Source organism: Pseudomonas mediterranea CFBP 5447, assembly GCF_000774145.1.
GTDB classification, from domain to species: Bacteria; Pseudomonadota; Gammaproteobacteria; order Pseudomonadales; family Pseudomonadaceae; genus Aquipseudomonas; species Aquipseudomonas mediterranea.
Map to the genome: position 1 here is coordinate 291,113 of NZ_KN322987.1, position 374,344 is coordinate 665,456.

308 protein-coding genes and 5 pseudogenes (1 of these 313 only partly in view) are annotated in these 374,344 nt (G+C 61.5%); 164 read left to right on the forward strand and 149 right to left on the reverse strand.

Annotated features, from left to right (window positions below):
• A protein-coding gene (locus tag N005_RS21440; protein WP_047703022.1) for an alginate export family protein crosses the window boundary here: on the forward strand, positions 1–1,298 show its 3' portion. 28 nt of this gene lie to the left of the window's left edge; only the last 1,298 of its 1,326 coding nucleotides appear in the window; its start codon lies beyond the left edge, outside the window; the stop codon is at positions 1,296–1,298.
• A gap of 41 nt (positions 1,299–1,339) precedes the next feature.
• Here the strand turns inward: N005_RS21440 and N005_RS21445 are convergent, their stop codons facing one another.
• The gene (locus N005_RS21445) at positions 1,340–2,098 is read right to left on the reverse strand and encodes an IclR family transcriptional regulator (protein WP_047703023.1); all 759 of its coding nucleotides are present in this window, start codon (positions 2,096–2,098) and stop codon (positions 1,340–1,342) included.
• A 272-nt stretch (positions 2,099–2,370) separates the two neighbouring features.
• Here N005_RS21445 and N005_RS21450 point away from each other — a divergent pair, with 272 nt between their 5' ends.
• From N005_RS21450 to N005_RS21520, 15 genes are all read left to right on the forward strand, one after another.
• On the forward strand, positions 2,371–3,912 hold the full coding sequence (locus N005_RS21450; protein WP_047703024.1) for an acetolactate synthase large subunit: 1,542 nt from the start codon (positions 2,371–2,373) through the stop codon (positions 3,910–3,912).
• 10 nt (positions 3,913–3,922) lie between these two features.
• Positions 3,923–5,413, forward strand: a complete 1,491-nt coding sequence (locus tag N005_RS21455) for an aldehyde dehydrogenase family protein (RefSeq protein WP_047703025.1) — start codon at positions 3,923–3,925, stop codon at positions 5,411–5,413.
• 25 nt (positions 5,414–5,438) lie between these two features.
• Positions 5,439–6,233 (forward strand): SDR family NAD(P)-dependent oxidoreductase, encoded by a 795-nt coding sequence (locus tag N005_RS21460; protein WP_024777297.1) that lies wholly within the window; start codon positions 5,439–5,441, stop codon positions 6,231–6,233.
• Between the two features lie 12 nt (positions 6,234–6,245).
• Positions 6,246–7,283 carry a WD40/YVTN/BNR-like repeat-containing protein gene (locus tag N005_RS21465; RefSeq protein ID WP_047703026.1) on the forward strand — a complete coding sequence of 346 codons (1,038 nt, stop codon included), beginning with the start codon at positions 6,246–6,248 and terminating at the stop codon, positions 7,281–7,283.
• An 11-nt stretch (positions 7,284–7,294) separates the two neighbouring features.
• Positions 7,295–7,744 (forward strand): VOC family protein, encoded by a 450-nt coding sequence (locus N005_RS21470; protein ID WP_047703027.1) that lies wholly within the window; start codon positions 7,295–7,297, stop codon positions 7,742–7,744.
• Positions 7,745–7,758: 14 nt separating this feature from the next.
• Positions 7,759–8,361, forward strand: coding sequence for an amino acid synthesis family protein (locus tag N005_RS21475; protein ID WP_047703028.1), 603 nt, complete (start codon positions 7,759–7,761; stop codon positions 8,359–8,361).
• A 27-nt stretch (positions 8,362–8,388) separates the two neighbouring features.
• On the forward strand, positions 8,389–9,255 hold the full coding sequence (locus N005_RS21480) for an alpha/beta fold hydrolase (RefSeq protein ID WP_047703029.1): 867 nt from the start codon (positions 8,389–8,391) through the stop codon (positions 9,253–9,255).
• On the forward strand, positions 9,255–10,862 hold the full coding sequence (locus tag N005_RS21485; RefSeq protein WP_047703030.1) for a bifunctional 3-(3-hydroxy-phenyl)propionate/3-hydroxycinnamic acid hydroxylase: 1,608 nt from the start codon (positions 9,255–9,257) through the stop codon (positions 10,860–10,862). Before N005_RS21480 ends, N005_RS21485 begins: the two co-directional genes overlap by 1 nt.
• Positions 10,859–11,638 carry a 2-keto-4-pentenoate hydratase gene (locus N005_RS21490; RefSeq protein WP_047703031.1) on the forward strand — a complete coding sequence of 260 codons (780 nt, stop codon included), beginning with the start codon at positions 10,859–10,861 and terminating at the stop codon, positions 11,636–11,638. The genes N005_RS21485 and N005_RS21490 overlap by 4 nt, the downstream gene beginning before the upstream one ends.
• A gap of 78 nt (positions 11,639–11,716) precedes the next feature.
• Complete coding sequence (locus tag N005_RS21495) at positions 11,717–12,655, forward strand: helix-turn-helix domain-containing protein (RefSeq protein WP_047703032.1); 939 nt, start codon at positions 11,717–11,719, stop codon at positions 12,653–12,655.
• A gap of 441 nt (positions 12,656–13,096) precedes the next feature.
• Positions 13,097–13,765 carry a GntR family transcriptional regulator gene (locus N005_RS21500; protein ID WP_047703033.1) on the forward strand — a complete coding sequence of 223 codons (669 nt, stop codon included), beginning with the start codon at positions 13,097–13,099 and terminating at the stop codon, positions 13,763–13,765.
• Between the two features lie 75 nt (positions 13,766–13,840).
• Entirely contained in the window at positions 13,841–14,647 is an 807-nt protein-coding gene (locus N005_RS21505) for an ABC transporter substrate-binding protein (RefSeq protein WP_047703034.1), read from the forward strand.
• 11 nt (positions 14,648–14,658) lie between these two features.
• Positions 14,659–15,435, forward strand: a complete 777-nt coding sequence (locus tag N005_RS21510; RefSeq protein ID WP_047703035.1) for an amino acid ABC transporter permease — start codon at positions 14,659–14,661, stop codon at positions 15,433–15,435.
• 2 nt (positions 15,436–15,437) lie between these two features.
• Positions 15,438–16,217 carry an amino acid ABC transporter ATP-binding protein gene (locus N005_RS21515; RefSeq protein WP_047703036.1) on the forward strand — a complete coding sequence of 260 codons (780 nt, stop codon included), beginning with the start codon at positions 15,438–15,440 and terminating at the stop codon, positions 16,215–16,217.
• A gap of 28 nt (positions 16,218–16,245) precedes the next feature.
• Positions 16,246–17,856 (forward strand): gamma-glutamyltransferase family protein, encoded by a 1,611-nt coding sequence (locus N005_RS21520; protein ID WP_047703037.1) that lies wholly within the window; start codon positions 16,246–16,248, stop codon positions 17,854–17,856.
• Positions 17,857–17,892: 36 nt separating this feature from the next.
• Here N005_RS21520 and N005_RS21525 read toward each other — a convergent pair whose 3' ends face one another.
• Positions 17,893–19,281, reverse strand: coding sequence for an aldehyde dehydrogenase family protein (locus N005_RS21525; protein ID WP_047703038.1), 1,389 nt, complete (start codon positions 19,279–19,281; stop codon positions 17,893–17,895).
• A 277-nt stretch (positions 19,282–19,558) separates the two neighbouring features.
• Here N005_RS21525 and N005_RS21530 point away from each other — a divergent pair, with 277 nt between their 5' ends.
• A complete protein-coding gene (locus tag N005_RS21530) occupies positions 19,559–20,353 on the forward strand; it encodes an acetoacetate decarboxylase family protein (protein WP_047703039.1) in 795 nt (264 codons plus the stop codon).
• 22 nt (positions 20,354–20,375) lie between these two features.
• Here the strand turns inward: N005_RS21530 and N005_RS21535 are convergent, their stop codons facing one another.
• Positions 20,376–21,074, reverse strand: a complete 699-nt coding sequence (locus N005_RS21535; RefSeq protein ID WP_081993311.1) for a TetR/AcrR family transcriptional regulator — start codon at positions 21,072–21,074, stop codon at positions 20,376–20,378.
• 290 nt (positions 21,075–21,364) lie between these two features.
• Between N005_RS21535 and N005_RS21540 the strand changes: the two genes are divergently transcribed.
• The 10 genes from N005_RS21540 (at position 21,365) to N005_RS21585 (ending at position 33,923) form a co-directional block, all read left to right on the forward strand.
• Positions 21,365–22,918: a PucR family transcriptional regulator gene (locus N005_RS21540; RefSeq protein WP_081993312.1), complete on the forward strand. Its 1,554-nt coding sequence runs from the start codon at positions 21,365–21,367 to the stop codon at positions 22,916–22,918.
• Positions 22,919–23,226: 308 nt separating this feature from the next.
• Complete coding sequence (locus tag N005_RS21545; RefSeq protein ID WP_038859302.1) at positions 23,227–24,012, forward strand: acetoacetate decarboxylase family protein; 786 nt, start codon at positions 23,227–23,229, stop codon at positions 24,010–24,012.
• 127 nt (positions 24,013–24,139) lie between these two features.
• Positions 24,140–25,387 carry an MFS transporter gene (locus N005_RS21550; protein ID WP_047703041.1) on the forward strand — a complete coding sequence of 416 codons (1,248 nt, stop codon included), beginning with the start codon at positions 24,140–24,142 and terminating at the stop codon, positions 25,385–25,387.
• A gap of 48 nt (positions 25,388–25,435) precedes the next feature.
• Positions 25,436–26,890 carry an aldehyde dehydrogenase family protein gene (locus tag N005_RS21555; RefSeq protein ID WP_047703042.1) on the forward strand — a complete coding sequence of 485 codons (1,455 nt, stop codon included), beginning with the start codon at positions 25,436–25,438 and terminating at the stop codon, positions 26,888–26,890.
• Between the two features lie 168 nt (positions 26,891–27,058).
• Complete coding sequence (locus tag N005_RS21560; RefSeq protein WP_052126428.1) at positions 27,059–28,528, forward strand: purine-cytosine permease family protein; 1,470 nt, start codon at positions 27,059–27,061, stop codon at positions 28,526–28,528.
• Positions 28,529–28,576: 48 nt separating this feature from the next.
• Entirely contained in the window at positions 28,577–29,977 is a 1,401-nt protein-coding gene (locus N005_RS21565; RefSeq protein WP_081993314.1) for an APC family permease, read from the forward strand.
• A gap of 79 nt (positions 29,978–30,056) precedes the next feature.
• Positions 30,057–30,821: an SDR family NAD(P)-dependent oxidoreductase gene (locus N005_RS21570; RefSeq protein WP_162843602.1), complete on the forward strand. Its 765-nt coding sequence runs from the start codon at positions 30,057–30,059 to the stop codon at positions 30,819–30,821.
• A gap of 110 nt (positions 30,822–30,931) precedes the next feature.
• On the forward strand, positions 30,932–32,317 hold the full coding sequence (locus N005_RS21575) for an NAD(P)/FAD-dependent oxidoreductase (RefSeq protein WP_047703045.1): 1,386 nt from the start codon (positions 30,932–30,934) through the stop codon (positions 32,315–32,317).
• A gap of 15 nt (positions 32,318–32,332) precedes the next feature.
• Entirely contained in the window at positions 32,333–32,677 is a 345-nt protein-coding gene (locus tag N005_RS21580) for a cupin domain-containing protein (protein ID WP_047703046.1), read from the forward strand.
• A gap of 208 nt (positions 32,678–32,885) precedes the next feature.
• Complete coding sequence (locus tag N005_RS21585; protein WP_047703047.1) at positions 32,886–33,923, forward strand: ABC transporter substrate-binding protein; 1,038 nt, start codon at positions 32,886–32,888, stop codon at positions 33,921–33,923.
• Positions 33,924–34,054: 131 nt separating this feature from the next.
• Here N005_RS21585 and N005_RS21590 read toward each other — a convergent pair whose 3' ends face one another.
• From N005_RS21590 to N005_RS21650, 13 genes are all read right to left on the reverse strand, one after another.
• On the reverse strand, positions 34,055–35,359 hold the full coding sequence (locus N005_RS21590; protein ID WP_081993315.1) for an MFS transporter: 1,305 nt from the start codon (positions 35,357–35,359) through the stop codon (positions 34,055–34,057).
• A 291-nt stretch (positions 35,360–35,650) separates the two neighbouring features.
• Positions 35,651–36,472, reverse strand: a complete 822-nt coding sequence (locus tag N005_RS21595; protein WP_047703048.1) for a DUF4198 domain-containing protein — start codon at positions 36,470–36,472, stop codon at positions 35,651–35,653.
• Positions 36,473–36,480: 8 nt separating this feature from the next.
• Entirely contained in the window at positions 36,481–36,804 is a 324-nt protein-coding gene (locus N005_RS21600) for a hypothetical protein (RefSeq protein ID WP_052126432.1), read from the reverse strand.
• Entirely contained in the window at positions 36,801–37,775 is a 975-nt protein-coding gene (locus N005_RS21605; protein ID WP_230164176.1) for a metal ABC transporter solute-binding protein, Zn/Mn family, read from the reverse strand. The genes N005_RS21600 and N005_RS21605 overlap by 4 nt, the downstream gene beginning before the upstream one ends.
• On the reverse strand, positions 37,772–38,677 hold the full coding sequence (locus N005_RS21610; RefSeq protein WP_047703050.1) for a metal ABC transporter permease: 906 nt from the start codon (positions 38,675–38,677) through the stop codon (positions 37,772–37,774). The genes N005_RS21605 and N005_RS21610 overlap by 4 nt, the downstream gene beginning before the upstream one ends.
• Positions 38,674–39,354 (reverse strand): metal ABC transporter ATP-binding protein, encoded by a 681-nt coding sequence (locus N005_RS21615; RefSeq protein ID WP_047703051.1) that lies wholly within the window; start codon positions 39,352–39,354, stop codon positions 38,674–38,676. Before N005_RS21615 ends, N005_RS21610 begins: the two co-directional genes overlap by 4 nt.
• 14 nt (positions 39,355–39,368) lie before the next feature.
• Complete coding sequence (locus N005_RS21620; RefSeq protein ID WP_047703052.1) at positions 39,369–40,304, reverse strand: metal ABC transporter solute-binding protein, Zn/Mn family; 936 nt, start codon at positions 40,302–40,304, stop codon at positions 39,369–39,371.
• The gene (locus N005_RS21625; RefSeq protein ID WP_174245313.1) at positions 40,301–41,062 is read right to left on the reverse strand and encodes a DUF6162 family protein; all 762 of its coding nucleotides are present in this window, start codon (positions 41,060–41,062) and stop codon (positions 40,301–40,303) included. Before N005_RS21625 ends, N005_RS21620 begins: the two co-directional genes overlap by 4 nt.
• On the reverse strand, positions 41,062–41,550 hold the full coding sequence (locus N005_RS21630; protein ID WP_047703053.1) for a DUF6644 family protein: 489 nt from the start codon (positions 41,548–41,550) through the stop codon (positions 41,062–41,064). Before N005_RS21630 ends, N005_RS21625 begins: the two co-directional genes overlap by 1 nt.
• A 38-nt stretch (positions 41,551–41,588) precedes the next feature.
• On the reverse strand, positions 41,589–42,077 hold the full coding sequence (locus N005_RS21635) for a DUF6644 family protein (protein WP_047703054.1): 489 nt from the start codon (positions 42,075–42,077) through the stop codon (positions 41,589–41,591).
• Positions 42,078–42,097: 20 nt separating this feature from the next.
• Positions 42,098–43,606: an alpha/beta hydrolase domain-containing protein gene (locus tag N005_RS21640; RefSeq protein WP_081993316.1), complete on the reverse strand. Its 1,509-nt coding sequence runs from the start codon at positions 43,604–43,606 to the stop codon at positions 42,098–42,100.
• Positions 43,607–43,643: 37 nt separating this feature from the next.
• Positions 43,644–44,411 carry a hypothetical protein gene (locus N005_RS21645; RefSeq protein ID WP_047703055.1) on the reverse strand — a complete coding sequence of 256 codons (768 nt, stop codon included), beginning with the start codon at positions 44,409–44,411 and terminating at the stop codon, positions 43,644–43,646.
• Positions 44,412–44,476: 65 nt separating this feature from the next.
• Positions 44,477–44,869, reverse strand: coding sequence for a DUF6152 family protein (locus N005_RS21650; RefSeq protein ID WP_047703056.1), 393 nt, complete (start codon positions 44,867–44,869; stop codon positions 44,477–44,479).
• A gap of 332 nt (positions 44,870–45,201) precedes the next feature.
• Between N005_RS21650 and N005_RS21655 the strand changes: the two genes are divergently transcribed.
• Positions 45,202–46,539 (forward strand): alginate export family protein, encoded by a 1,338-nt coding sequence (locus tag N005_RS21655; RefSeq protein WP_047703057.1) that lies wholly within the window; start codon positions 45,202–45,204, stop codon positions 46,537–46,539.
• A gap of 102 nt (positions 46,540–46,641) precedes the next feature.
• On the opposite strand, the gene N005_RS21660 is transcribed toward N005_RS21655, so the two are convergent.
• The 3 genes from N005_RS21660 to N005_RS21670 form a co-directional block, all read right to left on the reverse strand.
• Complete coding sequence (locus tag N005_RS21660; protein WP_047704087.1) at positions 46,642–47,205, reverse strand: cytochrome b; 564 nt, start codon at positions 47,203–47,205, stop codon at positions 46,642–46,644.
• 126 nt (positions 47,206–47,331) lie between these two features.
• On the reverse strand, positions 47,332–48,786 hold the full coding sequence (locus N005_RS21665) for an aldehyde dehydrogenase family protein (protein ID WP_047703058.1): 1,455 nt from the start codon (positions 48,784–48,786) through the stop codon (positions 47,332–47,334).
• A 43-nt stretch (positions 48,787–48,829) separates the two neighbouring features.
• A complete protein-coding gene (locus tag N005_RS21670) occupies positions 48,830–50,206 on the reverse strand; it encodes an aspartate aminotransferase family protein (protein WP_047703059.1) in 1,377 nt (458 codons plus the stop codon).
• A 206-nt stretch (positions 50,207–50,412) separates the two neighbouring features.
• On the opposite strand from N005_RS21670, the gene N005_RS21675 reads away from it, so the two are divergent.
• Both N005_RS21675 and N005_RS21680 read left to right on the forward strand, forming a co-directional pair.
• Positions 50,413–51,375: a helix-turn-helix domain-containing protein gene (locus N005_RS21675; protein WP_047703060.1), complete on the forward strand. Its 963-nt coding sequence runs from the start codon at positions 50,413–50,415 to the stop codon at positions 51,373–51,375.
• 301 nt (positions 51,376–51,676) lie between these two features.
• Positions 51,677–53,125 carry an APC family permease gene (locus N005_RS21680; protein WP_047703061.1) on the forward strand — a complete coding sequence of 483 codons (1,449 nt, stop codon included), beginning with the start codon at positions 51,677–51,679 and terminating at the stop codon, positions 53,123–53,125.
• 4 nt (positions 53,126–53,129) lie between these two features.
• On the opposite strand, the gene N005_RS21685 is transcribed toward N005_RS21680, so the two are convergent.
• Positions 53,130–53,999, reverse strand: a complete 870-nt coding sequence (locus N005_RS21685) for a LysR substrate-binding domain-containing protein (protein WP_047703062.1) — start codon at positions 53,997–53,999, stop codon at positions 53,130–53,132.
• 112 nt (positions 54,000–54,111) lie between these two features.
• Here N005_RS21685 and N005_RS21690 point away from each other — a divergent pair, with 112 nt between their 5' ends.
• Both N005_RS21690 and N005_RS21695 read left to right on the forward strand, forming a co-directional pair.
• A complete protein-coding gene (locus N005_RS21690) occupies positions 54,112–54,726 on the forward strand; it encodes a DUF1989 domain-containing protein (protein WP_081993317.1) in 615 nt (204 codons plus the stop codon).
• Positions 54,727–54,811: 85 nt separating this feature from the next.
• Positions 54,812–55,753, forward strand: a complete 942-nt coding sequence (locus N005_RS21695) for a LysR substrate-binding domain-containing protein (RefSeq protein ID WP_047703063.1) — start codon at positions 54,812–54,814, stop codon at positions 55,751–55,753.
• Here N005_RS21695 and N005_RS21700 read toward each other — a convergent pair.
• Together N005_RS21700 and N005_RS21705 are read right to left on the reverse strand one after the other, a co-directional pair.
• Positions 55,743–57,098 (reverse strand): amidase family protein, encoded by a 1,356-nt coding sequence (locus N005_RS21700; protein WP_052126434.1) that lies wholly within the window; start codon positions 57,096–57,098, stop codon positions 55,743–55,745. The genes N005_RS21695 and N005_RS21700 overlap by 11 nt on opposite strands.
• 38 nt (positions 57,099–57,136) lie before the next feature.
• The gene (locus N005_RS21705) at positions 57,137–57,805 is read right to left on the reverse strand and encodes an FMN-dependent NADH-azoreductase (protein ID WP_047703064.1); all 669 of its coding nucleotides are present in this window, start codon (positions 57,803–57,805) and stop codon (positions 57,137–57,139) included.
• 322 nt (positions 57,806–58,127) lie between these two features.
• Here N005_RS21705 and N005_RS21710 point away from each other — a divergent pair, with 322 nt between their 5' ends.
• The 3 genes from N005_RS21710 (at position 58,128) to N005_RS21720 (ending at position 61,026) form a co-directional block, all read left to right on the forward strand.
• A complete protein-coding gene (locus N005_RS21710; protein WP_047703065.1) occupies positions 58,128–59,558 on the forward strand; it encodes a purine-cytosine permease family protein in 1,431 nt (476 codons plus the stop codon).
• Positions 59,559–59,597: 39 nt separating this feature from the next.
• Positions 59,598–60,149, forward strand: a complete 552-nt coding sequence (locus N005_RS21715) for a VOC family protein (protein WP_047703066.1) — start codon at positions 59,598–59,600, stop codon at positions 60,147–60,149.
• An 82-nt stretch (positions 60,150–60,231) separates the two neighbouring features.
• Complete coding sequence (locus N005_RS21720; RefSeq protein ID WP_047703067.1) at positions 60,232–61,026, forward strand: creatininase; 795 nt, start codon at positions 60,232–60,234, stop codon at positions 61,024–61,026.
• Here N005_RS21720 and N005_RS21725 read toward each other — a convergent pair.
• A complete protein-coding gene (locus tag N005_RS21725; RefSeq protein ID WP_047703068.1) occupies positions 61,015–61,959 on the reverse strand; it encodes a LysR family transcriptional regulator in 945 nt (314 codons plus the stop codon). The genes N005_RS21720 and N005_RS21725 overlap by 12 nt on opposite strands.
• Before the next feature lie 131 nt (positions 61,960–62,090).
• Here N005_RS21725 and N005_RS21730 point away from each other — a divergent pair, with 131 nt between their 5' ends.
• From N005_RS21730 to N005_RS21740, 3 genes are all read left to right on the forward strand, one after another.
• Positions 62,091–63,416 carry an MFS transporter gene (locus N005_RS21730; protein WP_047703069.1) on the forward strand — a complete coding sequence of 442 codons (1,326 nt, stop codon included), beginning with the start codon at positions 62,091–62,093 and terminating at the stop codon, positions 63,414–63,416.
• 50 nt (positions 63,417–63,466) lie between these two features.
• Complete coding sequence (locus tag N005_RS21735) at positions 63,467–64,216, forward strand: creatininase family protein (protein WP_047703070.1); 750 nt, start codon at positions 63,467–63,469, stop codon at positions 64,214–64,216.
• 87 nt (positions 64,217–64,303) lie between these two features.
• Entirely contained in the window at positions 64,304–65,722 is a 1,419-nt protein-coding gene (locus N005_RS21740; RefSeq protein ID WP_047703071.1) for an aldehyde dehydrogenase family protein, read from the forward strand.
• 65 nt (positions 65,723–65,787) lie between these two features.
• On the opposite strand, the gene N005_RS29345 is transcribed toward N005_RS21740, so the two are convergent.
• Together N005_RS29345 and N005_RS28395 are read right to left on the reverse strand one after the other, a co-directional pair.
• Positions 65,788–65,925 (reverse strand): hypothetical protein, encoded by a 138-nt coding sequence (locus N005_RS29345; RefSeq protein WP_154673557.1) that lies wholly within the window; start codon positions 65,923–65,925, stop codon positions 65,788–65,790.
• Between the two features lie 218 nt (positions 65,926–66,143).
• Positions 66,144–66,674 carry an NADPH-dependent FMN reductase gene (locus N005_RS28395; protein WP_197678623.1) on the reverse strand — a complete coding sequence of 177 codons (531 nt, stop codon included), beginning with the start codon at positions 66,672–66,674 and terminating at the stop codon, positions 66,144–66,146.
• Between the two features lie 229 nt (positions 66,675–66,903).
• Between N005_RS28395 and N005_RS21750 the strand changes: the two genes are divergently transcribed.
• Entirely contained in the window at positions 66,904–67,836 is a 933-nt protein-coding gene (locus tag N005_RS21750) for a LysR family transcriptional regulator (RefSeq protein WP_047703072.1), read from the forward strand.
• Between the two features lie 337 nt (positions 67,837–68,173).
• The gene (locus N005_RS21755; protein WP_024777265.1) at positions 68,174–68,650 is read left to right on the forward strand and encodes a nuclear transport factor 2 family protein; all 477 of its coding nucleotides are present in this window, start codon (positions 68,174–68,176) and stop codon (positions 68,648–68,650) included.
• Between the two features lie 700 nt (positions 68,651–69,350).
• Here N005_RS21755 and N005_RS21760 read toward each other — a convergent pair.
• The 3 genes from N005_RS21760 to N005_RS21770 all read right to left on the reverse strand — a co-directional run bounded on the left by N005_RS21760 (position 69,351) and on the right by N005_RS21770 (position 70,887).
• On the reverse strand, positions 69,351–69,605 hold the full coding sequence (locus N005_RS21760) for a DUF2790 domain-containing protein (RefSeq protein ID WP_047703073.1): 255 nt from the start codon (positions 69,603–69,605) through the stop codon (positions 69,351–69,353).
• A 111-nt stretch (positions 69,606–69,716) separates the two neighbouring features.
• Positions 69,717–70,187 (reverse strand): cyanase, encoded by a 471-nt coding sequence (gene cynS, locus N005_RS21765; protein ID WP_047703074.1) that lies wholly within the window; start codon positions 70,185–70,187, stop codon positions 69,717–69,719.
• 40 nt (positions 70,188–70,227) lie between these two features.
• Entirely contained in the window at positions 70,228–70,887 is a 660-nt protein-coding gene (locus N005_RS21770; RefSeq protein WP_047703075.1) for a carbonic anhydrase, read from the reverse strand.
• Positions 70,888–70,995: 108 nt separating this feature from the next.
• Between N005_RS21770 and cynR the strand changes: the two genes are divergently transcribed.
• Entirely contained in the window at positions 70,996–71,883 is an 888-nt protein-coding gene (gene cynR / locus N005_RS21775) for a transcriptional regulator CynR (RefSeq protein WP_047704090.1), read from the forward strand.
• Between the two features lie 146 nt (positions 71,884–72,029).
• Here the strand turns inward: cynR and N005_RS21780 are convergent, their stop codons facing one another.
• The 10 genes and pseudogenes from N005_RS21780 to N005_RS21820 all read right to left on the reverse strand — a co-directional run bounded on the left by N005_RS21780 (position 72,030) and on the right by N005_RS21820 (position 78,657).
• On the reverse strand, positions 72,030–72,200 hold the full coding sequence (locus N005_RS21780) for a DUF1289 domain-containing protein (RefSeq protein ID WP_047703076.1): 171 nt from the start codon (positions 72,198–72,200) through the stop codon (positions 72,030–72,032).
• Between the two features lie 2 nt (positions 72,201–72,202).
• Positions 72,203–72,559, reverse strand: a complete 357-nt coding sequence (locus N005_RS21785) for a hypothetical protein (RefSeq protein WP_047703077.1) — start codon at positions 72,557–72,559, stop codon at positions 72,203–72,205.
• Positions 72,560–72,598: 39 nt separating this feature from the next.
• Entirely contained in the window at positions 72,599–73,531 is a 933-nt protein-coding gene (dmeF, locus tag N005_RS21790; RefSeq protein ID WP_047703078.1) for a CDF family Co(II)/Ni(II) efflux transporter DmeF, read from the reverse strand.
• A gap of 20 nt (positions 73,532–73,551) precedes the next feature.
• Positions 73,552–73,827: a metal/formaldehyde-sensitive transcriptional repressor gene (locus N005_RS21795; RefSeq protein WP_047703079.1), complete on the reverse strand. Its 276-nt coding sequence runs from the start codon at positions 73,825–73,827 to the stop codon at positions 73,552–73,554.
• Positions 73,828–74,138: 311 nt separating this feature from the next.
• Positions 74,139–74,353 (reverse strand): annotated as a pseudogene (locus N005_RS29725) (two-component sensor histidine kinase); the annotation flags it as partial.
• Between the two features lie 47 nt (positions 74,354–74,400).
• Positions 74,401–75,045 carry a tetratricopeptide repeat protein gene (locus tag N005_RS21800; protein ID WP_047703080.1) on the reverse strand — a complete coding sequence of 215 codons (645 nt, stop codon included), beginning with the start codon at positions 75,043–75,045 and terminating at the stop codon, positions 74,401–74,403.
• Positions 75,042–75,851, reverse strand: coding sequence for an SDR family oxidoreductase (locus N005_RS21805; protein WP_047703081.1), 810 nt, complete (start codon positions 75,849–75,851; stop codon positions 75,042–75,044). The genes N005_RS21800 and N005_RS21805 overlap by 4 nt, the downstream gene beginning before the upstream one ends.
• The gene (locus N005_RS21810) at positions 75,838–76,512 is read right to left on the reverse strand and encodes an iron-containing redox enzyme family protein (RefSeq protein ID WP_047703082.1); all 675 of its coding nucleotides are present in this window, start codon (positions 76,510–76,512) and stop codon (positions 75,838–75,840) included. Before N005_RS21810 ends, N005_RS21805 begins: the two co-directional genes overlap by 14 nt.
• Positions 76,509–77,990 (reverse strand): AMP-binding protein, encoded by a 1,482-nt coding sequence (locus N005_RS21815; protein WP_047703083.1) that lies wholly within the window; start codon positions 77,988–77,990, stop codon positions 76,509–76,511. The genes N005_RS21810 and N005_RS21815 overlap by 4 nt, the downstream gene beginning before the upstream one ends.
• Positions 77,980–78,657, reverse strand: a complete 678-nt coding sequence (locus N005_RS21820; protein ID WP_047703084.1) for a thermostable hemolysin — start codon at positions 78,655–78,657, stop codon at positions 77,980–77,982. Before N005_RS21820 ends, N005_RS21815 begins: the two co-directional genes overlap by 11 nt.
• A gap of 207 nt (positions 78,658–78,864) precedes the next feature.
• Here N005_RS21820 and N005_RS21825 point away from each other — a divergent pair, with 207 nt between their 5' ends.
• On the forward strand, positions 78,865–79,416 hold the full coding sequence (locus N005_RS21825) for a cytochrome b (RefSeq protein ID WP_024777251.1): 552 nt from the start codon (positions 78,865–78,867) through the stop codon (positions 79,414–79,416).
• A 135-nt stretch (positions 79,417–79,551) separates the two neighbouring features.
• On the opposite strand, the gene N005_RS21830 is transcribed toward N005_RS21825, so the two are convergent.
• Complete coding sequence (locus N005_RS21830; protein WP_024777250.1) at positions 79,552–80,442, reverse strand: LysR family transcriptional regulator; 891 nt, start codon at positions 80,440–80,442, stop codon at positions 79,552–79,554.
• A gap of 168 nt (positions 80,443–80,610) precedes the next feature.
• Between N005_RS21830 and N005_RS21835 the strand changes: the two genes are divergently transcribed.
• The 6 genes from N005_RS21835 to N005_RS21860 all read left to right on the forward strand — a co-directional run bounded on the left by N005_RS21835 (position 80,611) and on the right by N005_RS21860 (position 87,138).
• The gene (locus tag N005_RS21835) at positions 80,611–81,693 is read left to right on the forward strand and encodes a 4-oxalomesaconate tautomerase (protein WP_047703085.1); all 1,083 of its coding nucleotides are present in this window, start codon (positions 80,611–80,613) and stop codon (positions 81,691–81,693) included.
• A 40-nt stretch (positions 81,694–81,733) separates the two neighbouring features.
• Positions 81,734–83,059: a dicarboxylate/amino acid:cation symporter gene (locus N005_RS21840; RefSeq protein ID WP_047703086.1), complete on the forward strand. Its 1,326-nt coding sequence runs from the start codon at positions 81,734–81,736 to the stop codon at positions 83,057–83,059.
• Positions 83,060–83,198: 139 nt separating this feature from the next.
• The gene (locus N005_RS21845) at positions 83,199–84,503 is read left to right on the forward strand and encodes a CitMHS family transporter (RefSeq protein ID WP_047703087.1); all 1,305 of its coding nucleotides are present in this window, start codon (positions 83,199–83,201) and stop codon (positions 84,501–84,503) included.
• 91 nt (positions 84,504–84,594) lie between these two features.
• Positions 84,595–85,848 (forward strand): OprD family porin, encoded by a 1,254-nt coding sequence (locus N005_RS21850; protein ID WP_047703088.1) that lies wholly within the window; start codon positions 84,595–84,597, stop codon positions 85,846–85,848.
• 101 nt (positions 85,849–85,949) lie between these two features.
• Positions 85,950–86,642: a type 1 glutamine amidotransferase domain-containing protein gene (locus N005_RS21855; RefSeq protein ID WP_047703089.1), complete on the forward strand. Its 693-nt coding sequence runs from the start codon at positions 85,950–85,952 to the stop codon at positions 86,640–86,642.
• Positions 86,643–86,712: 70 nt separating this feature from the next.
• A complete protein-coding gene (locus tag N005_RS21860) occupies positions 86,713–87,138 on the forward strand; it encodes a DUF1810 domain-containing protein (RefSeq protein ID WP_047703090.1) in 426 nt (141 codons plus the stop codon).
• A 4-nt stretch (positions 87,139–87,142) separates the two neighbouring features.
• On the opposite strand, the gene N005_RS21865 is transcribed toward N005_RS21860, so the two are convergent.
• The 3 genes from N005_RS21865 to N005_RS21875 all read right to left on the reverse strand — a co-directional run bounded on the left by N005_RS21865 (position 87,143) and on the right by N005_RS21875 (position 91,181).
• On the reverse strand, positions 87,143–88,405 hold the full coding sequence (locus tag N005_RS21865) for a TIGR02270 family protein (protein ID WP_047703091.1): 1,263 nt from the start codon (positions 88,403–88,405) through the stop codon (positions 87,143–87,145).
• 99 nt (positions 88,406–88,504) lie between these two features.
• Positions 88,505–88,963 carry a DUF6484 domain-containing protein gene (locus tag N005_RS21870; RefSeq protein ID WP_047703092.1) on the reverse strand — a complete coding sequence of 153 codons (459 nt, stop codon included), beginning with the start codon at positions 88,961–88,963 and terminating at the stop codon, positions 88,505–88,507.
• Positions 88,964–88,979: 16 nt separating this feature from the next.
• Complete coding sequence (locus tag N005_RS21875) at positions 88,980–91,181, reverse strand: type VI secretion system Vgr family protein (RefSeq protein WP_047703093.1); 2,202 nt, start codon at positions 91,179–91,181, stop codon at positions 88,980–88,982.
• 366 nt (positions 91,182–91,547) lie between these two features.
• Between N005_RS21875 and N005_RS21880 the strand changes: the two genes are divergently transcribed.
• Genes N005_RS21880 through N005_RS21895 form a run of 4 tightly spaced genes read left to right on the forward strand, consistent with a single transcriptional unit; the run spans position 91,548 to position 95,527 of the window.
• The gene (locus N005_RS21880; protein ID WP_055129278.1) at positions 91,548–92,642 is read left to right on the forward strand and encodes a DUF2169 family type VI secretion system accessory protein; all 1,095 of its coding nucleotides are present in this window, start codon (positions 91,548–91,550) and stop codon (positions 92,640–92,642) included.
• Positions 92,639–93,670 (forward strand): hypothetical protein, encoded by a 1,032-nt coding sequence (locus tag N005_RS21885; protein ID WP_047703094.1) that lies wholly within the window; start codon positions 92,639–92,641, stop codon positions 93,668–93,670. Before N005_RS21880 ends, N005_RS21885 begins: the two co-directional genes overlap by 4 nt.
• A gap of 1 nt (position 93,671) precedes the next feature.
• A complete protein-coding gene (locus N005_RS27835; protein ID WP_052126438.1) occupies positions 93,672–94,661 on the forward strand; it encodes a PAAR-like domain-containing protein in 990 nt (329 codons plus the stop codon).
• 32 nt (positions 94,662–94,693) lie between these two features.
• Positions 94,694–95,527 (forward strand): hypothetical protein, encoded by an 834-nt coding sequence (locus N005_RS21895; protein WP_047703095.1) that lies wholly within the window; start codon positions 94,694–94,696, stop codon positions 95,525–95,527.
• A 52-nt stretch (positions 95,528–95,579) separates the two neighbouring features.
• On the opposite strand, the gene N005_RS27840 is transcribed toward N005_RS21895, so the two are convergent.
• The 5 genes from N005_RS27840 to N005_RS21915 all read right to left on the reverse strand — a co-directional run bounded on the left by N005_RS27840 (position 95,580) and on the right by N005_RS21915 (position 99,830).
• Positions 95,580–96,518 (reverse strand): hypothetical protein, encoded by a 939-nt coding sequence (locus N005_RS27840; protein ID WP_144402710.1) that lies wholly within the window; start codon positions 96,516–96,518, stop codon positions 95,580–95,582.
• 92 nt (positions 96,519–96,610) lie between these two features.
• Complete coding sequence (locus N005_RS21905) at positions 96,611–97,855, reverse strand: hypothetical protein (RefSeq protein WP_047703096.1); 1,245 nt, start codon at positions 97,853–97,855, stop codon at positions 96,611–96,613.
• A 101-nt stretch (positions 97,856–97,956) separates the two neighbouring features.
• Positions 97,957–98,397, reverse strand: a complete 441-nt coding sequence (locus N005_RS28405) for a cytochrome c (protein ID WP_081993318.1) — start codon at positions 98,395–98,397, stop codon at positions 97,957–97,959.
• On the reverse strand, positions 98,342–98,632 hold the full coding sequence (locus N005_RS21910) for a hypothetical protein (protein ID WP_052126440.1): 291 nt from the start codon (positions 98,630–98,632) through the stop codon (positions 98,342–98,344). Before N005_RS21910 ends, N005_RS28405 begins: the two co-directional genes overlap by 56 nt.
• Positions 98,633–98,726: 94 nt before the next feature.
• A complete protein-coding gene (locus tag N005_RS21915; RefSeq protein WP_047703097.1) occupies positions 98,727–99,830 on the reverse strand; it encodes a polyamine ABC transporter substrate-binding protein in 1,104 nt (367 codons plus the stop codon).
• Between the two features lie 136 nt (positions 99,831–99,966).
• Here N005_RS21915 and N005_RS21920 point away from each other — a divergent pair, with 136 nt between their 5' ends.
• On the forward strand, positions 99,967–100,758 hold the full coding sequence (locus tag N005_RS21920) for a helix-turn-helix transcriptional regulator (RefSeq protein ID WP_047703098.1): 792 nt from the start codon (positions 99,967–99,969) through the stop codon (positions 100,756–100,758).
• A 21-nt stretch (positions 100,759–100,779) separates the two neighbouring features.
• Here the strand turns inward: N005_RS21920 and N005_RS21925 are convergent, their stop codons facing one another.
• From N005_RS21925 to N005_RS21935, 3 genes are all read right to left on the reverse strand, one after another.
• Complete coding sequence (locus N005_RS21925) at positions 100,780–102,075, reverse strand: MFS transporter (RefSeq protein WP_047703099.1); 1,296 nt, start codon at positions 102,073–102,075, stop codon at positions 100,780–100,782.
• Positions 102,076–102,217: 142 nt separating this feature from the next.
• Entirely contained in the window at positions 102,218–113,653 is an 11,436-nt protein-coding gene (locus N005_RS21930; protein WP_052126441.1) for a non-ribosomal peptide synthetase, read from the reverse strand.
• Complete coding sequence (locus N005_RS21935) at positions 113,650–123,204, reverse strand: non-ribosomal peptide synthetase (protein WP_052126442.1); 9,555 nt, start codon at positions 123,202–123,204, stop codon at positions 113,650–113,652. The genes N005_RS21930 and N005_RS21935 overlap by 4 nt, the downstream gene beginning before the upstream one ends.
• 526 nt (positions 123,205–123,730) lie before the next feature.
• On the opposite strand from N005_RS21935, the gene N005_RS27845 reads away from it, so the two are divergent.
• Both N005_RS27845 and N005_RS21945 read left to right on the forward strand, forming a co-directional pair.
• Positions 123,731–124,411, forward strand: a complete 681-nt coding sequence (locus tag N005_RS27845; protein WP_052126443.1) for an HNH endonuclease — start codon at positions 123,731–123,733, stop codon at positions 124,409–124,411.
• A 126-nt stretch (positions 124,412–124,537) separates the two neighbouring features.
• On the forward strand, positions 124,538–124,903 hold the full coding sequence (locus N005_RS21945; RefSeq protein WP_047703100.1) for a YfeK family protein: 366 nt from the start codon (positions 124,538–124,540) through the stop codon (positions 124,901–124,903).
• Between the two features lie 145 nt (positions 124,904–125,048).
• Here the strand turns inward: N005_RS21945 and N005_RS21950 are convergent, their stop codons facing one another.
• Entirely contained in the window at positions 125,049–126,014 is a 966-nt protein-coding gene (locus tag N005_RS21950) for a tyrosine-type recombinase/integrase (protein WP_047703101.1), read from the reverse strand.
• Positions 126,015–126,210: 196 nt separating this feature from the next.
• Here N005_RS21950 and N005_RS21955 point away from each other — a divergent pair, with 196 nt between their 5' ends.
• Together N005_RS21955 and N005_RS21960 are read left to right on the forward strand one after the other, a co-directional pair.
• Positions 126,211–127,257, forward strand: coding sequence for a DNA-binding protein (locus tag N005_RS21955; RefSeq protein WP_047703102.1), 1,047 nt, complete (start codon positions 126,211–126,213; stop codon positions 127,255–127,257).
• A gap of 2 nt (positions 127,258–127,259) precedes the next feature.
• Complete coding sequence (locus N005_RS21960) at positions 127,260–127,445, forward strand: hypothetical protein (RefSeq protein ID WP_047703103.1); 186 nt, start codon at positions 127,260–127,262, stop codon at positions 127,443–127,445.
• Here N005_RS21960 and N005_RS21965 read toward each other — a convergent pair.
• Positions 127,432–128,727 (reverse strand): MFS transporter, encoded by a 1,296-nt coding sequence (locus N005_RS21965; RefSeq protein WP_047703104.1) that lies wholly within the window; start codon positions 128,725–128,727, stop codon positions 127,432–127,434. The genes N005_RS21960 and N005_RS21965 overlap by 14 nt on opposite strands.
• Before the next feature lie 257 nt (positions 128,728–128,984).
• Here N005_RS21965 and N005_RS21970 point away from each other — a divergent pair, with 257 nt between their 5' ends.
• Complete coding sequence (locus N005_RS21970) at positions 128,985–129,863, forward strand: alpha/beta fold hydrolase (RefSeq protein ID WP_047703105.1); 879 nt, start codon at positions 128,985–128,987, stop codon at positions 129,861–129,863.
• Between the two features lie 74 nt (positions 129,864–129,937).
• Here N005_RS21970 and N005_RS21975 read toward each other — a convergent pair whose 3' ends face one another.
• Genes N005_RS21975 through N005_RS22005 form a run of 7 tightly spaced genes read right to left on the reverse strand, consistent with a single transcriptional unit; the run spans position 129,938 to position 136,208 of the window.
• On the reverse strand, positions 129,938–130,819 hold the full coding sequence (locus N005_RS21975; protein WP_047703106.1) for an alpha/beta fold hydrolase: 882 nt from the start codon (positions 130,817–130,819) through the stop codon (positions 129,938–129,940).
• The gene (locus N005_RS21980; protein WP_047703107.1) at positions 130,819–131,628 is read right to left on the reverse strand and encodes a substrate-binding domain-containing protein; all 810 of its coding nucleotides are present in this window, start codon (positions 131,626–131,628) and stop codon (positions 130,819–130,821) included. The genes N005_RS21975 and N005_RS21980 overlap by 1 nt, the downstream gene beginning before the upstream one ends.
• A gap of 29 nt (positions 131,629–131,657) precedes the next feature.
• Positions 131,658–132,593 carry an SMP-30/gluconolactonase/LRE family protein gene (locus N005_RS21985; protein WP_052126444.1) on the reverse strand — a complete coding sequence of 312 codons (936 nt, stop codon included), beginning with the start codon at positions 132,591–132,593 and terminating at the stop codon, positions 131,658–131,660.
• 25 nt (positions 132,594–132,618) lie between these two features.
• Positions 132,619–133,446 carry an amidohydrolase family protein gene (locus tag N005_RS21990; protein WP_047703108.1) on the reverse strand — a complete coding sequence of 276 codons (828 nt, stop codon included), beginning with the start codon at positions 133,444–133,446 and terminating at the stop codon, positions 132,619–132,621.
• Positions 133,447–133,465: 19 nt separating this feature from the next.
• On the reverse strand, positions 133,466–134,284 hold the full coding sequence (locus tag N005_RS21995; RefSeq protein WP_047703109.1) for an SDR family NAD(P)-dependent oxidoreductase: 819 nt from the start codon (positions 134,282–134,284) through the stop codon (positions 133,466–133,468).
• 10 nt (positions 134,285–134,294) lie between these two features.
• Complete coding sequence (locus N005_RS22000; RefSeq protein WP_041022799.1) at positions 134,295–134,855, reverse strand: carboxymuconolactone decarboxylase family protein; 561 nt, start codon at positions 134,853–134,855, stop codon at positions 134,295–134,297.
• 12 nt (positions 134,856–134,867) lie between these two features.
• Complete coding sequence (locus N005_RS22005; RefSeq protein ID WP_047703110.1) at positions 134,868–136,208, reverse strand: cation:dicarboxylate symporter family transporter; 1,341 nt, start codon at positions 136,206–136,208, stop codon at positions 134,868–134,870.
• A gap of 166 nt (positions 136,209–136,374) precedes the next feature.
• Here N005_RS22005 and N005_RS22010 point away from each other — a divergent pair, with 166 nt between their 5' ends.
• A complete protein-coding gene (locus N005_RS22010; protein WP_047703111.1) occupies positions 136,375–137,310 on the forward strand; it encodes a LysR family transcriptional regulator in 936 nt (311 codons plus the stop codon).
• Between the two features lie 30 nt (positions 137,311–137,340).
• Here the strand turns inward: N005_RS22010 and N005_RS22015 are convergent, their stop codons facing one another.
• On the reverse strand, positions 137,341–138,624 hold the full coding sequence (locus N005_RS22015; protein WP_047703112.1) for an OprD family porin: 1,284 nt from the start codon (positions 138,622–138,624) through the stop codon (positions 137,341–137,343).
• 277 nt (positions 138,625–138,901) lie between these two features.
• On the opposite strand from N005_RS22015, the gene N005_RS29485 reads away from it, so the two are divergent.
• The 9 genes from N005_RS29485 (at position 138,902) to N005_RS22055 (ending at position 145,589) form a co-directional block, all read left to right on the forward strand.
• Complete coding sequence (locus N005_RS29485) at positions 138,902–139,060, forward strand: hypothetical protein (RefSeq protein WP_162843603.1); 159 nt, start codon at positions 138,902–138,904, stop codon at positions 139,058–139,060.
• Between the two features lie 17 nt (positions 139,061–139,077).
• Positions 139,078–139,302, forward strand: a complete 225-nt coding sequence (locus tag N005_RS22020; RefSeq protein ID WP_024777212.1) for a DUF2188 domain-containing protein — start codon at positions 139,078–139,080, stop codon at positions 139,300–139,302.
• Positions 139,299–139,727: an HhH-GDP family DNA glycosylase gene (locus N005_RS22025; protein WP_047703113.1), complete on the forward strand. Its 429-nt coding sequence runs from the start codon at positions 139,299–139,301 to the stop codon at positions 139,725–139,727. The genes N005_RS22020 and N005_RS22025 overlap by 4 nt, the downstream gene beginning before the upstream one ends.
• Positions 139,728–140,063: 336 nt before the next feature.
• Positions 140,064–140,768, forward strand: a complete 705-nt coding sequence (locus tag N005_RS22030) for a heavy metal response regulator transcription factor (protein ID WP_047703114.1) — start codon at positions 140,064–140,066, stop codon at positions 140,766–140,768.
• A complete protein-coding gene (locus tag N005_RS22035) occupies positions 140,768–142,141 on the forward strand; it encodes a heavy metal sensor histidine kinase (protein WP_047703115.1) in 1,374 nt (457 codons plus the stop codon). The genes N005_RS22030 and N005_RS22035 overlap by 1 nt, the downstream gene beginning before the upstream one ends.
• A 161-nt stretch (positions 142,142–142,302) precedes the next feature.
• On the forward strand, positions 142,303–142,563 hold the full coding sequence (locus tag N005_RS22040; protein ID WP_047703116.1) for a DUF2790 domain-containing protein: 261 nt from the start codon (positions 142,303–142,305) through the stop codon (positions 142,561–142,563).
• Positions 142,564–142,607: 44 nt separating this feature from the next.
• Positions 142,608–143,666: an oxidoreductase gene (locus N005_RS22045; protein ID WP_047703117.1), complete on the forward strand. Its 1,059-nt coding sequence runs from the start codon at positions 142,608–142,610 to the stop codon at positions 143,664–143,666.
• A 69-nt stretch (positions 143,667–143,735) separates the two neighbouring features.
• A complete protein-coding gene (locus N005_RS22050) occupies positions 143,736–145,073 on the forward strand; it encodes an NTP/NDP exchange transporter (protein WP_047703118.1) in 1,338 nt (445 codons plus the stop codon).
• Between the two features lie 15 nt (positions 145,074–145,088).
• Entirely contained in the window at positions 145,089–145,589 is a 501-nt protein-coding gene (locus N005_RS22055) for a lipocalin-like domain-containing protein (protein ID WP_047703119.1), read from the forward strand.
• Positions 145,590–145,741: 152 nt separating this feature from the next.
• Here N005_RS22055 and N005_RS22060 read toward each other — a convergent pair whose 3' ends face one another.
• The 3 genes from N005_RS22060 to N005_RS22070 all read right to left on the reverse strand — a co-directional run bounded on the left by N005_RS22060 (position 145,742) and on the right by N005_RS22070 (position 150,083).
• Positions 145,742–147,367 carry a methyl-accepting chemotaxis protein gene (locus N005_RS22060; protein WP_047703120.1) on the reverse strand — a complete coding sequence of 542 codons (1,626 nt, stop codon included), beginning with the start codon at positions 147,365–147,367 and terminating at the stop codon, positions 145,742–145,744.
• A gap of 262 nt (positions 147,368–147,629) precedes the next feature.
• Entirely contained in the window at positions 147,630–148,505 is an 876-nt protein-coding gene (dapA, locus tag N005_RS22065; protein ID WP_047703121.1) for a 4-hydroxy-tetrahydrodipicolinate synthase, read from the reverse strand.
• Positions 148,506–148,874: 369 nt separating this feature from the next.
• The gene (locus tag N005_RS22070; protein ID WP_047703122.1) at positions 148,875–150,083 is read right to left on the reverse strand and encodes a methionine gamma-lyase; all 1,209 of its coding nucleotides are present in this window, start codon (positions 150,081–150,083) and stop codon (positions 148,875–148,877) included.
• 124 nt (positions 150,084–150,207) lie between these two features.
• On the opposite strand from N005_RS22070, the gene N005_RS22075 reads away from it, so the two are divergent.
• Entirely contained in the window at positions 150,208–150,678 is a 471-nt protein-coding gene (locus N005_RS22075) for an Lrp/AsnC family transcriptional regulator (RefSeq protein WP_047703123.1), read from the forward strand.
• A 795-nt stretch (positions 150,679–151,473) separates the two neighbouring features.
• On the opposite strand, the gene N005_RS22080 is transcribed toward N005_RS22075, so the two are convergent.
• Positions 151,474–152,610, reverse strand: a complete 1,137-nt coding sequence (locus N005_RS22080) for an alanine racemase (RefSeq protein WP_197678624.1) — start codon at positions 152,608–152,610, stop codon at positions 151,474–151,476.
• Between the two features lie 93 nt (positions 152,611–152,703).
• Here N005_RS22080 and N005_RS22085 point away from each other — a divergent pair, with 93 nt between their 5' ends.
• Together N005_RS22085 and N005_RS22090 are read left to right on the forward strand one after the other, a co-directional pair.
• Positions 152,704–153,606, forward strand: coding sequence for a LysR substrate-binding domain-containing protein (locus N005_RS22085; protein WP_047703124.1), 903 nt, complete (start codon positions 152,704–152,706; stop codon positions 153,604–153,606).
• Positions 153,607–153,664: 58 nt separating this feature from the next.
• On the forward strand, positions 153,665–154,291 hold the full coding sequence (locus tag N005_RS22090; RefSeq protein ID WP_047703125.1) for a helix-turn-helix transcriptional regulator: 627 nt from the start codon (positions 153,665–153,667) through the stop codon (positions 154,289–154,291).
• Between the two features lie 38 nt (positions 154,292–154,329).
• Here the strand turns inward: N005_RS22090 and N005_RS22095 are convergent, their stop codons facing one another.
• The 4 genes from N005_RS22095 to N005_RS22110 form a co-directional block, all read right to left on the reverse strand.
• Positions 154,330–154,716, reverse strand: coding sequence for a RidA family protein (locus N005_RS22095; protein ID WP_047703126.1), 387 nt, complete (start codon positions 154,714–154,716; stop codon positions 154,330–154,332).
• Between the two features lie 71 nt (positions 154,717–154,787).
• Positions 154,788–155,921: an asparaginase gene (locus tag N005_RS22100; protein ID WP_144402711.1), complete on the reverse strand. Its 1,134-nt coding sequence runs from the start codon at positions 155,919–155,921 to the stop codon at positions 154,788–154,790.
• 37 nt (positions 155,922–155,958) lie between these two features.
• Positions 155,959–157,230 carry a dicarboxylate/amino acid:cation symporter gene (locus tag N005_RS22105; protein ID WP_052126445.1) on the reverse strand — a complete coding sequence of 424 codons (1,272 nt, stop codon included), beginning with the start codon at positions 157,228–157,230 and terminating at the stop codon, positions 155,959–155,961.
• A gap of 141 nt (positions 157,231–157,371) precedes the next feature.
• Positions 157,372–158,337, reverse strand: a complete 966-nt coding sequence (locus tag N005_RS22110; protein ID WP_047704100.1) for a threo-3-hydroxy-L-aspartate ammonia-lyase — start codon at positions 158,335–158,337, stop codon at positions 157,372–157,374.
• Between the two features lie 326 nt (positions 158,338–158,663).
• Between N005_RS22110 and N005_RS22115 the strand changes: the two genes are divergently transcribed.
• Positions 158,664–159,074: a hypothetical protein gene (locus N005_RS22115; protein WP_230163795.1), complete on the forward strand. Its 411-nt coding sequence runs from the start codon at positions 158,664–158,666 to the stop codon at positions 159,072–159,074.
• A 751-nt stretch (positions 159,075–159,825) separates the two neighbouring features.
• On the opposite strand, the gene N005_RS22125 is transcribed toward N005_RS22115, so the two are convergent.
• Both N005_RS22125 and N005_RS22130 read right to left on the reverse strand, forming a co-directional pair.
• Complete coding sequence (locus N005_RS22125) at positions 159,826–160,827, reverse strand: NADP-dependent oxidoreductase (RefSeq protein WP_047703129.1); 1,002 nt, start codon at positions 160,825–160,827, stop codon at positions 159,826–159,828.
• Positions 160,824–161,717: an alpha/beta fold hydrolase gene (locus N005_RS22130; RefSeq protein ID WP_052126446.1), complete on the reverse strand. Its 894-nt coding sequence runs from the start codon at positions 161,715–161,717 to the stop codon at positions 160,824–160,826. Before N005_RS22130 ends, N005_RS22125 begins: the two co-directional genes overlap by 4 nt.
• A 141-nt stretch (positions 161,718–161,858) precedes the next feature.
• Between N005_RS22130 and N005_RS22135 the strand changes: the two genes are divergently transcribed.
• Both N005_RS22135 and N005_RS22140 read left to right on the forward strand, forming a co-directional pair.
• On the forward strand, positions 161,859–162,443 hold the full coding sequence (locus N005_RS22135) for a TetR/AcrR family transcriptional regulator (RefSeq protein ID WP_047703130.1): 585 nt from the start codon (positions 161,859–161,861) through the stop codon (positions 162,441–162,443).
• A 54-nt stretch (positions 162,444–162,497) separates the two neighbouring features.
• Positions 162,498–163,034 carry a PaaI family thioesterase gene (locus tag N005_RS22140; protein WP_047703131.1) on the forward strand — a complete coding sequence of 179 codons (537 nt, stop codon included), beginning with the start codon at positions 162,498–162,500 and terminating at the stop codon, positions 163,032–163,034.
• A 67-nt stretch (positions 163,035–163,101) separates the two neighbouring features.
• On the opposite strand, the pseudogene N005_RS30030 reads toward N005_RS22140, so the two are convergent.
• From N005_RS30030 to N005_RS22170, 7 genes and pseudogenes are all read right to left on the reverse strand, one after another.
• Positions 163,102–163,698, reverse strand: a pseudogene (locus N005_RS30030) (methyl-accepting chemotaxis protein); the annotation flags it as partial.
• Between the two features lie 261 nt (positions 163,699–163,959).
• A pseudogene (locus N005_RS30035) lies at positions 163,960–165,060 on the reverse strand (methyl-accepting chemotaxis protein); the annotation flags it as partial.
• 4 nt (positions 165,061–165,064) lie between these two features.
• Positions 165,065–167,461: an efflux RND transporter permease subunit gene (locus N005_RS22150; protein WP_047704103.1), complete on the reverse strand. Its 2,397-nt coding sequence runs from the start codon at positions 167,459–167,461 to the stop codon at positions 165,065–165,067.
• Between the two features lie 95 nt (positions 167,462–167,556).
• Positions 167,557–168,636 (reverse strand): WD40/YVTN/BNR-like repeat-containing protein, encoded by a 1,080-nt coding sequence (locus N005_RS22155; RefSeq protein ID WP_047703133.1) that lies wholly within the window; start codon positions 168,634–168,636, stop codon positions 167,557–167,559.
• 78 nt (positions 168,637–168,714) lie between these two features.
• Complete coding sequence (locus tag N005_RS22160; protein ID WP_047703134.1) at positions 168,715–170,076, reverse strand: DUF1329 domain-containing protein; 1,362 nt, start codon at positions 170,074–170,076, stop codon at positions 168,715–168,717.
• Positions 170,077–170,094: 18 nt separating this feature from the next.
• The gene (locus N005_RS22165) at positions 170,095–171,741 is read right to left on the reverse strand and encodes a DUF1302 domain-containing protein (protein ID WP_047703135.1); all 1,647 of its coding nucleotides are present in this window, start codon (positions 171,739–171,741) and stop codon (positions 170,095–170,097) included.
• An 88-nt stretch (positions 171,742–171,829) separates the two neighbouring features.
• Positions 171,830–172,597: a coniferyl-alcohol dehydrogenase gene (locus tag N005_RS22170; protein ID WP_047703136.1), complete on the reverse strand. Its 768-nt coding sequence runs from the start codon at positions 172,595–172,597 to the stop codon at positions 171,830–171,832.
• 273 nt (positions 172,598–172,870) lie between these two features.
• On the opposite strand from N005_RS22170, the gene N005_RS22175 reads away from it, so the two are divergent.
• On the forward strand, positions 172,871–174,694 hold the full coding sequence (locus N005_RS22175) for a sigma-54-dependent Fis family transcriptional regulator (protein ID WP_047703137.1): 1,824 nt from the start codon (positions 172,871–172,873) through the stop codon (positions 174,692–174,694).
• 126 nt (positions 174,695–174,820) lie between these two features.
• On the opposite strand, the gene N005_RS22180 is transcribed toward N005_RS22175, so the two are convergent.
• The 4 genes from N005_RS22180 to N005_RS22195 all read right to left on the reverse strand — a co-directional run bounded on the left by N005_RS22180 (position 174,821) and on the right by N005_RS22195 (position 179,669).
• Positions 174,821–175,483 carry a TetR/AcrR family transcriptional regulator gene (locus N005_RS22180; protein ID WP_047703138.1) on the reverse strand — a complete coding sequence of 221 codons (663 nt, stop codon included), beginning with the start codon at positions 175,481–175,483 and terminating at the stop codon, positions 174,821–174,823.
• A gap of 203 nt (positions 175,484–175,686) precedes the next feature.
• Entirely contained in the window at positions 175,687–176,625 is a 939-nt protein-coding gene (locus N005_RS22185; protein ID WP_052126448.1) for an alpha/beta hydrolase, read from the reverse strand.
• A gap of 19 nt (positions 176,626–176,644) precedes the next feature.
• The gene (locus N005_RS22190) at positions 176,645–178,087 is read right to left on the reverse strand and encodes a coniferyl aldehyde dehydrogenase (protein WP_047703139.1); all 1,443 of its coding nucleotides are present in this window, start codon (positions 178,085–178,087) and stop codon (positions 176,645–176,647) included.
• A 340-nt stretch (positions 178,088–178,427) separates the two neighbouring features.
• Positions 178,428–179,669, reverse strand: coding sequence for an OprD family porin (locus N005_RS22195; protein WP_047703140.1), 1,242 nt, complete (start codon positions 179,667–179,669; stop codon positions 178,428–178,430).
• Between the two features lie 255 nt (positions 179,670–179,924).
• On the opposite strand from N005_RS22195, the gene N005_RS22200 reads away from it, so the two are divergent.
• From N005_RS22200 to N005_RS22235, 8 genes are all read left to right on the forward strand, one after another.
• On the forward strand, positions 179,925–180,872 hold the full coding sequence (locus N005_RS22200; RefSeq protein WP_047703141.1) for a LysR family transcriptional regulator: 948 nt from the start codon (positions 179,925–179,927) through the stop codon (positions 180,870–180,872).
• Positions 180,873–180,963: 91 nt separating this feature from the next.
• On the forward strand, positions 180,964–181,767 hold the full coding sequence (locus tag N005_RS22205; protein ID WP_047703142.1) for a putative hydro-lyase: 804 nt from the start codon (positions 180,964–180,966) through the stop codon (positions 181,765–181,767).
• 175 nt (positions 181,768–181,942) lie between these two features.
• Positions 181,943–182,482 carry a hypothetical protein gene (locus N005_RS22210; protein WP_047703143.1) on the forward strand — a complete coding sequence of 180 codons (540 nt, stop codon included), beginning with the start codon at positions 181,943–181,945 and terminating at the stop codon, positions 182,480–182,482.
• Between the two features lie 38 nt (positions 182,483–182,520).
• Positions 182,521–183,441, forward strand: coding sequence for a LysR family transcriptional regulator (locus tag N005_RS22215; protein ID WP_047703144.1), 921 nt, complete (start codon positions 182,521–182,523; stop codon positions 183,439–183,441).
• Positions 183,442–183,625: 184 nt separating this feature from the next.
• Complete coding sequence (locus N005_RS22220; RefSeq protein ID WP_047703145.1) at positions 183,626–185,005, forward strand: UDP-glucose dehydrogenase family protein; 1,380 nt, start codon at positions 183,626–183,628, stop codon at positions 185,003–185,005.
• Positions 185,006–185,180: 175 nt separating this feature from the next.
• Positions 185,181–185,888 carry an HPP family protein gene (locus N005_RS22225; RefSeq protein ID WP_047703146.1) on the forward strand — a complete coding sequence of 236 codons (708 nt, stop codon included), beginning with the start codon at positions 185,181–185,183 and terminating at the stop codon, positions 185,886–185,888.
• A 134-nt stretch (positions 185,889–186,022) separates the two neighbouring features.
• A complete protein-coding gene (locus N005_RS22230) occupies positions 186,023–187,129 on the forward strand; it encodes an enoyl-CoA hydratase/isomerase family protein (protein WP_047703147.1) in 1,107 nt (368 codons plus the stop codon).
• A gap of 4 nt (positions 187,130–187,133) precedes the next feature.
• Positions 187,134–188,285 (forward strand): acyl-CoA dehydrogenase family protein, encoded by a 1,152-nt coding sequence (locus tag N005_RS22235; protein ID WP_047703148.1) that lies wholly within the window; start codon positions 187,134–187,136, stop codon positions 188,283–188,285.
• Between the two features lie 118 nt (positions 188,286–188,403).
• Here the strand turns inward: N005_RS22235 and N005_RS22240 are convergent, their stop codons facing one another.
• On the reverse strand, positions 188,404–189,330 hold the full coding sequence (locus tag N005_RS22240; protein ID WP_047703149.1) for a Gfo/Idh/MocA family protein: 927 nt from the start codon (positions 189,328–189,330) through the stop codon (positions 188,404–188,406).
• A 200-nt stretch (positions 189,331–189,530) separates the two neighbouring features.
• On the opposite strand from N005_RS22240, the gene N005_RS22245 reads away from it, so the two are divergent.
• The 3 genes from N005_RS22245 to N005_RS22255 all read left to right on the forward strand — a co-directional run bounded on the left by N005_RS22245 (position 189,531) and on the right by N005_RS22255 (position 192,170).
• Positions 189,531–189,959 (forward strand): DUF2628 domain-containing protein, encoded by a 429-nt coding sequence (locus N005_RS22245; RefSeq protein ID WP_041020921.1) that lies wholly within the window; start codon positions 189,531–189,533, stop codon positions 189,957–189,959.
• A gap of 255 nt (positions 189,960–190,214) precedes the next feature.
• Positions 190,215–191,213 carry a response regulator gene (locus N005_RS22250; protein ID WP_047703150.1) on the forward strand — a complete coding sequence of 333 codons (999 nt, stop codon included), beginning with the start codon at positions 190,215–190,217 and terminating at the stop codon, positions 191,211–191,213.
• 3 nt (positions 191,214–191,216) lie between these two features.
• A complete protein-coding gene (locus N005_RS22255) occupies positions 191,217–192,170 on the forward strand; it encodes a GGDEF domain-containing protein (protein WP_047703151.1) in 954 nt (317 codons plus the stop codon).
• A 15-nt stretch (positions 192,171–192,185) separates the two neighbouring features.
• On the opposite strand, the gene N005_RS22260 is transcribed toward N005_RS22255, so the two are convergent.
• On the reverse strand, positions 192,186–193,055 hold the full coding sequence (locus tag N005_RS22260; protein ID WP_047703152.1) for a LysR family transcriptional regulator: 870 nt from the start codon (positions 193,053–193,055) through the stop codon (positions 192,186–192,188).
• Between the two features lie 114 nt (positions 193,056–193,169).
• Between N005_RS22260 and N005_RS22265 the strand changes: the two genes are divergently transcribed.
• Positions 193,170–193,778, forward strand: coding sequence for a LysE family translocator (locus tag N005_RS22265; RefSeq protein WP_047703153.1), 609 nt, complete (start codon positions 193,170–193,172; stop codon positions 193,776–193,778).
• Between the two features lie 33 nt (positions 193,779–193,811).
• Here the strand turns inward: N005_RS22265 and N005_RS22270 are convergent, their stop codons facing one another.
• The 4 genes from N005_RS22270 to N005_RS22285 all read right to left on the reverse strand — a co-directional run bounded on the left by N005_RS22270 (position 193,812) and on the right by N005_RS22285 (position 199,714).
• Positions 193,812–194,543 carry a transporter substrate-binding domain-containing protein gene (locus N005_RS22270; RefSeq protein WP_047703154.1) on the reverse strand — a complete coding sequence of 244 codons (732 nt, stop codon included), beginning with the start codon at positions 194,541–194,543 and terminating at the stop codon, positions 193,812–193,814.
• 80 nt (positions 194,544–194,623) lie between these two features.
• Positions 194,624–197,302 carry an aconitate hydratase AcnA gene (gene acnA / locus N005_RS22275; protein WP_408003336.1) on the reverse strand — a complete coding sequence of 893 codons (2,679 nt, stop codon included), beginning with the start codon at positions 197,300–197,302 and terminating at the stop codon, positions 194,624–194,626.
• Between the two features lie 123 nt (positions 197,303–197,425).
• On the reverse strand, positions 197,426–198,496 hold the full coding sequence (locus tag N005_RS22280; RefSeq protein WP_047703155.1) for an isocitrate/isopropylmalate dehydrogenase family protein: 1,071 nt from the start codon (positions 198,494–198,496) through the stop codon (positions 197,426–197,428).
• A 225-nt stretch (positions 198,497–198,721) separates the two neighbouring features.
• A complete protein-coding gene (locus tag N005_RS22285; RefSeq protein ID WP_081993322.1) occupies positions 198,722–199,714 on the reverse strand; it encodes a GntR family transcriptional regulator in 993 nt (330 codons plus the stop codon).
• A 161-nt stretch (positions 199,715–199,875) separates the two neighbouring features.
• On the opposite strand from N005_RS22285, the gene N005_RS22290 reads away from it, so the two are divergent.
• The 3 genes from N005_RS22290 (at position 199,876) to N005_RS22300 (ending at position 202,996) form a co-directional block, all read left to right on the forward strand.
• Positions 199,876–200,535: an aspartate/glutamate racemase family protein gene (locus N005_RS22290; protein WP_047703156.1), complete on the forward strand. Its 660-nt coding sequence runs from the start codon at positions 199,876–199,878 to the stop codon at positions 200,533–200,535.
• 267 nt (positions 200,536–200,802) lie between these two features.
• On the forward strand, positions 200,803–201,546 hold the full coding sequence (gene phbB, locus N005_RS22295; RefSeq protein ID WP_047703157.1) for an acetoacetyl-CoA reductase: 744 nt from the start codon (positions 200,803–200,805) through the stop codon (positions 201,544–201,546).
• Between the two features lie 115 nt (positions 201,547–201,661).
• Positions 201,662–202,996, forward strand: a complete 1,335-nt coding sequence (locus N005_RS22300) for a CitMHS family transporter (RefSeq protein ID WP_047703158.1) — start codon at positions 201,662–201,664, stop codon at positions 202,994–202,996.
• 77 nt (positions 202,997–203,073) lie between these two features.
• Here N005_RS22300 and N005_RS22305 read toward each other — a convergent pair whose 3' ends face one another.
• The gene (locus N005_RS22305) at positions 203,074–204,042 is read right to left on the reverse strand and encodes an MBL fold metallo-hydrolase (RefSeq protein WP_047703159.1); all 969 of its coding nucleotides are present in this window, start codon (positions 204,040–204,042) and stop codon (positions 203,074–203,076) included.
• A gap of 282 nt (positions 204,043–204,324) precedes the next feature.
• Between N005_RS22305 and N005_RS22310 the strand changes: the two genes are divergently transcribed.
• Positions 204,325–204,798 carry a (2Fe-2S)-binding protein gene (locus tag N005_RS22310; RefSeq protein ID WP_047703160.1) on the forward strand — a complete coding sequence of 158 codons (474 nt, stop codon included), beginning with the start codon at positions 204,325–204,327 and terminating at the stop codon, positions 204,796–204,798.
• 12 nt (positions 204,799–204,810) lie between these two features.
• Positions 204,811–207,048, forward strand: coding sequence for a xanthine dehydrogenase family protein molybdopterin-binding subunit (locus N005_RS22315; RefSeq protein ID WP_047703161.1), 2,238 nt, complete (start codon positions 204,811–204,813; stop codon positions 207,046–207,048).
• A gap of 13 nt (positions 207,049–207,061) precedes the next feature.
• On the opposite strand, the pseudogene N005_RS30040 reads toward N005_RS22315, so the two are convergent.
• Positions 207,062–207,583 (reverse strand): annotated as a pseudogene (locus tag N005_RS30040) (methyl-accepting chemotaxis protein); the annotation flags it as partial.
• A 1,176-nt stretch (positions 207,584–208,759) separates the two neighbouring features.
• Here N005_RS30040 and N005_RS22325 point away from each other — a divergent pair.
• Positions 208,760–209,908 carry a MalY/PatB family protein gene (locus tag N005_RS22325; protein WP_047703163.1) on the forward strand — a complete coding sequence of 383 codons (1,149 nt, stop codon included), beginning with the start codon at positions 208,760–208,762 and terminating at the stop codon, positions 209,906–209,908.
• A 162-nt stretch (positions 209,909–210,070) separates the two neighbouring features.
• Here the strand turns inward: N005_RS22325 and N005_RS22330 are convergent, their stop codons facing one another.
• On the reverse strand, positions 210,071–210,475 hold the full coding sequence (locus N005_RS22330) for a VOC family protein (RefSeq protein WP_047703164.1): 405 nt from the start codon (positions 210,473–210,475) through the stop codon (positions 210,071–210,073).
• 190 nt (positions 210,476–210,665) lie between these two features.
• Between N005_RS22330 and N005_RS22335 the strand changes: the two genes are divergently transcribed.
• Positions 210,666–211,523, forward strand: a complete 858-nt coding sequence (locus N005_RS22335; protein WP_047703165.1) for an SDR family oxidoreductase — start codon at positions 210,666–210,668, stop codon at positions 211,521–211,523.
• A 128-nt stretch (positions 211,524–211,651) separates the two neighbouring features.
• Here the strand turns inward: N005_RS22335 and N005_RS22340 are convergent, their stop codons facing one another.
• From N005_RS22340 to N005_RS22350, 3 genes are read right to left on the reverse strand one after another with little or no spacing between them, the layout of a single operon-like run.
• A complete protein-coding gene (locus tag N005_RS22340) occupies positions 211,652–212,101 on the reverse strand; it encodes a DUF421 domain-containing protein (RefSeq protein ID WP_047703166.1) in 450 nt (149 codons plus the stop codon).
• Positions 212,102–212,108: 7 nt separating this feature from the next.
• Complete coding sequence (locus N005_RS22345) at positions 212,109–212,624, reverse strand: hypothetical protein (RefSeq protein WP_047703167.1); 516 nt, start codon at positions 212,622–212,624, stop codon at positions 212,109–212,111.
• 9 nt (positions 212,625–212,633) lie between these two features.
• The gene (locus tag N005_RS22350) at positions 212,634–213,134 is read right to left on the reverse strand and encodes a CinA family protein (RefSeq protein WP_047703168.1); all 501 of its coding nucleotides are present in this window, start codon (positions 213,132–213,134) and stop codon (positions 212,634–212,636) included.
• 168 nt (positions 213,135–213,302) lie between these two features.
• Here N005_RS22350 and N005_RS22355 point away from each other — a divergent pair, with 168 nt between their 5' ends.
• Positions 213,303–213,914, forward strand: coding sequence for a Yip1 family protein (locus N005_RS22355; protein WP_047703169.1), 612 nt, complete (start codon positions 213,303–213,305; stop codon positions 213,912–213,914).
• 99 nt (positions 213,915–214,013) lie between these two features.
• Here the strand turns inward: N005_RS22355 and ligD (N005_RS22360) are convergent, their stop codons facing one another.
• The 4 genes from ligD (N005_RS22360) to N005_RS22375 are packed head-to-tail and all read right to left on the reverse strand — an operon-like array spanning position 214,014 to position 220,154.
• Positions 214,014–216,617 (reverse strand): DNA ligase D, encoded by a 2,604-nt coding sequence (gene ligD, locus N005_RS22360; protein WP_047703170.1) that lies wholly within the window; start codon positions 216,615–216,617, stop codon positions 214,014–214,016.
• Complete coding sequence (locus N005_RS22365; protein WP_047703171.1) at positions 216,614–217,777, reverse strand: carboxylate-amine ligase; 1,164 nt, start codon at positions 217,775–217,777, stop codon at positions 216,614–216,616. The genes ligD (N005_RS22360) and N005_RS22365 overlap by 4 nt, the downstream gene beginning before the upstream one ends.
• Positions 217,749–218,750: a methyltransferase gene (locus N005_RS22370; protein ID WP_047703172.1), complete on the reverse strand. Its 1,002-nt coding sequence runs from the start codon at positions 218,748–218,750 to the stop codon at positions 217,749–217,751. The genes N005_RS22365 and N005_RS22370 overlap by 29 nt, the downstream gene beginning before the upstream one ends.
• 9 nt (positions 218,751–218,759) lie before the next feature.
• Positions 218,760–220,154: an iron-containing redox enzyme family protein gene (locus N005_RS22375; protein ID WP_047703173.1), complete on the reverse strand. Its 1,395-nt coding sequence runs from the start codon at positions 220,152–220,154 to the stop codon at positions 218,760–218,762.
• 340 nt (positions 220,155–220,494) lie between these two features.
• On the opposite strand from N005_RS22375, the gene N005_RS22380 reads away from it, so the two are divergent.
• Positions 220,495–221,832 carry a cation:proton antiporter gene (locus tag N005_RS22380; RefSeq protein WP_047703174.1) on the forward strand — a complete coding sequence of 446 codons (1,338 nt, stop codon included), beginning with the start codon at positions 220,495–220,497 and terminating at the stop codon, positions 221,830–221,832.
• Between the two features lie 11 nt (positions 221,833–221,843).
• On the opposite strand, the gene N005_RS22385 is transcribed toward N005_RS22380, so the two are convergent.
• From N005_RS22385 to N005_RS22405, 4 genes are all read right to left on the reverse strand, one after another.
• On the reverse strand, positions 221,844–222,380 hold the full coding sequence (locus tag N005_RS22385) for a hypothetical protein (RefSeq protein WP_047703175.1): 537 nt from the start codon (positions 222,378–222,380) through the stop codon (positions 221,844–221,846).
• Between the two features lie 483 nt (positions 222,381–222,863).
• A complete protein-coding gene (locus tag N005_RS22395; RefSeq protein WP_047703177.1) occupies positions 222,864–224,792 on the reverse strand; it encodes a hybrid sensor histidine kinase/response regulator in 1,929 nt (642 codons plus the stop codon).
• A gap of 98 nt (positions 224,793–224,890) precedes the next feature.
• Entirely contained in the window at positions 224,891–227,221 is a 2,331-nt protein-coding gene (locus N005_RS22400; RefSeq protein WP_047703178.1) for an ATP-dependent DNA helicase, read from the reverse strand.
• Entirely contained in the window at positions 227,218–228,870 is a 1,653-nt protein-coding gene (locus N005_RS22405; protein WP_047703179.1) for a VRR-NUC domain-containing protein, read from the reverse strand. The genes N005_RS22400 and N005_RS22405 overlap by 4 nt, the downstream gene beginning before the upstream one ends.
• A 217-nt stretch (positions 228,871–229,087) precedes the next feature.
• Here N005_RS22405 and N005_RS22410 point away from each other — a divergent pair, with 217 nt between their 5' ends.
• On the forward strand, positions 229,088–229,312 hold the full coding sequence (locus N005_RS22410) for a YgdI/YgdR family lipoprotein (RefSeq protein WP_024776392.1): 225 nt from the start codon (positions 229,088–229,090) through the stop codon (positions 229,310–229,312).
• A 223-nt stretch (positions 229,313–229,535) separates the two neighbouring features.
• Here N005_RS22410 and N005_RS22415 read toward each other — a convergent pair whose 3' ends face one another.
• The 8 genes from N005_RS22415 to N005_RS22450 all read right to left on the reverse strand — a co-directional run bounded on the left by N005_RS22415 (position 229,536) and on the right by N005_RS22450 (position 242,469).
• A complete protein-coding gene (locus tag N005_RS22415; RefSeq protein ID WP_047703180.1) occupies positions 229,536–231,386 on the reverse strand; it encodes a polyurethane esterase in 1,851 nt (616 codons plus the stop codon).
• A gap of 72 nt (positions 231,387–231,458) precedes the next feature.
• A complete protein-coding gene (locus N005_RS22420) occupies positions 231,459–234,551 on the reverse strand; it encodes an autotransporter serine protease (protein ID WP_047703181.1) in 3,093 nt (1,030 codons plus the stop codon).
• Positions 234,552–234,619: 68 nt separating this feature from the next.
• Positions 234,620–235,957 carry a TolC family outer membrane protein gene (locus N005_RS22425; RefSeq protein WP_047703182.1) on the reverse strand — a complete coding sequence of 446 codons (1,338 nt, stop codon included), beginning with the start codon at positions 235,955–235,957 and terminating at the stop codon, positions 234,620–234,622.
• 13 nt (positions 235,958–235,970) lie between these two features.
• Positions 235,971–237,305 carry an HlyD family type I secretion periplasmic adaptor subunit gene (locus N005_RS22430; protein ID WP_047703183.1) on the reverse strand — a complete coding sequence of 445 codons (1,335 nt, stop codon included), beginning with the start codon at positions 237,303–237,305 and terminating at the stop codon, positions 235,971–235,973.
• Positions 237,302–239,077, reverse strand: coding sequence for a type I secretion system permease/ATPase (locus N005_RS22435; protein ID WP_047703184.1), 1,776 nt, complete (start codon positions 239,075–239,077; stop codon positions 237,302–237,304). The genes N005_RS22430 and N005_RS22435 overlap by 4 nt, the downstream gene beginning before the upstream one ends.
• Positions 239,078–239,228: 151 nt before the next feature.
• Positions 239,229–239,651, reverse strand: coding sequence for an AprI/Inh family metalloprotease inhibitor (locus tag N005_RS22440; protein WP_047703185.1), 423 nt, complete (start codon positions 239,649–239,651; stop codon positions 239,229–239,231).
• A gap of 121 nt (positions 239,652–239,772) precedes the next feature.
• Positions 239,773–241,230 carry a serralysin family metalloprotease gene (locus N005_RS22445; protein ID WP_047703186.1) on the reverse strand — a complete coding sequence of 486 codons (1,458 nt, stop codon included), beginning with the start codon at positions 241,228–241,230 and terminating at the stop codon, positions 239,773–239,775.
• Positions 241,231–241,560: 330 nt separating this feature from the next.
• Positions 241,561–242,469 (reverse strand): LysR family transcriptional regulator, encoded by a 909-nt coding sequence (locus tag N005_RS22450; protein WP_047703187.1) that lies wholly within the window; start codon positions 242,467–242,469, stop codon positions 241,561–241,563.
• Positions 242,470–242,597: 128 nt separating this feature from the next.
• Between N005_RS22450 and N005_RS22455 the strand changes: the two genes are divergently transcribed.
• Together N005_RS22455 and N005_RS22460 are read left to right on the forward strand one after the other, a co-directional pair.
• Entirely contained in the window at positions 242,598–244,052 is a 1,455-nt protein-coding gene (locus tag N005_RS22455; protein WP_047703188.1) for an MFS transporter, read from the forward strand.
• A gap of 193 nt (positions 244,053–244,245) precedes the next feature.
• Positions 244,246–244,524, forward strand: coding sequence for a DUF1652 domain-containing protein (locus tag N005_RS22460; protein WP_003201764.1), 279 nt, complete (start codon positions 244,246–244,248; stop codon positions 244,522–244,524).
• Positions 244,525–244,711: 187 nt separating this feature from the next.
• Here the strand turns inward: N005_RS22460 and N005_RS22465 are convergent, their stop codons facing one another.
• The 5 genes from N005_RS22465 to N005_RS22485 form a co-directional block, all read right to left on the reverse strand.
• Positions 244,712–247,180: a UvrD-helicase domain-containing protein gene (locus N005_RS22465; protein WP_047703189.1), complete on the reverse strand. Its 2,469-nt coding sequence runs from the start codon at positions 247,178–247,180 to the stop codon at positions 244,712–244,714.
• A gap of 282 nt (positions 247,181–247,462) precedes the next feature.
• Positions 247,463–249,109, reverse strand: a complete 1,647-nt coding sequence (gene pgm / locus N005_RS22470; RefSeq protein WP_047703190.1) for a phosphoglucomutase (alpha-D-glucose-1,6-bisphosphate-dependent) — start codon at positions 249,107–249,109, stop codon at positions 247,463–247,465.
• A 90-nt stretch (positions 249,110–249,199) separates the two neighbouring features.
• Complete coding sequence (locus N005_RS22475) at positions 249,200–250,597, reverse strand: aminotransferase-like domain-containing protein (protein WP_047703191.1); 1,398 nt, start codon at positions 250,595–250,597, stop codon at positions 249,200–249,202.
• 96 nt (positions 250,598–250,693) lie between these two features.
• Complete coding sequence (locus tag N005_RS22480) at positions 250,694–252,181, reverse strand: hypothetical protein (protein WP_047703192.1); 1,488 nt, start codon at positions 252,179–252,181, stop codon at positions 250,694–250,696.
• Between the two features lie 655 nt (positions 252,182–252,836).
• Complete coding sequence (locus N005_RS22485; protein ID WP_047703193.1) at positions 252,837–253,862, reverse strand: zinc-dependent alcohol dehydrogenase family protein; 1,026 nt, start codon at positions 253,860–253,862, stop codon at positions 252,837–252,839.
• Positions 253,863–254,118: 256 nt separating this feature from the next.
• Between N005_RS22485 and N005_RS22490 the strand changes: the two genes are divergently transcribed.
• Positions 254,119–255,033 carry a LysR family transcriptional regulator gene (locus tag N005_RS22490; protein ID WP_047703194.1) on the forward strand — a complete coding sequence of 305 codons (915 nt, stop codon included), beginning with the start codon at positions 254,119–254,121 and terminating at the stop codon, positions 255,031–255,033.
• Positions 255,034–255,241: 208 nt separating this feature from the next.
• On the opposite strand, the gene N005_RS28410 is transcribed toward N005_RS22490, so the two are convergent.
• The 3 genes from N005_RS28410 to N005_RS22500 all read right to left on the reverse strand — a co-directional run bounded on the left by N005_RS28410 (position 255,242) and on the right by N005_RS22500 (position 257,007).
• A complete protein-coding gene (locus tag N005_RS28410) occupies positions 255,242–255,634 on the reverse strand; it encodes a RidA family protein (RefSeq protein WP_081993323.1) in 393 nt (130 codons plus the stop codon).
• A gap of 69 nt (positions 255,635–255,703) precedes the next feature.
• Positions 255,704–256,171: a nuclear transport factor 2 family protein gene (locus N005_RS22495; RefSeq protein ID WP_047703195.1), complete on the reverse strand. Its 468-nt coding sequence runs from the start codon at positions 256,169–256,171 to the stop codon at positions 255,704–255,706.
• Between the two features lie 77 nt (positions 256,172–256,248).
• Positions 256,249–257,007 carry an SDR family NAD(P)-dependent oxidoreductase gene (locus N005_RS22500; RefSeq protein WP_047703196.1) on the reverse strand — a complete coding sequence of 253 codons (759 nt, stop codon included), beginning with the start codon at positions 257,005–257,007 and terminating at the stop codon, positions 256,249–256,251.
• Positions 257,008–257,229: 222 nt separating this feature from the next.
• On the opposite strand from N005_RS22500, the gene N005_RS22505 reads away from it, so the two are divergent.
• A complete protein-coding gene (locus tag N005_RS22505; RefSeq protein WP_047703197.1) occupies positions 257,230–258,687 on the forward strand; it encodes an MFS transporter in 1,458 nt (485 codons plus the stop codon).
• Between the two features lies 1 nt (position 258,688).
• Here N005_RS22505 and N005_RS22510 read toward each other — a convergent pair whose 3' ends face one another.
• Both N005_RS22510 and N005_RS22515 read right to left on the reverse strand, forming a co-directional pair.
• Positions 258,689–259,549 (reverse strand): LysR family transcriptional regulator, encoded by an 861-nt coding sequence (locus N005_RS22510; protein WP_047703198.1) that lies wholly within the window; start codon positions 259,547–259,549, stop codon positions 258,689–258,691.
• 232 nt (positions 259,550–259,781) lie between these two features.
• Positions 259,782–260,651, reverse strand: coding sequence for an NmrA/HSCARG family protein (locus N005_RS22515; protein WP_047703199.1), 870 nt, complete (start codon positions 260,649–260,651; stop codon positions 259,782–259,784).
• Positions 260,652–260,776: 125 nt separating this feature from the next.
• Here N005_RS22515 and N005_RS22520 point away from each other — a divergent pair, with 125 nt between their 5' ends.
• Both N005_RS22520 and N005_RS22525 read left to right on the forward strand, forming a co-directional pair.
• On the forward strand, positions 260,777–261,652 hold the full coding sequence (locus N005_RS22520; RefSeq protein ID WP_047703200.1) for a LysR family transcriptional regulator: 876 nt from the start codon (positions 260,777–260,779) through the stop codon (positions 261,650–261,652).
• A gap of 97 nt (positions 261,653–261,749) precedes the next feature.
• Positions 261,750–263,603 (forward strand): ABC transporter ATP-binding protein, encoded by a 1,854-nt coding sequence (locus N005_RS22525; RefSeq protein ID WP_047703201.1) that lies wholly within the window; start codon positions 261,750–261,752, stop codon positions 263,601–263,603.
• Between the two features lie 181 nt (positions 263,604–263,784).
• Here N005_RS22525 and N005_RS22530 read toward each other — a convergent pair whose 3' ends face one another.
• Positions 263,785–265,350 carry a carbohydrate porin gene (locus N005_RS22530; protein ID WP_047703202.1) on the reverse strand — a complete coding sequence of 522 codons (1,566 nt, stop codon included), beginning with the start codon at positions 265,348–265,350 and terminating at the stop codon, positions 263,785–263,787.
• A gap of 168 nt (positions 265,351–265,518) precedes the next feature.
• Between N005_RS22530 and N005_RS22535 the strand changes: the two genes are divergently transcribed.
• From N005_RS22535 to N005_RS22560, 6 genes are all read left to right on the forward strand, one after another.
• Positions 265,519–266,793 (forward strand): ABC transporter substrate-binding protein, encoded by a 1,275-nt coding sequence (locus N005_RS22535; protein ID WP_047703203.1) that lies wholly within the window; start codon positions 265,519–265,521, stop codon positions 266,791–266,793.
• A 21-nt stretch (positions 266,794–266,814) separates the two neighbouring features.
• Positions 266,815–267,777, forward strand: a complete 963-nt coding sequence (locus N005_RS22540; protein WP_047703204.1) for a carbohydrate ABC transporter permease — start codon at positions 266,815–266,817, stop codon at positions 267,775–267,777.
• A complete protein-coding gene (locus tag N005_RS22545; RefSeq protein WP_047703205.1) occupies positions 267,774–268,616 on the forward strand; it encodes a carbohydrate ABC transporter permease in 843 nt (280 codons plus the stop codon). The genes N005_RS22540 and N005_RS22545 overlap by 4 nt, the downstream gene beginning before the upstream one ends.
• 27 nt (positions 268,617–268,643) lie before the next feature.
• The gene (locus N005_RS22550) at positions 268,644–269,783 is read left to right on the forward strand and encodes an ABC transporter ATP-binding protein (protein WP_047703206.1); all 1,140 of its coding nucleotides are present in this window, start codon (positions 268,644–268,646) and stop codon (positions 269,781–269,783) included.
• Positions 269,780–271,303, forward strand: a complete 1,524-nt coding sequence (locus tag N005_RS22555; protein ID WP_052126452.1) for a glycoside hydrolase family 32 protein — start codon at positions 269,780–269,782, stop codon at positions 271,301–271,303. The genes N005_RS22550 and N005_RS22555 overlap by 4 nt, the downstream gene beginning before the upstream one ends.
• A gap of 75 nt (positions 271,304–271,378) precedes the next feature.
• Positions 271,379–272,371: a LacI family DNA-binding transcriptional regulator gene (locus N005_RS22560; RefSeq protein ID WP_047703207.1), complete on the forward strand. Its 993-nt coding sequence runs from the start codon at positions 271,379–271,381 to the stop codon at positions 272,369–272,371.
• A gap of 22 nt (positions 272,372–272,393) precedes the next feature.
• Here the strand turns inward: N005_RS22560 and N005_RS22565 are convergent, their stop codons facing one another.
• From N005_RS22565 to N005_RS29490, 7 genes are all read right to left on the reverse strand, one after another.
• Positions 272,394–272,801, reverse strand: a complete 408-nt coding sequence (locus tag N005_RS22565; RefSeq protein WP_047703208.1) for a VOC family protein — start codon at positions 272,799–272,801, stop codon at positions 272,394–272,396.
• A gap of 24 nt (positions 272,802–272,825) precedes the next feature.
• Positions 272,826–273,251, reverse strand: a complete 426-nt coding sequence (locus N005_RS22570; RefSeq protein ID WP_047703209.1) for a YciI family protein — start codon at positions 273,249–273,251, stop codon at positions 272,826–272,828.
• A gap of 222 nt (positions 273,252–273,473) precedes the next feature.
• Positions 273,474–278,378: a M10 family metallopeptidase gene (locus tag N005_RS22575; RefSeq protein ID WP_047703210.1), complete on the reverse strand. Its 4,905-nt coding sequence runs from the start codon at positions 278,376–278,378 to the stop codon at positions 273,474–273,476.
• A 117-nt stretch (positions 278,379–278,495) separates the two neighbouring features.
• Positions 278,496–279,809 (reverse strand): TolC family outer membrane protein, encoded by a 1,314-nt coding sequence (locus N005_RS22580; protein ID WP_047703211.1) that lies wholly within the window; start codon positions 279,807–279,809, stop codon positions 278,496–278,498.
• A 1-nt stretch (position 279,810) separates the two neighbouring features.
• The gene (locus N005_RS22585) at positions 279,811–281,130 is read right to left on the reverse strand and encodes an HlyD family type I secretion periplasmic adaptor subunit (RefSeq protein WP_047703212.1); all 1,320 of its coding nucleotides are present in this window, start codon (positions 281,128–281,130) and stop codon (positions 279,811–279,813) included.
• A gap of 19 nt (positions 281,131–281,149) precedes the next feature.
• On the reverse strand, positions 281,150–282,865 hold the full coding sequence (locus N005_RS22590) for a type I secretion system permease/ATPase (RefSeq protein WP_047703213.1): 1,716 nt from the start codon (positions 282,863–282,865) through the stop codon (positions 281,150–281,152).
• 214 nt (positions 282,866–283,079) lie between these two features.
• Positions 283,080–283,298 carry a hypothetical protein gene (locus N005_RS29490; RefSeq protein WP_162843587.1) on the reverse strand — a complete coding sequence of 73 codons (219 nt, stop codon included), beginning with the start codon at positions 283,296–283,298 and terminating at the stop codon, positions 283,080–283,082.
• Here N005_RS29490 and N005_RS22595 point away from each other — a divergent pair.
• From N005_RS22595 to N005_RS22625, 7 genes are all read left to right on the forward strand, one after another.
• Positions 283,297–284,061, forward strand: coding sequence for a substrate-binding periplasmic protein (locus tag N005_RS22595; protein WP_047703214.1), 765 nt, complete (start codon positions 283,297–283,299; stop codon positions 284,059–284,061). The genes N005_RS29490 and N005_RS22595 overlap by 2 nt on opposite strands.
• A gap of 233 nt (positions 284,062–284,294) precedes the next feature.
• On the forward strand, positions 284,295–285,548 hold the full coding sequence (mexE, locus tag N005_RS22600) for a multidrug efflux RND transporter periplasmic adaptor subunit MexE (protein ID WP_047703215.1): 1,254 nt from the start codon (positions 284,295–284,297) through the stop codon (positions 285,546–285,548).
• A 15-nt stretch (positions 285,549–285,563) separates the two neighbouring features.
• Positions 285,564–288,743, forward strand: a complete 3,180-nt coding sequence (locus N005_RS22605) for an efflux RND transporter permease subunit (RefSeq protein WP_047703216.1) — start codon at positions 285,564–285,566, stop codon at positions 288,741–288,743.
• Between the two features lie 11 nt (positions 288,744–288,754).
• Positions 288,755–290,176, forward strand: coding sequence for an efflux transporter outer membrane subunit (locus N005_RS22610; protein ID WP_047704108.1), 1,422 nt, complete (start codon positions 288,755–288,757; stop codon positions 290,174–290,176).
• A 324-nt stretch (positions 290,177–290,500) separates the two neighbouring features.
• The gene (locus tag N005_RS22615) at positions 290,501–291,556 is read left to right on the forward strand and encodes a tetratricopeptide repeat protein (RefSeq protein WP_047703217.1); all 1,056 of its coding nucleotides are present in this window, start codon (positions 290,501–290,503) and stop codon (positions 291,554–291,556) included.
• 134 nt (positions 291,557–291,690) lie between these two features.
• On the forward strand, positions 291,691–293,193 hold the full coding sequence (locus N005_RS22620; protein WP_047703218.1) for an ATPase domain-containing protein: 1,503 nt from the start codon (positions 291,691–291,693) through the stop codon (positions 293,191–293,193).
• 5 nt (positions 293,194–293,198) lie between these two features.
• Positions 293,199–294,860: a response regulator gene (locus tag N005_RS22625; RefSeq protein ID WP_408003369.1), complete on the forward strand. Its 1,662-nt coding sequence runs from the start codon at positions 293,199–293,201 to the stop codon at positions 294,858–294,860.
• A gap of 230 nt (positions 294,861–295,090) precedes the next feature.
• Here the strand turns inward: N005_RS22625 and N005_RS22630 are convergent, their stop codons facing one another.
• The 5 genes from N005_RS22630 to N005_RS22650 are packed head-to-tail and all read right to left on the reverse strand — an operon-like array spanning position 295,091 to position 301,634.
• Positions 295,091–295,468, reverse strand: coding sequence for a response regulator (locus N005_RS22630; RefSeq protein ID WP_047703220.1), 378 nt, complete (start codon positions 295,466–295,468; stop codon positions 295,091–295,093).
• A complete protein-coding gene (locus N005_RS22635) occupies positions 295,461–296,741 on the reverse strand; it encodes a hybrid sensor histidine kinase/response regulator (protein WP_047703221.1) in 1,281 nt (426 codons plus the stop codon). The genes N005_RS22630 and N005_RS22635 overlap by 8 nt, the downstream gene beginning before the upstream one ends.
• 5 nt (positions 296,742–296,746) lie before the next feature.
• Positions 296,747–297,334 (reverse strand): chemotaxis protein CheB, encoded by a 588-nt coding sequence (locus N005_RS22640; RefSeq protein ID WP_047703222.1) that lies wholly within the window; start codon positions 297,332–297,334, stop codon positions 296,747–296,749.
• Complete coding sequence (locus N005_RS22645; RefSeq protein ID WP_047703223.1) at positions 297,331–298,146, reverse strand: CheR family methyltransferase; 816 nt, start codon at positions 298,144–298,146, stop codon at positions 297,331–297,333. Before N005_RS22645 ends, N005_RS22640 begins: the two co-directional genes overlap by 4 nt.
• A complete protein-coding gene (locus N005_RS22650; RefSeq protein WP_047703224.1) occupies positions 298,146–301,634 on the reverse strand; it encodes a response regulator in 3,489 nt (1,162 codons plus the stop codon). Before N005_RS22650 ends, N005_RS22645 begins: the two co-directional genes overlap by 1 nt.
• A 254-nt stretch (positions 301,635–301,888) precedes the next feature.
• Between N005_RS22650 and N005_RS22655 the strand changes: the two genes are divergently transcribed.
• From N005_RS22655 to N005_RS22705, 11 genes are all read left to right on the forward strand, one after another.
• Complete coding sequence (locus tag N005_RS22655; RefSeq protein WP_047703225.1) at positions 301,889–302,260, forward strand: response regulator; 372 nt, start codon at positions 301,889–301,891, stop codon at positions 302,258–302,260.
• 77 nt (positions 302,261–302,337) lie between these two features.
• The gene (locus N005_RS22660; RefSeq protein WP_047703226.1) at positions 302,338–303,639 is read left to right on the forward strand and encodes a glycosyltransferase; all 1,302 of its coding nucleotides are present in this window, start codon (positions 302,338–302,340) and stop codon (positions 303,637–303,639) included.
• A 116-nt stretch (positions 303,640–303,755) separates the two neighbouring features.
• Complete coding sequence (locus tag N005_RS22665) at positions 303,756–304,661, forward strand: AraC family transcriptional regulator (RefSeq protein ID WP_047703227.1); 906 nt, start codon at positions 303,756–303,758, stop codon at positions 304,659–304,661.
• A gap of 318 nt (positions 304,662–304,979) precedes the next feature.
• On the forward strand, positions 304,980–306,290 hold the full coding sequence (locus N005_RS22670) for an ABC transporter substrate-binding protein (RefSeq protein ID WP_047703228.1): 1,311 nt from the start codon (positions 304,980–304,982) through the stop codon (positions 306,288–306,290).
• A 176-nt stretch (positions 306,291–306,466) separates the two neighbouring features.
• On the forward strand, positions 306,467–307,399 hold the full coding sequence (locus N005_RS22675; protein WP_047703229.1) for a carbohydrate ABC transporter permease: 933 nt from the start codon (positions 306,467–306,469) through the stop codon (positions 307,397–307,399).
• A gap of 7 nt (positions 307,400–307,406) precedes the next feature.
• Positions 307,407–308,237 (forward strand): carbohydrate ABC transporter permease, encoded by an 831-nt coding sequence (locus N005_RS22680; RefSeq protein WP_047703230.1) that lies wholly within the window; start codon positions 307,407–307,409, stop codon positions 308,235–308,237.
• 39 nt (positions 308,238–308,276) lie between these two features.
• A complete protein-coding gene (locus N005_RS22685; protein ID WP_047703231.1) occupies positions 308,277–309,380 on the forward strand; it encodes an ABC transporter ATP-binding protein in 1,104 nt (367 codons plus the stop codon).
• A gap of 15 nt (positions 309,381–309,395) precedes the next feature.
• Entirely contained in the window at positions 309,396–310,877 is a 1,482-nt protein-coding gene (locus N005_RS22690; RefSeq protein ID WP_047703232.1) for a mannitol dehydrogenase family protein, read from the forward strand.
• Positions 310,878–311,033: 156 nt separating this feature from the next.
• The gene (gene xylB / locus N005_RS22695; RefSeq protein ID WP_047703233.1) at positions 311,034–312,521 is read left to right on the forward strand and encodes a xylulokinase; all 1,488 of its coding nucleotides are present in this window, start codon (positions 311,034–311,036) and stop codon (positions 312,519–312,521) included.
• A 12-nt stretch (positions 312,522–312,533) separates the two neighbouring features.
• Positions 312,534–313,472: a carbohydrate kinase family protein gene (locus tag N005_RS22700; RefSeq protein WP_047703234.1), complete on the forward strand. Its 939-nt coding sequence runs from the start codon at positions 312,534–312,536 to the stop codon at positions 313,470–313,472.
• A gap of 193 nt (positions 313,473–313,665) precedes the next feature.
• Positions 313,666–313,929 carry a DUF2790 domain-containing protein gene (locus tag N005_RS22705; RefSeq protein WP_047703235.1) on the forward strand — a complete coding sequence of 88 codons (264 nt, stop codon included), beginning with the start codon at positions 313,666–313,668 and terminating at the stop codon, positions 313,927–313,929.
• An 82-nt stretch (positions 313,930–314,011) separates the two neighbouring features.
• Here the strand turns inward: N005_RS22705 and N005_RS22710 are convergent, their stop codons facing one another.
• The 4 genes and pseudogenes from N005_RS22710 to N005_RS22725 form a co-directional block, all read right to left on the reverse strand.
• A complete protein-coding gene (locus N005_RS22710; RefSeq protein WP_047703236.1) occupies positions 314,012–314,293 on the reverse strand; it encodes a DUF1652 domain-containing protein in 282 nt (93 codons plus the stop codon).
• 403 nt (positions 314,294–314,696) lie between these two features.
• Positions 314,697–315,686 (reverse strand): annotated as a pseudogene (ilvA, locus tag N005_RS22715) (threonine ammonia-lyase, biosynthetic); the annotation flags it as partial.
• A 328-nt stretch (positions 315,687–316,014) separates the two neighbouring features.
• Positions 316,015–317,163: a PQQ-dependent sugar dehydrogenase gene (locus N005_RS22720; RefSeq protein ID WP_047703237.1), complete on the reverse strand. Its 1,149-nt coding sequence runs from the start codon at positions 317,161–317,163 to the stop codon at positions 316,015–316,017.
• 32 nt (positions 317,164–317,195) lie between these two features.
• Positions 317,196–317,537 (reverse strand): hypothetical protein, encoded by a 342-nt coding sequence (locus N005_RS22725; RefSeq protein ID WP_047703238.1) that lies wholly within the window; start codon positions 317,535–317,537, stop codon positions 317,196–317,198.
• Between the two features lie 325 nt (positions 317,538–317,862).
• Here N005_RS22725 and ku point away from each other — a divergent pair, with 325 nt between their 5' ends.
• Positions 317,863–318,753 carry a non-homologous end joining protein Ku gene (gene ku / locus N005_RS22730; protein WP_047703239.1) on the forward strand — a complete coding sequence of 297 codons (891 nt, stop codon included), beginning with the start codon at positions 317,863–317,865 and terminating at the stop codon, positions 318,751–318,753.
• A gap of 33 nt (positions 318,754–318,786) precedes the next feature.
• On the forward strand, positions 318,787–320,745 hold the full coding sequence (gene ligD, locus N005_RS22735) for a DNA ligase D (protein ID WP_052126453.1): 1,959 nt from the start codon (positions 318,787–318,789) through the stop codon (positions 320,743–320,745).
• 30 nt (positions 320,746–320,775) lie between these two features.
• On the opposite strand, the gene lpxO is transcribed toward ligD (N005_RS22735), so the two are convergent.
• Positions 320,776–321,675 carry a lipid A hydroxylase LpxO gene (gene lpxO, locus N005_RS22740; protein ID WP_047704111.1) on the reverse strand — a complete coding sequence of 300 codons (900 nt, stop codon included), beginning with the start codon at positions 321,673–321,675 and terminating at the stop codon, positions 320,776–320,778.
• A 400-nt stretch (positions 321,676–322,075) separates the two neighbouring features.
• Between lpxO and N005_RS22745 the strand changes: the two genes are divergently transcribed.
• Both N005_RS22745 and N005_RS22750 read left to right on the forward strand, forming a co-directional pair.
• A complete protein-coding gene (locus N005_RS22745) occupies positions 322,076–323,662 on the forward strand; it encodes an ABC-F family ATPase (protein ID WP_047703240.1) in 1,587 nt (528 codons plus the stop codon).
• Positions 323,663–323,938: 276 nt separating this feature from the next.
• Positions 323,939–325,132: an MFS transporter gene (locus tag N005_RS22750; RefSeq protein WP_047703241.1), complete on the forward strand. Its 1,194-nt coding sequence runs from the start codon at positions 323,939–323,941 to the stop codon at positions 325,130–325,132.
• On the opposite strand, the gene N005_RS22755 is transcribed toward N005_RS22750, so the two are convergent.
• Both N005_RS22755 and N005_RS22760 read right to left on the reverse strand, forming a co-directional pair.
• A complete protein-coding gene (locus N005_RS22755; RefSeq protein WP_047703242.1) occupies positions 325,126–326,163 on the reverse strand; it encodes an alpha/beta hydrolase family protein in 1,038 nt (345 codons plus the stop codon). The genes N005_RS22750 and N005_RS22755 overlap by 7 nt on opposite strands.
• A gap of 425 nt (positions 326,164–326,588) precedes the next feature.
• Positions 326,589–327,197: an FMN-dependent NADH-azoreductase gene (locus tag N005_RS22760; RefSeq protein WP_047703243.1), complete on the reverse strand. Its 609-nt coding sequence runs from the start codon at positions 327,195–327,197 to the stop codon at positions 326,589–326,591.
• Positions 327,198–327,325: 128 nt separating this feature from the next.
• On the opposite strand from N005_RS22760, the gene N005_RS22765 reads away from it, so the two are divergent.
• Both N005_RS22765 and N005_RS22770 read left to right on the forward strand, forming a co-directional pair.
• The gene (locus tag N005_RS22765) at positions 327,326–328,234 is read left to right on the forward strand and encodes a LysR substrate-binding domain-containing protein (protein WP_047703244.1); all 909 of its coding nucleotides are present in this window, start codon (positions 327,326–327,328) and stop codon (positions 328,232–328,234) included.
• Positions 328,231–328,584, forward strand: a complete 354-nt coding sequence (locus tag N005_RS22770; RefSeq protein ID WP_047703245.1) for an MmcQ/YjbR family DNA-binding protein — start codon at positions 328,231–328,233, stop codon at positions 328,582–328,584. The genes N005_RS22765 and N005_RS22770 overlap by 4 nt, the downstream gene beginning before the upstream one ends.
• Positions 328,585–328,586: 2 nt before the next feature.
• Here N005_RS22770 and N005_RS22775 read toward each other — a convergent pair whose 3' ends face one another.
• Both N005_RS22775 and N005_RS22780 read right to left on the reverse strand, forming a co-directional pair.
• On the reverse strand, positions 328,587–329,015 hold the full coding sequence (locus N005_RS22775) for a DUF1294 domain-containing protein (protein ID WP_047704112.1): 429 nt from the start codon (positions 329,013–329,015) through the stop codon (positions 328,587–328,589).
• On the reverse strand, positions 329,012–329,842 hold the full coding sequence (locus tag N005_RS22780) for an undecaprenyl-diphosphate phosphatase (RefSeq protein WP_047703246.1): 831 nt from the start codon (positions 329,840–329,842) through the stop codon (positions 329,012–329,014). The genes N005_RS22775 and N005_RS22780 overlap by 4 nt, the downstream gene beginning before the upstream one ends.
• A gap of 249 nt (positions 329,843–330,091) precedes the next feature.
• Between N005_RS22780 and N005_RS22785 the strand changes: the two genes are divergently transcribed.
• The 9 genes from N005_RS22785 (at position 330,092) to N005_RS22825 (ending at position 338,305) form a co-directional block, all read left to right on the forward strand.
• Positions 330,092–331,726: a methyl-accepting chemotaxis protein gene (locus tag N005_RS22785; RefSeq protein ID WP_047703247.1), complete on the forward strand. Its 1,635-nt coding sequence runs from the start codon at positions 330,092–330,094 to the stop codon at positions 331,724–331,726.
• A 197-nt stretch (positions 331,727–331,923) separates the two neighbouring features.
• Entirely contained in the window at positions 331,924–332,487 is a 564-nt protein-coding gene (gene pnuC, locus N005_RS22790; RefSeq protein ID WP_047703248.1) for a nicotinamide riboside transporter PnuC, read from the forward strand.
• Positions 332,484–333,008, forward strand: coding sequence for an AAA family ATPase (locus N005_RS22795; protein WP_047703249.1), 525 nt, complete (start codon positions 332,484–332,486; stop codon positions 333,006–333,008). The genes pnuC and N005_RS22795 overlap by 4 nt, the downstream gene beginning before the upstream one ends.
• 346 nt (positions 333,009–333,354) lie before the next feature.
• A complete protein-coding gene (locus N005_RS22800; protein ID WP_047703250.1) occupies positions 333,355–333,801 on the forward strand; it encodes a hypothetical protein in 447 nt (148 codons plus the stop codon).
• 1 nt (position 333,802) lies between these two features.
• Positions 333,803–334,381 carry a hypothetical protein gene (locus N005_RS22805; RefSeq protein WP_047703251.1) on the forward strand — a complete coding sequence of 193 codons (579 nt, stop codon included), beginning with the start codon at positions 333,803–333,805 and terminating at the stop codon, positions 334,379–334,381.
• 65 nt (positions 334,382–334,446) lie between these two features.
• The gene (locus N005_RS22810) at positions 334,447–335,424 is read left to right on the forward strand and encodes a hypothetical protein (RefSeq protein WP_047703252.1); all 978 of its coding nucleotides are present in this window, start codon (positions 334,447–334,449) and stop codon (positions 335,422–335,424) included.
• A 66-nt stretch (positions 335,425–335,490) separates the two neighbouring features.
• A complete protein-coding gene (locus N005_RS22815) occupies positions 335,491–336,171 on the forward strand; it encodes a C39 family peptidase (RefSeq protein ID WP_047703253.1) in 681 nt (226 codons plus the stop codon).
• A 58-nt stretch (positions 336,172–336,229) separates the two neighbouring features.
• Positions 336,230–336,976 (forward strand): hypothetical protein, encoded by a 747-nt coding sequence (locus tag N005_RS22820; RefSeq protein ID WP_047703254.1) that lies wholly within the window; start codon positions 336,230–336,232, stop codon positions 336,974–336,976.
• A 45-nt stretch (positions 336,977–337,021) separates the two neighbouring features.
• Positions 337,022–338,305: a transporter gene (locus N005_RS22825; protein ID WP_047703255.1), complete on the forward strand. Its 1,284-nt coding sequence runs from the start codon at positions 337,022–337,024 to the stop codon at positions 338,303–338,305.
• Positions 338,306–338,347: 42 nt separating this feature from the next.
• Here N005_RS22825 and N005_RS22830 read toward each other — a convergent pair whose 3' ends face one another.
• On the reverse strand, positions 338,348–339,295 hold the full coding sequence (locus tag N005_RS22830; RefSeq protein ID WP_047702324.1) for an IS110 family transposase: 948 nt from the start codon (positions 339,293–339,295) through the stop codon (positions 338,348–338,350).
• Positions 339,296–339,649: 354 nt separating this feature from the next.
• On the opposite strand from N005_RS22830, the gene N005_RS22835 reads away from it, so the two are divergent.
• The 5 genes from N005_RS22835 (at position 339,650) to N005_RS22855 (ending at position 344,051) form a co-directional block, all read left to right on the forward strand.
• Positions 339,650–341,011, forward strand: a complete 1,362-nt coding sequence (locus N005_RS22835; RefSeq protein ID WP_047703256.1) for a cache domain-containing protein — start codon at positions 339,650–339,652, stop codon at positions 341,009–341,011.
• 31 nt (positions 341,012–341,042) lie between these two features.
• Positions 341,043–341,675: a response regulator gene (locus N005_RS22840; protein ID WP_047703257.1), complete on the forward strand. Its 633-nt coding sequence runs from the start codon at positions 341,043–341,045 to the stop codon at positions 341,673–341,675.
• Positions 341,676–341,722: 47 nt separating this feature from the next.
• A complete protein-coding gene (locus tag N005_RS22845) occupies positions 341,723–342,373 on the forward strand; it encodes a TetR/AcrR family transcriptional regulator (protein ID WP_047703258.1) in 651 nt (216 codons plus the stop codon).
• A 94-nt stretch (positions 342,374–342,467) separates the two neighbouring features.
• On the forward strand, positions 342,468–343,259 hold the full coding sequence (locus N005_RS22850) for a transporter substrate-binding domain-containing protein (RefSeq protein ID WP_047703259.1): 792 nt from the start codon (positions 342,468–342,470) through the stop codon (positions 343,257–343,259).
• Between the two features lie 420 nt (positions 343,260–343,679).
• The gene (locus N005_RS22855) at positions 343,680–344,051 is read left to right on the forward strand and encodes a hypothetical protein (protein WP_052126454.1); all 372 of its coding nucleotides are present in this window, start codon (positions 343,680–343,682) and stop codon (positions 344,049–344,051) included.
• 124 nt (positions 344,052–344,175) lie between these two features.
• Here N005_RS22855 and N005_RS22860 read toward each other — a convergent pair whose 3' ends face one another.
• Entirely contained in the window at positions 344,176–344,616 is a 441-nt protein-coding gene (locus N005_RS22860; protein ID WP_047703260.1) for a carboxymuconolactone decarboxylase family protein, read from the reverse strand.
• Positions 344,617–344,818: 202 nt separating this feature from the next.
• Between N005_RS22860 and pdxR the strand changes: the two genes are divergently transcribed.
• From pdxR to N005_RS22875, 3 genes are all read left to right on the forward strand, one after another.
• A complete protein-coding gene (gene pdxR / locus N005_RS22865) occupies positions 344,819–346,252 on the forward strand; it encodes a MocR-like pyridoxine biosynthesis transcription factor PdxR (RefSeq protein WP_047703261.1) in 1,434 nt (477 codons plus the stop codon).
• Positions 346,253–346,371: 119 nt separating this feature from the next.
• Entirely contained in the window at positions 346,372–346,665 is a 294-nt protein-coding gene (locus N005_RS22870) for an antibiotic biosynthesis monooxygenase family protein (RefSeq protein WP_041021156.1), read from the forward strand.
• 324 nt (positions 346,666–346,989) lie between these two features.
• On the forward strand, positions 346,990–347,394 hold the full coding sequence (locus tag N005_RS22875) for a cupin domain-containing protein (protein ID WP_047703262.1): 405 nt from the start codon (positions 346,990–346,992) through the stop codon (positions 347,392–347,394).
• A 188-nt stretch (positions 347,395–347,582) separates the two neighbouring features.
• Here the strand turns inward: N005_RS22875 and N005_RS22880 are convergent, their stop codons facing one another.
• Positions 347,583–352,451: an NAD-glutamate dehydrogenase gene (locus tag N005_RS22880; RefSeq protein WP_047703263.1), complete on the reverse strand. Its 4,869-nt coding sequence runs from the start codon at positions 352,449–352,451 to the stop codon at positions 347,583–347,585.
• A gap of 419 nt (positions 352,452–352,870) precedes the next feature.
• Between N005_RS22880 and N005_RS22885 the strand changes: the two genes are divergently transcribed.
• From N005_RS22885 to N005_RS22910, 6 genes are all read left to right on the forward strand, one after another.
• Positions 352,871–353,224: a hypothetical protein gene (locus tag N005_RS22885; RefSeq protein ID WP_047703264.1), complete on the forward strand. Its 354-nt coding sequence runs from the start codon at positions 352,871–352,873 to the stop codon at positions 353,222–353,224.
• Positions 353,225–353,522: 298 nt separating this feature from the next.
• Positions 353,523–354,548 carry a LacI family DNA-binding transcriptional regulator gene (locus N005_RS22890; RefSeq protein WP_047703265.1) on the forward strand — a complete coding sequence of 342 codons (1,026 nt, stop codon included), beginning with the start codon at positions 353,523–353,525 and terminating at the stop codon, positions 354,546–354,548.
• Positions 354,549–354,699: 151 nt separating this feature from the next.
• Entirely contained in the window at positions 354,700–355,482 is a 783-nt protein-coding gene (locus N005_RS22895; RefSeq protein WP_047703266.1) for a sugar phosphate isomerase/epimerase family protein, read from the forward strand.
• Positions 355,475–356,470 (forward strand): sugar kinase, encoded by a 996-nt coding sequence (locus tag N005_RS22900; protein ID WP_047703267.1) that lies wholly within the window; start codon positions 355,475–355,477, stop codon positions 356,468–356,470. The genes N005_RS22895 and N005_RS22900 overlap by 8 nt, the downstream gene beginning before the upstream one ends.
• A gap of 64 nt (positions 356,471–356,534) precedes the next feature.
• A complete protein-coding gene (locus N005_RS22905; protein WP_047703268.1) occupies positions 356,535–357,833 on the forward strand; it encodes an MFS transporter in 1,299 nt (432 codons plus the stop codon).
• A gap of 15 nt (positions 357,834–357,848) precedes the next feature.
• Complete coding sequence (locus tag N005_RS22910; RefSeq protein WP_047703269.1) at positions 357,849–358,826, forward strand: 2-hydroxyacid dehydrogenase; 978 nt, start codon at positions 357,849–357,851, stop codon at positions 358,824–358,826.
• A 238-nt stretch (positions 358,827–359,064) separates the two neighbouring features.
• On the opposite strand, the gene N005_RS22915 is transcribed toward N005_RS22910, so the two are convergent.
• Positions 359,065–359,424, reverse strand: a complete 360-nt coding sequence (locus N005_RS22915) for a DUF6124 family protein (protein ID WP_047703270.1) — start codon at positions 359,422–359,424, stop codon at positions 359,065–359,067.
• A gap of 533 nt (positions 359,425–359,957) precedes the next feature.
• Between N005_RS22915 and N005_RS22920 the strand changes: the two genes are divergently transcribed.
• The 8 genes from N005_RS22920 (at position 359,958) to N005_RS22955 (ending at position 371,883) form a co-directional block, all read left to right on the forward strand.
• Positions 359,958–360,917 (forward strand): AAA family ATPase, encoded by a 960-nt coding sequence (locus tag N005_RS22920; RefSeq protein WP_047703271.1) that lies wholly within the window; start codon positions 359,958–359,960, stop codon positions 360,915–360,917.
• Between the two features lie 9 nt (positions 360,918–360,926).
• Positions 360,927–361,871, forward strand: a complete 945-nt coding sequence (locus tag N005_RS22925) for a DUF58 domain-containing protein (protein WP_047703272.1) — start codon at positions 360,927–360,929, stop codon at positions 361,869–361,871.
• Positions 361,868–362,362 (forward strand): DUF4381 domain-containing protein, encoded by a 495-nt coding sequence (locus tag N005_RS22930; RefSeq protein ID WP_047703273.1) that lies wholly within the window; start codon positions 361,868–361,870, stop codon positions 362,360–362,362. Before N005_RS22925 ends, N005_RS22930 begins: the two co-directional genes overlap by 4 nt.
• Positions 362,355–363,434 carry a vWA domain-containing protein gene (locus tag N005_RS22935; protein ID WP_047703274.1) on the forward strand — a complete coding sequence of 360 codons (1,080 nt, stop codon included), beginning with the start codon at positions 362,355–362,357 and terminating at the stop codon, positions 363,432–363,434. The genes N005_RS22930 and N005_RS22935 overlap by 8 nt, the downstream gene beginning before the upstream one ends.
• On the forward strand, positions 363,431–365,164 hold the full coding sequence (locus N005_RS22940) for a VWA domain-containing protein (RefSeq protein WP_047703275.1): 1,734 nt from the start codon (positions 363,431–363,433) through the stop codon (positions 365,162–365,164). Before N005_RS22935 ends, N005_RS22940 begins: the two co-directional genes overlap by 4 nt.
• Positions 365,161–366,798: a BatD family protein gene (locus N005_RS22945; protein WP_047703276.1), complete on the forward strand. Its 1,638-nt coding sequence runs from the start codon at positions 365,161–365,163 to the stop codon at positions 366,796–366,798. The genes N005_RS22940 and N005_RS22945 overlap by 4 nt, the downstream gene beginning before the upstream one ends.
• Before the next feature lie 202 nt (positions 366,799–367,000).
• On the forward strand, positions 367,001–368,245 hold the full coding sequence (locus N005_RS22950) for an exonuclease SbcCD subunit D C-terminal domain-containing protein (RefSeq protein WP_047703277.1): 1,245 nt from the start codon (positions 367,001–367,003) through the stop codon (positions 368,243–368,245).
• Positions 368,242–371,883 (forward strand): AAA family ATPase, encoded by a 3,642-nt coding sequence (locus N005_RS22955; protein WP_047703278.1) that lies wholly within the window; start codon positions 368,242–368,244, stop codon positions 371,881–371,883. The genes N005_RS22950 and N005_RS22955 overlap by 4 nt, the downstream gene beginning before the upstream one ends.
• 115 nt (positions 371,884–371,998) lie before the next feature.
• Here the strand turns inward: N005_RS22955 and N005_RS29825 are convergent, their stop codons facing one another.
• The 4 genes from N005_RS29825 to N005_RS22970 form a co-directional block, all read right to left on the reverse strand.
• Positions 371,999–372,124 (reverse strand): hypothetical protein, encoded by a 126-nt coding sequence (locus N005_RS29825; protein ID WP_265086661.1) that lies wholly within the window; start codon positions 372,122–372,124, stop codon positions 371,999–372,001.
• Between the two features lie 182 nt (positions 372,125–372,306).
• On the reverse strand, positions 372,307–372,486 hold the full coding sequence (locus tag N005_RS22960; RefSeq protein WP_047703279.1) for a hypothetical protein: 180 nt from the start codon (positions 372,484–372,486) through the stop codon (positions 372,307–372,309).
• A gap of 156 nt (positions 372,487–372,642) precedes the next feature.
• Positions 372,643–373,818 (reverse strand): lactonase family protein, encoded by a 1,176-nt coding sequence (locus N005_RS22965; protein ID WP_047703280.1) that lies wholly within the window; start codon positions 373,816–373,818, stop codon positions 372,643–372,645.
• The gene (locus N005_RS22970) at positions 373,805–374,101 is read right to left on the reverse strand and encodes a DUF5629 family protein (protein WP_047703281.1); all 297 of its coding nucleotides are present in this window, start codon (positions 374,099–374,101) and stop codon (positions 373,805–373,807) included. Before N005_RS22970 ends, N005_RS22965 begins: the two co-directional genes overlap by 14 nt.
• Between the last annotated feature and the right edge of the window lie 243 nt (positions 374,102–374,344).

Here is a 374,344-nt window from a genome sequence, read left to right on the forward strand (position 1 = left end):
TCAGTAGCGGCCTCGCCTGCACGCTGGCGTTCTGCGCCATGGGCCCGGCCCAGGCCTATGAGCTGTACGCCGACGACGACAGTCATCTCAACGCCGACGTGCTGGCGGTATTCGGCCATTTCAACAGTCGCAAGAACTACGACGGCACGTCGGGCGGGTCTACCTGGCGGGAAGGTTTCATCAAGTATGGCGTGAGTGGCGACCAGGCCCTGGCCGGCCGTGGCACCGCTTACGGCGCATTCAGCCTGGTCAGCTCGGCGACCTGGGGCGACGGTGATGCGGCGGGGAACAGCCTGGGAACCGAGCGGACCACGAAAATCGAAGACGCTTACCTGGGCTGGCGTTCCGCCGATCTGTTCCCGCTGTTGGGCCAGGACGGCGTCGACATCTCCGGCGGACGCCAGGTGGTCAAGCTGGGCAGGGGCTTCCTGATCAATGACGACGGACCGAACCTGGGCAAGGGTCCCGCCGATGGTCGCTTGAACCGCGGTGGCGCCTATTACCTGGCGGCTCGACACGCTTTCGACCAAACCGCCGTGGTGCGCCTGGGCGGGCAGGACGGTGTGCATGGCAGTATGGCGTGGCTCAAATCCGACAACCGCGCCCAGGCCGAAACCGAACTGGCTGCCGCTACCCTGGACTACACCGCCAAAGCTGGAACCCTGGGACTGACCTGGGTCCATGGCATCGACGTGAGCGACCGCTGGGCCAGTGATTTCCAGAAGCAACGCAAAGGCATGAACGTCTACAGCATTCGTGGCGAGGGTGACGCGGGGATCGAGAACGCCAGCCTGGCGTTTGAATACGCCTGGCAAGACAAGGACGCCGGTCCCGAGAAAGCCTGGTACGCCGAGGCCGGCTATACCTTTGCCGACGTGACCTGGTCACCGAAACTGACATACCGCTATTCCCGCTACTCGCAGAAATGGGACTCGCTGTTTACCGGCCAGAGCACCGGCTACGGGACCTGGTTTCAGGGCGAGGTGGCCGGCAACTACGCCGGGCCATTCAACAGCAACACGGCCATCCATCACGTCGGCCTGAAGGCCACGCCATTGGAAAACTTGACCCTCGGCGCGTTGTTCTTCGATTTCAACACGGTGCGCAAAAGCAATGCGTTGAACCTCGATGCCCGGGAGCTGGACTTCTATGCCGAGTGGGCCGTCAACCCACACCTGATCATCACCCCGCTCATCGGGCTCTACAAACCGGACCGGGACTCGACCACAGGCGGCAATCAAGCCACCGGCAACGGCACCAACGTGTACAGCCAGGTGAGCGTGGCCGTTCCGTTCTGAGGCACGGGCTGCGGCTCTGGACTGCGCCGCAGCGTTCCGGTCTAGCGCTGAAGGGGCGTGGGTGGTTCCTGCATTTTCTCGGCAATGCGCCGGGTGGTCTCCATCACCATTTCAACCACCGTTTCCTGGCGCAGCAGCTTGAAACTCTGGGTGCTGCCGACCGCGGAAAGGCTGCCCACCACCTCGTCGATCCCCGGATTGAAGATCGGCGCCGCGATACCGGTCAGTCCCTGGTTGAGTTCGTCGTGGGTCAGGCAGTAACCGTCCTTGCGGATCTTTTTCGCCGCCTTGGAAAAGCTTGCCCAGTCGTAGGGGTTGTCCGGGTCGTTGGCCATGTGCTCGTCGTACAGGCGTTGCAAACGCCGGCTCTTCTGGAAGGCGATCAGGACCTTGGACTGCGCACCGCGGAAAAACGGCAGCGGTTGCCCACGGCCGAATGCAAATTGGTAAGTGTCGGTGGGCTCGGCGATGTAGGTGTTGATGATGTGTCCGTCGTAGAAAACGCTGGCGAACACCGCCAGGCCGGTTTCTTCCGACAGCTCGTGCATCAGCTCGCGACCGGCCACGAGGATCGGGTCGTACTGCCGCATCATCCAGTCCAGCTCGATGATCCGTGGACCCAGGCCGTAGCTGCCGGCATCCACCCGGCTCAGCAGACCGGCGTCGCACAGGTCCTTGACGTAGCGGTACACGGTCGCCCGCGAGAGGCCCATGTGTTCGGCGATGGTGTCGGGGTCGATCTTCAACCGTTGCGGGCCGAACAGGTCCAGGACACTCAACATTTTACTCAGACTGCTCATTTGGCTCCTAAGGGGGAAGGGCGCGTGGCTGGCCGTTCGGTGAGCACTATAGGTAGACGCGCCGGGGATGGAAAGCCTGCTCACCGGCTGACGGATGCGCTGCCACGTTACTCCAGGGCTTGAGAAATGCAAGCATATTCGTCAGTTCTTGTAGCCTATAAATCAACATAAATCTCAAAATATGAGCTTTACGAAAATAAAATGCTTGTTATGTTGGTTTTTGTGTGTGATAAATCTCAGCCATTGCAAACGCTCGAACAAGAGGGCTGGAAATGAATGGCGCGCAATTGATAGTGAAGGCGGCGGTGGCGAGCGGTATCGAGTACTGCTTCGCCAACCCCGGAACGACCGAAATCCCCCTGGTGGCCGCCATGGCCAGCGCGCCGGCCCTCAAGCCGGTCCTGTCCTTGTTCGAAGGTGTGTGCACCGGCGCCGCGGACGGTTACGGCCGGATTGCCGGCAGGCCGGCGATGACCCTGACGCACCTGGGGCCCGGCTTTGCCAACGGCATTGCCAACCTGCACAACGCCCGTCGCGCCAACACGCCGATCGTCAACGTCATCGGCGATCACGCCTCATGGCACGTCAACTACGATCCACCGCTGGCCAGCGATATCCAGGCGCTGGCCGGGAGCGTCTCCGGCTGGGTACGTACATCGCGCACGGCCTCTGGCATCGGCGAGGATCTCCAGGAGGCCGTGCGCTCCGCCTGGCAAGCCAAGGGCCAGATCGCCAGCCTGATCCTGCCGATGGACCTGCAAGCCAACGAAGTGGCACGGGAAACCGCCTTTACGACTCTGCACGCGCCGGTTCGGCGGTTTGCCGGTGATCGGATCGAAGCCGTTGCCCAGGCACTGCGCAATGGTCAGCGGCTGGTGTTCATCGTGGGTGACCAGGGTCTGTCGGTTGCCGGCCTAGAAGCCGCGGGACGCCTGGCGCAACTGCCTGGGGTGCAGCTGTTCGCCGAAACCTTCCCGCGCTTGAGCTATCGCGGCGGTGGCCTGCCGGACCTGGACCGCTTGCCCTATTTCCCCGAAGTGGCCATTGGCGTGCTGGACCAGTACGACGCGGTGGTGTGTGCCGGCATCCCAGAGCCGATCAGCTACTTCGGCTACGAAGGCATTCCCTCTCGCCTGGCGGAGCGTGATCGTCTGCTTTACCTGGCAGACGTCGGTGATGACGTGGCCGGTGCACTCACCGCGCTGGCCGACGCCCTGGAAGCACCGGCTTTCGTGCCGACGCCGATGGGTGTCGAGTTGCCGCCCGCCAACGCCGAGTTGACCCCGCAGTCGATAGGCCAGGTGTTGGCCGCTTCGCTGCCGGACGACTGCATTGTCTCGGTGGAGGGTGGCACCTGTGGCTACCCGTTCTTCACCGCGTCGGCCCGTGCCGCGCGGCATCGGGTGCTGACCAACACCGGGGGCGCCATCGGCCAGGGCATTCCGGTGGGGTTTGGCGCGGCGCTGGCCGAGCGGGGCAACCGGGTGTTCTGCCTGCAATCGGACGGCAGTGCCCAGTACACCATCCAGACCCTGTGGAGCATCGCCCGGGAGCAGTTGCCGGTGGTGATCCTGATCGCGGCCAACCATCGCTACGCGATCCTGCAGAACGAATTGCGCCGGTTCGGCATGACCGAGCTCGGTCCCGAAGCGCTGAGCCTGACCGTGCTCGACCGTCCACGTATCGATTGGAAGGCTCTGGCCAAGGGCTACGGCCTGGCGGCGAGCACGGTGCACACCAATGCCGAATTGCAACGTGCCTTGGCCAATGCTGCCGCCGATGGCGGTCCTTGCCTGATTGAAATGGCGCTGTGAAGGAGGGGATATGAGCCAGATCCAATTGTTGCCTGCCGTCGAGAAGTTCCTGTCGCAACCCGGCCGCCTGTTCATTGGCGGCACCTGGCAGGAGGCCGCCAATGGTCGCCGGTTCGCCGTGGAGAACCCGGCCAGCGAAAGCAGCGTGGCTGAAGTCGCCGAAGGCGGCGAGCGGGATGTCGACGCGGCGGTCGCGGCGGCCCGCGCAGCCTTCACCGGGCCGTGGGCGCAGCATTCGCCGGCCCAGCGCGGCCTGTTGCTGTTCCGCCTGGCGGAACTGCTGGACCAGCACCGCGAAGAATTGGCCCAGTTGATCACGCTGGAGAACGGCAAGCCGATTGCCAATGCCCGCGGTGAAGCAGCCAGCGCCGCCAACATCATTCGTTACTTTGCCGGCTGGCCGACCAAGATCGAGGGCAGTACGCATCCGGTGTCGCCGGCTAGCGGCGCACCAATGCTCAATTACACCGTGCGTGAACCCGTGGGCGTCTGCGCACTGATCGTGCCGTGGAACTTCCCGTTGACCATGTGCGTGTGGAAGCTCGGCCCGGTGCTGGCGACCGGCTGCGTCGCGGTGCTCAAGCCGGCTGAACAGACGCCCCTGGTTGCGATTCGCCTGGTGCAGTTGATCGAAGCCGCAGGCTTCCCGGCCGGCGTGGTCAATCTGCTCACCGGCCTGGGCGCCCATACCGGCGCGCCGCTGGCCGCTCACCCGGACGTGGACAAGATCGCCTTTACCGGTTCGACCCAGGTCGGTCGCCTGATCGCTCAAGCGGCCACCGGCAACATGAAAAAGGTCTCCCTGGAGTTGGGGGGCAAGTCGCCGAACATCATCTTGCCGGACGCCGATATCGTGCGCGCCGCCAAGGGCGCCGCCGATGGGATTTTCTACAACCAGGGGCAGGTCTGCACCGCCGGCTCGCGTCTGTATGTGCACGCCAGCGTCTTAGACCAGGTCCTGGAAGAACTCCAGCGCCATGCCGCCGCCCATGTGTTGGGCCCTGGTCTGGATCCGGCCAGCAGCATGGGGCCGCTGGTCTCGGCCCGCCAACTGGGCTCGGTCCGTGGCTATCTGCAGCGGGGCCAGGAAGAGGGCGCCGAGCTGATCTGCGGCGGCGACCGTCCGGCCCACTTGGAGCGCGGCCACTTCATTCAGCCCAGCGTGTTCCTTGACCGCGCCGAGCGGGCTTGCGTCGCCCGCGAGGAAATCTTCGGCCCGGTGCTGACCGTCATGAGCTGGAGCGAAGTCGATGAGCTGGTCCTGCGGGCCAACGACTCGCCCTACGGCCTGGCAGCCGGTCTCTGGACCCGGGACTTGCGCTCCGCCCACCGCGTGGCCGCGCAATTGAAGGCCGGTTCGGTGTGGATCAACTGCTGGAACGTCGTCGACCCGGCTTCGCCATTCGGTGGCTACAAACAGTCCGGGTGGGGACGGGAAATGAGCAAGAACGTGATCGATGCCTACACCGAAACCAAAAGTGTCTTCGTCGATCTCGCCTGACCGAACAATCACAAGAGGAACTGCTATGGATCTGGAATTACAAGGCCGCGTGGCCATCGTCACCGGCGGTGGCATGGGCATCGGCAAGGAAGTCGCACGCTTTCTGTCCCAGGAAGGTTGCAAGGTGGTGATCTGTGCGCGGCGCATGGAATACCTCGAACAAGCTGCCGAGGAAATCACCGCTGAGACCGGCAACGAAGTGCTGCCGCTGTTCTGTGACACCAACCAGATGTCGGCCGTGTCCGACATGGTGCACGCCGCCCACAAGCACTTCGGCCGTATCGACATTCTGGTCAACGGTGCCGCGGCGCCGTCCGGCGTGGTGCGCAATGACATCGAGCACGCGGGCGACGACGAACTGCTCTCGGACCTCAACACCAAGGTCATTGGCTATTTCCGGTGTGCCAAGGCCGTGACCCCGCACATGAAGGCGGGCGGCTTCGGTCGCATCATCAACATCGGCGGCCTGACCGGTCGTGGCAGCAAGGTCCTCTCGGGGATGCGCAACCTGGCCATTGCCCACATGACCAAGACGCTCTCCGACCAACTCGGCCCAGCCGGCATCACCGTCAACCTGATCCACCCCGGTGTGGTGGACACCCCGCACATCCAGGAGCTGTACGAGCGCGAAGGAATCAAGCAGGGCAAGACGCCGGGGCAGGTCGAGCAGGGCTACATCGACGCGACGCCGATCCGACGCACCCTGGCGCCCATCGAAATGGGCTGGCTGATCGGCTTCCTGGCATCGCCCAAGGCCGGCGCCGTGACGGGCGAGTCCATCGGCATCGATGGCGGCCTGACACGTGGCATCTTCATTTGAGGAGCAGCAGCAATGAGTAACGGAACCCTTTTGGTCGCTACCGTCGGGCAGGCGGTGATCCGCAGCGCCGACGACGGCCGCACCTGGCACCGCCTGGGCCTGGGGCAGGACTTGGAGTTCGATGCAATCACCCGCTCCCTGAGCGTCCATCCCGGTACGCCCGAAGTGATCTACGCCGGCACCGACGTCGGCCTGTGCGTCAGCCACGACACCGGCGGTCACTGGCAGCGGGTGGACTCGCCGTTCAACGGCGAGACCGTGTGGAAGGTCGCCGTGGATCCGGCGGATGCCCAGCGTATTTTCGTCGGTACGGGCGCGCCTTCCCGCGCCGTGCTCTGGCGCACCCTTGACGGTGGCCAGAGCTGGGACCGCGCCCTGGTGGAGATTCCGGAGTTCTGCGAGGGTGTCAGCCGGCCGCGCTTGCTGGCGTTCGCCTATGACCCCACGGATCGCAACCAGCTCTGGTTCGGCCTGGAAGAGGGCGGCCTGTTCCACAGCCGCGATGGCGGCGATAGCTGGACCCGCGTCGACGACCGGCTGCTGTGGGATTTCAACTCGGACGTACACAACATCCTGGTGCTGCCCAACCACGGCCAGAAAGTCATCGTGGTGGTGTGCGTCAACGCGGTCTACCGCAGCCTCGATGAAGGACAGACCTGGACCGGCATCGTTGCCCGCGAAACTTTCGGCTTGTACTACGTGCGCGCCATGAACGCGCCGCTGGGCAGCGAGGACACGCTCTACCTGAGCATTTCCGACGGCACGCCCGGCACCACCAGCAAGGTGCTGGTCTCCCGCGATGCAGCGGTCAGTTGGGAAGTGTTGCCTCTGCCGCAGCAACCCAATTCGTGCATCTGGGCGATTGCCTGCAACCCGGCTGATCCGCGCCAGATCGTCGCCGGCACCAAGTACGGACACCTGTTCACCTCCGAGAACGGCGGTAACGGCTGGCAGAAGCAGTGGCGTGAGTTCAGTGAAATCGCCGATGTGCTCTGGACTCCGGCGGTGGCGCAGATCAAGTCCGGGCACCAATCCATCATCAAGAACTGAGGTATCGCGCGATGAAAGTCGAGGTCGTTCGTACCCACCTGTCGCTATTCGTTCGCGACCCGGAAACGTCGGCACGCTGGTACGCCGATGTCCTGGGCATGCACGAAAGCGCCCGGGGGGACAGCTGGATCATGATGGCGTTCGGTGCCAAGCACCACGACATCGCGTTACTCCGGGCCGAGCCGGGCGCCCATCAGGGCGGCCTGGGATTGCAGCACTACGGGCTGGAGATCGCCGGTGACATGACCACGCTACGACAGCTGTACGGCATGTTGCTCGGCAAGGGGATCGAAGTGGTGAAAATCACCGATCACGAAATCGGCCATGGCGTGTACTTCAACGACCCCGACGGCAACCGCATGGAATTCTTCCTCGAGACCGAACACGACGACGCGCGCGGCAAGGCCCGTTTCAAGGCCGCCGGCGCGCCGAGCCGCAAGTTCGATCTCGACCCACTTTGAAAGAGCACCGAGCCATGAAAACCGCGAATTTCGCTACTTACCACATCCGCAAATGGTACAGCTTCGTCGAAGAAACCCTGGCCAACGAAAGCGGCCAGTTGGCCGATGGCGAGCCGTTGTTCAAATATGCCATTGGCGCCGTGATCGCCAACCCCTATGCCGGGCGCTACAGCGAAAGTCTGGCCGAGTTGATCGAGCCATCGCCCTTGCTGGGCCAGGAGTTCGGCCGGCGCATCCAGGCGCTGGCGGGCGAGCACGAGATCGTCAGCTACGGCAAGGCATGCCTGGTCGGCAGCCAGGGCGAGTATGAGCATGGCAATGCACTGCTGACCAATCCGGCCGCGGATCCGATTCGCGTCGCCCTGGGCGGCGGCAAGTCCTGGGTACCGTCCACCGGCAAGCGTGGCGGCCCTGGCGTGACCATCGACGTGCCGCTGGCCCACAAGGATGCGCTGTACGTGCGTTCGCACTACGACAGCATTTCGCTTTCGTTCGGCGACGGCCCTTCGGCAGACGAACTGGTCATCATCTGGGCTTTCGCCACCCGTGGGCGTTTGCATGCGCGTCTGGGCGGCCTGCAAGCCGCGGACGTCAAGGGCACCGACGGCTTGTATTAAGGGGCGTTGACCGTGGGAACCGAACGAATGTCCGCAAACAGCCATTTCTTCAGCAATCGGACGGGGATGCGCTTGCACTATCTGTCCTGGGGCAGCCCGTCAGGCATCCCGGTGGTGCTGCTCCATGGGTTGCGATCCTACGCCCAGACCTGGCAATCCCTGGCCGATGCCCTGGGCGAGCCCTATTGTTGCTATGCCCTGGACCAGCGCGGTCGCGGGCACAGCGAATGGGCGCCCGCCGACACCTACCGGACCGAGGCCTATGTCAGCGATCTGGAGGACCTGGTGGCGCACCTGGGCTTGCAGCGGTTCGTCCTGGTGGGGCATTCCCTCGGTGGCACCAATGCGCTGGAGTATGCACGGCTCAACCCCAGGCGGCTCCAGGCGCTGGTGATCGAGGACATCGGCCCCGGTTCCTCCATCAGCGGCGACGGTGCCGCGCGCATTCGCCGGGAAATGAGCGAAACGCCCCTGCGTTTTCCCGACTGGGAAAGTGCCGCTCAATTCTGGCAGCGGGCACGTCCGGGGTTGTCCCAGGAGGCACTGGCGTCCAGGTTGACGTATTCCATGAAGGAAACCCTCGAAGGCATCGAATGGCGCCACGACCAGCAGGGCATAGCCCAGGCACGCCTGAGTATCACACCGACCGACCTGTGGCCGGCGGTGCGCGCGCTGGATTGCCCGACGCTGTTCATCCGGGGCGGGCGTTCCGACTTTCTGCCGGCGGCAACCCTGGAAGCCATGAAGGCTGCCAATCCGCTGGTGCACACCACGGAGATCGCCGACGCCAGTCATTACGTCCATGATGACCAGGGCAAAACCTTCAACCGTGTCGTCAGGGACTACTTGCACGGCCAACACCTACAACCACAACAACGAAGCGGTGAAGCGTGATGAAGCAGGACAAAACCCAGGTGGTCATCGTGGGCGGTGGCCCGAACGGGATCACCGCCGCGCATTACATGGGCCTGTACGGTATCGATTGCGTCGTCCTCGAACTGGCGGACGGCATCCTGCCGTACCCCCGTGCGGTGGGCATGGATGATGAGGCGTTGCGTGTGTTGCAGGGCATTGACATCGCCGAGCTGGCCAGCCGGGACATGATCTGCAACGTCCCCCTGCGTTACTACAACGCCCGGGGCGTGTGCTTTGCCGAAGTCAAACCGAGCACCGCCCACTATGGCTGGCCGATGCGCAACATTTTCATGCAGCAGTTGCTGGAAGGAACGCTGCGCGAGCACCTGGGCCGACACCCCGGTGTCGAGCTGCGCCAGGGGCATGAAATGCTCGACCTGGAGCAGGACGCTCAAGGGGTGACGTTGCAAGTGTGCGACGCCCAGGGCGAGCTGTACCAGCTGCACGCGCAATACGTGATCGGCGCGGATGGCGGCCGTTCCAGCGTGCGCAAGAAACTCGGCATCGAATTGCTGGGCCTGACCCATCCGCGCAAATGGGTGGTGGTCGATACGGCCAACGATACTCTGGACGCGCCCTATACGGCCTTGCACGCCGATCCTCAACGGCCCTTCGTCTGCATCTACCTGCCGTACCAGCAACGCCGCTGGGAGTTCATGCTGCTGGAGGGCGAAGATGAAAACACGATGTGCGAGGAGGCGACTATCCGTGGCTTGATCCGCGGGCACATCGGCAACGCCGCCGATGACCTGGAGATCATCCGCATACGCGCCTACACCCATAACTCACGGGTCGCGGCGCGGTTTGTCGAAGGGCGCGTGGCGCTGGTGGGCGATGCGGCGCACATTTCCCCGCCGTGGGCCGGGCAGGGGCTCAACTCGGGTCTGCGGGACGTGGTGAACATCGCCTGGAAAATCGCCGCCATCATCCAGGGACGTGCCTCGGCCTCGATACTTGCCAGCTACGACCAGGAGCGACGCGGGCATGCCACCGACCTCATCGCCCTGGCCGACAACATGGGCGCCGTATTGGGGCTGACCAATCCGCTGATGGCGGGTGTGCGGGACTGGTTGTTCCAGGCCGTCAACAGCGTCGACAACCTGCGCTCGCACTTGCTGGAGTTCAAGTTCAAACCCAAGGCGACCATTACCAAGGGCCTGGTGCATCACGAACGCGCGGAACTGCACGAGGATGACCTCGTAGGGCAATTGTTCATCCAACCGACCGTCGAAGATGAGCAAGGCCAGCGTCGCCGCTTGGACGAGGTGCTGGGCCACTCCTATGCCGTGCTGGGCTATCGGGTCAATCCGAACGAACCGCTCAGCGAAGAGACCCGTGCCTACTGGGCGCGCTGGAACACCCGCTTCATTCAGGTCAATCGTTCCCGCAGTGGCAAGGGGCGTAACCAGCCGTTGTCCGCGAGCCAGGCGATCTGCGTGGAAGACGTCGATAACCGCTTGGGAGAGTGGTTTGCCAAAGTGCGGGATTGCGTCGTGGTGGTGCGGCCGGACCGCTTTGTCGCCGCGATTACCACGCCGGAGCGACTGGAAGGCGTACTGCGCAAACTGGCGGAGCAACTTTCATGAAGCCATGGGATGAACTGTCGGGCCAGCTCCACCAGGCCACGTTGACGGCACGGGCGCTGTCGCCGCTGGACCCACAGGCGTTCGACTTGCCGACAGGCTACGCCCTGCAGCGCGAAGCGTTGCGCCAGCGTCAGGCCCGGGGCGAGCAGCTGAGCGGATGGAAGGTGGCCTTCGCCGGGAGCGCCGCGCAGAAGCGGATGGGTATCCAGGAACCGGTGCTGGGTGCGTTGACCGACGCCATGGTCGTCGAACCCGGTAGTTCAGTGGACCTGACGAGCCTGATCCAGCCCAAGTTGGAAATTGAGCTAGCGTGCTTCCTGGGGCGCACCCTCGCGCCAGGCGAGCACAGCGATGAGGCAATCCTGGCTTGTGTCTCTGCAGTCGCCCCGGCCTTCGAGATTGCCGATTGTCGATGGCAGGGCTGGAGCTTCGGCGTCGGGCCGTTCCTGGCCGACAACGCGGCGGCGGCGCTGTACTGCGTCGGCCCGCGCATTGAGCTCGAGCCGGGTCGGATGCCCTCCGTGAGCTATTGCCTGGAGCGAGACGGGGTGGCCTGCGGTAACGGTGATACCCAGGCGCGGGAGGATACGCCACAGGTCAATCTCTGCTGGCTGATCCGGCGATTGTTGGCGGACGGGCAGCGCCTTGAAGCGGGGCAGGTCGTGCTGTCGGGCGCGTTGCTGCCGCCCATGGACATCCAGCCCGCCGAGTACCGCTTGCATATGCTTGGCACGGAACTGGCTTTGGTTTTCCGCGTCGGCAACGGCGCCCCGTAGAACCTGTCGCTGTCATGGACGATCGAGCACCTTATGAACGGCCGGTAGAACAACGCCGGCCACCGAGGAACACTGATCATGCTCGCCGAAGTCCGTACCTTCAATGATCCTCAACAGCACGCTGGTTCGATCCTGGGCTGGCAGCAGGTCTATGACCAACTCGGTCGCGGATGCCTGTCCAGCGAGCTGCAACACATTTGCGCCGAGCGTTTCCAGATCTTCCAGGAAGTGCTGGATAAACGTGTGGTGCAGCGCGGCTGCGCGCCAAAGGGACGCCTGTGCATTGCCATGTCCCTGGGCAACGCGCCGGTGGTCCAGGGGCATCAGGTCGACGCCCACAACGTCGTGCTGCTGCGCGATGGCGAGGATTTTGTCCTGCACGCTCCGGAAGGGACGCGTTTCTTCGCGATCAATGTCGACATGGTGCGCTTCGCCAAGCTGGCGGCCTATGAGCTGCCGGACAATCAACTCAAACGCTTGAAAAGTGTGTCCCAGGTCAGCGTGGACGAGACGGTCCTGTTGCGTGTACAGCAGAGGATCCATCCGCTGTTTCGCCGTCTGCTGGAGCAGCCCGACGCGATCACTCCGGCCTTGGAAAAAATGCTCGAGGACGTCCTGCTCAATGCCTTCCTCGACCTGTTCAGTCACGCCTCGGACGAAGTCCGGGGGCGGCGCGGTAATTTTGCCGTCAGCGCCTATCTGGTCAAGCGTTGCCAGGAGTTGGCCGGGGACAGCGGCGATACCTCCCTGAGCATCCTCGATCTTTGCGAACAACTACGGGTCAGTCGCAGGACCCTGCAGAACAGCTTCCAGGCCGTGACCGGGATGCGTCCGGTCGAGTACTTGCGCAACCTGCGGCTCAATGCCGTGCGGCGGCGCCTGATCACGACCCAGGCAACCGCGCAGAACGTCGGCGAGATCGCCGTGGCCATGGGCTTCTTTCACCTGAGCCACTTCGCCACGCATTACCGGGCGTTGTTCGGCGAATCCCCTTCGGAAACGCCCAGGGCCAAATAATGCTGTTCACTTGAGACTTGCCCGGTTCACTGTGGCGAGGGGATTTATCCCCGCTGGGGCGCGAAGCGGCCCCGACATAGGCGACTCAATCCGCCTGATATACCGAGTAGCATGGCTTTGGGGCCGCTTCGCGGCCCAGCGGGGATAAATCCCCTCGCCACAGGTTCATCGCTTTTCTCAAGTGAAAAGCATGACAGGAGCCAGAGCTTGAAAGCCTGGCAATGTTACCGAGCTACTGCTTTGCACATTAATGGGCGCCCCCTGAGCCATTAAGTAGCACATCCTCACGGCGCAGCCGTGACACCTGGCTAGCTGTCGGTCCTGTCTGGCGATCCCATTCCATTCAAATCAATCGCTTGCATGGCCAGCAACGGTCTTGGCACGCATCCTGCTTTTTTGAATCCATGGATAATTGGATACAAAAATACAAAGGGTGCGACCATGCAATTTGCTCCGTCTTACACTGAACGTCCGCCGGTGACCGCCGAGGAAGAGGCCTACAACTTCCTGCTGGAAGCCATCTGTGGTGGACGGTTTCATAAAGGCGATCGGCTGATTGCCGAGGACATCGCCAGTGAGATCGGCATGAGCCGGATGCCGGTGCGCGAGGCGTTCCGGCGCCTGGATGCCCAGGGCCTGGTTACGCTGCGGCCCAATCGCGGAGCGGTTGTCAGCGGCCTGGACATCGACGAACTGCAAGAAGTCTTCGAAATGCGCAGCGCCCTCGAAGGCCTGGCGATCCGGGTCGCGGTGGGGCGCATTGGCGATCGCCAGTTGGCCGCCCTGGAGCGGTTGCTGGACGAGATGGACGACTACCGCGACGAAAGCGCCGAGTGGGTCAGCCGGCATCGGGCCTTTCACGAATACCTGTGCAGCCTCAGCGGTCGTCCCAGGCTGCTGAAGCAGATCAGTGCCCTTTATTCCCTGGTGGAGGCGCCCATGCGCCTGTGGCTGCAGCACGTGGAGAAACCCATGAGCGCGCGCCAGGAACATGTGGTGATCCTCGACGCGATCCGCGCCGGTGACGCCGACAAGGCCGAGGCAGTGGTGCGCGCGCACATCGAAGGCACCATCCCTGAATTGATCGAGTTCCTGCAAGCGAAAAAATAAACAGAGCAGGCATGAGCCTGCCCGTGTTTTGACTTTGAGTACTGCCCGTTACCTACTGAACTGGAGTGTCTGGTCATGCATAAGCCTCGCGTGTTGATAGCCGCAATATCCTTGGGATTCTGTGCACAGTGGGCGTCCGCCGCCCCCGTGGTGCCGGAGCGTTTGATCAAGGCCGACAAACTCGTCTATTGCTCGGGCATGGACTCGCCGCCGCTGGTGTCCTTCGATGAGGCGCAGAAACCCAAGGGGCTGACCGTCGACCTGGGCCTGGAAATCGCCAAGCGCCTGGACGACAAGAAAGTGGAATGGCGGGTCGTGCCGTTTTCCGGCTTGCTCCCCGCGTTGCTGGCCAAACAGTGCGACATGATCGTCGACCAACTGTTCGACAAGCCCGAACGCCGGGAAGTGATCGACATCGTCAACTACATGTACTCCAGCCAGGCGGTGGTGGTGCCCAAGGGCAATCCCAAGGCCATCAAGACGCTGCCGGATCTTTCCGCGCGCAAGGTGGCGGTGCTCAACGGCTCTACCATCAAGACCCTGCTCGACGCCGAGAATGAAAAGCTGACCAAGGCCGGCAAACCGCCGATGAAGCTGGTGGTCTACAACACCGATACCGATGCGTTCCAGGCGCTGCGCATCAGCCAGGTCGATGCCTACGGCACCACCGTGGAAACCGCCGGCTATTACGCCGCGATGGCCCCCGACCTGTTCGAGGAAGGGGTGCCGGCCTTCAGCCGGATTCTCACCGGCATCGGCATTCGCAAGGACGATCCACAACTGAGCGCTGCCGTGCAGCAGGTGATCAGCGACATGCGCGGCGACGGCAGCTACAGCCAGTTGCTCAACAAATGGCATGTCGCCGGCGACACTCTCGATTGAGGTAAGCGTCGATGAATTTCAATTGGGATGTGTTCTGGCAGTACCTGCTACAGCCCAGTGGGGTCTACCTCACCGGGCTCTGGCTGACTTGCCTGATCAGCGTGCTGGCGATGTTGCTGGGCTGCGCCCTGGGCCTGGCGGCGGCGCTCTTGCGGCTGTCGAAGAATCCGTTGCTGCACATGCCGGTGCGCTTTTACGTGTGGTTGATGCGCGGCACGCCGCTGCTGGTGCAGATAGTCTTTCTCTACACCGCGCTGGCCGCCGGCGGGATCTTCCGTTTCGAGGACATCGACCTGTTCGGCCTGGTGGTCCCCGGCAATATCCAGGCGGCAATCATCGCCCTGGGCCTCAACGAAGGCGCCTACATGGCAGAGATCATCCGCGCCGGCATCGGCGCGGTCGACAAAGGCCAGTATGAGGCCGGCCGGTCCCTGGGCATGACCTTCGCCAGGTTGATGCGGCGCATCATTCTGCCCCAGGCGTTCCGGGTGATCGTGCCGCCGCTGGGCAACGAGTTCAACGTGATGCTCAAGAACACCACGCTGGTCAGCGTGATTGGCGTTCAGGAACTGCTGCTCAGCACCCAGATGGTGACCTCGGCGACGTTCCGGGTGTTCGAGCTGTACCTGGTGGTGGCGATTTACTTCCTGTTGCTGACCACCCTCTGGGGCTTCTTCCAGCGCTGGCTGGAAGCCCGCTTCGGTCAATCGGACCGTCCGTCTTCGCCACCGCCGGCGGCCACGCGGATGTTCGGCCGCAGCACCCTGAAATTGCTGAGGGAACGTTAACCATGGCGCACAAAAGTGAAGAACTGATCATCGAAGCGCTGGACGTTCACAAGTCCTTCGGCGACCTGCAGATCCTCAAGGGCATATCCCTGCAAGTTCGCCGCGGCGAGGTGGTGGTGTTGATCGGTGCCTCCGGGTCCGGCAAGACCACCTTCATCCGCTGCATCAACCTGTTGGAAGACATCCAAAGCGGGCGTATTCGCGTCAATGGCCAGGCCATGGGATACCGGGAACGCGCCGATGGCAGCCTGGTGCGCGATTCGGAGCGCAACATCGCCCGCCAGCGCCGGGACATCGGCATGGTGTTCCAACGCTTCAACCTGTTCCCCCACATGACCGCCCTGGAGAACATCATCGAGGCTCCGATCCAGGTTCTCGGGATACCGCGCGCCGCTGCGTTGGAACAGGCCCGCAGCCTGCTCGCGCGGGTCGGCCTGGCGGACAAGGCCAGCCATTACCCCTCCATGCTCTCCGGCGGGCAGCAACAGCGCGTGGCGATCGCCCGGGCGTTGGCGATGAAGCCCCAGGCGATGCTGTTCGACGAGCCCACCAGCGCCCTCGACCCGGAAACCGTGGGCGAGGTGCTGGAGGTGATGAAGGAACTGGCGGAAGAGGGCATGACCATGGTGGTGGTGACCCACGAAATGGGCTTTGCCCGGGAAGTGGCCGACCGTGTGGTGGTCCTGGACCAGGGCGAGCTGATCGAGCAAGGCCCGCCGGAACAGATTTTCAGCCACCCCAGCCACCCGCGTACCCGGGCCTTTCTCAGTCGCGTGCTCTGACTCATTTTGTCTGTGAAGAGAGTTTGTCATGTTGAAATTTTCTGCTCACGAGTACCCGTATCCGTCGCAACGCCAGAGCGTCTTCGCCCGGCGCGGCATGGTCGCCGCTTCTCAGCCACTGGCCGCACAGGCGGGTATCGAGATCATGCAAAAGGGCGGCAACGCCATCGATGCCGCCATCGCCACGGCGGCGGCGCTGACCGTGGTGGAACCCACCGGCTGCGGCATCGGCGGTGACGCCTTCGCCTTGGTCTGGTGCAAGGGCCAGTTGCACGGCCTCAATGGCAACGGCCATGCACCGGCGGCCCTGAGCGTCGAAGCGGTGCAGGCCACCGGCCACGAACGGATGCCCACCTACGGTTGGACGCCGGTGACGGTTCCCGGTTGTCCATCGGCTTGGGCCGAGTTGTCACAACGCTTCGGCAAACTGCCCTTTGCCGAGCTGTTGCAACCGGCGATCAGCCTGGCGCGGGGTGGTTTTGCCGTGTCGCCGGTGGTCGCCCTTCAATGGCAGATCGCCTTGAAGGAGTTCACCCCCCAACGCGATCCGGTGCTGGAGACCTGGTTCGATACCTTCCTGATCGAAGGACGTGCGCCGCGGGCCGGGGAGATCTTCCGCAATCCGGCCCAGGCTCGCACCCTCGAAGAACTCGCCGCCACCCGTTGCGAAAGTCTCTATCGCGGCGCCCTGGCCGAACGCCTGGATGCCCATTCCCGTGCTACCGGCGGCTACCTGCGCAGCACCGACCTCAAGGATTACCGCGCCCAGTGGGTGGAGCCGATCCACGTCAACTACCGGGGCATCGATGTCTGGGAAATCCCGCCGAGCGGGCAGGGCCTGGTGGCCTTGATGGCGTTGAACATCCTCGAGGGCTTCAGCTTCGATCACCGCGACAGCCAACAAACCTGGCATCGCCAACTGGAAGCGATGAAGCTGGCCTACAGCGACGGCCTGCACTACATCACCGACCCGCGGCATATGCGCGTGGCGGTGGCCGACCTGCTGAGTGACGACTACAGCGCCCGGCGCCGTGGACAGATTGGCGAACAGGCCCAGCCGCCCGCGCCCGGCGATCCCCACGCCAGCGGCACGGTGTACCTGGCGACCGCCGACGAAGAAGGCAACATGGTTTCGTTCATCCAGAGCAACTACCACGGTTTCGGCTCCGGTGTGGTGCTGCCCCACAGCGGGATTGCCCTGCAGAACCGCGGGCAGGAATTCAGCCTCGACCCGACGCACGCCAACTGCCTCGCGCCGGGCAAGAAAACCTTCCACACCATCATCCCCGGTTTCCTCACCCAGAACGGCCAGGCCCTCGGTCCCTTCGGCGTCATGGGCGGCTACATGCAGCCCCAGGGACACGTGCAGATGGTCATGAACCTGGTGGACTTCGGCCTGAACCCCCAGGCAGCCCTGGATGCGCCGCGCTGGCAATGGCTGGGCGGGATGAAGGTCGGCATCGAGCACGGCGCGTCACCGGACCTGGTCAACGCCCTGGCGCGCCGTGGCCATGAAGTGCAGGTCAGCAGTGACCTGACCGACTATGGGCGCGGGCAGATCATCCTCCGTGATCCGGTCAGTGGTGTGTTGTGTGGGGGGACTGAGCCTCGGGCGGACTCGCATATTGCGGTCTGGTGATCGCCTCCGTTCCTTGGTTGCGGACCTGGAAGCGTATCAGCGGCGATCCAGCCAGACCGTTTGGGCGTTACAGAACTCTCTGAGCCCAAAGTGAGAGAGCTCCCGCCCAAAGCCGCTTTTCTTGACACCGCCGATGGGGACGCGGGGATCGGTGGCGACATAGCCGTTGATAAACACACCGCCCGTGATCATGCGTGCGGCAAAATGTTTGGCTTTTTCGACGTCAGCAGTCCAGAGGCTGCCCGCCAGGCCGAACTCGCTGTCGTTTGCCAGTTCAAGCGCGTGTTCCGCGTCCCTGGCAACGATCAGCGAAGCGACCGGACCAAACAGCTCCTCCACGAACGAGGTCATCCCGGGGCGGACGCCTGCCAGAATCGTCGGCTCGTAGTAATTGCCGATCCCTTCTATTTTGTGACCGCCCAACAGCAGCTTCGCGCCTTGGGCGACGGTTGCCTTGACTTGCCCGTCCAGCTCATCCCGCAGATCGGGGCGCGCTATAGGGCCAATGTAAGTGCTGCTTTCAAGCGGATCCCCGAGCTTGAGCGCAGCGACTGCATCAACGAACTTGCTCTCGAATGCTTCAGCCACGCTTTGTTCGACGATGATACGTTTGGCGGCAATGCACACCTGGCCGCTGTTTTGAAAGCGTCCGACCACGGCGGCTTTCACGGCCTCATCAATATCCGCATCCGCCAGGACCACGAACGGGTCGGACCCACCCAGTTCCAACACACATTTTTTCAGCGCCGCGCCGGCTTGCGCGGCAATGGCTGAACCTGCACGAACGCTGCCAGTGACAGCCACCGTAGCGATGCGTGGGTCTTCGATGGCCCGGGATACCATTGATGGAACAACGTTGATCACCTCAAAAACGCCGTCGGGCAGCCCGGCATCCCGCCAGGCTTGTTGCAGACTGTAAGCGCAGCCCATGACGTTGGGCGCGTGCTTGAGGACATACGGGTTGCCGGACAGGATGATTGGCACCGCGCCCCTCATCACCTGCCAGAACGGGAAATTCCAGGGCATGACCGCAAGGACGGCCCCAAGCGGCCGGTAAGCAACATAGGCTTTATTGTCCTCAACCGATGTAGGCTCAGGCTCCAACATGCGTGGCCCATGCTGGGCGTACCATTCACATAACGCGGCGCATTTTTCTACCTCGGCACGCCCCTGAGCGACAGGTTTGCCCATTTCGTTCGCAGCCAACTGAGCCATCCCTTCTGCCTGGGCGCGGAGCTGGGAGGCGAGGTTGAGCAAGACTCCGGCCCTGACCTGTACCTCAACGTCCCGCCATTGCTCAAAGCCAGCTTGTACGCGAACCAGGGCCGCCTCCATTTCGCTGACAGACTCATAGGGATAACGACCGATCTGTTCGCCGTTGGCCGGGTTGATGGAGAGGGCAGCGTCAGAGCTATCGAAGGTCATCGTGAGGTCTCGGGAAGAAATTGTGGAGGAGGGCGCTCGCTTATGGCTGTCGTCAGTATCGATGGATTCAGGTTGTTTTCAATCAGACCCATGTACGGATCTATCAGAGGGGGTTGTTCGAAGTTATGAATGGCGTCGGTGCGTGTCGCATCGTACAAAAGCCTATTGGCATTGTTTTCGATCGTACAATTGCTGCCTGTACAGCGTGCGGGCCATTCTCGGAACAGCCTGATATATGCATTACGGCTCACCGTACGATAAAAACAAGGGGAATGTGATGAGTTATGTTTGGACTCGACAGCAGTTGGACGAATACCGGAGCTATTACGATAATATCCGCACGCACCACAGTTACAGCTATGTCAATTATTCCACCACCGCTGAGTTCGTGCGAAGCGTGCTTCCGCCGTGCCTGAATGTTTGCGAGAAACCGATAGTCTCGGTCGGGTTCCTGTCGTTCATGGAGTGGGTGAATGGCGTACCGAATCGCATGGGTCGCGACCGTGCCGCCATTATTGGCGTCAATGCCGAATATAAAGGCGTCGAAGGCAGTTACTATTTGACCGTTCTCGAAACAGAGGAAGTCAACATCGTCACCGGGCGTGAGTTCTGGGGGATGCCAAAAAAGCAGGGGACGATTGATTACTTCGAAGACGGCGAAAACTTTCATGGCATCGCCGGCAGGAAGAATCATGACTTGATCCAGCTCAATGCTTGCTTGGGGCAAGAACAGGGCGGCATGCGTGAAATGCCCGAGTATTATTTCGACCTGCGCTGCGGTCATGAAGTGAATGCACGCTCAATCCGCAACCCCGAACTGGTGATTTTCAAGAACTCTACATTGATCAAGCGCTTCCGTCCGATCACTCGCTCGCAACTGCAGCTCACCGGCTCGCCATTCGACACCGGCGTAGGTACGGTGCCGGTTGGAGACTTTATAGAGGGTGGCCATCTCGGCGGGGAAACGTCCTACATTGTCGAGCAGGCGGTGGATCTGTCGACGGATGGTATTGATTACGCGCCCTATCTAATGGGGCGACTGTACGACGACTGGCCGGATGTCCGTCGATAAGGACAGCGATAACACCCGGCATCTACACCTCGTCTGTGAGTAGCATCGGGCGAGGTGGATTCATCAGCGTGTTGCTCCAGAGTGCTATAGAAGTATCGAGCATCTGTGCACGGATCTCAGGGGTGAAGCTCTGTTGCCATTGGTAAAAGAAGTTACCTTCAATCATCGTTGCGATCAGCCCACTGTAGGTTTCGATAGCGTCCGAATTCAGTTGCGGATTGATCTCACGGACGAGGTACCTCAGGCCTGTCAGAAAATACTCATATTGCTCGATCATGACCTCCTTGATGCGTTCATCCTGGGTCGCCAGTGCACCCATCTGGAAAAACAACCTGCCCGTGTAATGATCCAGGGTCGCCGCCACATTTTCCCGAATCGCCAGAGCCAGCTTTTCCATGGGGGGCGTATGGCTGTCGGTGTAGATTTCCTGGAAGCGGAACACAAAAGACTCAAGTTTGGCCTTGATCATTTGCAAGCAAAGATTTTCGGTATTCCCGCAGTAATGCTGCAGGGTGCTCAGGCTGATGCCCATTTCCTTCGCGACCTTGCGGGCGGAAAATGCCGCGTAGCCGTCACGGATGAACACTTGCGCCGCTGCATCATTTATTTCTTCGATCTTTCTCGACCTTTTCTGTGTGCGGCCATATTTGACCTGGCCCTCTATCTCGTGGTCTTCGGTGGCAGCAGGCAAGGGCATATCCGATCCTATCCAGTCATCCATTTATCCTCGCTAGCCTACCTCGCCCACGGGGGGAGGCAAGCACATTCATAGTCGCGAGTCTAAAATTAGGTCATACGACCTATGTTGGTGCTTTTCTACACAATGATGATCTATGAAATGGGTACATCTGACTCATCAAGGAAAGCTCGCCAGCCTCTGCGGCGCACGATTGCCGCTGACTGTGCGCCCGTCAGCGCCATCGTTATTCATGGCAAGGTTATTGCCTTGGAAGACCTTCACCGGACCCGGCCGCCGGGCCGAGCCCTATCATTCATTTCGATGTACTGACCATGCCCCTGACCTTGAACGACCTGATCCTGACGCCTGAACTGCGCACCCGTGTCATATGCGGTGCGCAGCGGTGCGACGAAACAGTGAGCTGGGCACACGTCTGCGAGCTCGCTGACCCATCCGAATGGCTGGGGAAGGGGGATTTGCTGATGACCACGGGCATTGGCATTCCGACGGATCCAGGCGAGCAGCGGTTGTATGTCGAGCGCCTGCACGTCGGTGGGCTCGCGGGGCTGATGATTGGTGACAACATGCAGGCCCCTGCGGATATTGACGAACTGTTCGCGGCGGCCAAGGCGTTGGGTTTCCCGGTGTTGATGACCGAGTACGGTGTTCCGTTTTCAGCCGTTACCAAGGCGGTGGTGAATGCCTACAAACAGCTGGAGAACAATCGGCGCAACGCCATCACCCACGTGTATGAGACCGCCCGCATCAGCATCCAGGGCTTGGGGCTGCCGGGGCTGCTCAAACGCCTGGAGGCCGATGTAGGAGCGGTGTTGCATCTGGTCGACCCACGCTCCCTGGACCCGTGGATGGCCGGATTGGCTGAGCTTCCTGCGCTCCATCGCAAGGCCATACTTCAACGCCCGAGAGCCGCCCACGGCACCCCCATTGTCCAGCGGTGCGCGGTGGCGGACGGAGAGACCGTGCTGGTGTCCGTTCCCTCTCACCGCGGTTGCCTGTTGGCTGCCCACAGTGCGCAAGCGTTGGACTACGGTCTGCTGCATCACATCGTTGCCGTTATCGGCATTGAACTCGAACGACTCAGGGTCGACCGGGAAACCAAGTTGCGCCAAGGGAGCGAACTGATCGACGACCTCCTGCACAAGCGTGTGTTGCCTCGGCAGGCAGAAGAACGACTAGAAGCATGTGGCGCGGATGTTTCACGCTTGAGACTCGCAGTCGCCCGTTTGGGCGCGCTGTCGATCGAGGAGATTGACGAGGCGCTGGTGCGGCATGGCATCGACCTCATATTAAGGGTGCAGGGCGAGGAGGTTTTTGCGCTGTTCTGGGCTGATGCAACTGTCCGCGATTTTCAGTCCAATCTGTTGATCAAAGTGGGCGTGAGCGATTTCCTTGAGCATGTGGACGATTGTGCCAATGCGCTGCGCGAAGCGCGCCTGGCGCTGGCCCATACCACCGAGAATAGCCCGCTCAGTTTCTACTCGGACACTGGGGTGAATTCTCCTTGGCTGCCACAAAGCCTGCATGATGCAAGCGAGGCGTTTCGCCGGGTCCTGGGACCGTTGACAGATTATGACGCCGCTCAAGGCGCCCAATTGTTGCACACCCTGCGTACGTTTCTGGAAAACAACCGATCCTGGATAAATACCGCTAACAAGCTGCATATACATAAACAAACATTGGTCTATCGAGTGCGCAGGATCGAGGAGATTACCGCCAGGTCTTTGGATTTGACCGATGACGTCGCCATATTATGGTTTGCGCTCAAGTCGGCGGATATCGCTGGCATTTCAAATCCATGCGCCGCGAGTACCGAGAAGGAAGCCCATATCCGCAAGTTACCCTCGGAGGTGCCTGACTCAAGATGAGTGAGTGTTTATCTTGCAAATATCTTTATGCCGGCAGTGGGTAGGCTGTCGCGTACTTGTTGTAATTCCAGTCCCTGAATAATAATTCCTGCGCTTTAATCGGCGGATATATCGCTGTTCGTAACAAATGACATGGGTGCGCTCGCGCCAACTTTGAAGCCTGTACGATCATACAGCTGCTTTTTGCATTTTATTATGTTCGCACCATTGTTGGTGCACTGCTCGCTGAGCAACTCTAGTTACAGGGTTCGGGCTTGGGTCGTGAGTCCCGGACGCTATAACCAGACCACTGCACAAGGATAATAATCATGGGCTTTGTTAAAACTCCTGAAGAAGTAAAGGAAATCCAGGCTTTGCTGTCCAAGGGCCGCTTTACAGTAGAATCCGTTTCCATCGAATTCGAAACCACGTTTGAATTCTTGCGCTCAGTGCTCCCACCATGCTTCGAACTCCCGGAAAAACCGATTGCAATTGCCAACGTCTCTCGCTGGCAGAGCGCCCTGTGCGGCGAGTTCGATTGTGGCGTCATCTACCTGAATTGCCGTTACAAGGAATTCACCGGCACCACCATGCTGACCCTCTTCGTCAGCGGTGACATGCCGGTCACGATCGGGCGCGAGATGTGGGGCGAGGGTAAAAAGCTGGCTTCGTCGCAATTGTATTTCGATGGTAACGATGCCTACGGCTACACCGAGCGCAACGGTGTACGCCTGATCGAAATCAGCGCTGAGTTCGGCCCGGACCTGGGGCCACTCGATACCAGCAACTACGACTTTGAAATCAAGGCTCAACCTCACGTCACCGGTATCGGCTTGCAGAACGACGTCGTTCTCAACTGCATGAAGACCGAAGAATCCTATCGGGTTACCCGTGTCGGCAAAGGCACGCTCAAACTGACAGGCTCCACCATGGACCCTCTGGACACCATCCCGGTGATTTCCGTCGGTGAAGCATTCTATGCCGAAGGCGCCTCTTCCTGGACCGTGCCCTGGTTTGATGAATTGCCAAACCGTGATGCGTACGTGCCGTACATCTACGGCCAGAAGTACGACGACTTCCGCTTCTTTGCAAAACCAAAACGGTTCGCTGAGTAAGACGTTATTCAGCACTTCTCATAATAAAAAGCGAAGGACAGCAAGACACTCAAGTGATCCTTTGGGGCTGTGTCCCAAGGGATTGGAGTTTGAGTGCCTGCAGCCCCTTCAGATAATGGAGAAAACCATGTCCCGCTACAGTCCCGTTAATGACCAGGGAAAATGGCTGGCACTGTGCTTGTGCTTCCTGGCCACTGTTGCCATTTTCATACCTTATGTCGGTTATTCAACCCAGATCGTCACCATGATGACCGATCTGAACATGACTTATACGATGGTGGGTACGCTGGCTTCGGCTTCTGCAGTGGCCGGCGGGATCATCCTTCCATTTGCCGGCATTCTGGTCGACCGCTGGGGTGCCAAGAAGATCACCGTTCTGGGTCTGCTCATTTCCGCAATCGGGCAGGTCGCCTTCGCCTACGTTCCTTCATTCGAAGCAATGTTGATGTCCCGCATCTTTCTCGGTGCCGGCATCCCACTCTTGTTCATCGGGCCTTACACCCTCGCGCTGCGCTGGTTCGAGCAGTCCGGCAAAACCGGCGTGGCCATGGGCGCCATGCTGGCAACGGACGGGATAGGCACACTGCTCGCTCTCTATGCCTATTCCCATCTGCTGAATGCCTATGGATGGCGTGACGGTTCTGCCCTGGGGGCCATTGCACTGGTGGTGACGATGCTCGTCAGCCTGTTCTTCCTGAAAGAACCCAGGCATTTCGCGACACCTGCGACTCAGGCCGAGATCGGCAAGTCGTCTGTCATCCGGGACTTCATGGCGGCCCTGATTCACCGCAACGTGCTGGTTGCCGCGGTATTTCTGGTGGGCGTCTGGGGTTCCTACGCGGTGGCCATCTATTGGGTCCCGACCATTCTCATGGAAGAAAACGGCTGGAGCGAAAGCGACGCCGGCCTGATCGGTGCCCTGTATCCACTGGTGGGCATGATTTGCGCGGTGACGTTCGGCTTGATGTCCGACCGGCTGGGCCGACGCAAACCCCTGATGCTGATTTCCGGCGTGGGCATGACGGTAGCGTTCTTCGGCTGCGCCGCAGCGCTGTCGATGAAAAATTATCCCTTGCTCGCCGGCATGCTGCCCATCTCCGGCCTGTTCGCTTATGGCGGCATCCCGTTGGCCTACTGCCTCGCCGCCGACTCGGTGGGCATCAAGCTGGCTGCCACCGCGAACGGCATCATCATGAGCCTGGGCTTTTTGCTCGGTGGCGTCGTGTACCCGATGGTCCTGGGTGTGATCAAGGACGTAACGGGGCAATACACCGACGGTTTCATCGCCGCATCCGTGTCGCTGGTCGTGTTGAACATCGTGGCCATTTTGTTTGCCCGTGAACATGTGGCCACTGCGCGCCCCGCGTATTCGTAAATCGATATTCAAGTGCAATAAAACTTAGAAAAGAAGCAGGAGTTGAAGATGAACATTTATTACGATGGCAAGTTTGTACAAAGCCAAGGCGCCGCCATTCAAGTAGAGAACCCGGCGACGGAGGAGATATTTGCCGAAGTCGCCGAGGCAACCACCCGCGAACTGGATGCCGTCGTTGCTTCTGCCAAGTCTGCACAACGCAAATGGGCTCGCGTAGGAGCGGGCGAGCGCGCCGAACTGTTACACACCTGCGCGATTCGCCTCAGGGAACATGCACCGGAGCTGGCGCGCCTGCTCACCCAGGAAAGTGGCAAGCCCTTGCGTGAAAGCCTCGATGAGGTCGAGTGGAGCGTCGATGCCTACCGTCATCTGGCCGAGGTCGCGCGTACCCAGGGCGGGCAGGTTGTCCAGCCGAACATGGCGGGCCAGATGAACCTGGTGTTGCGTGAGCCCCTGGGCGTCATCGTCAGCATCCTGCCATTCAACTTCCCGGTTCTGCTGATGACGTGGCAGGTGGCGGCGGCGTTGGCGGCAGGCAACACCTGCATCATCAAGCCTTCCGAAGTCACGCCGATGACTGCGTTGCTGTTGGCGAAGATCTTCGACCATTTGCCACCCGGCATTTTCAACGTCGTGACCTGCGGCGCCAAGGGCTCTGCCTACCTGGTTTCCCACCCTGACACGCACATGATCGCGTTCACCGGTTCGGTGCCTACCGGTCAGAAAATCATGCAGGGCGCGACCGAGCGGATGAAGCCGCTGCTGCTGGAGCTGGGCAGCTCCGATCCGTTCATCGTCCTGGATGATGCCGATTTCGATATGGCCGTGCAGGCCGCCACGTTTGCGGCGTTCCTGAACTGCGGCCAGGTGTGCACCGGCTCCGAGCGTTTCTTCATCCATGAAAAAATCTACGATGACTTCATGGAGGCGCTCGTCCAGTCGGTTTCCAGGCTGCGCATTGGTGATCCGCTGGGCGATGTGGACATTGGTCCGCTGATCAACAAGGCCGCGCTCAATGGCGTCGAAGGCGGTCTGGCTCACCTCCAGAGTCTGGGCGCAAGAATCCGTCATGGCGGCAAGCGCGTTGATTTTCCACGGGGTCATTTCTTCCAGCCAACGATTGTTGAAATCACCGACCCGAACAAGCAGCAGCCGCGCCATGAACTGTTCGGACCGCAGGCTACGTTCTGCAGGATCCGTTCGCTGGATGAAGCCATCGAGCACGCCAACAACAGTGATTTTGGTCTGGGTTCGAGCATCTTCACGTCCAGCCTGGAGTCGGCGATGCGTGCCGCCACCGAAATCGACAGCGGCCACGTATGGATCAACGACCCGTTGAAGGACAACGTTGCCGCGCCATTCGGCGGCAAGAAAATGTCGGGGCTGGGCCGAGAGCTTGGCCTGGACGGCATCAATGCCTTCACGGACGTGAAACACGTGCACATGCAGTTCAAGCCAAGCGTGCAGGGCTGGTGGTTTCCATACTCCCGCCCGGACATCTGAGTCAGCCACGTTTCATTAGTGCTGTGCGGTGGGGGGAGGGCATCAAAGCCTTCCTTCCCTGCGCACGGGAGCTGCGCTGTTCCTGGCGTCTGGCGTAACTCCTTTCCCGCGTGAACTCACACGAACAACAAGAATTTATGCGCAAGCAAATCGCGGAGCGTTGGCATCATGAACAAGAATATCGGGACTGAACGTGCGACCGGCCTTGAAAGCCGCGCGCCGCTGGTGGAGTCAAGATCCATCGATTATGTGCCCCTGAGTGAGCGGCACGGTCGCCTCGGCGACCAGGCCACCATCTGGTTCGCCGGCAGTGCCCAACTGCTCAGCCTGGCAACCGGTGCCATCGGGATTGCCCTTGGACTCAACCTGGCCTGGACCTTGATCGGCCTGGCCCTGGGGACCTTTCTTGGCACGCTGCCTGTCGCTGCGCACGCAAGCCAGGGCCCGCACCTGGGACTGCCGCAGATGGTGCAGACCCGACCTCAATTCGGTCGCTATGGCGCACTGTTCATCTGGCTCGTGGCGGTGTTGGTCTATTGGGGCTACATCGTCTTGAACGTGAACCTGATGGGCGCCACGGCTGAACAGTTGAGTTTGAGTTCAGCGACTACCGGCGGCGTTGTATTGGGCCTGGTATCGATAGCCGTGGCGATCTTCGGCTACAACCTGCTGCACGTGGGGCAACGCTACACGACCTTTGTCCTGGTCGTGGTATTGCTGATCTACGTTGCGGGCCTTTTGTACGGCGGCCATCTTCCCGATGGCTTGTTCAGCCTGACCGGCAGTTTCCAGTTCACTCCCTTTCTGATGGTCACCTCCGCCGCGTTGGCCTATCAACTGTCATGGGCGTTCTTTGTCTCTGACTATTCGCGCTACATGCCGCCCACCACCAGCCATCGATCCATTATTGCCTACACCGGTCTGGGCGCCGGGCTGGGTGTGTTCGGCATGGAAGCGGTTGGTGCCATGAGCGCCGCCCTGTACCCGAAAGAAGCCATTACCCTGGGTCTGCAGCTATCGGGCGATCTGGTCTATCCCGGCTTTGGTGCCGTCGTGCTGACGGTCGGCGGTATCGCACTGCTGATCTTCAATGGCATGTGCGCCTACGGCGGGGCGCTGACGTTGATCACTGCGTTGGACAGTGTGCTGCCGACGTCTCCCAGCAGAGCGCTGAGAATCAAGGCCATTGCGCTGATCGGGGTGACTGCGACATTAGTCGGGGTCCTGCTGCCCGCAGACTTCCTGAATACCACCTTCTATACGGTCCTGGCAGTGTTGGCCTATCTGATGGCGCCCTGGACGGCTATCAACCTGGTGGACTATTTCATCGTCCGAAAAGGCCGCTACTCAGTCAGGGAAATCTTCAACGTGCGGGGCATCTATGGGAAGTGGAACTGGCGGGGCATCGCCGCTTATGTCCTGTCTTTCCTGGCGATGATTCCGTTCATGTACCTGTCGTTCTACCAAGGCCCCATCGCCCGCTATTTCGGCGGCGTCGACTACGCCTTTTTCGTCGGCATCCCCGTTGGCGCGATGCTCTATTGGCTGTTCTGTTTGAACCTGGACCTGAAGACGGAGTTTGAAGTGATCAGCACCGCCGACGACAACCTAGACCGCGATGCCGCTCCGATCGTTTAGCCACACAACGGGCGTCAGCCCAGGCGTTCACCTGACGGGACAATAATAATGACTCAGGCAAATACTTCTTTTGGCACTGGCGACCCCGTGATCGGGGAGAGCCTGCCCGGCACTGAACAGAAGGTATCGTTAACCCGCGTGACCCTCCTGGGACTCTCCGGACAACAGCTGGGACCTAGCGCCGCCATCGCGGCGGGCTCGATGCCACTGTATGCGGGCAATGCCTCATGGCTGGCAATGGCGCTCGCGTTGCTGGCCGCGCTTTGCATGACGGCAGCGGTAAACGTGTTCGCCCGCAAATACGTGGTGACCGGCTCGCTGTTGTCCTATGTGGGGATCTCCCTGGGACGGGTACCTCAGCGGGTGGTTGCGGCATCCTATCTGGTGGGGTTCCTGGTGGTCTGCGCGGCGCTGTCCGCTTGCTTCGTGACGTTCAGCAGCAGCTTCCTGCACAGCGTCGGCGTGACGTTTGCGCTGTCAGGCTGGTTCCAGGCCGCGACGGCCATCCTCATTTCGATCCTGGCCGGCGTCTTGACCTGGCGGGGCCTGGACGCTTCGATTTCGATCACGGCCTGGTTGTCGTTTCTCCCGGTGCCGTTGCTCGCCATCGTGACCGTCATGGCCGCGTCGAAAACCGGAATAGACCTGCAAGCGCAGCTGACTTTGCAGGGAACATCCCTGTCGAGCCTGGCCGAGGGAACCATTGTTGCGTTGGCCTATTTCGTGGGCTGCGATGCGCTGGCGGCGCTCGCGGCCGAAACGGACGACCCGAAAAAGAATGTACCGCTGCTGCTGCGCAACGTGTTGCTGATCACCGGGCTGGCATTCGTCGCCATCCTGATTCTGAGTGCGCCCTTGATGGGGCAAAACCTTGAAGCGCTGGGTAACGGTGAGTCACCCACGCAAATCCTGGCCACGGCCGCCGGCATGGAGTTCCTGCAACTGCCCATCGACTTCCTGTTGGGCGCCGCTACGTTCGCAAGCCTCGTGGCCTTCATGAACTACGGCAGCCGAGTGTTCGCGACGGCATCCGTCGACCGCTTCATCCCGCAGATTTTCTCCAGGATCCATCCCCGGTTCGGTTCACCTACCGGTTCAACGGTGCTGATGACGCTGGCGGCTGCCTGCATTCCTGTCGCCTTGCAGCTTCTGGCTGCAACGCCGCCGCTGCAATCGACCGCCTATTTGTCGACCCTCTACTCGCTGTTCTGGATTGCGCCTTACGTGCTGCTCGGCTTTGGCGCCATCAGGGAAATCAGGATCGACGGTCAATCCAGGCCAGGTACGGTCCTCGCCATCGGGCTGGGTGTCGCGGTGTTCATCGCGTTGCTGATCTACAACTTCGCGGCCAATCCCGGCGGGGTGTTTGGCGCACTGCCTTACATCATGGTGCTGTTGACCGTCATGGCCTTTGTCGGCTTCACCGTGGTGGACGCCGTCAGAAAGTAGGTTTGCCCTCATAGGCTCCAGGGCCGGTGAGGTCTCTCATGTAACGCCTGGAGCCGCCGTTGGCTTCGAGGAGATGACGATGAGCAATTTTATTGCAGCTGTAGTGGTTACCGGCGCGGGTTCAGGAATCGGCCAAGCCACCGCTGCCGAGTTCGCGCGCCAGGGTTATTACGTGGTGGGTTGTGATGTTTCCGGGGCGGGCCTGGCTGGCACGGCAACGCTGATAGGGGCTGAAAAATTCCAGGGCCAGGTTGTGGATGTACGCGATGAAGCGCAGGTACGCAATGCGTTCGAACTCGTCGCAAAGCAGGGCATTCCCTTGCATGCCGTCGCCGCCTGCGCAGGTGTTGCGCGCACGGGGTTGGTACATGACCTGGAACAGGAAGAATGGGACTTCACCCTTGGCATCAATCTCACCGGAGTCTGGCTGACGGCGAAGTACGCGATGCCGATTTTCCTTGAACAGCGCAAGGGCGCTTTTGTTGCCGTCGGCTCGGATGCTTCGGTGCGGGGGGCTTCCGGGTATGCGGCTTACTGCGCCTCCAAACATGGCGTACTGGGCCTGGTGCGCTGTCTGGCCCTGGACTACGGCTCATACGGCATTCGTTCAAACCTGGTGTGCCCGGGGTTCGTCCAGACACCGATGATGGACAGTTTGTTTGCCGAAGCCGAAGACTCGGTGGCCGAAATGCAGGCTTATGCGAAAGAGGTGCCGCTGGGCCGCTTTGCGCTGCCGTCGGAAGTGGCAAAGGCAATTTTCCATTTGGCTTCGGACGAGGCGTCGTACACCAATGGTGCGCTCTATTCCATTGATGGTGGCGCAACAGCGGGTCATTTCGGCTGACTCATATCTTTGTACGAGCTGGCTCATACATTTGAATTGAACAGACGATTGTTTCCATCTGTTCGAGGGCTGAATGTAGCTCTATCAATCGCTGTCATTGGAATTCGTAAATGAAACGTTCCTTATGGTTGGAGGAAATTGCCTCCGAGCTGACTCCACTGCCGGCCTTGGAAGGCAATCTGTCCGTGGATGTCGCCATCGTCGGCGGTGGCTTCGTTGGGCTTTGGACAGCCTTGCAGTTGCTGGAAAAAGATCCGGCTTGCCGGATTGCGATCATCGAGCAGGATATCTGTGGTGGCGGCGCTTCCGGTCGCAATGGGGGCTTCGTCATGTCCTGGTGGCCGAAGATCAGTTCGCTGTCGGCCCAGTGTGGCAAGGATGAGGCAGTGCGCCTGGCGCGCGCCTCGGCGGCGGCCATCGGTGAGATCGAGGCCTTTTGCGCGGCCCACGGGATCGACGCTCATTTTCGTCGCGCCGGTTGGTTGTGGACAGCCACCAGCGATGCTCAGCGGGGTGCGTGGAACGATGTCCTGCAGACCTGCCAGCGACTTGGCGAAGCGGTGTACATGCCGTTGTCCAATCGCGAAGTCGCCCGTAGAACCGGCTCGCCGATGCATCTGGAAGGCGTGCTGGAGATCAGCAACGCCACCGTGCAACCGGCACGCTTGGTGCGCGGCCTGCGGCGTGTGGCGTTGGAGAAGGGCATCAAGATCTTCGAGAACACCCCCATGATTGGCCTGGAACGTGGCAAGCCTGCGGTGTTGCAGGTGCCGAAGGGGCGGATTGCTGCGCAGAGTGTCGTCCTGGCCAACAACGCGTGGGCGGCGGCGATTCCGGAGCTGCGCCGCACGGTCTTGCCGGTGACCAGCACGATTGTTGCGACCGCGCCGATTCCCGATCGGCTGGAGTCGATTGGCTGGACAGGCGGCGAGGCCATTACCGATTCGCAACTGATGGTCGACTACTACCGCACCACCCGGGACGGGCGCATCGCATTCGGCAAGGGCACCGGGATGATCAGCTACGGCAGCCGGGTGGATGCCAGTTACGACGATAACCCGCAACTCAGCCAGGACACCGAGCAGGATTTCCGACGCACTTATCCGCATCTCAGTGACGTACCGGTTACGCATGCGTGGTGCGGCCCCATCGACCGGACGTTCGATAGCCTTCCGGTGTTTGGTCACTTGGAGGGTGCTCCGAACATCGTGTATGGCATTGGCTGGAGCGGTAATGGCGTGGGGCCGAGTCGTCTGGGCGGCCGCATTCTCGCCAGCCTGGCGCTGGGGCTGGATGACGAATGGAGCCACTGTGGGTTGGTCGGGCGCAAGCCGAAGCTGTTTCCCCCGGAGCCGTTTCGATATGTCGGCGGGTTGATGGTGCGCAGTGCGGTGCAGCGTAAGGAAGCGGCCGAAGCGGACAATCGCAGCCCTGCCTGGCTGGACCGTGCACTGGCTGGCTTGGCGCCGGCGGGATTGGAAGACAAGAACCTATGAACCAAGGAGACCGTTATGCCGCAACCGATTGTCTTGGCGAGTACCGCCGATCTTGCCCTGCCTGCCGCTGTCCCGGTACGCGAACCCATCGACAGTCCCGTGGCAAGCACCGCCACCCATGCCGTGGAGGGCCCCGACGCCCTGCTGACCGGTGTCTGGGAGTGTTCACCGGGACGCTGGCGCCGTCAGGTGCTATCACGTGAGTTCAGTCATTTCGTTGCCGGACACTGTGTTTTCATTCCGGACGAAGGCGAGCCCATTGAGCTTCGGGCTGGCGATGCGGTGTTGTTCCCGGCGAACTGTCACGGCGTCTGGGACATCCGCGAAACCGTGCGCAAGAGTTTCGTGATTATGCCCTGAGACGACGGCCGGGATGCCTTCATCCGTTTGGTGGAGGCTCTTGTACGGACGTATGAGCGTTGGCGTTCAAATCATTGTTCAGCCTAATTGTCGGGCACTGCCCAGGTCTTCAAAACTGGACATCGGCGTACCGGGTCAGCGACCAGGCTCGCACCCGGCGCTGCCTCCTTGCGTGGGAGGCTTTCCAGGCTCATCGGAGACAATAACAATGCAGAAAATCCTGAGTACCACACTCATACTTGCCCTGGGCTGTGCTGCCGCCATACAAGCGCATGCCGACCTGACCGTTGTGTCCCACGGTGGTGCCAACAAGGTCGCGCAGGTCAAAGCCTTCTACGAGCCTTACATGCAGAAGACCGGCAGCCGTATCGTCGCCGATGAATTCAACGGTGAAATGGCGAAAATCAAGGTGCAGGTCGATACCGGCAGCGTCTCCTGGGATGTTGTCGAGATGGAAATGCCCGAGCTGGCTCGCGCTTGTGACCAAGGCATGCTGGAGGAAATCGGCACTCGGCCGGAGATCGCCAAACTCGTCCCTGATCTTCTGGAAGGTGCTGTGCAGCCGTGTGGGGTGGGCTTCTTCGTGTGGTCGACAGTGCTCGCCTACAACGCTGAAAAACTCAAGACAGCACCGACCGGCTGGGTGGATTTCTGGGATACCGAAAAGTTTCCCGGTAAGCGTGGCTTGCGCAAGGGCGCCATGTACACCCTGGAGTTCGCCTTGATGGCTGATGGTGTCGCCCCCCAGGATGTCTACAAAGTGCTCGGCACTCGAGAAGGGCAGGATCGCGCCTTCCATAAACTCGACCAGTTGAAGCCGAACATTCAATGGTGGGAGGCAGGCGCTCAGCCGCCGCAATACCTGGCATCCGGCGATGTCGTGATGAGCTCGGCCTACAATGGTCGCATCGCGGCGGTGCAGAACGAGAGCAGCTTGCGCGTGGTCTGGAATGGCGGCATCTACGACATGGATGCCTTTGCCATTCCCAAAGGCGCGACCAACGCCCAGGAGGGCCTGCGCTTTATCCAGTTCATCTTGCAGACCGATGCGCAAAAAGCCTACGCCCAGCAGATCGCCTACGGGCCGGTGAACCGCGCCGCCGTGCCGCTGGTGGATGCCGTCCGCCGTAGCAACATGCCCACCGACGAGACCAACCTGGCCAGGCAAGTGGCAATGGATGCGGCGTTCTGGGCTGACCATGGCGATCAGTTGGAACAGCGTTTCAACGCCTGGGCGGCCAAGTAGCAAAGGCCGCTCCAGTTCTTCACCGAACGGGTGCTGCCCTGTGTATCAACGGAGGAGGGGAGCGCTGGTTTCTTGAGCCGCCTCCCCGGTTCATCCTGTCACCGAAGAGCGCGCAACGATACCACCTGGATTCAGTTGGCGGCAGCAGGAGAGGCTTTTGTCGCCGGAAACCCCTTCATGACCGTCGAGTAATGCCGGGTCTCCGGCATCGCCAGCAACAGCAACAGGAACGCCACCCCGGCGACCGCCGCCAGGGTGACGAAGGCCGCATCGTAACCGGCGCTGTGGACCACCAGTCCCGCCAGGCCAGGGCTGAGTGCCGCACCCAGGCCGAACACGGCGGACAAGGTCCCCAGGCTGACATTGAAACGCCCGGTGCCTTGGGTCAGGTCCTTGACCACCACCGGAAACAGCGCGCCGAAGATACCCGCGCCGACGCCGTCGAGTAACTGCACCGCCACCAACCAGTAGGGGTCGTTGGAGACCACGTACAGGAGCCCGCGCAGGGGCAGGATCAGGAAACCGGCCAGCAGCAGCGGCTTGCGTCCCCACTGGTCGGCCTTGGCGCCGACCAGGAGCGCCATCGGTACCATCACCAACTGGGCGGCGACGATACAAGCGGAGGTCAGCGGCGTGGCCATCTGCAAATTGACCAGCGCCAGCTTCTGGCTGACCAGCGGCAGCATGGCGGCGTTTGCCAGGTGAAACAGTGCGCAGCACACCGCGAACAAGCGCAGGGGCCGGTTGCTCAACAACACGCTTAGCCCGGATGGATGCCCATGGCCGCCGGCCGACGCCGGGGTAAAGCCGCGGGCCACGTCATGATCGATGGCGTTGGCCGAGACCAGGCTGGCGGCAACAATGCTGCCCACTGTCATCGCCGCCATCAGATAGAACACCGCCACCGGCCCGAACAGATAGGCGAAACCGCCGGCCAGCAATGCCGAGCAGGCATTGCCGGCGTGATTGAAAGTCTCGTTGCGCCCGGTGCGGCGGGTAAAGGCTTGTGGACCGGTGATGCCCAGGGAAATGGCGGCGATGGCCGGCGCGAATACAGAGCCGGCAATGGCGCTGACGGTCTGGGTCAGGGCGACCAGGGTGAAGGCACTCATCCATGGCAGCAGCAGGCAACTGCCGGTCACCAGCAGTGCGGCGACAATGATCACTGTCCGTTTCGCCTGTGTGCGGTCGAGCAGCGCGCCCGCCGGGGCCTGGGCCAATAGCGCAGCGACACCGGCCAGGGTCATCACCAGGCCGATACTGGCCGGGTCCCACTTGTGCACCGCCAGCAGGTAGATCGCCAGATAGGGACCCAGGCCGTCCCGCACGTCGGCGAGAAAGAAGTTGAGGCCATCCAGCGACAGCTCGTTGCGACGGTTCTTGACGGAAGTATCCAAGTGCGCAGTCTCGATAGAGGCAGGAAGACGTGGGCGCATTGTGTCAGTTCCCAGCCCATCCGCGATGAACTCCTGCCCGCCCTTTGCCCGGGATTACAGGGGCATCTTCAGCAGCGCCTCATGATCGGGGCTGATTTCCGCCAGGATCATCAGGGCCGCGGCCCCGACCGCAACGGCGTCGGAGCCGGCGGAGCCCAGTTGCACGCGTGGGTACTGGCGGTCCGCGCGACTGCTGATGGAGCGACTCAGGGGCTCGAGCCTGCGGATCAGTTCCTGTCGCGCTCAGTCGTTAGACGGATTCCTGCCAATTGGATGCTGCCGCCGGCGTCGTCATTTCATGTCCCTGGCCTGCACCCACAGCACGGCGTCCTGGGACAGGGGTTTGCCCTTGTGGGTTTTCGTCGCACCGATGTTGAGTGCCGCGATGCCCCACCAGCCGGCGCGGGGCAGGCCGATGGTCACGACCCCTTCGGCATCGGCGTAGGTGCTCAGCACGTTGAAGGATGGTTGCGGAGCCGTGACATAGGCTTGCGGACCAAAGGCATTGTTCTCGAAGTCGATGGCGTGGTTGAGGTATTCGATTTCGACCCTGGCGTTCGGGACGGGCTTACCGTCGGCCAGCACCCGGGCGCGGAATACGCCGCCGGTCCAGTTTGCATAAGGCTTGCTCAGGGGCTGGATCTCCACCGGCAAGCCCTGGGGCTCGGCCCATTGGCCGGGCACGCCGCCGACATTGACGATCAGCTTGGTGAACTGCTGGATGTACAGGTCTTCCTCGGCTTCCAGGTACGGCTCGGGTTCGAGCACGAAGACATGGTCGCCCATCGAGCGCATCAGCTCCCGTGGAATCGTCGCGCGATAGGCGGCCGCCCGATTATCGCGGGTGTGCCATTCGATGGGGCGCAAGTACTTGAGCAGGTCGGCTTTCTCCCCGCCCAGCGAACTGGTGTGGCTGAAAATGCGCGGCTCACCCATGGCCATGGTGGGGCCGCCGGCGAAGGGGTGGGTGAAGACGACCGCGAACTCCAGTTGGTCCCCACGCTGCAACGCCGTTTCTTCGACATAGAGCATCTGGAAATGCGCCTGTGCGACGCCGGTCAGGCAGAGGGAGGCCGCAGCGAGGGCCTGGAGCAGTGTTCTCTTGTTGATCATGGGCGGTTTCACTTTGAGATGTCTGAGGACTGGATCGTGACGTCATGGCCGTCGCCGCCGAGGAACAGCACCGAGTAGTTTTCGCTCGGGGGTTGGAAGCGGTAGGTATTGTCCTGGCCGACGGCGCCTTCGAGCAGCACCTTGTCGCTCATGTCCCGGACATGGATTTTCCGGCCGGCGGCGGAACTGCCGTCGGTGAAGCCGGCCTCGCACTTCACCCAGTCATCGCTGTCGATGTAGCAGTCGAAAACAGGCGCATGGGCGAAGGCCGTCTGGCAGAACAGCAGGGCACCTGCCATCGATAGCCGATGTACTGAGCAAAGGGGTTTCATAAGGACTCCACGGTCGGCTTGATTATTGGGGAGGCGAAGGCGGCCAGCAGTGCGTCCAGGTTCGAGCGCAGGAGCGCCTCGTACCCGTTGGCCGCGTCGGCGAACAGGCCCGGGTTGCCCGCGTCCAGGATCAGCAACCGAGCGCCGCCATCCTCGATGGCCTTGGCGGTCCTGGCGTCCGGTGCCCATTTGTGGACGACCACGTGGATGTCGCGCTCGCGCAGGTATCGGGTCAGTGCGGCACGGTCGTCGTCGCTCCAGTCGATGTCCTGCCGGACAAACCAGCCATCGACAAAGATGTCGAACTCGCCGAACAGGTAGATGAATTCGTTGGCCAGCGACAGCACCCGTGGATCCGGCAGTTCCACCAGCCGGGCGCCGTATTCGGCCTTGAGCTGGCGCAATCGGTCCTCCAGCGTGGCGAGGTTGCGAGTGATCCGAGGGGCATCGGCGGGGGACAGGCGCACCAGATCGGCGGTGATCAGCGCCGCCATGCGCATGGCGTTGACGGGGCCGAGCCAGGCGTAGGGCGACGGGCCGACACCGACATCACGCGGACCGGCCCAGGGCACGTCGTTCGCCGGTGTACGGACCACCGCCACGCCGGGCTTGACCGGGTCCCAAGAGCGCGAGGCATCGATTTCGATGATCCGCAGGTTGTGGCGACGGGCCGCCGCATACAACGGATCGGCGCGCCAGAGGCTGCTCAGGGTGACCACCGCGTCGGCCTGCAGGAACACCTTGGCGTCCAGGCGCGACAGCGCATTGGCCTGGCTTTCCATGGGCACGGCAGCGTCCGATGGAATACGGACCACCTCGATGCTCGTACCCTCGCTGAGCGCCGAGGTGAGCGCGTGCACGCCCGGCAGTGCGACCAGCACCCGGGGACCGGCGAAGGCATTGAGCTGGCTGCCCAGCAGCAGTGCCAGCACCACCAGCCAGGATCGACGTGACAGGCCGAGCGGCTTCATACGCTGGCCCCCCTGAATCGGGACGTGGAGGCGCGGATGACGGCGGTCACGACGAACACAAGGGCGGCGACGATCACGATGGCACCGCCGGTGGGCACCGGTATCTGGTATTGCATCGGTGCGAGGATGCCGACCACGCAGGCAAACGTTGCAATCAGAATGGCAAGGGTGACCAGCCCCGGGAGTGAACGGCTGACGTTGCGTGCGGCCGCCGCCGGTATCAGCAACAGGGCTTCCACCAGCACGGCGCCGATGATCTTCAGGCAGGCGACCGTCACCAGGGTGACGAGCACGACGAACAGGTATTCGACGACACGCACCGGCACGCCGCGGGCATGGGCCAGGCTCGGGTTGAGGCTCGCCAGCAGAATGCTGTTGTACAGCGGCAATCCGACCAGGGCACAGGTCGCCGTGACGATCAGCAGCACGTTCATGTCGGTGTGGTCCACCGCCAGGATGGAGCCGAACAGTACGCTTTCCATCACATGGGTGTTGATCTTCGCCGACACGAACAACAGCAACGAGGCGCCGACCGCCAGCGAGATCGACAGGAACACGCCGATCAGCGTGTCGTTGGACAGGGTGGTGCGATGCTGGGTGTACTTCAATGTCAGGGCGAACAGCACGCAGAAACCGAACATCGACAGGTAGGGGGAGGTGTAGGATTCGCCGATCAGCACGCCAATGGCCACGCCAGTCATCGCCGCATTGCCCACCGCCTGGCTGAAGAAGGCCATGCGCTTGATCATCACCATGGAACCCAACACACCCAGCAACGGCCCGATGAGCAGTGCGCAGAGCAGCGCGTTGATCACGAACTCGTATTCGAACGGCTGCGGCAGCAGGTGGCTCGCGGCAAGTGCCTGGAGGTGGTCGCGGATGAACGTGTAGAAGGCGTTCATCGGCTGCTCTCCAGATGCTGGGCGACCTGATGGGGAGGGCCATCGAATATCACCCGCAGGTTGATGCCGGTGACCGACTGCGCAATGCGCCTGACCTGGCCCAGGTCATGGTTGATCCAGAGGATGGTGACGCCGCTCTGGTGCAGCTCGGCCACCAGCGCTTCCACCAGGAGTACGCCCGCTTCATCGATGCCGGCGGTCGGTTCGTCGAGGATCAGCAGCCACGGCACCGGGGTGATCGCCTGGGCCAGCAGCACACGCTGGCGTTCGCCACCGGACAGGCTGCCAAAGGGTTTGCTGCCCATTCCGGCGACGCCGGTACGCTCCAGGGCCCCGGCAGTGGCCGCCCGGGTAGCGCGGGCCGAACCCAGGAACGCCGGCCGGCGTTGGCCGAGCAGGGCCATGACATCGTTGACGGTCATCGGCACGTTGCGGTCGAAATCCAGCAATTGCGGGACATACCCCAACGGCCTGGAGAGCCCGCCTTCAAAGCGGATGGCCCCGGAGTGCGGCATTTGTCCCAGCAGCGCGCGCACCAGGGAGGTCTTGCCGCCGCCGTTCGGACCGACCAGGCAATGGAGGGCACCGGCCTCGATCCGGAAGCTCACGGCGTCGAGCACTCGCGTACCGCCCAGTTGCAGTGAAACGTTGTCGAACACCACGGCGGGTCCGCGCATCGCTGGTTCCTCCCTCATTGTTGTTGTGTGAACTCGACGGCCTCGGCCAGGGTCTCGAGGTTCTCGCTCATCGCCACCTCGAATTCGTCGGCGCTGTAGCGGCTGCCGGTGATATGGGACAGGGCGAAGACCCTGACGCCGGTCGCCGCCTCGATAGGTTTGGCCAGGTCGATGGAAAAGTACTTCTCGGCGAACAGCACGCGGACGTTGGCTTTCTTGATCGCGTCGATGGTATTGGCCAGCTGCCGCGCGGTCGGCGCAACGCCGTGACGCGGCTCGATGACGGCGCTCACGAACAGGCCGAACTCCTGCATCAGGTAGTCGTAGCCGGCATGGGTGGTGGCGCATCGGAACGAAGACAGGTCCAGGTTGGCAAACCGCGTCATGAAGCGCGCCCGCAGCGCACGGATACGCCCGGCATAGGCCAGAGCGTTGTGTCGATAGGCCGCGGCGTTGTCCGGGTCCAGTTCGCCCAAGCGGCGAGCGATCTCGAACACCTGTTGTATCGCCGCGGTGGTGGAGACGAATGTATGCGGGTTGACCACCTTGGCACCGCCCTGGTCGCCGCCGATGGGGATGAGGGCAACGGTGGCGTTGGCCTGGATGATCGGCAGGTTCTCGCTGCGCCCGGCGGCCTTGACGATCTGGAAGGCCCATTGGTCGTGGCCGATGCCATTGACGACCAGCGCATCGAGGCTCATCGCGCGGGTGATGTCGGCGGGTTGCGGCTGGTAGTTGTGTGGGTTCGCCTCCGCCGGAATGAGCGCAACGACCTCCGCCCGATCGCCGACGATGTTTGCCACGAAGCTGTAGTAGGGATGCAGGGTGACGCCGACCTTGAGCTTCTTGCCCTCGGCGTGTGCCTGGCCGAGGAGCAGGAGGGCGGGTATCAGCATCAGCAGCGCGAACCAGCGGCGCAGCGGTGCGCGGTGTTTTGCAGGGGCGGTCATGGCTGGGTTCCTTTTACGCGTTCGACTTCGCGGGTGCCGTCATAGGGAATGACCTGGCGCCAGCCCTTGCTGACCAGCGATTCAGGCTTGACGATGCCGGGGTAGGGGGCGTTCGGGTCCCGGTGGACCCAGATCGTCGCCTGGTTGGCCCACATGACACCGGCATGGGCGTGCCCGATCACCAGCAGGTAGGCGCTCTGGCCCGGCACGCTACCGCCGGAGCCGTAGTAGACCGTGGCGCCCTGGCCCAGGGTGGCTTGCGAGACCTCGCTGACGTTCTTGTCCGCAGGGGGCGCGTCGTCAATGTGCTGGTCGCCGGAAAGGCTGTGGGGTTGGTGGGTGCCAGGCAGAATCAATTGCCAGTGCACCTGGCCGTTTTTCTTCCAGAATGCGTCGCGGTAGAACGGCGGCAGCACCAGCTCCTGGGCATGCTCCAGGGTGATCCAACCGCCGGTGTCGTTGTTGAACCAGATGATCTCTTCACCGGCAGGCAACAGCGCGCTATGAATGGCCTGATCGACCGTACCCAGGCCATCGAAGGATCGCACCTGCCAGCTCAATGCAGTGGGCGGGCCGACTGCCTGGGGGCGCAGCAGTACATAACCGGCCACGCCGGCGATGACCGCCAGGGTCGCCAACAGCATCGCCAGGGACTCCCACCGACCGGACACCGGGCGCACCACATTGACGGCTTCGCCGTGGTCGCCGCCGGGCAGGCGTGTGGTGGGCCGAGGCCAACGTGGCAGTAGGCGCGCCATCAGAAAAACGCGATCCAGCGGCCAAGGCAGATTACGCCGGCCCACAGCACCATCGAACCGAAGCCGGCGACACGGGCACGGCCGGGGGGCGGCAGCGTCGTGTCCCATTCGCCGATCCGGCGAAAGACCCCCAGGTGGAAGATCCCCATGTTGAGGCCCGCCAGCAGCAACAGCCCCATCTTTGCCCAGAAAACCGGGTTCTGGGCATAGGTGGAGGCGTTGGAGACGAACATGAGCAGCCCCGTGATCACGCATGCCGCGAAGGCGACCCAGGTGTATGGCAACAATTCCTGGATCAGCCTTAGCGCGCTACGGCGATGGGACGCAATACCCAGCAGGCGCAAGTCCACCACGGCGATGGTCCCGAACACCAGCGCGATACCGATCACGTGTACTGATTCCAGGGTTGGAAAGGCGAAGCCCGACTCTCTGATCAGGGAGGCGACAGAGGTGGCCTCAAGGGCTTGCAAGTTCGATTGAATATCCATGGCAAATACCTGAGAGCGTTTGTTGAAGATGCGCGCCGTTAGATCGTGTAGGCGATCCAGCGGCCGCAGAAGATCACCACGCACCACAAGGCGATCGACAGCCAGGCCAGCGTCTTGACCAAGCCGTCCGTGCCTTCGCTGCGTGCCGGATCGGCAGGGCGCAGCAACGGGCGTCGGACCCACCAGGCCAGGGTGAACGCACTGACCACCAAGGCCATCTTCAGCCAGAACGTCGAGTTGACGAGCACCCGGTCCGGCTCGCCGATGGTCATGACCAACCCCGTCAGGAGCAGGACGACGAGCGCATTGCGCATCCACGGGTAATAGCGACGGATGACGCCGCGCATGGGCTCGTCCGTGGCGAACACACCGGCCAGCCGAAGGTCGGAGATGACGGCGGAGCCGAAGATCACCGCAATGGCCACGATATGAATGGACTGGACCGTGGGCACGACCCAGAGCATGTCCCTGATGGCGGTGCTCACCGGTGTGGCGTAGAGCCAGTCAATGATCGGTGCTGATGACATGTGCTTTCTCCCACAGTGGGTTAGAAGTCTTGGGGTTTGGCGATCGGACGCAGGCCCGGTGCATCTTCCGGGAGGAGATAGCCTTCCTCGATCGAAATGGCCTTGGCGTCCTCGAACTGCCGTTCGTAGTTGCCGAAGCTGCCATAGCGCTGCCCGAGTCGGTCCTTGGCGTAGGGCACCTTGGTGTCGTAGATCAGGCCGCAGTTGGTTTCCTGGTCCGTGAGGTAGGTCGCGCTGGGCACTTGCACCCACGGCGGACGCACGCCGCCTTGCAGGTTGCCGGTCGCGGGGTCGCGTACGACGGTCTTGCCCTCGCGTAGCACGCGGGGCGCCTTGGGCATCGGTTTGCCGTCGCGCACCCATTGGTCCATGCCATCCAGCAGTGCCGAGACCACCAATTCTGCCGGCTCGTCGTACAGCGTCCGGCACTGTGGGTCGTCGCCTTTGCCGATGTCCGCCGCGACGTGTTCGGTATGCTCCGTGCCGAGGTCGGCCAGGCGCAGGTGCGGCATGCCGGTCACTTCGTAATAACGCAGTTGCGGGCTGTCGGTGTCGGGCGGCAGGTCGATGCCTTCGAGCACGTCGTGCATCAGTTCGGACTGGCTGTAGACGGTCACGAACGGCACATCCACGGGCATCTGCCGCGGCACGCGGATAACGTCGCCGCCGACCTCGCCATAGGCCATGCGACCGGTCATATAACCGTCGATCAGCGGCGTCGCGTCGGGCATGCGCCATTGCTGGTGCCGGCCCTGGTCGAGGTAGTCCATCCAGACTTGCGCGGTCACGGCCCAGCTGTTGACGTAGACTCGATGCACGTCGAGGTTCGCCAACGGGCCTTGCGCCGAATGGGTCTTCAGCAGCAACGCCAGCTGTGCCCCGATGCCCTGGGACTGTGGCACGAATGGATCGGGCCCGTTGCCGCGGGTGAAGCGTTGCGGGTCGTAATAGCTGCCCAGCGGCGCATAGCGTGCATAGTCGAAGCGACGCATGAACTCGAAATTAACGATGCGTCCGTATTGGGCGATCTGCTCGGCCTCGGCGGCCGGGGTCTCGGCGATGAACTTGGGGTCCACTGCCGGCTTGTTGAGGTTCAAGGTGTAGCCGACGTAGGCGTAGCCGCGACGCAACAGGTAATCGCGGGTCAGGATCCAGCCGGCGCCGCGCTCGCCAAACCAACTGAACGGTTCGATCACCACCGTGCCGTTGAAGCGCGTCGGGTCCGCTGGTTTACGGACCAGGATGCGCGTGGTGTAAGGCGCCTCGAAGAGGCTTTTACCCGCTGCGGTAATGGCCGGCGCCACGCCTTGCAGGTAATACTCCTCCTCGACGTAGCCATACCGGTTGAGGTCGCTGTATTCGGTACCCTGGGCGTTGGCCGACGAGAGCGGTGGCTTGCCTGAAGGCGGCACCGGAACCACGGTGGGCATCCTGGGCACCTCTGCGAACGCGCTCGACAGCAGGAGCAGCGACACAAGGGCGCCCTGCAACGTCGGCCGCAGGATGTCGAAAGGCATCAGTCGTTCCATCCGGTGACTCCAAAGGGTTGTCGAGGGGGTTGTGGCGTCAGTCACGGCGCAGGCTCGTCTTGCCCTCGCTGTCGATCACGATCTGGTTGTTCTCACAGACGTATTCTTGGATGCGGTAGTCGGAGCGCTTGTATTCGAACGTGAAGCGGTAGGGCGTGTTGAGCACCTGCGGATCCTCGATCAACACCTGGTCTTCCAGATGATCAGGCGCGGTCAGCCGCAGACGTTCGGTGATCTTCATGTCCTTGCTGTGGGGAACGCCGTAGAACGCCACGTCATCGGTGCGCACGCCCAGGGTTTCCACGACGAGGGTGTCGCCTTCCCAGTGGCCGCGCGAATGGCCTTGATAGGTCGGGTCCAGCTTCTCCTTCGGCGGCATCGCTTCGTTCAGGAAAATCCGCCGCACCTGCTGGAGGTACTCGCCCAGGACCACCACTTGTTTATCGTCGTAGATGATCTGGATCGGGAAGAGCGCCGCCATCAACACCGGCATCCCCTCCGGCAGGCATCGGGCGCTGGTGGTGGCCAGCGGCGTGCCGGCTTCGTTCGCCGCGGCTTCCTTCTTCTTCAGCTCGGCGTACTGACGGGCGTAGGGCTCCTTCAGCTCCATCGGTCCGCCCGGATGCACCGGATCGTCCGGGTTCTCGCCGAACCAGTCGTCCGGGGTTCTTTCCCAGGTGCCGCTGATGTCGGGTGCCTTGGCTGCGCCTTGTTTGGGCGTTGTCGCCATGCTCAGCCCGGCGAATGTCATGAGGGCGATGCCCAGGAAAATCATTGCCGGATTCAAGGTTCGTGTCGGTTTCATTCAAGCGTCTCCACCTTGTTGGTTTGTGCCATCGAGTACCCAATGAAGCAGGGGAGCGAGCGGACTCATCCACCGCCGGTGAGTACGACGTCACCGATCTTGATTTCCACCAGCAACCCACCAGGATCACCGTTCTTCAGTGGCTTGTAGGTGACCTCGGCGTTCTCGCCGGCCTTGATCGAATCCGCCGTCCAGCCCGTGCGGCTCAATGCGTTGACGCTGCCGGTCTCGATCTTGATTTTCTGCGGTGGCGGGCCGGGGACATCGAGGTAGATCGCGATATGAGGGTTGGTCCAGGCAAAGCGCTCGACGACGCCCTTGACCGTGATCGTCCTGGTCTGGTCGAAAATCGCGAACGAATGGTGGGCCGTGGCAACGGCGGGAAGGACGCCGCAGGCGACGATGGTCAGCAGGCGAAGCCCCTGACGGAATGACGGAAAGGATGGCGTGGGGGTCATGACGGGGGCCTCGTTCTTATGCGTTCTTATGGGGCCAGCATAAGAGCGGCATGGACCGGAGCCGTAACCCAAAACGGCAACTTCTCAAGCCCGAAAGCTGTTTCCACTCATCAATGTGGCGAGGGAGCTTGCTCCCGCTGGGGCGCGAAGCGGCCCTGTCCTTGGACCTGCTGCACAGTCGAGCGGGAGCAAGCTCCCTCGCCACGGTTGGGGTTGCGACTGACGTCGAGGACGAGCGGCCCGTGGTACTTGCTGATTTGGGTTACCGCTTGCGCAACCCAAGCCGAAACACTCCCGTCTCGCCTCATAAATATAAAAACAGGAGAGACGTCATGCGCACCCCCATCTATGCCCCCATGCTTTCATTGGTCGCACTCTGTACATTCGAGCCGCAGGCTCACGGCTACGAGCTCTATAACGAAGGCGATGGCACCACCGTGCTGAACGCCGACCTGTGGGCCGGCTTTGGCTGGTTCGGCAGCCAGGAAAACTACATCGCAGACCCGGAAAAAGAGCCCGGCAGCATGCGCTGGCAGGAAGGCTTTGCCAAATACGGCCTGAGCGGCATGACGGACAAAATCGCTGCCGGTTCGGTGTACGGCGGATTCAGCCTGATCAGCACCGGATCATGGGGCGATGGAGACCCCGGAGCGCTCACCGACGGCACTGAGCGAAGAACCGCCGTAGAGGACGCCTACCTGGGCTGGAAGTCGGGCGATCTGGTTCCCGCGTTGGGCCAGGATGGCGTCGATTTCTCTTTCGGCCGCCAGCTCGTCACGGTGGACGGGTTCCTGATTACCGATGATGGTTTTGCCCCGGGTAAGGCCTTCAACCCCATCGAAGGCGTTGCGGATGGCCGGTTCAATCGCGGCGGTGCCTTTTACCTCGGCCCGCGGTTGGCGTTCGGCAACACCGCCGTCTTGAAGCTGGGCGGCACCGAGGGACTGCACGGTAGCCTGCTGTGGTTGAAATCGGATAACCCCGGTCAGTCCAAGACCGAAGTGGCCGCAGCCACTGTCGACTACACCACGCCCATCGGTTCGATCGGTTCGACTTACGTGCACGGCCTGGACGTCGAAAAGCGCTATGCCTTCGCGGATCGGCTCGAGCGCAAGGGCATGGACATCTACAGCATCCGTGGCCAGGGCAACGCCGGCATCGAGAATGCCGATTTCGCCTTCGAGGTGGCGCGACAGGAAAAGCGTTCGGGGTCGCAGCGAGCGATGTTCTTCGACGTCGGCTACACCTTCGCCGACGTCAAGTGGCAACCGACGGTCAGCTACCGCTATGCACGCTATTCCGAGGGCTGGGACTTCCTGTTCCAGGGCGGCTATCGCAAACGCTATCAAGGTGAGGTTGCGGTGAATTACGCCGGCTCGGTCACCTCGAACATGCAGACCCAGGATGTGCTTCTTTCGGTCAAACCGACCGACAAATTGACCCTCAACGCAATGGTCTTCGACTTCCACCAGCTCTCCGATCGACAGGAGCGGGACTACAGCGCTCGCGAGGTCGATCTGTTCCTGGATTGGATGGTGACGGACAACCTCACGCTGTCGCCGCTGATTGGCTTCTACAAGCCGGACAAGTGGCTTGGAAACGGTGGCCTGCAGAGTGGCAGCGCCTCGACCAATACCTACTTCCAGTTCATTGCCTGGGTCACTTTCTGAAACTTCGGGAAATGCACATGAAAACGATCCGGCAGGACTTTTGACAACTGCCTCCACACCGAGCGATGAAGCGTGGGCGTTTTGCGCCCACGCCTCATTCAATCACAGCATGCGACGCAGCACGTCTTTGTGCGGATCCCGGTCGAGGAACCGATGCTTGAGGGCGCCGGCGATGTGCAGCAGGATCAGGACGAGCAGGGTATAGGCGAGTACTTTGTGCAGCCATTGGAACACGACGAACCAATCGTCATTTTTCGGCAGCAGCTCCGGGAGGTTGACCCCGAAAAAGAACACCCCATCACTCATCGTATAGGTGCTCGACATGGAGTAACCCATCAACGGCACGATCACCAGCAGCCCATACATGACCCGTTGCACCAGGTTTGACATCACCTGTTCAGGCCCGGTCAGGGTGTGCAGCGGCTTCGGCAACCTGGGCGTCATGTAGCGCAGGGCGATCTGGACCAGCACCACCAGGAACGTCAACACGCCGAAGGATTTGTGCCAGGGGTAATAGAGCTCGTACTTGCTTGCCACTTCATCGTTCATCCCGGTCATGTGCCAGCCTGCCCAGAGGAGACCGGCTACGAGCACGGCACGCACCCAGTGCAACAGCAGCAGGGACGTTGGATACCGATCAATTATCTCTTGATTTGTGGTGTTCATCGCAGTCGCCTCATCAATCATCAATCATCAATCATCAATCATCAAAGACATCGGGAATGCACGTTGAACCACCACCCTCGGCGCCTCGCAAGGTTTGGAGGGTGGTCGCTCAGTGCACTATTGTTCTCAGGCAGGCAGCAGTACGGTGATGACCTTCTCCTCGGTGTAGGCCAGTGCGCCGCTGAATCCTCCTTCACGGCCAATACCGCTGTCCTTGACGCCGCCCCAGGGCAGGTTGGCATCCAGCGGGCTCCAGCAGTTCACGCCCACGGCGCCGGCCTTCACTGCCGCGGCGACGCGATGGGCTCGCACCAGGTTGCTCGTCCACACCGTGGCCGCGAGGCCGTAGCTGGAATCGTTGGCCAATGCGACAGCTTCTTCCTCGGTATCGAAGGCAATCACCGTGCCGACCGGGCCGAAAATCTCGTCCCGGGCAATAGACATGTCATTGCGGGCATTGGCGAAGATCGTCGGCCGTACGAACCAACCCTGTTCAGGGTGCGATACGCCGCCGGCCAGCAGCGTAGCGCCTTGATCGATGCCCAGTTGGATGTAACGGTTGACCCGATCGAACTGCGCTTTCTTGGCCACCGGCCCCATCTGCACATCGGGCTGCCGGGGATCACCCACCTTGACGGCACACGCAGCGTTGGCAAGCGCCGCGGCGAAGCGCTCTGCGAGGCTGCGCTGGACCAGGATGCGCGAACCGGCGGCGCAGACCTGGCCCTGGTTGGCGAACAGGCCGAGGGTGCAACCAAACAGCGCATCGTCGAACGGCGCGTCGTCGAAGACAATCTGCGGGCTCTTGCCGCCCAGCTCCAAGGCCACGCGCTTGAACAGCACACCGGCGGTGCGCTGGATCTCGCGTCCGGCCTCGGGGCTGCCGGTGAAACTGATCTTGGCGACATCCGGGTGTTCGCACAAAGCGCGGCCGACTTCCTCACCGTAACCGGTGACCACGTTGATCACACCGTCAGGGAAGCCCGCTTCCTGGGCCAGGGCCGCCAGATGCAGGGCGGATTGCGGCGTTTCTTCCGACGGCTTGACCACCACGGTGCAACCTGCCGCCAGCAACGCGGCGAGTTTCCACACGGTGATCATCAGCGGCGAATTCCAAGGCACGATGGCCCCGACCACGCCCACCGGTTCGCGTACGGTGTAGGAAAGGGTCTTGGTGCCGAAGTAGCCGCCGGAAGGGATGGTGCGACCTTCGAGCTGATTGGCCCAGCCGGCGGCGGCGCGCAGGTTGGCGAGGACGTTGGGAATGTCCAGGCGACGCGGCTCCATTGGCGAGCGCCCGATGGCGTCGGCGTCCATGTCGGCGAGCAGGTCGGTGTCGCGCTCCACCAGGTCCGCCAGTTTCAGCAGCAGCCGGCCGCGCTGGGCGCCGTCGAGCTGGCTCCAGGCACCCCCTTCAAGCTGCTTGCGGGCGGCCGCCACGGCGCGGTTCACGTCCTCGGCCGTACCGCGCGCGGCGCTGCCGTAGACCTGTTCCGTCACGGGGTTGATGAGGTTCGTTCGACGGCCGTCGGAGGCCTCGAAGGCGCCGCCTTCGATGAAGTGATTCAGATGCTGTGTCATGTTTGGATCCATGAATGTTGTGCAGTGGTCAGGTAGACCCGTTTCATGCCTTGAGGGAGGCCAGGGCGTCGCCGAAGATGTCCAGCGCCTTGAAGAACAGCGCGCGCGAGATCGTCAGCGAGGGCATGACACGCATCACGTTGCTGTAGCGACCGCAGGGGATCATCAGCACGCCGTGGTTCAACAGGTAGCCCATGAGTTGGCCGATCCTGGCGCCTTCCAGCGGTGCCTTGGTGGCCGGGTCCTCGACCAGTTCGATGCCGATCATCAGGCCGCGACCGCGCACTTCACCCACGAACGGGCTCTTGAAGCCGCGGATACGCTCCTGTGCTTCCAGTCCCAGGGTGTGGGCGCGGTTGAGCAGATCGAGTTCCGGATCCTGCAGGATGCTGATGTTGGTCAGCGCCACGGCAGCGGACAACGAGTTGGCGGCGAAGGTATTGGGCACCGAGCCGTCGGGAATCGCGGCAGCCAGGTCCGAGCGCATGATCAGGCCCGCCATGGGCAGGTCGCTGCCGATGCCCTTGCCGAAGGTGAGCATGTCCGGCTTGACGCCCGAGTGCTCGACCGCCCACATCTTGCCGGTCCGTCCGGCGCCGGACTGCACTTCATCGACGATCAACAGCGCGCCGCTGCGGTCGCAGGCCTTGCGCAGGCGTTGCAGGAACTCAGGCGAGGGCGGCACGTAACCGCCTTCACCCTGCACCGGTTCGACAATCACGGCGGCCACGTCATCGGCGGCGGTGTAGGGGGTGTTCAGCAAATAGTCCACGTAATCGCCGGCAATCTGCTCGGCGCTTTTGTGGGTGGTATCGAACGGGAAGCGGTAGGCGTAAGGGTAGGGCGCGTGAATGACACCGCCCATCATGGCGCCGTAGCCCTTGCGGTAGGCCGTACCTGTCGTCAGCGCGCCCGATGCGTTCCACACGCCGTGGTAGCCTCCGTGAAAGGCGATGATCTGGTGTCGCCCGGTGATGCGCTTGGCGAACTTGACCGCGGCCTCCAACGCATCGCTGCCGCTTTGGGTAAAGAACGTGGTGCAATCGCCGCGCAAGCCATCGGGCGCGATCTCGGATATCTTGGCTGCAAGCTCGGTGCGTCGGGTGCTGTTGACTTCCAGGGCGTGCATCAACACTTCGGACTGTTCACGGATGGCCTGCACCACTTTCGGGTGGCAGCGGCCTACGCTGCTGACGCCCACGCCGGCGGACAGGTCGATGTAGGTGTTGCCGTCCGGGTCCTTGAAGGTCGCGCCGAACGCCCGGTCCATGGCCACCGGCATGCGTCCGCCGCCGCGAGCCATGGACTCGGTACGCGCCGACAACGCCAGGGCCTCGCGGGTCATGGGGCCGGGCAGGGTGCTGGAAATAATCCGCGGGGCATCCGCGAAGTGGAGGGATTCAAGTTTGGCTTCACTCATGACGGTCTCTCTGGGTCTCGGTTGTAATGGGCCGATCATCTCCAGCGAGAGCGGCCAGCCGGTAGCCCGAATCGGCACATGGATGAATTGCGCTGAAGGAGGCGGGTGATATTCCGTTAAGGAATTTTGCGCAATTCCTTTATTGTGCGAATATCGGTATGGAAGGCAGGATAAGAACAATAATATTGTAGAGGCTTTCGCATATTATGAGAAATATCCACATAAACCACTTTCGCGACGTCCACCTCCACGCCGCTACCGTCCAGGAGTGGAGCCAGGACTACAGCCAACTGACCGCCGGTTCGGCCGAAAGTACGCTCATGCAACTGACCACCGCGCATTGCCACATCTTTCGCGAGCAGATCAACCAGCGTGTCGTGCAGCACGGCGTGGCCCCGCGGGGCAAGATGTGCTTCGCGGTGCCGATCAACGTCCCGGGCGCGATTCGGATGCAAGGGCGCGAGGTGGATGACAGCAGCCTGTTCTTTCTTCACGGTGGCGAAGAGTTCATGTTCCATATGCCGATGGGCATGGAACTGCTGTCCATCACCTTCGAACGGGAATTGTTCGAGCAGGCGCTGGCACAAACGGCTTCGGCAAAGGAAATCAGTCAGCTGCTGCGTCAACCGGTGATCAGGGTTTCCACCCCGCACTTCGCCCAGGCGCGTCGTCGTTTGCTGGCGATATTCTCCCAGGCCCTGGCGAACGAAGAGCTCGACAACGTGTGGGAGCAGGAATTGGAACAGGCCATGCTCGGCGAAATGCTGCAGCTCATGACCGATCCGGCCTGCGACAAGTACCAACGCACCACAAGCTCCACCCGCAGCTTCATCGTCGAGAAATGCCACCGCCTGACCACTGCCGAAATGAACAACGTGCCCAGCGTGGACGAGTTGTGCCAGCGCCTCCAGGTGAGTCGGCGTACCGTGCAGAACAGCTTCCGTGCGGTGGCCGAGACGACGCCGCTGAACTACCTGCGTTCCGTCAGGCTCAATGGCGTGCGCCGCACCTTGATGTCCACCCAGGCGTCACATCTCTCGATCGGCGACGCCGCGGCCCAATGGGGCTTCTATCACCTCAGCCACTTCGCGGCGGAGTACCAGGAGCTGTTCGCGGAGCTGCCGTCCCATACCCAGCGCGCAGCCATTCCCGAGTGCGCCCTGGCCTGAGTGCGCACCCAAGTCGCGAAGCAACCCCTGTGGCGAGGGGATTTCAAAACCTGCTTTGTGGAGCATCAGCCAACTATAACCAGCCTTAAGGGGGCTGCTACGCAGCCCAGCGGGGATAAATCCCCTCGCCACGGTTTTTGTGGGAAGGGCTGTCTGATGACCGATTTGGGTTAGTGCGACGTTGATGGGCAGGCATAGGATCGAACCTGGCGTGCAACAAGAACAATAAGCCATTCGGTGCCGGTGAACGGATGACTGCATCGATCCCACAGCGACTGCCTCATACAATAAGGTCAAGCACATGAGTGTATCTCTCCCGGTCAACAGCTCCACGGAGCTCAAGCGTGGTGCCCTGGGTGTCGGCTTCATCATCTTCTTCGTGGTGTCGGCGGCGAGCCCGTTGAGTGTCATCGCCGGTGGCTTTCCCATCGGCATCATGCTGGGCAACGGTGCCGGTACACCGGCGTTGCTGATCCTGGCGTTGCTGGTGTTGCTGATGTTCTCGGTGGGCTACACCACCATGTCCCGGCACGTCACCAATGCCGGTGGCTTCTATGCCTTTACGTCCCGTGGGCTGGGTGGCCTGGCGGGTGGCGCGGCAGGGGTGTTGGCGATGTTTGCCTACAACATCCTCCAGGTGGGGCTGTACGGCATGTTCGGCGGTGTGGTCAGCGGCACCATGGCCAGCGTGTTTGGCCTGGAGCTGCCCTGGTGGGCTTATTCGCTGATGGCAATGGCCAGCGTCGCGATCCTGGGATATCGCAAGATCGATCTCTCGGCCCGGGTGTTGTCGGTCATTGTGATCGCCGAGTACCTGGCGATCCTGACCCTGGATTTCGCCATCCTCAGCACGGGCGGCGACAGTGGCGTCAATCTCGACGCATTCGATCGCAGCCACGTGTTCAGTGGCACGCCGTCAATCGGCTTGCTGTTCTGCTTCGCCGCGTTCATCGGCTTCGAGGCCACGACCATCTACGGCGAAGAGGCCAGGAATCCGCAACGGACCATCCCGATTGCCACCTACTGCTCGGTCTTGCTGATCGGCGGGTTCTACGCGCTGTCGGTCTGGTCGATGGTGGTGGGGGTGGGCGCGGACAAGATCGTGCCGATGCTGCAGGCGTTGCAGGACCCTACGACCTTCATCTACGGCATGTCCGATCACTTTGTCGGTCCGCACCTGACCCAGATCATCCGGGTGCTGTTCATGGTCAGTATCTATGCCGGGTTGCTGGCCTTTCATAACGCCGCCGCCCGTTACTTCTACGCCATCGGACGCGACGGCCTGTTGCCGCGCCAATTGGGAACCACTCATCGCGTCCACCAGAGTCCCCACATGGGCTCTGTCTTGCAGAGCTTGATTTCTGCGGTGGTGGTGCTGATTTTCGCCGCCATGGACGCCGATCCGATCCTGCAACTGTTCGCCTGGCTGTCCAACCTCGCCACGTTGTGCGTGATCCTGTTGATGGCGCTCACGTCCGCCGCGGTATTTGCCTTTTCCCGCCGCCACCCCGAGCTGAAGCTGGGATTCTGGCGTGGCGGGATCTTTCCTGCTTTATCCTGCCTGGTCCTGTTGGCGGTCCTGATCATCGCGGTGTTGCATTTCGATGTGCTGACGGGCGCCAGCCAGGCCTTGTCCTATGGCCTCTGCGCGATCATTCCCGCGGCGTTGCTGGCGGGTGTGTTGCTGGCGGCTCGGCTGCGCAAGGGGGCGCCGGAGCGTTATCTGATGCTGGGGAGCCACAAGCTCTAGGACGTCACAGGTGTTGCTTGAGGAAGCGTATAAATTCAAGGGCCAGTTGCGAGGGTTCTTCCTGGGTGGGCAGCAGCAAGGCAATCTCGTATCTGATGGCGGGCTTGAAGGATCTCAGGGCCAGGTCGCGGACGAAGGGACGGCTGACCACCGGATCGACCATCCCGACGCCCATCCCGGAGCGGACCAGTTCGCAGGCCGACGCAAAGAACTCTGTCTCGGCCACCACGTTCCAGGATGACCCGTACGCCGAAAACGCCATTGCCAGTTGCTGGTAGAGGGGGTCGCCCTTGAACAGCGACACGAACGGCACGCCATCCAGGTCCGCCGGGGTGATCACGTCCAACGCTGCCAATGGGTGATCGACAGGCATCATGCACTGGCATTCATAGGCAATCACCTCCATGCGGGACGTCGGGTAATCGAGGGGCAGCTCGGCGATGGCCAGGTCGAATTGCTGCGTCGTGATCAACTCGCGAACGGACTGGGAATTGCGAGTGATGATCTTCAATTCCAGGCCCGGGCGCTCCCTGGCGAATTCGGCCATCAGGCGTGGCAGCAGACTGATCGAGATGCTGGCATAGGCAGCGATTGCCAGGTGGCCGCGTTTACCGGTGCGGATTTCCTTGGCGATGCGCTGGGTCTTCTCCACGGCCTCCAGCGCACGCTCCGCCTCGATGAAGAACAACCGCGCCTCGGGAGTGGGTTGCAGGCGGCCGCCCTTGCGCACGAACAGCTTGAGGCCGGTTTCATGCTCCAGGTTGGCAATGGTGCTGCTGATCGCCGGCTGGGAAATATTCAGCAGTTCCGCAGCGCGGGTCATCGTGCCGTGAATCATCAAGGTTCTGAAGCACTCGAGCTGGCGGATTCGCATGGGTGTGCCTATAAATTCAACTTATACCGAGGCCACTTTATATTATTGGTTTGCGGTTTTCTCCTGTGTTTTCCTTGATCGCAAGCCCATCAGCGCAGAGGAAAACCGCGACATGAACACGATGACTTCGATGACCCCCGGTGAGCGGGTTCTATTGCCGGCCCGGCACGGTGTAGCGCTCCGGTTGAACCAGGGGCAGACCCTCAAGGTGATCAACACCCATGGCAAACAGGTGGTGGACACCTGGGCCTTCAACCCGGACGAGCTGCGAGAAGCCATGTCGATGGAGCACAGCCGCCCGTTCTGGTTGAAACTCAACCCACGTGAAGGGGACAGCCTGCTGACCAACAAGCGCCGCAGGATCCTGACGCTGATCGAGGACACGACGCCGGGCATCCACGACACCCTGGTGGCCGCCTGTGACCCGACCCGCTACGTTCAACTGGGCGTCGTCGGCCATCACGCCAGTTGCAACGAAAATCTCTTCCTGGCGCTGGAGGCCCTCGGCCTGGTGGCGCCTGACACGCCGAGCCCCTTGAACCTGTTCATGAACGTTCCGGTGCACGAGGATGGGCGCATCGAGTTTGCCGAGCCTGTCAGCGCACCAGGGCAATATGTCTGCCTCAAAGCGGAAATGGACGCTATTGTGGTCCTGTCCGCCTGCCCCCAGGACGTTACCGCCGTAAACGGCATGCGGCCCCAGGACGTGCATTACTGCATCCTCTGACGCACCGCAGACCTGCCGGCAGCGGTTGCTGCCGGCAGGTCACCGAATACCTCGCAAGCACCCCGTCGGGTGCCCGGAGAAAACCATGCGCAAGATACCCCCTCTGAATTCCGTGCGAGCGTTCGAGGCAGTCGCGCGGCACCAGAGTTTTTCCGCCGCGGCGAACGAGCTCTCGGTGACGGTCGCGGCGGTCAGCCATCAAGTGCGTCAGTTGGAGGAAGGCCTGGGGCAAAAGCTCCTGGAAAGAGGCCGAATGGTGACCCTCACGCCCGCCGGGAAGGCGATCTATCCATTGCTGCGCGAAGGCTTCGACCAGATCGCCCAGGCGTTCACCTTGTTGGGCGGGGCAAAGGAGGGCGATGCCATCCACGTGTCCACCACACGGGCATTCGCCGAACGCTGGCTCATGCCGCGGTTGGCGAAATTCAATGAGATCTATCCGAACATCCTGGTGTCCATCCACGCCTCGGAAAAAGTCGTGGATCTGCGTGCTGAAACCGTCGACCTGGCGATTCGTTATGGGCCGGTCGATGCGGATGTGCGCGGGCCGGTGTTGTTCGAAGACCGCTTCATCGCGGTCGCGGACGAGCGCATCTGCCCGGTGGAGGGCAACGCAACGATCAACGATTTTCCGAATCGACCGCTGCTGGCGTTCAAATGGAAGAACCAGGCCCTCGAAGCCCCCTCGTGGTCAGCCTGGCTCGCCGGGGTCAAGCGCGATGCCGCCGGGGATTTGCGCATTTCCTGGTACAGCGAGGAAACCCTGGCGTTGCATGCGCTGGAGCGGGGTCTGGGGCCCTTGTTGTGCAGCGATGTGCTGATTGACGATGAGCTGCGTTCCGGGCGGATCCGGCGGTTGGACGGTCCGGCCTTGGCGGGGTTTACCTATCATCTGGTCGAGAGCGGCCATGGCCACCCGCGGCGCAGCCTGGCGCTGTTCAGGGAATGGCTCCTGGACGAAGCCAGGTCATTCAGGGGCAATGCCCTCAATGACCTGCCAGGAGATCAACGTTTGCTCACGACCTGAGGCCATCCGCGAGCATGGCCGATTCTATGGCCAGGCACGCACTGAGCAATGAGTCATCGCGACCTCGTGTCGCCGAGACCAGCACTGAGGTGGCAAGCCCGAGGCTGTCCCGGCCGGATGGGAGGGCGACGCCCGGCATGTCCAGCAGGCTGCCGATCATGGTCAGCGACAAGGTCTCCAGATTGACGGCCGCGAACAGCGCGTCGTCCTGCTCCAGGGGCGCCATGGGCGGGGCGACATGCTTGACTGTCGGCATCACCAGGAAGGCGCCGTCGAGCTCATCCTCGATAGCCACCATCAGTTCTTCCCGTGACTGTCGGATCCTGGCTTCCGTCGCCGAGTCGATGCCTTTGGCCGCACGCAGGCGTGCGCACACGCGTCTGTCCATCCGGGCACCTTGCGGGCTTTCCACGATCGGGCCCAACAGGCGCCAGGCTTCTATCGCGCCCAACCAGCCCGAGCGGGCGATCAGTTCACGGGTTCGGGCTACGGCGGCTACCGCTCGATACTCAACCTGGGCACCGGCGGCGCGCAGTCGTTCCATCGTGGCGACAAGGTTCTGCCGCACCGCTGGCTGCAGCGCCGGGTCGGATAGCACAGCTTCGTCAACCACAAGGCGCAGGTCCGAAAGCCTCGCAGCCTGGTAGTTTCCATCGTTGCTCCCGCGCATCGCCCTGTCCAGCGCGGCGCAGTCGGCCACGCTGTGGGCGAAGGTGCCCAGGCTGTCGACCGTGACGGCGAGGGGGTGCACACCTTGCTGGCTGTAACGACCCGTAGAGGCCTTGTAGCCGACCAGACCATTGAACGCCGCCGGGACGCGAATCGAACCGGCGGTGTCGGTGCCTATGGCGCTGCTGACAACGCCCCGTTGAACCGCGATGGCCGAGCCGGAAGAGGAACCGCCGGGCAGACGGATTTCATCGACCACGACAGTCGAGACAGGCGTCCCGAAATGCGGATTCAGGCCCAGGCCGGAATACGCGAACTCCGCGAGGTTGGTTTTCCCCAGCGGGATCATGCCTTGCGCGGTGAGGGCGGCGATGACTGCTGCATCTTCGACGGCGATCTCGGCGTCGACCCGCGTAATGGAGCCGGCGGTCGTCCGGCTGCCGGCAACGTCCAACAGGTCTTTGATCGCGTAGGGAATGCCGTCGAAGGCGCTCAGTGGAATGCCTTGTTGCCAGCGCCGGGTCGATGCCCTGGCGGCGTCGAGGGCGCGCTGTTCCAGCAAGGCGATAAACACATGCTCCGTTTCTCTCGCCGCGGCCAATGCGCAGGCGACCAACTCATCGGGTGTCGTCAGGCCCTGCCTCAATCGCTCGGCGGTTTGCAGCATCGTGATCATGTTTTCTTCCTTGTCGGTTAGGCGACGGTGCCGGATGCTCAAGCCAGCGACACCTGGTGTTGTCTTTCCTCGATCATCTGCCGGACCAGCACCGGAACGGCGTCGAAGGCATTGGCGATGGAGGCTTCATGGCGCGCGTCGGCAAACTCCTGGTAGTCGATGGAAATCACGTGGGTTTCATTCACGCCCAAGTAGTGCGCGCAGGTCTGGATGTGCGTGTCCAGATGGTTCATGGTCTCGCGAACCCCGCCAGGACCGAAGCCGAATTCGCCTCGGGACGACAGGATGACCAGCTTCTTGCCGCTCATGATCGGTTCCAGTGGGTAGTCGCCGCGCTCCAGGTCGAAGGTGAAGGTTTTGCCGATTCGGATCACCTTGTCAAACCAGGACTTCAGTGTGGCCGGCATGCCGTAGTTGTACATCGGCGTGCCGATGACGATGACGTCGGCGCGGTCGAGCTCGTCGATCAGCTCGTCCGAGAGGCGGATTTCCTCGCGTTTTTGCGGTGTCATCTGCTCTTCGGGGGTAAAGACCGCGGCAATCCAGGCCTCGGTCACAAAGGGCGGAGGGTTACGGCCGACGTCACGGGTGATGACTTGGGTAGTGGCATCGCGTTCACGCCAGGCCTCGACAAAGGCCTGGGACAGTTTACGGCTCAGTGAGCGGTCGGATCGTGCGCTGGCGTCAATATGAAGAAGGGTGGTCATGTCATGTTTCCTGTTAAGCCTGAGATGGAATTACCTCAGTGACGGAAACAAGTTGGCCACGGCGCTCAGTCGCCCGACTATTGATATTTACTTGAACGGCATCAAATAAAACTCAACAAGTGATTGTTCTTTCTAGCGCGGTCTTGAAAAACCACTATTTCCAGGCCGGAAATGGATAGTTCACATTGCACGCTTGAGGAAAACTCAACCCGACAAGTTTTCTAAAGGACGGTTTAGTTATCGTCAATTACTTAAACTTGCAGACCTCGCTTTAATGAATCCGGGCGATACAGGTGGTCGCCGGTCAGCGAGGAAAATAATAATGTCAACGCGTCGCGAATCTGCAAACAGTTTAATCAACGAGGCCAACTATGATGCACTTGGTATCGAGCCGGTGCCCGATAGCCAGCGTACGTCTACGCCCCTGGACCAGTTCTGGATCTGGGCGGGGGCGAACGTGGCGCCGATCAACTGGGTATTGGGTGCCATCGGTATCCAGCTGGGCCTGAGCCTGATTGAAACCCTACTGGTCATCGTGATCGGTAATCTGTTGGGCGCCGCCTTGTTCGGCGGTATCTGCATCATGGGGCATCGCACGGGAGTCCCGCAGATGGTGCTGTCCCGATTGGCGTTCGGCCGGCGCGGTGCCTACCTTCCCACCCTCATGCAGGTACTGATGCCGATGGGTTGGGTAGCGACCAACACATGGATCGTGCTGGACCTGGCGGTGGCCGCCCTGGACAGGGTCGGCATCAGTGACGGCATGGAACTCAAGTACGGCATCGCCCTGGTCGTCATGATCGCGCAGGTCGGGATCGCCGCCTGGGGTTTCAACGCCATCAAGTGCTTCGAGCGCTACACCATGCCGGTGATCCTGCTGATCATGGTGGTGATGACCGGCCTGGCCTTCACACACGTGGACATCCAGTGGCAGCGCTCGACCGTCGAAGGCATCGGCAAGCTTTCGGCCATAAGCAGCCTGATGACGGCGATCGGGATCGGCTGGGGCATTTCGTGGCTGGTTTACGCCTCGGACTACACCCGCTTCACCCAGAGCAAATTGTCCGATGGACAGGTGTTCCGCTCGACGTTCCTCGGCATGTTCCTGCCCACCGTCTGGCTGGCGTTCCTAGGCGCGGCGATTGCCTCCGCGGGTGCCGGTTCTGACCCCGCGCAACTGATCATTGCGGTCTTCGGCACCATGGCATTGCCCGTCCTGCTGGTGCTGCTCCACGGTCCGGTGGCCACCAACATCGTGGTCATCTACTCGGCGGCGCTGGCCACCTTGTCCCTGGACCTGCGCGTCCCACGCTGGGCGGTTTCAACGGTCTCGGGCCTGGTGGCGCTGTTCATCCTCTACCTGTTCCTGCAATCCGGCGAGTTCGTCCACGCCTTTGAAAACCTGATGGTGTTTTTCGTGGTGTGGATCAGTCCCTGGGCGGGTATCACCCTGGTCGACTTCTTCCTGATTCGCCGGGGGCGGATCGATGTGAGATCGCTTTATTGCCATCACTTGGAAAGTACCTGCACTGACGTGAACTGGAAGGGTGTATTTGCATTGGCCGTGGGTGTGTTGGCGGCCTGGTTATTCCAGGTAGGCACCATTCAATCGCTGCAAGGTCCTCTTGCGATGGCATTGGGTGGAATTGATTTGTCCTGGTTGGCGGGGCTTTGCGTGGGCGGCGGTATTTATTACGTATTGCATCGCTCGCGTCCCAGGGAAGTTATTAACGGGTCAGTGATGGCTAAGTAAACGCAGTGCAACGATTCAACATCAAAGAGGTTCTTGCAAATGTCTCATCTTGAACAAACCAATGTGCTGGCGGCATTGAACGGCGGCGCCGAGATCGATGCGTTCCTGGGCGACGTCGTGGAGATCGCAATCGTGACCCGGGACCATAAACGCACCATGGACGGCTTGCTCAAGCTGGGGATCGGCCCATGGCGGGTATACACCTTCAGCCCGGAGAACACCCGGAACCAGACGTACCACGGCGAACCGGCCGACTTTGTGCTGAAAGTCTGCTTCGCCCAGTCCGGAAACATGGTCTGGGAGTTGATGGAACCGGTGTCCGGGCCGACGATTTTCGCCGACTTCCTGGAGGCCCATGGCGAAGGGATCCAGCACGTCGCCTATGACTGCAACAACATCCCGTTCGAGGAGCGCGTCGCTGAATTGCAGCGACGGGGTTTCAAATGCGTGCAGTCCGGCTCCTGGATGGGCGTGAATCATTTCGCATTCTTCGGCACCGAGGCCGACACCACCACGGTCTTCGAAACCTACGCCTTTCCTGCCGACTGGGACTATCCGGAGCCGGAGTCCTGGTATCCACCGCGGGCATAAGCCCACTCGGCATCACTGGGTTTCGCCTGGGCGTCAGCAGCGCCTGGGCGTGACCGCTTTGTAACGACACAGGAGTAAAACCATGAACCCTGTCCGGATGGATAACATCAGTTGGGTGGACTATGAGCGCCGGGTGCAGTCAGGTGCGGTGGTCTTGCTGCCCATCGGCGCCACGGAGCAGCATGGGCCTCATCTGCCCTTGGGGACCGACGCCTTGCTCGCCAGTGCAATCAGTGAAGACGTGGCTCGCAGGATCGACGGCGTGGTCGCCCCGGCCTTGTCCTACGGCTATAAATCCCAGCCCAAGTGTGGAGGCGGGCAGCACTTCTGCGGTACCACCAGCGTGGATGGCGCGACGCTGATCGCCATGGTCCGCGATGCTGTGCGCGAGTTTCATCGCCATGGCGTAAAGCGCCTGGTCCTGGTGATCGGTCACTACGAAAACCAATGGTTCGTAACCGAAGGCATTGAATTGGCAATGCGTGATATCGGGCCGGAGGCCGGGCTGGAGGTCATGCGCCTGGAGCACTGGGAGTTCGTCAAAACACAGACCCTCGACAAGATCTTTCCGAACGGTTTTCCGGGCATCGCACTGGAGCACGCAGCGGTCATCGAGACGTCGATGATGCTGCATTACCACCCGCAGCTGGTGTGCCTGGACCAGATCCCTGACCACGGACCGGCCGAGTTCCCGGTCTACGACATGTACCCGACCCGAACCGAATGGGTGCCGGCCAGCGGCGTGCTGTCCTCCGCGCTGGGGTCGAGCGCAGAGAAGGGACGGTTGCTGGTGGCGGATGTCGCCAGCGGTATTGTCCAGGCGGTGCGGTCGGAGTTCAGGCTCGCTGGTGTCGAGTCGCTGGTTTCAAACGGTTGAACCGGGTGCTTGTGCAGGGTTGCCGGAAGCGAACATCGGCAACCGCTGCAGCATCCAGTTCAGCAATTCCTGGGCGGGGGCCGCCAGCGGACGTCCGGACTTCACCAGCAGTTTCGCCTCGACCCCCAGGAACAGTGGATGGTCGACGGCCACTGCCGCGAGGCTGCCTTGGGCAATTTCCCGATAGGCCGCCACTTCGCCCAACAGCGAGGCAAAATCGCCGCTCGCGACCAGGCGCTTGAGGGCGGCCAAGGAGTTGCTGACCAGCGCCGGACGGATTTCGATCTTCTCGGCGTACTCGAGCATCTTCAGCGCGTGACCGATACCGAAGGTCGGCGGCGTCAGCACCAGTTGGCAGTCGAGCAAGTCGGCGACGGTTGCCATTGTCCCTTGCAAGGCCAGTGGATGGTCCGGGCGAACCAGCAGCATGACGGGCTGCCGGGTCGTCGCCCGATAATCGATGTGAGTGTGGGGCGGCGGGTTGTAGGCCAGGCCGATGTGCGCGCGATTTTCCGCAATTTCGTTCAGGACGTCGTCCACGGGCAGTATGTCCAGCCTGACGTCGAGCTTGGGATACTGTTTGCAGAACGGCGCGAGCACATGGTCCACCAGGGTATCGACGTAGCCTTCGCTGATGACGACCCGCACGTGTCCCTGTTGCAGCCCCTTGATGGCCTGGAGCTGGTCTTCGAGCTTCTCCTGATGTGATCGATAGCCGCGCCAGAACTCCAGCAGGTGCGCGGCAGCCTCGGTGGGCTGGACGCCACGGGCCTGGCGTTCGAACAACCGGGTACCCAATTCCTCTTCCAGCAATTTGATCTGGCGGGTGATCACCGAGGGGGAGGTGTTGATGCTGTCCGCTGCGCCACGGATCGAACCGTGGGTCAGCACCTCATGAAAATACCGCAGGCGTTGCTGGTTGATCTCGCGCATGACTGGTGTCCTTCCGATTCTGCGTTGCTCATGGAGCAACGTTACACGAACATAGTTGCTCTTGCTGCTATTGATGCGGTCGGCGCAACATCTCCGACACGTCAGAGCAACAAAAAAAATTGGAGACTCCCATGTCGACCATCGTGAATCCGGTACCCAGCGCAGCCCTTTCAACGTTGTACCGCAAGCTCAATTGGCGCCTGTTGCCGCTCCTGTTCGTTTGCTACGTTTTCGCCTATCTGGACCGGATCAATGTCGGCTTTGCCAAGTTGCAGATGCAAAACGACCTCGGGTTGTCCGATGCGGCTTATGGGGTCGGGGCAGGGGTGTTCTTCCTGGGCTATGTCCTGTTCGAACTGCCCAGCAACCTGATGCTGCCCCGCGTAGGGGCGCGAAAGACCTTCAGTCGCATCCTGGTGCTATGGGGCATCACCTCGGCGTGCATGCTGTTCGTGCGCAACGTGCCGATGTTTTACGCCATGCGCTTTCTGCTGGGGGTCTTCGAAGCCGGTTTCGCCCCGGGGATGATCTATTACCTGTCCTGCTGGTACGGCCCCAAGCGCATGGCCCGGGCCATCGCGATCGTATTCATCGCCGGTCCCGCTGGCGGCATTATCGGTGGGCCGCTTTCGGCCTGGCTGATCACCACCTTCGAAGGCGTGGGTGGGCTTGCCGGGTGGCAATGGATGTTCCTGATCGAGGGCTTGCCCTGCGTCCTGCTCGGTGTGTTTGCCTATTTCCATCTGTGCAACCACCCGGCGGAGGCTCGCTGGCTGAGCAGCGAGGAAAAACAAATACTCCAGCGCGAGCTGGGAACTGCCCCAGACGGCGCGCATTCGTTCCGGGCGGTGTTGCGCGATCGCAGGATCTACCTCCTGGCAAGCGCCTACTTTTGCATCATCTTTTCGATCTATGCCATGAGCTTCTGGCTGCCGGCAATCCTCAAGGCCCAAGGTGTCCACGACATGATGCAGTTGGGCTGGTGCGCCGCCATCCCCTACGTGGCCGCGGGTGCCGGCATGTACTGGATCGGACGCCGCTCCGACCGCTCTGGCGAGCGTCGCTATCACTGCGCGGTTCCCGCAGCGGTCGGGGCGGTATTGATACTTTTGTATCCTTCTGCCGATGGGAACCTGGTGCTATCAATGGTTCTGCTGACGCCGGCGATCGCCATGATGTTCATGGCCTACACGGTCTTGTGGGCGATGCCCTCCGAGCTGATCAAAGGCGAAGCGGCAGCGGGAGGCATCGCCCTGATCAACACCATCGGCCTGTGCGGCGGTTTCTGGGGGCCAGCGGTGATCGGTTGGGCGAAGACATCAACGGCAAGCATGAACCCTGGCATCGTCGCGGTCGGTTGCGTGTTTCTCTGCGCCGCGTTGGTGATCGTCGCGAGCAGACCGCTGGCGCGTCGCGACCGGGTCTTGAATCCCGTGCAAGTTGAACAGGTGCTTTAACCTCACACCCATCGTGTTCCGCAAGGAACCTTTCCAAAGAGAGAACGCAGATGCTTTTACATCTATCGACCTGGGCCGAAATCGAAACCTTTCTCCAGCGCAGCCGTACCGTGGTCATTCCGATCGGTTCCAACGAACAGCACGGGCCTACCGGCTTGCTGGGGACGGACTGGATGTGCCCCGAAATCATCGCCCACCAGGCGCAGCAGGCCGCGGACATTCTGATTGCCCCGACCTTCAACATCGGCATGGCGCAGCATCACCTCGGGTTTCCCGGAACGATCTCGCTCAGGCCTTCGACGTTCATCGCCGCCATCGGCGACTGGGTGCGCTCGCTGGCTGCCCATGGGTTTGAAAAGATACTGTTCCTCAATGGCCATGGCGGCAATATCGCCTCGATTGAAGCGGCGTTCTCGGAACTGTACGCCGAGGCGAGTTTCGCCCGTCGCCCGGCGGGTTTCGCCTTGAAGCTGTGCAACTGGTGGGATCTGGAAGGGGTCAACGAGCTGGCGCGGGAGCAGTTCCCCACCGGTCACGGTATTCATGCAACGCCTTCGGAAATCGCCGTGACCCAGTGGGCCTATCCCCACGCCATCAAATCGGCTGACTACTCGCCACAGATCGCCAACTGGGGGCCGATCCGGGAGGCAGCCGATTTCCGCGCCCGTCATCCGGATGGCCGCATGGGATCGGACCCGGCGCAAGCCTCTGGGGAAAAAGGCCGGCAGCTGGTGATGCTGGCTGCACAAGGCCTGGTGCAGGAGGTGCAGGCCTTCAGCCGTGAGTCCATGCCGGGTTGAACCGCAGCGCTGTCATTGCGCACGCCTGGGCATCCCGGGCGTTGGCGCTTCATCTCGCAAAAAACGCAATCAATCAGGTACGCCGCGATGTGGAAAATCGATCACAGTTACATTGATGGAGCCTTCGTTCCCGTCCATGGAAGTGAGACAGTGGAATGCATCAACCCGGCGACCGAGACGGTCATCGGAACGGTCACCCTGGCTGATCGCGATGACGCCCGCCGCGCCATCGCTGCGGCGGCCCGTGCGCAAGCCGCGATGAATCGCACCTCCAAGGCTGAGCGTATCGACATGCTCGAACGCTTGCAGGCCGCCGTGCTGGCGAGCACGAACGAGATCCGCGATACCGCCATCGAGGAATACGGAGCGCCGCTTGCCCGTGCCCAATGGGTCAGTCGTTATGCTTCGCAGTCATTTGCCAACGCGGCGCAGGTGTTGAAGGAGTACGAGCTGGTTCGCTCGATTGGCGACGCCACCGTGGTGATGGAGCCGGTCGGCGTATCGGCACTGATCGCCCCCTGGAACAGCACCGCCGGAACGATCTGCAGCAAACTGGCATCGGCCATCGCCGCCGGTTGCGCATCGGTCATCAAGCCGAGCGAGTTGAGCCCCTTGCAGACCGACGTGCTTGCCCGCGCATTGCATGGCGCCGGTTTGCCGAATGGCGTGTTCAACATCCTGCTGGGACGCGGCAGTGACGTCGGCGATGAAATCAGCACCAACCCACAGGTCGCCAGGATTTCATTCACCGGGTCCACCGCCACCGGAAAGCTGATCGCTCGCGCCGGTATCGAGACCATGAAGCGCGTGAGCCTGTCGCTCACCGGGAAGTCGGCGTCTATCGTCCTCGATGATGCCGACCTCGACACGGCCATTCCCCTGGCCCTGAACGCGGCGTTCATGAACAACGGCCAGGCCTGCGTCGCCGGCACCCGCCTGCTGGTACCGCGCGGACACGCGAAAGGCGTCATCGAACGGGTGAAAAACCTGGTCGAAGCCATGCTCGTCGGCCATCCGCAGGACCCGACCACCGTCATCGGGCCGCTGGTCAACCGGGCGCAGTTCGACCGGGTGCAAGGTTTCATCCGCCGCGGGCAGGACCAAGGTGCAACGCTGGTCATTGGCGGGGAGGGCAGGCCGGCTGGCTTCGAGCGAGGCTATTTCGTCAGGCCCACCGTGTTTGCCGATGTCAGCAATGCCATGGACATCGCCCAAGAGGAAATTTTCGGCCCGGTGCTGTCGATCATCGCGTATGACTCGGAAGAGCAGATGATCGACATCGCCAATGCCACCCCCTACGGTCTGCAGGCCTACGTGTTTTCCCGCCAAGCGGACCGCGCCCAAAGCCTGGCGAGCCGGCTGCAGGCGGGCTCGGTGTTGATCAACAGAATCACACCGGAACTGCTGGCGCCGTTTGGCGGAGTCAAGCAGTCCGGGGTTGGGCGGGAGTTTGGGGTGTTTGGGTTGGAAGGGTTTCTGGAGGCGAAGAGTATTGTGTTGGGGTAGTGCGAGGCTTGTGAGGGCGGGTGAACTGATAGCCGTTACCTCCGGAACGCACGGGGAACGAGCGATCAGGTCAATGCCGGATAGTCGGTATACCCATCAGCGTATCCTTGCGGGCTGCTGCCGAAATAGGTGCCTGGGTCTGCGGTATTGAGCGGTGCACCGATTTTCAGCCGGTGAATGAAGCCGGGGTTGGCGAGAGTCATCTGCCCGTACGATTCCAGGTCAGCCAGCCCGCTCGCAATGTCCTTCCCAAAGTCTTCACGTGGCCGATCAGGTCGGTTCAGGATCAGCGTCTGATGCCAGAGATTGCGCAGGTCATGCAGAAGCGCATCGTCGCAGGGGTGACATGGCGAACTCCTGGATCAGACGGTTGCAGTACGTGCGTTTTTGAGCGCGTGCGACCACCAGAGCAGGTCATCGATCATGCGACCTGCCTGATCGTCCTGTGCCTGTAATGCCGCCTCGATTTCATCGGTCTTGCCCTGGAAATGGGCGTAGATTGCGCCAACCGGGATATGCACCGCCGTGCGGATCGTTGCCATCTGAAGCTCGGTCGCGATTTCGCGCAGTTGCTGCACGGCACGAGCCCCGCCAACGCTCCCCAGCTCACAAAGCTGACAGGCTTGCGGTTCCACTCGGGGTAGACCCAATCCAGTGCGTTCTTCAGCACGGCGGGTGGGCCAAAGTTATATTCGGCAGTGGCCACTACGAACGCATCGGAGGTCGCGATTTGCTCGGTCCAGCGGCGAACGTGTTCATTCTCGTAGGCAGGGCGGCCAGGAAAGCCGGGAAGCATGGCGCTATCGAAGAAAGGCAGATCGAAATCGCGCAGGTCGAGCAAGCGGACGTCCAGCCCTTCGCGCTGTTCCAAATGGTGTTTGATCCAGTTGGCCGGTGCGCTGGAGAAGCGGCTGTCACGAGTGCTGCCAACGATGACGGAAACGGTGGTCATGATGAGTCTCCTGAAGAAGAGGGTGAGGCGCTTGTGCACCATGGGGTCCACTTTAGGAAGACTCGGATAATTCAGAAAGATGGGTTGGTGGGATGCACTCGCTCATAAATAAGCGTAATAAAGTGTGCTATTGGCCGTTTGTGCGCGAGTCGGATCGTGCGCCGGCCTATCCAGACTTCGCCTGGAATGGGCGGACTGATCCAACTCATGCAGAAATGGCGGTGATCACGTGGACCTGAATGACGTCGCGCTGTTTGTTCAAGTGGTTCGGGCGGGGAGTTTTGCCGAAGCCGGGCGACGTCTTGGAATGCCGCCAAGCACTGTAAGCAGACGTGTGCAGTTGCTGGAGGCAGCGTTGGGCACGCGGCTGATGCAACGCACCACGCGGCGATTGGTGCTGACCGATGCCGGGAACAATTTTTATGCGGAGTCTGCCGATCAGATCGATGCGTTGCTGCGAGTTGCCGGTGAGGTGAGCAACGACTCGACCCAGATTGCGGGTCGCGTCAGGGTGGCCGCCCCCGTGGATTTCTTCAGCTGGTTCCCGGCACAGGCTATCGCTCAGTTCATAGCTGAGCACCCGCGAGTAAACCTTGAGTTCGAATTGAATGACGCCCGAGTCGATCTACTGGGCGAGGGCATTGACGTCGCGTTGCGCGGAGGTGATCGGGATCCTTCACTGTTCGCGCGCAAGCTCGGCACGAGTTGCCAGACCCTGGTAGCGAGTCCGGGTTATCTGGCGGCCCATGGCGTGCCGGCACAGCCAGGCGATTTGAGCGCCCATCACTGCATCACCTCGCCGTCGCATGGTGGGTCGCGCACTACCTGGCGGTTGGGAGGCGTCCACAATCAGGCGACAACCGTGGAGGTGGCTGGACCCTTTCAAGCCAATACCTCCTCTGCTCAACTCGAAGGAGCGCTGGCCGGATTGGGCATAGCGCTGCTGCCCGCCGCACTCAGTGCAACCCATGTCGAGGCGGGACGGCTAAAGGAAGTGCTCCCTGATTACACCTCAGGCGCGATAGGCGTCCACTTTGTTTATCACAGCCGTCGACAATTGCCCCGTGCGGTTTCGGCGTTCATCGACTTCGCTGCCAACACCATCAAAGAGCTGGGGGTGATGCAGCAGAAAGAGTCGCCCAGTGCAGTTCGAGAAAACTGAGCGACACGGTTTTTGTCGCAGACTGGATGCATCAGGCCCGGCTACGCAGCCCCTCGTATCGTCAATGACCGGCACGACGATGGCGTGCGCTATTGGGTGGCTCGGTCCATCCCAATAACTTGCCATCTAGGCGCTCAAAAAAATTAAAGACGAGGCTTGACCGAGGAGAACGATCGTTCTACATTGCATCCATGGATTGTTGAGATGCTCATGTAAGTCGCCATTATCGTGATGCGTTGATGTTGCGATGATGATCGCTGAAAGAAGTTGTACCGTTTTGCCGAGTTCCGAAAACGTTATATAAACCGATACATCCAATTGTCCTGGAGGCACTACCATGTCCAATGCACAAACTCGTCCGCCACTTCCTCCGTTCACTCGTGAAACGGCGATCGAGAAAGTCCGACTCGCTGAAGATGGCTGGAACAGCCGCGATCCCGAAAAAGTATCGCTTGCCTATACACTGGACACCAAATGGCGCAACCGAGCGGAATTTGCTACCAATCGCGAAGAAGCCAAAGGTTTCCTGACTCGCAAATGGAAAAAAGAGCTTGATTATCGCCTGATCAAAGAGCTCTGGGCCTTTACCGACAACCGCATCGCCGTACGTTATGCATACGAGTGGCATGATGATTCAGGTAACTGGTTCCGCTCTTACGGTAACGAAAACTGGGAGTTCGAAGCGGATGGCTTGATGCACCGTCGCTTCGCCTGCGTGAACGACATGCCCATCAAGGAGAGCGAACGCAAGTTCCATTGGCCGCTGGGACGTCGCCCGGATGACCATCCAAGCCTGTCTGACCTCGGTCTGTAAATATCTCTACCGACCTGAGCCTTTCGTTGAAAGGCTCAGGTTTTTCTTGAGCCTGGCGTTATAAATAGTTCCTTTATCAAAAGTCCTCCTGACCCGTAACCGCACGCAATCCCTCCAAAATTTTATCCTCCAACGCTTGGCCGGTCTTATCCGGCTCTTCCACGTGCCAACGATCCTCACTGTCTGCTTCGCGAAAGGTCTGGCGGTCAGAGCTTTTCCAGCCATGAGTCTATTACTGAAGTTCTCTGACAATATTTGATATTTGCTTCACCAGATCCACGCATGAGGCTGCAAAGGATTCATGAAGGGTCTGAGGGCTGCCGACTAAAGCAGGCATGACAGCAAGGCGCGCTGGCCTGAATAGAGGATTCAAAGTAAGGATCTGGCTTCTGACGTTGCGTTTAAGCCGAGGTGAGAGTGCCAGAAGTGCAACATTGGCTGATCTCCTCTCGTTGCTCCGTGTCGCAGGCAGGAACTCGCGATGAGGATTCTGGCAGTCAGCCGCTGGCGATTCCTGGTTTTGGATACGGCCCAAGTATGCACTTCCGTGCAATTACTGCCGGAGTAGAGGCGGAAAGCGCGCTGCAGGGGCGCAGCTAGAGAAGGGTGATTTTTTCAGAAGATCAGGGGACGGCGGGTGTTTGAGCCCCCGTCCCTGGCGCCGAGCGATCGAGCGCCAGATGTGCGGACGGGAGAGGAGTCAATTGGTACAGCCGGTACCTATAACGTGGTACTCCATCGTGTGCCGATCGCCCTTAGAGTCGTCGTAAGTCATCTGCACCGGCACTACATCGCAGACATCGGGTATCTGAGTAATCGACACAACGTGGGCGATGTCCAGGTGTTGAGAGTAACGATAGGGCTCGACCGCAATGTGCGCAGTCTGCGTATCCAGCTCATCAGCCATAGCGACAGCGCCAAGGCTGCCTAGGAATAAAACGAGTAACAGTTTCATAGCGGTCACCTGTAATGAGGGCGTGAGAAGGCCAAAGCACTTAAGCGGTGCTCAGTCGTATAAAGGGTTGGGGTGTAGCCCGGTCGCCGTCAGACGCCGGGCTGACTTACATCAGAAAGGCTTGGTAGGCAGATACTTGCCGTCCAGGGTGATCACAGCGCGATGGCCACCCTCCGGATCTTCGACTTTCTTGATGTCCAGCTTGAAGTTGATGGCACTGATGATGCCGTCGCCGAACTTTTCGTGAACCAGAGCTTTGAGGGTGGTGCCGTATACCGACATCATCTCGTAGAAACGGTAGATGGTCGGATCCGACGGTACGCCGTCAAAAAAACTGCCGCGAACGGGCATCGATTGCAGCAAAGCGACTTGATCAGCATCAAGGTCGAGTTTCTTGCCCACGACCTGGGCGGCGCTGGAAGGCAGTGGATGCTGGCCGAGCAGGGCAGCAGTGACGAAGGCTTCGGACAGGCCGGTGCCATCAACGATCTCGGCGAAGGACAGGTCCTTGCGAGCCTTGGCCAAAATGATGGTTTCGGTCAGTTCCTGGCGAGCGGTGCGGGTGGCTTGAGTCTGGATCATGGCGAATCTCCTGGGTTGGTAAGGGTTGCAGGTACAGGTTTCAGGCAACGTGCCTGGCTTGCTGGGAAACGGCGTGGACTTCGGGGTTCTCTGCGAGGGACACGAACGTCCCGGTACTGCCATCGAAGGCGTCGATACGCCCGCTCTCGATGTCATAGATCCAACCGTGCAGGGTGACGCGGCCTTCTTCGAGCGCCAGGCGAACGGATGGGTGTGTCTGGATGTTGGCCAGTTGCGCGATGACGTTTTCGCGCACCATGGACGTAACTTTGCTCGGCAGATCCGGGTGTTTGCGGGCTTCGTTGACGACCTTGGCCGAGTCGGCGTAACGGAGCCATCCGGCAACGGCAGGCATGTGATCCAGGCACTTGCACGTTGCTATGGCGGTCATCGCGCCGCAGTCGGAGTGGCCGCAGATGACGATGTCTGCGACCTGGAGTGCGGCGACCGCGTATTCAACAGAGGCCGAAACGCCGCCCGGCTCCGGCCCATACGACGGCACGATGTTGCCGGCGTTGCGGATGACAAACAGATCGCCTGGCTCGCGCTGGGTGACCAGTTCAGGCACCAATCGGCTATCTGAGCAAGAGATGAACAACGCCCTTGGGCTCTGCTGATTAGCCAGGTCCCTGAACAGTTTGATCCGCTCAGGGAAGGCGTCTTTCTGGAATTTCAGAAAACCGTCGATGATCGCTTTCATGGTTGCTGTCTCGATGTCTGGGTGTGAGACAAAGATTAAGCAACGCATTACATAAGGTAAAAGTCTGATTTATTATGCTATTGATCAGATTATCTTATGGTTAAAATCATGCTTGCTCGCCACATCCAGTACTTCCTTGCGGTTGCGGAACATCTCAGCTTCACGAAGGCCGCAGCGGCGCTGCACGTGTCTCAGCCGGCCCTTTCGCAGCAGGTGAAACAGTTGGAAGAAAGTCTTGGAGCGCAGCTGTTCGACCGTTCAGGGCGCACAACTCGTTTGACTGACGCGGGAGACGTCTATCTTTTGTATGCACGCCGTGCTTATCAGGAATTGCGAGAGGCTAAAAGCGCCATCCACGATGTGAGCGACCTCACCCGCGGCTCATTGCGCCTGGCCGTGACGCCGACGTTCACGACTTATCTGGTAGGGCCGGTGATCGAAGCATTTCACTCTCGGTATCCCAAGATCACTCTCAACCTGAAGGAGATTTCCCAAGAGCGCATTGAGGAGCTGCTTTTGGCAGGAGAATTGGACGCGGGGATCGCGTTCGATGAAATAAGTACACCGAATATTGAGGCCATCCCTTTGCTGAACGAAACCCTCGCTTTAGTGGTAAGTCGCAGACACCGCTTGGCCGAGGAGCGGTCCATTGGATTGCAGGGTCTGAATGCCGAATCCCTGATTCTGCTCAGCCCGGAGTTTGCAACCCGCGAACAAATCGACCGCTACTGCCGCAAACACGCGATTCGCCCTCAGGTGCGGATGGAGGCCAATGCCCTCGGTGCAGTGATCGAAATCGTTCGCAGGACCAATCTATCGACTTTACTGCCGGCCAAAATCGCGTTGGCCCATGACGATCTGGTGGCCATCGCATTGGAGCCCGAGCGCTTGCAGCGCACCGCCGTCCTTATGCGGCGCAAAGATGCCTTTCAGAGCGCAGCGATGCGAGTTTTCATCGAGGTGGCCAAAGAAGTATCCATTGAACTAAACGGGTAATGCCTGCGCTCGTCGGTCAGTGCTCTGCTGTCCGGGGGAAGATATGCTCGATTGCAGCGGTCGCTTCTGGCTGGCTCCAGCCGGTCGTGGAAAGCAGGAAATCGACCCAAAGATCTAATCCAAGGACAAGCAATTTTCCCCGCGCTTTACTTCAATCCTTTCAACCGCATATTCGCCCTTTGTACCGCAGCCATTTTTTCAGGCCGCTTCATGCGCTTCCACTTTCTGATGTCCTCCTTGCTTCGCCCACAACTGACACACAGATCACCCTTCAGCTGGCATAGCGAGATGCAGGGATTGTCGATTTCCTTGGCCATCCTCAATCACCTCTAGCCAGACGCTTTTGCCAATCGCCGTCATGACTGCGCTGGCATTCTTCCTCAGAGTCAAGGCGGACGTTGCGCTCCGACAAGCTCAGATCGATGCCGGCCTCTTTCAACGCGATGGCCGTCAGCTCAAGGATGCGAGCCTTGGCGTCAACCTGGGCCAGTTGTCTGTCAGCGAGGGTTTCGAACACCCAGGTCACCTTCAGGGTTTTAGCCAACGCATTCAGGTCAGCAGTGTGGGTGAGCCAGGTGAAGCCTTGGATTTCACCTTTTGCTGTTTCGCACGCTTCGGTCAGCGTGGTAATCAACCGGCGTTCGATCCGCGCCAGTTCACGTCGCCCTGGAGGCATTGCAGGTTCCTTTGGAGTTGATGGAAGGGGAGGTCTGAATCAGGCCGGTCGAAACTCGACCGTCAGATGGCTGACTTCGTGCACTGGCTTGAGACGTTCACGAATGCTGTCGGCGTTCGCAGTGGCTTCACCGAGGACGCTCACGATGGCCGCATGGGCTTGCGGCCCCACCCGCCAGACGTGCAAGTCCGTGATGGTGACATCCCCCGGTTTTTCAACCAGTTCGCGGATTTCCTCGGCAATGTGCGCGTCTGTCTGATCCAGCAATACACCTGCGGTGACGCCCATCAAGGTCCATGCCCAACGCGCGATTACGATGGCGCCGACGATGCCCATGACCGGGTCCAGCCATACCCAACCCAGATACCGGCCGGCGAGCAGAGCTGCGATGGCCAGAACCGAAGTCAGCGCGTCCGCGATGACGTGGACATAGGCCGATTTCAGGTTGTTGTCGTTTCCATGGTGAGCATGACCATGATGGTGGTCGTGGTCGTGGTCGTGGTCGTGGTCGTGATCATGGCTGTGCCCGTGCCCCAGCAGCAGGGCACTGATGATGTTGACGATCAAACCCGCCACCGCGATGAGCGTAGCGGTGCCGAACTGGACTTCCGTAGGCTGCAAGAGGCGCATGACGGACTCAACGCCAATGCCCAGGGAAACCATGCCGAGAATCAGTGCCGAAGCGAATCCGCCCAGATCGCCAACCTTTCCGGTACCGAAACTGTAGCGCTGGCTGGAGGCGTGGCGTTTGGCGTATCCGTACGCGATTGCCGCGATGCCCAATGCGCCGGCGTGAGTCGCCATGTGAAAACCATCGGCCAGCAAGGCCATCGAGCCGGTGATATACCCGGCGGTGATCTCGCCGACCATCATCACAATGGTCAGTGCCACCACCCAAAGCGTACGCCTGGCATTCTCGTCGTGGGCCGAGCCAAGGAACAGGTGATCGTGTGCGTAGGTGGTGTTGCTCATGAGTGTGTCCCTGGATGCGTTCACTTGGCGTAACGGCGGATGGCTTCAAGCAGCTCTTCGACGCCCTGGTTACGCTCTTCTTCGCTGAGTGCAGGGTTGGCGACATGCGCCCGCGCGTGATCCTCGATGATTTCTTCCATCAAACCGTTGATGGCTCCGCGAGTGGCGGCAACGAGATGCAGGGTTTTGGCGCAGTCGAGATCCGATATCAACGCCCGCTCAATGGCCTGGATTTGTCCGGCGATCCGTTTTACGCGCTTGAGAAGATCGTCTTTGTTTGCTGCGAGATGACCCATTGAATACCCCCTATCCTGATCATGTGCATGATAGGTATACCCCCTATGCCTATGCAAGGGATGGTGGACAAAGGGGATCATCTACGGCCTGTCGTGGGAAAGTGTCGTTGAATATGAGGGAACGCATGACGGTTTGGAGCGACCGCTTTCCGTCGAAAAGCGGGCTTCGCCAGGATCTGTATGGCACTCAAATCGGGGAGCGGGTCACTAGGCTCTATACGAAAACCTGGTTGCCTGGCAAGCACCAGGTCTTCAGCCTGCGGAGCGCATTTGGCTTCTCCAGCGATGCCTTTGACCCCCCAAAACAATCACAGCGGCTCCAGGGAGCCGCTGTGCCGTGCACGCAAAGTCGAGGCCATGTTCGCCAGCGGCTTCTGACCCCGGCCGATAGCGAGCCAGACCATCGCCACGGGCAGTAGATTACCGATCACGTCCGCCATAGCGTATGGAGTGCGATCCGATGGATCAGCTCCGTGTGCATGTCGTCCCGTTCGCCGCCCCGGATACGCAAGCCGTTCCGCTTGTCCGAGGTTGCCTCATCTTCGATCGGTAACGAGCGCGCTCGGACTTCTGTCAGTCGAGTTTCTTGTCCACCTCCAGCAGCAACGCGGCGATTTCTTTACGTCGCCCGGCGTCGGCGCTTTCCCGGCCGGGCCGGGGCGCGGCTTGCAGGGCTTTTTGCAGTGCTGCCTTGGCTTGCGCGTAGTGTTTCTGACGGTAGAGGTGATCGCCCCAGAAGTACAGGCTGTCAATGCCTTCAGGGTTGAGTTGCAGTGCTTGCTTGAGCAATTGCTCGGCCTTGTCGCTGTCACCGAATCCGATCGGCCAGCCCGGCACCCGGTCATACAGCGCGGCCAGGCTGGTGTAGGCCGAGCCTTGCAAGGCTTTGGGGTCCAGGGTCAGGGATTTCTCAAGGTCAGCCTTGGCGTCCTTGGCCTTGCCCAAGGCTCCGAGTCCACCCTCGGCACCGGCCCAACTGCTGGTGACAATGCCTTTCCAGATCCATGCTTCGGCGACGGCTGGACGCTCCGTGGTGAAGTTCGTGGCTTGCGACGCCAGTTGTTCAAACGCGTCGGCGCGTTGTTTTTCCGGCGTTTCATATTGGATGTGCGCCCAGCTCTGCTGGATGCTGCTGAGGCGTTGCTGATCGGCGGCGTCCAGGGCCCAGACACTTTGGCTGAGGGTGCCCAGCAACAGACATGCGAAAAGTTTCTTCATGGTTTTGGAGGCTCGTTTTCGGTTTTTTCACTGAGGCGACGGATCAACGGCAGCTGTTTGCGCAGGCCGCGATCCACCAGGTTCGGCAAGAGGCTGTTGAGGCGCACGAAAAAGCGCTCCGGCCAGCCCAGGTACAGGTCGCGACGGTCGCCGGCAATCGCGTGGACCACCGCCGACGCCACGGCTTGCGGATCATCAACATTGGCCTTGAGCGCGCTGTTCAGTGCTTGCGCGGCGGCGCTGTTCATCGAAGTGCGGGTGGCGCGGGGCGCGACGTACAGTACGCTGACCCGGGTGTCCGCCAGTTCCCGGCGCAAGGCTTCGGAAAACCCGCGCAGGGCAAACTTGGTGGCGCAGTAACTGGCGTAACCGGGGTATCCGATCGAGCCATAGGTCGAGCCAACGTTGACGACCATGGCGTTGTCGGCCTGTTTGAGCAGCGGTAGCAGCAGTTTGGTCAGGCAGATCGGCGCGCTGATGTTCACCGCCAGCATCGCACTGATGTCGCTGTCGTCGAGCTGTTCAAGCATGGCGAAGTGATTGACCCCGGCCGCGTTGATCAGCAGGTTGATTCCGCCAATGCCCTCGGCAGCGGCCAGCACCTTGCGCCGGTCACTGAGGAAGGTCAGGTCGGCGGCGACGTGACACAAGGTATCAGGGTATCGGCTGAGCAGTAGCGCCAATGCCTCGTGATGGCGTGCTACGGCCAGCACTCGGGCTCCGGCGGCGCACAAGACGTCTGCAATGGCCAGGCCGATGCCACCACTGGCACCGGTCAATACGACACGTGCATCACGCAACTGCATATTGAACCTCCGGATCGCGGGGCAATCCACGGAACATATCGGTATAGAGTCGATAGACGACTTTCGAAGCGTGGATCACCGCCGCTTGGTCTTCCTTGTCCTCAAGTTTGTTCATCAGTGCGCGATAGGTCTGCATGTGTTCGATATCCAGCGAACCGTGAGAACTGAGATAGCTGAACGCGGTTTCCGGCAATGCCAAACGCTCGCGAATGCTGCCCGCTGCGTGAGTGGCCAAAGCAATGCTGGTGCCTTCCAGCACGTTGACCATTCCGAACAGGCCAACCGGATTGCCCCGGGCGATCAGGTCGTAGAGGAAACTGATCATCAGCTCGATAGGCAGGGACGGCTGCGCGTCTCGCACCGCATCGCGATCCCCGCCGCACGCGGCTATGTCGTTGAGCACCCACTGTTCGTGACCATATTCATCCTCTATGTACTCGCACACTGCTTTGCGCAGCCATTCCAGGCGCATCGGCAGGCGTGCGCCACAGGCCATCATCAGCGGGACGGTGTGGCGCACGTGGTAGTAGGCTTGGGCGAGGAAGGCCCGATAACTTTCCAGACTGACCTTGCCTTGCAGGGCATCCAGGATGATCGACAGGTTGAACAGCTCATGGCGTTCCTGTTGCGTGGCTTCTTGCAGGGTGTCGAAAAAACTCATGATGCGGATTCCTCGGGTGCGACAGATCCAGTCAAGGTGTGGCGGTATAACTCGATGATGGCGTCCCGACGCGGGCGGCCATTGGAGGTCAGCAGGCCATTGGCGGCACTGAAGGGCTGCGGCAGACGCGTCCAGTGATGCACTTGGGCGTAATCGGGCAAGGCTTCGTTGGCTTCGGCAACGGCCGCGGCCACTTCGGCGTCGGTGCAGTCCGGACGATGCGGCCAGAGTAGGGCGTGGTTGTGCGCAAGCGCTTCGCCATAGACGAAGGCCTGGGCGATGTGGCGGCGCTGGGTCAGCTCCGACTCGACCCATTCCGGGTTGACGTTGCGCCCGTAACTGGTGACGAACTGATGCTTCTTGCGGCCCTTGAGATAAAGAAAACCTTCCTGGTCGAACTCGCCCAGATCGCCGCTCGGCCACCACTCATCGCCGTACGCCGGCTCGCCGAGATAGCCGAGCAGGGTCGAGCCCTTGATCAACACTTCGCCGTCCTCGGCCAGGCGTACTTCGACATGGGGCAGTGGTTGGCCGACGCTGCCCGGCCGGTGCGCACCGGGACGGTTGAGGCATACCACCGACGCGCATTCGGATAAGCCATAGCCTTCGTAGACCGGTATGCCGACCTGCTGGGCACGGTGCAGCAAATCCTCCGAAACCCGCGCTCCACCGACGGCGGCGAAACGCAATGTTTGCGTATCGAAAGCTTTCTGTTCTGCGGCGTTGGTCAACAGCAACAGCAATTGTGGCACCAGGATCAGGCTCTCGGGCTTGCGCCCGGCCAGATAACCGAGCAAGCGCGGCACATCGACGCCACTGGCGCCCTGGATGCCCAGGCTTTTCTGGCTCGGCAGACTCAGCGTGACACCGGCGTACAGCGCCGCGTAACAGCCGAGGTTCTCCAGCAGGATCGCCAGCGGCAGCAGCGCCATGTGATGTTGCGGATGGGTAGACTTGCTCGCCTGATCCAGTTCCCGCGCCACCCGCAGCAAGCTGTCGGCGCTCAGGCATACGCCTTTCGGGGTGCCGGTGGTGCCGGAAGTGAAGGTCAGTTTGGCGGTGCGGGCGGGCATTCGGTGGGGGCCGTTGAAGCGTCGGCACCAGAACTCGCCGCGTTTTTCATAACCGGCGTCGCGCAATTCGGCTTCCAGCGCCGGCTCGGCGATCACCCGTTCGGCCTGGCTTTGTTCCAGGCAATGGATGCGTTGCGTCGGGCTGAAGAATGGTGGCAGCGTCACGCAGGTCAGACCTTCGAACAGCACAGCCAGATCCCACAGCATCGCCTCGACGCCATTATCCAGCGCCAGAGCGATCACCTGTACCTGTTCGTCGCGCAGGCGCTCCTGGCGATACATCACCTCGGCATACAGCGTGGCGTAGTCGAGCTTCAGCGTGTCGCCCCACAGGGCGACGGTGCTGTCATTGCGTCGGGCATGATCGCGCAGGGTTTCCTGGAAACGGTGCAACTCAAGCGACATGGCAGGCTCCTTCAATCGAGGTCGGCAAACCCAGTCGGGTAAAGAGGCCGATGTTGCACAGATGGATGAAGCCGGCGCGAATGTTGCCTACGTGCACCCAGGGTTTGCTTTCGTAATAACTGCCCCAGTGTTGGCGCTCATCACCCAGGCGCTGCGGGTCGGCAGCGCACAATGTCACCGGCTTCAGGCCGAGACGATGGAAGCTGTTGACCAATCCGATGTTGCCAGTGAACGTCACCCATTCCAGACCGCCCATGGCGAGCAGATAAGTGATGGCGATGATGCTCATGCGCGCGCTGCCCGTGTCGCTGGCGGCGAGGTTGCCGACTTCGACAATGCCTGCCCGGTCCACTGGGCGATCAGCTGCGGTGCTGATCAGCGGTTCGATCGGTTCATCCAGGTAACGCTCCAGAAACAGTGGCTCCAGATGTGCCCGACGCACCCCGGCCACCGCGCACAACTCGCCGTCGCCGTTATGCACCCCGAACAGCTCGGGCATGAAGTGTCGGATGTCTGCGCCATGGGCCTGGCGAAAACGGTGTTGGATGAATGCTTCGAACGTCTCTCGTAGCGGGTCGTCGGGCAAGACGCCGGTTAACATCATCTGCAGGGCATCGGCTTGCCCAAAGCGCAGGGGAAGGGGGATGTTCCAGTCAAGATCGGGCATGGGCAGAACGCCTTCCTTAATGGTTTGAACGGAGTATGGGAGGCCTTTCTTAACGAAGTCTGAAGGTGAAATTAAGTTAACGACCGATCTGTCTTCAGACTGTCTTAAGGATGGGCTGGCAGGGTGGCGCCATCGGTTCGCTGGGCAACCGGATCGAGACTGTCGAACGATTCGACCGTCACGAAGGACAATCACGAGGCGCTTCTTATGACCCGCGACAAAGGCATACCCCGTTATGGAAAACTCTCAATCACCCTGCACTGGCTGATGCTCGCGCTGTTTGTTGGCGTGTACGCGTGTATCGAAATCAAAGGCTTCCTGCCCAAGGGCAGCGAAGCGCGTGGCCTGCTGTTGGGCTTTCACGGTCTCTTCGGTCTGAGCATCTTTGCTTTGGTATGGGTGCGACTGCTCGGACGCCTTTCGCCACGTCCACCAATCACCCCGCCGCCCCCTGCATGGCAAACCGGCACATCCCACCTGATGCACTTGGCGCTGTATGTGCTAATGATTGCCACGCCGGTACTGGCCTGGTTGATGCTGGCCGCTGGAGGCAAACCGTTCCCCTATTTCGGCTTCCATTTGCCAGCCCCGGTGGCGATTGACCCTGATCTAGCAAAGCGCTTGAAGTATTGGCATGAACTGTTGGGCAGCACCGGCTACTGGCTGATCGGTCTGCATGCGGCAGCGGGACTGTTTCATCACTATTGGGTAAGAGACAACACGCTGACTCGGATGTTGATTGAGCGAGATCATTCCTGAGGCGCAAGTCACGCTCGTCTCGGCACTCGGAAGGTACTGAATTCGTTGACGAGCGCACCGTTGCGGCGCTGCCGGGTGAGGGTGAACGGCCCAAAGCGCGCTGAGCTTGAGGACTGTCCCGGCCTCGGGGCGGTCTTACTGCGGCCACTGCTCAAGCAGGATCGAGACGAACTTCTCGGCGGCGGGGGACAGGGACGCACCTCGTCGATAGACCAGTCCCAGCGATCGGTTGACCACCGGTTCGATCAGCGGGACGCTGACCAGTGTTGGATGGTCCCCGGCGGGCATCGCCAGGCTGGGCATTGCCGATACCCCGAGGCCTGCTTCTACCAGCCCCAATGACGTGGACAGATGTTGCACCTCGTAGAACCATTGCGGACGCCAGCTCAGGCCCGACAAAGCATGATCGAGCAGCATGCGATTGCCGCTCAGGCGACCCACCCCGATCAGGCGATAGTCGCTGAGTTCCGACCAGGTGACGGCGCTGCGCCCAGCCAATTCGTGATCGCGGCGGCAAGCCAGGACAAAGGGTTCGTTGACCAGGGGCACGAATTCGATGTCCGGGTGCTGGCCGCTCATCATGTTGATGCCAAAGTCGGCTTCGCCGCGCAGCACCGCCTCTAGTCCTTCGTTGGCGCTGAGGTCGAGCAGGCGGATGCGGATTTTCGGATAGCGTTCGTTGTACAAGCGGATTACCGACGGCAGGAAATAGAACGCTGCGGTGGGTATGCACGCCAGGGTCACCCGGCCGATCTGCCGTTCCGCCAGCTCGCGAATGTTGAGGATCGAATCGTCGAAGTCGTCCAGCAGGCGTCGCGCCTTGGGCAGGAAGTCCCGTCCTACGCTGGTCAGGCTGACCTTGCGTGTCGTGCGATCGAGCAAAGCAGTGCCCAGACCTTCCTCCAGCTTCTTCATGCGTCGGCTTAGCGCCGGCTGAGACAGGTGGAGCGCATCGGCAGCCTCGTGGAAACTGCCTAGTTCGGCGATTTTGACGAACGATCGTATGTCCTGTAGCTCATATTCCATGCCGGATCCTCATAAGCAACGCGATGCATCGTGGTGGTCATCCTACGGGCATTGATTCGTGAAACGCAATAAAGTCTCCGATCTTTGCATTGGAAACACTTTTCAAAGCCTGCCACTCTTGCCTCCAGAACATCAATTATCCAGATTGATTAACAAGAGTTAGTGTTCATGCAACGAATTCCTTGTGTGCTCATGCGCGGTGGTACCTCCAAAGGCCCGGTGTTTCTCGCTTGGGATCTGCCGGCCGCCGTCGTGGAACGTGACGAGCTGTTGCTCGATCTGATGGGATCTGGCCACGAACTGGAGATCGACGGTATCGGCGGCGGCAGCCCGCAAACCAGCAAAGTGGCAATCGTCAGCCCATCGTTGCACCCCGAGGCGGATGTCGATTACCTGTTCGTCCAGGTCATGGTCTCCCAACGTCGGGTCGACACCGCGCCCAACTGCGGCAATATGCTCTGCGCCGTCGGCCCGTTCGCCATCGAGCAGGGGCTGGTCAAGGCGACCGGTGACCGTACCCCGGTGCGCATTCGCAACCTCAATACCGGTACATTTGTCGTGTCCGAGGTGCAAACCCCGGGGGGCAAGGTCAGCTATGAGGGTGACACCGCCATCGATGGCGTACCGGGCACTGCCGCGCCGGTGGAACTGACGTTCCTGGATGCGGCAGGCAGCAAGACGGGCAAACTGTTTCCCACCGGTCAATCGCAGGACGTGATCGACGGCATTGTGGTGACCTGCATCGACATGGCCATGCCCATGGTCATCGTCGAAGCGAGTCAGCTCGGCAAGCGCGGCGACGAAAGCCCCGCCGAGCTGGATGCCGATAAAGCCTTTCTGCAACGCCTGGAGTCCCTGCGGCTCAAAGCCGGGTTGGCCATGGGCCTGGGCGATGTCAGCGACAAGGTGATTCCCAAGCCGGTGCTGGTGTCGCCGGCAAAGTCTGGCGGAACGCTCCAGGTGCGCTACTTCATGCCGCACAACTGCCATCGGGCGCTGGCGATTACCGGCTCCATCGGGCTTGCCACCGCGTGTGTGACCGCAGGCAGTGTCGCCGCCGGATTGATCGGCGGCGTCAGCGAGCCCCGCTTGCAGCGGGTCCGCATCGAGCATCCGAGCGGCGGTATCGACGTTGTTTTGTCCTATGCCGGGGAAAAGGGTGAGACCATCCGCGCCTCGGTGGTACGTACCGCGCGCCGACTGTTTTCGGGTTTCGTCTACGCCAAGGGTTCCCAACGACTGGCCGGTTAGCCGGGCTGTCGTTGTCGTTAGCATCAGAACAATTCTAAAAATGGGTGATGCCATGAAAGTCGTTAAATCGCTCTACTTCCAGATCATCTGCGCCGTGCTGCTGGGCGTGGTGGTCGGGCACTTCTGGTCGCAACAGGCGATTGCCTTGAAGCCGCTGGGCGATGCCTTCATCAAGCTGATCAAGATGATGATCGCGCCGGTGGTGTTCTGCACCATCGTCACCGGTATCGCCGGCATGAGCGACAAGCGCTCGCTGGGGCGCTTGTTGAGCAAGACGATGCTGCTGTTCCTGGGCTTGACCGTGGTCAGCCTGATCATCGGCCTCGTGGCGGTCTATGTGTTCAAGCCCGGGGCCGGGATGAACATCGACCCGACCCATCTGAGCACCCAGGGCCTGGCGCAGTACACCGACTCGGCGGCGAAGCTGGGGGTGGTCGACTTCTTCATGCACATCATTCCCGACACCTTTATCGGCGCCTTCAATAAAGGCGAGGTGCTGCCGGTCCTGTTTATCGCGGTGCTCTGCGGCTTTGCCCTGTCTTCGCTGGGTGAGCGGGGCAAACCGGTACTGGACGTACTGGAATCGGCTTCGCACATGGTGTTCAAGATCTTTTCCTACCTGATGCGTTTAGCCCCGATTGGCGCATTCGGCGCCCTGGCGTTCACCGTCGGGCAGTACGGCATCACTTCGTTGGGGAGCCTGGCCAAGCTGATCATGACCTTGTACATCGCCTGTGCCTTCTTCGTCTTCGCGGTCCTGGGCGGTATCTGCCGGGCCCATGGCTTCAGCCTATGGAAGCTGCTGCGCTACCTGCGCGAAGAGTTCCTGGTGGTGCTGGGCACGTCTTCGACCGAACCGGTGATGCCGCGAATGCTGGAAAAACTCCAGGCCCTGGGTTGCAAGAAAGGGGTAGTGGGGCTGGTGCTGCCGACCGGCTACTCATTCAACCTGGATGGCACCGCGATCTACCTGTCGCTGGCGGCTATCTTCATCGCGCAAGCTTGCAACATCGAGCTGACGCTGACCCAGACCGTCACCATGCTGGCGATCATGTTGTTGTCGTCCAAGGGCGCCGCGGGGGTGACCGGCAGCGGGTTCGTCGCGCTGGCCTCGACCCTGACGGTCATCCACGACATTCCCCTGGCCGGCCTGGCCCTGTTGATCGGCATCGACCGCTTCATGTCGGAAGCCCGGGCACTGACGAGCCTGGCGAGCAACGCGGTGGCCACCGTGGTGATCGCCATTTCGGAGAACGCCTGCGACCGCCAGGTGCTGTTGCAGACCCTGGACGGCAAGCCTTCCCCGTCAGTGGCCCAGGCGACAGATGACGCCTGGGACGACGCCAAGGCCGCGAAACATCTCTAGCCGGTCACGGCAAACTCGATATCACGGCGCTACACCCTTCTTGACCTCTGCCAGGCACACTGAACGTGTCGCCTGGCAGGTTGGAAGGCGTGCGCCTGGGTGTTGGTAAAGCTACGAATAACAACAAGAGAACTGACCTATGCTCGCTTTACTCGGCTTGGCCATGGTGGTGGTCTTCACCTTCCTGATAATGACCAAACGCCTGTCGCCGATCGTCGCCCTGACGGTCGTGCCCATTGTCTTTGCGGTGATCGGCGGGTTTGGCGGCACCACCGGCAAGATGATGCTGGACGGCTTGAAAATGGTCGCGCCTTCGGCGGCCTTGCTGCTGTTCGCGATCCTGTTTTTCGGCCTGATGATCGACGCCGGGCTGTTCGATCCACTGATCCGCAAGATCCTCAAGCGGGTCAATGGCGACCCGATGAAAATCGCCGTCGGCACGGCCTTGCTGTCGCTGGTGGTAGCGCTGGACGGCGATGGCACCACGACCTACATGATCACCTGCGCCGCCATGCTGCCGTTGTACAAGCGTATCGGCATGAACCCGATGATCCTCGCGACGGTGGCGATGCTGTCCTTGAGCATCATGAGCGGCATGACCCCCTGGGGCGGCCCGGCGACCCGTGCGATTGCGGCACTGGGCCTGGACGCCGGCGATTACTTCGTGCCCTTGCTGCCGACCATGATCGGCGGCGCGCTGTGGGTGGTGTTCACCGCATTCCTGCTGGGCCGTGCCGAACGCAAGCGCATTGGCAACGTCCAGCTGCAAAGCGGCGGCGGAGATTGCTATATCAAGGCGATCATCGAAGACACCCCGCACAAGCGGCCGAAACTGGCCTACGTCAATCTGCTCCTGGTGATCGCGGTCATGGCGGCCCTGGTGATGGGGCTCATGCACTCGGCGATCCTGTTCCTGATCGGGTTCGTCCTGGCGCTGATGATCAACTATCCGCAACTGGACATTCAGAAGGAGCGCATTCTTGCCCATTCGGGCAACGCCATGACCGTGGTCCTGCTGGTTTTCGCGGCTGGCATCTTCGCCGGGATTTTCTCCGGGACAAAAATGGTCGACGCCCTGGCGCAGACCCTGGTCGACTGGATTCCGCCCTCGTGGGGGCATTTGTTCCCGCTGGTGGTGGCGATCACCAGCATGCCGCTGACCTTCGTCCTGTCCAACGATGCCTACTACTTCGGCGTCGTACCCATCCTGGCGAATGCCGCTGCGGCGTATGGGATCGATCCGGTGGAAATCGCCCGGGCGTCGATTCTCGGTCAACCGGTGCACCTGATGAGCCCGCTGGTGGCGTCGACCTTGCTGCTGGTGGGCATGGTCGATCGTGACCTGGGCGACTTCCAGAAAGCCACCGTCAAGTGGGCCGTGCTCACGTCCCTGGTGATTACCGCTCTGGCCTTGCTGACAGGTGCGTTGACCCTGTTTTCCTGACCCACCCGACACCTTCGCTTTGCGCCCGACACGCCTCGCCATCGAGGGGGGCGCTGGCGTGCGCGCCAAATAACAACAAAGAGAAACCGATATGCACACTTTTCTGACCCGTGGGGCTGTACTCCCGATGCTTGGCCTGTTGCCGCTGGCCGTTGCCAACGCCGAAGGTTTCGTCGACGACAGCAAACTCAAGCTGCAACTGCGCAACGTCTACTTCAATGAAAACTTTCGCGACGAGCACGGGATGAGCGCACGGGCCGCGAGAACCGCGAAGAGCGAACGCACCGAATGGGCCCAAGGCTTTCTGTTGGATTACCAGTCGGGTTTTACCCCCGGCACCGTTGGCTTTGGCGTCGATGCCCTGGGGCTGCTAGGGGTCAAGCTCGACTCCGGGCGTGGCCGCAGTGGCACTGGCCTGTTACCCGTGCATGACGATGGTCGCGCCGCCGATGAATTTGCCAGCGCGGGGATGACCGCCAAGGCGAGGGTGGCCAAGACCATACTCAAGTACGGCACCTTGTTGCCCAAGACCCCGGTGCTGATCTACAACGACGCGCGACTGTTGCCCCAGACCTACCAGGGCCTGCAGGTCAGCAGTTCTGACATTGATAATCTCGCCCTGACCGGCGGCCATCTGGAGCGTTTCAAGCTGCGGGATTCCAGCGACAGCATGCCGATCGTGCCTGACGGCTACGGTGGCGATCAGTCGGGCGACTTCAACTACGCCGGTGCCGATTACAAACTGGGGAAAAATACCCGCTTGAGCTACTTCTACGGTGAACTCGAGAACTTCTATCGACAGAACTTTGCCGGCATCCAACACGACCTGCCGCTGGGCAGCGGGGTGCTGACCAGCGACCTGCGCTACTTCAACAGTGTCGATTCCGGTTCAGCCTACGGCGGCAAGGTCGATAACGATATGCTCAGCGGCCTGCTGTCCTACGCTGTTGTTGGCCATACGTTCAGTGCCGGCTACCAGGCGCTCAGCGGCGAGGCCGGCTTGCCGTACATCAGTGGTGCCACGGTCTATTCCTTCAGCAATGTCGGGATTGGCAAGTTCATCGAGGAGGACGAGAAGACCTGGATGCTCGGCTATGGCTACGATTTTGCCCGGCTAGGTGTACCTGGCCTCACGTTGTCCAGTCGCTACCTGAGCGGCAACGATGGCAAGTCCAACAGCACCGTGAAGGAATGGGAGCGTGATGCCGAAATCGCTTATGTCGTGCAGCACGGCACCTTCAAGGGGCTGGGGGTGAAGCTGCGCAACTACGTCTATCGCTCGGACTTTTCACGGGGCCGTGACAGCAACCGAATCTACTTCACCTACGATGTTGCGCTTTGGTAGGACGTTGGTCCAACCCGCTTGAACGTCTGCCCCAACGCGGCCTCTGAGAGTAATGCAGGGCGAGCCCACTTCGCCCGTTTACGCTCGGAGGCTGGATGCACATGAACATTCTGATGGTTCTTACCTCTCACGATCAGTTGGGCGACACCGGCAAGAAGACCGGTTTCTGGCTGGAAGAATTCGCCGCGCCTTACTATGTGTTCGTCGACGCCAATGCGACGGTCACGCTCGCCTCCCCAAAGGGTGGGCAACCACCGCTGGACCCCAAGAGCAACGAAGCGGACGCGCAAACCGATGCGACCCGTCGCTTTGGCTCAGATACCCAGGCCCAGATGGCATTGGCCGACACGCTGCCGCTGGGGGAGATCGACCCCTATGACTTCGATGCGGTGTTTTATCCAGGAGGCCACGGCCCGCTTTGGGATCTGGCCGAGAACACCGACTCCAAGGTCCTGATCGAAGCCTTCTACGAGTCGAATAAACCCATTGCCGCCGTCTGCCATGCGCCCGGTGTGTTCAAGAACGTCAATGCCCCGGACGGCCAGCCGATTGTAAGAGGTAAAAAGGTAACCGGGTTCACCAACTCCGAAGAGGAAGCGGTGGGATTGACGCAGGTGGTGCCGTTCCTGGTGGAAGACATGCTCAAGGCCAAGGGCGGCGAGTATTCCAAGGGGGCGGACTGGGCCAGTTATGTGGTCGAGGATGGGCACCTGATCACCGGCCAGAATCCGGCATCTTCCGAAGCCGCCGCCCATGCGTTGCTCAAGCGTTTGAAGCAGGAACAGTCGGCCTGAGCCATGGGTTGTCGCTGAACGCACACTGCCGGCTGCGAATGAGGCGGCCGGTGGAAGGAGGCAATGAATCATGAGCGACATCTACAATTTGTCCCGTTTTGTCGAAGCCCAGACCCCGGTATTCAGCCGTGTCATGGACGAGCTGCGAGCAGGTCGGAAAACGAGTCACTGGATGTGGTTCATCTTTCCGCAGTTGCGGGGCCTCGGTCGTACCGAGATGGCGGCTCGGTTCGCCATCTCTGGCGTGGCCGAAGCCTGCGCTTATCTGCAGCACGAGGTGCTCGGCCCTCGGCTGGAGGCTTGCGTGTCCACTGTCCTGCAACACCGCGACCTGAGCGCCGGGCAAATCTTCGGTTCGCCCGACGATCTGAAGTTTCGTTCCTGTCTCACGCTGTTCATGATGGCGCTGCCGGAGTCGACCCTGTACCCACAGGCGCTCGATCAGTTCTATTCGGGTGAACCCGATTCCAAGACGCTTCTGCTGTTGGGGGATTGACGGATCAACGCCCGAACGTCGCCGTCATGCCGAGCAATCGCTTTTGCCGCCAGGTCGGCGCGCTTATTGGAAAAAGCACCTCGTTCGGCCGATAACGGGCCAGACCGCAGGCGGCGGCGAGGCGCTGGCGTTGCTGGCCGCGAACCAGGATCTGTTCAAACGTGTGTTCACTGTGGGGTAATCCCAGCAGGTAGCGGGTGCCCACCTGCCACTGCCCGCTGTTGGCTTGCCACCAGGTTTCAATGGATCGCGGATCGGGCCAGGGCAGGTTTTCATCGGGGTCCATGGCGACGTTCGGGTCCTCAGGGTCGTCGTTCGGGCCAGCATCGAAGTCCGGCAGGTTCTGCAATTCCAGGTCGACTAGCGTCAGGTCGGCGCCGGTGATCAGGCTGAACGCTTCGCCGGCGATGCGAGCGTAAGGCAAGTCGTTCATCTGCTGGATCAGCCAGGGCACGCAGACCGGATCACCCAGCAATCCAAGGGCCTGGATGCCGATTCGCAGATGCCTGGGGTTCTGCACCCACTGGCGTATCCAGGCGATGCTGATCTCGCGTTCTTGCCAGGCCATTAACACACTGAGGGCGCGGTATTGAAATGCGCCCGGTTGCTCGGCGAATTGGCGCAGGGGTGCCAGGGCCTGCTGATCACCCATCTGCACGGTGGCCCAGGTGGCCCAGAAACGGCAGGCGGCATCCGGGTGTGCGCAGTGGGCGCGGAGGTTGGGCAGCAAGTCGCGCCGGCGCAGTTCGCCGGCGGTGCGGGCGGCACGGGCCTGCACGCTTGGGTCCGTGTCGCACAGCCCAGTCAACAGGGCGGGGCCGGGGTCTCGCCGGTGCATGCCGCAGGCTGCAAGACCGAGGCGGCGAAACATCGGCCCAGGCGCGGCGAGCATGCGCTCGATCCAGGGCGCTAGCCGCTCCCAGTCGAGCCAGCCCAACGCCATCAGATAGCCGCGTTCCGTTTCTGCTGCGCCTCTCAGGTGTTCGCTCAGCCGCGACAATACCTTACCATTGGCCGATTCGAAGGCCAGCACCGCACAGGCGAACATTTCGCCGATGGCATGGGGCCCGAGTTGCGCCAATAGGGTTTCCAGGCTGTCCTGGGCTGCGATACGCAACCCGTCGAGGTGCGCGTCAAGGCGATTATCGAGCGTGCCGAGGTGTTCGATGTCGTAATGCGGTGCGCGCACAGCGTAGTCGCGCAGGTTGGCAAGGAAGCTGGCTTCTTCGGCGTGCTGCTCGATGATCAGGAACAGCGAGTTGGTCATGGGACATTCATGTGTTGTGTGGGCATATCAACCGCTGCCACCGGTTGTCATCGAATTTGAGTAGGGCGCCTGCCTTCTAGGCTCTGTACGAAAAGGAGCCTAGTTGATCTGCACCGAGCCGCCCTTGATGCGGTTGACCCCGCTGGAGCGGCTGGAGAGGTAGGCGCCTTGGATGATCACTTTGCCCGCCCGGGTCAGGGTGATGCTGGCCTTGCCGCAGCGCAGGACGATTTCCCGTTCGGCGGTGAATTCCAGGCGTTCGCCGTCCAGGTGGGCGAGCACTGGCGTTGCAGGCTCTTCCAGACGTTGGATGCGGCCGATCACCAGCGGCCGTGCCGGGTCGCCCGCCTCGAACATCAGTGCGACCTGGGCGCCGATGTCTTCGCGGTTCAGTGGGGTGGTGGTGCGTGCGGCGAGGCCTGTTTCACCGGGACAGCCGGGAAAAGCCACCACCGGGGCGTCCATCTTGGGCACGTCCAGCAATACGCCAATCACCACGCCCTCCACGCGCATTGGCGTGGAAGTGGTGGCTGCGGGGAGAGAGTATTCAACGGTCATTGCGGCCACTCCACGGCTAGTTCTGCAGGATTTTCTGGCCCTTGACGACAACGTTCCTGCTGGCCTTGATGTTGATGGCGCCAGAGCCGTCGAGGGTGATGTTCTTGCCGCTGATCACGATGGTGCCGTCCTTCTTCATGGTGATGCTGGCCGCCCCGGTGGTCAGCGTGATCGAGTCGCCGGCGGTGAGGGAGAAATGCTTGCCCACATCCAGGCTGTCGTTCTGCTTGATATCGGTGTTGCGGTTCTGGGCGACATCACGGGATTCGTTCTGGCCGATCTGGGTACTGTGATTGCCATTGATATCGGTGCTCTGGTTGCCGCTGATCTCGATGCCTTCATTGCCTTTCACCGATTCATTGCGGTTGCCGGAAATGCCGATCGTCTCGTTACCGCCGACGTCCTCGTTGCGGTTACCGACGATAGTGATGGTTTCATTGGCGCCGACCTTCTCCGTGCGGTCCGCTCCGATGGTGATGGTCTCATTACTGCCGACCTTCTCGGTGCGATTGACGCCAATGGTGATTTTCTCGTTACTGCCCACATCCTCGGTACGGTTCACGCCGATGGTGATGGTTTCGTTGTTGTCCACCGTCTCCGTGCGGTCGTGTTTGACGTGCACGGTCTCGTCGTGGTCGATGGTCTTGCTGCGGTCATGGCCGACCCAGTGGGTTTCGTCGTTCTCGACCTCGATGTCCTGGTTCTTCTCGGCGTGGATGAACAGCTGCTCCGAACCTTTCTTGTCCTCCATGCGGATTTCATTGAAGTTGGCCGGTGAGCCGCCCTTGCTGGAACGGCTTTTTACCCCGCTCTGGGTGGCATTGGCGGGCAGGCCGTAGGGCACGGTCTGTTCGGCGTTGTAGACGCGGCCGGTGATGATCGGCCGGTCCGGGTCGCCTTCCAGGAAACTGACGATCACTTCCTGGCCGATCCGTGGGATCTGCACCGAACCCCAATTCTTGCCAGCCCAGGCCTGGGACACCCGAATCCAGCAGGAGCTGTTCTCGTTGGATTGGTCATGACGATCCCAGTGGAAATGCACCTTGACCCGGCCATACTGGTCGGTCCAGATTTCCTCGCCACTGGGACCCACCACCACGGCCGTCTGCGGCCCGCGAACAATGGGCATGGGCGTCAGCGGGAGAGGGCGGAAAGCCTGATGGGCATCCATGCAATCCAATTCGCTGACGAACTGTTCGGTCAGGTCCGACTGCCCGCTTTCATAGGGATCCTGGCGAATCTGATAGCGTGCGACCACCACCAGGTATTCGCGATTCTGGTCCGCCCGGTCGTAACCGGTCAGCGTGAACAAATGACCGCAGCCCAGCCCGCGAGCGAGACCGCGCAGTTGCACCCGTTCGAACTGACTGTGAATGGCTTCGATGCGGGTACGCGCATAGTGCTCGCCGTCATTGCTTTGCAGGTACTCACCGGGATAGTCATAGAGCGGGTAGTCGCCGTTGCTGTGCTCGCGCATGACGCTGGAGCGCACTTCCAGGCTGGCGCGCGGGCGTTGGAAGTCATAGTCGTTCAGCGCCAGGGACCCGGGTTGGACTTCCCGTGCCAGTTGCCAATCGTAGAAATGATCCCGTTCGCGCATCTGTCGATCGGGCGGATAGAAGGGGACGGAGGCGTAGTCCGGCACCGTGGAATGGGCGCCATAGGCATCGGCCAGCACCAGTACATGGCGGGCCTTTTCATGGCGGAAGTAATAATAGATGCCTTCCTGTTCCATCAACCGGCTGACGAAATCGAAGCTGGTTTCACGGTACTGCACGCAGTATTCCCACTCGCGATAACTGCCGCTCAGGCTGTCTTCGAAATCGGAGAAGCCGAGGTCACGGAACACCTGCTTGATGATGTCCGGCACGGTCTTGTTCTGGAAAATCCGGCAATCCGAGGTGCGGGTGAGTAACCAGAGCCAGGGCCGCAGCGTGACACGGTAACCGGCGAACTGGCCGTGGCCGGTCAACTGGCGGCAGCTGCAGACCATCCCGTGGAAGTAGCGTTTACCGCCCTCGTACAGTTCCAGGGTCAAGCCCATCGGCTTGCCCAACAACTGATCGAAGGTGATCGCCCGGTCTTCCGAGGTCAGATCCAGTTCGTAGTGAAAACACCGACCCAATTCTTCACTGCCTTCCATGCCTTGCAGCAGCAGGACATCGCCGCCAAGGGGGCTGTCGACCTGCACCAGGCGGGTGTTTTGCGTGAGTGGCATCAACCGCGCCTCCTGGCTGGGGTCCGGACGTCAGTGGGCCGTCTTGACTGCATAGCGCTGTCTATCCATCACAGGTTGATCTCCCTATCGGTCTATTCGGCGCCCAGCTCCATCCGTCTTCGACGGACCGGGTTGTCGTGCGCGTTAGCCTCGTTCAGCAAGCGTAGACGGGAATGGCGGGGTTGTTACTCGCCTCACGGTCGAAGAGTGGAGCCAAGCGCCAAGCCGGCAGCATGCTATCGTTGCAGTACAACAACGCAGGTGTCGCCAAGGAACGGAGGTGTGGGCTCGTAGCGCCACGGCATAGGGTGTGTTCATGCCCCTCAGGATTGTTGCCAGGCTATGTGCACGGGTCACCAGAGCACTATGCAGATCACCAGCAATACCACCCCATTTCTCGCCGAACGCTTTGTTTCAACAGATAAAAGCGGACAGAAACACTGCGTTGTGGTTGTCAGGGCGACCTTTGACGTTAACGATCAGGGCGGCTGCGTGCCTGCAGCGGAGCAGGTCCCCTTTGTGTACTGCGACCAGCATCACGGCGATCCCGGCACGACATCGGTCCGTTTCGAGTCTGACTTCGCACCGGTGAAACCACGCGTCGATGTGCTGGTCCACGCCTCGGCCGTTTCTCCGAAGGGTGAACCCGTGACCCGGCTACAGGTCGGCTTCGCGGGTGCGGGTATCCATAAGCTTGCAGTGGTGAGTGGCGATCGCGTTTGGACGCTCGGTGTTACCGGGATCGTCGCGTCGCCGCCGTCGCCCTTCACCTCGATACCGCTTTCCTGGGATCGTGCTTTTGGCGGCAGCGATCAATCCCATGACGACGAGGCAAAACGTGGCAGCGATCTTCGCAATCCCACCGGTGTTGGTTTCCATTTGAATGACCGCGACGACAGCATCCTCAATACGAGGTTGCCAAACGTGGAGCGCCCTGACGATCTGACGGGGGCTTGGACGGATAAGCCGCAACCCATTGGATTTGCCCCCATCGGCCGGGGCTGGCAGCCGCGTATCGGCTTCGCCGGGACATACGACCGGCACTGGTTCGAGACACGTCGGCCCTTTCTGCCGGAGAATTTCGACGTTCGTTATTTCCAGGCGGCACCGCTCGATCAGCAGTTGGACCGTCTGGAAGGCGGCACCCGCTTCACCTGTGCCAATATGAGTCCGGGCGGGGCGTTCGTCGCTCAGACGCCGGCCTTCGACATCCCGATCACCTTCCTCTTCGACAATCGCCAGGTGCAGGCGGTTATCAACGCCGACACCGTCATTCTCGAGCCCGGTTGTGCCCGGCTTACGTTACTCGGCAGGACGTCGGTGTCGCTGCCGCGCAAACTGGCGCAACTGCGAGAAATACAGGTCGGCAAGCGCCGTTATACGAACCTGCACGGTAAACCGCATTTCGCCAACCTGTCAGACCTGGTCAGCTCATTCGGACATGGGGAGGCGAAGACATGATGCAGCCCGTCTACCTGTCTTGCCTGGGATTGCTCTGCGCTGTCGGCCTGACACCCGCGGCCGCTGCTGCCGCGATGCGTGCGGGGATCAGCGGCTTCAATGAATTGCCGTGGGTCGAAGACGGCCTGGAACCGATCATCGGTGCGAGAGTGCCAACGGTGGCGGAGGATCTCCACGGGCGTGCACGGCTCGTCGAAATGCTGGTTCAGGTGCTGGGCCAAAGCCGTGCCACATTGGCGGGCCGCGCGGATCTGGGCGAGATGCCGCTGCTTCTCTGCACGTCCGAGCCGCAAAGGCCTGGCTCGCGTATCGACGGCATCGTGACGGAAGTCGAGGCGCGATCGGGATGGCTGTTGCAACGTAAAGGTGCTGCCCATGTGGCCCTTGGGCATGTTGCAAGCATCGAAGCGTTGAATCTGGCAGAGCGTGCCATGGACCAGGCCGACCGTGACGCCTGCCTGATCGTGGCGGTCGATTCCCTCGCCGATCCCCGCTGTTTGCTCTGGTTGGAGCAGAGCGGCCGGCTCAAGACCACGCTACGCTCGGATGGCGTGATTCCCGGTGAAGGCGCTGCGGTGCTGCTCGTCAGTCGAAAGCCGATGAGTGCCGCGCCCTTGGTGGTTCGTGGGGTGGGGACTGGCAACGATACCGCCACGGTGCTCAATGACGAGCCGCAACTGGGCGTGGGGATGACCGCGGCTGTCGCTGCAGCCATCGCACAAGCCGGCGTTGCCATGCACGACATCGCTTGGCGTTTGAGCGATGTGTCGGGCGAGGCCTACGGATTCGAGGACCTAGCCCTGGTCCAGTCGCGCCTGATGCGGCAAACCCGCCCGACCCAGGATCTATGGCATCCGGCGAGCTATGTGGGCGACTGTGGAGCGGCGTTGGGAGCGATACAAATCGCTTGGCTTGAACAAGCGTTTGCGCGTGGCTACGCCCCCGGTCCGATTGCGCTGGTACACAGCTCATCAGCGAACGGTGCACGGGCGGCAGCCGTTATCAGTGGCACAGTGAGGGAGCGCTGACATGTCGCACGAGGTTTATGCCAACAGCAATGAGATCGCCGGAAAAGCCGGTATGGGCAAAGTGATCGCCTCGTTTCCCGATGTCTGCCTTTCGCCGCCAGGGCCACCTGCCGGGCCGATTCCGATTCCCTATCCAGACACTTCCTTCTCGTCGGCGCTTAAACAGGGCTCCAGGACGGCCATGCTGCAACGCAAGCCGGCCGCGTTGTCGCAACAGTCCTATTACCAGCCTTCCATGCTCGGTGACGAAGCGGCAACCCGGGCCTGGGGCATGTCGGTGATCACGCACCAGATTACGGGCAAGACCTATTTCCAGGCCTGGTCGATGGACGTTCAGATCGAGGGCAAGTATGTCTGCCGACACTGCGACATCACCACCAGCAATCACGCCAGCGCGCCTGGCGTGGGGGCTCCCAATCCGAATCTTGAAGCAGCGGGTTGGGGCGAACTGGAAGATGAAAGTCCTTACAAATGCGCGTGTTGCAACGGGCCTCGTCATTCCGCCGGTAAACCGATGACGATGGACGATTGGTACATGAAGGATTCCGCCGGCAATGTGGCCCCCCATGCGGCGACATACACCACCTTGATGAACGACGTGAACAATCGCAAGACGGCAACGCCTCCTTGCACCTGCAGCAGCCGGCTCGTTCCGTCAGCACCTTGCAATGTATTCAGGCGACCCGTGACGCCAGCGGAGCGGCAGGCGAACAAAAGCGCCTGGAACAGCCTGCGTGACACGTACCAAGGGGTTTTCAATGTACCGAGCGAAGCACAAGTGATTGCCAATCTGACGCCGAAGCTGGGGCGCGCACCGGTGCAGGCCGAGATTCAAGACGAGCGGCAAGTCAATCACCTGGTGCCCAAGGCTGCGGCCGGCGGCTGCCCCGTCGGTGAAGGTAATCTCGAGAAAAACGGCGACTTGTGTCCTGTATGTCGGAATCTGGACAAGCGCTTTGGTACGCTGCAGTCATTGGCCTCAAAAGCCTGAGCCGATGCAAGCGACGACTGTGAGGAGTGGCAATGGAGTGGAGTCGTTATGGCAACCCGGAAATGGTCGACTGGCAAGGGCGGGGGTATTTTGCCTACCCTGACGCAGTGACCATGCCTCCCGGAAGGGAAGTCGGGCAGTTGCCGCAGGAGGGTGACTACTTTCAGTGGTTGGAAGCCCTGCGGCGGGCAAAGCATGGCGATTTCAGCCTGCTGCCAGGGCTCGTCGAGTTGGGCAGCGGCGACACCCATCCGGTAAACCGACGCCTATGCGCGGAGCTGTTAGGCGATGCCGGACCGACTGCAACGGTCGATGCTCTCGCAACACGACTGGCATCCGAAGAAGTGGGCCTTGAGCTCACGCTGGCCTGGGGCGCAGTGCTAACACGGCGCGGAAAGCTGGCCGATATGCCCATTGTGCTCGCCGCATTCGAACGGGTCGCGACCATCAGCGACGCCGAGATCCTGCCAGTGCATCTCTCGGCTTGCCTGGAGACGGGATACGAACTCTGCGACCACCAGGACTACGACTCACTGGACAGCTATTGCGACGCGGTGCTGAACAGATGCGCCGAACTGGCAGGCAGATTCGGTACGGACCAGGTCTGTGTCGACGGCGGTGAACCGCTGAGTGTGATTGGCCTGGCCCAGCGGATTTTACGGCGCTTGCGAGAACCTTGCTTCCCATTCGAACTGCGCCGGCGCTTCGAATGCGCGACCGGCATCGACTGCTCTTCCTTCTACCATGACCGGGTGTTCAGACCGATGCAGGCCTCAGCGCTTCTGGAAGCCTTTCTCGAGGACCCCGATGCCAGTGGGTTTAAAAGTGGCGTCCGTTATTTCTTCGGGCATCGTATTCCAGATTAGGGAAACGATTCGCTTCGTTTGTGCAAATGCGCGCTTACCCAGTAAGACTCTGTCAAAGTTTTACAGGGGCGGGCTTGGGGGCGGCTTTGATCACCGTGCCCGGTTGGAGTACCGAGTTACAGTATTCGATAATCGTAGTTCTCGCAGCGAGCATCGAGTCTACGACCGTAGCTTCGGTAGCGAAGCGGGCCATCGTGTTAAAGCACACGTAGGCCTCGTCCGTTTGCTCGAAGATTTTGAGCGCAATCTCTTTTACCGCATCGGTACTGTTCGTCATCGGGCTTCCGGCAGCGTTCACAGTAGTCTCAGCTTTAGCAACACTTGATCCAGACGTCAGCAAATTGGAGCCAGCTGCTATCAATTTGTTAAGTTCTGCCATTTCATCCGCCAGTGCCGCCAACTTCTGTGTCTGCTCCGCCGTGGCCGGTGTGGCCGCAGTGATCTGACTCTCGATATCTGCTTTCTCAGTCTGAGCTTCCTTCAGACGTTTCGTCGCAGCATCAATGCTGCCAGTGATCGAGGCCGTGCCGGTTTGCGTAAGGCTGACTACGGGGACCTGCCGTACCCCGGAGAGTTGTTCGATGGCCAAAAGCGCCACGGTGTAACGCTGATTTCGAGTCAGCAGCATCTGGTACTCCACATCGCTAATGGCGCCATTCATGCGCGCCTCGCAAAGCCGGAACATCTGATCGCGCAGGACCTGAATTGTCTGCGTGCGCATACCAACGAACGTCGCAGCCTCCTGCTGAGCTGCGCTGATCTGCGCAGGGGTTTTTCCGACTTTCGCGGCTAGCTCCCCAGCATAGCTAGCCATCGCATCAGGGCTTGGCTCGGCACACACCACCCTGTTGGCGCCTACGACATTGGTCAGAATGGCTCGCTGCTTGATATCGATTAGTGCGCTGTCGTCTCCACTGAACGAATGATTGCGGTAAACGCTATTGAGATTTCCACATCCTTGGATCGCCAGGAGAGTACTAACCAGGGCCAAGCAGCAACCTCTATTCATGGAGCGGCTTCCTTGTCGAAGGGGTAATCCTGAGCAGCGTAGCTGAAGGATGGCGCTATGCCATATTTTTAGCCTCATAAGGAGCGTTTCCCTATGCAAGGGGATTGGTCAACGACACCGGCAGAGTGCTTTCTAAAAATGGTTTCGCGAAGATGCTTCTCCACAGACTCCCAGGGGGTCTTTGTATCCACGGCGCTTAGCATCCAAGCTCCAACAGCTACAGGATCATTGGCATACACGTGATTCCCATCCCGGGCGTAGGTCAAAAGCCAGCCCGGATATTTGTCGTTGAAGCTATGCTCGTCACCACCATGCTTGTCCTTAGCCTGCACCCGATAGTTGTAGGCTTGAGTGAGGACGGCGTAATGACTACCGTCGACAACCTCCTCCTTGCGGCAGGTGTGAGCAGGGGAGAATGAGTCCTGGAAAATATGAAATATGCTGCCGAGCGCCACATCAGGTGTGCGCTTGTTTCGATCATCGATGGGAACGCCAGAGCGAGCAAAGAGCGTCCGAATTTTTACGTTTTTTTGCTTAACGCATTGATTTAGAGCTATCGAGGGGAGTCCCAAGCTGGCTTCGATTTGAGGTGTGAGAGGTGCGTCGAAAGGCGTATCGCCCGTCGCCACGTCATAAGCGAACTTGATCCACACGAGAGCCAGCCTTGTGGTTTCTTCTAATCGCGCCTCTTCACTGGCATCCTTGGGCATTTGGCTAGACATGAAGTGGAGGTATTGGAGGTTTCCATAGTGAGAGTTCCAGCCGAGATGATTTTTCCCCTCAACCTCACAATCTTCGCGGCCCCCAGCGTATTTTTTAGATTCGGGTTTGAACTGGCCATTTAGATTCCACAGTCCATTTCTGAAGTCTTTGCTTTCACCCCACGTGTACATCAAAGGATCATCGTTCCACCAACTGCCATAGATGATTGCAAAGGTGTTGTGAGGAGTCCTGCTTGGTGACTTAGCCCACGCTGGGTCATTCATGTATTCAAAAATGAGCCGTTTGGGCTTGGAGCTGTCAGTCTGTCTCTTGCGGACCAGGAATCCTTCAAAGTCGGCGCCGCGGTACTCGTCAATGGCGAAATTAGTCATATGCTCATGGACGGTCCCTTTTGAATATTTGCCATTGGCATATCCCTCGATCAGGTCTGTTTTCTTGCAAAGATTCCAGTCCCTGGTCGGCGCTTGATCAAGGTAATAAGTGTTGTAGACCAGCACCCTCAGGCAGGGGTTAATTTCAAACCCCCAGGTTGCAGGCGAGGAAAGGGCGCACTCCCCGGCAACGAAAAGAGCGGCAATCAGCTTGGCTAGTTTCATGGCGTCCCTGCTTTGATGGTATTTTAATATCATGCTAGGAGACGGTAGCTAAAATACAAGCCGTTTTGCCCGAAACTCATTGGGGAGGGGGCCTGGCGAGATCAGCGACTTTTTGAAATCACGCCACTCATGTATTGATTCAAATCCCGCAGGTCCTGAACGCTCCAAGCGTGGGGCGGCAGCTTTACACCATTCTCCCGCAGGGTCTTTGGAATCAGGTTTCCATTGGGACGAAGGATGACCGATGAGACGATTACGCCGGGATAATCTTTGAGTCGTTTCTTGAAAGCGGCGCTGGTCAGGTCAGGGGTAAGAGGATTGCTTTTGTTAGCCAAGGGGCCTGTGCCTTTGATGTCAGACCCGTGGCACATGGCGCATCTCTGGAGGTAGAGATTTTTACCGTTAGCGTTGTCCGCGAAGGATAGGGGTGTTTGAGTGAGTGATAAGCACCCTATCAAAAGCGACAAGCCCAGGTGATTGCCGATTTTACGGGTGAGGGTCGCTATGCTGCCGGGCTGTACCGGAATCACGATCCATGGCATGACGAACGTCCTTTTCAGCCGGGGCAAATTCGGGAAACTCCACCAGCAATGCCTTGTTCCCGCCGATGATGAGTTTTTTCACTACCTGAGAGATGTTAACACGCACCACTCCGGTCGAGATGGAATACATCGCCCAGGCTTGTTCGGGAGTGCAATGAATGATTTGTTCTTCAATCTCGTCATAGGCTTTGCGCTCGTCCGAGTTCAAGCAGGCTTGGTAATCACCTTGGCACATGATCTTGTTCCTCCCTAAGACCTCTATGACAGTCCCCTGTAGAGAGGACTGTCCTTCCCTATGTGGTTTTAATTACGCCAGGCAAAACAGTGGATTAAATGCCGCTCTTCACTTTGGTCCAGACGCGGGTGCGAATTCGTTCCAAGGCCAGGGGCAACGGCTCTAGAGGGACAAGTGAAGCGACTGTTTTCTTGTCTGGATAAATCCAGGGATTGTCACGTAACTGTTGCTCGACAAACTCAGTGGCGTCTTCGTTGGCGTTGGGATACAGCGTGTGATTTGAAGTCCTTGCGATGATTTCAGGGCGTAGCATGTAATTGATAAACGCCATGCCTTCCTTCGGATGGGGAGCGTCTTTCAATAAGACCAGATTTTCCGACCAGACCAGTGCTCCCTCGCGAGGGAGGCTGTAGGCGATCTTGCGCCCGGTTTGGTTTTTCTCGTTCATGGCCTGTGCAGCCAGAGCACCATTGGCCCATCCCACCACCGCACAGATATTGCCGTCGGCGAGATCCGCGTCAATTCGGGATGAGTCAAAATAGAGCACGTAAGGACGGATTTTCAACAGCAGCGCCTGGGCCTTCTTGTAGTCATCCGGATTCTTGCTGTTGCTCGGCAGCCCCAGATAATGCAAAGCGATCGAAATGATTTCGCTGGGTGAGTCGAGCATTGCCACGCCACAGGACTTCAGTTTACTGATGTTCTCTTCTTTGAATATCAGATCCCAGCTGTCGACCGGAGCATCATTGCCCAGTGCAGCCTTGACTTTATCAACGTCATAGCCGATGCCAGTGGTGCCCCAAAGATAGGGTACGGCGTAACGATTACCAGGATCATTGACGGCAAGTTGAGACAAGATGTCCGAATCGACATGGGATAAATTGCCTAGCTGATTGCGATCCAGCGGCTGGAGCACCCCAGCCTGGATCAGACTTGGCAAGACATTGGATGTGGCGACAACGACGTCGTATCCCGTGCGGCCAGCCATGACCTTGCTCTGCATGATTTCGGCACTGTCGAATGCATCCATGTGGAAGCGGATGCCGGTTTCCTGCTCGAACTCCTTCGGGGTCTGCGGGGCGATAAACCCAAACCAGTTGTACAGATTCATGCCGGGTTCCACAGCCCCCACCGAGCTGCTTATCCCGATACAAAGAAGCGAGGCTGAAAATATGTTGCGCAGGCGCGACTTGCTCATACAGCTATCCTTGTCAAGACGAGGGCCCTCATGGTCCTCGTAACTCGGTAGCGAATATACCGGGCATTGACGGAGAGTAAATACCTACGAATACTTATCCGCGCCCGACGAATCCCTAACCCAAAAGGGGTAGAAAATGCCTCTCGACCTCCATAGCCTGGCTTGGCATCGATCAATTGGACAATTGATCATGCGATTGAACCGTCCAGAATTCTGGAGCTCGCTTGTTCGTTTGTTGAATGAATACGTGCAGGTTGATAACTGGGTTGTACTGATCTTTAGCAATCACCAAGTGCAAGTTGTCAGCCTTCCTGAAGTGGCCGATACAGAGGAAGTCGATGCGTTTATCCATCGCTATGTGAAGGGCCTTTACATGCTGGATCCGTTCTACATAGCAGATCGAGAGAATCCTCAAAACGGCTTTTTTCATATGCCCGATGTCGCACCTGAGCACTTTCTCAAGACCGAGTATTACCATCAATATTTTGAACAGTATATTTCGGTGGATGAGGCGCAATACAACGTCAGGCTCGATGCTGAAAGAACCTTATGCGTTTCTTTCGGAAGTCATATCCGCTTCAGTCAGGAGCAGATAACCACACTTGATCTTATCAAGCCTTGGGTGACGGCACTCATGCATCAGCGCATGAATTTTGAGGTTGACGTCGCGAAGGATTTTACCGCGCCAACCCCATGGCCGGAGACAATGCCCTCACTCGGCACGCCGTTGACGACGCGGGAGAATGATGTGCTCAAATTATTGCTGAGCGGTTTTTCCAATAAGGAAGTCGCGGGTAAGCTTTCCCTGTCAGCCGAAACGATAAAAGTGCACCGTCGCAATATCTACTCGAAATTGAATATCAAGTCACAGTCCGAGTTGTTTGCTCGTTTCTTTACGTCGAAGCAGGATGCTCTTACGTCGAGTTGAACCTGCGGACTGCTCCAAGATTCAACAAGCTCCCGCGTCTGGCGCAAACGGTGCAGGCACCCCGGCCCATCCCGGTGCCAGCCGCCGAAGCGGCGTGATCAGCAGACCGAGACACGCCAGCAGCACGTACAAAAAGCCGGCTATGGCAAACAGCAAGCTCAACCCGCCGATCTTGCCGCTGCCCAGTACCGGGGCGAGCGAGGCCTGCCAGTCGCCGGGGGCGCTCAACAGCGGGATCGTCCAAGCGTCGGCCAGGGTGCCGGCGCCCAGTGCACCGATCGGCATCGCCAACAGGCAAACCATCTGCCGCGTCGACAGGACGCGTCCCAGCACTTCGGCAGGCAGGCTGCGTTGCCAGAAGCTCTGGTCGCTGCTGGTGCTCAGCGAGAAGCAGCCAAACGCAACGAAAGCCGCCGCGTACAGCAGCACCGGCGAATCGCTGACGCCGATGCCCAGCACGCTGGCCCCCAGCAGCAGATCCGCGAGTAATACGGTGCGGATCAGCCGGACCGGTGGCCTGGCCAACACCCACAACGAGCCGGCGAGCATGCCCAGACCGCCACAGGTCATCACAGTGCCCAGCACCAGCACCGAGTGACGCTCCATCACCAGAGGCGACATCAGTGCCGAGGCCAGGCCGAGCATCAGGTGTTCCAACGCCAGGTAGGCCAACAGTGCCCACAACGCCGGACGGGCGCGCAGCACGGCCAGCACAGTCGGCGTGCCATCGATGGGCGCGGCGCGGCCGGTGCCACTGATGCGCAGCGCCGAAGCGACCAGCGCCAGCCAAGTCAGGATGCCGGCGGAAAACAGCACCGCGCCCACGTCCAGCAACAGCACTCCGGGAACGCCGACAGCGCCCAGCAGCAATGCCGCCAGGGTTGGCGCAAGGAGTTGCGGCAAGCCGACCATCAGTTGCATCAGGCCGTTGGCCCGTCCGATGGCGTGAGGGCTGTGCAGCAAGCGCGGGATCGCCGCCTGGCAGACCAGCATGCGCACCACCAGCGCGCTGGAGTTGACTGCGGCGAAGGCATATACCTGGCCGCGATCCAATGCGCCTTGGTCGAACAACCACCACAGCACCAGCGCGGCGAGGCCACTGCAGCATTCGACACCGAGCAAGATCGCCCGCGCCTCGCAACGGTCCACCAGCCAGCCGGCCAGTGGTGCGAGGAGCAGGCCGGGCAACGCCGACAAGGCGATGACCCAGGCGTAATCGGTGACACTGGCCTGTTGCTGCAACAGCCAGATGCCCAGGCTGAAAGCCGCCAGGGCCGATCCCAGAGTCGACGCGACCTGGCCGAGCCAGGCCCACAACCAGGGCCGGAGCTCCCGGGCCCCTTGTGGGAGCGAGCCTGCTCGCGATGGCGGTGGGTCAGCCGACATCAATGGCGACTGAGTGCTCGCTTCGCGAGCAAGCTCGCGCCCGGTTCGGGGAGCGGATGTGGCTGAGCCTGTGTCAATCTTCATGGGATAACAGCGCCTCCAGCGCGGGCCAGTGGTGGCGTAGGTGAGCGGCCAGGGCGGGTGCCGTTCGCGCCTTTAGGATCGACAGGTGGTCACAGTCGGCGATCACGCACTGCTGACAGTCCAGGTCGACGGCATCCCAGTGCTGTTCGACGGGCGTTGGGGGGTGCCGGCCATGCTCGGCCTGCAGCACTACTACGGGGCCCGGGTAGGCCGGTGTTGGCCGGTAATCGGTCGCCAGGTTGGCCAGGAACACCCGCAGCGGACCGCGCAGTGACGTGGCCCTGGCCTGTGCCGGCATCAAACCGACAGCCTGCATGCGCTCCAGCAGCGTGGCGCATTGTTCTTCCGGCTCCTGATTCGCCAGGGTATCCAGGTCAAGCTCCAGGCTGCATCCGGCATCGAGCTCCAGCAACGCCACGTAGCGCCCCAGGGCCTCACGGGCATCACGGGCCATGCGTTTGCCCGGTACACGGCTGTCGATCAGCAGCACCGGTGCCACCTGCGCACCGCTTGCCTGCAACTGACGGGCGATTTCAAAGGCCAGCCAGCCGCCGAACGAATGCCCCAGCAGGTAGTAGGGGCCGTGCGGCACCTGGGCACGGATCTCCCGCACGTAAGCGCGGGCCGCCGCCTGTACCGACCCGTGGGGTTCGCTGCGGCCATCGAGGCCACGGGCTTGCAGCCCGATCACCGTCAACCGCGCGTCCAGCTGGCGTACCAACGGCACGAAGCTGCTCACGTTGGCGCCTGCGCCCGGCACCATGAACAGGCAGGGCGCATTGGGCGAACCGGTTTGCAACGTCAGGCTCGACCGGCTGGCGGCAGGTTCGAGCGGATGCGCCTCGCTCTGGTCCAGCGCCCGTTCCAGGGCGGCCGCCAGACCTTGCAGATGGTTCGGATCGCGCATGATCGACCAGTGATCGCCTGCGATTCGCTGTTCCATCAAGTCCGCGCCCAGCAGCGCCCGCCAGTCGGCACCCAGGTCGCGGGTGCCGGTCAATTCGGGACGCGCCGAAACCGCACTGAACAGATGCACGGGCAAGCCCAGTGGCGCCGGTCGGTAGCGGACCATGGCGTTGCGCAGGGTCAGGTTAAGGCGCGCCCGGCGGATCAATGCCGGACGATCGAAGCCGGGCGGCAACCAACCTCGGCTGCACGCAGTGGCGAGCACGGTGTCAAGGTCCAGGCCGCTGTGCCATGGCACCTGCCTATCCTCATCGACCTGTTGCGTGGCTAGGTAGCCAAGCAATTGCCCGCGCAGGTCGCTTTCATCGAGACTGAGGGACAACACCGGTGCTCGCAGCGCCCCCGGCTGGCTGCTGTCGATCAGCCCGAGGAAGGCGACATGCTCGTCCTCGCCCAGCAGTTGGCGCGCCATTTCATAGGCCAGCACACCGCCGGCCGACCAGCCCGCGAGCCGATAAGGACCGTCGGGCTGAACGGTGCGCAACAGCGTGATGTAGCGCTTGGCGAGGGTCGGGTTGTCGATACCGTCTTCCAGCTCCGCCGCGGCCTGCACGGCGTAGAGACCGAGTTCCGGGTCCAGGTGGCGGGCCAACCGTTCATACGGAAGCGCCTCGCCGGTGCCCTCGTGGATGAAGAACAGGGGCGGCTGGCGGCCGCTGCCCGGACGAATACACAGCAGGCCCTGGGTGCCAGCGGCATCCCGCGTCACCACCTGACGGGCCAGTGCCGCCAGGTCCTCGGCGTTGAACAGCGCTCCTACGGTGACGTCCAGGCCTTGCGCACGCAGACCGTCGAGCAGTTGCACCAACAGCAACGAATGTCCGCCGAGGGCAAAGAAGTTGTCTTCGCGGCCGACCTGTTCGACACCCAGCAACTGCGACCACAGCTGCGCCAGGCAGGTTTCCATGGCACCGCGCGGCGGTGTGTAGGGGCGTTGTTGCAGGGCCTGGCGGTCTGGCGCTGGCAAGGCGCGCCGATCCAGTTTGCCGTTGGCAGTCAGCGGCCATTCTTGCAGTTGCACGTAGGCACCGGGCAGCATGTGCGCCGGCAGTTGTTCGGCCAGGGCAGCGCGCAGCGCCCCCGGCGCCAAGTCATCACCCGACTCGGCCAGCAGGTAAGCGACCAGGCGCGGATCCCCCGGCTCGTCCTGGCGCGCCAGCACCACGGCCGAGCGCACGCCGTCCAGCGCCGCGAGGCGCGCTTCGATTTCCCCCAGCTCGATGCGGAAACCGCGCACTTTGACCTGCTGGTCGTTACGGCCCAGGTACTGCAACCGGCCGTCGACGGTCCAGCGGGCCAGGTCGCCGGTCTTGTAGAGCCGCTCGCCGCGACTTCCGGCGAACCGCGCTGGCTGGAAGCGTTCGGCATCCAGGGTCGGTCGGTTCAGGTAGCCCCGGGCAAGGCCGGGCCCGGCGACGTGGATCTCGCCGACCACGCCCTGGGGCACCAACTCGCCGTGTTCATCGAGCAAGTAGATCCGCAGGTCCGGGATCGGCCGGCCGATGGGCACCAGCCCAGCGCCAGTGTTGCAGTCGGCGGCTTCGATCGGTTGATAGGTGACGTGCACCGTGGTCTCGGTGATGCCGTACATGTTCACCAGTTGCGTACGCTGGCTGTCCGGCCGTGCGAACCAAGGGCGCAGCGCGGCGGCGTCGAGGGCTTCCCCACCGAACACGATGCAGCGCAGACAATGGGGCTCGGCGCGGGTTTGCTTCATCCAGGCATAGAAGGCGCTGGGGGTTTGGTTGAGGACCGTGACGCCGGCGTCCACCAGCAGGTCGTAGAAGTCCTGCGGGCTGCGCGAGGTCAGATACGGCACTACCACCAGCCGGCCGCCATGCAGCAGCGCCCCCCAGATTTCCCAGACCGAGAAGTCGAACGCGAAGGAGTGAAACAGCGTCCAGACATCCCGCTCGTTGAACCCGAACCAGCTTTCGGTAGCGCTGAACAGTCGTAGCACCGAGCGGTGTTCGATCATCACGCCTTTGGGCACGCCAGTGGAGCCGGAGGTGTAGATGATGTACGCCAGGTCGGCATCGCTGGCCTGGGGATCGGCCGGCAGGTCTGTCCCGGGCTGTTCGCTCCAGTTGCCGCGGTGCGGGTCCAGGGACAGCACCGTACAGGCGGCGGGCACCTGTAGCGCCGGCGGTAGTGCCTCTAAGGTCAGCACCACTCGAGGACTGCTGTCGCCAAGGATGAAGTTCAAGCGTTGTGCGGGATAGACCGGGTCAAGCGGCACATAGGCGCCGCCGGCCTTGAGGCCGGCCAGGATACCCACGAGCATGTCCAGGCCGCGTTCGGCGTGAATGGCCACTCGGCTGTCCGGGCCGACACCCAGCGCTCGCAGGCGATGGGCCAGGCGGTTGGCGCGCTGGTTGAGGGCGCGATAACTCAGGGTCTGCGCGCCGTACTGGAGTGCGATGGCATCGCCTCGGCGCGCTGCCTGGGCCTCGAAGCGTTGGTGCAGGCGTTCGCCCGTCGCCGGCGCCAGGGTGAGGTCAGGGTTGAAACCGTCGAGTAACTGCTGGCGTTCGGCCCGGCTGAGCAAGTCGATGGTGGTCACGATCTGTCGATCGTCGGCGACCATGGCCCGCAGCACCGCCAACAGGGCATGCCAATGGCGCGCCACGGTGGCAGCATCGTATAAGGCGGTGGCGTAATTGAAACCGCCCTGGATCACGCCGTCGGCCTCATGGACGTCCAGCGCCAGGTCGAACTTGGCCGTGGTCACGGGCGCGCCAACGTTTTCCAGCTGCAAGCCGTTGCCCAGGTCAAGCTCCCCACGGGGCGCGTTCTGCCAGGCCAGCATCAATTGGAACACCGCGTTATGGGCCTGCGACCGCGGTGGGTTGAGTGCTTCGATGACCTGTTCGAAGGGTAGGTCCTGATGGTCCTGAGCGGCGAGGGCGAGCGCCCTGACCTGGGCCAGCAGCGCGTCGACCCGCGGTCCTTCGTCCAGGTCGATGCACAGGGCCTGGAAGTTGACGAAGAAGCCGATCAGCGGCTCCAACTCGACCCGGGCGCGGTTGGCGACGGGTGAGCCGATGACCACCCGGGCTTGGCCCGAGAGGCGACTGACCACCACGGACCAGGCGGCCAGCAAGGTCATGTACAAGGTGACGCCATGGCGCCGGCTCAAGGACTTGAGACCCTGGGTCAGTTCCGCGTCGATGTGCACCGGCAAGCTGGCACCCGCGTAATCGAGGCGCGGCGGGCGTGGCCGGTCGGTGGGTAGGGTGACGCAGGTCGGTGCCGCACCCAGGTTTGCAGTCCAGTAGGTACGCTGGCGCTGCAGTTCATCGCCTTGCAACCATTGGCGTTGCCACAAGGTGTAGTCGCCGTACTGGCGCGCCAGCGCCGGCAACGGATCCTCCCGGCCCTGGCTGAAGGCCTGGTAGAGACGGGAGAACTCGTCGGTGAGCACCCCCATGGACCAGCCGTCCGAGACCAGGTGGTGCACGGTCACCAGCAGGATGTGGTCGTCGGTACCCAGGCGCAGCAGGCGGGCACGGACCGGCCACTGGCAAGTGAGATCGAATGGGCGGCCGGCCTCTTCGGCGCAATGGGCTTGCCAGGCCATCGCATCGGCCGTGCTCAGGTCCAGGCTGTCCAGCGGCAAGGCGGCGGGCGGGTCGACGACTTGTCGCGCGTGTCCGGCCAGGCTGACGAAGCGTGTGCGCAGGCTTTCATGGCGCGCCACGATGCGGTCAAGGGCCCGGCGCAGGGCGTTTTCATCCAACTGGCCGCGCAAGCGCAAACCGGCGGGCATGTTGAAGGCCGCTGTCGAATCCGGATTGAGCTGCTGGATCAACCAGAGGTTTTGCTGGGCGAATGACAGCGGCAGCGGTTGACTGCGATCAGCCTCCGGCAACGGCGCCTGGTGGTTCTGGACGGAGCCGCCAAGCAGTGTGGCCAGGGCGTGCAGGCGCGGCTGGGCGAAGACCGCCGAAAGCGGTACTTCCAGGCCCAACCGATGGCGGACCTGGGCGAGCAAACGCAACGCCAGCAGCGAATGCCCGCCGAGGGCGAAAAAGTCATCCTCCCGGCCAATCGGCTCGACGCCAAGCAGTTCACTCCAGATCGCCGCCAGACTGACTTCCAGCTCGCCCTGCGGCGCGCTGTAGGGCGTCTGGGCAAATGACTCAGGCGTTGGGGCCGGCAGGCGCAGGCGATCGACTTTGCCATTGCCGGTCAGCGGCAGGCTCGCCAGTTGCACGAAGGCGCCTGGCAACATGTACTCCGGCAGGCGTTCGCTCAACTGGCTGCGCAGCGCCAGGGGTGACAGCGCTTGTGCGGCGCTGAAGTAGGCCACCAGGCGGGATTCCCCACGCTCGCCAGGTTGCACGACGACCACCGATTCGCGAATGCCGGGCACTTGATCGAGACGACTTTCCACCTCGGCCAGCTCGACCCGATAACCGCGGATTTTGACCTGCGAGTCGTTGCGTCCCAGGTACTGCAAGGTGCCTTCGGCGGTCCAGCGCGCCAGGTCGCCGGTTTTGTAGAGGCGTGCTTCGCCACTTTGGTCGAGGGGGTGGTTGATGAAACGCTCGGCGGTCAGGTCCGGTCGATTCAGGTAACCCAGGGCCAGGGCCGGGCCCGCCACGTGCAACTCACCCACCGCGCCCTGGGGCACCCATTGGCCATGGGCGTCCAGCAGGCACACCTGGGTATTGGCAATCGGCCGACCGATCACCGGTACGTCGGCCCATTGGTCGGGGTCATCGCCCAGGGTATGGGTACAGACCACATGGGTTTCGGTCGGACCGTAGTGGTTGTGCAGGCGCGCCTGGGGATGCTGGCGGAAAAACGCGCGCAGCGCCGCGGTGATGCGCAAGGCCTCGCCGGCGACGATCACATCGCGCAGCGCCGGCAATGCCAGCGGTGCTTCGCTCCAGCGCTCGGCCAGGGCCGCCAGGGCGATGTACGGCAGGAACAGGCGTTCGATGCGGCTATCGCAGAGCCATTGCGGCAGCGCGGCGAGATCCAGGCGCCGGGCCTCGTCCAGCAACACCAGCGTGCCGCCGCTGCCCAGGGTGGAAAATATTTCCTGGAAGGCCACGTCGAAGCCCAGCGCGGCGAATTGCAGGGTGCGCGCGGCACCGGGCAGCGCGTGACCGGCCTGCCAGGCCAACAGGTTGCTCAGGGCCAGATGCCCCATGGCGACGCCCTTGGGCAGGCCGGTAGAGCCGGAGGTGTACATGACGTAGGCCAGGTCGTCCGGGCCCGGCTGCGCCAGCGGTGGTGCGGCGGGGGCCGGTGTCGCGGTGGCCGAAAGGCGGACGGACAACCTGCGGCAGCCCTCGCCAGTCTGCAGGGCCTCGACGCGCTCGGCATCCCACAGCAGCAGGCAGGGCTGACAATCGTCGAGGATGCCTTGCCGACGGGCAAGCGGCTGGCTGGGGTCGAGCGGCACGTAGGCCGCCCCGGTCTTGAGCGTGGCAACCAGGGCCAGCACCATTTCCAGGCTACGGGGCAGGTGGATGGCCACGCGTTGGCCGGGCCCGGCGCCCTGGCCGATCATTGCCCAGGCCAAGTGGTTGGCCTGGCGGTCCAGTTCCCCATAGCTCAAGCCGCGTCCATGCAGTTCGACGGCAATCGCGTCAGGTTGCAGCCGCGCTTGACGCTCGAAGGGGCGATGCACCCAGCCCGCCTCGGGGAATGGGGTCGGCGCCGGGTTGAGCTGGTGCAGCAGGCGCTGGCGTTCGTCGGCGTCGACCAGTGCCAGGTGCGTGACTGCCTGGCGATCGTCGGCGATGAACTGCTTCAGTACCTGGACCAGGTAAGACCAATGCCGGCTGACACTGGCGCACTCGTACAGGGCAGTGGCGTAATTCAGTCCGCCGATGATCCGTCCTTCGGCTTCGTAGAGTTCCAGGGAGAGATCGAACGGCGCAGTGGTCTGCTCGCCGGCCAGGGGCGTGAGGCTCAAGCCGTCGAGGTCCAGGCTGCTGCGGGGCGCGTTCTGCCAGGCGAACATCAGTTGGAACACCGGCGTGTGGGCCAGCGAGCGCGGCGGGTTGAGCGCCTCGACCACGTGCTCGAACGGCACGTCCTGATGGGCCTGGGCCTGCAAGGCATGCTCGCGAACCTGGGCCAGCAACTGGCCGACTTGCGGTGCGCCGCTCAGGTCCACGCACAGTGCCTGGGTGTTGACGAAAAAGCCGATCAGCGGCTCCACTTCACTGCGGGTGCGATTGGCGACCGGGGTGCCGATGACCACCCGTGCCTGGCCGGACAGGCGCGCCACCACCACGGCCCAGGCGGCCAACAGCGTCATGTACAACGACGTGCCGTGGCGCCGGCCCAGCGCCTTGAGCGCCGAAGCGGTGGGCTCATCCAGGGCCACCTCCAGCCGCGCCCCAGCGAAATCCTGGCGCGGCGGCCGCGGGCGGTCGGTGGGCAGGTCGACCCGCTCCGGGGCCTCGCGCAGGTGCTCGAGCCAGTAGGCCAGTTGCCTGGCACCACGCTCGCCGGCCAACCATTCACGTTGCCAGGCGGCGTAGTCGGCGTATTGAATGGCCAAGGGCGCGAGCGAGTCGGGTGCGTTGCCGTGGAAGGCTTTGTACAGCACCGAAAGTTCGTCGATCAGCACACCGATGGACCAGCCGTCGGCGATGATGTGGTGCAAGGTCACGTGCAGCACGTGGCGATGAGCACCCAGACGCGCCAACCACACCCGCAGCAGCGGGCCTTCGCTCAGATCGAAGGGACGGCCGGCTTCGTGGGCCATGGCGGGTTGCAAGTCGGCGGCTTCCGCCAGTTCCACCCGTTCGAAATTCCAGCGCGGGGTGGGGTCGATGACTTGGCGGACCTCGCCGTCCTGCTCGATGAACCGGGTGCGCAGCACCGCGTGGCGCTCGACGATACGCTCCAGGGCATTGCGCAGGGCATTTTCGTCCAGTTCGCCGTCCAATTGCAGGGCGCCGCTGATGTGATAGGCGGCGCTGGCCTGGGCGTCCAGGCGTGCGATGAACCAGAGACGCTGTTGGGCGAACGACAAGGGGCGCGCCGCTGCTTGCGGCAATACAGGAATGCCGGTCAGGACGCTGCGTGTGGCGTTGGCCAGCAGCGGCGCCAGTCCGGCCACGCTCGGGTGCGCATACAGGGTGGCCAGGGGCAGTTCCAGACCCAGGCGTTGGCGCACCCGCGAAACCCATTGCACGGCCAGCAGCGAATGCCCGCCCAGCTCGAAGAAATCATCGTGCCGGCCAACCCGGGCCACGCCCAGGAGGTCGCACCAGATGTCGGCCATGAGACATTCCTGTTCGCCACGCGGTGCCTCGTAGGCTTGGGAGCACCAGGCATCGTCGCCGGGGCGCGGCAAGGCCGCCCGGTCGAGCTTGCCGTTGGGCGTCAGCGGCAGGCTGTCCAGCGGCATGATCAGGGCCGGCACCATGTGCCTTGGCAAAACTTCGGCCAGGGCATCGCGCAGGGCCGTCGCAACCAGCGGTCCATGACCGGCGTCCGCCACCGCGTAGGCCACCAACCCCGGCTCGCGGCCATCGCGGGCAAGGGCCTGTACCGCCGCCGCGCTGACCTGGGGCAGTGCCAGCAAGGCCGCTTCGATTTCCCCCAATTCGATGCGGAAACCGCGGATCTTGACCTGGAAGTCGTTGCGCCCCAGGTAGTGGAGATGCCCCTCGGCATCCCAGAAACCCAGGTCGCCCGTGCGGTACAGCCGCGCCGTCGGGTCGCTGCTGAACGGGTCGGCCAGGAAGCGCTCCCGGGTCAGTTCCGGGCGGCGATGGTAACCGCGGCCGACGCCGGCACCGCCAATGTACAGCTCGCCCGGCACGCCCACCGGCAACGGTTGCAGGGCCTCGTCGAGGACGTGCACCTGGGTGTTGTCGATGGGCCGACCGATGTGCGGTTGGAACCCCCGATCACGGTCCATCGACACCCAGGTCGAATAGACCGTGGTTTCGGTCGGACCGTAGAGGTTGTTGACCTGGCGTACCGCGGTGTCGGCGAACAGCCGCTCCACCAATCCCCGTGGCAACGCCTCGCCGGCCAGGTTGACGCACTCCAGCGAAGCCGCGAGGGCGTCGGCGCGCAGCAGCGCGTCGAGCGCCGACGGCACGGTGTTGAGCAGGCTCAGGTCCGGGCGCTGGTCGAGCAAGGCGAGGGCGTCGTCCACCAGTTCCAGGGTGCCGCCACAGGACAGCGGCGCGAAGCACTCGAACACCGACAGATCGAAGTTGATCGAGGTGCTGAACAGGCTGCACTCAAGGGTTTGCGCACTGAAGCTGCGCAGCGCCCAGTCAAGGAAGTTGCGCGCGTTGCGGTGCTCGATCATCACGCCCTTGGGGGTGCCGGTGGAGCCGGAGGTGTAGATCACGTAGGCCAGATGATGCCCACCCAGGCCCAGTTGCACGGGGGCCGGGTTGTCGGCTGGTTGTTCGGCGAGGCGCGCCTGGGTCTGCGGATCGTCCAGGCACAGCAGTATGCAGCCATCGCTGGCGGTCACCTTCGATTGCAGTGCAGCGACCGTCAGCAACGCCCGCGGGGCGCTGTCTTCGAGCATGTGCGTCAGGCGCTCGCGGGGATAGGCCGGATCCAGCGGTACGTAGGCCGCCCCGGCCTTGAGAATACCCAGCAGGGCCACCAGCAGGTGCGGACCACGCTCAAGACAAATCGCCACGCGGCTGTCGGGGCGTACCCCGGTTTGCAGCAACAGGTGGGCCAAGCGATTGGCCCGGCTGTTGAGTTGCCCGTAGGTCAACGGCGCGGCACCGTCAGCGGCGTCGAAACGTGCGGCGATGGCCTCGGGTTGACGCGCGGCCTGTTGTTCCAGGGCCCGATGCAGCAAGGCTTCGGCGGGCCGTTCGCGGGCCGTGTCGTTGAAGGTCTGCAGCAGTCGTTCGCGTTCCGCCTCGGGCACTACCGAAAGGTGGCAGGCCAGCGTGTCGGGCTGCCGATCGAGGGCGTCCAGCAGATTTTCCATTGCGCTGCTGAGCCAGCCGAGCACCGGCGCGGCGCCGACCTGGGGGTCGATCTGCAGGCTCAATGAGAAACCCTCGCCGAGGTCGTCCACCGAGAGGTTGAACGGGTAGTTGGTGCGTTCCTCGCCGCCGAGCACGCGCATGCCAGCGAGCCGAGAGGCCTGGTCGTTGCCTGCGCTATGGCGGTAATTGAGCAGCGCCGAGAACAACGCGGTGCCATTGGGCAGCGCGCTGCAGCGTTGGGCCAGGGCCAGGGGCGCGTGTTCGTGGGCGATCAGTCGGCTGAGCAGGGCGTGGGTTTGTTGCAGCGCTTGCTCTACGGGGACCACCAGGCGCACCCGCAGCGGCAGGGTGTTGATGAACAGGCCCATGGCCGTGGCGGCCTCGGCAGCGCCCGACAAGCGCCCGAACATCACCGTGCCGAACACCACGTCGTCGCGACCGCTGGTCTTGCCCAGCACCATCGCCCAGGCCAGGTGAAACAGGCTCGCGCTGCTGACTTGCAGGCGCCGCGACAGTTCGCGAATGCGTCGACTCAACGCCATCGGCAGCGGCGCCTCCAACGTCTGCACCTGGCTACCGTCCCCGCGTACATCGAGCAGGCCGCACGGTGTGGTAGGCTCGTCGATATCACCCAGCAATTCGCTGAAAAACGCCGTGTGTTGCGCCTCGCTCAAGCCCTGGCGGGCGCGCAAGACGAAATCGCGAAACGGCTGTGGCGCCTGCAATTGGTCCACGCGACCTTGCTGGATCGCCGCGACTTCTCCCACCAGCCGCTCCAGGGAGGTGTGGTCCATCACCGCGTGATGGTGCAGCAGTTGCAACAGCCACCGCCCGCCGGCCGGGTCCTCGGCGGCGACTGCGCGCATCAGTGGTGCCTGGCGCAGATCCAGGCGTTGCCGACGCGGATCGGTATAAACCCGCAGTGCGGCCTGCACATCGGCCTGGCCCGTAGTGAACCGCTCCAAGGTCAGCGGAGCCTGGCGCCAGACCACCTGCAGCGGCTCGTCGAGGCCTTCCCAGGCCAGTGCGGTGCGCAGGATGTCGTGGCGGGCGATGGCCTGGTTCAGGGCCTCCATGAAGCGCAGCAGGCAGACCTCGTCGTCGAAGGCCAGCATCACGTGGAGCAAATAGGTGTCGCCATGCGCCTGTAGCAGATGGTGGAACAGAATGCCGGCCTGCAACGGCACCAGCGGATAGATATCCTGGATATTCGCCGCGCCACCGGGCACGCCGGCAACGATGCTTTCGATCTGCGCTTGATCGAGATGACACAGGTCGAACATCGCCGGGGTGATGTGGGTGGTCCCCACGGGCAGTCCGCTGGTCCGGGCCGCCGGGTTCTCGGGCTGGCGCAGGGCTTCGATCAGCGCCGGTTTGTGGCTGCGCAGCAGTGCGATCAGTGCCTGGTCGGCCAGGACTTCGTCGTCCGCCACCACCGACAGTTGATCGCCGCGCAGGGACAGGGTGACGCCACGGTGTTTGAGCAAGGCCAGCAATTGATCCGCAGTCACAGGAGCAGTTCCTTCAATGGAGTGGTGACCGCCGCCAGACCGGCGAGGGTCGGCGCGGTGAACAGTTGGCTGATGTCGGCCCGCAGGTTGTGCTGGCGCAAGCGCTCGACCAGCCCCATGGCGATCAGCGAATGGCCGCCCAGGGCGAAGAAATTGTCGTGGCGGCTGACCCGCTCGACATTCAGCAGCTCGCACCAGAGAGCGGCCAGGACAACCTCGATTTCGCCCTGGGGCGCTTCATAAGGCGTCTGCACGAACGCTTGGGCGTCCGGCTCGGGCAGCGCATTGCGGTCGAGCTTGCCGTTGGCGGTCAACGGCAGCCGGTCCAGGCGCACATAGGCGCTGGGCAGCATGTAGTCGGGCAAATGCTCGCTCAGGGCGGCGCGGGCCTGGCCTGGAGTCGGCGGTATGTCGCCCTGCAAGTAAGCGATCAGCCGGTCCACACCGTGGCGATCGGCACGGCCCAGCACCACGGCCTGACGCACCCCGGGCAGCGCCAGCAGGTGGCTTTCGATTTCACCCAGTTCGATGCGATGCCCGTGGATTTTTACCTGGAAGTCGGTGCGTCCCAGGTAACTGAGGCTGCCATCCGACTCCCAGCGGCCGAGGTCGCCGGTGCGATACAAGCGCGCGTCGGGCTCGCGGGAAAACGGGTCGACGAGGAAGCGCTCGCCGGTGAGCGCCTCACGCCGCCAGTAACCGCGCGCCACGCCCTGGCCGCCGATATGAATCTCTCCGACCACCCCCTGCGGGACGCGCCGACCGTGGACGTCTAGCACCTGCACCCGGGTATTGGGCAATGGCTGGCCGAGGCTCGGCAGCGTGTACTGATCGAGCCAGGCACTGGTGGTGTCGACGGTGCACTCGGTGGGCCCGTAGACGTTCAGTACCCGCACGCCGGATTCGTTGGCCAGTTGTGCCCACAGTTCGGCGGGCACCGCCTCGCCGCCCAGCAGGATGCGCGACGGCAATGGCTGTGGCATGGCCTGCGCCTGCCGGTGCTTGAGCAGGGCTTGCAACTGGCTTGGCGTGCAATCGAACACGGTGACCTGCTGGTGGTGCAAGTAATCCAGCAGCGCCCCGGCATCCAGGCGTATGCGTTTGGGGATCAGCACCAGGCAGTGACCACTGAGCCATTGGCAAAGCTGCTGCACTGAGGCATCGAAGGCCATCGATGCATTGAGTGAGCAGCGGCTGTTGGCGGGCAGGTCGTGCAGACGCTGGCGCAGGCCGGCCCACAGATTGAGCACCGAACGGTGCTCGACCATGACCCCTTTGGGCTGCCCGGTGGAACCGGAGGTGTAGATCATGTACGCCAGGTCGGTCGGCTGCGGCCCTGGCGCGGTTTCTGCCGCTGCCAGTGAGTGCTGCCAGTCATGCTGTCCGGGGGCGTCGAGGCTGATCAACGGTCCGCCCGTGAAGGCGGGCAGCCGCTCGCGCACCTGCTCCTGGGTGATCAGCGCCGCGGGGGCACTGTCGTCCAGCAGATAGGCCAGGCGGCTGGCCGGATAGTCGGGATCCATCGGTACATAGGCACAGCCGGCTTTCCACACCGCCAGCAGGGCCACCGCCGCATGTGCCTGGCGCTCCAGGCACACGGCAACGAACTGACCGCGCCGCAGCCCATGGTTCAGCAGGTGATGGGCCAGGCGGCTGGCTTGCCGGTCGAGCTCACGGAACGTCAGGGACTGATGTCCATCGATCACCGCCAAGGCGTCCGGCGTCGCCGCGACCTGTTCGGCAAATCGCTGCGCCAGCGTACCTTCGGGCGCAACCGTGGGCGGCGGGTTGAAGCGGTTCAGAAGCGCCTCCTCCTGGGGTGGCAGCACGCGCAATTGTTGCACCGGTGTGTCGCCTGGCTGTGCCAGGGTCTCTACCAGCGAGTCCAGGGCTTGCAGCATGAATTCCACGAGCCGCTCGGGCGCGTGTTCGGGGTGGGTCTGGGCGGTGAGCTCGAAGCCTTCGCCCAAGTCGTCCATCGCCAGGTTGAAGGGGTAGTGGGTGCGTTCTTCGCTGTGCAGCAGGGTCATTCCCGGCATGGCCTGGGGGATGTTCGCTTGCCCGGCATGGCTGTAGCGGTAGTTGAACAGCGCACTGAACAGGGCCGTGCCCGCCGGCACCGCGCTGCATCGCTGAGCCAGCGCCAGCGGGGTCTGTTCGTGGCAGAGCAGACCGTTCAAGGCGTCCTGGACCCTTTGCAGCACGGCGTTGGTGCTGTCTTGCAGGCGCACGCGCAACGGCAGCGTGTTGATGAACAGGCCCAGGGTCCGGTCCGCATGGGAACCGGCTTGCAGGCGCCCGAACAGTACCGTGCCGAATACCACGTCATCGCGACCGCTGAGGCGCCCCAGCACCAGCGCCCATGCCAAGTGGCAGATACCGGCCACGCTCACGCCGTGGGCATGGGCCTGTTGGCGCAGCCGGCGCGCCAGTTCCGGGGCCAACGCTTGCCGGTGTTCCAGGGCCTGCCAGCGCGGATCGGCATGCAAGTCGAGGTCGAAAGGCAGGGTCGGCTCGTCCAGGTCGCCCAACTGCTCGCTGAAGAACTTGCCCGCGGCGTCCACCACCTCCGGGCGCCGTGCCTGGGCCACCAGGTCGCGGGGGCTGGTGGGCACGGGCAGCTCGGCCTGATGACCGCCTTCGATCAGGGCAATTTCCTCGACCATCAACTCCAGCGAGGTGTGATCCACCACCACATGGTGATGCAGCAACAACAGCAGCCAACGGTCATGGGCGGCGTCGAAGGCCACGCGGGCTTCGATCAATGGCGCCTGGCGCAGGTCGAGACGGAAATGGCGCGGATCGGCGCTGGCGTGCAAGCGGGCGGCGATATCCTCACCGTCGAGCACCAGGCGTCGCGGCGTGAAGGAGACGTGCCGCAGCACCACCTGCAATGGCTCGTCCAGGTCCTCCCAGAGCACCAGGGTGCGCAGCGCGTCATGCCGGGCAATGACCTGTTCCAGCGCGGCGCAGAATCGTTGCAGGCAGGCCTCGTCGGTAAACGCCAACAAGCTGCGTAGCACGTAGCGATCGCCGTCGCGCTGGGCCCGGTGGTGATAAAGCATGCCTTGCTGCAACGGGCCCAGGGGGTAGATGTCCTGGATATTGGCGGCACCGCCGGGCACCTGCGCGGCGATCTGGTCGATATGCGCCTGGGACAGCGCCACCAGGTCGAGCATCTCGGGAGTGATGCGCAAGCAGGAGGGCGCAATGGCGCTGACACTGGCCTCGGGCGCAGCGCTGCGCTCGAGTGCTTCCAGGCGCCGGGCCTGGGCGGCGAGGGTGGAGCGCTCGAAGACGCTGCGGATGTCCAGGTTCCAACCGTTGCGGCGCAGTTGTTCGAGCAGTTGCACCGCGAGCAGCGAGTGCCCGCCAAGGCTGAAGAAATCATCCTCGCGGTCGATGTCCGGCTGGCCGAGCACCTGCGCCCAGATCGCCGCCAGACGTTGTTCAGTGTCGCCACGGGGTGGCTGCCTGATGCCGTCGGCGAGGGCGATGCCGGGCGCTGGCAGGGCCTGGCGGTCGAGTTTGCCGTTGGGCGTCAGTGGCAGGCGCTCCAGGACGATGCAGGCGCTGGGCAGCATGTAGTCCGGCAAGTGTTGTTCCAGATAGGCGCGTACAGCCGCCGTGTCGGGAACTGGCCCGTGGGCATCCTCGGCCACCAGGTAGGCGACCAGTCGCGGGTCGCCGGACGGCGCGGGCTGCGCCACCACCACCGCTTCGCGCACACCCGGCAGGCCGAGCAACTGGGTCTCTATTTCCCCCAGCTCAATGCGGAAGCCGCGCACCTTGACCTGGAAGTCGTTGCGCCCCAGGTATTCCAGGTGACCGTCGGCCCGCCAGCGCCCCAGGTCGCCGGTGCGGTACATGCGCGCCGCGGGATCGTTGACGAATGGATCGGGCAAGAAGTGTTCGGTGGTCAGTTCGCTGCGGTTCAAATAGCCCCGCGCGACACCGGCGCCACCGATGTAGATCTCCCCGGCCACGCCCAGCGGCACCGGCTGGCGGTGCGGGTCCAACAGGTAAATCCGGGTGTTATCCAGAGGGCGACCAATGCCGGCCAGGTAGCCGTCTTCGCGGCGCATCGACAGCCAGGTGGAATAGGTGGTGGTTTCGGTCGGACCGTAGAGGTTGCACACCCGGCGCGCCGCGCTGCGGCTGAACAACTGTTCCACCAGCGCAGCCTTGAGCGGTTCGCCGGCCAGGTTGATGACACGGACGGTGTCGGGGATGGCATCGATCCGCGCCAGTTGCTCGACCGCCGAGGGCACGCTGTTGATGAGCGTCACGGGCCGTGGCTGCGCCAGCAGGGAGAGGGCGTTGTCCACCAGTTGCAGGGTCGCGCCGGCGGCCAGCGGCACGAAGCATTCGAACACCGCCAGGTCGAAGTTGATCGAGGTGGCGAACAGGCTCAGTTGCATCTCCTCGGCCTGAAAATTAGCCAGCGCCCAATGCAGCAGGTTGCAGGCGTTGCGGTGTTCGATCATCACGCCCTTGGGCAGGCCGGTCGAACCGGAGGTGTAGATCACGTAGGCCAGGTGCGCCGGGGTCAGGTTAGGGATCTTCGGGTTGTCCAGGGACAGGGCGTCCAGGCGCTCCGCCAGCGGCGGCGAATCCAGCTGCCAATGGGCTGCGCCTGGGGACGTCGGCAGGCGCCCGTGCGCGGCCTGGCTGGTGAGCACCAGGCGCGGCGCACTGTCTTCGAGCATGTGCACCAGGCGCGCCGTCGGATAAGTCGGATCCAGCGGCACGTAGGCCGCACCGGCCTTCAGGGTGGCGAGCATGGCCACCAGCAGGTGAGGGCCGCGTTCAAGGCAGATCGCTACCCGGTCATCGGGGCGCACGCCGGCAGCCAGCAGGGCATGGGCCAGCTGGTTCGCGCGGCCATTGAGTTGCGCATAGGTGAGCGACGTCTCCCCGGCGCTGTCGATCTGCGCCGCCACCCGGTCGGGATGCAGGGCCGCCTGCTGCTCAAAGGGTTGATGCAGCAGGGTGTCGCGTGGGTGCGCCCGGTGGGTGGGGTTGAATCCGTTCAGTACCTGCTCGCGCTCGGCGGCGGGCAGTGTGTCCAAGGTGCACGCGCGTATCGCTGGCGTCGATTCCAGGTTCTGTGCCAGCGTTTCGAGGGCCTGGATCATGTGGGCCAGCACGGCCTCGGTGTCCACCGAGTGATGGATCTGCCCGGTCAGGGCGAAGCCGTCGCCGAGGTCGTCCACGGACAGGCTGAACGGGTAGTTGCTGCGCTCCTCGCTGCCCAGCCACTGCGTACCCGGCAACGCGAACGCCGGTTGTGCGCTGCGTTGAGCCTGACTGTGACGAAAATTCAGCAGCGCCGAAAACAACGGCGTCTGGGCGGGCAGGGCGCTGCACCGTTGCGCCAGCGCCAGAGGCGCGTGTTCTTGGGCGAGCAATTCGATCAGCCGGGCGTGGGTCTGCCGCAGGGCCGTGTGCAGCGGCGCGTCCAGGTCGACGCGCAGTGGCAAGGTGTTGATGAACATGCCCAGCGCTCGCTCGGCTTGTTCGCCGGCGCTGAAACGACCGAACAGCACGGTGCCGAACACCACCTCGTCGCGACCGCTGGCCTTGCCGATCAACAGGGCCCAGGCCAGGTGGAACAGGCTGGCGACACCGACCTCCCAAGTCTTGGCCAACCGTCGCAGACGCAGGTCCAGGGCAGGCTCCAGCCTGCGCTGGGCCTCACGATTATCGCGGCCCGAACCTTGTACGTCGTGCAGCCCGTAGGGCAGGGTCGGTTCGGTGAGGTCGCCGAGCAGCCGCTGGAAATAAGCCTCGGCGCTGGCCTGGCGATGGGGCTGGCGAGCCTGGGCGACGAACTGGCGAAACGGCACGCTCGGGGGCAGATGGCGATGGGGGTCGAGCATCAGCGCACGCACCTCGGCGAACAGCAATCCCAGGGTGGCGTGGTCGATAGCCAGGTGATGGTGGACCAGTTGCAATTGCCAGTGCTGTGCCGTGCTGTCGAAGCGCACGAAGGCTCGCGCCAGGGGCGCGCGTCGAATGTCCAGCGGTTGGTCGCTGAAGCGTTCACCGTCGGCGAGCCTTTGCACCGGCAGGTTCGCGCTACGCCAGACCACCTGCACCGGCTCGTCCAGGCCTTCCCAGAGTACCGCGCTGCGCAGGACATCGTGACGGGCGATCACTTGGTCGAACGCCGCGACGAAGCCTTGCAATCGCTCGTGGCTGTCGAAGGCCAGGGTGGCGCGCAGCAAGTAGGCGTCGTCATCCGGTTGCAACAGGTGCTGGAACAGCAAGCCTTCCTGCAGAGGCGCCAGCGGGTAGATGTCCTGGACGTTGGCCGTGCCACCCTCGACAGCCGCGACGACCGAGTCGATCTGCGCTTGCGGCAGGCTGAGCAGGGGCAGCATGTCCGGGGTGATGCGCGGGCAGTCCGGGGCGATGCCCGAAGCGATGACAGGCGCGTTGGGTTCGGCTGGGCTCACCGGGTGTTCGAGCAGCAGGGCCAGATGATGGAGGTTCGCCGCGCTGAACAAGGTCCCGATGTCGAGGTGCCAACCCTCGGCCCGCAATTGCTCGACCAGTTGCACGGCCATCAACGAGTGACCGCCGAGGGCAAAGAAATTGTCCTGGCGTCCTACCCGCGGCACGCCGAGGGTTTGCGCCCAGAGCTCGGCGAGACGACTTTCCACCGGCCCCTGGGGAGCTTCGTAGCGCTGCAAGGCGAAGTGGTCTTCACTCGGCTCGGGCAGGGCGCGGCGGTCCAGCTTGCCATTGGCGGTCAGGCTGAAAGCCTCCACGTGCACAAAGGCCGCCGGCAGCATGTAGTCCGGCAATACCGTGGCCAAGCGGCCTCGCAGTTCATTGGGTTGTTGAGCCTGGGTCGCGCTGAAATAGGCCAACAGGCGCTGCTGGGCGTCGACCCGCACCACCGCTTCGGTGATTCCGGGCAGGGCCTTGAGCTGCGCTTCGATTTCCCCCAACTCGATGCGGAAACCGCGGACCTTGACCTGCAGGTCGTTGCGTCCCAGGAACATCAGTACGCCGTCGGCTCGCCAGCGCACCAGATCACCGGTGCGGTACAGCCGCGTCCCCGGGGTGAAAGGGTTGGCGACGAAGCGCTCTTCGCTCAATTGCGCCTGGTTCAGATAACCGAGGGCCAGCCCGTCGCCACCGATGTACAGCTCCCCAGCGACGCCGATGGGCAGCGGCTGGCGCCGCTCATCGAGGACGTAGACCTGGGTATTGCCAATGGGGCGGCCGATGGGAATGTCGCCCGCCAGCGCATCCTCTAGCGTGATGCGGTGGGTGGTGGCGAAGGTGGTGCTTTCGGTGGGGCCGTAGCCGTTAAGCAACTGCCCGGGAGGCGACTGGCGCAGCACCCGCTCGATGCAGCGCGGGTCCAGCACATCACCGCCCACCATCAGCAAGCGCAGGGCGGCGAAGGCCGGGGCCAGAGTCTCGGCGAACTGGTGGAACAACCCGGCGGTGAGCCACAGCACGCTGACTTCGTGGCGCAACAGGTGTTCATTCAAGCGCCCGGCGTCGAGCACGGTCTGGCGCGGGCAGACCACCAGGCAGCCACCGTTGAGCAGGGCACCCCAGATTTCCAGGGTGCTGGCGTCAAAGGCCGGGTTGGCGGCCAGGGCGATGCGATCCTGGACGCTGAAGTCGGCAAAGCCGTTGTTGCGCACCAGCCGGGTCACGGCGCGGTGCGGCACCTGCACGCCCTTGGGCACGCCGGTGGAGCCGGAGGTGTACATGATGTAGGCGACAGCGCCGGCACGGCTCAGCGACGGGGTCGGCGCGTCTTCGAATGATCCGCCGACATCGATCAGTTGCACGCCTTGCACCGCCGGCCTGTCGTCGCCTTCGACCAGCAGCCAGCCACTGCCACAATCCGCCAGGACCCGCGCCTGATGGGCCAGCGGGGCATCCCGGTCGATGGGCACATAGGCGGCGCCGCACTTGAGGATGGCCAGCACCGATACGATCAATGCCGTGCCGCGGGGCAAAGCCAACGCCACTTGGTCACCGGCCTTGATACCGCAGGCCGCCAGATGCCCGGACAGGCGTCCGGCGCGGCGGTCGAGCTGACGATAGCTCAACGACTGCCCGCCATCGAGCAGTGCCGTGGCGTCGGGACGCCGCCGCACCTGCGCTTCGAACAGGCTGTGCAGGGGCTCGTCGGCCGGGTAGTCACGGAGGCTGGCATTGAATTCGTGGAGTACTTGCTGCTGTTCGGCGGCGTCCAGCAGCGAAGCCTCGGCCAGCGGCCGGTCAGGATCAGTCAGCAGTTGCTCGGTCAGATGTTGAAGGCGCCGCAGATGCGCGGCCATGTCGTCGGCGCTGAACAGCCGTGGGTCGTAGTTGAACTCCAGGAGCGGCTCGGTTTTCTCCTCGTAATGACGCAGGTAGATGGCCAGAGGGTAGCGCTCATGGCCGTTGTGCCAGGTGCGCAGCGCACATCGTGCCGGACCCAGATGCACGTCCCCCGGGTATTGCTCGACTGACAGCATCACCTCGAACAAATGACCGGGATGACCGGCGCGGGCGCGCAATTCACGATGCAGGGTTTGCAGCGGATAGCGTTGGTGCCGGTAGCTGCGCAGTGTCTGGCTGGCCACCTGCTGCACGGTGCGGGCAAAGCTCAGCGTCGGATCGACCTGCACCGCCAATGGCAGGACCGAGGAAAACATCCCGGCCGTGCGCTTTTGCAACGGGTTGCTGCGGTTGTGTACGGGCAGGCCGATGACCAGCCGTTCGCGTTGATCGGTCATCCGGCTGAAATAGTAGGCCAGCAGGGCGCTGAGACTGTGGCTCAGCGTGGCTCCCTGGGTTTTCGCCCATTGGCTCAACCGCTCGAGGCGCTCGCCGCCCAGGGTCCAGATTGCCTGGGCGCTGGGCACCGGCTCGCCGCCGTTGGCTCGCGGCGCTTGCTGGAACAATGGCGCCGGCAGCGCCGGAAACTGTTCGATCCAGTAATCGCGGGCCTTGGCGTAGCGCGTCGAGTCGAGGAACGCCTGGTCCCGCGCCACGAAGTCGCGATAACCCTGTGCCAACTCGGGATCAAGAACAGGCGACTGGCCTTGCAGCAACTGGTTATAGGCCGCGCTCACGGCCTGGCCGATCAGGCCCACCGAAGTGCCGTCGCAGATCAGGTGGTGATAGCGGCTGTTCCACAGCGCATGGGTGTCCGACAACTGGAACCACTCCATGCTCCACAACGGCTGATCGTAAAGGCTGAACGGGGTACGGTTGAGCTGCGTGATGCGGGTCAGGGCAGCGTCGCGGGCCTGGGGTTCGGCGCGCCAGTCGTGGTAGGCCAGGGCACCCGGCACGGTGTCGTCAACCCGTTGCGTCACGTGCCCGGCCTGCTCGCTGAAAACCAACCGCAACGCGTCATGCTGGGCCACCACGACCCGTAGCGCGGCGGCGAACAGGGCGAGGTCTACCGCACCGTGGATTTCCACGGTGACACCGATGTTGTAGGAGGGCGTATCGGGCGACAGCTGTTGATCGAGCCAGACGGACTGTTGGGTGGAACTCAATGAATAGCATTGCGCTTCGACCATGACACTTCCCTGTGAATGGTTGCGATCCCGGTCGACACGCAGCGGAGGCGGCGACTTTCGCGAACCGATTGTCCTTGAGAACGAACGGCGCACGGGGCCTGTCGACGGGCCTGTGTCCCTGTCTGAAAAAGGGAGCGAGGCAAGCCGCTGGCGGCGCTCGGACGTTCAATCCGAGCGCGTAACATAGCAGCGCTTTCGAAGATGGGAAGCTAATTTTTAACGGTTGTACGATGTCATAACGCGATCATATGACTGCGGTTCCGCAGCCTAGAGCGGCCGCCGCATCGGGTGGGAAAGGATAAGGTTCACTGCACCGAATATGGCGATGGGACCAGCACCTCTCGGTGCGAACGTTCTTCGACCGAGCGCTGTTGCCAAGCAGCCGATGTCAGAACCGCCCGCCACCAACGCCATGCCCTCCGGTGTTCCATCCGCCATCAGAAAAAGTGACCCTTACGATTGCTCACATAATGGTCGGGCCAGCCGAAAGCTTCTTATCGCCTGTTTTCTTGAAAGGAGTATTTGAATGCTGGTGCAAGAGGCTGTGAGCTTTACTGAAGAGGATCAGCGCATTCTGGATTCTCTGATGCCCGGACAGGAGGGATGGCACACGCCGAGTGATCTGGAGTGTTTGTCCACCTGCCCCTATTCAAGTCGCTGTGTCAGCCATGGGCCGGCAGAGAAAGTCTGCTCTGATGATTGGAGACAGGCCCCATTGGATGAAGACTCCTCCAAGGTCTTCGTGCATGTCCTGCAGAACTTCGATTTTTACAACCAGGCCGATTTACCGCATTTAACCGTCCAATCGAAGGCCGTGTCTGCGCTTCATTCCAAATTCCTGAAAGCAATGGAAAGCCTGGTTGTCTCGGAGTATGCGGAAGGGTCTTTGCAAATGATCCAGCATCGTCGGCGCGAGCGAGCCAAAGGTGTTTCTCGGCGGCTGAAGAACGAGCGCTTTTTTCAAACGAAAAAACTTGAGTGTGAGGCGTGTGGCGTCGATTTCTACGGGCGCTACGGAGCGGCGGGCTTTCGGGTCATTGAGTGCCATCACCAGATCCCGCTGTCTCATGGAGACCATAAAGGGAAAACCAACCCGCAGGATCTGGCGTTGCTATGCGCGAATTGCCACAGGCTCGCTCACACATCGGAGTCACTGCATCGAACGGATGCTTTGCGCCAATACGTTCAAGGCGAGGCAGCTAAATAATCGGTTATGCTCACGGGAGCCATCCCGCCTGCACCCCTGGCGCCGGCTCCATTTCAACCAAAACCGGGCTACTTGCCCCCTGCTGTCGAAGAGCGAATCGCAACAGTGCCAATACGAGGAAGAATCATGCGGATGTGGATGATGGCAACGGGTATTTGCCTTATCGCAATGGTAACCAACGCCCAGGCTCAAGCCACACCTCAAGCCACTCAAGAGATAAGGGGCCTGTTGGACTTTGTCGAGCACAGTGAATGCCAGTTTGTGCGTAACGGAGAGACGTTCGCAGGGCCCGAGGCTCGTGCGCACCTGGAGAAAAAGCTGGATTACCTGGAGGACAAGAACAAGGTGAACAGCGCAGAAGACTTCATCGATCTTGCTGCCACGAAAAGCAGCATGAGTGGTCGCGACTATGAGGTGCGATGTCCAGAAGGCACACAACCGGCAGGTGCCTGGCTCAAGCGGGAGCTACAGAAACAACGGCAGCTTCATTGATTTTGTCTCAAGACGAATAGTGCGGTTCTGGTTCTTGCTTGCTTTTATTCAACAACAATAGCGTCTTGGGCCGGGGACTCTTCGATACGTTTTTCGTTGTCTAAGAGAGTGTTTGAAGCGTGCCGGGTAGGTCTGTGTTTGGGGATCACCGGCCGCCCCCTTTGTTCTCCAGCACGGGCGTTTGCTGGGCAGCGCGCAAAGCCATTCCGCCAAAGGACACGCTGGCATCCACATAGCGCAACGCCGACTTCATATCCTTCCAGCCGACATATCCCATCAATCCCTTGATGTCCCAACCATTCGCAGACGCCCAGGTCGCAAAGCCGCGCCGCATCGAGTGACTGCTGTACCGCTCCGCAGGCAAGCCTGCCTCTTTGAAGATGCGGCGCAATACGGGAATCAAGCTATGCGGCTGCATGACTTTGCCTGACAGGTTGCCCCAGCGATCAATTCGCTGGAACACCGGGCCCTTTGCAATCCCTGCCACTGTTATCCAGTCGATGTAGGCCTCCACGGGACAGAGCATGGCGAGCGCCGGCGTCTGGAAGGTCGCTCCTTCATACTGACGGTCGCCCTTGGTGTAGGGCAGGAAAAAGGTAATCCCTTCACCGCTGATGGCTTTCGTGTTCTCCACCGTCAGCCTGGTCAACTCATCGCCCCGAAAACCACGCCAGAACCCGATCAAGATAATCGCCACCGAGCGACGGTGACGCACCAGCGACTTGTAGTCTCCGCGTTCAAGCGCGGCGGTTGCTTGCCTTTCCAGCCAGGTGACCGCCTGCTCCAGATGCTTCAGCAGCAGCGGGGCGGCCTGTCTGACCTGTGCAGGGTGCACGGCCCTGATGCCTTTGATCATCTGGCGGACGTCAGGCGTTTTGGTCGGGTCAGGGAAACCCTGGGTGAGGTGCCACTGGGCGAGGGCCGCCAGGCGCTGCTTGAGGGTGTTGATCGAGAGCTTGTCGGCGTACTCCGCCAGGTACCGAACCACACCTGTGCCGGTCGTGGGCAGATACCCACCCCAGGTGACTTCGAAGTGTTCGATCGCCGCCCGATAGCTTTTCCGTGTGTTCTCCCGGGTGCCGGCGCGGAGGTATCGATCTGCCTTTTCCATTGTTTGCCGCCTTCAAAATCGGAGCATTGCTGCCTGCGTACGCCGCTGGGAGGTGTTCCGGGCGCAGCGATGAGTCAAGAAGCCATAAAGCACTATTATGGACTTGTAGAAAGCCGGCCTGAAAGGGTGTAAGGTTCGCCTAATTCGATATGTATTTACATAACATGTAACACGGTACGAAATCGTAGGGGGTTGTATGGCTCGAGGCGGGATCAACAAGGCTGTAGTGCAGAAAGCACGTCAGGCGCTGCTCGCCAGGGGCGCAAACCCCAGCATCGACGCCGTGCGCGTGGAGCTCGGAAATACGGGCTCCAAGACCACGATTTCTCGCTACCTGAAAGAGCTTGAACCGTCCAATTCAGAGCCAGTGACCTCACGTGAACGCATGAGTGAAGCGCTCAACGGCATGGTGCAGACGCTGCTGGATCAACTGATGGAGGAGGGCCAGGAAGTCATTTCCCAGGCCACTGTGGCTTTTGAACAGCAGCGGGCCGCGCTGGAAAAGCAGATCATCGAGGTCAGATCAGAGCTGGCTACCGCTCAACGTCAATTGGCGACCCAACAGGCTGCGATAGAGACGCAGAACGCGGAACTCGCAACCAGCCAGTCCTCGCTCCAGGCGGAGTTGACGCGTAATGCACGCCTTAGCCAGCGCTGCACCGACCTGGAATTCCTGGTTGCGGAAAAGGACAAGCACCTCCAATCGCTGGAGGAAAAGCACGTCCAGGCTCGCGGGGCGCTTGAGCACTATCGAGAGGCGGTGAAGGAGCAGCGCAATCAGGATCAACGCAAGCACGAGGCTCAACTGCATGAGATGCAGGTTGAACAGCGCAAGCTGCGAGAGACCATCGCCGTAAACCAGGACGACCTGACCCGATTGAATCGCGACAATGAACGCCTGCTCGCTGAAGCCAGGCAGCAAACCAAGGCCCTGCATACCCAGGAAGCCCTGGTTCAGTCGCTCAATACTCAAATTGCGGCGCTGCGCCAGGGTGAGGCCAAGACCGCTGGGGTGACTGAACACCTCATGGAGCAGGTCTCGGCTTTGCGTGATGAAGTAAAGGCGCTTCACAAGGTCACTGCTGTAGCTGAACTGCGTGAGCAGGAAACCGCAGCGCTGATCGCATCGCTTCAGAAAGAGAATGAGCAACTTCGGCAGGCTGAGACAAGCCCGGAGGAGGGTAGCGATGCCTCCTCGGGGGCAGAGAAGCACACCAAGCCTTCGAAACGACCCAGGAGATAAGTATGAATCAGATCGCAGGAAATCCGCAGGGCCATGATGAAGACTCGTCAGCGTGGAAATTCGCTCATCAGCGGCTTGCCCAGATGCTCGTGGAAAGGGCCGGGTCATCTGGCCCCTTGAGCCCGATCATGAAGGTGAAAGCCCCGGCGGCTGACCGCTTCCGCCGGGGTTGCATCAGGCTTCCTTGACCATATACCGCAGAATCAAGGTCAATGCCGTCGCGATACACAGCATCGCGGCCATCGCAATCAGTCCTGCATTGAATGACTGAGTGACATCCTTGAGCCAGCCCACTGCGTACGGTCCCACCAACCCGCCAAGGCTCCCCACGGCATTGATGAACGCGATACCGCCGGCTGCGGCCTGTTTGCTGAGAAACGTCGCCGGGATGCTATAGAAACAGGTACGTACCGAACTCAAGCCGATCAAGGCAACCGTGAGGCCAATCAGCGCCGGAATCAGATCGCTGTAGACCACCGAGAAGATAAAGCCTGCTGCGCCGGTGGCGCAGGTGATCGCCAGGTGCAGGACATAACGTCGCTTGCGAGCGAGCACCTTCGCCCAAAGCAACATGGCGACACTGGCAATCAGATAGGGTATCGCCGATACCCAGCCGATCTGAGTGGTGGTCAGCGCATGGGTTTTGAGAATCTGCGGCAGCCACACGCCGATGCCGAGAATGCCGATGATATAGCTGAACAGAATGGCTGCCAGCAGCCACACCCGGGTGTCCTTGATCGACTCGCGAAAACTGTGGGCGCCCTTCGATTCGTGCTCGGCGTCCAGCGCCGATTGCAATGCCTGGCGCTCGTCCATGGTCAGCCATTTCGCGTCGGCGGGCTTGTCGGCGAGCAGCTTCAGGCACATCACGCCCAATACGCAGGCCGGCAGGCCTTGAAGCACCAACAGCCACTGCCAGCCGCGATAGCCCCAGAGGCCATCCATCGCGAGCATGGCGGCAGAGAGGGGGCCACCGAGTACCGATGACAGCGGAATCGCGAACAGAAACCAGGCCATGACCCGCGTGCGGTACTGAATGGGAAACCACAACGACAGGAAGAAGATCACCCCGGGGAAAAAACCAGCCTCGGCGATGCCGGCCAGCAGGCGAATGAGCGAGTAACTGACGGGTCCTTGAGCCAACGCGGTGGAGGCGGAAAAGAGTCCCCAGGTAATCATGATTCTTGCGAGCCACCGACGCGCACCGAAGCGGTAGAGCGCCAGATTGCTGGGCACTTCGAACAAGCAATAACCGACATAAAAAATGCCGGCCGCAAAGCCGAACTGGGAGGCGGTGAGGCCCAGGTCGTCGTTCATGGTCAACGACGCAAAGCCGACGTTGGTTCTGTCGAGATAATTGAAGAAGTACGCGATGGCGAGCAGCGGGATCAACCTGATCGCGGCTTTGCGACAGGCACTGGATGCCAATGTTTCCTGGTCGGTTACTTGAGGGGCTGTGAGCGTATTCATGGGGCTCCGTTATTGTTGTAATCGGGAGCCTGGAAGCATATGGCCGGCCTTCTTGTAGGCGCCAAGACCTTTAAACCATAGATGTCCATAACCGCACGGCATAGGACTTTCAGCGGGCGCGACACTGGGCTGCGGCTATGCCCGGCCAGCATCGAACCCCATGAGATATCAGTATTGGTTATTTTTTTTCAAGTGCATAAACCTGAGGCTTCAACCCCTCCGTTTGGCATGCCAGACAACAATAAAAGGCGTATGCAATGCACTACACTCAGGTCATGAAATCTCTAGTCGTCGCGGGACTCGTTGCCTATAGCCTGCCGGGAAATGCCGATGATTCGGTACACACCCTGGTGGCTGAAAAAGGCAACGTGCATATCGAAGCGCTGGATCAGGGCAAGGGCCCTGTCATCGTGATCCTGCCGTCAAAAGGCCGCGGTGCGAATGACTATGACGAAGTGGCACGCTACCTGGCTGCCGACGGCTTTCGGGTGATTCGCCCTGAACCGCGTGGAGTCAAGGGCAGCAAGGCACCGATGGATACACCCACGCTGCATGATTTCGCCGCCGACGTGGCGCTGGTGATGGACAAGGCCAAGATCGGGCCCTCGGTGGTGGTTGGGCACGCCTGGGGCAGCCAGCCCGCGCGCGTGTTGGCGGTGGACCGTCCGGACCTGGTCAAGGGTGTCGTGCTGGCAGCCGCATCGATCGGCAAATTACCTGAGGGCTCATCGGAGAAACCCTACGGCCGCATGGTTGAGGCGATCAAAGGTGCGGGGAATTATTCGTTGCCAGAGGCCAAGCGTGTCGACTATCTCAAGGAGGCGTTCTTCGCACCTGGCAATGACCCGCGTGCCTGGCTGAGCGGATGGTACGACAAAACCCACCAGGCCCAGGATCATGCGCGCGATACCACGCCCGTGGAGCTGTATTGGTCAGCCGGGAACAGCGTGCCGATTCTTGACCTGCAGGGGCAGCATGACGCGGTGGTGATCCCGAACATTCTCAAATCGATGCTCGGCGACCGGGTCGAACACAAGACCATCGCCAACGCCGGCCACGCCATGGCGCCCGAGCAGCCCCGTGAAATGGCAGAGGCCATCGCCGAGTTCGCCCAGCGCGTGTATGCGGCCAAGTGATAAGTTGATTTTTAGCGAATGCGCAGTGTGGGAGGAAGCTTGCCTCCCACACTGGCAGCACTTACCGGTTACCGCTATTTCGCATACTGCGCCTTGGCAAACGCGGCGATCGCATCCGCCATCGCCTTGGGTTGCTCAGGCGCCATGGCGTGGCCGGCATTTTTCAATACCACCACCTGGACCCGGTCGCCGAGCATGCTTTTGAGCACACCGGAGAAACGCCGTGGGGCGACCGTGTCGGCCTCACCTTGCAGGTCGAGAATCGGTGCTGTGCCGGCGGCGAAATAGTCGTCCACCGGGGTGGTGTTGCGTGCATGGCCCTCGGCGTCATGGGTTGCCTGGTGCCAGCCGTCCAACCACACCCTCGGGTCGTTGCCCGGAGCAAAGAAGGCCTTGCGCAAGTAGATCAGACGTTGTTCTTCGGGCAGTGACAGGTCGCCCGCGCCATCGATGGCCTGGCGCATCTCGGCGTTGATGGGCTTTTCAGTCGAGCCTGGCGGTACCTTGCCTGCGGAAGCCGCGGCCATGACCACGCCGCGCACGAGGTCCGGACGGTCCGCGGCGAGCATGCGCGCGGCGAAGTTGCCCCAGGCATGACCGACCACCACGATGGGGCCTTTGTTCTCATGTTCGACCACCGCCGCCACATCGCGAGCGAAGTCGTGCACGCTCAGGTTTTCCATCGGCCCCTTGCTTTGCCCTATACCGCGTGGTTCCGGCCGGACAACCCTGAACCCATCCGCTTGAAGGTAATCGGCAACCTGGTCATAGTCGCGGCCCGAGCGGCCCAATGAGGGCAGCATCACGATGACGGGGCCGGTACCTTGGCTGTTGACCTCGATTTGTACATTGTCATAACGGACCAGCTCTTGCTTGAGTGGCGCACCGGCGGCCATGGCGATAGCGGAGGCCAGGCTGAAGGTGGCACCGATTAGAAGACGCGAAAAAATTCTCATTATTTGGACTCCTGGGCAGTCAAGTTTTGCACCGGCTCAAGGCCGCTCTCTTCAAGCAAACGGCGTGCGGCCGGGCTGTTGAGGTAGGCAATGAATTCACGGGCTGGGATCGCGTTGGGGGTATGGTTGGCAGCTGCCGCGCAGAACCGGCTGACCTTCTGCACTTCTTCGGGCAGCGGTCCCAGGTAGTCGACGCCGGGGGTCACCTTCAGCTCGCTGATCTGTTGCATGCCGATATCCGCGTCGCCCCTGGCCAGGGCTGTGCCAACCAGCTCTTTGCCGGCAATTTCGACGGTCTTGCCTTTGACCTGATCGTTGATACCCAATCGCTGGAAGAGCTCGGTGCGGATAAAGACGCCGCTGGCGCCCTGGGAATAAGCGATCCTGTCGGCCTTCAGCAAGGCGGATTTCAGCGCTGCGACGCTTGAGACATCTGGCGTGGGTTTGCCATGGGGGACGCCGACACCGATGCGCGAGTCGGCAATCTCGCTGCGGGTGGCCATGTCAAAGGCGCCGGTGGGGGAGAGCAGTGCCAAGGTTTCGTCGGCCATGATCGCCAGGTCCATGGGCTCTTTGTGTTTGATGCGTTCTGGAATGGATTCAGGCGAGGCTCCCATGGAAGGCCCCCAACTGAACTTCAGGGTGTTGCCGCTGGCTTTTTCGTAGGCCGGCTGAAGGTGTTCCATGGCGCCCCTGAGTGCGCCGCTGGCAATGACCTTCAATTCGGCCGCTTCGCCCAACTGAGAGAAACCGAGCAAGCTGACCAACCCGGTGGTCACCAATATCGGCGCAGATTTTGTTTTTTTCATGATGCTACCTTCTCTAATGGGCGCCCGTTTCAGGCACCACGGGTGTTGACGAACAACGAATACAACGACGTGGTTGAAGCCATCAGCAGGCGATTGCCGCGCGGGCCGCCGAAACACAGGTTGGCGCAGCGTTCCGGCAGGTCGATATGCCCGATCGCCGTGCCATCGGGCGCGAAGATGCGCACCCCATCCAGACCCGGCTCAGGCGCTCCCCAGCCGCACCAGAGGTTTCCGTCTACATCGACACGCAGGCCATCGGGCAAGCCGCTGCCGGCATCGATCAGCACACGGCGTTGGCCGATCCGGCCTTGGTCATCAACGCTGTAGGCCACGATTCGTCGGGGGCGAGCCCTGGACTCAACCAGGTAGAGCGTCCTTTCATCGGGGGAGAAGGCAAGGCCGTTCGGCCCTTCGAGGTCTTCGGCGACACAGTGCAGGGTGCCCTCGGCATCGAGGCGATAGAGGTTGGCCGGCAGTTCCGGCGTACCCTGGCGCCCCATGTAGTCACTGATCAGGCCGAAAGGCGGGTCGGTGAACCAGATGCTGTCGTCAGACTTCACCACGATGTCATTCGGCGAGTTCAGCGGCTTGCCTGCAAAGCTTTCAGCCAGCACCGTGGTGCTGCCGTCGTACTCGGTGCGAGTGACGCGTCGCCCGCCGTGCTCGCAGATCAGCAAGCGGCCTTGACGGTCGCGGGTCATGCCGTTGGCCTGATTCGAAGGCTGGCGAAACACGCCCAGAGCGCCCGTGGCTTCGTCCCAACGCATGATGCGGTCGTTGGGCAAGTCGGTGAACAACAGGAATCGACCGTCGGCGAACCATGCCGGGCCTTCCGCCCAGCGCAGGCCGCCACCGAGACGCTCGACCTTGGCATGGGCCAGGCGGTAGTGGGCAAAGCGCGGGTCCAGCTCACGTACCCTGGGATCGGGCACGCGCGGGCTGGACGACCATGAAATCTCGTCCATCGTTTGATCTCCGAAAGGGTGGGCGTCAGCTGTAGAGGCGCGCCGGGTTATCGATCAGTACCGCTTGCTGCAAGGCGGGGCTGTCGCAGACTTGGCGAATGAAATCGAGCAATTGCTCGTCATCCGGGACCGGCCCCTTGATATTCGGATGCGGCCAGTCCGAGCCCCAGATCGCGCGTTGCGGCGCGCATTCGAGCAGCGTACGTACCTGGTCCAGCGCCTGCGGCCACGGACCGGGCCGGCCTTGCATGGCGCGATCGATGCCGGACAGTTTGATCCAGCGGTTCGAGTGGTCCAGTTCGATGCACAGCTCGCGCATCAGCGCCGGATCAACAGGCTCGGTGAGGTCCGGGCGGGCCATATGATCGATGACCAGCGGCGTCTCCAGATTCCGCCAGGCTTGCAGGAACGGCAGCAACACGGGCAATTCCCCATGCACCAGCACATGCCAGCCGAACGACCTGACGCGTTCGGCCAGGGCGCGCAGTTTTTCCGGGTCGCGTGCGCCTGGCAGGTGGCCCATCAAGTTGAAGCGAATACCCCGCAGGCCGCCGTCATGGAGTGCCTGCAATTGGGTGTCGGTGGTGGTGTCGTCAATGATCCCGACACCTCGGTAGCGGCCGGCACTGTCGGCAATCGCCTGTAGAATGGCGGCGTGATCGGTGCCATAGGGCGCGGCCTGCACCAGCACGCCGTGGCTGATGCCCAGACGGCGATGCAGGTTCAGTAACTCGGCGAAGGGCGCGGGCTCCGGTGCGTAGGCAGCATTGGCCGGCAGTGGAAATTGGGCCCAGGGGCCGTAGATATGCGTGTGGCAATCCCACACACCCATCGGGTTGGATGAAGTCGACATACTGGCTCCTGCAAGTGGCTCAGTCGCAACGCGCGGTCATGCCGCCATCGACGATGATTTCAGTGCCGGTGACAAAGCGCGATTCATCGCTGGCCAGATACAGCGCGGCATAAGCGGTGTCGCGGCCGTCGCCCATGAACCCGAGTGGAATGCGTTTCAGGCGGGTGTCGAGCAATTTGCCCACATCGCCGCCCGTGCGTTGCCCGGCCAGGCGCACCTCGACCATCGGCGTATGCAATTGTCCAGGCACCACGGTGTTCACGCGGATGCCCTTGGGCGCGTATTCCACGGCGGTGACGCGCGACAGCTGAATCACGCCGGCTTTGCTGGCGGCGTAGGCCACCTGGGCCGAGCCCGTCCAGCGAATGCCGGACGTCGATGCGGTATTGATGATCGAGCCACTGCCCTGGGCTTCCATCAGCGGCAGTACGTGCTTACAGGTGAGGTAGACGCTGCTGAGGTTCAGGGCTATCTGGGCATCGAACTTTTCTTCAGCCAGGGCAACAGCGCCGCCTGCCGCCGAACCACCGACGTTATTCACCAGGATATCGACCGTGCCATAGGTTTCCTTGCAGGTGGCAACCATTGCGGCCACGGCCTGGGTATTGGTGACATCGCAGGCATAAGGTGTGACCTCACCGCCGGCCTCACGAATGCGCTCAAGCGTTTCCTCCATGGCCTCCAGATCACGATCGACCGCGAAGACTTTGGCACCGGCCATGGCGAATAGCACCGCGACCGCGCGACCGTTGCCCCAGCCGCTGCCGACACAGCCGGCACCGGTGACGATAGCGACCTTGCCTTGGAGGCGATCGCTTTTTGGAAGAGTTTCGGTCATGCAAGTATCCTCAATTCAATGTTGTTGGTAGTTCGGCAATGGCGCCCACGGGCGGTGGCACTTCGAACACCTTGATGGTCATGGAAATCAGGCTGTAGTAGCCCGCGATGCCGACCAGGTCGACAGCCGCATCGGTGCCCAACAGCTCGGTGAACTCGGCATACAGGTCGTCGCTGATCGCACGCTGGGCGTGCAGCTCGCGAATGAAGCGGTAAACCAGCGCTTCATCGGCGTTTTCGAACGCAGGCGCCACGTCATCCCGAATGGCGTCGATGATCTGCGGCGCCAAGCCCGCTTCCAGCGCGAAGGGCTTGTGGGCAGCCCACTCGTACTCGGCGAGCCAGTGGCGCCCCATCATCAGGATCGCAAGCTCAGACAGGCGCGGCTCCAGGCAGGTGTCATAGCGGCAGTAGCGGCCCAATGCCTGGGCGCACTCCGCCAGCTCCGGCCTGTGCAACCAGATGGCCAGGGGGCCTCGCACCCCTTTGCGTGGGCCATTGGCGATGCGCTCGTAAACCGGGCGCTGCTCATCGCTGAGGTGGTTCGGGTCGATAGGGGGCAAACGATTCATGGAGCTTTCCTGTCAGGGACGCGGTGACTGAATGTTGGGGGTCGACGCCGGCTCGATGGACCGCTCGGTCGAGGGGCTTTCCACCGGCTGACGCAGCAGGCTACGGCTTGGCTTGCGGCCGGTTTCGCGCTCGAAATCTTCAGGGTTGAACGCGCCTTCCCAGCGTGCGATGGCAAACACCGCGACGGTGTTGCCGACGATATTGGTCAGGGCCGTGGCGGTGGCCATGATGCGGTCGATACCAAACAGCAGGCCGAGGCCACTCAGGGGGAGGGTTTGTACCGACTGCAACGTCGCGGCGAGTTTGATGAAGGCGCCGCCCGCCACCGTGGTTCCCCCCTTGGAGGTGATACTCAGGATGGCCAGCAGACCCAGTTGCTGCAGCAGGGAGAACGGCGTGTCGGTGGCCTGGGCGATGAACCCGATGGCAATCGCCATGTAGATCGCCGTGCCGTCGAGGTTGAAGCTATAGCCAGCGGGTAGGACAAAACCGACCACCACCTCATCGCAACCGCTGCGCTGCAGTTTTTCGAGCAGGCGTGGAAACGCTACTTCGCCAGATGCGGTGCCGAAAACCAGCAGGATTTCATCGCGAATCAGGCGCAGTACACTGCCAAACGGCAAGCCGATGGACCAACTGATCGAACCGAGAATGCCGAACACGAAGATCAGCGACGCCGCGTAGTAAACCGCGATCAACTTCAGGAGGTAGAGGAGGGTATCGCCACCATAACTGCCGATGGCGGCTGCCATGGCACCAAACGCGCCCAGCGGCGCCAGCTTCATGATGAAACTGAGCATCTTGAACAGAATGCTCTGGGCTTCACCGAGGGCTTTCACGGCAACCGAATCCGGGCCACATACCCGATTGATGGCGATACCGGCCAGCACCGAAATAATCAATACCTGGATGATGTCGCCTTTGGCGAACGCATCGACCAGCGTATGCGGAATCAGCCCCAGCAGGTAGTTGATCATGGAGACACTGCCCGCGGCCGAGGTGGCCTTGATCGCTTCGCTGGATTCGTTGAGGCTGGTGGCATGCAAACCCACGCCGGGCTCCACCACGTTGACCAGAATGAAACCGATCAGCATCGCCACCGTGCTGACCACTTCAAAGTAGATCAGCGATTTGACGCCAAGCCTGCCGAGCTTGCGCATGTCCTGGACATGGGTAAGCCCATGCACGAGGGTGACGAAAACGATCGGCGCCAACATCATTTTCAGCAGGGCGATGAACGCTTGTCCCAGAGGCTTCATGGCTACCGCCCATTGTGGCGCGGCGAAGCCGAGAATGACGGCAGCGACCAGTGCGATCAGCACCTGCACGTGGAGTTTCTTCAACTGATTCATGGCATTTCCTGACCCAATACTGGGCATCATTATTCTTGTGGTTACTCGCCCTTTGATGGGGCAAGCTGGGCCTTCAGCTATCTGTATTGAGCATAGAAAAAACTAAACCTAGGCACAAAAACCTTATTTTGATACAAAGCTATGCCATTACGGCATGGTGAGCACGATGGACATACGAGAACTCCGCTCCTTTGTAAAAGTCGCTCAGTGCGGCGGTTTCAGTCGCGCGGCGAAAGAACTCTTCATCGCTCAGCCGGCGCTGAGTCGGCAGATCGCCAAGCTTGAAGAACAGCTTCAAGTGGCGCTGTTCATTCGACATGGCCGGGGAGTGCAGCTGACCGCTGCGGGGGCGCGCTTGCTTGAGCGGGCGGATGTCATGCTGCGCTACATGGAAGAAACCGCCGACCATGTCCGCAACAGCGCATTCGAGGAGCGCGGGCACTTGGCCGTTGGATTGCCGCCTGCGATCGGTACTATCGTCGGACCGCAGTTGATCCGTCGTTTTCACGAGCGCTGGCCAAAGGCGTCATTGCATGTGCTCGAAGGCCTGAGCACATCGCTGCAGGAGTGGTTGCTGGATGGCCGGATCCAGGTCGCCGTGGTGTACAACCAGCCGTTGCTCGAGGCCTTTGATGTCAGGCCGATTTTCAGCGAACGGATGGTGTTGGTCGGGCCGCCTCGGGAAACGCCGAAATCGGTGCGCATCATGGGCTTGGCGGATTTCCCGTTGATCCTCCCCGGGTTGCCCCACAGCAATCGACGGCTGATCGAACAGGTCGCCGCGCAGAACGGCCTTCAATTGAATGTCGTCTTCGACGTGGACAGCGTCAGCCTGACCAAACGCATGGTGGCCGAAGGCATGGGCTATTCGATTCTTGCCCATGCGGCAGTCCAGGAAGACATCGCCAATGGCGTCCTAGTGGGCCATGCGATTGAACGTCCCGGCATTCGCTCCACGGTTTCGCTGACCACACTCAAGGACCGTAGGAACAGTCGCCTGGCTTTGAGTTGGGAAAAAATCCTGCTGGAGACGTTGGAAGAACTCGTGACGGTAGGTGCGTGGAAGGAGGCCACACTTTGGCTTGGCCGAGATGGAGCATGAGCAGTTCCAAACGAGCCATGGTTTGACCGGTTAAAAACGCCCCAGCTTGAGGGGGTACTCAATCACGATGTAAACCCGGTCGATGTCATCCCCACCCTGAGCGCTATTGCCCCGATGGGTCACATGGGACACCTGCATGGACAAATCCTTGGCCGGCCCCGATTGCACGGTGTAGTGCAAATCGATATCCCGCTCCCAATGGCGTCCGCCGTCCCCTTGTTGCGGGACGAACTGACCGGTGCCCGGATCAAATGGGTTGTACGCCCCACCTTGGGGAGCATGGGTGCCGTCGATGCCGCGGCCGGTGACGTAGCGGGTCATGAATTTCAATCCCGGGACGCCGAAAGCACCCAGGTCGAGGTCGTAGCGCGCCTGCCACGAGCGTTCGCCGGCACCGTTGAAATCGGCGTATTTGATGGAGTTGGCGAGGTAGATCGAGTCGCCGCCCACAAAGTCGAAGGGCGTGTCGCCATGGATCTTCTGATAAGCCAGGGTGAATCCCTGGGCGCCGACGGTATATTTGCCAGACAGGCTATAGGCGGTGTTATCAATCGCGCCGGCCTCGGCGTCGCCGTAATCCTGGGTGTGGTAAACGTTGCCGTCCAGAAAGAACCCGGATTGCTTCAGATGCAGGTTGGCATAGTACTGGCGCCAGGTGTCGCTCAGCTCGGATGCGTAGAGAGCACCGCCCAACGGCTGATCCTCGAACAATTGGGCACCGAGGAAACTGATGCTGCCGGTCTCGGTGCTCACCCCATAACCGCTGAAGTCGCCCTTGCGGGTCGAGGCGTCCTGATTCTTGAACGCGATGAAACGCCCGGCCTGCAAATGCACGTCGTCGAATTCCCGGCTGTCGAGCAGAAACCCCGTGGCGTATTCCGGTTGCAGGCGTTTATCGGCAGTGTCGAATACCGGGGTTTCCACGGTCATCTCACCGTAGGCCAAGGTGGTTCGGGATGCGCGCAGTTTCAACGCACCGCCGGCACTGGAAAAGTCGTTCTCACTGCGGCCATCCGAATCCAGCGGCAGCAATCCCGTTCCGGAATGCCCCTTGCCGCCATCCAGTTTCACACCGAGAAAACCATGGGCATCGACACCGAATCCTACGGTGCCCGGGGTAAAACCGGAGGCAAATGAGCCGATGAAACCTTGAGCCCACTCCTGCTTATAGTTTTTGTTCGCCGGGGAGGGGGATCGGTAGTCGTTCTGCAGGAAGAAATTGCGGCTCAGGACATCCAGGGTTGCGCCGCCCATAAAGCCTTGCGTCGACGGCTCGGCAGCCAGGGCGGTGCCGCAGGTGCCGATTAGCAACATGGATAACCAGAGCCTGGATCGTGGCCATTGTTGGGCGCGAGTTTTATTGCTGCAAAGGCTGCGGGTGTTCAGTGCTTGAGTTGCGGTGCGCATGTTGGAGCCAGTTCGGTGACGAGGGCCCGATTATTGGCCGCAGGGCTCTGGCTGGTGAGTTAAACGTTGTTAATTCTGAGGGGGTACGATTCGTCGGACTAACGCTAGCGCAAGCCCGTATAGCATTGAACGCCTCGCAACGCCTGTCCTCCAATCACTATCAGAAAGAAGAAGGAGAACCAGCATGCAGCCTAAAACTGAAGGACTCGAAGAGCACGGCCCTAGCGGCGTGCCTTACATCAACGATCCGGAAAAGCCCACTTCACCGCCCTTGAACGACGCCGACGCCACTGATGCAGCCGAGGCGGAGGAAGATATTCAGGACGAAGCAGAATCCATTTAAATGTGAGGAGCAAGGCAATGGACAACTATCACCTGAGCCCGTCTGCGGATGGCTGGGAACTTAAGAAGGCCGGCGCAGAGCGTGCCTCTAAAAAAGCTGCCACAAAGCAGGAGCTGATGAACTCTCTGGCAGACTTCTTTGATGGCAAGACCGCCTCGGTGAAGATTCATAAAGCCGACGGTTCCATCGAGGAAGAACGCACCTATCCGCGTTCCGCTGACCCCAGGCGAACCAAGGGGTGACCCCCATTTCCGCTGCCGACCTGGGTATCGTGATCGACGCCCCGGGCGGCCACGGAGTGTATCGGTGGCTGCTTGCCAGTTTTCTGATCGGTAAAAGGATACGTTCTTCTGTCGCCGTTGAGGCGTACCGGAACCTGGTTGATCGGTATGGCCTGGATACGCCTGCAAAGCTCGCCCGATGCCCACATCGGGATCTTGTCAGGCTCCTCGGCCAAGCGGGCTACGCACGATACGATGAATCCACGGCGCGGCGACTTCACGAGCTTGGTGTGGGCCTGGATACCGGACTGGAGTCTCGGATGAACGCTTTGCAGGGCGGTTCAATGGAAGCGGCTGAGTTTGAGCGATGGTTGCTCAGCTTTAACGGCATCGGGCCGAAGACGTTGGAGATATTCAAGCGCGAAGTGGCGCTGAGAGACAAATAGGTACAATCAGCTTTGGCATGGAAACTCTTACACGGTCGATCGTTTTGATATGGATGTTGTTAAAGGATTTTGGCCGTAGTTCTGGGCGTCTGGGTGCTTGGTTACTTTTGAGCCGGTCAGCGGGAGGATTCTACGCGCGCTTGGACGATGATTTACAGCGCCATGAGGCGCTTCTTCCTGGTCATCAATGATCAAGCAGTGTGAGCGCTGGATGTGCTCGTTGACCCCGACCGTCGAAATCATTTCTGACAAGAATGTCAGGAGGCGGTCAGCCTCCAGACACCTTTGCTGTCTAGACTCTGCAGGTCACCCCCGTTCCCACAGAGGAATTACCTGATGCGTCTGCTCATTGTCGAGGACGAAGAAAAGACGTTCTCCTACGTCCATCGGGGCCTGACCGAGCTTGGCTACATTGTCGATGTTGCGACCAATGGCATCGATGGCCTGCACTATGCGCTGGAAATGGATTACGACGTGGTGATCCTCGACGTCATGCTGCCAGGCAAGGATGGCTACGGCGTGTTGCAGGGCCTGCGTCTGCACAAGAAAACCCCGGTGATCATGTTGTCGGCCAGGGGCACGGTGGACGATCGAGTCCGGGGGCTGCGAGAGGGCGCCGATGACTACCTGGCCAAACCTTTTTCCTTTGCCGAACTGGTCGCGCGTGTCCAGGCCCTGATCCGACGCCGCGCCGATGACACCGCCGATCCGACGCACCTGCGCATCGACGACCTGGAAGTCGACCTGCAAGCACGCAAGGTGACTCGGGGCGGGTTGCGACTGGACCTGACAGCCAAGGAGTTCTGCCTGTTGAGCCTGCTGGCACGGCACCAGGGGGAAATTCTTTCCAAGTTGATGATTGCCGAACAGGTCTGGGACATGAATTTCGACAGCGACGCCAACGTGGTCGAGGTTGCGATCAAGCGCGTGCGAGCCAAGGTCGACGCGCCGTATCCGCGCAAGCTGCTGCACACCGTCCGCGGCATGGGCTACGTGTTGGAGAGTCGCGAAGTCAACGACAGGCAAGTCGGTGCGCTGTGATGAAAGGATCGATAGCCAAGCGGCTCGCCTTGATGTTTGCACTCGCGGTCACGCTCATCACCGCTGTCAGCGCGACGCTGTTGCGCTGTTCCTTGAAGCAATCGCTCGAAGACCAGATGCAGAACGAGCTGATCCTGCGCCATTCCGTACTCGATCCGGTGCTCGCAAAATATGATTCGCCGGAATTCTGGGTCGGCTTGCGCCAGAAGCTCAACGGCCTGACACCCGCGGACGAGCGGGTGCGTTATTGGGTCCTGGTTGACAACCCCGCCTACAGTTATGGCGGGGCGATGCCGGACGGCCAGGACTGGTCCAAGCGCCCAGATGGTTTTTCCACCGTCGAGGTACCTGATCGGGATCGGCCCATGATGCTGATGGTCGAGACCATCGCGGCGATGGGCAGCCGACCGGAGTTACGTTTTATCGTCGGGCTCGATTCGACGCCGTTCATGAAGACCCTCGATAATTTCACCAGGACCTTGGTCCTGACATCGGCGCTGGGCGTCGTGCTGGTCGCACTGCTGGGCTACTGGATCGCGCGTTTTGGCCTGGGGCCGGTCAGGCGCCTGAGCCGTCAGGCCAACAGCCTGCCACCGGGGGATTCCAAGCAGCGACTGGACACCGAGGCGCTGCCCGGCGAATTGCAAGAACTGGCGGTGTCGTTCAATGGCGCCCTGGCTCGCCAGGAGGCGGCCTGGTGCCAGCTCGAAGGGTTCAATGCCAATGTTGCCCATGAGCTGCGAACGCCGCTGACCAACCTGATCGGCCAGACCCAGGTCGCGTTGGCCCATGGGCGAGACGTGAACGAGCTTCAGGATCTGTTGCAGTCCAACCTCGAAGAGCTGGAACGGATGGGCACCATCGTCAACGACATGCTGTTCCTGGCGGGGGCCGAAAGCGGCCAGCGGGCAACCGAGCTGAGTGATGTCTCGCTGAACGAAGAGGCGTCGAAGACGGTGGAATATCTGGAGCCGGTCCTGCACGAGAAGCAGTTGAGCGTAGTGATCCAAGGCGACATGCACGTGTGCATCGACCGACGCCTTTTCCACCGTTCCCTGGCCAATCTGATACAGAACGCGGCACGATACGCGGTGCCGAACAGCACGATAACCGTGAGCTTGGTCAGCCACGGAATGGAGGCCGATGTGAGCGTATCCAATGCTGGCGAGCCGATTGACAACGTGCACCTGGAGCGCTTGTTCCAGCGCTTCTATCGAGCTGACGCCGCCCGTGCGCGAAGCGATGCGCACCATGGCCTGGGGCTTTCCATCGTACGAGCGGTGGCCTCCATGCACGGTGGCCGGGTGTTCGCCCACAGCAAAGATGGCCTGAATACCTTCGGTTTTTCCCTGACGAGCCAGGCGGCGCGCTAGCCGCCACACCATCGGCTTGCGCTGTTGCATTCAGCGCAGGCCGGTGTTTCCCCTGCGCCGGCGTTTGACATGTTCCTGTCAGTCGGCAGTCACCTTGACGTCAGTGTCCTCCTCCTAGAGTGCTACCACCATCTCGGTAAAGGCAGTCGTGGAGTCCCACCATGAAGATCCAGAACTTATCGATCGCCAGTCTGCTGGCAATCATCACTTTGAGCGGTTCACCTCTGTTTGCCAAAGAGCAAGTGCAACCACCGGCTTACGAGTACGGCATGCCGCTGGACGTCGCCCGGGCCATTCGTATCGAGGCGCCGCACTCGTCCATGTGCGAAGTGGTGCCGGCAAAGATGACCTACGTGGATACGCAAGGCGAACTCCGCCAGGTCAGTTTTCTGCAACTGGCTGATGTGTGCGCCATCCAGTGAGCGCCGGCCGTGCCGGTTCACCTTCAAACAGAGAGCACTCAACCATGTGGAATACAACAACAAGCTTCTGCGCATTCGACGTCAAGAACCGCACGAGTCCGCTGCTGAGACTGGCCCGGGCATTGGCCGCCGGCGTCGCGTTGCTCAGCGCCGTGAGCATCGAGGCTTCGGCCCGGGTTGCCCCGAAACCCGACTGGTCGACCGACGATATCCCGGCCCAGAACGGCAGAATCGTCCTGATTACCGGCGGCACCAGCGGCATGGGTTATGAGGATGCGCTGGCGCTGGCGCGTGCCGGCGCCGAAGTGATTATCGCGGCGCGCAATCCAGAGCGCGGAGCCGAGGCCATCGCCCGTATCCAACAGGCGGTGCCCGACGCCAAGGTGCAGTTCGAGGCCGTGGACCTGGCCAATCTTTCATCCGTACGCGGCTTGGCCCAGCGCCTCAACCAGACGCTGCCGCGCCTCGACGTGCTGATCAACAATGCCGCCATCATGGCACCGCCAGAACGGGGCATCTCGGCAGACGGTTACGAACTCCAGCTGGCAACCAATTATCTGGGGCATTTCGCATTGACCGGCCTGCTGGTGCCGCTCTTGCGCCAAAGCGAGGACGCCCGAGTGGTGAGTCTTTCAAGCATTGCAGCGGCGCGCGGCGCGGTGAATTTCGATGATCTCCAGTCCGAGCAGAAGTACGACCCTTATGCGGCCTACGCGCAATCGAAACTGGCCATCCTGCATTGGGCTTTTGCGTTGCAACGGCGCAGTGATGCGGAAAATTGGGGCATTCGCAGTGTTGCCGCGCATCCGGGTGTCGCGGTCACCGAGCTGATTGCACGTGGTCCGGGTCTCCACAGTGAATTCGGCCAGCGCTGGGCAAAGGACCGCAACGAGTACCACTCGGCAGCACAAGGGGCGTTGCCCACGTTATATGCCGCCACCGCGCCGCAAGCCAACGGCGGAGCCTATTACGGCCCGACCGGAGACGAGGAAAAGCGCGGTCCGCTGGGCTTCGCCAAGACGCCAGCCGCGGCGACCAGGGCGGCGGATGCCGAGCGACTCTGGTCCGTCGCTGAACAGCTGACCGGCGTCACCTACCGCTGATGCAACTGAGGGCATCCGGTTCGCCCGATGCCCCATCCTCTGGCCTGTTGCCGTTATCCTGGAGTTCCCATGTGTATGCCTTCCTATCTACGCCGGCTGAGCCTTGCCGTTAACGCCCGCGACGGAGAGCTGCTTCCGGCGCTGTGCGGGTTCTTGTTGTTCCTGTGTCTTTTTACCGGTTACTTCATGCTGCGTCCGATTCGCGAGTCGATGGGCATCGCGGCCGGCGTGGAAAACCTGCAATGGTTGTTCACCGCAACTTTCGTCGCCATGCTGGTGGCCGTTCCTTTATTCGCCTGGCTCAGTGCCAGGGTACCGCGCCTGCGCCTCATCGACTGGGTGTACGGCTTCTTCGGGTTCAACCTGTTGATGTTCGTCGAGGTTTTCCAGTTCCAGCCGGACAGCATCTGGCTGGCCAGGGTCTTCTACGTCTGGATCTCGGTCTATAACCTGTTCGTCGTCTCCGTGGCCTGGAGCTTGATGGCGGATGTGTTCGACAGCGAGCAGGCCAAGCGTCTATTTGCCTTTATCGCAGCGGGTGCCAGCATCGGTGGCCTGCTGGGGCCAGCCCTGAGTGCGCTGCTCATCGAGCCCATCGGTGCGTCAGGCGTAATGCTACTGGCGGCCTTGCTGCTCGGTGTGACGCTGGTCTTGAAGCGAGCATTGATGAGATGGCGCGAAACGGGCGGCGCTGGCCGCCCTGACGCCGCGCCGACGCAAAGCCCCCGCCAGCCCTTGCAGGGCAACCCGTTCAGTGGTTTGACGGCGGTGTTCCAGTCGCCTTATCTGCTGGGGATAGCCGGGTTCGTGGTGCTGTTGGCGACGGTCAGTACCTTTCTTTATTTCGAGCAGGCACGCCTGGTGGCCGAGCTTTACCCGGACCGCGCTTCGCAAGTTCGCATCTTTGGCACCATCGACATCATCGTGCAGGCGGGCGCGTTATTGTCCCAGTTGTTCATTACCGGTCGTATCGCACCGAAGCTGGGGATCCGTGCGTTGTTGGCCAGCGTGCCGTTGCTCATGTGCATCGGCTTCGTCGGTCTTGCATTGGCGCCCGGATTTGCCTTGCTTGCGGCATTGATGATCATTCGGCGCATCGGCGAATACGCGTTCGTCAGGCCAGGCAGGGAAATGCTCTTTGCGCCGTTGGACGCCGAGAGTAAATACAAGGCCAAGAACGTCATCGACACCGTGGTTTATCGCGCTGGCGACGCCATGAGTGGATGGGCCAAGAGCTTGCTCGACATGCTGGGGCAGGGCGCCAGCCTGGCCGCAATGGTAGGCGCGTGTTGCGCGTTGCTGTGGGGGTATCTGGGCTGGCAACTGGGCAGGCAGGCAGATAATGCCGCTTCGCGGGAGTTACGCCTGGCGATTATCTCGGCCAGGGCATCGCGTCCTTACGGTTAATTGGAGGTGATACGGATGGCTCTAAAAAGCAAGGTACTGGCAGTAGGTGCGGTGATTGCCTTTTCGGTTTTCTCCACGGCCTTCGCGAACACCGAAAATCCGTTTGTCGGCACCTGGCGCGTGATCAGCGCAACGGTTGAGCGCCAGGGCAGTATCTCGGATGCTTATGGACCCAATCCTCATGGCTGGCTGGTTTTCACAGCAGGGTTGACGTTTATTGAAGTGCTCACTGATCCACGTGTGCCGGCGTTTCGCTCCAACGTGCGTGGCGAAGGCACCGACGAGGAAAACCGCGCAGCCATGGCGGGTAGCATCGGTTTCTTTGGACGATACACCGTTAACCAGCAAGGCGAGTTCACGGGCAACACCGTTGAAGGGTCTACTTTTCCAAACTGGGTGGGCGCTGTGCGTACGCAGGATGACTTGCAACTGAAGGTCGATGGCGATCGGATGGTGGAAAATTTTCGGCGCCCCGATGGGACGAAGGTTCACATCGTCTTTGAGCGTGTCAGGTAATCACATCCCGCTGGTCTGGATTTTGCCGATGCGGTTCTGGCCGTTCCTGGAACGACCAGTCTGGAGAGGGCGAGGGCGGGAATAATCAAGCTTATGACCCGCAATACGTTTTTGATGGCGACATAAATGACACGCCAGTTCAGTCGCTGCGATTAGACGCTGAACCGCCGCAAAATCACTTCCAATCCATTGGACATCGCCTTGAGTTCCTGGGTCGTTCGCACGATCCCTCCCTGGGCGGCGGCGTTCTCTTCGACACTTTGTGCCATTTTTTCTACGTTGCACGCGACCTGCTCACTGGCGGCGCGCTGTTCCTGCAACGACAACGAAATGAAACTGACGGCGGCAAGAGATTCGTCCAGCGCGCTCTTGATCCTGCTCATGGACTCGCCTGCACTTTCGACCAGTTTCTGGCCATGGGTCACGCGCTCGGAGCCTGCGGCCATGCTCTCTTTGGCTTTGCTCATGCCATTCTGAATCGTGTTGACCAACGTGACGATTTCCGTGGTGGATTGAGCGGTGCGGGCGGCCAGGCCGCGAACTTCATCTGCTACCACCGCAAAACCACGGCCTTGTTCGCCGGCTCGGGCCGCTTCGATGGCGGCATTCAACGCAAGAAGATTGGTCTGTTCAGCGATGCCCCGGATCACACCGACAATCAGGCTGATGTCGTTCGACTGAATTGCCAACTGATCGATATCGGATGAGCTTTGCGCAACCAGATTGGCAATGTGTCCCATCTCCTGGATGGACTCGTGCATCACCGCCATGCCGTCATTGGTGATTTGTCCTGCTTTCTGCGTGGTGTTCTGGGCCTGTTTTGCGTTGTCGGCAATATGGGTGATGCTCACGGAAAGTTGTTCTACCGTGGCGGCCATGGACGAGGCTGTCTCGCTTTGCAGGGCGGCGCTGTTCATTCCCTGCTCGGAAGAAGCCGATAATTGCAGGGTAGTGCCCTCGATTTGCTCGGAGGCGTGGCCGATCTTGCCGATCATCTCGCGCAGACTATGGCGCATGGCCTGAACGGAGTGCAGAACCCCGGTCGACGGCTGTCGCTGATCCAGCTGTGTACCGGCCAGTTTTCCTTGGGCGATATTCGAGCTGATAGCGGCGAGTTCTGTGGGCTCAGCACCGAGTTGGCGGCTCAACAGCCTGGAAAAATACAACCCGTAGGCCGCACCGGTGGCCAGCGCCAGGACCAGAATCAACAGGCTGAGTTTGAGGTAAAAGGTGTAGGCGATCTGCTGCTGATCGAACTGGCTTTTGGCTTCGACCAGTTGCACTTCGATCAGCTCGGAGAATTTGGCTGACAAGGGGTCAATCAGTGGATACAACTGATCCGTCGCAAAGCGTGCGATACCGGCATCGTCGTTCTGACGCAACATGCCCTGCAAGTTTTGCAGTGGCCCGCGGGAGGTTTCCATCAGCGGCTCGATTTGCGCGATCAGATGGGTTTCTGCCGGGATCAGTTGCGTCGATTTATAGGCTTGCCATGTTCGATCGATTTCCCGCAGGGCTTGTTCTATCCGGGTCAGCGATTCGGCTTTGGTAAAGGTGCCGTTGCGCGTCTTGTGGGTGGCGTCGACGATGTCCACGGCGTACAGGTCAGCAATTCTCTTCAAGTCCCTCAGGGGTACGACTCGGTCGAGATAGACGGTCTCCAGGCTGAGTACAGCGGATTGCATTCCAAAGAGTCCGAGTCCGCCGACGCACAACAAACCAATCAGTAACGCGCTAGTGAGCAATAGGAGATGGGTCCTGATCTTCCAGCTTTGCATATTCCATTATTCCTAATCACCTGGATCGGGTTTCTGATCGAAAGGGCAGAGCCAGGTGTTGCACGCCCAATGAAGGCATAATGATATCGTGTTCTGTGTGATCCAAGGTAAAGGAACGGCGACTCCGCCTTGCCTGATTACGCCGGCTGTCACTTATGCGATAGAAACTTCGACTGCCCGATTACGAAGATCTCGTCGAAACGACGTTTAGGGTGTGGTGGTTCTTGGGCGTAGCACCACACCCCTGAGATCGCCGCCCGAGCTATGCGCTTTGGCGGGTCAAACCTGAAAGCACAGATCTGAGTCGCTCCATCGTCGTCGATGAGCAGGTTTGCATGGGCTCACGAAGCTCGTTGCTGATCAGGCCATTGATGCTCAGAGCTGCTTTGATGACAGCCGGGTTAGGCTCAGCGAACGCCATCTTTATCCAAGGCAGCAGGCGGTAAAATGTAGCCCGGGCGCATATGACATCGCCTCTATCCATCTCCTGCATCATCTGGACATACAGATTTGGACGAATGTGGGCCGAGGCTGAAATGGCGCCGGCTCCGCCCAGGGCGAGGTTTGTGAAGATCTGGATATCCTCGCCGGTCAGAATTTCTGCATTGCCGTCCTTGATCAGGGCCATGGTGGTTTCGACATCACCACCGCAGTCCTTGACCGCCGCGATTTTGGGATGACGCACGATTCTTCTCAGCGTCTCTCGTTCGATCCTCACGCCTGTTCGGTAGGGAATGTCGTAAAGGACTACCGGGACAGATGAGGCATCAGCGACTGTTTGGAAAAATGACTCGATGCCTTGCTGCGAAGGCCGGATGTAGTAGGGCGCTGGAACCAGAATGCCGGCGATGTCACGGCTCTGGATCTTTTGCTGGAATGCCAGGGCTTCCTGCAGGTTGTTGGCCGACAACCCCATGATCACCTGGTCAGGTCGAGCGATCTGCAGAACGGCATCCAGTACCTCGAGCTGTTCATCCTTGTTCATCGCTGCGGCTTCGCCAGTGGTGCCGCATACGAGCAGCCCCCTCACGCTTTCAGAAAGGAGGGTTTTCACCAAGCTTTCGAGCGCGTCGAAGTCGACGTGTCCCGAATGAAAGGGCGTGGCCAGTGCAATCCAGATACCGCGAAAATTAGACATGCATTACTCCTCAGGCAGACCGATTAGTCGACGTCAGAGGAGGGGATGGGAATCAAGCGGGGAGGAGGGCCTGGCGCTATCTGTCCTGTCAGCTCATCTGACGGGACAGCGCCCCGGTCAAATGAGCGGCTGTTTCTTGGATTTCTTGGCAACGGACACGCACGCGCATGCCTGGGCGCAGAGGCCCTTGGCAGACAGCATGTGGTCAGTGGTGAGAATCATGGTTGATCCGTTGCGAAGAGGAACTGCCCGATAGTGCACAGGGTGCGGTGCCTTGGTCAACTATGCGGCGGAAAAATGATCACGCAGTTCGGTTGGGCGTCATGCTCAACGGCGCGGCAATCCACGAGGGATAAGCGGTGGACATGTTCAACCTCCTTGAGCACAGGCATCCAGCGCTTGGGTGATGTCGGCCAGCAGGTCCGCGATGTCTTCAAGGCCCACCGACAAACGCACCAACCCCTCGGAAATCCCGTGGTGCGCACGCTCTTCAGGCGTGTAGGTGGAATGGGTCATGCTGGCTGGATGCTGGGCCAGGGACTCGGCGTCTCCCAGGCTGACCGCGCGGGCGAACAACTCCAGTGCGTTCATGAAACGCCGGCCGGTGGTCAGGCCGCCCTTGAGTTCGAAGGCGATCATGCCCCCGGGTAACTTCATTTGCCTCGACGCCAGGTCGTACTGGGCAAAGGAGGGCAGGCCGGGGTAAGTGACCCATTCGACGGCCGGGTGCGCGTGTAAATACTCGGCGATCACCTGGGCGTTGCTACAATGGCGTTCCATGCGCAGTGACAGGGTCTTGAGCCCGCGCATCAGCAGGAAAGCGTCCTGAGGCGACATTACCGCACCGGTCAGGTCCTTGAGGCCTTGCAGGCGAATGCGGTCCGCCAGTGGATGACTGGTAACCACGATGCCGGCCGTGATATCGCCATGGCCACTGAGGTACTTGGTGGCCGAATGCACCACTACATCCGCACCCATTTCCAAGGGGCGTTGCAGGTATGGAGTGCAGTAGGTGTTATCGACCACCAAGGTGACGTTCCGATGATGGTGGGCAATCTTAGCCACCGCGCAGATGTCGACCAACTGCATGTTCGGATTGGCCGGGGATTCGAAATAGATCATGCGCGTCGAAGGACTGATGGCATCGCGCAGTTCGGCCAGGTTGGACATGTCAACATGGCGCACCTTGACGCCAAACTCGCCGATACCGTGGTGCAGCAGAGCGAAGGTGCAACCGTACAACGTACGGTTGAGAATGATCTCGTCACCGGGGCGCAGCAGGGTCCAAAAGGTCGCGGCAATGGCTCCCATGCCGGAGCTGAAGGCCACCGCCGCCTCGCCGTTTTCCAAAGCCGCCATGCGTGATTCCAACAGAGCCAATGTGGGGTTGGAGATCCGCGTGTAAAAATGCCCGGATTCTTCGCCAGCGAAACAACCGGCGCCGTACTCGGCGGTAGGGAAGGCGAACGTGGAGGTCAGGTAGATCGGCGGGATCAGTGCGCCGTTGTTGTCCAGCGGCTTATAGCCGTGATGGATGGCGCGGGTGGAAAAGCCCAGTTCATTGTTTTTATTGTTCATGTTGGACGCTCCTGTATTTCCTACAATGCTATGCTCAATTTCAACAAGAAAAATTCCAAATTGACCCAGAAATAACCCATAAATTGGAATAAAGGCTCCGGAAAACACAATTTGGAGGCAAGACATGCCCGGCGAGCTGGATCGTACCGACAAGGCCTTACTCGCGGCCCTGCAAAGCAACGCCCGGCTGACCATCGCCGAGCTGGCCGAACATGTGGCGCTGACCACTTCGCCGTGTTGGCGACGGGTGAAAATTCTTGAAGAGAACGCAGTGATTACCGGCTACCAGGCGATTCTTTCGCCCAAGGCACTCGGCTACGGCGTCACCGCATTTGTTAGCGTGATGATGGAGTCCCACAGTCAGGAAATGGCTCGATCCTTCGAACAGCGCCTATTGGAAATCCCGGAGATCGTCGCCTGTCACAACGTTTCCGGACGCTACGATTTTCTACTGGAAGTGGTGGCCAAAGACCTGGAGTCTTTCGGCGAGTTTGCGCGAGAGGTGCTGCAAACCTTGCCGGCGGTCAAAGAGATTTATTCAAGTTTTTCGTTCAAATCGGTCAAACCCTCGCGAGTGATCCCGGTGCTGGGCTGAGCGCGGTATTACCTTTTGATGTTTGTCCGGCAATGGCCATCTCTTTTGCGCCAATGCCATAGTGGCTAGCGGTCTGCCATGGTTCAGGGTACACAGATTAATAGGAGGGCACAGAGGTCGTTTCCGGTGATTTCGCGACTGAAGCAATTTCCGTGCACTGGGGTGTAGCAGCTATCGCAATAAACGCATGCACATATTTAATTTAACATAATATACATTATGCGTAACAATATATTACCAAATGCCTGCTGCCATGAGCGACGATCAAACCACGTACACATCAAGTGCGCTTTTCTCCATTTGAAAATTCGCCCCACACGAATCAAGGGCTTGAGACCACTTGATTAACGCACAGCGCTAACCGTGCACCTGGGCTCATTACCCAATCCGGCTGGTTCTTATCCTGACCGGTTGAAGCTGCGCAAAGGTCCAGATGCCGATGGGCATGCCTTCGCAGGCGTGCATCAGATTAAAGTATCAGCGCAGGCCAAAAACCATCTCCTTCGGCACCTCGACGAGTTGCTCGTGACCATGCAGGCTCGAGACGCTTCGCAGCCCGTTAATTACACGCTGGGCAGTTTCGTCTTGACCTTGGCTGATAGTCGCTCATCCGGCGGATAGCCAATGCATCGCCCAAATAGCGGTAGATCTGCGGCGGTATTCTGAGCTTTTTGGCGACACCTTCAATGTCTTTGCGGATAGAGCTATAGCTAGCTTCGCCCCTTGATTTTCGGTTGCTGAAGCGAACCTCACCCACCCTTCCCCATTTTTAAAGGATCTCGCTGACACTGGTCACTACCAGCCATTGACTCGTGGCCAATGCTCGATCTCGCCGTTCTCCTTGAGCGCCTCATAGGCTTGATACTGAGCACCAGTCGCACAGGCATGGTTTGGCAGGACACGAAGGCGCGTACCGATGGGATAGAGTTGCTCGACATCTACAATCGTACTCTCCTCAAAGGACGCCACTCCGTGCTCCTGGTTAGCCGAACGCAGCAACAGGCCATCGATCAGCGATCCATTCTCATCGCACACCACCCCGTAACCGTAATCGCGTTGTTGGGCCTGCGTGCCCCGATCACGGCTCATGGCCATCCAGCCGGAGTCGGTGATGATCCAGCCCTTCTCCGGTTGATGACCTATTACGGTGGTCAGCACGCTCAAGGCCAGATTGTCCAGCGTGCATACACCCACGTTATGCATGACCAAATCGAAGAAGACATAAACCCCTGCGCGGAGCTCCGTGACGCCTTCCAGCTGAACGGCTGACAGCGCCGTAGGCGTAGAGCCAACGCTGACCTCAGGGCAAGGCAGGCCTGCGTGGCGAATGGCCTCAGCAGCTTTCACGCATTCAGAGCGCTCGAGCTCCGCAATTTCCTGCAGGGCGTCCAGGGTATTCAGTTTGTAGCTTTCTCCAGCATGGGTCATGACGCCTTTGAGAACAGCGCCGCCCTGATGCAAAATCGAAGCGATTTCAACCAGGATAGGATCATTGCTGCGGACGCCAGAGCGGTGATGATCGCTGTCGATTTCAATGAATACTTCAAACCCGTGCTCATTGGCTCGGCCGAACTCAACGATGGCCTTAGCACCGGCAACGCTGTCAGTGACGATAATCAAAGCACAGCCCGCCCGGCGCAACTCAAGCGCCTGAGGCAGTTTGGTTGGCGCCATAGCGACCGCATACAGTATGTCGGTTACCCCCTGGGCGAAAAAAGCCTGCGCTTCCTTGAGCGTCGATACGGTGATTCCCTTCGCACCTGCGCGAATTTGCTCCTCCACGACTTGCATGCATTTTGTGGTTTTCACATGGGGCCGCAGTCGAACTCCGAGACTATCGGCCTGGCGCTGCATACTGCCAATGTTGCTTTTCATTTTAGCGACGTCAACAACGGCTATCGGTGTATCCAAGGAATCTATACGAGTAGTCACGGGGAAAACCTCTATCTGTTTGTCATTGCAACTGTACTGAGAAGATTATATTTTTGGTTGACGGTCACTTAATCCAAAGTTAAGAATTTCTTAATGCTTACCTCCGCCGACCTAGAGCTTGTCACCACGATTTCCGCCTCTGGCTCCCTAAGCGAGGCGGCCAGACGGTTACGTGTCACCACCGCGGCTCTTTCCATGAGGTTGCGAAAGCTTGAGAGCGAGCTGGGATTAAAGCTCGCGAGTCGCGACTCCAGGCGCCTGGCATTAACCGAAGATGGGGAGCGACTGGCTGAAGAAGGCAAGCGTCTACTGCAGTCCTTGGAGGAACTCTCGGAGTCGATGATCGCAGATGATCAGCAACTCCAAGGTGTGCTACGTCTTGCGGCGCCGTTCGGATTTGGCCGCTTACGTCTGGCGCCAATGCTGGCTCGATTTGCAAAGCTCCATCCCAAACTGAAGATCGAGCTTGATCTGAAGGAAACGCCGTGGCCGGATCGCGATAATAGTGATGCCGTCATTCATATCGGCCCGATTTCCGATAGTTCCTGGACGGCCCTGGCGCTGGCAACCAACGAACGCTGGTTGTGCGCCACCCCGTCATATCTGCAGAAGCACGGGACGCCTGGGACGCCGGATGAGTTGGCTTCCCATCGCTGTATTTGCATTCGCGAAAACAATGAGCATGCAACGTTTTGGAGTCTGCACAAAAACTCGCAAACAGCGTCGGTTCGAATTACCCCAGCGATGACCACAAATGACGGCGGAGTTGCGCGCAGGTGGGCGGAGAACGACCTGGGGCTGGTGTTGCGATCCCAGTGGGACGTTGCGGAGTCGGTTGCAAATGGAACATTAGTGCGCGTACTGCCTGATTGGCGGTTCGATGCCGCCCCTATCCTGCTCCTTATCCCAACGCGAAAAAATCGATCCCGAAAGGTTCATATGCTGAGCACCTTCCTGAGCGCCTCTTTCAAGTCATCAATCCCGGAATCGGTTTAAATCGGCGTCAGACAGAGCTCGATTGACACTGCGTTCATAGGCTGGATACTTTCGAACCATGAAAAAAACTACCCCCGAACAAGAAGCTCTCATTAGCCAAATGGAGCAGATAGCCGAAGGTCTCAGCCAGACCTTCAGTCCTTTTTGCGAGGTCGTTCTGCACGATCTGCGCGATCCGGATCATGCGATTCTGGCCATACACAACAATCTCTCTGGGCGGGATGTGGGGGACCCGGCTACCGAGTTAGGGCTGGCCAGGATTGCTGATCCGGCATACCCGCAGATCATTGCCAACTACCCAAACCAGTTCAAAGATGGCCGACAGGTAAAAAGTACTTCGATTGGCATCAAGGATGCGTCCGGTCAATACGTCGCGGCGCTGTGCATGAATATCGACCTCTCATTGTTCCGTGGCCTCCAGGGGATGCTGGATCAATTTGGCAGCTTCAGCGTCGATCGTCAGCAAGAAACATTGGAGAGCAACGGCGCCGATACTATCCGGGCCAGGATCGACCAGTTCGCCGCGCGCCTTGCCACAACGCCGCGGGCTCTGAAGGCTGCTGACCGGAGGATCTTGTTGCGGGAGCTGAAAGAGGCAGGGCTGCTTGAGATCAGGAAAGCAATGGAAACGGTAGCCTCTCATCTGGGTGTATCCAGAGCCACTGTCTACACCGACACCAGATGACAGGCGCTAGTTAGCGATAAAGACGCACTGAAGCGGCCTCAACCAGCTGTCGACACGCGAGCAACGGCTTCAATCTCAACCAGGTAGCCATGGTGCAGCTCAGGCACAGGTACAACGGCGCGTGCGGGGCGGTGATTACCCATTGTTTCGGCGTAGATCTTGTCAAACGCTGGCCAATGCTTCACACCCGCTACATAGACGGTGACCTTGACCAGATCAGCGGTGGTGCACCCCGCAGCGTCCAGAATGGCCAGCACATTGTTCAAGGCCAGCTGAGTCTGCTCAGAGAAGCACGCCTGAATATTGTGGGTTCCATCGGGACTGACTGGAAGCTGTCCCGAGATGTAGAGCGAGCCTTGATGAATCACACCTTGGGAGTAGTGCCCTGCCGGGGTCGAAGCTGCGGTAGTGCCGATAATCTTCATGGGAAACCTTTTACGGTGAGCCGGGCCTCGGCATTGCCGAGGCGTCGGTTTGGGTGGGACCTTGTACGGGATCAATGTCCGTTCAAGAATGCTTCCTGGACCTTTTCCGGATTGGTAATGCCATTCGCAATGAGCAACTGCGTCAGGATTCGAGCCTTTTGCGGGTTGAGATCCATCGAGGCAATAAAACCGCTCTTGGAGTCGTCTACTTCAACATTGCGGTTTACGTACCCCTTGCCGACGCGGGTCGATCGAACCACCACGATCCCTTGAGCGGCAGCCTTCTCCAGTGCAGACAGTGCTGTCTTGGAGGTATTGCCGTCGCCCATGCCTGCCAGAACGATGCCCTTCGCCTTGTCGGCAATAGCATGTTCGATTTGGAGTGCATCCATGTTGCTATGGCTATAGACGATTTCTACGCGAGGCAGCGGTGCTGCTTCGGGTAGGGAAAGGGTTTGAGCCGGCAGTGGTGGCTTAACAAATCGCACCTGCCCGAGATCGACGTAGCCTTGAGAGCCGATGTTGGGGGACTGCATAGTCTGTACGCTGGTGCTGTGAGACTTCGTTACCCCGCGGGCACTGTCGATCTGATCGTTCATAACGACCATCACGCCGCGGGCTTTGGACTGCTTGTCAGTGGCGACCTGCACTGCCTGGTAGATGTTGGCGGGGCCATCAGCCCCCAAGGCGGTCGCTGGACGCATGGAACCCACCAGCACTACCGGCTTGTCGGTTTTCAGTACCAGGCTCAGAAAGAAAGCAGTCTCCTCCATCGTGTCAGTACCATGAGTGATGACCACCGAATCAGCCTCATTTTTATCGAAGGCTTGCTGGATACGGTGGGCCAGCTTGAACCAGATCTCATCGCTCATATCCTGCGACCCGATAGAAGCAATCTGCTCCGCCGAGATCGATGCCAGGTCGCCCAGGCCGGTTACGGATGAAACCAACTGCTGCGCCCCGATGGCGCCAGCATTGTAAGCACCGCTTCCGCGATTGTCGGCCGAACCCGCAATCGTGCCACCAGTGGCCAGAAGCAGAACGTGGGAAAGTGCGGATTGCTGAGTAGTGGCGCTCATAGGTTTCTCTTGGGCACTGACTGGGGCTCCAACAACGACGCCCGCCAAAAGCGTCGCGACGGCTGCAACGCAGAGCTTTTTAGGGAGCGATTGGCGAAGATTGAAGCACGGGAAATGGATAGGCATGATGTGCATCTCTTGTTTTTATTAAGTGATGGTTGCGTCAAGCCGTTTGCGGCGACGCTTCCGGGCGGTTGATAGACGACTCTTCAACCTCGTTGCCGTGCCGGCCAATTACCGCAGTCGCGACGCCGCAGCCAAAAACGTTGGTGGCCGTACGGCCCATGTCCAGGATCGGGTCGACGGCCAGAATCAACAGCAGTCCTGCTTCAGGCAGGCCGATCATTGGCAGACCTGCAGCCAAAACAACGAGGGAGCCACGAGCAACACCTGCAGTGCCCTTGCTGATCACCAGCAGCGTCAGCAGCACCATGACTTGGTGGGCAAACGTCATCTCGATGTTGTAGGCCTGAGCAATGAACATCACGATGAACGCTTGATACATCATCGAACCATCGAGGTTGAACGAGTAACCAAGAGGTAGGACGAAACTGTTTATGCGCTTGTTCGACCCGAATTTGTCGAGTGCTGCAATCGCCTTCGGGTAAGCGGCTTCGCTGCTCGCCGTAGAGAAAGCAATCAGGATTGGCTCGCGCAAGTGGGACAATAGCGGCTTGATACGCTGGCCCAAAGCCAGATACCCCGCCAGCGTGATCAGGAACCAGAGCAGCCCCAGGCCCAGGAAATACTGTGCGACCATTTTTCCGAAGGCCACCACCATCTCCAAGCCATGCAAAGTGATCGTAGAAGCGATTGCCGCAAATACTGCGAAAGGCGCCAGGTACATGATGTAGTCAGTGACCTTGAACATGACGTTAGCCAGCTCATCCAGTACCTCAAGGATCAGCGACTTGCCGTTACCTTTCACGAATGACAGCGCGCAGCCGAAGAACAGGGAGAACACAACGATCTGCAGAACTTCATTGCTTCCCATTGCTTCGATGATGCTGCGAGGGAACACGTGCGAAAGGAACGTCGGCAGATTGAAACCGCTCGTGTTCAACCCGGTTTTCACCGCTGCATTGGCATCTACGGTTAGGTTCAGCCCCGCGCCTGGCTGGAAGAAATTCGCAAACATCAGCCCGATCGACAGGGAGATGAGTGAAGCAACCATGAACCAGGAAATGGCTTTGAAGCCTACGCGTCCAATCGACCCGCTGCCCGACATACTGGCGACACCGGTGACCAGCGTAGCGAGAACAAGCGGTGCGATGACCATTTTGATCAGACGAAGAAAGACATCCGTTACCAAGTTAAGGTAGTTGGAGACTTCTTTTGCACTGGATGGGTCCAACTGGTTATGGAGCGTGCCACCCAGTGCTACACCGAGCACCATAGCGATCACTATCGCTTTGACAAGAAAGCGGCTTTTCATATGCACCTCTTATTATTGGAAGCCATGTCAACATGGCTATTCTTGTTTAGGTAGAAACACGTGATCTTTGGATTTTCGACAAGGCTTCGCCATCAGGCGCAAACTGCGCCTGATGAACTTATCTATCAGGGCTTTATTTATTTAGGCTTGCAGCAAACGACCAAACTTGTCGATGTCAATGTTCCCGCCTGTAATAATCACCCCTACCCGCTTACCTTTCAGCTCGTCCTTGAATTTACGAACAGCAGCCAATCCCAAACAGCCTGTAGGCTCGACTACGGTTTTCATTCGCTGAGCGAAGAACTTCATGGCGTCGATGAGTTCTTCATCAGTCACTGTCTCGATTCGGTTTACACCATGCAGAATGATCGGAAAGGTGTAGTGACCCAGATGCTGGGTCTGGGCGCCGTCAGCGACGGTATCCGGGGTATCGATATGAACGATCTCACCAGAGCTGAACGATCGCTGACCGTCATTCCCCGCCACTGGCTCAACACCGATGAGCGTGCAGCCAGGTGAAAGCGCATGCGTGGACAATGTTGTCCCAGAAAGCATTCCGCCACCGCCAAGGCCAACGAAAAGCGCATCAAGCCTACCAACGCTCTCGAACAATTCTTTGGCCGCGGTACCCTGGCCTGACAAGACATCCGGATGATCGTATGAGGGGATCAGGGTCATGCCATGCCGGTCGGCAAGCGACCGGCCAATGGCTTCGCGGTCTTCCGTGTAGCGGTCGTAGAAGACGACCTCTGCTCCATAACCCTTGGTAGCCGCAACTTTGGCAGACGGTGCATCAGTTGGCATCACGATAGTGGCCGGGATGCTCAGAATCGAAGCTGCCAACGCGATACCTTGGGCGTGGTTCCCGGAAGAGAACGCTACAACTCCAGCCTTTCTCTGCTCTTCGCTGAACTTGCTCAGGGCGTTGTAAGCTCCCCTGAACTTGAAAGAGCCGGTTCGTTGGTAGTTTTCGCATTTGAAGAAAACATCAGCCCCGACTTCCGCATTGAGAGTACGGGACGTCAGAACCGGCGTCACATTCGCGACGCCTTGGAGTCGCTGCGAAGCGTCGACCACATCGCTGTAGGTGGGCAGGATAATTTGCATGGTGTGAGTCCTCATGTAGTGACCATGGACAATGGAACGCTTCGCGTACGGCCCCCCCTGGATTCGCTCGGATCGCATGGTGGTGTTGACGCTGCACTGCTCGGCAATTTCAATGTTTCGAGCCTGGACCTATTAATGGGTCTGGTAAAACAGCAGTGGTTTTAGACACATTATCCAGTTCTAGATATTTTGTAAAGATCGACGCGTTTGATCGAGACGAAAATGGTGAGCGCCTGCCGCCCCCTTGAGATTCAACCCACACGCGAACGCCTTGGGACTCGCTGAAAAGCACTTACAATCGTTTCCCCTTTATTCGGATCATCATCATGATGCAGCGTCTCTTACCCCTGGCTTTATCCCTCCTGACCAGCCAGGCCATAGCGTACCCGGCCCTCAAGGACACCGAGCTCTACACCCAAAATGCAAGCGACTGCCAGGATGTCGATCTCAACACCTGGCAGCATCCAGCGCGGACCGTGCTGGAGAAGAACGGCATCAAGCTGGAGCGGGTTCAGTTGTGTAATGGTGGGCGCTATCCGATCTTTCAGGGTGAAGTCCCGTATGACCCTCAGGGTCAGACCAAAGATTTCTTTCTTCCCTTGTATGAGCAATTACGCAAAGCCAACGGCAAGTGGCCCTACGTATTGGTCGCCAGCAATTATGGCGAGATGGTGTATGTGAGCTATCCAAGGAGCGATTCGATCTCCCTGGCTTACGAAAACTTTGAGGCGCCTTAGTGGCCTGTGTGGCTGATTCGCATACTCAAATTAGCCGTACAGGCCTAGCGCTGGCTGCTCGCGACAACGCTCCTTCAGCCCTTCTACCCTGCCCCGGATTGCCTGGTCTTTTCTTTCGGATACAGGTGGTTATCCGGTCGCGAGATTGCCAGGCATCCGCAATAAATGCTCCATAGCATTTAACCACTCGCCACTGGAGAATCGTCAACATAATGGCGCTAATTTCGCCACAATCATAGATTTTTGGGAAAGTGACGTTTTCCCGACGAAAGGCATCAATGCGCCGTTGCTGGAGGTTCAAAAGAAGGCTCATCATCCACTTGTCACGGCTACTCGCTTAAGCCTTCCCAGGCTTAATGCAGGACACATCAATTGCACTGCTTCCATGGGAGCAACATCAGGATGATGACCGTATACGTTATGGTTATGACCCTCTGCAGAGGCGACGAAGGCTGCGTGGATGTGCGAAAAACCGAGCCGACTTATCTCACTAAAGAGCTGTGCATGGCGAAAGCCAGGGACATCACGCCCCGTAAAGGCGTGAAGTTCAAATGTCGCAGCGAGCGGTCGTGGGGGCCGAGCAAGGAACCCGGTGCGGAAACCTTGAATAGCGTTGTCTCGACCGACGCCAAGCGACAGCCTTGAAGGCTACGACGGCCCCGGGTATGTCCAAGTCCAGCAATGCCGTACCCAGTGCATTCCCATGGCGTCGAGCGCCAGCGAACGGCTGTTGTTCTACGAAGGATGTGCGTTACTTCACCTTTACGATGACCTTGCCTTTAGCTCGACCTGTCTGAACATAATCCAGTGCTTCCTGGGTCGACTCGAATGGAAAAACCCTGTCCACGACTGGACGTATGACACCGGCATCGATAAGCGCGGTGATCTGGCGCAATTGGTCGCCGCTGGCTCGCATGTAAAGGAATGAGTAGATCACCCCACGGCGCTTGGCCTTTTTTCGGATGCCGTAACTCAATAGGCGCATGACCAGTTGCAGGAATCCAGATAATCCGGCGCTTTTCGCGAAGTCGACATCCGGAGGGCCGGAGATCGAAATCAATCGTCCGCCAGGCTTCAGCACCTGCAGTGACTTTTCGAGGGTGTCGGTGCCCAGGCTATTCAAGACCAGATCGTAACCTTGCAGGACCTGCTCGAAATCGTCCTTCTTGTAGTCGATCACGGCGTCGGCGCCAAGCCGTTTCACCCACTCGACGTTCGCGGTGCTCGTAGTGGTCGCCACATAAGCCCCCAAATACTTGGCCAGTTGTATGGCAACCGTTCCCACGCCGCCGGAGCCTGCATGAATGAGGACCTTTTGACCTTTTTTCAGGCTCGCTTTTTCGACCAGAGCTTGCCAGGCCGTCAAGGCGACCAGAGGGATGGAAGCGGCGTCTTCCATACTGAGTGCTTTTGGCTTGAGTGCCAGAGAGCTTTCCTTGATCGCGATGAATTCAGCGAAGGTGCCGATCCGATTGTCGTCGGGCCGTGCATAGACCTCGTCGCCCGGTTTGAAGCCTTGCACTCGTGATCCAACCCGAACCACCACCCCCGCGAAATCATTGCCCAGGATGAGCGGCATGCGGTAAGGCAGGATCATCTTGAATTCACCGCCCCTGATTTTCAGATCCAAAGGGTTTACACCCGCTGCATGGATCTGGACCAGCACATCGTCCTGGCCCAACTCAGGTTCCGGCAGATTCGCCCCCTGCAGTGCGACATTTTTCCCGTAACGATCGATGATGAACGCTTTCATGATGAGGCAGTATTCCTGAATCCAGTTGGATCTGATTCGGCGTGCACCTCATCCAGGAACTGAATGGCATGCTTGAGGAAGCGTTCGGGATACTGGAACTGCGCACCGTGCCCGGCATCGGGATAAATCAGTAACTGAGCGTTCGGAATGTTCTGCGCCAGGTGCCAGGAGTTGATTGTCGGGATCATGATGTCCTTGATGCCGTTGAGCACCAGCGTGGGTTGCTTGATCGCGTTCAAGTAGGCGTATGGGTTCTCGCCCGGCAGCGGCTGGAGATAGGCGGCGAAGGCGTCGGCCTGCGCCTGGGCGACAGCCAACGAACTCGGCGGGTCTTGATCGGCACGTTGGTGACGCCGCTCCCAGAAAGCCAGGCCCGCCTGCTTGGCCGCTTCCGAGCGACCGAAGAACAGATAGAGGAAGTCCTCGACGGTCGGTACCGGGTTGCCGGCGACCTTGGGCACCTCCTCCTCCATCCTGGGGTCGCCGCCGCGCAGGCCCGTACCAAGCAGCAACAGCTTGCGTACCCGTTGCGGATGACGCAGCGCCACCTCCTGAACCTGCAGCCCGCCGATCGAAAACCCCAGCAGGTCGACCTGGAACAGCCCGAGCGCCTGGATCGCCAGGGCGATGTCGTCCGCCATGTCTTCGATGCGGTTGCGAGGCGTGCCGGTGGACGAGGCGATGCCGCGACCGTTGAACAGGATGACTTCACGGCCCGCAGCCAGGCCGTCAGTCAACAACGGATCCCAGTGATCCAGGCCGGCTCGGAAATGCGGTACGAAGAACACCGGAGGCTGGGAGGATTGAGCATTGCCCCAGCGACGATAGGCGAATCGATTGTCATCGACTTCGATGAAGCGTGTCGATGCTGTCAGGTGCGTGTCGCTCATGGCCAACGTCCTTTAAAGAGTGAAAGAGCCCTAATGATTACCATCATAATCTAAACAGTCAACACCTTTGATGATGATCGACATCAATGTATAGTTGGCACCTGACTATTGGCGCATGGCGCGCATCAAGGGCACGAAGAAATGAAGGTCACCAAGGCGCAGGCTCAGGCAAACCGGGCGCACATCGTCGAGACAGCCTCGACGCTGTTCCGTGAGCGTGGATACGATGGAGTGGGCGTGGCGGAGCTGATGTCGGCGGCTGGCTTCACCCATGGCGGGTTCTACAAGCACTTCCGATCCAAGGCGGACCTGATGGCGGAAGCGGCGGCATGTGGTTTTTCACAGACTGCGGCGAAATCCGAAGGCGTCGATGTCACGGAATTCTTCAAGGCCTATGTATCCCGCTGGCATCGTGATGCGCGAAGCCACGGTTGCACCTTGGCCGCACTTGGGGGCGACGCCTCGCGCCAGCCCGACACCATCAAGGCCATCTTCGCAAGCGGCATCGAGCGCCTGCTGACAGGCATTGAGCGCGATAGCAATGCGTTGGATGGTGATGATCACGAGAAAGCACGAGCCAAGGCGATCGACATACTCGCCCGCGCAGTCGGCGCGATTGTGTTGTCACGGGCCTGCCCGGACGACTCGCCGTTGGTGGACGAAATCTTGAAGGTCTGTCGTGACGAACTCCTTGAGTCACTCACTTCCCCGACCTCAACGAGCTAGCGCCCGCGCTCCATCAGTTTGTCTACACAACCATAACGAAAAAAGGGGTAACCGATGGAAGTCGATGAGGTAATCGCTCGTTGGGAAGCGGACGAAGCCCGTGTACGCGCACGCTTGAGTGCGCCGGACGCGAAGCCCAAGGGAAAGGTGTTCGGTCGCTCGGGAATGGAGATGTTCGAAGCGATTTTTGCCGGCGAGCTGCCACCGGCGCCGATCGGTGACACGCTCGACTTCGTGCCTATACACATGGAGCCGGGAGTCGCGGTCTTCCAGGGGCGTCCACACCGGCGCCACTACAACCCACTGGGCACCGTGCACGGAGGATGGTTCGCCACGCTGCTTGACTCGGCTGTTGGTTGCGCCGTGCATTCGACGTTGCCGGCCGGAAAGGGTTACACCACGTTGGAGCTGAAAGTAAACATGGTGCGCGCCTTGAACAGCCAGGTGCCGATGGTACGTGCGGAAGGCAAGGTGATACACGCGGGTCGCCAGGTTGCGACTGCCGAAGGTCGTATCGTCGGCCCTGATGGAAAGCTCTATGCACATGCGACGACGACGTGCCTGGTCTTCGACCACTCCGCGGGTGACTGAACAGGAATCGTCATCCCGCACCCTCTCACCTGCCAGAACGCTTGCCATTTCCCGTCATGCCGGTGCTTCAGGTCCGAAACTGGGCAACAGCCTCCCGCAGCTCGTGTTCCAGCCCGGCCAGGTCTGCACTGGCCATGACCACTTGCTGATTCACCCCGACACAATGTTCGGCCTCATTGCGCACCTGCATGACGTTGCGGCTGACCTCCTCGGCGACGATGCTCTGCTGCTCGGCGCTGGCTGCGTTCTGCTGGTTCATCTGTTCGATCAGTGACACCGCCCCGGTGATGCCACCCAAGGCTGTGCTCACTTGATCGGCCAGCGACACGGTATCGATCATCAGGCGGGCGCAACCCTGGATCTGCCCGACGCTCTGCTGCGAAAGACGTTGCAGCCCGACGATCAGCGTCTCGATCTCGCGGGTCGAGGCCTGGGTTCGCCGCGCCAGTGCCCGCACCTCATCGGCAACCACGGCAAAGCCACGGCCCTGCTCCCCCGCCCGAGCGGCTTCGATGGCTGCATTGAGTGCCAGCAGGTTGGTTTGCTCGGCAATGGAAGCGATCACGTCGGCCACCGTGCCGATGGTTTCGACCTGACGCTGCAAGGACTCGATGGCCTGCTCGGAAAGAGTCATTTCCGCTGCCAGACGATGGATTTGCTGGCTTGCCATCTGCACCACCTGCTCGCCGTTGCGCGCCTGGTGGTCGGCCTCGCCGGCGGCCTGGGAGGCCTGCTCGGCATTTTGCGCTACTTGCGCGACCGTGCTGCTCATTTGCTGCATGGCCGTGGCCGCGTGTTCTGTCTCGACCCTTTGGCGTTGTACTGCCCCGCTACTTTGCGCGCTGGCTGTGTTCAGGGTCCGGGTCGTTTGCCCCAGTCCCTCGACGCTCAGCCCGATACGCGCCACCAGTCGACGCAGATTGGTCGTCATCTCTCCCACTGCCACCATCAACTGGCCCAACTCGTCCCGGCGCATCGTCATGACTTCGGCCGCCTCACTCAGATCGCCCTGGGCAATGCGCCGGGCAATCTGCAGCGCCTGGCGCAGAGGCGCGACGATCAGATGGCGGATAACCAGCGATGCCAACAACGCCAGGACCACGATAATCAGTGCCCCCACTGCCTGCAGACGCATCATCGAACGGCCCCGCTCGCCCATCTGCACTTGCTTCTCGGTTGTTGCCTGCTCGACCTGGGTCAGCACAGCCTGGGCCTGGGCGTCCATCTGCTCGGCAGTTTGCTTGCTCAGTGCCCGACTGTCCCGATAGCGCTGGAATGCCTTGCGATATTCGACCAGCGCCGTCCGAGCCGCTGCCAGGGATTCTTCGGAGTTCTCGTCCACCCGGCCTTGAAGCAGCTCCAGCGCGTCACTCATTTCGTCCACTGACTCGGTCCAGCCTTGGAGCGTCTCTGCCGCGCCCTCCCCTACATAGAGTAACTCCCGGTTGCGGGTGACCAGCAGTTTTCGCTGCAGCGCCGAGGCTTGTTCCGCGAGGCTCAGTGGATCGCCCTCCAAGGCCTGGCCGCTGTTCAATACGCCACGAACCTGGTCGTACATATCCAATTCAACAGCCTCGAACTGCAAGCGGGCCTGTTCCGCCTGTTCCTGCATATGGCCCAATGCATCCACCGCCAGGCGCCGATGATCGATGAAGTGTGCGAATTGACCTTCATAGCCGTCGACGGATTGCTGCATGGCGGTCAGTACCGGCCCATCCTCGTTCGATGCGCCCGTCTTCACCTTCTGCAGTTGAGCATCCAGCGCCTGGATCAGCTCCTGAACCTGGCGCATTGCTGAAGGAGCGGGATCGAGTGCGTAGGCTTTCTCCGCACTGCGCATCTGCAGCGTGAGGCGATTGATCTCTACCATGGCACCAACCTCCCGGCCGTGTTCCAGGAGGCTGGCAGTGGCATACAAGCCCTGGGCGATGGCGGCCACCGCGAGCAAGGACACCAGGCCGAAACCGAGCAGCAGCTTCTGCCCCACCGAACAGTCGGCGAGCAGCCGGGCCGTTTTCTTCAGCATGCTTCTACCGCTCCTCGACCGCCTGCAACACACCGCAGGCCTCAGGCTTTTTTGCGAACAACCTCTGCGGCAACAGGAAGTAAGCCAGCGCCGGCAACAGGATCAAGGCGCCGAGCATGTTCACCAGGAACATGAACGCCAGCAGGATGCCCATGTCGGCCTGGAACTTGATCGGTGACCAGGCCCAGGTCGCTACGGCGATGGCCAGGGTAATGCCGGTCAGCAGCACCACCTTGCCGGTGAACAGCAAGGCGCGGTAATACGCCTCGGACAACGAGGCACCGGCACGCATGTGCGCCAGGATGATGCTCAGCACGTAGAGTGCATAGTCGACACCGATGCCTACGCCGAGGGCGATCACCGGCAAGGTGGCCACCTTGACGCCCATACCGAGACCGACCATCAGCGCTTCGCACAGAATCGAAGTGAGTACCAGCGGCAGCACCGCCGCCAGTACCGCGCGCCAGGAACGAAAGGTCACCCAGCACAGCAGGATCACCGCGCCGTAGACCCAGAACAGCATCTCGTGCATGGCCTTCTTCACCACGATGTTGGTCGCCGCCTCGATCCCGGCGCTGCCGGCAGCCAGCATGAACTTCACTTCCGGCAGTTTCTGTTGGGCGATGAACGCTTCGCTGGTCTGCACCACCCGTTCCAGGGTGTCGGCCTTGTGGTCGGCCAGGTACACGTAGAGCGAAAGCAGCGAACAACCCTGGTTGAACAGCTCGCGCGGTGCCCGAGTCTGTACGGCGCCGAGGGCACCGTCGTTGGGGATCAACTCGTACCACTTGAAGTTGCCCTCGTTGTAACCGGCGGCGGCAACTTTACTCATGGCGGCCATGGAGTTGGTGGATTCCACACCTGGCAACTGCTCCAGCTGCCAGGCCAGCGAATCGACTGCGGCCAGGGTCGGATAGCGGGTGCACTGGTCCTCCGGGGTTTTCACCATGACCACGAAAATGTCCGAGCTGGCTGCGTAGTTCTGCGTCATGAACGCCGCATCACGGTTGTAGCGTGAGTCTGGACGCAGCTCCGGCGCGCCGGGATCCAGGTCGCCGATCTTCAGGTGCAGGCTGACGGCAAACCCGCCGGCCGCCAACGCCAGGCCGACCAGGCAAGCGGCAATGGCCCAGGAACGCCGGGTAAACAGGTCGAGAAAGCTCCACAATGGATGCTTGGTGTTCGCGCTCAACTCGGCGGTTTCCGCGCGCAAGCTGCGGGCAGCGGCCTTGGCTCCGACGCCGATGTAGCTGAGCAGGATCGGTAGCAGGATCAGGTTGGTGAAAATCAGCACCGCGACGCCAATACTCGCGGTGATCGCCAGGTCCTGGATCACCTGGATCTTGATCACGATCAGCACGGCGAAACCCACCGCATCGCAGAGCAGCGCGGTCATGCCGGCGGCGAACAGGCGGCGGAAGGTGTAGCGCGCCGCGACGACCCGGTGCGTGCCGCGACCGATGTCCTGCATGATCCCGTTCATTTTCTGCGCGCCGTGGCTCATGCCGATGGCAAACACCAGGAACGGAACCAACGCCGAATACGGGTCCAGATCGTAGCCAAGGGTGGCGAGCAGGCCGATCTGCCAGAGCACCGCCACCAGGGAGCAAAGCACCACCAATGCCGTGCTGCGGGCACAGCGGGTGTACCAATAGAGCACTGCCACGGTCACCAGCACGGCGGCGGCGAAGAACAGCAAGACTTGTCCCAGCCCGGCGATCAGGTCGCCGATGATCTTGGTGAAGCCGGTGATGTGGATCTGGATGCGCTCGTTCTGGTATTTGTCGCGCAAGGCTTCCAGTTGCCGGGAAAACTCACCGGCGTCCAGCGCCTTGCCGGTGGCCGGGTTGATTTCCAGCAATGGCACGAAGATCACGCTGGACTGGAAGTTGCCGGCCACCAATTGACCGATCTCGCCGGAACGGGCGACGTTGGTCCGCACCTCCTCCAGACTGGCCGGCGAGCCGTCGTAGCTGTCTGGAATCACCGTGCCGCCATCCAGGCCGTCTTCGGTCACGGCGGTCCAGCGGGTGGTCGGCGTCCATAAGGACTTCATGTAAGGCTTGTCGACACCGGGCAACAGGTAGATCTCGTCGTTGAGTCTGGCAAGGGTGTCGAGGTAATCCTTGTCAAAAATAGTGCCCTCCTTGACCGCCACGGCGACGCGGATCGAGTTGCCCAGGCCGCTGAGTTCGCTGCGCTGTTCAAGGAAGTTGGCCACATAGGGATGAGACGTCGGGATGGTTTTCTCGAAACTGGCGTTGAGACCGATCTTGCTGGCCTGGTAACCCAGTACCAGGGTCACCAGCAGGCACAGCAGCATGACCCAGGGCCGGTGGTTGAAAATCGCCCGTTCGCCGAGGTTGCCGGAACGCGGATCGAAATCCTCCAGGCGGGCCATCACCACTTGCTGTTCGAGGGAGGAATTATGGTCGTTCACATCGGACTCCAAATACGGCCGCATGGGCTGTGCAAATAGCGCTCTGGCCAGTAGGTTCAGCGTTGTGCCGAGACAAGGGCTTGATCGAGACGGGTCAGCCCGCCCAGCCCGACGCAGACCAGGCTGCCATCCGGGGCGGCCACCAGACCGGCGATCGAGGTACCGGCCGGGCCGGAAAGATGCCGCAAGCGACTGCCTCGACCGGAACTGAGCAACAGGTCACCGGCCTGGCTGGCCAGGAGCAGCGCCCCATCCTTCAGTTGAGTACCGGCGGACAAGGCCACTTCCAGGCCGGTTTCGATGCGCCGCCAACTGCTCCCCTGGTCACCCGACCAGAACGCATTGCCGCGCAGACCGAAGGCGATCAGTTCGCCGCTGGCACTGCTTTGCAGACCGAAGAAACTGCCGTCATAGGGTGATTCGAGCGCCTGGAAGCGGCTGCCGTTGTCCTTGGATCGCAACAACAGGCCACGCTCGCCGACGATGAACAGTTCGCCCCCCATTGCGCGAATGCCGTACAGGTTGAGGCCCTCGGGGTTGTCCACCTGCTGCATCCACGGTTTCCAGGTCCCGCCACCGTCCACGGTATGCAGGATCAGGCCATAGGCGCCGACCACATAGCCGTTGCGACGGTCGCTGAAGTACAGGTCGAGAAACGGCTTGTCCGGCCCGTCCGCGACCAGCCGTTCGGCGTCTTCCACATGCCTGGCATCGCCGCCCTGTTGTGCGGCAACCAGCGCCAACTGTGCCGCCGCGACGCCATCGAGTTGCTTGGCCCAGGTTTCGCCGCCGTCAGTGCTATGCAGCACCACGCCCATGTGACCGACGGCCCAGCCCTGCTCGTCATCGACGAACTGCACCGCCGTCAGGCTGACACTGACCGGCACCCGTGCCTGACGCCAGCTCTGGCCGGAATCATCTGAGAGCAGGACGATGCCGCGCTCGCCGACCGCCACCAGCCGATCGCCTGCGCGAGTCACCGCCAGCAATGCAGCGTGGGTGGCCTTGGCGCTCTGCAATGCCGCCTGGTCGAGCAAGGCAATCCGGGGGCTGGCCGTTGTCCAGCCCGACATCAGCAAGACCGTCAGCGCCAGGATCACCGACAACGCCCGCCCGAGTGAAAAGTTACCGTTCATATCCCGCTCCACCCACCACTCAAGAGTTATCCAAACGCAACGCGCCGATGCCAGGGCCCCGGCGCGTTGGGCAACGACTCAACGCGAACTGTCGTTGGCCATGGCGTCAGGCGTGAAGAACGAAGATGGCGGACGCGGGTAGCTCTGGTACTGCACATCCAGGTCGTTGGCTGCGGAGTTGAGGAAGTAGGCACCGGTCTCCAGGTTGTAGCTGCCCCACGACATCTGTGCGGTGAGCGCCGGCATTTCCGGGGCCAGCAGGGTCAGCGAGTAGTTGGTGCGACCCAGTTTGCCTTGGGCGTCGTAACCGTCCACCAGCAGCACTTGCCAGGAGTCCTCGTCGACGTAATAGGTGCGTTTTGGCACCACGTGACGCTTACCGTCCTTGAGCGTGGCGTTCACCACCCAGACCCGATGTTTTTCCCAACGCACCAGATCCGGGTTGAGGAAGTTCGGCTTGACCAGGTCGTCGCTCTTCGCCGCGGCCGCACGATTGTTGTTGTAAGGCACCAGCAGTTCTTTCTTGCCCACCAGCTTGAGGTCGTGACGGTCGGTCGGGCCGAAGACCATGAAAGCCTCGTCGAAGAAACCCACTCCCGAGGTGACGAAGTCCGGCGTGTCATAGGCAATGTTCGGTGCACGCCTCACCCGACGCTGGCCGACCAGGTACTGCCAGGCGGCACGTTTTCCGGGGTCCATGTCCCAGTGGGTCATCAGGCCTTCGCCGGCCTTGGACGATGGCAGCTCAGTGGCCAGCTTGCCGATCAAGAACTTGCCTCCGAAGGTTTCGAGGCTGCCCTCCTTGAAGTAGTAAGGGTTCTGGTACCAGAAGCGTGCGCGGGTGGCCTGGATCTTCTTGCCGCCGGCGGTCATCAGCCAGGTGTCGAACGGTGAGTAGAAGGTGTCGGCGCCTTGCCAGGACAACCGATAGTTCCACAGCACCTCGGCACCGTTCTGTGGCAGTGGGAACGGAATCCCGCCATAGGCGCCGCTGACTTTTTCCGAGTCCACTTCGAGGGTGGCGCGGGTCGCGTTTTTCAAGGTGTTGTCATACACCCATTGCGGCGCGGCGGCGCTGCGGTGAGTCGGATAGACGTCGAGGCGATACCCCGGGTACTTCTGCAGCAAGGCTTTAACGCCGTCGGACAACTGATCGGCGTACTGCGCCATGTTGGCCGCGCTGACCGAATACAGCGGCTTGTCGGCGGCAAAGGGGTCGGCACGTTTGTCGCCGTTCTTGTAGCCTGCGGGCGCTGTCGTATAGCCCCCGGTCCACGCCGGAATGCTGCCGTCCTTGTTGCCCGCGCGCTCGGCGCCCATGGGGGTGAGGTCGGTATTGAGCCGTGCGGCCTGATCAGGGGAAACCGCCGCCTGCACCACGCCGGCACTCAGCAAGGCAATGGCCAGGGCCGACAGACGCAAGGAAAATTGGCTTTGCATAGGGGATGAAACCTCTTATTAGAATGTGGTTTTCACGTACATGGAGACGAAGTCACGGTCGGCCAGCGATTGCGCATAGCTGAAATTGCCCGCCTCGTTCAGCCCTGCCGCGGCCTTGCCGAAGAAGTTCACGTAGTTGATGCCGAAGTCCCAGCGCTGCAGGTAAGTGGCCTTGAGGCCAACGCTCCAGTCACCGGCGTGGGAGTTGCCGAAACCGCCCTTGCTGACGGCCGAGGAGCGACCGTCGAGACCCACGCCAAAACCCACCGGTACGCTCAGGTCGAGACCGTCGGCCACCTGGAAGTAAGCCGGTTCGGCCAGTACCCGCAGCGCGGTGGCATCACGGGTGGTGTTGGGGTCCAGTGCCCCGGGGTTGTCGGTCACGCTGAGGGTGCGGTTCCAGGCCAGTTCGGCAAGCACCGAGCCGCCGTCCCACAACGCGCCGGGCGACAGCAGGTAGATCGTCGACAGGTTCACGTGCGCGGTCTTGCCCTTGGCGTAGAGCGCATCACCGTTGTTGTCCGCCGCGGTGCCCGGTGTCACCACCTGCAGGTTGCTCACCAGCGGTGCGTTCCAGCGCACCGAGGTTTCGCCGGCGAAGTTGAACGGGCCATAAGCCGTGGAGAAGCTGGCGCCGACGGTCTTGATGTCTTCGGCGTAGACCTGGCGATAGGAATTCAGGATCGGCAACCCTGTGGCGGCCGCCGCCGCACCGTCCAGGTAGGCATACAGCGCACTCGGGGTCTTGTCGTGGTATTGGGCGGCATAGAAGCCCAGCTCCAGTTCGGTGCCTTCGGGCTTGAAGCGCAGTTGCAGGCCGCCCTGGCCCGAGTTCTTGGCCTCGATATCGGGAGCATGGACGGTGGTGTTGCCAAACACCTCGGTCCAGTCCCCTGCCCCTTTGCCGATGCCATCGTTGTCGCTCAGGTAGCTGCCCGCCCCTGGCACATTGGAACGCTCCCACTCGAACTGGTAATAGGCCCCGACGGACAACTGTGGGTTGATCTGCAACTGGCCGGACACTTGGTTGACCGGGCGCAGGATTTCCTTGAACTGGGTTCCCGGTACGCTGAGCAACTTGACCACGTCGGTGGGGCCTTGTGCAGCGGCGATGCCGTTGCTGCCGTAGAACAGGCTCTCGCCATAGATCAGGCTATGCCGGCCCAGGCGCAGGGTGCCTTGGCTTGCGTCGCCGACATCACCGCGCAGAAACACGAAGGCATCCAGCAGTTCGGCGTCGCGCCCATGCAGTTCCCGGGTATCGCTGAGGAAATGCGGGTTCGCGCTGTCGTCGGTGTCCTTGTTATAGATATCGTCGTACCAGGCCGCGCCGCTGAGACGCAGGCCGTAGTTTTCCCGACTCAGGTCCATCTCACTGAACAGGTCCAGTCGATTGGAGACCAGGCCGCGACTGAAATTCCTGTCGCCCTGCCCCTGGATCGAAGGGTACAAGCCACCCGCCGTGGAGGCGTTGGTCAAGTGGTCATCGGCACCTTGCAGGCGCCAGGCCTGGCTGTATTTGATGGTGTTGTCCCAGCGCAGGCGCCAGTCACTGTCGCCCAGGTCGATCTGTGCGGCTTGGGCCTGGGAGGCCAGCCCGGCGAGGCACACCGAGAGTGCCAGGGTGGAACGCTTGAAGCCCGGATAGCATCGAGTGTTGTGCATGATGTTCCTCATTATTCTTGTTGTTTGGAAACGTGTGGAAAACGACCGGCCATGAGCGGCCCGCAAATGCGCAGGCGGGGTTCCTCGTTCAGATGTAGGTGGACGCCAGGCCGCCATCGACCGGCAGGTTGACGCCATTGATCCAGCGGGACTCGTCCGCACTCAGGAAGGCGATGGCAGCCGCCACCTCATCGGCATAGGCCGGACGCTTCATGCGGTGCGCATCGGCCTCGACGCGCTCCTGGCCGAGCATGCTGACGAAATCACCGAGGATGGGCGTGAACACCGGGCCCGGCGCCACGCTGTTCATGCGCACCGAGGTCTGCAGGAACCAGGGCTGGGCCTGCACGTAGTTCCAGACGATCAAGGCTTCTTTGAAATACTGGTAGCAACTCTGCTGGGGCACCGGGTGTTGGGCCAGCCAGGCTTGTCCCTGGAAGAAACTTTCGGTGCGGGCCAGGGCCTTGTGCAGCTCCAACCGCTGCGGCCATTGCGCACCGAGGATCGAGGCCACGTTGACGATGCTGCCACCGGCACTAATCCGCGGCAGCACCGCCGCGCAAAGGTGGCGCAGGCCGAGATAATTGACCTGGGCCACCAGTTGCGGATCGGCAGTCCCAGGCACCCCAGCGATATTGCACAAGCCGTCGATCTGATCCGGCAAGCGGCGCACGGCCGCATCGATGGCTTCGGGGTGACTGAGATCGGCCTGGACGAACTCATCCAGGCTCAGGTTGGGCTCGTTGCGATCCATACCGATCACGATCGCTCCGTAGGCACGCAGGGTTCGGGCGGTCTCGGCGCCGATGCCCGAGGAGACCCCGGTCACGACAATCCTTTTGCTGGTCAGCTTCATACGGATTTCCCGGTTCGTGCTTGTACTGCCCTTCCGAGGACGGCAGCCAAGTCGTGTTGTTATTGCCGAACTAGTTAAGATCGGTAACTAGTTGTAGCAAGCGATGTGCCATCTCTCGGCAACGACCGGGCGACCGCTCAAGCACGCGGCATACAGGCGCTATTGATAAAAAAACGGCGTGATGCGGGAAAAACGAGGGCCGAAAAAAGTGATGATTTCAGCAAATTCATGCTGCACTATGCGGATTATGATTACTCATATTAAGGATTTCCGATGGCAGACAAGCTGATCTCCCTGGCCGAACTCTCCGGCGGAGTCCGAAAGAAACACGTGCGCGGCGCCAGCGAACAATTGCCGCCCGGCACGGCCCCTACCCTGCAGGATCTGACCGAATGCCTGATGTTCAGCCCGGGCGACGGGCGCATCTGGCTCAACGGCGCACGCATGCTGTTGATGCACAGCAGCGGCGTCGGCGCACTGCGGCGGGAGATGATCGAAAGCATGGGCCTGGCCCGGGCCCGAGGCATCCTGCTGCGCACCGGCTACCACTGCGGTGCGCGGGATGCGGCATTGATCAAGGAACGCTTCCCCGAGGCTGACTTCCTGGCGCTGTTCGCCGCCGGCCCGATCATCCACGCCATAGAAGGCGCGGTTAAAGTCGAGCCGGTGCATTTCGAATTCGATATGAACCTGGGCACCTATTACGGTGAGTTCCTCTGGCACCACTCCAGCGAGGATGACGAGCACATCGCCCAGTTCGGCATCGGCACCGAGCCGGCGTGCTGGATGCAGACCGGCTACGCCACCGGATACACCTCGGCGATGGTCGGTCGTTTGATCCTCTACCGCGAGGTCGAATGCCGCTCCACCGGTTCCAGCATCTGTCGGCTGATCGGTAAACCCGCTGAAGAGTGGGATGATGCAGAAGAAGACCTTGCTGCCCTGAAAGCCGAACCTTTCGTCAGCAGTGGCGGGCGTAGCACGGTACCTTCCAGCCCGGGCGGCAAGGGCGTGTTGCCGCCCGGTCCGCAAGCCGATGCGCAACCGACCCAGGACGGCGACATGGTCGGCATCTCCTCGGCATTCAACGCTGCCTGCCACATGCTGCGCCGAGTCGCCCCGACCCAGGCAACGGTGCTGTTCACCGGTGAATCCGGCGTCGGCAAGGAAATGTTTGCACGCATGCTGCACCGCATCAGCCCGCGGCACGATGCGCCTTTTGTCGCGATCAACTGCGCCGCCATTCCCGAAAACCTGATGGAGTCGGAGCTGTTTGGCGTCGAGCGCGGGGCCTTCACCGGGGCGACCCAATCCCGCGCCGGGCGTTTCGAACGCGCCGATGGCGGCACCCTGTTCCTCGACGAAATCGCCACCCTCAGCCTGGTCGCCCAAGGCAAACTGCTGCGGGCCTTGCAGGAAGGTGAGATCGAGCGCGTCGGCGGCAGTCGTACCTTGAGGGTCGATGTGCGGGTGGTCGCCGCGACCAACGTCGACCTGCGCGCCGCCGCCCAGCACGGCGAGTTTCGCGAAGACTTGTTCTTCCGCCTGAATGTCTTCCCGATCCACCTGCCGCCCCTGCGCGAGCGCAAGGAAGACATCCCGCTACTGATGACCCACTTCCTGCACCGCTTCACCCGTCATCATGGCCGGCAGATCAGCGGCTTCACCCCACGCACGGCCGACACCCTGCTCGCCTATGACTTTCCGGGCAACATCCGTGAACTGCAGAACCTGGTAGAGCGCGGCGTGATCAGCGCGCCGGATGGCGGCGCCATCGACCTGGCCCATCTGTTCACCAGCGGCGAACGCCTGGCGCAGCCGATGTTCTCCATTGGCACCCGCGGTCAACTGGCGGCCGCCCCGAATGACCCGGCCGCCCCTGCGCCTGCCGCGCCGGCCCAGGCCGGCAATGACGCGATCCAGGCCCTGTTCGGTGGCAAGGACTTGAGTCGGCTGTCGCTGCAGGAGATCGAGGAAACGATGATCGACCATTGCCTGGCCGAGGTGAAAGGCAACGTTTCCGAGGCCGCGCGCCGGCTTGGGCTGACTCGTGCTCAATTGTCGTATCGGCTGTCGCGGCGTTCAGGGGGAAATTGATTATCCATGGGGGAGAGTATCTGTGGGAGCAAGGCTTGCCCGCGATGAAGTTAACGCGGTCTGTCCTGAAACCGAGGCACCCTCATCGCGGGCAAGCCTTGCTCCCACGGTACTCTCGCCAAAGGCTCATCCCGACTCTGATTCGTGCTGGATGAAACAACGCCCAAACATGCCGAGGGCCACGTCGACCCGTTGGCCGATCTGCTCGTCGGACCAGCTTTGCTGCACGCCCAGGGTGAACAGCTTGAGTGGTTGCGAGATCAACAACGCATCGATCAACTCGACCGCCGGCTCGACATCCTCCTGAACCAGAAGCCCCTTGCCCGCCGCCTTGTCCAACCAGCTGCGCAACAGGCCCAGGCATCGCTCGGCGCCTTCCTGGTACCAGATCCTCGCGATGTCCGGCGCAGTCTCGCGCCCTTGCACGGCCATCAAGTAGAGTCCCAGCGCCAACGGCGACAAGGTCAGGCGCGCCCACAGGGTCAGGTACATGCGCAGTTCGCTGAGCAGATCCTCGGCGCAATCGATACCGCTTTCCAACAACAGCTCGAGGGTCGACAGGTCCCGGGCCACCAATTGCGACAACAGCACTTCCTTGCTCGCCACCAACTGGTACAGGGTTTTCTTCGAGATGCCGGCGGCGCGGGCGATGGTGTCCATGGTGACGTTGGCGAAGTTGCCACTGCCGAGTATCTGCGCCGCCGCGTCGAGCAACAGGCTCATCTGCTCCTCGCGACTGCGCAGCGGCGGCCGACCGCGCCTGACGGCCTGTGGGGTGGTTTCAGGCATGACGGGGCCTGTTGATCGACATGGGGCAAGTATCCTGGCAAGCATCATTCAAACAGACAACACAATAACCTGTGGCGAGGGAGCTTGCTCCCGCTGGGCTACGCAGTAGCCCCTCCGGGTCTTGGCGACTGCTTCGCAGTCGAGCGGGAGCAAGCTCCCTCGCCACAATTACTCTTAAAGGCCAAACGGTTTGGGGGCGTCGCTCAGGAAAGCACCGTTGCGCAAGCGCTATCGGCTTCCACCGCCACACCCGCGAAAGCCCCACGCAACGCCTCCTCGATGAACTGCCACGCCTCCTCCGCAGAAGCATCCGGCCCCAGGTGAGTGAACATATGATCGCAGCCGGGAAACATTCTCTCGTTCACCGCCACACCGGCCTGACGCAGTTTCTCCCCATAGGCCTGGCCTTCGGCGCGCAGGATATCGTACTCGGCAGTGATCAACGTGGCGGCAGGCAGGCCGCGCAGTGCCTCGACCGGTGCCAGTAATGGCGAGACCAGGACATCGCGGGCCTGGGCCGGGTCGCTCAGGTAACACTGGTTGAAGAGGCGCATCAGCCCCGGGCCGAGCAGCGGCTTGTCGATCGTCGAGCGCTTCAGCTCAGGAGCCTGGGAGACGTCCAGCGCCGCATAGTCGATGACTTGGTGCACGACTCGGAATCGCTCGTGCCCTCGCGCCAGATTCGCCAGACCGGCCGCCAGATTGCCGCCAGCGCTGTGCCCGCCGACAGCGATGCGCTGTGGGTCGATACCCAGCGTCGCGCCCTGCCCGGCCAGCCACTCCAGCACCTCGAAGCTCTGGCGTAAACCCGCCGGAAAGGGATGCTCGGGGGCCAGGACATAATCCAGATTGACCACCAGGCAACCCAGGTTATGGGCCAGGCGTCGGCAATAGCTGTCGTCGTGTTCCGGCACTCCAGCGACGAATCCACCGCCATGCAGGTTCAGATACACCGGGAGAGGTTCCCCAGGCGACGTATCGGGCCAGTAGAACAGCGCCCGCGCCGGCCCCCAGGCTGTCGGGATGTGCCGCTCCTCTACCGTGCGCGGCGGATAAAGTGCCGCGTCGTAGACGAACTTGGCCTTCATGCGCTTGGCAAGGGCACGCAGCAGCTTGGCCTTGAGCGTTTGCAACAGGTTCATGATCAGGCTCCCAGATGGCTCAGTTGGCCGTCAGCAAGTGGTCGAGCAGGCCATGGATCATCGGGCCGTAAGGCGCGCGCATCGCCAGATTGGACTCACCGATAGCGCTCTGCACCACCACCGCCTTGGCATGGCTGAAGGTGCGGAAACCATAGACACCATGATAGGCGCCCATGCCGGAGTGACCGACCCCGCCAAAGGGCAGTGCCTCGAACAGCACATGGCTCATCACGTCGTTGATCACCACGCCGCCCGACGTCGTGCGCTCCAGCACCTGCTCGCGCTCATGCGCATCCTCGCCGAAATAATAGGCCGCCAACGGCCGAGGCTGCGCGTTGACGTAGTCGATGGCCGTGGCGAAGTCGCGATAGGTCTTGATCGGTAGCAACGGACCGAAGATTTCCTCGCGCAGTACCTGCATCTGCTCATCGGGATCGAGCACCAGGGTTGGGGCGATCTTGCGGATCTCGCGGTCGCTCAGGTCTTCTTGCGCAGGGTTGATCTCCACCAGTCGCGCGCCCTTGGCTTCGGCATCGGCGAGGTAACCGCGCAGACGATCGAAGTTGCGCGGGTTGATGATCGACGTGTAGTCAGCGTTGCTGCGCAGGGTCGGGTACATGGCGCTGACGAAACGAATCGCCTCGCCGACGAAGTTCTCCAGCCACTCTTCCGGTAGCAACACGTAGTCCGGGGCCAGGCAGATCTGCCCGGCGTTGAAGGTCTTCACCGTCAGGACCCGCTGCACCACGGTAGCCAGGTCGGCACTACGGGAAACCAGCACCGGAGATTTGCCACCCAGCTCCAACGTCACCGGCACCAGGTTGTCCGAGGCGGCACGCATGATGTGTCGGGCCACCGACGTACCGCCGGTAAAGATCAGGTGGTCGAAGGGTTGCGCACTGAACAGCGCCCCGACCTCGGCATCGCCCAGCACCGTGCAGAGCTCGCGCTCGTCGAAATAGCGGGCAATCAGCTCGTCGATCAACGCCGAGGTACGCGGGGTCAGCTCCGAAGGCTTGAGCATGGCCCGGTTGCCGGCAGCGAGAATGCTCGCCAGCGGCCCGAAGGCCAATACGATGGGGAAGTTCCACGGGCTGATCACCCCCACGACGCCCAACGGCTGGTAGTCAACCCGGGCTTCGCAACCGGGGAACGGGGCCGGATGCGTCTCCGACTGCATCCACTCGGCCAGGTGCTCGCGGCAATGCTTGAGGCTCGCCACCGAACCGGCGATATCCGACAGCAGCGTCTGTTCGCGACTGCGGTTGCCGAAGTCCGCGGACACCGCCGCGACGATGGCTTCACGGTTTTCCAGCAACAGGGCAATCGCCCGATCCAGACGGTCACGGCGCAACGCCAGGCTTGCGGGCCCTTCGTCCAGGTGGGCCTGCTTCATTCGTGCGAGGGCGGTAGCCAGTTGTTCGGCGGGAGCCGCTGTAGCGTGGTGACCGAGAATACTCATGGCGTGGATACCTGCTGGTGGAATTGTTATTAGCCAGTACTAATACCGGGCAAGCAGGCACCTCTGCCGACTTGCAGGGTGGAGTATGACAAAAAACAGGACAAAGGAAACCCATAGGTTTCCTTATTTTTTGCAGGCTGATGAATGGCCGTCAAATCCGGAAAGTCATGGCTTACAGCATCTAAAGACGGATTATGTCGCGCAAGTGAACAACCAGCTCCCGTCGTCATCCGACGACCTGGCCTCTCGGTTGAAAATCACGAAAACTGGAAAATTGATTATATTTAATAACTTATATTTGGCGCCGCTCATTTGAGTAGCGCCTTGAGGCCGTCCTCGCTTACCAGAGCGCCATGGTGTAACTGACAATCAACCGGTTCTCATCCAGGTCATTGCCAAAGTTCGAACGCACCGAGGCGTTGCGCCATTTCAACCCGAGCCCTTTCAACGTGCCGTCCTGCACCACGTAGGCAATGTCGGTATTGCGTTCCCACTCCTTGCCCTCCCCCGGCGCAGCGCGCTGCACGTTGTCACCGGAGATGTAGCGGGTCATGAACGTCAACCCGGGTACACCGAGGGCGGCAAAGTTGTAGTCATAGCGGGCTTGCCAGGAGCGCTCGTCGATGTTGGCGAAGTCGCCGATCTGGACGAAGTTGACCAGATACGGGTCGCTGCGGCTGATGTACGGGAAAGGATCGTCGCCGCTCATGCGCTGGTAACCCAGGCCCACGGCATGACCACCCAGACTGTAGGTAAACAGTGCGCCAAAGGCCTGGTTGTCGATGTTGCGGAAATTGCCGTCCTCGGTGCTGCGCGAATAACGCACGTCGCTCTTGAACGATTGACCGGCCCCCAGGTCCAGGGTATGGACGAACCCGAGGTAGTTCTGCTGGTAGATGTCCTGCAGTTTCCCGTAACGGTACTGCGCCGTGAGGTTGGGCAGGAACTGATAGTCCGCTCCGGCGAATTGGAACTTGTCGCTGGTGCCGCCGATGCGGTTCGCGGTCATGTCCTGGTAATCGGTGGAGTCGACGACGTTGATCTGGGTGAACTGCCCACCGGTCAGCTTCAATCGATCGATTTCCTGCACATTCAGCAGTCCGCCCTTGAACGTCGCCGGCAACAGCCGCGTATCGTTGGAGCTCACCACCGGGTCCTTGATCTGCAGCGTTCCCGCCTTGAGGGTGCTGTTGGACACGCGCACCTTGGCGGTCAGGCCCAGTTCGCCGTAACGGTCTTGCGACCCTCCGGACAAATCCGCCGGCAACAGGTTGGTGCCCGCCGTACCGCCACCGGAATCCAGCTTGAAACCGGCCATGCCCAAGACATCCAGGCCGAAACCGACAGTGCCGGCGGTATAGCCCGACTCCATCCGCAGCAAAAAGCCCTGGGCCCACTCCTCGGCCTTGTCCCGTGAACCTTCCTGGCGGAAGTCGCGGTTGAAGTAGAAGTTGCGCGCCTCAAGGCTGCCTTTGCTGTCGGCGATGAAATCCGCCCGGGCAGCAGGCATGCCGATCAGGCTCAAGCCAAGCACCGTGCCGATTGGGGCGTATATCCGCGGGAAGGATCTGAAATGTTGCATGCGTGCTCCTTTTATCGGCGCGAGCGAACCCTCTCGGGGGGCTTTGCGGGCGCCTCGTTATTCTTGTGTGAAGACGTTGTCGTTGGGACACGGGCGCAGTGAGCTGCGTCGTCGGGGTGGATTCTTCGCGTCACGCCTGGAAAGCGTCAAACGGGAAAAAAGGCAGATCGGACATAAGAAAAATTGATGCCTCCAATGGCCCGATCTGGAGTAACAATTGCAATCATAAGAACTACAAGCACCAAGAGAACCGTCATGAACCTCAAGTTCCTCGAAACCTTCGTCTGGGTGGCACGCCTGCAAAGCTTCAGCCTGACCGCCGAAAAGATGTTCAGCACCCAGGCCGCGATTTCCGCCCGGATCGCATCGTTGGAGGACGAGTTGGGCCTGCGCCTGTTCGTGCGCGATTCCCGGGGCGTATCGCTGACGCCCGAAGGTTTCAAGGTGCTCAACTACGCCGAGCAGATGCTCGAGGTCCAGCGTGCGCTGAAACAGTCGCTGGGCACCGGCAACGAGCAGCAAGGCCTGGTGCGCATCGGCGTGATGGATACGGTGATCCACACGTGGCTGAGCCCGTTGATGTCGATGCTGATGCAGGCGTTTCCGGCGGTGGAAATCGAAATCACCGCCGACGCTGCACGCAATCTGTGCGATCAGTTGCAGAAGGGTTACCTGGACATCGCCTTCCAGACCGACCTGGTCCGCCACGAAAGTGTGCGCAACCTCGAATTGGGTCACTACCCCATGCATTGGATCGCCGCCAGTCATTCGATCTATGCCCGGCCTTATGCTTCGCTGGCCGAGATGGCGAGCGAACGCATCATCACTTTCGTCAAGCAGTCACGGCCGCATCAGGATGTCCTCAATTTGCTGTACGCCCAAGGGATCAACGCCCCACGGGTCAGTTGCGTCAACTCGGTGTCGGCCATGACGCGGTTGATTCGCGACGGTTTCGGTATAGGTGCCCTGCCCGCGGCACTGGTGGCCAAACCCCTGGCAAGTGGCGAGCTGATCCAGTTGGAACCGGGTACTTCCCTGCCGCAGTTGAACGTCATCGCGTCCTGGCGCGCGGGCGTGGGGCTGGAACTGATCGAGAGCATCGTTCAGATGAGCCGCCAGGTGGTTGGGCAATATGCCCTGGATGTCGGTCCGCAACGCATGGTGACGGCACCAGGCCTGAACGGTCCGCTCTCGCTCGAATAACTTTTATTTGTCACGGGGTACCAACATTCCTTGTTGGACGTCGTTGCCTGGGTTTTCTAAAAAGAACGGACGAACCCATGGAGAAACCTTGATGTCCCTCCCAGCCTTGTCGTTTGAACAATTACAACATTATGAGCCCCTTGCCCTGCGCCAAGGCATCGCTGCGGGCCGGTACCAAGGGCATACCAGCGGCCTGGGCAAGGGACGGGTACAAGCCAATATCGTGATCCTGCCCGGCGATTGGGCCAACGAGTTCCTGCGCTACTGCACCCTCAATCGCCAGGCCTGCCCGATATTGGACGTGACCGAACCCGGGGACCCGTACTTCCGCAACCTGGGCAACGCCATCGATATCCGTCACGAAGTGCCCCGCTACCGGGTCTTCCGTGACGGCGAGTTGAGCGAAGAGCCGCTGGACATCGAACATCTGTGGCAGGACGACATGGTGGCCTTCGCCCTCGGCTGTTCATTCTCTTTCGAACAACCGCTGCTGGAAGCCGGCATCCGGCTGCGGCACATCGATCTGGGTCGCAACATCGCCATGTTCCGGACCAACATCGACACTCGCCCCACCGCCCGCCTCTCCGGCAAGATGGTGGTGACCATGCGACCGATGAAAGCCGCCGCCGCGATCCAGGCGATCCAGATCACCGGTCGCATGCCCAATGTCCATGGCGCCCCGGTACACATCGGCGACCCATCGCTGATCGGCATTCAATCCCTGGACAAACCGGACTACGGCGACGCCGTGCCGATCGAGGCGGACGAGATCCCGGTGTTCTGGGCCTGCGGCGTGACCCCGCAATCGGTGGTCCAGGCCTCGCGTCCACCGCTGTGCATCACCCACGCGCCGGGTTGCATGCTGGTGACGGATTTGTGGAATAGTGCTTTGTAGACTTCTCGGTTAACCACATACCCTGTGGGAGCGAGCCTGCTCGCGATAGCGGCGGCAAGGCCGGCATCGAGTTGCCTGACCCACCGCCTTCGCGAGCTGGCTCGCTCCCACAGGTATTGGGTTGCTTGAACCCTATTTATTAGAACAGCACCTCTCAACCCGACATGGACACCCGATGAACACGGCCCAACGATCGATCCAGCAGTACATCAACGCCAAGGACGCCAACCGCCCTCACCTGCTGGACCAGGCCTTCACGGCCGATGCCACCCTGGACATGATCGTGCGCACTGGCTCGATCTCTTTTCCGGGGCATGTGGAAGGCCGCGAGGCCATTGGCGACGTCCTGGTCAGGCGCTTTGGCCAGACCTTCGAAAACGTCTATACGTTTTGCCTGGGCGCCTCGCCTTCCGAGAATGCCAAGGCGTTCCAATGCAAATGGCTGGTGGCGATGTCGGACAAGCACAGCGGCGAGGTCCGGGTCGGTTGTGGGGTGTATGACTGGCAGTTCGAGCCTGCATCGCACCGGGCTGAACGATTGACGATCACCATCGAGCACATGGCTACGTTGCCGGCAGCCGACCTGGCGCCGGTCATGGCGTGGGTTTCGGCGCTGGACTATCCATGGTGTGACGTCCGCACGATTATGGACAACGCGCCGGATGCAGCCGGGCTTCAAGCGGTGCTCCAGTATGTGGCGGCCGAACCGCTGTAAACGACTCATTGCAATCTCAGCTCCGGGGAGCCGCCGACGTGAATATCAAGTTTCTGGAAACCTTCGTCTGGGTCGCTCGCCTGAAGAGCTTCCGGCTCACGGCAGAGAAACTCTTCACCACCCAGGCGTCCATTTCCAGCCGGATCGCGGCCTTGGAAGACGAAATGGGCGTGCGGCTGTTCGTGCGCGACTCCAAAGGCGTGTCGCTGACCTCCGAAGGACAACGGGTGCTGGAATATGCCGAGCGCATCATGGACACCATGCAGAGCATGAAGGCGGTGATCAAGGATCCGCGCCAGGTCCGTGGTCGGATCCGCATCGGCGCCATGGATACGGTCATCCACACTTGGCTCAGCCCGTTGGTCACGCGCCTGATGGAGTGCTATCCAGCCCTGGAGATCGAACTGTCGGCCGACACGGCGAGCAACCTGTGTTCCCAACTGGAAAAAGGTTACCAGGACATCATTTTCCAGACCGATATCCTGCGCCTGGACAGCGTGCGCAATGCGCTGCTGACCCGGTATCCGATGCATTGGGTGGTGCGCACCGGCTCGGTCTATGACCGGCAATACGCCTCGCTGGAGGATCTGTCCCAGGAACGCATCGTGACCTTCTCACGCAACTCGCGACCCCATCAGGACATCCTCAACCTGCTGCACTCGGCGAACATCGTGTCACCGCGCATCAACTGCGTGAACTCGGCCTCGGCCATCACCCGCCTGGTTCGCGACGGCTTCGGCATCGGCGCCATGCCGGCGGCGCTGGTACAGGGCGAACTGGCACAGGGCACGCTGACCCTGGTCACCGGCATACCGCTGCCCTCGGTGATGGACATCGTTGCCAGCTGGCGCACCGGCGCGGGCATGGAACGGGTGGAAGACATCGTCAGCCTGACCCGGGAGGTGGTGGATGAGTTCGTCGGGGCGCTGCCTGCGGGGTACCGGCTGGAGGCGCAGTAGGCTTCCGTGAACCACCGTGGGCGACCCTTGGCGCCCCTCCTATCCAAATCTGGCTTATGACGGCGCCGGCGCGACTACGAACTGTCAGTGAACTGCAATATTCCCGACTTACTCTGGACCCATACACCACGATTCATCACGGATCGCGGGTCATGCAGGCCGGGAATAGCCAGGGAACCACCAGATGAAAATAACGGTATTCGGAAGCGGTTACGTCGGGTTGGTGCAAGCCGCCGTGCTGGCCGAAGTGGGCCATGACGTGGTCTGCATGGACATCGACGAGCAGAAAGTCGAATGCCTGCGTCAAGGCCAGGTCAGCATCTACGAGCCAGGCCTGGCGCCATTGGTGCGTGAAGGGCTTGACGCCGGAAGATTGCATTTCACCAGCGATGAACGGCTCGCCGTGCAGCACGGGCAGGTGCTGTTCATCGCGGTAGGCACGCCATCCAGGGACGATGGCTCGGCCGATCTGTGCCAGGTCATGGCGGTGGGTGAAGCCGTCGCCCGCTACCGCGAGCAACCGGTGCTGTTGGTGGAGAAGTCCACCGTACCGGTGGGCACCGGCGATGCCTTGCGGGCCCACATCGATAAATGCCTGATCAAGGCAGGCCGCCTGTTGCAATTCGATATCGCCTCCAATCCGGAGTTTCTCAAGGAAGGCTCGGCGGTCGCCGATTGCCGCCGCCCGGATCGCATCGTGGTCGGTTGCGAGCGCGATGAGGTGCGCGAAACCATGCGCGACCTGTATGCACCGTTCAATCGCAACCACGACCGGGTCTTGTTCATGGACCTGCGCAGCGCCGAGCTGACCAAGTACGCCGCCAACGCCATGCTCGCGACCAAGATCAGCTTCATCAATCAGATCGCGGAACTGGCGGAGCACCTGGGGGCCGACATCGAAGCGGTGCGCCTGGGCATCGGTGCCGACTCACGCATCGGCTATCACTTCATCTACCCAGGCTGCGGCTACGGTGGCTCGTGCTTCCCCAAGGACATGCGCGCCCTGATCCACAGCGCCGAGCAGGCCCATTGCGCCAGCGATCTGCTGCAAGCGGTGGAAGCCATCAACGCAAGGCAGAAACACAAGCTGTTCGAGCGGATCAAGGCGTTCTACAACGGCGATCTGCGCGGCAGGACCTTTGCGTTGTGGGGGCTGGCCTTCAAGCCCAATACCGACGACATGCGCGACGCTCCGAGCCGGGTGCTCCTGGAGTCGCTGTGGGCCGCCGGCGCCGCTGTCCGGGCGTTCGATCCGGAGGCAATGCAGCAGACCCAGCAGCTCTACCCCAACGAGTCGAAACTCATGCTGATGGGCACCCCGGAATCGGTCTTGCCGGGTGCCGATGCGCTGATCATCTGTACCGAATGGCAACCTTTCAAGGCGCCGGACTTCGCGCTGATCCGGCAACGGCTCAAGGCCCCCGTGGTCTTTGATGGTCGCAACCTGTACGACCCGGAGCGCATGGCCGACAAGGGCTTTACCTACTTCCCGATGGGGCGTGGACGGTCATGCGAGTTGCCCATCGCACCGCAAGCCCGCTACCCGATCTCGCGAAGCGCTTGAGCACATGCTTACTTCAAAATAAATGATCTCAAACAGCATTAATATGAATTTGTAAGCGGGGATGGCGAACGTCACACTGTGCAGCGTTCCTTCCCCAATTGTTGGAACACTTAAAGGGCTTTCAGGGATCTTCCCGTAAGCCCCTTTTTTTGTTCGCTTTTCGGATTCGTGCTCTATGCTTTCTCGCTGGTTCCCCGCTGCTATCAATACCCGTCCCACCGAATGGAGCCGCGCCGCCATCGGCATGGCCCTGGGGGTGATGTTCAGTGTCTGGCTCTGCGGCCAGGTGTATGGCCTCGAAGTGGCGCAACACCTGATCGGCCCTCTCGGGGCTTCGGCAGTGCTGCTGTTCGCCGTGTCTTCGGGCGCCCTAGCCCAGCCCTGGTCGATTTTCGGCGGTTACCTGTGTGCCTCGGTCGTGGGCCTGCTGGTGGCTCATGTACTGGGGCGCACGCTGGGCAGCGCTTGCCTGGCAGCCGGCATGGCACTGGTGTTGATGTGCTGGCTGCGCTGTATTCATCCCCCGGCCGGTGCCCTGGCGGCGACGTTGGTGCTGGCGGATTCGTCCATTGTCGCCCTGGACTGGCAGGCGCTCGGCGCGGCCATGCTGGCAGGTTCCGCACTGCTGGTCAGTGCGCTGGCCTACAACAACCTGACGCGGGTGCGCTATCCGAAGCGGGCCAGCGAACCGGTGGCGGTCATTCCCGCCGACCATCCTCCCGTCGACCGTCAGGCCATTACCGCCGAGGACTTGAAACTGGCTCTTGCGGAAATGGAAGCATTCTTCGACGTAACCCCCGAAGATCTCGAACAATTGATCCATGCCAGCGAGCGAAATGCCAAGCGCCGCAGCATCACGGAGGTGCTATCGGGTCGCGACTGAGCCTGTGGCTGCTATAAATATGCAGACAGGACCTGCACGTATACCGGTTGTGCGAGGCAATTTTGCACTGTTACGATCCCGACCGGATACGCGCGACACAATTCATAAAGAACAATAAAAGCAGGGAGTTAGCGATGACTGCTCAGGTTTCATCCCAAGCCACAGGGAGCGTCGAAGTCGTGGCCTGTGAGGTGTTGGTCGAGGTTCGCAACCACATCGGCCATTTGACCCTGAACCGCCCCGCCGGCCTCAATGCCCTGACCCTGGGCATGGTGCGCAGCTTGCAGCAACAACTCGATGCCTGGCTTGCCGACCCTCAGATCCACGCGGTGGTGTTGCGCGGCGCCGGAGAAAAGGCGTTCTGTGCCGGTGGCGATATCCGTTCGCTGTACGACAGCCATAAGCAAGGCGACACGCTGCACGAAGACTTTTTCGTCGAGGAGTATGCCCTCGACCTGACGATCCACCATTACCGCAAACCCATTCTCGCCCTGATGGACGGTTTCGTCCTGGGCGGCGGCATGGGCCTGGCCCAGGGCGCGGACCTGCGGGTGGTGACCGAACGCAGCCGCCTGGGCATGCCCGAGGTCGGCATCGGTTATTTCCCGGACGTCGGTGGCAGTTATTTCCTGCCGCGTATCCCTGGCGAGCTGGGCATCTACCTGGGGGTCAGCGGCGCCCAGATAAAGGCCGCCGACGCGTTGTACTGCGGGTTGGCCGACTGGTACCTGGAAAGCCGCAAGCTCGCCCAGCTCGACGAGCGTCTCGACCGCCTGGAATGGAGCGACATGCCGCTCAAGGACCTGCAAAGCCTGCTGGCGAAACTCGCCGTGCAGCAACTGCCGGCCCCACCGCTGGACGACCTGCGCCCGGCCATCGATCACTTCTTCGCCCTGCCCGATGTGCCGAGCATGGTCGAGCAACTGCGCCAGGTCACTGTTGCCAACAGCCATGAATGGGCGCTGCAAACCGCTGAGCTGATGGAAACCCGCTCGCCCCTGGCCATGGCGGTCACCCTGGAAATGCTGCGACGCGGGCGCCATCTGAGCCTGGAAGACTGTTTCGCCCTGGAGCTGCACCTGGACCGGCAATGGTTCGAGCGCGGCGACCTGATCGAAGGCGTGCGCGCCCTGCTGATCGATAAAGACAAGACGCCACGCTGGAACCCGCCGACCCTGGATACGCTCGACGCGAACCAGGTCGCGAGTTTCTTCGACGGCCTCGACGACCTCCGGAACTGAGCCCATGCACGACCTCGAATTGACCGAAGAACAAGTGATGATCCGCGACATGGCCCGGGACTTTGCCCGTGGCGAAATCGCGCCCCATGCCCAGGCGTGGGAGAAGGCCGGGTGGATCGACGATGGCCTGGTGGCGAAGATGGGTGAGCTGGGCCTGCTGGGCATGGTGGTGCCCGAGGAATGGGGCGGCACCTACGTCGACTACGTCGCCTACGCCCTGGCGGTGGAGGAAATCTCCGCGGGTGATGGCGCCACCGGGGCCCTGATGAGCATCCACAACTCGGTGGGTTGCGGGCCGGTCCTGAATTTCGGCACCGATGAACAGAAACAGACCTGGCTGGCCGACCTGGCGAGCGGACAGGCCATTGGCTGCTTCTGCCTGACCGAACCCCAGGCCGGCTCCGAGGCGCACAACCTGCGCACCCGCGCCGAATTGCGGGATGGCCACTGGGTCATCAATGGCGCCAAACAGTTCGTCAGCAACGGCAAGCGGGCGAAACTGGCGATTGTGTTCGCGGTGACAGACCCGGACCTGGGCAAGAAAGGCATCTCGGCCTTCCTGGTGCCGACCGATACACCGGGCTTCATCGTCGATCGCACCGAGCACAAGATGGGCATCCGCGCTTCGGACACCTGTGCCGTTACCTTGAACAACTGCCGCGTCCCCGAGGCGAACCTGTTGGGTGCCCGTGGCAAGGGCCTGGCGATCGCCCTCTCCAACCTGGAAGGCGGCCGCATCGGCATCGCCGCCCAGGCCCTCGGTATCGCCCGGGCGGCATTCGAGGCGGCCCTGGCCTATTCGCGGGATCGGGTGCAGTTCGACAAACCGATCATCGAGCACCAGAGCGTCGCCAACCTGCTGGCCGACATGCACACCCGCCTGAATGCCGCCCGCCTGCTCATCCTCCACGCCGCCCGCCTGCGCAGCGCCGGCAAACCCTGCCTCTCGGAAGCCTCCCAGGCGAAGCTGTTCGCCTCGGAAATGGCCGAAAAGGTCTGCTCCTCGGCGATGCAGATTCATGGTGGATACGGCTATCTGGAAGACTATCCGGTGGAGCGCTACTACCGCGATGCGCGGATTACCCAGATCTATGAAGGGTCGAGCGAGATCCAGCGGATGGTCATCGCCCGGGAATTGAAGAACTACCTGGTGTAAAGCATCGCGAGCAGGCTCGCTCCCACATTGGATCTCTGGAGTACGCAATATTTGCGTACACCACGGACCCTGTGGGAGCGAGCCTGCTCGCGATAGCGGTCTACCTGTTACAGCGCGATCAATCGTAGAACGGCTCAACCAACGTCCGGCTGCCGACAAAAAAGCTATCCGCCACCAGCCGCAGCGGTTGCAGGTCCAGGTCGCTGGCCTTGTCGGCGATCAGCCGTTGGAAGTGTCGATACACTGCCGCGTACTCACCCTCCTCCGAAACCGCCTGGTGCACGCCATCGATGCTCAGCAGCGCGCCGCCGTTGTCCAGGCGCAAGGTGCCTTCGGCGCAGCGGATCTCGATGCTCCAGAGTTCATCGTGACCGTGGTCGAAATCGAACTCCGCGCGGATATCGAGGTGACGGGCATCCGACATCTGGATGCTTGCGGCGATAGGCGACTGGCAATTATCGGGAACCCGTAGCTGCGCCGATTTGACGAACAGCGGCCGTGGCAACAGATGGGTCGCGATCGACAAGGCATTGATGCCGGGATCGAACACCCCGAGGCCGCCCGGTTGCCAGATCCATGCCTGGCCGGGATGCCATTTGCGCACATCCTCCTTCCAGTCGATCTGCACGCTTTGCAGAGTGCGGCTGGCTAGCCAGTCCCTGGCCGCTTCGATGCCGGGCGCGTAGCGCGAGTGCCAGGCAAACAACGCACTGACGCCCTGCTCTTCGGCCTGGTCGACCAACGCCATCGCTTCACCGAGGGTAGCGCACGGCGGTTTCTCCACCAGCACGTGTTTGCCGGCGTCCAAGGCTTGCTCCACCAGCGCGAATCGGCCCTGCGGCGGCGTGCAGAACGCTATTGCATCAACCTGGGGACCGCTGGCAAGCAGCTCGCCCAGGGACTTGAAATTCTCTACCCCGGCACAGGGCTGCCCTTGCGTGGCGACCGCCACCAGTTGAAACGCGGGATTGGCGTGGATCGCAGGGACATGCTGATCCTGGGCAATCTTGCCGTAGCCCACCAGACCGAGACGGATCGGTTGCATCAAAGACTCCTGTTTTTTTACTTGTAATCGGCCAGCAAACTAGACGTAAAACGCTTGGCAGACAATAGTGATGCGCATCACAGATCAAACGGGCGCCGGAGCCGCCGAAGGGGCTTTTTTCTCAATAAGCGCTTATAAAGCGCTCAGGAATTCGCGGAAGAAAAAGCTTTACCACTACATGGACCACAGGAGCCGTAACAATGAGCACCACCGAGCAAGTACAAGGTACTGGCAAATACAGCGCCAAATGGCAGGAACGCTTTAATTTCTTTGATACCTATGGCGCGCCGAACGACCCGCGACACAAGGAAGCCTTCAAGGCCCTGCCAGGTTTCAAGAAAAAGATCCTGATCAATGCCAACGTGATTGCCTTCTTCTTCGGCCCGATCTACCTGTTCGTCCTGGGGCTCTGGAAGAAGAACCTGGCCATGATCGGCATCATGATCGGGCTGAGTATCGCAGTGAGCGTGATTTTCGGACTGATGGGCATGGAATCTCCGAGGGCGCTGGATACGGGCATGAGCGCCGCTTTCTCGGTGATGTACGCGATCATGACCAACTACGCGTATTACCTGAAAGAAGTCAAAGGCGAGCAAAGCTGGAACCCGTTCGAAGGCATGCGCTTCTGACCTCAGCCTCCGACCGTCCAAGAGCCCGCACCTCGTCATGAGCATGCGGGCTTTTTTGTCTCCGAGGCCGAGAATCCCGGATGAATCCATGTGGTCGTTCGTGCTGTGAGTATTCGTGTCGAACTTCCCGGAGGATCGTTTGTTCCAAAAGGAAAGGCCGCTGAAGCTCTGGCGAGTTCATAACCCTGGCGATTAGGTGGTCTTTGTCAGCCTATGGCATGATGCCCTAGTACTTTCCCTGATGAGAGGCTGGTTGTGTCAGAGATTCCCCTAGTGGTATGTGATGACTCCAACATGGCTCGTAAGCAAGTTTTACGGGCATTGCCGGCGGACTGGTCGGTTTCCATTACCGAGGCCAGTAACGGCCGCCAGGCCATGGAGGCCATACGCAAGGGACTGGGCCAAGTGGTGCTGCTCGACCTGACCATGCCGGAGATGGATGGTTATCAGGTATTGAGCGCGCTGCGCACCGAAGGATTGAAGGCACAAGTCATCGTGATTTCCGGTGACGTCCAGGAGGAAGCGGTACGTCGCGTCAGTGAATTGGGCGCACTCGCCTTCCTGAAAAAGCCTTTCGACGAAACCGAACTGCGCCAGACCCTCAGCCGCCTGGGCCTGCTGAACAATTCGGCACAGACGCCTCCACAGCATCGCCCCACAACCAACACCGCCATCCATTTTCACGATGCGTTCCGCGAGACGGTCAACGTCGCCATCGGCCGGGCCGCCGCCCTGATCGCCAAGGTCCTGGGGGTCTTCGTGCAGTTGCCGGTGCCGAACGTGAACGTCCTCGAAGTCGGTGAGTTGCACATGGCGCTCGCCGATGCCGGCAGTTCCCAGCAGCTCACAGCCATCTGCCAGGGCTTTATCGGCAGTGGCATCGCCGGTGAAGCCCTGCTGATGTTCCATGATTCGGAAGTCGCCGATATCGCGCAATTGATGCAGCGCCAGAGCGCTGATTATTCGGACCTGGAAATGGTCCTCGATCTTTCCAGCGTGCTGATCGGCGCGTGCCTGAGCAGCATCGCCGAGCAGATCGACGTGGTGTTTTCCCAAGGTCACCCGCAGGTGCTCGGCCAGCACGCGGCGATCGACGAGCTGATCCGGGTCAACCAGACCCGCTGGAAAAAGACCCTCGCCGTGGAAATCAGCTACAGCCTGGAAGGCCACGACATTCGCTTCGACCTGTTATTGCTGTTCACGGAAGACTCAATCGAGCGGTTGACCCACAAACTCGCCTACTTGATGAGCTGAGCCATGAACAATCCTGTTGATCTGAATGAATTCCACTGGTTGCTGGCGATTGTCCAGAGCATCGACGTCGGTGTGGTGGTGCTTGACCGCGACTATAGGGTGCAGGTCTGGAACACGTTCATGGAGAACCGTTCCGGGGTCCAACCCAAGGATGCCCATAACCAGCATTTCTTCAGCCTGTTTCCCGAAGTCGACCACCAGTGGTTCAGCCGCAAGGTGGAAAGCGTCGCCGCCCTGGGCACACCCGCCTTCACCGTCTGGGAGCAGCGCCCCTACCTGGTTCGGTTCAAGAACTACCAGCCGATCACCGGTCACGAAGCGTTCATGTACCAGAACACCACCCTGCTGCCCCTGCGTTCCCCCGACAGCAAGATCAACCATATCTGCCTGGTGATCTATGACGTCACCGACGTCGCCACCAACCGTCATCAGCTCCAGGCCGCCAACGCCCAGTTGCAGCTACTGTCCAGCACCGATCGACTGACCGGCCTGTACAACCGTGGACACTGGGAAGAGAGCCTCAAGGCCGCCTATGCCCGGCATCAGCGCTATGGCAATAACTCCAGCCTGGTGATGTTCGACATCGACCACTTCAAGCGGGTCAATGACACCTACGGCCATCAGGCAGGCGACAAGGTCATCGAACAGGTCGCTCGCCTGGTCCGCGAGCATGTGCGCGACTCCGACGTCGCCGGGCGTTATGGCGGTGAAGAATTCGGCGTGGTGCTTTCGGATACCGACAAGGCCGGTGCACGGATGTTTGCCGAGCGCCTGCGCAAGGCCGTCGAAGAAATGGACGTGGCGTACGGCGACGTGGTCATCCGTTTCACCATCAGCCTGGGGGTGGCCGATCTGAGCCAGCCGTCCAACAGCCACGCCGACCTGATCGCCTGGGCGGACGAAGCGTTGTACACCTCCAAGAAAACCGGGCGCAATCGGGTGACGGTGCACGAGTAACCGCCGACGTAACCGCTACGTTGCCTGCTGGCTCCTCAATGCACCGATGATGAAGGCGTGAAGACTGTTCACGGCCTTCGAACCCCGAGAGGCCCGGCTGCGAAAGACCGATACCTCCATCGGTTCTATGCCGCCCAGATCGTGTTCGTTGCCAAGCACTTGCAATGAGGCCGAGACGGTGCACTGGGTGATGGCAGCAATGGCAATCCCACCTTCCACCGCCGCGACCTGGCCAGCCAGACTGGAGCTGTTGTAGACCACCTTGTACCGACGGCCCTGCAGCGTTAACGAATTGACCGCGTTGCGCCGGGCCAGGCTGGTACTTTCGTACACCGCGATCGGTATGGGATCACGCCGCCAGAGCTCGAACTGAGGCGACCCCACCCACACCATGGGTTCCTTGAACAGAAATGTACCCCGTTGGGGGGAATCCCTGGACACCAGTGCCAGGTCCAGGTCCCCATTCATCACCCGTGGGATCAGGGTCGTCGATTGCTCGCAATCCAGTTCTATTTCAACGCCCCCATAACGGGGAGCGAAGCGCTTGAGCACAGGCGTCAGGTACTTGGCCGCATAATCCTCGGCAACACCCAGCCGTATACGCCCGGTCAACTCTTCGCCATGGAAGGCTGCCTGGGTTTCGGCATGCAGCGCAACCATGCGCCGCGCATAGCCCAGGAGGGTCTGCCCATCGAGGGTCAACTGCAGATGCCGCGGGCCGCGACTCAATAACTGCCGCCCAAGCGCCGTTTCCAGTTTTTTCATCTGCATGCTCACAGCGGACTGTGATCGATGCACCTCAAGGGCTGCGCCTGAAAGTGAACCGGCGTCCACCACCGCGACAAAGCACTTGAGCCAGTCCATCTGCAAATCGCCGGAAGGCATGTCCACCACCTCTATTCGATAATCGAATGTCTAAGCCATGAATTATGCGCTTCCGTTGAGCGGGTTTCACCAGCAGGATGCGGGCGAGGACGTTGCCTTTCACTGGAGAACATCATGCCCTTCGAGACCTGGCTGCTCTATCTGGTTACCTGCTGCGGCATTGCGGTGGTGCCCGGGCCCAACGCGCTGCTGGTGCTGACCCACGGGGCGATCCATGGCAACCGCAAGACCCTGTTCACCATCAGCGGCGGTGTGTCGGGATTCGTCGTGATGCTCTCGCTGTGTGCCCTCGGGCTGGGTGCATTGATCCAGGCCTCGGTGACCTGGTTCATGGTTTTGAAAGTTGTCGGCGGGCTCTACCTCATCTGGCTGGGCCTGGGGTTGTGGCGGTCGGCGCCGGTTTCCCTGGACGTGGACGCCGTGACAGGGTCCGGCCCGTGGTCGCTTTTCCGCCAGGGCCTGTTGTCGGCAGTCTCGAACCCCAAGGCACTGTTGCTGTTCACCGCGTTTATCCCGCCCTTCCTGGACCCACACCGCAACCTGCTCGCCCAGACTGCCGCCATCGCCCTGACCTACGCCGTGGTGGAATTCATCGTCGAGTACCTCGTGGCTACGGCGGCGTATCGGGTCAGGCCCTGGCTGGCCCGGGCCGGACGTCGGTTCAACAAGGTCTGCGGCGGGTTTTTCGTGGCGTTTGGCGTGGTGCTGCCCATCCATTCCTGACTGCTGGCGCCAGACGCGGGTTGAGCCGAACCTTTACGCCGAAGGCGCTACCGTAACGTCAGCCTGGCCGCTTTGGATCAACGCCGCCCTCACAAGACCTTCCGTTTTCTTACGTTCGACGAAGTCCCGGACATACGCCGCGCCCGCTGCATACTGGCGTGGCACAGCCATGGCCTGGCGGATGGCGGTGAATGCGCCGTCAATGACGCGATGGGCCGGGTTGTCGGCCGCGACCTGTTCCAGTGGCTGGCGTACGCCCGCTGCGGCGTCGAGCCGACCGTCGATATAAAGATCCACCGCACCGGCCGACGTTTCTGCCCGTTCAAGCTGCGCATGCTTCAAGGTACGCGACAGAAACAAGTCGTAGGCCGCGCCTTTGCCCACCGCCAGCCTGAGCCCCGGCTGGTCAAGATCCTCAACCGTGCGGTAAGGCGAGTCCGCCGCCACCAGGTAGGTTCCCTCGATGATCACGTAAGGCGCGCTGAAGGCGATCTGTTCTTCCCGAACGGGTTCGATCGCCAGAAAGGCCACGCGCCATGCGCCCTCCTCCAGCGCGGCAAAGACCTTGCCGGCGGCATCAAAGGTGACCATCTCCAAGGCCACGCCGAGCTCCTGGGCCAACGCCTTCGCCAGGGCCACCGATACGCCTTGCGGCGAACCATCCGGTGCCTGTTGGGCCAATACCGGATTGCCGAAGTTGATGGCGGCGCGCAACACGCCCAGAGGGGCGAGGTCGTCCATTACCGCTTGATTGATCGCATTCATCATTTGCTCCTGAAATCAGCAACGAAGGTCAGTTATTGTCAGTGAGCTTCACGACTCACAGCGACCGCGCCTTGCGCAGGTTATTGACGGGTTCGCTCGACCACCTTGCGGATCACGAACGGCAACACCCCGCCATTGACCAGGTAACGCAGCTCCTGGATCGAATCGATGCGCACCCCAAGCTGCACCGTTTGGCGCTCACCGTTGGCGCGATGCAGCAGCATGTCCACGCGATTATCACCCACCCTGAGGTCATCGAGGCCGAGGAAATCGAAACGCTCGTCCCCCTGCAAGGCCAGGTCGTCAACCGACTGACCAGCCTTGAAACACAACGGGATCACACCCATGCCGATCAGGTTGCTGCGATGGATACGCTCGATGCTCCGGGCCACCACGGCCTTGACCCTCAACAGTGCCTGGGCCTTGGCCGCCCAGTCGCGGCTGGAGCCGGCGCCGTAGTTGATCCCGGCGAAGATCACCATGGGTGTCTGTTGCGCGGCATAGCTCTTCGCGGCCTCATACAGCGGCAGGCATTGGCTGTGATCGGCGTTCCAGGCCCAGGCGCCCGGCCCCGGCTGGTTGTCGCCCAACAGGTGATTCCTTACGGCTTTGTTGGTGAACGCGCCCCGCAGCATCACTTCATGGTTGCTGCGGCGGGTGGAATACTGATTGAGATCCTTGGGATCTTCGCCACGCTCCAGCAACCATTGTCCAGCCAGGCTGTCGGCGGGAATGGAATAGGCCGGCGAGATGTGGTCGGTGGTGACGTTGTCGCCCAATACCAGCAGCGTGCGGGCGCCGCTGATGGCCAGAGTGGTTTTCGGCTCGGCCGAAATGTCGGCCAGGTACTGTGGACGGCGCAGGTAAGTTGACTCGGGATTCCAGGGAAACCGGACGCTGCCCTCGGCCGACAGTGACTGCCAGTGATGGGTACCGTCCCAGATCTTTGCCAGGCGTTGCTGGAACAACGCCGGCTTGACCACCTTGGCCACTTGCGCGGAGATTTCGGCATCCGTCGGCATCAAGTCACGCAGATACACCGGTTCGCCGGCTTCATCGACGGCGAGCGCCTGGGATTCCAGGTCGATATCGATGGTCCCGGCGATGGCATAGGCAACGCACAGCGCCGGCGACGCCAGGTAGCCGGCGGGCACCTTGGGGTTGACCCGGCCTTCGAAGTTACGGTTGCCGGACAGCACCACCACACCCTTGAGGCCTTCATCGGCAAAGCGCTCGACGTGGCTCTCAAGCTGCCCGGAGTTACCGATGCAGGTCATGCAACCGAAGCCTGCGAGGTCGAAACCGAGCGCCGAGAAATCCTCCAGCAGATCGGCCTCGGCCAGATAGTCGGCGACCACCCGCGAGCCTGGCGACAAGGACGTCTTGACCCACGGTTTGCGCTTGAGCCCCAGTTGACGCGCCCTGCGCGCCAGCAACCCGGCCTGGATCATCTGCGCAGGGTTGGCCGTATTGGTGCAACTGGTAATCGCCGCCATCACCACCGCGCCATGGGAGATGGGCTCCCCAAGCGCCGGATCGTAGAAATGTCGTGGGGCTGGTCCGGCGATCAGATCCGCACCGCCCAGGACTTCATTGCGAAAGGAGGTCGCCGCGTTCGACAGTTTCTGACGCTGGTGGGGCTGATGAGGGCCGGCGACGCTCGCTTCGATGCTTGCCAGATCCAGCTCGATCAATTCGTCGAACTGCGGCTCGGGCAACTCGTCGCGCCGCCACAGCGGCTGGGCGTTCATGTAGCCGACGACCTTGTTGCACAAGGATTCGCTGCGCCCGGTGAGCTTCAGGTACGCCAGGGTTTCATCGTCGAACGGGAAGAACACCACTGTGGCGCCATACTCCGGAGCCATGTTGGACACCGTACCCCGGGCTGCCCAGCTCAAGGAGGCAATCCCCGGGCCGGTAAACTCGACGAACGTGCCGACCACCGAACGCTTGCGCAGGATCTGCGCCACGTGCAGCGACAGGTCGGTCGCCGTGACACCTGGGCGCAGGGTATTGGTGACACGAATGCCGATCACCTTGGGAAAGCTGATCGGCACCGGCTCGCCGAGCATGGCCGCCTGGCCTTCCAGCCCGCCGACGCCCCACCCCAATACACCGATCGCATTGATCATCGGCGTATGGCTGTCCGTCGCGACCATGTCATCCGGATGCAGCAAGCGCCCACCGTCCTCGCTGCGACTTTCCCATACCACCTGGGCCAGGGCTTCCATGTTCATCTGATGGATGATGCCGGTGCCCGGCGGGATCACGGCAAAATTGTCCAGGCTCTTCTGCGCCCATTTGATGAAGCGATAGCGCTCGCTGTTGCGGCGGAAGTCGATGTCCAGATTACCCTCGACCGCGTCGGCTTCGGCATAACGCTCGACAATCACCGAGTGGTCGATAGTCAACACCGCCGGAATAAGCGGGTTCATGGCTCGTGGATCACCGCCCAACTCCGCGACGACATCACGCATGCCGGCGAAATCGGCCAGTGCCGGCAGGCACGTGGTGTCATGGAACATCAGGCGGTTTGGCTGGAACGGCACTTCGCAATCGGGCCCCTCGCCGATGGCGCGAGCCAGCACCGAAGGCAGCGATTCGGGCGAGCAGCGCGCCACGTTCTCCAGCAAAATACGAATCGAATAGGGAAGCCTCGCCAGGTGAGACGCAGGCAGCATCCTGTTCAGATCGACAAAAGCAAACAGCTCGTTATCGATCAGCAGATGATTGAGGTGGTTGGTCTCGGTCATGCTCATATCGCCCAGGTCTTTATCATTGTCGCGAGCTTCGGCTTGGCCGTGCACTGGCGTTATTGAGCCGCGGGTGTTTCTCACAAGAAGCCCGTCGCGGCGGCACGACAAGCATGCCGCCGCGCCCGATCAGCCCGAAATGACCTGCGCGACCGCTTCGCCGAACGCCTGAGTGCCCAATGAGCCCCCCAGATCCGGGGTACGTTGCCGGGGATCTTTCAGGACCGTGTCGACGGCCGTGTCCATCGCCTGCCCCGCCTCGATCAATGCCGGGCGCTGATGATGCTCGCCCATCCACTGCAGCAACATGCCGACGGACAGGATCATCGACACCGGGTTGGCCTTGTCCTGCCCGGCAATGTCCGGTGCCGAACCGTGTTGTGCCTGGGCACAGCAATGGCTGTCGCTGGCCATCATCGACCCGGCAAGTCCCAGGCTGCCCGACAGTTCGCTGGCCAGGTCGCTGATGATGTCGCCATAGAAGTTGGTTGCGACCAGAACGTCAAAGCGCTCGGGATTGCGCACCAGGTGGGCCGTCGATGCGTCGACCAGCAGGTCGTCGAGCGCAACCTCGGGGAATTCCCTGGCGACATCGCGCACACACTCCAGGAACAGGCCATCGGTCATGTGGAAGCTGTTGGCCTTGTGGATGGCGGTGACCTTTTTCCCGCGTTTCATGGCCAGTTCGAATGCCCGTCGCGCAATCCGCTCGCTGCAGTGACGGGTGATCTTGCGAGTGGACAGCGCCATGTCTGGCGTCGGCATCACTTCGCCCCAACCGCGGCTCATGTTGCGGTCCGGGTAAAAACCTTCAGTGGCTTCACGCATGATGACCAAGTCCATGGTCTTGCCTTCCTTCATATTCGAAGTCAGGAACGAACGGGTGCGTGCCGGTCGGACATTGGCATACAGGTCCAGGCCGATGCGGAAACCGGCCGAAACGTTACGACCACCCTTTTCCGGAGCCGGGTAATCGGCGTGGGACTGGGTGCCCAGGATGATCCCGTCATAGCCCTTGGCCTTTTCCAACACTTCGTCACGCAGCGTCGTGCCGTGTTTTTCCAGGCTGGTGAAACCGACATCGTCGTAATCGAAGGTTAACCCGAGATCGAATTTCCCGTTGGCGGCCTTCAGGACCGTCATGGCTGAATTCACGATTTCAGGACCGATACCGTCACCAGGAAGCACCAAAATACGCATCGCTAACCCCTTGATATTTATTGATTTTAACCATCCGCGGGTCGACCCGGCAGCGGGTATGTATATCGGAATAACGAAATACAATTTACCTTATGGAAAGGTGACTCACTCCCTTCCCCCTGCCAATCGGATTATGCCGTGCCAAGCTCGACAGATTGCATTTTATTGCACGAATATACAATTCGTGCAACCTTGGCACGTCGTACCGTTTGAACGATGCCTGGGTTAGTGGGGAATCGAGGCCTCGACGTTGCGCTGCGCATCCTGCTCTTCCCTGGCCTCTTTTTCGGTCTTCTGTCGTCCGACGACGTCAAGGTGATTGCGCAGGAAATCTGCAGCCGCTTCGCGCTCGCCGCTTTCAATGAGGTTCAGGAGTTGGATGTGTTCTTTGCACTGGGTGATCAACCGAGGCCGATCCACGTTGGCTTTGTAGGCCATGAAACGGCGCAACTGGTTTTGCCGGCGGATGGCTTCGAGAAAGAATGCATTCCCCGAACAGCGCACGATCAGTTCGTGCAATTGCGCACCAATCTGGAAAAGCTGCGATCGCGACAGCTTGAAGATGTCGCCGTCGAGCAATCGCTGCTGCGCCTCCCGGGCCTTGGCGAAGGCCAGTTTGTCGACCACGTAACCCGGTTCGAGTATGGCGGCAGGCTCAATCGCCATACGGAAACGGTAGCTCTGGATGTGAGCCTTGGAGTCGTGCAGGAAGCTGTTGATTTCCCAGCCCTGCCCTGGCTTGCGCTCAACCATGGCTTCGTTGGCCAGGCGACTCAGGACCTTCATGAGTTGCCCACGGGGCACCTCGTACTTGCGCATCAGTTCCGCTTCAAAAAACGTCGTGGGAATGTCGCCGCGAAGCATGTCGTCGACCACGCGCAGGTAAAAATCCTCGAACGGGTCCACCTCCAACGGCAGTTTGCCGCTGTCGATGCCGCTCGCGTCGGCCGTGAGGAAATACCCGCGATTGGGTTCCTTGACCGCGAGCCCAAGCTCGGCCAGCAAGGCGAAACCGCGCCGGATCGGCGACCGGGAAACTCCCAGTTCCTTGGCGAAGGCTTCCTCGCGCAAGGGGTCGCCGGTACGCATCGATCGAGCCCGGGCCATGTCGATGATCCTGGGCGCCAATTGCTCGGCCAGGTCTTTTTTTATCCTGGGTTTCGTTCTGGACGGATCATCCACCAGGGGCGATTCGAGAGTCGGGTCTGCTGAATTCATGAAAACCAGTCATCAAAAGAGAATAAGGCCAATGCAGTGGTATGGGATCGAAGGATGACGCCATAATCCGGACCTCGAAGAAAAATAACACACTCAATGCTCATCAACACGCCGCAGCGGCGCTGTGCCTGCACCGACCATTCTTGACCCAGGGAAATCCAATGAAGGCCCCGCTCATCTATCTGATCCACGCCACTCCCCTGTCCATTGCGCCGATCAGCGAAGCCTTCGCGCGCCTATGGCCCGAAGCCAGGTTGGCGAATCTGCTCGAAGACTCCCTTTCCCGAGACCTGGCCGAAGCCGGTGCGCTGACCCCGGAGATGAACCAACGCTTCCTGAAGCTCGCTGCCTACGCTTGTGAGTCAGGTGCGGATGCCATCCTGTTTACCTGCTCGGCCTTTGGCGAGGCCATCGATCAGTGCAAGCGCGCCCTGGACATTCCCGTGCTCAAGCCAAACGAAGCAATGATCGAAGAAGCGCTCCAGCGCACCGGCAAGCTGGCCCTGTTGGCGACCTTCGACGCGGCAATTCCGTCGATGGTCGAGGAATTCAAGCACTATGCGCAGCAGCAAGGCGTAGACCTTCAGCTCGAGACCCATGTCTGCGCCGGGGCGTTTGGAGAGCTGCAGAATGGCCACAAGGATCGCCATGACCAGTTGATTGCTGAGCGTGCACGCACGATCACTGGCGGCGAGTTGCTGTGTTTCGCCCAGTTCTCGATGACCAGCGCGGCACGACAGGCCAGCCAGGCCTGTGGCCTTGACGTACTCACCACCCCCGACAGTGCTGTCCTGAAGCTGCGTCGCCTGCTGCAGGCTTGAGGCTTGCACCGATAGTCGCGGCTGTAGGAGCGAAGCTTGTTCGCGATAGCGACAGATCAGTCAACATTGTGCTGACTGGCTTACCGTAATCGCGAGCAAGCTTTGCTCCTACAGGGTCCATGCCTGACCATTTGTAAGAAAGAGGCTTGTTTTTACGATTATTGTACTGCGTTATCTTGTAAAACAATTTCTCCTGAGGTTTATTAGGGACGGCAGCCTGAAAGGTTGCCTCGATGCTCCCTACAAAAACACAACAGGAGTTAACGCATGAACAACAGAATCGCCTTCGTCACCGCCGGCATGGGAAGCCTGGGTACCGCCGTCTGCCAACGACTGGCGAGGGATGGCTTTACCGTCGTCGCGGGATGCGGTCCGGACTCCCCCCTCAAAGACACCTGGCTGAACCAACAACAGGCACTTGGTTTTTCCTTCATCGCATCCGAAGGCAATGTCGCGGATTGGGACTCCTGCCGCCGGGCGTTCGAGGCGATCAGGAAAAACATCGGCCCTGTCGACGTTCTGATCAACAACGCCGGCACTGCCCGCAACGTCGTTTTCCAGGACATGCAGCCCAATGACTGGGCGACCGTGATCGACACCAACCTCAACTCCCTGTTCAACGTGACCAAACAAGTCATCGATGGCATGGCCGAGCGCGGCTGGGGCCGGGTCATCAATATTTCCTCGGTCAACGCCCAGCTCGGCCAGGTGGGACAGGTCAACTACTCCACCGCCAAATCCGCCATTCGCGGTTTCACCCGGGCACTGGCGCGGGAGGTCGGCCCTCGCGGTGTCACGGTCAACACCGTATCACCCGGCTACGTCGCGACGGCAAAACTCAAGGCTGTCACCACCACTGACGTCATGGATCGCATTGTCCAGGACATCCCCTCCCGTCGCCTTGGCACGCCACAAGAAATTGCCTCGATGTGCGCCTGGCTCGCCAGCGAGGAATCCGGTTATGCCAACGGCGCCGACTTCTCGCTCAATGGCGGTCTGCACATGAGCTGAGGCTCATCCGGGCCCGGCGGCAAGCCGCTGCGTCTGACCTGTTTCCCACGGGAACCTTGATGCACCTGAGCGCTGATCCATAACAATAATTGTATTTTAGGTCAAGGTGATACAAATGCTCTCACTATTCGGCTACGGCATGATCGTCACGTTCATGGCGCTGATCATGACCAAGCGATTGTCGCCCCTGGTTGCCATGACGACAGTTCCAATCATCTTTGCGGTCATCGCCGGATTCGGTCCGGAAATGGGCGGGATGATGATCGAAGGGCTGAAGAAGGTCGCCCCCACCGCGGTCATGGTGATGTTCGCGATTCTGTATTTCGGCGTCATGTTCGATACCGGGCTGTTCGACCCGATCATTCGAAAGTTCATTGCATTGATCAATGGCGATCCGGTCAAGGCGGTGATGTTCGCCACGCTGCTGGCGGGCATGGTCTCGCTGGACGGCGACGGTTCGACGACCTACATGATCACCATCACCGCGATGCTGCCCTTGTTCAAGCGCTTGCGCCTGGACCCCTTGTGTCTCACGTGCCTGGTCATCCTGGCAGCGAGCGTGACCAACCTGTTGCCGTGGGGCGGTCCCTTGGCGCGTGCCGCGGCATCGTTGCAAGTCGATACCGCCGACCTCTTCCTGCCCTTGATTCCGGTGATGGTAGTCGCCTTCCTGGGCGTTCTCGCGCTGGCGTACTTCATCGGTATCCGGGAGCGTCAGCGCCTGGGGACCCTGCGCCTTTCGGCGGGCGCCGCCGCCACTGTTTTCGATGACGAGAATGATGAAGGCCTGCCCACGATGTCCGAAGAAAATGCCGAGCTGCGCCGTCCCAAGCTGTTCTGGCTGAACGCCACGCTGACGGTGGCGTTGATGGCTGGATTGGTGATGGAGTGGTTGCCGTTGTCGATCCTGTTCATGGTCGCGTTTTCCGTCGCCCTGCTGATCAACTATCCGCATATGCATGATCAGCGTCGTCGGATCTCGGCCCACGCGCCCACGGCGTTGAATCAGATCGCGATCTTCCTGGCCGCCGGCATTCTCGCCGGGATCCTTTCCGGGACCGGTATGGTCAACGCCATGTCCGCCAGCTTCCTGGCGATGCTTCCGCAGACATGGGGCCCCTACCTGGCGCCGATTACCGCGCTGGCGAGCATCCCGGGCACGTTCTTCATGTCCAACGATGCCTTCTATTATGGCGTGCTGCCGGTGCTGGCCAAGGCTGCGGCGGCGTATGGCATTTCTCCCGCGGAAATTGGCCGGGCATCGCTGGTGGGTCAACCGGTGCACCTGCTGAGCCCGTTGGTGGCATCCACGTATCTCTTGTGCGGACTGGCCGGCGTGGAGTTCAGCGACCACCAGAAATACACCCTCAAGTGGTCGTTTGCGTTGAGTTTCCTGATCCTGGGCGTGTGCTTGCTCTTGGGCCTATTCCCCTTCCAGGCCGGCGTGTAAGGCAAGGATCGCGTAGCGTAGGCAAACAAAGTCCCGGCAACGCAAACGTACCGGGACTTCGCTGTACCACTGCTCAATCAGTAATCCCAGAAAGCCGCCACCCAGCGAAACGCATCCCCCTCCACCGCCACCCTTCCCACCGAGGGAAACGGCAAATGCGTGGCGACCAGCAGTTCACCGCTCGCTGCCGCTTCCTGCATGAGCCGGACCCGAACGCGAACAGCTTCCTCGGGGTCATGTTCAAAACCGTTGTGCCAGTCGGGATGGTCGAAGGCGACCGGGAACAGCGCGTCACCGGCGAAGGTCAGCCGCTCGCCGGCGGATGTCACATGTACCACGCTGTGCCCCGGAGTGTGTCCCCCGGTCAGCCTAGCGACCACGCCGGGTGCCACCTCATGCTCATGTTCGAACGTGCGCAGCTTGTCACCGTACACCTTCATGAACTCATCGGCAGTGGCCCGCAGCACGTCCGGCACCGGCGACGGCATGGACGTCAGGGTGAAGTCAGGTGCCGCCCAGAATGCAACCTCGGTGGCCGCAACGTGGATCCGCACATCCGGGCGTAGCCGGTTCTTCACCTCGTCCACCAGCAGCCCGCCGATATGGTCCATGTGCATGTGGGTGATGACCACGTCGGTTACCGCTCCCAGATCGATACCGGCGGCGGCCAGCCGCTTCGGGAACTGTCCGGCGCGTGGAAAGCCGGGAAACTGCCCGCCCAGCCCGGCGTCGACGAGTATGGTTTGCTCGCCGCTGCGCACCACCAGCACGTTCAGCGCCCAATCGAACGCATCCGGGCCCAGGAACATCTCCTTGAACCAGGCCGCGCGAGCCGCCGGATCGGCGTTGGTGGACATCGTCGTGGTCGGCAGCGGCAGCACGCCGTCGCTGACCACCAGCACGTCGATCTCTCCGACCCGCACGGCATAACGCGAAGGCACCAACTCTTCGACGTTCAATCCTGTTGGAGCCAGGCGCGTGCCCAGGGCCGGTTGACCGTTGCTTTTTTCTTCCTCGTGAGTGCGGTAGTCCAGATGCGTTGTCATGGTCACTCTCCATCATTTGGGGATAGGAAATCCGCTGTTCCCGGGACGAGAACGACGAAATGCCTGGAGAGTGAGTGTGTGATGCGGCGAGCAGTGTCCGATACCGTACGTGGGTATGGCGCGCATGTACCTTAGGCTGATCGATCCAAACAGAAAGATAGGAGGACAGGCCCACAAGCCAATTCGCAGGATCGGGCAATCATCAGCCTGAATTGTGCAATGTGCCCTGCAGATTCCTTCCTATAGTTGATCGGAGCCAAACCTTGCGGAGCAGGTCCCACCATGAGCGCCCTCAACATCAATGGCCGTGAATACACGGTCGACGTCGACCCTGGCACCCCGATTCTCTGGACATTGCGTGATACGTTGGGCATGACCGGCACCAAGTTCGGCTGCGGCGCAGCCCTGTGTGGCGCGTGCACGGTCCACCTGGACGGCCAGGCCATCCGCTCCTGCGTGACGCCGATCGCCGCCGCCGAAGGCAAGAAGATCACCACCATCGAAGCCGCCACCGACGGCAGCGATCCGGTCGGCACAGCGGTGCATGAAGCCTGGGTCAAGCATGACGTCGCGCAGTGCGGCTACTGCCAGAGCGGCCAGATCATGAGCGCGACCGCGTTCCTCAAGGCCCAACCCAAGGGCAAGCAACCCACCGCCGCCGAAATCGATTCGGCCATGGCCGGCAACCTCTGCCGCTGTGGCACCTATGCCCGTATCCGTGCTGCCGTGGCCGATGCCGCCAAAGCCCTCGCCTGACCGGAGTACGCCATGCTGAACGACATTTTTCCAGACGAACTCCCTCGCACCCTGCAATCGATCTTTGCCGACACCGACACGGACAGCTTCGCCGCACTCCCCCGGCGCAGTTTTCTCAAGATTGTCGGCATCGGTGGGCTGGCCTTGGGTGCCTTTCCGCACCTGGCCCTGGCACAACAAGCCGGCGATGGGGCGCAAGGGCTCAAGCCGACCCAGCAGCCGTCGGCGTTCGTGCAGATCGCACCCAGCGGCGAAGTAACGGTCACGATCAACCGCCTGGAGTTCGGCCAGGGGGTGCAGACCGGGCTGCCCATGATTCTCGCTGAAGAGCTCGATGCCGACTGGAGCCTGGTGCGTACCCGCAACGGCAGCAACGACGCCGCTTATCAGGACCCGAATTTCGGCATGCACATCACCGGCGGCTCCAACTCGATCAAGAACAGCTACACCCAGTACCGCGAGCTGGGCGCCCGCGCTCGCGCCATGCTGCTCGCCGCGGCGGCCGCACGCTGGAACGTGGATGTGGCGAGCCTGAGCACCCAGGCGGGTATGGTGCTCGGCCCTGGAGGTCGGAAGGCGAGTTACGGGGAACTCGCCGAAGCGGCGATGGCAATGCCCGTGCCCGAAACCATCACCCTCAAGGATCCCAAGGACTTCCGCATCATCGGCCAGGCCACCACACGCATCGATGCCAAGGCCAAGAGCAGCGGCCGGCAGGATTTCGGCATCGACATGCACCTGCCCGGGCAGCTCACCGCCGTGGTGGCGCGCCCTCCCGTGTTCGGCGCCCGCATCGCCTCGCTGGATGACAGCGCGGCGCGTGCCACCCAAGGGGTAAAAGCCGTCCTGCGCGTGCCGGTGGACGGAGGGGCCGAAGGCGTGGCGGTGATCGCAGACGGCTATTGGCAGGCGAAAACCGGCCGCGATGCGCTCAAGCTGCAATGGGATACTTCCGCGGTCGAGAAGGTTGACAGCGAAAAGCAACTGGCCCAGTACCGGGACCTGGCCAAGCAGCCCGGCTCCCGCCATTTCGATGCCGACATGACACCGCTTGCCACGGCCCCGCATCAACTGGAAGCCGAGTTCCTGTTTCCCTACCTCGCCCATGCGCCCATGGAGCCGTTGAATTGCACCGTCCAGGTTTCCGGCGACCGCGCCCAGCTATGGGTCGGTACACAGTTTCCCGGTGGCGACGGTGCCGCGGCGGCGCGGGTGTTGAATCTCAAGCCTGAGCAAGTCCAGGTCAATGTGCAGACGGCAGGCGGTGGCTTTGGCCGGCGTGGCGTGCCCTCCGGCGACTTCGTCGTGCTCGCCTGCGAAGTCGCCAAGGCCGCGCGCACCGCCGGGCTCGATGCGCCCATTCGCACCCTGTGGAGCCGTGAAGACGACATCAAGGGCGGTTACTACCGCCCCATGCACCTGCATCGCGCGCATATCGGCTTCGATGACAACGGCAACGTCCTGGCCTGGGATCACGTCCTGGTCGGGCAATCGATCCTCGCCGACACAATGTTCGGCGCCCGCGTGAAGAACGGCATCGACCCCACGGCTACGGAAGGTCTGCGCAATCCTTATCCACTGCCGATGCGCCTGACGGTGCACCATCCCAAGCTCAACGTGCCGGTGTTGTGGTGGCGCAGCGTCGGCTCCACGCATACGGCCTTTGTGATGGAAACCTTGATCGATGAAATTGCCCGGACAACCCGGCAGGACCCGGTGGCCTATCGGATGAAACTGTTTGCCGAGCAAAACCCACGCCATCGCGCCGCATTGCAACTGGCGGTGGACAAGAGTGGCTACGGCAAGGCTCAGTTGCCCGAAGGGCGAGCCTGGGGCGTGGCGGTGCACGAGTCGTTCAGCTCGGTGGTGGCCTACGTGGTCCAGGCCTCGGTACAGAACGGCCGTCCGGTGCTGCATCAGGTGACCGCTGGCGTGCATTGCAACCTGGCCGTCAACCCGCGCAGCGTCGAAGCACAGGTCCAGGGCGCGGCCCTGATGGGCTTGTCCATGTGCCTGCCGGGCGGCGCCGTCACGTTGAAAGACGGCGTCGTGCAACAAAGCAACTTCGCCGACTTCAACGTGCCGCGGATCACCGATACGCCGGAGTTTTCGATTCACATCGTGCCCAGCGCCGAGCCACCCACCGGCATGGGTGAGCCCGGCCTGCCGGCGCTGGCGCCGGCCTTTGCGAATGCGCTGGCGAGCCTGACGGGCAAGCCGTTGCGTCAGTTGCCGTTCCAACTGACGTGACTGAGTAGCTCGATCAAGCCGCCCCGGCTTTCCCATGGAACGCCTGCCCCAGCACCGCCAGCCGCTCCGCCAACGGTGGCAGGCACTGGCTGCTGCGGGTCAGGATGCCGATGTTGTCGGCGTTCCGCTCAGCCACGGCCTGAACGGTTTGCAGGCGCTCGTTGATACCCAACGACGCCTTGGACTGTTCCTGGGTGGTGCTGGCGATCAAGTCGTTGAAATGGTTGATCACGGCGATGTCCTCCACCACGGCATGCAATAGTTGCGAAGCCAACTGACTGGCGGATACGCAACGTTCCACGCCGTCCCGGCTGTCTTGCATGGCGACAGCGGCCTGACGGCTGCCTTGCTGTAGTTTTGCAATGATCTGCTGGATTTCCGTGGTGGACGTCGAGGTTTTCTGCGACAGGCTGCGCACTTCATCGGCCACTACCGCGAACCCTCGGCCTTGCTCGCCGGCCCGGGCGGCCTCGATGGCCGCGTTCAAGGCCAGCAGGTTGGTTTGCTCGGCAATGCCATTGATCACATCGAGCACCTGGCCGATCTGCTGCGCCTGATCGGCCAGGACTTGCACGGTTTCGTTGGTCAGGTTGATGCGCCCCGCCAGTTCGACGATTTCCTCACGGGTCTGGTCCACCGTGCTGCGTCCCCGGGTAACCTGCTCGTTGGCCTGCCCGGCGCGCTGCAGAGTCTGGTCGACGTGAGCCGCTATGTTTTCCATGGCCTGGACCAGTTGACCGATCGCTCCGCTCATCTGTGCCACCTCATCCAATTGGTGCCGGGCGCCGCTTTCCAGTGTCTGCCCGACCTGGGACAAGTCCTGGCCGAGGTCCGACAGATTACGGGTATCGCGCACCACGCCGTCCACCAGATGAGTGACCTGTTGCAGGAAATGATCGAAGCGCGCCCCCGAGGACACTTTGATGTGCGGGTTACGCTGGTTGTCGGCGTCGCTGCTCAGTTGCGCGGCCGCGGCAAGTACCTTGTCCAGTACATCCTGGTTTTCCGTGGCGTCCAGCAGGCTCTGGTTCGCCAGGTAGATCAGGATCACGCTTTCCACCACAACGTAGAAAGCATGGACGAAGATCATGCCCCAACCGCCATGGCCGGCCATGACGAACACCGGAAAACCCTGGTGCTGCAACCAGTGGAAGCCAAGATGGTGAACGGCAATCGTCGCGGCGGCGACGACAATGGGCAGCCAGTCACGGTAGAACGTCAATACGGCCAGCAGGACGAAAATCCCGAAATGGAACTCGACGACGCCGTGGGTCTGATTGATGTGCAGGGCGGCCATGACCATCAGCGCCACGGCGATGACGCAACGCATGACGCGTGTGCCGCCCAGGCCGCGATACAGGGCGCTGGTCAACAAGCAGGTCGTCGCCCCGACCAGCAGCGCCTGGAGGAAGGTCGAATACATGAAGGCCAGGCCCAGGGAGTACAGCAGAGAGAGCCAGAGCAACCCCAGCATGATGCGATCAGCTTTGCGATGGTGCTCATTGAAACGCGCCGGCGATGTCATGGGAATGTCCTTTTCATTGACTTGGTGGAGTCCGTGAGCGATGCCGCGTGAAACGGCTATCGGCATGTCGGAATGCAACTGTAGCCAATTGCCACTATCCAATGATAGTGAGCCAACGATCTTTTCCTGCAGGACGTTTGCTTTATCATGACCGCCATCCCACTTCCCTGATCTGATGGAACCGCCATGACTTTCGATTTCGACCCCGTGTTCGAGCGACACGGTACCGGCAGCACCAAATGGAGTCGCTACCCGGCCGATGTGTTGCCGATGTGGGTAGCCGATATGGACTTCGCTGCCCCGCCCGTGGTCATCGATGCGCTGCGCAAGCGTCTCGAGCATCCGATGCTTGGCTACAGCGTGGCCCAGGACAGCCTACGGGCGGCCATCGTGGCTGATCTCTGGAACAAGTACGCCTGGCGCGTCGAGCCGCAGCAGATCGTGTTCTTGCCAGGTGTGGAACCGGGATTCAACATGGCCCTGCATGGACTGGTGGAGCCGCAGCAGAATGTCGTGGTGCAGGTGCCAAACTATCCGCCGCTGCGCAATGCGCCAGGCCACTGGCAATTGAACAAGGTGGAGTTGCCTTTCAACCCGGTCAATGGCGAATTCCACACGCCCCTGGCGGCGTTGCGCGAGGCCCTGCACGGCGGTGGCGCCTTGTTGCTGAGCAATCCCCATAACCCGCTGGGCAAGGTGTTCGGACGGGAAGAACTCAAGGCCGTGGCGGACATCTGCCTGGAGCAGGATGCCTGGATCATCTCCGACGAGATCCATGCCGAGCTGTGCTTCGACGGCCGGGTGCACATCCCCACCGCCACCCTGAGCCCGGCAATCGCCGAGCGCACCATCACCCTGATGTCCGCCAGCAAGGCCTATAACATCGCCGGGCTGAAAACTTCGTTCGCCATCATCCAGAACGCCAAGGTGCGCGAGCGGGTCAACAACGCCCGTGCCGGCATGGTCGACAGCGTCAATGCCCTGGGCCTCGAGGCGACCCGGGCGGCCTACAGCGAGGCTGGTCCGTGGCTTGAAGCGTTGAAGGTATATCTGCAAGCCAATCGCGATTATCTGGTCAACGCGGTGCAGACCCGTCTGCCCGGCATCAGCATGACCGTGCCCCAGGGCACCTACCTGGCGTGGTTGGACTGCTCAGAGCTGGGTTTGGACGATCCGCAGGCCTTCTTCCTCCATGAAGCCAAGGTCGGGCTCAGCGCCGGGCTGGATTTTGGCGATGACGCCCAACAGTTCGTGCGCCTGAACTTCGGCTGCCCGCGGGCATTGCTGGAAGAAGGGATTGCGCGGATGGAGAAGAGCCTGAAGACTCGGGGCTGATCACAAGAAGTGATGATCAACTGTGGCGAGGGAGCTTGCTCCCGCTGGACTGCGAAGCAGGCCCAAAAACGGGGCCGCTACGCGACCCAGCGGGAGCAAGCTCCCTCGCCACATTGGCTATGTGCTGTCAGCATCGCATTGCCTGGGTCAAAGGGCTGCGTTTTACTCATGCATGTCCGGCGCATACACAAAACACAGCTTGTTGCCCTCCGGATCCCGGCAATAGGCTCCGAAGTAACCTTCCGAGTACTGCGGCCTCGGGCCCGGCGGGCCCTCGTCGTAGCCGCCCATGGCGATGGCCAGGTCCCAGGCGGCGCGCACGGTTTGCGGTGAGTCGGCGGCGAAGCTCACCTGCATGCCATTGCCCCACGTGGCGGGCAGGCCGTTAAAGGGCTGTTGCACGAACACCTGGGGCCAGCGCTTGCCGGGCTGATGCCAACCTTCCCCGGGCGGTCCGGAATCGTTTTCACTGTCCATGCGCACCAGCCCCAGGCAACCCAGGACTGCGTCATAGAAAGCGATCATCTTCGGCAAATCTCGCGCGCCGATCTGTATATGACTGAACAATTCCTATCTCCTTGTCGGGTACGTATGGCCATTGGAGAACTCCTGTCCTCCAACGTTCGCTTGCCGATGACTATCGTTCGACGAAACGCCCTGCGCAACGCTCATCGACTGGCTGAATGATCCAACCGAACTCTGCCAAAAAAACCGCGGTCCACCCTCCATCGCATCCACACCTTGCCTGGAGAACGACATGGTCGACTACCCTACCCCACCTTTCCCGAAGCAAAGCCAACCGGTGCCCGGCACCCAGCGGAAAATGGACCCGTATCCCGATTGCGGCGAACAGAGTTACACCGGCTCCGGGCGGCTGGCGAACAAAATCGCCCTGATCACCGGTGCCGACAGTGGCATTGGTCGCGCCGTGGCGATTGCGTTTGCCCGTGAAGGCGCGGACGTGGCCATTTCCTACCTGGACGAACACGAAGACGCCCGGGAAACCGCGCGCTGGGTCGAGCAGGCCGGCCGCCAGTGCCTGTTGTTGCCGGGTGACCTGGCGGACAAGGCCCAGTGCCGCAAGGTGGTCGATGAGACCGTCGCCCGCTTCGGACGCATCGATGTGCTGGTCAACAATGCCGCGTTCCAGATGACCCACGAGCATCTGGAGGACATCCCCGACGAAGAATGGGTGCGCACGTTCGATATCAACATCACCTCGATGTTCAGGATCTGCCAGGCCGCCGTACCGCACATGAAGGCCGGTGGTTCGATCATCAACACCAGTTCGGTCAACTCCGACATGCCCAAGCCGACCCTGCTGGCCTATGCCACCACCAAGGGCGCCATCGCCAACTTCACCGGCGGCCTGGCGCAGATGCTCGGGCCCAAGGGTATCCGGGTGAACAGCGTGGCGCCGGGGCCGATCTGGACGCCGCTAATTGTTGCGACCATGCCTGAGGAAGAGGTGCAGAACTTCGGCTCCCAGACACCCCTGGGGCGCCCGGGCCAACCGGTGGAAGTGGCGCCGATCTATGTGCTGCTGGCGTCGGACGAGTCGAGCTATATCTCGGGGTCAAGGTATGGGATCACGGGGGGCAAGCCGATCCTCTAAGTTCTGGTGAGTTCTTTTGTGGCGAGGGGATTTATCCCCCCAGCGGGGCGGTGCGCGCCCCAGCGGGGCGGTGCGACGCTTCGCTAAATCCCCTCGCCACAAAAAGCTCCGCGCATTATGGTTGCTGCTCAGGACGACTCCTTGGCAATCACCGAAATCTTCCCATTGCGCTCGATAATCGCAAACTTGATCTGCTCCAGGGTCTCGATCCCCTGGCTTGAGCGCGCCGCTTCCATGATGTCGGCCTCCACCAGCCGGGCAAGACGCATGCGACCCTGGAGGATCCGGCCATCCTCGACGATGACGGTCGGGCCGCCATCGATCAGTTGCGAAACCCACTGGGAACGCTGTTTGAGCAGTGACAAGCCGACGTCGATGGCAATCAGCGTCACGATCACCATCAATGCGTTGGTCAGCGAAAAATCATCCCCCAGCAACGCCTGCTGGGTCGCCTCGCCAATGATCATCAGCAGCACGAAGTCGAAGGTGGTGAGGTCGGCCAGGGAGCGGCGTCCGGCGATCTTGAACAGCACCATCAATGCCAGGTACATCGCGCCGGCGCGCAGTACGGAGTCCATAGGTCACCTAAGGGAAAATGAATTGATCGAAACTGACCGCGCTGCCGGGCATGGCGATACGGCTGTGATAAGCCCCCAGCCCTGTGCTGACCAATGAGAGGTACAGGCTCGCCTTGCCTTCGGCATCCGCCTGGACCCACACCTTCATCCCCTGCCCCACACTGGCCGAACGCACGGGCTGGGGCTGTAGCCCCTGCACGTCGAAGCCTTCCAGCCAGTCGCCGCCCAGCTCCACCTCCAATACCGCGCCGGGCGTCCCCTTGAGATGAAGGATCATGGCGTTGTTGGAGCCGTTGCGATGAAAAAACTCGTACTCGACCCCCAGCCGGCCATCGCTGCTCTGCACGTCGCGGGAGCTCAACGGGCCGCGTGAAAACAGCCCCAGTAAAGTGAGGATCACCAGCAACACCAGCGCATACCAGCCGACCCGTTCGAACCGCCAGACCTTGAGCTGATAGGCCATGTCTTCACGGACTGGGAACTCGCGGCTGCGGAAGTCTTCCGGCTCGGTGTGGTTGCTCATGGGGCTGTCCTATCGGTACTCACCTGCCAGGGCGCGTTGATGAAAGTAGCGCAGTTGCAGGAGCGCATGCTCGGCGGCCCACAACTGCACTTGCCCGCGCGTGCCGAAAAAGCGCTCCTGGCGACTGAACAGCGCCCGTTTGCCATTGATCTGGAAGGCCCAGGCAAAGCACACGGTGCCGGCGGGAATGCCATCCATGTCGTCCGGCCCGAGGATCCCGGTGGTGGCCACCGCCACGTTGGCATTGGCATCGTGCAACGCGCCGAGGGCCATTTCCTCCGCGACTTCACGACTGGTGAGGTTGAAGGTGCCGATGGTTCGCGGGTTCACGCCCAGCAACCGCTGTTTCGCCTCGGGGGAATACACCACGTAACCGCTCTCGATCAGTGAACCGCTGCCCGGCACTTCGGCCAGCAGCGTGACGATCTGGCCGGCGGTACAGGATTCGGCCGTGGTCAGGCGCAAGTCATGGTCTCGCAGGTAATCAACCAGGGTATGGGCGACAGTCATGGTGCGAAAGTCCTTCTGGGATGCTGATGGGTTGACCCCTGCCGCTTGGATTCATTCCCTCCGATCGCTTCCCGACGCGCCGCGACAAATAAATGAAACCGTCCTCCGATCCTGCGCCTCAAACCCATAAGGGCCTCACGCTGAGGCTGACTCGATCAGGAGGTCGTCATGTCCGCACCTTTCGTCAAACTGTTCACGCATCCCGAATTCGCCTGGCAGGACATCCGTGAAGAAGAACAGGCCCATCCGCGTCATTACCTCGGCCACCTGCTGTTACTGGCCCTGATTCCGGCGGTGTGCCTGTTCATCGGCACCACCTGGACCGGTTGGAGCCTGGCCGAAAACGAAACGGTACGGCTCACTGCCGCCAGCGCACTGCAGCTGTGCGTGCTGCTGTACCTGACCATCGTCGCCGGCGTGGCGCTCATGGGCCTGTTCATCCGTTGGATGTCCCGCACCTTCGAAGCGCGTCCGACCGTCAACCAGTGCATCGGCTTCGCCGCCTATACCGCCACCCCGTACTTCCTGGCCGGGCTTTCCGGGCTCTACCCGAGCCGCTGGCTGGCGGTGGCCGTGCTGCTGGTCGCTTCGGTCTATTCGACCTACCTGTTGTTCATCGGCCTGCCCAGGTTCATGAGCGTCAAGAAAGAACAGGGGCTGTTGTATTCGGCGAGTGTCTGGGGGGTTGGGTTGCTGGTATTGGTGACTATGCTGGTGGAGATGATTCTGCTGTGGTTCAACGTGTTGCAGCCGGAGTACCTGCGGTTTCCGGTAAGTTGATCAACCGATGGGATCCTGCGCCGGACGCTTCTGTGGCGAGGGGATTTATAAATCCCCCGGGGATAAATCCCCTCGCCACAGAATTCCACTGCAGATTCCTTATTTATCCGTTTTCTTCATCCCAATCCGCCGACGCATATCCGCCGTGATGCTCTGGCGGGTTTTCTTCAGGTCGGCCCAGGGTTCGTGACCCACTTCCGCCAGACGCTCGTGGACGTTGTGCACATTCCACAGATTCGCCCCCTTGAGTTCCGCCACCTCCTCCCGAAAAATCGGCACCGACACCGGCAGTCCTTCGCGGGTGCGGACGGCGTAGGCGCAGATGGTGGTGGCGCCGAGGCCGTTGCGCAGGTAGTCGATGAAGATCCGCCCGACGCGGTTCTTCGGCCCGGACACCGCGGAGAAGCGATCCGGCAGCAGCTTCGCCATGTGGCTGACAATGGCATGGCTGAATCCCTTGACCTCGTCCCAGCCGAGTTTGCGCGTCAGCGGCACCACCACATGGATGCCCTTGCCGCCGCTGGTCTTGAGAAACGCCTTGAGGCCCAGTTCATCGAGCACCGATAACGTCAGCTGGGTCGCTTCCACCATGCTTTTCCAGGGCAACGCCGGATCCGGGTCGAGGTCGAGGACGAAACGATCCGGCTTGTCCAGGTCGACGGCGGTGGCGTTCCAGGTGTGCAGCTCCACCGTGCTCATCTGCACGGCGCCGATCAGCGCCTCGGCGTTGTTGATGATCATCACCGGCTGCCCGGTCAAGGCCTTGTCCAGGCTGGTAATTCCGGGAATCGCCAGGCGCTCGGGGTTCTTCTGGAAGAACAGCTCGCCGGCGATCCCGTCCGGCGCCCGCACCAGAGCCACCGGACGCTCGGCCAGTTCCGGCAGAATGAATTCGGCGACGCTGGCGTAATATTCGGCCAGTTGCAGTTTGGTGGTGCCGCTGGTGGCGTCGATGACCCGCTCGGGATGAGTGATCCGCACCTTGCCGTCCATCGCCGGGGCCTGGGTGGCCTTGCCCTTGGCTTTCGTCGTGGACTTGGCCGGCTTTTTTTCGACTTCCGCAGGTTTGTCCACCGGTTTCGGGCGTTCCTGGGTAATTTCCTTGGCCGGTTTGTCGCTGCGCAAGCCATGGAACACCGCATGCCGCACCGAACCTTCCTTGGTCATCTCGGCATACGCCACTTCGGCCAGCAACGTCGGCTTGAGCCAGTGCACGCCCTTGGCTTCGTAGCCGGTGGGCGGGTTGACCACGGCGGCTTTTTTCGTCTCCAGGGGCAGCAATTGCTGATGGATGCTCTTGAGGGTGGTTTCGTTGAACCCGGTGCCGACCTTGCCGGCATAGCGCAGCTCACCGCTGTCGGCGTCATGTAAGCCCAACAGCAACGCGCCGAAAGCACTGCGGGCACCCTTGGGTTCGCTGAAGCCGACCACCACGAACTCCTGGCGGTTCTTGCACTTGAGCTTGATCCAGTCATTGCTGCGCCGGGACACATAGGCACTGCCCGCGCGCTTGCCGATCAGCCCTTCCATCTTCATCTGGCAAGCGCTGTTGAGCAATGCATCCGGGGTCTCCTCGAAGGCATCGGAGAAACGCAGCAATGGATCTTCGTTGCCCTCCAACACCGCCGCCAGCGCAGCCCGGCGCTGCTCCACCGGCACTTTGCGCAGGTCCATGCCATTGAGATACGGCAGGTCGAACAGGTAATAGGCGATCCTGCCGCTGCTGCCGGCGTCGAAGGCATTTTGCAGGGCCTGGAAATCCGGCACGCCCTGTTCGTTGGCCACCACCATTTCCCCATCCAGCCAGGCCGACTCAAGCCCAAGCCCGGCGAGGGCCTCGGCCTGGCTGGGCAACTTGTGGGTCCAGTCGTGGCCGTTGCGAGTGATCAGGCGCACATCACCGTTTTCGATACGGGCCATGACCCGATAACCATCGAATTTGATTTCATAGAGCCATTCACCGTCGGGGGCGCTTTCCACCAGGGTCGCCAGCTCCGGCTTGAGCGTCTCGGGAATCGGCCCGGCCACCGCGCCACTGATGGTGTTCTTCGAAGCTTTTTTCGATGACGTGGGCTTGGCGGCTTTCTCCGGCTGTTTCACCGCTTTGGCAGCGGCGGTTTTGCCACGGCGCTTGGGGACGATGGTGCGGTCACTGAGCACACTGTCCGGCTCGGCCTGCACCACGTCGTATTCACTTTCGGGCCGGGCGGCGTCGTCCTGGTGTTTGATCAGGAACCACTGTTCCTGCTTGCCCGGCATGTGGGTGCGGACCAGATTCCACAAGCCGGCCAGCTTCTCGCCTTGCAGCTCGAACTTGAGCCGGCCTTTTTCATAGGCTTCATGGGGATCGCCCTGGGGGATCCATACGCCCCGATCCCAGACGATGACATCGCCGGCGCCGTAATGGCCTTCGGGAATGCTGCCTTCAAACGTCGCGTAATCCAGCGGATGGTCTTCGACATGCACCGCAAGGCGCTTGGACTTGGGGTCCAGGCTCGGTCCCTTGGGCACCGCCCAGCTCTTCAGGGCGCCGTCCAGCTCCAGGCGAAAGTCGTAGTGCAGTCGCGAGGCGTCGTGTTTCTGGATGCAGAACTGCAAGGCGTGGGCGGTTTTCTTCGACGTGCGCGAACGCTTCGCCGCCGGCTCCGGAGTGGCGGCGAAATCACGCATGCGGTTGTAGTCATCGAGATTCTTGCTGGTCATCGGCCACCTGCCGCTTGCTGGAGCGTCGGACCGGCCACGGGCAACCCGGCGGTCTCCGACACCAGTTGATCGACGACCCGGCCCAGGGCCTCCGCAGGCGTATCCCCCAGCAACAAGCCCTGTTCGTAAAGAACCACTTGCCGGTCGGCACTGGTGCCTTCCTGCACGATCCGCCGCGCCTGCTTGAACACATCGCTGACCCCGAGGGCCGCGGCCGTTTCACCGAAGGTCTGTTCGGCCAGGGTCAGCCATTCACCGATGAGCATCGGCTGCTCCTGCCCCTCGATGATGAACTCCGCCAGGATCCCGTGGCGCTTGGCCCGCCAGCGGTTCTCCTTGAGGATCCACTGCGAGGTCTGGCTATAGCGCGCGCCGGGCTTGGGTTGGGCAATGGCGTGGGCCACCATCAGGCGAAACAGCGAGACCAGGCAAAGGACATCGTCGATCCGTGGACAGGCATCGCAGATGCGCAGCTCCAGGGTGGGAAAATGCGAGGAAGGTCGAATCACCCACCAGCAATCGCTGGCCTGGCGGATCGAGCCAGTGCGCATGAGCAAGTCGACGTACTCGGCAAACGCCGATTCGTCTTCGAAGAATTCCGGGACGCCCATGCGCGGCCACTCATCGCAGGCGACCTGGCGGTAGCTGCTGAAGCCGCTATACGCGCCGTTCCAGAACGGTGACGAAGCGCTCAGCGCGAGAAACATCGGCAGCCAGGGTAAGACCTCGTTCATCACCCGGACCCGATCCCGGTCGGCCGGGACCTCGACGTGTACATGCAGCCCCGACAGCACGCTGCGGCGGGCCACCCGCTGGTAATCATCGAACAGTTGCTGGAAGTGCAATTCATCGGTGGGTTGCAGAACCTGCGCCGCCATGGGGTGAGAGCCGGCGCTGAGCAATCCCAGTCCATGGGGCGCCAAACGTCGCGTCAGCCCTGTGCGTACCTCGCTCAGGTAGTCGGCGGCTTCGGGCAGGCTGCGAAAGATGGGCGATGCCACCTCGACCTGGCTCTGGAACATTTCATGGGCGAAATGCTTGCCCAACTCGATCCGGCATTCGGCCACCGCAGCCTCGGACGGTTGACCGGGCATGCAGCGGGTTTGCAGGTCGGTGATGAAATATTCTTCTTCAATGCCGAACTTCAGACGCCTGTTCATCGATAATCCCTCCGATACCCGCGCCGATACGGGTTACCACCAACGCCACCACGGCGATCCTTTCCACGTTCTGATACCCAGGCGTCAGCAGCTCTTCACCAAAGACGTCCGGGTCCAGCTCCTTGTAGGTCCAGCCAAATTCCGGCGAGTCGCGCCATGTTCCCAACGCCTCCAGGAACGGATCGCGACCATCGACCATCGCCACACCGGTGTAGAGCACCAGCGAGCCGCCCGGTGTGAGCCGGGGCAACGCCTGCTCGACAATGCGCAACGACAGCCCGGCGCCGAGGGCGCCACCGCCGTCGCGATAGGCACGCTCCGCCGGATCGGCCATGTACGGCGGGTTGGCGACGATCAGGTCGAATTGGCCGTCGACGTTCTGCAGCAGGTCGCTGTGGGCGAGCTCGAGGTTGCCCACCTCGGCCAACGCGGCATTGACCGCGCTCAGGCGCAGGGCCAGCGGATTGATGTCCAGCGCCAGCACCTGGGCCTCGCGACGGGCCCGGGCAATCACGATCGCCCCGACACCAGCGCCGCAGCCGATGTCCACGGCGCGATGCACCGCCGTGAAATTCTGTTGCAGGTGGGTATGGATCAGTTGTGCGAAGCGGTAGCTGTCCGGGCCGAAAAATACCGCATCGCTGGACTGGGTCGGGAATGCCGAATGGGCAAACAGCAGCCCGTCCAGGCTCGACCAGCGCACCCGGCTGTGGAGCAGGCCCTGGCGCTCTTCCAGCACCTCGGCTTCCTGCAGTTGCCGCTGCTCGTCGGCGGAGATCAGCCCCGGCGCAAATGGCCGCGACCAGCCGAACACGTCGCGCAATGTCCTGGAACGCTCGTTTCCGGGCCTCTGGTTGACCCGTTCATGGGTCAGCGGTGTTGGCGTGATGAAGCGATAACCGTCGGCTTGTAACCGACGGCCCAGCTGCAACAGCGCCAGGTCGGGTTCGGACAGGCGTTCTTCCTGATTCATGCAGGGCTCCTAGCGCAGTACGGATTTGAGTTCGATGAATCGACGGGTCGCCAGCAACCCGGCCGGATGACTGTGGCAGCGAGCCGAGAGCCAGGGCATCAAGGTTTGCATCTGCTCGTCGGGCGTCTGGCCACGCAGCGCCTGCTGCAGACTTTGCACATCGGGATCTTCTGCCGGCGCGGGCAACTCGCCGGCGGCGCCATGGTTGCGCCGGGGCGTCGAACGAGTGCTCTTTTCCAGCCAGTCACCGGCTATCCAATCGTGCAGCAGCTGCTTTTCGTACGGGCTGAACACCCCGAACATTGCCGCGCCGGCCCCTTCGATCAGGGTCCAGAACCGACTGTGCTGCGGATCCTCGTGACGCCGGATCCAGCCTTTGCCTTGCAGCGCGTCAAGGAAGCCTTCCAGTTGGCCCGGCGCCGCCAGCCACTGGTTGACCGTCTTGCCCTCGAACTTGCAGTAGTCGGAGTGCATGTGCTGGCCGAACGGGCGCTTGCGTTCGAGCATGTCCAATACTTCGCGATACAGATCGAACGATTCGATGATCGCCCGGCTGCCCTGCCCCAGGTCATTCAGGCGATAACCCAGGGTCACCCGACGCCAGAAAGCTTCGCGGTCGGCTTCCATCGGCATCAGTTGCAGCAGCGATTGCACGGCTTTATGGGCGTGGCCGGTGCTGGCGTTGTCGATGGTCACGTGGAGAGTGAAGTAATAGGGATCGATGTCCAGTTCGCTCAGCTCATAGGCGCTGATCAACAGATGCAGGGGCAGTTGCTCGTAGCCCAGGTTGTAGCCGATGACCTCGGGCAGGTATTCATCGCCGGCGTAGCCCAGGGCCAGTTGCACTGCGCCTTGCAGGTAACGCTCGTCGTCGATGTCCGGCGCATCCGCCAAGCCGTGTTCGGCAAGCAGTTTGCGGTAGATCACCACATGGTTCTGCGCCGGGACGCCGTCGCCCAATTCTTCCAGGTAGGTGCACAGCAAACCTTCGAAGCGGTGGTCGTGCCAGTGCTTGAGCACGCCATACAACCAGGCACCGTCCACCAGTTTGGTCGGTGCGACGGCCTGAAGGAAATACAAGGCGTGGGCCTTGTTGGTGAAGAACTCCCGTGCGCCGCCGTTCTTGCGCCGTTCCAGGTAATCGCCATATTGCCGGGCCACGCCGGCGCTGTGTTGCTCGACCCAGGCTTGCAGGGCCATCGGGTCGTCGGGCATTTCCTGGGGCAGCGCCTCGGCCTTCTCCAGGCATGATTGGAGAAAAGCCTGGGCCACGGCTTGCCTGTCGGCATCGTCCGGCCCCTGGAGCAGCCGCTCGTAGCATTGGCGAACGTTCCCGGCGGCGGTGAACGGATCTGTAAACGGCCGCTCGGTGGCGGGCCGGTGAAGGGAAGTCAGCGCAGTCATAAGGGCCTCATGGGTGCTTGGCAGGACGCTGAATCAGCACGTCTCTTCCAGAGCAGAGCCTTGGGCGCGGCGAAAAATTCCCTCGGATTGAAATGCCGCCGGATAAACGGGGCGCACCGTTGTAATGGGAACCCTCGCTTCGTTCGAGCTCTCGAATGGAAGAACCAGGGGTGACAACTCTGTGAGGACCAAGGGTGTAGCAATTCTGTGGCGAGGGAGCTTGCTCCCGCTGGGTCGCGAAGCGGCCCCAAAAACTCGCGAGCGCTGCGCACTCGAGCGGGAGCAAGCTCCCTCGCCACAGTAGCGCTTGGCGCCACAATGAGTGATACAAGGAGCACCAATGATTTTCACAGCGTGGGTTGCGGTACTCGGTGCTGTATTGCTGACCCTGGCCCTGACTTCTTCCTACCTGCGCTGGATGCCGGTGACCACGTCGGCGATGTGCCTGGCGCTGGGGGTCGCCATCGGCCCGGCCGGGCTGGGTTTGTTGAAGCTGGACGTCAGCGACTCCACGACCTGGATGGAACACCTCACCGAAATCGCCGTGGTGTTTTCGCTGTTCGTCAGCGGCCTCAAGTTGCGCCTGCCCTTCAAGGACCGCACCTGGCGCGTGGCCTATGGGTTGGCCGGGCCAGTGATGATCCTGAGCATCGCCGGCCTGTGCCTGGCATTGCACTACCTGTTCGGCCTCGGTTGGGGCGTGTCGCTGCTGATCGGTGCGATGCTGGCCCCGACCGATCCGGTGCTGGCGGCGCTGGTGCAGGTCAACGATGCCCGGGATGACGATCGGGTGCGGTTCGGGCTGTCCGGTGAGGCCGGGTTGAACGATGGCACGGCGTTTCCGTTCGTGATCCTTGGCCTGTTGATGCTGCGTGACGACAATGGCGGCTTCCTCGCCGAATGGGCCTTGCGCAATGTGTTGTGGGCTGTACCGGCAGGCTTGCTGATCGGTTACGCGATGGGCCGCGGCATTGGCCGCCTGACCTTGTCGATGCGCATCAAGAATGCCGACAGCACTCTATCACCCAACGATTACCTGGCCCTGGCGTTGATCGCGTTGGCCTATGTCGCCGCCGAATCGGTCCAGGGCTATGGCTTTCTCTCGGTGTTCGCCGCCGGCTTGGGGTTGCGCCAGGCCGAGGTCGCCTCCACCGACAAGGACTCGCCGCCGGCCGAGCACCTGGTGCAACCGGTGGTGGGACACGAAACTGTCGCCCCGCGGCAAGCCGTGCTGGGCGACACCGAGTCCCTGGATGACGGCCAGGTGGCCGCCGGTGTGATGATGGGCGACATGCTCGCCTTCGGCAGCCTGGTGGAGCGCGCCATGGAAGTGTTCCTGGTGACGCTGCTCGGGGTGGTGCTGGCCAATCATTGGGACTGGCGGGCCCTGGCCATCGGCGCCCTGTTGTTCGCTGTCATCCGTCCAGTGTGCGTGCTGGCGATGCCCTGGGGGCGCTTGCTGGACCGCTCGCAACGGCTGCTGATCGGCTGGTTCGGCATACGCGGTATCGGCAGTCTGTTCTACCTGTTCTTTGCCTTGAACCATAACTTGCAGCCCGAGGTGGCGAGCCTGTGTATCAACCTCACCCTCTCGGTGGTGTCCCTGAGCATCCTGGTCCACGGCTTGAGCACCCAGCCGACCCTGGCGTGGTATGAACGCCATAAGCGATCAGGCTAGGCCAGTAGGCCTCAAGCCCCGGGGTCGCTCACCTGGATATAAACCGAATACACCCCGAGCAACACCCAGAACGCGGCAAAGATCCATGGCGTGCGCACCGAAAACAGCAGCGACTTGCGGTAGCCCTTGTGGGTCGATTCCCGCTCGCTAAACAGCGGCGACTCGTCATAGACCAGGCCCATCATCGGTTCGGAGCGCAGCAACTCACTTTGTTTGAAGTGCCAATGATCAATGATTTCGTAAGCGGCACGGATACCCGGCCAGGCATTGAGGGAGCTCAGGAAACCCAGCAAGGCCAGGAACGGCGGCACGATCAAGGTGAACAACTTGCCCCATTCCGGGTTCAGGTTGGCCATGCAGGAGGCGAAGGCGATCACCAGGAACGACTGGGCGGCCAGGTACGCATCGGTACGATTGGCCAGGATGCTGGTTTCGTACTGGATCTCCCGACGATAGAAATCCAATCGCTCCTTGGGAGAGCCGAACAACTTGGCCTGGTGTTCCGTCAGTTCTTCTTCCTGGGTCTGGCTGGTCAGGATTCGGGGCATTGCGCGGGCTATCCCTCAGTCATGGTTCGAATCTGTTGGATGATCGCGCCGCCAGGCAAGTTCAAGCCAATGGACAGCAGGTCCAACGAAACGCCGTCTCGCCGCCAGGGTCTGTAGATCATCGACGGCATGTGAGGACAGTTGAGTGGATTATCTTGGATGGGTGCAATGGCCGGCGATGGTGGTGACGGTGCTCGCCGCCTGGCTGATCGGATCACGCCAGCCGCGACGGCGGGTAATGGGTTTCAGTTGCTTCATCGCGAGCAACATTCTGTGGGTAGTCTGGGGGCTGCATTCGGATGCGTATGCGTTGATCGTGTTGCAGTTCTGTTTGTGTGCGATGAATTTGCGGGGGTTCAAGAAAAACACCACTGGATAGTCAGGAGACGCGCCCCTGTGGCGAGGGGATTTATCCCCGCTGGGGTGCGAAGCAGCCCCAAAACGGATAAATCCCCTCGCCACAGGAGATCACCACAAGTCAGGTCATTTCATCGTCTGCCCAATCGCCTGCACCAAATCAATCTGCTTGAACGGCTTGGTCAGCCGTGGCAGTTGCGTGGCGAAGCCTTCCAGGCGTTCGGCGTAACCGGTGGCAAGAATCACCGGCAAGGTGGGTTGGCGGTCTCGCAGCAATTTCGCCAGTTGCGCACCGTCCATCTGGGGCATGGCCATGTCGGTGATTACCAGGTCGATGTCCGGGTTGAGCTCGTACAGCTTCAGCGCCTGCGCGCCCGACGGAGCGCAGAGCACCCGGTGTCCCAGGTCTTCGATCAACAGGCGGGTGCTGGTCAGCACCAGGCTGTCATCGTCGACCACCAGCACCAGCAATTCCTGGGTCGACAACGGCGCCGACGCCTGGACCGGCAGTGTCTCCGGTGCCGAGTGATCGGCCACCGGTAGCCACAACTCAGCGGTGGTACCGACCCCCTTCTGGCTCTTGAGGATCAATCGCCCGCCCAACTGCTCGGCCAGGCCATGCACCATGGACAAGCCCAGGCCCGTACCCTTGCCGACCCCCTTGGTGGTGAAGAACGGGTCCACCGCCGAGGCCAGCGTCGCTTCATCCATCCCCTCGCCTTCATCGGTGATCGACAGGCAGACGTACCGTCCGGGCTTCAAGGGCAGTTCCGGTGCCCCGGTTTCCCGTCGCTCATCGGCCGCAATCAGGATGCGCCCGCCGTGGGGCATGGCATCCCGGGCGTTGGTCGCCAGGTTGAGGATGGCCAGCTCCAGCTGGTTGACGTCCGCCAGGACCGGCGACAGCGCATCGGCGAAGCTGGTCTGGATGTGGATTGACGGGCCCATGGAGCTTTGCAGCAGACCGCTGATGCCCTGCACCAACCCCGCCAGTTCGACCGATTCGGACGTCAGTTTCTGCCGGCGGGCAAAGGCCAGCATCCGCTGGGTCAGCGAAACACCGCGTAGCGCGCCCTGGGTCGCATTGTCCAGCAGTTGGCCGAGTTTCGGGTCGACAGGCATGCGCTTGCGCACGATCTCCAGATTGCCGAGGATCACCGTGAGCAGGTTGTTGAAATCATGGGCGATGCCGCCGGTGAGCTGCCCGATGGCCTGCAGCTTCTGCGATTGAAACAGCGCCTCGCGGGCCTGTTCGAGGGCCTGCTGCGCCTGGGTAGCGTCGGTGATGTCGCGGGTGATCTTGGCGAACCCCAGCAACGCGCCCGTGTCGCTGCGGATCGCATCGATGACCACGTGGGCCATGAACCGCGTACCGTCCTTGCGCATCCGCCAACCCTTCTTCTCGAAGCGCCCCTCGCTGGCGGCGATGCTCAGCGCCCGCTCTGGCTCACCATTTTCACGGTCTTCGGGGGTGTAGAACATCGAAAAATGTCGGCCGATGGCCTCCGCCGGCAGATAGCCCTTGATGCGCTGCGCGCCCTGGTTCCAGTTGGTCACCTGCCCATCAGGATCGAGCATGTAAATGGCGTAGTCCGTAACGCTCTGTACCAGCAGGCGGAACTGCTGCTCGCTTTGCTTGAGGGTTTCCTCGGCCATCTTGCGATCGGTCAGGTCGCGGGTGATCTTGGCAAAACCGAGCAAGGTGCCGCTCTGGGTGTCGATGATCGGGTCGATGACCACGTGGGACCAGAACAGCGTACCGTCCTTGCGCACCCGCCAGCCCTCACCTTCGAAACGGCCTTCGCGCAAGGCGGTGTCCAGTGCGCGTTGCGGCAGGCCGGCGGCGCGGTCCTGATCGGTGTAGAAGCGGGAGAAATGCTGGCCGAGGATTTCGGACTCCTCATAACCCTTGAAGCGCCGGGCACCGGAATTCCAACTGGTGATGATGCCTGCAGGGTCGGTCATGTAGATGGCATAGTCGACCACGGCGTCGATCAGCAGCCGAAAACGCTGTTCCTCGTTGATGCGGGCAGTCTTCTGATTGTTCTCAAGCATTTTTGGCCGGAGCGTCCGTGTAGATTTCTTTGCGAAGTATGGTGCAATTCCCTTTGTGAGCGCGAGCCTGCTCGCGATAGCGGTCGTTCAATGGGCACCTAAGAGACTGACACACCGCTATCGCGAGCAGGCTCGCTCCCACAGGATCTGGCAGGATGTTCTTGACTGACAGACCACCAACCCGGCAATAAGTGCTGCACCCGGGCCTCGCCGAACCGGTCGTCGATCAACATCACCACCCCCCGGTCCTGTTGGGTGCGGATGACGCGACCGGCGGCCTGGACGACTTTCTGCAGGCCGGGATACAGGTAGGTGTAGTCGTAGCCATCGCCGAAGATCGCGGTCATGCGCTGCTTGATCTGTTCGTTGACCGGATTGAACTGCGCCAGCCCCAGGGTGGCGATGAACGCGCCGATCAGCCGTGAGCCCGGCAAGTCGATGCCCTCGCCGAACGCGCCGCCCAGCACCGCGAAGCCGATGCCCTGGGTGTGTTCCATGAACCGTTCGAGAAAAGCCTGTCGGGACGCTTCGTCCATTCCTCGGGATTGACTCCAGATAGCGATGTCCGGATGCCGTTCGGCAAACAGCCCGGCCACCTGTTGCAAGTAATCGAAGCTGCTGAAAAAGGCCAGGTAGTTGCCGGGACGCTCGCCGAACTGGCGCGCCATCAAACCGACAATCGGTTCCAGCGAAGCCTGGCGGTGGGCAAAACGGGTGGAAATCCGACTGACGACCTGGACGTCCAATTGCCCGGCGTGGAACGGCGATTCCACGTCGATCCACACCGTGTCCGCCGGAGTGCCCAACAGGTCGGCGTAGTAGTGCCGCGGGCTCAGGGTCGCGGAGAACAGCACGCTGCTGCGGGCCGCCGTGAGCCTTGGCCGCAAGAAACCGGCCGGCACCACGTTGCGCAGGCACAAGGTGGAGAGGCTGCGCTGACGGCCGAGTTCACGCTTATGGATGTCGAACAGGAAATGCTCGTTGAACGATTCCGCCACTCGACCGAACTGCAAGGCCTCGAAGTAGAACGCCTGTAAATCGCCGTCCAGGCCCTGGGGATGGTCATTGAGGTAATCGCCGATGGCCGTGGTGCACAGGGACAGCGCCTGGAGCAGTTTCTCCGGTGGTTTTTCATAGGCCTGGTAGGCCGCCATCTGCGGAGCGTGCAAGGCGTTCCATTGACGATTGACCCGCTGCAAGGCTTTCTTCAGGGCTTCGGGAGCGGTTCTGCGCACGGCGGCCAGTGTCGACTGGTCGAGTGTCGCGCTGTACATCTGCCGTCCCCGCTCCACCAGGTTATGGGCCTCGTCCACCAGGGTCGCGACAGTCAAGCCATCGGCCTGGGCCAGGGCGAACAGCAAGGCGCTGAAGTCGAAATAATAGTTGTAGTCGGCGACGACCACGTCTGCCCAACGGGCCATTTCCTGGCTGAGGTAGTACGGACACACCTCATGGGCCAGCGCAATCTCGCGCAAGGCAGCCTGATCGAGCAAGGTGAGCCTGCTGGCGGCCTCGCGGGCGCCGGGCAGGCGATCATAGAAACCACGGGCCAACGGGCAGGATTCGCCGTGGCAAGCCTTGTCCGGGTGCTCACAGGCTTTGTCCCTGGCGACCATTTCCAGGACCCGCAACGGCATCGACGGCGCGCTATGGGTGATCACTCGCGCCGCATCCAGGGCCAGCTTGCGCCCCGGCGTCTTGGCCGTGAGAAAGAACACCTTGTCCAGCTGCTGCGGCGCCAGGGCCTTGAGCATCGGGAACAGCGTGCCGACGGTCTTGCCGATGCCGGTGGGCGCCTGGGCCATCAGGCAACGTCCGGTACTGACAGCCTTGAACACCGACTCGGCCAGGTGCCGCTGCCCCGGCCTGAAGCCGGCGTGGGGAAAGGCCAGCGTTTGTGCGCCGGCATTGCGCGCCTGTCGATGGGCCATTTCCTGTTCGGCCCAGACCAGGAACAAGGCGCACTGCTGTTCGAAGAAGGCTTCGAGCTGCGTCGCCTCGAAGCCTTGCGTCAGGCAGGTTTCCTTCTCACTGACGATGTCGAAATACACCAGCGCCACCTCGATACGCGACAGCTGCAGCTTCTGGCACATCAGCCAGCCGTAGATCTTCGCCTGGGCCCAGTGCAACTGGCGATGATTGGCCGGCTGCCTGGAGAGGTCGCCGCGATAGGTCTTCACCTCCTCGACGCAGTTGCGGACCGGGTCGTAGCCGTCGGCCCGTCCCTTGACCCGCATGCTCCGGTAACGGCCTTCGAGGCTGATCTCGGCCTGATACGTCTCGCTGCGCCGGGACGCCACGGTGCGGTGGCCGACAATGCCTTCCAGTGCCGTGGGCGACGGGGTAAAGCGCAGGTCCAGGTCACCGGTCTTGGCGGTGAACTCGCATAACGCCCGCACGGCGATGCTGTAGGCCGGCTCCAGGGTCATGCGCCCTGCTCCATCCATTGCACATGGCAGACCGCAACGGGCATCCGGTGTTCGTGACAGAACGCCAGCCAGCGCAATTGATTGTCCTGCAGGCGATCGCCGGGGCCTTTGACTTCGATCATGCGATAGGTCTTGTGCTGCGGCCAGAACTGGATCAGGTCCGGCATGCCGGCCCGGTTGGCCTTGATGTCCAGCAACAGGCGATTGAACCAATGCTTGAGGTGTTCGGCCGGCAGGCAATCGAGCGCCTGATGCAACAGTTCTTCGGACACGGCGCCCCAGAACACGAAAGGCGACTGGACGCCCCATTTCTCCGTATAGCGACGGACAATGGTGTCCCGATAGCGTCCGTCGTCGAGTTCCGCGAAGCAGGCTGCGAACAGCTCGGCGCGGCGGACAGGGAAATCCTCGTTGAGCAGGTCCACCGGACCGCGCTGGAACGGATGGAAAAACGCCCCCGGCAACGGCGCGAAAATCGCCGGCCAGCACAACAGGCCGAACAACGAGTTGATCAGGCTGTTCTCGACGTAATGCACCGGAGCGGTGTCGTCGTGCAAATGGGCCTGGACGTGATACTCCACCGACAGGACCGGATCGACGCGGGGCAGGTGCAGGTCCAGCCGCTCCACGTCCCGGGCCACGGCACGGGGCACCGGCGGCCCGCCCAGTTTGCGTTGCAAACGCGGCAGGACCCTGAGCAATGCCTGGGTTTCAGCGGCGTTTTCCGGCGCACGCGCAGCCACTTCCCCCAGTTCCAGGGCCAAGGCGTACTCGCCGATGCGCTCCAGCACGCGGATCATCCGCAACCGTGCACCGGGGTAGGTGCAATCGCGATAGATGCACAGGGCCTGGGCAAAATCGCCGATGCGTTCGGCGTGCTGGCCGATCTGGAACAGCAACTTGCCCCGCCGCCGCTCCAGCCATGGGTTGTCCAGAGCCAGTGCATTGACTTGGCCGACGATGTCTTCCAATGGCTCGCCGGCTTCGAAACGCTGCTGGCAATCGTGCAGGGACAGACAGGCATCGACATCCTGACGGCTGCGCAAGCCGCGGGATTCGGCACTGAACGCCACGGCTTCATAGGTAAAGATGCCCAGGTCCGCCAGCACGAACTCCGACCAGTCCTGATAGAGGTTGCCAAAGAACATCAGTCGCAGGCGGTCGCAGGTTTCCATGATCGTCAGGCTGTACAACCGGTCTTGCAGTTGCGGGCACCACTGATTGAATGACTGTGCTTCGTCCAGGCGATCACCCAGGGCCTGGAGCCATTCGGTCTTTTTCGCCTTGGGGCGTTCGATCAGGTGGCCCAGGCACAGGATGATTTCCGGCTTGAGCAACACTTCGAACAGTTCGACGAGGTTCAAGGGCTGCTGGTCCTGGACCCAGCTCAGGGCCAGCAGCGGCCCTACCGCCACGCCAATGTCGCCGATTTCCAGGTAATGCAACTTGCTGTGCCGAAAGCGCAATCCCTTGCGCATCACCATGCGCACCAGCAACCCCTGGGACGGACGTGGCAAGGACGTGAAGTCATCGATGAACCGCTGCTCCTCCAGGCTGAGCACGTCGGCATAGCGTTGCGTCAGCCAGGCAAGCACCTGCTGGAAATTGTTCAGGTAGTAGAAGGGATCGTCGAGAGGGTTGGCTGTCACGGGAAGAAGCGCCACGGGTGCTGGAGTACTGGTTATGCGTACAGATACCAGCAACGGACGACTCGGGCAACTGCAAAGGATGAGTGGTTCCTTTAATTAAAAGGTGAAATCCCTTGGTAGACGATGAACTTTCCTACAGTAAGCAGGACCAATGGCGGTTGATTACAGTGATGGCGCAGCCGGATGAGCTGCGTCCTTTTGATCGAGAGGTATGGATATGAACATCAGATTTCTGGGCCTGCCTTTGGCTGCCGCAGCGTTCCTGGCGCTGGCCGGTTGCTCGACGCCGACCGTCGTGACCTTGCAGAACGGTACCCAGTATTTGACCAAGGACACCCCCAACACCCGCACGTCCGACGGTTTCTACGAGTTCGAAGACATTGCCGGCAAGAAAGTCCGGGTGCGCGCCGACGACGTGGCGACGATTCGCAAGGAAGACTGAACCCTCTGTGGGCGAGTGTCAGCCGACACATTTTGCGACCGCACGGCCGCCATCGCGAGCAGGCTCGCTCCCACTCGGCTCCCACAGGGGATCTGCGGTGATCACAGAATCACGGTCACCGCCGGACAATGTGGGAGCGAGCCTGCTCGCGATGGCGGCACATTCAACATCGATGCAGGCAGGTCCACCGCTATCGCGAGCAAGCTCGGTTCCCACAGAGGCATCAGGCGAACACCATGTTCTCCCCAACCTGCCCCAGCCCTACCCCCACCAAAGTCACCGAACTGTCGCCCACCGTGAGCAACGTGTCGGCGCCCACCTGCGACAGGTGCTGGCTGTAGTCGTAACCCGCCCCGGCTCCCTGTACGCCGATGAACACCAAGGTGTCCCCCCCGTCGTAACCGCTGATCCGGTCCTGGCCGAACGCGCCGTTGAAGATGAAGGTGTCGTTGCCACCGCCCGATTGCATCACGTCATTGCCCGAACCACCGACGAAGGTGTCGTTCCCGGCACCGCCGACCAACCGGTCGTTACCCTCCAGGCCGAACAGCCAGTCGCCCGTCGCCCGCGCCACCAGGGTATCGTCAGCCGCGCTGCCGTTGGCCGATGAGGCATACGCGGTCAGGTTGCCCCCGGTCAACAGGCCGTTGGCGGTGACGCTGTGGCTCACCTCATTCTTGAGCATTCCCCAGAGCGCTCCGGGCTCCTGGCTGACCAGCGTACCGATGTCGCGAGTGATGCTGATCGCGCCGTGGGCATCACGCACGTACAGCGTGCCGGCCCCGTCATGGGCGAAGCTGAAATCCTTCACCGACTGCTGCAACTGCAGACTGTTGGTGCCCTGCCCGCCCAGGATCACGTTATAGCCACCGCCGTCGCGGAACGTATCGTTGCCGGCGCGGCCTTCCAGGTAATCGTTGCCTTGGCCGCCCTGGATCAGATCGGCCTGGTCGCTGCCAATGATGAAGGTGCTGCCGGTATGGGCGTCGGCGTTGCGATTGAGGTCCTGCACCCAGGTATTGCCCCGGGCCGGGTCCGACAGGTTGGCGACGATGATGGTGGAGTCTTTTTCGGTCAGGTCGTAGAACGCCGACCCCATGATCCGTCCCATGCCATCGCCATAACCGGTGGGCAGGTGGGAAATCCAGGTGGGAATGTTGAGGATGGAAAACGGCAACACGTTCCAGGCCGTCGAAGCGTAGTGGTCGTTGAAGCTGACGATGTTGTTGGTGGCCGATTCCTGTGGCGCATCATGCACGCCCACCGACGCCAGGTTGAACGTCGAGCCGTCCAGCGCCCGGAAGACCGGGTCGTTTTCATAGCCGATGTTCAGCACTTTGTCGGTGCCGCTCTGTGTCGGTGAGGCATAGGCAATGTAGTTGGCGCTGTTGTAGAACCCCGACCACTTGTCCGCGCTCAAGTCTGCCATGCTGTTGACCGCCAACCCGCCCAGGCTGTGACCGCTGACCTGCACGTCCTTGCCCGTCAGGCCGTGGGCCTGGGCAAACCTGGCGACATCCCCAAGCAGGTTGCCGAAGGCTTCACCGGCGTAGTTTTTCGCATAGTCCTTGGGCCCCAGGGCGGCCATCAAGTCGTTGATCACATCGCCGATGGAGTCGGTGATCAGGTTTTCCCGGGGGCCGCTGGTACCACGAAACGACACGCCGATTTCCTGCAGATGCCCCTCGGCGTCGTACTTGCCAAGGATCTCCACTTGCGCGGTGGTGTAGCCGGCCTTCTCGCCAAAGAACGTTCCGCGACCATCCACCTTGCCGGCATAGCCCAGTTGCGAGGCGCTGATGGGGGTCCAACCGGCCTTTTGCAGCGCTTCGAGGGCAAGCTTTTCCGAGTCGGGATTCCACGGCACGCCGGGAATCACTCCCTGGGAATCGGTGCCGCCCAGCAGCGCCGTGACCAGGGTCGCCGGCAGACCGGCACCGAAGCCATTGTGCTGGTAGCCGGAAGCGAAGCCGTTGTCGAGGTTATGGTAGGAATACAGCATGATCGCCATCGCATCGCTGACCAATGCCTTGGACTCGGTGGTGCCGAGGTTTTTGTAGTCGTAGATACCCATGTGTTGCTGCCTCTCTTTTTGTTGTTGGAATAGGTGCAAAGTGAAGGGTCCAACCGGCCGTTTCTCCTCGGCTCAGAATTGCCAGTCCAGGGTCAATCCGACGCCGTGGCTTTTATCCCGGGTACCGAGCACGCCGTTGTAGTCCAGGTTGACGCGCACATCCCTGGCCACTGCGAGCCCGGCCCGAGCGCCGATCACCGCGGCGTTGCGGTCCATGGACACGCTCTGCACCGCGAAGGTGTCTGTGCTGCCGGTAAACGCCAGGTCCTGTTCGGAACGGGTATTGCTCAAGTTGTGCTGCCAGCCCAGGGAGCCGGAGAGTTGCAGTTGCTGGGTCCGAGACAGCGCCAGGCTGTGGCTGGCCCGCACGCCCAGGGTCGACAGCAGCGCATCGCGACGGTCATCGCCACCGTGCAGGGCTGCGCTGTCACCTTTCTCATGGAAGCTGTCGCTGTCCAGGTGCACATAGGCCAGATTGGCGAACGGCTCCAGGGCCACGGGTTGCAGGTCGAGGCGATAGGCCGCTTCGGTGAAGACCTGGCCGGTGCGCGCATCGCGCTTGGTTTTCTCCCGGCCACTGACCTCGGCCCACTGCAACTCACGTTTGGCGTCGATGCGATGCCAGCTGTAGGCGCCGCCGACGGTCAGGCGCAGTGCGTCGATCTCATGCCCCAGGTAGGCCCCCAGGTGATAGCTGTCGACCTCGGCCGACGAATGCGTGCCATCCCCCATGCTCAATGAACTGTCGCTGTATCCGGTGACGAAGCCCAGTCGTGTCCGTTCGCTGATCAAGCCGTCGCCACCGATCAGCAGCCCACCGATGGAGCTGTTGGAGCTGGCGTTGTCATGCCCCCCGTCGCTTTTGCCCCAGGCGCCGAGCGCCTTGACCCAGAGATTGCTGTCGACGTCGGTTGGCGTATTGGCGTCGTACAGCGCGTCCTGGCGCAGGCGATCACCCACGGCGTCTCGCAGGTAACGGCTGTGGTTGATCAACAACGTGCCGATGGCCGGGTGGATCTCGCCGGACAATTGCTGGAACGCCTGCTGCGCCACCGCAGTGCTGGATGACAACAGCAAGGTTTCGTAGAGGGCGTTGCCGGCGCCCAATTGCTCAGCCGCGGACGCTACGGAACGCTGGTTGGGGGTCAAGCCGAGGCTGCTGAACGATGCCGCGTTGCGCGCCACCGTCAGTTGAACGCCGCTGGCGGAGTACCCCAGGTTGCCCCCCAGGAACGCATAGTTGGGCAGCACCTCGCCAAAACGCCCGTCGATGCCGCCAGCCGCCTGCAGGATGTCGAGCTGACGCCCCAGCAGGTTGCTCACTCCGCTGGCGGCCAGCAGCGTCGGGCTGTTTTCCAGAGACAAGGCCACTGTCGCGCCGTCGACCGTGGCCTTGCCGCCGGCAATGATCTGGTCGCTGGAGGTCGGCGACACTTCCACCGCGTAGGTCGAGCCCGGTTGGAAGGTCACATCCCCGGCCACCTGCAACGTGCCGATGGAGTTGCCCGGCGCCACGCTACCGCCTTGGTTGGCGGTGAGGCTGGCGATGCGTCCGTTCCCGCCCAGTACCCCGCCGTCATTGACGGTCACGACCGACGCCAGTGAACCGTTGATTGCCAGGCGCCCCTCGTTGACCAGGGTCGGCCCGCTGTAGGTGTTGTCACCGGTGAGTATCAAGGTGCCGATGCCCTCCTTGGTCAGGCCACCGTGACCGGCTATGTCGTTGCGCCACACATCCAGCCCGCACTGGATTCCGCTGCACACCCGTTCCGTGGGTTTGCCGGCATCGACGATCGCACCGACGCCCGGCAAGTCCGCCACGAACTGCCCGGAACCGTAGGCACCGTCGACGCGGAATTCCACGGGAATGTCCTGCTCGGTCACCAGCATCGCCGGACCGTCGATGGCCTTGCCCAGGTTGATCATGCCCCAGCCATACAGCGAATCGACGCCAGGGGTGCCCATGTCGGTGGCCGTGGTACGCAGCACGCTGGCGACCTGGTCACCGGTCATGTACGGGAAGCGCTCCATCAACACTGCCACACTGCCGGCGACATGGGGCGCGGCCATGGAGGTACCGCTTTTGTTGCCGTAGCCCACCGTCAGGTCATCGGCGCTGGTGCCGCCGATCACAGCGCTGTAGACCCGGGTGCCCGGTGCCGATACGCAGAAACTGGCGGTATAGCCACAGCGCGACGAGAACGTGCTGATGGTGTAGGGATCGGGACTGCTGGTGTCGGGGTTGACCTGCAGGGCGGCGACCGTGAGCCAGTTCGGCGCGATGTCCGGCACGAAATACGCCAGGCCCGCGATGGCATCGGGGTTGTTGAGGTTGTAGTCGTTGCCGGCGGCGAAAATGGTCACGATACCACTGCGGGCGGCGGCGATGGCGCCTTCGTAGGCGCCGCCCGGCCGGGTGCCCAGCAACGGCTGGATCTGGTCGAACTGCAGTTGCGCGTCCTGCACAGTAAAGTGCGGGAAGGCCGGGTCCCGGCCGCCCTGGTCGAAGCGGTCGGTGATGCCGATGCCCCAACTGTTGTTGATGATCCGCGCGCCGCTGGCGATCAGCGCATCCCAACCGGCTTTGTAAACCGCACCGTCGTTACCGAGGATGATGCCGTCCTCCGGACCGGGGTCGCCGTTGTCGGCGCTGATGATCTGCGCGTCGAACGCCACGCCGTGCATCGGGCTACCGTCACGGCTGCCGGCGGCGATCCCGCCGACATGGGTGCCATGGGAGCCCAGCTTGCCGTCGGAGCCCACCGTGGGTGAGCCATCGTAGCGGAACGGGTCACCGGCCTTCACCGGAATGTAGGGGTCGGTGTATTCGCGGATGCCGCTGGTGACCAGGGTCACGACTTTATTGGCGCCGGAAAACTCCGGATGCGCGGCGTAGACCGGTTGGTCGAAGATCCCCAGCTTGACGCCCTTCCCGGTGTAACCGGCGGCATAGGCCTGCTGCGCATTGATCGCGCCCAGCCCCCATTCGGCGTTGAATTCGGCGCTGCGCCAACTGTCCGGGTCCCCGGACCTGCCGCCCTCGACATAAGGCGCCGCCTGGGCCGAGCCCAGGGTTGCGACTGCGCAGAGCACGGCGTGATTCAAGGTCTTTAGGAGAAACAGGCTGCGTGTTTTTCCGGGTTGCTTGTTGTTATCGATTTTCATGAACCATCCTTAGTTGTTGCAAAAGTCCTGTGGCTTTCCTGTCCCTTGGGGGCTGCCCGGCCGATGGATCAGCGGGTTACAAATGCCTCATCCACCTTCGCCAGGTCCTGCTCCCCCAATGTGCCGGCGTAGTAATGCAATTTGACCCAGGCCATGAGGTAGTCGTAGCGGGCCTGGGCGAGGTCGCGGCGGGTGGTGTAGAGCTGTTGCTCGGCGTTGAGCGCGTCGAGGTTGACCCGCTCACCCCCCAGAATGCTTTGCCGGGTCGACACCACCAGCGCTTCGGCAGAGGCCAGGGCTTTCTGGTAGGCCCGCAGCTTGTTCACCCCCGACACGCAGGCGCTGAACTGCCGGCGCAGTTCGATCAGGGTTTCCCGGGTCTTGGCGTCCAGCTCGTATTCGGCCTGTTCCATGGTGCGGCTGGCCTGGCGGGTCGAAGCCGACACGCCACCGCCGGCATACAACGGCACGCTGACTTCCAGGCCAATGGTGTTGGTGTCGTAGCGCTGGTTGTAGGTGTTGCCGCTTTCCGACTCGTTCTGGCGCATCGTCGCGTAAGCGCTGACCTTGGGCAGATGCCCGGCGCGGTTGCGCTCCACCTCGTAGCGCGCGACGTCCACGGCCTGGCGCTGGGAGGCCAGGCTGGGGTTGTTGCTCACGGCCAGTTCGTGCCAGGTGTCAAAACTGGCGGGCTGCAAGGCGAAGGTCTGGAAGCTTTCATTCAGCGGCGCCAGGTCGCCGATGGCCAGGGTCGGCACGCCGATCAACGAACCGAGCTCCCGCAGGGAAGCATCCTGTTCGTTGTGCGCTTCGATCTCTTCGGCGGTGGCCAACTCGTAGCGCGACTCGGCCTCGAGGATATCGGTGCGGGTGCCTTCGCCCTGGCGGAACAGATGCTCGTTCTGGCGGAACTGCTGTTCGAAAGCCTTTTTCTTGGCCTGGGCAATGTCGATCTGGTCCTGGGCGAACAGCGCCTGGGTGTAATTGCTCAGCACCCGCACCAGCAATTCCTGGCTCTTGCCGCGGAAGTTTTCATCGGCGAACAACGCCTGCGCCACGCCCTTGCGATAGGCCGCGTAGGCCTCGTAATCCAGCAGCGGCTGTTGCAGGGTCAAGCTGGAGCCGTAACTGCTGTAGTTGCGGTCGTCATGCTGGCTGCCACCACGGTCATTGAGGTAGGTGACCTTGGACTGGTTGCGGCCCTTGTTGTAGCTGTAACCCAGGTGCGGCAGCAGCCCGGCGCGGCCGATGGCTCGGTTTTCCAGGCCCGCGTCGCGTTCCTTGATCGCTCCAAGATAGACCGGGTCGTTGCGCAGGGCCTGTTCGTAGAACTCGAACGGCCCCATGGCCCAGGCAGGGTTGCAGATAGAAACGGCCAGCAATGCCAACCCGTAGAGACACTTCATACACCGGACATCCTTATTCCTCGGTCAACGCAGAGCCGGCCCGGTCGAGCAGCGGTTTGAACAGGTAGTTGAGCAGCGAGCGCTCGCCGGTGCGCACGAACATTTCCGCCGGCATCCCGGGCTTGATCACCAGGCCATTGAGCTTTTCCAGCGCCGCATCGCCCACGCTGCTGCGCAGCACGTAGTACGGCGTACCGGTTTTTTCATCGACCATCTGGTCGGCGGACACCAGACTGACCTCACCCGCCACCCTCGGCGTGCGGCTCTGGTTGAAGGCGGTAAACAAAATGTCCACCGGCAGATGGATACCGACCTTGTCGATCAGGTTCACCGGCAGGTGCCCTTCCACCTCCAGCCGGGTGCCTTGGGGCACGATCTCCAGCAAGGTGTCGCCCTGGCGTACCACTGCGCCCTCGGTGTGCACCCCGAGGTTGACGGCGATGCCATCGGCGGTGGCGAGGATCTCGCTGTGTTGCAGCTCGAAGCCAGCCGACGTGAGCTGCTGTTGCAGGGTTTCGCTCTTGAGCTGGGCCTCGGCCAACTGGCTGCGGACTTCCTTCTGGTATTCCTCGCTGTGTTGCTGCAGCTTCAACCGGGATTCGATGATCCCCTGCTCCACCCGGCCGCTTTCGCCGCTGTTCTGCGCCAGCTCCTGCTGCACCTGGGACAGTTGCCGTTGATAATCCAGCAGGCGGTTGCGCGGGATATAGCCGTTATCCGCCAAGGGCTGCAGATTGCCCAGTTGCAGGCGCAGGGACTCGGCCTGGGCGGTCAGGTCGCCACGGGCCCGGCGCATCCCCGCCAGTTGCGCGGTGGCGCCGTCGATGCTGGCGCGCAACGCGGCCTGCTCCCGGGCGAAGGCTTCGCGGCGGCTGCTGAACAGTTGTCGCTGGCCTTCGAGCACCAATGCCAGGCGAGGGTCCGGGTCCTGGCTCAGCGCGCTCGGGAAACTCACTTGCGCCAGGTTGTCCCGCTCGCTTTGCCAGCGCGCCAGGCTGGCCCAGGCCATCCGATACTGGGCTTGCAGCGATTGCACATCCGCCGCGGCCTGGGTCTGATCCAGGCGAAACAACGGTTGACCTTGCTTGACCGCTTCGCCTTCGCGCACCAGGATCCGGCTGACCATGCCGCCGCTCATCGATTGCACGGCCTTGCGCTTGCCGGAAACCACCACCGTGCCCTGCACGGGAATGCCCTGGTCCAACGGGGCGAGGCTGGCCCAGGTGAAAAAGCTGCCGGCACCCAGGATCGCCAGGGCCCAGCCCATGCGCATGAAGAAACCGGCGTCACGTTCGGGACGCTCGGGGAGTCGAGTGTGTTCGAGGTTCATGTCGCGATCCTTGCTCATGCGTTGCCGGGCTTGCCGGCGGCCTGGTACTGACGGCTCATGCTCAAGCCGTTGGGCGTCGGCTGCGGTTTGTCCCGCGGGGTTTCCGACTGGCCGGATAGCGCTCGCAGCACTTTCTGGCTCGGTCCGAACGCTTGCAGCCGGCCGTCGTTGAGCACCAGCAACTTGTCGGCCTGGGCCAGTGCCGAGGAGCGGTGTGTCACCAGCACGACGCTGGTGCCCTGGGCTTTCAGCTGCGCGATGGCACTGGCCAGCGCCGCCTCGCCGACGGTGTCCAGGTTGGAATTGGGCTCATCGAGCACCACCAGGCTCGGCCGGTCATACAGGGCCCGGGCCAGGGCGACCCGTTGTTTCTGCCCGCCGGACAAGCCGCAACCGTCCTCTCCCAGTACCGTGTCGTAGCCTTGGGGCATGCGCAGGATCAGTTCATGCACCCCGGCCTGCTGCGCGGCAGCGACGACTTTCTGCGGGTCGGCCTCGCGAAAGCGGGCGATGTTCTCGGCGATGCTGCCGCTGAACAGCTCGATGTCCTGGGGCAGATAGCCGATAAACGGGCCGAGTTGGTCTCGGTTCCAGCGATGGATATCGGCCCCGTCCAGCCGCACCGCGCCACCGAGGATCGGCCACACACCCACCAGCACACGGGCCAGGGTGGACTTGCCGGAGCCCGAGGCCCCCAGGACGCCAAGCACTTCGCCGGCTGCGAGACTGAAACTCACTTGATGCAACGTCGCTTGACGCCGCCCCGGGGGGCCGGCGCTGACCTGCTCGAAGCTCACCTGGCCCTTGGGCGGTGGCAGCGGCATCGCATCGTCCTGGGGTGGATAGGCCTGCAACAGCGCGTCGAGACGGCGGTACGCCAGTTTCGCGCCGCTCCACTGCTTCCACACGGCAATCAATTGATCGATGGGACTCAATACCCGGCCCATCAGGATCGACCCAGCAATCATCATCCCGGCCGTCATGTCGCCCTTGATCACCAGCAGCGCCCCCAGCCCCAGGACCAGCGATTGCAGACACAGGCGCAGGGCCTTGCTGAAGGCGCTGATGACCGCACCGGTGTCGCTGGCCTGGTTCTGCAGGCCGAGAAAACGCGAATGCACGGCAAACCAGCGGTTGCGCAACGCATCGAGCATGCCCATGGCCTGGATCGATTCAGCGTTGTGCAGGTGGCTGGTGGCCAACTGACTGGACTGTTGCGAGTAGCCGCTGGCCTGTGCCAATGGTTTGCGGGTCATGGCCTCGTTCAGGCATGCCAGGCCGATGAGCAGCAGCGTGCCGACGCTGGCGAACACGCCCAGCCAGACATTGAACAGGTAGATCACCAGCAGATAGACCGGGAACCAGGGGGCATCGAAGAAGGCGAACAGCGCCGGGCCGGTGACGAACTGGCGCAGATGGGTCAAGTCGCCCAGGGATTGCCCGGCATTGCCTTCGCCCTGGAGCAGGTTGCGCTCGAACGCGGCCTTGTAGACCTGAAGGTTGAAACGCCTTTCCAATTGGCTGCCGATGCGGATGACGATGAAGCTGCGCACCATTTCCAACAGCCCGATGAAGACAAAAAACCCCACCACCATCAACGACAGCATCACCAGGGTGGTTTCGTTCTGCGATGACAATCCCCGGTCATATACCTGGAGCATGTAGATGGAAGGCGCCAGCATCAGGACGTTAATCAGTGCGGTAAAACAACCGACACTGAGCAGGATATTTTTATAATCGCCCAGCGCCTTGAACAGCGATACAGTGGCGACGGTCTTTGCCCTCTTCATTATTCTTCCCTGCTCTTGGCTTCGCCACAGAGTTGGCAAACTCTTGAACTTGCCAATCTTTTATTTAGTTGAATCTGAACCACCAAAGTGCGCGCTTGATCGAACAAACGCGCTTGGATACGGGTAAACAGGCCCAGGTCTTACGAATACGTTAACGCGCGCTCTCTCGGATATCGCGCTCGAGCGTAACGCTCAATCCGGACTTCAAATTGACTTGATAATGCTGGCCCTGGCGCAGCCCCAGATGAACTCGGGCATCTTGCTTACCAAGCAGCGAAAGACCATCGGGCTCCGGAAACCAATGCACCGGCTCATCCCCGAGCCAGTGACCCAGGCAATCGGTTTGTCCACCCACGGTCTGGTCCGCCTTGAGTTCGATGACGCAGATATTCGACGGTTTGTCTTGCAGGGCCTGGGTTTGTGCATCGTCCTGCGGGCCTGCCAGAACGGCACGCCACTGACCGGCCAACTGCGAGGGTTCTGCTAACAACAGGCTGCGCGCCATGGCGACTTCTCCAGAAAACGACATCAGCATAACGAGTAACCAGGCGGCTGCCGGAAGACTGCGGGGCATGATCTTTACTCGCTGAAAGGGTTGGAATGCGTCTGTGGCGAGGGAGCTTGCTCCCGCTGGGCTGCGAAGCAGTCCCCTTGTTGATGGGAAAAGCCCCTCACCTCAGTGAGTCATGCGGACATCAAGCCACGATGTCCGAAACCGCAGCCTGGCCGACGGTACTGACCAGGAAATCGGCCACGCCATGCCCGGAGAAGTCCACCGACAACAGGCTGTTGCCGCCCGATGTCGACAGCACCGCATCGCCCGCCGCACCGGTGAACGCATTCACGAAGTGCAGGCCCGCGCCGTTGGTGATACCGGTCAGGTCGATCTTGTCCAGGCCGCTGACGAAATCGAGGATCTGGTCCGTGGCACCCGGCCGCGAGTCTGAACTCGCAGCGAACACGAAGGTGTCGGCCCCGGAACCGCCCGACAGCTTGTCCGCACCGCCGCCGCCCCAGAGAATGTCATTGCCGGCGCCGCCCTTGAGCTCGTTGGCCACTTCGTTACCGATCAGCAAATCGCTGCCCGATCCGCCGATGGCATTTTCGATGGTGGCGCCTTGGGCGATGGACACGTTGCCCACCATGCCGCCAACGTCCGAGAACGAGGCGTCATTGAGGTTTATCTTCTGGTTCTGGGTGAAGCCGGAGAAGTCCAGGGTATCGCGACCGCCCGCGTCCCAGACCGAGAACACCACCTTGTCCGACGAGGAAGACGCACTGAGGAAGTCACGACCGGCGTTGGAATTGAAACCGTAGGTGGTATCACCGGTACGGGTGCCCATGTTGGCGCCATAGAGCTTCTGGATCGCCGCAATGTCGTCCATCAGAGGGCCCGAGGAATAGGCTTCGACGCCGCCCTTGCTGAAGTTCTGGTCGGTGTTGCTTTCGCTCCAGTAGCTCATGACGCTGTAGCCACGGGTGTCCTGGCCGTAGGTGGCGTCATCGTAAGTCGGGCTGCCTTCGCCGGCGTTGTAGTCGCCAGGGTGCGCCAGGCCCAGGGTGTGGCCGATTTCATGGGTCAGGGTCTGCCGGCCATAATTGTTAAGGTCCGGGTTCTTGTTCTGGGTGTAGCTGCTGTTGATCAGGTACCAGGACGTCCCGTCATAGCCGGCGCCGGTCCCCGGCAGGTAGGCGAACGCCGCTGCGCCGTCCTGGCCGCCGCTGTAGTTGCCGAAGGTCATGTGCCCGTCGCCACCGCTGCTCTTCTCGGTAAAAGTGACATTGGCCACGTCCGCCCAGGATTGCATGGCCAGCGCCGCCTGGCCTTTCTGCTGGGCGCTGAACTGGCTGAAGCCGCTGATCCCGTGCTTGTTCATGGTGCTGGAGGATGCGGAGGTGAGGAAGGTATAGGTCAGCTCGATCTTGCCGCTGCCGTCCCGGTCCTGATACGCCGCGCCGTCGCGTAACAACTGAGTCGCCGCCTCGTCCACCGAGTACGAGGGTTTACCATTGACTGTGAGATTGCCACCACGGTCATATTGATGGCTGAAACTATTGATCTGGTTGAATGCATTACTGGGCGCAGCCAATGATTGCGCTGCCCAGAGGAGTTGTTCGGCTGAATCGATAGTGCTGGTTTTGACTTTCGACATAAACACACTTCCTTGTTTGCAATGGAACAGTTTTTGTCAGACAGACAATCTCTGGCGAGATCGTCCTATCACTCGCCCAATTGAGGACGCAGGAAAACTGACACAATTCGAAATCAAACGTCTAGCAATTTTTTCGACGCATATGAACAATAACTCCAACCACACGCCGAGCACTCGGCGCTCGCCCCGTTAATGCAGGCAGTACAGCCCCGCGTCCAAGAATTGTCGGACAAAACCCTATTTAAATATTAAATATCGTCCTATCTCGATCAGGACACTTTCAGCAACTAAGTGCCAGTGAAATGCTATTAATTAATATGAACTAGTGGCCTATATGCCCTGTCCGGTTTTACGCCCGCAGACCTCCCGTAGACAACCACGCAACCAGCGGTGCACCGGATCGGCGTCCATTCTTGGATGCCAGAGCATGGCAATCGTGAACTCCGGCACCGGGAACGGCAGCGCAAAGCTGTGCAGGCCTGCCCGCAGGCGAGTGGTATAGCGTTCGGGCACGCTGGCGATCAGGTCACTGGACCGGGCCAACCCCAGCGCCGTGGAAAAACCCGGGACGGTGATGATGATCTCGCGCGTCAGGCCCAAGGACGTCAATACCCGGTCGACGGGACCATGGTCGAGGTCGCGCAAGGCGACGTCGATGTGCCCGCCCGCCGCATAAGCAGCGGCGCTTATCCCGGCCTGAGCCAGCGGGTGCCCCTGGCGTACCACGCCGATGAAACGGTCGATGAACAATGCCTGGGTGCGCAGCTCCGGACGGGTGTCCTTGTCCACGACGGCGGTTTCCAGGTCCACTGTCCCCTCGCGCAGCGCCGTACTGCTCTTGTCAGCCTTGTCCACGAAGCGCATCCGGATACCGGGGGCCTCTTCCCCGATGCGGGCAATCAGGTCGATGCCGAAGTTTTCCACGAACCCTTCCCGGGTGCGCAGCGTAAAGGTCCGATTCAACTGCCGCAGGTCCGGGGCCTGGACCGGACGCAGCACCGTCTGGGCGTCCTGCACCAGTTGACTGACCTGTTCGCGTAGTTCCAGGGCACGTGGAGTGGCAACCAGCCCCCGCCCGGCCCGCACCAACAGCGGGTCGCCGGTGGTTTCCCGTAATCGCGCCAACGCCCGGCTCATGGCCGAAGGACTGAGCCGCAGCCGCTGTGCCGCGCGGGCGACGCTGCCTTCTGCCAACAACACGTCAAGGGTGGTCAACAGATTGAGGTCGGGAGTGGACATGGTCAGGGCTCGGGCTGATAGGTGGCGTTCCATGCAGCTATAAAGTGCAAATGCTGCGTCTTCCGCCATGTTATGCCCGAGCGTACTGTTCTAACAGTCAGTTTTTGTGAACCGCTCCGGAGAACAGCATGAAACCAACCCATACGCCGCCGGACAGTACCGGCGTTCCCCAGCCCCCCTCGTCGCGCTGGGCGTTGACCAGCCTTGCCCTGGCAACCCTGCTCGCCTCGTTGGGCACCAGCGTCGCCACGGTCGGCCTGCCCGCCTTGGCCGAGGCGTTCAACGCTTCCTTCCAGGCGGTCCAGTGGGTGGTGCTGGCTTATCTGCTGGCGATCTCCACGCTGATTGTCAGCGTCGGGCGCCTGGGGGATCTGGTGGGACGCCGGCAACTGCTGTTGGCCGGGATTCTGCTGTTCACCCTCGCGTCCGTCCTCTGCGGGTTCGCCCCTTCCCTTGGGCTATTGATCGCGGGCCGGACCCTGCAAGGCCTGGGAGCGGCCGTCATGATGGCCCTGACAATGGCTCTGGTCGGTGAAACGGTCGACAAGGACCGAACCGGTCGCGCCATGGGCTTGCTGGCCACGCTGTCAGCGGTGGGCACCGCCCTTGGTCCCTCGCTCGGCGGTACGCTGGTCAGCGCCTTCGGCTGGCATGCCATCTTCCTGGTCAATGTCCCGCTGGGACTGCTGACGTGGCTGTTGGCCTGGCGCTCCTTGCCGATCCGTCGTCCTCAGGCGAATGCCGAAAGACCCGGCTTCGATATCACCGGCACGGTACTGCTGGCGACGGCACTGGGCGCTTATGCATTGGCCATGACCCTGGGACGCGGCAATTTTGGCGGAATCAATATCGCCCTGTTGCTGATGGCGATCCTTGGCGGCGGACTGTTTGTCCTGAGCCAGCGCCGGGTGACGTCGCCGCTGATCCCTCTGGCATTGTTCCGCGACCGGCTGCTGGTTTCGGGCCTGGCGACAAGTGCATTGGTCGCGACCGTCATGATGGCGACGCTGCTGGTAGGGCCTTTCTACTTGTCCATCAGCCTTGGCCTGCCGACCACACTGGTGGGGCTGGTACTGGCCGTGGGCCCCTGCGTTGCCGCACTGGCCGGTGTGCCTGCCGGGCGCCTTGCGGACCGGTTCGGCGTGCGCCCCATGCGGCTTGCGGGGTTGGCGACCATGGTACTGGGCTGCTCAGCGCTGGCGCTGCTGTCACCGACGTTGGGCATGGGCGGCTATGTCATGGCCATCGTGATCACTACGCTGGGCTACGCACTGTTCCAGACCGCCAACAACACCGCGGTGATGGCGGATATCGCTGCACAAAAGCGCGGCGTCATTGCCGGGCTGCTCAATCTGTCGCGCAACTTGGGGTTCTTTACCGGTGCATCGGTGCTCGGTGCGGTATTCGCATCGGCATTGCCGACGAACGGTGTTTCCGCGGCGAGCCCCGGAGAAGTCGCAAACGGCCTGCATTTCACCTTCGCCGCCGCTTTATCGATGGTGGTCCTGGCCCTGTTCATCGCCTTGCAATACCGCGCGCCAGAGCCGTTGGACGAGCACCAGCCCACATCGGAAAAAGGGTAATGGCATTCTGAGCCCTGGCCTTTAAGTCATGATCCAGATCAAAAAAAGTGAACCAATCGCAAAACGGACTGAAAAAAGCCACATGACTTTCATTATCAGGTGCTATTTTTAGTTCTCACTGGTAGGGCCATGAGGGCTCTTCCTTCCTGATAAGAGCAAACGGAAGCGCTTGGATGAAGAAGGTGGGCAACAGATGAATAAAGGATCGTTCAGCAAGGTTACGTTTCCCAACGCTTGCCAGCTGATGCGCTGGCATTTCCATCCTATGGGCTTCGAGGCCAGTATGGACGCACCGGGCAGCATGGTCGCCCGGTTGTTCGACCGTGCCAGCGGTGAAACCATGATCGCGATTGCAGGCATCCCCTGCGCGACCGTGATGAACGCTCCTGACGTGGAACGGATAATCGAAGCGGTGGAAGCCGAGCTGGAGGCCTTCGTACCACCGGTTGGTTTGAGGCGATTCGCCTCCTGAGTAAAAAAGCCCACGGTCGTGGGCTTTTTTGTGGGCGCAGTTTCTAAATATGTGGCTAGCCGTCCCGTCGCTATCGCGAGCAGGCTCGCTCCCGCAGGGTCCGGGGTGGCTTTTGTTCACCCAAACCCTTGTGGGAGCGAGCCTGCTCGCGATAGCGATCCTCCAGGCAACCACCCATCCAGCCCACTCAACCGCGGGCGCGGCGATGGTCAACGAAGAACGGCTTGCCCTTGTCGATACGGTCCGAAGCCTTGGGGCCATTGGCCGCCTGGCCGTCCGGCTCATCGACGTACCAGTAGCAGTGCTGCACAGCACGGGTGATGCCTACGTAGGCGAGGCGCAGGATCTCGTCCCGTTGCGCCGTGTCGTATGGCTCGGCGTCGCCGTCCTGGCCCAACCCGGCCATTCGATAGACCTGATTCTTGTAGGGTGAACGGGTCAGATGCTGGCAGTCACCCAGCAAGAACACCGCATCAGCCTGGAGCCCCTTGGCGCTGTGATAGGTCATCTGCTTTAGCCGCCTCGCTTCATAGGGCAAGCTAGAATCCACATTAACTGTTGGATTAATGTACTTATCTATCAGTGACTTATCGCTACTTTTTCGATACAGCATCAATATTGAATCGCCCTTGCGGTAATGCTCATCCAACCGGCGGGCCAGGCCTTCATCGTCCCGATCCAGCACGTTGACCGGACTCAGCAACGAGGCTTTGCCGCTGGCCTTGGCTTTTTTACCGGGTATGGCAGCCGCCGGACGGACAATATGCTCGGCCGCATCGATGATGTGCTGATGACTGCGGTAGTTGTCAGTGAGCATCACCCGCGTCGTGGCCGGCGACGGAAATTGCTGGTTGAACGCCATGAAATAGCTTGGCGAACTGCCACGCCAGCCATAGATCGATTGCCAGTCGTCACCAACACACAACAAGGAAGAATGTTGCGCGCCGCGCCCCACATGCATGGCGGGCCCCCGACGGCGCACTTCTCGAAGGCTTGCGCGAAGCCAGGAGACGATCTGCGGGGAAACGTCCTGGAACTCGTCGATCATCAGGTGTGACATCGGCCTGAGCAGCGCATCGCCCAATAACTTGAAGTTTTCCGGCGAGTGCTCGCTGAACAGCGCAAACATGCGGTTGTAGGTCATGACAGGAGGCGACTGGTCGAGCAGATGGTCTTCGAATGCCCGCCAGTAGCGGCTCAACGCTTCGAAAAAATACCGATCCGGGTCATCCTGGGCGAAACTCATGCGTCCTACGGCATCCGGGACATCGAGGCCCAGGTTCTCGATAAAACCGGCAGCGGCAACGAAACAATCCAGCAATGGCGCCGAACCCAGCTCTCCCTTGACCTTGTAATCGAAGCCGGGACCCGCGCTGGCGTCTCCAGCCAATGAGGCAAGAAGACGTTTCGATGATTCGTAATTTTCAATCCATATCAACGGCTTACGACAGAAAGCTTGAAACAGGGTGCGCTTGACCGCCCATTCTGCGCGCAGACTCAACCGCGCGCCTGGGCGACTGAGCCGGGCGTCCTCCCGCGAATCGAACCCCAGCATCACCCAAGCGTCCAGGGATGGGATGTAACCATGACAATGGAATTTAGAACCGTTGATCTCGAATGCCTGACGCTTGGGCTCGACCCCCTTGATGGGCCACGCGCCGGCGCGAAACCACAAGTCCTCGATGGCATCACACAATTCTTCGTCGCGCTGGGCGGCCAATTCGGTCACGGCCACGCGCTTTTGCACATCAGGGTGGTCACGCTCCAGCTCCTTGAGCTGAAAAGCGTGTCGGGACAACGGCTTGATCAGTTCACGGAAGCGCTCGTCGCGTTGATAGAGACGGTGATAACAGGCATTGAGCTGCTGACGCTGAGCGTCGTTGATGCGCAAGTCGAAGGGGTTGCCATCGGCGTCGTCATCACCCGCCCCGGTGCGATGGCTCAGGGTTTCGAAAGCCTGGAGCCGCTCGAATCCCGGCAGGCTGCGCACCATGGGCAAGATGCGCGAATGGAATGTTCGCACCAGATCGCGCGCTTCCTTGAGGCCGACCGCTCGGCCCCACAAGGCAAACACCTCGACCAGCTTATGGATGAAGTCCTTGCGCGACTCCCGGGTGAACGTCACCACGGTCATCGAGTCCAGTTCGAAGCCCAGGTACTGGCACAACAGCACGATGCGCAATACCAGGGTGGTGGACTTGCCCGCACCCGCTCCCGCCACCACTGAGGTAGACGGCGTATCGCTGAAAATCATCTTCCACTGCGCGGCACTGGGCTGTGCATGGGGCGGCAGCAATCGGCCGACATCGGCCTTCACGCGCTTCTTGAGTTCAGGGGTCAGAGGCAGGCGCCAGTCGTCGAACAACAAGTCATCCACTTTGGGCGCCGGGTGCTCCGTACTGCGGAAGTCGCGGATCAACAGGACCTGACGCCCCTCTTCCAGGCCCTCGGCCTTGCCCTCTTTAAACCCGTAGTCGAAACCGGCGGTGTGTCCGCTGCGGAAGCCATCGGCCTGGCCATGCAGCCAGGAAGCCCGGTGCTGGGCGCGCAAACGTGTCAGGCCATGGCCAAAGAAACGGGCAGCCAGGCGCTTGAGCAGCGGCATCTGCGCCAGGGGCAGCAATTCGGGAGGCAGATCGGGAGAGTGTTGCGGCACGCTTTGGGACTCCGGTGTTCAGAACCATGCCTATGGTGTCTGTATTTACCGGAGAGCGCTACCCAAAAGCTTGTAAGTCATAGGGTTAGGCGATGAAGTGAAAGTGGTGTCGCATCGACATGATTGTGGTCTGAACCACCGCTATCGCGAGCAGGCTCGCTCCCACAGGGGATTGGCGGCGGACCGACCTCTATATGTATGCCGTAGAACTTGTGGGAGCGAGCCTGCTCGCGATGACGTCAGCACATCCACCATCGAGGTAAGCTCGCTCCCACACACGCATCACTTAACGCTGATAGCACCATCCACCAGCGTCTGCGCCTCGCTCACCAACTGCTTGAGGTGCTCGTCGCCAATGAAGCTTTCGGCGTAGATCTTGTAGATGTCCTCGGTACCCGATGGACGCGCCGCGAACCAGCCGTTCTCGGTCATCACCTTCAGACCGCCGATGGCCTGGTCATTGCCCGGCGCATGGCTGAGGATGCTCTGGATCGCCTCGCCGGCCAGTTGGGTCGACGCGACCTGATCCGGTGAGAGCTTGCTCAGCAGCGCCTTCTGCTGCGGAGTCGCCTTCGCATCGACGCGTACCGAGAACGGCTCGCCCAGTTCGTCCGTCAGGGCGCGGTAGGCCTGGCTTGGGTCGCGACCGGTGCGAGCGGTCATTTCAGCTGCCAGCAACGCCGGGATCAGGCCGTCCTTGTCGGTGCTCCATACGCCGCCGTCCTTGCGCAGGAACGAAGCACCGGCGCTTTCCTCACCGCCGAACCCCAGGGAACCGTCGAACAGACCATCGGCAAACCACTTGAAGCCGACCGGCACTTCATAGAGCCGACGTCCCAGGCGCTTGGCCACACGGTCGATCAGCCCGCTGCTCACCACCGTCTTGCCGACGCCGGCATCCGCGCGCCATTGCGGACGATTCTGGAACAGGTAATCGATGGACACCGCCAGATAGTTGTTCGGTGCCAACAGGCCGCCAGACGGGGTCACGATGCCATGGCGATCATGATCCGGGTCGCAGGCGAAAGCCACGTCGAAACGCTCCTTCAGGCCGATCAGCCCCTGCATGGCATGGCTGGAGGAAGGGTCCATGCGGATCTGTCCGTCCCAGTCGACCGTCATGAAGCGGAACGTCGAATCCACCTGGGTATTCACCACGTCCAGGTCGAGGCGGTAATGTTCGGCAATGGCCGGCCAGTAGCGTACCCCTGCTCCGCCCAGCGGATCGACGCCCAGACGCAATCCGGCGGCGCGGATGGCATCGAAATCGATGACATTGACCAGGTCCGCCACGTAGGTGTTGAGGTAGTCGTGACGGTGAGTGGTCTCGGTCTTCAGGGCCTGTTCGTAGCTGATGCGCTTGACGCCGGCCAACTGGTTGGCCAGCAGCTCGTTGGCCTTGGCTTCGATCCACTTGGTGATATGGGTGTCGGCCGGACCACCGTTGGTAGGGTTGTACTTGTAGCCGCCACTCTGCGGCGGGTTATGGGACGGCGTGATGACGATACCGTCCGCCAGGCCCGTGGTGCGTCCGCGGTTGTAGCAGATGATCGCGTGGGAAACCGCCGGCGTCGGGGTGTACTCGTCGCCTTCGGCGATCATCACGGTCACGCCATTGGCGGCCAGCACTTCCAGCGCACTGGCCCCGGCAGGGGTGGAGAGCGCATGGGTGTCGATACCGACGAACAACGGTCCATCGATTCCGTGGGCTTCACGGTACAGGCAGATGGCCTGACTGATAGCCAGTACATGCCATTCGTTGAACCCCAGGTCGAAGGAACTGCCACGGTGCCCGGAAGTACCGAAAGCCACACGTTGGGTCGCAACCGAGGCATCGGGCCGGCCGGTGTAATAGGCCGTCACCAGTCGCGGGATATCGATCAACAACTCTGCCGGTGCCGGCTTGCCCGCAAATGGACTGACTGTCATGCAAAACCTCTGGGTGGAGTGGCTGGGGAAATGGGATGCAGTTTACTGACAGTTCGACCGTGGCGCGATGGGTTCGATCCATTGCCCTTTTTACAATTGCTCAAGCCTCAACGCATCGGCCAGCGCCCAGAGCGCCGTGTCCAGGTCGGATGCCCCGCTCAAGGCATGCGTCAGGCGCAAATGCTGGGTATACAGCCCCTGGATACTGAACAGTTCGCCAGGGGTGATGACGATGCGCTGGGCCAGCAAGCGCTGGAAGACCTGTCGCACGTCCACCCGTCGTGACGATCGAATCCAGATCGTCGCGCCGCCCTGGGCTTCCACCCACTGCAGGCTGTCGCCGAGCCGCTCCTGCAGCAATTGCGTCGTCGAAGTCGCGCTTTCCCGCAGCAACCGCCGCAACACCAGCAGATGCTGGTCGATCCGACCGTTGCTGTACAAGCGGGCAATGGCCTTCTGCCGGATGGGCGACAGGCGAAACGCCCGTAGCAGGAAGTGCCGCTGCAGTTGCAGGGTCAACTGACGCGATAGCACATAACCATAAGGCGCTTCCGGGCCGATGGTTTTCTCGAAAGTGGAATAGACGATCAGGCGGTCCGGGTCGAGCAGGTCGCGAAAAGGCACGACCCCGGATTCGAATACCAGGTCCGTGTAGCTGTCGTTCTCCAGCACCCAGGCACCGTGCGCCCCCAGCAGATCCGCCACGGCGCGACGATTGCCTTCGGGAATGAGCGTCCCTCTCGGCATGCTCAACACCGACGACAGCACCACCAGGCGCACGGTTTCGTTCTGCAGCAGTTGCTCCAGTTGTTCGAGGCTGATGCTGCCGTCCGCCAGCAGCGGTAGCTCGATCACCTTGACATCTGCCGCTTGCAGCAAGCGCAGGATCGTCCAGTCGCAAGGCGATTCGATCAATACCGTGGCGCCCCTGAGCGCCAGCACGGCGATCAGGATCTCCAGCACGCCACGCAGATCGGCACCGATGTACACATCATCGGCCTTCCAGCAGCGGGCGGGCGAAGAAGTGTAACGGGCCGCCAGGGCCGCGCGCAGTTCCAGCTCGCCCCAGGGTTGCGAAGGCATCTGGGATACCCGTGGATACTGGCGCAGCAGTTCGCGTTCGAGCAGCAACAGCGGGCTGTCCAGAGGCTGCATCGACGCCGGCTCGTCCGCACTGAGCACGAGCATGCCCGGTCGTCGCGCATTGACGTAGAGCGTCTCGAGGAGGTCATCGCCGCCGCCCAGCGCAACCACGCTGGGCACTGGCAGCGCGTAATAGCCGGACTTGGCAATCGAGTAGACCCGCCCTTCCTTTTCCAGCAGCGAATAGGCGTACTGGATCGTGGAAATCGACACGTTCAAGCGGTCGGCCAGCTGCCGTAACGACGGCAGTCGAACCCGGGGTTCGCTACCCAACTCGCTGATCAGGGCCGTCAGGTAGCGATAGACCGCCTGGTAGGCGAAATCTGTTTCCCGCGAGCCCTTCATGGCTTCAGCCCCATTGAACAGGTCGCGACCGGCCGCAGCGGAACACCAGCAGCGGCGGCCGGAGACAGGGTGGGTGAAGCCGTCAAACCGCCCCCCTCAATATCTGCCTGAGCCTTCGCGCAGGTGACTGCTGCCGTGCCCGGACGCATCTGCGTCGGTGCTGTCGACGGCCTGCTGCAAGTCGGCTCCCAGGGTATTTTCGTATTCCGGCTGCGCAACGCTCGCCTCATACAGCCTGCCGAGCATGTCGATCGACAAGCCACTGACGTCGACCATCCATTGCGCCACCTGATCGGCGACTGCCGCGCCCTGCATGGCCTTGTGCAGGTCCGGCATCGCCACCAGCATGCCGGGATGGCAACAACGCAGAAAATGCTCCAGTCCCGCGCCCCTTTCGACAAAGGGCGCAAACAGCATGCACACCAGTTGCGCCTCGTTGAGCCCCAGGCTCGTTTGCGCCTCGGCGGCGGCCTGGGCACGGCGCTCGGCGATGGCCGAAGGCGGGCCGAACAGCTCACGGGCCTGCTCGCAAACGTGTTCCGGCAGTTGTTTGCGGTGCATGATCATGATTGCCCGCTGCACGTAGTCCCCGTAGCCCGCCTCGTAGCTGCGCCCTTGCAGGCAAGCCGCCTGCAGGCCATGCAAATGGGCCGACAGCAGCGGACTGAGGTATTCGTTTTCCGGCGCCGAGGCAATAAGGTCATCGGTCCGTACCCGCAGGAACTCACTGAACAGCAACCAGTTCATTTCTTCGCAGCGATCGACGATGAGGTCATCGATGCCGATGTGCCCTACTCGCCGGCATGCCTCGAAATGACCCTCGGGCTTCCATGTGCCGAGGCGTTGCGGCCCATAGAAATGCCGGTAGAGATCGTCACCCAGGGTATCGAGCTGCGCAAAGAGATTGTCGAAAGTGCCGGTCGTCTCGATACCCAGGCCGACCTTGCGGGTCGCACGCCGCAGGCCCGCCATGAACTGCCTCTGCTGGCGTGGCGTATCGCTGCTGACCAGGGAATCCACTCCCGACTCCCAGCGCGCCATGTGGCGATAGAACTCCGCCATGGCCAGGTAACCGTCATCGCCAACCTCCAGAGGGCTGTCGACTGAGCGAAGATGGCCCAGGACCAGCATGTCCATGCGGTTGGACTCATGCCCGGCCACTGACAAGGGCTGCCGGTGATTGAACGGCACCACTTCGCGGTCATCCGCCATCAGTAGCTCCACCCGGGGGTCGTCGTAGACGAACAGCGCGCTGTAGCAGCGATGGATGTTTTCCAGGGTCGCCTGGGTGGTCTCACTCAGCCGCGGCGTGGCGACGCGCAGATCGAAGGTCACTGGATTCCTGCCGGCGATGCTCAATTGCGCGGCCCTCAGGGCCGTCAGCACGTAGAAACTGTCCCGGCTCCCGTTCATGACCGTCAGTACGCGGTAGTCACCAATCCGCTCAATGCCACCAGCGGCGACGATCAAACGCTGGATCAAAAGCTGCAACGCCGTACGCTCCGCACGGGAATAAAAACCCAACAGCCGTTGCAGTATCTGTTGATACACGTGAATCATTGCCTGCTCATGAATTGCGCTCATAACCATTTACCTGGAAGTTCAAATATCAGTGTCGCGCCCACCCACGTGATCGCGCGACGTGTCGACTGGAATTCTTATTTCACTACTTCGAAGAGTATTAGCAATACGCTCGAGCTTTGCTCGCTGTAATTATTTGACACATACATGGAGCATCGACCACCACCCCTTTCGCCATGGCCTGGAAGCCGCAGATTCATTGGGCTCTACGCATTCCGCGATGCGTCCTAGGAGAATTCCGACAGCGTCCCACAGACAATGAGTACGCAAAACAAAGAACTTGCCGAACTTTAATTGACCGCTTGCCTCATACAGGCTTTCCGATAATCGATAGAAGATTCTGCCTCCATTAACGCCTGAAGCCTCTTGAACAGACATTGACGGATCAAGCCTTTCTGGAAACATGTATTGAGCCATGACTTCTTCCTTGAGCTGAAAACCAGCATTCAATTATCAGGACTTCAATAATGATTAGAAGATACAGATTGCGGGCAAAAACCAGTTCAGTTGCCGACAGGGTAAACGGAGTCGTTGCGGACAGGCAGCCGGACACCCTCGCATTGTCGCTGGAGGACTGAAGCAGGAAAGGAAAAAAAGGCCCTATCAGGCCGGAGGCAGCGCAAGAGCCAGGGACAATGACTCTTGCGCAAGACAGGAATCAGGCGGGGTCGACAACCTGAAGGGCAACGCGCTCACGGCACGGACATTCGTCCATGTAACGGTGAGCCTCGACAAACTCATTGAACGGAAAGACCCGGGTCTTGAGTGGTAACAGGACGCGGTCGGCAGTCAGTTGGTTGATATCACGCAGCGCCCGCTGCAGCGCCACCTGGTCCTGGATGATGCCCAGCTCCGGCTTGCCGGTGAAGTTACCGATGCAATGCACGAAGAACTGAATGTTCTTCTGGAACGCCGCGCAGGCCGGGAACGGTGTCTGGTTACCCCCTTGCAGGCCATACAGTACCAGGCTGCCTCGTGGCGCCAGGACATCGCCGAGCAGCGACATCTGTGGCCCGCCCAGGCCGTCGAACACCACGTCGACGCCACGATTGTCGGTGAGCTTGTTGATTTGCATCAGCAAGTCCTGCTCTTCCGTGACGATGACCTTCTCGGCCCCGAGGGACAACAGGTACTCGCGCTCGTCAGCGGTCTTGGTGGCCGCGATCACCCGTACACCCAGCGCCTTGCCGAGCTGTACGAAGGAAGGGCCGGCACAATGGCTGGCATCGGTAACCAGGGCAAACTGCCCTGGCTTGACCCGCGCCAGGTCGACATAGGCGAAATACGCGACCAGCAGCGGCGTGTAGTGCACCGCGGCTTCGATCGGGCTCAACACATCGGGGTAGCGGGTCAGCGCGGTGCGCGGCAGCACAATGATCTCGCCGTACACCGGATAATCGTTCGCGCTTTGCGCGGGAAAGCTGGCGACCTTGTCGCCTACGACCAGATCGTCGACACCGTCGCCGACCGCCGTCACCACGCCGGCCATTTCATGGCCAAGGCCGGAAGGCAGACGGGCCTGGGACGGCGCCAGGTTCTGGCGCCACAGGGTGTCATGCCAACTGATGCCGATCGCTTCGACACGGACCTGCACTTCTCCTGGCGCAGGAAGAGCCGCCGGCTGCTCTTCGCATTTGAGCACCTCGGCACCACCAAACTTGTGAAAACGGATCGTGCGGGACATCGCAAACCTCGTCAAAGTAACCTCTAATGCCATGAACTCTATCCGGGCTTTGTAGCCAAGACCATCAGTGGCTATTAATAGTCGACATGCCTGTCATTGATTCCGCAGCAAGAAAATCAATCAGCCCAGCAGGGCAAATCCTACAAAAATTCATTTAGCCAGTGCAGAGTACCAGCCTTTCCCCGTAAGATTCATGCCGGTCATTGTTCGCATATGGCCGCTCACGTCAAGCTCGCCGAATCTGCCAGGACCCCAGATGAATCGCAATGACCTGCGTCGTGTCGACCTGAACCTGTTGATCGTATTCGAAACACTGATGCATGAACGCAGCGTGACCCGCGCCGCCGAGAAGCTGTTCCTCGGCCAGCCGGCCATCAGCGCCGCATTGTCGCGCCTGCGCAGCCTGTTCGATGACCCGCTGTTCGTGCGCACCGGCCGCAGCATGGAACCCTCGGCCCGGGCGATCGAAATCTTCGCCCTGCTCTCCCCGGCCCTGGATTCGATTTCCACGGCTGTCAGCCGCGCGGCGGAATTCGACCCGGCCACCAGCACCTCGGTGTTTCGCATCGGCCTGTCGGACGACGCCGAATTCGCCCTGCTGCCGATGCTGCTCAAGCGCCTGCGTGCCGAAGCCCCTGGCATCGTGCTGGTGGTGCGTCGGGTCAACTACATCCTGATGCCGAGCCTGCTAGCGTCCGGCGAAATCTCCATCGGCGTCAGCTACACCGACGACCTGCCGGCCAACGCCAAGCGCAAGGTCCTGCGCCGCAGCTCGCCCAAGGTGCTGCGAGCCGACACCGCGCCGGGACAACTGACCCTGGACGAATTCTGCGCCCGCCCCCACGCCCTGGTGTCCTTCGCCGGCGACCTGAGCGGTTTCATCGATGAAGAGCTGGAAAAACTCGGTCGCAAGCGCCATGTGGTATTGGCGGTGCCACAATTCAATGGCCTGAGCACCCTGCTGGCCGGCACCGACATCGTCGCCACCGTCCCCGACTACACTGCCGACGCACTGACCGCCGCCGGGGGTGTGCGCGCGGAAGATCCGCCGATCCCGGTGCGCAGCTTTGAATTGCACATGGCCTGGCGTGGGTCCCAGGACAATGACCCGGGGGAACGCTGGTTGCGGTCGCGGATTCAGATGTTCTTTGGCGATCCGGATAGTCTTTAGGCTTTGTCGGCAGGCTGTTTAACTGATCATCTCCGGCTTTTGATTGCACATGGGGATCATTCAGTGCTGAGGCCCAACAGCCCCTCCCCAAACTCCCCCGCTGCTGTTCGCAGCACTACGCAAGGGCGTTCTCACGCGCCTGCCAACGCAGCGAACGAGTGGAGTTCAGATCTACTGCCGCCTGGATGGACACCCATTCCAGCTCTGTTTATCGCTCTACAGCGACGCATTTGATCTCCACGAGAAGGCCAGGGCGAGCCAGTTCAGCGACACCTATGCATGTCCAGGCACAGGTACTCCTGGGAAAGACTTCATCTTTCACGCGTCTGAAAATTGGCATGTGGCGGTGCATATCGACGTGATAAGTTGTCATTTCGACGACATCTTCAAATCCGCAACCACCGGCTTCCAAGACGAGCCGGAGATTGTCCCATGCTGCCAAAAACTGCTGCTCAGGGTCTTCGATAACTGATAATTCCGGCGTCCGGCCTACCTGACCAGCGCAATAGAGCGTTTTTCCTACCTTTACAGCTGGCGCATAACCAGCACGCTCGCAGAGCAATTTCATGCCATCTGGAACAATGATCTGACGATCAGTCATGATGTTGTGGAGCCCAAAATATAAACGGATACGAAGCTACCCCAGGTGCCAGAGCGTCGTCCAATCGGGTTACTCCCACTTTTCTTCGCCGGCCATCGGTACCCAATCTTTTAAAGGTGTGAGGAAATGCAGTTCAAAGCGACGTGACAGGAACGCCCACTTTCCGTCCCGCCGTTCAAACCTGTCGTGGTACAGCCCGCTGACTTGAACCGGGCCTTTTTCAATGTCATGGAACAGGCAGTCCGCAGCCACCGTCCCTATCGCACTGTCACCGTTGATTTCGATCAACGGGTTGGCCATCCAGTGATGCATATGTGGCATCTGGCGCCAGCTGATTTGCGCCATCGCCAGGATTTCTTCACGATTCCCGGCTTGGCCGAAACCCGGAAGATCCAGTGTCGATTCTTCATGCCAGATACCGCTCAGGAGCGATACGTCGATGCGGTCGAAGGCATTGGCGTAGGCGCTGATCAGCGATTCGATGGCGGCGCGACTTTCCAGGACGTCCAGTCGGGTGGTCAATTCTTCGATGTTCATGATGAGGTTCCTGCTGAGGCTTTGCAAAAGCGACAAAGGCAGCCCTTGTCAGGGCTGCACTACGGTTCAACAGGTGCTCAGATCTGCGACAGGCCGCCGTCGACCATCAACTCCACACCGTTCACATATTTCGCATCGGCCGACGCAAGGAACAGCGCCGACGAGGCGATTTCTTCAGGTTGCGCCATGTACCCCAGCGGAGTGATCTGCTCAACATGCTGGCGCAGCGCGGCAATATCGCTTTCGTTCATCTTCAAGCCGTTATCCATCAGAGGCGTTCGGGTGAAGCCAGGGCTCAGGACGTTCGCTCGAATTTTGCGACCTTTGAGTTCGTTGGCCCACGTCCTGGCGAAGGACCGCACCGCGGCCTTGGATGCGTTGTAGAGGCTCAGTCCTTCCATGCCATTGCTGGAACAGATCGAGGCCGTCAGCACGATCGAAGCGCCGTTTTTCAGCAACGGCATCAACGTCTGCACGGTGAAAAACACGCCCTTCACGTTAATGTCGAACATGTTGAAGTAAGCCGCCTCGGTGGTCTCGCCCAGCGGATTTTTTTCGCAGATACCCGCGTTGGCAAACACTGAGTCCAACTGTTCGTTGCGAGACTCGATCGTCGCCTTGAGCCTATCAAGATCAGCCTGGCGCGCTACATCGGAAACGACCGCGACTGCTCTATCGCCGAGCCTGGCCACCGCCGCTTCCAACGTGGTTGCCGAGCGCCCGGTGAGGTAAACGCGCTTGGCGCCCTCTGCAATCAAACCCTGCGCAATTGCAAACCCGATCCCGGTGGATGCCCCGGTGACGACGGCAACCTGATCAGCGAATTTACCTGACATATCTGACTCCTCAGTCTCGATTGTGTGGCTCGACTGGAACCACAGAGTCGCCATTTTGCGAGGAGTCCGGCGGCGAGCGGCACTGCCATAAATGAACGTTGGCCGTTCAATTATGTGAGGCGTCAGCGAAGGTTTGATCGCTTAGATTGGAGTCAGTTGGTTCAGAGCATGACCCGCAATCGAGAATATTCTGGAACCGAAGGGTTCCAGGAAGGAGACCTTATGCCTCAGAAAGAAATCGCCCTCCCGGAACCGCGGCGCTGGTTGATGTTTGCCATCTTGTTGGTCGGTGCATTTTTACCGCCGCTGGATTTTTTCATCGTCAACGTAGCGCTGCCCTCGATTCAGCAATCGCTGGACACGGCTTCCTCTGCCGAACAGTTGATCATCTCTTCCTACGCGGCGCTTTATGCCGTGACATTGATCACCGGCGGACGGCTGGGTGACATCTACGGCCGCATGAGAATGTTCTTCGTTGGCCTGATTGGCTTTGCCGTTGCCTCACTGATTTGCGGTGTCGCCGAGTCCCCCTGGGTGTTGATCGCCGGACGCTCGCTGCAAGGCGTGACGGCCGCCGTCATGGCGCCACAGGCACTCGCTTCAGTGCAGGCAATATTCCCAGAGTCCGAAAAGCCCTTGGCGCTGAGCCTGTATGGCGCGGTGTTTGGTCTGGCATCGGTAGTCGGCCAGGCACTTGGCGGAATATTGATATCGCTCAACCTGATGGATTTGGGCTGGCGGGCGATATTTCTAGTGAATTTACCGATTGCGTTGCTGGTCATTCTGATCGCCATTCCTGTGGTCAAGGAAACACGCGCGCAACAGACCAGCACGCTGGATCTGGGTGGAACGCTATTGTCCATGGTGACGCTTGCGGCGCTGATCATTCCGCTGATCGAAGGGCGTGAAGCGGGCTGGCCTTTGTGGGCCTGGCTATCGCTTGCAGCGGTGCCGCTGCTGGCCTGGCTGTTCTGGCGCTACGAAGCCCGTTTGCATCAAGCGCAAGGCGTACCGTTGCTTGATCCTGCCGCACTGCGCGCGCCCGGGCTGGGTCGGGCTTTGCTCGTCGCGCTGACCTTTTACGCGATCGGCGTGTTCTTCCTGCTGTTCTCCATTTATCTACAGGGAGCGCTGCACACGAGCCCACTCAATGCAGGCCTCATCTTCCTTCCTTTCGGCGCTGGATTTTTGCTGGGACCGCTTTCCACCCCTCAGTTCAGGCGTTTTCTGGGGGCGTACGTCAATCCGCTCGGCATGGGGCTTGAAGTGTTGGGATTCATTCTCTTGGCCTGGCTCGTGGCGCACACGCCGACGTCCGTCAGCCCCGCTGCGCTGCCCCTTGCCGTCATCCTCTTTCTGATCGGTTTTGGACAGGGGCTGGCACTCCCGACACTCATGCGAATGATCACAAGACGTGTGGCACCAAAGTATTCCGGCATGATTGCGGGCATCACCAGTTCCACTCTGCAAATCAGCACGTCACTGAGCGTGGCAATAATTGGTGGCATTTTCTACACCGTTTTGGGCACGGATACGGCCGCGACAGCCATCACCCACGCCTTCACCGTCTCCATTCTCTGCATCGCAGCATGCCTGGCGGTAGGCGCGGGACTGAGCCTGACCCTGGCGCGCCAACCTGCTGCAGAGCCGCAAACGGCGGCCATGCGCCCAGCAGAGTGAGTCAACCGCCTGCCTGGTTGCCGATCATGATGGATGCAAGGTCGGCAAGGGCACGAAGGCTGTCCATCTGACGCATGTCCTGGTGGTAGCCCATCCATATGTCGCGGCCCGGTGGCGGTTCGTGCGAATCAATCAACCGCAATGTCGGTAACCGGTCGCCCAGGGCACGGGGCAATACAGCGACGCCCTGCCCTTGCGCGCACATTTGCGCCTGGACTGTGCGGCTGCTACTGGTGAACACGGTACGGGCCAGAGGGTAACGCTGCTGCAGCCACTGCACATCGGGATAATGAGACTGGGCAACACTCATGGTAATCAAACCGACCCCTTCGCCCTGTGGCTCGGGGTCAGCAGATCCAACCGCCGCGTATAACCCATAGTTTAGGGAGATCAGCTTGCGGTGCACGATATCGGGTTCGGTGAAAGGGACAATTCGAAACGCGATATCGGCGTCGCGACGAGCCAGGTCAAATAATCGATGCCCAGCGATAACCTCAGGCACGATCAGAGGGTAACGTCGCCCCAGTTCACTCAGGACCGGGGCCAGCACATAGCCGGCAAACCAGTCAGCGCAAGAAATGCGCAATACACCTTCTGGCTGTGCGCTGTCGCCCGCCAGTCGTCTTTCGATGGCCAACGCACTTTGCTCCATTTCCTGCGCCAGGCTGAGCAACTTCTCTCCGCTATCGGTCAGTACCAGACCTTGGGCGGTACGCAGGAAAATGGGCTGGCCGCTGGACTGTTCAAGCACCTGCAAGCGCCGCCCCACGGTCGGATGGCTGACACCCAACAGCTTGGCGGCAGCGCCCAATGATCCGCTGCGGGCAATCGCGAGGAAGACCCGCACATCACTCCAATCCATGCTCTACCCCGTACAAAATGAGCAGTGAGAGTGCAGCAATGGCAGTGCCGTAGCAATCCCGCGCCCGACATACGCGTCTGTATTCACCTTCATCGAAAGACCAACCGAGGACTGGACAGAAAAATTGACTCTATCGGTCTGGGAAGCCTGTCCAGCACAGCTTTGGAAAATGCGCGGCCCCTCTGGAGCCTGACGCCACGAAGGGGGCAACACCTGCCCCCGTTGTGACGCCCTATGCCCCGGCAAGCGCCTCGCGCACGAAGTCTTCATAGGTACGCAGCGGATGCCCGATGAGGGTCTGGAGCCGCTCCACGCATCCTTCGGCCGCCTGCATGCCAAACATCTGGATACCCTCCATCATCAGGCGCATGTCATACGCCAACCAGCTGGGGCCGTATGCAGCCAGTTGCCCTTCGAAGGCTGCTACATCGTCACCGCCGTAGGCGATCTCGCGCCCCAGGGCCGAGCTCCAGATCTTCGCCACGGAGGCACCGGTAAGTACCTGTGGCCCGACCAACTCCAGCGTCACCCGATCCAGGGCAGAACGCGCCTTGTCGCGTCGCAGCAACTCCGCAACGGCCACGTCGGCGATGTCACGGGCGTCGATCATCGAAACGCCCGCCGAGCCGATCGGCATCGGGTAGACCGAGTAGTTCTGGAGCGTCTGCAGGACCATGTGTTCGTTTTGCATGAAGTAAGCCGGACGCAGGATGGTCGCGGGGATGTCGAGGCTTTCGATCATTCGTTCAACGGTGTGCTTGCCGGTGAAATGCGGAACGTTGGTGAACCTGTCGGCGTGAATCACCGACAGGTAGACGATGCGTTCGATGCCCGCCTCCCGAGCGAGGTTCAGCGTGATGAGGGCTTGCGTCACCTCATCGGGTGTCACGGCGTTGAGCAGAAACAGAGTACGTACCGAGGACAGCGCGGCACGCATCGACGCGACGTCGGAGAGGTCGGCGACGACTTCAGTGACACCGACGGGGAAATCGCGCTTGCCTGCCTGGCGCACCAGCGCCTTGACTTCGGCGCCCGCGCCGGCAAGGCCTTGGGTAACGAGTGAACCAACCGTGCCGGTGGCACCAATAACGAGAATGCTCATGTTTGAATCTCCTGCGGTAGGTATCTGGATGGGTCATTGAGATGACGACGAGGAGAAAGTATTCCGTTGCACTCGGGAAACAAAGATCACAGAATCCAGACACCTCGTTTCATATATGGAACACCATGAACCTGAACTCACTGTCCGACTTCATCCTTGTCGCAACCCATGGGGGACTGGGGAAGGCAAGCCGCACGAGCGGCGTTTCCAAGGCCACCTTGTCGCGGCGCATCAGCGAGCTTGAAGAACAACTGGGCGTCAGGCTGATCGAGCGCAGTGCCCGCGGCCTGAAGCTGACCGAAGCCGGCGCGGGGCTGATGTCGCGAACGGAAGGCCTGCTGAGTGAAGTCTCCGAAGCCATGACGGCGGCACGCGAGGGCGTTTCGACACCCCGTGGGTACCTGCGGGTGGCGGCCCCGGTGTTGTTTTCCCAACTCGCGATGGGCCGCATTGGTGCCGAGTTCTGTGCGGCCTACCCGGAAGTCCAGCTTGAAGTCACGGCGGAGGATCGCGCGGTGGACCTCGTGGAAGAACAATTCGACATCGCGATCCGGATCAACCCGAGCCCGGACAGCAATCTGGTCGGTCGATGTTTCGCCAGGGACCGACTGGTGGTCGTGGCGGCGCCTGGAATCCCCAAGCCAGCGCCCGGCGCAATCAGATCCGTCCCCGGCATCGTCACGACGACTTTCCAGCCCACCCGGTGGAGTCTCGACGAAGGGCAGTTGATCCTGGAACCGATCCCGACGCTGCGTTTCTCTTCGTTCCTGATGGTCCGCGATGCTGCTATTGCCGGTGGCGGCGCTGCACTGATCCCACAATCCATTGCCTGGAATCAGCTTGGGCGTGGCGAGTTGGTCCAGTGGGGCACGGTATCGGGGGCGGAGCCGGCGCTGTGGGTCTTGCATACCTCCAGGCGCCTGGCTGCGCCCAAGGTTCGCGCCTTTGTCGATTTCATCTGCGACAGATACCCGGACATGTCACTGGTTCTGAATGGATAGAACGGCCTTCGCCCTGACTCCTGCGCATCCTGGTGAAAAGCTTTGAACTAAGGTCTCAAGGTAGAATCTTCTCAACTCACCCCTTTCGGAGACCACAATGCTTCGTGTGTTTGAACGAAGACTCGACCCCTTCCCGCCCGATGAAGCACCACCGCCGCCGGTTGGCCTGACGCGGTTCCTGTGGGCCTGCACCCGGGGCGCCCGGGGCTATATCCTGATATTTGCGCTGCTCAGTGCCGGCGTGTCGATCTACGAGGCCTGGCTGTTTTCGTTTCTTGGACAAGTGGTGGATCTGCTCTCGACCTGGCAGGCCGGCGGTGATGCACAGGGCCAGGAAAGCCGGGTGCTGTGGGGTATCGGCATTGTCCTGGTCACCAGCATTGGGCTGGTGGCGCTGCGGACCATGGTCCAGCACCAGGTCCTGGCGATCAATTTGCCGTTGCGGCTGCGCTGGGATTTCCATCGCCTGATGCTGCGGCAAAGCCTCTCGTTCTTTTCCGATGAGTTCTCCGGCCGGGTCACGACCAAGGTCATGCAGACGGCCCTGGCCGTGCGCGAAGTCTTGTTCACCGTGATCGAAATCGCCCCCGGCATCGGCGTGTATTTCATCGCGATCATCGCGCTGGCCGGCGGCTTCGCCTTGAAACTGATGCTGCCTTTCATTGCCTGGATCGTGCTGTTCGGGCTGGCCATGCTGTATTTCGTGCCGCGCCTGGGGCAAGTCGGCCAGGAACAGGCCCATGCCCGGTCGTCGATGACCGGACGCATTTCGGATGCCTACACCAATATCACCACCGTCAAGCTGTTCTCCCACTCCAAGCGCGAAGCGCACTTCGCCCGCGCCGCAATGGAGGATTTCAAGCAAACCGGCTTTCGCCAGATGCGCCTGGTCAGCCAGTTCGAAATCGTCAATCAGGCGCTGGTGGTGGCGCTGATCCTTGGCGCCGGCGGCTATGCTTTGTGGCTTTGGCACCAGGGCGAAGTCGGCACGGGGGCGGTGGCGGCGATCACGGCCATGGCGTTGCGTATCAACGGCATGTCCCATTGGATCATGTGGCAGATGACCTCGTTGTTCGAAAGCATCGGCACCGTGCAGGATGGCATGGGCACCCTGACCCGAGGCCCCAAAGTGCAGGACGCACCGGACGCCGGCGTGCTGGTGCCCTCCGGCGGCGCGGTGACGTTCGACAACGTGAGCTTCAACTACAGCGGCGAACGCCAGGTGCTCGATGGACTGAGCCTGAGTATCCGCCCGGGGGAGAAAATCGGCCTGGTGGGTCGTTCCGGTGCCGGCAAATCCACGCTGATCAACCTGCTGCTGCGTTTCTACGACGTGGACAGCGGTGAGATCCGCATCGACGGGCAAAACATCGCCCACGTCACCCAGGACAGCCTGCGCAGCGCCATCGGCATGGTCACCCAGGATACGTCCCTGCTCCACCGCTCCATTCGCGACAACATCGCCTATGGCCGCCCGGATGCGACCGAAGCACAGATCCGCAGGGCGGCTACCAATGCCCAGGCCGACGGATTCATCAGCCAATTGAGCGACCGCCAGGGTCACACCGGCTACGACACCCTGGTGGGTGAGCGCGGCATCAAGCTGTCCGGCGGCCAGCGCCAACGCATCGCCATCGCCCGGGTAATGCTCAAGAACGCGCCGATCCTGTTGCTGGACGAGGCCACCAGCGCCCTGGACTCGGAAGTCGAAGTCGCCATCCAGGAAAGCCTCGATGAAATGATGCAGGGCAAGACCGTCATCGCCATTGCCCATCGACTGTCCACGATCGCCGCGATGGATCGGCTGATTGTCATGGATGACGGGCGCATCATCGAACAAGGCACCCATGCCGAACTGCTGGCGAAAAACGGCACCTATGCGCGGCTGTGGCAGCATCAGAGCGGTGGGTTCCTGGGTGAGGACCAGGGGATCTCCGAAGCCGTGGTGTAAAGCTGGCCCGCCCCAAGGCAGAGGCGATTCATTGTGGCGAGGGAGCTTGCTCCCGCTGGGCCGCACAGCGGCCCATCCCTTGGTTCGATCAGCCTGACACACCGAACCACTGGATTCCGGGCCTGCTGTGCAGGCCAGCGGGAGCAAGCTCCCACGCGACAGGAATGTAAAGCCCGATGGTCTAGAACCACGTTTCCATCTGAATCCCGTACTGCCAGATACCACCAGCATTGAAATCCGTCTTGCCGAACGAATCCGAAGCACTGTAGCGGTCCAGATCCGAAGACCAGTTCATGACGCTCGCGAACACCCGCAGTTCAGGACGAGTAAGCAGGTCGCCCAAGTCCGGCTTGAAAGTCGGCGCAACGGTGAATTTCCAGAAGTTGCCGTCCACCGCGTTACGTTGCATGTAGCCCTTGGGATCAAGGTCCATGGTCTGCCAGCTCATCTCGTAGGCCATCTCGAAATTGCTGTTGATCTCGTTGGCCAGTCGCACGTTCAGAGTCATCCAGCGATAGTCGTCGCCCTTGACGTAGCGGTCCTTGCTCTGTTCGGCCAGCAGGCTCGGGCCGATGCGCCAGCCGGGCGCAATCGGGGTTTCCCCGTAGAGCGCCAAGCGCAAGGCCCGGGCTTCGTCGATCAGTTCGCCGTCCGCACCAATGTTCTTGACCTCCGCCCCCAGGCCTTGGCCATAGAGCAGCGCCGTCTTGAAGAAACCTTCACGGCCAAAAAAGGAGCGCTGGTGGTTAGCGATCATGCTGTGCAAGCCGGAATCCGCCGGAGCCAGGCCGGCTTGATTGGTGCGGGTGCTGAAATCGTTTTTCTTCGAGCCGATGCCGTTGAACATCCACTGCCACTGTCCGTTGGCGAAGAACTGGTTGGAGGTCAGCACATAGCTCTCCACGTCGGCATTGACCCCACCTTCACTGAAGTCCCCGTAGTTGCGCCCGATCAGCGAGTAGTTCGAGCGCCAGTCCTTGCTCATCTGCACGTCGTAGATGCCACCGCCGGTACCGGCCAGGTAGACGACGTCCGAGTCCAGCCAATGAATATCGAAGTTGTCCCGGTCGAAGCGCTTGCCTGCCCAGAGGGTGGCGTTCTCGAACATCGGGTTGCCCTTGAACGCGGCAAGATGGTCGAGCTCGGTAAACACCTGGCGCACGTTCAGGTTGCTTTCTTCGGCGGTCCAGTCATTGGAGCTTTCCACGCCATCGGCAATGGAAACGGTGAATTTGGAACGGGTACCGTTCTGCGCATACAGCTCTTTCGACAGGTCGATGCGCATGTAGGTATCGTCCTCGTTGCCGAGTCGTCCCACCGCGCCACCCACGGAACCGGCCGGGGTGGTATAGGGGCCGCCGCGCCCTCCCCCCAGTCCATCGTTGATCAGCAATCCGGAGCGGGCGTAGCCCTTGAAGCTGAACCCGTCAGTGAGGTGCGCGCCGCTGCCGGCCTTTTCCAGGCTTTGCTGGCTGGCTTCGAGTTTTGCCAGCCGTGCGTCCAAAGTGGATGCCACGGGAGCGGTCGCAACGGCGGTTGAGGGTTGCAACGTGGGATTGCTGAGTTTGAGCTGCTGCAGTTCCCTAGCGAGTGCCTGGGCCTGTTGTTCGGCCGCGGCGGCGCGTTTTTCCGCGGCGCTGGTGCGGGCTTCGAAGGCTGCCATGCGCTCTTCCAGTGTAGCGGCCTGGGCCGTGATCGCCGAGGTGCCGAGCACGCCCGCAATGAGCCAGCTTGATGCTTTCTGCATGTGGATTTCCCTGTTTTGTTTTTATTGTTCTGTCTCGCGACCGACCTGTTTTCCATGGAGGGCTAATTGTGAGACTCCACGAAAAAAAGGATGCCTCATCGCAAATACGCTGCTACATTTGGCGATGTTAACGTTAACTTTTATAAAAACAAAAATAAAGAGGGCTTTATGAAACGACTCAAATCGCTCCTTCCAGCAGCACTGTTCACCGCTGTCGCCGGGCTTCCCTGCCTTTCCAGCGCGGCCGATCTGACGATCTCCTGCGGCGCGGTGGGTGCGGAACTGCAACTGTGCAAAGAGGCTGTCGAGGCCTGGTCGAAACAGACCGGCCACAGCGTCGACGTGGTATCCACGCCTGACTCGGCAACCGAGCGGTTGTCGTTCTACCAGCAGATCCTCAGTGCGCAGTCCAGCGACATCGACATCATCCAGATCGATATGGTCTGGCCGGGAATGCTGGCCAATCACCTGCTGGATCTGCGCGAAGTACTCCCCGCCGATGCGACCCAAGGCTACTTCCAGGCCCAGGTGGATAACGCCACGGTAAATGGGCGGCTGGTCACCATGCCGTGGTTCACCGACTCGGGACTGTTGTATTACCGCAAGGACTTGCTCGATAAGTACAACAAGCCGGTCCCTCAGACCTGGGAGGAAATGACGGTTATCGCCAGGGATGTGCAGCAGGCAGAGCGCAACGCCGGGAACGCCAACGCATGGGGTTATGTCTTCCAGGGCCGGGCCTATGAGGGCCTGACCTGCAACGCGCTGGAATGGATCAGCAGTCAACCGGACGGCGGCCTGGTCAATCCGCAAGGCGATATCGTGGTCAACAACCAGGCTGCAAGGGCTGCGTTGACCCTGGCAAAAAGCTGGGTGGGCGATATATCCCCCCGTGGCGTGCTCAACTACACCGAAGAGGAAGGACGCGGGGTATTCCAATCGGGTAATGCGCTGTTCATGCGCAACTGGCCGTATGCCTGGGCCCTGGTGCAAAGTCCGGACAGTGCGGTGAAGGACAAGGTCGGGGTCGCCCCCCTGCCCCGTGGCGGCGCGACCGGCAGCCACGCCTCCACCCTCGGCGGCTGGGGCCTGGCGGTATCGCGCTACAGCGCCAGGCCCAAGCTGGCGGCGGAGCTGGTGGGCTACCTGACCAGTGCCCAGCAACAGAAGCATCGTGCGCTGGTGGGCGCCTACAACCCGGTTATCGAGTCGCTCTACCAAGACCCTGAACTGCTCGCGGCCATGCCGTACTACAGCCAGCTGCACAGCATTCTGAACGATGGGGTCATGCGCCCCGCCGCCATCACTGCCGCCCGCTATCCACGGGTCTCCAATGCGTTCTTCGATCAGGTCCACGGGGTCCTGGCTGGAGAGTTGCCGGTCGATCAGGCGCTGGCCGACCTGGAAAGCGAACTCACACGTATCAAACGCCGGAACTGGTAAGTCACAAGGAAGGAAATCACCATGTCTGTCTCTTCTGCCCACGCGCCCAGCGTCGAGCACCTGCCCGCCCGGGAAACGCCGGTACAACGCCGCCGAGTACGCGCCGCCTGGCTGTTCCTGGCGCCGATGCTGCTGTGCCTGACCCTGGTAGCGGCCTGGCCGCTGCTGCGTACGTTCTGGTTCAGCCTGACCGATGCCAGCCTCGCGGACACTGGCGGTGGCACCTTTGTCGGCTTGAGCAATTATCTGTTCTACAGCGGCTCCGGCTGGTCCGGCGTGCTGGTAGATCCGCAATGGTGGAACGCGGTGCGCAACACCCTGCACTTCACCGTGGTGTCGGTGGGGGTGGAAATGGTCCTGGGACTGCTGGTGGCGCTGTTGCTGAACATCAACTTCACCGGGCGTGCCCTGGTGCGGGCGTTGATCCTGATTCCCTGGGCGATTCCGACCATTGTCTCGGCGAAGATCTGGTCATGGATGCTCAACGACCAGTTCGGCATCATCAATCACCTGATGCTGGGTCTCGGGCTGATCGATGCGCCCCTGGCCTGGACCGCAGATGCACAACTGTCGATGTGGGCGGTGATCATCGTCGACGTCTGGAAGACCGTCCCGTTCGTCACGCTGTTGATGCTGGCGGCCTTGCAGATGTTGCCGGGGGATTGCTACGAAGCCGCGCGGGTCGATGGTATCCATCCGTTGAAGGTGTTCTGGCGGGTCACCCTGCCACTGCTGCTGCCGGCGCTGCTGGTGGCGGCGATCTTCCGCATTCTCGACGCCTTGCGGGTGTTCGATGTCATCTATGTGCTGACCTCGAATGCTTCGAGCACCATGAGCATGTCGGTCTACGCCCGCCAGCACCTGGTGGAGTTCCAGGACGTCGGTTACGGCAGCGCCGCCTCGAGCCTGCTGTTCCTGGTGGTTGCGGTGATCGCCATCGTCTACCTGTACCTCGGACGCCGCCAGATGGAGGTCCGCTCATGAACCGCCGACTGCTGAAGAAAGCCCTGTTGCGCCTCGGCTTCTGGTGCCTGATCGGAATCCTGCTGCTGTATGCGGTCTTCCCTTTCTACTACGCCATCGTCACGTCGCTGAAGTCCTCCACGGCCTTGTTCCAGGTGAGCTACTGGATCGACAACCCCGACTTCTCCAACTATGCCGCCGTGCTCCAGCAAGCCTCGTTCCTGCGGGCCATCGGCAATTCGCTGGTGGTTTCGCTGTGCGTAGTGGCGTTGGCGCTGTTTCTCAGCCTGACGGCTGCCTATGCGTTGGGCCGGGTGAAGTTTCGTGGACGCGGCACGGTATTGATGCTGGTGCTCGGTGTGTCGATGTTTCCTCAGGTCGCCGTATTGTCCGGGCTGTTCGAGGTGGTACGGGCCCTGGGCCTCTACAACACGTCCTGGGCGCTGATCCTGAGCTACACGATTTTCACCTTGCCCTTCACCGTCTGGATACTGACGACGTTCATGGGACAGCTGCCCCACGAACTGGAGGAAGCGGCGATCATGGATGGCGCTTCGCCGTGGGTCACGCTGACCCGCGTGCTGCTGCCGCTGCTCTGGCCGGCACTGGTCACCACCGGCCTGCTGGCGTTCATTGCGGCCTGGAACGAATTCCTGTTCGCCCTGACGTTCACCCTGACCGACACCCAACGCACGGTCCCGGTCGCCATCGCGCTGATTTCCGGCGGCAGCTCCCATGAACTGCCCTGGGGGCTGTTGATGGCGGCGTCGGTGCTGGTCACTGTCCCGTTGGTCATCCTGGTGCTGATCTTCCAACGCCGGATCGTTTCCGGCCTCACTGCCGGCGCGTTGAAGGGCTGAAGCCCCATAAAGACAAGGAACCCCATCGTGAGCAAATTGAAACTGCACAACGTGAACAAACAATTGGGCGGCGCACGCATTCTGCGCGACGTCAGCCTGGACATCGCGGCGGGTGAGTTCGTGGTGTTCGTCGGCCCTTCCGGTTGCGGAAAATCGACCTTGCTGCGTCTGATCGCCGGGTTGGACTCGATCTGTGACGGCGACCTGCTGATCGACGGCCGCCGGGTCAACGACCTGGAGCCACGCGAGCGTGGCGTCGGCATGGTGTTCCAGTCGTATGCGCTGTACCCGCACATGACCGTCTACGACAACATCAGTTTCGGGCTCAAACTGGCCAAGACCGAAAAAACCAGCCTGCGTGAGCGAGTGTTGAAAACCGCGCAGATCCTGCAATTGGACAAGCTCCTGCAACGCAAGCCGAAGGAGTTGTCGGGCGGCCAGCGTCAGCGGGTGGCCATGGGCAGGGCCATGGCGAGGGAGCCGGACATCCTGTTGTTCGATGAACCGCTGTCCAACCTGGATGCCTCCCTGCGGGTGCAGATGCGCAACGAAATCGCCCGGTTGCATGCCCGGCTGAGTTCGACCGTGATCTACGTCACCCACGATCAGGTCGAAGCGATGACCCTGGCCGACAAGATTGTCGTGCTCAACGGTGGTCGCATCGAACAGATTGGTTCGCCCCGTGATCTCTACGAGCGCCCGGCCAGCCGCTTTGTCGCCGGTTTCCTGGGCTCGCCCAGGATGAATTTTGTTCCAGCGTTCCTGCATGCGCCAGGGGAAACCAGCCTGGTCGAAAGCTTCGTGCTGGGCAAGACAGCCCTGCCCTTCGACAGCTCCGGCCTCGCGGCGGATACCCAGCTGAGCCTGGGGATTCGCCCGGAACACGTGACGCTGGAAGCCGCGTCGGGGTCCGCCGGCGTGGTGGTGACCGGCGTCGAATACCTCGGCAGCGAAACCTATGTGCACGTCGATACCGGCCAGGACGAACCGCTGATCTGCCGTTGCGAGGTGAATGCAGGCTGGCAGACCGGCGACCGGGTCAAGCTGCGCCTGGAAACCGACAACCTGCACCTGTTCGATGCCGATGGGGTGGCCTTGAAGCGCCACGCCTTTGAAACCCTGCCCGACGGCGTGCCACTGCGCCCGGCACCCGCAGGCGCCCTATGACCTTGTCTTTGAATACCATGAACGCACCTATATCCCCAGCAACACTGTCCCCGGCCCTCGAACATGCGCAGCAAGCGCTGAGCGACGGCCTGTCCCGCGTCATCCAGGATTATCGGCCGGCCTATCACCTTGCCCCTGTGGCGGGCTGGATGAATGACCCTAACGGCGTGGTGTACTTCCGGGGCGAATACCATGTGTTCTATCAACACCACCCTTTCGAAGCAAAATGGGGCCCCATGTATTGGGGCCATGCCAAGAGCGCTGACCTGGTCCATTGGCAGCACTTGCCCATTGCCCTGGCGCCAGGCGACGACTTCGACCGCGACGGGTGTTTTTCCGGCAGCGCGGTGGTGTGCGGGGATACCCTGGCGCTGATCTATACCGGGCATACCTGGCTGGGGGACGTGGGAGATGAACGCCTGATCCGGCAAGTGCAATGCCTGGCCACCAGCACCGACGGCATCCACTTCGTCAAACATGGCGCGGTGATCGAACGCCCGCCCGAGGACCCGATCATGCACTTTCGTGATCCCAAGGTCTGGAAGCAGGATGATCATTGGTACCTGATTGCCGGCGCCCGCCTGGGCGACAGGCCGCTGTTGCCGTTGTATCGCTCGGTTGATCTGCGCGCCTGGGAACTCCTCGATTATGTCGACCGGGGCGAAGAAGGCGACGGCTATATGTGGGAGTGTCCGGATCTGTTTCGCCTGGACGGCCGCGATGTGCTGCTGTACTCGCCTCAGGGCATGCATCCCCGGGGTTACGAACGGCTCAACAAGTACCAGACCGGTTACCGGGTAGGCCGGCTCGACAGCAAGTGGCACTTCAGCGGCGGGCCCTTCATCGAACTGGACAATGGCCATGATTTCTACGCTGCGCAAACACTGGAGGCCGCCGACGGTCGACGCCTGGTGTGGGCGTGGCTCGACATGTGGGAGAGCCCGATGCCGAGCCAGGCGCATCACTGGTGCGGCATGCTCGGCCTGCCCCGCGAGCTTGAGTTGCATGGCGATCGCCTGCATGTGTTCCCGGCGCGGGAGCTGACTGCCTTGCGCCAGTTGCCGCTTCCAGGCACGCCACCGTGGGCCGGTTCGGGCATGCAAGGGGTGCCGCACATCAGCGGCGACCGGCTCGAACTCCAGGTGCATCTGGACCTGCTCGGCTGCACCGACGGGCACCTGGGCGTCGCCTTGCGCTGCAGCAGCGATGACGAGAACGCTGAACAGACCCTGCTCTACTACGATGGGGCATTGCAGCGCCTGGTGCTGGATCGCAGCCGCGCGGGGATGCCGGTCGACGGTCGGCGCAGCGTGCCGATAGACCTGGCGCTGGAGCAACTGCAATTGCGCGTGTTTCTCGATCGTTCGTCCATTGAGGTGTTTGACCAGGACGGACGCTTCAGCCTCAGCAGCCGCCTCTATCCCCGCCCCGACAGCCTGGGGGTGAAGTTGCTGGCCAGCGGGTCCGGCGGGCGCGTCTCCATTTCCAGGGCATGGTCCCTGGGCTCGGGTTGGCTATGAACGCCATCGTCGAAGTCGCGGGAAGCCTGGACCCTGTGTCATGATTGCCCGTCAACCTGACGGGCCCCACCTCGCATGACTTCAGTGAAAGACGTTGCACAGCTGGCCGGCGTGTCCCTGATGACGGTTTCTAGAGCGCTCAACAATCCGGAAAAACTGAGCGCCGAAACCCTCCAGCGGGTGCGTCGCGCCATTGATGAGCTGCAATTCGTACCGAGCCTGTCGGCGCGCCGAATGCGCGGCGACAACCTCCAGGCACGGACCATCGGCGTGTTCGCCCTGGACACCGCGACCACACCGTTCGCGGTGGAGCTGTTGCTGTCCATCGAACAGACCGCACAGCAAGCAGGCTGGAACGTCTTCATCCTCAACCTGTTGAACAATCCGCCCACCGACCAGGACATCGACCTGATGCTCTCGCACCGGCCCGACGGGTTGATCTTCAGTGCCATGGGGTTGCGCCAGGTGAGCATTCCCGAGCGCCTGAAAAGCAAACCGCTGGTGCTCGCCAACTGCCTGGAGGATGACAATCGCCTGGTCAGTTATGTGCCGGATGACGAGAGCGGCCAGCACCGCGCCATGCATCATGCCTTGAGCCAGGGCTATCGACGCCCGCTGTGTATCAATCTGCCAAAGCGCAGCGTTGCCTGGGGCCTGCGACAGGCCGGCCTGCAGCGTGCCTGCCAGGCATTCGGGCTGCCTTCGGAAGCACTGTTGCAATATGACCTTTCCGATCACGATGCCTATGGTGAAACGGCCGCGATCCTTGACCGGCACATCCTCGACGGTCGCCCCGAATTCGACATCCTGATCTGTGGCAACGACCGCATTGCCTTTTGTGCCTATCAGTTGCTGTTGGGCCGTGGCCTGAAGATTCCCGACGATGTGGCCGTGCTCGGCTATGACAACATGATCGGTATCGCCGAGCTGTTCATCCCACCCCTGACCACGGTGCAACTGCCGTACTACGAGATTGGTCGCCAGGCCGCCCGGCACCTGATCGAAACGCTGGAGGTCACGGGCACCCAGCCAGTGGATTGCCCCCTGGTGATCAGGGCGTCGATATAGCTCGACACCCCGTTCGCCCGCCCTACTTCGTACCTTCGCAGTTGACCATCCAGGCAATCCCGAAACGGTCTTCGAACATGGCGAAGCGTTCCGCCCAGAAGGTCTTCGCCAATGGCATGTGCACGCTGCCACCGGCGCTCAAGCCCTTGAACAGTCGCTCGGCCTCGGCCACGCTGTCGACATTGAGGGACACCGACACGCCCTGCGGCTTGCGGTATGGCTGGCCCGGCGGGCAATCGGAAGCCATCAGGCTGAAATCGCCTACGGTCAGGCAGGTATGCAGGATCAGGTTGTTGTCCTTGGGCATGCCCGTTTCTTCAGGCGCTTCGGCAAAGGTCATGGAAAACTGCTCGCCGCCCAGCACGTCCTTGTACAGCGCGAAGGCTTCCTTGCAGTTACCGTTGAAGGTCAGGTAGGGAATGATTCTCATGGTCGGATCTCCTGTTGTCAGGCTTTACGATTGATTGGGCATTTGCGCCCGGATACGGTCTTCCTGCTCGCGTAGATCGGAGGTAAAGGTTTCGCCGAAATCCTCCATTTCGAAGATCTGGCGGATTTCGATCTCGCTGTCGCTGATCATCGGGTTCGGACAACGCTTGACCCAGTCGATGGCCTCTTGCAGCGACTGGACCTGGAAGATCCAGAAGCCGGCGATCAACTCCTTGGTTTCAGCGAAGGGGCCGTCGACGACGGTGCGGTTCTTGCCGGAAAACTGTACGCGCACGCCCCTGGAACTGGGGTGCAGGCCTTCAGCCGCGAGCATTACCCCGGCCTTGGCCAATTCTTCATTGTAGGCGCCCATGGCGGTCAGCAACGCTTCACTGGGCATTTCCCCGGCTTCGGATTCCGGGCTGGCTTTGACGATCACCATAAATCGCATGGTCTTATCTCCTGGGGAATGGGATAAGCCGTTCTAGTAGCGGCTCGAGGGTTAGTCGAACGGTATAGAACGAAATCGACAGGCTGGCTGAATTATTTTTGTGGCGAGGGGGAGCCTGCTCCCGCTGGGCTGCGTCACGGCCCTTTTTGTGGGCGCTTCGCACCCAAGCGGGAGCAAGCTCCCTCGCCACACCGGTGCTCTCAGAGGTACCTGAGTGGCCGGTCAGGCAACCAGGTCGTTGGCGCTGAAGGTGTTGACACCCACCAGTTGGATCTCGAAATCCGCCCCCAGATTGCCGTCGATGTTGCCGGAAAGCACATGATCGACGAAGCGCAATTGCCCTGCACCGCTGAAGTCGGCCGAATCGATGAAGCTGAATTTGTTGATCCCAGTGGCCAGGATGTTGGCATCCAGCTTCGACAGGTCAAGCTTATCGCCTTGGAGCCTGCTGAAATCCAGGATGACATCGCGAGCGTCGCCGATGCCCAGCTCGTTCAGTGCGCTGAACACAAATCGGTCGCCTCCGGCACCACCGGTCAGGGTGTCGGTGCCAATGCCGCCGATCAGCAGGTCATTGCCCGCGCCGCCGTCAAGTTGATCGTTGCCTGCGCCGCCGATCAGCGTGTTGCTGGCGGCGTTGCCGATCAGCACATTGTCCAGGGCGTTGCCGGTAGCGTTGATCGCGGCAACACCCGTCAACGTGAGGTTTTCCAGGTTAGCGCCCAAGGTCCAGCTCACCGAGGAACGCACGGTGTCGATTTCGCTGTCCAGGGTACTGGTTTCGCTGATGACATCCTTGAGGTTATCGACGATATACGTGTCGTTGCCGGTACCGCCAATGAGAGTGTCGATGCCCGCGCCGCCGTCCAGGATGTCCGCACCGTCCAGGCCACTCAGCACGTTGGCAGCGCTGTTGCCGAGCAGCGTGTTGTTCGAGGCGTTACCGACAAGGTTAATGGCGGCAATGCCGAGCAACTGACCATCCTCGACGTTGGTCGACAAAGTATGGCTGACCGACGTGCGCACCAGATCGCGACCTTCGTCGGCGAGTTCGGTGACCGTGTCGCCGAGGTTGTCGATAAGGTAAGTGTCATTCCCCGCACCGCCGATCAACGTATCCCGCCCGGCTCCGCCATCCAGGACGTTGTTGCCGGCGTTACCGGTCAGCACGTTAGCGAGGGCGTTGCCGGTGCCGTTGATAGCGGCGGTGCCGGTCAGCGTAAGGTTTTCCAGGTTGGCGCCCAGGGCCCAACTGACCGAAGAGCGTACGGTATCGATTTCGCTCGCCAGGGTACTGGTTTCGCTGACGACATCCTTGAGGTTGTCGACCACGTAGGTGTCGTTGCCGGTCCCGCCGACCAGGGTGTCGATGCCGACGCCGCCGTCCAGGACGTTGGCGCCCGCGTTGCCGGTAATGCGGTTGTTCAGGGCATTGCCGGTACCGTCGATACTGCCTGTGCCGGTCAATGTCAGAATTTCGAGATTGGTGCCAAGGGTGTAGCTGATGGAAGACAGGACGCTGTCGATTTCGGTGAGCGATGTACCGGCCTCGGTGACCGTGTCGCCGATATTGTCGACCACATAGGTATCGTTGCCTGCTCCGCCGATCATGGTATCCGCACCGCCCAGGCCATTGAGCACGTTGGCGGCGGCATTGCCGACCAAGCTGTTGTCCAGCGCGTTACCGCTGAGATTGATGGCAGACAAGCCGAGCAGTTGACCATCCTCGACGTTGGTCGACAAGGTATAGCTGACCGCCGTGCGTATCAGGTCATGACCTTCATCGGTCAGCTCAGTGGCTTTGTCGCCAAGGTTGTCGATGACATAGATATCGTCACCGGCTCCGCCAATCAGGATGTCCGCCCCGGCTCGACCATCGAGGGTATCGTCGCCAGCCCCACCCTGGAGGGTGTTCACGAAAGCATTGCCCACCAGGCTATTGTCCTGGCTGTTACCAATCACCGTGAACACCCCGGCACCGTTCAGGATGACATTTTCGACGTCGACCAGGTTGCTGAGATTCAGGTCAACGACGCTGCTCAACGAGCTCGAAGCGTAAGTGAGGGACAGGCTGTCAATACCTTGATCGGCCTGCTCCTGCAGAAGCGCCAGTTCACCCGCCTGATCGAGCACGTAGGTGTCATTCCCCGCACCGCCGATCAACGTATCCCGCCCGGCTCCGCCATTCAACACATTGTTGCCGGCGTTGCCGGTCAGCACGTTGCCCAAGGCGTTGCCGGTGCCGTTGATAGCGGCGGTGCCGGTCAGCGTAAGGTTTTCCAGGTTGGCGCCCAGGGCCCAACTGACCGAAGAGCGTACGGTATCGATTTCGCTCGCCAGGGTACTGGTTTCGCTGATGATGTCCTTGAGGTTATCGACCACGTAGGTGTCGTTGCCAGTTCCGCCGATGAGGGTGTCGATGCCGAGGCCACCGTCCAGGACGTTGGCGCCCGCGTTGCCGGTAATGCGATTGTTCAGGGCATTGCCGGTACCGTCGATACCGCCTGTGCCGGTCAATGTCAGGATTTCGAGATTGGTGCCGAGGGTGTAGCTGATGGAAGACAGGACGCTGTCGACTTCGGTGAGCGATGTACCGGCCTCGGTGATCGTATCCCCAACGTTGTCGACCACATAAGTATCGTTGCCTGCCCCGCCGATCATGGTATCCGCACCGCCCAGGCCGTTGAGCACGTTGGCGGCGGCGTTGCCGGTCAGCACGTTGTCCAGGGCGTTGCCGGTAGCGTTGATCGCGGCAACCCCCGTCAACGTGAGGTTTTCCAGGTTAGCGCCCAAGGTCCAGCTCACCGAGGAACGCACGGTGTCGATTTCGCTGTCCAGGGTACTGGTTTCGCTGATGACATCCTTGAGGTTATCGACGATATACGTGTCGTTGCCGGTACCGCCAATGAGAGTGTCGATGCCCGCGCCGCCGTCCAGGATGTCCGCACCGTCCAGGCCACTCAGCACGTTGGCAGCGCTGTTGCCGAGCAGCGTGTTGTTCGAGGCGTTACCGACAAGGTTGATGGCGGCAATGCCGAGCAACTGACCATCCTCGACGTTGGCCGACAAGGTGTGGCTGACCGACGTGCGCACCAGATCGCGGCCTTCGCCATCGAGTTCAGTGACCGTGTCACCCAGGTTGTCGATCAGGTAGGTGTCATTCCCCGCACCGCCGATCAGCGAGTCCCGTCCGGCGCCGCCATCCAGCACGTTATTGCCGGCGTTACCGGTCAGCACGTTGTCCAGGGCGTTGCCGGTAGCGTTGATCGCGACACCCGTCAACGCGAGGTTTTCCAGGTTCGCGCCCAGGGCCCAATTGACCGAAGAGCGTACGGTATCGATTTCGCTCGCCAGGGTGCTGGTTTCGCTGATGACATCCTTGAGGTTGTCGACCACGTAGGTGTCGTTGCCGGTTCCGCCGATGAGGGTGTCGATGCCGAGGCCACCGTCCAGGACGTTGGCGCCCGCGTTGCCGGTAATGCGGTTGTTCAGGGCATTGCCGGTACCGTCGATACTGCCTGTGCCGGTCAATGTCAGGATTTCGAGATTGGTGCCGAGGGTGTAGGTGATGGAAGACAGGACGCTGTCGATTTCGGTGAGCGATGTACCGACCTCGGTGACCGTGTCGCCGATATTGTCGACCACATAGGTATCGTTGCCTGCTCCGCCGATCATGATATCCGCACCGCCCAGGCCGTTGAGCACGTTGGCGGCGGCGTTGCCGGTCAGCACGTTGTCCAGGGCATTACCGACAAGGCTGAGCGCAGCAGCGCCAAGCAACTGGCCGTCTTCGACATTGGCCGACAAGGTATAGCTTACCGAGGTGCGAATCAGGTCTTGACCTGCATCAGCGAGCTCGGTGACTTTGTCGCCAAGGTTGTCGATGACATAGATATCGTTACCCTCACCACCGACCAGCGTATCCAGCCCGACTCCGCCGTTCAGAACGTTGTTGCCTTCATTGCCGGTCAACACATTGTTCAGGGCGTTGCCAGTGCCATTGAGGTGGTCAGTTCCGGTCAGGACAAGATTTTCCAGATTGGCGCCCAAGGTCCAGCTCACCGAAGAACGCACGGTGTCGATTTCGCTGGCCAGGGTACTGGTTTCGCTGACTACGTCCCCGAGGTTATCGACCACGTAGATGTCGTTACCTGCCCCGCCAACCATGGTGTCCTTGCCGGTAAGTCCGCTCAGGACATTGCCCAGTGAATTACCGATTAACGTATCGTCGAAGGCTGAACCGACCGCGTTTTCGATTTTTGCTCCATAGGCGATTGCCAATCCTTCGTTGAAGGCGCGGCCATTGGCGTCGAGGAACGTCTTGCCGATCTTGCTGAACTGCCCCTCGTTCAGGTTGATGCGCACCGCTGCCGCCTGATTGCTGGCATCGATTGTGTCAGTGCCACCTGCGTCCCAGATAGTTTCAAAAACCTTTTGATCAGTCGCCCAACTATAGGTGTTGTTACCGGTCTGCCACTGGGTATTTGCACCATAGAGTCGCTGGATGGCTGCAATGTCCAGCAGCATGGGCGTGGTCGGTTCATAGGAGTACGCGTTGTCGTAACTCATGATCGTATAGCGAACATCATCGTACTGCGCAGCAAGCACCGTCTTGTTTGTCAGCCCCTGGGAAAACGGATGCTTCAAACCCAATGCATGACCGATCTCATGCATGAAAGTCAGGTAATCGTAGCTGCCTTGATCGGGAGTAGGATCGTTGGTCGCCAGACCGATCCAGACATCGCCGGCGACGGGGCTTCGCCCAGGGAAATATCCCCAGGCAGCGGTATCAGAATCCATCCAGGAATAGCCGCCAAATCGCAAATCACCGACATTCGTGGAGGTTTCGCTGACCTCCGTAAACTTGATGTTGGCGACTGAACTCCATTGATCGAGCGCACTGGCGATGGCTGTTTTCTGCGCCGGGTCCAGGACATATTTGCCGATGTATTCACTTTCATAGCTATAGGACCGCGCGAACACAGAGTCCTTGGTTATGAAACTGTATGTCAAGGCCGTACCATTACTTGTGCCTGTCCAGTAAGTGCCATAGATCAAACTGTCGACTTGCGCATTGCCCGTCAGACTTGCCGATGAAACAGATGAATAACCAAGTGGACTAGGCATGCAAAGCTTCCTGTATGCAAATCTGCGGCCCTTCCCGCGATGCGGCCGCTGCAGAAATCATGGGTATGAAAATGGCGCCATTGATATCACCCTGACATCAATTTTGCAATTCTGACGCTATTTTTTTGGCGCGACCAGCCACTCGTTGGCCTTGCGAATATCCCCATCCCCCAACCTTCCGCTCCAGCGATGCAGGACAAGCAAACTGGTAACGAAGCGGTACTGGGCTTGATAGAAATCACGCCGCGCGCGAAATTCTTCCTTGATGCTGTCCAGGACATCTACGGCATTCTTCACGCCATACCCGAAAGCCTTTTCCGTGGCCATCCGCGACTTTTCAGCGGACTCCAGCGCATGGCGCGTTGCCTTGATCCGGCTGAGTTCGGCCGACATCCCGAGATAGGCGGTGCGGGTTTCCTTGACCACCTGGCGCCGCAAGGCTTCAAGCTCTTGCTGGGCGACTTCCTTATCACTTTCGGACGTCGATACCCGGGCGCTGGTGGAGCCACCACTGTAGAGCGGCACCTGCAGATCGAGGGAGGCGACGAGGTTGTCCGAGCGCGGCGTCACCGCCCCTTCATAACCGATATCGCTGCGTTGCGCCGTCAGGTTCAAGCCCACACGGGGCAGATGACCGGCCCTGGCTTCACCGATAGCCGCCTCGGCGGCGCGGATACTGTGCTCGCGGGCATGCAGTGCCGGGTTGCTGTCGAGGGCCGTCTGTACCCAATAGTCCGGGGCTTGTGCCGGCAGACTGAAGGCCGGGTTGTCGCCGATACGCTTGAAGGGCTCCTGGACATCACGCCCCACCAATTCGGAAATGGCTTCCCGACTGATCTGGACCTTGTTGCCGGCTTCGATCTCATCCGCCTTGAGCGCATCCACTCGCGCCTCCAGGTCAAGGGTATCGGTCACCATCGCCATCTGCCGCGCATACAGCGCATTGACGCGCTTGAGGTTGCGCTCGGTGGCGTCCAGCTCGCTGCGCACCAGGGACAGTTCGTCCTCCGCCGCGAGCACGGCGAAGTAACGCTCGGACAGGTCGATGCTAGACTGCACCTGGGTGTCGTCGGATTCGTATTCGGTCTGGCGGGCCAGTTCCACGTACTTCTGGTAACTGCGCCAGACCTGCGGGTCGTAGATCACCTGACTGAGCGCCACGGCCATGCGCTTGCCGTTGTACTGGATACGGCTCAGGTCGTCGTCACGCCGACCGCGATTGACGCTGCCGCTGGCGTTGAGCTGCGGCAGCAGTTGACCAAGGGCCGCACGCTCGTTGCCCTCCCCGCTATGGATCCGGGCTTGTGCCCGCAGAATACGCGGATCGGCACCCTGGGCCTCCTGATGGAGCTGCCACAGGTCTATATAAGTATCTTCGGCAGCGGCGCAAAGCGGCATGACGAGCAGACAGAGCGCGATCAGGGACTTCATGTCAGTCCTCGATCAACGAACGGGCAAAAGCATTGCTCGCTGGCTGCATCAAGTACTGCAGCAGCGTCCGCTCACCGGTATTGATCAGCACTTCGACCGGCATCCCCGGCACCAGAACCCGGCCGCCCAGCGCCTGGCGTCCGTTGTCGGTCAAGGCCACCCGTGCCAGATAATACGGCGCGCCCGTATCCTTGTTGATCAGGCGATCAGCGGATACCTGCACCAGTTGCCCTTCGACGACCGGCGTAGTGCTGTTCTTGAACGCACTGAAACGAATGTTCGCCAACTTGCCCACTGCGATGCGATCGATGTCCATCGGCGAAACCTGGGCTTCGACGATCAGCTCTTCGTTGGCCGGAACGATGTCCAGCAGCGCCGTGCCAGGGCTGACCACCGCGCCCAGGGTATGGACGGTCATGCCCATGACCATGCCTGATTCGGGTGCGAGGATGTCAGTGCGCTGGTCACGATCCTGCAGGGTCGCCAGCCGCTCGCGCAGTTCGTACACCTTGGTTCGGGCATCCCCCAACAGGCCGGCGACTTCGCTGGCGAAGGTCTTTTTCACCTGCAGTATCTTCAGTGTCGCCTCGTCGACATTGATCCGCGCCTGGGCGATCTGGGACTGGGTTTCGGCTATTTCAGTCTGCAACCGAGAGAGACTGCGCTCCTGTTCACGCAGGCGCTGCTTGTCCACGTAACCTTCGGCAAGCAGCGCTCGCAAATCGACGATTTCAGCCTGGTAGGAGGCCGCCAGCATCTGCTTGCTGGCGAGGATGGTCTTGAACCCGCGAATCTGCTCTTCGATTTGCCCGATGGTCTTTTCCTGCAGGCCGACTTCGCCCAGCAACGAGTTCCGTCGTGCCTGAAAGATCCGTGCCTCGCTGTCGCGGGCCTCGCGTACTCGCGGATCAGCGGGATCCAGGGTCGGCACGGCTGCCGGCGCGGGCCGTGCGTCCCGCTCAGCCTCCAGTCGGGCCTGCAACTCCAGCGCGGCGATCAACTGGCTGCGCATGGCTTCCATTTCCGAGCGCGCCTGGGTGTTGTCGAGCACCAGCAATACATCGCCGGCGCTCACCCGGTCGCCGTCATGAACGCGCAGCTCGCGGACGATGCCGCCCTCAAGATGTTGTACCGTCTTGCGGTAGCTTTTGACCGTGATCACGCCCGGCGCCAGGGCGGCACTGTCGAGCGGCGCAAGGCTGGCCCAGCCGCCGAACAGGCCGAAAGTCACCAACAACAGGAAGTAGCCGATGCGCCGTGCCGGTCCATCATCGATCGGCAGTGCGGGCATGTGGGCGGATGAAGGCTGACTGTTCTGCATGAAAAGGTTCATCCGCTGCTTACGATTGAATCGCGGTGGCCGGCTGGACTGCGGGCGCAACGCCCTGCAATCGCGCCAGGACCTTGTCCCGCGGGCCGAACAGGCTCAGCTCGCCCTGATTGAGCACCAACAATTTGTCTACGTGCGCCAGCACCCCGGAGCGATGGGTGATGACAAATACCGTGGCCCGGCTCTGCTTGAGTTTGCGCAGGGCCTCGGCGAGCATTTTTTCGCCGGCGTCATCCAGGTTGGAGTTGGGTTCGTCGAGCACCACCAGGCGCGGTTCGCCATACAAGGCACGGGCCAGGCCAACCCGTTGACGCTGGCCGCCGGACAAGCCGCCACCATTGGCACCGATCACGGTGTCGTAGCCCTCGGGCAATTGCAGCACCAGCTCATGCACGCCGGCCATGCGTGCGGCGGCGACCACCGCAGGCGCGTTGGCCGGGCCGAAGCGCGAGATATTCTGGCTGATGGTGCCCTCGAACAACTCGATATCCTGGGGCAGATAACCGATGTACTGGCCCAGCTCTTCACGGCGCCATTGGCTGATGTCCGCAGCGTCCAGGCGCACGCTACCGGCCTGGCTTGGCCAGATACCCAGCAATGCCCGGGCCAGGGTTGATTTCCCGGCGCCGCTGGGGCCGATGATGCCCACCACCTCCCCCGCGGCGACCTGGAAGTCCAGGCCGCGGATGATCGGTTTGCGCGCGTAGGGGGCACCGACCGACAACCCTTCGACACGAATCGCCCCCTCCGGCGCCGGCAACGGCATGCGTTCAGGCTCCGCGGCAACCTTGACCAGCAACTCATGGAGCCGGGCATATTGAGCGCGCGCCCCGAGAAAGCCTTTCCACACGCCGATCAACTGATCGATAGGCGCCAATGCACGTCCCAGCAGAATCGAGCCAGCAATCATCAGCCCCGGCGAAATCTGGTGGGTGATCGTCAGATAGGCACCCAGGCCCAACACCAGGGATTGGACGATCTGGCGGAATGTTCTGGACAGTGCCGCGATGGTTGCACCGCGATCGCTGGCCAGGCTTTGCAGGATCAGGACCTCATGGCCCCGACGGCTCCAATGTTCACGCAGGCTTGCGAGCATGCCCATGGACTCGACCACTTCGGCATTGCGCAGGCTCTTGCTTATGAAAGCGGTGGCCGTCATCTGCTGCCGGTTGGCGGCCTGCAACGGTGCGCGCGTGAGTTTTTCATTGACGAAGGCCAATGCCCCGAGCAACAACGCGCTCAGCACTCCCATCCAACCGTACCAGGGGTGGAACATGAACATGACGCCCAGGTAGATCGGAATCCAGGGCGCATCGAAAAAAGCGAACAGCCCATTACCGGTCAGGAACTGACGCAAGGCGCTCAGATCGCTCAACGGCTGGCCCGAGGCGTTCATGCCGCCGGTATTGAGTGCCTGCTTGAAACTGGCATCGAACAGACGTTGTCCCAACAATGAGTCCAGGCGTGTACTGACTCGCACCATGATCCGCGAGCGCACCCACTCCAGGCCGCCCATCGTGCTCATCAATAGCAACATGATCAGCGTCAGCATCAGCAAGGTCGACAAGCTGGCACTGCCTACCGCCCGGTCGTACACCTGCAGCATGTAGAACGACGGCACCAGCATCAGCAAATTGACGAAGAAACTGAAAAAACCAACGGACAGAAAACTGCCCTTGCAAAGGGCAAGAGCGCTTTCCAGCTCGGTCCTGGGGTGGGCTGACATGGTTCATTACCTGAGGTCGACATGGAGGCCAACCTGCGAAAGTCGTAGTAATCACTGGCGCATGAACGCCTTGAAGAGCGTCGGCGGACACCTCTTGGGCACCCGCGTGGTTTGAGCTGCCTGCGTTGTATCGGCAGAGAGGCGTGGTTCTGAAGGACAAGTTGCAACCTGGCAATGATCGCCAAGGCAACGGCATCCGCCCGCCAATCCGGAATCAAAACGCAAGGCTTTCGGCGGCCAGATGATCTATACCTTCAGGACAACCCTTGAGGCCAAGGCAACAGCAACAGAGTCTCCTGGCGAAACGATCATGGCAGGCCTGCTTTCGGGAACGCCGCATCGAATGATTCGTATAATTTGCAAGGCGCTGTTTCACGCCGCCGGCCACACGTAGAATGCAGCACTTTTTTTCAATGCCTGAAGTATCGATCATGAGCCGGATCACCTGCGTGTTGAATGTCCGTTCCGAAGTGTTCTCGCGGCTTTGTCTGTTGCTATCGCTGCTGTTCGTCCAGAGCACACACGGCGAGCCCAGACCAATTGAACTGCACATCCTGGACGCCCCGCCGCTGACCTTCGTCGACGACCCCAGGGGCAATGGCATCGTTGGCGATATCGCCGTGCAGGCCATGATCAAGGCGGGTTACGCGGTGAAAATCCACGTATTGCCCTGGGCCAGAGCGCAAAAACATGTCAGCGAGGAGCGGGATCATCTGATCGCGCCCCTGTCGCGCATCCCCAGTCGTGAGGACCACTTCACCTGGATCGCCTCCATCATGCCGATGGAGCGGGCGTTCTTCAGCCTCGACCGGCAAGTGCGCAATTTTGCCGAAGCCAGGGACACCTACCACAAGATCGGCGTCGGCCTGGGCAGTGCCCAGGAGGATATCCTGCGGGCCGAGGGCTTCAGGGATGACCAGATCTATCGCCTGACCATTGGCGACAACCCCGCCCAGATGCTACTGATGGGACGCATCGATGCCTGGTTCAACGGCGTTCCGGAAAGTCGCTACATCTGGCCGAAAGTGTCCCAGCGCAAATTGCTCATGAGTCCGGTCAACAGCCATGCCGACCTTTACCTGGCCTGCTCGAAGCAATGCTCTGCGCAAATGGTCGAGGCCCTGCGCGAGGCCGTTGAAACGTTGCGCAAAGATGGCACCTTCGAGCGCGTGCGTGAACGTTACCTGGCGCAATGACCTGGGGCGAGGGAGCTCGCTCCCACTGGGGTGCGAAGCACCCCTGAAAACGGCACCCCGAACTCATTGGGGCCGCGTACTTTCGCGAACAAGCGCCCTCGCCGCCGGTCATCCACAGGTTGGCTGCGCTTATATCATTCCGAATGATAGTTACCTTTGCTTCATTCGATTCGTTCCACTGCATTGCGCCACGCATTATCCGCCCATCTCAATACACTTGGCGGATGCTATCCATGGACCATTCACTTTCAAAACTACGTTTTCCCCTCGCACTGTTGGCGGTGCTGGTGATAAGCGCCTGTGGCAAGACACCTGACACGGCAGCGTCCATGCCGGCCGCCAAAGTCAGCGTGGCCAAGGTACTGGAACAGCCAGTCAACGAATGGGACGAATTCACCGGACGCCTCGAAGCACCGGAAACCGTCGAGATTCGTCCACGGGTTTCCGGGCAGATCGACGAAGTGGCCTTTACCGAAGGTGCGCTGGTCAAGAAAGGCGACCTGCTGTTCCAGATCGACCCTCGCCCCTTCCAGGCTGAAGTGCGTCGTCTCGAAGCCCAACTGGCCCAGGCCCGCGCCACGGCCACCCGCAGCGAGAACGAAGCCCAACGTGGCGAACGCCTGCGCCAGAGCAATGCGATTTCCGCCGAACTGGCGGACTCGCGTACCAGCGCCGCCCAGGAGGCCCGTGCCGCCGCTGCGGCGATCCAGGCACAACTGGACCTGGCCAAACTGAACCTGAGCTTCACCCGTGTCACTTCGCCCATCAATGGTCGCGTCAGCCGCGCGGAAATCACCGCCGGCAACCTGGTGACCGCCGACGTGACCGCGCTCACCAGCGTGGTGTCCACCGACAAGGTCTACGCCTACTTCGACGCCGACGAGCGTGTCTTCCTCAAATACACCCAACTCGCCCGCCAGGGCCAGCGCGGCCAGGCCACGCCGGTCTACATGGGCTTGTCCAACGAGGACGGCAACCCGCACCAGGGCCAGATGAACTTCATCGACAACCAGGTCAACCCGCAGACCGGCACCATCCGCGGCCGCGCCGTGTTCGACAACAAGGACGGCGCCTACACCCCCGGCCTGTATGCCCGGTTGAAGCTGGTGGGCAGCGGCACCTACTCCGCCGTGTTGATCAACGATGAAGCCGTGGGCACCGACCTGGGCAAGAAGTTCGTGCTGGTGATGGACGCCGACAACAAGCCTGCGTATCGCCCCGTCGAGCTGGGGCCGAAGATCGAAGGCCTGCGCATCGTGCGTAGCGGCCTGAGCAAGGACGACACCATCATCGTCAAAGGGCTGCAACGGGCTCGCCCAGGGGCACCGGTCACGCCTGAAGTCGTACCGATGGCCAGCGAACAGACTCTCGCCGCCCTGGCTCAACAACGCAAAGCGCTCGAAGCCAGCAACCTGCCCCAGGTCGCGCCGTCCAAGGCGACGTCCACGGCGGCGGGGAAACTGGCCGCTGCGACCCCACGCGGTTAAGGAACTGAACTCAAGATGAAATTTTCCCAGTTCTTCATTTCCCGGCCGATCTTCGCAGCGGTGCTTTCGCTGCTGATCCTGATCGCCGGCGCCATCTCGCTGTTCCAATTGCCGATCAGCGAATACCCCGAAGTCGTGCCGCCTACCGTAGTCGTACGGGCCAACTTCCCGGGCGCCAACCCCAAGGTCATCGGTGAAACCGTGGCGGCGCCCCTGGAACAGGCCATCACCGGCATCGAGAACATGCTGTACATGTCCTCGCAGTCCACCGCTGACGGCAAGATCACCCTGACCATCACCTTTGCCCTGGGCACCGACCTGGACAATGCCCAGGTACAGGTGCAGAACCGCGTCACCCGGACCGAGCCCAAGCTCCCCGAAGAAGTGACCCGGATCGGTATCACGGTGGACAAGGCGTCGCCCGACCTGACCATGGTCGTGCACTTGACCTCGCCGGACAAACGCTACGACATGCTCTACCTGTCCAACTACGCCCTGCTCAACATCAAGGATGAGCTGGCGCGCCTGGGTGGCGTGGGTGATGTGCAACTGTTCGGCATGGGCGATTACTCCCTGCGGGTCTGGCTCGATCCGAACAAGACCGCTTCGCGCAACCTGACCGCCACCGACGTGGTCACCGCCATTCGCGAGCAGAACCGTCAGGTCGCGGCCGGTGCCCTCGGTGCACCGCCGGCACCGAATGCCCAGGCTTTCCAACTCTCGATCAACACCCAGGGTCGCCTGGTGAATGAGGAAGAGTTCGAGAACATCATCATCCGATCCGGCGCCAATGGTGAAATCACCCGCCTGAAAGACATTGCCCGGGTGGAGCTGGGCTCCAGCCAGTACGCCCTGCGCTCGCTGCTCGACAACCAGCCGGCGGTGGCGATCCCGATCTTCCAGCGCCCAGGTTCCAACGCCATCCAGATCTCCAACGACGTCCATGCCAAGATGGACGAACTGAAGAAGAACTTCCCGGCGGGCATGGACTACAGCATCGTCTACGACCCGACGATCTTCGTGCGCGGTTCCATCGAGGCGGTGGTCCACACCCTGTTCGAAGCGCTGATCCTCGTGGTGCTGGTAGTGATCCTGTTCCTGCAGACCTGGCGTGCCTCGATCATCCCACTGGTGGCCGTGCCGGTGTCGTTGATCGGTACGTTCGCGGTGATGCACCTGTTCGGCTTCTCGTTGAACGCGCTTTCGCTCTTCGGGTTGGTGTTGGCCATCGGTATCGTGGTGGACGACGCCATCGTCGTGGTGGAAAACGTCGAACGGAACATCGGCCTCGGCCTCACCCCGGTGGAAGCGACCAAGCGCGCCATGGGCGAGGTGACCGGCCCGATCATCGCCACCGCCCTGGTGCTCTGCGCGGTTTTCGTTCCGGCAGCCTTCATCAGCGGCTTGACCGGCCAGTTCTATAAGCAGTTCGCGTTGACCATTGCCATTTCCACCGTGATCTCGGCGTTCAACTCCCTGACACTGTCGCCGGCCCTGGCCGCGGTATTGCTCAAGAGTCATGACGCGCCCAAGGACCGTTTCTCCAAGTTCCTCGATGCGCTGCTGGGCAGCTGGCTGTTCCGCCCGTTCAACCGCTTCTTCGACCGTGCCAGCCACAGCTACGTAGGAGCCGTAGGCCGCGTGATCCGCAGCAGCGGCATCGCCCTGTTCGTCTATGCGGGCCTGATGGTGTTGACGTTCTTCGGTTTCTCCAACACCCCGACCGGCTTCGTGCCTGGCCAGGACAAGCAATACCTGGTGGCCTTCGCCCAACTGCCGGATGCCGCGAGCCTGGATCGCACCGAAGACGTGATCAAGCGCATGTCCGACCTGGCGCTCAAGCAACCGGGCGTGCAAAGCGCGGTAGCGTTCCCGGGCCTGTCGATCAACGGTTTCACCAACAGCCCGAACGCCGGCATCGTGTTCGTGACCCTCAAGCCTTTCGACGAGCGCAAGGACCCGAGCCAGTCGGCCGGTGCCATCGCCGGCGCGCTGAATGGCCAGTTCGCGGGCATTCAGGAAGCCTACATGGCGATCTTCCCACCGCCGCCGGTACAGGGCCTGGGCACGATCGGTGGTTTCCGCCTGCAGATCGAAGACCGGGGCAACCTGGGCTACGACGAGCTGTACAAGGAAACCATGAACATCATCACCAAGAGCCGCAGCGTGCCTGAGTTGGCCGGGTTGTTCACCAGCTACACCGTGAACGTGCCCCAGGTGGATGCCGCCATCGACCGGGAAAAAGCCAAGACCCACGGCGTGGCCGTCAGCGACATCTTCGACACCCTGCAGATCTACCTGGGTTCGCTGTATGCCAACGACTTCAACCGCTTCGGTCGTACCTATCAGGTCAACGTCCAGGCCGAGCAGCAATTCCGTCTCGAATCGGACCAGATCGGCCAGCTCAAGGTGCGCAACAACCGTGGCGAGATGATCCCGCTGGCGACCTTCATCAAGGTCAGCGACTCCTCGGGACCGGACCGCGTGATGCACTACAACGGCTTCATCACCGCTGAAATCAACGGTGCCGCCGCGCCAGGCTACAGCTCCGGCCAGGCCGAGAAAGCCATCGAGAAACTGCTCAAGGACGAATTGCCCAACGGCATGACCTACGAGTGGACCGACCTGACCTACCAGCAGATCCTGTCGGGCAACACCGCACTGTTCGTGTTCCCGCTCTGCGTACTGCTGGCGTTCCTGGTACTCGCGGCGCAATACGAGAGCTGGAGCCTGCCGCTGGCGGTGATCCTGATCGTACCGATGACCCTGTTGTCCGCCATTACCGGGGTGATCCTGTCCGGTGGCGACAACAACATCTTTACCCAGATCGGCCTGATCGTACTGGTGGGGCTTGCCTGCAAGAACGCGATCCTCATCGTCGAGTTCGCCAAGGATAAACAGCTCGAAGGCATGAACCCGCTGGCTGCGGTCCTGGAAGCCTGCCGCCTGCGTCTGCGGCCGATCCTGATGACCTCCGTGGCCTTCATCATGGGCGTGGTGCCCCTGGTGTTCTCCAGCGGTGCCGGTGCCGAAATGCGCCACGCCATGGGTGTCGCGGTGTTCTCGGGCATGCTCGGCGTAACCTTCTTCGGCCTGCTGCTCACCCCAGTGTTCTATGTACTGATTCGTAACTTCGTCGAACGCAGCGAGGCCCGCAAGGCGGCCCGGGCGTTGAAACTGGAGACGCAACAATGAGCTTGGCGACAATGAGCTTGAAGGTGTTCGTGCCGAGCTTGCTGGTCCTGGCCTTGAGCGCCTGCGCCGTGGGGCCGGACTACAAGGCTCCGCAAACCGAGGCGGCGAATATCACTACCGCTACCGACGGCGCCGCCGGCCAGAAGAACTTCGACCGGGCCCGATTCGAAGGCGTCTGGTGGCAGCAGTTCGACGACCCGACCCTCAACGCGCTGGTGACCCGTTCCCTGGAAGGCAACCGCGAGTTGCGCGTCGCCTTCGCCCGTCTGCGGGCGGCCCGGGCCATCCGCGATGACGCCAGCAACGATGCGATGCCGACCATTACCAGTCGCGCCAGCAGCAACCTGGGCAAAGGCCAGATTCCGGGGCAGACCACCGACCGGGTCAATACCGAGCGCTACGACCTGGGCCTGGACATGGCCTGGGAAGTCGATCTGTTCGGGCGCATCCAGCGCAACCTGGAAGCCACCGACGCCGATCAGCAGGCGGCCGAGGCCGATCTCTACCAACTGCAAGTGACCATGATCGCCGAGCTGGTGGATGCCTACGGTCAACTGCGCGGCGCCCAACTGCGGGAAAAAATCGCCCTGGCGAACCTCCAGAACCAGCAGGCATCGCGCAAGATCACCGAAAGCCTGCGCGACGCCGGTGTAGGCGATCAGCTGGACGTGGTCCGTGCCGACGCGCGCCTGGCCTCGGTAGAAGCCAGCGTGCCGCAACTGCAGGCCGAACAGGTGCGTCAGCGCAACCGCATCGCCACCCTGCTGGGTGAGCGTCCGGACAAATTGAGCGTAGACCTGAGCCCCAAGGACCTGCCGGCCATTGCCAAGGCCTTGCCAATCGGTGATCCGGGGCAGCTGCTGCAACGTCGCCCGGACATTCTCAGCGCCGAACGTCAGTTGGCCGCCGCTACGGCGCGTATCGGCGTGGCCAAGGCGGACCTGTTTCCACGGGTCAGCCTCAGCGGCTTCCTCGGCTTCACCGCAGGGCGTGGTTCGCAGATCGGCTCCTCGGCGGCCAACGCCTGGGCACTGGGCCCGAGCATTACCTGGGCAGCGTTTGACCTGGGCAGCGTGCGGGCTCGCCTGCGCGGTGCCAATGCCGAGGCCGATGGCGCCCTGGCGACTTACGAGCAACAGGTGCTGCTGGCCCTGGAAGAGTCGGAAAACGCCTTCAGCGATTACGGCAAACGCCAGCAACGCCTGATCTCGCTGATCCGCCAGAGCGAATCCAGCCGTGCCGCTGCCGACCTGGCGGAAATCCGTTACCGCGAAGGTACCGTGGACTTCCTCGTGCTGCTCGACGCCCAGCGCGAACGCCTCGCCGCTGAAGACACCCAGGCCCAGGCCGAAGTCGACCTGTACCGCGGCATCGTCGCGATCTACAAGGCCCTGGGCGGTGGCTGGCAGCCGGAAACCGTCGCCAGCAACTGACCGGTCTTTGCACAGAGCCCCTTTGGTTGACCGCAATCAACCAGATCCTTGCCCCGCCTCCGCCTTGGACGCGGGGCTTTTTTTATCTCACCCGGAGTGCCCCTGTGGGAGCGAGCCTGCTCGCGATGGCGGTGTGTCAGTCGACATGGATGCCGACCGGCAGACAGCTATCGCGAGCAGGCTCGCTCCCACAAGGTTTTTGCCACATCCCAGCGAAAGCAATCTGTACTCACAGGCCCTGCATACCTATCACAAGGTTTGACTCAGCCCCCCAGCTGACCGAAGCTTGCGACACTTCAAGTTTCCCGGTTATGGATTACCTGCATGTCTTCGTCTCGCCGCTATCTTCTGCTCAGCCTTGGGTTCGTCCTGATGATCGGTCTGGGTGCATTGTGGCGGCACAGCAGCACCCCTCAAATCCCTGAGGCCATCAAGCGCGGCTACAGTGAAGCCCTGGCGCAGGCGCGCAACGGGCTCCCGGGCGCGGCGAGAATGCTCTATCAGCAACTCGGGCGTCCGGACCTCTCGCCCAAGCGGCGTGTGTGGCTGCACGCCGAGCTGCCCAACTACCCAAGCCCCCAGGCCTTGAAACTGGCAGATGCGGACCTGCATAACGAATCGCCGGATGTACGTCGGGCAGCCATCGGCAGCATCGTCGGGCTGGTGCCGACGGGGCAGCGCAGCCTGCTGCTCGGGCCATTGCTCGACGATAACGATTCCAATGTGCGATTTGCCGCCGTGAACGCCCTGCTGGGCCTGTCGCCGGATGACCTTGGCTTGTACTTCGGCGCCATGCAGCTGGCCATCGACACTTGGGAACAGCAGCTCGAAGATGGCCCGCAAACCACCGAGTCTTTCTATCAGCTCGCTCGCCTGCACCTGCACAACGCCGAACTGAAAAAGGCCCAGCAAGCCCTGGAGCAAGCCTTGCGCCTGCAACCCGACAACCTGCCGGCGGTGGTCATGCAGATCGAAGTGCTCGACAAACAGGGCCAGGGCGAAGCCGCGCGACAATTACTCGCCAGACAGTTGCAAAGCCAGCCACAGTCAGCTTACCTGCAACATGCGCTGGGCATGTGGTTGCTGCAGCATGGCCAGAGCGAATACGCGGTGCTCGGCCTGGCAAAGGCCGTGGAACTTGAGCCCGACAATCGTCATTACCGTTACGACCTGGCAACCACCCTGCATGCCGAGCAGGAGCTGGAAGCCGCACAGAAACAGTTGCAGGAAATTGTCCAGCGCTACCCCGCCGACCGTAAGGCGCGGGTGCTGCTGATCAACTATTGGAAGGAAACCGGGCAACTGCAGAATGTACAGATCCTGCTGGCGAAACTGGAGCAGCTGAACCCGGACGACCCGGCATTGCAACAGGGTCTGTAAAAAGCCCCGGACGCTCCAAAAGTTGTACAACTTCACAGGTTTTGTGTCGGAAGTGGAACCGCTATCACCGCCAAAGGTCAAGTATTCAGACACTTCAACCTGCTTTACTTCCTTGGCCATTGAGGGGGCTATTTTTGTCTACATTGAACGAGTTGATCGACGCCAAAGCCGCCACCGGTATCGAAGGACTGGACAATATCCTCTCCGGTGGCTTGTCCCGCGGCCATGTGTTCCTGTTGGAAGGGGAACCCGGCACCGGCAAGACCACGGTCGCGTTGCATTTTTTGTTGGCCGGCGCCCAAGCCGGCGAGCGCTCGTTGTACATCACGCTCTCGGAAACCGAGCGTGAATTGCGCCAGGGCGCGAGTTCCCACGGGTGGACCCTGGATGACCACATCCACATTTTCGAGCTGACGCCGCCTGAAAGCCTGCTCAATGCCGAGCACCAGCAAAGCCTGCTGTACTCGTCGGACCTGGAGCTGGGGGAAGCGACGCGGCAGATCTTCGAGGTGGTCGAACAGGTCAAGCCGACCCGGGTCGTACTCGACAGCCTGTCGGAGATCCGCCTGCTGGCACAGAGTTCCCTGCGCTATCGGCGGCAGATCCTGGCGATCAAGCACTACTTCGTGCGCTACGACGCCACCGTCCTGCTGCTCGATGACCTGACGACCGAATCCCTGGACAAGACCGTGCACAGTGTCGCCCACGGGGTGATCCGTCTCGAAGAGCTGACGCCCAATTATGGCGCCGAGCGGCGACGGATCCGGGTGGTCAAGTATCGCGGGCAGAAATACCGTGGCGGCTTTCACGACTTCACCATCATGGGGGACGGTCTTCATGTCTTCCCACGCCTGGTGGCAGCCGAGCATCGCGGGCAATACCTGCGTCAACAACTCTCCAGCGGCATCGCGGAGATGGATGCCCTGCTGGGTGGCGGTATCGAGACCGGTTCAAGCACCTTGATCCTCGGGCCGGCCGGTACCGGGAAGTCGCTGATTTCGCTGATCTTCGCCGCAGCGGCCGTGCATCGGGGCGAGAAGGCCGCGCTGTTCATTTTCGACGAAGAGCTGGGCCTGCTGTTCGAACGCATGAAAAATATCGGTATCGACCTTCAGGCGCTGCAAAAAACCGGCAACCTGCTGATCGAACAGGTGGACGCCGCCGAGCTGTCCCCCGGTGAGTTCTCCCACCGGGTACGTCGTTGCGTCGATGACGGCGACATCAAGACCGTGGTGATCGACAGCATCAACGGCTACCAGGCTGCCATGCCGGAAGAAAATGCGCTGGTGCTGCACATGCATGAACTGTTGCTGTACCTCAATCGCAAGGGAGCAGCGACCTTCATGACCGTCGCGCAACATGGCCTGGTAGGCGACATGCAGGCGCCGGTGGACATTACCTATCTGGCCGACACCGTGATTCTGTTGCGGTATTTCGAGGCATTGGGCAAGGTCCGCCGAGCCATTTCCATCATCAAGAAACGCACCGGCAGCCACGAATCGACGATCCGCGAATACCGCATCAGCGGGCAAGGCATGACCATCGGTGAACCACTCGAAGCCTTCCAGGGTGTCTTGCGTGGGGTACCGACCTATATGGGAGCGGACCACCCGCTGCTCAAGGATGAGCTCCAGTGATTTTGATGGAGCCCCTGTCGGAGCGGGCATTGATCCTCGCGCCGCTGGGACGGGACAGCCAGATCGCCCTGATGATCCTGAATGAAGCCGGATTCACCGGCCTCATTTGTCGCCATCTGGGGCAATTGTGCAACGAGCTCGAGCATGGCGCCGGCCTTTTGGTGATCTCGTCGGAAGCCTTGGTGGGCCCCGACCTGGAAACATTGTTCCAGCAGATTGAACAACAGCCGGCATGGTCGGACCTGCCCATCGTCCTGCTGACCCATCATGGTGGTCCGGAACAGAACCCGGCGGCGCGTATCGGCATGCAACTGGGCAACGTAACGTTCCTGGAGCGCCCTTTCCATCCGGTGACCCTGGTCAGCCTGGTCACCACCGCCTTGCGCGGTCGACGAAGGCAATACGAGGCCCGGGAGCGCCTGATCGATCTCAGCAACAGTGAGCTACGCCTGCAGAACACCCTCGAAACCCTTGAACAGCAGGTGGAAGAGCGCACCGCTCAATTGCGCCACAATGAAGAAGCCTTGCGTCAATCGCAGAAAATGGAAGCGGTCGGGCAACTGACTGGCGGTATCGCCCACGACTTCAACAACATGCTGACCGGCATTATCGGCAGCCTGGAACTGCTGCGCAGGCGTCTGGCCCGGGGTCGCACCGAAGACCTGGACAGCCTGATCGACCTGGGCGTGACCTCGGCGAACCGCGCCGCCGGCCTGACTCATCGCCTGCTGGCGTTCTCCCGACGCCAGTCGCTGGATTCCAAGGCCGTGCAAATGAACACGCTGGTGCTCTCCATGGGGGAGCTGTTGCAGCGCAGTCTCAACGAGAGCATCCGGCTGGACATGCAACTGGATGAGCAGCTCTGGATCGCTGAAGCCGATCCCAATCAACTGGAAAGCGCCCTGCTCAACCTCGTCCTCAATGCACGCGATGCCATGCCTGAAGGCGGAATGCTGGTGGTGCGCACCTTCAACAAACATCTGGATGCCGGCTTCACCGACGCATACAGCAACCTGGAACCCGGCGACTATGTGGTGCTGAGCGTGCAGGACAGCGGCTGCGGCATGCCCGAATCGGTCATCAATCGTGCATTCGATCCATTCTTCACCACCAAGCCCATCGGCCAGGGCACCGGACTGGGCCTGTCGATGATCTATGGGTTCAGCAAGCAGTCACGTGGCCATGTGGCGATCGACAGTGACGTTGGCAAAGGCACGACGGTCAATCTTTATCTGCCGCGTTTCCTGGGCGAGGAAACACCCGAGTCCTTGGTCGACAAGCAGCATCCGGCCCCCGCGCAGGCCGGCGAGACCGTGCTGATCGTTGAAGACGATCCGGCAGTGCGGGTGCTGGTCAGCTCGGTGCTGGAGGAACTGGGCTATACCTTCCTTGAAGCCAGCGATGCCAACGGTGCGGTGCCGATTCTCCAGTCAGGCCAGCGTATCGATCTGTTGATCAGCGACGTGGGCTTGCCGGGCATGAATGGCCGGCAACTAGCGGAAGTCGGCCGGCAGATCCGTCCGGACCTGCGGGTGCTGTTCATCACCGGCTACGCTGAGCATGCCGCGGTACGCGGCGGATTCCTCGACCCGGGCATGCAGATGATCACCAAGCCGTTCACCTTTGACCTGTTGACGGCCAAGGTCCGGGAGATGATCGGGGCCTGAAGCACACCCGGATCCCCTGTGGGAGCGAGCTTGCGAGCGATGGCGGCATGTCTGCCACAGAAATGTTGAATGTGCCGCCGTCATCGCGAGCAGGCTCGCTCCCACAGGGTTTCGAGCAGGCTCGCGAGCCTGCTCGCGATAGCGGTATGCCTGTCACAGAAATGTTGAATATGCTGCCGCCATCGCGAGCAGGCTCGCTCCCACAGGGGGCTGGGGTGAACTCAACAACCTCAGGACAACATCGAGCGCATGATGCTTTGCAATTCGTCCAGGTCGAACGGTTTATCCAGGATCGGCGCCTTGCGGGTAATGGGGCTGTCGGTGTCGCGCACTTCCTGGGCGTAACCGCTGATGAAGATCACTTTCAGCTCAGGACGCAGCTTGACTGCGGGTTCAGCGATCTGCACCCCGGAAATCCCCCCCGGCAGACGGAAGTCGGTGATCATCATGTCCAGGTGGGGCTTGCTTGCCAGGATTTCGAAGGCCTTGTCACCGCTTTCGGCCTGCAGCACCCGATACCCCACCCCTGACAGGTAGGTGGACAATACCATCATGATTGACGGGTCATCCTCGACGACCAATACAACGTCTTGCGCATCTTCACTCATGAGAAGCCTTCGTTCGATCAATAGCTGCTGATACGACCGTAGGGTCATTCAGAGGTTGCGTCAATGCGACGTTTTTTGGAAGAACAGCGTCCTGCAAGGGCAGGCAAACGCGGAACAACGCGCCCTCGTTGATACGACTATTGACCGAGATAGTCCCTCCGTGAGCCGTGACGATCTGCTCGGAAATGAACAGGCCCAACCCCAAGCCGGCGGCGACCGCCTTGGAGGTCACCCGCTCGAACTGCTGGAAGATGCGTTTCTGGTTCTCCTCGCTGATACCGATGCCGCGGTCCTGGACCTCGATACAGGCGTGCTCGGGTGTCTGATAGACACGCACATCGATCGGGCTCTTGCCGCCATAGCGCAACGCGTTGGTCAGCAGGTTCGACACCACCTGCTCGATCCGGAACTCATCCCAGAGCCCTTCCACCAAAGGCTCGGCGGTGTAGTTCAACGCACATTCGGCGGCCAGGATCTGCGGCTGGAAATTGCGCAGCAGGTTTTCCACCAGGGCCGAGAGGTTGAAACGGGTCGGGCGGATGGACAATTTGCCGGTACGAATGCGCGACACGTCCAGCATGTCCTCGATCAGCCGGATCAGGCTCTTGATCTGTCGCTCGTCGCGCTCGACCATCGCCTTCACCTTATCCAGGCTGAACGCGGCGGCGTTGTCCCGGGCCAGGTGCATCTTGCGCAGTTGCGTCTCGAGAATCAGGCCGTTCAGAGGCGTGCGGACCTCGTGGGCGACGATCGACATGAAGTCGTCGCGCATCCGCACCGCCTGCTCGAGTTCGCTGCGGGTGACCTGCAATTGCTGCAGCAGCACTTCCTGCTCCCGACGACTCTGCTCCAGGGCGACGACCTGTTCCTTCACCGCCCTCTTCTGGCGATGGAGTTCCACGAATACGTTGACCTTGCTCTTGACCGCATGGGTGTCCAGTGGCTTGTGCAGGAAATCCACCGCCCCGTTTTCATAGCCGGTAAAGGCATAGTTGCGTTCGCGGCCGGCGGCGCTGACAAAGATGATCGGGATGCTACGGGTCTTCTCCGTGCCCCGCATCAGCTCGGCCAGTTCGAAACCGTTCATGTCCGGCATCTGTACGTCGATGATGGCCAGGGCAAAGTCATGTTGCAGCAACAGAGACAACGCCTGGTCAGCCGACTGAGCCTTGTAGACCTTGCGGTCGTCTCCCTTGATCAGGGCCTCCAGCGCCAACAGATTCTCCGGCAGATCATCGACGATCAGCAGTTTGGCTTGAATATCTCTTGGCATGTGGTTCATTCCAGCCCAGCCAACAATTGGCCGATGCCTTGCAAAGTGAGGATATGGTCGGGCTCATGCAGGGCCAGTGCGGCTTCCGGCATGGTCGAAACCTGGGCTTCGGCGGGGTCTTGGACGACGGTGGTTCCGCCCAGTTCCTTGACCCTGGCCAGGCCTTTGGCGCCGTCGTCGTTGGCCCCGGTCAGGACAATGGCCAGCAGCTTCGCGCCATAGACGTCGGCGGCCGATTCGAATAACACGTCGATGGACGGCCGCGAATGGTGCACCGGCTCCTCCAGGCTCAACGACAGGCTGCGATCGGCCTCGACCGACAAATGGTAGCCTGGCGTGGCGACGTAAAGGGTGCCGGGGCGGATGTCCTGTTTATCCCGAGCCTCTTCCACCGGTATCGCCAGACGGTGATCGAGGACCTGAGCCAACTGGCTATAGCGTTCGTTGGGCAGATGCAGCACCACCAGGACAGGCAAACGGAAGCCTTTGCGCAGATGACCGAAGAGTCTGAGCAGTGCCTCCACGCCGCCGGCGGATGCACCGACGGCGATGGCTTCTATTGCGGATCCGGACCCGTCCGTTGTCTGGTTCATAACTTGCGATAGATCCGTTCCTGTTTGACCAACGGCTCGAACTGCTTGCCGAACATCGAGAAGTCCAGTGTTTCCTTGCTGCCCAGCACCAGGAAACCACGGTGACAGAGGGACTCGTGGAACAGTCCGAATGCGCGATCTTGCAGCTTTTTATTGAAATATATCAATACATTGCGACACGAAATTAATTGTGTTTCTGAAAATACACTGTCCGTCGCCAGGCTGTGATCGGCAAAAGTCACGTTCTCGCAAAGGGTCTTGTCGAACATCGCATAATCGTAGGCGGCGGTGTAGTAATCGGCAAACGAGTGTCGCCCCCCCGCCAACTGATAGTTCTGGGTATAGGCCCGCACGTTTTCCAAGGCAAAAATGCCCTGCTTGGCCTTCTCCAGCGACCTGGGATTGATGTCGGTGGCATAGATGAGCGTGCGATCCAACAGGCCCTCTTCCCGCAGCAGGATCGCCATGGAATAGACCTCTTCCCCCGTGCTGCAACCGGCGATCCAGATCTTGAGCGACGGATAGGTCTTGAGCAGCGGCACCACTTCCTGGCGGATGGCCAGGAAGTGCGAGGGGTCGCGGAACATCTCACTGACGGGAATCGTCAGCAACTGCAGCAGTTGCATGAACATGCCCGGATCATGCAGCACACGTTCCTGGAGCGCCGAGATGGTCCGGCATTCGAACTGGCTCAACGCGTGGTGAACCCGGCGTTTGATGGACGCGCCGGAGTAATCCCTGAAATCGTAGCTGTACTTGAGGTAGATCGCGTCGATCAGCAAACGCAGTTCAATGTCGGTGTCTCTTTCCACTAAATTCTTTCCATATTCGGCAACCACACGCGAATCAGCGAAAACAGGCGATCGAGGTCGATCGGTTTGGCCAGGTAGTCGTTGGAGCCGGCCGCGATGCAACGCTCCTGATCATCCTTCATGGCCTTGGCCGTCACGGCAATGATGGGCAGCTTGCGCCAGCGCGGGTCCTTGCGGATGCGCGCGGTGGCTTCGAAACCATCCATCTCCGGCATCATCACGTCCATCAGCACCAAGTCGATGTCTTCCACTTCATTGAGGCGCTCGATCGCTTCGTAGCCGTTACGGCCGATGACCACGACCGCCCCTTTTGCCTCCAGAGCGCTGGTCAAGGCAAAGATGTTGCGCACATCGTCGTCCACCAGCAGTATCTTGCGCCCTTCGAACACCTTGTCCCGGCTGCGGGCTGTCTTGAGCATCCGCTGCCTTTCATGGGACAACCGGGATTCGACTTTGTGCAAAAAGAGTGTCACCTCGTCCAGCAGGCGCTCCGGCGAACGAGCGCCCTTGATGATGATCGAGCGCGAATACTTGCGCAGTTCGGCCTCTTCATCGCGGGTCAGGTTGCGTCCGGTGTAGACGATCACCGGCGGGAATGAACAGATCTCTTCGGTGGACATGCGCTTGAGCAGGTCATTGCCCAACATGTCCGGCAACTTCAGGTCGATGACCATGCAGTCGTAGACATTGGTCCGCAGCAGATCCAAGGCCTGCTGGGCGAGGCCGACGGCGGTGATCTCGATGTCTTCGTCGCCGATCAGGCGGGTAATACTATCGCGCTGCAGATCGTCGTCTTCCACCAGCAGCACCCGCTTGACCTTCTGGGTCAACTTGGCCTCCAGGCGGGCGAACACTTCCTTGAGCTCTTCACGGGTGGTCGGCTTGACCGCATAGCCGATGGCGCCCATGTGCATCGCGGCTTCGACGCGGTCTTCGACGGAAATCACATGCACCGGGATATGCCGGGTCTCGGCCTGCTCCTTGAGCCGCTGCAACACCGTCAGCCCGGAATGGTCGGGCAGGCGCATGTCCAGCAGGATGGCATCGGGGCTCAGTTGCGAGGCTAGGTCAAAGCCTTCATCGGCACCATGGGCCACCAGGCATTGGTAACCCAACTCATGGGCGAGGTCGAACAGGATTCGGGCGAACTTGGGTTCGTCTTCGATCACCAGGATGCAACGGCCGTTGAATGGCGCCTTGTCCCGGTCGTCGGCGAAGCTGGCAATGGGCGGCTCTACCTGGGCAACCAGCGGTGCCACAGGGGACGCCGGCACATCGGTCACGGCGGCCGGCATAGCGGCCGTCGGCGTGAAGGTCCGTGGCTCCACCGGTGCCTCCCCAGGCTCGACATAGCGCTCAGGCAACACCAGCGTGAACAGACTGCCCTGCCCCGGCGCGCTGGAAACGGAAATCGAGCCGCCCAGCAAGGTCGCCAGATCGCGGGAGATCGACAACCCCAGGCCGGTTCCGCCATAACGGCGATTGGTGGTGCCGTCGGCTTGGCGGAATGCCTCGAAGATGCTCTGCTGCTGGTCGGGGGAAATGCCGATGCCCGAATCCCGCACCATGAAGGCAATGCCTGAACCCGGCTGGCCGGCCACGGATAGGCTCACGGTGCCTTGCTCGGTAAACTTCACGGCGTTGGACAACAGGTTCTTGAGTACTTGCTCCAAGCGCTGGCGGTCGGTGTACAACATCGCTGGCGCGTCGGGCAGTACCTGGACGTCGAAGCCCAGGCCCTTGTCCGCCGCCAGTGGCTTGAACATATCGCGCAAGCCCTCCACCAGGCGCGACACGCCGGTGTTTTCCGGGCGAACCTCCAGCTTGCCGGCCTCGACCTTGGAAATGTCGAGAATGTCGTTGATCAGGTTGAGCAGGTCATTGCCGGCGGAGTAGATCGACTCGGCAAACTTGACCTGTTCCTCGCTCAGGTTGTTCTGCGGGTTCTCCGCCAACAGCTTGGACAGGATCAGCGAACTGTTGAGCGGCGTACGCAGCTCATGGGACATGTTGGCGAGGAACTCGGACTTGTACTTGCTCGAACGCTGCAACTCTTCGGCGCGTTCCTGCAACTGGAGCTGGGCCAGGTTCAACTCGTTGTTCTTCTGGTCCATGGCGTCGCGTTGCTCGGCCAGTTGCTCGTTGGTCTGTTCCAGTTCCTGCTGTTGGGCCTCCAGATGGACCTGGGACTCCTTGAGAATCCGCGACTGCTCCTCAAGCTCTTCGTTGGCAGTCTTGAGCTCTTCCTGTTGGACCTGCAGTTCTTCGTTCAACTGCTGGGTTTCCGCCAGCACTTCCTGCAAGCGCTGCCGGTAACGGGCGGCTTCGATGGAGGTGCCGACGTTACCGGCAATCAGCTCCAGCAGCTCGATATCTCGCTCGGTCACGGGCCGCAGGAAGCCCAGTTCGATGACGCCGTTTACCCGATCGTCGTCGCTGGTCGGTACCACCACCACGCTGTTGGGCAAGCCTTGCCCCAACCCGGAGCTGACTTTCAGGTAATCGTCGGGGACGTTGTCCAGACGAATAAGACGTCCCTGCTGCACGGCCTGGCCGGCAATGCCTTCGCCGGCGACGATCATCTGATGCTGTTCGTCGTCCTCCCGGGAAAGACCGTAGGTGGCCACCCGCTTGAGCACGCCGCTTTCCTCCCGCGCATACAGCGCGGCGACGGCGGTGCCAAGGTACTTGGCGCAGAACTGCAGGATGTTGCGCCCCAACAGGTTCAAGGTCAGTTGCCCCAGCACCTGCTCGGCCAATTGGGTCTGACCATTGCGCAGCCAGGCCTGTTTTTCCAGGTGCAAGGCACTCTCTTGCTGTATCCGGAGGCTGGCGCCATAGCTGTTGGACAGGCTCAACAGGTCTCGCCGCCCGACATAGGCCAGCAATCCGCTGACAGCGGCAACGAACAGCAAATAGAGGGTGATGCTCCAGACCGTGGTGGAGCGCACCTCTTCGTTGCGCGCCGTACGCAATTGCTGCTCGGTTTCGACGATGTCTTCAAAGGTCTTGCGGATTTCGTCCGTCAGGCGCTTGCCGCGCCCGGCCTTCACCGCTCCCCGATAATCGCCGCTGCTGCGTTGCAGGTCGATCATGCTCTGGGCGTAATTGGCCCACTCCGTCTGGAGCGCTTGTACCTTGTGCAGGCGCTCGGTCTGGATGGGGTTGTCGGCTGTCAATTCCAGCAATGTCTCGAGCGCGACGGCAATACGCGGCCTGGCGATCTCATAGGGGTCGAGGAAGTGCTCGTCACCACTCAAGAGATAGCCACGCATGCCGGTCTCCAGATCCACGCTCAGCTTGATGGCTTCGTTGGCATTACTGATCACCCGATCGCTGTGCCCGACCCATTGGATCACCGACAGCAGATAGGTGATCAGCACAATGAAAAACACCGCGCTGAGGGCGCCCATGCCCAACGGCAGGCTGATATTGCGGCTCAGGAGCTTGCGAAAACTTTGCTCGTCAACCGAAGACGGAAGAGTCATGGAAAAGGCCTTGGCGAACAGTTGGAAAGCACGGAGTTTGCCCGAAAGACACGGACTGGATCCACATTTCTGACAAAGTCGAAGGCACAATTCTCACAACGGTCTGCCCCGTAGCAAGGAAGCGACTATCCTTGTCAGCTCTTGTACTATAGATCCTTTCTTGTACAGGATTGGGAACTTGTGCCGCCTCGCTACTTACTCATGCATGAGGCCTTTTTCGCCCTTCCCGATTTTATCTTCTGAGAATAACCACTATGTCCACCCCCGCCCCTGTCACGCCCGTCAACGTCCTGGTAGTCGAGGACGACGACATCGTCCGTATGTTGATCGTCGATGTACTGGAAGAGCTGGAATACCAGGTGCTCGAAGCGGACGGTTGCGACCAGGCGCTGGATTTCCTGCGCAACCTGGATCAACGGATCGACCTGATGATGACGGACATAGGCTTGCCGGTGATGGACGGCCGCGAACTGGCCAGGCAAGCCCGCCTGGTGCGGCCTGGGCTACCGGTTCTGTTCGCCAGTGGCTATGCCGAAAGCATCGACGTACCGGAAAGCATGGCGGTGATCGGCAAGCCTTTTTCCATCGATCAATTGCGCGACAAGGTCAGAAGCATTCTTTCTTGAGCCCAAGCGGATTCTTGGTCACTATCGGCGCCCCGCGCACCGACTGCGCCTGATCCAGCCCAAGGAAATGCCTGCCCATGCCTCATCCCGCCGCCCTCAAGGTCCTGGTCATCGGTTATGTCTGGCCCGAGCCGCGTTCATCGGCGGCGGGTGGGCACATCATGCAGATTCTGGAAGCTTTCCTCGGGCAAGGCTGGGACATCACCTTCAGCAGCCCGGCGAGGCCTGGGGAGAACCGCGCGGACCTGATCGAACTGGGCATCCGCGAAGTACCCATCGAACTCAACAACAGCAGTTTCGATGTGTTCGTCAGCGAACTGGCACCGGATATCGTCCTGTTCGACCAATTCATGATGGAAGAGCAGTTCGGCTGGCGGGTCGAGGCGCAATGCCCCGGCGCCCTGCGTGTGCTGGAAACGTCCGATTTGCAGAGCCTGCGCCACGCCCGGCATCAGCGCCTCAAGGACCGTCTGAAAGCTGACGATAGCTCCCAGGACTTCAGCGACCTTTTCGCGCCGAACCTGCCCGAGGAATTCCAGCGGATGGCCGACACCGATATGGCCAAGCGCGAGATTGCCGCCGTGTACCGCTGCGACCTGAACCTGATGGTGTCCGAGGTGGAGATCGAGCTGCTGGTGGAACAATTCAAGGTGCCCCGCAACCTCCTGCTCTGGTGTCCGTTGATGGTTGACCTGCCAGCCACGTCACCGAAGCCATTCGAGGACCGGGCGCACTTCTTGAGCATCGGCAACTTCCGCCATGCGCCGAACTGGGATGCCGTGCTCTGGATGAAGAACGCCATCTGGCCGCTGATCCGTCAGCAATTGCCAGGCGCGCAACTGCACCTGTACGGCGCCTACACCCCTCCGAAAGCTGCCGCGCTGCACAATCCGGCCCAGGGATTCCATATCATGAACTGGGCCGAGGACGCTCTGCAGGTGATGTCGGCGGCCCGCATCTGCCTGGCACCGCTGCGTTTCGGCGCTGGCATCAAGGGCAAGCTGATCGAGGCCATGCTCTGTGGCACGCCAAGTGTCACCACACCCATCGGCGCCGAAGCCATGCATGGAGAGATGCGGTGGCCCGGAGCGATCAGCCAGAGCGCCGAAGCCATCGCCGACGCCGCCGTGCAGTTGTACAGCGACCCGACCCGCTGGAACCTGGCCCAGGATGCCGGCCTGACGCTGCTGGCGGAGCGGTACCGCAGAGAGATTCATGGCCCGGCGCTGATTGAAAGTATCCAGGCGTGCCGTGCCAACCTGGCGCAACGACGACGTGACAATTTCACCGGCAGCATGTTGCGCCACCACCAGCACAAGAGCACCCAATACATGTCCCAGTGGATTGAGGAAAAGCACCGCAACAACGCGGCGGTGTAGCTGCCAGCATCGCTGATGGCATTTCACCGGCTGACCATCGGAGGACTATTCGGGGTTGGCACCTGACCGGCGAAGGGGGCATTATCCAGCGGCGATAACAATAAAAGTGCAGGCCCATGACCCGAACAGCAAGAGTCACCGACCCTTCCTACGAGTTGATGGATGACCATAACGGATTGTCCATCATCTATCGCCAGCACGGCTTTCCCTGTCCGTTGGTGCGCTGGCATTTCCATAAGGAATACGAGCTGCACCTGATCGTCGCCAGTTCCGGCAAGGTGTTCATTGGCGATTACATCGGCAACTTCTACCCGCAGACCCTGTTTCTCACCGGACCCAACCTGCCCCACAACTGGATCAGCCAGGTGGCCGAAGACGAAGTGGTGCCCAAGCGCGACATGCTGGTGAACTTCACCGACGAGTTGTTCGAGAGCGGAAATCAGGTCTTTGCCGAACTCAAGACCATCGCGCCGCTGCTCGAACGGGCCCGCTACGGCATCGAGTTCCGCTGCAAGCGAACCATCCGCCAGGCGATGATCCTGATGCAACGCATTGCCGACTCCCAGGGCATGAGCCGCCTGGGGTATTTTTTCATCCTGATGGAATTGCTGGCCACCACGGATGACTATCAGGTGCTCTCCGGCGGCGCGTCTTCGCAGATGACCGATGAGCACAGCATCGACCGTACCAACCGGGCCGTGGACTATATTTTTGCCCATTACGCCCGGGAACTGCCCCTGGAGGAAGTCGCCGAACACCTGGGCATGAAACCGACCTACTTCAGCCGGGTGTTCAAACAGGCTACCGGTCGCTGTTTCATCGAGTTCGTCAACCGCCTGCGCATCAGCAAATCCTGCGAATTGCTGGCCGACGGTGACAAGCCGGTCACGGATGTCTGTTTCGAGTCGGGCTTCAATAACATCTCGAACTTCAACCGGCGCTTCCAGCAACTCAAGGGCATGACCCCTTCCCATTATCGGCGGCTGGCGGTGCAGCGGTTGACCGAGCAGAACCAGGGCTGAGACTTTACTCCCCTGTGGCGAGGGGATTAATCCCCGCTGGGCTGCAAAGCAGCCCCAAAAATTTCTCTGCCACTGCGGTTATCAATCGGAATGCAGGGGGCTGCTTTGCAGCCCAACGGGGATAAATCCCCTCGCCACAGGTTAATCCTTTCACCGCTGCCCCGGCTCAGTGCAAAAAAGTATCAGCACCAGTGCGACGGATGATTTGTCACGACGTCCATTGAAGGCTGTAATCAGCGCACATTCTTCCCTTCATCCGGAAGACAAAAAACAATAACTGTCCTTCCGCCGCCTTCCGGCACGGAAAAGGAGTGCGCGATGAAACCTTCGGTAAAAGCTCTGCTTGTTTCCACCTGCATGACCCTCAGCAGCGTCAGTTTCGGCGCACAGACCCTCACCATTGCCACTGTCAACAACAGCGACATGATCCGTATGCAGAAGCTCTCGAAGACTTTCGAGACGGAGCATCCGGACATCAAGCTGAACTGGGTGGTGCTCGAAGAAAACGTCCTGCGTCAACGCCTGACCACCGACATCGCCACCCAAGGCGGACAATTCGATGTACTGACCATCGGCATGTACGAAGCCGCACTCTGGGGCGCCAAGGGTTGGCTGGAGCCGATGAAGGACCTGCCGGCCTCCTACGACCTGGACGACGTCTTCCCTTCGGTACGTGACGGCCTGTCCGTCAAGGGCTCGCTGTATGCCCTGCCGTTCTATGCCGAAAGCTCGATCACCTACTACCGCACCGACTTGTTCAAGAATGCCGGGCTGACCATGCCCGAACACCCGACGTGGACCCAGATCGGTGAGTTTGCGGAAAAGCTCACTGACAAGAGCAAGGAACAATATGGCCTGTGCCTGCGGGGCAAGGCCGGCTGGGGCGAGAACATGGCGCTGATCACCACCCTGGCCAACGGCTACGGGGCGCGCTGGTTCGATGAGAAGTGGCAAGCGCAATTCAATGGCCCCGAGTGGAAAGACGCGCTGACCTTCTACGTCGACAACATGAAAAAATCCGGCCCACCCGGTGCGTCGAGCAACGGCTTCAACGAGAACCTGGCCCTGTTCAACAGCGGCAAATGCGCGATCTGGGTCGATGCCAGCGTCGCCGGCTCGTTCGTGACCGACAAGACCCAGAGCAAGGTCTCCGATCATGTCGGCTTCACCTTCGCTCCCCACGAAAAAACCGATAAGGGCACCTCCTGGCTGTACTCCTGGTCACTGGCAATCCCGACCAGTTCCAAGGCCAAGGATGCGGCCAAGCTCTTCAGCAGCTGGGCGACCTCCAAGGAATACAGCCAACTGGTCGCCAAGACCGACGGCATTGCCAACGTGCCGCCAGGCACCCGCACCTCGACCTACAGCGACGAGTACATGAAAGCCGCGCCGTTCGCCAAGGTCACGCTGGAGTCGTTGAAGGTCGCCGACCCGAAAGCCCCTACCCTCAAACCCGTGCCTTATGTCGGCATCCAGTTGGTGACCATTCCCGAGTTCCAGGCCATCGGTACCCAAGTGGGCAAGTTCTTCTCGGGTGCACTGACCGGCCAGCAGAGCGTGGACCAGGCGTTGACCGCCGCGCAGTCCACTACCGAGCGCGAGATGAAGCGCGCCGGGTATCCCAAGTAACTGTGCCGCATCCATTTCTGTAGGAGATCCAGTGTGGGAGCGAGCCTGCTCGCGATGACGGTGTGACAGCCACCTCGATGGCGAAGGTCGGACGCTATCGCGAGCAGGCTCGCTCCCACAAGGAATTGCTCCCACATTTGGGTTCTTCATAGGCCAGCACAAAACGGTTCAATGCCATGAATACTTCAACGACAACTGCCAAAGCGCCTCTCGAACTTGCCGCACCGACGCGCAAGATCCGCCTGGCGAACCCCGGCTGGTTCCTGGTCAGCCCATCGGTAGCCCTGTTGCTGCTGTGGATGATCGTGCCCCTGGGCATGACCGTCTACTTCTCGATGATCCGCTACAACCTGCTCTACCCCGGCGAAAACGAGTTCGTCGGGCTGGAGAATTTCACGTATTTCCTCACCGACTCGGGTTTCATGCCCGGTGCCACCAATACTTTATTGCTGGTAGGCAGCGTGCTGCTGATCAGTATCGTGTTCGGGGTGTTGATCAGCGCGTTGCTGGAGGCCAGCGAGTTCTTTGGCCGCGGCATCGTCCGGGTCCTGCTGATCTCGCCGTTCTTCATCATGCCCACCGTGGGCGCGCTGATCTGGAAGAACCTGATATTCCATCCGGTCTCGGGGATCCTCGCCTCAGTGTGGAAACTGTTCGGCGCGCAGCCGGTGGACTGGCTGGCCCACTACCCGCTGCTGTCGATCATCATCATTGTCAGCTGGCAGTGGCTGCCCTTCGCGATCCTGATCCTGATGACGGCCATGCAGTCCCTCGACCAGGAGCAGAAGGAAGCCGCCCGCCTGGACGGTGCCGGTCCGATCGCGATTTTCTGGCACCTGACCCTGCCGCACCTGGCCCGGCCGATCGCCGTCGTGGTAATGATCGAAACCATCTTCCTGTTGTCGGTGTTCGCCGAAATCTTCACCACCACCAACGGCGGCCCCGGCTACGCCTCGACCAACCTCGCCTACCTGATCTACAACCAGGCGCTGGTGCAGTTCGACGTCGGCATGGCTTCGGCCGGTGGCCTGATAGCCGTAGTGATTGCCAACATCGCCGCCATCCTCCTGGTGCGGATGATCGGCAAAAACCTCACTGACAAGAACTGAGGCCGCCATGACACTTCAACAATCCCGTCGGCTGCAAAGCCTGTTGCTGGGCACGCTGGCCTGGGCCATCGCGATCCTGATCTTCTTCCCGATCTTCTGGATGGTGCTGACCAGCTTCAAGACCGAAATCGACGCATTCGCCACGCCGCCGCAGTTCATTTTCGCGCCGACGCTGGAGAACTACCTGCACATCAATGAACGCAGCGACTACTTCACCTTCGCCTGGAACTCGGTGGTGATTTCCTTCAGCGCCACGGCCTTGTGCCTGCTGATCGCGGTACCGGCGGCCTACTCCATGGCGTTCTACGAAACCCAGCGCACCAAAGGCACCTTGCTGTGGATGCTCTCCACCAAGATGCTGCCGCCGGTGGGCGTGCTGATGCCGATCTACCTGCTGGCCAAGAGCTTTGGCCTGTTGGATACCCGCATTGCGCTGATCGTCATCTATACGCTGATCAACCTGCCGATCGTGGTCTGGATGATTTACACCTACTTCAAGGACATTCCCCGGGACATCCTCGAAGCCGCGCGGCTGGACGGCGCCACCTTGTGGCAGGAGATGGTTCGTGTGCTGCTGCCGATTGCCAAGGGCGGCCTGGCCTCCACCGTGCTGCTGTCACTGATCCTGTGCTGGAACGAGGCCTTCTGGTCGCTGAACCTCACCTCGTCCAAAGCCGCGCCGCTGACGGCCCTGATCGCTTCCTACTCGAGCCCCGAAGGGTTGTTCTGGGCCAAATTATCCGCCGTCTCGACCCTGGCCTGCGCGCCGATCCTGATCTTCGGCTGGATCAGCCAGAAGCAATTGGTCCGCGGCTTGTCCTTTGGCGCCGTGAAGTAACGCGCCCTACACCCTAATCAGACGTGGAGGCCCATCATCATGGCCAACCTGAAAATCAAGAATCTGCAAAAAGGCTTCGAAGGCTTTTCCATCATCAAGGGCATCGACCTTGAAGTGAATGACCGCGAGTTCGTGGTCTTCGTCGGCCCGTCTGGCTGCGGCAAATCCACCTTGCTGCGGCTGATCGCCGGCCTGGAAGAAGTCAGCGACGGCACCATCGAGCTGGACGGACGTGACATCACCGAAGTCAGCCCGGCCAAGCGCGATCTGGCGATGGTGTTCCAGACTTATGCCTTGTACCCACACATGAGCGTGCGCAAGAACATGTCCTTCGCCCTCGACCTGGCGGGCGTGCCCAAGGCCGACGTCGAGAAGAAGGTCAACGAAGCCGCGCGCATCCTCGAACTCGGACCGATGCTCGAACGCAAGCCCAAACAACTGTCCGGCGGCCAGCGCCAGCGGGTGGCAATCGGCCGGGCCATCGTGCGCAATCCGAAAATCTTCCTGTTCGACGAACCACTGTCCAACCTCGACGCTGCCCTGCGCGTGCAGATGCGCCTGGAACTGGCGCGGCTGCACAAGGAACTGCAGGCGACCATGATCTACGTGACCCACGATCAGGTCGAAGCCATGACCCTGGCCGACAAGGTGGTGGTGCTCAACGGCGGACGCATCGAGCAGGTCGGCTCGCCCCTGGAGCTGTACCACCAGCCGGCCAACCTGTTTGTCGCCGGGTTCCTCGGTACGCCGAAAATGGGTTTTCTCAAAGGCAAGGTCAGCGCACTCAACGGTCAGGGTTGCGAAGTTCAGCTGGACGCCGGCACGCGTATCCAACTGCCAGTGAACGGGGCGAGTCTCAGCGTCGGCAGCCCAGTCACTTTGGGCATCCGTCCGGAGCACTTGAACCTGGCGCAGCCCGGTGAGTGCACGCTGCAGGTCATCGCCGATGTCAGCGAGCGCCTGGGCAGCGACACCTTCTGTCACGTCAATACCGCGTCCGGGGAAGCCCTGACCATGCGGGTTCACGGCGACCTGGCGAGCCGGTTCGGCGAACAACTGAACCTGCACCTGGACGCCCAACATTGCCATTTGTTCGATGCCGATGGCGTAGCGGTCACCCGTGTGCTGCGCGCCGCCGCCTGATTACCGAGACTTGTGATGAAACTCAACCGCCAGAACCTGCATAACCTCAAGCCGGAAGTTGCCCTGCCCGCCTATCCCTTGGGCGATCTCCGCCAAGGCATCGCCCACATCGGTGTCGGCGGCTTCCATCGGGCTCACCAGGCCTACTACACCGACGCGCTGATGAACACCGGCGCCGACCTGGACTGGGCCATCTGCGGCGTTGGGTTGCGGGCCGAAGATCGCCGCGCCCGGGACGACCTGGCCAGCCAGGATTATCTGTTTACCTTGTACGAACTGGGCGACACCGACGACACCGAAGTCCGCGTGATTGGTGCCATCAGCGACATGTTGCTGGCCGAAGACGGCGCCCAGGTGTTGATCGACAAACTGGCGGATCCGCAGATCCGCATCGTTTCGCTGACCATTACCGAAGGCGGCTACTGCATCGACGACAGCAACGGCGAGTTCATGGCCCATCTGCCGCAGATCCAGCACGACCTCGCCCACCCGGATGCTCCGACCACGGTGTTCGGCTTCCTCTGCGCCGCCCTGGCCAAACGCCGCGCCGCCGGGACGCCGGCGTTTACCCTGATGTCCTGCGATAACCTGCCCCACAACGGCGCGGTGACCCGCAAGGCATTGCTGGCCTTCGCCACGCTGCACGACGCCGGACTGGCGCAGTGGATCGACCACAACGTGAGCTTTCCCAACGCCATGGTCGACCGCATCACCCCCATGACCAGCGTCGCCCATCGCCTGCAACTGCACGACGAACACGGCATCGACGATGCCTGGCCGGTGGTCTGCGAGCCATTCGTGCAGTGGGTGCTGGAAGACAAATTCGTCAACGGACGCCCGGCCTGGGAAAAGGTCGGCGTGCAGTTCACCGATGACGTCTCCCCCTATGAGGAAATGAAGATCAAACTGCTCAACGGCAGCCATCTGGCCCTGACCTACCTGGGGTTTCTCAAGGGTTATCGCTTCGTCCATGAAACCATGAACGACCCGTTGTTCGTGCGTTACATCCGTGCCTACATGGACCTGGACGTGACGCCACAGCTGGCGCCGGTGCCGGGCATCGACCTGGACGACTACAAGGACACCCTGGTGGAGCGCTTCTCCAACCAAGCCATCGCCGACCAGCTGGAGCGGGTGTGCTCGGACGGCTCGTCGAAGTTTCCGAAATTCACCGTGCCGACCATCAACCGCTTGATTGCCGACGGTGGCGAAACCCGCCGCGCGGCGCTGGTAGTCGCGGCCTGGGCCGTGTATCTCAAGGGCGTGGACGAAAACGGCGAGAGCTACAGGATTCCTGACCCGCGGGCAGAATTCTGCCAGGCACTGGTGGCCGACGATGCGCTGGTGACCCAGCGGATGCTGGAGGTCGAGGAGATTTTCGGCACGGCGATCCCGCGCTCGGCGGAGTTCGTCGCGGCCTTCGAGTGGTGCTGCAACAGCTTGCGCGAACATGGGGTGACCCGGACACTTGAGCGGGTGTTGGTCGACGCAGACTAAACTGCACGCGGTTGATCGTTCCCACGCTCTGCGTGGGAATGTAGCCAGGGACGCTCTGCGCCCCACAAGCCGAACGCGGAGCGTCCGTCGAGGCATTCCCACGCAGAGCGTGGGAACGATCTGTCACGGTTCAGTGTCACGCACATGAGGGTTTCTATGGCAAATCAACAGTTGTTCCTGGGCATCGACTGCGGCACCCAAGGCACCAAGGCCTTGATCCTGGATGCGAACAGCGGCCAGGTCCTGGGCCAGGGGGCCGCAGCCCACACCATGATCAGTGGTGCCAATGGCCGGCGTGAACAAGACACCGGGCAATGGATCGATGCGTTCATCCAGGCCACTCACCAGGCCTTGGCGGACGCCGGTGTCGATGGCCAGGCGATTCTTGGCATTGGCGTCTCCGGCCAGCAGCATGGCCTGGTGTTGCTCGATGAGCAGGATCAGGTACTGCGCCCGGCCAAGCTCTGGTGCGACACCGAAAGTACCCCGCAAAACGATCAACTGCTGATGCACCTGGGCGGGGAAAGCGGCGCCCTGGAGCGTCTCGGAGTGGTCATCGCCCCTGGCTACACGGTGTCCAAGCTGTTGTGGACCCGGGAACACCATCCGCAGATTTTTGCTCGCATCGCTCACATCCTGTTGCCCCATGACTTCCTGAACCACTGGCTCACCGGCCGTCATTGCAGCGAATACGGCGATGCCTCGGGCACCGGCTATTTCAACGTGCGCACCCGCCAATGGGACCTGCAGCTGTTGCAGCACATCGACCCCAATGGCCGGTTGCAAGCGGCGCTCCCTGAACTGATCGAGGCCCATCAGCCGGTGGGGCGCATCCTGCCGGCCATTGCCGCACGGCTGGGCATCAACCCCGATGCCATCGTGGCAAGCGGCGGCGGCGACAACATGATGGGCGCCATCGGCACTGGCAATATCCAGCCCGGCGTGATCACCATGAGCCTCGGCTCCTCCGGCACGGTGTACGCCTATGCCGGCGAGCCCGCGATCAGCCCCGAGGCCTCGGTAGCGGCCTTCTGCTCATCCAGCGGCGGCTGGCTGCCGCTGATCTGCACCATGAACCTGACCAACGCCACCAGCGCGATACGCGAACTCTTCGAGCTGGACATCGAGACCTTCAACACCCTGGTGGCCCAGGCCCCGATCGGCGCCGAAGGGGTCTGCATGCTGCCGTTCCTCAACGGTGAGCGGGTCCCCGCCCTGCCCCATGCCACCGCCAGCCTGCTGGGCCTGACGACCACCAACCTGAACCGGGCCAACCTGTGCCGGGCCGTGGTCGAAGGCACCACCTTCGGCTTGCGCTATGGCCTGGACCTGCTGCGCGCCACCGGACTGGAAGCACGGAGCATCCGCCTGATCGGCGGCGGCTCGAAGAGCCCGGTATGGCGGCAGATCGTTGCCGACATCATGAACACCACGGTCATCTGCACTGAACAGAGCGAAGCGGCTGCCCTGGGCGCGGCGATCCAGGCGGCGTGGTGTCAGTCCGGATCGCAACAAAGCCTGGCCGAACTCTGCGAGCGTTGCGTCAAACTCGACACGGCCAGCGAAACCCGGCCGGTCGCCGAACATGTCGCGGCCGCCCAACAAGCCTACGAAACCTATCGACAACACGTCGCAACCCTTTGAGAGCAGACATTCATGTATCTGGTGTGTGGTGAAGCACTGTTTGATTTCTTCAGTGATGAAGAAGAAGGCGGCCGGGCCTCGCAGGTCAATTTCAAGGCCATCGCCGGCGGTTCGCCGTTCAACGTGGCGGTAGGACTGCGTCGCCTGGGCGTGGAGTCGGCGCTGTTTGCCGGACTGTCCAGCGACTTCCTTGGCCGGCGCTTGCAACAGGTCCTGCTCGACGAAGGTGTCGGCACCCAATATCTGCAGGACTTCGATGCACCGACCACCCTGGCGATGGTCGCCGTGGGCGCAAACGGCTCGCCCCATTACAGTTTTCGCGGCGAAGGCTGCGCGGATCGGCAACTGGGCCTGGAGCACCTGCCCGAATTGGGCCCTGAAGTGACTGGCCTGCATTTCGGCTCGTTCTGCCTGGTGGTGCAACCGATCGGCGACACCCTGCTGGCGTTGGTGCAACGGGAGAGCGGCAAGCGCCTGATCAGCCTGGACCCGAACGTGCGACTCAACCCGCAGCCGGACATCGAACTGTGGCGCTCACGGATTGCAACGCTGGTGGAGTACGCCGACCTGATCAAGGTCAGCGACGAAGACCTGAGCCTGCTCTATCCCGAACAAGATCCCCAGGTGGTGATCGAAGGCTGGCTGGAACATCGTTGTCAGTTGGTGTTCCTGACCCGCGGTGGTCAGGGCGCAAGCGTGTTCAGCCGTCGCCATGGCACCTGGTCGATGCCGGCCTGCTCGGTGAAAATCGCTGACACCGTGGGTGCAGGCGATACGTTCCAGGCTGCCTTGATTACCTGGTTGATCGAACAGCAATTGGACTCGGTCGAGGGCCTTCTGACTCTGACCCGGGATCAGATCAGCGCCATGCTCGACTTTGCCATGCGTGCAGCCGCACTGACCTGTGGCAAGACCGGACCGGACCTGCCCTATCGCCAGCAGTTGAACTGACCACTTCCCCCAGCGCCTGCCGCTTCGTCTGGCATTGCGGCAGCCTGGGTGTAGCCGGGTGTTTCACTTAACCCACTTTTAATTCCGCGATCCGAGACTGGCCCGGACCGCGCCCTCCCTGACAGAGTCGCCGCGCGGCGGATCTCGATGCCAAGGCATCAAGTCGACGTCTCTCTGCTGCGGAGTTTTGAACATGAATACGAGTGCGCTAGTAGCTGCTGCGACCTTACTGGGCCTGATCGGTATCACCGGTGTGGCTCAGGCGGACGATACCCCAGAGTCCACGCCCTATCACTATGGCATGCCATTGGAAATCAAGAAGGTGTTGTCATTGACGGAACCGTCCACACCCTATTGCGAAGTCATCACTGCAAGAATGGTGTACGTCGACAAGGCGGGACAAACCCGAGACGTGTCCTATCGCAAGCTTTCGGATGCTTGTACGAGCGAAAGTTGAATGCCATCGTCGCATTGAAACTGGACGCCGGGTTCGGCTATCGGCCGGACCCGGGCGTCAGATTACCGAGACAAGGCCGTGATCAGCGCCCGGTCATACGGTGATGCTGTTGATGAAAGTAGTTCCCGTTACCGTGGTTGTGGTCGAGTTCGGTGCGCAGCTCGGCAATCAGGTCGTTGATCGCCCGGCAGCCCGTGAGTTTGTTGGCATCGATGTTGGACTTGATCAAGGCCACACGGTCGGTTTCATGATCGTCGAAAATCTTGATCGTCATGGTCAAGTCGGGTGACAAAGTGCATTGCGAGCGCTTGGGCAGCAAACTGCTTTCAATGATATTGCGCATTTCGAGGGCAGATAAAAACATGGCAACTCTCTCCTGTTGAGGCGGCCAATTTATGTTTACAACAACAGTATTTCGTCCGTTTCTTCCCTGCGGACTGAGACTACGAATACCGTGCCGTATGTTCATTTCTTGGCGTTCTGATCAATGAGCCCGGGAAGCGAACTCCTGAATCATCCCGCAAAGAACATGCCTGCATTTGCCACATTTTTGTTTGATGTAAATCAACCACTTAGTGAGCCGGCGCGTCGAACATTCCGTGCAAAATGCAAGAGAACGACGCTTTCCTTCTTGCAAACTGCATGCAGACCGCAATCACTTATTGCTGTCGAAGGCTAGAGTAGCCCCATTTTGCAAAGGCGGCCCCGGGCATCCGTCGGGTATTTGAAAAAAGCGATGACAGGTCATGTCACACCGTTTCGACGGCGGCGCGCTCGGCCACATGGCGCAAACTGTCGAAATTGATGTTGGCCCCGGAGTCAATGGCGATCAAAGTCTGGCCCCGTACACCGGTGCGAGCGACGTACTGTTTGATGCCCGCCACGGCCAGGGCACCGGATGGCTCGGTGATGGAACGGGTGTCGTCATAGATGTCCTTGATCGCAGCACAGAGCTGGTCGTCGCTGACGGTTATCACCTCGTCGACACAGAAGCGGCAGACTTCGAAGCCATGGGCGCCGATCTGCGCCACGGCGACACCATCGGCGAAGGTTCCCACGGCAGGCAGGACGACTCGCTCTCCGACGGTCAGCGCCGCCTGCAGGCAAGCGGAATGCTGCGATTCCACACCGATGATTCGGACTTCCGGACGCAGGTATTTAACGTAGGCTGCAACCCCAGCGATCAGCCCGCCACCGCCGACCGGGACGAAGATGGCGTCCAGCGCACCGACGTGCTGGCGCAGTATTTCCATGGCGACCGTGCCTTGGCCGGCGATGACATCCGGGTCATCGAACGGTGAAACGAACTCTCGGCCGGTCTGCCTCGCCAGTTCCAGTGCATGCGCCAGGGCGAACGGAAAGCTCTCGCCATGCAGCAGCGCCTCGGCGCCCCGGTTGCGTACACCCAGCACTTTCAATTGCGGCGAGCTCACCGGCATGACGATGCAGGCCGAGATCCCCAACTCCCGTGCCGCCAGAGCAACCCCTTGGGCGTGGTTGCCGGCCGAGGCGGTGATGACCCCACGGGCCCGTTGCTCCGGCGTCAACTGCACGAGCTTGTTGTAGGCACCGCGGATCTTGAAAGAAAAGGTTGGCTGCAGGTCCTCACGCTTGAGCAGGACCCGGTTTCCCAGGGCTTCGGAGAGCGCAGGAGCCGCTTGCAGCGGCGTACGCACGGCCAGTTCGTACACCGGCGCGGCGAGGATCTTCTTAACGTAATGCTCCAGCAACGTTTGCTGGGGGTGGGATGCGTTCATGGCGGTCTCCTGGTTCGAATCGGGCCCAGGAGACAGAAAGAAAAAACCCGCCTCAAGGGCGGGTTGGGTGCAGCCGTCAGCTAGCCCGCCAAATAGGAATGGCGGTAATAATGCTTGGCTGGCTGCGCAGTACGGTAGAAGTCATGGCTGGAAATTAGCCGGGCTCTGCCGGCAAGTCAATGGTGAGTTGTTCTTGCCCAGTAATAATCCCTGTGGGAGCGAGCCTGCTCGCGATAGCGGTGTCTCAACTATAGAAATGTTGACTGTGCCGCCGCCATCGCGAGCAGGCTCGCTCCCACAATTTTTCCGGGTGCCTACAGGATCCGGCTCATTTAAGCCCGACTTTATACAGCGCACCATCGTCTTCATCCGTCAGCACATACAGGTACCCATCCGGGCCCTGGCGTACATCGCGGATCCGCTCCTGGAGCTCGCCCAACAGACGCTCTTCGTGTACGACCTTGTCCCCTTCCATTTGCAGGCGGATCAGGTTGCGGGACACCAACGCACCGATGAAGACGTTATGCTGCCAAGGCTTGAAACGCTCGTTGTCATAGAACGCCATGCCACTGAGGCCCGGCGAGACCTGCCAGACATGGTGCGGACCAAGCGTGCCCTCGGCGCTCTTGCCCTTGGCTTCGGGAATCGGCGCACCGGAGTAGTTGATGCCGTGGGTCGCCAGCGGCCAGCCGTAATTCTTGCCGCGCTCGATGATATTCAGTTCATCGCCGCCCTTGGGCCCATGCTCGTTCTCCCACAATGTGCCGCTCCAGGGGTTGAGTGCGGCCCCTTGGGGATTGCGAAGGCCAAAAGACCAGATCTCGGGACGGACATTCTCCTGACCGACAAAGGGGTTGTCATCCGGCACCTTGCCATCCGGGTAGATGCGCACGACCTTGCCTTGCAGCTTGTCCAGGTCCTGGGCCGTCGGGCGGTCGTTGTTTTCCCCCAGGGTGATGAACAGATAGCCCTCGCGGTCGAAGACCAGCCGCGAGCCGAAGTGATTACCCGTGGAGAGCTTGGGTTGCTGACGGAAAATCACGTCGAAGTTCTCCAGGCGTTTCGAATCTTCGGAGAGCTGCCCACGCCCCACGGCGGTACCGGCCTTGCCGTCTTTGCCAGCCTCGGCGTAGGACAGGTATACGGTGCGATCCTGCTTGAAATCCGGCGACAACACCACGTCCAGTAAGCCGCCCTGGCCGTTGGCCCATACCTCGGGTACACCGCTCAGTGGCGCCGACAGCTGACCATCGGGGCTCACCAGGCGCAGATTGCCCTGTCGCTCCGTGACCAGCATGCCCCGTTGCCCCGGCAGGAATGCCACGGACCAGGGATGCTTCAGACCCCTGACCACGGTGGTCACCTCCACGGTGCCTTCTTCGCTCTTCAATGCCTGGGTTTGTGCGGCCCCGGCCGGCGCGGCAAGGATCAGGATCGCGCTGGCGCAGAATGCGGCCTGGAGTGTTTTACGCAACATGCACACTTCCTTCTGTGATGGGAACTAGACGACTAGCGATTGCTGCCGTTCGGATTCCTGGGTGGCGTACCGGATTCGATGGTAGGCCTGGGCGACCCCACCGGCGGCGCCGAACGCGGATAGCCATTGCCGATACCGCCGTTTTCCAGGGTCGGCCGAGGGGGCATCGGCACCGTCGGGTTGTTGTGGATCGTCGGTACGTTGGGCTGGGTTCCCTGCATGCTGTTGGGATTGGCCCGACGGATGGGATTGTTGTAGGGGTTGTTGTTGCCCGGCAGGTTCTGGGCCACGATCACAGGGGCCTGGACGGGTGTCGCGGCCTGAGCGACGGCGCTCAGCAACAGCGTGGTGATGGCGAGTACGAGCCTGTTCATCGGTACCTCCTGCTTCGCGGAAATCGCTCGGGGATATCGAAAACACGCTACCGCGCAGGTTCACGGTTGTTAAGCGAAATATCCGCTTGAAGATGTAACGAGGCGTCTCTGAGAGCAATCCTGTGGGAGCGAGCCTGCTCGCGATGGCTATGTTGACTGACACACCGCCATCGCGAGCGGGTTCGCCCCCACAGGGGCGCCTTCCGGGGTCTGTATTCATCGAAGAGGCGCCGCCCTGCCACACCGCCAGCCGGCGCCCGATGGAAACTTTTTCAAAGACGGGAAGGTCACCAGAGAGAACCCTTCACGGCAAGGAAACCGCTCCATGGCACGGGCAATCTGGAAAGGCGCAATCAGTTTCGGGCTGGTCCACATTCCCGTGGCGCTGGTCTCGGCGACGTCGTCCCAAGGTGTGGATTTCGACTGGTTGGACAAGCGCAGCATGGATCCGGTGGGCTACAAACGGGTCAACAAGGTCACGGGAAAGGAGGTGACCAAGGAAGACATCGTCAAGGGCGTCGAGTACCAGAAAGGCCAATACGTGCTGCTCAGCGAAGAGGAAATCCGCTCCGCCCACCCCAAGTCCACCCAGACCATCGATATCTTTTCCTTCGTCGACAGCGAGAAGATCCCGCTGCAGAACATCGATACGCCCTACTTCCTCGCCCCCGACAAGCGTGGCGGCAAAGTCTACGCGTTGCTTCGCGAAACCCTGATCAAGACCAACAAGGTGGCCCTGGCCCACGTCGTGCTGCATACACGTCAACACCTGGCGGCGCTGATGCCCCTGGAGTCGGCTCTGGTGCTGGTGATGCTGCGCTGGCCGGCGGAGGTGCGTGGGCTGGACATCCTGGAGCTGGGTGACGAGGTCACCAAGCCGAACCTGGTCAAAGGCGAGCTGGAAATGGCCAAGCGCCTGGTGCAAGACATGAGCGCCGACTGGGAACCCCAGGATTATCGAGACAGTTTCCAGGACAAGATCATGGAGCTGGTGGAGAAAAAGGCCAACGAGGGCCGGCTCGAAGCAGTGGAAACCGACCCGGGCGAGGAACAACGCAAGACCGCCGACGTCATCGACCTTACCGAGCTGCTCAAGCGCAGCCTGGGCAGCAAGGGCAAGCCCGCCGACAAGCCCGCCGCAAAAGCGTCTGCAAAAGCGGCAAAGACCAGTAAATCCGCTCCCGCCAAAAAAGCCACCAAGGCCTCCCGGGGCTGAACCACGGACGTTAGCGAAACAAGGGAATCTGTCATGGCCAAGGCCGATCGTGAATCTGCCCCTACCTCCGAAAAAACCGAGAGCAGCCGCCCCCAACGGGGTCGCAAAGAACGTCTCCCCGAACGCCTGCCGCCGCAGCTGGCAACGCCCGTGGAGCAACCGCCCTCCGGCGAATGGCGCTATGAAGTCAAATTCGACGGCTATCGGCTGCTGACCCGCATCGAGGGTGGCGAAGTCCGCCTGTTCAGCCGCGACCACGAGGACTGGACCGAACGCCTCAAACTGCATGCCCAGGCCCTGACCGAGCTGAACTTGGGAGACAGTTGGCTGGACGGCGACTTGGTTCTGCTCGACGAAACCGGCCAGTCCGACATGGGCGCCCTGCGCGACGCCTTTGAAATCGGCCGTACCGTGGACATGGTCTACGTGCTGTTCGACGCCCCCTTCCTCAATGGCGAAGACTTGCGCCAGACACCTGTGGAAGAACGACGGGCAGCCTTGAGAAAAGTCCTCAAGCATCACGGCGGCAAGCGATTGCGCTTCTCCGAAGCCTTTTCCGCCAGCGAGGATGAGATCCTGGAAAGCGCCAGCGCCCTCTCGCTGGACCGTGTGGTCGGCAAACGCCAGGGCAGCCCTTATGTGTCACGGCGCAGCAGCGACTGGGTCAATCTGAAGTGCCGGCTGCGCCAGGCCTTTGTGATCGTCGGGTTCACCCGGTCGCAAGACAAGCGCAACGGCTTCGGTGCCTTGTTGCTCGCAGTCAACGAACCTTCAGGCCTGGTGTATGCCGGCCGGGTCAGCAGCGGGCTCAGCCGGGATGAAATCAAACGCTTGCAGGAGCGACTCTCCGTGCAGGATGCCTCGCCCCTGGCCAAACCTGTCAACCCGACACAAGGGCGCGGCGTGCAGTGGGTCGAACCTGACCTGGTCTGTGAGATCGAGTTCACCGAATGGACCGCCAGCGGCTTGGTACGCCAGGCCGCCGTCGTGGCGCTGCTCGAAGATATGCCAGCGAACAAGATTGTCCGCGAGCACCCGCTGCCGAAAAGAACCAGGACGCCGGAACCCAAGCACGGCGGCAAAAAACGTGAGGTTGACGTCGGCGGCGTGAAAATCACCCATCCCGAGCGCGTCATCGACAGCGTCAGTGGCGTGCAGAAAGTCGAACTGGCCCAGTATTACGCAGACATCGCCCCGTGGATCCTGCCCCACCTGAAACAGCGCCCCGTCGCGCTGTTGCGGGCACCGGACGGGATCGGCGAAGAACAGTTCTTTCAGAAACATGCCGATCGCCTGGAGATCCCCCATATCAAGCAGCTGGATCCGGGATTGGACCCAGGCCATGCCGCCCTGATGGAAATCGACAGCCTCCAGGCGCTCATCAGCGCGGCGCAGATGGGCACGGTGGAACTGCACACCTGGACCGCCACCCACGACCGGATCGAAACGCCGGACCTGCTCATCCTGGACCTGGACCCCGATCCATCGCTGCCTTGGAGCGCCATGCTCGAGGCCACTCGCATGACCTTGGCGCTGCTCGATGAGCTGGGCCTGCAGGCCTTTCTCAAGACCAGCGGCGGCAAAGGCATGCACATCGTCGTGCCGCTGGCACGCGGCGAAGGCTGGGACGCCACCAAGGCCTTCGCAAAAGCGATCTCACAGTTCATGACCCGCCAGATGCCGGAGCAGATCACCGCGACCATGGGCCCCAAGAATCGGATCGGGAAGGTGTTCGTCGACTACCTGCGTAATGCCCGGGGCGCCAGCACGGTCGCCGCGTACTCGGTACGCGCCCGGCCGGGCTTGCCGGTATCGGTTCCGGTCGCCAGGGCCGAACTCGACGGCTTGCGTAACGCCCAGCAATGGGATGTCCAGACGGTCCTTGAACGCGTCAGGGGCCTGGGAGCCGATCCATGGGAAGGTTTCAGCCATCGCCAACGGATCACCGCCAGGATGTGGGAGCAACTGGACGCAGAAAAGCCCGGTGAGTGAACACTGGCTCCCACCGGGCCAGGCAAGGGTTCAGATCCAGATGAACACCGCCAGCAGGCCGCCGAAGAACGCCCACTTCTGTAGGTAATACAGCTTTCGGTTGCGCTTCTTCAGCGCCTTGCCCTGCAAGCGAATCTTGTAGAGCCTGGAGAACGCCCGGTTCAACCCACCCGTCTTGTCGCCAGCATCGTTCGGCGCACCCGCAGCGGCCATCACGGTGCGGCTGAACCAGCGATTGAAAGCGGTCGCCCAGCGAAACCGCATGGGTCGCTCGACGTCGCAAAACAGGATGATGCGGTTCTCGGAAGTGGTGTTTTCGGCGTAATGGATGAAGGTTTCGTCAAAGATCACCGCCTCGCCATCACGCCAATGGTAAGGCTCGCCATCGACATTGATATAGCAACCGGCATCGTTGGGGGTTTCCAGGCCCAGATGGTACCGATACGACCCGGCGTACGGATCGCGGTGCCGTACCAGCTTGGAACCTGGCGGCAGCTCGGCGAACATCGCCGCCTTGATCGAGCCGATGCTCTGCACCAGCTCGGTGGTGCGTGGACACAGCTTTGTCGCTGAGGGGTGACTGTCGCCGTACCATTTCAGGTAAAAACGCTTCCAGCCCGTCTTGAAGAACGAATTGAAACCCACGTCATCGTATTGATTCGACCGCTTGATCGCCCCTGCTTGCAACAGGCTCTGCCCCTCGGCGCGAATCTCTTCCCAGTGGGCCTGCAGGGGGCTCAGGTCAGGGAAATCCGCCGGGCTCAGGTACGGCTTGTTGGGCAGTTTCGAACACAGGTAAAGCAGGCAATTGACAGGCGCCAGGAAAGACGAATGGTCGCTTAGCTGGCGTCCGAGCTTGTGCCGCACGCGCCCGCGCAGGTGCACATAGCCGATGGACAGGATGTAGATCGCAGCAATGATGAGTTTCACGGAATCGTCACGCACTGGAGTGAACGGGGTTGCGTCCCCTGGCCAACCAAACGCAAAGGAGACGCATCAAGAAGATGGCATTTTAGTCACATGTTGTAACTGAAAGTTATCCTCATTTGTGAAAAACTGTCTTGCCCGGGCAATACCCTATCGTTAACGCGGCCAGATCAGTACAATCGCCGCCAAATATTGTGCGCCCCCCTTTTGGCCGACACCGAGAACCGGTTTCGCGCACATCCACTCGGGCTCGGCGCTTCGTATGCTGCTGTCCTCTTATGCCGGATGGACCCTTGCGCCTGTGACCGCGCCGCCTTTGCACGGTTGCGAATCGCGCGCAGACAGGTACTGAACAGGTACTGCCGCACCCTTAGCTACTCTGAATGTTCCGCAGGATAAACCTTTGATCTCTACAGCTAACATCACGATGCAGTTCGGCGCCAAGCCGCTGTTCGAAAACGTCTCTGTCAAATTCGGCGCGGGCAACCGCTACGGCCTGATCGGCGCCAACGGTTGCGGCAAGTCGACCTTCATGAAAATCCTCGGTGGCGACCTCGAGCCGTCCGGCGGCCAGGTCATGCTCGAGCCGAACGTGCGCCTGGGTAAACTGCGCCAGGACCAGTTCGCCTACGAGCAATTCACCGTGATCGACACCGTGATCATGGGTCATGAAGAGCTGTGGGCGGTCAAGGCCGAGCGCGATCGCATCTATTCGCTGCCGGAAATGACCGAAGAAGACGGCATGGCCGTGGCCGAGCTGGAAACCGAGTTCGCCGAAATGGACGGCTACACCGCCGAATCCCGCGCCGGTGAGCTGCTGCTGGGCCTGGGTATTCCGCTGGAGCAGCATTTCGGCCCGATGACCGAAGTCGCACCAGGCTGGAAACTGCGGGTATTGCTCGCTCAGGCACTGTTCTCCGATCCTGAAGTGCTGTTGCTCGACGAACCGACCAACCACCTGGACATCAACACCATCCGCTGGCTGGAAAACATTCTCACGGCGCGTAACAGCACCATGATCATCATTTCCCACGACCGGCACTTCCTGAACAGCGTCTGCACCCACATGGCCGACCTGGACTACGGCGAGCTGCGCCTGTTCCCGGGCAACTACGACGAATACATGATCGCGGCGACCCAGTCCCGCGAGCAGTTGCTGTCGGACAACGCCAAGAAGAAAGCCCAGATCGCCGAACTGCAGACCTTCGTCAGCCGCTTCTCGGCCAACGCCTCGAAAGCCAAGCAGGCCACCTCCCGCGCCAAGCAGATCGACAAGATCCAGCTCGCCGAGGTCAAGCCATCGAGCCGCGTGAGCCCGTTCATCCGCTTCGAGCAGAACAAGAAGCTGCACCGCCAGGCGGTGACCATCGAGCGCATGTCCAAAGGCTTCGACGGCAAGACCCTGTTCAAGAACTTCAGCTTCACCGTCGAAGCCGGCGAGCGCGTGGCGATCATCGGCCCCAACGGTATCGGCAAGACCACCCTGCTGCGCACCCTGATGGGCGAGCTGGCCCCGGATGCCGGCTCGGTGAAGTGGACCGAGAGCGCGGAACTGGGCTACTACGCCCAGGACCACGCCCACGACTTCGCCGACGATGTCAGCCTGTTCGACTGGATGGGCCAGTGGACCCAAGGGGAACAGATGATCCGTGGCACCTTGGGCCGCATGCTGTTTTCCAACGACGAGATCCTCAAGTCGGTCAAGGTGATTTCCGGTGGTGAACAGGGCCGCATGCTGTTCGGCAAGCTGATCCTGCAGAAACCGAACGTACTGGTGATGGACGAACCGACCAACCACCTGGACATGGAATCCATCGAAGCGCTGAACCTGGCGCTGGAGAACTACCCGGGCACGCTGATCTTCGTCAGCCACGACCGTGAGTTCGTTTCGTCCCTGGCCACTCGGATCATCGAGCTGAGCGCGGATGGCGTGGTCGACTTCAGCGGCACTTACGACGACTACCTGCGCAGCCAGGGTGTGATGTTCTAAAGCCTCGAGCTGCAAGCTGCAAGTGAGAAGCCCTGTCCAATGTGACGGGGCTTTTTCATTTCAAGAGCACAGCCCCCCTTGTGGGAGCGAGCCTGCTCGCGATGGCAGTATGTCAGCCGACATATTGAACACCTGACACACCGCCATCGCGAGCAGGCTCGCTCCCACAGGGGGTCTGCGGTGATCCTCAATTCGCGTATTTAGTTAGCCAGCTTTCTTTTATTCCCACCTCGGGCCATGATGAAGCTCTCCCGCCGCCGCCCGCGAACGAGCCCCATGTCTACGCCGCAAGCTACCCCCAGTTCCCTGTCGATCACGTTGCAGATCGTCTCCATCGTTTTCTACACCTTTATTGCCTTCCTCTGCATCGGCCTGCCCATTGCGGTGTTGCCGGGGTATGTCCATGAGCAGCTGGGCTTCAGTGCCGTGGTGGCCGGGCTGACCATCGGTTCGCAGTACCTGGCGACTCTGCTCAGCCGCCCCATGGCCGGGCGCGTCTCGGACAGTGTCGGGACCAAACGGGCGATCGTCTACGGCTTGTCAGGCATTGTGCTCAGCGGTGTGCTGACGTTGATTTCGACCTTGCTGCAAAGCCTGCCAATGCCGAGCCTGATGATCCTGATCGTCGGCCGCTTGTTGCTCGGCGTGGCCCAGGGCTTGATCGGTGTTGGCACCATCAGTTGGTGCATGGGCCAGGTCGGCGTGGAACACACGGCCCGCTCGATCTCCTGGAACGGCATCGCCTCCTACGGCGCCATTGCCATCGGCGCCCCGCTGGGGGTGGTGATGGTGGGTGACCTGGGCTTCGCCAGCCTGGGGATCGCGCTGTCATTATTGGCCGGTGCGGCGCTGCTGTTGATCCGCAACAAGCCTTCGGTGCCGGTGGTCCGCGGCGAACGCTTGCCCTTCCGGGCCGTGTTCGGACGTATCGCGCCATACGGGGCCAGCCTGAGCCTTGCCTCGATCGGCTACGGCACCCTCACTACATTCATTACCCTGTTTTATGTCAGTCGTGGCTGGATCGGCGCCGCGTGGTGCCTGACGGTATTCGGCATCTGCTTCATTCTTTCGCGCTTGCTGTTCATTTCCAGCATTGCCCGCTTCGGTGGCTTCAACTCGGCCATCGCGTGCATGAGCATCGAAACCTTGGGGCTGGTGCTGCTCTGGCTGGCGCCTTCCCCCGCGTTCGCATTGGTAGGTGCCGGGCTGGCGGGTTTCGGGTTGTCGCTGGTGTATCCGGCGCTCGGGGTGGAAGCCATCAAGCAGGTGCCGAACACCAGCCGTGGCGCGGGGTTGAGCGCCTATGCGGTGTTCTTCGACCTGGCCCTGGCGATTGCCGGGCCTTTGATGGGAGCGGTGGCGTTGAACCTGGGCTATTCGTCGATCTTTTTCTGCGCCGCCTTGCTGTCGATCACCGGGCTGGGACTGACCCTGCTGCTGCGCCGACGCGCCGAGCAGGCCTCTTACTGATCGGCGGTACGCATACCGGCGCGGGTCGGTTTGCCCAGGACCTGACTGAAGAAGCGCCCGGCTTCGGAAATCATGGTGCGGTGGATGTCCTTGCGGTCGACGCCATCGGCATCGGTGCACAGCGCAGGCATCGCGGCAATCTGTTCCTCGGTGCAGGGTGCCAGGAAGACAAAGTGCCCTGCCCCGGCCAGGGTCTTGAAATCCGGCGCGGTGGGCAGCTTGCGGGCCAGCGCGGCGGCATTCTTGTCGAAGGCCACCAGTTTGTCGCCATCGCCGCTGTACAGCAGCACCGGCACATGGACGTCGGCCAGGGTATGGCGACCGAACTTCAGGCTCAACGGCGCCATCAACAGCAATGCCCGGACCCTGGGGTCGGCCATCGGCTGCAGATCGTCGCGGTCGGCAATCAGCTCGCCCTGGGTGTTGCAGGCGTCACGATCGTCCGGCCGCTCCTGGCAATACCGGCGCAGGCGATTGAGGTCCGGCGTGGCGCCGGACAGGATCAGTGCGGTTTCCCCACCGGCAGAATAGCCGATCACCCCCACCTGCCCGGCATTGACGAACGGCGACAGCATCGGATCGTTCAGCGTCGCGGTGATGGCCTCGGAAATCTGGATCGGCCGTCCGTAGAGGTTGCTCAGGGTACCCAGGCGGCTGTGGTCCTGGGCATTGTCGCCAGGGTGGATCACCGCGACCACGACGAACCCCTTGCGCGCCAGAGAGGTCGCCAGGTCGTGCAGGGCCAACGGTGTACCCGTGTTGCCGTGGGACAACATCAACATCGGGAAGCGGCCGATGGCAATCTGGGCATCCGGTGCGGCGTCGATCTGATAGCCGCCCAACTGGGTGGTTTGCTCCCTGGCGGGGGACGGATAGAAAGCGATGGCGTGCATCGGCTGGTGATCCAGCGGATCGAGAAAGCTCAGCTCATGGAAGCCGGCACTCCAATGGGGGTGCAACGCCGGTGCGGCCTGCACCGTAACCAGGCTGCCGAGCAGACAAAGCAATATCCCTGCACCAAGACCTTTCATCGAATCATCCACCTTCACCAGCGGACAGGAAGGCCCCGTCGCTCGCTGCCTGGGCTTGCATGACCTGCGCCAGAAGCCCGATGAGCAGAATACAGCGTTTTACGAAGGTTTCGATATTCATCAATGTGAAAGGGGGTGACGCAACTCTCACCGCCACTCAAAAACCAGTGTGGGAGCGAGCCTGCTCGCGATAACGTGGGCCAGTCAGCTGTGATGTGACCGGTACACCGTCATCGCGAGCAGGGCTCGCTCCCACAGGAGATTGGTGGTGAAGGCAAATCTCACAGTCACCGAAAAACCAATGTGGGAGCGAGCCTGCTCGCGATAACGGTGGGCCGGTCAGCAGTGATGTGACTGCTACACCGCCATCGCGAGCAGGGCTCGCTCCCACAGGAATTTCAGGGCCTGATGGAGCTGTGCGGGCCTTACGCAGCAGCGAACTGTTCGCCGATCTGCGCCTTGGCTTCGCTCATGGCTTTGCTGCGCATGTCATCACCGTAAGCCAGGCCCTCGGCGCGGACGATCTCGATGTCGGTGATGCCGAGGAAACCGAACAGCAGTTTCAGATAGTCTTCGTGACCCACCCCGCTCGGCTGGCCGGCATGCAAGCCGCCGGCGGTGGACACAATCACCAGTTTCTTGCCACCGCACAGGCCTTGTGGGCCGGCCTCGGTGTAGCTGAACGTCTTGCCGGCGACGGCAATGCGGTCGATCCAGGCCTTGAGCTGGGTCGGGACGGTGAAGTTGTACATCGGGGCCGCGATCACGACCGCATCCGCCGCGAGAAACTCAGCCAGCGCAGCGGCGCTGAGGTCGGCTTCGTGCTGTAGCGCGGCGTCACGCAGTTCAGCGCTGGTACCGGCGGCAACGAGCGTCTGTGCGGAAAAGTGACTGATCGCATCGGCGGCCAGGTCGCGATAAGTCACGACCACGTCCGCTTCGGCGGCTTTCCAGGCCTCGACCACTTCACGGCTCAATTGGCGGGAAGCGGAGTTGTCGCCGAGGATGCTCGAATCGATGTGCAGAAGTTTCATATGAGTGCTCTCCAATGAGGATCGCTACCGGGCGATCGAATGGGGACCATCCTACCGATGAAACCAATGGCCGATTAGCCAGCAATGATGCGATAGTTCGTTCTACTGACAGGACAATCGAGCCGGACATGCAAGACCTCAACGATCTCTATTATTTCGCCAAAGTCGTCGAAGCCGGTGGCTTCGCAGCAGCCGGACGTACCTTGGGCATACCCAAGTCGCGGCTGTCCCGGCGTATTGCCGAACTGGAAGACCGCCTCGGCGCCCGCCTCCTGCAACGCACCACTCGCCAGTTGAAACTGACAGCGGTGGGCGAACGTTACCTGCGCCATTGCCAGGCCATGTTGCTGGAGGCGGAAATGGCCGATGAAGCGGTGGCGAGCATGTCCAGCGCGCCCCGTGGCCGGCTTCGGGTTTCCAGTCCGGTGGGGCTGGCCCACGAAATCCTGGCCGGGGTGGTGGCCGATTTCCTGGAAAAATACCCTCAGGTCCAACTGGAGATGATCCTGGTCAATCGCCGCGTCGACCTGGTGAGCGAAGGCATCGACGTCGCGCTGCGCGTACGTGACCTGGGTGATGAAGATCCGTTGCTGATGACTCGCCGCTTGCGTCAGGCACGGTTGATCATGGTCGCCAGTCCGGCCTTCGTCGAAGGGCGGCGGATCGAGACCCCCGAGGACCTCAAGCAAGTCCCGGTGCTCGGCGCCCTTGAAAGCGATCGCCTGGTGCACCTGCGCCTGCACAGCGTCGGCGGACAGGTCGCCGAACTGGCCCTGGAGGCTCGCCTGGGCATCGACGATTTCATTGTACGGCGCGCCTGCGTCCTGGCCGGCCTGGGCTTTACCTTGTTGCCGAGCATGTATTGCGAGCAAGAGTTGAAGGACGGCACACTGGTGGAATTGCTGCCGGGATGGTCGCTGCCCGATGGCTGGCTGCAGGCGGTCTATCCCCATCGACGCGGCATGTTGCCGGCGGTACGCGCATGGCTCGACCATCTGGTGGAAGCCTTCAATCTTTGTGGAGAAAGGACGTTATGAGTTTGAGCGAAGAGGATGTCGCACGGTTTTGCCTGGGCTTGCCTGGCGCCAGGGAAGATTACAAATGGGGCGGTGTGCGAGTGTTTTCCATCGCCGGGAACAAGATGTTCGCCCTGCAGGGGCTGCGCAGCGACTCATTGGCGTTCAAGGTCGACAAGGACCTGTTCCTGGGACATTGCGACCGCCCCGGCATTCATGCTGCGCCGTACTTGGCGCGAGCCCAGTGGATCATCATGCACACGCCCTACCCCTTGGGCGCCGAAGAACTGCACGGCTTGCTGCGGCGCTCCCACCAACTGGTGGTCAGCAAGTTGCCCAAGCGCACGCAGGTCGGCTTGTTATTGCCGTGACATCAAACCCAGGCCAGCAGATGGCCGCCCAGGAACAACTGGTCGACCCAGAACGCCTGGTGCAACAGCACGATGAACCAGAACACCACCTGGAACGACACCTTGCGGGTTTTGTGTCGAAAGACCTGCTGGGCCAGCAACGCCCCGGGCCAGCCGCCGGCCAGCTCCACGGCGTGCAGCACGTTCTCGGGGGTGCGCCAGGCGTCGGAGCGCGCCTTGCGCTTGTCACTCCAGTACAGCAGGAATGCCACGACGCTGACGATCCCATAGGCGGTCAACGGCACCCATGACGCTTCCTGCAACCCGAGCAGCAGCGAGCCCGCCAGCGGCAGCGCGCACAGCAGGGCGAACACGATCAACTTGAGCCGCAGGTTCTGCACCGCCCCACCGGTATGGCGGGCAGTGTGTCTGCGAGTGTTGGAATCGTTCATGGCCGGGCGGTCGCCCAGTCGACCCAACCGAACTGCCAGGTCGCCAGGATCAACAAGCCGAACACAATCCGATACCAGGCGAACACCGCATAGCTGTGGCTGGCGATGAACCGCAGCAGTCCCCTGACCGCGATCATGGCGAAGATGAACGCGGTGACGAAACCGATGGCGAACACCGGAAAATCCGCCGGTACGAAGAGTGCGCGGTATTTGTAGCCCGAATAGACAGCCGCACCGACCATGGTCGGCATGGCCAGGAAGAAAGAGAACTCGGTCGCGGTCTTGCGCGAGAGACCGAACAGCAACCCGCCGATGATGGTCGAGCCGGAACGGGAGGTGCCGGGAATCATCGCCAGACACTGGGCCAGACCGACCTTGAGTGCATCTTTCCAGGTGATCTCGTCCACCGTTTCGGCGTGTACTTCATGCTGGCGCCGCTCGGCCCACAGCATGATGAAACCACCCACAACCAGCGCGGCGGCCACGGTGATCGGGTTGAACAGGTATTCGTGGATCAGATCGGCAAACAGCACACCCAGCACCACGGCTGGCAGGAAGGCGATCAACAGGTTGGCGGTAAACCGCCGGGCCCCGGGTTGGGTGGGGAGACCCAACACCACGTCGAAGATTTTGCGCCGGAACTCCCAGACCACCGCCAGGATCGCCCCCAACTGGATGATGATGTTGAACGCCATGGCCCGTTCCCCGCCGAACCCGAGCAAGTCGGCGGCGATGATCTGGTGCCCTGTGCTGGAAATCGGCAGGAACTCCGTCAGCCCTTCTACAATGCCAAGAATCAGTGCCTGAAAGGCCGTCCACAAATCCATTCATCCCCCAAAAAGACCCTGTCGGACAGGCTCTCATCGATAATCAAAGTGTCATGCCATTATGCACGGCGGGTGCACGATACCCGCGCCCTTCCCCAGAAAACCAATGAAAAATCAAAGGCAGGCTCAGGTTTTGCGTTGCGAGGCCGAAATCCTATCAGACAAGCCCTCATAACGCCGCCGCGTTATGACCCAGGGGGCAATCCACCGGCCGTGGATGACAAGAACAAGAAACTGGAGTGACAGCGTATGAATAGCTTGCGCAATGTGTCGATCAGCCGACGCTTGTGGCTCATCCTCGTCGTGGCCATCGTGATGGTATTCACGTTGGGCGCCTTGATGCTGAAACAGATCCACAGCGATCTGTATCAGGCCAAGGTGCAGAAAACCCAACATGTGGTCCAGACCGCCAGTGGCGTGCTGAGCTATTACCACGGCCTGGAAACCGCCGGCACCCTGACCCGCGAAGCCGCCCAGAAGCAGGCCCTCAGTGCCGTGCGTGGCCTGCGCTACAACGAGACGGACTATTTCTGGATCAATGACCTGACACCGGTCATGGTCATGCACCCCACCAACCCGAAGCTCGAAGGCCAGAACCTTTCGGCGATCCGCGACCCGAACGGTTTCGCGCTGTTCAACGAGATGGTCACCATCGCCAAGGCAAAGGGCGCCGGGATGGTCAACTATCTCTGGCCGAAACCGGGTGCCGAGGCACCGGTTGGGAAAACTTCCTACGTCAAACTGTTCGAGCCCTGGGGCTGGATCATCGGTTCGGGCGTGTACGTGGATGACGTACAGGCCGAGTTCCAGGCTCAACTGATCAAGGCCTCGTTGATCGGCCTGTCGATCGTCTTGATCATGAGCCTGCTGCTGACCCTGATCGTGCGCAGCATCGTGCGCCCCCTGCAGGAAACAGTGAATGCCATGGCCAATATTGCCAGTGGTGAAAGCGACCTGACCCGCAGCCTCGACACCCACGGCCAGGATGAAGTCACCCAACTGGCCCGACACTTCAACGCGTTTACCACCAAGTTGCGCCAAGTAGTCAGCCAGTTGCAGGATTCGGCCAGCGCGCTGGGGCAGTCGTCCAATGAACTGGGGAGCGACGCCGCCCAGGCCCAGGAACGCAGCCAGCAGCAATCGCAGCAGATGGAACTGGTGGCCACGGCGATCAATGAAGTGACCTATGGCGTGCAGGATGTGGCCAAGAACGCCGAACACGCCGCCAGTGAAATGCGCGACGCCGAATCCCAGGCCCAGCAGGGCCAGGTCAATATCGACGGCAGCTTGCAGCAGATCGACCGTCTTTCCCAGACCATCGACCAGGCGGTAGAAGTGATTCGTACCCTGGCCAGCGAAAGCACCCAGATCGGCAGCGTGCTGGAGGTGATCCGCTCCATTGCCGAGCAGACCAACCTGTTGGCCCTCAACGCGGCGATCGAAGCCGCTCGCGCCGGGGAACAGGGCCGGGGCTTTGCCGTGGTGGCGGATGAGGTGAGGTTGCTGGCCCAGCGCACGCAGAAATCCACCGCCGAGATCCAGGGGATGATCGAGCGTCTGCAAACTCATTCCGAAGCCGCGGTGAAAGTCATCAGCGATAGCAGCCGTGCCTCGCAACTGACCATCGAACAGGCCGGCCTGGCGGGTGCCAGCCTCAACGCCATCGGCCAGGCCCTGCGCAATCTCAACAGTCTGAACGCCTCCATCGCCAGTGCCACCCTGCAACAGGCCCACGTGGTAGAGGACATCAACCAGAACGTCACCCAGGCCGCCGGCCTCTCCCACAGCACCGCCCTGGCGGCGGAGCAGTCGAGCCTGGCAAGCACACGCCTCAAGGCACTGAGCGAACAGCTGAACGGCCTGCTCAAACAGTTCCGGGTTTGACGCTGACCTGCCGCCATCGCGAGCAGGCTCGCTCCCACAGGGGGCTGCTGGCGACCATGGATCTCGCGGCCAACCCGGATCCCTTGTGGGAGCGAGCCTGCTCGCGATAACGCCGGCACACCCAACATTGATGTTGGAGCTGCCCCCACCATACCGTTTACAATCGCCCCCCTTTTCCATTCCCCCAAGGAACCGCCATGTCCGGGCTTGAACTGTTTGCCGCAGCCCTCGGCGTTATCGCTGTCTGGTTGACTGTCAAGCAGAACCCCTGGTGCTGGCCGATCGGCCTGGTCATGGTGTTGCTGTACAGCTGGATTTTCTACGACGTGAAGCTGTATTCGGACATGTTGCTGCAAGTGGTCTACGCCGCACTGCAGCTGTACGGCTGGTGGCAATGGACCCGTGCCGGCCAGCGTCATGACGGGCGCCAGGTCACACGGCTGGGCGGACCGTCGGTGCTGCTTGGCCTGGCTGTCGGTGCGGTGGGCAGCCTGGTGCTGGGCGCTGCCATGGCCCACTGGACCGACGCCGCCCAACCCTGGCTCGATGCGGCGCTCACCGGCTTCAGCCTCGTGGCCCAGTGGTGGATGGCGCAGAAACGCGTGCAATGCTGGCCTTTGTGGATCGCCCTGGACGTGATCTTCGTCGGTCTGTTCATCTACAAGGGGCTGCACCTGACTGCCGCGCTGTACGCCTTGTTCACCCTGCTGGCGGTGCAGGGCTGGCGGGAATGGCGCGCCGACCCGGCCTTGCGCGCATGAAGGTGGTGGTGTTGACCGGCCCCGAGTCTGCCGGCAAGAGCTGGTTGGCGACGCAGTTGCAGGAACGCTTCGGTGGCTTGCGGGTGGATGAATATGTCCGCCACTTCATGGAGCAGTACCCCCGCGACACCTGCCTGGACGACATCACCGAGATCGCCAACGGACAATTGGCCTGGGAAGACGCAGCCCGTGCCCGACAGCCGGCGCTGCTGATCCTCGATACCCACCTGTTGAGCAATATCCTCTGGAGCCGGACCTTGTTCGGCGACTGCCCGGACTGGCTGGAGCCGGCCTTGCTGAGCCGTCATTACGACCTCCATCTGCTGTTGAGCCCCGAGCAGGTGGAATGGACTGGCGATGGCCTGCGCTGCCAGCCTGAGCTGGAGCAACGCCTGCAATTTTTCGCCGCCATCGAGGATTGGCTGGTCCGACACCAGCAACCTTTCCAGGTGATCGAAGGCGATTGGGCACAGCGCCAAACCCAGGTATTCGCGGCCGTGGTCCAATTGCTCCAGGCTTGACCAGATCCTTCCAAGTAGACGGAATCATAGTGCCATCTTGTTCCATCCTTGAAACATCCCCACCGCGTCAACCCCGGATCCAAAGCTGTTTCACCGGTTTGTCATCCTGACTGTCAAGCCACTGAAACACCCCGCCAAGAGACTGGATCCAGAGCCATTTGACGGCAGATGGCCAGTTGGCCTCCCTACGGCCTGTCTCAGTCCTGAAACAGGTCGCGCAACAGTCGTTGCGCCATAACACCCAACCCCTTGAATCAAAAGACCTTCTCAAACCCGGCACGACATCTGCTCTTTCCCCTTCGCAACGCTGGACCAAGGCCAGCCCACCGAAGAAGGAATCGATGCCGTGGGGACTTTCGATAGAAGTTTGACCGTCCTGTTGTTGATCGGCTGCGCCGCCAGCGCAACCCTCAGCCTGCCGGCACAGGCCGAAGGCAACGGCGTCATCGTCCTCAATCGTGACGTGCAGCCCGTCCATATCGGTCGCAACGGAGGCAAGGACCCCTACCCGACCACCGTCAATGCCAATCCATCCGATCGAATCGGCCAAGCGACCACCAGCACCGAACTGAGCGACGGCGAATTTGCCAGCGTCGCCAGCGGCGCCTCGATCCGTAACACCCTCAACACGAATACCGGCGTGCAAGGCTTGAATGTCGTCACCAACCCCAGCGGCATGCCCGGCATGAGCGCCGGCCATGGCGGCGGCAGCGGGGGTGCGATTTCCGGCACCATCAACCGCTCGCTGAGTTCCGGCCTGGCCCCGCTGGGCCGCCTGGCGGGAGGTCAATGACATGAAGCCGGTCCTGTTCCTGCTCGCCCTGCTCGGCTCGACCGCGACATTCGCCGATCCAGACGTGACGGTGGTCAGTAGCGCCACCCTGCAGGATTCCGGCAGCCGTTATACCGGCAACTTCAACGTCAACCAGGCAGCGGGCGACCGGACCCAGCAGACCAACACCCGGGCCATCGCCATCGGCACCGAAGCCCAGGCCAGCACCCAGGTGCGCCAACGGTTGGATACACCCGCCGATCCCTCCATGAACGCGACCGCCCGCATCGGCGGCAGCTCTTTCAGCAACGGCAACGGCGTGCTGGGCGTCAACCAGTCCGCCGGGGCCAACAACCAGATGGCCAATGTCATGCGGGTGGGCATCAGCGCCCGGCCGCAGAGCATTGATGACAGCGCGCTTTCTCAACAGAACGTGGCGCTGTTACCGAACTCAGGAGCAACTGGCGCCCCAACCGGCAGCCGCCAGGTCGTCACCAGCGACCAGGCCTTCACCGGCAGCCGAGGGGTCATCCAGGTGAACCAGAGTGCCGGGGTGGGGAACCGCATGGCCAACACCCTGAGCATCCGGGTCGCAGACTGACCCGGGCAGTAAAACCATAAGAAAGTACCGACACACTTAACCAACGACACGCAAGGAGAAACACCATGAAACCGACAATGGCACTCAAACCATTGGTTTTCGCTCTCGCCGCTGTCATGGCAATGGCCGCACAGGCCGGTGGCAACAATAACAACCACGGTCACGGTCATGGCGGTCATGACCACCAAGGGCCGACGCTGGATCAACTGCTCTCCATCAGCGCCGGTGCTGGGGCTACGGTGCTGGATGAGCAGAACAGCGACGGCAACGTAGTGACCAACCAGGCCACCAGGAACACCGCTGAAGCCAAGGACTCGCTCAATGGCAGCAACGGTAACATGGGCGCCAACGTCGCGGCCGGCGACGGCAACCAGCAAGATAACGCCGCCGCCCTGGCCACTGCGGACGAAAGCTTCATCTTCGGTTCGGCTGTCTCCATGTCCAGCGCCACCCAGGTCAATAACAACAACTACGTCAAAAACAACTCGACTCAAAACAACGCCTCGCTCACCAACGCGGGCAACAACGGCTCCGGCAATATCGGCATCAACGTGACCGCCGGCAACTTCAACCAACAGAAAAACAACCTGGCCATCGCCGTATCGGGTGGCCGTGTGGCACAAGCCTCGGCCTCGGCTGACCAGACCTCCACCGGCCTGGTGGTGGACAACAAAGGCGTGAAGACCTACAAGACCGACACCCTCACCAGCACCTATGAAGCCTCCGGCACGTTCAAGGCCAAAGGCACCGGTACCGCCGAAGACAATGACCATGGCGGCTGGGGCAACAAAGGCGGCTACGGCGGCGGTCATGATGACGACAAGTTCAAGTTCTCCGCCGTGGGCACTTTCGAACTGGCCGGCAGCAACACTCAGCAAGTGCTGACCCGCGATGGCTGGAAAAACCCTGTCATCAACAACGCCACCATGAACAACTCCATGAACGGCTTCTCCGGCAACGGCGGCGCCAACGTGTCGGCGGGCGTGGGCAACCAGCAGAGCAACTCGCTGTCCATCGCTGCCGGCTGCAAAGCCTGCATGTAACCACGCGTGAAATGGGGCCCCGGCAACGGGGCTTCTTTTCCATGGTTTCCACAAGGCGTACCGATCATGCGTGCGACTGCCCTTTCCCTGCTGCTTTGCCTGGCGTGTGTCACTGAAGCCGCGCAAATGCCAGTCGCCGCCCTGCCCGGCGGCATGCTGGTCTACAAACCGGTGCAAAGCGTGCGCGAGCGCAAGTTCAGCGACATCGTCGAACAGAAAACCGATTTCAGCTGCGGTGCCGCCGCGCTGGCCACGGTGCTGCGCCAGGCCTACTGGCTGGACGTCGATGAAGAGCATGTCATCAAGGGCATGCTGGTCAATGCCGACCAGGACCTCGTACGCACCCAAGGCTTTTCCATGCTGGACATGAAACGCTATGTGGAAGGCATCGGCATGCGTGCCCGAGGCTACCGGATACCGGCGGAGAAGCTCGAAGCCGTGACGATTCCGGTGGTGGTGCTGATGGAAATACGTGGCTACAAGCACTTCGTGGTATTGCAGCGAGCCGACAAGCAGTGGGTCTACATCGCCGACCCGGTGCTGGGGCACAAACGCTACGCCCACGACGACTTCGTCAAGGGCTGGAACGGCATCGTCTTTGCCATTGTCGGCCCCGGCTACGACAAGACCAATGCACTGCGCAGCCCGCCGCAACCGTTGACGGCACGTAACAAACTGGATGGGTTCAACCCGGTCAAGGATGCGGAATTGATGGATTTCGGTTTCATACAGAGCGACTTTTTTTAATCGCCGACCAACTGCCAACGATAAATACAAAAGGAGCAGGATGCTCCGGGAGCGGTACATGAAAACTGCACACTGGCTGTCGCTGGCCTGCCTGGCCGCGACCGCGTCGGGCTATGCCCATGCCGGATTCAAACCCATAGAGGTCAAGGACCAGGAGCTCGCCGAGCTGCGCGGTCGTTATGTCATGCCCGGGCGGGTCATCAGCTTCGGCATCGTCATGAGCAGTACCTGGCGCAACGCCAGCGGCGATCTGATCGGCGCCACCAGCTCCATGCAGATCCAGGCCTCCACCGTCAAACCCGAGTTCTACGTTTCCACCATCAAGCAGACCGGCAACGGCAGCGTTCCGGAACAGGGCAGCGGCAACATTACCGGTGGTGCAGGCCTCGGGACGGGCCAGGGCGTGACCCAGAGCGTACGGGCCGCCGGCGACGGCAATACCGCCTACAACAACGTCAGCATCAACGTGAAAGAAAGCAACCAGCCCCCCGCCCTCGCCCCGTCCCAAGGCCAGTTGCTGACCAGCGGCCAGACCATCAGTGGCAGCAACGCCGCCGGCAGCGTCGCGGTAACCGCCACCGGCAGCGGTGTACAGATGGCGATCCAGGCCAGCCATAACCAGGGCAGCACCCTGCAGCAAGTCGCCCAGGGAGGCCTTTTGCAAAATACCCGCCTGCTGGGCAACAGCAACATGGTCAACAACATGACCCAGCTCAATGTCGTGCTGAACAACAACGGCCCCAGTGCCGGGGCGCTGGACTGCAATCTGACGCAGCTGCGCGGCCTACGCAATCTTGGGTATTGAACTACGCTGGCTTTCGACCACTGGGCAAATAGGGACGGCATTTTCATGTATCGATCCGTATCGTTGCGCGCTGTAATGTGTCTGAGCACGTTGTTCCCGGCGACCCTGCTGCAAGCGGCACCGGATGCGGACATCGAGGCATTGAAGCAGGAGCTGCTCGAGCTCAAGCAACGATACGAGGTCCAGCAAAAAGCCCTGGCGGTACTCGAACAGCGGGTGCGCCAGGTGGAAGACCAGCCCGCCGCCCCACCGCCCAAGCGCCTGGTCAAATCCCCGGCCGACATGAAGGGCAACCAGAATGTGGCCGGCAGCGGCGCAGCAACGGCCGGCGGCAGCGGCTACGGGCAGTCCCTGGCCGACGACTCGCAACCGGCCCAGAGCGTCTCCAACCTCTATGACGAAGCCAGCGGCTTCTTTGGCGGCGGCAAATTCAGCTTCGAGACCGGCGTGACTTATTCGCGCTACGACACCCGACAACTGATCCTCAATGGCTTCCTGGCCCTGGATTCGATTTTCCTGGGCAATATCAACCTGGACCGGATCAAGGCCGACACCTGGACGCTGGACCTCACCGGCCGTTACAACTTCGACAATCGCTGGCAGTTCGACCTCAATGTACCGGTGGTCTACCGCGAATCCACGTACCAGTCCGGCGGCGCCAATAATGGCGCGGCCGGTGTCACCAGCGAAGAAACCGTCACCCGCGATCCCACCATCGGCGATGTCAATTTCGGCATTGCCTACAAGTTCATGGACGAATCGATCAACAGCCCTGACGCGGTGGTGACCCTGCGCGTCAAGGCCCCTACCGGCAAGGATCCATTCGGCATCAAGCTGCGCCAGTCGCCGAACAACACCAACCTGTTCGTACCCGAGGACCTGCCCACCGGCAACGGCGTCTGGTCGATCACCCCCGGGCTTTCCCTGGTCAAGACCTTCGACCCGGCCGTGCTGTTCGGCACCCTGGCCTACACCCATAACTTCGAAGAGTCGTTCGACGACATCAGCTCTACCGTCAACCAGAAGGTCCCGGGCAAGGTGCGGATCGGCGACAGCTTCCAGATCGGTGCAGGCCTGGCCTTCGCATTGAACGAGAAAATGAGCATGTCGTTCTCGGTATCGGACCTGATTCAGAAGAAAAGCAAGCTCAAGCAGGACGGCGGGGATTGGGAGTCAGTAGTCTCCAGTGATGCCAATGCCGGCTACTTCAATATCGGCATGACCATCGCCGCCTCCGACAACCTGACCATCGTACCCAACCTGTCCATCGGGCTGACCGACGATGCGCCGGACTTCAGCTTCAGCCTCAAGTTTCCGTATTACTTCTAGCGCGGAACCCTGTGGGAGATTCTATGGTGTAGGACTAGCCCCCTAGATGCATTTTGGTAGGTATTCGCTCTGGTTCTTCAACAGAGCGAATACCACTCGCGCCAGTTTGCGGGCCAGTGCCACCAGTGCTTGGGTTGTGCTAAGTCCTCGAGCCCTTAGGGCCTCATAAAATCCCCTCCACGCCGCGGTGCGGCTCGCCGACATTGCGGCGTTGTGCAGCAAACGACGCGCCTCTGGATCACCTCGTTTAGACAAGCAACGGCGCCCCTTCTTTTTCCCCGAGTCCGCTATTCGCAAGTCCAAGCCCAGAAAAGCGATGAAAGCATCGGCATTTCTGAAGTCCCCACGCTGAAACGACGTGATTAAACGGGCACCACTCAACAAGCCGATGCCTTCGACTTTCATGCAGCGCTTGAGCTGATGAGCCAAACCGGCTTGTTCCAACTGCGTCTGGATTGTTTTGTCGATCAAGGTTTCCAGTCTCTGCATTGCAGCTATCTGGTTCTCGAACGCCGTTTTGAGCAACGGTTCGTTCGCCCAGCTTTGCTTGAGGCTGACACGTGCTTGAACCAAAGCTGCCCGGCGTCGGAAAAGGCTTATAAGCCGGCAATACAGCGGCGATGGTGGAGTCCATGGGTGCAGAAGGTGGCCTTCGTTGCTCAAGTAGCGAGCCAGCAATCGAGCATCCAGCGCATCAGTTTTAGCGCGAATCTTCACACCTTTGCGGTAATGACTGAGCTCGTAACCGTCGATCACATAGATCACACAGCCTTGCGCATAAGCCAGATTGACGAATTCCTGGTGATAGATATTGGTGGCTTCGATGGCAACATCCACTGGCGCGGGCAATGCCTTGAGCCACTTCTTGATCGCAGCTTTAGTGTTGGGGATCGTTTCGAGTCGATCAGATTCGGCGTGATAAATCACCAACTCGTCCTTGGCGACATCGACACCTACGATCGACTGGGTGATGGCGACGGGCATTGCCATTGAAAGTCCTCCGGGCTAAGGTTTGAACACTTGAAGGGGTCACCCAGAGGCGCAGGCTTGTTCCTATCGTCGGTCTAGGCCAGATGCATTCTTTATCGGCGCTTGGGTGAAAGGAGGAGGGGTGATATCTCCCACGGTCTGTACTGCGGCTAACAGTCAGAATCGAGCCTTGTCCCTCCTCCTCCCTTCAAGTCCTACCATACAAGCGAGCCTGCTCGCGATGGCATTGGCTCAGTCAACACCCATGGCGTTTGACACACCGTCATCGCGAGCAGGCTCGCTCCCACAGGGCTTGGGTTTGGCATATGATGCCGACCATCCACCTCCCCCCGTCAGGCCCTGGCAGGAGTACAGATGCTGCTCAAACACAAAATCGTCGCCCTCGGGATCCTGCCCCTGGTCCTGGCGATTGCCGTCATCTGCGCGCTGGTGATCTCGCTCAACCGCCAGTTGGGCGATCAACAGGCGCAACTGATCGAAGACAGCATCCTCGCCAGCAAGCGCGCCGAGCTGAAGAACTATGTCGAGATGGCGCAGAGCCTGATCGCTCCGCTGTACAACGGCGGCCTTGGCGACGAACGCGCACAGCAACAGGTGCTCGAAGAGCTGCGCAAGCTCAGCTTCGGCATCAACGGCTATTTCTTCGTCTATGACCGTCAGGGACGCAGCCTGATGCACGCGCGCCAGTCGGAACTGGTGGGCAAATACCTCTGGGACATGAAGGATCCCCACGGCCTGCCCGTCATCCAGGCATTGATCAAGAGCGCCGAGACCGGCGAGGGCTTCCAGCGCTATGCCTGGAACAAGCCCTCCTCCGGCCAGGTGACCGAAAAGCTGGCCTACGTGGTGATGCTGGATCGATGGGGCTGGATGCTCGGCACCGGGATCTACCTGGAAGATGTCGAGCGCGCCACCCAACAGGCCCGCGATGAAGTCGCCCATGGCATCCACACCACCATGCAGGCCATTGCCGCCATCGCACTGGTGGCGGTCCTGCTGGTCTTCGCCGGCGGCATGACCCTCAACGTGAGCGAACATCGCCTGGCCGACAAAAAGCTGCAGCGGCTGAACCAGCGCATTGTCAGCTTGCAGGAGGAGGAACGCTCACGGGTGTCCCGCGAACTCCACGATGGCATCAGCCAGTTGTTGGTGTCGATCAAATTCCAGTTCGAACTGGCCAGTCATGTACTCGAAAACGGCCAGGAAAACGGCCTGGGCATCCTCAAGAACGCAACGGATCGGCTGGGAGAAGCCATCGGTGAAATCCGCAGCATCTCCCACGACTTGCGCTCTTCCCTGCTCGACACCCTGGGCCTGCCCGCCGCCATCGGCCAGCTCGCGGCCGAATTCGAACAGCGCAGCGGGCTCGAGGTGTCCTACAAAAGCAATGAATTCGATTGCCGGCTGGAGAATGGTGCCCCAGTCTCGCTGTTCCGCATCGCCCAGGAAGCCCTGACCAATATCGAACGTCACGCCGGGGCGAAACGTGTCGCCATCACCTTGTTCGGCTCGGCTCAGTCCTTGCGCCTGACGGTGGTGGATGACGGAATGGGCTTTAACGTCCCGCAGGTCGAACGTGGCCATGCCGGCATCGGCCTGCGGAATATCCGCGAACGGGTCGAACATTTCGGCGGTCGATTGGAGTTGACCTCGACACCGGGGCGAAGCGAATTGGACGTCCTGTTGCCCATGGACCTGTCGGCGACAGAAAGCTGATGCGCCCTCCTTACACCAAGAGCACCTGCCGATGAACCTGCCTCCTGCGATCCGCGTCGCGCTGGTTGACGATCACTCCCTGGTCCGCGATGGCATCCGGGCCTTGCTGTCTGTCATGCCCCAACTGGATGTGGTGGGCGAAGCCGAGAACGGCGCGCAGGCGATCGAGATGGTCGGGCGTTGCCAGCCGGACCTGCTGCTGATGGACATCGGCCTCAAGGACATGAACGGCCTCGAATTGACCCGTCTGCTGGGCAAACAGTACCCCGGCCTCAAGATCCTGATCCTGAGCATGTACGACAATCATGAATACGTGAGCGAGTCGGTGCGTTCCGGCGCCAGCGGCTACGTTCTCAAGAATGCACCTTCGCGGGAGATCATCGCCGCCATCGAGGCCATTATCGGCGGCGGCACCTTCTACAGCGCCGAGATCGCCCAGCGGCTCGCCACCGCCCCCGACACCGATGACGAGCTGACCCCCCGTGAGCGCCAGGTGCTGCTCAAAATGGTCCAGGGGCTGAACAACAAGGAGATGGCCCGCGAGCTGGACATCAGCGTGCGCACCGTCGAGACCCACCGCCTGAGCATCCGCCGCAAGCTCAACATCGACAAACCCGCGGCCCTGGCGAAGTACGCGATCGACCATGGGATCATTGCCCGATAGAGGCCCGTAAGGTTAAATCGCATTCCCCTCCCGAGGTTGATGCCTCAATGTCCGAACGCCCAAGCCCGCAGATTTCCTCGCGCAAACAGCCCAAGCAGGTGCGTTCCACCGAGCTCGTCGCGGCCATCCTGGAGGCCGCTGTCCAGGTTCTGGCGACCCAGGGCGCCTCGCGCTTCACCATGGCCCGCGTGGCCGAGCGAGCCGGTGTCAGCGTCGGATCGATGTATCAGTACTTCCCGAACAAGGCAGCTATCCTGTTCCGCCTGCAAAGTGATGAGTGGCGGCAAACCTGCGACATGCTGCGCGGGATTCTTGACGATCAGGTGAGGCCGCCTTTCGAGCGGCTGCATAGCCTTGTCAGGGCTTTCGTCCAGTCCGAATGCGACGAAGCCCAGATGCGTGGCGCCCTCGATGACGCCGCCCCGCTCTACCGCGATGCCCCCGAGGCCCGGGCGGCACGGGTGTCGGTCCAGCAGTCGGTCGATGCCTTCATGCTGGAGGTACTGCCAGCCGCCTCTGCACAAACCCGAAGCCTGGCAGGCGACCTGATCATCACGACTCTAAGCAAGGTGGGAAAGCAGTTTTCGACCGCACCGCGCTCGCCTGGAGAGATTGAGATCTATGCCCGCGCCATGGCCGATATGTTCTGCGCCTACCTCGAAAGCCTCCAGCGACGACCCGACACGACCGCGCCGTGAGCGGCCGACACTGGCGACGTGCCCGTGACAGCCTGCAAACACTTTTACTACACTGCCCCGTCCTGTCCCCTTCCCTCGCGAGACGTGTGCCCCGATGAAAAATATAACAAGCACAATGACCTTCTGTGGCCTGCTGGCACTGTCCTGCGGCGCCCAGGCCGAACCGGCGCCTTCGCACCTTGACCAGGTCCTGCAGCGTGGTGAGTTGAAGGTGTGTACCACCGGCGACTACAAGCCCTACACCTACAAAAAAGAAGGTGGTGAATACGAAGGCATCGACACCGACATGGCGCGCTCCCTGGCCGCAAGCCTGGGCGTCAAGGTGCAATGGGTACAGACCACCTGGAAAACCCTGATGCCGGATATGACCGAGGGCAAATGCGACATCGGCATGGGCGGAATCTCGGTGACCCTCGAGCGCCAGAAGAAAGCCTACTTCAGCAACACCCTGGACGTGGATGGCAAGATCCCGTTGGTCCGTTGCGAAGACCAGTCGCGCTACCAGACCCTGGAGCAGATCAACCAGCCTTCGGTACGCCTGGTGGAACCGGCCGGCGGCACCAACGAAGCCTTCGTCCGCGCCTTCGTGCCCAAGGGCCAGCTGAGCTTTCACGACAACGTGACCATCTTCCAGGAGCTGCTGGACAAGAAAGCCGACGTGATGATCACCGACGCCTCGGAAGCGCTCTACCAGCAGAAACTCAAGCCTGGCCTGTGCGCCGTGAATCCGACCCACTACCTGCAGTACGGCGAGAAGGCTTACTTGCTGCCTCGGGACGACACCACCTGGAAAATGTACGTTGACCAGTGGTTGCACCTGAGCAAGGCGAACGGCAGCTACCAGAAAATCATCGCGCAATGGCTGGCGGTTCCCGAGGCCCAGTGACGCAGTGCAGGCCGACCCACCGCCATCGCGAGCAGGCTCGCTCCCGCCCTGAATAGTGCTCGAGCACACATCCGAGCACGCCGCCGGACCCTGTGGGAGCGAGCTTGCTCGCGATGGCGGCACATTCAACATCAATGCAAGCTGACCCACCGTCATCGCGAGCAGGCTCGCTCCCACCCTGAATAGTGCTCGCTCACACATCCGAGCACGCCGCCGAACCCTGTGGGAGCGAGCTTGCTCGCGATGGCGGCATGGAAGTTTGTATCGGTCTGTATATGAACGGCAGTTTGATACGAAACCGCCGATTTCGAGGTTTTCAGGCACACACCAGCGATACACCCGGGCGTTTAACTGTGCACACCGGATAGCAGCGACACACCCGCTGCACGGTCCACTCAATCAAACGCAAGGAGAACCACCATGTTCAATTTCCCAAAAGCTTCGTCCCTGGTAATCGCACTGGCACTGGTTGGCGGCTTCGGCCTGTCGAATATCGCTTCGGCAACAGACAGCAGCGCGCCGGCGCATCAGTTGGCCGAAGGTGGGTCTGATCGCCTGATCCAGAACCGCGTGGCCGAAGGTGGCTCCGATCGCCTGATCCAGAATCGCGTGGCCGAAGGCGGCTCCGATCGCCTGATCCAGAATCGCGTAGCCGAAGGTGGCTCCGATCGCCTGATGGAAAATCGTGTCGCTGAAGACGGCTCCGATCGTTTGCTTGAGAATCGTGTCGCCGAAGGCGGGGCCGATCGTCTGCAGGAGCTGCGTGAGCGCAACGCCGCAGCCGTCGCCTAGATCGTGCCGAACCTGGCTCGACCTCTCCGGGGCCCCGCCGTGTGCTGCGGCCCCGACATTATCCTGCATCCACCGCCATCCCTGCTCGCGAAGCGGCCGACCAGGCAACGTCCCACTCACAGATTCAATCACCGGGACGCTGGCGAAAACTCACCGCCAACCGGTTCCAGCTGTTGATGGTGCTGATCGCCATTGTCAGGTCCACCAGTTCCTCCTCGCTGAAACAGGCACGGGCCTGGGCATAGACATCGTCCGGCACCTGGCTCTGGGCCAACAGCGTCACCGCCTCGGTCCAAGCCAGGGCAGCACGCTCGCGGTCAGTAAAGAAGCCGCTGTCACGCCAGACGGCTACCGCGTACAGGCGCCGCTCGGTCTCACCCAGGCGTCGTGCATCCACCGAATGCATGTCCGTGCAGAAGGCACAGCCATTGAGTTGCGAGGCGCGGATCTTGATCAGGTGCAGCAGCGCCGGTTCGATACTCAGACGGCTGGTCAGCGCTTCCAGGCCAATCATCGCTTTCATCGCCCCAGGGGAGGCACTGTAGTAATCCAGACGCTGGCTCATGTCGGGCTCCGTGACAGGAATACCTGCACGGTAGAACCTGAAGGCCATCAGCGACAGGTCCAATTGCTCGAAAAAAACCGGGCCACTGCGCGCCAGGCCAATCTGCCAGATTTTCTCTACGCAACTTCTATCCGAATGCACAATGCAGGTAATCTTGCAGCTTTGACGCTGCCATCAGGCGATAGTCCAGGAGCCCGCGGGTATGGAACTTCATGTCGTCATCAACGGCCGCAAGGACCTGACAAGCCAGTTGTACCAACAGTTGCGCAGCGCCATCGAAAGCGGTCGCCTGGCAGCGGGCACACAGCTGCCACCCAGTCGCCTGCTGGCTGAACAATTGGGCGTTTCGCGTAAGACCGTTTCCGACACCTACGCCCAGTTGACCTACGAGAATTTCCTGACCGGCATCATCGGCAAAGGCACCTACGTCAATGCGCGGCCGGCCAGGATCGTGCGCAAGCAAAACCACCGGGAGCTGGCCGGGGCCGACGTCGTCGAGGCCTGGCGCAGCATGCCGGACCTGCTGCGTCATCCGACGCCCGAAAGCGCATTGCGTTACGACTTCATCGGCGGCGCCACCGGCAAGGGGCAGTTCCCCCTGGACGATTGGCGTCGCTGCACCGCCCACGCCCTGCGCCAGATCGCCAATGCCAAGGGTTTCTACAGTCAGCCCGGGGGCCTGCCGGCACTGCGCAATGCCATAGCCCGGCACATCGCATTTTCCCGAGGGGTCAACTGCCAGGACGATGACGTGGTGGTGTGCAACGGTGCGCAACAGGCCCTGGACCTGATCTCACGGGTATTGACCCGGCCCGGCAGCCTGGTGGCAATGGAGGACCCTGGCTATCCACCGGCGCGACTGCTGTTCGGCTCCCACGGCGCCACGGTGGCCGGAGTGCCGGTGGATGACCAGGGCATGCGGGTGGACCTGATCCCGGACGGCACGCGGCTGATCTATGTCACGCCGTCCCACCAATTCCCCCTGGGCATGCCCCTGAGCCAGGCCCGGCGCGAGGCCCTGCTGGCGCGAGCCTATGAGCTTGGCGCGATCATCATCGAAGACGATTACGACAGCGAATTCCGCTACGAGGGCCGGCCCGCCGACTCGCTGCAGAGCATGGACGAACGGGGCATCGTGGCGTACGTCGGGACATTCTCCAAGACCCTGCTACCGGAGTTGCGGCTCGGCTACGCCATCCTGCCGCCGGCGATTCTCGAAGCGGTGATCCTGGCCAAGCGCCTCACCGATCAGCACACCTCCACCCTGCCCCAATGGGCGCTGGCCAAGTTCATCGCCGAAGGCTGCCTGCTCAAACACATCCGTCGCTGCCACGCCTTGTATGCCGGACGTCGCGAGCGAATCCTGGCGCGTATGTCCGGGGACCTGTCGCCCTGGTTCGAAGCCGTGCCCACCACCGCCGGTTTCCACCTGGCGGTATTGTGCAAAGTACCCATCGATCTGCCACTGGTGATCGAGCTGGCGAAAAAAGTCGAGGTCGGGCTGTACAGCCTTGAAGGTTTCTTCAACGAAGAGCCGCCACGACCGGGCCTGTTCTTCGGTTTTGGTGCCATCGAAGTCCTGGACATCGACATCGCCCTGGATCGCTTGCGGGACATCCTGCAGCAGGTCGCCTGAACGATTGGACTGCCCGCTTATCCGCCGATTGGCTGTTTGAGGTTCGCCCATGCAGGCCTATCCTGCATGGGCGTCGTTGATTGTGAACATCCGTCCGACTTGATTCAGGAGCCTGAACAATGTCTCGCCAAGTGATCAATACCGTCCAGGTGCAAGCCGCCGCCGGTCGCTCGGAAGAACTGGGCCGACAGTTGCAGCAAATCGTCGAAACCCTGCGCACCCAGCCCGGCTGCGACGCCTACATGGTCGACCGCTGTCCGGTGGACGGCGACCGCTGGACCGTCAGCGCCCGCTGGCAATCGGAAGCGGCCATGCAGGCTCACTTCAACTGCCCCGAAGTGCAGGGCTTCATCGGCCTGATCGACAACCGCCTGGCCCGAAGCGTGGATTTCAATAGTTTTCCGATTGTTTGAACGGCCCACGCTCCCGAGCCGGACCCCATGTGGCGAGGGGATTTAGCGAAACGTCGCACCGCCCCGCCGGGCTGCGCAGCGGCCCCAAGATATTCGTGACGGCGCCTATCTGGCGAGTGCTGCGCACTCGAGCGGGGCGGTGCGACGTTTCGATAAATCCCCTCGCCACAGGGTTATGGTCCAGTCAGTTGCAAATCCGTAATAGGCCAATTGGTCTACCGCCCTTCCGAAAGATTGGACGTTTGCTTGCCCCATCATCGGGCATAGGGTGGATCCATCGCCGCAACAGTGCGGATCCACTCAAAACCCACGAAGGCCATTGCCATGAAAACTCTCTCCCTGATCGCCGCCCTCAGCCTGCTGCCCATCGCCCAGGTCTACGCCCACGAAACCGCACCTTCGGAGAAGGTCCAGGTGTTGCAGGAAAAGATGCTGAAAAACCTGCCGGGCAAGAAAGCCATGATGCTGACCGTCGACTACGCCCCAGGCCAGTCGTCCATCGCCCACAAACACGAGGGCACGGCCATGGCCTACGTGCTCGAAGGCGCCATCACCTCCCAGGTCAAAGGCGAACCGGCGATCACCTACAAGGCCGGGGAGTTCTGGTACGAAGCAGCGGGATCCGAGCACCTGGTCTCGAAAAACGCCAGCGCGACCGAGCCGGCGAAGCTGCTGGTGTTCATGGTGATGGGTGAGAAGGAAGCGGTGTTGATTCCGCTGAAGAAATAACACCGCAATCCCCTTGTGGGAGCGAGCCTGCTCGCGATAGCGGAAACACAGCCAACATCATCGTCGATTGACCCGCCGCCATCGCGAGCAGGCTCGCTCCCACAAGGGAAATCGGTGCCTGGCATGGACCGGCGCCCACAAAAAAGCCCCGCATCTCTCAATGCGGGGCTTTTTCATTCAACGCCGGATCAGTTGGCCGTCACGACCGCCTGACCTGCCAACGCCAAGTCCAGCAGTTCGCGGTTGGCAACCGCGTACATGGCGTAGTCGGTGGCGCTGGCGGCACGGATGTCCACCAGCATGGCACGCCAGCGCTCGACCATGTCCTGCTGCTGCTCCAGCCACAGCGCCAGGCGGGTCTCCACGTCCTGGGTGCCGTCGCCCTGTTGCAGGACCGAGATGGTGATCGCCCGTTGCTGCCAGTCGACGTCATCGCGGAACGCTTCGCGGGCCAGGGCTTGCCAGTTGTTTTCCACCGGCAAGGCACTGATCTGCTGCAGGTACCAGGTGATGTCCAGCGCGCTGCCCACGGCGAAGTAGGCCTTGGCCACATCGGCGGCGTCCTGGCCGGTGACGTCGGACGCCTCGATGATCGGCAGCAAGGTGTACAGGTGCGTGGTGCCGGCAACCATGCGCGCCAGCAGTTCCGGCACACCGGCGGCCACGTAGGCCTGGTAGCGGGTCTGCCAGCCTTCGCGGGTCGGGCCTTCCAGCAATTCGTCGAGCTTGAGGCCCAACGCCGCCAGGTGCGGACCGAAGTGAGCCACGTCGCGGGCAGCGTTCTGCTCGTTACGGCGGCTGCGCAGGAACCAGCGGGTCGCACGACGGCCCAGGCGCATCAGCTCATCCATCAGCTCCAGTTGCACGTCGGCCGACACCTGGTGGTCCAGGGCTTCGATCTGACGGAACCAGTGTGGAAGATGGAAGATGTCCCGCACGATCACATATGCGCCAGCCACGTTCGCCGGGCTCATGCCCGTGGACTCCTTGAGCCGTTGGACGAAGGTGATGCCCATGTGGTTGACCAGGTCGTTGGCGATCTGGGTGCTGACGATCTCGCGCTTCAGGCGGTGGCGACGCATGGCCTCGGAGAACTTGCTCACCAGCGTCGGCGGGAACGCGGTTTCCATGTCGCGGGTCAGGTAGTCGTCGTCCGGTACCAGCGAATTGAGCAACGCTTCCTTGAGGTCGATCTTGCTGTAGGAGATCAGCACCGACAGTTCGGCACGGGTCAGGCCATGGCCTGCCGCGACACGTTCGGCCAGTTGGTCTTCGGTCGGCAGGAACTCGATGGCGCGGTCCAGCTTGCCACGGGCCTCCAGATCGTTCATCAGGCGCTTGTATTCGGCGATCCGCACGAATGCGCGACGGGCCGCCAGGGACAGGGCCTGGGTTTGCTTGTAGTTGTTGCCCAACACCAGGCCACCGACTTCGTCGGTCATGCTCGCCAGCAACTGGTTACGTTGCTTGTCGGTCATGTCGCCGGCCTGCACCACTTCGTTGAGCAGGATCTTGATGTTCACTTCATGGTCGGAGCAGTCCACACCGCCCGCATTGTCGATGAAGTCGGTGTTGGTGGCGCCGCCATGCAGGCCGAACTCGACACGGCCCAACTGGGTCATGCCCAGGTTGCCGCCCTCGCCCACCACCTTGCAGCGCAGTTCGTTACCGTTCACGCGCAGCGCATCGTTGGCCTTGTCGCCGACATCGGCGTGGCTTTCGGTGCTGGCCTTGACGTAGGTGCCGATACCGCCGTTCCAAAGCAGGTCCACCGGTGCCTTAAGCAAGGCATTCAGCAGTTCCGTCGGGGTCAGCTTGTCGGCCTTGATGTCGAAACGTGCCTGCATCTGCGGGGTGATGGCGATGCTTTTCGCGCTGCGCGAGAAGATGCCGCCGCCTTCGGACATGATGCTGGTGTCGTAGTCGGTCCAGGCCGAACGCGGCAGGTCGAACAGACGCTTGCGCTCGGCGAAGCTGCTGGCCGGTTCCGGGTTCGGGTCGATGAAGATGTGCAGGTGGTTGAACGCCGCCACCAGTTGCAGCTTGTCGGACATCAACAAACCGTTACCGAACACGTCGCCCGCCATGTCGCCGACGCCGACCACGGTGATGCTGTCTTCCTGGACGTTGATGCCGCGCTCGCGGAAGTGGCGCTGCACGCCGACCCACGCGCCCTTGGCGGTGATGCCCATTTTCTTGTGGTCATAGCCGGCCGAGCCGCCGGAGGCGAAGGCGTCGCCCAGCCAGAAGCCGTAGTCGATGGCAATGCCGTTGGCGATGTCGGAGAAGGTCGCGGTGCCCTTGTCGGCAGCCACTACCAGGTACGGGTCATCGTCGTCATGCCGTACGACGTTGGCCGGCGGCACCAGGGCGCCGTCCTTGAGGTTGTCGGTGATGTCCAGCAGGCCGGAGATGAAGATGCGGTAGCAGGCGATGCCCTCGGCCGCGATCTCGTCCCGGCTGCCGCCCAGTGGCAGGCGACGCGGGAGGAAGCCGCCCTTGGCGCCGACCGGCACGATCACCGAGTTCTTCACTTGCTGGGCTTTTACCAGCCCTAGGACTTCGGTGCGGTAGTCTTCTTCACGGTCGGACCAGCGCAGGCCGCCACGGGCAACGTTGCCGAAGCGCAGGTGCACGCCTTCGACCCGTGGCGAGTAGACGAAGATCTCGAACTTGGGCACCGGCTTCGGCAGTTCCGGGATCAGGTGCGGGTTGAACTTGAAGCTGAAGTAGGACTTGTTCTGGCCGTGGGCGTCGGTCTGGTAGAAGTTGGTCCGCAGGGTGGCCTTGATCAGGTCCAGGTAGCGACGCAGGATGCGGTCTTCGTTGAGCACCTGGACGTCGTCCAGTGCCGTGAGGATCGCCTGCTCCAAACGCAGTTGCTTGTCTTCCAGGTCCTCGCCGGAGAGCTTGCGGGCCAGGTAGAAGCGGGTCTTGAACAACCGGGTCAGCTCGCGAGCGATGTCGGTGTGGTTGTTCAGGGTGCTGGCGATGTAGCCCAGGTCGAAGCCCAGGCGGATCTGCTTGAGATAGCGGGCGTAGGCACGCAGCAGCGCCACGTCGCGCCACGGCAGGCCGGCGGTCAGCACCAGGCGGTTGAACGCGTCGTTCTCGGCATCGCCGCTGACGATGTGGACGAAGGCGTCCTGCAAGGTGTCGTTGAGCTGCTGGATGTCGAGGTTCACCCCTTCGGCGGCGGTGAAGGCGAAGTCGTGGATCCAGAACTCGCGGCCGTTGGTGTGGCGCAGGCGGTACGGGAACTCACCCAGCACGCGCAGGCCGAGGTTTTCCAGGATCGGCAGCACATCGGACAGCGCCAGCGGCGTGTCGGCGTGATACAGCTTGCAGTGCAGCTCACGCTGGCCGGAGACCTGGCCCAGCGGCTGGTAGAAGCTCATGACCAGCGGATTTTTTTCATTCAGGCTCAGCAGGTGCTGCATGTCGACCACCGCCGAATGCGCGGCGAAGCGCTCGCGGTAGCCGGCCGGGAAGCCTTTCGGGTAGTCGGCGAGCACGTTGGTGCCCTGGGCTTCGCCGAAGCTCTCGATGACCAGGCTGGCGTAGTCGTCCTGCCAGCTGCGGCAGGCCTGTACCACTTCTTTTTCCAGCAGCAGCGGGTCGATGTCGATGCGGTTCTTCGGGTCCACCCGCAGGATCAACTGCACGCGGGCCAGTACCGATTCGGAGAAGAACGTCCAGAATTCGCAGTCCGAGGCCTTCAGGCGATCCATCAGCACTTGCTGGATCTTCTGGCGCACTTCGGTGGAGTAGATGTCGCGCGGCACGTAGGCCAGGCAGTAGCAGAAACGACCGTACGGGTCTTTGCGCAGGAACACGCGGATCTTGTTGCGTTCCTGGATCTGCACGATGGACATCACGGTGCTGAACAGTTCGTCCACCGGGGTCTGGAACAGATCGTCACGAGGCAGCACTTCGACCACCTGGGCCAGTTCCTTGCCCAGGTGCGCCTTGGCCTGGAAGCCCGAACGACGTTCGATCTCGGCGACCTTGCGGCGGATGTACGGGATAACGCGTACGCTCTCGCCGTACACCGAGGAGGTGTACAGGCCCATGAAGCGGCATTCCTTGATGACCTTGCCGTCTGCGTCGATTTCACGGATCGACACATAATCCGGATAAGCCGGACGGTGTACACGGCTCGGATGTGCAGCCTTGGCGAACGACAGCGGCGTCGGTTCACGCAGGTAGTTGACGGCGTAGTCCTCGATGCGCAGGTCATCGGCGGTCAGGCCGGCGCGCAGCAGCTTGGTCAGGCCGAGGAACGACTCGGGGTCATACTCGATATGGCCGCCATCGGCATCGTCACGGACCACGAACTCTTCATAGCCCAGGAAGGTGAAGTGGTTGCCCACCAGCCATTCCAGGAAGGTCTTGATCTCGCTTTTTTCGTCGGCATCGATGGCGTAGGCGCTGTTGTCCAGGCTGGTGAGGATCTCCTGGACCTTGTCCTTCATCGGTTCGAAGTCGGCCACGGCCACGCGCACTTCGCCCAGCACCTGCTCGAGTTCCTTGCTCAGGACGTTGAGTTCGGCGGCGTTGGCGCAGCGGTCGATTTCCAGGTACATCAGCGACTCTTGCAGCACGCCCTCGCCCTGGGTGCCCTTCGGCAGGATTTCCAGCAACTCGCCCTTGCTGCCACGACGCACGCTCAGCACGGTGGTCTGCAGGGTATGGATGCTGTAGCCGCGGCGGTTCAGCTCGGTGCGGACCGAGTCCACCAGGAACGGCAGGTCGTGGTGCAACACTTCCACGGCGGTGTGGGTCGACTGCCAGCCGTGGCGTTCGTAATCGGGGTTGTAGACGCGAACCTGCGATTGCGCGTGGTCGAAGCGCTCAAGCAGGCGCCAGGCGGACAGGGTGCAGCCGGCGAGGTCGGACAACCGGCGCTGGGTAAGTTCATCGAGGGAAATGATGCCGAAGAATTGTTCAGCAAACAGCGCCACTTGTGGCAGTGCCTGTTCACTGATGTGCTGCGCCAGTACCGCTTGCAGTTGATGCTGGAAGTCGGCTTTGCTGGCTGCGGTGAAGAACGCCATCTGTGGTACTCCGCTTGGGCTTGTTATTGATGGAAGCGTCATGCAGCCCCTTTCGGGCTGCCGGCCATCCTGTTCCTGATTCTCGGGCAGAGGAAACAGGACGACAGGTGGGTGAAGCTGGACAAGACCCGCAGGTCACATTCCATTTCCATATCATGGGCATCTGCAGGAAACGCCCATGCAAGTGCGCATCCGTTGCGCAGCTTAACGAGTGCGACAAGGCCCCTGCTTGCAGCGCTGCGACATATTCGGTCATCGGCTAGCGTATGCATCGAACAACCCTAGCAGCCTGGGCAGCAATCGGCACCCCACGATGTGAAATCGCGCACGGATCAAGCATGTGGTCGCAGTAAATCCCCCAGGCTGGCAAAATCCGCTTCTTCGCACCCGCAAGGCTCATCGAGCCAGGAGCCGTCCCGATGCAAATGACCACCGCCCTTCTGATCGCCAACCCGTGCGACGACGAAGAAGACAACATGGCCATGCTGTGCTGCCACAGCCTGCAGGGCGAAATGTTCCTGATGACCCGCTACCCCGATGAAGACGAACTGGAAATCGCCCTCGATGGCGAGCCGTCGACCCTGGACGGCGTGAAAGTCACCCTCAGCCCGGCCGTGCTGAAAATCGAAATCGCCGCGGCGGATGCCGATGCGCTCAATGGCGACGATGTGCTGGAAATCAGCCATGACACCGATGAAGCGGATCTGGCGGAGGTGGAACTGACGTTGCAGAACATCCTCAGGGGTGTAGGGACCTACGTCAGGCAGAATTGATTTCAGCGTCTGCGCGGCCGCTATCGCGAGCAGGCTCGCTCCCACAAGGGATTAGTGGCGACCGCTATTTCCGATGACACCTCACAACCCTGTGGGAGCCACTATTCCCGGGAACACCTCGACCCCACTGTGGGAGCGAGCCTGCTCGCGATAGCGTCAGCCCAGCCACTTGGGCCCTTGATCGTCGCCCACCGTCGGTCGCCCCTCCCGCACAACGCCCTTGACGACTCACCGGGTTCTGAGGTTTCCTGAAACCGGTTTCAGAGCCGCTAATAAATCCAACAGGCAGGTTTCAACCGTGAATTCTTTCTCCGCCGCCCAGCGCAGCCGCGTGACCATGCTTGACGTCGCCGAACGCGCCGGTGTTTCCAAGGCCAGCGTCTCGCGGTTCATCGGCGAGGACCGCGCCCTGCTCTCCGAGGCCATCGCCCGGCGCATCGAGCAGGCGATCAACGAGCTGGGCTATCGCCCCAACCAGATGGCCCGCGGCCTCAAGCGCGGCCGTACCCGCCTGATCGGCATGCTGGTGGCCGATATCCGCAATCCCTATTCAATTGCCGTGATGCACGGCGTGGAAACCGCCTGCCGCCGCCACGGCTACAGCCTGGTGGTGTGCAACACCGACCGCGACGACGAACAGGAACGCCAGCACCTGGCCTTGTTGCGTGCCTACAACATCGAAGGGCTGATCGTGAACACCCTCGGTCATCACCGGGACGAACTGCTTGAACTGCGCAGCGAGATGCCCCTGGTGCTGGTGGACCGCAAGGTCGATCGACTCGAAAGCGACCTGGTGGGCCTGGACAATCCGGCGGCAGTGAAGATGGCGCTCGATCATCTCGAACAGCGCGGCTACCGTGACCTGCTGCTGGTGACCGAACCGTTCGACGGCACCAGCTCCCGGATCGAGCGGGTCGACAGCTTCAAGTCGGAGATCGAACGGCGCCCGGCCCTGGCCGGTGCCGTGGTGGAAATCCACGATCAACTGACGTCCCGGATCAAGACCTTTCTCGCCCAGCCGGGTCCTGGCCCCAAGGCGCTGTTCTGCGCCAACGGCATTGCCGCCTTGTCCGCCACCCAAGTGTTGCGCGAATTGGGCTGCCACCTATTCAACGACGTGGGCCTGATCGCCCTCGACGACCTGGACTGGTACCCGTTGGTGGGCAGCGGCATCACCGCCCTGGCCCAACCGACCGCCGAGATCGGCGCCCGTGCCTTCGAATGCCTGCTCAAGCGCCTGCGCGGCGACAACGGGCCGGTGCAAACCCTGGATTTTGCGGCGCGGTTGATTGAGCGCGGGTCGACGCTTGGGATTTCCGAGTGATCGGGGCGGCCCTATCGCGAGCAGGCTCGCTCCCACACGGGACCTGTGCCATATCGGCGATTCCCTGTGGGAGCGAGCCTGCTCGCGATGGGGCCCGCAAGCAGAACCTTTTTTTGAACAAAACTGAAACCGGTTTCAGAGGTGTAGAACAATGACTAAACCACCCGTTTCCATCAGCCTGTCCAGCTACGGCGCCGACCTGGTGCGACAGCAGGGCCAAGGCCGTTTCACCACGCTATTGGCCGCCGCCGGCGCCTCGCGTATCGAATGGCGTGAAGAACTGCTCACCGACGAACAGCCCGCCGAGCTGGCCGCCAATGCCCTGGCCGAAGGCCTGCAGAGTATTTTTTCGTCGCCCCTCGAGCTGTGGCTTGCCGACCGCGCCCAACCCAACCCCGCGCTGTCGCCGGCCTTGCAGCGTGCCGAAGCGTTCGGCTCGAAATGGCTGAAAGTCTCGCTCGGGCATTTCACCGACGCCCACGACCTGACCAGCCTGGCGGAGATCCTCGCCGCCAGCCCGGTGCAGTTGCTGGTTGAGAACGACCAGACGACGCAGGGCGGCCGGATCGAGCCCTTCCAACGTTTCTTCGCCGCCACCGAGCGCCAAGGATTGCCCATCGGCATGACCTTCGACATTGGCAACTGGCAATGGCAGGACCAATCGGCGGCCATGGCGGCCCGCGAACTCGGACGCCATGTGCGGTATGTGCATTGCAAGGCTGTGGCCCGGCGTGACGACGGCAAGTTGATTGCGGTGCCGCCGGCGTTGACCGATCTGCATCTATGGGAACAACTGTTCAAGCAGATGCCCGCCGGCGTGATGCGCGCCGCCGAGTACCCACTGCAGGGCGATGACCTGCTGCAGTTGACCGCTGCACACGTCACCGCCCTTGCCGGCCTCGGGCAAGCCCGCCGGGAGCCTGCTCATGTCTGAATTCGATGTCTTGTCGTTCGGCGAAACCATGGCGATGCTGGTGGCCGACCATTGCGGCGACCTGGCCAGCATCCACCATTTCAGCAAACGTATCGCCGGGGCCGACAGCAACGTCGCCATCGGCCTGGCGCGGCTGGGCTTCAATGTGGCGTGGTTGAGCCGGGTCGGCGCCGATTCCCTGGGACGCTTTGTCGTGCAGACGCTGGAACGGGAAGGCCTGGATTGTCGCCATGTGGCGGTCGACCCAGCGCACCCCACCGGGTTTCAGTTCAAATCCCGTAGCGACGATGGCAGCGACCCGCAGGTGGAGTATTTCCGTCGCGGATCGGCGGCCAGCCACCTGTCGATCGACGCCATCGCCCCGGCGCTGCTGGGCGCCCGGCACCTGCACGCCACCGGTATCGTGCCGGCGCTGTCGGCGACGGCACGGGAGATGTCCTTTGAATTGATGACCCGCATGCGCGAGGCCGGCCGCAGCCTGTCCTTCGACCCCAACCTGCGACCCAGCCTGTGGTCCAGCGAGTCGTCGATGATCCGCGAAGTCAATCGCCTCGCCGCCCTCGCCCACTGGGTCTTGCCCGGGCTCGAAGAAGGCCGGTTGCTGACCGGCTTCGACGACCCGACTGACATCGCCGCGTTCTACCTGGACCAGGGCGCCAACGCCGTGGTGATCAAGCTCGGCGCCCAAGGCGCCTACTACCGCACGCCGCAGGACCAGGGCTTCGTGGCTGGCGTGCCGGTGGCCCGGGTGGTGGACACGGTAGGCGCCGGCGACGGGTTTGCCGTCGGCCTGATCAGTGCACTGCTGGAAGGCCGGGAAATCACCGAAGCCGTGCAGCGCGCCAATTGGATTGGCAGTCGCGCGGTGCAGAACCGTGGGGACATGGAGGGATTGCCGACCCGGGCCGAGTTCCTGGCTGAATTCAACGACGCCAATCGCGAGCAAGCTCTCTCGTTAAATCTGTGGGAGCGAGCCTGCTCGCGATAAAGGCCTGAAGCACACCGCAAATACACCTGCTGCGACAAAAACAACAAGCTCAGGAGTCAACGACATGCAAACGCTCAACCTCGCCACCCGCCGCTGGTGGTACATCATGCCCATCGTGTTCATCACCTATAGCCTGGCCTATCTGGACCGGGCCAATTATGGATTCGCCGCGGCCTCGGGCATGGCCAAGGACCTGATGATCACCCCGGGACTGTCGTCATTGCTCGGCGCGCTGTTTTTCCTCGGCTACTTTTTCTTCCAGGTGCCGGGGGCGATCTACGCGCAGAAACACAGCGTGAAGAAGCTGATCTTCGTCAGCCTGATCCTCTGGGGCTCGCTGGCGACGTTGACCGGCGTGGTGTCCAACGCCTACTGGCTGATCGTGATCCGCTTCATGCTCGGTGTGGTCGAAGCCGCCGTGATGCCGGCCATGCTGGTGTACCTGTGCCACTGGTTCACCCGGGCCGAACGCTCGCGCGCCAATACCTTCCTGATCCTCGGCAACCCGGTGACCATGCTGTGGATGTCGGTGGTGTCGGGTTACCTGGTGCAGCAATTCGACTGGCGCTGGATGTTCATCATCGAAGGCCTGCCGGCAGTACTCTGGGCCTTCATCTGGTGGCGCCTGGCGGACGATCGTCCGTCCCAGGCCAAGTGGCTCAGTGCCCAGGAAAAACAGGACCTGGAAAGCGCACTGGCGGCCGAACAGGTCGGCATCAAGGCAGTGAAGAACTACGCCGAGGCCTTCCGCTCGCCCAAGGTCATCATCCTGGCGTTGCAGTTCTTCTGCTGGAGCATCGGCGTCTACGGGTTCGTGCTGTGGCTGCCGTCCATCCTCAAGGCCGGCCTGCAAATGAGCATGGTCGAGGCTGGCTGGCTTTCCTCGTTGCCGTACCTGGCGGCCGTCGTTGCCATGCTCGGCGTGTCCTGGGCCTCGGACAAGGCACAGAAGCGCAAGCGCTTCGTCTGGCCGCCGCTGCTGGTGGCGTCCATCGCGTTCTATGCCTCGTACCTGCTGGGACCTGAGCACTTCTGGTGGTCCTACAGCCTGCTGGTGATCGCCGGCGCCTGCATGTACGCGCCCTATGGACCATTTTTTGCCATCGTTCCGGAAATCCTGCCGGCCAACGTCGCCGGCGGTGCCATGGCGTTGATCAACAGCATGGGCGCGCTGGGCTCCTTCGGTGGTTCGTACCTGGTGGGCTACCTCAATGGTTCCACCGGCTCCCCGGGCATGTCCTTCCTGCTGATGAGTGGCGCCTTGCTGCTGTCGGTGGTGCTGACCCTCGCCCTCAAGCCCGGCGCCAGCGACCGCGCCAACCCTCATTCCGCGACGCCACACCCGGCGCCCGCCCATTCCTGAATCGAGACCCCGCTCATGAAAAAGCACGTGGTGTTGTACAAGGCGCTGTCGGCGCCACTGATGGCTCGTTTGCAAGCGCAGGCCGACGTCACCCTTATTGAACGCCTGGACGCCCAGGGCCTGGCGCAACTGCGCGCCGCCCTGCCCAGCGCCCATGGCCTCTTGGGCGCGAGCCTCAAGCTGGACGCTTCGCTACTGGACCTGGCGCCGAACCTGCAAGCCATCGCCAGCGTCTCGGTGGGAGTCGACAACTACGACATCGACTACCTGACCGAACGCCGGATCCTGCTGAGCAACACCCCGGACGTGCTGACCGAGACCACAGCCGACACCGGGTTCGCGCTGATCCTGGCGACCGCCCGCCGCGTGGTGGAGCTGGCCAACCTGGTTCGTGCAGGCGGCTGGCAACAAAGCATCGGCCCCCGGCACTTCGGCACCGACGTCCACGGCAAGACCCTGGGCATCATCGGCATGGGCCGCATCGGCGAGGCCTTGGCACAGCGCGGCCACTTCGGCTTCGGCATGCCGGTGCTCTACCACAGCCACTCGCCCAAGCCTGCCGTCGAACAGCGGTTCAACGCACGCTACTGCTCGCTGGAAACATTGTTGCGCGAAGCCGACTTCGTCTGCCTGACCCTGCCATTGACGGCCGAGACCCAAGGCCTGATCGATGCACGAGCGTTTGCGCAGATGCGTCCCGAGACCCTGTTCATCAACATCTCCCGGGGCAAGGTGGTGGACGAAGCGGCACTGATCGACGCCCTGCGCAACGGCCAGATCCGTGGCGCGGGGCTGGACGTGTTCGAGCGCGAACCCTTGAACCCGGACTCGCCGTTGCTGCACATGGACAACGTGGTGGCTACCCCGCATATGGGCTCGGCCACCCACGAGACCCGAGAGGCCATGGCGCGCTGCGCAGTGGACAACCTGTTGGCGGCATTGGCGGGTGAGCGGCCGATGAATCTGGTGAATTCGGGGGCGTGGAAAGGCTGAGTTGTTCTTTTGCCAGCATCGTTGTCATCGCGAGCAAGCTCGCTCCCACAGGACTTGCGGTGTGCCCAATATCTGAGGCTGTCGTTGGCTCCATGTGGCGAGGGAGCTTGCTCCCGCTGGGCTGCGAAGCAGCCCCAAAATCAGCCGGCGCGGCTTCCCAAGAACACTCCGCCAGCCGGCCTGCGACTGCTGCGCAGCCGAGCGGGAGCAAGCTCCCTCGCCACGGGGGCTATAGCGACTAACGCGTCTCGACGTTGTCGAGTGCGCGGTTTGCCAACAGGGTACCCAGTTCGATCAGCTGTTGGATGCCCAGGAGGAAATGCCGGCGTGAACCCTCCAGGTCGAACGCCAGGTCGTTGACCATGACGTTGGCTGAAGCCAGGGTTTCGCTGAGATTGGCGAGCAGGCTTTCGGTGTCGATGTTCTGGTTGACGATGAAGAGTTGGCCGGAGGCAGGATCCGCTTCGGTTTTTTCCGGTTTGGGGTTTAGGTAATGATCGAGGACGCGGTCGGTGACCTCGTTGTGTTTTTGCGACTTGGTTTCTTTGCGCGGTGAAGCAGGACCGGTATTCGGTGGATTCGGGGTTACTTTGAACATAAATGAATCTCCAAATCAGAAAAAGGAGACCATCAACCTCGCTACCAAACGAAGGTGGCGGCCATACGCGGGTTGGTAGACCGGTGACTTGGAGAACCGGCGCGTCCGAAGACGCCCTGCGCATGACCGCCATAAAACAGATACCGAAAGGCCTCTGTTACAGGGGACTGTGCGACAAGTCAAAAGCCGGGCTACCAAACCCGATCGCTGATTCACCAGCGACCCGGAAACGATAGGACTTGCTTCCCAGGCGCACAAGCCGGCGGATTCTGGCGCAGTTGTGGGCAATGGCGCAAGATGAGGTAGCCTGTTCCAGGGCCCTCCTACGCCCGGATAAACATCCCCCCATTTTGTGCGTGCTTTGCAGCTCAAGCGGGACCCAGCTCTTCCTCCCCTGTTTCCAAACCGATCACAATTGTGAACACCCGATCAAAATCCCGTTAGTCGCCACCCCCCGCCATGCATTAAAGTAACGCCCCCAGCCCCGGCATTATCCGAATGCCCTGGGCCACCCTTTCCAGGAACCGTCACCGATGGAACATCGTGAAGCGCTGCTTGCGCTGCGAACCTTTCTTTCAACGCAGATCCTCGGCCAGGAAAAACTCATCGAGCGCCTGCTCATCGCCCTGCTCGCCGATGGCCACATGTTGGTGGAGGGCGCGCCGGGCCTGGCCAAGACCAAGGCCATCAAGGAGTTGGCCGAAGGCGTCGAAGCGCAGTTCCACCGCATCCAGTTCACCCCCGACCTGCTGCCCGCCGATATCACCGGCACGGAAATCTACCGTCCGGAAACCGGCAGCTTCGTGTTCCAGCAGGGCCCGATCTTCCACAACCTGGTGCTGGCGGACGAAATCAACCGTGCCCCGGCCAAGGTCCAGTCGGCCTTGCTCGAAGCAATGGCCGAGCGGCAGGTCAGCGTCGGGCGCAGCACCTATGAGCTGTCGCCGCTGTTCCTGGTCATGGCCACACAGAACCCGATCGAGCAGGAAGGCACCTATCCGCTGCCCGAAGCCCAGCTCGACCGGTTCCTGATGCACGTCAAGATCGGCTTCCCGGATGCCGCGGTGGAACGCCGCATCCTGCAGCAGGCCCGGGGCGAAGCGCTGCACGGCGAAGCCACGCCGGAGCGGCGGGTGAGCCAGCAGGCGATCTTCTCGGCCCGCAAGGAAATCCTCGGTTTGTACATGGCCGACGCCGTGGAGGAGTACCTGGTACAACTGGTCATGGCGACCCGCACCCCGGCCAAGTTCGACCCGGAGCTGGCCGAATGGATTGGCTACGGCGCCAGCCCGCGGGGTTCGATTGCCCTGGACCGCTGTGCCCGCGCCCACGCCTGGCTCGCCGGAAGGGACTTCGTCAGCCCGGAGGACATCCAAGCCGTGCTGTTCGACGTGCTGCGCCATCGCATCATCCTGTCGTTCGAAGCGGAAGCCGCGGGCATCGATCAGGATCGGGTCGTGCAGCGGATCCTCGACGTCGTCGCTGTCGCTTGAGCATGCGTCATGAATAATCCACTGGCGCCCACACCGGGCATCCGCGTCAGCCTTTCGGAGCTGATCGAGATGCGCCATCGCGTGCGCGAAGTGCAATTGTTCTCGACGCCGGGCCAGCGCAGCCCGCTGATCGGCCTGCACCACTCCAAGCTGCGCGGGCGCGGGGTGGACTTCGACCAGGTGCGGGTCTACCAGGCCGGCGACGATGTGCGCACCATCGACTGGCGCGTCACCGCCCGGACCCAGGAACCCCACACCAAGCTGTTTCACGAAGAGCGGGAACGGCCGATCTTCATCATGATCGAGCAGAGCCATCGCCTGTTCTTCGGCTCGGGGCAGGTGTTCAAGTCGGTGCTTGCCGCCCAGGCCGCCAGCCTCATCGGCTGGGCGGCGTTGGGGCATAACGACCGTGTGGGCGGGCTGGTGTTCGGCAACAACAGCCATTACGAGGTCAAGCCACGGCGTAGCAAGCAGAGTCTGTTGCAACTGCTCAATCGCCTGGTGCGGGTCAACCAGTCGCTGCACACCGAAAGCGAGCCGGACCGCGATTCGTTCGGCGTTGCCCTGCGCCGGGCCCGCGAGGTGCTGCGCCCCGGCAGCCTGGTCATCGTCATCTGCGACGAGCGTGCATTGTCCGACAGCGCCGAGCAGCAACTGAGCCTGCTGTCCCGGCATTGCGACCTGTTGCTGCTGCCGCTGTCGGACCCACTGGACCACGCCCTCCCCGCTGCCGGGTTGCTGCGTTTCTCCCAGCGCGGCGCGCAGTTGGAGCTCGACACGTTGAACGTCGAACTGCGCCAGGCCTATCGGGCCCAGGCCGAGGCACGCCAGGCGCGCTGGGAATGGCTTGCGCAGAAGCTGCGGATCCTGATGCTGCCCCTCAGCACCCAGGGCGACATGGTCGAACAATTGCGCGATTACCTGAATCCCGGCCGCACGGGGAAAAGCCGATGAGCAGTCTCGATCAGTTGCAGCCACTGATAGCGCCTCCTCCCGTCGGTTTCTGGCCCCCCGCGCCCGGCTGGTGGCTGCTGCTGGTGCTGTTGCCGCTCTTGGGCCTGAGCATGTGGCACCTGCGCCGGTTCCTTCCCGCCAAGCGCACCGCCGCCCGCGCCGAGCAGCCCCTGGACCCGGTGCGCCTGGCCGCCCTGGCCGAACTGGCGCTGCTGCCCAAACCCTATGACGGCGCGCCGGCGGGTGCCTGGCTGCAGCAACTCAACGGACTACTCAAGCGCCTGTGCCGCAACCACTATCCCTACAGCCAGAGCCACACCCTCAACGGGCGAAAGTGGCTGGCCTTCCTGGATAACCGTTGCCCGGCGGCCGGCCTGACCCGCTGGATGGTGCTGGTCGAAGGTGCCTACAAACCCGAATGCAAGCTGGATGACAAGGCCATCGCCGGCCTGACCCAAGCCGTTGAAATCTGGATTCGCAAGCATGTTTGAGTTCGCCTGGCCGTGGATCTTTGCCTTGTTGCCGCTGCCCTGGCTGATGCGCCTGGTGCTGCCGGCGGCCGACAGCGGCGAGTCGATGCTCAAGGTCAGTTTCCTGGAGGACCTGGAAGGCCTCGTCGGACGTCGGGCCCGGACCCACTTGCCAAGCTGGCGGCAACAGGCGCCCTTCATCCTGCTCTGGCTGCTGTTGCTGATTGCCGCCGCCCGCCCGCAATGGCTGGGTGAGCCGCTGCCGATTGCCGCCAGCGGCCGGGACCTGCTGGTGGCGGTGGATGTCTCGGGTTCCATGGACTTTCCCGACATGCAGTGGAAGGACGAAGAAGTCAGCCGCCTGGCGCTGGTCCAGCACATGCTCGGGGATTTCCTCGAAAGCCGCGAAGGCGACCGGGTCGGCTTGATCCTGTTCGGCAGCCAGGCTTATCTGCAGGCGCCGCTGACGTTCGACCGGCGCACGGTACGGCGCTGGCTCGACGAAGCACGCATCGGCATCGCCGGCAAGAACACCGCCATCGGCGACGCCATCGGCCTGGCCCTCAAGCGCCTGCGTCAGCGCCCGGCCCACAGCCGCGTGCTGGTCCTGGTCACCGACGGCGCCAATAACGGTGGCGAGATCGACCCGCTGACCGCCGCCCGGCTGGCCGCCGACGAAGGCGTGAAGATTTATCCCATCGGCATCGGTGCCGATCCGGAGCAAAGCGGCACTGCGGGTTTTCTCGGCGTCAATCCGAGCCTGGACCTTGACGAGCCGACCCTCAAGGACATCGCCCAGGCCACGGGCGGCCGCTACTTTCGCGCCCAGGACGGCGAGCAATTGCTGGCGATCAAGACCACCCTCGACCAGCTCGAACCGGTGACCCAGCAACCGACCCAGGCCCGCCCCGCCCAGGCGCTCTATCATTGGCCGTTGGCCGTTGCGCTGTTGTTGAGCATGTTGCTGGTGGCCCGGGAACGCTGGCCGGACAATCCGTTGCAACGGCTGTTCAGCCAACCGCTGTTCCAACCGGCCCACCACGCCGAATGGCGGCAACGCCTCAAGCGCCTGCGTTTGCGGAGGCGTCGATGAGCGCTCTCTGGCCGCACTGGCTGCGCCCCGCGTTCGTGTTGCTGCTGCCCCTGCTGGGCTGGTTGCTCTGGCAACTGTGGCATCGGCAGAAACGCGTGGGCCGCTGGCAGATGATCCTGCCCCCGGCGTTCCATGCCGTGCTGCTCAGTGGCGGCAGCGGCCGGGAAAGCCGGCTGCCCTGGATCGCCCTGGGCCTGGGCTGGTTGCTGATGGTGCTGGCATTGCTGGGGCCAAGCTGGGCGCGGGTCGAACAGACCAGCCAGAAACCCGCCGACCCGTTGGTAGTGGTGCTGGAACTGACCCCGGAGATGCTCGCCACCGACGTTCCACCTACACGCCTGGAGCAAGCTCGGCGCAAGCTGCTGGACCTGCTGCATAGCCGCAGCGATGCGCAGACGGCGATCATCGTCTATGCCGGCAGTGCCCATACCCTGGTGCCGCTGTCCGACGACCTCTCCACCAGCGCCAACCTGCTCGAAGCCCTGGCGCCGTCGATCATGCCGCAAAGCGGCCATCGCGCCGACCTGGCGATCAACAAGGCCATGGCCCTGCTGGATCAGGGCGGGCTGGGTCACGGCCGGATCCTGTGGATCGGTTCATCCTTGAACGAGCAGGAACGCCAAGGCATCCATCAGGTGCTTGGAGGTTCCGCCACGCGTTTGTTGATGCTGGGCATCGGAACCCGGGAAGGCGCGCCGGTGGCGCAGAACGACGGCAGCTACCTCAAGGATGACCAGGGTGCGATTCTGCTGCCGCGCCTGGACAGCCCGAGCCTCAAATCCTTCGCCAATGAGTTGGACGGTCGTTATCGCCCGGCACGCCTGGACGACAGCGACCTGAAAGGCCTGGGCCTGCTATCTGGCCCGCGCCATCTGCGCAGCGACGGCCAGACCCTGCGCCTGGACACCTGGGCCGACCAGGGCTATTGGTTGCTGCTGCCGCTGTTGCTGCTGGCCGCCTGTGCCGGGCGCCGAGGCTGGTTGTTCTGCCTGCCGTTGCTGTTCGCCTTGCCACAGACCGGTCATGCCTTTGAATTCGAGGACCTGTGGTTGCGCCCCGACCAACAGGGCTTGCACCTGCTCAAGCAGAAACGCCCGGCCGAGGCCGCCGAGCACTTCGAGGACAGCCAATGGCAAGGGGTCGCCTTGTACGAAGCCGGCGCCTATGGCGAGGCCGCCCGACGCTTTGCCGAAGGCAACGACGCCCGCGCGCATTACAATCGGGGCAACGCGTTGGCCAAGAGTGGTGAACTGGAGGCCGCGCTGGATGCGTATGAACAGGCCCTGGAATTGCAACCGGACCTGCGCCCGGCGCAAACCAACAAGGCCCTGGTGGAAAGCCTGTTGAAGGAACAGGCACCGCCGCCGGATGAGCCCAAGCCGGCCGAAAGCGAGGAGCCGGGCCCCGCCGAGCAGTCGCCGAACGCCGGCATGCCGCCCCAAGCTGCGCAGACCGAATCGACCCCGGCCGAGGCCACCACGGCGCAGGATGAAAACCAGGCATCCCAAAAGCCTGCGACGGGCGCCCAGGACGTACCAGGCAGCGAGTTGCCCGACGAACAGACCACCACCCCACCGTTGCGCCCCGCCGCCGGCCAGCGCAACGAAGAAGAACAGCACCAGGCGCTGGAGCAATGGCTACGGCAGATCCCGGACAATCCGGGGGAATTGCTCAGGCGAAAATTCTGGTATGAACAGCAAAGCCATCAGGCCCAGGGAAAAACCCAATGATCCGCTTCACCGCCCAGTTCCTTGCCTTGCTGTTCTGGATCGGCACCGCCCAGGCTGCGCAGTTGACGGCCAACGTGGATCGCAGCCGCCTGAACTCCGGGGAAACAGTGGAACTGACCCTGGAATCCAACGATGCCACGCTGTTCGGCAAGCCTGACCTGAGCCCGCTGCAGCCACTGTTCGATGTGCGCGGCACCCGCCAGGTCAACCAGTTGACCACCCTGGACGGCGAAAACCGCGCCACCACGCGCTGGATCGTCACCCTGCTGCCACGCCAGAGCGGCACCGTGGTCATCCCCGCCGTGCACCTGGGCGAGGTGGCCAGCCAGCCGATTACCCTGCAAGTGATCGAGAGCGAAACCCGCAATGCGGCCGGGGCCCTGGCACCGATATTCATCGAGGCCAGCCTCGACCAGAGCCATGTGTATGTACAGGCCCAGGCGATCCTGACCCTGCGCATCTACCATTCGGTGTCGCTGTACGACGACAGCAGCCTCACGCCCCTGCACATTCCCGATGCGCGCACCGAACAGCTGGGCGAATCCCGCACCTATGAAAAAGTCATCAATGACGTGCGCCACGGCGTGATCGAACTGCGCTACGGCATCTATCCGCAGCGCAGCGGCGAACTGACGATCCCGGCCCAGACATTCAGCGCCACCCTGGTCGAGCCAGTCGCCCAGGACGCGGCACCGTCGGGGCCCAAGCCCGGCCAGTTGACGCACGTCAGCTCGACACAACTGCTGCTGACTGTCGATCCCAAGCCGGCCAGCTACCCGGCCGATGTGCCCTGGCTGCCGGCACGCAGCCTGTCCTTGAGCGAGAGCTGGAGCCCGGAACCGACCCACAGCCAGGTCGGCGATTCCCTGACCCGCAGCCTGACCCTTGAAGCCGAAGGGCTCGCCAGCGCCCAGTTGCCCCCCCTGCCGGCCACGGAAATCAACGGCCTGAGGCGCTATCCCGACCAGCCGGTGCTGAGCAGCCGCAGCAGCGAGCGCGGGTTGGTGGGCAGCCGTGAAGACCGCGAGGCGCTGGTGCCGAACCGTAGCGGCACCATCGAGCTGCCGCCGGTTGAAGTGATCTGGTGGAACACCCTGGAGAATCATCTGGACCGCACCAGCCTCCCGGCGCGAACCCTGCAAGTGGCGAACAACCCGAGCCTGATGGTGGATACGCCAACGGGCACGCCGCAGATCGTGACCACCGTCGACAACGAAACCCTGTGGTACTGGCAATTGAGCTCGTTCCTCCTGGCCTGCACCACGCTGCTTGGCTTCGGCCTGTGGTGGCGCGCCCGCTCGCAGCCGGCGATCCTGCGCGCGGCACAGGTCGGACCGAGCCCCCGCACCCTGCTGGACGACCTCAAGCGTACCTGCCTGGCCAACGACCCCCACGCCACCCGTCAGGCACTCGACGCCTGGGCCCGCCAGCAACCGGAAACCCTGGCCGACATGGCGGCACGCTTCGTACCGCTGTCCGACGCCCTGGATGGCCTCAACGGTGCGCTCTACAGCGAAACCGGCCAGCACTGGCAAGGCGAAGACCTGTGGCGTGCCATTCGGGCCATTCCCGCCGCAGTACGCTCCCAGGACCCGCTGGCTGACAGTGGGTTGCCACCGCTCTACCCGAAGTAATCCCCGGCCCTTGTGGCGAGGGAGCTTGCTCCCGCTGGGGCGCGCAGCGGCCCTGTTCTTGGGGCTGCTGCGCAGCCCAGCGGGAGCAAGCTCCCTCGCCACAGGAAGTTGAGCAAGTCCTCTGCCTGGTTTCCCAGTAAACTCTGCACTTTTCCAGCCGCCCTCTTCACCCGCGGCCATCATCTGTTTTCTGGAGTTTGCCTTGCGTCTGTTCCACACCTCTGACTGGCACCTGGGGCAAAACCTGCACGGCCAGGAGCGCGATTTCGAGCACGCGTGTTTCCTCGAGTGGCTGCTGCGCCAGTTGGCCGGCGAGAAGCCCGATGCGTTGCTGATCGCCGGCGATATCTTCGACACGGTCAATCCGCCGGTCAAAGCCCAGGAGCGGCTGTACGATTTCATCGTCAGCGCCCATGAACAACACCCCAGCCTGACCATCGTGATGATCGCCGGCAACCACGACTCCGGCTCGCGGATCGAGTTGCCCGCGCCACTGATGCGACGGCTGCGTACCCACGCCCTCGGTCGGGTGCTGTGGCTGGACGACGGGCAACTGGATGTCGAACGCCTGCTGCTGCCCTTGCCCGATGCCAAGGGCAAGGTCAAGGCGTGGTGCCTGGCCCTGCCATTCCTGCGCCCCGCCGAAGTCACCGGCGCGCAACTGGGCGATTACTACCTGCGGGGTATCGGCCAGGTCCACGAATGGCTGATCGCCGCCGCCAACGGCAAGCGCAAGAAGGGCCAGGCATTGATCGCCATCAGCCATGCGCACATGGCCGGCGGTTCGGTGTCCGAAGACTCGGAGCGCAGTCTGATCATCGGCAATGCCGAAGCCCTGCCCGCCAGTCTCTTCGGTCCGAGCATCAGCTACGTCGCCCTCGGCCACCTGCACAAGCCGCAAAAGGTCAACGGCGAAGAACGCATTCGCTACAGCGGCTCGCCGATTCCCCTGTCGTTCTCGGAAATCGGTTATCGGCATCAGATCCTCGACGTCACCCTGGACGGCGACACCCTGGTCAAGGTCGAACCACGACTGATTCCCCGGGCCGTCAACCTGCAACGCCTGGGCCCGGCGCCGCTGGCCGAAATCCTCGGACAACTCAAGGAGCTGCCGGACATCGACCTGCTGGCCGACGTCCAGCGCCAACCCTGGCTGGAAGTGCGGGTGCGCCTCGACGAACCTCAGCCGGACCTGCGCAACCAGGTGGAAATCGCACTGCAAGGCAAGGCTGTGCGACTGGTGCGGATCGCCGCCGAATACGCCGGCCGCGGCAATGCAGCGGGTGCCGATGACGATGCGGCCTTGATCGAGTTGGATCAACTGAGCCCACAGGAATTGTTCAGCCGGGCCTGGCAGGACGCCTATGGCAACGCAGTGGATGAACAGACCCTCAAGGATTTTGCCGTGTTGCTGCAAGACGTCCAGATGGAGAGCGAGCAACCATGAAAATCCTCGCGATCCGCCTCAAGAACCTCGCCTCCCTGGCCGGTCCTTTCGACATCGATTTCACCGCCGAGCCCCTGGCCAGCGCCGGTCTGTTCGCCATCACCGGCCCCACCGGCGCAGGCAAAAGCACCTTGCTCGACGCCCTGTGCCTGGCGTTGTTCGGTACCGTGCCGCGCCTCAACAACACCGGACGCGATGCCAAGGTGCCGGACGCCGACGGCGAAATCGCCACCGGTGACCCACGCACGTTGTTGCGCCGTGGCACCGGCGATGGCTACGCGGAGGTGGATTTCCGCGGCATCGACGGGCGCCGTTATCGCGCCCGCTGGGAAGCCAATCGTGCCCGGGAAAAGGCCGGCGGCAAGTTGCAGGCCAGTCGCCAGAGCCTGCGGGACCTGGACAATGACCAATTGCTGGCCAGCCAGAAAGGCGAGTACAAGGCTCAACTCGAAGCGGCGCTGGGCCTGAACTTCGAGCAGTTCACCCGCGCCGTGTTGCTGGCCCAGAGTGAGTTCAGCGCCTTTCTCAAGGCCGATGACAACGACCGCAGCGAACTGCTGGAAAAACTCACCGACACCGCCCTGTATACCCGCCTTGGCCGCCGCGCCTTCGACAAGGCCAAGCAGGCCAAGGAAAGCCACAAGCAGCTGCAGGACCAGGCCACCGGCGTCACGCCGCTGCCCCCCGAGGCCCGGGCCGAGCTGGACGCACGCTTCAACGAAGCCCAGCAACAGCTCAAGACCCAACAGGCGCAACTCAAGCAGTTGGAACTGCAACACACCTGGCTCAAGGACCTGCGCCAGTTGCAGGACGAACACGCCAGCGCCGCCGAACAACTGCAACAAGCCGAGGCCGACTGGAACGCCCTGGCGGACGAGCGCCTGAAGCTGACCCGCCTGGAGCAACTGGCGCCCCAGCGCCATCAGTTCATCCGCCAGGCGGAACTGACCCGGCTCCTGGCACCGCTGGCGATCCAGGTCCAACAGCTCGGCCAACAGCAACTCGACCTGAATGAACAACAGGCAGAACTGGAAAAAGGCCTCGCCGCAGCACAACAGGCACTGGTCGCCGCCCGTCAACAAAGCACCGACAACGCGCCGTTGCTGCGCCAGGCCTTTGAACAACAGAACACCCTCGCCCGCCTGATCACGGAAGCCAATCAGGCCACCGAGCGCCAGGCGCAGGCACAACTGGCCTGCATGGACGGTCAACGTACCGTCGAGACCTTGCTCGAACAGCAAAACCAGGTGGCCGCGCGCCTGCAGCGCATCGCCAGCGAGCTTGAGCAAAGCAGCCACCTCGCGCCGCTGAGCGAAGCCTGGAAAGCCTACCGTGATCGCCTCCAACAGTTGATGCTGATCGGCAATCGCTTGAACAAGGGCCAGGCCGAACTCGCGGCGCTGGAAGCCAGCGCCACCCGCGCCGCCGAGGAACTGGTGGCCCGTCGGCAAGAACTCGAAGTGCTGTACAAGGAGGCCGGCGCCGAACCCGAAGCCGTCGCCGAACAGATCCAATTGCTCGGCAATTTGCTGCAAGACAACCGCAAGCAACAACGGGCCTTCGAGGACCTCACGCGGTTATGGGCCAGTCAGCAGGAACTGGACAAACGCGGCGGCGAGCTTGAACAACGCCAGCAACAGGCGTTGCAGGAACGCGATCGACTGGTGCGCGAAGGCGGCGAAGCCAAGGCCGAGCTGGCGGTTGCCGAACAGACCCTGAGCGTGACCCGTGACCTGCTGACGCGGCAACGGTTGGCCCGCAGCGAAAGCGTCGAACAGTTGCGCGCGCAGCTACAGGACGGGCAGCCTTGTCCGGTGTGCGGCAGCGTCGAGCATCCTTATCATCAGCCTGAAGCCCTGCTGCAAAGCCTCGGGCGCCACGATGAAAACGAAGAAGCCAACGCGCGCAAAGCCGTCGACCAGCTCAATGAAAAAGTCATCGACCTGCGTGCGCAATACAGCGGGGTCATGGCCCAGCTCAAGGAGTTGAAACAGCAGCAGGAACAACTGGCGGCCCAGCAACAGGAACTGGCCCCCAGCCTTGAAGCCCATCCGCTGTCCGCGCAACTGATGGCCCAGGACAGCGTCAGGCGCGACGCCTGGCTGGCCCAGCAGAACACCCAACTGCACCAGCGCATCACCCAGGACGAACAACGGCAAGCCGCCCTGCTGACCCTGCAACAGGACGCCGCCCGCCTGTCCCAGCATCTGCGCAATGCTGAAACGGCGAGCCAACAGGCCTCACTGCACCTGAGCAATCAGCAGCAGGAACTGGACCGGGATCGCCAGCGCCTGGACGACGAACTGAGCCATTTCAGCAGCCTGTTGCCGACAGACACCTTGCAAGCCCTGCGCACCGAGCCCGCCGCAACCTTCATGCAGCTCGACCAGCAGATAGCCCAACGCCTGGAGCAACTGGAACAGCAGCGTGAAGAACTCGGCGAACAGCTCCAACGCCAGCAGACCCTGGAAAAGGAACAGGACCGTCAACAGACCCGCGTCCAGCAGCTGGAATCGGCGCAACAGCAACTCAACGGCCTGACCGAACAGCAGCAGGCCTGTCAGCAGGCACTCACGCAATTACTTGGCGAACACAGCAGCGCCGAACAATGGCAGCAGCAACTCGACCAGGCCCTGGAACAGTCGCGCACTGCCGAGGCAGCGGCCAATCAACAGTTGCACGAATTACGCAACGGCCTGGTGCAACTGGCCGCCGAACTCAAAGCCCGACAGGAACAGGCACAGTCCCTGGACGCTGAACATCAGGCACTGGCCGCCGGTATCGCTCAATGGCGCACGTCCCATCCTGAACTGGACGACGCAGCCCTCGAAGCCTTGCTCGCCCTCGATGAGCAACAGGTCGGCCAGTTGCGCCAGCGCTTGCTCAACAGTGAGAAAGCCATCGAACAGGCCCGCGTACTGTTGATCGAGCGAGAACAGCGGCTACAGAATCATCAGGCTCAGCACAACGGCAACCTGTCACCCGAACAGCTGGCCGACACCCTCACCCAACTGCAACAGCAATTTTCCACCAGCGAACAACGTTGCGCCGAACTGCGTGCCGAACAGGCTGAAGACCAGCGCCGGCAAAACGCCAACCAGGCGCTGGCCCAGCAGATCGAGCAGGCCTATGCCGAGTATCAACGCTGGGCCCGGTTGGATGCGCTGATCGGCTCCGCCACCGGTGACCGTTTCCGTAAACTGGCCCAGGCCTACAACCTCGACTTGCTGGTGCATCACGCCAACGTCCAGTTGCGGCAACTGGTGCGCCGCTACCGGCTCAAGCGCGGCGGCAGCATGCTCGGGCTCCTGGTGCTGGATACGGAAATGGGCGATGAATTGCGTTCGGTGCATTCATTGTCAGGTGGCGAAACCTTCCTGGTCTCCCTCGCCCTGGCGCTGGGCCTGGCCTCGATGGCTTCCAGTACGCTGCGGATCGAGTCGCTGTTCATCGACGAGGGTTTCGGCAGCCTCGACCCCGAGTCGCTGCAACTGGCGATGGACGCTCTCGATGGCTTGCAGGCTCAGGGCCGCAAGGTCGCGGTGATCTCCCACGTGCAGGAAATGCACGAACGGATCCCGGTGCAGATCCAGGTGCAGCGTCAGGGGAATGGGTTGAGTACGGTGGAGGTCAAGTAAGGCTGCTGAACACCTGGGGGACCTTGTGGGAGCGAGCCCTTGCATCAAGGTTGACTGTACCGCCGCTATCGCGAGCAGGCTCGCTCCCACAGGGATTGTGGCTTGACTGCTTCGATCAGTCTTGCAGCAAGCCCAGTAATCGCTCGCGCGCCGCTTCCGGCTCGCCTGGCACTGGCTGGGCAGCCGAAACAATCGGGGCGGAATAGAGAAACAGCAGCATCATCGCCAGACGCATCGCCATGGTGTCGATCCTTATGGAAGAAGGAGTCAATTTTTCAGCGTCAAATTTAAACACATGGCTATGTGATATTACAGCGGATTTTTCAGAACAGATTGAAGCGATGGGTGAAAACGATGAAGCCTGCGATCTTTTCTCTCCCTGTCGAGACGAAAAGATCGCAGGCTTCAGTCGTTACGACGCGCTCAGTGCTGGGTCTTGTGATCCAGTGCAGCGTAGAAGTTGGCACTCTGTTGCAGGTATTTCTCGGTGTAGCTCTGGGTACGATTTTTCTTGTCGCTGATCTCGATGCTGGCACTGGCCGGCAGCGCCACGGTGGCAGAGATAGCGGATGCGGCGATGATGGAGAAGAGGTTCAGGTTCATGGCGGTATTCCTCGGATTCAGTTGGCTGTCTTGCCCGGTTGGGCCGTGAAGCAAACTTACGCGCCGAGGCGTCTCGTCTAGAAATGCTTTGCAATGCTAGCGAATATCAGTGCCGTTGATATAACCGCGCAGGCCCCGAAAAACGGGGCCTGTGCCTTATCGAGGCTGGATGAACTTCACGTCGCTCGGCGCATCCATCGACAGTTTCTGCACCGATTTACCCAACAGGCCGGTCTTTGGATCGCGTGCGAACACCACGATCTGATTGCTCTTCTGGTTGGCAACCAACAGGAATTTCCCGCTCGGATCGAGGCTGAACTCCCGCGGATGGTCACCCTCGACGGAGCGGCGTTGCAGTTCTTTCAGCGTACCGGCCGCCGGGTCGATGGCGAAGACCAGCACTTCGTTGCTGGTGCCGCGATTGCTGACGTACAGGAACCTGCCATCCTTCGAGGCGTGCAAGGCCGCAGCCGCCCTTGCTGGCTGAGGCTTGCCGGCCGCCAGGTCAACCAGTTGGCGCTGGACCAGGCGACCGTCCTGGTAATCGAACACCGCCACTTGCGCAGTCATTTCCAGGGTCAGCCAGGCGTGCTTGCCGTCGGCGCTGAACAGCAGGTGACGCGGTCCGCTGCCGGGCGGCAGTTGCACGAATGCCGGGTCGGCAGCAGTCAGCGGCAGCTCGGGATTGGCCTTGGGGTCGTAGCGATAGACGAACACCTTGTCCGCCCCCAGGTCGTTGGCGAACACATATTTGCCGTCGGGCGACGACACGGCCGAATGCACATGGGCCGACATCTGCCGCTCGGGGTTGACCCGGCTTGGCTGGTGACTGCTCAACTGCACGACGGGCGCCAGCTTGCCATCGGCGCCCACGGGCAATACCGCAAGCGTACCGCCCGGATCCTCCACCACCGAATAGTTGCTGACCAGCAGATGCCGGCCATCGCCGCTGAGGCTGGAATGGGTCGGCTCATTGCCCACGGTCTGCACCTGGTTGATCAGGCTCAGTGCGTGGGTCGTCGGGTCGATGGCATAACTGCTGACCTTGCCCACCGGATCCTTCTGCCCCGGCCCATTCTCGTTGACCACGAACAGCCGGCTCATGTCCGGGGACAGGGTCAGCCACGACGGGTTGTCGGTCTTGATCACCTGCAACGGCTTGGCCTCGAGCTGGCCGGTACGGCTGTCGAACTGCAGCCGGTAGACGCCTTGGCTCTGGCCTGCCGTGTAGGAGCCCACCAGCAATTGATAGCGCTCATCGGCGTTGGCCTGCATGCCCATGGCGCCCACACTGCCGGCCATCAACAATGGCCAGAGACTACGCATCCTCATGTTCGTCCTCCTCATCGTCGTGGCCGCTGGTCGCTTCCACACATTCCAGGTGGTGATCGCCCGAATCGCTGGAAATGATCCAGTGTTTCGACGCCGGGTCGAACGTCGCGGCCTGCATCTGCGCAGGCGTAAAGCGCCAGTGCGCGAGGGTGCGGCCGTTCATGCACTCGACGTGCAACTGATCCTGTTCGTCGAGGGAGAAATCGAAGGCGTGCAGCCCGTCGATGATCAGCATGTCGCAGGCTTCGAGCGCGTACAGCAGGGTGTCGGTTACGGCAGTCATGGGGATCGGTCGGTCGCTGGGAAAGTGAGCATGATAGCTCAATGTCCGGGTTGGCCTTGGGCTATCAAGTCCGGAAGCGTGTTGGCCGGCAGATCGCTATCGCGAGCAGGCTCGCTCCCACAAGGGTTTCGGGGTGGCCGCGGGACTCATGTCCGCCGCCAATCCCCTGTGGGAGCCGGGCTGGCCCGCGATGGCGGCGGCACAGCCAACATCATCGCAAGCTGACCCACCGACTTCGCGAGC

Excerpts from the sequence above, each read along its gene's own strand:
- N005_RS22820 (WP_047703254.1), top strand. The coding sequence starts at position 336,230 with ATGAAAACTGCACACTGGCTGTCGCTGGCCTGCCTGGCCGCGACCGCG.
- N005_RS22920 (WP_047703271.1), top strand. The coding sequence starts at position 359,958 with ATGGAACATCGTGAAGCGCTGCTTGCGCTGCGAACCTTTCTTTCAACG.
- N005_RS29485 (WP_162843603.1), top strand. The coding sequence starts at position 138,902 with ATGCAGCCTAAAACTGAAGGACTCGAAGAGCACGGCCCTAGCGGCGTG.
- N005_RS22255 (WP_047703151.1), top strand. The coding sequence starts at position 191,217 with ATGAACAATCCTGTTGATCTGAATGAATTCCACTGGTTGCTGGCGATT.
- N005_RS21825 (WP_024777251.1), top strand. The coding sequence starts at position 78,865 with ATGACCCGCGACAAAGGCATACCCCGTTATGGAAAACTCTCAATCACC.
- N005_RS21845 (WP_047703087.1), top strand. The coding sequence starts at position 83,199 with ATGCTCGCTTTACTCGGCTTGGCCATGGTGGTGGTCTTCACCTTCCTG.
- N005_RS22375 (WP_047703173.1), bottom strand. The coding sequence starts at position 220,154 with ATGACTGCGCTGACTTCCCTTCACCGGCCCGCCACCGAGCGGCCGTTT.
- N005_RS22040 (WP_047703116.1), top strand. The coding sequence starts at position 142,303 with ATGAAGATCCAGAACTTATCGATCGCCAGTCTGCTGGCAATCATCACT.
- N005_RS21770 (WP_047703075.1), bottom strand. The coding sequence starts at position 70,887 with ATGAAAGCGATCATCGACGGTTTTCTGAAATTCCAGAAAGACGCCTTC.
- N005_RS22445 (WP_047703186.1), bottom strand. The coding sequence starts at position 241,230 with ATGTCGAAAGTCAAAACCAGCACTATCGATTCAGCCGAACAACTCCTC.
- N005_RS21475 (WP_047703028.1), top strand. The coding sequence starts at position 7,759 with ATGAAAACCGCGAATTTCGCTACTTACCACATCCGCAAATGGTACAGC.
- N005_RS21635 (WP_047703054.1), bottom strand. The coding sequence starts at position 42,077 with ATGTCATCAGCACCGATCATTGACTGGCTCTACGCCACACCGGTGAGC.
- N005_RS21975 (WP_047703106.1), bottom strand. The coding sequence starts at position 130,819 with ATGAGAATTTTTTCGCGTCTTCTAATCGGTGCCACCTTCAGCCTGGCC.
- N005_RS28405 (WP_081993318.1), bottom strand. The coding sequence starts at position 98,397 with ATGCCATGGATCGTGATTCCGGTACAGCCCGGCAGCATAGCGACCCTC.
- N005_RS21850 (WP_047703088.1), top strand. The coding sequence starts at position 84,595 with ATGCACACTTTTCTGACCCGTGGGGCTGTACTCCCGATGCTTGGCCTG.
- N005_RS22135 (WP_047703130.1), top strand. The coding sequence starts at position 161,859 with ATGAAGGTCACCAAGGCGCAGGCTCAGGCAAACCGGGCGCACATCGTC.
- acnA (WP_408003336.1), bottom strand. The coding sequence starts at position 197,302 with ATGAGCATGACCGAGACCAACCACCTCAATCATCTGCTGATCGATAAC.
- N005_RS21655 (WP_047703057.1), top strand. The coding sequence starts at position 45,202 with ATGCGCACCCCCATCTATGCCCCCATGCTTTCATTGGTCGCACTCTGT.
- N005_RS22205 (WP_047703142.1), top strand. The coding sequence starts at position 180,964 with ATGTCCCTCCCAGCCTTGTCGTTTGAACAATTACAACATTATGAGCCC.
- N005_RS22240 (WP_047703149.1), bottom strand. The coding sequence starts at position 189,330 with ATGCAACCGATCCGTCTCGGTCTGGTGGGCTACGGCAAGATTGCCCAG.
- N005_RS22425 (WP_047703182.1), bottom strand. The coding sequence starts at position 235,957 with ATGAAGTGTCTCTACGGGTTGGCATTGCTGGCCGTTTCTATCTGCAAC.
- N005_RS22270 (WP_047703154.1), bottom strand. The coding sequence starts at position 194,543 with ATGAATGCGATCAATCAAGCGGTAATGGACGACCTCGCCCCTCTGGGC.
- N005_RS22280 (WP_047703155.1), bottom strand. The coding sequence starts at position 198,496 with ATGCGTATTTTGGTGCTTCCTGGTGACGGTATCGGTCCTGAAATCGTG.
- N005_RS29345 (WP_154673557.1), bottom strand. The coding sequence starts at position 65,925 with ATGACTCTCGCCAACCCCGGCTTCATTCACCGGCTGAAAATCGGTGCA.
- N005_RS22680 (WP_047703230.1), top strand. The coding sequence starts at position 307,407 with ATGACACTTCAACAATCCCGTCGGCTGCAAAGCCTGTTGCTGGGCACG.
- N005_RS27845 (WP_052126443.1), top strand. The coding sequence starts at position 123,731 with ATGCTGGTGCAAGAGGCTGTGAGCTTTACTGAAGAGGATCAGCGCATT.
- N005_RS21970 (WP_047703105.1), top strand. The coding sequence starts at position 128,985 with ATGCACTACACTCAGGTCATGAAATCTCTAGTCGTCGCGGGACTCGTT.
- N005_RS22660 (WP_047703226.1), top strand. The coding sequence starts at position 302,338 with ATGCCTCATCCCGCCGCCCTCAAGGTCCTGGTCATCGGTTATGTCTGG.
- N005_RS21995 (WP_047703109.1), bottom strand. The coding sequence starts at position 134,284 with ATGACCGAAACTCTTCCAAAAAGCGATCGCCTCCAAGGCAAGGTCGCT.
- N005_RS21690 (WP_081993317.1), top strand. The coding sequence starts at position 54,112 with ATGAACACGATGACTTCGATGACCCCCGGTGAGCGGGTTCTATTGCCG.
- N005_RS22220 (WP_047703145.1), top strand. The coding sequence starts at position 183,626 with ATGAAAATAACGGTATTCGGAAGCGGTTACGTCGGGTTGGTGCAAGCC.
- N005_RS21455 (WP_047703025.1), top strand. The coding sequence starts at position 3,923 with ATGAGCCAGATCCAATTGTTGCCTGCCGTCGAGAAGTTCCTGTCGCAA.
- N005_RS22590 (WP_047703213.1), bottom strand. The coding sequence starts at position 282,865 with ATGTCAGCCCACCCCAGGACCGAGCTGGAAAGCGCTCTTGCCCTTTGC.
- N005_RS22560 (WP_047703207.1), top strand. The coding sequence starts at position 271,379 with ATGACTTCAGTGAAAGACGTTGCACAGCTGGCCGGCGTGTCCCTGATG.
- N005_RS21480 (WP_047703029.1), top strand. The coding sequence starts at position 8,389 with ATGTCCGCAAACAGCCATTTCTTCAGCAATCGGACGGGGATGCGCTTG.
- N005_RS22580 (WP_047703211.1), bottom strand. The coding sequence starts at position 279,809 with ATGAAGTCCCTGATCGCGCTCTGTCTGCTCGTCATGCCGCTTTGCGCC.
- N005_RS22515 (WP_047703199.1), bottom strand. The coding sequence starts at position 260,651 with ATGAGCATTCTCGTTATTGGTGCCACCGGCACGGTTGGTTCACTCGTT.
- N005_RS22450 (WP_047703187.1), bottom strand. The coding sequence starts at position 242,469 with ATGTCCACTCCCGACCTCAATCTGTTGACCACCCTTGACGTGTTGTTG.
- N005_RS22770 (WP_047703245.1), top strand. The coding sequence starts at position 328,231 with ATGAGTTTGAGCGAAGAGGATGTCGCACGGTTTTGCCTGGGCTTGCCT.
- N005_RS21720 (WP_047703067.1), top strand. The coding sequence starts at position 60,232 with ATGAACCCTGTCCGGATGGATAACATCAGTTGGGTGGACTATGAGCGC.
- N005_RS21485 (WP_047703030.1), top strand. The coding sequence starts at position 9,255 with ATGAAGCAGGACAAAACCCAGGTGGTCATCGTGGGCGGTGGCCCGAAC.
- N005_RS21565 (WP_081993314.1), top strand. The coding sequence starts at position 28,577 with ATGACTCAGGCAAATACTTCTTTTGGCACTGGCGACCCCGTGATCGGG.
- N005_RS21980 (WP_047703107.1), bottom strand. The coding sequence starts at position 131,628 with ATGAAAAAAACAAAATCTGCGCCGATATTGGTGACCACCGGGTTGGTC.
- N005_RS21500 (WP_047703033.1), top strand. The coding sequence starts at position 13,097 with ATGCAATTTGCTCCGTCTTACACTGAACGTCCGCCGGTGACCGCCGAG.
- N005_RS21620 (WP_047703052.1), bottom strand. The coding sequence starts at position 40,304 with ATGACCGCCCCTGCAAAACACCGCGCACCGCTGCGCCGCTGGTTCGCG.
- N005_RS21705 (WP_047703064.1), bottom strand. The coding sequence starts at position 57,805 with ATGACCACCCTTCTTCATATTGACGCCAGCGCACGATCCGACCGCTCA.
- N005_RS22475 (WP_047703191.1), bottom strand. The coding sequence starts at position 250,597 with ATGAAGGGCTCGCGGGAAACAGATTTCGCCTACCAGGCGGTCTATCGC.
- N005_RS21640 (WP_081993316.1), bottom strand. The coding sequence starts at position 43,606 with ATGGAACGACTGATGCCTTTCGACATCCTGCGGCCGACGTTGCAGGGC.
- N005_RS22235 (WP_047703148.1), top strand. The coding sequence starts at position 187,134 with ATGCACGACCTCGAATTGACCGAAGAACAAGTGATGATCCGCGACATG.
- N005_RS21465 (WP_047703026.1), top strand. The coding sequence starts at position 6,246 with ATGAGTAACGGAACCCTTTTGGTCGCTACCGTCGGGCAGGCGGTGATC.
- N005_RS22780 (WP_047703246.1), bottom strand. The coding sequence starts at position 329,842 with ATGGATTTGTGGACGGCCTTTCAGGCACTGATTCTTGGCATTGTAGAA.
- N005_RS22010 (WP_047703111.1), top strand. The coding sequence starts at position 136,375 with ATGGACATACGAGAACTCCGCTCCTTTGTAAAAGTCGCTCAGTGCGGC.
- N005_RS22050 (WP_047703118.1), top strand. The coding sequence starts at position 143,736 with ATGTGTATGCCTTCCTATCTACGCCGGCTGAGCCTTGCCGTTAACGCC.
- N005_RS22095 (WP_047703126.1), bottom strand. The coding sequence starts at position 154,716 with ATGAAGATTATCGGCACTACCGCAGCTTCGACCCCGGCAGGGCACTAC.
- N005_RS22165 (WP_047703135.1), bottom strand. The coding sequence starts at position 171,741 with ATGCACAACACTCGATGCTATCCGGGCTTCAAGCGTTCCACCCTGGCA.
- ku (WP_047703239.1), top strand. The coding sequence starts at position 317,863 with ATGGCACGGGCAATCTGGAAAGGCGCAATCAGTTTCGGGCTGGTCCAC.
- N005_RS22595 (WP_047703214.1), top strand. The coding sequence starts at position 283,297 with ATGAGCCGGATCACCTGCGTGTTGAATGTCCGTTCCGAAGTGTTCTCG.
- N005_RS22635 (WP_047703221.1), bottom strand. The coding sequence starts at position 296,741 with ATGCCAAGAGATATTCAAGCCAAACTGCTGATCGTCGATGATCTGCCG.
- N005_RS22545 (WP_047703205.1), top strand. The coding sequence starts at position 267,774 with ATGAACCGCCGACTGCTGAAGAAAGCCCTGTTGCGCCTCGGCTTCTGG.
- N005_RS21760 (WP_047703073.1), bottom strand. The coding sequence starts at position 69,605 with ATGAAACTGTTACTCGTTTTATTCCTAGGCAGCCTTGGCGCTGTCGCT.
- N005_RS22345 (WP_047703167.1), bottom strand. The coding sequence starts at position 212,624 with ATGAGCAACCACACCGAGCCGGAAGACTTCCGCAGCCGCGAGTTCCCA.
- pgm (WP_047703190.1), bottom strand. The coding sequence starts at position 249,109 with ATGACAGTCAGTCCATTTGCGGGCAAGCCGGCACCGGCAGAGTTGTTG.
- N005_RS22350 (WP_047703168.1), bottom strand. The coding sequence starts at position 213,134 with ATGACTGTCGCCCATACCCTGGTTGATTACCTGCGAGACCATGACTTG.
- N005_RS22845 (WP_047703258.1), top strand. The coding sequence starts at position 341,723 with ATGTCCGAACGCCCAAGCCCGCAGATTTCCTCGCGCAAACAGCCCAAG.
- mexE (WP_047703215.1), top strand. The coding sequence starts at position 284,295 with ATGGACCATTCACTTTCAAAACTACGTTTTCCCCTCGCACTGTTGGCG.
- N005_RS22815 (WP_047703253.1), top strand. The coding sequence starts at position 335,491 with ATGCGTGCGACTGCCCTTTCCCTGCTGCTTTGCCTGGCGTGTGTCACT.
- N005_RS21860 (WP_047703090.1), top strand. The coding sequence starts at position 86,713 with ATGAGCGACATCTACAATTTGTCCCGTTTTGTCGAAGCCCAGACCCCG.
- N005_RS22055 (WP_047703119.1), top strand. The coding sequence starts at position 145,089 with ATGGCTCTAAAAAGCAAGGTACTGGCAGTAGGTGCGGTGATTGCCTTT.
- N005_RS21540 (WP_081993312.1), top strand. The coding sequence starts at position 21,365 with ATGCCCCTGACCTTGAACGACCTGATCCTGACGCCTGAACTGCGCACC.
- N005_RS22495 (WP_047703195.1), bottom strand. The coding sequence starts at position 256,171 with ATGAACATCGAAGAATTGACCACCCGACTGGACGTCCTGGAAAGTCGC.
- N005_RS22335 (WP_047703165.1), top strand. The coding sequence starts at position 210,666 with ATGGTCGACTACCCTACCCCACCTTTCCCGAAGCAAAGCCAACCGGTG.
- N005_RS21525 (WP_047703038.1), bottom strand. The coding sequence starts at position 19,281 with ATGACCTTCGATAGCTCTGACGCTGCCCTCTCCATCAACCCGGCCAAC.
- N005_RS21785 (WP_047703077.1), bottom strand. The coding sequence starts at position 72,559 with ATGCCTCCAGGGCGACGTGAACTGGCGCGGATCGAACGCCGGTTGATT.
- N005_RS21670 (WP_047703059.1), bottom strand. The coding sequence starts at position 50,206 with ATGAGTGAAGCCAAACTTGAATCCCTCCACTTCGCGGATGCCCCGCGG.
- N005_RS22340 (WP_047703166.1), bottom strand. The coding sequence starts at position 212,101 with ATGGACTCCGTACTGCGCGCCGGCGCGATGTACCTGGCATTGATGGTG.
- N005_RS22180 (WP_047703138.1), bottom strand. The coding sequence starts at position 175,483 with ATGCCTGAAACCACCCCACAGGCCGTCAGGCGCGGTCGGCCGCCGCTG.
- N005_RS21585 (WP_047703047.1), top strand. The coding sequence starts at position 32,886 with ATGCAGAAAATCCTGAGTACCACACTCATACTTGCCCTGGGCTGTGCT.
- N005_RS22430 (WP_047703183.1), bottom strand. The coding sequence starts at position 237,305 with ATGAGCAAGGATCGCGACATGAACCTCGAACACACTCGACTCCCCGAG.
- N005_RS22875 (WP_047703262.1), top strand. The coding sequence starts at position 346,990 with ATGAAAACTCTCTCCCTGATCGCCGCCCTCAGCCTGCTGCCCATCGCC.
- N005_RS22650 (WP_047703224.1), bottom strand. The coding sequence starts at position 301,634 with ATGACTCTTCCGTCTTCGGTTGACGAGCAAAGTTTTCGCAAGCTCCTG.
- N005_RS22885 (WP_047703264.1), top strand. The coding sequence starts at position 352,871 with ATGCAAATGACCACCGCCCTTCTGATCGCCAACCCGTGCGACGACGAA.
- N005_RS22500 (WP_047703196.1), bottom strand. The coding sequence starts at position 257,007 with ATGTCAGGTAAATTCGCTGATCAGGTTGCCGTCGTCACCGGGGCATCC.
- N005_RS21950 (WP_047703101.1), bottom strand. The coding sequence starts at position 126,014 with ATGGAAAAGGCAGATCGATACCTCCGCGCCGGCACCCGGGAGAACACA.
- N005_RS22115 (WP_230163795.1), top strand. The coding sequence starts at position 158,664 with ATGATGCAGCGTCTCTTACCCCTGGCTTTATCCCTCCTGACCAGCCAG.
- N005_RS22355 (WP_047703169.1), top strand. The coding sequence starts at position 213,303 with ATGTCCGCACCTTTCGTCAAACTGTTCACGCATCCCGAATTCGCCTGG.
- N005_RS22585 (WP_047703212.1), bottom strand. The coding sequence starts at position 281,130 with ATGCAGAACAGTCAGCCTTCATCCGCCCACATGCCCGCACTGCCGATC.
- N005_RS22965 (WP_047703280.1), bottom strand. The coding sequence starts at position 373,818 with ATGAGGATGCGTAGTCTCTGGCCATTGTTGATGGCCGGCAGTGTGGGC.
- N005_RS22860 (WP_047703260.1), bottom strand. The coding sequence starts at position 344,616 with ATGAGCCAGCGTCTGGATTACTACAGTGCCTCCCCTGGGGCGATGAAA.
- N005_RS21935 (WP_052126442.1), bottom strand. The coding sequence starts at position 123,204 with ATGGTCGAAGCGCAATGCTATTCATTGAGTTCCACCCAACAGTCCGTC.
- N005_RS21830 (WP_024777250.1), bottom strand. The coding sequence starts at position 80,442 with ATGGAATATGAGCTACAGGACATACGATCGTTCGTCAAAATCGCCGAA.
- N005_RS22900 (WP_047703267.1), top strand. The coding sequence starts at position 355,475 with ATGTCTGAATTCGATGTCTTGTCGTTCGGCGAAACCATGGCGATGCTG.
- N005_RS22415 (WP_047703180.1), bottom strand. The coding sequence starts at position 231,386 with ATGGGTATCTACGACTACAAAAACCTCGGCACCACCGAGTCCAAGGCA.
- cynR (WP_047704090.1), top strand. The coding sequence starts at position 70,996 with ATGCTTGCTCGCCACATCCAGTACTTCCTTGCGGTTGCGGAACATCTC.
- N005_RS21550 (WP_047703041.1), top strand. The coding sequence starts at position 24,140 with ATGTCCCGCTACAGTCCCGTTAATGACCAGGGAAAATGGCTGGCACTG.
- N005_RS22150 (WP_047704103.1), bottom strand. The coding sequence starts at position 167,461 with ATGGCCCGCCTGGAGGATTTCGATCCGCGTTCCGGCAACCTCGGCGAA.
- N005_RS22125 (WP_047703129.1), bottom strand. The coding sequence starts at position 160,827 with ATGAAAGCGTTCATCATCGATCGTTACGGGAAAAATGTCGCACTGCAG.
- N005_RS22075 (WP_047703123.1), top strand. The coding sequence starts at position 150,208 with ATGCCCGGCGAGCTGGATCGTACCGACAAGGCCTTACTCGCGGCCCTG.
- N005_RS22840 (WP_047703257.1), top strand. The coding sequence starts at position 341,043 with ATGAACCTGCCTCCTGCGATCCGCGTCGCGCTGGTTGACGATCACTCC.
- N005_RS22185 (WP_052126448.1), bottom strand. The coding sequence starts at position 176,625 with ATGAACCTGTTGCAAACGCTCAAGGCCAAGCTGCTGCGTGCCCTTGCC.
- N005_RS21840 (WP_047703086.1), top strand. The coding sequence starts at position 81,734 with ATGGGTGATGCCATGAAAGTCGTTAAATCGCTCTACTTCCAGATCATC.
- N005_RS22925 (WP_047703272.1), top strand. The coding sequence starts at position 360,927 with ATGAATAATCCACTGGCGCCCACACCGGGCATCCGCGTCAGCCTTTCG.
- N005_RS22750 (WP_047703241.1), top strand. The coding sequence starts at position 323,939 with ATGTCTACGCCGCAAGCTACCCCCAGTTCCCTGTCGATCACGTTGCAG.
- N005_RS21575 (WP_047703045.1), top strand. The coding sequence starts at position 30,932 with ATGAAACGTTCCTTATGGTTGGAGGAAATTGCCTCCGAGCTGACTCCA.
- N005_RS21875 (WP_047703093.1), bottom strand. The coding sequence starts at position 91,181 with ATGCCACTCACGCAAAACACCCGCCTGGTGCAGGTCGACAGCCCCCTT.
- N005_RS22665 (WP_047703227.1), top strand. The coding sequence starts at position 303,756 with ATGACCCGAACAGCAAGAGTCACCGACCCTTCCTACGAGTTGATGGAT.
- N005_RS22905 (WP_047703268.1), top strand. The coding sequence starts at position 356,535 with ATGCAAACGCTCAACCTCGCCACCCGCCGCTGGTGGTACATCATGCCC.
- N005_RS22570 (WP_047703209.1), bottom strand. The coding sequence starts at position 273,251 with ATGCGATTTATGGTGATCGTCAAAGCCAGCCCGGAATCCGAAGCCGGG.
- N005_RS22435 (WP_047703184.1), bottom strand. The coding sequence starts at position 239,077 with ATGAAGAGGGCAAAGACCGTCGCCACTGTATCGCTGTTCAAGGCGCTG.
- dmeF (WP_047703078.1), bottom strand. The coding sequence starts at position 73,531 with ATGAGCAACACCACCTACGCACACGATCACCTGTTCCTTGGCTCGGCC.
- N005_RS22615 (WP_047703217.1), top strand. The coding sequence starts at position 290,501 with ATGTCTTCGTCTCGCCGCTATCTTCTGCTCAGCCTTGGGTTCGTCCTG.
- ligD (WP_052126453.1), top strand. The coding sequence starts at position 318,787 with ATGGCCAAGGCCGATCGTGAATCTGCCCCTACCTCCGAAAAAACCGAG.
- N005_RS22555 (WP_052126452.1), top strand. The coding sequence starts at position 269,780 with ATGACCTTGTCTTTGAATACCATGAACGCACCTATATCCCCAGCAACA.
- N005_RS22530 (WP_047703202.1), bottom strand. The coding sequence starts at position 265,350 with ATGCAGAAAGCATCAAGCTGGCTCATTGCGGGCGTGCTCGGCACCTCG.
- N005_RS21910 (WP_052126440.1), bottom strand. The coding sequence starts at position 98,632 with ATGTGCCAAGGTGATTACCAAGCCTGCTTGAACTCGGACGAGCGCAAA.
- N005_RS22005 (WP_047703110.1), bottom strand. The coding sequence starts at position 136,208 with ATGAATCAGTTGAAGAAACTCCACGTGCAGGTGCTGATCGCACTGGTC.
- N005_RS22970 (WP_047703281.1), bottom strand. The coding sequence starts at position 374,101 with ATGACTGCCGTAACCGACACCCTGCTGTACGCGCTCGAAGCCTGCGAC.
- N005_RS21625 (WP_174245313.1), bottom strand. The coding sequence starts at position 41,062 with ATGGCGCGCCTACTGCCACGTTGGCCTCGGCCCACCACACGCCTGCCC.
- N005_RS22490 (WP_047703194.1), top strand. The coding sequence starts at position 254,119 with ATGAATCGCAATGACCTGCGTCGTGTCGACCTGAACCTGTTGATCGTA.
- N005_RS21865 (WP_047703091.1), bottom strand. The coding sequence starts at position 88,405 with ATGACCAACTCGCTGTTCCTGATCATCGAGCAGCACGCCGAAGAAGCC.
- N005_RS22140 (WP_047703131.1), top strand. The coding sequence starts at position 162,498 with ATGGAAGTCGATGAGGTAATCGCTCGTTGGGAAGCGGACGAAGCCCGT.
- N005_RS21985 (WP_052126444.1), bottom strand. The coding sequence starts at position 132,593 with ATGGACGAGATTTCATGGTCGTCCAGCCCGCGCGTGCCCGATCCCAGG.
- N005_RS22245 (WP_041020921.1), top strand. The coding sequence starts at position 189,531 with ATGAGCACCACCGAGCAAGTACAAGGTACTGGCAAATACAGCGCCAAA.
- N005_RS22675 (WP_047703229.1), top strand. The coding sequence starts at position 306,467 with ATGAATACTTCAACGACAACTGCCAAAGCGCCTCTCGAACTTGCCGCA.
- N005_RS22760 (WP_047703243.1), bottom strand. The coding sequence starts at position 327,197 with ATGAAACTTCTGCACATCGATTCGAGCATCCTCGGCGACAACTCCGCT.
- N005_RS21630 (WP_047703053.1), bottom strand. The coding sequence starts at position 41,550 with ATGGATATTCAATCGAACTTGCAAGCCCTTGAGGCCACCTCTGTCGCC.
- N005_RS29825 (WP_265086661.1), bottom strand. The coding sequence starts at position 372,124 with ATGGCGATGCGTCTGGCGATGATGCTGCTGTTTCTCTATTCCGCCCCG.
- N005_RS21650 (WP_047703056.1), bottom strand. The coding sequence starts at position 44,869 with ATGACCCCCACGCCATCCTTTCCGTCATTCCGTCAGGGGCTTCGCCTG.
- N005_RS21990 (WP_047703108.1), bottom strand. The coding sequence starts at position 133,446 with ATGTCGACTTCATCCAACCCGATGGGTGTGTGGGATTGCCACACGCAT.
- N005_RS21800 (WP_047703080.1), bottom strand. The coding sequence starts at position 75,045 with ATGAAGAAACTTTTCGCATGTCTGTTGCTGGGCACCCTCAGCCAAAGT.
- N005_RS22325 (WP_047703163.1), top strand. The coding sequence starts at position 208,760 with ATGACTTTCGATTTCGACCCCGTGTTCGAGCGACACGGTACCGGCAGC.
- cynS (WP_047703074.1), bottom strand. The coding sequence starts at position 70,187 with ATGATCCAGACTCAAGCCACCCGCACCGCTCGCCAGGAACTGACCGAA.
- N005_RS22105 (WP_052126445.1), bottom strand. The coding sequence starts at position 157,230 with ATGAAAAGCCGCTTTCTTGTCAAAGCGATAGTGATCGCTATGGTGCTC.
- N005_RS22035 (WP_047703115.1), top strand. The coding sequence starts at position 140,768 with ATGAAAGGATCGATAGCCAAGCGGCTCGCCTTGATGTTTGCACTCGCG.
- N005_RS21665 (WP_047703058.1), bottom strand. The coding sequence starts at position 48,786 with ATGACACAGCATCTGAATCACTTCATCGAAGGCGGCGCCTTCGAGGCC.
- N005_RS22610 (WP_047704108.1), top strand. The coding sequence starts at position 288,755 with ATGAGCTTGAAGGTGTTCGTGCCGAGCTTGCTGGTCCTGGCCTTGAGC.
- N005_RS22260 (WP_047703152.1), bottom strand. The coding sequence starts at position 193,055 with ATGCCTTCCGGCGATTTGCAGATGGACTGGCTCAAGTGCTTTGTCGCG.
- N005_RS22265 (WP_047703153.1), top strand. The coding sequence starts at position 193,170 with ATGCCCTTCGAGACCTGGCTGCTCTATCTGGTTACCTGCTGCGGCATT.
- N005_RS22805 (WP_047703251.1), top strand. The coding sequence starts at position 333,803 with ATGAAGCCGGTCCTGTTCCTGCTCGCCCTGCTCGGCTCGACCGCGACA.
- N005_RS22835 (WP_047703256.1), top strand. The coding sequence starts at position 339,650 with ATGCTGCTCAAACACAAAATCGTCGCCCTCGGGATCCTGCCCCTGGTC.
- N005_RS21560 (WP_052126428.1), top strand. The coding sequence starts at position 27,059 with ATGAACAAGAATATCGGGACTGAACGTGCGACCGGCCTTGAAAGCCGC.
- N005_RS21570 (WP_162843602.1), top strand. The coding sequence starts at position 30,057 with ATGAGCAATTTTATTGCAGCTGTAGTGGTTACCGGCGCGGGTTCAGGA.
- N005_RS22190 (WP_047703139.1), bottom strand. The coding sequence starts at position 178,087 with ATGAGTATTCTCGGTCACCACGCTACAGCGGCTCCCGCCGAACAACTG.
- N005_RS21895 (WP_047703095.1), top strand. The coding sequence starts at position 94,694 with ATGGAGTGGAGTCGTTATGGCAACCCGGAAATGGTCGACTGGCAAGGG.
- N005_RS22480 (WP_047703192.1), bottom strand. The coding sequence starts at position 252,181 with ATGAGCGCAATTCATGAGCAGGCAATGATTCACGTGTATCAACAGATA.
- N005_RS21470 (WP_047703027.1), top strand. The coding sequence starts at position 7,295 with ATGAAAGTCGAGGTCGTTCGTACCCACCTGTCGCTATTCGTTCGCGAC.
- N005_RS21870 (WP_047703092.1), bottom strand. The coding sequence starts at position 88,963 with ATGACCGTTGAATACTCTCTCCCCGCAGCCACCACTTCCACGCCAATG.
- N005_RS22630 (WP_047703220.1), bottom strand. The coding sequence starts at position 295,468 with ATGAGTGAAGATGCGCAAGACGTTGTATTGGTCGTCGAGGATGACCCG.
- N005_RS22505 (WP_047703197.1), top strand. The coding sequence starts at position 257,230 with ATGCCTCAGAAAGAAATCGCCCTCCCGGAACCGCGGCGCTGGTTGATG.
- N005_RS22725 (WP_047703238.1), bottom strand. The coding sequence starts at position 317,537 with ATGAACAGGCTCGTACTCGCCATCACCACGCTGTTGCTGAGCGCCGTC.
- N005_RS22315 (WP_047703161.1), top strand. The coding sequence starts at position 204,811 with ATGCTGAACGACATTTTTCCAGACGAACTCCCTCGCACCCTGCAATCG.
- N005_RS22305 (WP_047703159.1), bottom strand. The coding sequence starts at position 204,042 with ATGACAACGCATCTGGACTACCGCACTCACGAGGAAGAAAAAAGCAAC.
- N005_RS22395 (WP_047703177.1), bottom strand. The coding sequence starts at position 224,792 with ATGCTTGAGAACAATCAGAAGACTGCCCGCATCAACGAGGAACAGCGT.
- N005_RS22385 (WP_047703175.1), bottom strand. The coding sequence starts at position 222,380 with ATGCCCCGAATCCTGACCAGCCAGACCCAGGAAGAAGAACTGACGGAA.
- N005_RS22170 (WP_047703136.1), bottom strand. The coding sequence starts at position 172,597 with ATGAAGCTGACCAGCAAAAGGATTGTCGTGACCGGGGTCTCCTCGGGC.
- N005_RS22085 (WP_047703124.1), top strand. The coding sequence starts at position 152,704 with ATGCTTACCTCCGCCGACCTAGAGCTTGTCACCACGATTTCCGCCTCT.
- N005_RS22210 (WP_047703143.1), top strand. The coding sequence starts at position 181,943 with ATGAACACGGCCCAACGATCGATCCAGCAGTACATCAACGCCAAGGAC.
- N005_RS21855 (WP_047703089.1), top strand. The coding sequence starts at position 85,950 with ATGAACATTCTGATGGTTCTTACCTCTCACGATCAGTTGGGCGACACC.
- N005_RS22940 (WP_047703275.1), top strand. The coding sequence starts at position 363,431 with ATGAGCGCTCTCTGGCCGCACTGGCTGCGCCCCGCGTTCGTGTTGCTG.
- N005_RS22300 (WP_047703158.1), top strand. The coding sequence starts at position 201,662 with ATGCTCTCACTATTCGGCTACGGCATGATCGTCACGTTCATGGCGCTG.
- N005_RS22155 (WP_047703133.1), bottom strand. The coding sequence starts at position 168,636 with ATGAACGGTAACTTTTCACTCGGGCGGGCGTTGTCGGTGATCCTGGCG.
- N005_RS21495 (WP_047703032.1), top strand. The coding sequence starts at position 11,717 with ATGCTCGCCGAAGTCCGTACCTTCAATGATCCTCAACAGCACGCTGGT.
- N005_RS21580 (WP_047703046.1), top strand. The coding sequence starts at position 32,333 with ATGCCGCAACCGATTGTCTTGGCGAGTACCGCCGATCTTGCCCTGCCT.
- ligD (WP_047703170.1), bottom strand. The coding sequence starts at position 216,617 with ATGACCAGCAAGAATCTCGATGACTACAACCGCATGCGTGATTTCGCC.
- N005_RS22565 (WP_047703208.1), bottom strand. The coding sequence starts at position 272,801 with ATGAGAATCATTCCCTACCTGACCTTCAACGGTAACTGCAAGGAAGCC.
- N005_RS22880 (WP_047703263.1), bottom strand. The coding sequence starts at position 352,451 with ATGGCGTTCTTCACCGCAGCCAGCAAAGCCGACTTCCAGCATCAACTG.
- N005_RS22020 (WP_024777212.1), top strand. The coding sequence starts at position 139,078 with ATGGACAACTATCACCTGAGCCCGTCTGCGGATGGCTGGGAACTTAAG.
- N005_RS21780 (WP_047703076.1), bottom strand. The coding sequence starts at position 72,200 with ATGGCCAAGGAAATCGACAATCCCTGCATCTCGCTATGCCAGCTGAAG.
- N005_RS21810 (WP_047703082.1), bottom strand. The coding sequence starts at position 76,512 with ATGAGTTTTTTCGACACCCTGCAAGAAGCCACGCAACAGGAACGCCAT.
- N005_RS22705 (WP_047703235.1), top strand. The coding sequence starts at position 313,666 with ATGAATACGAGTGCGCTAGTAGCTGCTGCGACCTTACTGGGCCTGATC.
- N005_RS22690 (WP_047703232.1), top strand. The coding sequence starts at position 309,396 with ATGAAACTCAACCGCCAGAACCTGCATAACCTCAAGCCGGAAGTTGCC.
- N005_RS22605 (WP_047703216.1), top strand. The coding sequence starts at position 285,564 with ATGAAATTTTCCCAGTTCTTCATTTCCCGGCCGATCTTCGCAGCGGTG.
- N005_RS22910 (WP_047703269.1), top strand. The coding sequence starts at position 357,849 with ATGAAAAAGCACGTGGTGTTGTACAAGGCGCTGTCGGCGCCACTGATG.
- phbB (WP_047703157.1), top strand. The coding sequence starts at position 200,803 with ATGAACAACAGAATCGCCTTCGTCACCGCCGGCATGGGAAGCCTGGGT.
- N005_RS21820 (WP_047703084.1), bottom strand. The coding sequence starts at position 78,657 with ATGCCCGATCTTGACTGGAACATCCCCCTTCCCCTGCGCTTTGGGCAA.
- N005_RS22060 (WP_047703120.1), bottom strand. The coding sequence starts at position 147,367 with ATGCAAAGCTGGAAGATCAGGACCCATCTCCTATTGCTCACTAGCGCG.
- N005_RS21965 (WP_047703104.1), bottom strand. The coding sequence starts at position 128,727 with ATGAATACGCTCACAGCCCCTCAAGTAACCGACCAGGAAACATTGGCA.
- N005_RS22400 (WP_047703178.1), bottom strand. The coding sequence starts at position 227,221 with ATGACCCTGGAGCCGGCCTACAGCATCGCCGTGCGGGCGTTATGCGAG.
- N005_RS22825 (WP_047703255.1), top strand. The coding sequence starts at position 337,022 with ATGTATCGATCCGTATCGTTGCGCGCTGTAATGTGTCTGAGCACGTTG.
- N005_RS21595 (WP_047703048.1), bottom strand. The coding sequence starts at position 36,472 with ATGATCAACAAGAGAACACTGCTCCAGGCCCTCGCTGCGGCCTCCCTC.
- N005_RS21450 (WP_047703024.1), top strand. The coding sequence starts at position 2,371 with ATGAATGGCGCGCAATTGATAGTGAAGGCGGCGGTGGCGAGCGGTATC.
- N005_RS22700 (WP_047703234.1), top strand. The coding sequence starts at position 312,534 with ATGTATCTGGTGTGTGGTGAAGCACTGTTTGATTTCTTCAGTGATGAA.
- N005_RS22510 (WP_047703198.1), bottom strand. The coding sequence starts at position 259,549 with ATGGATTGGAGTGATGTGCGGGTCTTCCTCGCGATTGCCCGCAGCGGA.
- N005_RS21555 (WP_047703042.1), top strand. The coding sequence starts at position 25,436 with ATGAACATTTATTACGATGGCAAGTTTGTACAAAGCCAAGGCGCCGCC.
- N005_RS21905 (WP_047703096.1), bottom strand. The coding sequence starts at position 97,855 with ATGAAACTAGCCAAGCTGATTGCCGCTCTTTTCGTTGCCGGGGAGTGC.
- N005_RS21955 (WP_047703102.1), top strand. The coding sequence starts at position 126,211 with ATGGCTCGAGGCGGGATCAACAAGGCTGTAGTGCAGAAAGCACGTCAG.
- N005_RS21535 (WP_081993311.1), bottom strand. The coding sequence starts at position 21,074 with ATGGATGACTGGATAGGATCGGATATGCCCTTGCCTGCTGCCACCGAA.
- pnuC (WP_047703248.1), top strand. The coding sequence starts at position 331,924 with ATGTCCGGGCTTGAACTGTTTGCCGCAGCCCTCGGCGTTATCGCTGTC.
- N005_RS22955 (WP_047703278.1), top strand. The coding sequence starts at position 368,242 with ATGAAAATCCTCGCGATCCGCCTCAAGAACCTCGCCTCCCTGGCCGGT.
- N005_RS22850 (WP_047703259.1), top strand. The coding sequence starts at position 342,468 with ATGAAAAATATAACAAGCACAATGACCTTCTGTGGCCTGCTGGCACTG.
- N005_RS21885 (WP_047703094.1), top strand. The coding sequence starts at position 92,639 with ATGATGCAGCCCGTCTACCTGTCTTGCCTGGGATTGCTCTGCGCTGTC.
- N005_RS22540 (WP_047703204.1), top strand. The coding sequence starts at position 266,815 with ATGTCTGTCTCTTCTGCCCACGCGCCCAGCGTCGAGCACCTGCCCGCC.
- N005_RS22290 (WP_047703156.1), top strand. The coding sequence starts at position 199,876 with ATGAAGGCCCCGCTCATCTATCTGATCCACGCCACTCCCCTGTCCATT.
- N005_RS21600 (WP_052126432.1), bottom strand. The coding sequence starts at position 36,804 with ATGAAACCCCTTTGCTCAGTACATCGGCTATCGATGGCAGGTGCCCTG.
- N005_RS21460 (WP_024777297.1), top strand. The coding sequence starts at position 5,439 with ATGGATCTGGAATTACAAGGCCGCGTGGCCATCGTCACCGGCGGTGGC.
- N005_RS22000 (WP_041022799.1), bottom strand. The coding sequence starts at position 134,855 with ATGAATCGTTTGCCCCCTATCGACCCGAACCACCTCAGCGATGAGCAG.
- N005_RS21960 (WP_047703103.1), top strand. The coding sequence starts at position 127,260 with ATGAATCAGATCGCAGGAAATCCGCAGGGCCATGATGAAGACTCGTCA.
- N005_RS22520 (WP_047703200.1), top strand. The coding sequence starts at position 260,777 with ATGAACCTGAACTCACTGTCCGACTTCATCCTTGTCGCAACCCATGGG.
- N005_RS28395 (WP_197678623.1), bottom strand. The coding sequence starts at position 66,674 with ATGACCACCGTTTCCGTCATCGTTGGCAGCACTCGTGACAGCCGCTTC.
- N005_RS22525 (WP_047703201.1), top strand. The coding sequence starts at position 261,750 with ATGCTTCGTGTGTTTGAACGAAGACTCGACCCCTTCCCGCCCGATGAA.
- N005_RS22225 (WP_047703146.1), top strand. The coding sequence starts at position 185,181 with ATGCTTTCTCGCTGGTTCCCCGCTGCTATCAATACCCGTCCCACCGAA.
- N005_RS22380 (WP_047703174.1), top strand. The coding sequence starts at position 220,495 with ATGATTTTCACAGCGTGGGTTGCGGTACTCGGTGCTGTATTGCTGACC.
- N005_RS22455 (WP_047703188.1), top strand. The coding sequence starts at position 242,598 with ATGAAACCAACCCATACGCCGCCGGACAGTACCGGCGTTCCCCAGCCC.
- N005_RS21505 (WP_047703034.1), top strand. The coding sequence starts at position 13,841 with ATGCATAAGCCTCGCGTGTTGATAGCCGCAATATCCTTGGGATTCTGT.
- N005_RS22710 (WP_047703236.1), bottom strand. The coding sequence starts at position 314,293 with ATGTTTTTATCTGCCCTCGAAATGCGCAATATCATTGAAAGCAGTTTG.
- N005_RS22870 (WP_041021156.1), top strand. The coding sequence starts at position 346,372 with ATGTCTCGCCAAGTGATCAATACCGTCCAGGTGCAAGCCGCCGCCGGT.
- N005_RS29490 (WP_162843587.1), bottom strand. The coding sequence starts at position 283,298 with ATGATCGATACTTCAGGCATTGAAAAAAAGTGCTGCATTCTACGTGTG.
- N005_RS22285 (WP_081993322.1), bottom strand. The coding sequence starts at position 199,714 with ATGAATTCAGCAGACCCGACTCTCGAATCGCCCCTGGTGGATGATCCG.
- N005_RS22195 (WP_047703140.1), bottom strand. The coding sequence starts at position 179,669 with ATGCAACATTTCAGATCCTTCCCGCGGATATACGCCCCAATCGGCACG.
- N005_RS22070 (WP_047703122.1), bottom strand. The coding sequence starts at position 150,083 with ATGAACAATAAAAACAATGAACTGGGCTTTTCCACCCGCGCCATCCAT.
- N005_RS22785 (WP_047703247.1), top strand. The coding sequence starts at position 330,092 with ATGAATAGCTTGCGCAATGTGTCGATCAGCCGACGCTTGTGGCTCATC.
- N005_RS21795 (WP_047703079.1), bottom strand. The coding sequence starts at position 73,827 with ATGGGTCATCTCGCAGCAAACAAAGACGATCTTCTCAAGCGCGTAAAA.
- N005_RS22535 (WP_047703203.1), top strand. The coding sequence starts at position 265,519 with ATGAAACGACTCAAATCGCTCCTTCCAGCAGCACTGTTCACCGCTGTC.
- N005_RS22930 (WP_047703273.1), top strand. The coding sequence starts at position 361,868 with ATGAGCAGTCTCGATCAGTTGCAGCCACTGATAGCGCCTCCTCCCGTC.
- N005_RS21915 (WP_047703097.1), bottom strand. The coding sequence starts at position 99,830 with ATGAGCAAGTCGCGCCTGCGCAACATATTTTCAGCCTCGCTTCTTTGT.
- N005_RS22775 (WP_047704112.1), bottom strand. The coding sequence starts at position 329,015 with ATGAACGATTCCAACACTCGCAGACACACTGCCCGCCATACCGGTGGG.
- N005_RS22100 (WP_144402711.1), bottom strand. The coding sequence starts at position 155,921 with ATGCCTATCCATTTCCCGTGCTTCAATCTTCGCCAATCGCTCCCTAAA.
- xylB (WP_047703233.1), top strand. The coding sequence starts at position 311,034 with ATGGCAAATCAACAGTTGTTCCTGGGCATCGACTGCGGCACCCAAGGC.
- N005_RS22935 (WP_047703274.1), top strand. The coding sequence starts at position 362,355 with ATGTTTGAGTTCGCCTGGCCGTGGATCTTTGCCTTGTTGCCGCTGCCC.
- N005_RS21815 (WP_047703083.1), bottom strand. The coding sequence starts at position 77,990 with ATGTCGCTTGAGTTGCACCGTTTCCAGGAAACCCTGCGCGATCATGCC.
- N005_RS21735 (WP_047703070.1), top strand. The coding sequence starts at position 63,467 with ATGCTTTTACATCTATCGACCTGGGCCGAAATCGAAACCTTTCTCCAG.
- N005_RS21920 (WP_047703098.1), top strand. The coding sequence starts at position 99,967 with ATGCCTCTCGACCTCCATAGCCTGGCTTGGCATCGATCAATTGGACAA.
- N005_RS21685 (WP_047703062.1), bottom strand. The coding sequence starts at position 53,999 with ATGCGAATCCGCCAGCTCGAGTGCTTCAGAACCTTGATGATTCACGGC.
- N005_RS21660 (WP_047704087.1), bottom strand. The coding sequence starts at position 47,205 with ATGAACACCACAAATCAAGAGATAATTGATCGGTATCCAACGTCCCTG.
- N005_RS27835 (WP_052126438.1), top strand. The coding sequence starts at position 93,672 with ATGTCGCACGAGGTTTATGCCAACAGCAATGAGATCGCCGGAAAAGCC.
- N005_RS21510 (WP_047703035.1), top strand. The coding sequence starts at position 14,659 with ATGAATTTCAATTGGGATGTGTTCTGGCAGTACCTGCTACAGCCCAGT.
- N005_RS21835 (WP_047703085.1), top strand. The coding sequence starts at position 80,611 with ATGCAACGAATTCCTTGTGTGCTCATGCGCGGTGGTACCTCCAAAGGC.
- N005_RS21725 (WP_047703068.1), bottom strand. The coding sequence starts at position 61,959 with ATGCGCGAGATCAACCAGCAACGCCTGCGGTATTTTCATGAGGTGCTG.
- N005_RS22960 (WP_047703279.1), bottom strand. The coding sequence starts at position 372,486 with ATGAACCTGAACCTCTTCTCCATCATCGCCGCATCCGCTATCTCTGCC.
- N005_RS21755 (WP_024777265.1), top strand. The coding sequence starts at position 68,174 with ATGTCCAATGCACAAACTCGTCCGCCACTTCCTCCGTTCACTCGTGAA.
- N005_RS22685 (WP_047703231.1), top strand. The coding sequence starts at position 308,277 with ATGGCCAACCTGAAAATCAAGAATCTGCAAAAAGGCTTCGAAGGCTTT.
- N005_RS22655 (WP_047703225.1), top strand. The coding sequence starts at position 301,889 with ATGTCCACCCCCGCCCCTGTCACGCCCGTCAACGTCCTGGTAGTCGAG.
- N005_RS21590 (WP_081993315.1), bottom strand. The coding sequence starts at position 35,359 with ATGCGCCCACGTCTTCCTGCCTCTATCGAGACTGCGCACTTGGATACT.
- N005_RS22765 (WP_047703244.1), top strand. The coding sequence starts at position 327,326 with ATGCAAGACCTCAACGATCTCTATTATTTCGCCAAAGTCGTCGAAGCC.
- N005_RS22810 (WP_047703252.1), top strand. The coding sequence starts at position 334,447 with ATGAAACCGACAATGGCACTCAAACCATTGGTTTTCGCTCTCGCCGCT.
- N005_RS22720 (WP_047703237.1), bottom strand. The coding sequence starts at position 317,163 with ATGTTGCGTAAAACACTCCAGGCCGCATTCTGCGCCAGCGCGATCCTG.
- N005_RS22625 (WP_408003369.1), top strand. The coding sequence starts at position 293,199 with ATGGAGCCCCTGTCGGAGCGGGCATTGATCCTCGCGCCGCTGGGACGG.
- N005_RS21615 (WP_047703051.1), bottom strand. The coding sequence starts at position 39,354 with ATGCGCGGACCCGCCGTGGTGTTCGACAACGTTTCACTGCAACTGGGC.
- N005_RS21730 (WP_047703069.1), top strand. The coding sequence starts at position 62,091 with ATGTCGACCATCGTGAATCCGGTACCCAGCGCAGCCCTTTCAACGTTG.
- N005_RS21605 (WP_230164176.1), bottom strand. The coding sequence starts at position 37,775 with ATGAAGCCGCTCGGCCTGTCACGTCGATCCTGGCTGGTGGTGCTGGCA.
- N005_RS21520 (WP_047703037.1), top strand. The coding sequence starts at position 16,246 with ATGTTGAAATTTTCTGCTCACGAGTACCCGTATCCGTCGCAACGCCAG.
- N005_RS22030 (WP_047703114.1), top strand. The coding sequence starts at position 140,064 with ATGCGTCTGCTCATTGTCGAGGACGAAGAAAAGACGTTCTCCTACGTC.
- N005_RS21710 (WP_047703065.1), top strand. The coding sequence starts at position 58,128 with ATGTCAACGCGTCGCGAATCTGCAAACAGTTTAATCAACGAGGCCAAC.
- N005_RS21445 (WP_047703023.1), bottom strand. The coding sequence starts at position 2,098 with ATGAGCAGTCTGAGTAAAATGTTGAGTGTCCTGGACCTGTTCGGCCCG.
- N005_RS21880 (WP_055129278.1), top strand. The coding sequence starts at position 91,548 with ATGCAGATCACCAGCAATACCACCCCATTTCTCGCCGAACGCTTTGTT.
- N005_RS22045 (WP_047703117.1), top strand. The coding sequence starts at position 142,608 with ATGTGGAATACAACAACAAGCTTCTGCGCATTCGACGTCAAGAACCGC.
- N005_RS21545 (WP_038859302.1), top strand. The coding sequence starts at position 23,227 with ATGGGCTTTGTTAAAACTCCTGAAGAAGTAAAGGAAATCCAGGCTTTG.
- N005_RS22175 (WP_047703137.1), top strand. The coding sequence starts at position 172,871 with ATGGCAGACAAGCTGATCTCCCTGGCCGAACTCTCCGGCGGAGTCCGA.
- N005_RS22640 (WP_047703222.1), bottom strand. The coding sequence starts at position 297,334 with ATGAACCAGACAACGGACGGGTCCGGATCCGCAATAGAAGCCATCGCC.
- N005_RS22015 (WP_047703112.1), bottom strand. The coding sequence starts at position 138,624 with ATGTTGCTAATCGGCACCTGCGGCACCGCCCTGGCTGCCGAGCCGTCG.
- N005_RS21740 (WP_047703071.1), top strand. The coding sequence starts at position 64,304 with ATGTGGAAAATCGATCACAGTTACATTGATGGAGCCTTCGTTCCCGTC.
- N005_RS21645 (WP_047703055.1), bottom strand. The coding sequence starts at position 44,411 with ATGAAACCGACACGAACCTTGAATCCGGCAATGATTTTCCTGGGCATC.
- N005_RS21610 (WP_047703050.1), bottom strand. The coding sequence starts at position 38,677 with ATGAACGCCTTCTACACGTTCATCCGCGACCACCTCCAGGCACTTGCC.
- N005_RS21675 (WP_047703060.1), top strand. The coding sequence starts at position 50,413 with ATGAGAAATATCCACATAAACCACTTTCGCGACGTCCACCTCCACGCC.
- N005_RS22670 (WP_047703228.1), top strand. The coding sequence starts at position 304,980 with ATGAAACCTTCGGTAAAAGCTCTGCTTGTTTCCACCTGCATGACCCTC.
- N005_RS21700 (WP_052126434.1), bottom strand. The coding sequence starts at position 57,098 with ATGATCACGATGCTGCAAACCGCCGAGCGATTGAGGCAGGGCCTGACG.
- N005_RS22855 (WP_052126454.1), top strand. The coding sequence starts at position 343,680 with ATGTTCAATTTCCCAAAAGCTTCGTCCCTGGTAATCGCACTGGCACTG.
- N005_RS22945 (WP_047703276.1), top strand. The coding sequence starts at position 365,161 with ATGATCCGCTTCACCGCCCAGTTCCTTGCCTTGCTGTTCTGGATCGGC.
- N005_RS22485 (WP_047703193.1), bottom strand. The coding sequence starts at position 253,862 with ATGTCCCGCACGATCCGTTTTCACAAGTTTGGTGGTGCCGAGGTGCTC.
- N005_RS21945 (WP_047703100.1), top strand. The coding sequence starts at position 124,538 with ATGCGGATGTGGATGATGGCAACGGGTATTTGCCTTATCGCAATGGTA.
- N005_RS21715 (WP_047703066.1), top strand. The coding sequence starts at position 59,598 with ATGTCTCATCTTGAACAAACCAATGTGCTGGCGGCATTGAACGGCGGC.
- N005_RS22160 (WP_047703134.1), bottom strand. The coding sequence starts at position 170,076 with ATGCAAAGCCAATTTTCCTTGCGTCTGTCGGCCCTGGCCATTGCCTTG.
- N005_RS22575 (WP_047703210.1), bottom strand. The coding sequence starts at position 278,378 with ATGCCTAGTCCACTTGGTTATTCATCTGTTTCATCGGCAAGTCTGACG.
- N005_RS22440 (WP_047703185.1), bottom strand. The coding sequence starts at position 239,651 with ATGCCCCGCAGTCTTCCGGCAGCCGCCTGGTTACTCGTTATGCTGATG.
- N005_RS22410 (WP_024776392.1), top strand. The coding sequence starts at position 229,088 with ATGAACATCAGATTTCTGGGCCTGCCTTTGGCTGCCGCAGCGTTCCTG.
- N005_RS21515 (WP_047703036.1), top strand. The coding sequence starts at position 15,438 with ATGGCGCACAAAAGTGAAGAACTGATCATCGAAGCGCTGGACGTTCAC.
- N005_RS22895 (WP_047703266.1), top strand. The coding sequence starts at position 354,700 with ATGACTAAACCACCCGTTTCCATCAGCCTGTCCAGCTACGGCGCCGAC.
- N005_RS21680 (WP_047703061.1), top strand. The coding sequence starts at position 51,677 with ATGAGTGTATCTCTCCCGGTCAACAGCTCCACGGAGCTCAAGCGTGGT.
- N005_RS22420 (WP_047703181.1), bottom strand. The coding sequence starts at position 234,551 with ATGAAAATCGATAACAACAAGCAACCCGGAAAAACACGCAGCCTGTTT.
- N005_RS28410 (WP_081993323.1), bottom strand. The coding sequence starts at position 255,634 with ATGACTGATCGTCAGATCATTGTTCCAGATGGCATGAAATTGCTCTGC.
- N005_RS22370 (WP_047703172.1), bottom strand. The coding sequence starts at position 218,750 with ATGAATCAGGAAGAACGCCTGTCCGAACCCGACCTGGCGCTGTTGCAG.
- N005_RS22460 (WP_003201764.1), top strand. The coding sequence starts at position 244,246 with ATGAATAAAGGATCGTTCAGCAAGGTTACGTTTCCCAACGCTTGCCAG.
- N005_RS22365 (WP_047703171.1), bottom strand. The coding sequence starts at position 217,777 with ATGAACAGGCGTCTGAAGTTCGGCATTGAAGAAGAATATTTCATCACC.
- N005_RS21695 (WP_047703063.1), top strand. The coding sequence starts at position 54,812 with ATGCGCAAGATACCCCCTCTGAATTCCGTGCGAGCGTTCGAGGCAGTC.
- N005_RS22915 (WP_047703270.1), bottom strand. The coding sequence starts at position 359,424 with ATGTTCAAAGTAACCCCGAATCCACCGAATACCGGTCCTGCTTCACCG.
- N005_RS22755 (WP_047703242.1), bottom strand. The coding sequence starts at position 326,163 with ATGAAAGGTCTTGGTGCAGGGATATTGCTTTGTCTGCTCGGCAGCCTG.
- N005_RS22795 (WP_047703249.1), top strand. The coding sequence starts at position 332,484 with ATGAAGGTGGTGGTGTTGACCGGCCCCGAGTCTGCCGGCAAGAGCTGG.
- N005_RS21490 (WP_047703031.1), top strand. The coding sequence starts at position 10,859 with ATGAAGCCATGGGATGAACTGTCGGGCCAGCTCCACCAGGCCACGTTG.
- N005_RS22200 (WP_047703141.1), top strand. The coding sequence starts at position 179,925 with ATGAACCTCAAGTTCCTCGAAACCTTCGTCTGGGTGGCACGCCTGCAA.
- N005_RS22130 (WP_052126446.1), bottom strand. The coding sequence starts at position 161,717 with ATGAGCGACACGCACCTGACAGCATCGACACGCTTCATCGAAGTCGAT.
- dapA (WP_047703121.1), bottom strand. The coding sequence starts at position 148,505 with ATGTCTAATTTTCGCGGTATCTGGATTGCACTGGCCACGCCCTTTCAT.
- N005_RS22830 (WP_047702324.1), bottom strand. The coding sequence starts at position 339,295 with ATGGCAATGCCCGTCGCCATCACCCAGTCGATCGTAGGTGTCGATGTC.
- N005_RS22310 (WP_047703160.1), top strand. The coding sequence starts at position 204,325 with ATGAGCGCCCTCAACATCAATGGCCGTGAATACACGGTCGACGTCGAC.
- pdxR (WP_047703261.1), top strand. The coding sequence starts at position 344,819 with ATGGAACTTCATGTCGTCATCAACGGCCGCAAGGACCTGACAAGCCAG.
- N005_RS22090 (WP_047703125.1), top strand. The coding sequence starts at position 153,665 with ATGAAAAAAACTACCCCCGAACAAGAAGCTCTCATTAGCCAAATGGAG.
- N005_RS21530 (WP_047703039.1), top strand. The coding sequence starts at position 19,559 with ATGAGTTATGTTTGGACTCGACAGCAGTTGGACGAATACCGGAGCTAT.
- N005_RS21805 (WP_047703081.1), bottom strand. The coding sequence starts at position 75,851 with ATGCAGTTGCGTGATGCACGTGTCGTATTGACCGGTGCCAGTGGTGGC.
- N005_RS22230 (WP_047703147.1), top strand. The coding sequence starts at position 186,023 with ATGACTGCTCAGGTTTCATCCCAAGCCACAGGGAGCGTCGAAGTCGTG.
- N005_RS22110 (WP_047704100.1), bottom strand. The coding sequence starts at position 158,337 with ATGCAAATTATCCTGCCCACCTACAGCGATGTGGTCGACGCTTCGCAG.